Origin of the sequence: Pseudomonas sp. PH1b (assembly GCF_000633395.1) — a bacterium.
Classification (GTDB): domain Bacteria; phylum Pseudomonadota; class Gammaproteobacteria; order Pseudomonadales; family Pseudomonadaceae; genus Aquipseudomonas.
Genome location: NZ_AYMU01000005.1, coordinates 1 through 438,899 on the forward strand (window position 1 = coordinate 1; position 438,899 = coordinate 438,899).

The 438,899-nt window shown below is 64.6% G+C and carries 393 protein-coding genes and 6 pseudogenes; 223 read left to right on the top strand and 176 right to left on the bottom strand.

Annotated elements, in window-relative coordinates; genetic code table 11:
* The 4 genes from U873_RS0109370 to U873_RS0109390 form a co-directional block, all read left to right on the top strand.
* Window positions 1-3,093 (top strand): DUF637 domain-containing protein (locus U873_RS0109370; RefSeq protein ID WP_025128003.1); only part of this gene is annotated, 3,093 nt, incomplete at its 5' end.
* Window positions 3,090-3,437, top strand: a complete 348-nt coding sequence (locus U873_RS0109375) for a DUF3969 family protein (RefSeq protein ID WP_025128004.1) — start codon at window positions 3,090-3,092, stop codon at window positions 3,435-3,437. The genes U873_RS0109370 and U873_RS0109375, both read left to right, overlap by 4 nt.
* A gap of 188 nt (window positions 3,438-3,625) precedes the next feature.
* Window positions 3,626-3,952 carry a hypothetical protein gene (locus U873_RS36620; RefSeq protein WP_157838071.1) on the top strand — a complete coding sequence of 109 codons (327 nt, stop codon included), beginning with the start codon at window positions 3,626-3,628 and terminating at the stop codon, window positions 3,950-3,952.
* Window positions 3,953-4,934: 982 nt separating this feature from the next.
* Window positions 4,935-5,327 carry a DUF2846 domain-containing protein gene (locus U873_RS0109390; protein WP_025128005.1) on the top strand — a complete coding sequence of 131 codons (393 nt, stop codon included), beginning with the start codon at window positions 4,935-4,937 and terminating at the stop codon, window positions 5,325-5,327.
* 142 nt (window positions 5,328-5,469) lie between these two features.
* Here U873_RS0109390 and U873_RS0109395 read toward each other — a convergent pair whose 3' ends face one another.
* From U873_RS0109395 to U873_RS0109415, 5 genes are all read right to left on the bottom strand, one after another.
* Window positions 5,470-6,882 (bottom strand): amidase, encoded by a 1,413-nt coding sequence (locus U873_RS0109395; RefSeq protein ID WP_025128006.1) that lies wholly within the window; start codon window positions 6,880-6,882, stop codon window positions 5,470-5,472.
* Between the two features lie 131 nt (window positions 6,883-7,013).
* Entirely contained in the window at window positions 7,014-8,192 is a 1,179-nt protein-coding gene (locus U873_RS0109400) for a M20 aminoacylase family protein (RefSeq protein ID WP_025128007.1), read from the bottom strand.
* 45 nt (window positions 8,193-8,237) lie between these two features.
* Window positions 8,238-9,542, bottom strand: coding sequence for an MFS transporter (locus tag U873_RS0109405; RefSeq protein ID WP_025128008.1), 1,305 nt, complete (start codon window positions 9,540-9,542; stop codon window positions 8,238-8,240).
* A gap of 140 nt (window positions 9,543-9,682) precedes the next feature.
* Window positions 9,683-11,044, bottom strand: a complete 1,362-nt coding sequence (locus U873_RS0109410; protein WP_025128009.1) for a DUF1329 domain-containing protein — start codon at window positions 11,042-11,044, stop codon at window positions 9,683-9,685.
* 32 nt (window positions 11,045-11,076) lie between these two features.
* Window positions 11,077-12,828, bottom strand: coding sequence for a DUF1302 domain-containing protein (locus U873_RS0109415; protein ID WP_025128010.1), 1,752 nt, complete (start codon window positions 12,826-12,828; stop codon window positions 11,077-11,079).
* A gap of 126 nt (window positions 12,829-12,954) precedes the next feature.
* Between U873_RS0109415 and U873_RS0109420 the strand changes: the two genes are divergently transcribed.
* Window positions 12,955-13,899, top strand: coding sequence for a LysR family transcriptional regulator (locus tag U873_RS0109420; protein ID WP_025128011.1), 945 nt, complete (start codon window positions 12,955-12,957; stop codon window positions 13,897-13,899).
* 108 nt (window positions 13,900-14,007) lie between these two features.
* Here U873_RS0109420 and U873_RS35085 read toward each other — a convergent pair whose 3' ends face one another.
* On the bottom strand, window positions 14,008-15,027 hold the full coding sequence (locus tag U873_RS35085; RefSeq protein ID WP_081818625.1) for an AraC family transcriptional regulator: 1,020 nt from the start codon (window positions 15,025-15,027) through the stop codon (window positions 14,008-14,010).
* A gap of 84 nt (window positions 15,028-15,111) precedes the next feature.
* On the opposite strand from U873_RS35085, the gene U873_RS0109435 reads away from it, so the two are divergent.
* The gene (locus U873_RS0109435) at window positions 15,112-17,025 is read left to right on the top strand and encodes an acyl-CoA synthetase (RefSeq protein WP_256244320.1); all 1,914 of its coding nucleotides are present in this window, start codon (window positions 15,112-15,114) and stop codon (window positions 17,023-17,025) included.
* 120 nt (window positions 17,026-17,145) lie between these two features.
* Here the strand turns inward: U873_RS0109435 and speD are convergent, their stop codons facing one another.
* Window positions 17,146-17,574: an adenosylmethionine decarboxylase gene (gene speD, locus U873_RS0109440; protein ID WP_025128014.1), complete on the bottom strand. Its 429-nt coding sequence runs from the start codon at window positions 17,572-17,574 to the stop codon at window positions 17,146-17,148.
* Window positions 17,575-18,193: 619 nt separating this feature from the next.
* On the opposite strand from speD, the gene U873_RS0109445 reads away from it, so the two are divergent.
* From U873_RS0109445 to U873_RS0109565, 25 genes are all read left to right on the top strand, one after another.
* Entirely contained in the window at window positions 18,194-19,693 is a 1,500-nt protein-coding gene (locus tag U873_RS0109445) for an alkaline phosphatase family protein (RefSeq protein ID WP_025128015.1), read from the top strand.
* The gene (locus U873_RS0109450) at window positions 19,693-21,507 is read left to right on the top strand and encodes a B12-binding domain-containing radical SAM protein (RefSeq protein WP_025128016.1); all 1,815 of its coding nucleotides are present in this window, start codon (window positions 19,693-19,695) and stop codon (window positions 21,505-21,507) included. The genes U873_RS0109445 and U873_RS0109450 overlap by 1 nt, the downstream gene beginning before the upstream one ends.
* Window positions 21,508-21,510: 3 nt before the next feature.
* Window positions 21,511-22,638: a radical SAM protein gene (locus U873_RS0109455; RefSeq protein ID WP_025128017.1), complete on the top strand. Its 1,128-nt coding sequence runs from the start codon at window positions 21,511-21,513 to the stop codon at window positions 22,636-22,638.
* Complete coding sequence (locus tag U873_RS0109460; protein WP_025128018.1) at window positions 22,628-24,862, top strand: fatty acid--CoA ligase family protein; 2,235 nt, start codon at window positions 22,628-22,630, stop codon at window positions 24,860-24,862. The genes U873_RS0109455 and U873_RS0109460 overlap by 11 nt, the downstream gene beginning before the upstream one ends.
* 3 nt (window positions 24,863-24,865) lie before the next feature.
* Window positions 24,866-25,120 carry an acyl carrier protein gene (locus tag U873_RS0109465; protein WP_025128019.1) on the top strand — a complete coding sequence of 85 codons (255 nt, stop codon included), beginning with the start codon at window positions 24,866-24,868 and terminating at the stop codon, window positions 25,118-25,120.
* Between the two features lie 120 nt (window positions 25,121-25,240).
* Window positions 25,241-26,566, top strand: coding sequence for a PLP-dependent aspartate aminotransferase family protein (locus U873_RS0109470; protein WP_025128020.1), 1,326 nt, complete (start codon window positions 25,241-25,243; stop codon window positions 26,564-26,566).
* Window positions 26,563-27,627 carry an OsmC family protein gene (locus U873_RS0109475; RefSeq protein WP_081818627.1) on the top strand — a complete coding sequence of 355 codons (1,065 nt, stop codon included), beginning with the start codon at window positions 26,563-26,565 and terminating at the stop codon, window positions 27,625-27,627. The genes U873_RS0109470 and U873_RS0109475 overlap by 4 nt, the downstream gene beginning before the upstream one ends.
* A complete protein-coding gene (locus tag U873_RS0109480; RefSeq protein ID WP_025128022.1) occupies window positions 27,621-28,031 on the top strand; it encodes a VOC family protein in 411 nt (136 codons plus the stop codon). The genes U873_RS0109475 and U873_RS0109480 overlap by 7 nt, the downstream gene beginning before the upstream one ends.
* Before the next feature lie 9 nt (window positions 28,032-28,040).
* Window positions 28,041-28,685, top strand: a complete 645-nt coding sequence (locus tag U873_RS0109485) for a sulfotransferase (RefSeq protein ID WP_025128023.1) — start codon at window positions 28,041-28,043, stop codon at window positions 28,683-28,685.
* The gene (locus U873_RS0109490) at window positions 28,678-29,349 is read left to right on the top strand and encodes an HAD-IA family hydrolase (protein WP_025128024.1); all 672 of its coding nucleotides are present in this window, start codon (window positions 28,678-28,680) and stop codon (window positions 29,347-29,349) included. Before U873_RS0109485 ends, U873_RS0109490 begins: the two co-directional genes overlap by 8 nt.
* Complete coding sequence (locus U873_RS0109495) at window positions 29,327-29,761, top strand: type II 3-dehydroquinate dehydratase (protein ID WP_025128025.1); 435 nt, start codon at window positions 29,327-29,329, stop codon at window positions 29,759-29,761. Before U873_RS0109490 ends, U873_RS0109495 begins: the two co-directional genes overlap by 23 nt.
* Complete coding sequence (locus U873_RS0109500) at window positions 29,754-30,065, top strand: phosphopantetheine-binding protein (RefSeq protein WP_081818628.1); 312 nt, start codon at window positions 29,754-29,756, stop codon at window positions 30,063-30,065. The genes U873_RS0109495 and U873_RS0109500 overlap by 8 nt, the downstream gene beginning before the upstream one ends.
* A complete protein-coding gene (locus U873_RS34740) occupies window positions 30,062-34,096 on the top strand; it encodes a non-ribosomal peptide synthetase (RefSeq protein ID WP_025128027.1) in 4,035 nt (1,344 codons plus the stop codon). Before U873_RS0109500 ends, U873_RS34740 begins: the two co-directional genes overlap by 4 nt.
* Window positions 34,093-34,314, top strand: a complete 222-nt coding sequence (locus tag U873_RS0109510; protein WP_025128028.1) for a hypothetical protein — start codon at window positions 34,093-34,095, stop codon at window positions 34,312-34,314. The genes U873_RS34740 and U873_RS0109510 overlap by 4 nt, the downstream gene beginning before the upstream one ends.
* The gene (locus U873_RS0109515; RefSeq protein ID WP_025128029.1) at window positions 34,311-34,703 is read left to right on the top strand and encodes a VOC family protein; all 393 of its coding nucleotides are present in this window, start codon (window positions 34,311-34,313) and stop codon (window positions 34,701-34,703) included. Before U873_RS0109510 ends, U873_RS0109515 begins: the two co-directional genes overlap by 4 nt.
* A 42-nt stretch (window positions 34,704-34,745) precedes the next feature.
* The gene (locus U873_RS0109520) at window positions 34,746-35,099 is read left to right on the top strand and encodes a DUF1801 domain-containing protein (RefSeq protein ID WP_025128030.1); all 354 of its coding nucleotides are present in this window, start codon (window positions 34,746-34,748) and stop codon (window positions 35,097-35,099) included.
* Window positions 35,100-35,202: 103 nt separating this feature from the next.
* Entirely contained in the window at window positions 35,203-35,943 is a 741-nt protein-coding gene (locus U873_RS0109525; protein WP_025128031.1) for a class I SAM-dependent methyltransferase, read from the top strand.
* 24 nt (window positions 35,944-35,967) lie between these two features.
* Window positions 35,968-36,588, top strand: a complete 621-nt coding sequence (locus tag U873_RS0109530; protein WP_051586068.1) for a sugar O-acetyltransferase — start codon at window positions 35,968-35,970, stop codon at window positions 36,586-36,588.
* A gap of 17 nt (window positions 36,589-36,605) precedes the next feature.
* Entirely contained in the window at window positions 36,606-37,223 is a 618-nt protein-coding gene (gene cysC / locus U873_RS0109535; protein WP_029978287.1) for an adenylyl-sulfate kinase, read from the top strand.
* Window positions 37,223-39,547 (top strand): RND family transporter, encoded by a 2,325-nt coding sequence (locus tag U873_RS0109540; protein WP_025128034.1) that lies wholly within the window; start codon window positions 37,223-37,225, stop codon window positions 39,545-39,547. Before cysC ends, U873_RS0109540 begins: the two co-directional genes overlap by 1 nt.
* A gap of 32 nt (window positions 39,548-39,579) precedes the next feature.
* The gene (locus tag U873_RS0109545) at window positions 39,580-40,383 is read left to right on the top strand and encodes an outer membrane lipoprotein-sorting protein (RefSeq protein WP_025128035.1); all 804 of its coding nucleotides are present in this window, start codon (window positions 39,580-39,582) and stop codon (window positions 40,381-40,383) included.
* Complete coding sequence (locus U873_RS0109550) at window positions 40,380-41,591, top strand: hypothetical protein (protein ID WP_025128036.1); 1,212 nt, start codon at window positions 40,380-40,382, stop codon at window positions 41,589-41,591. The genes U873_RS0109545 and U873_RS0109550 overlap by 4 nt, the downstream gene beginning before the upstream one ends.
* A gap of 54 nt (window positions 41,592-41,645) precedes the next feature.
* On the top strand, window positions 41,646-42,815 hold the full coding sequence (locus U873_RS0109555; protein WP_025128037.1) for a hypothetical protein: 1,170 nt from the start codon (window positions 41,646-41,648) through the stop codon (window positions 42,813-42,815).
* Window positions 42,816-42,899: 84 nt separating this feature from the next.
* Window positions 42,900-44,006 (top strand): bis-aminopropyl spermidine synthase family protein, encoded by a 1,107-nt coding sequence (locus tag U873_RS0109560; RefSeq protein WP_025128038.1) that lies wholly within the window; start codon window positions 42,900-42,902, stop codon window positions 44,004-44,006.
* Complete coding sequence (locus tag U873_RS0109565; protein WP_025128039.1) at window positions 43,996-44,757, top strand: PIG-L deacetylase family protein; 762 nt, start codon at window positions 43,996-43,998, stop codon at window positions 44,755-44,757. The genes U873_RS0109560 and U873_RS0109565 overlap by 11 nt, the downstream gene beginning before the upstream one ends.
* Here U873_RS0109565 and U873_RS0109570 read toward each other — a convergent pair.
* From U873_RS0109570 to U873_RS0109585, 4 genes are read right to left on the bottom strand one after another with little or no spacing between them, the layout of a single operon-like run.
* A complete protein-coding gene (locus U873_RS0109570; RefSeq protein ID WP_025128040.1) occupies window positions 44,697-45,569 on the bottom strand; it encodes a glycosyltransferase family 2 protein in 873 nt (290 codons plus the stop codon). The genes U873_RS0109565 and U873_RS0109570 overlap by 61 nt on opposite strands.
* Window positions 45,569-46,948, bottom strand: a complete 1,380-nt coding sequence (locus U873_RS0109575; protein WP_025128041.1) for an MATE family efflux transporter — start codon at window positions 46,946-46,948, stop codon at window positions 45,569-45,571. The genes U873_RS0109570 and U873_RS0109575 overlap by 1 nt, the downstream gene beginning before the upstream one ends.
* Window positions 46,949-46,976: 28 nt before the next feature.
* Window positions 46,977-48,065: a Gfo/Idh/MocA family protein gene (locus tag U873_RS0109580; RefSeq protein WP_025128042.1), complete on the bottom strand. Its 1,089-nt coding sequence runs from the start codon at window positions 48,063-48,065 to the stop codon at window positions 46,977-46,979.
* Window positions 48,062-49,270 carry a DegT/DnrJ/EryC1/StrS aminotransferase family protein gene (locus tag U873_RS0109585; RefSeq protein WP_025128043.1) on the bottom strand — a complete coding sequence of 403 codons (1,209 nt, stop codon included), beginning with the start codon at window positions 49,268-49,270 and terminating at the stop codon, window positions 48,062-48,064. The genes U873_RS0109580 and U873_RS0109585 overlap by 4 nt, the downstream gene beginning before the upstream one ends.
* 614 nt (window positions 49,271-49,884) lie before the next feature.
* Here U873_RS0109585 and U873_RS0109590 point away from each other — a divergent pair.
* The 5 genes from U873_RS0109590 to U873_RS0109610 are packed head-to-tail and all read left to right on the top strand — an operon-like array spanning window position 49,885 to window position 54,592.
* Entirely contained in the window at window positions 49,885-51,168 is a 1,284-nt protein-coding gene (locus U873_RS0109590; protein ID WP_081818634.1) for an alkaline phosphatase family protein, read from the top strand.
* A complete protein-coding gene (locus tag U873_RS0109595; RefSeq protein WP_025128045.1) occupies window positions 51,165-52,124 on the top strand; it encodes a transglutaminase domain-containing protein in 960 nt (319 codons plus the stop codon). Before U873_RS0109590 ends, U873_RS0109595 begins: the two co-directional genes overlap by 4 nt.
* A 23-nt stretch (window positions 52,125-52,147) precedes the next feature.
* A complete protein-coding gene (locus U873_RS0109600) occupies window positions 52,148-52,891 on the top strand; it encodes an SDR family NAD(P)-dependent oxidoreductase (RefSeq protein ID WP_029978289.1) in 744 nt (247 codons plus the stop codon).
* Window positions 52,891-53,823, top strand: coding sequence for an ROK family protein (locus U873_RS0109605; RefSeq protein WP_025128047.1), 933 nt, complete (start codon window positions 52,891-52,893; stop codon window positions 53,821-53,823). Before U873_RS0109600 ends, U873_RS0109605 begins: the two co-directional genes overlap by 1 nt.
* A 55-nt stretch (window positions 53,824-53,878) precedes the next feature.
* Window positions 53,879-54,592, top strand: coding sequence for a YitT family protein (locus U873_RS0109610; RefSeq protein WP_025128048.1), 714 nt, complete (start codon window positions 53,879-53,881; stop codon window positions 54,590-54,592).
* A gap of 211 nt (window positions 54,593-54,803) precedes the next feature.
* On the opposite strand, the gene U873_RS0109615 is transcribed toward U873_RS0109610, so the two are convergent.
* A complete protein-coding gene (locus U873_RS0109615; RefSeq protein ID WP_025128049.1) occupies window positions 54,804-55,133 on the bottom strand; it encodes a hypothetical protein in 330 nt (109 codons plus the stop codon).
* Window positions 55,134-55,702: 569 nt separating this feature from the next.
* On the opposite strand from U873_RS0109615, the gene U873_RS0109620 reads away from it, so the two are divergent.
* Complete coding sequence (locus tag U873_RS0109620) at window positions 55,703-58,063, top strand: DNA polymerase II (RefSeq protein ID WP_177330257.1); 2,361 nt, start codon at window positions 55,703-55,705, stop codon at window positions 58,061-58,063.
* Between the two features lie 6 nt (window positions 58,064-58,069).
* On the opposite strand, the gene U873_RS0109625 is transcribed toward U873_RS0109620, so the two are convergent.
* Window positions 58,070-58,399, bottom strand: a complete 330-nt coding sequence (locus U873_RS0109625; protein WP_025128051.1) for a DHCW motif cupin fold protein — start codon at window positions 58,397-58,399, stop codon at window positions 58,070-58,072.
* A 36-nt stretch (window positions 58,400-58,435) separates the two neighbouring features.
* Complete coding sequence (locus tag U873_RS0109630; RefSeq protein ID WP_025128052.1) at window positions 58,436-58,732, bottom strand: hypothetical protein; 297 nt, start codon at window positions 58,730-58,732, stop codon at window positions 58,436-58,438.
* Window positions 58,733-59,014: 282 nt separating this feature from the next.
* Between U873_RS0109630 and U873_RS0109635 the strand changes: the two genes are divergently transcribed.
* A complete protein-coding gene (locus tag U873_RS0109635; RefSeq protein ID WP_051586069.1) occupies window positions 59,015-60,472 on the top strand; it encodes a serralysin family metalloprotease in 1,458 nt (485 codons plus the stop codon).
* A 54-nt stretch (window positions 60,473-60,526) separates the two neighbouring features.
* On the opposite strand, the gene U873_RS0109640 is transcribed toward U873_RS0109635, so the two are convergent.
* Entirely contained in the window at window positions 60,527-61,279 is a 753-nt protein-coding gene (locus U873_RS0109640; protein WP_025128054.1) for a hypothetical protein, read from the bottom strand.
* A 241-nt stretch (window positions 61,280-61,520) separates the two neighbouring features.
* Between U873_RS0109640 and U873_RS0109645 the strand changes: the two genes are divergently transcribed.
* Window positions 61,521-62,747: a DUF2599 domain-containing protein gene (locus U873_RS0109645; RefSeq protein ID WP_025128055.1), complete on the top strand. Its 1,227-nt coding sequence runs from the start codon at window positions 61,521-61,523 to the stop codon at window positions 62,745-62,747.
* A gap of 257 nt (window positions 62,748-63,004) precedes the next feature.
* On the opposite strand, the gene U873_RS0109650 is transcribed toward U873_RS0109645, so the two are convergent.
* Window positions 63,005-64,627 carry an MFS transporter gene (locus tag U873_RS0109650; RefSeq protein ID WP_025128056.1) on the bottom strand — a complete coding sequence of 541 codons (1,623 nt, stop codon included), beginning with the start codon at window positions 64,625-64,627 and terminating at the stop codon, window positions 63,005-63,007.
* Between the two features lie 517 nt (window positions 64,628-65,144).
* The gene (locus U873_RS0109655; protein ID WP_025128057.1) at window positions 65,145-66,791 is read right to left on the bottom strand and encodes a GMC family oxidoreductase; all 1,647 of its coding nucleotides are present in this window, start codon (window positions 66,789-66,791) and stop codon (window positions 65,145-65,147) included.
* Between the two features lie 131 nt (window positions 66,792-66,922).
* Here U873_RS0109655 and U873_RS0109660 point away from each other — a divergent pair, with 131 nt between their 5' ends.
* On the top strand, window positions 66,923-67,825 hold the full coding sequence (locus U873_RS0109660; protein ID WP_025128058.1) for a LysR family transcriptional regulator: 903 nt from the start codon (window positions 66,923-66,925) through the stop codon (window positions 67,823-67,825).
* Window positions 67,826-68,012: 187 nt separating this feature from the next.
* On the opposite strand, the gene U873_RS0109665 is transcribed toward U873_RS0109660, so the two are convergent.
* From U873_RS0109665 to U873_RS0109675, 3 genes are all read right to left on the bottom strand, one after another.
* Complete coding sequence (locus tag U873_RS0109665; RefSeq protein ID WP_025128059.1) at window positions 68,013-69,173, bottom strand: hypothetical protein; 1,161 nt, start codon at window positions 69,171-69,173, stop codon at window positions 68,013-68,015.
* Window positions 69,174-69,385: 212 nt separating this feature from the next.
* The gene (locus U873_RS0109670) at window positions 69,386-70,321 is read right to left on the bottom strand and encodes a phytanoyl-CoA dioxygenase family protein (protein WP_025128060.1); all 936 of its coding nucleotides are present in this window, start codon (window positions 70,319-70,321) and stop codon (window positions 69,386-69,388) included.
* A gap of 113 nt (window positions 70,322-70,434) precedes the next feature.
* Window positions 70,435-71,994 carry an MFS transporter gene (locus U873_RS0109675; RefSeq protein WP_025128061.1) on the bottom strand — a complete coding sequence of 520 codons (1,560 nt, stop codon included), beginning with the start codon at window positions 71,992-71,994 and terminating at the stop codon, window positions 70,435-70,437.
* 156 nt (window positions 71,995-72,150) lie between these two features.
* Here U873_RS0109675 and U873_RS0109680 point away from each other — a divergent pair, with 156 nt between their 5' ends.
* Both U873_RS0109680 and U873_RS0109685 read left to right on the top strand, forming a co-directional pair.
* Window positions 72,151-72,783, top strand: coding sequence for a TetR/AcrR family transcriptional regulator (locus U873_RS0109680; RefSeq protein ID WP_025128062.1), 633 nt, complete (start codon window positions 72,151-72,153; stop codon window positions 72,781-72,783).
* A gap of 31 nt (window positions 72,784-72,814) precedes the next feature.
* Complete coding sequence (locus U873_RS0109685; protein WP_025128063.1) at window positions 72,815-73,189, top strand: hypothetical protein; 375 nt, start codon at window positions 72,815-72,817, stop codon at window positions 73,187-73,189.
* Between the two features lie 24 nt (window positions 73,190-73,213).
* Here U873_RS0109685 and U873_RS0109690 read toward each other — a convergent pair whose 3' ends face one another.
* From U873_RS0109690 to U873_RS0109715, 6 genes are all read right to left on the bottom strand, one after another.
* Complete coding sequence (locus U873_RS0109690; protein ID WP_025128064.1) at window positions 73,214-74,245, bottom strand: DUF6602 domain-containing protein; 1,032 nt, start codon at window positions 74,243-74,245, stop codon at window positions 73,214-73,216.
* Window positions 74,246-74,289: 44 nt separating this feature from the next.
* Window positions 74,290-75,396: a DNA alkylation repair protein gene (locus U873_RS0109695; protein ID WP_025128065.1), complete on the bottom strand. Its 1,107-nt coding sequence runs from the start codon at window positions 75,394-75,396 to the stop codon at window positions 74,290-74,292.
* 433 nt (window positions 75,397-75,829) lie between these two features.
* Window positions 75,830-77,653, bottom strand: a complete 1,824-nt coding sequence (locus tag U873_RS0109700; protein WP_025128066.1) for a monovalent cation:proton antiporter-2 (CPA2) family protein — start codon at window positions 77,651-77,653, stop codon at window positions 75,830-75,832.
* A 148-nt stretch (window positions 77,654-77,801) separates the two neighbouring features.
* The gene (locus U873_RS0109705; RefSeq protein ID WP_025128067.1) at window positions 77,802-78,326 is read right to left on the bottom strand and encodes a hypothetical protein; all 525 of its coding nucleotides are present in this window, start codon (window positions 78,324-78,326) and stop codon (window positions 77,802-77,804) included.
* A gap of 9 nt (window positions 78,327-78,335) precedes the next feature.
* Window positions 78,336-79,346 (bottom strand): M48 family metallopeptidase, encoded by a 1,011-nt coding sequence (locus U873_RS0109710; RefSeq protein ID WP_025128068.1) that lies wholly within the window; start codon window positions 79,344-79,346, stop codon window positions 78,336-78,338.
* Between the two features lie 44 nt (window positions 79,347-79,390).
* Window positions 79,391-79,990 (bottom strand): LemA family protein, encoded by a 600-nt coding sequence (locus tag U873_RS0109715; protein WP_025128069.1) that lies wholly within the window; start codon window positions 79,988-79,990, stop codon window positions 79,391-79,393.
* A 280-nt stretch (window positions 79,991-80,270) separates the two neighbouring features.
* On the opposite strand from U873_RS0109715, the gene U873_RS0109720 reads away from it, so the two are divergent.
* The 4 genes from U873_RS0109720 (at window position 80,271) to U873_RS0109735 (ending at window position 82,025) form a co-directional block, all read left to right on the top strand.
* On the top strand, window positions 80,271-80,702 hold the full coding sequence (locus U873_RS0109720; protein WP_025128070.1) for a DUF4265 domain-containing protein: 432 nt from the start codon (window positions 80,271-80,273) through the stop codon (window positions 80,700-80,702).
* 60 nt (window positions 80,703-80,762) lie between these two features.
* Window positions 80,763-81,155 carry an Imm10 family immunity protein gene (locus U873_RS0109725; RefSeq protein ID WP_025128071.1) on the top strand — a complete coding sequence of 131 codons (393 nt, stop codon included), beginning with the start codon at window positions 80,763-80,765 and terminating at the stop codon, window positions 81,153-81,155.
* Between the two features lie 77 nt (window positions 81,156-81,232).
* Window positions 81,233-81,571, top strand: a complete 339-nt coding sequence (locus U873_RS0109730; protein ID WP_025128072.1) for an FKBP-type peptidyl-prolyl cis-trans isomerase — start codon at window positions 81,233-81,235, stop codon at window positions 81,569-81,571.
* Window positions 81,572-81,602: 31 nt separating this feature from the next.
* Window positions 81,603-82,025, top strand: a complete 423-nt coding sequence (locus U873_RS0109735; RefSeq protein ID WP_025128073.1) for an NUDIX domain-containing protein — start codon at window positions 81,603-81,605, stop codon at window positions 82,023-82,025.
* Window positions 82,026-82,039: 14 nt separating this feature from the next.
* On the opposite strand, the gene U873_RS0109740 is transcribed toward U873_RS0109735, so the two are convergent.
* Window positions 82,040-83,062 (bottom strand): sensor domain-containing diguanylate cyclase, encoded by a 1,023-nt coding sequence (locus U873_RS0109740; RefSeq protein WP_029978295.1) that lies wholly within the window; start codon window positions 83,060-83,062, stop codon window positions 82,040-82,042.
* A gap of 207 nt (window positions 83,063-83,269) precedes the next feature.
* Here U873_RS0109740 and U873_RS0109745 point away from each other — a divergent pair, with 207 nt between their 5' ends.
* Complete coding sequence (locus U873_RS0109745; protein ID WP_025128074.1) at window positions 83,270-83,545, top strand: metal/formaldehyde-sensitive transcriptional repressor; 276 nt, start codon at window positions 83,270-83,272, stop codon at window positions 83,543-83,545.
* A 10-nt stretch (window positions 83,546-83,555) separates the two neighbouring features.
* Window positions 83,556-84,515, top strand: coding sequence for a CDF family Co(II)/Ni(II) efflux transporter DmeF (gene dmeF / locus U873_RS0109750; protein ID WP_025128075.1), 960 nt, complete (start codon window positions 83,556-83,558; stop codon window positions 84,513-84,515).
* An 18-nt stretch (window positions 84,516-84,533) separates the two neighbouring features.
* On the opposite strand, the gene U873_RS0109755 is transcribed toward dmeF, so the two are convergent.
* On the bottom strand, window positions 84,534-85,172 hold the full coding sequence (locus U873_RS0109755; protein ID WP_025128076.1) for a LysE family translocator: 639 nt from the start codon (window positions 85,170-85,172) through the stop codon (window positions 84,534-84,536).
* Window positions 85,173-85,291: 119 nt separating this feature from the next.
* Between U873_RS0109755 and U873_RS0109760 the strand changes: the two genes are divergently transcribed.
* Window positions 85,292-86,245 carry a LysR substrate-binding domain-containing protein gene (locus U873_RS0109760; protein ID WP_025128077.1) on the top strand — a complete coding sequence of 318 codons (954 nt, stop codon included), beginning with the start codon at window positions 85,292-85,294 and terminating at the stop codon, window positions 86,243-86,245.
* Here the strand turns inward: U873_RS0109760 and U873_RS0109765 are convergent.
* From U873_RS0109765 to U873_RS0109780, 4 genes are all read right to left on the bottom strand, one after another.
* Window positions 86,200-86,745, bottom strand: coding sequence for a GNAT family N-acetyltransferase (locus U873_RS0109765; protein WP_025128078.1), 546 nt, complete (start codon window positions 86,743-86,745; stop codon window positions 86,200-86,202). The two genes, U873_RS0109760 and U873_RS0109765, sit on opposite strands and share 46 nt — an antisense overlap.
* A 106-nt stretch (window positions 86,746-86,851) precedes the next feature.
* Entirely contained in the window at window positions 86,852-87,346 is a 495-nt protein-coding gene (locus U873_RS0109770; RefSeq protein ID WP_025128079.1) for a DUF1543 domain-containing protein, read from the bottom strand.
* 83 nt (window positions 87,347-87,429) lie between these two features.
* Window positions 87,430-87,798, bottom strand: a complete 369-nt coding sequence (locus U873_RS0109775; protein ID WP_025128080.1) for an antibiotic biosynthesis monooxygenase — start codon at window positions 87,796-87,798, stop codon at window positions 87,430-87,432.
* Window positions 87,795-88,937 carry a cytochrome P450 gene (locus tag U873_RS0109780; protein WP_025128081.1) on the bottom strand — a complete coding sequence of 381 codons (1,143 nt, stop codon included), beginning with the start codon at window positions 88,935-88,937 and terminating at the stop codon, window positions 87,795-87,797. The genes U873_RS0109775 and U873_RS0109780 overlap by 4 nt, the downstream gene beginning before the upstream one ends.
* An 81-nt stretch (window positions 88,938-89,018) precedes the next feature.
* Here U873_RS0109780 and U873_RS0109785 point away from each other — a divergent pair, with 81 nt between their 5' ends.
* Window positions 89,019-89,774, top strand: coding sequence for a metalloregulator ArsR/SmtB family transcription factor (locus U873_RS0109785; RefSeq protein ID WP_025128082.1), 756 nt, complete (start codon window positions 89,019-89,021; stop codon window positions 89,772-89,774).
* Window positions 89,775-89,831: 57 nt separating this feature from the next.
* Here U873_RS0109785 and U873_RS0109790 read toward each other — a convergent pair whose 3' ends face one another.
* The gene (locus tag U873_RS0109790) at window positions 89,832-93,434 is read right to left on the bottom strand and encodes a transporter substrate-binding domain-containing protein (protein WP_029978298.1); all 3,603 of its coding nucleotides are present in this window, start codon (window positions 93,432-93,434) and stop codon (window positions 89,832-89,834) included.
* A gap of 311 nt (window positions 93,435-93,745) precedes the next feature.
* Here U873_RS0109790 and U873_RS0109795 point away from each other — a divergent pair, with 311 nt between their 5' ends.
* From U873_RS0109795 to U873_RS0109815, 5 genes are all read left to right on the top strand, one after another.
* Window positions 93,746-94,942, top strand: a complete 1,197-nt coding sequence (locus U873_RS0109795) for an EAL domain-containing protein (RefSeq protein ID WP_025128084.1) — start codon at window positions 93,746-93,748, stop codon at window positions 94,940-94,942.
* Between the two features lie 123 nt (window positions 94,943-95,065).
* The gene (locus U873_RS0109800) at window positions 95,066-95,563 is read left to right on the top strand and encodes an ATP-binding protein (RefSeq protein WP_025128085.1); all 498 of its coding nucleotides are present in this window, start codon (window positions 95,066-95,068) and stop codon (window positions 95,561-95,563) included.
* A 487-nt stretch (window positions 95,564-96,050) separates the two neighbouring features.
* Entirely contained in the window at window positions 96,051-97,460 is a 1,410-nt protein-coding gene (locus tag U873_RS0109805) for a circularly permuted type 2 ATP-grasp protein (RefSeq protein WP_025128086.1), read from the top strand.
* 3 nt (window positions 97,461-97,463) lie between these two features.
* Window positions 97,464-98,414, top strand: coding sequence for an alpha-E domain-containing protein (locus U873_RS0109810; RefSeq protein ID WP_025128087.1), 951 nt, complete (start codon window positions 97,464-97,466; stop codon window positions 98,412-98,414).
* Window positions 98,411-99,208: a transglutaminase family protein gene (locus U873_RS0109815; RefSeq protein ID WP_025128088.1), complete on the top strand. Its 798-nt coding sequence runs from the start codon at window positions 98,411-98,413 to the stop codon at window positions 99,206-99,208. The genes U873_RS0109810 and U873_RS0109815 overlap by 4 nt, the downstream gene beginning before the upstream one ends.
* Before the next feature lie 10 nt (window positions 99,209-99,218).
* Here the strand turns inward: U873_RS0109815 and U873_RS0109820 are convergent, their stop codons facing one another.
* The gene (locus U873_RS0109820; RefSeq protein WP_025128089.1) at window positions 99,219-100,016 is read right to left on the bottom strand and encodes a helix-turn-helix domain-containing protein; all 798 of its coding nucleotides are present in this window, start codon (window positions 100,014-100,016) and stop codon (window positions 99,219-99,221) included.
* A 111-nt stretch (window positions 100,017-100,127) separates the two neighbouring features.
* Between U873_RS0109820 and U873_RS0109825 the strand changes: the two genes are divergently transcribed.
* A complete protein-coding gene (locus U873_RS0109825) occupies window positions 100,128-101,078 on the top strand; it encodes a DMT family transporter (RefSeq protein WP_025128090.1) in 951 nt (316 codons plus the stop codon).
* A gap of 33 nt (window positions 101,079-101,111) precedes the next feature.
* Here the strand turns inward: U873_RS0109825 and U873_RS0109830 are convergent, their stop codons facing one another.
* Window positions 101,112-101,762 (bottom strand): sel1 repeat family protein, encoded by a 651-nt coding sequence (locus U873_RS0109830; protein ID WP_025128091.1) that lies wholly within the window; start codon window positions 101,760-101,762, stop codon window positions 101,112-101,114.
* A 176-nt stretch (window positions 101,763-101,938) separates the two neighbouring features.
* On the opposite strand from U873_RS0109830, the gene U873_RS0109835 reads away from it, so the two are divergent.
* From U873_RS0109835 to U873_RS0109845, 3 genes are read left to right on the top strand one after another with little or no spacing between them, the layout of a single operon-like run.
* Window positions 101,939-103,159, top strand: a complete 1,221-nt coding sequence (locus U873_RS0109835; RefSeq protein WP_025128092.1) for a putative DNA modification/repair radical SAM protein — start codon at window positions 101,939-101,941, stop codon at window positions 103,157-103,159.
* Window positions 103,156-104,049, top strand: a complete 894-nt coding sequence (locus tag U873_RS0109840) for a TIGR03915 family putative DNA repair protein (RefSeq protein ID WP_025128093.1) — start codon at window positions 103,156-103,158, stop codon at window positions 104,047-104,049. Before U873_RS0109835 ends, U873_RS0109840 begins: the two co-directional genes overlap by 4 nt.
* An 11-nt stretch (window positions 104,050-104,060) precedes the next feature.
* A complete protein-coding gene (locus U873_RS0109845; protein ID WP_025128094.1) occupies window positions 104,061-104,747 on the top strand; it encodes a hypothetical protein in 687 nt (228 codons plus the stop codon).
* Between the two features lie 349 nt (window positions 104,748-105,096).
* Here U873_RS0109845 and U873_RS0109850 read toward each other — a convergent pair whose 3' ends face one another.
* From U873_RS0109850 to U873_RS0109870, 5 genes are all read right to left on the bottom strand, one after another.
* Entirely contained in the window at window positions 105,097-106,116 is a 1,020-nt protein-coding gene (locus U873_RS0109850; RefSeq protein ID WP_025128095.1) for a branched-chain amino acid aminotransferase, read from the bottom strand.
* Window positions 106,117-106,402: 286 nt separating this feature from the next.
* Window positions 106,403-107,794: a dihydrolipoyl dehydrogenase gene (gene lpdA / locus U873_RS0109855; protein ID WP_025128096.1), complete on the bottom strand. Its 1,392-nt coding sequence runs from the start codon at window positions 107,792-107,794 to the stop codon at window positions 106,403-106,405.
* A gap of 3 nt (window positions 107,795-107,797) precedes the next feature.
* Window positions 107,798-109,102 (bottom strand): dihydrolipoamide acetyltransferase family protein, encoded by a 1,305-nt coding sequence (locus U873_RS0109860; RefSeq protein WP_025128097.1) that lies wholly within the window; start codon window positions 109,100-109,102, stop codon window positions 107,798-107,800.
* A complete protein-coding gene (locus U873_RS0109865; RefSeq protein ID WP_011060829.1) occupies window positions 109,103-110,161 on the bottom strand; it encodes an alpha-ketoacid dehydrogenase subunit beta in 1,059 nt (352 codons plus the stop codon).
* 1 nt (window position 110,162) lies between these two features.
* Entirely contained in the window at window positions 110,163-111,398 is a 1,236-nt protein-coding gene (locus tag U873_RS0109870) for a 3-methyl-2-oxobutanoate dehydrogenase (2-methylpropanoyl-transferring) subunit alpha (RefSeq protein ID WP_025128098.1), read from the bottom strand.
* A 196-nt stretch (window positions 111,399-111,594) separates the two neighbouring features.
* On the opposite strand from U873_RS0109870, the gene bkdR reads away from it, so the two are divergent.
* Window positions 111,595-112,083 carry a Bkd operon transcriptional regulator BkdR gene (gene bkdR, locus U873_RS0109875; protein ID WP_016963011.1) on the top strand — a complete coding sequence of 163 codons (489 nt, stop codon included), beginning with the start codon at window positions 111,595-111,597 and terminating at the stop codon, window positions 112,081-112,083.
* Between the two features lie 3 nt (window positions 112,084-112,086).
* Here the strand turns inward: bkdR and U873_RS0109880 are convergent, their stop codons facing one another.
* Window positions 112,087-113,283, bottom strand: a complete 1,197-nt coding sequence (locus U873_RS0109880; RefSeq protein WP_025128099.1) for an HD-GYP domain-containing protein — start codon at window positions 113,281-113,283, stop codon at window positions 112,087-112,089.
* 129 nt (window positions 113,284-113,412) lie between these two features.
* Window positions 113,413-115,035, bottom strand: coding sequence for a methyl-accepting chemotaxis protein (locus U873_RS0109885; RefSeq protein ID WP_043274503.1), 1,623 nt, complete (start codon window positions 115,033-115,035; stop codon window positions 113,413-113,415).
* Window positions 115,036-115,338: 303 nt separating this feature from the next.
* On the opposite strand from U873_RS0109885, the gene U873_RS0109890 reads away from it, so the two are divergent.
* The gene (locus U873_RS0109890) at window positions 115,339-116,823 is read left to right on the top strand and encodes a DASS family sodium-coupled anion symporter (RefSeq protein WP_025128101.1); all 1,485 of its coding nucleotides are present in this window, start codon (window positions 115,339-115,341) and stop codon (window positions 116,821-116,823) included.
* 25 nt (window positions 116,824-116,848) lie between these two features.
* Here the strand turns inward: U873_RS0109890 and dapF are convergent, their stop codons facing one another.
* Entirely contained in the window at window positions 116,849-117,658 is an 810-nt protein-coding gene (dapF, locus tag U873_RS0109895; RefSeq protein ID WP_025128102.1) for a diaminopimelate epimerase, read from the bottom strand.
* A gap of 217 nt (window positions 117,659-117,875) precedes the next feature.
* On the opposite strand from dapF, the gene U873_RS0109900 reads away from it, so the two are divergent.
* Together U873_RS0109900 and U873_RS0109905 are read left to right on the top strand one after the other, a co-directional pair.
* Entirely contained in the window at window positions 117,876-119,537 is a 1,662-nt protein-coding gene (locus tag U873_RS0109900; protein WP_025128103.1) for an MFS transporter, read from the top strand.
* The gene (locus U873_RS0109905) at window positions 119,534-120,667 is read left to right on the top strand and encodes an HlyD family secretion protein (protein ID WP_025128104.1); all 1,134 of its coding nucleotides are present in this window, start codon (window positions 119,534-119,536) and stop codon (window positions 120,665-120,667) included. Before U873_RS0109900 ends, U873_RS0109905 begins: the two co-directional genes overlap by 4 nt.
* A gap of 562 nt (window positions 120,668-121,229) precedes the next feature.
* Here the strand turns inward: U873_RS0109905 and copD are convergent.
* From copD to U873_RS0109920, 3 genes are read right to left on the bottom strand one after another with little or no spacing between them, the layout of a single operon-like run.
* A complete protein-coding gene (gene copD / locus U873_RS0109910; protein WP_025128105.1) occupies window positions 121,230-122,105 on the bottom strand; it encodes a copper homeostasis membrane protein CopD in 876 nt (291 codons plus the stop codon).
* A gap of 3 nt (window positions 122,106-122,108) precedes the next feature.
* Window positions 122,109-122,477 carry a copper homeostasis periplasmic binding protein CopC gene (copC, locus tag U873_RS0109915; RefSeq protein WP_025128106.1) on the bottom strand — a complete coding sequence of 123 codons (369 nt, stop codon included), beginning with the start codon at window positions 122,475-122,477 and terminating at the stop codon, window positions 122,109-122,111.
* Window positions 122,478-122,509: 32 nt separating this feature from the next.
* Complete coding sequence (locus U873_RS0109920) at window positions 122,510-122,944, bottom strand: GNAT family N-acetyltransferase (protein ID WP_025128107.1); 435 nt, start codon at window positions 122,942-122,944, stop codon at window positions 122,510-122,512.
* Window positions 122,945-123,208: 264 nt separating this feature from the next.
* On the opposite strand from U873_RS0109920, the gene U873_RS0109925 reads away from it, so the two are divergent.
* Entirely contained in the window at window positions 123,209-123,829 is a 621-nt protein-coding gene (locus U873_RS0109925) for a TetR/AcrR family transcriptional regulator (RefSeq protein ID WP_025128108.1), read from the top strand.
* A 369-nt stretch (window positions 123,830-124,198) separates the two neighbouring features.
* On the opposite strand, the gene preA is transcribed toward U873_RS0109925, so the two are convergent.
* The 3 genes from preA to hydA form a co-directional block, all read right to left on the bottom strand.
* A complete protein-coding gene (gene preA, locus U873_RS0109930) occupies window positions 124,199-125,473 on the bottom strand; it encodes an NAD-dependent dihydropyrimidine dehydrogenase subunit PreA (RefSeq protein WP_025128109.1) in 1,275 nt (424 codons plus the stop codon).
* Window positions 125,474-126,841: an NAD(P)-dependent oxidoreductase gene (locus U873_RS0109935; RefSeq protein WP_043274520.1), complete on the bottom strand. Its 1,368-nt coding sequence runs from the start codon at window positions 126,839-126,841 to the stop codon at window positions 125,474-125,476.
* 216 nt (window positions 126,842-127,057) lie between these two features.
* The gene (gene hydA / locus U873_RS0109940) at window positions 127,058-128,497 is read right to left on the bottom strand and encodes a dihydropyrimidinase (RefSeq protein ID WP_025128111.1); all 1,440 of its coding nucleotides are present in this window, start codon (window positions 128,495-128,497) and stop codon (window positions 127,058-127,060) included.
* 621 nt (window positions 128,498-129,118) lie between these two features.
* On the opposite strand from hydA, the gene U873_RS0109945 reads away from it, so the two are divergent.
* The 7 genes from U873_RS0109945 (at window position 129,119) to msrA (ending at window position 137,836) form a co-directional block, all read left to right on the top strand.
* Entirely contained in the window at window positions 129,119-130,606 is a 1,488-nt protein-coding gene (locus U873_RS0109945; protein ID WP_025128112.1) for an NCS1 family nucleobase:cation symporter-1, read from the top strand.
* Between the two features lie 207 nt (window positions 130,607-130,813).
* Window positions 130,814-132,091, top strand: a complete 1,278-nt coding sequence (locus U873_RS0109950) for a Zn-dependent hydrolase (protein ID WP_025128113.1) — start codon at window positions 130,814-130,816, stop codon at window positions 132,089-132,091.
* Between the two features lie 418 nt (window positions 132,092-132,509).
* Window positions 132,510-133,040, top strand: a complete 531-nt coding sequence (locus U873_RS0109955; RefSeq protein ID WP_256244322.1) for a hypothetical protein — start codon at window positions 132,510-132,512, stop codon at window positions 133,038-133,040.
* A gap of 109 nt (window positions 133,041-133,149) precedes the next feature.
* Entirely contained in the window at window positions 133,150-134,118 is a 969-nt protein-coding gene (locus tag U873_RS0109960) for an aliphatic sulfonate ABC transporter substrate-binding protein (protein WP_025128115.1), read from the top strand.
* A 144-nt stretch (window positions 134,119-134,262) separates the two neighbouring features.
* Complete coding sequence (locus U873_RS0109965) at window positions 134,263-136,338, top strand: ATP-binding cassette domain-containing protein (RefSeq protein WP_025128116.1); 2,076 nt, start codon at window positions 134,263-134,265, stop codon at window positions 136,336-136,338.
* The gene (locus tag U873_RS0109970) at window positions 136,335-137,390 is read left to right on the top strand and encodes a glycine betaine ABC transporter substrate-binding protein (RefSeq protein WP_025128117.1); all 1,056 of its coding nucleotides are present in this window, start codon (window positions 136,335-136,337) and stop codon (window positions 137,388-137,390) included. The genes U873_RS0109965 and U873_RS0109970 overlap by 4 nt, the downstream gene beginning before the upstream one ends.
* The gene (gene msrA, locus U873_RS0109975) at window positions 137,387-137,836 is read left to right on the top strand and encodes a peptide-methionine (S)-S-oxide reductase MsrA (protein WP_025128118.1); all 450 of its coding nucleotides are present in this window, start codon (window positions 137,387-137,389) and stop codon (window positions 137,834-137,836) included. The genes U873_RS0109970 and msrA overlap by 4 nt, the downstream gene beginning before the upstream one ends.
* 671 nt (window positions 137,837-138,507) lie before the next feature.
* Here the strand turns inward: msrA and U873_RS35095 are convergent.
* A complete protein-coding gene (locus tag U873_RS35095; RefSeq protein ID WP_081818635.1) occupies window positions 138,508-138,876 on the bottom strand; it encodes a VOC family protein in 369 nt (122 codons plus the stop codon).
* A 322-nt stretch (window positions 138,877-139,198) separates the two neighbouring features.
* Here U873_RS35095 and U873_RS35100 point away from each other — a divergent pair.
* Window positions 139,199-139,372: pseudogene (locus U873_RS35100) on the top strand (transposase); the annotation flags it as partial.
* On the opposite strand, the gene U873_RS0109980 reads toward U873_RS35100, so the two are convergent.
* From U873_RS0109980 to U873_RS0109990, 3 genes are read right to left on the bottom strand one after another with little or no spacing between them, the layout of a single operon-like run.
* Window positions 139,362-140,780: an efflux transporter outer membrane subunit gene (locus U873_RS0109980; protein WP_025128119.1), complete on the bottom strand. Its 1,419-nt coding sequence runs from the start codon at window positions 140,778-140,780 to the stop codon at window positions 139,362-139,364. The pseudogene U873_RS35100 and the gene U873_RS0109980 overlap by 11 nt on opposite strands.
* Window positions 140,764-141,930 (bottom strand): efflux RND transporter periplasmic adaptor subunit, encoded by a 1,167-nt coding sequence (locus tag U873_RS0109985; protein ID WP_025128120.1) that lies wholly within the window; start codon window positions 141,928-141,930, stop codon window positions 140,764-140,766. The genes U873_RS0109980 and U873_RS0109985 overlap by 17 nt, the downstream gene beginning before the upstream one ends.
* Window positions 141,920-145,141: an efflux RND transporter permease subunit gene (locus U873_RS0109990; protein ID WP_025128121.1), complete on the bottom strand. Its 3,222-nt coding sequence runs from the start codon at window positions 145,139-145,141 to the stop codon at window positions 141,920-141,922. The genes U873_RS0109985 and U873_RS0109990 overlap by 11 nt, the downstream gene beginning before the upstream one ends.
* Window positions 145,142-145,370: 229 nt before the next feature.
* Between U873_RS0109990 and U873_RS0109995 the strand changes: the two genes are divergently transcribed.
* The 3 genes from U873_RS0109995 (at window position 145,371) to U873_RS0110005 (ending at window position 147,356) form a co-directional block, all read left to right on the top strand.
* On the top strand, window positions 145,371-145,775 hold the full coding sequence (locus U873_RS0109995) for a hypothetical protein (protein WP_025128122.1): 405 nt from the start codon (window positions 145,371-145,373) through the stop codon (window positions 145,773-145,775).
* Between the two features lie 30 nt (window positions 145,776-145,805).
* A complete protein-coding gene (locus U873_RS0110000; protein WP_025128123.1) occupies window positions 145,806-146,216 on the top strand; it encodes a hypothetical protein in 411 nt (136 codons plus the stop codon).
* Window positions 146,217-146,339: 123 nt separating this feature from the next.
* Window positions 146,340-147,356 carry a YhcG family protein gene (locus tag U873_RS0110005; protein WP_025128124.1) on the top strand — a complete coding sequence of 339 codons (1,017 nt, stop codon included), beginning with the start codon at window positions 146,340-146,342 and terminating at the stop codon, window positions 147,354-147,356.
* 93 nt (window positions 147,357-147,449) lie between these two features.
* Here the strand turns inward: U873_RS0110005 and U873_RS0110010 are convergent, their stop codons facing one another.
* The 6 genes from U873_RS0110010 to U873_RS0110035 form a co-directional block, all read right to left on the bottom strand.
* Window positions 147,450-147,788: a YkvA family protein gene (locus U873_RS0110010; protein WP_025128125.1), complete on the bottom strand. Its 339-nt coding sequence runs from the start codon at window positions 147,786-147,788 to the stop codon at window positions 147,450-147,452.
* A gap of 225 nt (window positions 147,789-148,013) precedes the next feature.
* Complete coding sequence (locus U873_RS0110015) at window positions 148,014-148,433, bottom strand: DUF6691 family protein (RefSeq protein ID WP_025128126.1); 420 nt, start codon at window positions 148,431-148,433, stop codon at window positions 148,014-148,016.
* Window positions 148,430-148,870 carry a YeeE/YedE family protein gene (locus tag U873_RS0110020; RefSeq protein WP_025128127.1) on the bottom strand — a complete coding sequence of 147 codons (441 nt, stop codon included), beginning with the start codon at window positions 148,868-148,870 and terminating at the stop codon, window positions 148,430-148,432. The genes U873_RS0110015 and U873_RS0110020 overlap by 4 nt, the downstream gene beginning before the upstream one ends.
* A gap of 543 nt (window positions 148,871-149,413) precedes the next feature.
* The gene (locus tag U873_RS0110025; protein ID WP_025128128.1) at window positions 149,414-150,241 is read right to left on the bottom strand and encodes a sulfite exporter TauE/SafE family protein; all 828 of its coding nucleotides are present in this window, start codon (window positions 150,239-150,241) and stop codon (window positions 149,414-149,416) included.
* Window positions 150,238-151,515 carry an FAD/NAD(P)-binding oxidoreductase gene (locus tag U873_RS0110030; protein ID WP_025128129.1) on the bottom strand — a complete coding sequence of 426 codons (1,278 nt, stop codon included), beginning with the start codon at window positions 151,513-151,515 and terminating at the stop codon, window positions 150,238-150,240. Before U873_RS0110030 ends, U873_RS0110025 begins: the two co-directional genes overlap by 4 nt.
* A gap of 26 nt (window positions 151,516-151,541) precedes the next feature.
* Complete coding sequence (locus U873_RS0110035) at window positions 151,542-152,426, bottom strand: MBL fold metallo-hydrolase (protein ID WP_025128130.1); 885 nt, start codon at window positions 152,424-152,426, stop codon at window positions 151,542-151,544.
* Window positions 152,427-152,677: 251 nt separating this feature from the next.
* Between U873_RS0110035 and U873_RS0110040 the strand changes: the two genes are divergently transcribed.
* Entirely contained in the window at window positions 152,678-153,991 is a 1,314-nt protein-coding gene (locus U873_RS0110040) for a sigma-54-dependent Fis family transcriptional regulator (protein WP_025128131.1), read from the top strand.
* Between the two features lie 39 nt (window positions 153,992-154,030).
* Here U873_RS0110040 and U873_RS37510 read toward each other — a convergent pair.
* The 3 genes and pseudogenes from U873_RS37510 to U873_RS0110055 form a co-directional block, all read right to left on the bottom strand.
* Window positions 154,031-154,351 (bottom strand): annotated as a pseudogene (locus U873_RS37510) (tyrosine-protein phosphatase); the annotation flags it as partial.
* Between the two features lie 66 nt (window positions 154,352-154,417).
* Entirely contained in the window at window positions 154,418-154,693 is a 276-nt protein-coding gene (locus U873_RS36625; RefSeq protein WP_157838072.1) for a hypothetical protein, read from the bottom strand.
* A 218-nt stretch (window positions 154,694-154,911) separates the two neighbouring features.
* The gene (locus U873_RS0110055; protein ID WP_025128132.1) at window positions 154,912-155,451 is read right to left on the bottom strand and encodes a GNAT family N-acetyltransferase; all 540 of its coding nucleotides are present in this window, start codon (window positions 155,449-155,451) and stop codon (window positions 154,912-154,914) included.
* A 196-nt stretch (window positions 155,452-155,647) separates the two neighbouring features.
* Between U873_RS0110055 and U873_RS0110060 the strand changes: the two genes are divergently transcribed.
* From U873_RS0110060 to U873_RS0110075, 4 genes are all read left to right on the top strand, one after another.
* Window positions 155,648-157,138 carry a helix-turn-helix transcriptional regulator gene (locus tag U873_RS0110060; protein ID WP_025128133.1) on the top strand — a complete coding sequence of 497 codons (1,491 nt, stop codon included), beginning with the start codon at window positions 155,648-155,650 and terminating at the stop codon, window positions 157,136-157,138.
* A 134-nt stretch (window positions 157,139-157,272) separates the two neighbouring features.
* A complete protein-coding gene (locus U873_RS0110065) occupies window positions 157,273-157,524 on the top strand; it encodes a CsbD family protein (protein WP_025128134.1) in 252 nt (83 codons plus the stop codon).
* Window position 157,525: 1 nt separating this feature from the next.
* Window positions 157,526-157,786, top strand: coding sequence for a DUF1652 domain-containing protein (locus U873_RS0110070; protein WP_043274504.1), 261 nt, complete (start codon window positions 157,526-157,528; stop codon window positions 157,784-157,786).
* 189 nt (window positions 157,787-157,975) lie between these two features.
* A complete protein-coding gene (locus U873_RS0110075; RefSeq protein ID WP_025128136.1) occupies window positions 157,976-158,614 on the top strand; it encodes a trimeric intracellular cation channel family protein in 639 nt (212 codons plus the stop codon).
* 75 nt (window positions 158,615-158,689) lie between these two features.
* On the opposite strand, the gene U873_RS0110080 is transcribed toward U873_RS0110075, so the two are convergent.
* Window positions 158,690-160,084, bottom strand: coding sequence for a HAMP domain-containing sensor histidine kinase (locus U873_RS0110080; protein ID WP_025128137.1), 1,395 nt, complete (start codon window positions 160,082-160,084; stop codon window positions 158,690-158,692).
* Entirely contained in the window at window positions 160,062-160,745 is a 684-nt protein-coding gene (locus U873_RS0110085) for a response regulator transcription factor (protein ID WP_025128138.1), read from the bottom strand. The genes U873_RS0110080 and U873_RS0110085 overlap by 23 nt, the downstream gene beginning before the upstream one ends.
* A gap of 255 nt (window positions 160,746-161,000) precedes the next feature.
* On the opposite strand from U873_RS0110085, the gene U873_RS0110090 reads away from it, so the two are divergent.
* The 6 genes from U873_RS0110090 to hcnC all read left to right on the top strand — a co-directional run bounded on the left by U873_RS0110090 (window position 161,001) and on the right by hcnC (window position 166,239).
* Window positions 161,001-161,342, top strand: coding sequence for a hypothetical protein (locus U873_RS0110090; protein WP_025128139.1), 342 nt, complete (start codon window positions 161,001-161,003; stop codon window positions 161,340-161,342).
* Between the two features lie 39 nt (window positions 161,343-161,381).
* The gene (locus tag U873_RS0110095) at window positions 161,382-161,768 is read left to right on the top strand and encodes a hypothetical protein (RefSeq protein WP_025128140.1); all 387 of its coding nucleotides are present in this window, start codon (window positions 161,382-161,384) and stop codon (window positions 161,766-161,768) included.
* A gap of 190 nt (window positions 161,769-161,958) precedes the next feature.
* Entirely contained in the window at window positions 161,959-162,900 is a 942-nt protein-coding gene (locus tag U873_RS0110100; RefSeq protein WP_025128141.1) for a membrane protein, read from the top strand.
* 369 nt (window positions 162,901-163,269) lie between these two features.
* The gene (gene hcnA, locus U873_RS0110105; protein WP_025128142.1) at window positions 163,270-163,587 is read left to right on the top strand and encodes a cyanide-forming glycine dehydrogenase subunit HcnA; all 318 of its coding nucleotides are present in this window, start codon (window positions 163,270-163,272) and stop codon (window positions 163,585-163,587) included.
* Window positions 163,584-164,993, top strand: coding sequence for a cyanide-forming glycine dehydrogenase subunit HcnB (gene hcnB / locus U873_RS0110110; RefSeq protein ID WP_025128143.1), 1,410 nt, complete (start codon window positions 163,584-163,586; stop codon window positions 164,991-164,993). The genes hcnA and hcnB overlap by 4 nt, the downstream gene beginning before the upstream one ends.
* Complete coding sequence (gene hcnC, locus U873_RS0110115; RefSeq protein WP_025128144.1) at window positions 164,986-166,239, top strand: cyanide-forming glycine dehydrogenase subunit HcnC; 1,254 nt, start codon at window positions 164,986-164,988, stop codon at window positions 166,237-166,239. Before hcnB ends, hcnC begins: the two co-directional genes overlap by 8 nt.
* 296 nt (window positions 166,240-166,535) lie before the next feature.
* On the opposite strand, the gene U873_RS0110120 is transcribed toward hcnC, so the two are convergent.
* Together U873_RS0110120 and U873_RS0110125 are read right to left on the bottom strand one after the other, a co-directional pair.
* A complete protein-coding gene (locus tag U873_RS0110120) occupies window positions 166,536-167,147 on the bottom strand; it encodes a glutathione S-transferase (RefSeq protein ID WP_025128145.1) in 612 nt (203 codons plus the stop codon).
* A gap of 128 nt (window positions 167,148-167,275) precedes the next feature.
* Window positions 167,276-168,499 carry a multidrug effflux MFS transporter gene (locus tag U873_RS0110125; RefSeq protein WP_025128146.1) on the bottom strand — a complete coding sequence of 408 codons (1,224 nt, stop codon included), beginning with the start codon at window positions 168,497-168,499 and terminating at the stop codon, window positions 167,276-167,278.
* 92 nt (window positions 168,500-168,591) lie between these two features.
* Here U873_RS0110125 and U873_RS0110130 point away from each other — a divergent pair, with 92 nt between their 5' ends.
* The 3 genes from U873_RS0110130 to U873_RS0110140 all read left to right on the top strand — a co-directional run bounded on the left by U873_RS0110130 (window position 168,592) and on the right by U873_RS0110140 (window position 171,341).
* Window positions 168,592-170,061 (top strand): PLP-dependent aminotransferase family protein, encoded by a 1,470-nt coding sequence (locus U873_RS0110130; protein WP_025128147.1) that lies wholly within the window; start codon window positions 168,592-168,594, stop codon window positions 170,059-170,061.
* Window positions 170,062-170,136: 75 nt separating this feature from the next.
* A complete protein-coding gene (locus U873_RS0110135; protein ID WP_025128148.1) occupies window positions 170,137-171,057 on the top strand; it encodes a bifunctional oligoribonuclease/PAP phosphatase NrnA in 921 nt (306 codons plus the stop codon).
* 14 nt (window positions 171,058-171,071) lie between these two features.
* Entirely contained in the window at window positions 171,072-171,341 is a 270-nt protein-coding gene (locus U873_RS0110140) for a hypothetical protein (RefSeq protein ID WP_025128149.1), read from the top strand.
* A gap of 169 nt (window positions 171,342-171,510) precedes the next feature.
* Here the strand turns inward: U873_RS0110140 and U873_RS0110150 are convergent, their stop codons facing one another.
* Complete coding sequence (locus U873_RS0110150) at window positions 171,511-172,431, bottom strand: MurR/RpiR family transcriptional regulator (protein ID WP_025128150.1); 921 nt, start codon at window positions 172,429-172,431, stop codon at window positions 171,511-171,513.
* A 314-nt stretch (window positions 172,432-172,745) separates the two neighbouring features.
* On the opposite strand from U873_RS0110150, the gene iolC reads away from it, so the two are divergent.
* The 13 genes from iolC (at window position 172,746) to U873_RS0110220 (ending at window position 188,916) form a co-directional block, all read left to right on the top strand.
* A complete protein-coding gene (iolC, locus tag U873_RS0110155; protein WP_025128151.1) occupies window positions 172,746-174,689 on the top strand; it encodes a 5-dehydro-2-deoxygluconokinase in 1,944 nt (647 codons plus the stop codon).
* 293 nt (window positions 174,690-174,982) lie between these two features.
* The gene (gene iolE / locus U873_RS0110160) at window positions 174,983-175,888 is read left to right on the top strand and encodes a myo-inosose-2 dehydratase (protein WP_025128152.1); all 906 of its coding nucleotides are present in this window, start codon (window positions 174,983-174,985) and stop codon (window positions 175,886-175,888) included.
* Entirely contained in the window at window positions 175,885-176,694 is an 810-nt protein-coding gene (gene iolB / locus U873_RS0110165; RefSeq protein ID WP_025128153.1) for a 5-deoxy-glucuronate isomerase, read from the top strand. Before iolE ends, iolB begins: the two co-directional genes overlap by 4 nt.
* A 40-nt stretch (window positions 176,695-176,734) precedes the next feature.
* A complete protein-coding gene (locus tag U873_RS0110170) occupies window positions 176,735-177,580 on the top strand; it encodes a TIM barrel protein (protein ID WP_025128154.1) in 846 nt (281 codons plus the stop codon).
* A 67-nt stretch (window positions 177,581-177,647) separates the two neighbouring features.
* Entirely contained in the window at window positions 177,648-179,585 is a 1,938-nt protein-coding gene (iolD, locus tag U873_RS0110175) for a 3D-(3,5/4)-trihydroxycyclohexane-1,2-dione acylhydrolase (decyclizing) (RefSeq protein ID WP_025128155.1), read from the top strand.
* A 34-nt stretch (window positions 179,586-179,619) separates the two neighbouring features.
* Window positions 179,620-180,630, top strand: coding sequence for a Gfo/Idh/MocA family protein (locus tag U873_RS0110180; RefSeq protein ID WP_025128156.1), 1,011 nt, complete (start codon window positions 179,620-179,622; stop codon window positions 180,628-180,630).
* Between the two features lie 103 nt (window positions 180,631-180,733).
* Window positions 180,734-181,786: a Gfo/Idh/MocA family oxidoreductase gene (locus U873_RS0110185; RefSeq protein ID WP_025128157.1), complete on the top strand. Its 1,053-nt coding sequence runs from the start codon at window positions 180,734-180,736 to the stop codon at window positions 181,784-181,786.
* A gap of 376 nt (window positions 181,787-182,162) precedes the next feature.
* A complete protein-coding gene (locus U873_RS0110195) occupies window positions 182,163-183,089 on the top strand; it encodes a sugar ABC transporter substrate-binding protein (RefSeq protein WP_025128159.1) in 927 nt (308 codons plus the stop codon).
* Window positions 183,090-183,159: 70 nt separating this feature from the next.
* The gene (locus U873_RS0110200; protein ID WP_025128160.1) at window positions 183,160-184,713 is read left to right on the top strand and encodes a sugar ABC transporter ATP-binding protein; all 1,554 of its coding nucleotides are present in this window, start codon (window positions 183,160-183,162) and stop codon (window positions 184,711-184,713) included.
* Window positions 184,714-184,783: 70 nt separating this feature from the next.
* Complete coding sequence (locus U873_RS0110205; RefSeq protein WP_025128161.1) at window positions 184,784-185,806, top strand: ABC transporter permease; 1,023 nt, start codon at window positions 184,784-184,786, stop codon at window positions 185,804-185,806.
* A gap of 364 nt (window positions 185,807-186,170) precedes the next feature.
* Complete coding sequence (locus U873_RS0110210) at window positions 186,171-186,575, top strand: TraR/DksA family transcriptional regulator (RefSeq protein WP_011060892.1); 405 nt, start codon at window positions 186,171-186,173, stop codon at window positions 186,573-186,575.
* 380 nt (window positions 186,576-186,955) lie between these two features.
* Window positions 186,956-188,578 (top strand): methyl-accepting chemotaxis protein, encoded by a 1,623-nt coding sequence (locus U873_RS0110215; protein WP_025128162.1) that lies wholly within the window; start codon window positions 186,956-186,958, stop codon window positions 188,576-188,578.
* A gap of 119 nt (window positions 188,579-188,697) precedes the next feature.
* Entirely contained in the window at window positions 188,698-188,916 is a 219-nt protein-coding gene (locus tag U873_RS0110220; RefSeq protein ID WP_029978304.1) for a hypothetical protein, read from the top strand.
* On the opposite strand, the gene U873_RS0110225 is transcribed toward U873_RS0110220, so the two are convergent.
* Both U873_RS0110225 and U873_RS0110230 read right to left on the bottom strand, forming a co-directional pair.
* Window positions 188,913-189,152 (bottom strand): DUF2789 domain-containing protein, encoded by a 240-nt coding sequence (locus tag U873_RS0110225; protein WP_025128163.1) that lies wholly within the window; start codon window positions 189,150-189,152, stop codon window positions 188,913-188,915. The genes U873_RS0110220 and U873_RS0110225 overlap by 4 nt on opposite strands.
* Window positions 189,153-189,381: 229 nt before the next feature.
* Window positions 189,382-189,612: a hypothetical protein gene (locus U873_RS0110230; RefSeq protein WP_025128164.1), complete on the bottom strand. Its 231-nt coding sequence runs from the start codon at window positions 189,610-189,612 to the stop codon at window positions 189,382-189,384.
* A 670-nt stretch (window positions 189,613-190,282) separates the two neighbouring features.
* Between U873_RS0110230 and U873_RS0110235 the strand changes: the two genes are divergently transcribed.
* From U873_RS0110235 to U873_RS0110245, 3 genes are all read left to right on the top strand, one after another.
* Complete coding sequence (locus tag U873_RS0110235; protein WP_025128165.1) at window positions 190,283-190,753, top strand: hypothetical protein; 471 nt, start codon at window positions 190,283-190,285, stop codon at window positions 190,751-190,753.
* Window positions 190,753-190,956, top strand: coding sequence for a hypothetical protein (locus tag U873_RS0110240; protein ID WP_025128166.1), 204 nt, complete (start codon window positions 190,753-190,755; stop codon window positions 190,954-190,956). The genes U873_RS0110235 and U873_RS0110240 overlap by 1 nt, the downstream gene beginning before the upstream one ends.
* A gap of 133 nt (window positions 190,957-191,089) precedes the next feature.
* Window positions 191,090-192,106: an ABC transporter substrate-binding protein gene (locus tag U873_RS0110245; protein WP_025128167.1), complete on the top strand. Its 1,017-nt coding sequence runs from the start codon at window positions 191,090-191,092 to the stop codon at window positions 192,104-192,106.
* A 486-nt stretch (window positions 192,107-192,592) separates the two neighbouring features.
* On the opposite strand, the gene U873_RS0110250 is transcribed toward U873_RS0110245, so the two are convergent.
* On the bottom strand, window positions 192,593-194,728 hold the full coding sequence (locus U873_RS0110250) for a TonB-dependent siderophore receptor (RefSeq protein ID WP_025128168.1): 2,136 nt from the start codon (window positions 194,726-194,728) through the stop codon (window positions 192,593-192,595).
* An 88-nt stretch (window positions 194,729-194,816) separates the two neighbouring features.
* Window positions 194,817-195,203, bottom strand: coding sequence for a DUF2946 domain-containing protein (locus U873_RS0110255; RefSeq protein WP_025128169.1), 387 nt, complete (start codon window positions 195,201-195,203; stop codon window positions 194,817-194,819).
* A 96-nt stretch (window positions 195,204-195,299) separates the two neighbouring features.
* On the opposite strand from U873_RS0110255, the gene U873_RS0110265 reads away from it, so the two are divergent.
* Window positions 195,300-195,737, top strand: a complete 438-nt coding sequence (locus U873_RS0110265; protein ID WP_025128170.1) for a DUF3995 domain-containing protein — start codon at window positions 195,300-195,302, stop codon at window positions 195,735-195,737.
* 49 nt (window positions 195,738-195,786) lie between these two features.
* On the opposite strand, the gene U873_RS0110270 is transcribed toward U873_RS0110265, so the two are convergent.
* Genes U873_RS0110270 through U873_RS0110295 form a run of 6 tightly spaced genes read right to left on the bottom strand, consistent with a single transcriptional unit; the run spans window position 195,787 to window position 201,859 of the window.
* Window positions 195,787-196,155, bottom strand: coding sequence for a Na+/H+ antiporter subunit G (locus tag U873_RS0110270; RefSeq protein ID WP_025128171.1), 369 nt, complete (start codon window positions 196,153-196,155; stop codon window positions 195,787-195,789).
* Window positions 196,152-196,430: a K+/H+ antiporter subunit F gene (locus tag U873_RS0110275; protein WP_016962858.1), complete on the bottom strand. Its 279-nt coding sequence runs from the start codon at window positions 196,428-196,430 to the stop codon at window positions 196,152-196,154. The genes U873_RS0110270 and U873_RS0110275 overlap by 4 nt, the downstream gene beginning before the upstream one ends.
* Window positions 196,427-196,915 (bottom strand): Na+/H+ antiporter subunit E, encoded by a 489-nt coding sequence (locus U873_RS0110280; RefSeq protein ID WP_025128172.1) that lies wholly within the window; start codon window positions 196,913-196,915, stop codon window positions 196,427-196,429. Before U873_RS0110280 ends, U873_RS0110275 begins: the two co-directional genes overlap by 4 nt.
* Window positions 196,912-198,600 (bottom strand): monovalent cation/H+ antiporter subunit D, encoded by a 1,689-nt coding sequence (locus U873_RS0110285; RefSeq protein WP_025128173.1) that lies wholly within the window; start codon window positions 198,598-198,600, stop codon window positions 196,912-196,914. Before U873_RS0110285 ends, U873_RS0110280 begins: the two co-directional genes overlap by 4 nt.
* Window positions 198,597-198,941, bottom strand: a complete 345-nt coding sequence (locus U873_RS0110290) for a Na+/H+ antiporter subunit C (protein ID WP_011060906.1) — start codon at window positions 198,939-198,941, stop codon at window positions 198,597-198,599. The genes U873_RS0110285 and U873_RS0110290 overlap by 4 nt, the downstream gene beginning before the upstream one ends.
* The gene (locus U873_RS0110295; protein WP_025128174.1) at window positions 198,941-201,859 is read right to left on the bottom strand and encodes a monovalent cation/H+ antiporter subunit A; all 2,919 of its coding nucleotides are present in this window, start codon (window positions 201,857-201,859) and stop codon (window positions 198,941-198,943) included. The genes U873_RS0110290 and U873_RS0110295 overlap by 1 nt, the downstream gene beginning before the upstream one ends.
* Before the next feature lie 223 nt (window positions 201,860-202,082).
* On the opposite strand from U873_RS0110295, the gene U873_RS0110300 reads away from it, so the two are divergent.
* Window positions 202,083-202,418 carry a hypothetical protein gene (locus tag U873_RS0110300; RefSeq protein WP_025128175.1) on the top strand — a complete coding sequence of 112 codons (336 nt, stop codon included), beginning with the start codon at window positions 202,083-202,085 and terminating at the stop codon, window positions 202,416-202,418.
* 418 nt (window positions 202,419-202,836) lie between these two features.
* Here the strand turns inward: U873_RS0110300 and U873_RS0110305 are convergent, their stop codons facing one another.
* A complete protein-coding gene (locus U873_RS0110305; RefSeq protein ID WP_081818636.1) occupies window positions 202,837-203,844 on the bottom strand; it encodes a DMT family transporter in 1,008 nt (335 codons plus the stop codon).
* On the opposite strand from U873_RS0110305, the gene U873_RS0110310 reads away from it, so the two are divergent.
* From U873_RS0110310 to U873_RS0110335, 6 genes are all read left to right on the top strand, one after another.
* Window positions 203,839-204,402 carry a helix-turn-helix domain-containing protein gene (locus tag U873_RS0110310; RefSeq protein ID WP_025128177.1) on the top strand — a complete coding sequence of 188 codons (564 nt, stop codon included), beginning with the start codon at window positions 203,839-203,841 and terminating at the stop codon, window positions 204,400-204,402. The genes U873_RS0110305 and U873_RS0110310 overlap by 6 nt on opposite strands.
* Window positions 204,403-204,602: 200 nt before the next feature.
* Window positions 204,603-205,805 (top strand): SfnB family sulfur acquisition oxidoreductase, encoded by a 1,203-nt coding sequence (locus tag U873_RS0110315; protein ID WP_025128178.1) that lies wholly within the window; start codon window positions 204,603-204,605, stop codon window positions 205,803-205,805.
* A gap of 13 nt (window positions 205,806-205,818) precedes the next feature.
* Window positions 205,819-206,286, top strand: coding sequence for an acyl-CoA dehydrogenase (locus U873_RS0110320; RefSeq protein WP_025128179.1), 468 nt, complete (start codon window positions 205,819-205,821; stop codon window positions 206,284-206,286).
* Window positions 206,276-207,673, top strand: a complete 1,398-nt coding sequence (locus U873_RS0110325) for an LLM class flavin-dependent oxidoreductase (protein ID WP_025128180.1) — start codon at window positions 206,276-206,278, stop codon at window positions 207,671-207,673. The genes U873_RS0110320 and U873_RS0110325 overlap by 11 nt, the downstream gene beginning before the upstream one ends.
* Before the next feature lie 100 nt (window positions 207,674-207,773).
* Window positions 207,774-208,553, top strand: coding sequence for a hypothetical protein (locus U873_RS0110330; protein ID WP_025128181.1), 780 nt, complete (start codon window positions 207,774-207,776; stop codon window positions 208,551-208,553).
* Window positions 208,554-208,713: 160 nt separating this feature from the next.
* The gene (locus tag U873_RS0110335) at window positions 208,714-210,141 is read left to right on the top strand and encodes an FAD/NAD(P)-binding protein (RefSeq protein ID WP_025128182.1); all 1,428 of its coding nucleotides are present in this window, start codon (window positions 208,714-208,716) and stop codon (window positions 210,139-210,141) included.
* Window positions 210,142-210,499: 358 nt separating this feature from the next.
* Here U873_RS0110335 and U873_RS0110340 read toward each other — a convergent pair whose 3' ends face one another.
* From U873_RS0110340 to U873_RS0110365, 6 genes are all read right to left on the bottom strand, one after another.
* The gene (locus U873_RS0110340; RefSeq protein ID WP_025128183.1) at window positions 210,500-211,606 is read right to left on the bottom strand and encodes a Gfo/Idh/MocA family protein; all 1,107 of its coding nucleotides are present in this window, start codon (window positions 211,604-211,606) and stop codon (window positions 210,500-210,502) included.
* Between the two features lie 322 nt (window positions 211,607-211,928).
* On the bottom strand, window positions 211,929-212,696 hold the full coding sequence (locus U873_RS0110345) for an SDR family oxidoreductase (protein ID WP_025128184.1): 768 nt from the start codon (window positions 212,694-212,696) through the stop codon (window positions 211,929-211,931).
* 39 nt (window positions 212,697-212,735) lie between these two features.
* Window positions 212,736-213,803, bottom strand: coding sequence for a phosphotransferase family protein (locus tag U873_RS0110350; RefSeq protein ID WP_025128185.1), 1,068 nt, complete (start codon window positions 213,801-213,803; stop codon window positions 212,736-212,738).
* Between the two features lie 257 nt (window positions 213,804-214,060).
* Window positions 214,061-215,023 carry a 2-hydroxyacid dehydrogenase gene (locus U873_RS0110355; RefSeq protein ID WP_025128186.1) on the bottom strand — a complete coding sequence of 321 codons (963 nt, stop codon included), beginning with the start codon at window positions 215,021-215,023 and terminating at the stop codon, window positions 214,061-214,063.
* Window positions 215,024-215,043: 20 nt separating this feature from the next.
* Window positions 215,044-215,439, bottom strand: coding sequence for a VOC family protein (locus U873_RS0110360; protein ID WP_025128187.1), 396 nt, complete (start codon window positions 215,437-215,439; stop codon window positions 215,044-215,046).
* 133 nt (window positions 215,440-215,572) lie between these two features.
* On the bottom strand, window positions 215,573-216,112 hold the full coding sequence (locus U873_RS0110365; protein WP_025128188.1) for a cysteine hydrolase family protein: 540 nt from the start codon (window positions 216,110-216,112) through the stop codon (window positions 215,573-215,575).
* A 483-nt stretch (window positions 216,113-216,595) separates the two neighbouring features.
* On the opposite strand from U873_RS0110365, the gene U873_RS0110370 reads away from it, so the two are divergent.
* From U873_RS0110370 to U873_RS0110380, 3 genes are all read left to right on the top strand, one after another.
* The gene (locus U873_RS0110370) at window positions 216,596-217,882 is read left to right on the top strand and encodes a serine/threonine transporter (RefSeq protein WP_025128189.1); all 1,287 of its coding nucleotides are present in this window, start codon (window positions 216,596-216,598) and stop codon (window positions 217,880-217,882) included.
* A gap of 185 nt (window positions 217,883-218,067) precedes the next feature.
* On the top strand, window positions 218,068-218,685 hold the full coding sequence (locus U873_RS0110375; protein ID WP_025128190.1) for a ParB-like protein: 618 nt from the start codon (window positions 218,068-218,070) through the stop codon (window positions 218,683-218,685).
* A complete protein-coding gene (locus U873_RS0110380) occupies window positions 218,675-220,354 on the top strand; it encodes a SulP family inorganic anion transporter (RefSeq protein WP_025128191.1) in 1,680 nt (559 codons plus the stop codon). Before U873_RS0110375 ends, U873_RS0110380 begins: the two co-directional genes overlap by 11 nt.
* 54 nt (window positions 220,355-220,408) lie before the next feature.
* Here U873_RS0110380 and acnB read toward each other — a convergent pair whose 3' ends face one another.
* Window positions 220,409-223,018, bottom strand: coding sequence for a bifunctional aconitate hydratase 2/2-methylisocitrate dehydratase (acnB, locus tag U873_RS0110385; RefSeq protein WP_025128192.1), 2,610 nt, complete (start codon window positions 223,016-223,018; stop codon window positions 220,409-220,411).
* A 408-nt stretch (window positions 223,019-223,426) separates the two neighbouring features.
* Here acnB and U873_RS0110390 point away from each other — a divergent pair, with 408 nt between their 5' ends.
* Window positions 223,427-223,894: a DUF1289 domain-containing protein gene (locus tag U873_RS0110390; protein WP_025128193.1), complete on the top strand. Its 468-nt coding sequence runs from the start codon at window positions 223,427-223,429 to the stop codon at window positions 223,892-223,894.
* Between the two features lie 580 nt (window positions 223,895-224,474).
* Here the strand turns inward: U873_RS0110390 and U873_RS0110395 are convergent.
* Window positions 224,475-225,338, bottom strand: a complete 864-nt coding sequence (locus tag U873_RS0110395) for a universal stress protein (RefSeq protein ID WP_025128194.1) — start codon at window positions 225,336-225,338, stop codon at window positions 224,475-224,477.
* A gap of 289 nt (window positions 225,339-225,627) precedes the next feature.
* Here U873_RS0110395 and U873_RS0110400 point away from each other — a divergent pair, with 289 nt between their 5' ends.
* From U873_RS0110400 to U873_RS0110410, 3 genes are all read left to right on the top strand, one after another.
* On the top strand, window positions 225,628-226,233 hold the full coding sequence (locus U873_RS0110400) for a tRNA-(ms[2]io[6]A)-hydroxylase (RefSeq protein WP_025128195.1): 606 nt from the start codon (window positions 225,628-225,630) through the stop codon (window positions 226,231-226,233).
* Between the two features lie 170 nt (window positions 226,234-226,403).
* Window positions 226,404-227,114, top strand: a complete 711-nt coding sequence (locus U873_RS0110405; RefSeq protein WP_011060933.1) for a winged helix-turn-helix domain-containing protein — start codon at window positions 226,404-226,406, stop codon at window positions 227,112-227,114.
* Entirely contained in the window at window positions 227,115-228,404 is a 1,290-nt protein-coding gene (locus tag U873_RS0110410; protein WP_025128196.1) for an ATP-binding protein, read from the top strand.
* A 69-nt stretch (window positions 228,405-228,473) separates the two neighbouring features.
* On the opposite strand, the gene U873_RS0110415 is transcribed toward U873_RS0110410, so the two are convergent.
* Complete coding sequence (locus U873_RS0110415) at window positions 228,474-229,274, bottom strand: MipA/OmpV family protein (protein WP_025128197.1); 801 nt, start codon at window positions 229,272-229,274, stop codon at window positions 228,474-228,476.
* Window positions 229,275-229,280: 6 nt separating this feature from the next.
* Complete coding sequence (locus U873_RS0110420; protein ID WP_025128198.1) at window positions 229,281-231,089, bottom strand: serine hydrolase; 1,809 nt, start codon at window positions 231,087-231,089, stop codon at window positions 229,281-229,283.
* Between the two features lie 361 nt (window positions 231,090-231,450).
* Here U873_RS0110420 and mntP point away from each other — a divergent pair, with 361 nt between their 5' ends.
* The gene (gene mntP, locus U873_RS0110425) at window positions 231,451-232,023 is read left to right on the top strand and encodes a manganese efflux pump MntP (RefSeq protein ID WP_025128199.1); all 573 of its coding nucleotides are present in this window, start codon (window positions 231,451-231,453) and stop codon (window positions 232,021-232,023) included.
* 194 nt (window positions 232,024-232,217) lie between these two features.
* A pseudogene (locus tag U873_RS37180) lies at window positions 232,218-232,355 on the top strand (zinc ribbon domain-containing protein); the annotation flags it as partial.
* 15 nt (window positions 232,356-232,370) lie between these two features.
* Here the strand turns inward: U873_RS37180 and U873_RS0110435 are convergent.
* A complete protein-coding gene (locus U873_RS0110435; RefSeq protein ID WP_025128200.1) occupies window positions 232,371-232,937 on the bottom strand; it encodes a GNAT family N-acetyltransferase in 567 nt (188 codons plus the stop codon).
* A 193-nt stretch (window positions 232,938-233,130) separates the two neighbouring features.
* Window positions 233,131-233,619, bottom strand: a complete 489-nt coding sequence (locus U873_RS0110440) for a GFA family protein (protein WP_025128201.1) — start codon at window positions 233,617-233,619, stop codon at window positions 233,131-233,133.
* 200 nt (window positions 233,620-233,819) lie between these two features.
* On the opposite strand from U873_RS0110440, the gene U873_RS0110445 reads away from it, so the two are divergent.
* Both U873_RS0110445 and U873_RS0110450 read left to right on the top strand, forming a co-directional pair.
* Complete coding sequence (locus U873_RS0110445) at window positions 233,820-235,535, top strand: hypothetical protein (RefSeq protein ID WP_025128202.1); 1,716 nt, start codon at window positions 233,820-233,822, stop codon at window positions 235,533-235,535.
* 2 nt (window positions 235,536-235,537) lie between these two features.
* Entirely contained in the window at window positions 235,538-235,888 is a 351-nt protein-coding gene (locus U873_RS0110450) for a hypothetical protein (RefSeq protein ID WP_025128203.1), read from the top strand.
* Between the two features lie 80 nt (window positions 235,889-235,968).
* Here U873_RS0110450 and U873_RS0110455 read toward each other — a convergent pair whose 3' ends face one another.
* Window positions 235,969-236,886 carry a LysR family transcriptional regulator gene (locus tag U873_RS0110455; protein ID WP_025128204.1) on the bottom strand — a complete coding sequence of 306 codons (918 nt, stop codon included), beginning with the start codon at window positions 236,884-236,886 and terminating at the stop codon, window positions 235,969-235,971.
* 130 nt (window positions 236,887-237,016) lie between these two features.
* Between U873_RS0110455 and U873_RS0110460 the strand changes: the two genes are divergently transcribed.
* The 6 genes from U873_RS0110460 to U873_RS0110485 all read left to right on the top strand — a co-directional run bounded on the left by U873_RS0110460 (window position 237,017) and on the right by U873_RS0110485 (window position 243,718).
* On the top strand, window positions 237,017-237,844 hold the full coding sequence (locus tag U873_RS0110460) for a MaoC family dehydratase N-terminal domain-containing protein (protein WP_025128205.1): 828 nt from the start codon (window positions 237,017-237,019) through the stop codon (window positions 237,842-237,844).
* A 34-nt stretch (window positions 237,845-237,878) separates the two neighbouring features.
* A complete protein-coding gene (locus U873_RS0110465; protein ID WP_025128206.1) occupies window positions 237,879-239,042 on the top strand; it encodes an acyl-CoA dehydrogenase family protein in 1,164 nt (387 codons plus the stop codon).
* A 10-nt stretch (window positions 239,043-239,052) separates the two neighbouring features.
* The gene (locus tag U873_RS0110470; RefSeq protein WP_025128207.1) at window positions 239,053-240,402 is read left to right on the top strand and encodes an MmgE/PrpD family protein; all 1,350 of its coding nucleotides are present in this window, start codon (window positions 239,053-239,055) and stop codon (window positions 240,400-240,402) included.
* Between the two features lie 32 nt (window positions 240,403-240,434).
* Window positions 240,435-241,658, top strand: coding sequence for a CaiB/BaiF CoA-transferase family protein (locus U873_RS0110475; protein ID WP_025128208.1), 1,224 nt, complete (start codon window positions 240,435-240,437; stop codon window positions 241,656-241,658).
* A 705-nt stretch (window positions 241,659-242,363) separates the two neighbouring features.
* A complete protein-coding gene (locus U873_RS0110480) occupies window positions 242,364-243,176 on the top strand; it encodes a CoA ester lyase (protein WP_025128209.1) in 813 nt (270 codons plus the stop codon).
* A gap of 107 nt (window positions 243,177-243,283) precedes the next feature.
* Complete coding sequence (locus tag U873_RS0110485; protein WP_025128210.1) at window positions 243,284-243,718, top strand: HD domain-containing protein; 435 nt, start codon at window positions 243,284-243,286, stop codon at window positions 243,716-243,718.
* A gap of 6 nt (window positions 243,719-243,724) precedes the next feature.
* Here U873_RS0110485 and U873_RS0110490 read toward each other — a convergent pair whose 3' ends face one another.
* The 5 genes from U873_RS0110490 to U873_RS0110510 form a co-directional block, all read right to left on the bottom strand.
* The gene (locus U873_RS0110490; protein ID WP_025128211.1) at window positions 243,725-243,916 is read right to left on the bottom strand and encodes a 4-oxalocrotonate tautomerase family protein; all 192 of its coding nucleotides are present in this window, start codon (window positions 243,914-243,916) and stop codon (window positions 243,725-243,727) included.
* Between the two features lie 94 nt (window positions 243,917-244,010).
* Complete coding sequence (locus tag U873_RS0110495) at window positions 244,011-244,340, bottom strand: hypothetical protein (RefSeq protein ID WP_025128212.1); 330 nt, start codon at window positions 244,338-244,340, stop codon at window positions 244,011-244,013.
* Window positions 244,341-244,405: 65 nt separating this feature from the next.
* A complete protein-coding gene (locus U873_RS0110500; RefSeq protein WP_025128213.1) occupies window positions 244,406-245,869 on the bottom strand; it encodes an amidase in 1,464 nt (487 codons plus the stop codon).
* 105 nt (window positions 245,870-245,974) lie between these two features.
* Window positions 245,975-247,096, bottom strand: coding sequence for a polyamine ABC transporter substrate-binding protein (locus U873_RS0110505; RefSeq protein WP_025128214.1), 1,122 nt, complete (start codon window positions 247,094-247,096; stop codon window positions 245,975-245,977).
* A 105-nt stretch (window positions 247,097-247,201) separates the two neighbouring features.
* On the bottom strand, window positions 247,202-248,233 hold the full coding sequence (locus U873_RS0110510; protein ID WP_025128215.1) for an AraC family transcriptional regulator: 1,032 nt from the start codon (window positions 248,231-248,233) through the stop codon (window positions 247,202-247,204).
* Window positions 248,234-248,857: 624 nt separating this feature from the next.
* Between U873_RS0110510 and U873_RS0110515 the strand changes: the two genes are divergently transcribed.
* Genes U873_RS0110515 through dctM form a run of 3 tightly spaced genes read left to right on the top strand, consistent with a single transcriptional unit; the run spans window position 248,858 to window position 251,829 of the window.
* On the top strand, window positions 248,858-249,859 hold the full coding sequence (locus U873_RS0110515) for a TRAP transporter substrate-binding protein (RefSeq protein WP_025128216.1): 1,002 nt from the start codon (window positions 248,858-248,860) through the stop codon (window positions 249,857-249,859).
* Between the two features lie 57 nt (window positions 249,860-249,916).
* Complete coding sequence (locus U873_RS0110520) at window positions 249,917-250,549, top strand: TRAP transporter small permease (RefSeq protein WP_025128217.1); 633 nt, start codon at window positions 249,917-249,919, stop codon at window positions 250,547-250,549.
* Window positions 250,549-251,829, top strand: a complete 1,281-nt coding sequence (gene dctM / locus U873_RS0110525) for a C4-dicarboxylate TRAP transporter large permease protein DctM (RefSeq protein ID WP_025128218.1) — start codon at window positions 250,549-250,551, stop codon at window positions 251,827-251,829. The genes U873_RS0110520 and dctM overlap by 1 nt, the downstream gene beginning before the upstream one ends.
* 410 nt (window positions 251,830-252,239) lie before the next feature.
* Here dctM and U873_RS0110530 read toward each other — a convergent pair whose 3' ends face one another.
* The 5 genes from U873_RS0110530 to U873_RS0110550 all read right to left on the bottom strand — a co-directional run bounded on the left by U873_RS0110530 (window position 252,240) and on the right by U873_RS0110550 (window position 258,314).
* Window positions 252,240-252,851 (bottom strand): DNA-3-methyladenine glycosylase, encoded by a 612-nt coding sequence (locus U873_RS0110530; RefSeq protein ID WP_025128219.1) that lies wholly within the window; start codon window positions 252,849-252,851, stop codon window positions 252,240-252,242.
* Between the two features lie 117 nt (window positions 252,852-252,968).
* Complete coding sequence (locus U873_RS0110535; RefSeq protein WP_025128220.1) at window positions 252,969-253,871, bottom strand: alpha/beta hydrolase; 903 nt, start codon at window positions 253,869-253,871, stop codon at window positions 252,969-252,971.
* Between the two features lie 31 nt (window positions 253,872-253,902).
* Entirely contained in the window at window positions 253,903-256,137 is a 2,235-nt protein-coding gene (locus U873_RS0110540; RefSeq protein ID WP_371261300.1) for a TonB-dependent siderophore receptor, read from the bottom strand.
* Window positions 256,138-256,284: 147 nt separating this feature from the next.
* Window positions 256,285-257,622 (bottom strand): sensor histidine kinase, encoded by a 1,338-nt coding sequence (locus tag U873_RS0110545; protein ID WP_025128222.1) that lies wholly within the window; start codon window positions 257,620-257,622, stop codon window positions 256,285-256,287.
* The gene (locus U873_RS0110550; RefSeq protein WP_025128223.1) at window positions 257,622-258,314 is read right to left on the bottom strand and encodes a response regulator transcription factor; all 693 of its coding nucleotides are present in this window, start codon (window positions 258,312-258,314) and stop codon (window positions 257,622-257,624) included. Before U873_RS0110550 ends, U873_RS0110545 begins: the two co-directional genes overlap by 1 nt.
* A gap of 185 nt (window positions 258,315-258,499) precedes the next feature.
* Here U873_RS0110550 and U873_RS0110555 point away from each other — a divergent pair, with 185 nt between their 5' ends.
* The 4 genes from U873_RS0110555 to U873_RS0110570 all read left to right on the top strand — a co-directional run bounded on the left by U873_RS0110555 (window position 258,500) and on the right by U873_RS0110570 (window position 261,219).
* Complete coding sequence (locus tag U873_RS0110555; RefSeq protein WP_025128224.1) at window positions 258,500-259,192, top strand: transcriptional regulator; 693 nt, start codon at window positions 258,500-258,502, stop codon at window positions 259,190-259,192.
* 5 nt (window positions 259,193-259,197) lie between these two features.
* Window positions 259,198-259,983, top strand: coding sequence for a PhzF family phenazine biosynthesis protein (locus U873_RS0110560; RefSeq protein WP_025128225.1), 786 nt, complete (start codon window positions 259,198-259,200; stop codon window positions 259,981-259,983).
* Between the two features lie 115 nt (window positions 259,984-260,098).
* Window positions 260,099-260,746: a hypothetical protein gene (locus tag U873_RS0110565; protein ID WP_025128226.1), complete on the top strand. Its 648-nt coding sequence runs from the start codon at window positions 260,099-260,101 to the stop codon at window positions 260,744-260,746.
* A complete protein-coding gene (locus tag U873_RS0110570; RefSeq protein ID WP_025128227.1) occupies window positions 260,743-261,219 on the top strand; it encodes a surface-adhesin E family protein in 477 nt (158 codons plus the stop codon). Before U873_RS0110565 ends, U873_RS0110570 begins: the two co-directional genes overlap by 4 nt.
* On the opposite strand, the gene U873_RS0110575 is transcribed toward U873_RS0110570, so the two are convergent.
* Complete coding sequence (locus tag U873_RS0110575; RefSeq protein ID WP_025128228.1) at window positions 261,191-261,670, bottom strand: N-acetyltransferase; 480 nt, start codon at window positions 261,668-261,670, stop codon at window positions 261,191-261,193. The genes U873_RS0110570 and U873_RS0110575 overlap by 29 nt on opposite strands.
* Window positions 261,671-261,759: 89 nt before the next feature.
* Here U873_RS0110575 and U873_RS0110580 point away from each other — a divergent pair, with 89 nt between their 5' ends.
* The 3 genes and pseudogenes from U873_RS0110580 to U873_RS34295 form a co-directional block, all read left to right on the top strand.
* Window positions 261,760-262,053 (top strand): hypothetical protein, encoded by a 294-nt coding sequence (locus tag U873_RS0110580; RefSeq protein ID WP_025128229.1) that lies wholly within the window; start codon window positions 261,760-261,762, stop codon window positions 262,051-262,053.
* Window positions 262,054-262,093: 40 nt separating this feature from the next.
* Window positions 262,094-262,444, top strand: a complete 351-nt coding sequence (locus U873_RS0110585; protein ID WP_025128230.1) for a hypothetical protein — start codon at window positions 262,094-262,096, stop codon at window positions 262,442-262,444.
* Window positions 262,445-262,465: 21 nt separating this feature from the next.
* Window positions 262,466-262,801: pseudogene (locus tag U873_RS34295) on the top strand (hypothetical protein); the annotation flags it as partial.
* A 97-nt stretch (window positions 262,802-262,898) separates the two neighbouring features.
* Here the strand turns inward: U873_RS34295 and U873_RS0110595 are convergent.
* Window positions 262,899-263,453, bottom strand: coding sequence for a UPF0149 family protein (locus tag U873_RS0110595; RefSeq protein WP_025128232.1), 555 nt, complete (start codon window positions 263,451-263,453; stop codon window positions 262,899-262,901).
* Window positions 263,454-263,548: 95 nt separating this feature from the next.
* The gene (locus U873_RS0110600; protein WP_025128233.1) at window positions 263,549-263,950 is read right to left on the bottom strand and encodes a hypothetical protein; all 402 of its coding nucleotides are present in this window, start codon (window positions 263,948-263,950) and stop codon (window positions 263,549-263,551) included.
* 136 nt (window positions 263,951-264,086) lie between these two features.
* Here U873_RS0110600 and U873_RS0110605 point away from each other — a divergent pair, with 136 nt between their 5' ends.
* Window positions 264,087-264,734 carry an RNA polymerase sigma factor gene (locus U873_RS0110605; protein ID WP_025128234.1) on the top strand — a complete coding sequence of 216 codons (648 nt, stop codon included), beginning with the start codon at window positions 264,087-264,089 and terminating at the stop codon, window positions 264,732-264,734.
* A 107-nt stretch (window positions 264,735-264,841) separates the two neighbouring features.
* On the opposite strand, the gene yecR is transcribed toward U873_RS0110605, so the two are convergent.
* The 3 genes from yecR to U873_RS36920 form a co-directional block, all read right to left on the bottom strand.
* A complete protein-coding gene (gene yecR / locus U873_RS0110610; protein ID WP_025128235.1) occupies window positions 264,842-265,150 on the bottom strand; it encodes a YecR family lipoprotein in 309 nt (102 codons plus the stop codon).
* Between the two features lie 523 nt (window positions 265,151-265,673).
* The gene (locus U873_RS0110615; RefSeq protein WP_025128236.1) at window positions 265,674-266,294 is read right to left on the bottom strand and encodes a LysE family translocator; all 621 of its coding nucleotides are present in this window, start codon (window positions 266,292-266,294) and stop codon (window positions 265,674-265,676) included.
* The gene (locus U873_RS36920; RefSeq protein WP_177330256.1) at window positions 266,227-266,604 is read right to left on the bottom strand and encodes a hypothetical protein; all 378 of its coding nucleotides are present in this window, start codon (window positions 266,602-266,604) and stop codon (window positions 266,227-266,229) included. The genes U873_RS0110615 and U873_RS36920 overlap by 68 nt, the downstream gene beginning before the upstream one ends.
* Between U873_RS36920 and U873_RS0110620 the strand changes: the two genes are divergently transcribed.
* Window positions 266,599-267,498 (top strand): alpha/beta fold hydrolase, encoded by a 900-nt coding sequence (locus U873_RS0110620; protein ID WP_025128237.1) that lies wholly within the window; start codon window positions 266,599-266,601, stop codon window positions 267,496-267,498. The genes U873_RS36920 and U873_RS0110620 overlap by 6 nt on opposite strands.
* 166 nt (window positions 267,499-267,664) lie before the next feature.
* Here the strand turns inward: U873_RS0110620 and U873_RS34300 are convergent.
* The 3 genes and pseudogenes from U873_RS34300 to U873_RS0110635 all read right to left on the bottom strand — a co-directional run bounded on the left by U873_RS34300 (window position 267,665) and on the right by U873_RS0110635 (window position 271,984).
* Window positions 267,665-270,377, bottom strand: a pseudogene (locus U873_RS34300) (AAA domain-containing protein).
* A gap of 219 nt (window positions 270,378-270,596) precedes the next feature.
* On the bottom strand, window positions 270,597-271,040 hold the full coding sequence (locus U873_RS0110630; RefSeq protein ID WP_256244326.1) for a hypothetical protein: 444 nt from the start codon (window positions 271,038-271,040) through the stop codon (window positions 270,597-270,599).
* A 356-nt stretch (window positions 271,041-271,396) separates the two neighbouring features.
* Window positions 271,397-271,984, bottom strand: coding sequence for an AidA/PixA family protein (locus U873_RS0110635; protein WP_025128239.1), 588 nt, complete (start codon window positions 271,982-271,984; stop codon window positions 271,397-271,399).
* A 433-nt stretch (window positions 271,985-272,417) separates the two neighbouring features.
* Between U873_RS0110635 and U873_RS0110645 the strand changes: the two genes are divergently transcribed.
* Window positions 272,418-273,617, top strand: coding sequence for a PrpF domain-containing protein (locus tag U873_RS0110645; RefSeq protein WP_025128240.1), 1,200 nt, complete (start codon window positions 272,418-272,420; stop codon window positions 273,615-273,617).
* Window positions 273,618-273,767: 150 nt separating this feature from the next.
* Here the strand turns inward: U873_RS0110645 and U873_RS0110650 are convergent, their stop codons facing one another.
* Window positions 273,768-274,109, bottom strand: a complete 342-nt coding sequence (locus U873_RS0110650; RefSeq protein WP_025128241.1) for a low molecular weight protein tyrosine phosphatase family protein — start codon at window positions 274,107-274,109, stop codon at window positions 273,768-273,770.
* 238 nt (window positions 274,110-274,347) lie between these two features.
* On the opposite strand from U873_RS0110650, the gene U873_RS0110655 reads away from it, so the two are divergent.
* From U873_RS0110655 to katG, 3 genes are all read left to right on the top strand, one after another.
* Window positions 274,348-274,905 (top strand): helix-turn-helix transcriptional regulator, encoded by a 558-nt coding sequence (locus tag U873_RS0110655; protein ID WP_025128242.1) that lies wholly within the window; start codon window positions 274,348-274,350, stop codon window positions 274,903-274,905.
* A gap of 136 nt (window positions 274,906-275,041) precedes the next feature.
* Entirely contained in the window at window positions 275,042-275,641 is a 600-nt protein-coding gene (locus U873_RS0110660; RefSeq protein ID WP_025128243.1) for an HD domain-containing protein, read from the top strand.
* A 211-nt stretch (window positions 275,642-275,852) separates the two neighbouring features.
* The gene (gene katG, locus U873_RS0110665) at window positions 275,853-278,033 is read left to right on the top strand and encodes a catalase/peroxidase HPI (RefSeq protein WP_025128244.1); all 2,181 of its coding nucleotides are present in this window, start codon (window positions 275,853-275,855) and stop codon (window positions 278,031-278,033) included.
* Window positions 278,034-278,136: 103 nt separating this feature from the next.
* On the opposite strand, the gene U873_RS0110670 is transcribed toward katG, so the two are convergent.
* Complete coding sequence (locus U873_RS0110670; RefSeq protein WP_025128245.1) at window positions 278,137-278,565, bottom strand: hypothetical protein; 429 nt, start codon at window positions 278,563-278,565, stop codon at window positions 278,137-278,139.
* A gap of 386 nt (window positions 278,566-278,951) precedes the next feature.
* Between U873_RS0110670 and U873_RS0110675 the strand changes: the two genes are divergently transcribed.
* The 4 genes from U873_RS0110675 to U873_RS36925 all read left to right on the top strand — a co-directional run bounded on the left by U873_RS0110675 (window position 278,952) and on the right by U873_RS36925 (window position 281,305).
* Entirely contained in the window at window positions 278,952-279,866 is a 915-nt protein-coding gene (locus U873_RS0110675; protein ID WP_025128246.1) for an SGNH/GDSL hydrolase family protein, read from the top strand.
* Between the two features lie 325 nt (window positions 279,867-280,191).
* Window positions 280,192-280,455, top strand: coding sequence for a hypothetical protein (locus U873_RS0110680; protein WP_025128247.1), 264 nt, complete (start codon window positions 280,192-280,194; stop codon window positions 280,453-280,455).
* Between the two features lie 2 nt (window positions 280,456-280,457).
* Window positions 280,458-280,646, top strand: a complete 189-nt coding sequence (locus U873_RS0110685) for a hypothetical protein (RefSeq protein WP_233322786.1) — start codon at window positions 280,458-280,460, stop codon at window positions 280,644-280,646.
* Window positions 280,647-280,732: 86 nt separating this feature from the next.
* On the top strand, window positions 280,733-281,305 hold the full coding sequence (locus tag U873_RS36925) for a DUF1963 domain-containing protein (RefSeq protein WP_218188925.1): 573 nt from the start codon (window positions 280,733-280,735) through the stop codon (window positions 281,303-281,305).
* Between the two features lie 16 nt (window positions 281,306-281,321).
* Here the strand turns inward: U873_RS36925 and U873_RS0110695 are convergent, their stop codons facing one another.
* Window positions 281,322-281,999 (bottom strand): phytanoyl-CoA dioxygenase family protein, encoded by a 678-nt coding sequence (locus tag U873_RS0110695; RefSeq protein ID WP_025128250.1) that lies wholly within the window; start codon window positions 281,997-281,999, stop codon window positions 281,322-281,324.
* 431 nt (window positions 282,000-282,430) lie between these two features.
* Between U873_RS0110695 and U873_RS0110700 the strand changes: the two genes are divergently transcribed.
* Window positions 282,431-282,724, top strand: a complete 294-nt coding sequence (locus U873_RS0110700; RefSeq protein WP_025128251.1) for a DUF3077 domain-containing protein — start codon at window positions 282,431-282,433, stop codon at window positions 282,722-282,724.
* 417 nt (window positions 282,725-283,141) lie between these two features.
* Here the strand turns inward: U873_RS0110700 and U873_RS35125 are convergent, their stop codons facing one another.
* From U873_RS35125 to U873_RS0110715, 5 genes are all read right to left on the bottom strand, one after another.
* Complete coding sequence (locus U873_RS35125; protein ID WP_081818638.1) at window positions 283,142-284,173, bottom strand: reverse transcriptase family protein; 1,032 nt, start codon at window positions 284,171-284,173, stop codon at window positions 283,142-283,144.
* 254 nt (window positions 284,174-284,427) lie between these two features.
* Window positions 284,428-284,793 carry a hypothetical protein gene (locus U873_RS36630; protein ID WP_157838073.1) on the bottom strand — a complete coding sequence of 122 codons (366 nt, stop codon included), beginning with the start codon at window positions 284,791-284,793 and terminating at the stop codon, window positions 284,428-284,430.
* Window positions 284,790-285,635 carry a hypothetical protein gene (locus U873_RS36635; protein ID WP_157838074.1) on the bottom strand — a complete coding sequence of 282 codons (846 nt, stop codon included), beginning with the start codon at window positions 285,633-285,635 and terminating at the stop codon, window positions 284,790-284,792. The genes U873_RS36630 and U873_RS36635 overlap by 4 nt, the downstream gene beginning before the upstream one ends.
* A gap of 379 nt (window positions 285,636-286,014) precedes the next feature.
* Window positions 286,015-286,647 (bottom strand): cupin domain-containing protein, encoded by a 633-nt coding sequence (locus tag U873_RS0110710; protein ID WP_025128252.1) that lies wholly within the window; start codon window positions 286,645-286,647, stop codon window positions 286,015-286,017.
* Between the two features lie 73 nt (window positions 286,648-286,720).
* Window positions 286,721-288,673, bottom strand: coding sequence for an FAD-dependent oxidoreductase (locus tag U873_RS0110715; protein ID WP_025128253.1), 1,953 nt, complete (start codon window positions 288,671-288,673; stop codon window positions 286,721-286,723).
* A gap of 214 nt (window positions 288,674-288,887) precedes the next feature.
* Between U873_RS0110715 and U873_RS0110720 the strand changes: the two genes are divergently transcribed.
* From U873_RS0110720 to U873_RS0110775, 12 genes are all read left to right on the top strand, one after another.
* Window positions 288,888-289,949, top strand: coding sequence for an ABC transporter substrate-binding protein (locus U873_RS0110720; RefSeq protein ID WP_025128254.1), 1,062 nt, complete (start codon window positions 288,888-288,890; stop codon window positions 289,947-289,949).
* 73 nt (window positions 289,950-290,022) lie between these two features.
* Window positions 290,023-290,817, top strand: a complete 795-nt coding sequence (locus U873_RS0110725; RefSeq protein ID WP_025128255.1) for a class II aldolase/adducin family protein — start codon at window positions 290,023-290,025, stop codon at window positions 290,815-290,817.
* 97 nt (window positions 290,818-290,914) lie between these two features.
* A complete protein-coding gene (locus tag U873_RS0110730) occupies window positions 290,915-291,562 on the top strand; it encodes a TetR family transcriptional regulator C-terminal domain-containing protein (RefSeq protein WP_025128256.1) in 648 nt (215 codons plus the stop codon).
* A gap of 74 nt (window positions 291,563-291,636) precedes the next feature.
* Complete coding sequence (locus U873_RS0110735; protein ID WP_025128257.1) at window positions 291,637-292,353, top strand: response regulator; 717 nt, start codon at window positions 291,637-291,639, stop codon at window positions 292,351-292,353.
* A gap of 31 nt (window positions 292,354-292,384) precedes the next feature.
* Window positions 292,385-293,161 carry a transporter substrate-binding domain-containing protein gene (locus tag U873_RS0110740; protein WP_051586070.1) on the top strand — a complete coding sequence of 259 codons (777 nt, stop codon included), beginning with the start codon at window positions 292,385-292,387 and terminating at the stop codon, window positions 293,159-293,161.
* Window positions 293,158-295,413, top strand: coding sequence for a hybrid sensor histidine kinase/response regulator (locus tag U873_RS0110745; protein ID WP_025128259.1), 2,256 nt, complete (start codon window positions 293,158-293,160; stop codon window positions 295,411-295,413). The genes U873_RS0110740 and U873_RS0110745 overlap by 4 nt, the downstream gene beginning before the upstream one ends.
* A 208-nt stretch (window positions 295,414-295,621) precedes the next feature.
* The gene (locus U873_RS0110750) at window positions 295,622-297,022 is read left to right on the top strand and encodes an amino acid permease (RefSeq protein WP_025128260.1); all 1,401 of its coding nucleotides are present in this window, start codon (window positions 295,622-295,624) and stop codon (window positions 297,020-297,022) included.
* Between the two features lie 612 nt (window positions 297,023-297,634).
* Complete coding sequence (locus U873_RS0110755; protein ID WP_025128261.1) at window positions 297,635-298,426, top strand: enoyl-CoA hydratase/isomerase family protein; 792 nt, start codon at window positions 297,635-297,637, stop codon at window positions 298,424-298,426.
* Between the two features lie 217 nt (window positions 298,427-298,643).
* The gene (locus tag U873_RS0110760) at window positions 298,644-299,804 is read left to right on the top strand and encodes an acyl-CoA dehydrogenase family protein (protein WP_011061007.1); all 1,161 of its coding nucleotides are present in this window, start codon (window positions 298,644-298,646) and stop codon (window positions 299,802-299,804) included.
* Window positions 299,805-299,825: 21 nt separating this feature from the next.
* Window positions 299,826-301,925, top strand: a complete 2,100-nt coding sequence (locus U873_RS0110765) for an acetate--CoA ligase family protein (protein ID WP_025128262.1) — start codon at window positions 299,826-299,828, stop codon at window positions 301,923-301,925.
* A 10-nt stretch (window positions 301,926-301,935) separates the two neighbouring features.
* Window positions 301,936-303,543, top strand: coding sequence for a 5-guanidino-2-oxopentanoate decarboxylase (locus U873_RS0110770; protein ID WP_025128263.1), 1,608 nt, complete (start codon window positions 301,936-301,938; stop codon window positions 303,541-303,543).
* 27 nt (window positions 303,544-303,570) lie between these two features.
* Window positions 303,571-304,746 (top strand): pyridoxal phosphate-dependent aminotransferase, encoded by a 1,176-nt coding sequence (locus tag U873_RS0110775; RefSeq protein WP_025128264.1) that lies wholly within the window; start codon window positions 303,571-303,573, stop codon window positions 304,744-304,746.
* A 99-nt stretch (window positions 304,747-304,845) separates the two neighbouring features.
* Here the strand turns inward: U873_RS0110775 and U873_RS0110780 are convergent, their stop codons facing one another.
* On the bottom strand, window positions 304,846-305,337 hold the full coding sequence (locus tag U873_RS0110780) for an Rrf2 family transcriptional regulator (RefSeq protein WP_025128265.1): 492 nt from the start codon (window positions 305,335-305,337) through the stop codon (window positions 304,846-304,848).
* A 173-nt stretch (window positions 305,338-305,510) separates the two neighbouring features.
* Here U873_RS0110780 and U873_RS0110785 point away from each other — a divergent pair, with 173 nt between their 5' ends.
* The 5 genes from U873_RS0110785 to U873_RS0110805 all read left to right on the top strand — a co-directional run bounded on the left by U873_RS0110785 (window position 305,511) and on the right by U873_RS0110805 (window position 311,363).
* Window positions 305,511-307,112 carry an ABC transporter substrate-binding protein gene (locus tag U873_RS0110785; protein WP_025128266.1) on the top strand — a complete coding sequence of 534 codons (1,602 nt, stop codon included), beginning with the start codon at window positions 305,511-305,513 and terminating at the stop codon, window positions 307,110-307,112.
* Window positions 307,113-307,212: 100 nt separating this feature from the next.
* Window positions 307,213-308,172 carry an ABC transporter permease gene (locus tag U873_RS0110790; RefSeq protein WP_025128267.1) on the top strand — a complete coding sequence of 320 codons (960 nt, stop codon included), beginning with the start codon at window positions 307,213-307,215 and terminating at the stop codon, window positions 308,170-308,172.
* A gap of 3 nt (window positions 308,173-308,175) precedes the next feature.
* The gene (locus tag U873_RS0110795) at window positions 308,176-309,003 is read left to right on the top strand and encodes an ABC transporter permease (RefSeq protein WP_025128268.1); all 828 of its coding nucleotides are present in this window, start codon (window positions 308,176-308,178) and stop codon (window positions 309,001-309,003) included.
* Between the two features lie 2 nt (window positions 309,004-309,005).
* Window positions 309,006-310,649: an ABC transporter ATP-binding protein gene (locus tag U873_RS0110800; protein ID WP_025128269.1), complete on the top strand. Its 1,644-nt coding sequence runs from the start codon at window positions 309,006-309,008 to the stop codon at window positions 310,647-310,649.
* A 9-nt stretch (window positions 310,650-310,658) separates the two neighbouring features.
* Entirely contained in the window at window positions 310,659-311,363 is a 705-nt protein-coding gene (locus U873_RS0110805) for an NAD(P)H-dependent oxidoreductase (RefSeq protein WP_025128270.1), read from the top strand.
* 655 nt (window positions 311,364-312,018) lie between these two features.
* Here U873_RS0110805 and U873_RS0110810 read toward each other — a convergent pair.
* The 8 genes from U873_RS0110810 to U873_RS0110845 all read right to left on the bottom strand — a co-directional run bounded on the left by U873_RS0110810 (window position 312,019) and on the right by U873_RS0110845 (window position 319,592).
* Window positions 312,019-312,792 (bottom strand): hypothetical protein, encoded by a 774-nt coding sequence (locus U873_RS0110810; protein ID WP_025128271.1) that lies wholly within the window; start codon window positions 312,790-312,792, stop codon window positions 312,019-312,021.
* Between the two features lie 76 nt (window positions 312,793-312,868).
* Window positions 312,869-313,216 (bottom strand): DUF2493 domain-containing protein, encoded by a 348-nt coding sequence (locus tag U873_RS0110815; protein ID WP_025128272.1) that lies wholly within the window; start codon window positions 313,214-313,216, stop codon window positions 312,869-312,871.
* Entirely contained in the window at window positions 313,204-314,907 is a 1,704-nt protein-coding gene (locus U873_RS0110820) for a Na/Pi cotransporter family protein (protein ID WP_025128273.1), read from the bottom strand. Before U873_RS0110820 ends, U873_RS0110815 begins: the two co-directional genes overlap by 13 nt.
* 27 nt (window positions 314,908-314,934) lie before the next feature.
* Entirely contained in the window at window positions 314,935-315,135 is a 201-nt protein-coding gene (locus U873_RS0110825) for a hypothetical protein (RefSeq protein ID WP_025128274.1), read from the bottom strand.
* Between the two features lie 135 nt (window positions 315,136-315,270).
* Window positions 315,271-317,982, bottom strand: a complete 2,712-nt coding sequence (gene mgtA / locus U873_RS0110830; protein WP_025128275.1) for a magnesium-translocating P-type ATPase — start codon at window positions 317,980-317,982, stop codon at window positions 315,271-315,273.
* A 290-nt stretch (window positions 317,983-318,272) separates the two neighbouring features.
* On the bottom strand, window positions 318,273-318,560 hold the full coding sequence (locus U873_RS0110835; protein ID WP_025128276.1) for a hypothetical protein: 288 nt from the start codon (window positions 318,558-318,560) through the stop codon (window positions 318,273-318,275).
* 406 nt (window positions 318,561-318,966) lie between these two features.
* The gene (locus U873_RS0110840) at window positions 318,967-319,317 is read right to left on the bottom strand and encodes a hypothetical protein (protein ID WP_025128277.1); all 351 of its coding nucleotides are present in this window, start codon (window positions 319,315-319,317) and stop codon (window positions 318,967-318,969) included.
* 86 nt (window positions 319,318-319,403) lie between these two features.
* A complete protein-coding gene (locus U873_RS0110845) occupies window positions 319,404-319,592 on the bottom strand; it encodes a hypothetical protein (protein WP_025128278.1) in 189 nt (62 codons plus the stop codon).
* Between the two features lie 273 nt (window positions 319,593-319,865).
* Between U873_RS0110845 and ltnD the strand changes: the two genes are divergently transcribed.
* The 6 genes from ltnD (at window position 319,866) to U873_RS0110875 (ending at window position 326,294) form a co-directional block, all read left to right on the top strand.
* Entirely contained in the window at window positions 319,866-320,771 is a 906-nt protein-coding gene (gene ltnD / locus U873_RS0110850; protein ID WP_025128279.1) for an L-threonate dehydrogenase, read from the top strand.
* A gap of 10 nt (window positions 320,772-320,781) precedes the next feature.
* Entirely contained in the window at window positions 320,782-322,074 is a 1,293-nt protein-coding gene (otnK, locus tag U873_RS0110855) for a 3-oxo-tetronate kinase (protein WP_025128280.1), read from the top strand.
* On the top strand, window positions 322,071-322,709 hold the full coding sequence (locus tag U873_RS0110860; protein ID WP_025128281.1) for an aldolase: 639 nt from the start codon (window positions 322,071-322,073) through the stop codon (window positions 322,707-322,709). The genes otnK and U873_RS0110860 overlap by 4 nt, the downstream gene beginning before the upstream one ends.
* A 178-nt stretch (window positions 322,710-322,887) precedes the next feature.
* Entirely contained in the window at window positions 322,888-324,351 is a 1,464-nt protein-coding gene (locus tag U873_RS0110865) for an SLC13 family permease (protein WP_025128282.1), read from the top strand.
* Window positions 324,352-324,372: 21 nt separating this feature from the next.
* Complete coding sequence (gene otnI / locus U873_RS0110870) at window positions 324,373-325,155, top strand: 2-oxo-tetronate isomerase (protein WP_025128283.1); 783 nt, start codon at window positions 324,373-324,375, stop codon at window positions 325,153-325,155.
* A gap of 71 nt (window positions 325,156-325,226) precedes the next feature.
* On the top strand, window positions 325,227-326,294 hold the full coding sequence (locus tag U873_RS0110875; protein WP_025128284.1) for an alpha/beta fold hydrolase: 1,068 nt from the start codon (window positions 325,227-325,229) through the stop codon (window positions 326,292-326,294).
* Between the two features lie 42 nt (window positions 326,295-326,336).
* Here the strand turns inward: U873_RS0110875 and U873_RS0110880 are convergent, their stop codons facing one another.
* Window positions 326,337-327,149 (bottom strand): DeoR/GlpR family DNA-binding transcription regulator, encoded by an 813-nt coding sequence (locus tag U873_RS0110880; RefSeq protein WP_025128285.1) that lies wholly within the window; start codon window positions 327,147-327,149, stop codon window positions 326,337-326,339.
* Between the two features lie 172 nt (window positions 327,150-327,321).
* Between U873_RS0110880 and U873_RS0110885 the strand changes: the two genes are divergently transcribed.
* Window positions 327,322-327,657 (top strand): hypothetical protein, encoded by a 336-nt coding sequence (locus tag U873_RS0110885; protein ID WP_025128286.1) that lies wholly within the window; start codon window positions 327,322-327,324, stop codon window positions 327,655-327,657.
* Between the two features lie 5 nt (window positions 327,658-327,662).
* Here U873_RS0110885 and U873_RS0110890 read toward each other — a convergent pair whose 3' ends face one another.
* Together U873_RS0110890 and U873_RS0110895 are read right to left on the bottom strand one after the other, a co-directional pair.
* Window positions 327,663-327,986, bottom strand: a complete 324-nt coding sequence (locus tag U873_RS0110890) for a hypothetical protein (protein WP_025128287.1) — start codon at window positions 327,984-327,986, stop codon at window positions 327,663-327,665.
* Window positions 327,987-327,993: 7 nt separating this feature from the next.
* Window positions 327,994-328,737 (bottom strand): ABC transporter substrate-binding protein, encoded by a 744-nt coding sequence (locus tag U873_RS0110895; RefSeq protein WP_025128288.1) that lies wholly within the window; start codon window positions 328,735-328,737, stop codon window positions 327,994-327,996.
* Between the two features lie 187 nt (window positions 328,738-328,924).
* On the opposite strand from U873_RS0110895, the gene U873_RS0110900 reads away from it, so the two are divergent.
* Window positions 328,925-329,971: a lysozyme inhibitor LprI family protein gene (locus tag U873_RS0110900; RefSeq protein ID WP_025128289.1), complete on the top strand. Its 1,047-nt coding sequence runs from the start codon at window positions 328,925-328,927 to the stop codon at window positions 329,969-329,971.
* 279 nt (window positions 329,972-330,250) lie between these two features.
* The gene (gene fabV, locus U873_RS0110905; RefSeq protein WP_025128290.1) at window positions 330,251-331,447 is read left to right on the top strand and encodes an enoyl-ACP reductase FabV; all 1,197 of its coding nucleotides are present in this window, start codon (window positions 330,251-330,253) and stop codon (window positions 331,445-331,447) included.
* Window positions 331,448-331,506: 59 nt separating this feature from the next.
* Here fabV and U873_RS0110910 read toward each other — a convergent pair whose 3' ends face one another.
* Complete coding sequence (locus U873_RS0110910; RefSeq protein WP_025128291.1) at window positions 331,507-331,947, bottom strand: hotdog fold domain-containing protein; 441 nt, start codon at window positions 331,945-331,947, stop codon at window positions 331,507-331,509.
* A gap of 152 nt (window positions 331,948-332,099) precedes the next feature.
* Between U873_RS0110910 and U873_RS0110915 the strand changes: the two genes are divergently transcribed.
* The 6 genes from U873_RS0110915 (at window position 332,100) to U873_RS0110940 (ending at window position 337,793) form a co-directional block, all read left to right on the top strand.
* Window positions 332,100-332,720: a TetR/AcrR family transcriptional regulator gene (locus U873_RS0110915; protein WP_025128292.1), complete on the top strand. Its 621-nt coding sequence runs from the start codon at window positions 332,100-332,102 to the stop codon at window positions 332,718-332,720.
* 126 nt (window positions 332,721-332,846) lie between these two features.
* On the top strand, window positions 332,847-333,545 hold the full coding sequence (locus U873_RS0110920) for an AzlC family ABC transporter permease (RefSeq protein WP_025128293.1): 699 nt from the start codon (window positions 332,847-332,849) through the stop codon (window positions 333,543-333,545).
* On the top strand, window positions 333,542-333,856 hold the full coding sequence (locus tag U873_RS0110925; protein ID WP_025128294.1) for an AzlD domain-containing protein: 315 nt from the start codon (window positions 333,542-333,544) through the stop codon (window positions 333,854-333,856). Before U873_RS0110920 ends, U873_RS0110925 begins: the two co-directional genes overlap by 4 nt.
* A 67-nt stretch (window positions 333,857-333,923) precedes the next feature.
* Window positions 333,924-334,061, top strand: coding sequence for a hypothetical protein (locus U873_RS36640; protein WP_157838075.1), 138 nt, complete (start codon window positions 333,924-333,926; stop codon window positions 334,059-334,061).
* Window positions 334,058-335,017: an NUDIX domain-containing protein gene (locus U873_RS0110935; protein ID WP_025128295.1), complete on the top strand. Its 960-nt coding sequence runs from the start codon at window positions 334,058-334,060 to the stop codon at window positions 335,015-335,017. Before U873_RS36640 ends, U873_RS0110935 begins: the two co-directional genes overlap by 4 nt.
* A 205-nt stretch (window positions 335,018-335,222) precedes the next feature.
* A complete protein-coding gene (locus tag U873_RS0110940; RefSeq protein WP_025128296.1) occupies window positions 335,223-337,793 on the top strand; it encodes an EAL domain-containing protein in 2,571 nt (856 codons plus the stop codon).
* Window positions 337,794-337,802: 9 nt separating this feature from the next.
* Here U873_RS0110940 and U873_RS0110945 read toward each other — a convergent pair whose 3' ends face one another.
* From U873_RS0110945 to U873_RS0110965, 5 genes are read right to left on the bottom strand one after another with little or no spacing between them, the layout of a single operon-like run.
* Complete coding sequence (locus tag U873_RS0110945; protein WP_025128297.1) at window positions 337,803-339,215, bottom strand: DUF2252 domain-containing protein; 1,413 nt, start codon at window positions 339,213-339,215, stop codon at window positions 337,803-337,805.
* Between the two features lie 41 nt (window positions 339,216-339,256).
* Window positions 339,257-340,669: an ATP-binding protein gene (locus tag U873_RS0110950; protein WP_025128298.1), complete on the bottom strand. Its 1,413-nt coding sequence runs from the start codon at window positions 340,667-340,669 to the stop codon at window positions 339,257-339,259.
* Window positions 340,669-342,474, bottom strand: coding sequence for a DAHL domain-containing protein (locus U873_RS0110955; protein WP_025128299.1), 1,806 nt, complete (start codon window positions 342,472-342,474; stop codon window positions 340,669-340,671). Before U873_RS0110955 ends, U873_RS0110950 begins: the two co-directional genes overlap by 1 nt.
* Window positions 342,471-343,472, bottom strand: a complete 1,002-nt coding sequence (locus U873_RS0110960; protein ID WP_051586071.1) for a cytochrome-c peroxidase — start codon at window positions 343,470-343,472, stop codon at window positions 342,471-342,473. Before U873_RS0110960 ends, U873_RS0110955 begins: the two co-directional genes overlap by 4 nt.
* Window positions 343,469-345,376: a bifunctional diguanylate cyclase/phosphodiesterase gene (locus U873_RS0110965; protein ID WP_025128301.1), complete on the bottom strand. Its 1,908-nt coding sequence runs from the start codon at window positions 345,374-345,376 to the stop codon at window positions 343,469-343,471. Before U873_RS0110965 ends, U873_RS0110960 begins: the two co-directional genes overlap by 4 nt.
* A gap of 202 nt (window positions 345,377-345,578) precedes the next feature.
* On the opposite strand from U873_RS0110965, the gene U873_RS0110970 reads away from it, so the two are divergent.
* Window positions 345,579-346,910, top strand: a complete 1,332-nt coding sequence (locus tag U873_RS0110970; RefSeq protein ID WP_025128302.1) for an HD domain-containing phosphohydrolase — start codon at window positions 345,579-345,581, stop codon at window positions 346,908-346,910.
* A 255-nt stretch (window positions 346,911-347,165) separates the two neighbouring features.
* The gene (locus U873_RS0110975; protein ID WP_025128303.1) at window positions 347,166-347,822 is read left to right on the top strand and encodes a ribonuclease T2; all 657 of its coding nucleotides are present in this window, start codon (window positions 347,166-347,168) and stop codon (window positions 347,820-347,822) included.
* Between the two features lie 90 nt (window positions 347,823-347,912).
* On the opposite strand, the gene dapA is transcribed toward U873_RS0110975, so the two are convergent.
* The 3 genes from dapA to U873_RS0110995 form a co-directional block, all read right to left on the bottom strand.
* Window positions 347,913-348,773, bottom strand: a complete 861-nt coding sequence (dapA, locus tag U873_RS0110980; protein WP_025128304.1) for a 4-hydroxy-tetrahydrodipicolinate synthase — start codon at window positions 348,771-348,773, stop codon at window positions 347,913-347,915.
* Between the two features lie 289 nt (window positions 348,774-349,062).
* Window positions 349,063-349,569: a GNAT family N-acetyltransferase gene (locus U873_RS0110990; RefSeq protein ID WP_025128305.1), complete on the bottom strand. Its 507-nt coding sequence runs from the start codon at window positions 349,567-349,569 to the stop codon at window positions 349,063-349,065.
* Window positions 349,569-350,132: a GNAT family N-acetyltransferase gene (locus U873_RS0110995; RefSeq protein WP_025128306.1), complete on the bottom strand. Its 564-nt coding sequence runs from the start codon at window positions 350,130-350,132 to the stop codon at window positions 349,569-349,571. Before U873_RS0110995 ends, U873_RS0110990 begins: the two co-directional genes overlap by 1 nt.
* Window positions 350,133-350,579: 447 nt before the next feature.
* Here U873_RS0110995 and U873_RS0111000 point away from each other — a divergent pair, with 447 nt between their 5' ends.
* Together U873_RS0111000 and U873_RS0111005 are read left to right on the top strand one after the other, a co-directional pair.
* Window positions 350,580-352,145, top strand: coding sequence for a PAS domain-containing methyl-accepting chemotaxis protein (locus U873_RS0111000; protein WP_025128307.1), 1,566 nt, complete (start codon window positions 350,580-350,582; stop codon window positions 352,143-352,145).
* Between the two features lie 298 nt (window positions 352,146-352,443).
* Complete coding sequence (locus U873_RS0111005; RefSeq protein ID WP_025128308.1) at window positions 352,444-353,028, top strand: LysE family translocator; 585 nt, start codon at window positions 352,444-352,446, stop codon at window positions 353,026-353,028.
* 52 nt (window positions 353,029-353,080) lie between these two features.
* On the opposite strand, the gene U873_RS0111010 is transcribed toward U873_RS0111005, so the two are convergent.
* From U873_RS0111010 to U873_RS0111030, 5 genes are all read right to left on the bottom strand, one after another.
* A complete protein-coding gene (locus U873_RS0111010) occupies window positions 353,081-353,941 on the bottom strand; it encodes an AraC family transcriptional regulator (RefSeq protein ID WP_051586072.1) in 861 nt (286 codons plus the stop codon).
* Window positions 353,942-353,979: 38 nt separating this feature from the next.
* Window positions 353,980-354,483 carry a VOC family protein gene (locus tag U873_RS0111015; RefSeq protein WP_025128310.1) on the bottom strand — a complete coding sequence of 168 codons (504 nt, stop codon included), beginning with the start codon at window positions 354,481-354,483 and terminating at the stop codon, window positions 353,980-353,982.
* A 94-nt stretch (window positions 354,484-354,577) separates the two neighbouring features.
* On the bottom strand, window positions 354,578-357,058 hold the full coding sequence (locus U873_RS0111020) for a TonB-dependent receptor (protein ID WP_025128311.1): 2,481 nt from the start codon (window positions 357,056-357,058) through the stop codon (window positions 354,578-354,580).
* A gap of 102 nt (window positions 357,059-357,160) precedes the next feature.
* Window positions 357,161-358,138: a FecR domain-containing protein gene (locus U873_RS0111025; RefSeq protein ID WP_025128312.1), complete on the bottom strand. Its 978-nt coding sequence runs from the start codon at window positions 358,136-358,138 to the stop codon at window positions 357,161-357,163.
* Window positions 358,139-358,144: 6 nt separating this feature from the next.
* Window positions 358,145-358,678, bottom strand: a complete 534-nt coding sequence (locus U873_RS0111030) for a sigma-70 family RNA polymerase sigma factor (RefSeq protein ID WP_025128313.1) — start codon at window positions 358,676-358,678, stop codon at window positions 358,145-358,147.
* Window positions 358,679-358,990: 312 nt separating this feature from the next.
* On the opposite strand from U873_RS0111030, the gene U873_RS0111035 reads away from it, so the two are divergent.
* From U873_RS0111035 to U873_RS0111045, 3 genes are all read left to right on the top strand, one after another.
* Window positions 358,991-361,078, top strand: a complete 2,088-nt coding sequence (locus U873_RS0111035) for a PTS sugar transporter subunit IIC/EAL domain-containing protein (RefSeq protein ID WP_025128314.1) — start codon at window positions 358,991-358,993, stop codon at window positions 361,076-361,078.
* A 273-nt stretch (window positions 361,079-361,351) separates the two neighbouring features.
* Window positions 361,352-361,588 (top strand): hypothetical protein, encoded by a 237-nt coding sequence (locus U873_RS37515; RefSeq protein WP_025128315.1) that lies wholly within the window; start codon window positions 361,352-361,354, stop codon window positions 361,586-361,588.
* A 97-nt stretch (window positions 361,589-361,685) separates the two neighbouring features.
* Window positions 361,686-362,654 (top strand): sensor domain-containing diguanylate cyclase, encoded by a 969-nt coding sequence (locus U873_RS0111045; protein WP_025128316.1) that lies wholly within the window; start codon window positions 361,686-361,688, stop codon window positions 362,652-362,654.
* 46 nt (window positions 362,655-362,700) lie between these two features.
* On the opposite strand, the gene U873_RS0111050 is transcribed toward U873_RS0111045, so the two are convergent.
* The 11 genes from U873_RS0111050 to gloB form a co-directional block, all read right to left on the bottom strand.
* Window positions 362,701-363,909 carry a multidrug effflux MFS transporter gene (locus U873_RS0111050; RefSeq protein ID WP_025128317.1) on the bottom strand — a complete coding sequence of 403 codons (1,209 nt, stop codon included), beginning with the start codon at window positions 363,907-363,909 and terminating at the stop codon, window positions 362,701-362,703.
* The gene (locus tag U873_RS0111055) at window positions 363,902-364,879 is read right to left on the bottom strand and encodes a diiron oxygenase (RefSeq protein ID WP_115658598.1); all 978 of its coding nucleotides are present in this window, start codon (window positions 364,877-364,879) and stop codon (window positions 363,902-363,904) included. Before U873_RS0111055 ends, U873_RS0111050 begins: the two co-directional genes overlap by 8 nt.
* Window positions 364,879-365,961, bottom strand: a complete 1,083-nt coding sequence (locus U873_RS0111060) for a SagB family peptide dehydrogenase (RefSeq protein ID WP_025128319.1) — start codon at window positions 365,959-365,961, stop codon at window positions 364,879-364,881. Before U873_RS0111060 ends, U873_RS0111055 begins: the two co-directional genes overlap by 1 nt.
* Before the next feature lie 478 nt (window positions 365,962-366,439).
* Window positions 366,440-367,234 carry an enoyl-ACP reductase FabI gene (gene fabI, locus U873_RS0111065; RefSeq protein ID WP_025128320.1) on the bottom strand — a complete coding sequence of 265 codons (795 nt, stop codon included), beginning with the start codon at window positions 367,232-367,234 and terminating at the stop codon, window positions 366,440-366,442.
* A gap of 22 nt (window positions 367,235-367,256) precedes the next feature.
* The gene (locus U873_RS0111070) at window positions 367,257-368,867 is read right to left on the bottom strand and encodes an ABC transporter ATP-binding protein (protein WP_025128321.1); all 1,611 of its coding nucleotides are present in this window, start codon (window positions 368,865-368,867) and stop codon (window positions 367,257-367,259) included.
* Between the two features lies 1 nt (window position 368,868).
* Entirely contained in the window at window positions 368,869-369,888 is a 1,020-nt protein-coding gene (locus tag U873_RS0111075; protein WP_025128322.1) for an ABC transporter permease, read from the bottom strand.
* Window position 369,889: 1 nt separating this feature from the next.
* The gene (locus U873_RS0111080) at window positions 369,890-370,963 is read right to left on the bottom strand and encodes a microcin C ABC transporter permease YejB (RefSeq protein WP_025128323.1); all 1,074 of its coding nucleotides are present in this window, start codon (window positions 370,961-370,963) and stop codon (window positions 369,890-369,892) included.
* 1 nt (window position 370,964) lies between these two features.
* Window positions 370,965-372,821 (bottom strand): extracellular solute-binding protein, encoded by a 1,857-nt coding sequence (locus tag U873_RS0111085; RefSeq protein ID WP_025128324.1) that lies wholly within the window; start codon window positions 372,819-372,821, stop codon window positions 370,965-370,967.
* Window positions 372,818-374,647, bottom strand: coding sequence for an extracellular solute-binding protein (locus tag U873_RS0111090; protein ID WP_025128325.1), 1,830 nt, complete (start codon window positions 374,645-374,647; stop codon window positions 372,818-372,820). The genes U873_RS0111085 and U873_RS0111090 overlap by 4 nt, the downstream gene beginning before the upstream one ends.
* A gap of 227 nt (window positions 374,648-374,874) precedes the next feature.
* Entirely contained in the window at window positions 374,875-376,305 is a 1,431-nt protein-coding gene (locus U873_RS0111095) for a lytic transglycosylase domain-containing protein (protein WP_025128326.1), read from the bottom strand.
* Window positions 376,306-376,404: 99 nt separating this feature from the next.
* Window positions 376,405-377,172, bottom strand: coding sequence for a hydroxyacylglutathione hydrolase (gloB, locus tag U873_RS0111100; protein ID WP_025128327.1), 768 nt, complete (start codon window positions 377,170-377,172; stop codon window positions 376,405-376,407).
* Window positions 377,173-377,237: 65 nt separating this feature from the next.
* On the opposite strand from gloB, the gene U873_RS0111105 reads away from it, so the two are divergent.
* Window positions 377,238-377,996 (top strand): class I SAM-dependent methyltransferase, encoded by a 759-nt coding sequence (locus U873_RS0111105; RefSeq protein ID WP_025128328.1) that lies wholly within the window; start codon window positions 377,238-377,240, stop codon window positions 377,994-377,996.
* A gap of 106 nt (window positions 377,997-378,102) precedes the next feature.
* The gene (gene rnhA, locus U873_RS0111110; protein WP_025128329.1) at window positions 378,103-378,555 is read left to right on the top strand and encodes a ribonuclease HI; all 453 of its coding nucleotides are present in this window, start codon (window positions 378,103-378,105) and stop codon (window positions 378,553-378,555) included.
* A 16-nt stretch (window positions 378,556-378,571) separates the two neighbouring features.
* Here rnhA and U873_RS0111115 read toward each other — a convergent pair whose 3' ends face one another.
* Both U873_RS0111115 and U873_RS0111120 read right to left on the bottom strand, forming a co-directional pair.
* Complete coding sequence (locus tag U873_RS0111115) at window positions 378,572-379,522, bottom strand: glycerophosphodiester phosphodiesterase family protein (RefSeq protein WP_025128330.1); 951 nt, start codon at window positions 379,520-379,522, stop codon at window positions 378,572-378,574.
* 145 nt (window positions 379,523-379,667) lie between these two features.
* Window positions 379,668-379,991, bottom strand: coding sequence for a DUF2388 domain-containing protein (locus U873_RS0111120; protein ID WP_025128331.1), 324 nt, complete (start codon window positions 379,989-379,991; stop codon window positions 379,668-379,670).
* Between the two features lie 196 nt (window positions 379,992-380,187).
* On the opposite strand from U873_RS0111120, the gene dnaQ reads away from it, so the two are divergent.
* The 3 genes and pseudogenes from dnaQ to U873_RS0111135 form a co-directional block, all read left to right on the top strand.
* A complete protein-coding gene (gene dnaQ / locus U873_RS0111125; protein ID WP_025128332.1) occupies window positions 380,188-380,928 on the top strand; it encodes a DNA polymerase III subunit epsilon in 741 nt (246 codons plus the stop codon).
* Between the two features lie 253 nt (window positions 380,929-381,181).
* Window positions 381,182-383,437: an arginine/lysine/ornithine decarboxylase gene (locus U873_RS0111130; protein WP_025128333.1), complete on the top strand. Its 2,256-nt coding sequence runs from the start codon at window positions 381,182-381,184 to the stop codon at window positions 383,435-383,437.
* Window positions 383,438-383,451: 14 nt separating this feature from the next.
* Window positions 383,452-384,067 (top strand): annotated as a pseudogene (locus U873_RS0111135) (GNAT family N-acetyltransferase); the annotation flags it as partial.
* Here U873_RS0111135 and U873_RS0111140 read toward each other — a convergent pair.
* The gene (locus U873_RS0111140) at window positions 384,036-384,929 is read right to left on the bottom strand and encodes a LysR family transcriptional regulator (protein ID WP_025128335.1); all 894 of its coding nucleotides are present in this window, start codon (window positions 384,927-384,929) and stop codon (window positions 384,036-384,038) included. The pseudogene U873_RS0111135 and the gene U873_RS0111140 sit on opposite strands and share 32 nt — an antisense overlap.
* Window positions 384,930-385,123: 194 nt before the next feature.
* Window positions 385,124-385,360: a hypothetical protein gene (locus U873_RS0111145; RefSeq protein ID WP_025128336.1), complete on the bottom strand. Its 237-nt coding sequence runs from the start codon at window positions 385,358-385,360 to the stop codon at window positions 385,124-385,126.
* Window positions 385,361-385,589: 229 nt separating this feature from the next.
* Between U873_RS0111145 and U873_RS0111150 the strand changes: the two genes are divergently transcribed.
* From U873_RS0111150 to U873_RS0111160, 3 genes are all read left to right on the top strand, one after another.
* Window positions 385,590-386,147: an NADPH-dependent FMN reductase gene (locus tag U873_RS0111150; RefSeq protein WP_025128337.1), complete on the top strand. Its 558-nt coding sequence runs from the start codon at window positions 385,590-385,592 to the stop codon at window positions 386,145-386,147.
* 126 nt (window positions 386,148-386,273) lie between these two features.
* A complete protein-coding gene (locus U873_RS0111155) occupies window positions 386,274-386,621 on the top strand; it encodes a metalloregulator ArsR/SmtB family transcription factor (protein ID WP_025128338.1) in 348 nt (115 codons plus the stop codon).
* 39 nt (window positions 386,622-386,660) lie between these two features.
* On the top strand, window positions 386,661-387,947 hold the full coding sequence (locus U873_RS0111160; protein ID WP_025128339.1) for an arsenic transporter: 1,287 nt from the start codon (window positions 386,661-386,663) through the stop codon (window positions 387,945-387,947).
* Between the two features lie 560 nt (window positions 387,948-388,507).
* Here the strand turns inward: U873_RS0111160 and U873_RS0111165 are convergent.
* Window positions 388,508-389,485: a DUF1853 family protein gene (locus tag U873_RS0111165; RefSeq protein ID WP_025128340.1), complete on the bottom strand. Its 978-nt coding sequence runs from the start codon at window positions 389,483-389,485 to the stop codon at window positions 388,508-388,510.
* A gap of 162 nt (window positions 389,486-389,647) precedes the next feature.
* On the opposite strand from U873_RS0111165, the gene U873_RS0111170 reads away from it, so the two are divergent.
* Genes U873_RS0111170 through pepN form a run of 6 tightly spaced genes read left to right on the top strand, consistent with a single transcriptional unit; the run spans window position 389,648 to window position 396,148 of the window.
* Window positions 389,648-390,538 (top strand): NAD(+) kinase, encoded by an 891-nt coding sequence (locus tag U873_RS0111170; protein ID WP_007920913.1) that lies wholly within the window; start codon window positions 389,648-389,650, stop codon window positions 390,536-390,538.
* Window positions 390,535-391,509 carry a metallophosphoesterase gene (locus U873_RS0111175; protein ID WP_177330261.1) on the top strand — a complete coding sequence of 325 codons (975 nt, stop codon included), beginning with the start codon at window positions 390,535-390,537 and terminating at the stop codon, window positions 391,507-391,509. Before U873_RS0111170 ends, U873_RS0111175 begins: the two co-directional genes overlap by 4 nt.
* Entirely contained in the window at window positions 391,506-392,375 is an 870-nt protein-coding gene (locus tag U873_RS0111180; RefSeq protein ID WP_025128342.1) for a rhomboid family intramembrane serine protease, read from the top strand. The genes U873_RS0111175 and U873_RS0111180 overlap by 4 nt, the downstream gene beginning before the upstream one ends.
* A gap of 15 nt (window positions 392,376-392,390) precedes the next feature.
* Window positions 392,391-392,651, top strand: a complete 261-nt coding sequence (locus tag U873_RS0111185) for a YeaC family protein (protein WP_025128343.1) — start codon at window positions 392,391-392,393, stop codon at window positions 392,649-392,651.
* Entirely contained in the window at window positions 392,648-393,478 is an 831-nt protein-coding gene (locus U873_RS0111190; RefSeq protein WP_025128344.1) for a DUF2797 domain-containing protein, read from the top strand. Before U873_RS0111185 ends, U873_RS0111190 begins: the two co-directional genes overlap by 4 nt.
* A gap of 12 nt (window positions 393,479-393,490) precedes the next feature.
* Window positions 393,491-396,148 carry an aminopeptidase N gene (gene pepN, locus U873_RS0111195; RefSeq protein ID WP_025128345.1) on the top strand — a complete coding sequence of 886 codons (2,658 nt, stop codon included), beginning with the start codon at window positions 393,491-393,493 and terminating at the stop codon, window positions 396,146-396,148.
* A 477-nt stretch (window positions 396,149-396,625) separates the two neighbouring features.
* Here pepN and U873_RS0111200 read toward each other — a convergent pair whose 3' ends face one another.
* Window positions 396,626-398,290, bottom strand: coding sequence for a SulP family inorganic anion transporter (locus U873_RS0111200; RefSeq protein ID WP_025128346.1), 1,665 nt, complete (start codon window positions 398,288-398,290; stop codon window positions 396,626-396,628).
* Between the two features lie 417 nt (window positions 398,291-398,707).
* Between U873_RS0111200 and U873_RS0111205 the strand changes: the two genes are divergently transcribed.
* From U873_RS0111205 to U873_RS0111240, 8 genes are all read left to right on the top strand, one after another.
* Entirely contained in the window at window positions 398,708-399,757 is a 1,050-nt protein-coding gene (locus U873_RS0111205; protein ID WP_025128347.1) for a YCF48-related protein, read from the top strand.
* Between the two features lie 32 nt (window positions 399,758-399,789).
* On the top strand, window positions 399,790-402,165 hold the full coding sequence (locus tag U873_RS0111210) for an RND family transporter (protein WP_025128348.1): 2,376 nt from the start codon (window positions 399,790-399,792) through the stop codon (window positions 402,163-402,165).
* A 291-nt stretch (window positions 402,166-402,456) separates the two neighbouring features.
* Window positions 402,457-402,750 (top strand): DUF5629 family protein, encoded by a 294-nt coding sequence (locus tag U873_RS0111215; RefSeq protein ID WP_025128349.1) that lies wholly within the window; start codon window positions 402,457-402,459, stop codon window positions 402,748-402,750.
* Window positions 402,737-403,912, top strand: coding sequence for a lactonase family protein (locus U873_RS0111220; protein WP_025128350.1), 1,176 nt, complete (start codon window positions 402,737-402,739; stop codon window positions 403,910-403,912). The genes U873_RS0111215 and U873_RS0111220 overlap by 14 nt, the downstream gene beginning before the upstream one ends.
* A 155-nt stretch (window positions 403,913-404,067) precedes the next feature.
* A complete protein-coding gene (locus tag U873_RS0111225; RefSeq protein WP_025128351.1) occupies window positions 404,068-404,247 on the top strand; it encodes a hypothetical protein in 180 nt (59 codons plus the stop codon).
* Window positions 404,248-404,573: 326 nt separating this feature from the next.
* Window positions 404,574-404,699 (top strand): hypothetical protein, encoded by a 126-nt coding sequence (locus U873_RS37185; RefSeq protein ID WP_256244329.1) that lies wholly within the window; start codon window positions 404,574-404,576, stop codon window positions 404,697-404,699.
* Window positions 404,700-404,811: 112 nt separating this feature from the next.
* The gene (locus U873_RS36930) at window positions 404,812-404,988 is read left to right on the top strand and encodes a hypothetical protein (RefSeq protein WP_177330258.1); all 177 of its coding nucleotides are present in this window, start codon (window positions 404,812-404,814) and stop codon (window positions 404,986-404,988) included.
* The gene (locus U873_RS0111240) at window positions 404,988-405,248 is read left to right on the top strand and encodes a hypothetical protein (protein WP_025128352.1); all 261 of its coding nucleotides are present in this window, start codon (window positions 404,988-404,990) and stop codon (window positions 405,246-405,248) included. Before U873_RS36930 ends, U873_RS0111240 begins: the two co-directional genes overlap by 1 nt.
* A gap of 59 nt (window positions 405,249-405,307) precedes the next feature.
* Here U873_RS0111240 and U873_RS0111245 read toward each other — a convergent pair whose 3' ends face one another.
* Window positions 405,308-408,406 carry an efflux RND transporter permease subunit gene (locus U873_RS0111245; protein WP_025128353.1) on the bottom strand — a complete coding sequence of 1,033 codons (3,099 nt, stop codon included), beginning with the start codon at window positions 408,404-408,406 and terminating at the stop codon, window positions 405,308-405,310.
* Between the two features lie 10 nt (window positions 408,407-408,416).
* Complete coding sequence (locus U873_RS0111250) at window positions 408,417-409,571, bottom strand: efflux RND transporter periplasmic adaptor subunit (protein ID WP_025128354.1); 1,155 nt, start codon at window positions 409,569-409,571, stop codon at window positions 408,417-408,419.
* Between the two features lie 202 nt (window positions 409,572-409,773).
* On the opposite strand from U873_RS0111250, the gene U873_RS0111255 reads away from it, so the two are divergent.
* The 5 genes from U873_RS0111255 (at window position 409,774) to nudC (ending at window position 414,977) form a co-directional block, all read left to right on the top strand.
* Window positions 409,774-410,475, top strand: coding sequence for a response regulator transcription factor (locus tag U873_RS0111255; RefSeq protein WP_025128355.1), 702 nt, complete (start codon window positions 409,774-409,776; stop codon window positions 410,473-410,475).
* A 4-nt stretch (window positions 410,476-410,479) separates the two neighbouring features.
* Window positions 410,480-411,784 (top strand): ATP-binding protein, encoded by a 1,305-nt coding sequence (locus U873_RS0111260; RefSeq protein ID WP_025128356.1) that lies wholly within the window; start codon window positions 410,480-410,482, stop codon window positions 411,782-411,784.
* A gap of 598 nt (window positions 411,785-412,382) precedes the next feature.
* On the top strand, window positions 412,383-413,159 hold the full coding sequence (locus tag U873_RS0111265) for a class I SAM-dependent methyltransferase (protein WP_025128357.1): 777 nt from the start codon (window positions 412,383-412,385) through the stop codon (window positions 413,157-413,159).
* Window positions 413,160-413,327: 168 nt separating this feature from the next.
* Window positions 413,328-414,140 (top strand): crotonase/enoyl-CoA hydratase family protein, encoded by an 813-nt coding sequence (locus tag U873_RS0111270; protein ID WP_025128358.1) that lies wholly within the window; start codon window positions 413,328-413,330, stop codon window positions 414,138-414,140.
* A gap of 6 nt (window positions 414,141-414,146) precedes the next feature.
* Complete coding sequence (gene nudC / locus U873_RS0111275) at window positions 414,147-414,977, top strand: NAD(+) diphosphatase (RefSeq protein ID WP_025128359.1); 831 nt, start codon at window positions 414,147-414,149, stop codon at window positions 414,975-414,977.
* Here nudC and U873_RS0111280 read toward each other — a convergent pair.
* Window positions 414,945-415,724 (bottom strand): TSUP family transporter, encoded by a 780-nt coding sequence (locus U873_RS0111280; protein ID WP_025128360.1) that lies wholly within the window; start codon window positions 415,722-415,724, stop codon window positions 414,945-414,947. The genes nudC and U873_RS0111280 overlap by 33 nt on opposite strands.
* Window positions 415,725-416,329: 605 nt before the next feature.
* Complete coding sequence (locus tag U873_RS0111285) at window positions 416,330-417,565, bottom strand: acyl-CoA dehydrogenase family protein (RefSeq protein ID WP_025128361.1); 1,236 nt, start codon at window positions 417,563-417,565, stop codon at window positions 416,330-416,332.
* Window positions 417,566-417,921: 356 nt separating this feature from the next.
* On the opposite strand from U873_RS0111285, the gene sfnG reads away from it, so the two are divergent.
* The gene (gene sfnG, locus U873_RS0111290; protein ID WP_025128362.1) at window positions 417,922-419,016 is read left to right on the top strand and encodes a dimethylsulfone monooxygenase SfnG; all 1,095 of its coding nucleotides are present in this window, start codon (window positions 417,922-417,924) and stop codon (window positions 419,014-419,016) included.
* 621 nt (window positions 419,017-419,637) lie between these two features.
* Here sfnG and U873_RS0111295 read toward each other — a convergent pair.
* Entirely contained in the window at window positions 419,638-420,117 is a 480-nt protein-coding gene (locus U873_RS0111295; RefSeq protein WP_025128363.1) for a nuclear transport factor 2 family protein, read from the bottom strand.
* Window positions 420,118-420,175: 58 nt separating this feature from the next.
* A complete protein-coding gene (locus tag U873_RS0111300) occupies window positions 420,176-420,739 on the bottom strand; it encodes a TetR/AcrR family transcriptional regulator (protein WP_025128364.1) in 564 nt (187 codons plus the stop codon).
* A gap of 238 nt (window positions 420,740-420,977) precedes the next feature.
* On the opposite strand from U873_RS0111300, the gene pssA reads away from it, so the two are divergent.
* The gene (gene pssA, locus U873_RS0111305) at window positions 420,978-422,321 is read left to right on the top strand and encodes a CDP-diacylglycerol--serine O-phosphatidyltransferase (RefSeq protein ID WP_025128365.1); all 1,344 of its coding nucleotides are present in this window, start codon (window positions 420,978-420,980) and stop codon (window positions 422,319-422,321) included.
* A gap of 120 nt (window positions 422,322-422,441) precedes the next feature.
* Here pssA and U873_RS0111310 read toward each other — a convergent pair whose 3' ends face one another.
* The 9 genes from U873_RS0111310 to U873_RS0111350 all read right to left on the bottom strand — a co-directional run bounded on the left by U873_RS0111310 (window position 422,442) and on the right by U873_RS0111350 (window position 432,536).
* Window positions 422,442-423,635: an MFS transporter gene (locus U873_RS0111310; protein WP_025128366.1), complete on the bottom strand. Its 1,194-nt coding sequence runs from the start codon at window positions 423,633-423,635 to the stop codon at window positions 422,442-422,444.
* A 134-nt stretch (window positions 423,636-423,769) separates the two neighbouring features.
* Window positions 423,770-424,600, bottom strand: a complete 831-nt coding sequence (locus tag U873_RS0111315) for a hypothetical protein (protein ID WP_025128367.1) — start codon at window positions 424,598-424,600, stop codon at window positions 423,770-423,772.
* A 152-nt stretch (window positions 424,601-424,752) separates the two neighbouring features.
* Complete coding sequence (gene efeO / locus U873_RS0111320) at window positions 424,753-425,577, bottom strand: iron uptake system protein EfeO (protein WP_025128368.1); 825 nt, start codon at window positions 425,575-425,577, stop codon at window positions 424,753-424,755.
* A gap of 35 nt (window positions 425,578-425,612) precedes the next feature.
* Window positions 425,613-426,923 carry an iron uptake transporter deferrochelatase/peroxidase subunit gene (efeB, locus tag U873_RS0111325; protein WP_025128369.1) on the bottom strand — a complete coding sequence of 437 codons (1,311 nt, stop codon included), beginning with the start codon at window positions 426,921-426,923 and terminating at the stop codon, window positions 425,613-425,615.
* A 16-nt stretch (window positions 426,924-426,939) separates the two neighbouring features.
* The gene (efeO, locus tag U873_RS0111330) at window positions 426,940-428,139 is read right to left on the bottom strand and encodes an iron uptake system protein EfeO (protein ID WP_025128370.1); all 1,200 of its coding nucleotides are present in this window, start codon (window positions 428,137-428,139) and stop codon (window positions 426,940-426,942) included.
* Window positions 428,140-428,147: 8 nt separating this feature from the next.
* Entirely contained in the window at window positions 428,148-428,996 is an 849-nt protein-coding gene (efeU, locus tag U873_RS0111335) for an iron uptake transporter permease EfeU (RefSeq protein ID WP_025128371.1), read from the bottom strand.
* A gap of 718 nt (window positions 428,997-429,714) precedes the next feature.
* The gene (locus U873_RS0111340; protein WP_025128372.1) at window positions 429,715-430,620 is read right to left on the bottom strand and encodes an AraC family transcriptional regulator; all 906 of its coding nucleotides are present in this window, start codon (window positions 430,618-430,620) and stop codon (window positions 429,715-429,717) included.
* 179 nt (window positions 430,621-430,799) lie between these two features.
* Window positions 430,800-432,101 carry a glycosyltransferase gene (locus tag U873_RS0111345; protein ID WP_025128373.1) on the bottom strand — a complete coding sequence of 434 codons (1,302 nt, stop codon included), beginning with the start codon at window positions 432,099-432,101 and terminating at the stop codon, window positions 430,800-430,802.
* A gap of 75 nt (window positions 432,102-432,176) precedes the next feature.
* Window positions 432,177-432,536 (bottom strand): response regulator, encoded by a 360-nt coding sequence (locus U873_RS0111350; RefSeq protein ID WP_025128374.1) that lies wholly within the window; start codon window positions 432,534-432,536, stop codon window positions 432,177-432,179.
* A gap of 254 nt (window positions 432,537-432,790) precedes the next feature.
* On the opposite strand from U873_RS0111350, the gene U873_RS0111355 reads away from it, so the two are divergent.
* The 4 genes from U873_RS0111355 to U873_RS0111370 are packed head-to-tail and all read left to right on the top strand — an operon-like array spanning window position 432,791 to window position 438,880.
* Complete coding sequence (locus tag U873_RS0111355) at window positions 432,791-436,285, top strand: response regulator (protein WP_025128375.1); 3,495 nt, start codon at window positions 432,791-432,793, stop codon at window positions 436,283-436,285.
* Window positions 436,285-437,100 (top strand): protein-glutamate O-methyltransferase CheR, encoded by an 816-nt coding sequence (locus tag U873_RS0111360; protein ID WP_025128376.1) that lies wholly within the window; start codon window positions 436,285-436,287, stop codon window positions 437,098-437,100. Before U873_RS0111355 ends, U873_RS0111360 begins: the two co-directional genes overlap by 1 nt.
* Window positions 437,097-437,702 (top strand): chemotaxis protein CheB, encoded by a 606-nt coding sequence (locus tag U873_RS0111365; protein ID WP_025128377.1) that lies wholly within the window; start codon window positions 437,097-437,099, stop codon window positions 437,700-437,702. The genes U873_RS0111360 and U873_RS0111365 overlap by 4 nt, the downstream gene beginning before the upstream one ends.
* Window positions 437,696-438,880: a hybrid sensor histidine kinase/response regulator gene (locus tag U873_RS0111370; RefSeq protein ID WP_025128378.1), complete on the top strand. Its 1,185-nt coding sequence runs from the start codon at window positions 437,696-437,698 to the stop codon at window positions 438,878-438,880. Before U873_RS0111365 ends, U873_RS0111370 begins: the two co-directional genes overlap by 7 nt.
* Window positions 438,881-438,899: the final 19 nt, after the last annotated feature.

A 438,899-nucleotide genomic window follows, 5' to 3' on the forward strand; every position in this document is an offset into this window, starting at 1 on the left:
GAACAGGTACTGGTGCCAGTGCTGTACCTGGCCCAGGCCAACAACCGCCTGGCGCCCAACGGCTCCCTGATCGCGGGCAAGGACGTGAGCCTGATTGCCGGCAAGGACCTGAACAACGTTGGCACCCTGCGCGCGGCCAATGACCTGTCGGCGGTGGCGGGGGAGAACCTGGTCAATAGCGGTTTGGTGGAGGCGGGCAACCGCCAGGACCTGCTGGCCGGCAACTACCTGGTCAACCGTGCCGGCGGCATCATCGCCGGGCGCGACGTGAGCCTGACCACCACCCAGGGCGACGTGATCAACGACCGCACCCTGACCACCCACCAGAGCAGCAGCGAAGACTACGTCCGCGAGCAGCGCCGCGATTTCCTCGACAGCGCCGCGCGCATCGAAGCTGGCAACAGCCTGAGCATCGACGCCGAACGGGACTTCGACAACAACGGCAGCGTCCTGCACAGCGGCGGCGACACCCGCATCAAGGCCGGTCGCAACGTCAGCCTCACCGCCGTCGAGCAAGTGGTCAGCAACGACCGCGGCATTGGCAACCTCGACCAGAGCAAAACCCAGCACGGCGCCACCCTTGAGAGCGGCCGTGATCTGACCATCGATGCCGGTGGTAGTCTCACCGCCGTCGCCAGCCAGATCGACGCCAAGGGCGATGTGTCGATGACGGTCACAGAAAACCTGACCCTGGCCTCGGCAGCCAACGAACAGCACTGGGCCAGCAAGACCGGCACCACCAAGAGCGAAGAAGATCGCGTCCACCAGCAAGCCACCACGGTGACGGCGGGCGGCGATGTGACGCTCAAGTCCGGCCAGGACATGACCCTGATCTCCAGCCGGATCAAGGCCGGGGACGAAGCCTACCTGGTGGCCGGTGGCGAACTGAACCTGCTGGCGGAGCAGGACAGCGAGCATTCGCTGTATGACATGAAGAAGAAGGGGGGCTTTGGCAACCTGCAGACCCAACGTGACGAAGTCACCCGCACCACCCATATCGGCAGTGAGGTCAGTGCAGGGGGCAACCTGACGCTCAAGAGTGATGGCGACCAGAAGTATCAGGTCGCCAAGCTGGAGAGTGGCAAGGACCTGACCTTGGACAGCGGCGGTGCCATCACCTTTGAAGGGGTGAAGGACCTGCATCAGGAGAGCCACGAGAAGACCAATAACAACTCCTTCTGGGTGTCCTCCAAAGGCAAGGGCAATACCGACGAAACCTTGCGCCAGACCCAGATGGTGGCGGCCGGCAACATCGTGATCAAAGCCGTTGATGGCCTGAAGATCGATGTGAGGCAGGTCAATCAGCAGAGCGTCAGCCAGAGCATCGACGCCATGGTCAAGGCCGACCCGCAACTGGCCTGGCTCAAGGAGGCTGAGAAACGCGGCGATGTTGATTGGCGCGTAGTGAAGGAGATCCACGACTCCTACAAGTACAGCAACTCCGGGTTGGGGCCGGCGTCGCAGATCATTATTGCGATTGTGATGGCGGCGGTGGTTGGGCCCATGGCAATGGGCGCGATGGGGACTGCCACCGGTGGAGCGGTTGCTGCGGGGACCATGAGTTCGGGAACTGCTGGAGTATTGGCGTCGAGTGCGGGAGCTATCGCTACAGGCGCCGCGACTAATGCAACTGTTAGCTTTATCAACAATGGCGGAAACCTGGGGGCGGTGTTCAAGGATGTGACCTCTTCCAGCGCCATGAAAGAGTATGTGATCTCTGGTGTTACTGCGGGGCTGACGGCTGGTTACTTCAATGAGTGGACAGGTACTTACACCAACCCAGTAACGAATCAGATTATTGGACCGAACCTGAGTACTTGGACAGGTATTGGGCAATTTGCTGCGAGCCAAACGCTGCAGAGCGGCACCTCCATGCTGTTGAGCAAAGCGTTGGGGCAGGGCGGCAGTGCCAGTGAGGCGCTGAAAAGTGCCTTGTTCAATACCTTGGCGGCGGCGAGTTTCAACGCCGTGGGAGATTACTCTCTGGACGTCTTTGCTGAAGGAACCTTACCGAAAATAGCCATTCACGCGATTGTCGGAAGATTACTATCGGAAGCGACTGGCGGGGACTTCAAAATTGGCGCTTTGGCGGCAGGTGCTAGCGAAGCTTTGGCCGTGGAACTGGGCCAGTTGGTCAAAGGTGATGAAAACCTATTGGTCATGAGTTCACAAATTGTCGGTGTATTAGCAGCTGCCTCGCAGAAGGATGCCGATGCACAGTCAATGGAGAAGGGCCGTTGGGTTGCACAGCAAGCAATGCTTTACAACAACCTCAATCATGCGGCGGCAGAAAAACTGCTCAAGGAGATCAAAGACTGTCGTGCTGCGGGAGGTTGTGGCGAAAGCAAACTTAAAAGCATTCTGGGGAAATATGAGCGGTTGTCTGCTGAACGCTCCAATGCCATCAGTGCATGTGGTACCCGCGCATGTGTAGACAAAATCCTCAATAGCTCGATCCGAATGGAGGACCCTGTTTCTCAGGAACTGCTTGGCCTGTTACGCCAGACAACCTATGACACCCCTGGCTTATTGCAGGGAAATCCTGACTTGGTGAGCTGGCAAAGTCCTAACCCGAGTGGTTGGGGAGATACTTTTGCACTGGACAAGCAACAGGCGTATGCCAAGAACATCAAGGAGGGATGGCTGACTCCTCAGGAGTTGGCTGACCTCGACCGTTGGAATGACTCTACCTCGTGGGTGGATAGACTCGTAGGACGGAAGTTAGAGGCTAAAGAAAAAGCTAGTATTCTGTTGGAACTGGGTACAACGGCCGCCATGGCGCTGATGGGGGGGCGAGGGAGCGTTGGGGCTGGCGGAAAGGGAACAGGGATACAACATGTATATGACTCTATTAGAAAGGCACCGCAATTTCCGGAAGGTTTTAGGGAGAAAGTTGGTGGTACTACTAAAAATGTAGTGAATGATAAGTTTTTGCTGGCTGAGTTGCGCGAAGTTGAGCCTGGAAAGTGGTCTAAAATATATAAAGATGGGTTTGATTCAAAAGGGTCCAAAGTGTCCGTTCATTACTTTCAAAGCGAAAGTGGAAAGGTTTTTAACGTGAAGGCTAAAAAAGAATGGAGCAATAACAGGTGAAGAGTTTTTCATTGGTGATCGAGCTTTTTGACGCTGAAGAGGCTGCTAGGTTTTTATCCGCAACATCTATTGGATTGTTAACTATGATTGCTAATGGTCTTATGAGCGTGGATGAGGCGGAAAAGCTTTTATTTACCCCAAGGACATCAAGGATTTTGAAAGATAAAGGTATTCCTCAAGACCTTTGTGATCTCGTGATGAATTGCTGTGAGCTAGAAGACGTTCTTGATTTAATTCCTCTAAAATTCGAGGAGTCAGTAAGGGATAGGATGGTTGAGTTTTTGGAATTCTTGAAAAAGACAAAGGCTCAAGATCCAAGTTTTGAATACTTGGATCTTCGGTAGGGAATTGTGATTTTCTAGAACTCTGGTGGTGGTCTTTTAGTTGGGCGTATAAGTGTGGGGTATGAATCTCATGATGTTGGACGTGCTTTGCAGGGGAGGTTTCTGGTCTGTTAGCAAAACCTGGGAGTACGTCTGTACCTGCAAGTGGTGTTGGTGCAGGAGCGACACTTAAGGTTGACTCGGCTCAGTTGGGTAAAAAACTCGGCAAGCATGTTGAGGACTTCGGAGATAATGCTTCAAATGCCGCAGATCGTAGGCTGGTAATAAATAAAATCCAGGAAATAGGGGTTAATCCTGACAAGATAGTTTCTGGCGTTTGTTCAGGGCAAGGGCCTGGCGGGAAAATAGGCCCTGTATTTTTCAGGATTAAAGCAAGTAATGTTGTTGTAACAAAACCAAATGAGTCATTTTTTACCATTTTAAAATACGGTGTGATCGAAAATACATTTGTCAAAAGTCTCTTTGAGGGGGCTGTTTCGGTAAGATGTTGTGTGCCAGCGATGGTATGTCATTGAGGTTTTCTTTAGATCCTATGAGTAGTACGGATCTTGGCGAATATGGGCGGGAGGAGATATTTTCTTTATGTGGAGTCGATATTTTGATGTTGTAGGCAAAAAATTAATTAATGCTTGTTTTTTTGTACTTAACTGTCTCTGAGGCTCTTGTGGGTGTTATGTTGGTCTTTGGAAATGATTTGACATTGTCTGTTATGAATCTTGGGGGTGAGCTGTATGTTAGTAAGTTGACTCTAGAGGACGTTTTTAAGTGAGGGAATAAGAATTTTTGAATTAAGTTTGCTCAATTAAAAGTGTTCTATGGTCAGGCGTTAAAGCTACAGGCGTAAGTGGAAGATATCCAAGTGGCTGGGTTACATGTGCGTTGCCTGGTGGAAGAGTCGAAAATTGGCGGGCGGATAGTGGTTTATTGGTTTTCGCGGGGTTGGATGATGAGTGAACTCAAATTTTAGAAGGTTGGGAATGTAAATAATTATTTGTGTGTTTATTTTTAAGGTGGAAAAGATTTTCTTGTGGGGGTTGGTGTGTCTGAGGAAGAGGTTGTTGAGTTTTTTATTTCGAAAATAAGCTGGTGTTAAATTCTACTCGGTAGGAAGAGATTTTGGTGCGTGGTCAAATTTTTTAAAGACTGAGTTGGGGAATAAAAATTTTGAATAATGGCGTTCGAAGAGGACGCGGTTGTCTACCTCAATCGGGATGAGGCTGTCGTGATGATAGTGCTGAACGGTGTGGGAAAGCGTTATCTGGTTCAGGATGCGTCGCTGGGGACTGTTGCGAAACAGAGTAAGTCAGCCTTGTGTTGATCTGCATTCGATTAATTGCAAGAGAAGAAGGGGGGGTAAGCCGATATTCCGGTTTAGAGAAAATGATAAAACTACGTGTAATAGGGATGAATCACATGATTAAGAATGTCTGCAAGACCGCTGCTGTTCTCTCGATAGCCTTGCTTTACGGCTGTGCCTCAGCCCCATCAATGGAAAAGATGCAAGCCGAAGTCGCGCAGTATTCACCACCCAAACCTGCAGTTGCCGACAAAGGACTGGTATACGTCGTTCGTCCTAGCAATGCGGGAATGATGGTGCGTTTCAATGTCTTCCTGGATGACAAGCAAGCCGACTCGGAAATGGGCTACAACCGTGGTAACCAATACATCTATTTTTACGTCACCCCTGGTCAGCACGTGATTAGCTCCAAGGCTGAAAATTGGGCAGACATGCCTGTGACGGTCAAGGCAGGCGAGGTTATCTACCTCAAGCAAGAAGTTGAGGTTGGCGTGGTGATGGCTCGCAACAGTTTGAAGGTGTTAAGTGATGTGGAGGGGCGTTATCTGGTCAAGGATGCGAGCCTGGGTACTATTGCCAGAGAGAGCAAGTAAGCCTTTGACCGATCGGTATCCGATCTACTGCAAGAGAAAAAGGGCGACTTTCAAGCCGCCCTTTTTGCTTACTGAAGCACCTGTTCCTGCATTCGCTTTGTCGTCACATCCATCAAGTCGTACCCCTCCATTTTTCGCCACCTCACACCCTCACCCGCGGAGCCCTCAGCTGCTCACGCGCAAAGGTGCTTTCATACGCCCGACAAACCCTCAGTACCTGATCATCAGCGAAGCGCGCTGCCACCACTTGCAGGCCGATGGGCAAACCCTGCTCCGAGAAGCCGCAAGGCAGGGAGGCTGCGGGTTGCTGCGTCAGGTTGAACGGGTAGCTGAACGGCGACCAATGCAGCCAGTCGTCGAGGCCGGAGCCGGGCGGGGTGTCGTGCCCGGCTTCGAAGGCGGTGATGGGCAGCATCGGGCACACCAGCAGGTCGTAGCGCTGGTGAAAGGCGTTCATCCGGGCCATCAGGGCGGCCCGGGCTTCCTGGGCGGCGGTGAAGTCGGCCAGGGTGGTGCGCCGGCATTGCTCGGTGAAGCGCAGCAGGCCGGGGTCGAGCAGGGCCTTGTGCGCCGGGGTCAGGTGGCTGGCCAGGCTTGCGGCTCCGGCGTTGATCACGGTCCTGAACAGTTCCAGTGGGTTGTCGAAGCCCGGGTCGACGGCTTCGACCCGGGCGCCGAGTTGTTCCAGGCGGGCTACCGCTTGGGCGACTACTCGAGCCACTTGCGGGTCGACCTGGACGTAGCCGAAGTTTGCGCTGTAGGCGATGCGCAGGCCCTTGAGGTCGGTGCTTTCGGGCAGCCACGGGGTGTGGCGCGGGGCGCCCAGCAGTGGGTCGCGCGGGTCGGGCTGGGCGAGGGTGTGCAGGAATAGCACGGCATCGTCGACGCTACGGGTCATGGGCCCCAGGTGCGACACCAGGGTGGTGGCGCTGGCCGGCCATTGCGGGATGTAGCCGAAGGTCGGCTTGAAGCCGAAGGTGCCGGTGAAGCTGCTGGGGATGCGGATCGAGCCGCCGGCGTCGCTGCCCTGGTGCAGTACGCCGAGGTTCAGTGCGGCGGCCACCGCGGCGCCGCCGGATGAGCCGCCGCAGGTCATGCGGGTGTCCCAGGGGTTGCGGGTGATGCCGTACAACGGGCTGTCGGTCACGCCCTTCCAGCCGAATTCCGGGCTGGTGGTCTTGCCCAGTATCACGGCTCCGGCGTTGCGCATAAAGGTGGTGACGGGCGCGTCGACCTCCCAGGGGCCATCGGCGGCAATGGTCAGCGAGGCTTTGCGGGTCGGCATGCCACGGGTCGGAGTCAGTTCCTTGATCGAGGTGGGCAAGCCATCCAGGGCGCCGCAGGGCTGGCCCTTGAACCAGCGTTGTTCGGCGCAGCGGGCAGCTTGCAGAGCGCCTTGCGGGTCGGTGTAGCAATAGGCGTTGACCAACGGGTTGAAGCGCTCGATGCGTGCCAGGGCATCTTCGGTGACGTCCACCGGCGACAGGCGCCGGGCACGGTAGTGAGCCAGCAGTTCGACGGCGCTCATGTCGGCAATGGCAGTGGCTTGAGTCATGGCAGTGATCCTGGTTAAGAAGCTCCGAGCGGGCCGCGCAACGCAAGGGCGGCGCGGCCGCTGCAGGGACGAGGTGATTGGCGCTGGCGCGGGGCCACGCGCCACTGGCTGTGGGGTGTTGCCTGGGGCGGTCAGCGCAGGTAGGCCTGCACCAGCTCGACCCAACAGGCGGCGCCCAGTGGAATCAGTTCGTCGTTGAAGTCGTAGTGATCGTTGTGCACCGAGCAGCCGTTGAACTCCCCGGTGCCGTTGCCCAGGCCGAAGTAGCAGCCGGGCACTTCCTGCAGCATCCAGGCAAAGTCTTCGCTGCCCATGGCCTTGAATGACACCTGCCCCATCACGTTGTCGGCACCCAGGGCCCGATGTGCGGCCTCGAACATTTGCCGGGTCTCGGCGGGGGTGTTGACCAGCACCGGGGCCAGCAGTTGGTAGTCGATGTCGGCGCTGACGCCGAACGAGGCGGCCTGGCCCTGGACGATGCTGCGGATCCGCTGTTCGACCTGTTGGCGAATCTGCGGGTCGAGGGTGCGCACGCTCAGTTCCAGCATCGCCGTCTCCGGGATGATGTTGGTGGCGGTGCCGGCCTGCACTTTGCCGATGCTGACCACCACTGCGTCGCTGGCGCTGACGTTGCGCGAGACCACGGTCTGCAACGCGCCGATGATGCTGCCCAGGGCCGGAATCGGATCGAGGGTGCGCTCCGGCATGGCGCCGTGCCCGCCGCGGCCTTTGAGGGTGATGCACACCCGTTCGGACGAGGCCATGACCCCGCCGCTCTTGATGATCGCGTAGCCCACCGGGAACCCCGGCATGTTGTGGAAGGCGTACACCGCATCACAGGGAAAGCGCCGGAACAGGCCGTCCTCCATCATGCTCCTGGCGCCGGTCAGGCCTTCTTCATCGGGCTGGAAGATCAGGTTCAGGGTGCCGTTGAAGTCACTGTGCAAGGCCAGTTGCTCGGCCGCCGCCAGCAGGGTCGCGGTGTGTCCGTCGTGGCCGCAGGCGTGCATCAGCCCGGCGTGTCGGCTGGCCCAGGGCAGGCCGTTTTTTTCCTCGATCGGCAGGGCATCCATGTCGGCCCGCAGGCCCAGGGTCTTGCCGCCCTGGCCACGGCGCAGGACCCCCACCACGCCATGGCCACCGACCCCGGTGTGCACTTGGTAGCCCCATTCTTCAAGCAGGCGGATGACCAGGGCCGAGGTGTCCAGGGTGGCCTGTCCCAGTTCGGGGTGGGCGTGGATGTCGCGGCGAATCGTCACGAAGCGCTCGGCGCTGGCTTGCAGTCGATGTGGCAGGTTGTCGGGGCTCACGGCAGTTTCCTTGTTGGCAGGTATGGGAGTGGACAGCGAACCGGCTCAGGGGCGGCCGGGGTGTTCCGGGTAGTACCGCAGGGCCAGGCCGCTGAGGAGGATGGCGCCACACAGGTACCAGGCCGGCACCAGCGGGCTGCCGGTGAGGGCGATCAACCCGGTGACGATCAGCGGCGAGAAGCCGCCGAACAGGGTCACGCCGAAGCTGTAGATGATCGACAGCCCGGTCACGCGCTCGTCGCGGGCAAAGGCTTCCATCAACAGCGCCAGGCCGGCGCCACCGCTGATGGCCATCGGCAGGATCAGCAGCGCCACCGCCACCAGGCAGAGCAGCGTGCTGTGCTGGCCGAGCAGCATGAAGGCCGGGTAGGTGACGATGATCTGCACCCCGCACAGCCAGTACAGCAAGGGCTTGCGCCGTGGCATGCGGTCGGCGAAGCGCGAGGCGAAGGGCGGCACCACGGCCAGCAGGACGCAGGCGAAGGCCACCAGCGAAAAGGCGAAGCTGCTGCTGTAGTTCAAGGTCCGGGTGAGGTAGGTGGGCATGTAGAACACCACCATGTAGGAGCTGACCGTCGAGCTGGCCATGAGCAGGATGCCCAGCCCCAGGGTTCGGGCGTGGCGGCGCAACAGGTCGCGAAAGGGCGTCGGCCGGTCGGGGTTGTGGTGGGTTTCATCCAGGTGCTTGCGGATGTACCAGCCCACCGGGCCGATCAGCAGGCCGATGATGAAGGGCATGCGCCAACCCCAGCCGTGCAGGGCCTGTTCCGACAGCAGGCTGGTCAGCAGCAGTCCGGAGAGTGCACCGAGCAATGCTGCGGCGCCCTGGCTTGCGCCTTGCCAGCAGACCATGAAACAGCGGTTATCGGTACGTCCGGATTCCATGAGGAAGGCCGAGGCGGCACCGACTTCACCGCCGGCAGAAAAACCCTGCAGCAGCCGGCCGAACACCAGCAGCAAGGTGGCGAAGAGGCCGATGCTGGAGTAGGTCGGGGTGAAGGCGATGATCCCGGTGCCCAGGGTCATCAGGGCGATGGTCAGGGTCAGGGCCTGCTTGCGCCCGTAGCGATCCGCCACCCGGCCGATCACGATTGCCCCCAGGGGGCGCACCAGAAAGCCCAGGGCGAAGGTCACCAGCGACATCATCAGCGAGGCCAGGGGGGAGTCGGCGGGGAAGAACAGCTGGCCGATGATCACTGCAAAAAAGCTGTAGACGGTGAAGTCGTACATCTCCAGGGCATTGCCCAGGGACGAGGCGACCACCACTCGGCGCATCTTGCTGCGGTCCGCCGAGGCGGTTTCGGCTGGCGTGTAGTCGAGCGCAAGCGAGGAAACGGGTGTGCTTTTCATGGCATTTTCCAAAGAGTGGCAGGTGGTGCTTGGCATCGCTGATCAACCGTGCAGGGGCGTAGCCCGTACCCTGTTCAACGCTGCCGCGGGTTCCTGCTAGGTGTCAGCAGGAGCCCGCGCTGCGGGCGAATCCGGGGCGCTTAGCGCACCCCGCTCTGGCGCAGGGCGTTCGGCGTGAACTCGGCCTCCAGCGCCTTGACCCCAAACTGGTAGCTGCTCTTCTCTTCGTTTTTCAGCCCCAGCACCAGGTAACGGCCGCTGACCAGGTCATTCAGGGTCTCGGCGGTGTACCAGGGCACCTGGCTGTTGTAGTACGACAGCTGGTGGGCCTCGGCCAGGCGCCACAGGGTATTGCGCCCGTCGTAATGATCGATCACCGCGGCCTGCCAGGAGTCCTCGTCGATGTAGAAGTCGCGCTTGGCGTACACATGGCGCTGGCCGGGCTTCAGGGTCGCCACCACATGCCAGACCCGATGCAGTTCATAGCGCGCCAGGTCCTGGTTGATGTGCCCGGCCTGGGTGATCTCGGCGTATTTGAGCTTGGGCGAATCGAGCAGGTAGCTGTTGTAGGGAATGAACAGCTCCTGCTTGCCCAGCAACTGCCAGTCGTAGCGATCTGGCGCGCCGTTGAACAGGTCGTAGTTGTCCACCACGCGCTGGCCGTCAGTGCTGGCGGCCGGGCCGTCATAGGCAACCTGCGGTGCGCGCCGCACCCGGCGCTGGCCGGCGTTGTAGATCCACGCCTGGCGCGGTTCCTTGACCTGGTCGAGGGTCTCGTGGACCAGCTCGACGTTGCCCGCCAGGCGGGCCGGCGCCACCACCGTCTGCTTGTTGTAGAACAGCACGTTGCTCGGTTTGGCCGGGTCGTAGTCAGCAAGGCTCTCACGCAGCACGTACTGGTGGGCATAGGTGACCGGCGTGGCGACCCCACGAACATCCGGCACGATCTGCACCATCAGCCGCTTGACGCTGTCACCACGGTAGCGAGTGATGTGGTTCCAGATCACCTCCAGGCCGTTGCTCGGAATCGGGAAGGGAAAGGCCTTGGTGAAGTTCTCCAGGCCGTTGCCGCCGGCGATCAATCGAGTGTTCACCGCGTTGCGCCGCGCCGCTTCAACAATGCTCGGCGGCACGCTGGCGCTGCGGTGCGTGGGGAAGACGTTCATCTGGTAGTCGGGGTAGCGCTTGAACATCGCCACCTGGCCGGGGGACAGGCGATCCTGGTACTGCGCCAGGTTCTGCCCGGTGATGCTGAACAACGGGCGCTCGCCGGCATAGGGATTGGCCAGAAACCCCGCGCTGTCGACCGCGCCGGCATCCTTCGCCAGGCCGCCGGTCCAGGCCGGGATGGTGCCCTGGGCATTGCCTGCGCGCTCGGCGCCGAGCGGGGTCAGGGTGGTTTCCAGTTGCTTGGCCGTATCGGGCGAGACCGCCGCCATGGCCGAAGTGCAGAGCAGCAGTGCCAACGCACCGCCGTGGATAAAGGCTGTCGAACCTGTCATGTCACGCTTCCCGTTCAGTGGGCTGATTTGGCTTAAAAGCTCACGCCGACGCTGAGGGCGACAAAGTCGCGATCGGTCGAGGTGTTGTAGCGGCCACCGAAGAAGTCGGTGTAAGAGAGGCTGGCGGTGTAAGTGTTGCTGAGGTCCGCATCCAGGCCGAGGCTGATGGCCTTGCTGCCCTGGTTGAAGTTGGGCCCGTAGCCATGCACGTCATGGGACCAGGACAGGTTAGGCTTGAGGTTCACCCCGGCGATCAGGTTCTGGTAGTCGAGCAGGGCACGGGTTCGGTAGCCCCAGGAGTTGGCGGTGTAGAAACCCTGGTTGTTGCAGTTCTGCGGGTTGACCGGGTTGGCCATGACCACACAGTTGCGGTTGTCCGGCAGTTCGCCGTTGCCGAAGAGGCTGTCGCGGCCGAAGCGCAGGGTGTTGCTGCCCAGGTCCCCCAGGTGGTTGTAGCCGACCTCGGCAATCAGGGTCAGGCGCTCGGCGGCCCAGATCTGATCGAGGAAGTGGGTGAAGGTCATCTGCGCCTGGCTCACCGGTTTGCGCACATAGCCGTGGAAGCTTTCGCCCGCCACGGGCCGGGCGTGGCCGCTGGTGAAGATCGGCGCGCCAAGGTCGGCGGCCATCGGTCCGGCAAGGGCGGCGATGGTCACGTCGCTGCCATTGAGGGACAACGGCATGTTGGGTCGGTAACTGAGTTCACCGGACACCGCAGTGCTGCCCAGGGTGGTGGAGAAACTCAGGCCGTAGAGGCGGATGTCTTCCGGGTACTCGATGAAATATTCGGCGCTGGCCGCCCGGGTTCCCGGCTTGACCGCGAAAGGCGCGCTGCCCACCGTGCCGCCGACGAAGGGCGCGCGGCTGTGGTAGTTCATCCCGTACAGGCCGAACTCGGTGTTGTTCAGCGCCTCGACCTGCCAGCGCAGGGCCACGCCGAATTGCCCGCTGTCCCGGGCGTCGCGGTCGCCGCCACGGGTGAAGTGGTACTGGCCGTTGGGGTCCCAGGGCGGCGAGAAGCCCATGCGGGTGTTGCAGCCGTCGGCCATCACGTCGGAGCCGAAGAAGGTGCCGCAGTTGTCGAGCACCGTCTGGTCCCATTCCAGCTGGTAGAAGAACTCGGCGGAGAGGCTGGTGCTCAGCCCCTGAGACAGGAACAGCATGTTCACCGGAATCAGCCCTTCCTTGACCTCGGCCCCGGGCCTGCGGAACGCCGCGACATCGCTCGGGTTGATCACGTTGATGCCGTTGCCGATGAAGGTGCTCTCGCCCCAGCTGACCACCTGCTTGCCCAGGCGCGCATTGCCCGGTTGCTCGGCGATGAAATAGTTGTGGTAGACGAAGGCGTCCAGCAGTTGCGCGCCCGAGGACTTGGCGGCCTCCTTGCGCTGGCGGTCGCTGATGGGAAGGTAGCGCCGGCTTTCATCCTTGAGTTCGAAGTCGTACCAGTACTTGCCCCGCAGGAACAGGCCGCTGTCGCCGTAGCTCAGTTGCAGGTCGTGGATGCCCTTGAAGATCTTCGAGAAGGTCTCGCCGCGACGAAAGTTCAGGCGTCCATCGTCGGCGCTCTGGCTGGATCCATGCCCACCGTTCCAGGTGCCGATGAAGCCCCGGTCCGGGTTGCGTAGTGCCCAGCTGCTGCCGATGGACAGCGTCGAATCGAACTGGCCCTGGACCTCGCCGATATCGAAGGCCGCGGCCTGGCCCTCGGTGCTGGCGGCCAGGGCGATGACGGCGCCGAGGGTCAGAGGACGCAAGCGATCAAGCTGGAATTGGTGTGCCACAGAACTTCCCCATCGTTATTTTTATTGGAGGCAGTACGCGGTGCCTGCCGGGCGATGCTGGTGCTGGAGAATCTTCTGGGAGCGTGTTAAGAGTGTCCAATGCAAAGGTTGGGAAGGATTGATGCAGTGAGCGACTTAATCGACTTGAAGCGTGTGCGTCACCTGGTGTACCTGAGCGAGGAGTTGCACTTCTCCCGTGCGGCGGCCCGGGCCAACCTGTCGCAGACGGCCTTCAGCCGCAGCATCCAGTCCCTGGAGGCCGACCTTGGGGTGCGCCTGTTCGATCGGGATACGCGCACGGTGATCCTCACGGCCGCCGGCCAGCAGTTGATTGGCCGTGCCCATGAGCTGCTCGGGTGCGCGCGGAAGCTGGTGGCCCAGGCCAGCGATATCGCCGGGGCCGAGGGCGGTGAGCTGAGCTTTGGCATCAGCCCGATGGCCTCGACCCTCAACACCGTCGAGATGCTCATCGGGTTGCGCAAGAAAATTCCCCGGCTGGTGCTCAATGTCCAGGTTGGCTATTGGGACCAGCTGTGCCACCTGCTGGAAACCGAACAGCTGGATTTCGTCGTGGCCAGCATCAAGGCCGGCCAGGAGTTCGACCCGCGGTTCTCGATCATCCACCTGCCGTCCCAGCCAGCGTCGGTGTTCTGCCGCTGCGACCATCCCCTGGCCCGGCAGGACGGCCCGATCCAGCGCGCGCAGATCCTCGACTATCAGTGGAGCGGGGTGGTGCCCTCCAACGAGGCGTCGGTGTACGCCTTGTTCGATTTGCCCCCCGGGACCCTGCTGCCCTGGAGCCTGAGCTCCAACGACCTGAACCTGCTGCGCGAAACCACCCTGAGCAGCGATTCGTTGCTGCTGACCTGGCGCTCCTGGCTCGACCGGGACCTGCGCGAGGGCCTACTGGTGGACCTGATGCCGCGCATCCAGCCGCCCTGGCCGGCGGAACTGCTGACCATCAACAATGCGCTGATGGCCCATGCCGGGCGCACCCTGTCGCCGATTGCCCAGCAGGCGGTGGACATGATCGTCGCCGGGGTTGCGCCTCCGGCGAGTGCCTCGGGCTAGCCGGGAGGCAGGTCGAAGCGGCCTTGCCAGCAACGTGACACAAGGGCAGCTGCCACAGGCCTCGGCAGCTGGGGCCCGCCCCGAGGCGAAAGCCCCAGGGCGCGGTTCTCAGGGTTGCAACAGCAGCTGTTGCCGGCGGGCGCTGGGGCTCTGGTCGAACCAGCGATAGCAGGCCCGGGTCAGGGAACTGGGGTCGCCGTAGCCCAGCAGGAACGCCACTTCGGTCAGGGGAATCTGCGGGTGCGGCAGCAGTGCATCGAGCCGTTTGCGGCGCAGGTCATCGATGATCTGCTCCACCCGCAGTCCTTGTAGCAGCAGGCGCCGCTGGAGCATGTGCCGGGGCATGCCCAGTTGCCTGGCCAAGGTCGGCAGGTTGCAGGTGCCTGTCATCAGCAGGCGTTCTGCCAGGGTCTCCACCTGGCGTCCCAGGTCCAGCGGGTGGCGCTGGATCAGTTGGCGCACCAGGCGTTCGCTGGCCTCGAGTATTGCCTGGCTGGGGGCCGCCAGCGAGGTGTCGAGCAGGGCCGCGGGAAACACCAGGGCGCTGTCGGCCTGGGCGACCTCGACCTGACAGCCGTACCGTGCGCGATAGGCCTCGGCACTGAGGCCGCCCTCATGCTGCAAGCGCAGGCGCCAGTCCGCGCCGGCACTGCCGGTCACCTGCCGCAGGAAGGCGATGGCAATGCCGTAGACCAGCTCGGTCAGTTGCCGGTCGCCCGAGCGGCTGACGCTGGGGTCATGCTGCAGGCGCCAGACCGCCTGCCCGCTCTCGACGGCCAGGCTCACCTGCAGCCCGGGGGAATGGTAGGGCATGTAGCGCGCCACCTGCTGCAAGGCATCGGCGAGATGGCTGGCGTGCTGCACGATCAAGGCCACCGGGCCAAGGATCGAAATGTCCTGCAGGCTCGCCAGGCGTGCGCCGAAGTCGGGCAGGGCCAGGCGCTGGGCAGCCAGCTCCAGCAACCGCGCGACCTGCTCTAGGGGCAGGCAGAAGTGGCTGTCTTGGAGTTGGGCCGAGGTCAGGCCGAGCGCGGCCAAAAGGCTTTGCGGGCTCCCGCCATGCTGCTCCACCAACCGCGTGAAACCGGTCAGGGCAGAGGCCCTGACCAGGAATGAAGTACGGGTCATTTTGTTCCCGGATGCCAAGTGGTCGTTACCAGATGCCAAGTAATGTAGTGCGCCCCGTGCCAGCATCTCAAGACAAGAACAACCATGAGTCGAGGTCACGCCATGCTACGCAACTATCAGGACATCCTGGACATCGAGGCCGGCCCCCAGCCTTTTGCCGAGATCGGCAGCACCTACGGGCTGCTCGAGCGCAGTGCACGCCAGTGGCCCGAGGCCCCGGCCCTGAGTTTCTTTCTGCGGGTCGAGGATCAGGCTTCACCCGTGCGCTGGAGCTATGCCCGGCTGTTCGCCGACATCACCCGCGCGGCCAACCTGCTGCGCCGCCTGGGCGTGCAGCGCAACGATGTGGTGGCTCTGATCCTGCCGAACCTGCCGCAAGCCCATATCGCGATGTGGGGCGCCCAGACCGCGGGCATCGCCTTCGCGGTCAACTCGCTGCTCGATGGCCCGCAGATCGCCGAATTGCTGCGAGTGGCCAAGGCCCGTTGGGTGATCACCGTCTGCCCGGGGCCGGATCAGGAGATCGGCCTGCGGGTCGAGCGGGCCATTCGCGACGTGCAGGGCCTGCAGGGCGTGCTGGCCATCGACCCGCTGCAGCACCTGCCCGGCGGCGGGCCGGAACAGGAGCTGCCGACGGCACTGGCGGGGGTACCGCTGCTGGATTTTGACGCCGAGCTCGCTCGGGAGCCGCAGCAGTGCCTGCAGTTCGCGCCACCGAGCCAGGACGATGTGGCGGCCTACTACTGCACCGGCGGCACCACCGGCCTGCCGAAGATCGCCTGCCACAGCCAGCGCAACGAGGTGCTGTTCTGCGGGCAACTGGATGCGGTGATCGGCGAGCCGATCCTGCGCCAGGGGCACACGGTACTCACCGCGTTGCCGCTGTTCCACATCAATGCGCTGGTGGGCACGGGCCTTGCGGTGTTTGCCCAGGGCGGGCATGTGCTGCTGGCGCCACCGATGGGGTTTCGCACCCCGGGGCTGATTCCGCGGTTCTGGGAGATCGTCGAGACCCACCGGGTCAGCAGCTATTCGGCGGTGCCGACGGTCTATGCCGGCCTGCTGCAGGTGCCCAGCGGCGCTCATGACCTGAGTTCGCTGACGGCAGCGGTCTGCGGCGCGGCACCGATGCCCCGGGAGCTGTTGCGCAAGTTCGAACAGCAGAGCGGCCAGCGGGTGCTCGAAGGCTATGGCCTGACCGAGGGCACCTGTGCCTCGTCGATCAACCCCGCGGACGGCGAGTCGCGCATCGGTTCCATCGGCCTGCGCCTGCCGTGGCAGGACATGCGGGTAATGATCCTCGATGAACAGGGCGCCTGGCGGCGCGAGGCCGGGGTGGATGAAGAGGGCGTGATCTGCATCAGCGGCCCCAATGTCTTCATCGGTTACCTGGAGCCCGAGCACAATGAGTCGGTCTGGTTCACCACCGATAGTGGTGCCGCGGGCGCCGGGCAGCGCTGGTTCAACACCGGCGACCTGGGCCGCTGCGACGCCGATGGCTACTTCTGGCTCACCGGCCGCAAGAAGGAGCTGATCATCCGTGGTGGTCACAACATTGATCCGAAAAGCATCGAAGAGGTCATGGTCGGCCACCCGCAAGTCGCTCTTTGCGCCGCCGTCGGCCGGCCCGATGCCCATGCCGGGGAAGTGCCGGTGGCCTATGTCCAGGTGCGTGCCGGGAGCACGGTCGGCAGCGCCGAACTGCTGGACTACGCCAGCCGCCATATCACCGAGCGTGCCGCGTTGCCCAAGGCCGTGGTGCTGATGGAGGCCCTGCCGTTGACGGGAGTAGGCAAGATCTTCAAACCGGCGCTGGTCATGGCCGAGGTCGAGGCCGTGGTGCGCCAGGAAGCGGCCTTGCTGGACATCCAGCTGGAGGAACTGAAGGTCGAGCAGGTGGCCAACCAGGGCCTGCTGGCAAGTTACCGCTGCGCTGCAGGCGCCGAGCAGTTGGCGCAGGTGCTGGGGCGTTATACCTTCGCCAGCCGGGCGCTATAGCAACGCTGCCGGAAAACGGCGACTCGCCGCGGGCTTGGCCGACGAGGGCGCTCTGCCAGAGCGTCCTGGTCGATGCTCGAGGCTCCGCAGGCCGTGCAGTTCCCGCTGCACCGGCGGCCCCTAAGGATCGACCGAGGCGGTCTGGTGCCGTATGGCAGGCGGTGCAAGGCTGGCTGGCAGGCAGGTTTGCGCTTCGCCCCGTTCGACGATCTTCATCGCCCGTACGTTGCAGCCCAGGCTCGAGCAGATGTAGTCGAACGCCTTGACCGGGTCGCAGGTCGTGCCGCAGGTAAAGATATCGAGAAACAGGGCTCCGTGCTCGGGGTAGGTATGGAAGGAGGCGTGTGACTCTTCGAGCATCACCAGAACTGTCGCACCTTGTGGTTCGAAGCGTTTGGTCAGCGTGCCGCAGACCGTCGCGCCGGCTTCGGCGGAGGCTGCACACAGCAGCCGGGTCAAGGCATCCAGGTCATTGAGCTTTTCCGGGGCGATCTGATATAGCTCGCCCAGCGTGTGCCTTCCAAAAAAAGCATTGGCGTTCGGGTTCATAGGACTTCCCTGTTTCGACACCCGTACGGATGGCGCGGGTCGGTGAGTGAAAGGCTGCGCAGGCCAGATTGCAGGCGTCGATGATGGGGGAGCCAGGGCAGGGTTTCCAGGCAAATTGCCGGAGGGTTATTTGAGTATGTAAGAGGTTGATTCAAATTGTTTCGGGGCCCTGTTGGCGCAGGCAGGACCTTGGCGCGGCACCGCGCAACGGCGCATGCCCCAGCTAACGCCGCGACCGCCCTCGGCAAGGGGCCACAGGAAACCGAGCCATTGATTCATCGCCTCATTGGCAGGTTCATCTATCGCAACTCGCAGGCGTCAGAGTACTGTCCCGGTCCGCACACTGCGTGTTCACGCCTTGCTGGAAATATCGATTCATACTCGGATTGATTTTGTTACAAGTCTGAAATTCTTTTCCGGGTTTTTTGTTTTGGGTCAGTGTTAGTTTGTTTTGGCTGCTGTTCTGGCTGTGGCCGGCAGTTGCGAGTCTTGAGCTTAATACGTGAATTTAAGTTGCGTCGGAATGGCGCCTCTGGCGAGTTGCGCCTGTTATAAGTGCAATTCTGCAGTCTCGATAAAAGTTCATTCAGTTGAATTCCAGTGTTGGAGGGGTGTGATCATGGAAGATCAGAAGTTGAAGTTGTTGGTCTTCGGTGTCGACGGGGCGTCCCATGAGGTACTCCAGCAGTTGATGGCTCGGGGGCTGTTGCCGAACTTCAGTGCCCTGCGTCGGCGTGCCTCCCATGGGGTGCTGCAGTCGACCTTCCCGCCGCACACCGCACCGGGCTGGGCCTCAATGTTTACCGGGGTTTCTCCGGGAGAACACGGGATCTACCAGTTCTGGTCGACCCAGTCTGCGGACTATCGTTTCCGAGCAATGAACGCGGCCGACTACGGGCGTGAACCCTGCTGGCTGACCCTTGAGCGCCAAGGCTTGAAAGTCGGTGCCTACAACATTCCCATGACTCATCCGCCGGCAGACTTGCAAGACGGCTATATGATCAGTTGGCCATTGGCGAAGACCCTGAGATATACCTCGCCCGCCAATTTGATGCATGAGTTGATGCAAGCGGGGCTGCACTATCATTCAGATATTGTCACTATGTATCGCGGCCAGGAAGATTACTGCCAACAGGCGCGGCAGTTTATCAAGGGGCGTGCCGATACTTGCTGTTTCCTGCAGCGCACTCGGCCGGTAGATGCACTGTTTGTAGTCTTCACTGAAGTTGATCGTGTCAGTCATTATTATTGGGGCGACAACTCGGCACCAAGTACTGCGGTGGAACAGTGTTACATCGATATCGATCAGGCGCTGGGCACTGTGTTGACCCTGGCCGACGATGACACCCTGGTGGTGGTGGCTTCCGACCATGGCTTTGGGCGGTGTGAAGCGGACTTCAGCGTCCACGAGTTCCTCGAACAACAGGGCCTGCTGGCGACCCGCTATGAACTCCAGGACTCGGGTGCCGAGGCGTCCCACGACGATCCGGGGGCACGTTCCTGGTTCGATGCCCCCGGCAGCTACCGGCGAGTGGTCGATTGGTCGCGCACCGAGTTCTACATGCCCACCCCTGGCTGCTTCGGCGTCAACGCCAATCTGCTGGGGCGCGAAGCCCAGGGGGTACTGCGCGCCGAGCAGTTGCCAGAGGCCGAGGCACGCCTGCGCACAGCCCTGGCGCAGGTGCTCGATGAACAGGGCCAGCCCTGGTTCAGCCTGGTCAAGGCCGAGCAGGTATATGCCGGCGCACGCCTGCAGGACGCTCCCGACTACCTGTTGATCCCCAGGGATTTCAGCGTCATGCCGACCCCGGCGCTCACCGGGCAAGTCTGGAGCACGCCGACCCAGCGCGGTGTGCACCGTCCTGACGGCATCGTGTTTATCCGTGGTTCGACCTTTCCCGAAGATACCGCGCTGCAAGCGCGGATCGAAGACATCTACCCGACGATCCTGGCCCACCTGGGGCTGCCGGTGCCTGAAGGGCTGGAAGGCCACTGGCTGGTGGAACCGCCCCATGAGCCCCGCCGCGAGCCTGGCCGCCAAGGCTGCGGAGGGCAGCGAATGAGTGAAGAAGAACAGCGCTTCATGGACAGCCAATTACAACAAATTGGGTATTTTTAATGGAAACCGTGCAGTTCACCAACGCCGCCGACGGCTTGATTCCCCTGGCCAACCTGGCTGACCCGATCGACGTGCCAGTGGCCAATCCGTTGCAGTCCAGTGTCGACTTTCGCCAGCCTCAGCCGATGCGCGTGTGCTTTCCGGTGTTGCTCGATGGCGACCTGGTCATGAGTTCCGAACACCTGGGGGTCAGTTACCTGGTGTCGATCCTGCGGGACCTGGGGGCCGAGTGCCTGGTGGTCGAGGTCAAGTCGATCCAGCACGGGGACGAGATCGCCATCGCCGAAGTGGTGGCCTTCAAGCCCGATCTCATCGGCTTCTCCCTGACCACGGTCACCGTCAGCCATGCCACCGCTTTCGGTTCGGCGCTGCGTGCGGCCCTGCCCGAACAGGTGGCGTTCCTGGCCGGCGGCCCGCTGGCCACCTTCCTGGGTTCCAAGTTGCTGAGCAACCCCAACTGGAGTTTCCTTGACGCGCTGGTGCGCGGCGAGGGCGACGTGCCGCTGGTGCGTTACGTCGAGGCCTTCTGGGATCACGGCGACTACGCCCGGGTCCCGAGCCTGAGTTGGCGCGAGGAGGGCGGGTTCGTCATCGACAACCCCATTGGCAAGCCGGTGCCGGAGCTCGACATGCTGCCCGAGCCGGCACGGGACCAGTTCGAACTCAACAGTGGCAAGCTGCCCTATCTGCGCCTGGCCACCACCCGTGGCTGCACCGCGCGCTGCACCTTCTGCAACGCGCCCCATGCCGGCAACAAGATCAACCCCGGCAAGCTCTGGCGGGCCAGGACCCCGGACAACATCGTCGACGAAATCGAGCGGCTTTATCACAAGTACAACTTCAACACCTTCGACTTCGTCGACTCGACCTTCGAGGATCCGGGCGGTGCACCGTTCGCCAAGCAGCGGATCGCCGATATCGCCCAGGGCGTGCTCGATCGTGGCCTGAAGATTTATTACAACTGCTGCATGCAGGCCAAGAACTGGCACCCCGAAGACCAGCCGCTGCTGGACCTGCTGTATCGCTCGGGCCTGGAGAAGGTCCTGATCGGCATCGAGTCGGGGTCACAGATCGGCCTGGACCGCTGGAAGAAGAAGTCCACGGTCGAGGACAACAAGCGGGCCATCGAACTGGTGCGCGGCGCCGGCATCTACGTGGCCTTCGGATTCATTGCCTATCACCCCTGGTCGACCTTCCAGGAGATTCGCGACAACAACCTCTTCCTGCGTGAGTACATGGGCTACAACCTGCGCCGCTATACCGTGCGCCTGGAGCTCTATCCCGGCGCCGAGGCGGTCGAGACCCTGCGTGGCGAGGGCAAGCTGCATGATGATTTCGATGTATCGCTCAATGCCCTGAGCTACGACTTCGAAGACCCGCGGGTGCGCCAGTTGTCGACCATCAGCGCCTTGCTCTACGGCGAGAAGTACGCCTCGGAAATGGTCATCGAAAAGGAACCGGCGGTGTTCGAGTTCGAGACCTACGACATCGTCATGCACACCTTCATGTCCCGCCTGCGGCGTGCGGTTATCGGCGACTTGCGGGGGACGGCGATCCTCGAAGCGGGCGAAGCCAAGGCCGCCGAACTGCGCCGGCTCATGAGCGACTTCAACTACGCGCTGATTTCCGAGATGACCGACCTGGCCGAGCTGGGAACCCTTGACGAAGCCTATGCCCATGAGCGGCGCCCGGAGGTCGAGCAGTTCTATCGGGTCAAGCTCGGCGAGCTGCGCCAGGTCCAGTTGGGCATCAGCATGCAACTCCACCGCGCCGGGCTGAGCCTGCGCGACATCCAGTTCAGCAAAGGGGCTTGAGCCATGACGAATGCCGAACCGGTGAACTTCCTCGGTCACAGCCAGTTGCTAGGCAACGACCTGGTGATCAACGAAGACTCCTGCAACCTGGGGTGCACCTACTGCCTGACCGGACAGAGCAACATGAAATCGTCCCATGAAGGCAAGCTGATCTTTCAACCACCGGTGCATGACGTCTACAGCGAAGACAGCGACCTGGGGCGGCGCCTGCAGACCATCGTCGAGCGGGTCAACCGCACCTTCAAGCCACCGCTGCTGAAACTCACTGGCGGCGAGATCTTCATCATCAAGGGCATCATGAGCTTCATCGAGACCATGTCTCCCTTGCATGAAGTGCTGATCGTCCAGACCAACGGCCTGCCGCTGACCCGGGACAAGGTCCGGCGCCTGGCGCAACTGGGCAATGTCGTGGTGCAGATCTCCCTCGACAGCAGCAACTACCAGGGCAACAGCTACCGGGTCCTGTCGCCGCGCATCCACGAGATGATCATGGAGCGCATCGCGATGGTCCTCGAGGCCGGCCTGCCGCTGGAAATCTATGGCGTGCTCAATGACCGCAGCGCGCCGTATCTGCGCGAGTTCGTGGAGTGGTGCTCCGGGTTTGCGGACAATCCGCCGCAGCTGTTTCCGTTCCCCGTCCGGGGCCCGGACAGCGAGACCTTCAAGGTCCGCCCCGAGCAGTATTCCTTCATCGACGAGCTGTTCGAACTGCGTGAGCGCTACCCGCAGATCCTGCCCCCCAAGGCCTACCTGGACCGCCTCAGTTCGTTCTATCACCAGGGCCGGCGCACCTGGCGCTGCCACCTGCCGCGCCTGGTGCTGTCGACCTTCAGCGACGGCGTCGCCACCCCCTGCCCGAACATCTGGTTCCACAACATGGGCAATGTGCTGGAGCGGGACTGGAACAAGGCCCTGGCGCCGGTGAACCGCTCGCCGTTCTATCAGTTGCTGCTCGCCGAGCGACCACGGCTGGATGCCTGCAAGGGCTGCTTCACCCCCTGGGACACCCTGAGCCTGTATTTCGAGGACGCCATCAGCCTGGACGAGTTGTGCCGCGCGCCGTCCTACGCCCCACCGGCCGTCAGGACCCTGCTCGAGCAAGCCAAGGAAGCGTATCGACATGGCGCCTGAGTCACGGATCGACGACAGCTGGTTTGCCGAACTGAGCAGCGCTGCGCTGCTGACTTCGCTGCCGCCAGCCCGACGCAGCCAGTGGGCCCAGCAGCTTGGGGAACTGGCGGGCAGCGGCCAGCAACGCCTGCTGCTGGTGTTCGACAGTAGCCTCGAGCATGCCGCGCTGTTGCTGATGCTGCTGGAGCAGGGGTTGTCGCCGCTGCTGGTGGCCAGCGATGCCAAGCCCCAGGAGTTGCGGCGGTATGCCGCCCAGGGCGCGATCACCCACAGCGTGCAACTGGAGCAGGGTGAACTGCGGGTGACGGTGCTTGAACCGGGTGCTGCTGCGCCTGAGGGCCAGGCCGCGCAGCCACAGAGGCGTGGCATCTACCTGCTGACGTCGGGAACCACCGGCGAACCGTCGCTGGTTTTCCGCGACCTGCAGAGCTGGCGCGACGAAGGCCTGCGGTACTGCCGACTGTTGCAACTGAGCCGCGAGGATCGGGTGCTGTTCATCGCCCCGGTGTACCACGCCTATGCACTGGGCTGGCTGTGGGGAGCGCTGCTGGCCGGGGCCCAGGTGGAAATCTGCAAGCCTACGGAGCTGGGGGCGGCGCTGCAGGCGTTGCGCCTGCGCGCCAGTCATTGCGTGGTCACGCCATTGCTGGCGACCTTGATGGCCCAGCGGGTTGGCCAAGGTGAGCGCCCGGCCCAGCTCAAGGTGGTGATGTCCGGTGCCGGGCCGGTGGATGCAAGCATCGATGGGCAATTTCGCCAGGCGTTCGGCCTGGGCCTGTCGCGCAACTATGGCAGCACGCAAAGCGGTGCGCTGTTTGCTGGCGTGGCGCCGTTGCCCGCGTTGTCGATCGGCCAGCCCATGCCGGGCATCGAGGTCCTCGAACCGGGGGCGCCGGGACAGCCGTTTGCACTCAAGGTGCGGCTCGAGGATGGGCGGATCTACGACACTGGCGACATCGCCGAGCAGAGCCCGGCCGGCTACAGCATCGTCGGTCGCGAAAGCACGGCGATCCGTCGGGGCGAGCGCTGGATCTCGCCTTTCGAGATCGAGTCGGTGCTTGCCAGCCACCCCGACGTAGTCGATTGTTCGGTGCGGGCGGTGAAGTCGGCCCAGTCCGGCAACGACCATATTTTTGCCTTCGTGGTCTGGAGTGCCGAGCGGCCCTGGAACCCCGGGCTCCTGCGCGAGCATTGCCAGGAGAACCTGGCGGCGGCCAAGGTGCCCGACCGCTTTGAGCGCACGGCATTGATCGCTCGCAGCAGCAACGGCAAGCCGCTGCTCAGTCGCCGTTACCGCCCGGCCGCCAGCCGGGTATTGCTGGACGCGGCCCACGCCTACAAGCGCTCGCAACTGCTGCTGGCCCTGTGGGAGTGCGGCGCCTTGCAACTCAGCGCCCAGGGCCTGAGCGTCGACCAGATTGCCCAGCGAACCGGGCTGCATGCGCAGACCCTGGCGGTGGCCTTCGACACGGCCCAGGCCAACGGCCTGGTACAGGAGGCGGCAGGGCCCCAGGTGCAGCCACAGGAGCTTGAGGCCCTGGCTCCGGTGCTCGATCTGGAAGCATTCAACAACCGGCACTGGAACCGCCTCGACGAGCTGCTGGCGGTGCTGCATGACGGCCTCGACCGGCGCGCCTTCGAGCAGAGTCCCAAGCAGCCGCAATTGCAGCGCCGCTACCAGCGCGCAGTGTCCGGGGCAGACAAGCAACTGGCCGCGCAACTGACCTGGCGCAAGGCCTTGCAGCACACCGCGGGCGCTCTGCGCCTGCTCGACATCTGCGCCACCGGCGCGGTGTACACCCAGGCCTTGCTGGGCCGCCGACGCCTGGACTGCAACGCCAGCCGGATCGTGCAACTGGGGGGGCTCAATCCTCCGGCAGCGGATATTCCGGTGGACAGCCGGGAAACCTTGGCCGAGCTCGATGAATGCCTGTTCGACGTCATCGTGCTCGACAACACCTTGCACCAGCCCTGCGTGGCCCAGGCCTTGCCTGCCTTGCTGGAGCGCCTGGGAGCAGGGGGGCGGTTGATCATCGACGAGATTTTCTTTTGCGACACGGCCTCGGCGGCCGTCGGCGTGGACTGGCTGACCCATGGTGGCTGCCAGTACCCGAGGCAGGCCGAGGTGGTTGCGGCGCTGGCGCGCCTGGGGTTCGTCGGCGAGGAAGTCTGGCGCCGCGAATCGACGATTTATCAATGCACGATGTTATTCAGCAGGAGCTAAAAAATGACCGATACCGACCGCTTGATCAAAGTGTTCTCCAGCACCGTGGGCCGTGAACTGAGCCGCGAGGACCTCGCGGGTGGCGACCTGATCGGCACCCTGGGGCTGAACTCGATCGACGCCTTGCAGTTGCTGATCCAGGTGGAAACCGAGTTCGGCTTCTCCATCGAGGACAACGAGCTGTCCATTGAACTGGTGAACTCGCTGGAGCGCCTGGAAGCCTTTGTCGCCGACAAGACCCAGGCTCGGGTCGTCTGAGGGCGATGACGGCATGTGTCTCTTTGCCAAGGTCGGCTGCGCGGTTTCCAGCGCACGCCGACGTGGGCGGCCCGGCACCCGCCGAGGCCCCCGGAAGAATCGAACGACGAGGGAATTCGTGTGAACGATGCAAAAAAGACTGAGGCGGTGTTTGCCAATCGTCCCGGCACCGACGCCCAGTTGCCCTGGCTCAACCAGCTCAACCGCCAGCGCCTGGCTGGACCTGCGATGGAGAACAATCGCTGGCTGACCGCCGGCGAGGCTCCGGCGACGCTCTGCGTGCACGCCGGCACCTATGAGGACCCGGTGACCGGGGCCGTGGGCACGCCGATATTTCCCAGCACCACCTTCCGCTTCAGCCAGACCACCTACGAATCGTTCCTGGAAGGCTACATCCGTGACATTCCCACCTACAGTCGCTACGGCAACCCGGGGCAATGGTCGGTGCAGTTGAAAGTGGCGGCCATGGAGGGCGCGCAAAGTGCCCTGGTCCTGTCGTCGGGCATGGCCGCGATTGCTTCGACCCTGTTCGCCCTGACCAACCGCAACGGCCACATCATTTCTTCCTACGATCTGTACGGTGGCAGCTACAGCCTGCTGCACGCGGACATCAGCCAGGCCGGGCGCTCGGTGAGCTATGTCGACCCGCTGGACCTGGACGAGATCCGCCGGGCGATCCGCCCGCAGACCCAGATCATGTTCTTCGAGCTGCTGTCCAACCCGCTGATGAAGGCCATCGATCTGCTGGCCATTGCCGACTTGTGCAAGCAGCAGAACATTCTCCTGGTGGTGGACAACACCTTCCTTTCACCCATCAGTTGCCGCCCCCTGGAGTGGGGCGCCGACATCGTCATCCACTCGGCGACCAAGTACCTCAACGGTCACAGTGATGCCACCTGTGGCGCGGTCGCGGGCAGCCGCAAGCTGGTGGACCGGATCTGGGCCCAACTGCTGCGTTTTGGCGGCAACCTGGACCCCTTCGTGTGCTTTCTCCTGGAGCGGGGCATGAAGACCCTGGCAGTGCGCATGCAGGCTCATGCCGCGGGAGCCAGGCAGGTGACGCGCTTTCTCGAGCGCCACCCGCGGGTGACCGCGGTGCATTCGGTGTACGCCGAGGAGTATGCCCACCCCCATCTGTACCAGTACGCCGGCCAGGCCACCTGCGGCATGCTCGGTTTTGAACTGCAGGGCGGGGATCCGGCGGCCCTGGAGTTGCTGGAGCACCTCAAGTTGATCACCTGTGCCACCAGCCTGGGCGGTGTCGAGTCCCTGGTGAGCCTGCCGTTCAATACCTCCCACAGCGGCTTGACCCTCGAGCAGCAGAAAAAGATCGGGCTCAATCCCGGGCTGGTGCGGCTTTCAGTGGGAATCGAGGACCCCAATGACCTGTGTGCCGATCTCGAGCAGGCCTTGCGCCAGGTCTACCAAGGAGGGCGTCAGCCATGAGAAACGGAATGAACATCTCGGGCTTCAGCGAGATCGTCCACGAGATCCAGCAAGAGCCGGCCCAGGCGATCTTCCGTTACGCCGCCTATGCGCACTGTTCGCCTGCCGCCGGCATGCTCGCGGGGGTGGCGCCGGCGGTGATCGGCCTGTTGCGCGCGCCTCGGCATTTCGAGGTGCCGATCCAGCCCAGCCCGGCGCTGCACTGCCACGGCCTGCTGGACCCGGCCTGGCCGCAGGAACTGGCCTTGGCGGCGCTTTCGGGGTGTTTCCTGGTGTCCGCGGTGTCGGGGTTTTCCGCGCGACGGACCACGGTCGATCATCTGTCCATGACCACCAGTGCAGTCCTGCAGGAGGCAGGTGCCGCCGCTCCCCAGGTGCGCTACGACATCCGTTCGGGAACCGACAAGAAAATCAGCGAGGCGCTGGAAGTGATCGAGGCGGTGAAGACCCACAGCCCCAATCACCAGACCTTCGTCCAGGCCCTGGGCCTGTCGGCGCGCCTGGTGGATGCCGAGGGCGCAGGTCCCTGGCAACGGTTTTGCCCCCTCGACCAGGCGCCCCGGGGGGCTGCGCAGTCTCAGGGCCAGGCCCTGTCCCTGGATTGCCAATGGCTCTATGGCACTCAGCTGCGGGCTGATTTCGTCCACCAGGATCCCCGGGACCTGCGGAGCTTTCCCATCGACCAGCCCAAGCAGCTGGCGGGTATCGACTGGGGCCCCAATCCCCAGGAATACCTGTTGATGGCGATTGCCGCCGATGTCCTGGCGCAGCTCAACCGACGCCAGCAGTTGCCCGGCGCGGTACGCCTGGATGTGCGGGCCATGGTGGACATTCGCGGCATGTGTGAAGTGGCGCCGACCCCGGTCCATCTGCAGGACATCGAGCTTGAACTGCAAGTCGAAGGCTGGCCGGCCGCTCAGCTGGCGACGCTGATGCAGCACTTGGCGGCGAGCATCGAGGCCTCGGTGGTGTGTGCGCTGATTCGCCATCGAGTGGGCTTCGAATTCCAGGTTGGAGCCCGGCCGCTGTCCGAGGAAACCCGCGAGTGCCAGCCATGCTGAGTCCGTCGAGCCTGTGTTTCGCCACCCTGGCGGTTCCCGACCTGGCGGCCGCCGAAGCCTTCTACGTGGAGGTCCTGGGGTTGCAGGTCAGCCGGCGCTTTGCCCCGACCTGCTGGATCAGCCTGGAGGTGGACGAGCAGGCCGGTGCCGGGTTCGGCCTGATCGAAGACCCGCTGATGGCGCGGCCATCGCCGGCCAGCATGCTGGACCTGATGGTGCCGGAGCTGGATGCGCTGGTTGCCCGGATGCCACCCCAGGTGATGCTCATCGAAGCGCCGGGATTGACCCCGTGGGGCAGCTACAAGGCGGTGATCGAGGACCCCTTCGGCAATCGCCTGGGCCTGGTCCAGTGCAGCCCGCAGGCGGCAGCCGAGGGCGCCGGGCAGCCGGGGAACAACGAGTGAGGAGCTGGGATGCTTAAGCAATTTGAATGCATGAATGTACAGGACTGCGTGGCCGGCGATGGCGGCTTCGTGTCCGTGGTTTCCGGGCTGCCGCGTTCCGGCACCTCGATGATGATGCGTGCCCTGGCCAGTGCCGGCCTGGCGCCGCTGACCGACAACCTGCGCCAGGGTGACGAGCGCAACCCCCATGGCTATTTCGAATGGGAAGCGGTCAAGTCGCGGGACGGTTACCTGGGCTGGATGGACCAGGCCCGCGGCCGCGCGGTCAAGCTGGTATCGCGCTTTCTCCAGCACCTGCCGGCAACCCACGGGTATCGGGTGCTGTTCATGCATCGCGATATCGATGCGGTGATCCGTTCCCAGCGAGACATGGCCGAGCACCATAGCGGCCAGGTCTGGGGAGGACAGGAAGCCGAGGACCTGGCACGGCTGTATCGCGAGCATGTGACCCAGGTGCTGGCGTGGGTCCGCTCGCGGCCGAACATGCAGGTACTGGAGCTGGATTATCAACGGGTATTGCAAGACCCGAACGGCGAATTCACCAGGGTCGCGGCGTTTCTCTCGCCCTTGCCCCTGCTGGTGCAGTCGATGGCGGCCACGGTGGACCGGGGGCTGAATCATCAAGCGGCGATGGAGGCTGCGACCCATGTCTGAATTGCCCATCAGTGCGGTCATCTTCGACCTCGACGGAACGCTGATCGACAGCAAGCAAGTGATTCGCGAGGCTTATCACGCAGCCCATGCCGAGGTGCTGGGGGCGGGCGTCGAGCCGCCGCCGTTCAGCGAGTACTGCAAGCACCTGGGGCGCAGCTTCGTGCAGATCATGAAGATCATGGGCCTGCCGGCGCAGATGCACCCGGTGTTCATGCGTGAAAGCAACGCGAGAATGCAGCGCATCCGCGTGTTCGAGGGCGTCGGGGAGCTGCTGGCGAGCCTGCAGGCCCGGGGCATCCCCATGGCGATCGCCACGGGCAAGGACCATGGACGAACCGTAGCCATTCTCGAGTACCTGGGGCTGCTGGGGTATTTCTCCTGCATCGTCGGCAGCGACGATGTGGCCAACCCCAAGCCGGCACCGGACATGGCCCGGATGATCGTCGAACAACTGCACCTGGAACCGTCGAGCTGCCTGTTCGTGGGCGATGCACTGGCCGACCTGAAGTGCGGCCAGGCAGCGGGCATGCAGACCGCGCTGGCGCTCTGGGATCATCCTGGCGAGGAGATCCGGCGCTATCCGAGTACCTATCAACTGACTGCGCCAGGCCAGATCCTGGCCTTGCTGGAGGTGGCTCGCCATGCCGACATTACTCCTGCTTAACGGCCCCAACCTGGGCCGCCTGGGGCTGCGCGAACCGCAGGTCTATGGCACCAAGACCCTGGACCAGATCACCCGCGAGGTCACTGCGGTCGCCACCTCTCGTGGCTGGACGGTGCTGGCCCGGCAAAGCAACCACGAAGGCGAGCTGATCGATTTCATCGAAAGTCAGCACCAGGCCGAAGCGATGATCATCAACCCGGGGGCGCTGATGATGTCCGGCTGGGCCCTGCGCGATGCGTTGCAGGACTATCCGGGGCGCTGGATAGAGGTGCACATCTCCAACCTGTTTGCCCGCGAGAGCTTCCGTCACAGTTCGTTGCTGGCGCCCCTGTGCCACGGCTTCATTGCCGGCCTGGGCACCGACGGTTACGCCCTGGCTGCGGCGGCGCTGGTGGGAGCTGGCCATGAATAGTGCGACGAGGGTACCGCTGCGGGCCCAACTGATGAACGACGTGCTGGGCCTTTGCGCCGGCCTGCTGAAAGTGGCGCAGGACGAACTGAACGCCGGGCAGAACTTCTTTGCCATCGGCGGCAGCTCGCTCCAGGCCCTGCAACTGTGCGCTCTGCTCGAACAGCGGCATCCGCCATTGTGCGGCGAGGACGGCATCGACCTGACCCTGATTGTCGGCACCGCGACCCTGGGCGAATTTGTCGACGCCTTGTTGCGCACGGCAACCAGCAGCCGTGCCGGCGCAGTCTCCGAGGGCGAGCTATGAGCCAGGCGGTGGCGACCCTGATCGAGGATTGGGAGCAACGCGGCGTGCACCTCTATGAGGACGGCGGGCGCCTGCGCTACTACTGCGGTGCAGCCGGGCTGCCGGACGACATCCGCCACTCGGTGGGCCATGAGAGGAGCCGCTTGCTGGCCTACCTGGCCCCCCCGGACCCACTGGCGTCTCACCTCGGCGGGCTGCGCCAGGCCTACTGGCTGGGGGAGCATTCGGCGTTCAGCCAGGGCAGTGCCGCCTATCTGCACCTGGTCTATGCCGGTGCGGTGCCCACGGCGGCGCAATTGCAGGCGGCACTGCCGCGCCTGCTGGCCTTGCATCCGATTCTGGCCTACACCCTGGATGCCCAGGCGCCGCGCTTCAAGCCCATGGCCGTGCCGCGGCTGGTTGTCGAGCAGCAGGCCGCCGCCAAGGGCGCGGATCCGCGGCGTTGCACGGCCCTGGCCGACAGCGCCATGCCCATTGCACCGTTGACCGCGGAGCAGCCGCTGTTTCGCCTGGTGCTGGTGGCAGGCGCCGAGGAGCGCTGCCTGCATGTGGTCTATCGGCTGGCATTGTTCGATGCCCCGGCGGTGCAGATTTTCATCGGCGACTTGCTGGCGCTGGTGGCCGGGAATGCCCCACTGGCAGCGGATGGCTATGCACCGGCCCAGGTGGCGGCGTGGAGCCGGGCGCGGCGCCTGGCAAGGTTCAAGGCCCGCGACTACTGGCAGGACAAGATTCTCCAGCTGGCAGCCGGCCCGCACCTGCCGCTGGCACGCCGCAGGCAAGCGCCCTCGGCGCCGGCGCGTTTCATCGAGCATCGGGCGCTCCTGGCGCCTGCACTGCAGCAGGCTCTGGCGGCGGCTGCGCGGCATCATCGGGTATCGCTCAATGCCACCTTGCTGACGGTGTACCTGCAAACCCTGGCGCGCTGGTCGGGCAGGGCCACGGTGACCTGCAGCGTGATGTACAGCACCCGGACACTGCTGGGGCCGGAGTTCGCCCGCACCATCGGCAACTTTGCCGATACCCTGTTGCTCGACCTGCCATCCCAGCCCCTGGCATTCGCCGCCTGCGCCCAGCGGGTCCAGCAGGATCTGTATGCCGCCTTGCAGCACGCCGCCTACGATGGGGTGTCGGTGGTCCGAGAGTGGATCCGCGAACACGATCAGCGCCAGGACGGCACCGAGCCGCCGATGCCCTATGTGTTTTCCTCGTTGCTGGAGATGGACCTGCCGGCGCCGCCACTGCAGCAGACCGATCACGCGATGATGACGCCGCAGATCTGGATCGATGCCCAGGCCTTTGCGAGCGAGGCGGGCCTGTGCCTGTCCTGGGACGAGCGCGAGGGCCTGTTCGAGCCCGGGCTGATTGCCCAGGCCTTCGAGCATTTCCATGGGGCCCTGGAGCGTCTGGCCGGCCAGCCGGAGGCCTGGGAACTGAGCGAGCTGGCCTTGACCGCGCCGTTGCTGGCCCAGGTCGATGCCTTCAATCACACCTCGCAGCCGCTGCCGGGTCAGTCCCTGCATCAGGGTTTGTCCCGGCAGGCAGCGCTGCGCCCGGATGCGCCGGCGGTGTTGAGCGATGGCGCCAGCCTGAGCTTTGCCGAGCTGTTGCGCCTGGCCAGTCGCTTGGCCAGCCACCTGAATGAAAACGGCGTGGGCCCCAGCGACCATGTGGTGGTGCGCGGCAGTCGGGACAGCGCCAACGTCGTGGCGATCTACGCGGTGCTGATGGCCGGTGCGACCTATGTTCCGGTGAGCAAGAGCTCCCCGGTGCGCCGGGTGCACTCGATCATCAACCAGGCGGCGGCCACCACGGTGCTGGGCGACGATGCCGCGGACATCGCGGCGGTACTCGCATCACCGGTGAACTGGTCGCTCGACTACCGGCACTGGCTGGCATCGCCCGAGGCGCAGGGCCCCGGTATCGCGCCGGCCTATCCGGCGGTCGACAGCGCCCTGGCCTACCTGATGTTCACCTCCGGGACCACGGGCACGCCCAAGGGGGTGGCGATCAGTCATCGCGCGGCGTTCAATACCCTGCAGGACTGTCGCGAGCGCTTTGCCATCGACGCCCAGGACCGGCTGCTGGGGGTCAGTGAGTTCAGCTTCGACCTGTCGGTATTCGACCTGTTCATGCCGGCGCTGTGCGGCTGTGCGCTGATCCTGCCGGCCCATGGCGATCGGGCCGAGCCCCAGGCCTGGCTCGACGCGGCACGGACCCACGGTGCGAGTGTCTGGAACTCGGTCCCGGCGATCATGGAAATGGCCCTGGGCTATGCCAGGGCGGTGGGCCTGCCGGCGCCGGCAGCGACCGTGCGCCTGTGGATGGCCAGCGGCGACTGGATCGCCCTGGGGTTGCCCGGGCGCCTGCGGGAGCTGACGCCAGGCTCGCGTTTCGTGGCCCTGGGGGGCGCCACCGAGGCGGCCATCTGGTCCAACTGTTTCGAGGTGCAGCAAGTGGATCCGGAGTGGCCGAGCATTCCCTACGGCCGGCCCTTGAGCAACCAGCGGTTCTATATTCTCGACGCCCTGGGCCGGCGCTGCCCGCCTGGGGTCAAGGGCATGCTGTACATCGCCGGCGACGGCCTGGCGGCGGGCTACACCCATGATCGCCAACGGACCGAACAGGCATTCTTCATCGAGCCCGGGCTGCAGCAGCGGGTCTACCGCACCGGTGACATGGGGCGCTTGCGGATGGACGGAGAGATCGAGTTCCTCGGCCGCGAGGACCTGCAGGTCAAGCTCAATGGCATGCGCGTGGAACTGGCGGAGATCGACGCGGTACTGGGGCGTGCGCCCGGGGTCGAGCAGGTGGCGGTGTGCGTGGACGCTGGCGGGGCCTTGTACGGATTCTTCGTCGCTGGCCAGCCGGCAGCCGATGCCGAGCAATTGCTGGCATTCGCGGCGCAGTACCTCAATCCCTACATGCTGCCGGTGCAGCTCTTCGCGCTGCCACAGATGCCGCTGACCGCCAACGGCAAGGTGGACCGGGGGGCACTGGTGGCATTGTTGCCAGGCCTCTGCGAGCCCCGCGTGCCGGCGCACGACCCGGGGTTCTCAGCCCGGCAGGAGCTGCTGCTGGGTTGCGTCCAGCGGGTGCTGCCGGCCGTGCGCGGCCCGGCTGACTCATGGTTCGAGCGGGGCGCCTCGTCGCTGCACGCGGTGCATATCCTGCTGGGCTTGAACACTGAACTGGGGCTGGACCTGAGCCTGGCGGACATCTACTCCTATCCCTCGGTCAACGCCTTGCTCGGCCATGTGCAGGGCACGGGACAGCGGCATCGCAACCGGGTGGATTTTTGCGCCGCTGCCCACGGCCAGCAACCCTTGCTGGTACTGGTGCACCCGGTGGGCGGAGCGCTGTCGTGCTACTGGCCGCTGATTCGTGCCACCCGCGAGGATTTCCAGGTGATGGGGCTGTGTGCCGACGCCGGCCAGCGTTTCGATACGCTTCAGGACCAGGCCCGGGAGTACCTGGAGCAGTTGCAGGACAGCCTGCAGGCGGCGCGTCCGGTGGTGCTCGCCGGCTGGTCGTTCGGTGGCGTGCTGGCAGTGGAAATGGCCCGCCTGCTCAGCGACCGTGGCCATCGGCAACTGGCGCTGGTGACCCTCGACGCGGGAGCGCCGCTGGACACGGTGCTGGAATTGCCACCGAGCCTGTTGCAGCAGTTGTTTCAGTACGACCTGGAGCATTGCGCCCAGATCCAGGCTGCAGGCCAGGCGGTGCCTGAGGTCTGCGAGAGTGCCACCCAGGAGCGCTTTGCCCTGTTCTGCCGGCATTATGCGGCCTTGCTCGATTATCGCTATCGACCGCTGGCTTGCCCGACCTGGCACCTGCAAGCCAGCGTCGAACGCGCGTCCAGCGGGCTGTGCCCCTTGGCCGAGCAGGCCCGGGACGCTCATTGCCTGACCCTGGCCGGTGATCACTACAGCATCCTTTCCGGGGCAGCCCTGGAGCAGATCGTGGACTGCCTGGCTGTCGCGGCGGGGCGTGATGCCTTCGCGGCGGATGGCCGGCAGGCAGGCCCATGAGCGGTCGTGACAAGAGCGGCGGGCTGCCACGGGCCGCCTCGGCAGAGGCCTCAATAATGGCCGCAGGCCATGACGGCAAGTGTCTGAAAATGCTGTTCCAGGCTGATTCTGCACTGGCGGATCGCGCCGCTTACCGGGAAAATTCGCCTTGGTTCCATGGGCGCCACCCAGGCGCCATGAACCTCATAAACAGGGTAATTAAAGGAGTGACACTGTGAAGTTTGGATACACGATTGTTTATGTCCCCGATGTCGAAGCCTCGATCCGTTTCTTCGAGGACGCCTTCGGTTTCTCCCGTCGCTTCCTCGACGAGTCCGGCGATTACGGTGAACTCGACAGTGGCGCCACGACCCTGGCCTTCGCCAGCCGTGGCCTGGCGGACTCCAATTGCGAAGGCGGCTATCAGTTCTGCAGCCCTCAGCACAAACCCCTGGGCATCGAGATTGCCCTGGTCACCGACGATGTGCCCAAGGCCCACGCCAAGGCGCTGGCCGCCGGGGCCACGGAGCATGCGGCCATACAGCAAAAGCCCTGGGGGCAGGTGGTTTCCTATGTACGGTGCCCGGCCGGAACCCTGGTCGAATTGTGCACCCCGGTGGGCCAGTGAACGCTGGGCCTGAATCCGCAGAGCGCCAGGGAGTGCCTGACCATGCGTAACACCGAGGATGCGGTCCTGGCGTTGCTCGAGGACATCGGCAGTACCCACGGCGCCTTGCTGGATATCGTCCAGCGAGTGCGTCAGGTGGTGGAGGAAACCAGCGGCACAGTCGCGGAGATGGTCAAGTACGGGGGCATCATGTTTTCCCGTGTGGCACCGTTCTGCGGGGTCTATGCCTACACCGACCATGTATCGGTGGAGTTTGGCCAGGGCTATTTGTTCGATGACCCGCACGGGGTGCTCGAAGGCACTGGGAAGTTCCGCCGGCATATAAAGTTGTTTGCTGTATCGGATGTTCAAAAGAAGCATCTTGCTGACTATGTAAGGCAAGCACTCAATCAATAGTCTTTTGAACTGAACACCTAACTAACGGTTGTTTCCTGCGGGGGATCATATCCCCCGCACGGGACTTTATTGCCCTGAAAAAACCACAGAGTGGAATGAGCACATGAGCGATGCCAGCACTTACGGCGAGACCCTGGCCGATATCTATGACGACCTGTATGGCGAGGCCCCGGCCAATGCCATCGAGGTCCTGGTGGCAATGGCGGGCACCCGCGAGCCGGTGCTGGAACTGGGCATCGGTACCGGGCGTTTTGCCTTGCCGATGCATGAGCGGGGGGTGCAGGTGCATGGCGTCGATGCCTCACCGTCGATGCTGGAGAAACTCCGGGCCAAGCCCGGTGCGGCCGGCATTCCCCTGACCGAGGCGGACTTCGCCACCCTTGAGGGGGTGGCGGGGGGGCCGTTCAGCCTGGCCTTCTGCACCTTCAGCTCATTGTTCCTGCTGCTGTCCCAGGCCGCCCAGGTCAGCTGTTTCAAGGCCACCAGCGCCTTGCTCAAGGACCATGGACGCCTGGTGATCGAGACGTTCTACCCGGACCTGTCGCGCTACGGCAAGGACCAGCCGGTCTATGTCGGCGGCCTGGAGCGCAATGAGGTGCTGCTGGAAGCCTCGCGCCTGGACGCTGTCGCGCAGCGGGTCAGCTGCCGCTTCATCCGCATGCAGGAACAGGGGATGAAAGTGATTCCGGTAGAGCTGCGCTATGCCTGGCCGGCGGAACTGGACCTGATGGCCGAACTGGCCGGCATGCGCCTGGTACAGCGCTGGTCGAACTGGGACCAGGCGCCCTTCGTCGAAGGTTCGTTCAAACATATATCGACCTATGAAAAGTTGCCCCAGGCCTGACTTTCCAGAACTTCGGAGTTGGACATGGACGTTTCCCAATCCCCACCCATTGTGATCGACGAAGGTCGTTCGGCCCATGAGTTGATGCTCGCGGGAGAGTGGTTCTGTACTCCAGACCTGGAACTTGCACGCATGCGTTTTCGCTCCCAGGCATTGCAACGACGCTTTAACGACTGTTCCCCGCTGGCGTTCAAGGAACAGCAAGCCCTGCTGGCGAAGTTACTCAAACGAGTGGGCAGGAACAGTTGGATAGAACCCAACTTTTATTGTGATTACGGGGTGCATATCGAGATCGGCGATGAGGTGTTCATCAACATGAACTGCACCTTCCTGGACGGCAACCGGATCCTCATCGGCGACCGCAGCTACCTCTCGCCCAACGTGCAATTGATGACCACTGCCCACCCCATGGACCCCCGGGCGCGCACGGTGCGCATCGACGGTCGCCTCAAGTGCGTGCAGCGGGCGGCGCCGATTGTGCTGGGCAACGATGTCTGGATCGGCGCCGCAGCGGTGCTGCTGGGGGGCGTGGAGGTCGGCGACGGCAGCGTCATCGGCGCCGGCAGCGTGGTGACACGCTCGATCCCGGCCGGAGTACTGGCGGCAGGCAATCCCTGCCGAATCATCCGCTCGGTGTACGAGTGAACCTACTGGATCTGTTTATGAGAGACGTGACAGTGAATATCGATGACATGGGCAATAGCGGCGCCATCGCGTCCCTCGACGAGGCGGCCGGTTGGCTTGCCCACGGACCGTTGTGTGTCTGGTTCACCGGCCTTTCGGGTGCCGGCAAGTCGACCCTGGCCAGGGCCCTGGAAGCACGGCTCGGGCAACTGGGCGCACGCGTGCGGGTGCTGGACGGCGACGACCTGCGTGCAGGGTTGAACAGCGACCTGAAGTTCAGTGCAGCCGACCGCAAGGAAAATATCCGTCGCCTGGGGGAAGTGGCCCGGTTGTTCTACGACAGTGGCTATATCGTCCTGGTCAGTGCGATCTCGCCGTTTGTCGAGGACCGCGAGCGAGCACGGACGTTGTTTGCCGCACCGTCGTTCATTGAAGTGCACGTCGCCACCGACCTGGCCTTGTGCGAGGCGCGCGATCCCAAGGGCTTGTACGCCAGGGCCCGCAGTGGCCAGTTGCCGGAGTTCACCGGGATTGACAGCGCCTACGAGCCACCGGTGGCCTGCGAGTGCCTGATCGAGACGGCAGGGTGCAGTGTCGACGATGGCGTCGGGCAGTTGCTGGCGGTCATTGGGCGCATCGGTGGAGGACAGCACTGATGGCCACTTCGACCTTCGAGCGCGTGCTCAAGCGTTACCGTTTCTGGTTGTTCGCCCTGGTAGTGGCGCTGGTCGCGGGGCTGTCCTGGGGGATGACCTCGATCCGCTTTGCCGCCGACTACCGGGCGTTCTTTCCCGAGGGCGAGAAAACCGTCGAGCAACTGGACGCCCTGCACCGGCAGTTCGGCAAGTCCGACACCTTGCTGTTCGTGATCAAGAACCCCAAGGGCACGGTGTTTACCCGGGAATACCTGGAGCAGTTGCATGAATTGACGCAACAGGCCTGGCACATTCCCCACGCCTACCGGGTGGACTCGGTGACCAACTTCCAGCATGTGTTCGCCGAAGGCGACACGGTGCACGTCGAAGCCCTGGTGCGCGAGCCCAGCGACCTGACGCCGGCGCACATCGAATTGATGGAGCGCCTGGGCCGCAACGACATCGAACTGGTCAAGCGCCTGGTTTCCAGCGATGGCCAGACGGTGGGCGTGCTGGTCACCCTGCAGTTTCCGCCGCAGACCCTGGACGCGGCGCTGGCGGCCACCGCCGAAGGCCAGCGCCTGCTGGATGAGTTTGCCCGCAACAACCCGCAACTGCAGGTGCACCTGACCGGCCTGGCAGCCGTGGAAGCGGCCTACCCGGCAGCGGCGCAGCAGGACATGGCGGTGCTCACCCCGCTGATGTACCTGATCATTCTCCTGGTGACCGTGCTGATGCTGCGCAGCCTCGGCGCCTTGCTGGTGGTGCTGATCGCCATCAGCATGGCCACCGCCGCGACCCTGGGTGCCAGCGGCTGGCTGGGCTTCGAGGCGACGGCGTTGACCGGGCTGCTGCCGACCATCGTCCTGGCCACCTCGGTGGCGGAGATCATGCATGTGCTGTCCGCCGCGCGGCAGATGAGCGGCGAGTACGGCAACCGCCGGGTGGACCTGGCTTGCGCGGCGATCAAGGACACCATCAAGCCCATCGCCATTGGCACGGCGACCAATGCCGTGGGCTTCTACAGCCTGGTGTTCGCTGCCTCGCCGCCCTACAAGGAGTTCGGGGTGCTGGCGGCCATCGGTGCCCTGATGGCATTGCTGGTGACCCTCTCGGTGGCCGCGGTGCTGATCCCGCTGCTGCGACTCAAGCCGCTGGAAGGGGCCGCCAGCCGGCGCTATTCGTTGTACATGGAGCCGTTGCTGCGCTACCCGAAACTGTGGCTGCTGGGGTTCGTGGTGCTGTTCGTGCTGGCCATCGAGCCGGCGCGCAACAACCTGATCAATGACCGCATCGTGGAGAACTTCGACACCAGCATCCCGGTGCGTAACGCCACCGAGTTCGCCATGGACAACCTGTCCGGGATCTATCGCCTGGAATATGTCGCCACCTCGGCCAAGGGCGATATATCCGACCCGGGCTTTCTCACCGAGTTGGATCGTTTCGCCCAGTGGCTCAGGGCCCAGCCGGAAGTCGATTCGGTCACGACCCTCGGCGACGCCTTGAAGAAGCTCAACCAGACCATGAACGGTGGGCAGGCTGACGAGTACCGCTTGCCCACTGACCCGGCGCTGGCTGCGCAGATGCTGCTGGTCTACGAGATGTCGCTGCCGTTCGGCCTCGACCTGGGCAGCCAGATCAACATCGACAAGTCTGCCACGCGCCTGGTGGTGACCCTGACCCGGCTCGACACCCAGCAGATCCGCGACATCAAGCAGCGCGCCGATGACTGGTGGCAGGCCCACGCCGATCGCTCGGCGCTGGTGCCGGGCCTGGGCACCGGCGAGGCGGTGGTGTTCGCCAACCTCACGCACATCAGCATCGAGTACATGGTCAATGGCCTGCTGTTCGAGCTGGTGACCATCACCCTGATGGTTGCGCTGTTCCTGCGCAATGCCGGCCTGGGGTTGATCAGCATCCTGCCCAACGTCTTTCCGTTCTTCATCATGTTCGGCCTCTGGGGCCTGTGGCGCGGCGAGATCAATACCGCGGCGATCAATGTCTGCGTAGTGGTCTACGGCCTGATCGTCGAGGCCACGATCCACATCATGAGCCACTACAAAGGGCTGCGCCTGGTGCAGGGCCATCCGCCACGGGAAGCGCTGCGCCTGACCTACCAGCATGTGCTGCCGTCGGTGTTCGCCAACGCAGTGATCCTGGCCTCGGGTTTCATGGTGATGACCTTGTCGCCGTTTTCGATGAACGCCGATTTCGGTTTGCTGGCGGTCATCGCGATCTTCCTCGGGCTGATCTTCGACGCGTTGTGCCTGCCCCTGGTGCTGCTGACCTTTGACCGCTTCCTGTGGGGCCGCGCCGCCACGCGACTGGCCACCCGCGAAGCCTGAACCCCGACCCGAATCCAGAGAAGGAACCGACCATGAATTGCAAAGCCGTATCCAGCGCCTGCCTGTCACTCTGCGCGCTGCTGTACCAGGCCTCCTCGCTGGCCAGCCCGGAGCAGGAACTGGGGCAGCAATACGCCCATCGCTGGCGCGACAGTGACCTGGGCTACCAGGACACCAGTGCCAGGATCCGCCTGACCCTGGTGGAAAAGGAGGGCGCCAGTACCGACCGTTTCATGCGCATGAACAGCTTTGAAACCGCCAGTACGGCGGTGGGTGACAAGGTACTGCTGACCTTCGAGGCCCCGGAGAACATCAAGAATTCCCGGGTGCTGATCCATTCCAAGATCAAGGAGGGCGACCAGGTCTGGCTGTACCTGCCGGCCCTCAAGCGGGTCAAGCGGGTGGCTGCGGCCGACCGCTCCGGTTCGTTCTCGGGCAGCGAGTTTTCCTACGAGGACATCGGTTCGATGGAGGTCGGCAACTACGACTACCAGTGGTTGCGTGACGAACCCTGCGGCGAGTTCCAGTGCGCGGTGGTCAAGCAGGTGCCGCTGTATCCGTACTCGGGCTATTCGTCGATCTGGATCTGGTACAACAAGACCGACTACCGGCAGATGAAGACCGAGTACTACGACCGCAAGGGCAGCAAGTTCAAGACCCTGACCCTGGGTGACTATCAGTTGTTCCTCGGGCGCTACTGGCGTGCCCTGAACATGACCATGGTCAACCACATCACCGGTCGGCAAACCGTCCTGGTCAGTTCCGATGTGCAGTTTCGTACCGGCATCCGCGAGGACGCCTTTGAGCCGGCAAGGCTTGGAAACCTGACGCAATGATCCCAGGCACGGGCCACCGCAGGCTCCAGGCGTTGCTGCTGGGGCTGTGCTGGAGCGTCACCCAGGTGCACGCGGAGGCGGAGCAGGGGTTGTCGGCGAAGATCGCGCTCAAGCGCTACTTCTTCACCTCGTCGCCGGCCGAGGGCGTCGACGATGGGCATCTGTCCGGCACCGCGCAGTTGGGCCTGGACTACCAGTACCTGCAGAGCTGGGACAACCTGCGCCTGCGTCTGGTGGTCAACCCGCGTTATCTGGAGAGCGGGTCCAAGGACCCGCGGCCGAGTTTCTATTGGGATGAGCTGTTCGTGCTCCTGGAACAGGACAATCGCGAGCTGAAGGTGGGGCGGATCAAGGAGCACTGGGGCGTCATGGAGACCCGCCAGCTGGTGGACGTGATCAACACCTACGACAACCTCGACGGCCTGCAGCCGGAGGAAAAACTCTCGCAAAAGGCCATCAAGCTCGGCAGTACCCTGGGGCCCGGGCACCTGAGCCTGTACCTGCTCGACGGTTTCGAGCCGGTGCAGTTCTACAGTGAGCCGGCGCGGTTTGCCGCTTACCGGGTACAGCCGCCGGCCGAGTACATCCACGGCGGCGATCCGGACTCCCTGGACCTGGCGGCGCGTTACTTCATCTCGGTGGCCGACCTGGACATCGGCCTCAGCTACTTCAAGGGCACCAATCGCTCACCGGCATTTCGCAGCGAGGGCGACAGCCTGGTGGCCCAGTACACCGAGGTCGCGCAATGGGGGCTGGATGCGATCTGGGTCAGGGAGCAGTGGCTGTACAAACTGGAGGCCCTGGACCAGCGGGTCTCGGACAGTGCCTACAACTCGCGCAAGCTGTCGGTGGGCCTGGAGTACGCCATTACCCGGGCCTGGCGCGATGCCGACCTGAGCCTGATCGGTGAATACCACCACGACCGTGACCAGCGGCTGGCGCCGGTAAGCATCTTCGATCGCAAGTTCCTGCTGGGTGCACGCCTGGAACTCAATGATGCCCATTTGTCTTCGGTGTTCCTGGGCTACACCGCGCAGGCCTCCGACCTGGGCAACAACATGCTCAGCGCCTCCCTCGACCTGGGGCTCAGCGATGCCGTGCGGGCCGGTGTCAGCGCGGTGCTGATCAACAGCTCCGCGAGCGATGTGGTCTGGGACGCGCTGGCCAGTGATTCCCACGTGGCGTTGGAGCTTTCCTATTCATTCTGATCGCGCCGGCAAACGCCGGCTCGATCCCATGCAGTCGCCTTAAGGGATAACGCCATGGATACCTTGCTACAGATCATCGGATTCGGGCCTGCGGCCCTGGGTCTGTTCATTACTGCAGACCGCAACGGCCGCTTGCGGCAAATGCTCGACTGTGGGGTGCAGGTGCATGAGCGCAGTGGCTCCCTGGAGCAGTGGGACTGCCTGAGCTATGAGATCGAAGCCAATTCGCCGATCGCCGATTTTCTTGCCGGCATCCGCCGCGACGGCGCTTTTGCCCAGTGCCTGCAGCAGCCCCAGGTACAGCGCTGGCTGCAGGCCCCGGACCAGGTGGTGCCACTGGTGCAGGTCTCGGCGTTTTTGCGCCAGTTGGCGCAGGTGATCATCGAGCTGTGTCTGGCCCACCCCAACGCGGCGGTGCATTTTGCCCACGGGGTCGAGGCAATCCGCTGCGAGGCTGGCGGTTTCACGGTCAGCGGCAGCTGGGGTAGCTGTTCCAGCCGTTATCTGGTGCTGGCCTGTGGTGCCCGGGTGCGTGACTTGCAGCACCAGCAGGGCGTGTCGACGGCCTCGACGCTGTGCTCCGACCGGGTATTGCGCGGGCAGGTCGATCCGGCGCTGCTGCAGGCCCTGGAGCAGGGCAAAGCCGTGGTCGTGCTGGGTGGCAGCCACAGCGCCTTTTCCGTGGTCGGCTATTTGCTCGAGCGCTTCGCCGGCTGGCTCGGCCCCGGCTCGATCCAGGTTCTGTGCCGCCGGCGCCCGGCGTTATGGGCGGCCTCGACCCGGGTGGCCGCGCCATTGCGCGCCCAGGACCGGGTGGATGAGGACAGCGGCGAGGTCAACCGCTTCTGCGGCTTGCGCGGCGCGGCCCAGGACACCCTGCTGCAGATCGAGGCCGGAGCGCGGGCCAGTGTGGTGCTGCACATCGGCGCCACTGACCCGCAACCCTGGCTCGCCCGCGGCGCGCTGCTGATCAACGCCACCGGTTACCGACCCCGGGTGCCCGGGCTGCTGGATGGCCAGGGCCGCCAGCTGAGCCTCGACCAGCTCGACGGCAACCTGTGCAAGCACCCGCAGACCCACGAACTGACCGTCGGCGGTGCAGCGGTGCCCGGGCTGTTCGGCACCGGACTGGGGTTTTCCGACCGGCGCGGCGAGACCCTGGAAGTCGGAGTCAATTTCTTTCACGGCCGCTGTGCCGGGAACATTCTGCACGCCGTGCTCTGACGGCATCTCATTTCCACCAGGCCTACAGGAGGCTGCATGCCTACGCTCGTTGCAACTCGAACGGATCTACAGACAGGACTGGCGATGCTGTCCAGCGCTTTACCCGCGGATCCCGCGGCATTGGACGACCTGCTGTGCAAGCTCGCCAGCCCCCAGCGGGTCTATCAACTGTTGTCGTCGCGCCTGACGGTGCGCCAGGTGCTCTGGTGCCTGGCACAACTGCTGGCCGAGGGGCAGTTGCGCGTGGTGCCGGAGGGCTCGGCGCAGCGCTTTGTCCGCGAGGGGGCGGACGAGGTCCCGCTGCCGGGCAGCGGCCTGCATCTGGTGGGCGACGACAGCCTGCGCTTGAACCCGCACTTTCGCGAGATCCTCACCGATCTCATCAGCGACAAGCAGAGCCAGTACAGTCAATCCATCGAGACCTACGAGACCTTGATCCGCCGCTACAAGATCATGCAGAGCCTGGGTGACTTGAATCACGAGGCGCTGTTGCTGTTGGGGGACGACGCGTTGTTCTCGCTGTTTCTCGCGGTACACGGCTATCGCCGGCGGATCGTCGTGGCAGATATCGACCCGCAGTTGCTGGCGACCATTGCCCGGGTTGCGGCGCAGCAGGGTTTCAACAATATCGAGGTGGTTCATTACGATGTCTTCCAGCCCTTGCCGCAGAGCCTGGTTGGGCAATTCGACTGCTTTGCGGTCAATGGCTTCAAGGACCTGGGTGGGCTCTTGATGTTCGTCTGTCGCGCCCTGCAGTCACTCAAGGCACCGCCGGCCATGCGCAGCGGCTACCTCAACTTTGGCAGCCACGATGTGCTTTCAGTGGCACAGGTCAAGCAGGAGGCCGAGATGCATCAGGCGCTGCTGCGCTTTGGCCTGTACCTGGATTACTGCGTGCCCTGTCCCGAAACCCATGTTTGCAGTGCCTTCGAGGAGGCCTTCAGTGCCAGCGCTCGACGCCTGGCCGAGGTGCCGCTGGCGTTGCGAGTGCCGGCGTGCGAGGCCGAGCTGCAGGCGCTGCACCAGGCCTTTGCGCACCTGTCCTGGGTCCAGATGCGTAACTTTCCGGACATCCAGCTCTCGCCCCTGAAGATGGGCCGCTGTCGGGTGGTGGAGCGCAATGACCGGGAGATTTCCCGGTTCCTGCGCCTGGGCCAGCTGTATGCCGGCAGCACCGCCAATGCTCGGTGAGCTGGGAAATGGACGGGTGGTGGTGCTGTCACCGCACCCGGACGATGGCGTCTGGTCCCTGGGTAGCGGCCTGGCGCGCTGGGCACCGCACCAGGACATCCAGCTGCTCAGCCTGTTTGCCGGCGACGCCGGAGCAGGGCTGATCCAGGCCCGTGCACCCGAGCAGCGCTGGCGCTGCTTTTCCACCCCTGGACAACGTCGTGCAGAGGATCGGCGCGCCGCCACGATCCTCGGCTACGGCTGCTCGAACCTGGAGGCGGCGGATGGCGCGTTGCGCCTGGACCAGGCCGGAGGCTTTGCGCACGCCAGCCTGGCGTCACTGTTTCTGGACTCCACCCCGGCATCCTGGCCGGAGCCGGAGCCGGCCCTGGTGGCTGCGCTGCAAGGGTTTCTCCGGCCGCAGGATGTGGTCTGCGCGCCGCTGGCCATCGGTGCTCACGTCGATCATTGCCTGACCCATTGCCTGGCGCGCGGGCTGACCAATCGGCTGTACTTCTACAGCGAGTTTCCCTATGCCGATCAGATGTCGCAGCAGGCGCTGGAGCGGCATGTGCAGGCCTTGGGCCTGCAGCTGCAGGCCGAGGATATCGCCTGTTCATGGCCGGCGTGGCGCGATGCTGCGTTGTGCTACCGCTCCCAGGTCGTGATGCTGTTTGCCGGCCAGGGGCGTTTTCTCCAGGCCCTGCAGCGTCACTGCCGGGTGCAGGGGGACACCGCGTTCTGCCGAATCTGGTCGACCCGGGCAATGTAGCGCTGCACCGAGCCGGTGGGCGAGAGCAGTTCATCCAGGGCCAGGGCCTCGGCAATCGGGGCCTGGGCCTGGAACAGTTGCAGGTTATGCCGGTGGTCCTCCCAGCGCTGGGGATTGTGATGGGACATGTGGTAGCCGCAGGCGCGGGGTTCCAGGCTCAGCCTGACCCCGGCCCGCCACAACCGGTAACCCAGGTCCAGGTCTTCCATGCCCCAGCGCCGGCCATAGGAGGCGTCGAACCCTCCGACCTGTCGCCAGGCGCTGCGGGACAGGGAAATATTTGCCCCGGCACAGGCCAGCCAGGGCCATTGGTTAGCCCGTGGATGTTCAGCGGCCTGCTCCAGGGGGTTGGCCAGGGTTCGCGCGCCTTGCGCTGTCCAGCGCCCGGCCAGCAGGTCTTCCACCAGGATCGGCGGGCAGCCGGCGGTGCCCAGGGCCGGATCGCTCACCGGGCCCAGGGCAATCAGCTCCCGTAGCCGGCCGTGTACCAGGCCTTCGCGTTCCTCCTGGGCCTGCAGGTGGGCCTCGAAGAAACCGTCCTGGACCAGGATGTCATCGTCAAGAAACAGCAGTACCTCGCCCCCGGCGACACTGGCCCCGAGATTTCGCGCTGCGGCGCGCCCCAGGCCCGGCGAACGGACGACCCGTGCGCCCGGCAAGGCGTCGATCAGGGCCAGTACAGCGGGTTGGGCGGCGTCGGCCACGATCACCGTCTCGAATCTGCAGCGCGTCTGCTGGCGCTGCAGGCTGGCCAGGGTCAGGCGCAGGCGTTCGGCCTTGGCATGCACCGGCATGATCACCGAAAGTTGCATCAGGCACCCTCGTCGCGCAGGCTGGCGGCGGGGCCGGCCTGGCCGGGCTGTTGATTGAGCTGGTGGTGACGCTGGGTCATCAGTACCGCGGCGACCAGGTTGCCAACCAGCATGGCTTCCACCAGGCCATTGAGGCCGCGTTGCCAGTGCAGGGTCAGCAGCCAGCCCAGGGGCACCATCAGCAGCAGGTAGGCAATGGCATGGATCAGGGTCGGCGCCAGGGCGTCTTCGCGGCCGCGCAGGGCATTGGACATGATCCCCTGCCAGGCATCCAGAGGCAGCGCCAGAGCCAACAGCAGCATGCTCGGCAGGGCCACGGCCAACAGCTGCGAGTCATGGCTGTATTGCCCCAGCAAAGGGCCCGGCAGGACCGCCAGGACCAAGGCGCAGAGCGAACTCAGGGACACCCCCAGCAGCAGGCCGGCGCGGGTTGACAGCCTGATGTCCGCCAGGTCGCGGTTGCCATGGGCCATGCCCACCTGGATCGAGGTGGCAAAGCCGATCCCCATGGGGATCATGAACAGGATCGAACGGATGTTGACCAGCACCGCGCAGGCGGCGGCGATCAGCGGCGAGGCCACGCCGGCCATGACCGCGATGAGCATGAAGGCCAGGGCCTCGATGCCGAAGCTCAAGCCACCGCCGTAACCGATGCGGCGTTGCATCTGCCATTGCGGCCAGGCCCAGGCAAAGCGCTGGTTGATCCCGAAGTCGGCCCGGTCAGCCATGATCCGGTGCACATACAGCACGATCGCCAGGGCCATCAACAGGCGGACAATGGTGGTGCACCAGGCCGAGCCCAGGGCCCCCATTTCCGGCAGGCCGAACTCGCCGTAGACCATGGCATAGCACAGCACCGCGTTGACCAGGTTGCCGCCCAGGATCACCAGGGTGGCGGGCATGGGCCGGGAGATGCCCTCGAGGAAAAACGAGTAGGCGATATAGATCAGGATCGCCGGCAACCCCAGCGCCACGATCACCATCAGTTCGGCAATGGCCGCGGCCAGTTCCGCCTGCACCCCGAACCGTGCGAGCAAGGGCAGGCTGGCGACACTGGCCAGGGCGCAGGCCAGCCCTAGGCCGATGGCCTGGACGATCCCGCGCTGGGCGGCCAGGCCGGCGGCGCGCGGGTCCTGCTGGCCGATGGCGATCGAGCCCATGACCAGGATGCCGAACAGCAACCCCGCGGCAATCAGCATGTAGGTGTCGGCAATGGCGTGGGTGATAGAGATGGCTGCCAGCGACTCGGTGGCGTAGCGCCCAACCATGATGGTGTCCACCAGGGACAGCAGCAGGAAGCCGATGCGCGACACGACAATCGGTCCTGACAGTTTGGAAAGCTGCAGCAACTTGTCTTTGAGCAATGTGGAACTGGCCATGGGAGCGGCTCCTGGCTGCGGCGTGGGGTCAGTCACCTGACCGCGCGCCGCAGGATGGCGTGAGATGGGGGTAGAGGGAGGACATCGCCGAGGCCAGCGAGCGCAGCTTGCGGTACTCGAGTTCGCGGCTCTGCGGACAAGTGCCCAGGCGGGCGATACGGCTGCCGAGGAAATCCCGGTAGGGCGCGAGGTTGTCCTCGGCGGTGAAGGCCAGTGGGGTCTGGGTGCCGTTCGCGGTCAGCATCAGGCTGGGCTGTTGAATGCGGTTCTGGCTGAAGCCGAAGGTGGTGCGCAGGCAGAGTTCGCCGGCACTGCCGTAGAGGGTGATGCGGGTTTCATCACGCTCCTGGTGGCAGGCCCAGGCGGTGCTCATGCGCACCAGCGTACCGCCCCGGGCCTGCAGGCAACTGAATGACTGCGACTCGACTTCGACGATGCCGATCTGCCCCGGGTCCTGGTCGGCGCGCCAACTGGCCTGGTGCCGACCTTCATCGGCCGTCGCCGGCACGTGGTTGCACAAGGCGGCCTCGATCAGCGGATAGTCCAGTGCGTGCAGGGCCACTTCCAGCAGGTGCCAGCCCAGGTCCGCACCCGAGCCGGCCAGTGCCTGGCGGGCCTGGGTGAACCAGGAACCCGGGCGTGGCACCCCGTGCCTGCGGCGCCAGCTGACATCGATGCAGTGCACGTTGCCCACGGCGCCCTCGGCCAGCGCCGCAACCATGGCCCGGACATCGCTGCGGTGAGCCGCCGCGGCGCTGACCAGGAGATCGGCACCGGTTTCACGGCTACGTTGGATCAGCTGCTCGGCCTCCTCGGAGGACAGGCAGGCGGGTTTTTCCAGGATCACGTGCAGACCCTGGTCCATGGCTCTCAAGGCTTGCTGCACGTGATGCACGTTGGGCGAGCAGATCAGGGCCAGGTTGCAGCCCTGCAACGCCTGGTCGCTCATGCAGCGATGCCAGCGCGGGCCAGGCGACAGGGCTGGGAAAGCCTCGCCCGCATCGGCCTGGGGATCGATCACCGAGACAATCTGCGCGTGGTGCTGCACCAGCAGTGGTGCCCAGATGTTGCGCACCACCCAGCCGGCCCCGACGAGGGCGACGCGGGGCTTGATCATCGTTCGCCGGCCAGGTGCTGGTGGACCTTGGCGATGGCCGTGGCGATGTCCAGGGTGTCCTGTTCGTTGCCGAGCAGGGCGCGGTGGTGGATCCAGATGCCCCGCTGGGCAATGTGCTCGGTCACCGGGCAGGCGGCGATGCACTGGGCCAGGTCCTGGCGGGTGGGGGCGGGCGCCTGCCAGAAACTGGGAATGCGGTACAGCGCCTGATAGGCGCGGAACGCCGGGATGCCTTCGGCCACCAGGCAGTCCACCACCTGGTTGCGATCCAGCACGCGCTGGCCCGGGAGGTCGTTGAGGGTGAACAGGAACATGTAGTAGGGATGGGTGTGGGCGTCCCGGGTACGTACCTGCGCGCAGACCAGTCCCTGGCGGGCCAGTGTTTCGCTGAGGAGGTGGGCGTTGTGCTGGCGCACGCGAGTCTGTTGCTCCAGGCGCGAAAGCTGGGCCCCGAGCACCGCGGCGCTGAACTCGCTCAACCGGGCGTTGGTGCCCACCACGGTGTGCTGATAACTGCGATCACCCAGCGGGCGCCCGCAATTGCCGTACAGGAAGACCTTCTCGCGCAGCTCTTCATTGGGGCACAGGACCAGGCCGCCTTCACCGGCGGTCATCAGTTTGAAGTTCTGGAAGCTGAAGCAGGCCAGGGAGCCATATTCGCCAATCCCGGTGTCTGCGTGACCACGCGCGCCGTGGGCGTGGGCGGCGTCCTGGATGATCACCAATTGATGCTGGTCGGCGATTCTCGACAGGCTGAGCATGTCGCACATGTGCCCGGCCATGTGTACCGGGATGATCGCCCGGGTGCGGGGGCCGATATTGGCCAGCACGGCGGCCGGATCGATGCACAGAGTGTCGGGCAGTACATCTACGGCAATTGCCGTGGCGCCGATGCGCTGGCAAGCCATCGAGGTGGAGATGAAGGTGAAGGCCGGCACTATGACCTCGTCACCGGCACCGATGCCCGCAGCTTGCAGGGCGATTTCAATTGCTACCGTGCCGTTGCTCACGGCAAAGGCCGAATGGGCGCCGTGCAACTGCGCGAAGGCCTGCTCGAAGTCCAGGTTCTCGCGGCCTTGCATGCGCCACCACTGGCCCTGGTGCAGGCTGCGCAGCAGAGCGCTTTCTTCTTCGGCGCCAAACTGTGGCCAAGCGGGATAAGGGGTTTGTCGAACAGGGGTACCGCCATCAATAGCCAGGGTCATACATCCATTCCCTTGGAGAGGTTGCTGAATCAACAGGCAAGCAGAGTTTTACCGAGATGTTTCGGAAAGAACTCCGGTGTTTAAAGTGTTATGCCTGAAGTTGTATTTGGGTGTCGGATTTGTCGCACTGCAGGTTCTGTTGTTTCTGAGTGGTGGTTCTGTAGTTGTTACTTTCAGAACCGTCGTGAAGATAACACGGGATTAAAATCCGAATGCAAGGTTATTTTTAGCAATGCTTTGTAATATTGTGAAATACTCTCCGAGTTGCAGTTGTCGTGTTCGGGTTAATCCCTGTGTTAAAAATTCGCAAATAGCTGATTCGCTCTGAAGGCCCCGGTTTCAATGGGTTTGTGAGGGGTTGGCAGCGGGCGTGAGCGCGCTTTATAAAAATAGCTGACGTCAAGAAAGTGTCATTTCATATCTGGGATTCTCAATGTAACTCTCCTTTTTAATTAAAGGGGTTGTTTGTATCCGGCTGCCTTTTATTTGCTTTCTTGACGGGGTGGTATTCGCGACATTGCAAAGCGATTGTCACTTTGCGGTCATGTCTAAGTGTTGGTCCGGCATGCACTAAGTTTGCCGGAGTCAGGGATGATAAGAGGCTAATTGATATTATGAAGACATTAGTTGTCATTGCCGAAGGGATGGATCCGCTGGTACTGGAGTCCGAAGTTGCCAAAGGCCGGCTTCCATGGTTCTCGCAGCGCCTTGGCGCGCGCTCTTATCGACATTTGAATTGTGGGCCGGTGCCGTACGAACCGAGCAATCTGGCCACCGCGTTCTCAGGGGTCAACCCGGGACGCCATGGCTGTTTTTCCTATTGGAGCGCCCACAGTTCGGGGGAAATTCCACGGATTCTCGAAACCACCGATGTCATGGCCACACGGCTGTGGGAGTGGCCGGAAATGGCCGGCCAGCGCTTTGCCGTGATCAATGTGCAGCTCACTCATCCGCCGCAGCCGCTCAATGGCACGCTGATCACCTACCCGATGCACAACTCGATGAATACCAGCCACCCGCGCAGCCTGCTGCGTGACCTGAATGCCCAGGGGGTGCGCTATGCCCATGACGTGTCGCTGTTCTACACCGGGCAGCCCTTCGACGAGTTTGCGGCCCAGGCCTTCCGGATTGCCGAGCATCAGCTCGACAGCGCCATGGCGCTTGCGCAAGAGGCGGATGTGATGATCGTCAACCTGACCCTGGCTGATCGCCTGTCCCATTTTCTGTGGTACGAAATGCTCGACCCCGAGCCCGCGCAGCGCCCGCAGATTCTGCAGGCCTATGACTTCATCGACCGTGCCTGTGAGCGTCTGCAGTCCCTGGCCCCGGAGTCGATGCTGGTGTTTTCCGAAATGGGCTTCGGCGAGCTGGCGGGGTTCTTTTCCATTGACCAGCACTTGCGGGCCGCGGGCCTGCAAGTGCTCGACGAGCAAGGGCAGGTTGATCTCCAGCGCAGCGTTGCCCTGGAGACGGTGCAAGGTTCCCATGGGGTCATGCTCTGCGCCGACCTGTGCAATGAAGGACGCGCCAGCGCCGCCCAGCGCCAGGCGGTGATGCAATGCCTGAGCGATATCCGCTTTGCAGACGGGCAACCGGCGCTGGCCAGCGTTCGCCATCGAGAGGAGGTGTACCAGGGGCCCCATACCCATCGTGCCCCGAGCCTGATCGTGACCCCGGCGGATCCCACGCGCCCGCCTTTGGGCGACCCACGCTGGGCCAATCACGTCCGACGCACCACGCAGTCGGGATGGCATCGCGATTGCGGCTTCGTGCTGCTGGACGGGGCCAGGATCAAGGCCGCTCCGGGGCCCCTCGAGTTGCAGCAGATCGCCCCGACCATCGCCGGGCTGAGCGGTTGCCAGGCTGCTGCTCAATGTGAAATGACGAGCTTCGCATGACCCGCCCGGCGCTTGTTCGGCAGCCGTTGGCGCATGCCGTTCTCGATAACCTGGGCAAGGTCGAGGATCACCATCGCCGGTTCAGCGTGGCGGCGGGGGAGGCGGGACTCTACGGTTTTGTCGACAGTGATCTGGCGGCGCTGAAATCCATCGGCCTGGCCTCGCGTCTTCAGGAGCACGGGGAGTACTTCGACCCCGATGACCTGTACAGCCTGTCCTTGCACCTGCGCTTGCCATCGCTGCACAAACTGGCCATGCGCAGCTGGGCTGCCGCCTTTCGCCAATCCGATCGCCAGCGGCAGGTCGAACTGGTGTACGCGCTCAACGAGAAAGACCCGCCCCAGGGACCGATCCAGGTGCTGACTGCAGCGGAGCGCCTGTGTGTGCTGCAGGCACCGCAGGGCGGTGACTTCTACCGCCAAAACCTAGTCATACCGGGCCGAATATTGCTCCTGCCGAGCCCGTTTCGGGAGTTGGTCGAAGAAGTCAGCGCCGACATGCAGTTCTACATGCTGCATGACGGAGTTCGTTGGGATCTTGAATTCATGAGCCGGCACAAGCTGGCCGAATGCGGTGGCTTCTCGAAATTGCTGGTCGAGCGGGCCAAGGCACTTGGCTTGCCTGCCAGGCAGGTCTTCGGCCTGCTGCTCAGTTCCCCCTATGCCACCGGCCATTACTGGGCCGAGCTGCAGATCTGTGGCGAGTGGATTGCCGTAGACCCCTTGATGATCCGCCTGCTGTCACAGCAGGCGGGGCTTTCCTGTGGTCAGTGGCCGCTGCACAGGTCGCCGCTGGGCGCTCTGTTGAGGCTATGCGTGGTCGAGACCTATGACCACAACGGAGCGCCCTGTTTGAGCTGCTTCGAAGACAAGTACTTTCGCCAGCTCCCTGTGGCGACGGCAGGAACCATGCAGTACCGGGTGTCATACAGGGTAGCGGTTCAGCTGCCTGATTAATTCGATCGCAGATAGGGAAAATCATGCTGGAACTGAATGGACGGGTGTGCCTTGTCACAGGGGCTTCAGGTGTGCTGGGCGCTGCGATATGTGAAGAGCTGGTTCGTGAAGGCGCTTGGGTCTTCGGGGTCTATCAGCACAACATCGAGCGTATGCAAGCTCTGGTCGCCGAGACCGCCGAGCTGCCTGGCACACTGACTCCGGTCGCTTGCGACCTGACTTGCGCAGAAGAAACCACAAGGATGCTGGCCACCCTGGCCGCCGATTCAAGACCGATTCACGCCCTGGTCTGTTGTGCCGCGAAGATGCTGCGCAAGTCCGCTTTGCTCAGCAATCAACTCGATGGCGATGGGCTGTTCGAGCTCAATGTCGAGTCGACGATCCGCCTGGTGCGCCAGGTGGTGCGCCCCATGCTCGGCCAGCGAGCCGGGCGCGTGGTGCTCCTGGGCTCGCTGGCTGGCGAAAGCGGGATGCCCGGGCAAAGCCTGTATGCCGCGTCCAAGGCGGCGCTGCATGGCTATGCCCGGTCGTTGGCGTTCGAGGTCGGCGGGTTCGGCATCACTGTCAATGTCGTGGCCCCGGGGGCGGTGGCCGGACCACCGACCCATTACAGTGCCGCCGAGGAGCAGCAGGTGTGCCAGCACATTGGCCTGCGGCGTCTGGGGCGCCCCGAGGAAGTGGCGGCGGTGGTCGGCTTTCTTGCGTCAGCCCGGGCTTCCTATATCAACGGTGCGGTGATCGCGGTCGATGGCGGAGGGCGCTTCTGATGCATTGCGCAAGTATCGACCTGGGCGGCAGCAAAATGGCCCTTCATTTCAGCGTCGCCGGACGCGTTGTGCAGCGTGAACGCATCGAGATTCCGGCCGGCTGTGTTCCGCACAGCATCCTGGAACAGGCAGTGGTTCTGTTGGACCAGCAGATAGCGTTGTACGGCCCGATCAATTGCCTGGTGATCGCCAGCGCGCCGACGATCAATGCCGACGGCACCATCATCCGCTGGCCCAATCGACCCGACTGGGAGGGCCTGGCCATCGGCCCGGCCTTTCGCATCGAAGGGGTCGAACGGGTGATCTGGTGCGATGACGGAACGGCTGCGACCTTCGGCGATGCCACGGTCATGCGGGCTTCGAACCTGGTGCATTTTTCCCTGGGGACCGGGGTTGGCGGCGGTGTGGTCTACCAAGGCCGGATGTTGCCCGATCGCGAGTTGGGACACCTGCTGGTGTGGCCCGGAGGGGCGCCCTGCAGTTGCGGGAGGGCGGGTTGCCTGCAGGCCTATGCCTCGTTCCGTTCACTGGACAAGTTTGTCGCCTCGATGGGCTTTTCCGACGAGGCCACGCTCAACCATTGGCGCCTGCGGGCGGTTCAGGCCCTGGCGCTGGCCACGGCCAACCTGGTGGAGCTGTTCCGGGTGGAAGTGATCTGCCTCGGGGGAGGCATGCTCGGGCGCTTTCCGGAAATCCCCCATCAGGTGGGCATGCTGCTGCGCGAGCCGGGCTACCTGAAACCCTCCTTGAACCCACCCCTGGTGATGCATTCCCCCCAGGGCACCGAAGCCTCGGTGCTGGGTGGGTTGTACCTGGCCCAGGCCAGCCATGAAGTGCAGAACGAGATTTGCGGAGGTGGCATCGACAATTCCAGGGTCACCATTCGCCATGTCAGCAACGGCATGAGTTTTATCTCCATGAGCCCTAAGTGAGCGGGCACATGGCAGGACACAACGGATGCATCCATCTTGAAAAAAGGGAAACGATATGATCAGGGAACCACTCCACCAGCCCAAGGGCATCAAGAACGTCCTGGCCGCTTCTGCTCGCGCCTGGCTGACGCCGAATCGCCTGGCGATGTACTTGATAGGCGTGATGATCTTTTCGCTGGGGGCGCTGTTCTTCATCGTCAGCCAATTGGGCACCGATCCATTGGATGTCTTTGTCATCGCCTTGAACAACCATCTGAAGGTAGGGCTGGGGGCCTGCTCCGCGTTGTTCTCCGTGGGCTTGTTGCTCTGGTGGGCCTTGTGGAACAAACAGTGGCCGCCGCTCAGCCCCTTTGTGACCACGACCTTGACGGGCCTGTTCATCGATCTCTGGCTGTTTCTGGAGTTTGACGGGGTGCTGGCGGCGGCCTTGGGGCCCTATGTGTTGCTCGCCATTGGCCTGGGGCTCTGTGCCTACTCCTCGGCGCTGATCATCATGAGCGGGATCGGCATCCGGGTCATCGACTTGCTGGTGATCAGCATGATGAACAAGCTCGGCTGGTCCTTTACCCTGGCGAAGATGGTGCTGGAGATTTCGGTGTTCGTCATTGGCTGGCTCATGGGCGGGCCATTCGGCATCGGCACCATCGCGTTTCTTCTGATCATTGCGCCGATGATCAAACCGTTCATGAACATGAACGAGCGTTACCTGCACATGGGCAACTATGGACTCAAGCGCCGCGATCCACACTTTGCCCCCCCGCATCGCTGACTGGCAAGTAGGCTCAGCGCAGGTCCAAAGGTTTTATCGGCTGCTGAAGATATGTAGAGATGTTCCGATCAACTTGTCGCCAGCGGCTGGCAAGTTGAGAGGGGCGTGGATTTGGTAACGCTGGCTGCAACACGGGGAAGTCAGTCTTGCCCCGTGTTGCAGGATGAAGTGGGATCAACGGGGGGTTAACCCGTTGATCACGCGACTTTAATTAACAGAAGCGATCAATGACCCGAACTTCCGAGTTGCTGCGCAACGCCTGCCATTCAGTCTTCAGGGTCTCCAGTACCCGGCCGATGAAGTCCTTGTCGGCGGCGGCTTTCTTGCCAACGTAGCCCTGGCCGCGGCGGTACATCTTCAGGCGGGCCGCCAGGTCCTGGTTGTTTTGGTCGAACTCTGTTTCATGGCTATGGGGCGACAGGCAGTCGATATGCACTTGGCCCGACTTGGCAATCCACAGGATGTGGCTGTCGTGGCTGTCTTTCTGTGCGGCGAACATACGTGCCAATTCATCAATAGTGGGTTGATTGTTAAGATTCATTTGTAGCCCCCTTGACCATTTATCGATCTGTCTAAGTTGATTCGCTAATTCATCTTGCTACTTCGGTAAGTTGAACCCTGATACCGGAAACAGGGCGACAGAGGGTGTCTGTCGAATACAGATAAGGCCCAGAGCCTGATGCGTGTAGTTGCCTTGATTAACTGCTACGCAATAGCGTCACAACGAAGAGAAGCAGCGCAAACCTGGATGAAGCTGCCGACATTCCCACCATCGGCCACAAGCATCTTGAAGAGTTTTCGCCAGCTTCCCGTCCTTTGTACTGGACGTTCATGCCAGGTCAGTTTCATCAATCTGCCTTGTGGGCAGTACACATCCGGGTCACAGCTCGGCGGTCAGACGAGCTTGCTCATAACACCTTTGCCTTGTCCCCCGATCGGGGAGACGTCTGCATCATGCAAGGCCGAAATCCTCTCGTCAACGGTTTTGTAGTGAAAATTTTCAGGCACTACATATTGTCTGACAAAAGCCGCAAAGCCATCATCCAGACACCCTTTCGCCCGCCAGGGCAGGTAGAATCGGCGCCTTGAAACAGCTCTGAGGTTGCAGTGGTGGATGTACAACAAGGCTTCGTCCTGACGCGGCACTGGCGCGACACGCCGGCGGGCACGGAAGTCGAATTCTGGCTGGCCACCGATCAGGGACCGCGCCGGATCCGCCTGCCACTGCAGACATCAGTGGCCTTTGTCCCGGCTGCCCAGCGGCCCCAGGCCGAGCGCCTGCTGGCCGATGATCCGGATGTGGAACTTCGCCCCCTGCAATTGCGCGACTTCCAGCAGCGCCCGGTGCTGGGCCTGTATTGCCCGCAGCACAACCAGTTGATACGCCTGGACAAGACCCTGCGCCGTGCCGGGGTCGAGGTGTTCGAGGCCGATATACGGCCGCCGGAACGCTACCTGATGGAGCGCTTCATCACTGCACCGGTGCGCTTCAGTGGGCAGCCTGGCGCGGACGGCCTGCTGCTGGATGCGCAGATGAAACCGGCGCCGGAATATCGACCACGCCTCAAACTGGTGTCCCTGGACATCGAGACCAGCGAGCGCGGCGAGCTGTACTCCATTGCCCTGGAAGGGTGCGGCCAGCGCCAGGTGTACATGCTGGGCAAGGCTCGGGCGCAGGACAGCGCGGTGGATTTCGACCTGGAGTTCTGCGCCAGCCGCGAGCAGTTGCTGGAGCGGCTCAACCAGTGGCTGGCGGTGCACGACCCCGACGCGATCATCGGCTGGAACCTGGTGCAGTTCGACCTGCGGGTGCTCCACGAGCATGCCCGGCGCCTGGCGGTGCCCCTGCGCCTGGGGCGCGGTGGCGCGGAGATGCAATGGCGCGAGCACGGCAGCCGCACCCATTACTTCGCATCGGCGGCGGGACGCTTGATCATCGACGGCATCGAGTCTCTGCGCTCGGCCACCTGGAGTTTTCCCTCGTTCAGCCTGGAAAACGTTGCCCAGACCCTGCTGGGGGAGGGCAAGTCGATCGACAATCCCTACCAGCGCATGGACGAGATCAACCGCATGTTCGCCGAGGACAAGCCAGCCCTGGCCCGCTACAACCTCAAGGACTGCGAGCTGGTGACGCGGATCTTCGCCAAGACCGAGCTGCTGACCTTCCTCCTGGAACGGGCCACGGTCACCGGCCTGCCCGCCGACCGCAGCGGTGGCTCGGTAGCGGCCTTCACCCATCTGTACATGCCGCTGATGCATCGCCAGGGGTTTGTCGCGCCCAACCTCGGCGAGCTGCCGCCCCAGGCCAGCCCGGGTGGCTTTGTCATGGACTCGCGGCCCGGCCTGTACGAGTCGGTGCTGGTGCTGGACTACAAGAGCCTGTACCCGTCGATCATCCGCAGTTTCCTGATCGATCCGGTGGGCCTGGTGGAGGGGCTGCGCCAGCCCGACGATGCACACTCGGTGCCGGGCTTTCGCGGCGCCCGGTTTTCCCGTACGCGGCATTGCCTGCCCTCGATCATCACCCGGGTCGCCGAAGGCCGCGAGCTGGCCAAGCGCGAACACAATGCGCCGCTGTCCCAGGCCTTGAAGATCATCATGAACGCCTTTTACGGGGTGCTCGGCTCCAGTGGCTGTCGCTTCTTCGACACGCGCCTGGCGTCGTCCATTACCCTGCGCGGCCACGAGATCATGGGCCGTACCCGACAGTTGATCGAGGCCCAGGGGCACCAGGTGATCTACGGCGACACCGACTCGACCTTCGTCTGGCTCGGCGGCGCCCATGGCGAGGAACAGGCCGCGCACATCGGCCGGGCCCTGGTGGAACAGGTCAATCAGTGGTGGAGCGAACACCTGCGGCAGGAGTACGGCCTGGAAAGCGCCCTGGAGTTGCAGTTCGAAACCCACTACAAGCGTTTCCTGATGCCCACCATCCGCGGTGCCGAGGAGGGCAGCAAGAAGCGTTACGCCGGGTTGGTGCAGCGCGCCGACGGCCGCCAGGAAATGGTCTACAAGGGCCTGGAGACGGTGCGCACCGACTGGTCGCCCCTGGCCCGGGAATTTCAGCAGGAGCTGTATCAGCGGATCTTTCATCGCCAGCCTTACCAGGACTATGTGCGTGACTACGTCGAGCGCACCCTGGCCGGGCAACTGGATGAGCTGCTGATCTACCGCAAGCGCCTGCGCCGGCCCCTGGACGACTACGAGCGCAACGTGCCGCCCCATGTGCGGGCGGCGCGCCTGGCGGACGAGTACAACCGCGAGCAGGGCCGGCCGTTGCAGTACCAAAACGGTGGCTGGATCAGCTACGTGATCACCCAGGCCGGCCCCGAGCCCCTGGAGAATCGCCGCGCGGCCATCGACTACGAACACTACTTGAGTCGGCAGTTGCAGCCGGTGGCGGATGCCATCCTGCCGTTCGTGCAGGACGATTTCAGCACCCTGGTGGGTGGCCAGATGGGCTTGTTCTAAGGGCCTTCAATCCACCACGAACAGCTTGGCCCCCACGGCGCTGTAGGAGCGGTGCGGCTCGGCGTTGTCCGCCACCTGGTAGCTCATGCCCGGGGTCAGCACGAACACCCGGCCGTCTTCCAGTTCGGTGTGCAATTCGCCTTCCAGGCACAGCAGGATGTGCCCCTTGGAACACCAGTGATCGGCCAGGTAGCCGGGGGTGTACTGCACCATGCGCACGCGCATCGGGCCGAACTGGCGGGTGCGCCACAAGGCGCTGCCGCTCTCGCCGGGATGCTCGGTGGGTTCGATGCTCGACCAGTCGGTGGTGGCGAAGGGAATTTCACTGATGTGCATGGCAGGCTCTTGCAGGGGAGAGGGAGGTGTTGTGGGTCAGTCGTCCACGGCTTCACACAGGCCACTGGCACCGTGCGCGTCGGTGTACTTCACGGTCACCGATTCGTCGTCCTCGACGCTGATCAACAAGCTGATTTGCGGCGCCTTGACCTGGAAATGCCGGTCATCCACGGCGCTGTGCTTGATCTCCTTGCCGTTGATGTAGACCGGCCCGCCCTGGTCGGCGCTGACCGCCAGATTGCCCGGACAGGAAACGTTGAACAGCGGGATACCTTCGGCATGGGCCGCACCGGCGGCAATCAGCAAGGTGCCCAACAACAGGATTTTGCGCATCACCCACTCCTCTTGGAAAAGCGCCGGGCACGCTAGAGGCAGGCGCCGTCTTGTGCCCCGGATCAGTGGCTAGCCTAGCGTTTGCCGCGACCTTGCGCGAGCGGAATATTGACCCCGGGCCAGAGCGGTTTCAGGCTTTTGTAGGACAAAAAAAACTGTGGACGCACGCTTGACGAATATGTCAGGTTTCCTGGGCCTCAATGGGCGAGTGATAGGACGATCTCGCAAGCGGGGTCGTGTGTGTTCTATCAGGTTCTTTTTGTCTGGAACAAGGACGTAACAATGTCAAAGCTACTGTCAAAAGCACTCTTGGAAGCCACCGGGAACGAGATCAATCCGTTCGCTCAGGCCAGTAACGCCTACCAGCAGGTCCAGGCCTTCAGCCACTTGTACGACCGCGGCGGCAGCGAGCTGGTCAACGGCAAGCCATCCTTCACCGCTGACCAGGCGGCGGACTCGATCCTGCGCAAGGGCCTGTCCTGGCATGACCAGAACGGCGACGGCAAGATCGACCTGAGCTACAGCTTCCTCACTGCCAAACCGGCCAACTACAACCCGGCCCTGGGTAGCTTCAGCGAGTTCAGTGCACTGCAGAAGGCTCAGGCTCAACTGTCGCTGCAGTCCTGGTCGGACGTGGCCAACATCACCTTCACCGAGTCCGCCAAGGGCGGTGACGGCCACCTGAGCTTCGGCAACTACAACGTCAGCACCGGCGGCGCGGCCTTTGCCTACCTGCCGTCCGGCAGCAGTTACGACGGCCAGTCCTGGTACCTGATCAACGACCAGTACCGGGTCAACGAAACCCCGGGCAACGGCAACTACGGCCGCCAGACCCTGACCCACGAGATCGGCCACAGCCTGGGCCTGTCCCACCCGGGCGTGTACAACGCCGGCAGCGGCAGCCCCACCTACAACGACGTCACCTACGCCCAGGACACCCGTGGCTACAGCCTGATGAGCTACTGGAGCGAGAGCCACACCGGGCAGGACTTCAGCAAGGACGGCGGCGGCGCCTACGCCTCGGCGCCGTTGCTGGACGATATCGTCGCGGTGCAGAAGCTCTACGGCGCCAACCACGAGACTCGTGCCGACGACACCGTCTATGGCTTCAACTCCAACACCGAGCGGGATTTCTACAGCGCCCATAGCGCCTCCGACAAGCTGGTGTTCGCAGTCTGGGACGGCGGCGGCAACGATACCCTGGACTTCTCCGGCTTCACCCAGGACCAGAAGATCAACCTCAACGAGGGTGGTTTCTCTGATGTCGGCGGCCTGGTGGGCAACGTTTCCATCGCTCACGGGGTGACCGTGGAAAACGCCATCGGCGGCTCGGGCAATGACCTGCTGATCGGTAATGCGCTGGCCAACCTCCTCGAAGGCGGTGCCGGCAACGACATCATCTACGGCGGCGGTGGCGGCGACACCTTGTGGGGTGGGGCCGGGGCCGACACCTTCGTGTATGGTGCGGCGTCGGACTCGACCTTCGATGCACCGGACTGGATCATGGATTTCGTCAGTGGCGAGGACAAGATCGACCTCACCGGCATCCCGCAGTTCGCCACGGGTGGCGCGACCCTGAACTTCGTCAGCGGCTTCACCGGCCATGCGGGTGATGCGATCCTCACCTACTACGCCGAGACCAACCAGACCAGCCTGATGATCGACCTGACCGGTCATGGCACGGTGGACTTTGCCGTGGGTACCGTTGGCCAGGCTGCGGTGACCGACATCATCGCCTGATCACCGGGCACTCCGGGAGCGGCGCGCAAGGCGTCGCTCCTCAGGCCGATCGCTTCAGTCACCGCCTCCGCCGCCGCACCCACCCCCGCCACAGCCATTGCTGTCGCCCCCGCCGCCATCACTGCCGCCGCTGCCCCCATCGCCGCCAAAGCGCGAACTGTCATTGCTGTCACTGCTACTGCTGCTGTCACTGGCGCTGGTGGAATCGCTGCCGTGCAAGTCGCTGCCGCAGTGAATCACGCTGCTGGTGCCGTTGTCCGCCACGCGGCGCAGGGACTGGCAGTCGGCGACATAGTGAAAACCCTTGGCGATCTTCAGCTTGCTGTCCAGGGCGAACAGCAGCGGCAGGCGGCTGGGACTGGCGGGGTTGATGTTTTCCTCCAGACAGGCCTGGCGCCAGACTCGGCGCAGGCCCAGGTCGCTCTGCTGCGCGGGGTTCTGGCCGAGGGACGCTGCCGGGGTGTGGTGGAGAAACTGGCCGAAGGCCTTGTCACAGAATGCCTGGTAGTCGCGGGTGTGCAGGATGAACTCGTGCCACAGATCATCCACCACCTGGGAGGGCATCGACACATAGCGCTGGCCGCTTTTCAGGTAGGCCAGGAAGAACTGCCGCAACCCCTGGGCCACCAGTTGGCAGTCCTTGAGGCTCAGGTGCGGATGCTGGGTGCGCAGCGGCGCGAACAGCCGCGGCGGCAGGCTGAAATCGCGGATATGGGCTTCACGGCGCAAGGCCACCAGGGCGGCCTGACGGCGCCAGAGCACCAGGATCAACGCCAGGGCAACCACTGCGGGAAAGATCAACAGCATGCTCGCACTCCGCCGGAAAAAGTGTCGAGACAGTGGCGCAAAGCCGGATTTTGTTCAAGCGGCGCCGGCTCCCGCCCCTTGACGGTCACCGATAGGCCCGCAGGGCAGGGCTCCTGCGGCGGTCATCGGGGACAGGCAGGGCAAAGAGTCACGGATCGCTAGAAAGCGTTTCTATTCTGTGTGCATTGCCGGCCGGGCCAAGCGGCTGGCCAAGGATTTCACACCACACGGACGTCTTGTCATGAAACCAAGCAGCACCTCGATCGCCTGCGCTGTCAGCCTTGCCAGCCTGTGCCTGTTGTCCTCCGCCCACGCCGACCAGGGCAGTGACACGGTGGCCCGCCTGACCCAGTTGTACAACGACACCCGCCAGGATTGCGGCGGCCCGTCGAAGCCGGCCTTTCTCTGCTCCGGCGTACTGTTTCGCGCCACCTGGCCCTCCACCGACTACCAGTTCTACAGCATCAGCCCGAAAAGCCAGGCCAGCGGCGGGGTCTCGGCGTCCTACCTGCGCAAGGACTCCAAATACCGCAAGCTGGCCTACGGGCTGCAGAGCGGTTTCATCTTCGACACCATCTTCGGCAACCCCAAGGACCACCAGGATTACGCGGTGCTCTGTTCCTTTCCCATCGATGCCGCCACCGACGACCGCGGGCAGCAGGGCTGCACCGATTCGCGGCGCACCCCGGGCAATGTCGAGAAGTACTGCCACGAGATCGGCGTGACCAGTGCCGAGCAGTGGGGTGCCAACTACCGGCAGAACCGCGGCGATCACTCGCGCCAGTGCTCCTTCGATGTGCGTGACGAGCGCAACACCGCCGCCGGCCCGGCGTTCTACCAGAGCATTCGCTCCATGGCGCAGATCGCCGCGGAATCCTTCGGTACCCAGAATGAACTGCGCCTGGCCAAGTGGGAGGAAAAGCCGCCGCAGTCGCCGTCGATCCTGGCCCTGTTCTACACCGAGGATCCGGGCCTGGAGGGCGCCCGCCTGAACCAGATCCAGTGGTACAAGGCAGTGCAGCAATACCTGCCGGTGATCAACATGAAGCTGCCGCAGACCCCGGCGCAGGATGCGAGCTTCGTCTATGACAACAAGAAGCAGGTGATCTACCCCATCACCGAGAAGAACAGCTGCGAGCGCTATGTGCAGAGCGCGGTGTGGGTCGAGCGCGACGACCCGGGCTTCGGCAAGAAGGTCATGACCCTGGAAGTGACTCCTACCGATTGCGGGCGCAACGTCAAGGACAACCAGACCAACAACTTCTTCAACGAACTGGCCAGCGACCACTACCTTGATGCCCAGTGGAAGAACAACCCGGACAACCGCGACAGCAGCGTCGGCAGCATGCGCCGGCAACTGGTCTGCCACTTCAACATTGCCCGCAACAAGCCCGAGTGGAACCTCGAGCCGTCGCGGCCCTACACCTCCAACGAAGACTCCATCGCCAAGGGCTGCAACAACACCTGACCCCGCCCCTGTAGGAGCTGGCTTGCCAGCGAACAGGCCCGCCAGCCTGGCGCCGCCTATGGGTACGCCTTCGCCGGCAAGCCGGCTCCTACAAAACCGCGCTCGCCGGCAATCCCCTTGTAGGAGCTGGCTTGCCAGCGAACAGGCCCGCCAGCCTGGCGCCGCCTGTGGGTACGCCTTCGCCGGCAAGCCGGCTCCTACAAAACCGCGCCCGCCGGTAATCCCCCTGTAGGAGCTGGCTTGCCAGCGAACCCCCGTCAGACGTGGTCGATATCCACATCCCGCGTCTCATGCAGGCACAACAGGCCGACCACCAGGCTGACCCCGGTGATCAGCACCGGGTACCACAGCCCATAGAAGATATCGCCGGTATACACCACCAGGGCGAACGACACCGTCGGCAGGAAGCCGCCAAACCAGCCGTTGCCGATGTGGTAGGGCAGGGACATCGAGGTGTAGCGGATGCGGGTCGGGAACAGTTCCACCATCAGCGCGGCCAGCGGGCCGTAGCACATGGCGGCAATCAGGATCAGGGCAACGATCAGCGCCACCACCATGGCCTTGTTGACGTTCTGGCTGTCGGCCTGCTGCGGATAGCCGGCCAGGGTCACGGCGCCGCGCAGGGCCGCTTCATCGAAACCGTCGAGCTTCACCTCACCGACATTCACTTGCACCGGGCTGCCGGCGGGGGCGGCGACGCTGCTGTAGGGCAGGCCCTGTTTCACCAGGAAGGTCTTGACCTTGTCGCAGGGGCTGTCGAAGCGCGCCTTGCCCACCGGGTCGAACTGGAAGGTACAGGTAGCTGGGTCGGCAATGACGCTGATGGGCGCCTGGCGGCTGGCCTGGTCGATGGCCGGGTTGGCGTAGTGGGCCAGGGCCTTGAAGATCGGGAAGTACAGCAGCGTGGCCAGCAGCAGGCCAAGCATCAGCACTGGTTTGCGCCCGATCTTGTCCGAGAGCCAGCCGAAGAAAATGAACATCGGCGCGCCAATCACCACCGCGATGATCAGCAGGCTGTTGGCCAGGGCCGGGTCCATCTTGAGGAACTGGGTGAGGAAGAACAGAACGTAGAACTGCGCGGCATAGAAGGTCACCGCCTGCCCGGCGTTGATGCTGAACAGGGCAATCAGCACCACCTTGAGGTTTTCCCATTTGCCGAAGGATTCGCTGATCGGTGCGGTGCTTGCCTTGCCTTCTTCCTTCATTTTTAGAAAGGCCGGCGACTCGTGCAGGCTCATGCGGATCCAGGTGGAAATGCCCAGCAGCACGATCGACAGCAGGAACGGCAGGCGCCAGCCCCAGACCTCGAACTGATCGCCGGTGAAGTAGCGGCAGGCCAGCACCACCAGCAGCGACAGCAGCAGGCCGAGGGTCGCGGTGGACTGGATCCAGCTGGTGTGGAAACCGCGCTTGCCCTGGGGCGCATGTTCGGCGACATAGGTCGCGGCGCCGCCGTACTCACCACCCAGGGCCAGGCCCTGGAGCATGCGCAGGGCCACCAGGATGATCGGCGCGGCGATGCCGATGCTGGCGTAATTGGGCAACAGGCCCACGGCGAAAGTGGCCAGGCCCATGAGAATGATGGTGGCGAGGAAGGTGTACTTGCGCCCGATCATGTCTCCCAGGCGGCCGAACACCAGGGCGCCGAAGGGGCGCACCACAAAGCCTGCGGCAAAGGCCATCAAGGCGAAGATGAACGCGGTGGTGTCGTTGACCCCGGCGAAGAACTGCTTGCTGATCACCGCCGCCAGGGCGCCGTAGAGGAAGAAGTCGTACCACTCGAACACCGTGCCGAGGGACGAGGCGAAGATCACCTTCTGACTGCCCTTGGCGGCGGACTCGTCCAGGGGCGCATTGAGAGGCTGAGCGTGTTCTGACATAGGGGGCTTCCTTACAGTGATTATTGTTGTTGTTCCACTGCCGGCGCCGTGACCGGTGCCGTTGTTGCAGATTCATCGCGCGCGCTGAATCTTGTTTTCCTCACCCGTAGGAGCTGGCTGGCCAGCGCAGAGGCCCTTGGGCCAGGTGCCGGCCTTGAGGACGCCTTCGCCGGCAAGCCGGCTCCTACATCAGGTGCATCTGTTGCTGTTGTCCCGTAGGAGCTGGCTTGCCAGCGAAGAGGCCCGTGAGCCAGGTACCGGCCTTGGGGACGCCTTCGCCGGCAAGCCGGCTCCTACATCAGGTGCATCTGTTGCTGTTGTCCCGTAGGAGCTGGCTTGCCAGCGAAGAGGCCCGTGAGCCAGTTGCCGGCCTTGGGGACGCCTTCGCCGGCAAGCCGGCTCCTACATCAGGTGCATCTGTTGCTGTTGTCCCGTAGGAGCTGGCTTGCCAGCGAAGAGGCCCGTGAGCCAGGCGCCGGCCTTGGGGATGCCTTCGCCGGCAAGCGGGCTCCTACGGTCATGCCGGGGTGGCGGGTTCTCTGGTCTGGACGCTGCTCCTGGGAACGTTGGCAAGAATCAGTTCGGCGGCTTTCTCGGCGATCATCAGGGTCGGCGAGCAAGTGTTGCCGGAGGTGATGCGCGGCATGATCGAGGCGTCGGCGATGCGCAGGCCCGGAATGCCATGCACCCGCAGTTGCGCATCGACCACCGCATCGGCGTCGGCGCCCATGCGGCAGGTGCCCACCGGGTGGAAGATGGTGGTGCCGATGCGTGCGGCAGCCTCGTGCAATTGTGCATCGCTTTGCAGTTCGGGCCCGGGCAGGTACTCACTGGGCTTGAACGGCCGCAGGGCCGGGGCGTCGACGATGCGCCGGGTCAGGCGGATGGCCTCGGCGGCCACCCTCAGGTCCTCTGGATGGCTCAGGTAGTTGGGCTGGATCAGCGGCGCATCACCCGGTTCCAGCGAGCGGATTTGCACCCGGCCCCGGCTCTGCGGGCGCAGGTCGCAGACCGAGGCGGTAAAGGCCGGGAAGCTGTGCAGCGGCTCGCCGAAGCGCTCCAGGGACAGCGGCTGCACGTGGTATTCGAGGTTGGCCCGGGTCTGCTCCGGCCCCGAGCGAGCGAAGGCCCCCAACTGGCTGGGCGCCATCGACAGCGGGCCGCTGCGGTCATACAGGTAGCGCAGGCCCATGCCCATCTTGCCCCACAGGCTGCCGGCGATCTGGTTCAGCGTGCGGGCGTTTTCCAGCTTGTAGATCAGGCGCAGTTGCAGGTGATCCTGGAGGTTGCCGCCGACTCCGGGCAGGGCATGGCTGACACCAATGCCCAAGCGTTGCAGGAGTGGGGCAGGGCCGATACCGGAGCGCTGCAGGATGCTCGGCGTGCCAATCGAGCCGGCGCAGAGAATGATCTCCCGGCGCGCCTTGAAGTTCTCCAGGCGCCCCTGGCAGTGAGCGCGGACTGCCACCGCGCGGCCGTCCTCGAGGATCAGCCGCTGCACCTCGATGCCGGTCAGCACCACCAGGTTGGGGCGCTGGGCAATCGGCTTGAGAAAGGCCTTGGCGGCGTTCCAGCGCACCCCGGCCTTCTGGTTGACCTGGAAGTAGCCGCAGCCCTCGTTGTCGCCACCGTTGAAGTCATCGGTGTTGGCGATGCCGCTCTGTTCGGCGGCCGTGCGGAAGGCATCGAGGATCGGCCACGATAGGCGCTGGCGCTCCACTCGCCATTCGCCCTGGGCGCCGTGCAGTGCGCTGCCCCCGGCAAAATGGTTCTCGCTCTTCTTGAACAGCGGCAGTACATCGTTCCAGCCCCAGCCCGGGTTGCCCTCGGCGGCCCAGCCATCGTAGTCGGCGGCCTGGCCGCGCATGTAGATCATGCCGTTGATCGACGAGCAGCCCCCCAGTACCTTGCCCCGCGGGTAGCTCAGGCTGCGGCCTTGCAGGCCAGGCTCGGCCTCGGTCTTGAAGCACCAGTCGGTGCGCGGGTTGCCGATGCAGAACAGGTAGCCCACGGGAATGTGGATCCAGGGGTAGTTGTCGCGGCCGCCGGCTTCCAGCAACAGGACCCGGTGCTGGGGGTTGGCCGACAGGCGATTGGCCAGGAGGCAGCCGGCGGGGCCGGCGCCGACCACGATGTAGTCGTAGGCGTCAAAGGCAGGAAGCATCCGTAACCTCGTTTTTCGTTCTTATTGGGAGCCATCCTAGTTGTTAGCTTTCGTTAAAAGAATGTTAGTTTTTACCCACCCGCTGTGCGTTTTCTAACAGTGACGACCTGCGACATCGACAAGGAATTTGTATGTTCGACTGGAATGACCTGCGTTTTTTCCTCGAGCTGCAACGCAGCGGCCGCCTGCTCACCGCCGCGCGTCGGCTGAACACCACCCACGCCACGGTGGCCCGGCACATCGAGGCCGTGGAGAAGGCCCTGGGCACCGCGCTGTTCGTCCAGCATGCCCAGGGCTACGAGCTGACCCCGGCCGGCGAGGCGCTGCTCAAGCATGCCGAGGCCATGGAGAACGTCGCCTTGCTGGTGCAGGAGGAGATCACCCAGTCCAGCGCGCCCCTGGGCAAGATCCGCGTCGGCGTCACCGAGGGCCTGGGGGTCAAGTTCCTCGCCAGCCGCATGTATGGTCTGTTCGAACGCTATCCGGGGCTTGAAGTGGAACTGGTGGCGGTGCCGCGCTTTGTCAGCATTCTCAACCGCGAGGCAGAGATCAGCATCCACCTGGAGCGTCCCAGCGCCGACATGCTGGTGACCCGCAAGCTCACCGACTACTGCCTGGCGCTGTACGCCAGCCAGGCCTACCTGGACCGCGCGCCGCCCCTGCAGCACCGCGAAGACCTGGGCCGCCACGCCTGGATCGGCTACGTCGACGACCTGCTGTTCAGCCAGGAGCTGATGTTCCTCAACAGCTTCTGTCGCAACCCCCAGGTGGTGTTCCACAGCACCAGCGTCATCGCCCAGCAGGAAGCGGCCCGCTCGGGCCTGGGGATTGCCGTGCTGCCGTGCTACATGGCCGCGGACGACCCGCAACTGGTGCCCTTGCTACCGGCCGAGCGCATCCAGCGTGCCTACTGGATCAGCACCCGCCGCGAGCTGCACAAGTCCGTGCGGCTGCGGGTGGTCTGGGATTACCTGGTGCAGTTGTGCATTCAGGAGCAGGGGCTGTTGTTGGGGCCACAGAGTGGGCTGGAGTGAGCGCACTGGTGAAGAGGCGGCAATCGCCGTAATCGTGGGCTGGCTAGCTGGCGCTGTAGCACCCGCGGCGCAAGGGCATAGAGAGGTGTGAGCCCACGGTTGCGGTTTGTTTTGAGTCGATGCGCCCGCTCGGCACGCAGATTACCTGGGCTCCAGGGTTACGCCCTTGGCAGTCAGTCACGACGGTTCAATAGGTCTCAATGAGTTTCACGCACCAACCCACTGCGCGGGTGAGTTTCTCCTGGGCATTACCTCCCAGATCTATCCATTCCAGGCCGGATTTGAGGTTGCCTAACGCCTGGCGGTTGAGGGTGCTGGTGCTGACCACGCGTGAGGCCCCGGCTTGCAGTCGGCTCAGGGCATCGAGCATCTGTGTGCGACTTTCGACGATGAGCTGTGCCTTGTCTGCGATGGACAAGGCGACCTGCCTGCATTGTTGATCATTTCTATGAATCTTGTTCCTGATCTCGCCGATCTGCGACATCAGTTTGCCCGCTCTCTTTACCTGCAGGTCATCCTGGAACGCGGCAACCGAGCTATAGGACAGTTGGCTGAATACCCTTTGGAGCTGCGCCGTGCCGGGATAACGGTCAGCGTGAAAGGTTGCCAGAGTCGTGTGGTCATCGGCAGTGCCGGCATAACGTGAGTGGATTTTTTCCAACACGCTTTCAAGCGTCAGAATGTGCTCGTCAATTTCCTTGGTGGCTTTTTTCAGTGCTGGTAGGAGATGTTCCGGACCCGCTGTCTTGACGCTTTGAAAGGCGCTGTGAAAGTCTGGCAGCTGATTGGCGATGACACGCAGTTTCTCTAACAGTGAGATCAGTTGCTCTGCACTCCAATCCCTCCCCAAGGGCAATACCACCGACTCATCGAGCCCTTTCACTAGCACACAGAGGCATGGCTGATCCTCGGGGGATATCTCGAAGAGTTCCAAGAATTCGGGGACGAATCGGGCGGTGGCCTTTGACGTGTCCCTGGCAATCCTTTGTTGTACTTTTTCCCAGTTTTGGCCCAGGTCTTGGAAAGCCTGCTCGTCTCGAAGAGCTCTTATGTCATCACCGGGGTGTTGCGCAGAGGAGAGTACTTGACCTGGAAAGGCAGCAACCTCTCCTCCAGACCGGTCGATCGCCAACGTGGTGGTGGCCTTTGGGTCTAGCAGGATAAAGCCAACTTTGCTCCCCATTGCCCTATCGACGTCATCCAGATCAGCGATCAGCTTGGTGAGCTTTTTCTGATCGGCGTTGCGCGGGGCAAGCAACACGCAGAGCAACGGTTGCTGAGTTAGGGGCTCTTGCCGGGTGTGAAACCAATCGACAAGTTCTTGTGGCGATGCGGAACTGATGAGCATTGCAATATCCCTATCAACAAAGCAGAGGTTAGCCGTGCAGCACTGACAAAGTGCCGGGCGGTGCAAGAATAGTGCATATCGACGCACGATACTGCTCTACTGAAGTCCTGTTGCTGCTTCGGATATTGTCGTCATCCCGTCACGCATCCTCTGTCTTGCGCTTGCTGATCGCCGTATTGCCCAGGCGATGTGGATGAGTCCCGACTGGGCATTCAGAGCATCGGCCCGCAATGGGCCGAGCTGCGGATTGGCGCTCCCGGCTTGATGTCGACAAAGCGCGAGCCATAGGACTGTGGATTCAGCGGTCCGCCGGCGCGGCCCATGCCCAGCCCGCCGGCGCTGCGGGTCTCGCCGTCCTGCAAGAGCGGGTCGAGGCAGGCGCGCCAGTCCACCAGGCGCAGGCTTATCGCCTGGCGCCGTTGCAGCTCACCCTCCAGCAGAGGGCTGGAGCGGTGCCACAGGTACTTGCTGAACAGCAGGGCATCGCCGGGCTCGAAGGCCTGTTCGATGCGCTGCTCCTCGAAGCAGTCGGTGAGCACCCCGGGAGTGGCGTAGGTCTGGTGCAGCAGGGCGCAGAACTCGTCGACCGATTCGCCCCGCGCCAGTTTCTGCGCCAGCAGCCGCGAGAACTGGAAATTCTCCTGGGCCGAGAACAGCGACAGCGGCACCCAGGCCATGCCACCGCCCTGGCCTTCGGGGTGGATCGGCTGCAACGGCAACCACAGGCTGAAGGCCGGGTCCTGGGGGCGGATGTAGCGAAAGTTCAGCGAGTCGTAGTGCCAGGCAAACCCCGTGCGGCCCACCCCCAGCTCGAAGCTCTGGGCCTCGCACATGATCAGCCGGCTGCCGCAGAGGAAGGTCAGCGCCTGGGCGAATGCCGGTTGCTGATAGAGGCGCTCAAGGATGCCGACCTGTCCCAGGCGGTGGGTCAGCCGAGTGAAACCGTCGCTGTGGGCCGGGGTGGCCGGGGGCGCGGCACGCAGCTGACTGTCGGCCAGCTCCCGCAGCTGGTGGATGGCGCTGGGGGTCAGCAACTGGCGCAGCTTGATGTAACCGCGCGTCTTGAAATGCTCCAGGTCGTCCTGGCCCAGGCGGAGCGGATTGACCAGGGCAGGGGCGCTTTCAGGCAGGGCCGAGGGCAGGTTCACGGGCGTATTCCATTACCGGAGAAGTGAGCCTTGAGTATGGGTGACAGCGGTGGGGGTGGCAGGCTGGATTCGACCTTGGACTGTGTGTTTGCGACACCGTGAAAGCCGCGGCCTCAGTCCGGCGGCCGGGCAGACGGGCTGGCTGCGGCGCTTGGCTGCAGGGCCTCAGGCGCCAGCACCTGCTCACGTCGCTGAGGCTGTGTGGTGTGCCTGTGGCCAGCCAGCAACACGCCCATGGCCAACAGGCAGGCGCCCCCCGCGAGGGCCATGGCCAGGCGAAAACCGCTGGTCATGGCGGCGTCATAGAGTTCGCCCAGCAGTGGGCTGTCCAGGGGCAGGCGGTGTTCGGTCACCGCCTGCCGGGCCAGGTCGCTGGCACCCTGGATGCCCGCCAGGGTCGCCGATGCGCTGAGGGCCCGCACCGCCTGGGCGCTCATCAGGCTGCCGAGCAGGGCAATGCCGACACTCATGCCGGTCTGACGCAGGGCGTTCATGCTGGCCGAGGCGATCCCGGCGCGTTCCGGTGGGGCGCAGGCCATGACGGTCAGGCCAGTGGCCGGCACCGCCAGGCCCATGCCCAGGCCCAGCAGGGCGAACAGGCTGCCCACCTGCCAGTACGGCGTGTGGGCTGCGAAGCCGGCCATGGCAGCCATCGCCAGGCCCACCAGCCCATAGCCGCCGACCATCAGCCAGCGCAGTGGCAGGCGGGCGTTGAGGCGGCCGAAGAGGAGGGACACAGTCGCCATGACGATGAACTGCGGGAGCAGGCGCAAGCCGGTGTCGGCCGCAGACCAGCCCTGGATCTGCTGCAGGAAGATCGAGAAAAAGAACAGGCTGCTGTAGCAGGAAAACCCGAGGATGAACGAGGCCAGGTTGGCCACCGCGAACGGCCGCTGGCGAAACAGTTCCAGGGGCACCAGCGGTCGTGACACCCGGCGTTCCACCAGGCCGAAAGCCAGCAGCCCGGCGCCGGCCAGCAGCAGCGCGAGCAGGGCCCCCGGGCTGTCGAAACCGTCCTCGCCGGCAAGGATCAGGCCATAGGTCAGGGCCGCCAGCCAGAACACGCTGAGGGCCTGGCCCAGGGGATCGAGGGCGGCGTGTTGCGGGTGCTTGCGTTCGCTGATGCCCCACAGGCCCAGGACCAGGGCCAGCAGGCCAATGGGCAAGTTGATCAGGAAGATGCTCTGCCAACCCATGGACTCCAGCAGCAGGCCGCCCAGCAGCGGGCCGAGGATCAGCGCCAGGGCGCTGAAGGCCGACCAGCCGCCGATCACGTGGGCCCGTTGCCGGGGATCGGGGAAGGCGTGGCTGAGGATCGGCATCGCTCCGGGGATCAGCAAGGCCCCGGCCAGGCCCTGCACCGCGCGCCCGGCCAGCAGCAGCGACAGGTCCTGGGCCAGGGCGCAGAGCAGCGAGCCCAGGGTGAACAGCAGCACCCCGGCCAGCCAGCCGCGCTTGTGGCCGAAGCGGTCGCCCAGGGGGCCGGCGGAGAGCATGAAGGCCGAAAGGCAGATGGCGTAGGCGTTGACCACCCATTGCAGGCCGGCCAGGTCGGTGGCCAGCGCCTGCTGCAGGGTCGGCAGGGCGACGTTGACGATGCTGATGTCCAGTGACGCGAGGAAGGTCCCCAGGTAAGCGGCGGCCACCAGGGCCGGACGACGATAGCGTTGCATGACACGACTCCCTCGCTGGGCAGGAAAGGCAGCGGGCGGCATCAGGTTAATATTCGACTGACCGTCGGTCAATGGAAAATGATATGCTTTCTCAACTCTCTTTTCCCGGGCAATTCCCCTAGACTGTCGGCCTTTGTGCATCAGCCGGATTGCTTCATGAACGTGAAACCCTCTTCGTCCCACGAGCGCACGGCCGATCAGCCCCGGCCGCGGACCAAGCCCGCCGAGGTGCGCCTGGAAGAGTTGATGGCCGCCGCCGAGGCGCTGTTCCTCAGCCAGGGCGTGGAGGCCACCACCATCAGTGAAATCGTCTCCCGGGCCGAGGTGGCCAAGGGCACCTTCTATCACTACTTCGAATCGAAGAACGACATGCTGGTGGCCCTCGGGCAGCGCTATACCCGGCACTTTCTCGAACGCCTGGAACTGGCGGTGAATGCCTGCCCCGAGGACGACTGGGAGGCGCGGATCTGCAGTTGGATCCGCGCCAGTGTCCAGGTTTACCTGGAGACCTACCGGCTGCACGACATCGTCTACCCCAGCCACCATCACCATGACCGTGGCAACCCGGAAAAAAGCGCGATCCTCCAGCAATTGCTGGGCATTCTCGAAGGTGGCCAGCAGGCGGGCACCTGGTCTCTGGCCCAGCCGGAGGTCGTGGCTTCGCTGATCTACGCCGGGGTGCATGGCGCTACCGACGATGTGATCGCCGCCGGCGAGGACGATGGCCGGGCCTTGGCCGAGGCCATTGTCCAGGCCTGCCTGCGCATGTTGGGCCTGCAGCCTTCTTGATGTTTCCACGGGTAAAAGGAACGACCCTGCGATGAAAAAGATCAACCTCATTCTCGGCGCCGCCCTGGCGCTGTACCTGGCGTACCAGGCCTATGGCTCGTTCTACTACGGCACGCCGTATCAGGGCCGTGACTACAGCCCCGACCAGGCCTTCTACTACCAGAAGTACCGCTTGTTCAGCTGGCGCACCTGGATTCCCACCATGACCATGCCCGGCGATGGCGACAGCTCGCGCTACAGCGTTGGTGGCTACCTGCGGGTGTTCAAGGCCGACGGCACGCTGCAGGGGCAGTCCTATGACGACTGCATCGCGGTGGTGGAAGTGTTCTGGTACGACGACGCAGTGGGCGGTTTCGGCTGCAGCGAGCACTTGATAAGTCTCTCGCCGACTGCCGGCAAAAGCTGAGCCCTGTGGCGGCCGGCAAGGCGCTCAGCGCCAGATTCCCTGGGACTTGGCGAAATCCAGTTTCGGGTCCGCCACCTTGATGAAGTTCACCGCTGCCCCCGACCAGCCGCCTTCCATTTCAGCGCTGAGGTGATAGTTCAGCAGGTTGTACTGGATGCCGGTGTTCCCCAGTTGCGGGTAGCCGATGCGAGTGGTGATGGTCTGTAGCAGGCTGGAAATCAGGTACTGCAAGGGTGAGTCGCAGGCCTTGATGGCGATTCCATAGTCGAAGCCCTGATCATCCCGCTCGCGGAAGTACCCGAGAAAATCGCGCTTGCCTAGGTCGCTGTGCAGTTCCTCGTTGAAGGCCTGCCGGCTGGCTTCCAGGTCCTGGGCATTGGCCCGTGGCAGCTTCAGGGCGTTGTTGAGGTTTTTCTGGGTCACGCAGCCCTGGGTGACAATCACTTCGGGCATCAGGGTGACATCCATTTCGCCGTGGCTGTGCAGATGGTTGTGCCAACTGTTCAGGCTTGTGCGCAGAGCCTCCACGCTGTTGCCCGTATAGCCGTGGTAGCCGTAGATGTAGGTCGGTGGCAGGAGCTGGTCCCTGACGGAGAACGACTGCGTTGGCGTCAGTTCTGCGAATGATGCGCCATACACCAGGTTGCTGTAGTGATCGACAGATTCCCCCAGTAGCGAGACCTGGAGGTTGCGCACCGACTTGCCGTTTTCCAGGGCTTCGAACAGCCTCGCTTCGTTGAGCTGTGACTTGATTTCAATGGTGGCGACCACCCCTTCGATCAGGTACACGTCGGCGGATCCGAAGGTGCGCAGGATGGGGAAATCGCTGCGGTAGATGATCAGGTCGATCTGCTTGGAGATGCCGTCATAGGCATCGATGATCTGCCCCGAGCCGACGCTGACGTTGCTGGGCAGGAAGCGCTGCAGCACGTCGCGGATGAAACTCTCCCGGGCATCGCCGAGCACCGTCCTGTGGTTGGCGATGGTGCTGCTGACTTCATAGCTGCTTTCCAGGAGCTTGGCGATGGACTTGGCCCATTGGCTGATGATTGCCATGTGTTCTTCCTTGAGGGGTGAGAGAGCAGGTGGGCGCCAGAGTATCAGGGCATCAACAATTGGAAATAGCCGCTGGCCAGAGCTTCGCCGTTGACCAGCAATCGCACGCCGTGGCGCCCCGGATAGTGGCGGCGGGTGGTCAGTTCGCGGATCTGCTGGCTGCGGCCAAGCTCCACCTGGGCCAGGCCTTGCAGGGTGAAGGTCTTGAGCTTGAACACCTTGCTCGCGGTGGCGCCGGAGGCCTTGACGTAGTCGATGGCGTAGTCCACCACCAGGCGCTGGGGCTCGGCGCAGGTGGAGAGCAACTGCAGCGACAGGTTCAGGCTCTGGCCCAGGTGCAGCGCCGTCGGCGTTACTTCGAAACCCTGGACCTCGACTTCGGCCCGGCGGTCGGCGCCGATCAGCGCCAGGGCCCGGCGGTCGCCCTGCTTGATCAGGCTGCGCAGGGCATGACGGGCGATCCATGCGCTGTGGGGCTGCTCCAGGGGCCAGCCTTCAAGACGTTCCAGGACCCACTGCGGGTGCTCTTTGGTGATGTCGTTGAGGTGGTTGGCCACCGACTTGCGCACGTACAGGCTGGGATCATTGCGCAGGCGTTCGAGGATCGGCGCCGCCAGTTCCGGGTTGGCCTGCAGCCGTTCCAGGCGGAACGACCAGGGCAGGCGCGGACGGCTGCCTTCGCTGGCCAGGCGGCGTACGTGTTCATCGCTGTCCGTGGCCCACTCGTGCATCACGGCCAGCGTGCGCTGGCAGTCCTGGCGCAAGAAGTGGCGCACGGCGAATTCCGATGAACCGAAGCCGGTGAAATACTTCAGCGCCGCCATGGACAGCTCGAAGTCATGCAGGCCGTAGCTGGCCACGTAGTGGGGCAGGAAGATGCACACGAAGCGGCTGTTCAGGCGCGGCGCCAGGGCTTGCAGCAGCTCCAGGCTGGTGGGGTAGTCCAGGTCCAGCACCTGGTGCAGGCTCTCGCTGACTCGGGCCAGGCGCTGCATCAGCGACAGCTTGTCAAGGTCGTGGCCGGCCCGTTGCAGGAATCCCTGGCGGTCGAAGGCCGGGTGCACCGCGTGCATGGCATCGGCGATATGTAGCAGGCGCTGCTGGTTAAAGATTTCCTTGAGGGCGGGGGCCTGCTCTTGGGTAGAACTCATGGGGCGTATCCATTCAAAGCCGGGGGCGGCGTCCACTCTACACGCCCTCTACTGACAGAATCTGTCGGTAGCCGCTGGAGGAGATGCTGCGTCATGCAGATCGTTTTCCGGTGTTCCTGAGAGCGCCTTCGCCGGCAAGCCGGCTCCTACGGGGAACGGCACGGTCTACCTGTCTGCTGTAGGAGCTGGCTTGCCAGCGAAGGCGGCTTCAAGAGCGCTGCAATACTTACGGTCCTCTTCGCCGGCAAGCCGGCTCCTACGGGGAACGGCACGGTCTATCTGTCTGCTGTAGGAGCTGGCTTGCCAGCGAAGGCGGCGTCAAGAGCGCTGCAATACTCGCGGTCCTCTTCGCCGGCAAGCCGGCTCCTACAGGGCACCGCACGGTCTACCTGTCTGCTGTAGGAGCTGGCTCGCCAGCGAGCGGCGTGCATCCTCAGCGCATCGGCGGCAACGGGCTCTCGACCTGTTCGTCCTGTTCGTCGGCCTCGAACAGCCGGGCCAGTTCGCTGCGGGCTTCCTGGGCGGTCTGCAGGACCTTGGCCTCATCGTCGTAGACCTTGTGCTGGGCCGCCAGCAACTGTTCGTCATGCTGGGTGAAGCGCTGGATCCGCGAATCGGCCTGGGCCTGGCTCAGACCCAGGCCGACCAGGGTGCGGCGGCTCATCTCCAGGCTCGAGTAGTAGGTTTCCCGTACCGCCTGGGCGTCCAGGTCCACCAGCCGGTGCACGTGCTGGCGGTTGCGCGCGCGGGCAATGATCTTCAGGTGCGGGTAGAGCTTGCGTACCTGCTCGGCGGTCTTGATGTTGGTCTCCGGGTCGTCGGTGGCGATCACGAAGTACTCGGCCTCGCCGACCTTGGCCGCCTTGAGGATTTCCGGGCGCATCGGGTCGCCGTAGAACACCGGCATGCCGCCGAAGCTGCGGATCAGCTCGATGGTGTCCACCGAGGTGTCCAGGGCCACGAAGGGGACTTTCTGCGCCCGCAGGATCCGCGCCACGATCTGGCCCATGCGGCCCATCCCGGCAATCACCACCCGTGGGCTGTCGCTGTCGATCTTGCGGTATTCCTCGGGCATCTCCAGGGGTTTTGGCTTGGGCTTGAGCAGCCGCGAGCAAGCCAGCAACAGCAGCGGCGTCAGGGCCATGGACAGGGTGATGGTGAGCACCAGCAAGTCATGCAGGTCGGCGGCGAACAGGCCCTGGTCGCGACCGATCTTGAACACCACGAAGGCAAACTCGCCGCCCGCCGCCAGTACCACCCCCAGGCGCAGCGCGCTCTCGCGATTCAAGCTGCCGACCAGGCGCCCGACCACATACAGCAGCGGCAGCTTGAGGCCGATCAGCAACAGGGTCAGCCCCAGCACCGCCACCGGCGTGCTGAACAGCAGGCTGATATTGGCGCCCATGCCCACGCTGATGAAAAACAGCCCCAGCAACAGGCCCTTGAACGGCTCGATCTGCGCTTCCAGTTCATGGCGGTATTCGGAATCCGCCAGCAGCAGCCCGGCGAGGAACGCGCCCAGGGCCATGGACACCCCGGCCAGGTCCATCAGCCAGGCGGTGCCGATCACCACCAGCAGGGCGGTGGCGGTGGACACCTCAGGCAGCCGGGTCTTGGCGACGATGCGAAACACCGGGCGCAACAGGTAGCGGCCACCGACCACCACCACGGCGATGCTGCCCAGCACCTGCAGGCCGTGCCCCAGGTCCTGGGTGGTGCTGGTGTCGTGGTTGCCGCCGGCGAGCACCGGCACCATGGCAATCAGCGGAATGGCCGCAATGTCCTGGAACAGCAGAATGGCGAACGCCAGGCGCCCATGGGGGCTGTTCAGTTCCTTGCGCTCGGCCAGGCTCTGCAGGCCGAAGGCGGTGGACGACAGTGCCAGCCCCAGGCCCAGGACGATGGCGCTGTTGAGGCGCTGGCCGAACAGGAACAGGGCCACGCTGCCAATCACCACACCGGTCAGCAGCACCTGGGCCAGGCCGACCCCGAACACCGCCTTGCGCATCACCCACAGCCGTCGCGGCGAAAGCTCCAGGCCGATGATGAACAGCAGCAGCACCACCCCCAGCTCGGAGATATGGCTGACGCTTTGCGGGTTGCCGATCAGCCCCAGCACCGACGGGCCGATCAGCACCCCGGCCAGCAGGTAGCCGAGCACGGCCCCCAGTTGCAGGCGCTTGGCCAGGGGCACGATCAGCACCGCGGCGCAGAGGAACACGACGGCGGCTTGTAGCAGGTTGCCTTCATGGGGCATGGGCAGGACTCCAGGTAAAACGCTGCGCGGATGGCTCGATGGCTGATGATAGTCAGCCATCGGTGACGCTTTCACCGGCGGTTGGTCGCCGCGATGATCAGCGCAAAAATGAATGCAGGATAAAGGGTGGGGCCGGGTTTGCGATCCTTCAGGACAGGTCACGCCAAAGGCTCTGGGCCCCCTGGGTGCCCGCTGGCAACTGGTTGAGCAGGGCAGTGGCTTCATCGCCCTGGTTGTAGAACACCACAAAGTCGCCGCTGTCGAAGTCGATCCGAAATCCGCAGAGAAAGGTGCGGCCCAGCTCTGGCCAATGGTCGAACAGCCCCTGTACCCGGACGATCAGGGCGCCCTGCAGGTGGCTGGCTGCCAGTCTGCGCAAGAGGTCGCGGGCCTCCCATGCGCAGTGCACGCCGGCCTCGAGTTCGAAGCTTGCGGGCAGGCGCATGGGCCTTTGTGCGGCGCCGACGCTTTCCCCGTCAGCGAGCAGGAACAGGCTGACCTGGCGGCCGTCCTGGCCATCCAGTTGCAGGTCGCCGCAGTCATCGGTCAGTACCTGTCCGTTGTACAGGTACTGGGCGTGGGTCAATCCCCGCAGGCGCTGGCCCAGCAGGCTGGCGGCGGCCTGCAGGTGTTCGGCTTGTGCGGCCGGATTCAGGCGCGGATCGTCGGGCATGTGCTGCTCCTACAGGGTGGCAAAGCGTCCATCCCACTGCGGGTCCAGGCGCTGAATGCGCTCGGCCAGCGGCGGGTGGGTGGCGAGCAGGCGGCCCAGGCGCAGTTTCACCCCCTGGTGGAAGTACATGTGGCTGTATTGCCCGGCGCTGAAGGCGCTGATGCGCGAGCCCGCGCTGCAGCCGCCGATCTTTTTCAAGGCGCCGCAGATGCCTTGGGGGTTGCGGGTGAACTGCACGGCCGAGGCATCGGCGAGAAATTCGCGCTGGCGGCAGATAGCAGCCTTGATCAGGTTGCCCAGCAGGCTGCCCAGGGACCCGAGGATCAGCAAGGCCAGGCCCAGCACGGCAAAGACGATCTGCCAGATGAAGCGGTTGCGGTCGCTGGACAGGTGCTGCCGCTCGGCCTGGCGCAACAGCGCCAGGCCCGCCAGGCTGAACACCAGCAGCCCGTGGATCACCGATAGCAGCCGGGTGTTGAGGCCCATGTCGCCGTTGTGAATGTGGCTGAACTCATGGGCGATCATGCCTTGCAACTCGTCGCGGTCCAGGCGGCTGATGGCGCCCCGGGTGACCCCGAGCACCGCCTGTTCGGGGTCGAGGCCGGCGGCAAAGGCGTTGATCGAGTCCTCCGGCAGCACGTACACCCCGGGCAGGGTGGAACCCGAAGCCAGGGCCATTTCCTCGACGATGTTCAATAGCCGCTGTTCATGGATCCCCCGGGGGGCATGGTTGATCAGGCGCCCGCCGAGCAGTTCGGCGATCACCTTGCCACCGGCCCTGAGGCGCCAGGTCTTGTAGCCGCTGCCCAGCAGCACCACCAGCAGCATGATCAGCGCCACCACCGCGACTATGGTCCAGCTCAGCACCTTGGGCTGGCTGGACTCCTGCAGCAGCTCGCGTAGCAGCAGGCCGATGCCCAGGCTGCTGATGCCGATCAGGCAGCTCACGGCCAGGGCCATCAACAGCAGGAGCTTGAGGGTGCGATGCTTGGCGCGGGCCTGGTGCTGGAAAAACTTCATGCTTGTTTCCGCGGGACGAACGATGGGCCGCAAGGCCCGTGGAGTTACTGCCAGGAGACCTTGGGAGCGTCCTGAATCAGCAGTGTGTCGGCGAACTGCAGCAGCGCAGCGTCGTTGCGATGGCCGAGCAGGGCGGCGAAGAACAGCGCCGGCACACTGTGCTTGTAGAGGTTGTAGTGGGTCACCGCGTCGTTGAACGCCTGGCGCGCGAAGGCGACCTTGTTCTCGGTGCTGGTGAGCTCCTCGCTCAGTTGCGCCATGTTCTGCGAACCCATCAGTTGGGGGTAGGCCTCCAGGCTCAGGTGCAGGCGGCCAAGGGCGCTGTCCAGGGCGCCTTCGTCCTGGCCCAGGCGGGCGATCTTCTGCCTGTCGCCGGGGTGCGCCGCTGCCGATTGCAGGCTTTGCAGGGCATTGCTGCGGGCGTTGGCCACGCCGGTCAAGGTGTCGCGTTCGTGCTGCAGGTAACCCTTGGCGGTTTCCAGCAGGTTGGGAATCAGGTCATAGCGGCGCTTGAGCTGCACTTCGATCTGGGCAAAGGCGTTCTGCAAGCGATGGCGGCGGGTGGTCAGGGTGTTGTAGACGCTGGCGATGTACAGCATCAGCAAGGCGAGCAGCGCCACGGCGGCGATGTCGGCGGGGGCCATGGGATGTCCTTATCTGGGGCAGGCGTGGGGGCGCCATGGTAACGGAATAACCCCTTTGAGTGACACTGTGCCGTGCGCCTTTATGGGCGGCTGGCATGAGCGGCGAGGGCGCATGCGCCGCGCCCCGGTTGCGCCAATGCCTTGTGGGCAATGCACGGATTTCTCTCAGCAGCCCGCGACGAGTGTTGCCAAGGCGTGGCAATTCTGCGAAAAAGCGCTCCGCGTTCCGCGCCCCGACGGGTGGCAGGCAGCGTTCTTCTCAAAGCTCCAGGGACAGGTAATGGACAAGATCATGCTCAGGTTGTCGGTCGTCGACGACTATCCGCCGGCCACCACTGAAGGGGTCTGGGCCGAGCGCCAGGCTTCGGGGTTCTACCGGATCGCCAATATCCCGTTCTACTCCCAGGAGGTGTGCCTGGACGATGAGGTCGAGGTGCGGGTCGGCGACGATGGCCTCAAGTGGTTTCACCAGGTCGCCACCAGCAGTGGCAACAGCACCTTGCGCCTGGTGTTCATGAGCGCGGGCAGCGAGCGGATCACCGAGGTGCTGGAGCGGATCAACGCCCTGGGATGCACCTGGGAAGGGTTCAGCAAGCGCTTCTACTCAGTGAATGTGCCCGCCACGGTGCTGTTCGACGCCGTGCTTGAGTACTTGCTGGAGCCTTTCGAGCAGGAGTGGCTGGACTACGAATACGGCTTGGTGCGCCAGTGACGAAGTGCCAGCACGGGCGAGCGGCCGGGATGCACAGTGCGAGAAGAGGAGCAGGTCTTGATGAAGCTGATGTTTGATGCCGTGACCTACAGCGCCTACACCGAGGACGAGGTGTCCATCCTCGGCCTGGCCGATGACCCGGCCGAGCCCGGGCAGTACCTGCTGTTGCAGCGTGCGCAGGAGTGCGACGAGCAGGACCGGGCGCTGGGCATGGACACCTACTACGTCGAGCTGGGCGGGCAGGGCCTGGCCGGCTACGGCGGCATTGACCGGGTGCAGTTGGCGCCGGGCCATCTGACCCTGCAGTTCTCGCAGGCGCTGGCCTGGTGCCAGGGGCTGTCCAGCCTGGAGGTGCGGTGGCGCCCCGGGCTGGCGAGCCTCGAGCAACTGGAGGCGGCGCTGCAGGGAATCTTCGACGCCACGGGCACCTTGATCGCGACGCGCCATGAGTGATTGCCAAGGCGCGGCATTTCTGCGAAAAAGCCTCCCGCAGTCCCCGGACGGGGCAATGCTTTGCACGAGAGCGAATGATGAGTGACGAGTTGCAGGTGATCGATATCCAGCCGGGCGATGGCAAGGCGGTGGTCAAGGGGGCCCTGATCACGACCCAGTACCGCGGGTTCCTGGAGGATGGCACCAGCTTCGATTCCTCCTACGATCGCGGCAAGCCGTTCCAGTGCGTGATCGGCACCGGGCGGGTGATCAAGGGCTGGGACCAGGGGCTGATGGGCATGCGGGTCGGCGGCCGGCGCAAGCTGCTGGTGCCGGCGCACCTGGGCTATGGCGAGCGTTGCGTGGGCGCGATTCCCGCCAACGCCAACCTGATCTTCGAGATCGAGTTGCTGGAAGTGCTGACCCGGGACGACTGATACCGCGTCCGCGCCCTGAAAGGAAAAACCCATGCTGGCCAATAAAGCCTGTCCGGTGGTACTGCGGCGCCAGGGGGCGCTGGAGATCCTGGCATTCCGCCATCCCCTGGCCGGGCTGCAACTGGTCAAGGGCACACGGGAGCCAGGCGAGTCGACGAGCGCTGCGGCCCTGCGTGAGCTGGCCGAGGAGGCGGGTCTCGAGGGCTTGGCACTGCGCCCGTTGGGGCTCTGGCAGTGTGCCCTGACCGGCCAGACCTGGGCCTTCCATGAATGCCAGGTGGCGGATGGATTGCCCGAGGCCTGGAGTCATTTCTGCACGGATGACTCCGGGCACCTGTTCAGGTTTTTCTGGCATCCCCTGGCCAGTGAACCGTCGGATGAATGGCACCCGTTGTTCCAGGGCGCTCTGGCTTATCTGCGCCAGCAACTGCTCGGCGCGGCCGGCGACGCCTGACACGGGCGGCGGCCTTATTGCCCCAGCCGATACTGGTTGTTGCCGCTGCGCTTGGCTTCGTACATCGCCAGGTCGGCAATGTGCAGCAACTGGTCCATGCGCCCCGCATGGTCGGGAAACACCGCCACTCCCAGGCTGCTGCCGATGCTGTGGCGCTGGCTGTCGACCTCCACCGGCGGCGACAGCTGGCTGAAGATTTTCTCGCCAATGCGCCGGGCTTCCTCGTCCAGGTCGAGCCCGGGTGACAGGCCCTCGAGAATCACCACGAACTCATCGCCGCCAATGCGCGCCACGGTGTCGCTGGCCCGCAGGATGCCCTGCAGGCGCTGGGCGGTGGCGCTCAGCACCCGGTCGCCGGCGGCATGGCCGAACTGGTCGTTGATCGCCTTGAAACCATTGAGGTCGACGAACACCAGGGCCACCCGGGTCTGGTCCTGACGCGCCTGTTCCAGGGCCCGGGACAGGCGCTGTTCGAGCATCAGACGGTTGGGCAGGCCGGTCAGCGGATCGAAATGCGCCAGTTGCTGCAACTGGCGGGTGGAGACTTTTTCATCGGTGATGTCGCGCACCACCCCCATCATCTTGATGGCGGTGTCGTGCACGTTCTTCACCACGTTGCCGGTTTCCCGCAGCCAGTGAACGCTGCCATCGGGCCACACCACGCGGTATTCCTCGTCATGGTTCTCTCCGGTCTCCAGGCAATGCAGCTCGCCGGCACGGACCCGGGCCCGGTCATCCGGGTGCACGCAGGAGCAGAACAGCTCATAGGAGGGCACCACTTCACCGACCTTGAAGCCGAACATGCCGTAGATGGCTTCCGACCAGTACAGGCGCTGGGTGTCGACTTCCCAGTCCCAGGTGCCGATCCGCGCGAAGTACTGGCTGCGCTTGAAGCGCTCGGCATCATCGGGCGCGCCCTTGGCGAGGGCGCGATAGGCCCGCAGTTCGGCCTGGGCACGGCGTTCGCGATACAGCAGCCACAGGGCCAGCAGGGCTAGCAGCAGGGTCAGGCAGAGCAGGGACCAGACGGCAATCATCGGATTCTGGACAACATGGAAGGACAGGTCCTGAGGAAGGAGTAGCACTTGGCTATGTTAATCCACGGCAGTGGCCGGGCCGCAGTTATTTCTGTGGGACGAGCCGTTGATCCGTGGTTGCCGAGGGCAGCATTTTTCTCCCAGTGACTTGTGGCAGGCCAGATAAGGGCGCAGGATCTGCCTCATATAGGTATAGGGGGTAGGGGTATGTCGCATACGCAGGCACAGAAAGATCAGTTGCTGAAACGGGTCCGGCGCATTCTCGGTCAGGTCCAGGCCGTGGAGCGGGCGCTGGAGAGCGGCGCCGACTGCGGCAAGACCCTGCACCTGGTGGCCGCCACCCGGGGCGCCATCAGCGGGCTGATGGGCGAGATCATCGAGGCCCATGCCCTGGAGCATGTGGCCAACCCCGAGCTCAGCGACGCCGAGCGGGCCCAGGGCGTGGCTGAACTGCTCGCCGCCATTCGCCGTTATGCCAAGTAGGAGTGCACTGATGAATCTGTCCCAGCAGGCTGCCCGTCTCGCCCACGATCACCAGTTCCTCGGTGCTGATCATGATGACAATGCCCGGCGTACCCTGTGGGTGGTGCTGCTGACGGTGGTGATGATGGGGGCGGAGATCGTCGCCGGCTACGTCACCGGGTCCATGGCGCTGTTGGCCGACGGGCTGCACATGGCCACCCACGCCGGGGCCCTGGGCATTGCGGCGGCGGCCTATGCCTTTGCCCGGCGCCACGCCGGCAACGCCCGTTTCAGTTTTGGCACCGGCAAAGTCGGTGACCTGGCCGGCTTCGCCTCGGCGATCATCCTCGGGCTGGTGGCCCTGGGGATCGGCGCCGAATCCCTGCTGCGGTTGTTCCAGCCGACGGCGGTGGCCTTTGCTGAAGCCACGCTGATCGCCGTGGCGGGGCTGTTGGTGAACATCCTCAGCGCCTGGCTGCTGGGCGGCGGGCATGCCCATCACGGCCACTCCCATGATCACGAGCATCACGAGCATCACGAGCATCACGAGCATCACGAGCATCATCGGGCGCACGGCGACAACAACCTGCGTTCGGCCTACGTGCACGTGCTGGCCGATGCCCTGACCTCGGTGCTGGCCATCGCCGCGCTACTGGCCGGGCGCTACCTGGGCTGGGTCTGGCTGGACCCGGTGATGGGCATTGTCGGGGCGCTGGTGATCGCTCGCTGGTCCTATGCCCTGATCAAGTCCAGCGCGGCGGTGTTGCTCGATGCCAGCGACGCGGCGGTGGCTGCGCAGATCCGCGCCTCGGTGGAAGCGGCGGGAGACGCCAGCATCGTCGACCTGCACGTGTGGCAGGTCGGCCCCGGGGCCCGGGCAGCGATTGTCAGTGTGGTGGCCCAGGCTTCCCTCAGTGTCGAGGTGCTGCGCGCACGTCTTGCGTCGTTGCCCGGCTTGTCGCACCTGACCCTGGAACTGCGCAACGTCTGAGGCGCAATCCCGGGCGCCTTAGCTGACGCCCGGGCGGTACAGCTCCAGCAGTGAATAAACCAGGCCGACCACGGCCACCGCCAGCAGCACCAGGCTCGACAGCCCGGTCACCAGGCGCTTGTATTTCAGCGAGAAACCCTGGCGGGCCACCAGGATATAGGCCCCCAGCACGGCAAAATCGATCAGTACCCAGACCAGGGTCAGCAGCAGTGCACTGTGCTGCACCGAGCGGCTGACCTGGATGAACTGGGGGAAGAACGAGACAAAGAACAGAATGTCCTTGGGGTTGCCGATGCCCACCAGAAACCCGGTGGCCAGGCCCTTGCCCCGGCGCCGTGCAGCGCTGGCCGGGGCGTCTCCGTTGTCGGGCGTGCGCAGTTCGCGCAGCCCCTGCAGCGCCAGCCAGGCGATGAAGCAGCAGCCCAACAGGCTGATCCAGCTGATCAGGCGCGGGTCCAGGGCCAGTCCCGTGGTCAGCATCAGTACCGCCAGCAGGGCCAGCAGCAGCGAGGCGGCATGGGTGCCCAGGGCCGTCAGCAGGGCCTGGCGCGGACCGGCGTTGATGCTGGTGCTGATGATCAGCGTCACCACCGGCCCCGGGGTCGCCACCAGCATCAGCACACTCAGCATATAGGCCAGTAACAGCGATATATTCACATCCACGGACATTCACCTGATTCATTGCACAAGCGCTCAGCTTGGGGGCTTTGCCCTGCGTTGAAAAACGCAAAAAGCTGTGACCTACTATGATTATTAATCATCATGAGTGCCTGACGATGGTCGAGTCCCTACCGCCGCTCTATGCCTTGCGCGCCTTTGAAGTGGCGGCCCGTTCCAGCTCCTTCACCCGGGCGGCCGAGGAGCTGTCCCTGACCCAGAGCGCCATCAGCCGGCACATCCGCACCCTGGAGAGCCAGTTCGGCTGCCGCCTGTTCGAGCGCCATGGTCCACGGCTGGTGCTGACCGATACCGGACAGCGCCTGGCCCGGGAGCTCAAGGCCGGTTTTCGGATCATCGAGGACGCCTGCCTGCCGCTGCGGGTCAACAGTGGCCAGTTGCGCCTCAAGGCGCCCTCGACCCTGACCATGCGCTGGCTGCTCCGGGTCCTGGAACAGCTCAAGCGCGAGCATCCCGAACTGCCGGTGCAACTGGCCAGTGTATGGATGGACCTCGACCATGTGGATTTCTACGCCGAGCCCTACGACTGCGCGATCCTCCTGGGCAACGGCCAGTTCGGGGCCGGGGTCGAGGCCTGCAAGCTGTTCGATGAGTGGCTGGTTCCCGTGGGGCCGGCGCAAGCACCGGACGCAGCCCCCTGGACCCTGGAGCGACTGCAGCGTGCCGAACTGATCCACCCCTCGGCCGATCGCCGGGACTGGCGCCGCTGGCTGCAGGCCCAGGGCTTGCTGGAGCAGGTGCCCCTGGATCGGGGCAATGTGTTCGACACCCTGGACCAGGCCATCTCCGCCGCCATGGGCGGGCATGGCCTGTCGATTGCCGACCTGCACCTGGTGGCTCAGGACATTCGCCAGGGGCGGCTCAGCCTGCCGTTCCCCAAGGCACTGGCCTCGGGCGACGGCTATTACCTGGTATGGCTGCGCGACAGTCCGCGCCAGGAACGGATCGACCGCCTGCGCCAGTTCCTGCTGAGCCAGGTGCTGGACATCACCGACCTGCCGCTGAGCTACCTGGGCGCCGGTCCTGGCTCTGCCGATTCGGGCATGGCCTGACGGCGCACCATGACCCAGTCGCGCTGGGGATCGGCGCCGCACTGGAACAAGGTCTCACCGACCTTGATAAAACCGTTGCGCTGGTAGAAGCGAATGGCCCGGACATTGGTTTCGCTGACGGTCAGGCGCAGCGGCCCGGGTTGTTGCGCCAGGGTCTGTTGCAGCAGGTATTGGGCGGCGCCGCTGCCATGATGCTCGGCGGCCAGGTAGCAGCGGGTCAGCTCGGCGATGCCGTCGGCTTCGGCAATTGCCAAGGGTTCGGGCCGCAGGCTGATCAGGCTGTAGCCGATGATCTGCCGGTCCTGCAGCAGCACCCGCAGTTGCTTGAGGGGCGTCTCCAGCAGCGCGGCAAAATGCTCCGCTTGCAGGTGGTCGCGGATAAAGGCCTGGAGTTCTGCCGCCGGGGTGTCTGGCGGGCAGGCGAGGGCGAAGGTCTGGCGGGCGATCCGGCTCAGGTGCGGGCTGTCATCGACCCGGGCCGGGCGAAGGTGGAGGGGCATCGGCGGTTTCTCCCTGAAAGGCAGCGGCTGCGCTGGCCGATCATACCCCTGGGCGAGGGCGCCGCCGGCACCCCCGAGCATTTTTTAGCGACGCCAGGCTCCGGGGCTAGCCGAGGATGATGTAGTCGTTGTGCTGCACGATGCCCTGGTGCGGGCCGTGCACCAGGTGCACATAACGCCCGTCGACCAGGTCGACCGGCAGGCAGTCGTCGACATCCAGCAAGGCGTCGGTGTGGGGCTTGTGCCAGTGGGCGAGCATTTGCTGCTTGCCCTTGGCCTTGGCTTCGAGCCTGTCCCGGGCCACCACCAGCAGGTAACGATGAGCTTCACCGAAGGTGGCGGCCTCGTAGCCGCCCAGGTTGAGGAAAAACAGGCGTGGTGCATCGGCCGCCGGGGCCAGGGGGCTGAGTTCGAGCCGGTAGTCCTCGACCCCGTCGACCTTCATCCAGGAGTCGATGTGCAGGCCGGCGGGGCTGCCGAACCAGCCTTCGCGCAGTTGCGGGTAGGCGGTCGCAAGGCTGTCGGCAACCACGAACTGCACGTCGTGGACTTCGATCTTCGCTCTGGGGTGCTTGCCCCCCAGCATCACCACAAACAGCATGCTCACTCCTTTTTCGATGAACCGCGGCGCCGGCGGGCGCACCTTTTACCCCAGTGCGGCGCCGTTTGCCAAGACCGCCGGCTTCAATTGCTCGGCTCCTGCTTGCCGGGCCCATGGGCCTGGCGACTGTCCTCGGGGGCCTGCTCGCGTTGATGCAGGCCATAGTCGCGCAGCACCGTGGCGACCCGCAGGCGATAGTCGACGAAGATCCCCGTGCGTCCCTGGGACTGCGCCTGGCGATGGCACTCCAGGGTGCGCCATCGGGCCACGGCCTGCTCGTCGCGCCAGAACGACAGCGACAGCAGTTTTTCCGGCTGGCCGAGGCTCTGGAAGCGCTCGATGGAAATGAACCCGTCGATCCCGGCAAGCCGGGCGCCCAGGCCGGCGGCCAGCGCCAGGTAGTGCTCACGCCGCTCGGGGTGCGGCAAGACCTCGAAGATCACGGCAATCATGCGCTCACCTGCGGCCGGTCGCTGAACAGCGCGATGCGCCCGTTGACCGAAGGCAGGTAGTGCCGCTCGAGCTTCAGTTGGTTCAGCCCTGGCGACTGCAACAGGGCCTGCAGCAGGGTCTGGACGATGTTCAGCGCCAGCCCCCGGCCAGGGCACCGGTGCACGCCACTGCCGAAGCTGAAGCCCTGGTGGGCCGGGTCGCTGCCGGTGACGGCGGCCAGAGCCGGGTCATGGTTGGCGGCTGCCAGCAGCACCAGCAAGGTATCGCCGGCCTGCAACTCGACCCCATGCACGGTGCAGGGTTCGGCGACAAAGCGCCGGGTGTTCTGCACCGGCGGGTCCAGGCGCTGGCGCTGGATGAGCCAGGCACCGAGCTGGCCGGGCGCCTGGCGCAGGCGCTGGCAGAGCGCCGGGTCTGCGAGCAGGGCAACCAGGCTGTTGCCGATCAGCCCGGCGCAGGCATCGTGGGTTTGCCCCAGCAGACCCACCAGGTTGGCGCACAGGTCCGCCGGGCAAAGCTCGCCCCGCAGGCGCAGGATGCCGCTCAGCAGCGGGCTGTGTTCCTCGGCAGCCACCAGGGCCTGCATCTGGCCATTCAGGTACTGCGCGGCACTCTGGGCAGCCTGCAACTGGGCCGGATCGCTGAGGGGCGAGAAGCAGGCGACGAACTCGCTGGTGCGCAGGGCGAGTGCTTCACGCTGCTCGGCGGCCACTCCCAGCAGGCCGGCCACCAGCGCCACCGGCAGACGGAATTGCCAGCGATGCAGGTCGGCGGCGCAGCTCGGCGCCTCCAGGGCCGGGTGCCACTGGGCCAGGCAGGCCCTGAGGTCGACGCCTGCCAGGGCTTGCAGGCCGGGTTCGATGGCCGCGCGAGGGCAAGCGTGACGCTGGCCGTCGTTCATCCGCATCAGGCGGGCGAACAGCTCGCCGGCGGGGCCGCCTGCAATCGCCCGGGGCACCGCTTCATGGGCCGGGCGCACGCGGCAGGCCGGGTGATCGAGCACCGCGGCCACCGCCTCGGCACTGCTGGCGACCCATAGCCCGAGTCGGGAATCGTAGGTCAGGCCGCCCCGGGCGCGCAGGCGGGCGTAGTAGAAGTCGTATGGGTCAAAATGGGTAGCAGCGCTGATCGGGTCCATGATTTATCTCTTTGTTCGGCAGATATCCAGGTTGCTACTATCCTCATCCTTTCGAAGACATGATTCGTCAGGGAGCGAAATATGAATGCAGTGCAAAACGACCTGGGGGTATCCAATGTGGCGGCGGCGATCGCCGAGCCGGCCCGTACCCGGATGCTCTGTGCGCTGATGGACGGGCATGCCCGGACCAGCACCGAGCTGGCGGCGATTGCCGAGGTCAGCCCCTCCACCGCCAGCGCCCACCTGGCCAAGCTCAAGGATGCCGGCCTGCTGCGGCTGCAGGTCCAGGGCCGGCACCGCTACTACTGCCTGAGCGACCCGCTGGTGGCCCAGGCCCTGGAGGCGCTGATGGTGATCGGCCGAAGCAGCACGCCGAGCTTTACCCCACGCACGCCGGACCGGCTGCAGTTCGCCCGTACCTGCTACGACCACCTGGCGGGCACCCTGGGGGTGCAGTTGCACGACCGACTGCTCGAAGCCGGCTGGCTGCTGGCGGCCGAGGAGGGCGAGGAGTACCGGGTCAGCGACAGCGGCGTCGAGTTCTTCAAGAGCCTGGGCATCGAGGTGGCCGAACTGGCCACCCTGCGCCGGCGCTTCGCCTGCCCGTGCCTGGACTGGAGCATGCGCCGCCCGCACCTGGGAGGTGCCCTGGGCGCGGCACTGTTGCGGTCACTGCTGGAGCGCAAGTGGCTGACCCAGGACCTGGACAGCCGCGCCCTGACCCTGACCGCCACGGGCGGGCGCTACATCAGCAAGCGCTTCAGCATGGCCCTGATCCAGCCGTCCAGGCCGCTGTCGGCGTCTACCGCCCGGGAGCTGCAGCATCTGGGCGGCTGAGTCGCCTGGTGGGGGCCCGGCAGGAGCGCCCGGGCCTCCAGGGCCGAAGCGCCGGGTTCATTCGGTTGTGATGGATCCCTGCAGGTCGCGGTCGAGGTCGATCATCGCCTGTTCCAGGCGGATCAACGCTGCCTTGATCCGCTCCCTGTCGGCACTGTCGTCGCAGGCGTTTTCCAGGTAATTGCACTCGTCGATCAGGGCCTTGGCCTTGATGATCTGCGCCGCGCCGAGGATGCGGTGGGCGAGGTCGGCTACCCCTTGCGTGCGGTCGCTGGCGAGCAGTGCGCGGACCTGCTTCAGGTCCTGCCGGTTGCTCTGGTGCAGGCCCTTGAGTACCCGCTGGATGACCTGCGGATCGCCGCCGGTCAGGTGGTCCAGTTGGTGGATGTCATACCGCGCGTTGTCGATCTTCAGTGGCGGCCGCGGCAAGGGCCCCAACTGGCGCAGGCGGCGGTCCAATTCCGGCAGGGCGATGGGCTTGAAGAGGCAGCCATTCATTCCGGCATCGCGGCAGCGCTGCTCTTCGTCGGGCTGGACGTTGGCGGTAAAGCCGAAGATCTGCACCGGCGGCCGGTTCTGGGCCTGCTCGGCGGCGCGGATCCTGCGGGCCAGTTCGTAGCCGTTGATCACCGGCATGTTGCAGTCGGTGATCACCAGGTCGAAGGTTTCCCGCTGCCATGCCAGGAGGGCCTCGGCCCCGTCCCGTGCCTGGCTCGGGGAATAGTCGAGGAACTTCAGCTGTTCGCAGAGCAACTGGCGATTGGCCTGGCTGTCGTCCACCACCAGGATGTGCAGCGAGGGCCTGGCGGCCAGCACCTCGATCGCCGGTGCGGCCTGGGGTTGTTGCGGCAAGGCTTCAAGGCGGCTCAGCTGCAGGTCGACCAGTACCTGGGTTCCCTCGCCGGGACGACTGTCCAAGGTCAGGTGCCCGCCCATCATTTCGCACAGGGTGCGGCAGATCACCAGGCCCAGGCCGTTGCCCGACCGGGCGTTCTGGTGCTGCCCGGGGACTTGGCTGAAGGGCTGGAACAACCGCTGCAGGTCACTGGCGGCGATACCGATGCCGGTGTCCCTGACCGTCAGGTGTACGGGCAATTGGGACGAGTCGTCGGGGCTGGCCCTGAGGCTGACCTGGACACTGCCGCTGTCGGTGAACTTGATCGCATTGCTGATCAGGTTCGACAGGATCTGCTTGAAGCGCATGGGGTCCACTAGCACGTCGCCGCTGGCGCTGCTGTCCAGGTCCAGCTCCAGGCGCAGGCCTTTTTGCCGGGCCAGGCCATCGAACACCCGGAACACCGACTCCACCAGTTCCCGCAGGTTGGCCCGCTCGGGGCTCAGGCTCAGGTGCCCGCTCTCGATCCGGGCGATATCCAGGATGTCGCCGATCAGGTCCAGCAGGCTCTGGGCCGAACCGTAGGCCACCTCGATCGAAGAGCGGTCGAGCTGGCCCTGGTCGGCACGCTTGAGGGCCAGCTCGAGCATGCCGATCACCGCGCTCATGGGGGTGCGGATCTCGTGGCTCATGGTCGCCAGGAAGGTGGTCTTGGCCCGGTTGGCCTCATCGGCATCCTGCTTGGCCTGCTGCAGCTGCTCCAGCAGTTGCTGGCGTTCGCTGATGTCCAGCCAGCCGCCGATGATCCCGATGATTTCGCCCTGGCCGTTACGGTACGGCAGCATCCAGTGATAGACGTTCAGGCGCTTGCCCTGCAGGTGCACCACCCGGTCCACCAGCATCGGCTGGCCGCCTTCGAGAATGGCCTGGAAGTCCACGGCGAACTCCCGGGCCTCGGGGACCGACAACTGCTCGAAGTGGGTGCCCAGCATTTCTTCGCGCCGGGCGCCGAGGGCCTTGAGGTAGCTGTCGTTGCAGATCACCAGGCGGCGGTCCAGGTCGCGCACGTAGATCGGGTTCGGCGTGCCGTTGATCAGTGCGTCCATGAAGCGCATCTGGTCGTTGAGCGCCTGCTCGGCGTGCAGCCGCTGGTTGACCTGGCGGCGCATGGCGTAGCCCCAGGCCAGGGCGATCAGCAACAGCACCGCCGAGCCTGCGCCCACCAGGTAGATGATGTAGCGGTAGTCGCGCCAGGAGGGCGGTGCGATCGCGGCCTTCGAGCGCCAGCGATTGTTGAGCTCGGTGATGGCGTCGGGGGCGATGCTGCGCAGGGACTTGTCGATGATGCTGAACAGCTCCGTCTGATCGCGCCGGATGCCAAAGGACTCGTTGAGCAGGGGCAGGTTGACCACCGAGGCGACCTTGAGCTGGTCTTCCTTGATCCGCGGCATGTTGAAGCTGATGGAAATCTCCGCCTGCACCGCGCCGTCGCCCTTGTGGTCGCGCAGCAGGGTGAGGATCTCGAAGTTGGTCTGCACTTCCTCCAGGTGCACCTGGGGAAAACGCTCGCGCAGCATCGGCAGCAGGGCATGGCCGCTGCCGATCAGCAGGGTCTTGCCGGCCATCTCCTCCAGGCTCCTGGGGGCCCCGGGTTCGTCACGGGTGATCAGCATGTAGGGCCCGACCAGGTAAGGGCGGGTGAAGCGCAGGTAGCTTTCGCGCTCAGGGTTGCGGGCCAGGTCGGCGACCATCTGCACCCGGCCCGCGCGTACGGCGTCGTTGAGGTCCTTGAGGCTGGTCTGGGGGGTGATGACGAAGGTCAGTCCGGTCTTGGCTTCGAGCATTGCCAGCAGGTCGGCGGTGATCCCCAGGTAGTTGTCGTCGGCATCGAAGTAGGACAGCGGCGGCAGGTAGCGGTGGATGCCGATGCGCACCAGGGGGTTCTGCTCGATCCAGTGTTGTTCATCGGGACTCAGGTCGGTCTTGTCCAGGCTCAGCAGCAGGCGGTCGCCCCAGCGATTGCGGATGCTGATGTCCTGCTCCTTGTGCACCGCCTGCAATGCCTGGTTGAGCAGGCGCTGCAACTGGTGGTTGTCCGGGCTCAGGGCGAAGGCAAAACCCGAGGTGCCGGCCGGGCCGCTGTAGATCACCCGCAGGTAGTCGCTGTAATTGCGTGAAATCAGGAACTGCGCCGAGACCGCATCGCTGAGCAGAACGTCCACCTGGCCGAAGGCCACGGCGGCCATGGCGGCATCGGCGCTGGGGAAGGTCTCGATCCGTGCCTTGGGGTACATCTGGTGGGCGACCTGCGCGGTCACCGCGTCCCCGGAGATGGCCAGGCTGCGCCCCTGGAGCCCGTCCTTGATTGACGGCGAGCCGCCCAGGCGGGCCACCAGGGTCGGCCGATTGACGATGTAGCTGTCGCTCTGCAACAGGTGGCGGGCCTGGATTTCACCGGTGGTGACGCTGCCCATGAAGTCGACCTCGCCCCTGGCCAGGGCGCTGAAGGCGTCCTCGCGGCTGGGGTAGGCGCGGATCCGCACCTTCACCCCCAGAGAGTCCTCCAGCAGGCCGAGGTAGTCGGCGGTGATGCCCTCGAACTCGTTGCTTTCGGTGACCATCTCCAGGGGCGGAAGGTTTTGCCGCGAGGTTCCCAGCACCAGTTCGCGCTTGTTGCGCAGCCATTGCCAGTCCGTGGCGTCGAGGGCGAGCTCGTGGTGATGGGGGGACTCGTAGTTGAGCAGTTGCAAGGGCATTGCGCTGTCGCCCAGGGCTGGCAGGCAGGCCAGCCAGGCCAGTGCCGGCAGCAGGATAAAACGGGGCATCGGGGCTCCTGGTCAGCGATTGGCGCAAGGGTCGGTCAAGCAGCGTATGGGCAAGGCAGCGAATGGAGGAAATATAGTTCAAGGCCCGGGGCCCAAACAGGCTATTTTCCTGATCCGCCGGGTGCTGAACAAGGGCTGTGCGGAGCACGGACCAAAGGTACGGCTCACGCCTTGACCGGCGCAGTGTTAGGGATACGCTTGTTTTTATCCACGCGCTCCAGGTCATCGCGTCGGCAGGTCTGCGGCAATGGTTTCGGTGAAACGCCGTGGGCTCCTTGTCGGTCACCGCCGTTCCACTCCAGGATGCTCCCGTGAAGACCTTGAAGATACTGGTGCTCGAAGACCACCCCGTGCAGCAACTGTTGGCAGTGGAGCAATTGCGCCGCCTGGGGGTGAAGGCGCCCCTGGCAGCGTTCGACGGCTTGAGTGCGTTGCGCCTGTTGCGTGAGCAGGGAGCGGCCGACATCGTGCTCTGCGACCTGCAGATGCCGGGAATGGACGGCCTGGAGTTCCTGCGCCGGGCCAGCGAGGAGCGACTGGTGCGGGCGGTGATTCTGTTCAGCCTGATCGAGGCCGACCTGCGCCGGGCAGTGTTGCAGATGGTCAGCCTGCATGGCCTGATCGTCCTCGGCGACGTAGGCAAGCCGGCAGCGCTGGCGGACCTGCAGACGATGCTCGAGTTCTATCGGCAGGACGAGCCGCAACTGCCTGCAGCGTTGCCGCCGAAGCTGGTCGCGGTCAGCCCTGAGTTGTTGCGCCAGGGGGTGGAGCAGCACCAGTTCGTGTCCTATTACCAGCCCAAGTTCAACCTGCAGCAGGCCAGTTGTTGCGGCGCCGAGGTGCTGATGCGCTGGCACCACCCGCAGCTCGGGGTGCTGGGCCCGGGAGCCTTTCTCGAGGCACTGGAAAGCGCAGGCCTGCTGGACCAGGTCTTGCGCCAGCAACTGGATCAGGGCATGGCGCTGCAGCGCCAACTGCTGGATCGCGGCGAGGAACTGGAACTGGCTTTCAATCTGCAACCCCGGCAACTGGCGTGCAGCGAGGTGGTCGTGCACATCCGCCAGGCCATCGAGCGCCACCGGATTCCGCCGCGGTTGCTGACGTTCGAGATCACCGAGGTCGGGTTGGTGGAGGCTCCGGCCATCAGCCTGGAAAACCTTGTGCGCTTGCGGATGATGGAGTGCAACCTGGCCATCGATGATTTCGGCGCCGGCTATTCGTCCTTGCAGCGCCTGTGTGAGCTGCCCTTCAACCAGATCAAGCTCGACGCCCACTTCGTCCGTGAACTGGTGCGCCAGCCGCGCTGCCGAGCGGTGGTCGGCGCCTCCCTGGCCCTGGCCCACAACCTGCAGATGAGCCTGGTGGTGGAAGGGGTGGAGACCGCGCTTGAACGGCGCCTGCTGCTGGAAATGGGCTGCACCCTGGCCCAGGGCTACTGGTACGCCCGGCCGATGTCGGCCGCCGACCTGCAGGCCTGGCCGCGAGCTGCGCCGGCCGTTGTCCGCTAGGCGCGGCCGGCCGGGTGTCGGGTCGCTCCTGCTGCCGCCAGCAGGGGCCAAGAGCGCGAGAAAGCCTGGACGCGCGGAGCGTTTATGCCGAAGCTGGGCTCCCTCGACCTGGGTAGAACCTGCATGCTCATTGTTTTCAGCGGATTGCCGGGAACCGGCAAGACCACCATCGCCCGCGCCCTGGTGCCACACCTGAAGGCCACCTATCTGCGTATCGACAGCCTCGAACAAGGCTTGCGCAACGCCGGCCTGGCAGAGGTCGGCAAGGCCGGCTATCAACTGGCCCTGCAACTGGCCCAGGCCAACCTGGCCCTGGGCAACCCGGTGCTGGCGGACTGTGTCAATCCAGTGGCCGAGAGCCGCCAGGCCTGGCGCGAACTGGCCGGCCACTCGGGAGTCGGGCTGCTGGAGATCGAAGTGGTGTGTTCCGACCTTGAGGAACACCGGCGGCGGGTCGAGACCCGGCAGCTGGATGTACCGGGCCTGCAGCCGCCGAGCTGGCAGTCGGTGCTCGACCACGACTACCAGCCGTGGGAGCCGGACCTGCGCCTGGACAGCGCGCAGCTGTCCCCGCAGCAGGCGGTGGCGCGGATCCTCAAGCGTTTGCCTGGGCGCACCTGAGCCGGCGCCAGTGCTCTCCCGGGGGATCTGGCCGGGCCCTTGAACCTCAATGGTGCGCAGCCTGTGCAGGCCCGGGCCGGGCGCAGGGAGAAATGCCCGGCCCGGTGCGGAAAACTCCCGATAACGGGGCAAAGGAAACCCCTTCCCAGGCTTGATGCACCGATTCTGCTCGTCCGGCCCCCGAATGACCCCCGCTTGAAGCCCAGGGGGCATCAGCGATGCCCATGGCTGGATGAATGTCGCGTCGCCTTTTTGAATCTATTTGTCGCATAAGCTGGGCCGGCCGAGCTTGGCCGCTGCCGGTGTGGGTGCTTGTGCATTTGCGGCATAGCGATTGCTATCACAGTTCCAGGGGCCGGCATCGCCGCCCCGATCGAGGGATTCAGGAGGTGCTCGAAGACCAGGGCCCCCTGTACAAGCGTGAAGCCGGGTTTCACCCACACAGGATTCAGATAAGAAGCCGTTGACCTGACGGCAAGGAGTGGCAATGTCCCGCGCTTTTTTTGATGAGATGTATGCCGCCAGTGGCGCCTGCCGCCCTCACTACCAAGCCTTCGCCCAGTGGCTGGCGGACACCCCCCTGGAACTGCTGGACCAGCGCCGGCGCGAAGCCGACCTGCTGTTCCATCGCGCCGGCATCACCTTCACCCTGTATGGCGACGAGCAGGGCACCGAGCGCCTGATTCCCTTCGACATCATTCCCCGCAGCATCAAGGCCAGCGAATGGCGCACCGTGGAGCGCGGCTGCATCCAGCGGGTGCAGGCGCTGAACCTGTTTCTTGCCGACATCTATCACGCTCAGCGGATTCTCAAGGAGGGCATCATTCCCGCCGAGCAGGTGCTGGCCAACCAAGGCTATCAGATGGCCATGCAGGGCCAGGACCTGCACCGGGGGATCTATGCCCACATCGCCGGAGTCGACCTGGTGCGCGATGGTGATGGCCGCTACTACGTGCTCGAAGACAACCTGCGCACCCCCAGCGGCGTCAGCTACATGCTCGAAGACCGCAAGATGATGATGCGCCTGTTTCCCGAGCTGTTCGCCGCCCAGCGGGTGGCGCCCATCGACCACTACCCGAACCTGCTGCTCGACACCCTGAAGAGCTCCAGCCCGCTGGATAACCCGACCGTGGTGGTGCTGACCCCGGGACGCTTCAACAGCGCCTATTTCGAACACGCGTTCCTGGCCCGGGAGATGGGCGTGGAACTGGTCGAAGGCGCCGATCTGTTCGTGCGTGACGACCGGGTGTTCATGCGCACCACCGCCGGTGCCCAGGCGGTGGATGTGATCTACCGGCGCCTGGACGATGCCTACCTCGACCCGCTGTCATTCAACCCCGACTCGATGCTCGGGGTGCCCGGGCTGATTGCCGCCTACCGCTGCGGCAACGTGGTGCTGGCCAACGCCGTGGGCACCGGGGTCGCCGACGACAAGTCGATCTACCCCTATGTCGACGAGATGATCCGCTTCTACCTCAGCGAGGAGCCGATCCTCAACAACGTGCCCACCTGGCAATGCCGCAAGCCCGCCGAACTGTCCCATGTACTGGCCAACCTGGCGGACCTGGTGGTCAAGGAAACCCAGGGTTCCGGCGGTTACGGCATGCTGGTGGGCCCGGCGGCCACGGCGGCGGAGATCGAGGAGTTCCGCGCCCGGCTCAAGGCCCGGCCCGAGGCCTATATCGCTCAACCCACGCTGTCGTTGTCGACCTGCCCGACCTTCGTCGACAGCGGCATCGCCCCGCGGCATATCGATTTGCGCCCCTTTGTGCTGTCCGGCCGCGAGACCCGCCTGGTGCCCGGCGGCCTGACCCGGGTGGCCCTGCGCGAGGGCTCGCTGGTGGTGAACTCGTCCCAGGGTGGCGGCACCAAGGACACTTGGGTGGTGGAGGACTGAACCATGCTTTCAAGAACCGCTGCAGACCTGTACTGGATGTCCCGCTACCTGGAGCGCGCAGAGAACCTGGCGCGCATGCTCGAAGTCAGCTATTCGCTGTCGCTGATGCCCCAGGCCGGGCGCGGCGATGGCCATGCCGAGCTGGCCATGTCGTTGCTGGCGGCCGGCACCCTGGAGGATTACCACCAGCACCACGGTGAACTCAACACCGAGCGCATGCTGCATTTCTTCGCCCTCGACGACAGCAACCCGGGGAGCATCTACAGCTGCCTGCGGGCCGCCCGCAGCAATGCCCACGCGGTGCGCGGGCGGATCACCGCAGACATGTGGGAGAACATCAACGCCACCTGGCTGGAGATGCGCAACATCGCCCGCAATGGCCTGGGGCGCTACGGCATCAGCCAGTTCTGCGAGTGGGTCAAGGAGCGCTCCCATCTGTTTCGCGGTGCCACCGCCGGCACCATCATGCGCAACGACGCCTACCGCTTCATTCGCCTGGGGACCTTCATCGAGCGCGCCGACAACACCCTGCGCCTGCTGGACGTGCGTTATGAAATGTTCGGCGAGGAATCCGAGGAAGTCAGCGACGACTCGGCCCGCGGCTACTACCAGTGGAGCGCCTTGCTTCGTGCCTTGTCGTCCTTCGAGGCGTTCAACGAGATCTACCGCAATGCTCCGGGCGCCGAGCAGGTGTCCGAGATGCTGCTGTTGCGGGCCGATGTGCCGCGTTCCCTGCACGCCTGCATCGAGGAGCTGGACCAGATCCTCGCCGGCCTGCCGGGAGACAACGGCCGCCCGGCCCAGCGCCTGGCTGCCGAGTTGAACGCGCGCCTGCGCTACACCGGGATCAACGAGATCCTCGATTCCGGACTGCACCAATGGCTGACCGAGTCCATCGCCCAGGTCCGCCACCTGGGGCAGACCGTGCACGAGTCCTATCTGGAGGTGGTATGAAACTGTCCATTCGTCACGACACGACCTACAGCTACGCCGACGAAGTCTGCACCAGCATCCAGTTCCTGCGCCTCACGCCTCAGGACAGCACGCGCCAGCAGATCCTCGAATGGCACCTGGAGTTGCCACGCCGGGTGCGCGCCCAGCGTGATCCCTACGGCAACATCCTCCACGTCATGACCCTCGACGAGCCCCACGGGGCGATTGTCCTCTCAGCCTTTGGCGAGGTGCGGATCGACCCGGACCAGGACGTGGAGGGCGACAGCCAGTCGCCGCTGCCGTTCCTGCGCAGCAGCCACCTGAGCCAGGCCGACCTTGCCCTGAGCGAGTTTGCCCGACGCCACTGCGGCCAGCGCCGTGATCGCGCGGCCTTGATCGACCTGATGCAGGCCCTGGCCGAACACATGCCTTACCGTCCGGGTGTCACCGGAGTCGGCAGCACGGCCGCCGAAGCCTTTGCCGGAGGCGCCGGGGTCTGCCAGGACCACACCCATGCGTTCCTGGCCTGTGCCCGCAGCCTGGGGATTCCCGCGCGCTATGCCTCCGGCTACCTGTGCACCGAGGACCAGAGCCACCTGGCCAGCCATGCCTGGGCCGAAGCCTGGCTCGACGACGGCTGGTACAGCTTCGACGTGACCAACCGCCTGGCCCGGCCCGAGCGCCACCTGAAACTGGCGGTGGGCCTGGACTACCTGGATGCCTGCCCGGTGCGCGGCATGCGCCGGGGAGGAGGGATGGAGCAGATGCACGCGCAGGTGCAGGTCAGTTCAATGATGCAGGTTCAGCATCAATAGGTGCGCGGGCTCAGTCCCGTCCCATGGATTGACGGCGGTACTCATCCGGTGTGGTGCCCATCATCCGCCGGAACATGCTGATAAAGGCTGAGGCGCTGCTGTAGCCCAGGTCCAGGCCAATGCTTTCCACGGTCTGGCCCTGTTCCAGCAAGGCCAGGGCCTGCACCACTTTCAAGCGCTGACGCCATTCGCTCAGGGACATGCCCAGCTCCTGCTGGCTGCGACGCATCAGCGTGCGCTCGCTGGTGTGGGCGGCATGGGCCAGTTGCGGCAGCGAGCGCGGGTCTCCGGGGTTGGCCTTGAGGGTGCGCAGCACCGGCCCCAGCAGCGGGTCATCGGAAGAGGGCAGGTAGCTGCCGGCGCAGGAGGCATGCCCCAGCTTGTCCACCAGCACCTGCAGCAGACGCTGTTGTTCGTCGTTCTGGGGCAGCCCCGGCGGCGCCTGGCGCAGGTCGTCCAGGAGCGCCAGGACCAGCGGGCTGAGGCTCAGGGCGCAGTGCCGGGCGGGCAGGGCAGTGCACAGCTCGGGCGCCAGGTACAGCGAGCAGTGGCAGGCTTCGTGGCGGTTGAACCCCATGTGCTCGACATTGGGCGGCAGCCAGATGCCGTACTGTGGTGGCGCCAGGTAATGGTGGTCGCCCAATTCGATTTCCATCACCCCGCTGTAGGCGTAGACGAACTCGCCCCAGGGATGGCGGTGGCGTGGGTAGGTGGCGTGGGCCGGCAGGTTGGCCGCGCGAAAGAAGATCGGCGCCGGCAGGGCTTCGCTGAAAGGGGGCAGGTGCAGCAGTTGCGCGGCTTTGTTCACGGTGGGCACCGGTTGGCGGATAAGTGCTATGGGCTGGCGGAATAAAACTATATCTAGGAAAACTGTCAGGCGGACAATCCTTCATCACTTTTTCTCCATGAAGGATCTGCCATGGCCACTCGCCAACCCCTGGATGCCACCGCCTGTAGCCTGATGGTCGGCCTGTGCGCGATCTGGGGCCTGCAACAGGTGGCGCTCAAGGCTACTGCGCCGGACATTGCCCCTGTGCTGCAGATTGCCCTGCGTTCCGGCGGCGCGGCGCTGCTGGTGGGGCTGCTGATGCGCTGGCGCGGCGAGAGCCTGGGGCTGGGCGATGGCCACTGGCGTCCGGGCCTGCTGGTGGGCGGGTTGTTCGCCCTGGAGTTTCTGCTGGTGGGTGAAGGGTTGCGCTACACCACGGCCTCGCACATGGCGATCTTTCTCTATACCGCGCCGATCTTCGCCGCCCTCGGGTTGCATTGGCTGATGCCCGCCGAGCGTCTCAAACCTGCGCAATGGCTGGGCATCGGCGTGGCCTTTGGCGGCATAGTCGTGGCCTTCAGCGGACCCTCCACGGCCGGGCACGGTGGCGGCAGCAATGTGCTGCTGGGGGATTTTCTCGGGGTGCTGGGCGGGGTTGCCTGGGGCGCCACCACGGTGGTGGTGCGCTGTTCGCGGCTGGCTTCCAGCCCGACCACCCGCACTCTGCAATACCAGTTGCTGGGGGCGTTCGTCTGGCTCGGACTGGCGGCCCTGCTGTTCGGCCAGACACGGATCCATTTCACTCCCCTGGTGATCGCCAGCCTGGGGTTCCAGGTGCTGGTGGTGTCCTTCGCCAGCTTCCTGATCTGGTTCACGCTGCTGCGCCGTTACCCGGCCTCGCGGCTTGGAGTGCTGTCGTTCATGACTCCGCTGTTCGGCATCGGCTTTGGGGTGTGGCTGTTGCACGAGCCCTTGGAGCGGAGCTTCATCTTCGGCGCGCTGCTGGTGCTGTCGGGGATCGTCATGGTCAGTGGCTACGAATGGCTGCGCCAGCGTCTCAAGCGCAACCGCGAAAGCCCGGTTGCGCCGCACAGCTCTTGAGAACCCAGCCGCCTCGCGAGCAGGCGCAGGGATTCAGCGTTTCGCCGCCTCAACGGCGTTGCGGATTTCTTCCTGCAATTGGCGGGCGCCGCTGCAGGCCGGGTCGGCGGGGCCGTGCTTGCAGGACTTTTCCAGCACCTTCAATGCCAGGTTGACATCGGGGGTTACGCCTATGCCCCGGCTCAGGTGGAAGCCGTACATGGTGCAGGCCCAGGGATCATCCAGCTCACAGGCCTTGTTGAAGGTCTGCACCGCACAGTGCCGGACGGCCTGGCTGTCGGCATCGGCCGTGAGCATGCCAGCGGCGCGGTTGGTGCATCCGGAGACCAGCCCCAGGCTGCAGGCGCGCTGGTACAGCGGTTCATAGCCGTCCGCGGGGCCCTTTGCCTGTTGCAGGGTGGTTGCCAGCCAGTAGCAGTCGTTGCCGTCGCCGGCTTCGCAGCGCTGCAGGCAGGCCTCCAGTTGCCCAGGGGATGCACAGCGGTTGGCTTGCATGCTGCGTGTCGCGGTCCTGGCCGGCATGTTGTCGCCGGGGCATTGCCTGGCCTGGGCTTGCCAGTCTTGCCGGGCCTGGATGTCGGCATACAGCCTGTCGATCAGGGCCTGGTTGTCTGACGTGGCGCTGGCGGCAAGGCTCGACAGCAGGGCGATGCCGAACAGGCAGAAACGGTAGAGGCGATGCATGGCACAGAGTCCTTTCCAGAGGAGCGTGGGGGCGGGCGTATGTTAAGGATTTTCGCCAACAGCACCAGGCTGCCGACGGGTTGGCGAGATTTTTTTCACTTTGCCCCTGGCAACGCCCTTGTGGTCCCGGGCTTTTACTCTGTACTGTATATAAAAACAGTATCCGGGCCCCGACCATGCAGTTGATCGACAAGTTGAGCATCCTCGCCGATGCGGCCAAGTACGATGCCTCCTGCGCCAGCAGCGGGGCGCCCAAGCGCAGCTCCGAGGGCAAGAGCGGGCTGGGTTCGAGCAACGGCATGGGCATCTGCCACAGCTATACCCCGGATGGGCGCTGCGTCTCGCTGCTCAAGGTCCTGCTGACCAATTTCTGCCTCTATGACTGCCAGTACTGCGTCAACCGTCGTTCCAGCGACGTGCCCCGGGCGCGCTTCAGCCCCGAGGAAGTGGTGCACCTGACCCTGGATTTCTACCGGCGCAATTGTGTCAGCGGCCTGTTTCTCAGCTCCGGGATCATTCGCTCGGCGGACTACACCATGGAGCAGTTGGTGCGGGTGGCGCAGCTGCTGCGCGAGGTGCATGAATTTCGCGGCTACATCCACCTCAAGACCATTCCCGATGCCGACCCGGCGCTGATCGAGCAGGCCGGGCGCTATGCCGATCGCCTCAGCGTGAATGTCGAGTTGCCCACCGATCAGGGCCTCAGGACCCTGGCCCCGGAAAAGCAGCTGGGCTCGATCAAGCAGGCGATGCAGACCATCTACACCGGCGAGCAGACGGTACTCAACGAGCCCCGGGCGCCGCGTTTCGCCCCGGCCGGGCAGAGCACCCAGATGATCGTCGGCGCCGATGACACCGACGACAGCACCATCCTCCACAGTGCCCAGGCGCTGTATGGCAACTTCCGCTTGCGCCGGGTCTATTACTCGGCCTTCAGCCCGATTCCCAACAGCCCGAAAAGCGTGCCCCTGGCCGCGCCGCCGCTGATGCGCGAACACCGCCTGTACCAGGCCGACTTCCTCCTGCGGGGCTACGGTTTTAGTGCCAACGAGCTGTTCAAGGGCCCCGGGCACCTGGCCCTGGACATCGACCCCAAGCTGGCCTGGGCCCTGGAGAATCGCAGCGTGTTTCCCCTCGACCTGAACCGCGCCGAGCCGGCGCTGATCTCGCGGATTCCGGGGATTGGCCTGCGCACCACCCAGCGCCTGGTGGCGTTGCGCCGCGAGCGGCGGATCCGCTTCGAAGACCTGGCGCGCATGCGCTGCGTGCTGAGCAAGGCCAAGCCGTTCTTCATCACCAGCGACTATCACCCGCAGCAGGCGGAAAGCAGCAGTGCCTCGCTCTACCAGCAACTGCGCGATCGCCCGCAGCCGCAGCAGATGGGGCTGTGGGGATGATCAGCCTGGACTGCGACGACCTGTTCGACACCTGGCGCCAGCAGGCGCGCTGGCTGCTCAGCCATTCCATCGACCCGAGCCGGGTCAGTTGGTCCGGCAAGCAGGCAGCCGACCTGTTCGCCAGCGATGAAGACCTCGCCCAGGAGCCGGGCCCTTTTCGCGCGCGCATTCCCCTGGCGCTGTTGCCACTGCTGGAGCGGGCCGGTGCCTGGTGCGGAGAGCAGCGCTGGAGCCTGCTGTACGAAGTGCTGTGGCGGGTCGCACACGGTGATCGCACGGCGATGCTCAGCGGCGATGCGCTGGGCAGCGAGCTGCAACGACGGATCAGGCAGGTGGACCGCGAGGCCCATCACCTGCATGCCTTCGTCCGCTTCGTCAGCGTGCCCGAAGGCCGCTCGAACCTCGCAGAGCAGCCGCAGTACGTGGCCTGGCACGAGCCGGCCCACGACATCCTGGCCAGTGCCAGCGAGCACTTCATCGGGCGCCTGGGGCGCCAGCGCTGGATCATCGCCACGCCCCGGGACGGGGTCTGCTATGACGGCCAGCGGCTGATCCACCTGCGCCAGTGCCCGCGCGCCTGGCAACACCTGGCGCAGACCATCGAAGACCCCAAGGGCGACCTGTGGCTGGCCTACTACAGCCACATCTTCAACCCGGCACGGCTCAACCCCAAGGTCATGCAGGGGCATTTGCCGGCGCGGTTCTGGAAGCACCTGCCGGAAGGCCCGCTGATTCCCGCACTGATCAGCGAAGCCCGCCACGGCAAGCAGCGTGATGGCCAGGCCAGCGCCGTGGCGGCGCGGCCGGGCAAGCGGATTGGCCAGGTGCACAGCGATAGCCCTGGGCATTGGTCGGGGCCATCCATGACAATGGGCGGCTTCGAACAATGAGGCAGGCAGCCATGGATGACGGCAAGGGGATTACCGAGGTGTTCTGGTCGAAGACCGTCAGCGACGACGCCAAGATGATGTGGCGGGTCGGCAGCCGGGGCGCGACCTTCCTGATGGCCTTGCTGTTGCCCAAGACCGGGTTCAAGGCCGTGGACATCGCAGTGGGGGTGCTGACCATGCTGATCCCCTTGCTGGTGATCGAAACGCAAAGGGCCTATTCGAAGTTCTCCCCCGGGTTCCTGGCCTGGGTGATCCGCATCAGCGTGTTTGCCAGCGGTGTGGCCATGGCCAGCCTGGGGCTGGTGATCTACTTCGGGGTGGTCATGCCTGTGGTTTCGGCGGTGGGGGTGCATTTCTTCCAGCAAAGTACTCGCTACCACGGGCAGGGGCAGAGCGCTGTGGAGCTCTTCGGATTCTGGTGGATGGCAGCCGTCACCGGGTTTGCCGTGCTGTATGCGCTGTTGAAGAATTTTCGCGAGACGAAGATTTTCGAGATTGTCTATCACCTGCCGCGCAACGCGGTGCGGCAACTCATGCAGGATCGGCCATTGCGTGCTGACAACTGGCCGATGTTCGTCTGGTTCGAACTCTGTGTGTTGATCGGCAGCTTCCTCTACACCTTCATGGCCTCCCAGGCTGCGTTGCTGGTGGTGGACGGGTCGCGACAGGTGTTGAAGTTGTTCGGAACCGGCCTCTAGGGAGGGACCCGCCTTCGTCGAGAGGAAGACGGGCACCGCTGGCTGTGGCAAGGCGCCACCTGGTGGGGCTCGGCCCTCGGCAGCAACTGTACTTGAAGCTGGTCGTCAGGTTGCGCGGGGCACCCTGGTTGCCGCAGGAACCGGCGTTGCTGTAGCCGCTGCGATCGAACCGGTTGTCGAGGTTGAGGGAGGCGCTGAGGTCCGAATGATAAAGCTTGTCCTATGGAGCGTTGCCAAAGCTCCGCAAGAAAAGTCTGACGCCGCTCTGCCAGGAACGCACAGGCAGATTCCAGGCATGAAAAAGCCCGCCCCTGGCAAGCAGGGGCGGGCCTGGCTGAAGCAGGGGGGATCAGACCTTGACGATCCAGCCCGCTGGCGCTTCAACGTCGCCGGTCTGCACGCCGGTCAGCTCTTTGTAGAGCTTCTGGGTGATCGGGCCGACTTCTTTTTCGCTATAGAACACGTGCAGCTTGTTCTGGTATTCGATGCCGCCGATCGGGGTGATCACGGCGGCGGTACCGCAGGCACCGGCTTCCTTGAAGTCCGACAGCTTGTCGATGAACACGTCGCCCTCGATCACTTCCAGGCCCAGGCGGGTCTTGGCCAGTTCGATCAGCGACAGGCGGGTGATGCCTGGCAGCACGGAAGGCGAGTTCGGGGTGACGAACTTGTCATCGTGGGTGATGCCGAAGAAGTTGGCCGAGCCGACTTCCTCGATCTTGCGGTGGGTCAGCGGGTCGAGGTAGATGCAGTCGGCGAAGTGCGCCTTCTTGGCCTCGGAGCCGGGCATCAGGCTGGCGGCGTAGTTGCCACCGACCTTGGCCGCGCCGGTGCCTTGCGGGGCTGCACGGTCGTAGCTGGAAATCAGGAAGTTGTGCGGGGTCAGGCCGCCCTTGAAGTAGGCGCCGACCGGGATGGCGAAGATCGAGAAGATGAACTCCGGCGCGGTACGCACGCCGATGTTGTCGCCGACGCCGATCACGAACGGGCGCAGGTACAGGGCGCCGCCGGTGCCGTAAGGCGGGATGAAGCGCTCGTTGGCGCGAACCACTTCCTTGCAGGCCTCGATGAACTGCTCGGTGGGCACCTGGGGCATCAGCAGGCGTGCGCAGCTGCGCTGCATGCGGGCGGCGTTCTGGTCCGGGCGGAACAGGTTGATCGAGCCGTCCTTGCAGCGGTAGGCCTTCAGGCCTTCGAAACATTGCTGGCCATAGTGCAGGGCGGTGGAGCCCTCGCTGATGTGCAGCACGTTGTCAGCGGTCAAGGTGCCCTTGTCCCACTCGCCATTACGCCAGTGCGACAGATAGCGCTTGTCTGTCTTGATGTAGTCAAAACCCAGCTTGTCCCAATTGATGCTTTCGTTACCCATGACACCCTCTATCGCTTAACAACCGTCGGAACGGCTCAAGGCTTCTGACGTTTTTTGGATGGGCACAACAATACTGCATTCCGGGGGCGTCCCGCATCCCGGACGATGGGAGGGGGAGCAAAAAAACATAGCCTGCTTATGAAGCGTCCCCATAACAGCCCCCATAGCCCCTGTAGGAGCGAGCTTGCTCGCGAAGGCCCCGGCGCGAACGCGTGGCTATCCACGTCAGCCCTTTCGCGAGCAAGCTCGCTCCTACCTGGGCAGTGTCCTGTGTGCCCCTGAATGCTTACAGATGCAGGGCGTGGCCCAGTGCTCGCAGCGCTGCTTCCTGGACCGCTTCACCCAGGGTCGGGTGGGCGTGGATGGTGCCGCCGATGTCTTCCAGGCGTGCGCCCATTTCCAGGGACTGACCGAAGGCCGTGGACAATTCGGAGACCCCGACCCCCACCGCCTGCCAGCCGACAATCAGGTGATTGTCCCGTCGCGCCACCACCCGCACGAAACCGCTTTTCGATTCCAGGGTCATGGCCCGGCCATTGGCCGCGAACGGGAAGCTGCTGACGATGCAATCCAGGCCGGCCGACTTGGCTTCGTCCGGGGTCTTGCCCACCACCACCAGTTCCGGGTCGGTGAAGCACACCGCCGGGATTGCCGCCGGGTTGAACTCGCGGTGCTTGCCGGCGATCAGCTCGGCGACCATCTCGCCCTGGGCCATGGCCCGGTGCGCGAGCATCGGCTCACCGCTGAGGTCGCCGATGGCCCAGACGTTGCGCATGCTGGTCTGGCAGCGGTTGTCGATCTTGATCGCCGCGCCGTTCATGTCCAGGTTCAGGGCTTCCAGGTTCCAGCCCTGGGTGTTGGGCTTGCGGCCCACCGCCACCAGCACCTGGTCGGTGGCCAGGTTCAGGGTGTCGCCGTTGGGCTCGCGCACCTGCAGGCTGCTGCTGGCGGCGTCGAAGCCGAGCACGCTGTGCTTGAGGTAGAGCTTGATCCCCAACTGTTTCACCGATTCGAGCACCGGTTGGGTCAGCTCGGCGTCATAGGCCGGAAGGATGCGCTCCTGGGCCTCGACCACGCTGACTTCGACCCCGAGCTTGCGGTAGGCGATGCCCAGCTCCAGGCCGATGTAGCCGCCGCCGACCACGCTCAGGCGCTTGGGCAGGGCCTTGGGCGCCAGGGCCTCGGTGGAGGAGATGATCGGCCCGCCGAGGGGCAGCATCGGCAGGTTGACGCTTTTCGAACCGGTGGCCAGCAGCAGGTGCTCGCACTGGATGCGGGTGTCGGCGCCTTCGATCTCCACGGTCTTGCCGTCGATGACCTTGGCCCAGCCCTGGATCACCTGGACCTTGTTTTTCTTCAACAGCGCGGCAACCCCGGTGGTCAGGCGGTCGACGATGCCGTCCTTCCATTCCACGCTCTTGCCGATGTTCAGGGTTGGCGCCGCCACTTCGATGCCCAGGGCCGAGCCCTGGCTGTGGTGGCGGGTCTGATGGAACTGCTCGGCGACATGGATCAGCGCCTTGGACGGGATGCAGCCGATGTTCAGGCAGGTGCCGCCCAGGGCCTGGCCCTCCACCAGAATGGTGGAGATGCCCAGCTGGCCGGCGCGGATCGCCGCCACGTAACCGCCGGGGCCGCCGCCGATGATCAGCAGTTGGGTATTGAGAGTCTGAGGCATGTCTTACTCCACAAACAGCGTGGCGGGTTGTTCGAGCAGGCCGCGAATGGCCTGGATGAATTGCGCAGCGTCCATGCCGTCGACCACCCGATGATCGAAGGAGCTGGAGAGGTTCATCATCTTGCGGATCACGATCTGGCCCTTGATCACCATGGGCCGCTCGACAATGCGGTTGACCCCGACAATCGCCACTTCCGGCAGGTTCAGCACCGGGGTGCTGACGATTCCGCCCAGGGCGCCGAGGCTGGTGAGGGTGATGGTGGAGCCGGACAGTTCATCGCGCGCGGCCTTGCCGCTGCGGGCGGCCTGGGCCAGGCGCGAGATTTCCTCGGCGTTGCCCCACAGGCTGCGGGCTTCGGCGTGACGCACCACCGGCACCATCAGGCCGACGTCGCTCTGGGTCGCGACCCCGACATGCACCGCGCCGAGGCGGGTGATGACCTGGGCTTCATCGTCGTAGCGGGCGTTGATCTGCGGGAAGTCGCGCAGGGCAACGACCATGGCCCGTACCAGGAACGGCAGCAGGGTCAGCTTGCCGCGGGTGGCGCCGTGCTTTTCATTGAGGTGGATGCGCAGCTCTTCCAGGGCGGTGACGTCCACTTCCTCGACATAGCTGAAGTGCGCGGCGCGCTGGGTGGATTCCTGCATGCGCTGGGCGATCTTGCGGCGCATGCCGATCACCTGGATCTGCTCTTCGTCGTGGCGTTCGGCATAACCGGCCCCCGGTGCCGAGTAGCCCTTGAGCGGCTGGCTGTCCTGGGCCAGGTAGGCGTCCAGGTCTTCGTGGAGGATGCGTCCGGCCGGGCCGCTGCCTTGCACCAGGCGCAGCTGGATGCCCAGGTCCAGGGCGTGCTTGCGCACCGCCGGCGAGGCCAGGGGGCGTTCGTCGGCTTCCCGCGCCACCGGCGCCTGGGGCGCTGGGCGGCAGGCGGCGGCTTGGCTGGCGACGGGTTTTTCCGCCTGGGCTGCGGCGGCCACCGGCAGGGCGGCTGCAGGCTTATTAATAGCAGCCGGCTCTTTGGCTGCCGGCGCAGTTGCCTGGGCAGACTCCTTGAGGTTGCCCGCGCCTTCGACTTCGATGCTGATGAGGATGCTGCCTACCGCCATCACTTCACCGGGCTCGCCGCCCAGGGAAATGACCTTGCCGTGCACCGGGGAGGGGATGTCCACCATCGCCTTGTCGGTCATCACGTCCGCCAGCACCTGGTCTTCCACGACCTGGTCACCGACCTTGACATGCCACTGCGCCAGTTCTACTTCCGCGATGCCTTCGCCGATGTCCGGCATCTTGATAACGTGCGTGCCCATTCAGACCTCCATGACCCGTTGCAGCGCCGCGCCCACTCGGGACGGCCCTGGGAAATATGCCCACTCCTGCGCGTGGGGATACGGCGTATCCCAACCGGTAACGCGCTCGATCGGGGCTTCCAGGTGGTGGAAGCAGTGTTCCTGCACCAGCGACACCAGTTCGGCGCCGAAGCCGCAGGTGCGGGTGGCTTCGTGCACCACCACGCAACGGCCGGTCTTCTTCACCGACTTGACGATGGTGTCCAGGTCCAGGGGCCACAGGCTGCGCAGGTCGATGACCTCGGCGTCGATGCCGGTTTCCTCGGCCGCCACTTGCGACACATACACCGTGGTGCCGTAGGTGAGGATGGTCACGTCCTTGCCCGGGCGGGCGATGGCTGCCACGTCCAGGGGCACCTTGTAGTAGCCGTCCGGCACCTGGGCCGCGGGGTGTTTCGACCAGGGGGTGACCGGGCGATCGTGGTGACCATCGAACGGGCCGTTATACAGGCGCTTGGGTTCGAGGAAGATCACCGGGTCATCGTTCTCGATGGAGGCGATCAGCAGGCCCTTGGCGTCATAGGGGTTGGACGGCATCACGGTGCGCAGGCCGCAGACCTGGGTGAACATCGCCTCGATGCTCTGGCTGTGGGTCTGGCCGCCGTAGATCCCGCCGCCGCAGGGCATGCGCAGGGTCATCGGCGCGGTGAACTGGCCGGCGGAGCGATAGCGCAGGCGCGCGGCCTCGGAAATGATCTGGTCGGACGCCGGGTAGACGTAGTCGGCGAACTGGATTTCCGCCACCGGGCGCAGGCCGTAGGCGCCCATGCCGATGGCTGCGCCGACGATGCCGCTTTCCGAGATCGGCGCGTCGAACACCCGCGAGGTGCCGTACTTGGCCTGCAGGCCTTCGGTGCAGCGGAACACGCCGCCGAAGTAGCCGACGTCCTGGCCGAACACCACGACGTTGTCGTCACGCTCGAGCATCACATCCATGGCCGAGCGCAGGGCCTGGATCATGGTCATGGTGGTGGTGGTCATGGCGGTGTCCAGCTGGATATTGTTGTTGTGATCGTTCATCTCAGATCCCCAGTTCCTGGCGTTGGCGTTTCAGGTGTTCGGGCATGTCCTTGTAGACATCCTCGAACATGGTCGCGGCGCTTGGGATCTGGCCGCCGGCGAGGGTGCCGAACTGCTCGGCTTCCTTCTGCGCGGCGATGACCTGGGCCTCCAGCTCGGCACTGACGGCGGTGTGTTCCTCTTCGGACCATTGGCCGATCTTGATCAGGTGCTGCTTGAGGCGGGCAATCGGGTCGCCCAGGGGGAAGTGGCTCCAGTCGTCGGCCGGGCGGTATTTCGACGGGTCGTCGGAGGTGGAGTGCGGGCCGGCGCGGTAGGTGACCCATTCGATCAGGGTCGGGCCGAGGTTGCGGCGGGCGCGTTCGGCGGCCCAGCGCGAGGCGGCGTAGACCGCGACAAAATCGTTGCCGTCGACCCGCAGCGAGGCGATGCCGCAGCCCACGCCGCGTCCGGCGAAGGTGGTGGCTTCACCGCCGGCGATGGCCTGGAAGGTGGAGATCGCCCACTGGTTGTTGACCACGTTGAGGATCACCGGCGCCCGGTACACGTGGGCGAAGGTCAGGGCGGTGTGGAAGTCCGACTCGGCGGTGGCGCCGTCGCCGATCCAGGCCGAGGCGATCTTGGTATCGCCCTTGATCGCCGAGGCCATGCCCCAGCCCACGCCCTGCACGAACTGGGTGGCGAGGTTGCCGGAAATGGTGAAGAACCCGGATTCCTTCACCGAGTACATGATCGGCAGCTGGCGTCCCTTGAGCGGATCGCGCTCGTTGGACAGCAGTTGGCAGATCATCTCCACCAGCGGCACTTCCCGGGCCATCAGGATGCTTTGCTGGCGATAGGTGGGGAAGCACATGTCGTCGATGTTCAGCGCCAGGGCCTGGGCACTGCCGATGGCTTCCTCGCCCAGGCTCTGCATGTAGAAGGACATCTTCTTCTGCCGTTGGGCAACCACCATGCGGTTGTCGAAGATCCGCGTCTTGAGCATGGCGCGCATGCCCTGGCGCAGGATGGCCACAGGCACGTCGTCGGCCCATTCGCCCAGGGCGTTGCCCTGGTCGTCGAGCACACGGATCAGGCCCCGGGCCAGGTCGGCGCAGTCGGCAGGTTCGATATCGATAGGGGGTTTGCGGGCCAGGCCGGCATCGTTCAGACGCAGGTAGGTGAAGTCGGTCTTGCAGCCGGGACGGCCCGAAGGTTCGGGAACGTGCAGGCGTAGCGGTGCATACGCTGTGGTCATGGCTTTCTACGCTCGATCTTGTGGATTTCTTGTAATTGGGCGCGCTAGCTGGCAGTCATTCCCTGGGTAAGGGAAATCTTGTCCTACAAACATCATAGGCCGGGTGAGAGAGAATATTTATCTCTGTTTCATTGCGCTGGAGATCATTTGCAGATAAAAAATCTGCATAAACATAAAAAACAGGTTGTTTTGTCTCATGCGTAAACTGGACCGTACCGACATCGGCATTCTCAACAGCCTTCAGGAGAATGCCCGCATCACCAACGCCGACCTGGCCCGTTCGGTGAACCTTTCACCCACTCCCTGCTTCAACCGGGTCAAGGCCATGGAAGAGCTGGGGCTGATCCGCGAGCAGGTGACCCTGCTGGACGCCGACCTGCTGGGCCTGCACGTCAACGTGTTCATTCACGTCAGCCTGGAGAAGCAGGTGGAAGAGGCCTTGCAGCATTTCGAAGAGGCCATCGCCGACCGCCCGGAAGTCATGGAGTGCTACCTGATGGCCGGCGACCCGGACTACCTGATCCGCGTGCTGGTGCCGACCATCCAGGCCCTGGAGCGCTTCATGATGGACTTCCTGACCAAGGTCCCCGGGGTGGCCAATATCCGCTCCAGCTTTGCCCTCAAGCAGGTGCGCTACAAGACCGCACTGCCGTTGCCGGCCAACGGCCTGACTCTGGGCACCTGAGGCTCAGGCGGGGCTCTCGCTCCAGAGCCGGTCGAGCTGCTTGAAATCCCAGTCTTGCGGGTCTTCGCGGCCGACGATGCGTTCCTTGCCCTGGTGCCGTGACAGGTCGATGACCCGTTGCGGCAGAGGCATTCCCGAGCGGGTGGAAAAGAACACTTTGACCCTGGGCATCAGCAACGAGTCGGGGTTCTGTTCCAGCACCACCGCCAGCTGCCCGCTGTGCAGGCGCACCAGGGAGCCCACCGGGTAGATGCCGACACTCTTGACCAGGGCCTGAAGCACCCGCGGGGCGAAATGCCCGGTCCAGCCGGACATCCTCTGCAGCGCTTCGGCCGGGTCCCAGCCGCGGTTGTAGGGGCGGGTCGAGGTCACTGCGTCATACACGTCGCAGACCGCGCCCATCTGCGCGAACAGGCTGATCTGCTCCCCCGCCAGGCGGTGCGGGTAGCCGCTGCCGTCGATCTTTTCGTGGTGGTGCAGGCACACGTCCAGCACCAGCGCATCCAGGTGCGGGTTCTGGCGCAGGATCGCGCCACCGGCGGCGGGGTGCAGCTTGATCCGCTCGAACTCGTCGGCCGAGAGTTTTTCCGGTTTGTTGAGGATGCTGTCGGGGATGGTCAGCTTGCCGATGTCGTGCAGCAGCCCGGCCACCCCGGCCTGATGCACCTGGGTGGCCGGCAGTTGCAACTGACGGGCCACCGCCACCATCAGCGCACACACCGCCACCGAGTGCATGTAGGTGTAGTCGTCGGCAGTCTTCAGCCGGGCCAGGCTGATCAGCACGTCGGGGTGGCGCAGCAGCGAAGCGGAAAGGTTATGCACCAGATCGTCCACCTGGGCCAGTTCGATGGCCTGGCCCATGCGCACTTCCTGGAACATGGCCATGACGGCCTGTTTCGAGTGGGCGCAGAGTTTCAGCGCCCGCTGGATTTCCTCGGAGCGCTCGACCCGCCGCGGGGCCGCGGGTTTGACCAGCGGGGCAGGGGCAGGCGCAGGCGCCGGGCTGTCCGGCGCCAGGTCCAGGCCCTTGTTCAAGTCGATCCACAGGTCGGTGAGGTTGGACTGGCGCAGACGCTGGTAGTCGGACGGGCTCTTGAGCACGAAGCCGGCCTTCCAGAACGAATGATCCAGCCACGAGCCGTCGAACTGGTGGATGTACATCCCCATGCGCAACTGAGTGATGGATATGCGTTTGAGCACGCTGAAACCCTCCGCCCGATCCAGTCCCGGCGGCCCCCTTGGGGGCCGGCCGGTGCCGAACGATAAAGCTCCTTGCCGTTATTCGTCCTGAGCCTCGCGAGCGGGCGCGGAATCAGTCCGCGCCAGCGCTCAGAGGGAGAAGCGTGCCACCAGTTTGTTCAGACTCACCGCCAGGCCCGACAGTTCACTGCTGGCGATCGACGTCTGGCTGGCGGCCGACGAGCTTTGCAGCGACAGGTCGCGGATGCTCATCAGGTTCTGGTCCACCGAGCGGGCGACCTGGGCCTGCTCTTCCGAGGCGGTGGCGATCATCAGGTTACGCTCGTTGATGTCGCTGATGGCCTGGGTGATATGGCCGATGGCAGCGCCGGCCTCGTGGGCGATGGCCAGGGTCTGGCTGGCGTCCTCGCTGCTTTGCTGCATCGACAGCATGGCCTTGTTCGAACCCGACTGGATGCCCTGGATCATCTGCTCGATCTCCTGGGTCGAGAGCTGGGTCCGGTGGGCCAGGGCGCGCACCTCGTCGGCCACCACGGCAAAGCCGCGGCCTTGCTCGCCGGCCCGGGCGGCTTCGATGGCGGCGTTGAGGGCCAGCAGGTTGGTCTGTTCGGCAATCGCCCGGATCACGTCCAGAACCTTGGTGATGTCCTGGGCCTGCTGGGCCAGGCCGGCCATTTCCACCCGGGTGTGCTCCACGGTGCCGGTGAGTTTCTCGATCGAGTGGATGGTCTGTTCGCCCCGTTCCTTGCCCAGCCCTGCCGAGCGTTCCGAGGCCTGGGTCGACTGCGAGGCGGACACCGCGTTGCGCGCCACTTCCTCCACTGCGGCGGTCATTTCGTTGACCGCGGTGGCGGCCTGGTCGGTCTCCATGCTCTGTTGCTGGATACCGGCATTGGACTCGCGGGTGATGGCGCTCATTTCCTCGGCGGCGGAGGCCAGTTGGGTCGAGGAATCGGCAATGTGGCGGATGGTGGATTTCAGGCTGTCGAGCATCGCCTGGGTGGAGGTTTGCAGATCGGTCAGTTCGTCCTGGCCGCTGACTTCCACCTGGGTACGCAAGTCGCCCTCGGCGATTTTCTGGGTGGTGGCCAGCAGCGACAGCACCGGGCGGATGATGCTGCGGGTGAACAGGGTGGCGATCAGGATGGTCAGGACAATGGCCAGCACGATGATCACCCAGGTCAGGGTCAGGCCGCTGTCAAACTGTTGGCCGGCCAGGGTTGCGGACTGCTCGGCGCCAGTTTCATTGATGCGGATCAGCGCCTCGATCGAGGCTTGCAGGCTGTTGGCCAGGGGCACGGTGACCTGGTTGATGTAGGTGTTGGTCTGTTCGGCGGTATTGGTCTTGCTGTTGTCGATCATCACCGTCAGCTTGTCCAGGTAGTCCTGGGCGCCGCGCTTGACCTGCTCGTAGTTGGTTTTTTCTTCGGCGCTGGAGATCAGCGGCTCGTAGTCCTTGATCGCCTGGGCCAGGGTGGTTTTCAGGTTGCCCAGCTTGTCCAGCGAGGCGGCTTTCTGGCTTTCGGTCTCAGTGGCGTAGTGCAGGGCCTCCAGGCGCACACGCAAGGTTGAGGATTCGATTTTCGTGGCTTGCCTGACGCTGGGCAGCCAGTTGGTCTGAAGGTCGAGCGCAGCGTCGTGAATCTGTCCCATTTTCCACAGTGCCAATCCCCCCAAGCCGATCAACAATACGCAAATGGCGCCAAAACTCACGAGCGCCCTGGAAGTCAGTTTCAGATTTCTTGTCACCATAGAGGCACCTTGCAGGTTGGAGTGATACAGCTAAAAACGTTTCGACTCCTTGTCGCCTTGATAGCACTCTGACTCCAAAATGATGAAAAATCTGTAGAAATGTAAAAATATATTTCCACAAGTTTTCCATCGTTCAGCCGAGGGACAGCCAAGGCGGGAAAAAGCTCCGGGTAGCCTGGGCTTGCCGGCCCCTCCGGGAGGACCGGCGCGGTACGGCAAACCCGCGGGCTTGACCCTTATCAAGGCACTTTTGAGCGTTTTGAGCGATCCTTGGCACCTGTCCAATGGAAAAGGAAAAGGCCCATGACAACGCCTGTGACAACGGCGCCCGCGGCCAAGGCCGTATTACCGATTGGATTGCTGATCGGCGTGCTGGCCCTGGTCGGCGTACTGCTGTTGCCCCTGCCGGCCGACTTGCCGGTGGCCGGGCATCGCATGCTGGCGATCCTGGCATTTGCCGTGGTGGTGTGGATCAGCGAGGCGGTGTCCTACGAGGCCAGCGCCATCATGATCACCGCCCTGATGGCATTCCTCATCGGCACCGCGCCAACCCTGCAGGACCCGACGCAGATCTACGGCAGTTCGGCGGCCATCAGCATGGCGCTGACCGGCTTCTCCAACTCGGCCCTGGCCCTGGTGGCCGGCGCCCTGTTCATCGCCGCCGCGATGACCCACACCGGCCTGGACCGGCGCATCGCCCTGGTGACCCTGACCGGGGTCGGCACCAGCACCCGGCGCATCCTCATCGGCGCCATCGCCGTGACCATTCTCCTCAGCCTGCTGGTGCCCAGCGCCACCGCCCGCAGTGCTTGCGTGGTGCCGATCATGATGGGGGTGATTGCCGCGTTCGGCGTCGACAAGCGCTCGAACATCGCCGCCGGCCTGATGATTGTGGTGGCCCAGGGCACCAGCATCTGGAACGTCGGGATCCAGACCGCCGCGGCGCAGAACTTGCTGACCGTGGGCTTCATGGACAAGATGCTCGGCCAGCGCGTGGCCTGGCTCGACTGGCTGATCGCCGGGGCGCCCTGGGCGGTGATCATGTCTCTGGTGCTGCTGTGGCTGGTGCTCAAGCTGCTGCCCCCGGAAACCGACAGCATCCCTGGTGGCCAGGAAGCGGTGGCCCGATCCCTGGCGGAAATCGGCCCCATGACCGGGCCGCAGAAACGCCTGTTGGCAGTGTCGCTGCTGTTGCTCCTGGCCTGGTCCACCGAAGGCAAGCTGCACCCCTTCGACACCACGACCACCACCTACGCCGGGCTGGTGATCCTGCTGCTGCCACGCATCGGCATCATGACCTGGAAGGACGTGCAGTCACGGATTCCCTGGGGCACGGTGATTGTCTTCGGGGTCGGCATCAGCCTGGGCACGGCGCTGCTCAGCACCCAGGCCGGGCAGTGGCTGGGCACCCAGGTGGTGGCCCACACCGGGCTGGACCAGGTGGGCCCGCTGGCGGTGTTCGCGATTCTTTCGGCCTTCCTGATCCTCATCCACCTGGGGTTCGCCAGCGCCACGGCGCTGACCTCGGCCTTGCTGCCGATCCTCATCGCCGTGCTGCAGACCCTGCCCGGGGAGATCAACCGCCTGGGCATGACCATGCTCCTGGGCTTTGTCGTCAGCTACGGTTTCATCCTGCCGATCAACGCCCCGCAGAACATGGTCTGCCTGGGCACCGAGACCTTCACCGCCCGGCAATTTGCCAAGGTCGGCCTGTTGGTGACCCTGGTGGGCTATCTGCTGATGCTGGTGTTCGCCATGACCTGGTGGAAGTGGCTGGGCTGGATGTAGCCCTGGCTGCACCAATGCCCCGGGGTTACAGCCACCCCTGAAACACCCGGGTCACGCGACCGGCCAGGTGCACCGTGCCCTGGCCGTCCCAGCTCACGGTCACCGGGCCGCCATCGCACAGCACCCGGACCGGGCTGTCGAGCAATCCTCGGCGAATGCCATTGACCGCCGCCCCGCAAGAGCAGGAACCCGAGCCCAGGGGAATGGCGCCATTGCGCTCCCAGATCCGCAGGCGGATGGTCTGGCGGTCGATCACCTCGATGAAATGCACGTTGGTCTTCTGTGGAAACAACGGGTCGTTCTCCGTCAGCGGGCCGAGGCGGGCCAGGTCCAGGGCCGCCAGGTCGTCGACGAAGAAGCTGCAATGGGGATTGCCCATGCTGCACGCAGCCGGCGTTCCCGGCAGGGGCAGGGCGAGGCTGTCCAGGGGGGCGGCCAGGGGAATCTCCCGCCAGGCGAACTGCGGTTCGCCCATTTCCACCGAGACTGAATGATCCTCCAGGCGTCGGCAGTGCAAAATGCCCCGTTCGGTCCTGACTTGCAGCGCCTCGACGGCGCTTTCGTCCATCAGCAGATCGGCGGCGCCACGGGTCGCGCTGCCGCAGGTGGCAAGGCTGGAACCATCGGCATTCCAGAAGGTCAGTTGAGCCGCCGTCTCGGGGCAATCGCCGAGCACCACCAACTGATTGAAGCCGATGCCACGCCGGCGGTCGCCCAGGGCCCTGGCCTGTTCGCCAGTGATCGGCTGGTCGCGGCCACGGGCATCGATCAGCACGAAGTCATCGCCATTGGCGTGCATCTTGATAAACGGCAGGTTGCTCGCGTGCAGGGGCATTGGGGCTCCAGGGAGTGACGGCCGAGAGTCGTGAGTAGTGGGGCAGGGCGCAGGCAGCAGGATTTCGAAAAAAACGCGCCGGCGCCAGCGCATTAAAATAAAATTCATCTCGCCGGTAGCCGGTTCGCCCGGATTCCGGGTTTTGCGGCACACTGGCGAACCACCAGGAACATCGCCCGCGGCTGCACCGCAGCCTGGCACCGCACAAGGTCACTGCATGGATCACTACGCGCCGCGCAACTGGCAGCCCCACGAAAAGCCCAGCCTGCCCGGTTCTCCGTCCACACCGCTGCATCCCACCCACAAGCGCCTGGCCTATGCCCTGGTGGGCTTGCTGGTGGCCATCACCGGCGGCCTGGGCAACTCGCTGGTGATCGCCAACCTGCCGTACCTGCAGGGCGCGCTGGGGGCCACCACCGCGGAAATGGCCTGGCTGCCGGCGGCCTATGTCATGACCAACGTGTCGATGAACCTGCTGCTGGTGAAGTTTCGCCAGCAGTTCGGCCTGCGCGCCTTCACCGAAGTGTTCCTGGTGCTCTACGCCCTGGTGACCTTTGGCCACCTGTTCGTCAACGACCTGAGCTCGGCCATCGCCGTGCGTGCGGCCCACGGCATGGTGGGCGCGGCCCTGAGCTCCCTGGGCCTGTACTACATGGTCCAGGCCTTCCCGGCGAAGTGGCGGCTCAAGGCCCTGGTGCTGGGGCTGGGCGCTTCGCAACTGGCCTTGCCCCTGGCCCGGCTGTTCTCCGAGGACCTGTTGCAGATCGCCGAATGGCGCGGCCTGTATCTGTTCGAACTGGGGCTGGCGCTGACCTCCCTGGGCTGCGTGTTCATGCTCAAGCTGCCACCGGGGGATCGCTTTCGTACCTTCGAGAAACTCGACTTCCTGACCTTCGCCCTGCTGGCCAGTGGCGTGGCGCTGCTGTGTGCGGTGCTGTCCCTGGGGCGCATCGACTGGTGGCTGGAAGCGCCGTGGATCGGCTACGCCAGCGCCGCCTCCATCGTGCTGATCCTGGCCGGGCTGTGCATCGAACATAACCGCAGCAACCCGATGCTGATGACCCGCTGGCTGGGCAGCGGGGTGATGATCCGCCTGGCCCTGGCGGTGATCCTGATCCGCATGGTGCTGTCCGAGCAGTCCACCGGCGCCGTGGGTTTTCTCCAGGCGCTGAACCTGGGCAGCGAGCAGATGCGCCTGCTCTACGGGGTGATGCTGCTGGGCAGCATCGCCGGGCTGGCCACCAGCGCCCTGACCATCAACCCGGCGCACCTGCTGATGCCGCTGATCATTTCCCTGGCGCTGATGGCCGTGGGCTCGGTGATGGACAGCTTCTCCAGCAACCTCACGCGTCCGGCCAACATGTACCTCAGCCAGTTCCTGCTGGCCTTTGGCGGCACCTTCTTCCTCGGCCCGACCATGGTCCTGGGCACCCGCAACGTGTTGACCAACCCGCGCAACCTGGTGAGCTTCTCGGTGCTGTTCGGCATTTGCCAGAACCTCGGCGGGCTGATCGGCTCGGCCCTGCTCGGGACCTTCCAGATCGCCCGGGAGAAATACCATTCCAGCCATATCGTCGAGCAGTTGACCCTGCTCGACCCCCAGGTACTGGCGCGGGTGCAGAGCGGCGCGGCGGCCTATGGCAAGGTCATCGCCGACCCGGACCTGCGCACCTTGCAAGGCATGCGCGCCCTGGCTACGGCGGCCACCCGCGAGGCCAACATACTGGCTTATAACGATGTGTTCATGCTGATTGCGGTGATCGCCGTCCTGACCATGATCTGGATCTTCATACGCAGCCTGTGGCTGATGAGCACGACCCAAGCCGTCGCGCCCGCCAGCCCGGCCCCTGTCCAACCACGTGGTGCCCCTTCTTCATGAGCGAACCGATCAATCCCACCACCAACGCCATTGCCTCGAGCCCCGAGCCCAATGGCCCGCCGACCATCCCGGCCACCGAGCCGCGCCCGCTGGCGGTGCGTATTGTGTCCTCCCTGGGGTTTGCCGCGATTGCCATCGTTGGCGTGCTGATCGTGCTCTACGCCTGGCAGCTGCCGCCGTTCTCCAGCGCCATCGAGAGCACCGAGAACGCCCTGGTGCGCGGCCAGGTGACCATCATCGGCCCGCAGCTCAGCGGCTATGTGTTCGAAGTACCGGTGCAGGACTTCCAGCAGGTCAAGGCCGGCGACCTGCTGGTGCGCCTCGACGACCGCATCTACAAGCAGCGCCTGGACCAGTCCCTGGCCCAACTGGCGGTGCAGAAGGCCGCCCTGGCCAATGCCCTGCAGCAACGCAACAGCGCCGAGGCCACCATCAAGCTGCGCCAGGCGGCCCTGGCCGACAGCCAGGCCCAGGCGCGCAAGAGCGCGGCCGACCTGCAGCGCAACGAAGCGTTGATCGCCGACGGCTCGGTGTCCCGGCGCGAGTTGGACGTGACCCGCGCGGCCAATGCCCAGACCGTGGCCGCCGTGGCCCAGGCCCAGGCGCAACTGGAAATCGCCCGCCAGGACCTGCAGACCGTGATCGTCAACCGCGGCTCCCTGGAAGCGGCGGTGGCCAGCGCCGAAGCGGCGGTGGAACTGGCGCGGATCGACCTGTCCAACACCCGGGTGCTGGCACCCCGGGATGGGCAATTGGGGCAGATCGGCGTGCGCCTGGGGGCCTACGTCAACTCCGGGGCGCAACTCATGGCCCTGGTGCCCAGCCAGCTGTGGGTGATCGCCAACATGAAGGAAACCCAGATGGACAATGTGCATATCGGTCAGCCGGTGAGCTTTACCGTGGATGCCCTGAACCATCGCAAATTCACCGGCAGGGTGCAGTTGATCTCACCGGCCACCGGTTCCGAGTTCGCCTTGCTGCAGGCCGACAACGCCACCGGCAACTTCGTCAAGATTGCCCAGCGAGTGCCGGTGCGGATCACCGTCGACCCCGACCAGCCAGAGCTCGACCGCCTGCGCCCGGGGTTATCGGTGGTGGTCAGCATCGACACCCGCGCCACCCCCCACTGACGCCCCGTAGGAGCCGGCTTGCCGGCGAAGAGGCCCTTGAGCCTTGCATCGCCTGGGCGGACGCCTTCGCTGGCAAGCCAGCTCCTACGGGGTTGTGTTTTGCCCGCACCCGATGCTTTTTCGTAGGAGCCGGCTTGCCGGCGAAGAGGCCCTTGAGCCTTGCATCGCCTGGGCGGACGCCTTCGCTGGCAAGCCAGCTCCTACGGGATTGTGGTTTACCCGCGCCCAATGCTTTTTAGTAGGAGCCGGCTTGCCGGCGAAGAGGCCCTTGAGTCTTGCATGGCCTGGGCGGACGCCTTCGCTGGCAAGCCAGCTCCTACGGGATTGTGTTTTGCCCGCGCCCAATGTTTTTTCGTAGGAGCCGGCTTGCCGGCGAAAAGGCCCTTGAGCCTTGCATGGCCTGGGCGGACGCCTTCGCTGGCAAGCCAGCTCCTACGGGATTGTGGTTTACCCGCGCCCAATGCTTTTTCGTAGGAGCCGGCTTGCCGGCGAAGAGGCCCTTGAGCCTTGCATGGCCTGGGCGGACGCCTTCGCTGGCAAGCCAGCTCCTACCGGCTGTGGTTTACACCGCCTGCATCGGTGGCAAGGTGCCCAGCAACGACACGGCGGCCACCGCCGCCACGCCCAGCAGCCACTCCATCAGTACGCTGTTGCGCAAGGTGCCCAGGCGCCGGTCGCAACCGCGAATCCGCAAGCGATTGAACAGCGCCAACCCCAGCATCCCCGCCACCAGCAGCACCTTGATCAGCAGGATCAGGGCAAAGCCGCTGAACAACGGGGTCGGCCACCACTGCCCGGTAAGTACCCGCACATTGATCAGGCCGGTTATCAGCAAACCGCTGACCAGCCCATAACCCACGCCGCTGAAGCGCTTCAACAACGGTTCGACAGACAGGCCCGCGGGCTGCCGCAACACCAGCAACAGCACCAGCAGGCCCCCCAGCCACATGGCCACACAGCTTAAATGCACGATCTGATTGAGGATCAGCAACTGCCCCTGCACCCCATCGAGCATGGCGCCGTGGCCCACCGGCGCCAGGGTTGCCAGGAGCACAGCGCCCAGCCCCAGTTGCAGCGGCAGGCGCCGGCCCAGTGGGGTCGGCAGCAGCGCCAGCAACAGCAGGTTGAGCAGCAGGTGCCAGGTCCAGACCTGGCCGAAAAAGGTCTTGCCCAACACCAATTGCAAGGTCGTCGGGTCCAGCGCCGCCGACCAGGAGCCGGCCATGCTGGCGGTAATCAGCAGCAGCCAGCACAGGCCGCTGCCCAGACCGATCAGCGTCAACCAGCGGCTGAGCCGATCAAGCTGTCGCTGCACGGCGCCATGCTCGTTCTGCGCTGAATCACGGCCCAGCAACAGCGGGCGAAACACCCAGGCGCCGACCAGGGTCAGCACCACCGCAAAGTGCACGAAGCGGCACAGCACCAGCCATGACGCCATGGATTACGGGCTCACCTTGAAGCTGTAGCTGCCTTCGCTCTTGTGGGTGTCCACCGACACCGCGTGCCATTGCACCTTGTACTCGCCGGCTTGCAGCGGCGTGGCGGCCGGAGTGACGACCAGGGTCTTCTTGTCCGAACCTTCGGTGGCCAGGCCTTTCACCTCGAGAGGGGCGCCGTCCTTGCTGATCGTGACCTGGGTGAAGGCCGCTTCCACGCCTTCGGTGAACACCAGGCGCAGTTCGGTGGGCGCGACCACGCTGCTGTCGGCCGCCGGCGTGGCGCCTTTCAGGTGCGCGTGGGCCATTGCCGAGGAGGCCGCCAGCAGGGAGGCGAGCAGGGCGGTGGTGGTGAAGAGGTTTTTCAGTGACATGAGAGGATTACCTTTAACAAAGAGGGCAGGGCTCAACGATCTTGCAACTGCATGTGGATGATCGGAAACGGTCGTCCTTCGCCGTCGGTTTCCGAGCGGCCGCAGTCGGCGAAGCCGTAGTGCCGGTAGAAGCCGTGGGCCTGGGGGTTCTGTTCATTGACGTCGACCTTCAGGCCAGGGCGACGCACCTGGTCCAGTAGCCTACGGCCGATGCCCTGGCCGCGCAGGGCCGGGTCGATGAACAGCATCTGCACCGTGTCGTCGCTGGTGGCGATAAAGCCGCCGGGGCTGGCATCGGGAGTTTCCCAGACCAGAACGTCGAGGGCCGGCAGGTAGCTGTCGCGCACCAGCGGGTAGAGGCGCTGGATATCGTCTTCAGCGATAAAGTCATGGGTGGCGCGCACCGAACGCTCCCAGAGCGCGGTCAGCAGGGCGTCGTCCGCAGCGACGCGAGGGCGAATCTTCATGAGCATGTTCCATCGGTAACAGGACAGATGGCCGGCGATGGGGCAGGGCCGGCATTCGGGCAGAGACCTGTATGCCCGTGTCGCGAATTAACGCCTGGACGGAGCACCGCAGTGGCTGCTGCAAATGAGCGGGAGGCCGATCCTACCCAATACCGCCGGGCGGCGAAAGACCGGCGTCGTCCTGCAATGTCCCAGCCCTGACGCCTCCCCGCAGTGCGCGGACGAATGCTAGTCTTGCCCCAGACTGTTTTCCTAGGAGCCCTCATGGGCAATCACAAGATCGAGATTCGTCGCAGCAACGTGGAAAAAATCCTCCTGGGTGCCGAGAAAATCTTCGCTGAAAAGGGCTATGCCGGCACCGCCATGGCCGACATCGCCGAAGAAGTGCAACTGCCGCGTTCCAACCTGCATTACTACTTCAGCACCAAGAACGAGCTGTACAGCGCCGTGCTCCTGGACCTGCTGGAGGTATGGAAGCAGGACGCCCTGTGCTTCGAGATGTTCGACGACCCGCGGGTGGTGCTCAGCAGCTACATCCGCGCCAAGATGCAGCATTCCCGCAGCCGGCCTTATGGCTCCAAGGTCTGGGCCAACGAAATCATGCACGGTGCCCCGACCCTGGGCGAGGCCCTGGATGCCAGCCTGTACGACTGGGCGAAGATGAAGGAAGCGAAGATCCGCCAATGGGTCGAGGACGGGCGGATCCTGCCGGTGGAACCCTCAAGCCTGCTGTACATGATCTGGGCCTCGACCCAGCACTACGCCGACTTCGACCACCAGGTGATGATCCTCAACGACCACCAGCCCCTGTCGGACCTGCAATTCGAACGAGCGGTACAGACCGTCACCAGCGTCATCCTGCGGGGCATCGGCCTAGAGCCCTGAGCCTGTCGCCGCCTACCGTAGGAGCTGGCTTGCCAGCGAAGAGACCCGCAAGACCGCCTTCGCCGGCAAGCCGGCTCCTACAGAGCCTTCCGCGATATCTCTGCCAGCCGTAGGAGCTGGCTTGCCAGCGAAGGGGCCCGCAAGACCGCTTTCGCCGGCAAGCCGGCTCCTACAGAGCCCCCGCGATATCTCTGCCAGCCGTAGGAGCTGGCTTGCCAGCGAAGAGGCCCGCAAGACCGCCTTCGCCGGCAAGCCGGCTCCTACAGAACCCCCGCGATATTTCTGCCAGCCGTAGGAGCTGGCTTGCCAGCGAAGGGGCCCGCAAGACCGCCTTCGCCGGCAAGCCAGCTCCTACAGCAGGTGCGTGGGTCACACCGCTTCGCGGTAGGGATTGCGCGGATCATGCAGCCAGTCGAGGAACGGCTTGCCGGTTTGCTGAGGCACCATCTCGATGCAGTCCTGCACCGGGCAGGTGATCTGGCACAGGTTGCAACCCACGCATTCGTCGTCGATCACTTCATATTTATGGGTGCCGTCCGCTTGCCTGAGGCTGGCAATCGCCTGGTGCGAAGTGTCTTCGCAGGCAATATGACAACGGCCGCAACCGATGCACGCCTCCTGGTCAATTTTCGCGATCACCTGGTAGTTGATGTCCAGGTACTTCCAGTCCGTGGTGTTGCCCACCGCGCGCCCGCTGAAGTCTTGCAGGCTGTGGTAGCCCTGGCTGTCCATCCACCGCGACAGCCCATCCTTCATTTCCTCGACGATGCGAAAGCCATGCAGCATCGCCGCGGTGCACACCTGCACCGCGCCGCAGCCCAGGGCCACGAACTCCGCCGCGTCGCGCCAGTTGCCGATGCCGCCAATGCCGCAGATCGGCAGGCCGCGGGTCTGTGGATCGCGGGCGATCTCGGCCACCATGTTCAGGGCAATCGGCTTGACCGCCGAACCGCAGTAGCCGCCGTGGGTGCTCTGGCTGCCCACCATGGGGTGGGCCACCATGCGCTCCAGGTCGACGCTGGTGATGGAGTTGATGGTGTTGATCAGCGATACCGCATCCGCGCCACCGCGATGGGCGGCGCGGGCCGCGGTGCGGATGTCGGTGATGTTCGGCGTCAGCTTGACGATCACCGGCAGCGAGCAATAAGTCTTGCACCAGCGGGTCACCTGTTCGACGTATTCCGGCACCTGGCCCACCGCCGCGCCCATGCCCCGTTCCGGCATGCCGTGAGGGCAGCCGAAATTCAGTTCGATGCCGTCGGCGCCGGTGGCTTCCACCAGGGGCAGGATGGCTTTCCACGATTCTTCGACGCAGGGCACCATCAGCGAGACGATCAGCGCCCGGTCCGGCCAGTCCTTCTTCACCTGGGTGATTTCCTGGAGGTTGATCTCCAGGGAACGGTCGGTGATCAGCTCGATATTGTTGATGCCCATGACCTCGCGGTTGGGCCCGAAGTGCGCCGAGTAGCGCGACGACACGTTGACCGCCGCCGGGTCTTCCCCGAGGGTTTTCCAGACCACGCCGCCCCAGCCGGCCTCGAACGCGCGGACCACGTTGTAGGCCTTGTCGGTGGGCGGCGCGGACGCCAGCCAGAACGGGTTGGGGGCTTTGATACCGGCAAAGACAATCGACAGATCGGCCATTTATGCAGCCTCCTGGTTGAGCATCAGTCGGGCATGCATGGCTTCTGCGGCCAGCTTGCCGTGTTGTACCGCCTGCACGGTGAGGTCCTGGCCGAGGCTGACGCAGTCGCCGCCGGCGTAGACCCCGGGAATGCTGGTGCGCAGCTGTTCGTCCACCTGGATGCGCTCGCCGCAGCGTTGCAGCTCCCGGGCCAGCGGGTCGCTGAGGGCGGCGCCGTCGAAGCCCTGGCCGATGGCCTTGAAGATCGCGTCGGCGGCCAGTTCGAAGGTGTCGCCGGTGCTCTGCAGGCGGCCTTCCACCAGCCGGGTGCGGGCAAAGCGCATGCCGCGCACCCGGCCCTGGTCATCCAGCAGCACCTGCTCGGGGGCGGCCCAGGTCAGCAGGCGCACCTGATTGGCCTTGGCGATCTCCTGTTCGTGCTCGGTGGCGCCCATGTCCTCCACGCCCCGGCGGTACACCAGGTTGACATCGCTGGCCCCCAGGCGCGCCATCTGCACCGCCATGTCGATGGCGGTGTTGCCGGCGCCGAGGACAATGCAGCGGTTGGCCAGGGGCAACTGGCTGAGGTCGTCGGCCTGGCGCAGTTCACGGATGTAGTCGGTGGCGGCCAGCAGCCCGGAGGCTTGTTCATGTTCCAGCCCAAGCTGCTTGCTGGCGGCCAGCCCGAGACCGAGGAACACCGCGTCGTACTCCTGATGCAGTTGGGTCAGGCTCAGGTTGTCGCCGAGTTTCTGCCCGTGACGGATCTCGATGCCGCCCACCCCGAGGAGAAATTCCAGCTCCTGCTGGGCGAAGTCGTCCACCAGCTTGTACTTGGCGATCCCGTATTCGTTGAGGCCGCCGGCCTTGTCCCGGGCTTCGAAAATCACCACCTCATGGCCATGCAGGGCGCAACGGTGGGCGCAGGACAAACCCGCCGGGCCGGCACCGACCACGGCGATGCGTTTGCCGGTGGGCGCGGCGCGCTGGAACGGGTGCTGGGTGAAGTGGGCGTTGTCCAGGGCATAGCGCTGCAGCAGGCCGATCAGTACCGGCGCGCATTCCTGGGCGTTGTTGCGCACGCAGGCCTGCTGGCAGAGGATCTCGGTGGGGCAGACCCGGGCGCAGCTGCCGCCGAGGATATTGGCCGAGAGAATCTTCTGCGCCGCGCCCTGGACGTTGTCGGTGTGGATATTGCGGATGAACGAGGGAATGTCGATCTCGCTGGGGCAGGCATTGACGCAGGGCGCGTCGTAGCAATACAGGCAGCGCGAGGCTTCCAGGTGCGCCTGGCGGGCATTGAGCGGCGGCGCCAGGTCGGTGAAATGGCCAGCCAGGCTGGCGTTGTCCAGGGTGGGGTGGGGCAAGTGGTTCAAGGTCTTGATCACGGTTTTGGCCTCACGGTTCGTTTCTTGGTTGCCTCTGACGGGCATTTTCTGTAGCTGAGATCACCCCTATCCGTAGGAGCCGGCTTGCCGGCGAATAGGCCTTTGACTCTTGCAAGGGATTTGCGGGCGCCTTCGCTGGCAAGCCAGCTCCTACAGGGGGCATGGGTTTCTGTAGGAGCGAGCTTGCTCGCGATAGGGGGGCAACGCCCCCCGGTCTCAGCGTTTAACCGCCGTCGGCTTGTGCCGCTCGGCGCGCTTGCTCAAGAGGTCGAACACCGCCGGGTAGGCCGGGCGCTCGATGTAGCGCCCGGCGCCGCGTTCGGCTCGCAGGTCGCCGTCGGCCCACACCAGCCGGCCCTGGCTGATGGTGTGGCTGGGCACGCCGCGCACGGTCTTGCCTTCGAAGATGTTGAAGTCCACCTGCTGGTGGTGGGTCTTGGCGGAGATGGTGCGGCTGCCTTGCGGGTCCCAGAGCACCAGGTCGGCATCGGCGCCAACGCGGATCGCACCCTTGCGCGGGTAGAGGTTGAAGATCTTCGCGGTGTTGGTGGAGGTCAGGGCGACGAACTCCTGCATCGACAGGCGCCCGCTGTTCACCCCTTCGTCCCACAGCACTGCCATGCGGTCTTCGATGCCGGCGGTGCCGTTGGGGATCTTGCTGAAGTCGTCGCGGCCGGCGGCTTTCTGTTCGGCGCAGAAGCAGCAGTGGTCGGTGGCGGTGGTGTGCAGGTTGCCCGACTGCAGGCCGCGCCACAGGGCTTCCTGATGGCCCCGGGGGCGAAAGGGTGGGCTCATCACGTAGCCGGCGGCGGTCTGCCAGTCCGGGTCGCGGTACACGCTGTCGTCCAGCAGCAGGTGTCCGGCCAGCACTTCACCGTAGACCGGCTGGCCCTTGCCCCGGGCGTAGCTGATTTCATCCAGGGCTTCCTGGGTCGAGACATGCACCAGGTACAGCGGCGTGCCCAGGGTCTCGGCGATGCGGATCGCCCGGCTGGCCGCTTCGCCTTCCACTTGCGAGGGCCGTGACAGCGGGTGGGCTTCGGGCCCGGTGATGCCCTGGGCCAGCAGCTTGCGTTGCAGGTGATACACCAGCTCGCCGTTTTCCGCGTGCACCGTGGGCACCGCCCCCAGTTCCAGGCAGCGCTCGAAGCTCGCCACCAGGGTGTCGTCGGCGGCCATGATGGCGTTCTTGTAGGCCATGAAGTGCTTGAAGCTGTTGATGCCGTGGTGCTGCACCAGCTCGGCCATTTCCTCGCGGACCTGCTCGCTCCACCAGGTGATGGCCACGTGGAAACCGTAGTCGCTGGCGGATTTTTCGGCCCAGCCGCGCCACTGCTGGAAGGCTTCCAGCAACGACTGCTGGGGGTTGGGAATCACGAAGTCGATGATTGAGGTGGTGCCGCCTGCAAGACCCGCCGCGGTGCCGCTGAAAAAGTCTTCGCTGGCCACGGTGCCCATGAAGGGCAGTTGCATGTGGGTGTGGGGGTCGATGCCGCCGGGCATCAAGTATTGGCCGCTGCCATCGAGCACTTCGCAGCCTGCGGGAATATCCAGATTGTTGCCGATGGCTCTAATCAGGCCCTCTGCGCAGAGTACATCGGCCTGGTAACTTTCATCATGGGTAATAACGGTGGCGCCACGGATCAACAGAGACATTCCGAGTTCCTCGCAGGCATGACCGGCTTGTGCCGGTTCTAACTTTTTTATTGAACGCGCTGACAACTATACAATCCTGTCAGCGGTGTCAGGAATAGAAGCTAGCCCGAGTTACAAGAAACAGCAAGAATATTTTTTATAAGCTTATATTCAATATAAGTTGCTGAAATTTAACGATTAAAAACACAAATCCGCAAAATGGTGCAGCGCCTCACCATTTTGACGCACTTGACAGGATCAAAAAATAGTCGAGATTTCCTATGTCGAATCAGCTGCTTGAGGAGGCGCTGGGAAGACCAATAAATAATTAAAAAAATAAATGTGCACTGCTTTGGGTCCTGACCGAATGGACAACTTGCCAAACACCCGGCCTGAGTGAATTGGCAACTAACCAGGGACTTGCAAGTTGCTTGCATAAAACCCAATGACATCAGTTGTTTACATGGATTCCGCCGACTGTGCAGCAGCGACCGCGCAAGTACTTGGCATCTTTATTGAGTGCCGCCGCAGGTCGATGTGCCAGAGGCTGGAAGTCGTAAGTTCTCCGGCCATCGTCCGGCGCGCGAACCCTTCGCCTGCCGCCCTGATGAGCAAAATAATCAGAACAACAGTGGAGCGGCCATGCAACAGATCAGATCCCAGGTGACCGAGCGCGAGGGCTTGTACGAGTTGGACGCCGGCAGCGACGTACTCGACAGCCCCCGTTACAACCACGACATCGCACCGACCAAGGTCCAGGAGCGCACCTGGAACAAATGGCACATCACCGCACTATGGATCGGCATGTCGATCTGCGTGCCCACTTACACCCTGGGCGGGGTGCTCACCGCCTACTTCGGGCTCAGCGTTGGCGAGGCGCTGCTGGCGATCCTCCTGGCCAATATCGTGGTGCTGGTACCCCTGACCCTCAACGCCTTTGCCGGCACCAAGTACGGCATTCCGTTCCCGGTGTTGCTGCGCTCATCGTTCGGCATCATCGGCTCCAACGTGCCGTGCCTGATCCGCGCCCTGGTGGCCTGCGGCTGGTTCGGCATCCAGACGATGTTCGGCGGGCTGGCGATCCACCTGTTCCTGGGCTCGATCTTCGAGGGCTGGAAGGCCCTGGGCGGCACCGGCGAGGTGATCGGCTTCATGATCTTCTGGACCCTCAACCTGTGGGTGGTGCTGCGCGGCGCCGAGTCGATCAAGTGGCTGGAAACCCTGTCCGCGCCGCTGCTGGTGGCGGTGGGTATCGGCCTGCTGGTGTGGGCTTTGCCCAATGTGTCCCTGAGCGAGTTGCTGGCAATCCCGCCCAAGCGTCCCGACGGCGCCAGCGTCACCAGTTACTTCATGGCCGGGCTCACGGCGATGGTCGGCTTCTGGGCCACCCTGTCGCTGAACATTCCCGACTTCAGCCGCTACGCCAAAAGCCAGAAGGACCAGATCCTCGGGCAGATCTTCGGCCTGCCACTGACCATGTTCCTGTTCGCCGCCCTGGGGGTGGTGATGACCGCCGCCTCGGTGAAACTGGTGGGGGTCACCGTCTCCGATCCGGTGAGCCTGATCGGCCACATCCAGAGCCCGGGCTGGGTGGCCCTGGCCATGGCGTTGATCATCATCGCCACCTTGTCCACCAACACCGCGGCCAACATCGTCTCGCCCACCAACGACTTCCAGAACCTGGCGCCGAAGCTGATCGGCCGCACCACCGCAGTGATCCTCACCGGCCTGGTGGGGCTGGCGCTGATGGGCCACGAATTGCTGAAAAAGCTCGGCCTGCTGATTTCCGACGTCAGCCTGGAGACCGTGTATTCCAACTGGCTGCTGGGCTACTCCAGCCTGCTGGGGCCGATTGCCGGGATCATGGTGGTGGACTATTTCATCATCAAGAAACAGCGCCTGGACCTGGCCGGCCTGTACCGTGACGACGTCTACCCGGCGTGGAACTGGCACGGCTTCATCGCCTTCGGCGTGCCGGTGGCGCTGACCCTGATGTCCCTGGGCAGCAGCGCCTTCAACTGGTTCTACAGCTACGGCTGGTTCACCGGTTCGGCCCTGGGCGGGCTGATCTACTACGGCCTGTGCAGCCTGCGCAGCGCCCAGGTAGCGACCGCCAAGACCCCGACATGAACACCCAACCAACCACCCTTCCCGTAGGAGCTGGCTTGCCAGCGAAGGCGTCCTCAGCCTTGTACACGGCTCCAGGGCCTCTTCGCCGGCAAGCGGAGCGTTGCCCGGCCGGCTCCTACAGATACAGGTTTTGCCGGGCCATTATCCCGGGCGATTGCTGGCACGAATCCCCCGACACCATCAGAAGAAATGCCTGAGGAGATCACCATGAACGCTGCCGTTGAGGTTCTGCAATCCAGCCATCAGCACATCAACCGCGACCGCCTCTGGCAGTCGCTCATGGAGCTGGCCCGGCTCGGGGCCACGGTCAAGGGCGGGGTCTGTCGCCTGGCCCTGACCGACCTCGACCGCCAGGCCCGGGACCTGTTCGTGCAATGGTGCGAAGCGGCCGGCTGCACGGTCACGGTGGACGGCATCGGCAACATCTTCGCCCGCCGTCCCGGGCGCAACCCGCAACTGCCACCGGTGATGACCGGCAGCCATATCGACACCCAGCCCACCGGTGGCAAGTTCGACGGCTGCTTCGGCGTGCTGGCCGGGGTGGAAGTGCTGCGCACCCTCAACGACCTCAAGCTGGAAACCGAGGCGCCCCTGGAAGTGGTGGTGTGGACCAACGAAGAAGGCTCGCGCTTCCCGCCGTGCATGATGGGCTCCGGGGTGTTCGCTGAAAAATTCACCCTGGAAGACACCCTGGCCAAGACCGACGCCGAGGGTGTCAGCGTCGGCGAGGCCCTGAACGCCATCGGCTACGCCGGAAAGCGCCAGGTCAGCGGGCACCCGGTGGGCGCCTATTTCGAGGCCCATATCGAGCAGGGGCCGGTCCTTGAAGACGAACGCAAGACCATAGGCGTGGTGCTCGGCGCCCTGGGCCAGAAGTGGTTCGACCTCAAGCTGCGGGGCGTCGAAGCCCACGCCGGCCCGACCCCCATGCACCTGCGCAAGGACGCCCTGGTGGGCGCCGCCGCCGTGGTCGCGGCGGTCAACCGCGCCGCCCTCGGCCACCAGCCCCACGCCTGTGGCACCGTTGGCTGCCTGCAGGCCTATCCAGGATCGCGCAACGTGATCCCGGGGGAGGTGCGCATGACCCTGGACTTCCGCCACCTGGAGCCGGCGCGCCTGGATTCGATGATTGCCGAAGTGCGCCAGGTGATCGACAACACCTGCGAACAACACGGCCTGAGCTTCGAACTGACCCCGACTGCGGACTTCCCACCGCTGTATTTCGACCCGGTGTGCGTCGATGCGGTGCGCGGTGCCGCACAAGGGTTGGGCCTGTCCCATATGGACATCGTCAGCGGCGCCGGGCACGACGCAATCTTCGTTGCCGAACTGGGCCCGGCGGGAATGATCTTCGTGCCTTGCGAAGGCGGCATCAGCCACAACGAAATCGAGAACGCCGACCCCGACGACCTGGCTGCCGGCTGCGCCGTGCTGCTGCGCGCCATGCTCGCCGCCTCCCAATCCATCGCCCAACGCCAACCGTAGGAGCCGGCTTGCCGGCGAAGAGGCCCTTGAGCCTTGCATCGGCCTTGAAGACGCCTTCGCTGGCAAGCCAGCTCCTACCGGGGGGCTGTGGTGTATCGACGAATCCGCCCACACCACCATCCCCGTAGGAGCCGGCTTGCCGGCGAAGAGGCCCGCAAGACCTGCATCGCCCATGCCGACGCCTTCGCTGGCAAGCCAGCTCCTACCGGGGGCCTGTGGTGTTTTCACGAGTCCGCCCACACCACCATTCCCGTAGGAGCCGGCTTGCCGGCGAAGAGGCCCGCAAGAAGTGCACCGCCCATGCCGACGCCTTCGCTGGCAAGCCAGCTCCTACAAGGGCATCGTCAGCCGTTGATCCTGGCGTACACTGGCGAACTTTTCGCACGGGATGTCGACTATGCACAGGATGGCGCTCTGTTTGGCCCTGGCTCTGAGCCTGGGGGGGTGTATCGATTACAAATGGGGCCACGACTGGAAGGCCGACAGCCTCGGCGGTTGGCAGGACGCCAGCAAGGGAAGGTATGACCAGGGCACCGCGTTCAAGCTGGCCTGCGGGCCCGAGCCGCTGTATGTGAAGCTGACCTCCGCGCCGTCCCACCATCTGATGTCGTTGCTGTTCATTCCCCTGGTCCCGGCGGCCACCGGCGATGACAACCATCTGAGCATCAACGCCCGCCACCCCAGCCTCTCGGCCTGTTCGGCGGCGCAGAACCCCCTGGTGATCAAGCTGGACAACCGGGTGATCAGCCATATCGGCTACGCAGCAGGCGACCAGGCGGGCAGTTGCGAGCTGCGCCTGGACGAGCGCGAGTTGCAGGGCGAGCGGGTGTCGATCGAGGTCAATCAGGCCGTGCTGCCTTGTGCCGTGGCCCCGCTGACCCTGAAGAAAAACGGCTTCTTCTGCCTGCGCAAAACCGAGTTCGGCGGTTCCAAGCCTTGTGACCGTTAGGGGCGGTCAGCTGCACGAACCTAAGCTAATTCCTAAAAAGTATTTATTTCCTATTTGTTAGATCGATTAGCTTTTTGCGACTTTCCTGTCTCCGAGAAGGTTCGCCCCCATGCGCCTGCCCTTTGCTTTGCGTCGTAGCTTGTCGATCACCGCCCTGGCCGGCCTGGCGCTGGGCATGGCCCTCAATGCCCAGGCCGATACCGACCTGCGGATCGGCTACCAGAAATCCTCGACCCTGCTGGCCTTGCTCAAGGCCCAGGGCACCCTGGAAAAACAGCTGGCAGGGCAGGGGGTGAAGATCACCTGGCACGAATTCACCAGTGGCCTGCCGCTGGCGGAATCGCTGAATGTGGGCAATGTCGATATCAGCGCGGATGTCGCCGACACGGTGCCGGTCTTCGCCCAGGCCGCCGGGGCCAAGCTGACCTATTTCGCCACCGAAACCCCATCACCCGCCGCCCAGTCCATCGTCATTGCCAAGGACTCGCCACTCAAGTCCCTGGCTGACCTCAAGGGCAAGCGCATCGCCGTGACCAAGGCCGCCGGCAGCCATTACCTGCTGATCGCTGCCTTGCGCGAAGCGGGCTTGAGCTTCGCTGATATCCAGCCGGTGTACCTGACTCCGGCCGATGGCCGCGCGGCGCTGGAAACCGCCAAGGTCGATGCCTGGGTCACCTGGGAACCCTTCGTCGCCAGCGCCCAGCGCCAGCAGGGCGCGCGGGTGCTGCACGACGGCCAGGGGCTGGCCAGCTATCGCCGGTACTACCTGGCATCCAGCGATTACGCCAAGGCCCATCCCGAGGTGCTGAATCAGGTGTTTGCCGAGCTGCAGAAGACCGGCACCTGGGTCAAGGCGCATCCGGCCGAGGCGGCAAGACTGCTGGGCCCGCTGTGGGGCAACCTGGATGTACCGACCGTGGAACTGGCCAACAGCCGCCGCACCTATCAGGTGGAAGTGGTGAAGCCGGACGCCTTGGGCGAGCAGCAGAAAATCGCCGATGCCTTCTACCAGGAAAAGCTTTTGCCCAAGCCAGTGGATGCCCGGGCGGTGCAGTTGTGGAGCCCCAAGAAGTTGTGATCGCTGGTTAGATTGCCTTCGCTGGCAAGCCAGCTCCCACCACGCGATGCCGTTGTGGGAGCCGGCTTGCCGGCGAACAGGCCTCCTCTTTTTTTCTTGTTCACCGCCGGCAACGCCATCCCGCGCCCGGCGTCAGGAGTTCCCGTGTCTGCCGTTCACGCCCAAGAGGCTTTCGCCGTCCCAGCCTCAGCCGCCACGCCACCGAGCCCCGCCGAGGTGGTGCTGGAGTTGCGCAACCTGACCAAGCACTACGCCCGCCGCCGTGGCCAGAGCGCGCCGCCGGCGGTGCAGCAGGTCAGCCTCCAGGTGCGCCGTGGCGAGGTGCTGTGCCTGATGGGCACCTCCGGCAGTGGCAAGTCCACCTTGCTGCGGCATATCAACCGGCTGATCGAGCCCAGCAGCGGCGAGGTGCTGATCGACGGTGCGGCCATCAGCCAACTCTCGGCCGAGGAACTGCGCACCCTGCGTTCCCGGCGCATCGGCATGGTGTTCCAGCATTTTGGCCTGTTGCCCCATCGCAGTGTGCGCGACAACGTCGCCTTGCCCTTGGAACTGCGCGGCGAGCCCGAGGCCCAGCGCCACGCCGCGGCCGATCTGCAACTGCAAGCCATGGGCCTGGACGGCTGGGGCGAGCATTACCCCCATGAACTGTCCGGCGGCATGCAGCAGCGGGTCGGCCTGGCCCGGGCCCTGGTCAGCGAACCGGACATCCTGCTGATGGACGAACCCTTCAGTGCCCTCGACCCGACCATCCGCCGCGACCTGCAAAGCCACTTTTTGCGGGTGGTGCGCGAGCGCGGCATCACCACTTTGCTGGTGACCCACGACCCGGCAGAAGCCTTGCGCCTGGCGGACCGCATTGCCGTGCTGCGCCACGGCCAACTGATCCAGCTGGGCCCCCCCAGCGAGCTGCTGGAGCAACCGGCGGATGCCGAAGTGGCGGACTTCTTTCAGGACCACGGGGCTCGCAGCGACACGCCGGTGACGGCCTTGCCGACCCCGGGTAAGCGCGGGGTGGCGCCGGCTCCGGCCAGCCCTGGATTGTCCTTGGCCCAGACCCTGCTGCTGGGGCCGGCGGCCCTGGCTGCCAGCGGTCGCGGTGGCCTGTACTGGCTGGGGTTCGCCCTCGAACTGGGGGCGGCCGCAGCCCTGGGGCAGGGGCTGGCCACGGCCAGCCTTGCCTGGGGCGTCCTGGCGCTGCTCGGCCTGCTGTGCAGCCGCCTGTTGAGCCTGACCCTGGCCCGGCGCCCCAGCCGCCAGGGCCGTTCCGACTGGCGCCTGCCGTGGCTGGTATTGCTGCTGTGCCAGGCCCTGGTGCTGTGGCGGGTTCTGGTCGCCGATGCTTCGGGCCCCTGGCTGCAGTTTCCCGCCGACCGCCAAGTGCTGCTGGGCACCGCGGCGGCCATCGACCAGTTGATCGGCTGGTCCCAGGTCACCTTCGAGAGCACCTTCGTCGGCGTGATAGTGGCCGTGCGTACGGTGATCGAAAGCATCGAAAGCCTGCTGGGCTGGCTGCCCTGGCCGGTGCCGGCCCTGGCCCTGGTGCTGCTGGCCTGGCGCAGCGCCGGCGCCGCCCTGGCCCTGACCAGCGCCGCCGCCTTGCTCTACATCGGTCTGTTCGGCTTCTGGGAACGGACCATCGCCACCCTGGCCCTGGTGGGTTCCTCGGTGCTGATCTCGCTGTTGATCGGCGTGCCCGCCGGCATCCTCCTGGCCAAGCGCGCCCTGGCCCGGCGCCTGATCACCCCCTTGCTGGACGTGATGCAGACCCTGCCGACCTTCGTGTACCTGATCCCGGCGGTGGCGTTCTTCTCGGTGGGCAAGACCCCGGCGGTGATCGCCACGGTGATCTTCGCCCTGGCGCCGATGATCCGCCTCACCGCCCTGGGGATTCAGGAAGTGCCCAAGACCGCCGTCGAAGCGGCCCTGGCCCACGGCGCCACGCCGTGGCAGATCCTGACCAAGGTCGAGCTGCCCCTGGCTGCGGGTTCCTTGCTGCTGGGGATCAACCAGACCCTGGTGATGAGCCTGTCGATGGTGGTGGTGGCGGCGCTGATCGGCGCCGGCGGCCTGGGCTACGACGTGATGACCGCGCTGCGCAACATCAAGGGTGGCGAGGGCATGTTGGCCGGCGCCGCAATCGTGTTCTGCGCGTTGATTCCCGACCGCATCATTCAAGCGACCCTGCGCCAGCGGGATCGCACATTGCATCAATCATGAGGTGTCCCTTGAACAAGTCGTTTACCCGTACCCTTGGCGCCGCCGCGCTGCTGTTGGGTTTGTCCCTGCCGGTGCTGGCCAAGGACAAGATCGTTATCGGCGAACAGAACTGGACCGGCGCCATCGCCATCCAGAACATCCTCGGCGAAGTGATCAAGAGCCGCCTCGACGGCGACGTTTCCTACCTGGCCGGCGACGTGCCGGTGTTGTTTGCCGCCGCTGCCAAGGGCGACGGCTCGGTGGACGTGCTGACCGATATCTGGCTGCCCAACCAGTCTGCCGCCTGGGCCAAATACGTCACCGGTGGCACCCGCTCCCTGGTGCCCAACAAACAGCCGTACCTGGGGGTGCAGGGCTTCTATATCCCCGGCTACCTGCAAGACAAATACGGCGTGAAATCGGTCTACGACCTGCAAAAGCCGGAAGTGGCGAAACTCTTCGAACCCCTGGGCGGCGGCAAGGCGCAACTGCTGGTGGGCCCGGCGGGCTGGGAGTCCACCTACATCGGCGAGATCAAGGCCAAGGACTTCGGCTTTGCCGACAAATTCGAATCGGTGTCCACCGAAGCCTCGGCGACCTACGCTAAGCTCGCCGCGGCCTACAAGGCCCAGCGCGGCGTGGTGTTCTACGCCTACACCCCGGACTGGATCTTCTCCGCCTTCGACCTGCGCCGCCTGGATGAACCGGCGTTCGACGGCTATGCCCAGGACAACAAGAAGGGCGACCCGCTGTACAAGGCCGATGGCTGCTGGAAATTCATCAGCCCGACAGTGGATGCCGACTGGCTGAGCAAGAGCAAGATCACCTGCGCCTACCCGGATGCCCGGGTGTATGTCCTGGCCTCCAGTGCCCTGCAAAAACGCGCACCGCGAATTGCCGCGTTCCTGGAGAACTTCAGCATCGAGCCTCAGGCCCTGAACGACCTGATCCTCAAGATCGAAAAGGAACAGCAACCGGCGGCGCAGGCGGCCAAGGAATGGGTGGCGGAGCATCCGCAGATCGTTGATGGCTGGCTGGGTGCCAGCGGTGAAAAAGTGGGAGCGATTCAATGAGTGGGATTGAACAGGCGACCTTCGGCGCCGGCTGCTTCTGGGGCGCGGAAGCCGCGTTCCGGGCCCTGCCTGGAGTAGTGGACAGCCGCGTCGGCTACGCCGTGGAAGCGGCGGACGAAGCCTTGCAGATAGAAGTGGTGCAGGTGGATTTCGACCCGCAGGTGCTGGCTTATACCCGCCTGATCGAGCACTTCTGGGGCCTGCACGATCCCACCTCGGTGGATCGCCAGGGCGAGCATGGCGGGGTGAAATATCGCTCGGCGATCTTCCACACCAACGCCGTGCAGGCCGAACAGGCGAGGGCGGCCAAGACCGCCCTGCAAGACTCCGGACGCCTCAACAAACCCATAGCCACGGTGGTCGTGCCACTGGGGCGGTTTGAACTGGCGGATGAAGAACACCAGCGTTACCTGGAAAAGAACGGCCTGAGCAGCTGTCATATCTGATCATTTGCAGATACGCAGGCTTCTGTAGGAGCCGGCTTGCCGGCGAAGAGGCCCTCAAGTCATGCATCGTTCTGGCGGACGCCTTCGCTGGCAAGCCAGCTCCTACGGGGCGGTACACACGGCCTCATCTTCAGGCCGGCCGCAAGGCCGCCGTCAGATTTTGCTTTTGATCTGCCTGCCCCCTTAGACACGATGGCCGAACGCAGGCATTGAGCCGTGGGTAACCCGGCACCGAGTGGAGGGGCAGAAGCGTTTTGCTTACTTTTGCCTGGGCCGGCACTCCGGCTGTTCAAAAGTGAGTCGCTGTAAGAGCGAAGCCGTAAGTGGCCACACCCGCAGCAACGGAAATGTATACCACCGCGGTGAAAACGAAACGCAACAACGGATATGTATTCCGAACCTCCATAACGACCTCTCTATCACCCCTTAAAATAGACTAAAGAGTGTCGTCGCAGACTCAAAAAACATTGATGATTGATCTTTCTAGTTAGACGGCCAGCGTGTCGTGGCTCTTGCAACCTATCGGCGTCACGATATTTACGACAATTTATGGAACTCGCTGAAACCTAATTTACCCATCTGTTCACCGTCAGAGGAACTGATGGTGAAACAATACTTCTGCTCAGATATTTGTATTGCCTTGTGGGCTATCAAAGCTTGTGGACATGAGATTAAACAGGCATCTCGGCAGAAAAACACAGTTTGTTTTTATCCAAATCTCTCGCATACGCTGAAAAGTAGGGCCCCCGTTGGCCGGGTTTACCCTCGCAGGTACCGCCCAATTCAATCGCCTTTTCATGAAATCTTTTTACTTTTTCTACAGAGTCAACATTAAAACCAATCATCGTGCCATTTCCATTTGTTGCAGGCTCCTTATCAAAGGGAGTGGCTAGGGCAAATGAAAAATTGCTACTTTGCCAGTAAGTCATTCTGTCTGTTGATATCAAGTGCTTGAGTTCTGTTTTTTCAAAGAGTGCATTGTAGAACTCAATTGCAGCCGCCATGTTGTTTGTGCCTAGGACGCAGTAGTTAACTCTCATAATTTAATATCTCATTTTTGTAACAGGATTTAGTACTCATGATTAGCATGTTGAAGCTGTTCATTGCAGTCATTATGGCGCAGGGCAGTGACAGTTTCTGTCAGGATCGATCGATACGCACAATAAGGGCAGGCCGCAGAGTTTGGGGAAGTCCTACGCTAAGCCGGCTTGGCTTAAGTGCGTTTCCTGTTCCGGCGTTTTTCAAGGTAGTTGTTGCGTCAGCCGTCTAGATAGGTCGTCACAAGACTCAAAAAATTGATAATCGGTCTTCCTAGTTAGACGGCCAGCGCGTCATGCCCTTGCAACCCATCGGCGCCACGGTATCTCCGCCAATGTATGGAGTTTGCTGAAACCTCATTTAGCCGGCCGCGAAGGCTCCTGGGGAGGACGAGCAAAGGACAATCGGCTATTCATCAACACCGTATTCTGGATTTTGCGCACCGGGGCACCTTGGAGAGACCTACCAGGCGATTATGCTTCAGGTTTCAAGCCCCACCTTTCCACCCCCCACCCAACGCCACCACCAACCCCACACTTGCCTGCAACTCCCTTGTCTGCAGTGCCTGCAACCCCCGTTGCGCCTGCAGCGCTGCAGTCTGCGCCGTGACCACATCCAGATAACTCACCGCCCCGGCCTGATAGCTGTTCATGGCCAAGGTCTGGGTGTGCTGCGCTGCATTCACCGCCGCCTGCTGATCCAGCGCTTCCTGCCGCAGATCCCGCAGTTGCCCCAGGTTGTCCTCCACCTCGCGCACCGCCCGCAGCACTTGCCCACGGTAATGCGCGGCGGCCTCTTCAAACTCGGCATGGGCCTGGCGTTCATTGGCGCTCAGCCGTCCGCCATCAAAGATCGGCAGGTTCATCAGGGGGCCCAAGGCCCAGTAGCGATTGCCCGCCGCCAGCAGATTACCCACGCCCTGGGTCTGCCCACCGAGCATCCCGGTCAGGCTGAAATCCGGATACCAGGCGGCGCGGGCGATGCCGATGCCGGCATTGGCGGCGTACACCCGGCGTTCCGCCGCGGCAATGTCCGGCCGGCGTTGCAGCAGGGTGCTGGGCAGTTGTTGGGGAATGCTCGGCAGGCTTAGCAGCTGTTCCGAGGGCGCAAGGCTGAACTGGCTGGCCGGTTCGCCCACCAGTTCGCCAATGGCGTGTTCGCTGAGGTTGCGCTGGGCCCGCACTTCGTCCAGTTCCGCCTCGGCGCTGGCCAGTTGGCTCTGGGCCCGGGTCAGGTCCAGTTCCGAGGCGATCTGCCCTTGATAACGGTCGCGGGTCAGTTGCAGGGCCTGGGCGTAATCCTCCAGGGAGTGGCTCAAGATCCGGCTCTGGGCATCCAGGCCATTGAGTTGCACATACAGGCTCGCCAACTGTTTTTGCAGGCTCAGGCGCGCGGCTGCCAGGTCATCCCCGGAGGCTTGGGCCTGGGCATCGCCGGCCGCCGCTTGATTGCGGATCCGGCCCCAGAGGTCGAGGTCGAAACTCAGGGCAAAACCGGCGCTGTTGCTGTTGTACACCGAGGGTTGGCTGCTGCCGCGCAGGGGGCGGCTGTCCGACTGGCGTTGGCGCAACGGCTGGGCGCTGGCGCTGATCTGCGGGAACAACCCTGCGTGCAGTTGGCTGGCGTAGGCCTGGGCGCCGTCGTAGTGGGCCAGGGCTGCCGCCAGGTCCGGGTTGGCCCGGAGCAGGCGCTGTTGCAGGTCGTCCAGACGCGGGTCCTGGTACAGCAGCCACCAGTGCTCGGCGAGCCCCTGGGGCGTGGCGGCCGGGTGCCAGGGGCCATCGCTGTTCTGTTCGCGGTATTGCGCCGGCAGCTCGATGGCCGGCACCTGGTAGTGGGGCGCCAGGGAGCAGCCGTGCAGGGCCAGCAACAGCAGGGCGGCGAGGGGTTCAAGCCTTGGGCGCATGCTCACCTCCTGCGTCCGCCAGTTGCACCAGGTCACCTTCGCGCAGGGCGTCCGGCGGGTTGTCGATGACCTGATCCGTGGCTTGCAGGCCCTGGTCGATCACCAGCCGTTCGCCCAGGTCGAGGCCGATATGGATGCTGCGCAGGTGCACGTGCCGGGAACCGTCGATCAGCGCCACCTGGGTGCCCTGGGCGCGGAAGATCAAGGCACTGGCGGGGATGCTCACGCCGTGGGTGTCGGCGGGAATCGCCAGGCTCGCCTCGGCATAGTCGCCGGGCATCAGGGCGCCGTCCGGGTTGGCGGCGACGAACTGCGCCAGCAGGGTGCCGGAGCGCGGGTCGATGGCGGTGGAGTCGCCCACCAGTTGCGCGCGAAAGTGCTGGCCCGGGTGCTCGGGCACGGTCAACTGCGCTTCCAGGCCGGGGCGGATCACGCTGGCGTAGTTCTGTGGGATCGGTACGTAGAGCCGCAGTTTGTGGGTGTCTGCCAGGTCGAACAGTTCCGGGTCGCTGTCGTTGTCGGCCTTGATCAACTGGCCGATGTCGGTGTGGCGGGCGGTGATGGTGCCGGCGAACGGCGCGCGAATGGTCTTGTAGTCTTCCAGCGCCGTGAGCCGTGCGTAGTCGGCGGCGGCTGCGTCAGCATTGGCCTTGGCCGCGGCGGCGTTGGAGCTTTTTTCATCGGCTTCCTGACGCGATACCGAATGGCTGGCCAACAGGTGCTGCCAGCGCTCGGCGGTGGTCTGGGCCAGCCGCGCGTTGGCTTGCTCCTGGATCATCCGCGCCCGGGTCTGGGCCATTTGCTGATCCAGGTCGGGGCTGTCGATATGGGCCAGCACTTGCCCGGCGGTCACCTTGGCGCCTATGTCCTGGGTCCAGTCCTTGAGGTAGCCGCTGACCCGGGCGTGGATCGGCGCCTTGCTCCAGGCTTCCAGGTGCGCCGGCAGGCGCAGGGTGTCGCCCAGTAGGTTGTGCTGCGGCTGGAACACCAGCACCTGCGGCACGGCGGCGGTTTCGGTCCAGGCGACCACGGCCCGTTCATGCCGGGTACGTGCGGCCAGGCCGCTGGCCACCAGCAGGGCGGCCAGGCTCAGGCCGCCTATGCCCAGCAGCATCAGGCGTTTGCGCGAGGGGGTGTGATCAGGCGACATGGGTGTTTTCTCCAGCAACAGCGGATTGGGGACGGCGGCCGTGGACCAGGCTGAAGACCACGGGGACAAAAATCAGGGTGGCGACGGTGGCGAGGAGCAGCCCGCCGATCACCGCGCGGCCCAGGGGCGCGTTCTGTTCTTCGGACAGGGCCAGGGGCAGCATGCCGATGATCATCGCCAGGGCGGTCATGCACACCGGGCGAAAGCGTGTGTAGCCGGCTTCCAGGGCGGCCTTGAGGGCGTCGCCGTGCTCCGCCAGGCGCTCGCGGCAAAAACTCACCACCAGGATCGAGTTGGCGGTGGCCACCCCCATGCACAGGATGGCCCCGGTCAGCGCCGGCACCGACAGCGAGGTGCCACTCAAGAACAGCATCCACACGATCCCGGCCAGGGCCGCCGGTAGCGCGGTGATGATCACGAACGGATCGACCCAAGACTGGAAGTTGACCACGATCAGCAGGTAGATCAGCACCACCGCCCCCAGCAAGCCCAGGCTCAGGCCGCTGAAGGCCTGGTGCAGGGCGTCGATCTGCCCGTGCAGGCTGACCGTGGCGCCCTTGGGCCGCAGGGCTGCGGCGTCGTCCAGGACCTTTTGCATGTCGTGGGCCACGGCGCCCAGATCGCGCCCCTGGACGTTGGCGTACAGGTCCAGTGTGGGCTGGATGTTGTAGTGGCTGACCACCGCCGGGCTTTCAACCCGGGAGATGTCTGCCAGGCCGCCGAGGATCTGCGACTGGCCGTTGCTGCCGGTGACCGGCAGCGCTTCCAGGGCCGGCAGGCTGTCCAGGCGGTACTGCGGGGTGGCGGCGACGATGGAGTAGGACACGCCGTTCTTCGGGTTGAGCCAGAAGGTCGGCGCCACCTGGGAGCTGCCGGCCAGGGAGGCCACCATGCTGTTGGTCACGTCGCGCTCGGTGATCCCCAGGCCATTGGCCCGCAGGCGATCGACCTTGACCTGCAAGGACGGGTAGCCGGTGGACTGCTGGATGCGCAGGTCGGCGATGCCCGGCACATGCTGCAGGCGCCGTTGCAGTTCCAGGGCGAAGGCGCGGTTGGCTTCGGCGTTGGGCCCGGAGATTTTCACGTCCAGCGGGGCCGGAGCGCCGAAGTTGAGGATCTGGCTGCTGATGTCCGCCGGCAAAAAGGCGAACTGGCTGCCCGGGAAGCTTTCCGGCAAGGCTTGGCGCAGTTGCTTCACGTAGTCGGCGCTGGGGGCGTGGCCGGGTTTCAGGGTGATCTGGATATCGCCATCCTGGGGACCGATGGTGCCGCTGTTGCTGTAGGCCATGTCGATGCCGCTCAAGGGAATGCCGATGTTGTCGATGATGCTGTCCAGCTGCTCCGGCGGGATCACCTCGCGGATGCGGCCTTCGATGCGGTCGAAGGCCGCCGCGCTTTCCTCGATCCGCGTGCCCAGGGGCAGGCGCACGTGCAGGGCCAGGGCGCCGGCGTCGGTGGCGGGGAAGAAGTCCTGGCCCAGGCTTGGCAGCAGGGCGAAGGACGCCAGTACGCAGGTAAGGAAGCCGAGGATGAAGCTCTTGCGCCGGCCCAGGGCCAGCTGCAGCAGGCCGTGATAGGTGTCGCGAATGTTGGAAAAGCGCGCCTCGAAACCCTGCTGGAAGGCCAGCAGCCCGCGGACCAGAGCGCTGTGTGGCTGGGCGTGCGGTTCACCTTCGTGATGGTTGATGAAGGCGTCTTCCGGGTGATGCCCGGGGCCCGTTTGCGGCGCATGGGGCTTGAGCAGGTACATGGCCAGTGTGGGCACCAGGGTCCGCGAGAGGATGAACGAGCTGGCCATGGCGAAGATCACCGCCAGGGCCATGGGCCGGAACAGATAGCCGGCAATGCCCTGCAGCAGGAACATCGGCACGAAGACGATGCAGATGCACAGCAGCGAGACGAAGGCCGGGCCGACGATCTGTTTGGCGCCGTCGAGGATCGCGTCCTGCACCGCCTTGCCCTGTTCCAGGTGCCAGTTGATGTTCTCGATGGTCACCGTGGCGTCGTCCACCAGGATCCCCACCGCCAGGGCCAGGCCGCCCAGGGTCATGACGTTGAGGGTCTGGCCGCTGACCGCCAGCAGGGCAATCGCGGAAAGCACCGCCAGGGGAATCGAGGCGGCGATGATCAGGGTCGAGCGCCAACTGCCGAGGAACAGCAGGATCATCGCGCTGGTCAGCAGGGCGGCGATGATGCCTTCCTGGGCCACGCTGCCCACCGACTGCTTGACGAACACCGAGGCGTCCCCCAGCAGCGAAGTCTTCAGCGCCGGCGGCAGGGTTTCGTTGATTCGCGGCAGCATCTGGCGGATGCCATTGACTATGGACAGGGTGGAGATATTGCCGTTCTTCAGCGCCGGCATCAGCACCGCCCGGCGTCCGTCGACCCGCACGATATTGGTCTGCGGCGGCGAGCCGTCGCGCACGTGAGCCACCTGGCCGATGGTGATCAGCGCGCCGTCCACGGTCTTGATCGGCAGGTCGTTGAGCTCCTCGATGGCGGTCGGGCTGTTGTTCAGCAGCACCGTGTATTCATCGCCGCCGAGCTTGGCGGTGCCCACCGGGATGATCTGGTTCTGCGCCGCCAGGGCATTGCCCACGTCCTGGGCCGACAGGCCCTTGGCGGCCAGGGCTTGCGGGTCCAGGTCAAGGGTGATCTGGCGCTGCTTGCCGCCCATGGGCGTGGGCATGGCCAGGCCGGGCAGGGCGCTCAGGGGCAGGCGGATGTTGTTCTGCACCAGGTCGCGGATCTTCGCCTCCGACAGGGTCGGGCTGGAGAAGGCCATCTGCAGGATCGGCACCGTCGAGGCGCTGTAGTTGAGGATCAGCGGCGGGGTGATGCCCGGCGGCATCTGCTTGAGCACGGTTTGTGAAACGGCTGTCACTTGGGCGTTGGCGGTGCGGATATCGACCCCGGGCTGGAAGAAGATCTTGACGATGCCCATGCCCGGCAGCGACTGCGATTCGATGTGCTCGATGTCGTTGACCGTGGTGCTCAGGGAGCGCTCGTAGGTGTAGATCACCCGCCCGGCCATGGCGTCCGGCGACAGGCCGTTGTACTGCCAGACCACCGCCACCACCGGAATGCCGATATCGGGGAACACATCGGTGGGGGTACGCAGGGCCGCCAGGGGCCCGATGATGCAGATGAAAATCGCCAGCACGATGAACGTGTAGGGCTTGAGCAGTGCGGTCTTGACCAGCCCGAGCATGCCGAAAACCTCCGAGGGAGTGGGATTGCAAACCTCGGCAGCCTGCAGCGACCCACCTAACACGCGGCTTTCAGCCAGGTGAAGGAAGTTTTAGCTAAGGCCTGTATTTCCTTTCATGTGGATTCATTTGTTCTCGCACCGGGGCCTCGACAAGCTGGATCGGCATCGACACAGGCGATTGTCTCGGGCCTGCGTCGCACTCCTTTCTGTCACTTGCGAGGTTTCTTCCATGTCCCTCAAACCCTCGTTGCTGCTGCCGGGCCTGGGCCTGGTGTGCCTGCTTTCGGCCTGTGCCGGGCCTTTGCCCAAGGCCGATCCGCAGCAGGCCTGGATCGATCTTTCCCCGGAGTCGCCCAACGACTTGTTGGCCGACAGCGTCGATGGCAAGCGCCTGAACGATGGCCGCTACTTCCAGGTCAGCCCCGGCCAGCACCGCTTGCAGATGGCCTTGCTGCAAGGGGCCAACGGCAACTCGGCGCAGCCTGAATGCCTGGGCCGCCTGGACTATGCCGGGTTCCAGGCCGGCGGCCATTACCAACTGCTGGAATCGAGCCAGGGCCAGGAGGTGAGCGCCGCGCTACTGGACGCCCAGGGTCGGCAAGTGGCCCAGAGCCGGCCGTTCAGCTGCCTGTAAACGTTTTTTCAACTGCCGAGGTACTGCTTCATGACACTCAAACCATTGCTGCTGATCCCCGCCCTGGGCCTGACATGCCTGCTTTCTGCCTGCGCTGGGCCCATGCCTCAGCCCGACCCCAGCCAGGCCTGGATCGGCCTACAGGAAGAGGCGCCCAACGACCTGATGGCCGAGCGGGTGGACGGGCAGAAGATCGACGATGGCCGTTATTTCCAGGTCAAGCCCGGTGCCCACCGCCTGGACGTGACCCTGTTTGAAGAGAATGTCGGCGATTCCAACCAGCAAGACTGCAATGGCCATGTCAGCTACAGCGGCTTCAAGGCCGGCGAGCATTACAAACTGGTGGAGTCATCCCTGGGCACTGAGGTGTCGGCGCGCTTGTATGACGCCAAGGGCAAGCAGGTGGCCAGTACCCATGACTTTGCGTGCATGCCGGGCTGAGTGGTGCTTTTGCGCCACTCGCATCAGGACCTTTCGCTCAATGGAAAGAGACAGGGCTGACTACAGGTTGATGGCGGGCCACGGGATGATAGGGGCCTGTTTCCTGTCAATCGGGCATTGCTCATGAATCAACAGGCACAAGTGGCAAGTGCATCCACCGATGCGGCATTTGGTGAAGTGGCGCAGATGATCACCGCCGCGTGGCAACGGGCGCTGCGCGCGGTGAATACCGAGCTGGTGGAACTGTACTGGCAGGTCGGGGCCTATATCAGCCGCAAGATCGAGGCGGCGGAATGGGGGGATGGCGTGGTCCGGCAATTGGCGGATTACCTGGCGCGGCAACAGCCGGGGCTGCGGGGGTTTACCCGGGCCAACCTGTTCCGCATGCGCCAGTTTTACGAGGCCTATCGTGATCACGAGAAAGTCGCACCACTGGTGCGACAATTGCCCTGGAGCCACCATCTGGTGGTGATGGGGCAGAGCAAAGGGCCAAGGGAACGTGAGTTCTACCTGGATCTGGCGGTCCGCGAGCAGTGGTCACGGCGCGAGCTGGAACGGCAGATCAAGTCGGCCCTGTTCGAACGCACCCTGACCCGTCCGGCAAGCGCCTCGGCAACCTTGAGGCAGGCCCGCCCCGAGGCCCTGAAGGTCTTCAAGGATGCCTACATGGTGGAGTTTCTCGACCTGGCCCAGGGGCATGACGAAGCCGATCTGCATCAGGGCCTGGTGCGCCAGCTCAAGAATTTCCTGATCGAAATGGGGCGCGACTTCTGCTTTGTCGCTTCAGGCTATCCGTTGCAGGTCGGCGGGCGGGATTTTGTCCTGGATCTGCTGCTGTTCCATCGTGGCTTGAATTGCCTGGTGGCGGTTGAACTCAAGGTCGGGCGCTTCGAGCCGGAGTACCTGGGCAAGCTGGATTTCTACCTGGAGGCCCTGGATCGCCAAGTGCGCAAACCCCATGAAAACCCGGCCCTGGGCGTGTTGCTCTGTGCCAGCAAGGAGGACGAGGTGGTGGAATATGCCCTCAACCGTTCACTGTCGCCGGCCTTGATCGCCGAGTACCGGACCCAACTGCCAGACAAGAAACTGCTGCAAGCCAAGCTGCAGGAGTTTTATGCCCTGGACACGCAAGCGCGGTGAGTCCGGCGGCCATCTGGTGCCGGCGCTCCTAAGTATTCTCGTGAGTCGGATGAACACCAGGGCCGCCCCCCAGCCGTTGCGCTTGCCCCTTGTTCAGTCTGGTTCACTGCCGAACCAGTCCGCCAGGCGCGCGCTGGCTTGCTTCTTGACCTCGGCGTTGATGTGGGCGGCCACGGCCACCACTGAACCGGCCAGCAGCCCAAGGTCATCCGCGTATCCGACTCCCGGGATCAGGTCGGGGATGATGTCCAACGGCAGCACGAAGTAACCCAGGGCAGCGTAGATGGTGGTCTTGGCCCAGATCGGGGTTTGCGGTCGTTGCGCGGCGTAGTAGAGCCAGAGGGTTTTCTGGATCAAGGTCCGGCCGATTCGCGAGGTATAGCGGCCGATCTTGCGCCAGAGGCACTGTTCAAGGGATTGGGTGGTCGACATGGCGTACTCCTGGGGGACACAGGTCCGGGCCATAGTCGCCGCCTGCGCGGTTGACCGGCAGAGGCCAATCTTTCCCTGGCCACTTGCGTCGTAGGAGCCGGCTTGCCGGCGAAGAGGCCGGGCCTGGCGCCGTGAAGCCTCTATCAGGTCAGCGGCGCTGGCGAGGACGCTGTCGCTGGCAAGCCAGCTTGCCAGGGGTGCGCTGCAGGCGGGGCGCTGTGCAGTTCAGGGTTGCCGGCGGGCTTCCAGGCGCTGGAACAGCAGCATGCCCACGAGCATGGCCAGGACAAACACCCAGGCTTGCCAGTGCCCGCCGGGCAGCAGCACCAGGGCCGGCCCGGGACAGATGCCGGCAATGCCCCAGCCGATGCCGAACAGCAGGCTACCGCCGATCAGGCGCCGGTCCATGCTGGTTTTGGCGGGGATCTGCATGGGTGCGCCCAGCAACGAGCGGGATTGGCCCATGGCCCAATGAAAGGGCCACCAGGCGATGCCGATGGCGCCGAGCATCACCAGGGCCAGGGACGGGTCCCACTGGCCTGCCAGGTCGAGAAAACCCAGGACCTTGGCCGGGTTGGCCATGCCCGCCAACAGCAGGCCGATACCGAACAGCAGGCCGGCGATAAATGCGCAGAGTTTTCTCATGCCGTCAGCCCCAGCAGATGCCGCAGCACCCAGACCGTGGCGAAGCCGGTGGCCATGAAGCACAGGGTGGCGATGAGCGAACGGGGTGACAGCCGGGAAATGCCGCAGACCCCGTGGCCGCTGGTGCAACCGGCGCCATAGCGGGTGCCGATGCCCACTAGCAGGCCGGCGCTGACCAGGCCAAGCAGGCCACTCTGGAACTCGACGCTTGGCAGGGCGGTGAACAGGCCCCAGAGCAGGGGCGCGAGCAGCAGGCCGATAATGAACAGGGACTTTTCCCCCCAGCCGTCCGTGCCGGGTTGTAGCAGACTGCCGAGCAAGCCGCTGATCCCGGCAATGCGTCCATTGGCCACGATCAGCAAGCTGGCCGCAAGCCCGATCAATCCGCCTCCGGCCAGGGCCGACCAGGGGGTGAAATGCAGATAATCCAGAAGCATATCCTGTTCCTTGTAGGAGCCGGCTTGCCGGCGAAGAGGCCGGTCGTGGCACCGCCATTTTTCCCTTGCAACGCCGGCGTCGGCGAGGGCGCCTTCGCTGGCAAGCCAGCTCCTACGGGTGGCGGTGCGTAGGTTGATGTAGGAGCCGGCTTGCCGGCGAAGGTGCCGGTCGTGGCACCACCATTTTTCCCTTGCAACGCCAGCGTCGGTGAGGGCGCCTTCGCTGGCAAGCCAGCTCCTACGGGTGGCGGTGCGTAGGTTGATGTAGGAGCCGGCTTGCCGGCGAAGGGGCCGGTTGTGGCGCCGCCATTTTTCCCTTGCAACGTTAGCGTCGGTGAGGGCGCCTTCGCTGGCAAGCCAGCTCCTACGGTTGGCGGTGCGTAGGTTGATGTAGGAGCCGGCTTGCCGGCGAAGGGGCCGGTCGCGGCACCACCATTTTTCCCTTGCAACGCCAGCGTCGGTGAGGGCGCCTTCGCTGGCCAGCCAGCTCCTACGGGTGGCGGTGCGTAGGTTGATGTAGGAGCCGGCTTGCCGGCGAAGGGGTCAGTGGGCAATCAGCCCCAGGGCGCCACCGGCCAGCAGCAGCCCGGCCAATATGCCGGTGACGGCGAACAGTTGCTGCAGCCGTGGCCCGGCCAGGCGGCTGGCCACCTGGCGCCCCAGTACCAGGCCCAGCACCGCGCCCAGGGCAAAGGGCGCGCCCACGGCCCAGTGCATTACGCCGCTGACGCTGGCGGTGACCACGCTGCCCAGGGACACCAGGGCAATCACCGCCAGCGAGGTGGCGACGATGCTCTTGCTGTCCAGGTTGGTGTAGCGGCTCAGGGCCGGGATGATCACGAAACCGCCGCCCACCCCCAGCAGCCCGGAAAGCAGCCCCGAGAGCATCCCGGTCAAGGTCAGCGCCCGGGCGCAGGGCAGGGTCCAGCGCAGGCGACCCTGGGCCGGGTTGAGCACGCAGGGCAGGAACGCCGGGCGCGGTGCGGCCTGGCCCTGTTTCAGTTCCAGGCTGGCTTTGCGCAGGATGCGCCCGCAGGCGTACAGCAGCACCAGGGAAAACAGCAGTGCCAGGGGCATGTTCGGCAGGCGGTGGGCCAGCCACAGGCCCAGCGGCGCCATGAGGATGCCGATCCCGGCGACGAACCCCGCCGCGCGGTAGCGCACAATGCCCTGGCGCAGCCCCAGTACCGCGCCGACGCTGGCGGCCAGGCCCACCGCCAGCAGGCCGATAGGGGCGGCCTCGACCATGCTCAGGCCGAGGCCGAAGACCAGCAGCGGCACCGCGAGGATGCCGCCACCGGCCCCGGTCAGGGCCAGGATCGCGCCGATGATCGCCCCCAGCCCGGCGCCCAGCAGACTGTGTTCGCTCATACTTTCGGGGTGTCCGTGGCCGGGTGCGGTTGGGCCAGCCATTCATGGCCCTTGAGCATGCCGCGCCAGTACAGCGGCGGCAGGATCCGCTCCTTCAACCACCAGGCGCGGCGGGTCGGTTGACGGCCGTCCAGCAGCCAGCGCGGGAAGCTCGGCGCCAGCTTGCCGCCGTAGGTGAACTCGGCAAGGACGATCTTGCCCCGCTCCACGGTCAGCGGGCAGGAGCCATAGCCGTCGTATTGCGCCAACTGGGTCAGGCGCTTGAGGGCCACCAGCACATTGTTGGCCACCACCGGCGCCTGCTTGCGCGCCGCCGCGGCGGTCTTGGCGTTGCTGGTGTTGGTGGCGTCCCCCAGGCCGTGGATGTTCACGTAGCGCTTGTGGCGCAGGCTGCCAGGGTCCACGTCGACCCAGCCGGCGGCATCCGCCAGGGGGCTTTCACGGATGAAGTCCGGAGCGCACTGGGGCGGTACCACGTGCAGCATGTCGAACGGTCGTTCCAGGGTTTCCTGAGTGCCGTCGGCCAGGGTACGAACGAAAGTCGCGCGCCGGGCCGGGCCGTCCACCGCTACCAGGTTGTGGCTGAAGGCAAGGTCGACTGCGTATTTCTTGATGTACTCCATCAGCGCCGGCACGTAGTCGGCGACGCCGAACAGCACGCCGCCGGCATTCAGGAAGCTCGGCTTGATCGCTCCCAGGCGGCCGTGGCGCAGCCAGTGGTCGCAGGACAGGTACAGGGCCTTCTGCGGCGCTCCGGCGCACTTGATCGGCATCGGCGGCTGGCTGAACAGTGCCTCGCCCTGTTGCAGTTGCTGCACCAGTTGCCAGGTGTAGGGCGCCAGGTCGTAGCGGTAGTTGGAGGTCACGCCGTTGCTGCCCAGGGTGTCTGGCAGGCCGTCGATGGCCGCCCAGTCGAGCTTGAGCCCGGGACAGACGATCAACTGGTCGTAGGCCAGCACCCGGCCATCGGCCAGGACCAGGGCGTTGTTGTCCGGCTCGAAGCGGCTGACGGCGTTCTGGATCCACTTGACGCCCTTGGGCATCAGCGTGGCCATGTCGCGCACGGTGGATTGGGCGCTGAACACTCCGGCACCCACCAGGGTCCAGCCGGGTTGGTAGTAATGGGTCTTGGCCGGGTCGATGATCGCCACGTCGAGGTGGGGATCGCGGGACAGCAGGCTCGCGGCAACCGCGATGCCGGCGGCACCGCCGCCGACGATCAGCACCTGGTGGCTGCCGTCGACGGCGCGCAGGGCGGGGTTGATGGGACGCATGGCAAGGTCTCCGTGTGGAGTCATAGTTATAGGGTGTTGAGGGGAATCTTCAGGTAGCTGACGCCGTTGTCCTCGGGTTCGGGAAACTGTCCGCTGCGCATGTTGACCTGCACCGAAGGCAGGATCAGCACCGGCATGTCCAGGGTCGCGTCGCGGGCTTCGCGCATCTTCACGAAGCTGTCCTCGTCGACGCCCTGGTGGATATGGATGTTGTTGGCCCGCTGTTCGGCGACCGTGGTCATGTACTGCAGCTCGCGGCCGTTGGGCAGGTAGTCGTGGCACATGAACAGCCGGGTGCTGGGGGGCAGGGCGAGGATCTTGCCGATCGAGCGGTACAGGGTCCGCGCGTCGGCCCCGGGGAAGTCGCAGCGGGCGGTGCCGTAGTCGGGCATGAACAGGGTGTCGCCGACAAAGGCCAGGGTTTCGTCGCCGACCTGTACCAGGTAGGTCATGCAGGCCGGGGTATGCCCCGGGGTGTGCATGGCCCGCGCGGTGAGGCCGCCGATGGCGAATTCGGCGCCGTCTTCGAGCAGCACGTCGAACTGGCTGCCGTCCCGGGCAAAGGCCGGGGCTTCGTTGAACAGCGCGCCAAAGACCTTCTGCACCCGGGTGATCTGATTGCCGATGGCCACCTGGGCCCCGAGCTGCGCCTTGAGGTAGGCGGCGGCCGACAGGTGGTCGGCGTGCACATGGGTTTCCAGGATCCAGTCGACCCGGGCATCCAGTTCTTTCACCCGGGCGATCAGGCGGTCGGCGGACTCGGTGTGGGTGCGGCCGGATTTCGGGTCGTAGTCCAGCACGCTGTCGATCAATGCGCAGTGGCGGCTGGCCAGGTCCATCACCAGGTAGCTGATGGTCCAGGTATGGCTGTCGAAAAACGCTTCTACACGCAGCGTGTCGCTGATGATCATGGGGCACTCCAGGCAATGAAGGTGAGGGCAGTCTGCGCTGACGCTCGTTCCTTGAAGTGTCAATAAGCGTGCCAACCCGAAACGGCGTCGTTTGGCGCCTGTTCATTGGTTTAGACGGTTTTTCAGCCCCCTGGGGATGGGGTCTCGCCAGGACTGTCACCCCGGCCTGGCAGTTATTTGGCAGTTGCTGGCAGAAAATGGCAGTGATGGCGCCCATGCTTTAAGCTGCCGCCTCTGCCCCGGAGTTGCCCATGTCCCTGATTGCCACCGACCTAGTCCCGCCACCGATGTCTGCCCTGGTGTCCTACCTCGAACACGACCCGCAGCCCACCATCGTGCTGGACACCGACTACAACATCATCGCCGCCAACACCGCCTACCAACGCCAGTTCGGCGTGGCCGGCAAGCCCCACGTGGGCGCCAAGTGCTACCGGGTGTCCCACCAGTTCGCCGTGCCCTGCGACCAGGCCGGCGAGCACTGCCCGATGCGCAAGGCCCATGACAGCCGGGTGCCGGAGCGCATGTTGCACATCCACCACACGCCCCGGGGGCCGGAGCACGTGGACGTGGAGCTGCGGCCGATCATTGGCGAGCACGGCACGGTGGTGGCCTATGTCGAGCGCCTGAGTTCGGTGGCCGTGGCCTCGGTGCAGCCCCAGCAGAAGGGCCTGGTGGGGCGCTCGCCGGCGTTCAACGAAGCCTTGAGCGCCCTGCAGCGGGCAGCGCCGGCGCCGATCCCGGTATTGCTCCAGGGTGAGTCCGGCACCGGCAAGGAGTTGTTCGCCCGCGCCCTGCACGACGGCAGCCCCCGGGCCAGCGGGCCGCTGGTGGTGGTGGATTGCACCGGGCTCACCGAAAGCCTGCTGGAAAGCGAACTGTTCGGTTATGAAAAGGGCGCCTTCACCGGCGCTTTGCAGCGCAAGATCGGCCTCGCCGAAGCAGCCCATGGCGGCACCCTGTTTCTCGACGAGATCGGCGAAGTGCCCCTGGCCATGCAGGTCAAGCTGCTGCGCCTGATCGAGTCCGGCAGTTTCCGCCCGGTGGGCAGCCTGCGCACCGTGCACTCGGATTTCCGCCTGGTGGCGGCCACCCACAAGCCGCTCAAGGAAATGGTTGCCGCCGGTACCTTCCGCCAGGACCTGTATTACCGCATCAGCGCCTTCCCGATCCGCCTGCCGGCCTTGCGCGAACGCAGCGACGACTTGCCACTGTTGATCGACAGCTTGCTGCGTCGCCTCGATCCCGGGGTCGTGCCGCGAGTCGATCCCCAGGCCCTGGCCCAACTGAGCCTGTACACCTACCCGGGCAATATCCGCGAGCTGCGCAACATCCTCGAACGGGCGCGGCTGTTCAGCGACGACGGGATGATCCGCCTGGCGGACCTGCCGCCGGAGCTGCGCAGCACGCCGCCGCCAGCGCCGCCCGGCCGCCGCCGCGGTGGCAAGGACCTGGAGCAACTGGCCCATGCCCTGGAGGTGTTCGAGGGGCCCCGCAGTGAGCTGGCCAAGGCCCTGGGCCTGAGCGAGCGGACCCTGTACCGGCGGCTCAAGGCCCTGGGTCTCTGAGTGCCGGTGCTGATCAGGGGCGGCGGTTTCGAGGAACCTGCTTTGCAGCCGCGAGCGAAACGCGGCATCGACTCCCAGCCCCTCGCGCAGGTAGTTCTCCACCGAGCCGTAGTCTTCGCGCATGGCCATGAACGCCGCTTGCAGGTAGCGCGCCTCGACGCCGAGCAAGGGCTGCAGAAGGGCAGGATCGGTACGGCCTTTTGACGCCAGCCTGACGTGTTCGGCGATCCGGCGGTTTTTTTTCCCGAGGTAGCGGTTGGACGCCAGATAGTCCTCCATCACCGTTGCTTCCGGCACCCCCAAGGCCATCAACAGCATGGCCGAAGCGAAGCCGGTGCGATCCTTGCCCGCAGTGCAGTGGTAGGGAACCGGGGGGCCTGGTCATCGAGCAGGCCATGCAGCTAGGCTCGAAAGAGCGAGCTCTGCTCACGGACGAATTGGATGTTGGCCCTGACCAGCACATCCTCCAGGTGCAGCTCGGCGGTGTCGCCACTGTTGATGCGCCGAGTCAACATCGCGGATGTCGATGTTGCCGGCACTGATCGGCATCTCGATCCGCCGCTCCAGCAGATCTGGCGGCAGACGCTCGGGGGCGAAGGCGATTTCGCAGACCAGGGCGGCCAGCGGGGAACTGAACAGGAGCAGGGAACCGGCAATTGCGAGCAAGGCGGAGCGCGCGTAAGGCGTTGTTGTTTTTTTCATTGCTGCTTCTGAATGTCTGTTTTTGCGTCGAGCTACCTTAGAGTTGTGGAACGGGGGAGAGGGGCTATCGGAAATGCAGCGGGGGCCGGGCATCGTCTATTCGGACTAGTTGCTGTGTTGCCGGCACTGCAGGTTCAGGCCGCTGGGGGCTGAACGCGCGGGGTTCTGGAGGGAGGGGCCGACGGAGCAGGCGCTGCCCCTGGGTGGGATCTCGAGCGTCAGGCCGGGCGTTCGCCGGTGCGCGGCAGGTCGCAGGCCATCACCCACATGCCGATCTGCTCCATGTCGGTGCTGAACGGCACTTCGCCGATCTGCCGCAGGCCGGCACTTTCATAAAAGCGCCGGGCACCGGTGTTGCTCTTGAGCACGTCCAGCCACAGGCACGACTCACCGGCGGCACTGGCCCGTTGCAGCACATGTTCCAGCAGGCGCCGGCCATACGCCTTGCCGGCCTGGGACTTGAGCAGGTAGATCTTCTGCAGTTCGGCGCCGAGCCGGTCGCTGCCCGGGGTCGGGCGGCCCCAGTTGAGCTTGGCGAAACCGATGGGCTGTTGCTGTTCGTCCAGGGCCAGCAGCCACAGGTGCAGGTGCCTGGCGGCCAGGGAGGCTTCGAGGGTCTGCGGGGCGAAGTCCTGGGCCAGAAACTGCTGCATGCCGTCGGCGGTCCAGATCGAGGAGAAGTGCTCGCGGTAGGTGGCACACCCGATGGCCTGCAATGTATCGATGTCGCGGCCTTCGGCCTCACGAATGGTGATCATGCTTCGCTCCTTGAGGAGGGGCGGGTTCTGGCGTATCCGCCCGGGCCTGGCAGCTTAACCTCTGGGAAGAGGGGGCTCCAGTTCTCGCGATGCATGCTTCAGGGCACGATGGCGGTGTGCCGCGGTCGTAGTTTCAATCCCTTCTATCCGGTGCCCTGGCCGTTCGCGGCGGCGCCGGGTTTCCTCCGGAGATGCCATGAGCCAGGCCGTACTCGCCACTGAAACCAATCGCCGTCAATTGCAGCAGATCATCTCCGGGCTGTCCGACGGGGTGATCCTCATCGACCCCGACAAGACCCTGCTCTGGGCCAACGAGGCGGCACTGGCCATGCACGGGGTCAGCGAGGTCGGCGAACTGGGCAGCAATGCTCGGCAATACGCGCGGCGCTATGCCTTGCGCTACCGCAACAACCATCCACTGACCCTGGACAGCTACCCCATCAGCCGGGTGGCCGCCGGCGAGACCTTCAGCGATGTGGTGGTGGAGGTGCAGGCCGAGATCGACGGTGAGCCCCGGCACTGGGTCCACCGGGTGCGCAGCATGATCCTCACCGATCGCAGCGGCGCCCCGGAGTCCCTGGTGCTGATTCTCAGCGATGCCACCGACTGGGCCAGCGCCGAGCAGCGTTTCGAGAAGACCTTCAACGCCAACCCGGCGCCGGCGGTGATCTGCCGCCTCAGCGACCTGCGCTACATCAAGGTCAACCAGGGGTTCCTGGAGATGACCGGCTACGCCCGGGACCAGGTGATCGGCCGTTCGGTGTACGAGCTGGATGTACTGGAGGATGCCGAGCACAAGGACCTGGCCGTCGAACGCCTGGGGCAGGGCGCGACCATCCCGCAGATGCAGGCCGAGCTGCGCCTGCCGGAGGGCGGCAGCAAGCTGGTGATCGTCGCCGGCCAGCCCCTGGACATCAACGATGAGGACTGCATGCTGTTTTCCTTCATGGACCTGGAGCCGCGGCGCAAGGCCGAGATTGCCCTGCGCCAGAGCGAGGAGCGTTTCGCCAAGTCGTTCCGCCTGACCCCGGTGCCGACCCTGGTGTGCAGTGCCGAGCAGCAGATCGTCGACGTCAACGAGGCCTTTCTCAACACCAGCGGCTACTGCAGCGAGGAGCTGCTGGGCAAGACCGTGGCGGCCACCGGGTTCATCTGCGAGGGGGTGGCGGCGCAACTCTTCGGCCAGTTGGAGAAGGCCGGCCGGATCGACGGCCTGGACCTCAAACTGTGCAAGAAGGGCGCGGAGCAGATCGACTGCGTGGCCTACGCCGACACCCTGAACATCCAGGACAGCCCCTGCTACCTGCTGGTGCTGATGGACATCAGCGAGCGCAAGCGTTCCGAACTGGAGCTGGTGGCGGCCATCGAAGAGGTGATGCGCGACGCGTCCTGGTTCAGCCAGACCCTGATCGAAAAACTCGCCAATGTGAAACGCCCCAAGGCCGCCGAGGCTCCCGGGGTGTCGTCCGCCGACCTGAGCGCCCGTGAGCGCCAGGTGCTGGGGTTGATCTACCAGGGGCTGGCGGACAAGGAAATTGCCGCGCAGCTGAAGCTGGCGCCCAACACCGTGCGCAATCATGTCGCTACCCTGTATTCCAAGCTCGACGTGCACAGCCGTGGCGAGGCCATCGTCTGGGCCCGTGAGCGGGGCTTGTTTGTCGGCACCGGTGAGCGCTCGGCCGGTTGAACTGGTGCAAATGCACCAGTGCCGACAGTGCAAATGCGCCTGTTGCCGAGGCGTGGTTTTTTTACGCTGTGATTCTGCGCAAGGCTCTGCAACGGGCTTGTGCGGTTGATAAACCACAGCAAAGGGAAGCCGGAATGGGTAATCAACAGATCAAGGGCAGCGTGGACAAGGCGGCGGGCAAGGCCCAGTCCGTGCTGGGCGAATGGCTCGACGATGACTCGATGCAGGCCCGGGGCAGGGCCCGCGAGGCCGCGGGCCAGTTGCAAGAGCACTATGCCCAGGCCCTGGACCAGGGCGCACGCTGGGTGCGGGAAAAACCCCTGCTGAGCCTGGCCGTGCTGGCCGCTGCCGGCCTGCTTGCGGGCCTGCTGCTGCGGCGTCGTTGAGATGCCGGCGGTGATCACCCAAGCGCAGTTGCGCAGCTACATCGAACAACGCCTGGCGCCCCTGGCCTGCAGCTTCAGCCAGGCCGGTGATGGGACCCTGACCCTGCGGGTGTTCGAGCCGCAAAGCGGTCGGGTCGATCTGGTGGTGACCGGCCTTGGGGTCAAGGCGCTGCAAAGCGAGGCCGATGTGCTGCGGATGATCGACGAGCTGCTCTACGAGCTGGACAGCAACTCCCTCGGGCAGGTCGACCTGGCGCCTTGATCGACCCGGGGCATGGCGCGCCGGTGAATGGCGGCGCCAGCCGCGCTGGACTATAAGCAAAGGGTTGCGGGCCGGGGTCCCGGCCGCTGCCGCCAGCCTTTGCAGGTGTCCGCGCATGCCTTCGTTCCGCTGTTTGCCCTTGCCCTTGCACAACCTTTCGATGATCCCGCCCACACCAGGGGCAGAAGGATGAACGCCCGGGCCCAGGGCGTGCCCCGGCGGTTGGAAAACATCGTCCTGGTGGCGGACCTGGCGGGCACCGCGGTGTTCGCCGTGGAGGGCGCCATCAGTGCCATGCGCGCCCAGCTCGACCTGCTGGGGGTGATGGTGATCGCCTTGATCGTCGCCCTGGGCGGCGGTGTGACCCGTGACCTGCTGATCGGCGCGACCCCGCCCAAGGCGGTGGCCGACTGGCGCTACCCGGCACTGGCACTGCTGATGGGCGGGCTGGCGTTTGTCGCCCGGGACTGGGTGCTGGGGCTGTCCGGGCCGTGGCTGATCCTGCTGGATGCAGCGGGGCTCGGGCTGTTTGCCGTGGCAGGGACGCAAAAGGCGCAGAACTTCGGCATCTCGCCGTTTGTGTCGATGCTCATGGGCACCGTGACCGGGGTCGGCGGCGGGGTGCTGCGGGACATTGTCCTGGCGCGCATTCCCCTGGTGCTGCAGGTCGACCTGTACGCCAGCTCGGCGTTTTTCGGCGCAGCCACCCTGGTCATCGCCCGGCGCCTGGGCTTGCCGCCGCTGTGGTGTGCCTGGCTGGCGGGCCTGGGCTGCTTTGCCTTGCGCATGCTCTCGGTGCGTTACGGCTGGCAGTTGCCCAGGGCCTGATCCGCCCGGGGCCGGCCTGGGCAGCCATCGAGCGGCAGGCAGCGCTGGCCAGGTCTCGGGTTCGCCAGCCGCTTCTCAGCTTTCGGCGATCAGGCTCGGCCGGCAGTCCAGGCTCAGGCGCGCGCCACCGCGTTCGCTGGTGCCCACCTCAAGCTTGAAGCCGTGCAGGCTGACGATGGCCGCGACGATCGACAGGCCCAGGCCGAAACCGCCCTGGGCGTTGTTTTCATCCACCCGGTAGAAGCGCCGGAACACCGCTGCCCGTTCCGCCGCAGGAATGCCCGGGCCGGAGTCGAGCACTTCCAGGCGCGGGCTGCCGCCGTCGTCGAGGCCGCGCAAGATCACCTCGCCCCCCGGCGGGGTGAACTTGATCGAATTGCTCAGCAGGTTGGCCAGGGCCTCGAACAGCAAAGCCCGGTCGCCGGTGAGGCGCGGCAGGCTCGAAGGCACGTCCAGCACCAGGTTGAGGCGGCCTTCTTCGGCCAGGGGCAGGTAGAAGTCGTGCAACTCCTGCAGCAGGGGCAACGGGTCGAGCTCGAGGAAACCCGAGCGCCGCTGCTGGTCTTCCAGTTCGGAGATGCGCAGCAAACCGCGAAAGCGCGCCATCAGGGTGTCGGCTTCCGCCAGCAGCTGGTCCATCTGCAAGGCCTGGGGCGTGCCTTCCTCGGCCTGTTGCTGCAGGCGGTAGAGCTGGGCCCGCAGGCGGGTCAGCGGGGTGCGCAGGTCATGGGCGATGTTGTCGCACACACCCTTGACCTCATGCATCAGCCGCTCGATCCGTTCGAGCATGGCGTTGACGATGGCCGCCAGCATGTCCAGTTCGTCGCGCCGGTCCGACAGCGGCAGGCGCCGGGTCAGGTCGCCGGCGACTATGGCCTCGGCGCTGGCCTGGATCTGGCGGATGCGCCGCAGCGGCCGGCGGCGCAGCAGGTGCCAACCGGCAGCCCCGGGAATGATGGTCAGGGAAATGCCCCAGAGCAGGGCGTGGAGGATGATCCGGGTCACCGCGAACAGCGAGCCGTTGTCGCGCACCAGCACCAGCCAGCGGCCGTCCCGGGTGTGGGTGGCCACCGCATCGCAGCTGTCGCGGGGCAGGTTCGGGTCGTCGGAGTCGATGCAGTTCTTCAGCTCGTGGATCTTGCCGTCCAGGGGCAGGTCGTCGGGGATCTGGCGGATCGGCCCGCTCAGCGGCCGGCGCTGTTCATCGAACAGGCCGTAGGCGTCGATGGCGCGCATGTCGAAGGTCATGCTGGTGGTCAGGGCCTCCACCAACTGGTCGCCCTCGAAGCGTGCGAACAGGTGCTGGCGCTGCATCAGCGAGTGCTTGGCCAGGCTGTCCAGGTAGGTGGAAACCTCGTAGTACAACACCCCCATGAGGATGCAGCTCCAGGCCACGAACAGCGTGCTGTAGAGCGCCAGCAGGCGGCTGCTGGAGGAGCGCCAGCCTTTAGAGGGGTTCAGCAATGACATAACCCGAGCCTCGCACGGTGCGGATCAACGGGGTCATGCCGGGCGGGTCGATCTTCTTGCGCAGGCGGCCGATGTGCACGTCGATCAGGTTGGTTCCCGGGTCGAAGTGATAGCCCCAGACCTCCTCGAAAATCATCATCCGCGAGAGGATCTGCCCAGTGTTGCGCATCAGGAATTCCAGCAGCTTGTATTCGGTGGGCAGCAGCACCAGCGGTTGTTCGGCGCGGGTCGCCTCGCGGCTGATGAGGTTCAGCTCCAGGTCGGCCACCCGCAGGCTGGTGTCGAAATCCTTGACCGTGCTCTTGCGCCGCAGCAGCACCTCGACCCGGGCCGCCATCTCGTCGGAGGCGAAGGGCTTGGTCAGGTAGTCGTCGCCGCCGGCGCGCAGGCCGCGCACTCGCTCGTCGACGTCGGACAGGGCGCTGATCATCAGGATCGGCGTCGATACGCCAATGGTGCGCAAGGTGGTGACGATGGCCAGGCCGTCCAACTCCGGCAGCATGCGGTCCAGGGTGATCAGGTCGTAGTCGCCACTGACGGCACGTACCAGGCCTTCGCGGCCGTTGTCCACCCAGTCCACGTCGAGGCCGTGGCTGGTCAGTTCGGCGACGATCTCCCGCGCCGTCACGGCGTCGTCTTCGATGGTCAGAATGCGGGTCATGGGTTTGTACCTGTTCAGCGGTTCATCACACAGGAAGGCATATTGCCAAGAAACCTGCGCCAGGTTCCTAAAAAAACTTTCACTTGCGCTCCCGTGCCCCGGGAAACCGCTGGCAATTGCAGCACCGGCAGGGGCACTGTTCGATCGAGCCGCGGGTTCCGCGAACGGCCTCCCTGGCAAAGCGTTCGAGCCTGAGTGCGCCAGAGGGGGGAAGCTTGATATTATCCGGCCGGTTTCTTGCCAGGAGGCGCAACCATGAATGCCCGCATCCGGGTCGGCTGGAAGCCATTGACCCTGCTGTGCCTGATGCTGCTGGGCAGCACGCTGGTGCTGGCGGCCAATCAGCCCTGTTCCGGTCGCAAGGGCGGCGTCGCCCGCTGCGACGGCGAGCTGTTCCTGTGCAACGACGGCTCCATCAGCGCCTCGAACAAGAACTGTGCGCTGATGTTCGGCCAACCTTCTTCCACGCCTCGGGCCCAGCCGATACTGCGCGATGCCCAGGGCTGCAGTTGTGGCAGTGGCAGTTTCTGCACCGGCCCCCGGGGCGGGGTGTACTGCCTGACCCCCGGTGGCAGCAAGAGCTACAAGCGGCGTTGAAACCTCCGGTGGACCTTCTCTGTATCAAGGTGTTGTGCAATGAAATACGCATCACGTTTCAAAGGCCTGCTGTGGCTGCTGTTGGCCAGCCTGTTGCTGAACCTCGCCGTGGATCTGGCGCTGCGCCTGCCGGGCTACCTGGAGGCCTATGCCGCCGATCCGCGCTATGCGCGCTGGATGCTGGGGTATCGCGGCCTGGACGTCCTGGTGATCGCCCTGATGGCGGTGGTCGTGCCGGGCATCCTGCGCCTGCTGGATTTTCGCCGTTCGGCCTGGCTGGCATTGCCGCTGTTTGCCTTGTGGGGGCAGGGCATCGCGCAACTGGCGCTGCTGGCCAACTGGCTGCTGGCACTGTGGGTCCTGGTGCTGGTGCTGCACTGGTGCGCCACCCGGGGCCGGGAGCTCTACCTGGGCTGGCGGGCCTGAACGCCGGGCGGGCCGTGCAGAACGCCCGCCCGAAAACCCCCGGGTCGGTAAATTGCACGATCGCGGATTATTTATTTATCGCAACTCATTGAAATTCAAGGGTTTGTAAAGTTCGTGCAACTGGCACGGTGACTGCAATTCTCCCCTCGAGAGTTGTAACACCATTTTTCATGCCTGGAGCAGAACAACAATGAACAGACCCTCTGAACACCTGGTCGCCACCGCGGATGCCTCGAGCCATTACTCGGGGGTGTCCTGGGCGGCGATCTTCGCCGGTGCCGCGGCGGCGGCGGCCTTGTCGCTGATCCTTTTACTGCTGGGCTTGGGCCTGGGCTTTTCCGCGGTTTCGCCCTGGGCCGGCAGCGGCGTCAGTGCCAAGGGGCTAGGCATCTCCAGCATCGTCTGGTTGGCCCTGACGCAGATCATCGCCGCCGGCCTGGGCGGTTACATCGCCGGACGCCTGCGGGTGAAGTGGGCCAACCTTCATGGCGATGAAGTGTATTTCCGTGATACCGCCCATGGCTTCCTGGCATGGGCCGTGGCCACCCTGGTCACCGCGACCCTGGTGCTGGGCTCGGTCAGCAGCGTCATCAGCGGCGGCGTGCATGCCGGCGCCCAGGTGGCGTCCGGAGCGGTTGGCGCAGCGACCCAGATGGCCGGCCACGCGGCCAGCCAGGGCGGCGAGGGCGACTACGGTTACTTCGTCGACAGCCTGTTTCGCGACGATCGCCCGGCAGCGGTCAGCGATGACGCGGCCCGCGGGACGGTGTCGCGGATCTTCGTGCGGACCTTGAGCAACGACGGCCAACTGGCCCCCGAGGATCGCAGCTACCTGGCGCAACTGGTGGCCCAGCGCACCAACCTCAGCCAGGCTGATGCCGAGCGCCGGGTCGATGAAGTCTTCGCCAAGGCCCGCCAGGCCGTGGAAGAGGCCAAGCAAGCGGCCAAGGAAGCTGCCGACAGCGCCGCTAAAGTGGCGGCCTGGTCGTCGCTGTGGATGTTTATCGCGCTGTTGTGCGGGGCCTTCTTCGCCAGCCTCGCGGCCACCTTCGGCGGTCGCCGTCGGGACGCCGTGGTGTGGCTCGCCAGCGATGCCCAGCCGCGTACCGTCGCCCCCACCCCCGTCAACTGATCCAGGAGAATTCCCATGCGCTCATTACTCTTGTGGTTCCTCGGTGTGCCGATCCCGGTGATTATCCTGATCGCCATCTTCATGCACTAAGCCCGCTTTCCCGCTTCATCCCCTTGCCGTTGCCGGCCTCTGCCGGCAACGGTTTTTTTTGTGTCCAGGGTCTCACTTCGGTGCGCCACAGGCCGCGACCGTGCCTGGCGCAGCCCTTTGCTTGGCCCAGATCAATATTCTTGTCTGACAAAACCACTAGATTGGCCCGCGCTCGGTTCTGACAGCGTTATCGGAACCGCGGTGTTGCCACGTCCTCGCCCCGGGACCCTGGGCGGCGGGATGCCGGCAACCCCACTCACTTTTCACGGATGAACCGCCATGCGTCAGATAGACCGCAACTTTGATATCCAGCCGCTGCAGCATGCGGACATGACCATCAGCCTCAATGGCCAGCCGGTTACCGCCGCCCTGGGCGAGACCGTCCTCAGCGTGATCCAGGCCACCGGCCTGCGCCAGGTGGCGCGCAATGACCATGGGCAGCTGGTCGGAGCCTATTGCGGCATGGGCGTATGCCATTGCTGCCTGGTGCAGATCGATGGCCGACACAAGCGCCGGGCCTGCCAGACCCTGGTGAAGCCGGGGATGCAGGTGCAGACCCTGAGCAACCGCATCAACGAGACGGAGCCCAGCCTATGAGCCTGAACCCGGTGATCGTCGGCGGTGGGCCGGCGGGCATGGCTGCGGCCATCGAACTGGCCGAGCACGGCGTGCACAGCACCTTGATCGAAGAGGCCTCGCGCCTGGGCGGGGTGGTGTTCCGCGGGCCGCTGCGCGATGGCGTGCAGCTCGATTACCTGGGGCCGCGCTATTGCGAGATGCTGGCCAAGCTGCACGGCGACTTTGGTGACCACGAACAGCTGATCGACGTGCGCCTCAACAGCCGGGTGGTCGGTGCCGAGGGCCATGAAAGCCTGGTACTGCTGGACGCCGACGAGCAGGTGCAGCAGGTGGCCTATTCACAGTTGCTGCTGGCCGCCGGCTGCCATGAGCGCAGTGTGCCGTTCCCCGGCTGGACCCTGCCCGGGGTCAAGCTGCTGGGGGGCCTGCAACTGCAGATCAAGAGCGGGGTGGTCAAGCCCCAGAGCCCGGTGGTGATCGCCGGCACCGGGCCGTTGCTGCCGCTGGTGGCGTGCCAGCTGCATGCCTCGGGCGTGCGGGTGGCCGGGGTGTACGAAGCCTGTGCCCTGGGCAAGATCGCCAAGCAGAGCCTGGCGTTGCTGAACAAACCCCAACTGTTTCTCGATGGCCTGAGCATGCTCGCCTACCTCAAGCTGCACGGCATCGCCCTGCGCTACGGCTGGGGCGTGGTCGAGGCCCAGGGCCAGGACGCCTTGAACGTGGTCACCCTGGCGCCTTATTCCAGCGACTGGCAGCCGGACATGTCCAAGGCCCAGCGCGTGGCCGCCCAGACCCTGGCGGTGGGCTACGGCTTCATTCCGCGTACCCAACTGAGCCAGCAGATGGGCCTGGAGCACAGCTTCAGCGACGACGGCTACCTGCGGGCCGACGCCAATGCCTGGCAGCAGAGCAGCGAACCGCACATTCACCTGGCCGGCGACATGGGCGGCATTCGCGGCGGTGAGGCGGCCATGCTCAGTGGGCGCATCGCTGCGCTGTCGATCCTCATGCAGCGCAATGTCCTGAGCGGCGAAGCAGCCCTGCAACGGCGCGAGGGTTATGAGCGCAAGCTGGCCTCGATCCTGCGCTTTCGCGGTGCGGTGGACCGCTATACCGCGCGTGGCGTTGGACAGATAGAACTGCCCAAGGGCGACACGGTGATCTGCCGTTGCGAGCACACCACCCGCAACGACATTGAGCGGGCCCTGGCCCAGGGCGTGCAGGACATGGCCAGCCTGAAGATGCGCACCCGGGTGAGCATGGGCGACTGCCAGGGGCGGATGTGCGTGGGCTACTGCAGCGATCGCCTGCGCCAGGCCACCGGACGCAAGGACGTGGGCTGGATACGCCCGCGCTTCCCCCTCGATCCGATTCCGTTCTCGGCATTCCCGCCATCTGACCAGGAGGTCTCGCAACATGACTAAGCATTACGACGTGGTCATCGCCGGGGGCGGTGTGATCGGGGCGTCCTGCGCCTATCAGTTGTCCAAGCGCCAGGGCCTCAAGGTGGCGCTGATCGACGCCAAGCGTCCGGGCAACGCCAGCCGCGCCTCGGCCGGCGGCCTGTGGGCCATCGGTGAATCGGTGGGCCTGGGCTGCGGGGTGATCTTCTTTCGCATGATGTCGGCCAACCGCAAGCGCGAGGCCCAGGGCTCGGCGGTGGTGGTGGACTCCAGCACCCCGCACATCCTGCCGCAGTCGTTCTTCGACTTTGCCCTGCAGTCCAACGAGCTGTACCCGCGCCTGCACCGCGAGCTCATGGGCCTGCACGGCATGGACTTCAAGTTCGAGCAGACCGGGCTCAAGTTCGTCATCTATGACGAAGAAGACCGCCTCTACGCCGAGCACATCGTCGGCTGCATCCCGCACCTGGCGGACCAGGTGCGCTGGCTCGACCAGGCGGCCCTGCGGGCCTCTGAGCCGACCATCAGCCACGAAGCCCAGGGCGCCCTGGAGTTCCTCTGCGATCATCAGGTCAACCCGTTCCGCCTGACCGACGCCTACACCGAAGGCGCCCGGCAGAATGGCGTGGATGTGTATTTCAACACCAACGTCACCGGCGTCCTGCGCCAGGGCAACCGGGTCACTGGGGTACAGACCGCCGAGGCCGGTGTGTTCCATTGCTCGACCCTGATCAATGCCGCCGGCGCCTGGGCCGCCGAGCTCAGCCTGCAGGCCACCGGGGTGGAGATTCCGGTGAAGCCGGTCAAGGGCCAGATCCTGCTCACCGAGCGCATGCCCAAACTGCTCAATGGCTGCCTGACCACCAGCGACTGCTACATGGCGCAGAAGGACAACGGCGAGATCCTGATCGGCAGCACCACCGAGGACAAGGGCTTCGACGTCAGCACCACCTACCCGGAAATCAACGGCCTGGTGCAGGGGGCGGTGCGTTGCATCCCCGAGCTGGCCAACGTCAACCTCAAGCGTTGCTGGGCCGGATTGCGCCCGGGTTCGCCGGACGAGTTGCCGATCCTCGGGGCCATGGACGGGATCGAGGGCTACCTCAATGCCTGCGGGCATTTCCGCACGGGCATCCTGACCTCGGCGATCACCGGTGTACTGCTGGACAAACTGGTGAACGACGAACCTCTGCCGCTGGACATCACACCATTCCTGGCCCGGCGTTTCGCCACCGCCCCGGCGAAAAAACAGCCGCTCCCCGCCTGACCCCCAGTCCTCTTCGCCGGCAAGCCGGCTCCTACAGGGAACGGCACGGTCTATCTGCCTGCTGTAGGAGCTGGCTCGCCAGCGAAGGCGGCTTCAAGAGCGCTGCAATACTCGCGACCCTCTTCGCCGGCAAGCCGGCTCCTACAGGGGACCGCACGGTCTACCTGTCTGCTGTAGGAGCTGGCTCGCCAGCGAAGGCGGCTTCAAGAGCGCTGCAATACTCGCGATCCTCTTCGCCGGCGAGCCGGCTCCTACAGGGAACGGCACGGTCTATCTGCCTGCTGTAGGCGCTGGGCTCAGGCGGCAGGGGTGGCAAGGAACACTGGCAGTTGCTCGGCGTATTCGGCAAAGCCGCGCACCGCCGGGAATTGCTCGGGACCGAACTGGTCCGCCACCATCATCTGACTGAAGCTCCAGGCCACCGCCAGGCTGATCCCGGCCTGGCTCAGGGAGCCGTCACGGGGCAGCGGTTGATGCTGCAACTCTCGCTCCAGCTCGGCATAGGCGGCCTGCAACTGGCCGCCGATCCGCTCCAGCCAGGGGCCGTGCTGTTTCTCCAGCGGGCGCAGTTTTCTTTCGTAGACGATCTGCACCGACTTCTCGCAGGCCGCCAGGGCCAGGCCGATCAGGCGCAACTCATGCAAACGCTGGGGCGCTGCCTGGGGCATCAGGCTGTTTTGCCCGCCGGCCAGGGTTTCCAGGTAATCGATGATCAGGCTCGAATCCATCAGCACCTTGCCACCCTCGCAGACCAGGGTCGGTGCCTTGACCACCGGGTTGATCGCCTGGAACTGTTCGAAGGTGCTGAACACCGAGACCGAGTGATGCTCGAAGGGCAGCTTCAGGCATTTGAGGCTGATGGCCACGCGGCGCACGTAGGGTGAATCGAGCATTCCAATAAGCTGCATCGAGTATCTCCTGGTCTTGAGTGGTACTACGCAAGGGAGCGGCGCGGCTAATTTAGCGGCATTGCGCTGGCCTTGAACAGGGCTTTGCTGCAGCCGCTGACGCAGGCCGTGCCGCGGCTATCTTGGGGTTAGCGCAGCCGTGGCCGCAGGCACCACCAGACCAGGCCCAGGGCCAGGCTGAACAGGCCGGTCAGGGCTTGCAGCGAACCGCCCGGGCGGTCCACCAACAGGCTGGCCAGCAGCCCGCAGCCCGCGGTCATGGCCATCTGGATAAAGAAAAACAGCCCCGAAGCCGTGCCCGCCACCGCCGCATAGGGCTGCAGGATCGCCAACTGGCAGGCGGGAATCGCCAGGCCCACCGAGAACATCAGCGCCAGCATCGGCAGCACGATCGCCCACAGGCTGTCGGGCCACAGGCTGCGAGTCAGCAGCAACAGGCCGGCGCCGGCCAGGTTCAACAGGCAGGCCGCGCTGATCAGGCGGTCGGCACCGTGGCGTGGCGCCAGGCGCTGGAACCATCGCGAGCCCAACAGGTAGCCGGCCACGGTGGCGGCGAACACCAGGGCATAGACCCCGGGAGACAACCCCAGCTGGCGCTGCAACAGCGCCGGCGACTGCAGGATAAACGGGAAATAGGTGCAGTACAGGCAGCCGATGGCCAGGGAGTAGCGCATGAAATAGGCCTCGCTCAGCAGGCGCAGGTACAGGCGCAGCAGGTTTTCGCCGGCCGCCGGCTGCGGGGCTGGCGGCCGGGTTTCGGCCAGTCGCTTGTACATCAGCAGCCAGGCTGCCGCGGCCACCAGGCTCAGGCACAGGAACAGCCCGCGCCAGCCCAGCAGATGGTTGATCAGGCTGCCCAGGGGCGGCGCCAGCATCGGCGACAGGGCAATGCCCATGGACAACAGCCCGAGCAACCGTGCCTGCTCCTCGGGCGCGCAGCGGTCACGCACCATGACCCGGCCCACCAGGGTGCCGCAGCAACCGCCCAGGGCCTGCACCAGGCGTGCGGCCATCAGTGCTTCGACGCAGGTGGCGAGCATGCACGCCAGGCTGGCCAGTAGAAACAGCGCGGTGCCCGCCAGCAGCACCGGACGCCGCCCGTAGCGGTCGCACAGGGGGCCGCCCAGCAGCATCGACAGGGCATAGCCGAGCATGTACAGGCTCAGGGTCAGCTGCAGCTGGGCATCGCTGGCCTTCAGTTGGTCAGCCATGGCCGGCAGTGCCGGCAGGTACAGGTCGATGCTGATCCGTGGCAGGCAGACCACCACCAGCAGCAACAGGGTCCAGAGCCAGGGGGCGAGGGGGCGTTCGCTGGTGATGGAGTGGGGCGGGGCGTTGGCGATTGGCGGCATGACAGGCTCGGGGCAGGTGGCTAAGGCGCTGAAATTAAGCGCTTTGTGGTTTAATGCCGAGCACCATTTAGGCCGCTTTTGACTGGACCGCTATGAGCCGTGGCAAACACCCCGTGCCCCTCGACCTGCCGCTGCCCCAGCACTGCGCTGAAGCCCCGGGCAAACAGGACAGCGCCTACAGCGCTCTGCGCCAGGCGATCCTGGAAAAGCGCCTGCCGGCCGGCTGTCGCTTGCCCTCGACCCGCACCCTGGCCCAGCGCTGGGGCCTGTCCCGGGGCACCCTGGAAGTGGTCTTCGACCGCCTGCGCAGCGAAGGTTATGTGAGCCGGGCCAGCGGTTCCGGGACCCGGGTCTGCGCGGTGGTGCCGGACCTGTACCTGAGCGCCCCGGCCCGAGTGGCACCGCTCGCCGCCGATGACCATGAGCCACCGTACCCACCCCTCAGCGTGCGGGCCGGCCAGCCCTTTGTCGCCCGCCTGGCCGACCCGGCGCTGTTTCCCCTGCAACGCTGGACCCGTTCCCTGACCCGGGCCCTGGGCAATGCCTCGGCGCAGTCGCTGTGGGACGCCGACCCCGGCGGCTTGGCGGCCCTGCGCCAGCAGATCGCCCAGTACCTGGGGCAGCACCGGGGCATCGCCTGCGAGGCGCAGCAGGTGATGATCACCACCGGCATCCGCCACGGCCTCGACCTGTTGGCCCGCAGCCTGCTGCAGGCCGGCGACAAGGTGTGCCTGGAAGATCCCGGCTACCTGTCGGCCAAGAGCCTGTTCGCCCTGGCCGGAGCGCGGCTGATGCCGATTGCGCTGGAGGAGGATGGGATCGATGTGCAGCAGCTGCAACGCCATCGCGATGCTCGCATGGTCTACGTCACCCCGGCTCACCAGGCGCCCCTGGGCATGACCATGCCGGTGTCCCGGCGCCTGGCCCTGCTGGAATGGGCCCGGCACAGCGAGGCCTGGGTGGTGGAGGACGACTACGACAGCGAGTTCAACTACCAGAGCGCGCCCCTGGCGGCCCTCAAGTCCCTGGACCGGGATGACCGGGTGATCTACTGCGGCAGTTTCAACAAGACCCTGTTCGCCGGCCTGCGGGTGGGCTTCATGCTGGTGCCTGAACGTCTGCGCCCGCAGTTGCTGGCGACCTTGCAGAACACCGGGCGCTCGGTGGGGGTGATCGAGCAGTTGGCCCTGGCCGACTACATCGCCAGTGGCGCCTTCCTGCGCAACCTGCGGGCGGCGCGCCAGGCCTATCAGGAACGCCGCGACCTGCTGCTGGCGATCCTTGCCCGGGAGGCGCCGGGCTGCTACCGCGTCAGCGGCCAGCAGGCCGGGCTGCACCTGCTGCTGGAGCTGCCGCCGGGTAGCGATGAAGCGGGCTTTCGCCAACGCGCCGCCGAGCAGGGCCTGCTGTTGCAGGGGCTGGCCGAGCACTGCCAGCAGGCGCGCCGGCCGGCGGCGGTGATCGTCGGCTACGCGGCCCTGAGCCTGGCGCAGATCCGCTTCAGCGGCTCGCGCCTGGCGGCGCTGCTGGTGGCCGAGGCGGGGCGTGTACATGGCCGCTGACTGTCATCTGTCTGTCATGTCGCTCGGGCACCCTCGGCGCCCCGGCCTCTGGCCTTTGTGCACTACAGGGACGTCATGATCATTGTCACCTCCGGCGCGGCCTATCTGGATATCGACGCCTACGCCGGTTGCATCGCCTATGCCGAGTGGCTCAACCTCAGCGGTCGCCCGGCCCGGGCCTTGAGCAGCGCACCGCTCAACGAGAGCATCCCGGTGCTGTTCCGCCAGCGCCTCAAGGGCCTGGACCGCCATGTCCCGCAAGGGGCTGACCGGTTCGTGCTGGTGGACATTTCCAATCACCTGCACCTGGACCCGCTGGTGGACCTGAACCGCGTGGTGGAGGTCATCGACCATCACCCGGGTTTCGAGGCCTTCTGGGACGAACGCCTGGGCCGGCACGCGGATATCCGCCAGATCGGTGCCGCCTGCACCCAGGTCTACGAGCGCTGGCGCGACTCCGGGCTGCTGCCCAGGATCAGCCGTGACAGCGCGCAACTGCTGGCGGCGGGGATTCTCGACAACACCCTGAACTTCACCGACCAGGGCTGCACAGCGGCGGACCGCCAGGCCTACGCCGCCCTGGCGGCACTGGCCGACCTGGGGCCCGGCTGGCCGCAAGACTATTTCCAGCAATGCCAGCAGCAGATCGAAGCGCAACTGCCCCAGGCCCTGCTCAAGGACCTCAAGCTGCTCGAACCTTCCAGCAACCTGCCGCGGCGCTTCGCCCAGCTGACCCTATGGCACGCCGAGGGCCTGCTGGCGCGCCAGCGCAGCCTGATCGAACAGGTGCTGGGGCAGTGGGGCGATGACTGGCTGCTGAACCTGATCGGCCTCAGCGAGGGCACCAGCTATTTGCTGACCGGCAGCCCGGACAGTGCCCGCCAGCTCGAACGGCTGCTAGAGTGCAGCACCCTGGACGGCGTGCATTGCCCGGGCCGGCCGATCCTGCGCAAGGAACTGCTGCGCAAGGGCCTGGCGCTGCAGGGCGCGTCCTGACCCCGGAGAGCCCCATGGACCTTGAACAACGGTTGCAGCAAGTGCATGACGAACAGAGCTTCCTCGACTTCGTCCAGGCACTGATTGCCGACCGCCGCCAGGCGCAGCGCACTGTCCAGGCCGGCGAGGCCGACAGTTGGCAGAACCACTCCATCGAAGACTTTCTCGACGGCGCCCACGCCTGGGCCGAGGCCACTGGCATCGGTGCCACCCAGGGGCTGGTGGAGGCCTCGCCCTGGCAGCGTTTCGCGGTGTTCCTGTACTGCGGCAAGATCTACGAGTAGGGCCACCGCAAGCGCCCCGTCGGTTGCTGGCAGGCGGCTAGGCTGAGCGTCTGCAGCGCCGGACGCGGCGCGGGAGGTGGGCCATGGGTCAGGACCAAAACGCACTGGTGCTATCCGGGGGCGGCAGCCCGGGTGCCCTGCTGGCCCGCAGCCATGGATCGGCGTCGGGCTAGTCGTCGAAGCCGCCCTGTTCGTGTATCTCGTCCATCTTCAGTTCCAGGCGGTAGGCCACGGCGATGAACAGCGCCTGGCACAGGCACAGGGTGGCGCTCAGTGAACGAAAGGCGAAGGAGCTGCCTTCATTGACCAGCAGCGCTGCGTTGGCCCGCTTGGCCAGGGGCGAGAGCGTGCTGTCGGTGATGATCAGGGTCTTGGCCTGGTTGTGCTGGGCGATGCGCAGGCAGTGCTGGGTTTCCTTGGCATAGGGGGTGAAGCTGATGGCGATCACCAGGTCGTTGGGGCGGATGCTGCGCATCTGTTCCCGGTAGCTGCCGCCCAGGCCCGACACCAAGTGAATGCGCTTGTTGGTGTGCTGCAGGTTGTACACCAGGTAGTCGGCCACGGCGAAGGAACGGCGCACCCCCACCACGTAGATGTTGTCGGCGTTGACCACCAGCTCCACGGCCTTGTCGAAGGTCGCGTCGTCCAGCTCCAGGCCCAGGCGCTCGATACCGGAAAGGGTGGCGCTGATGCATTCCCGGGCCAGGTCGCCGCCGCTGGCCTTCTGCGACTTGTTGGCGATCATGCTGCGGATGCGCTGCTGGTAGTTCTGTACCGGCGTCGCCTTGTGGGTGTAGGCCTCGCGAAACAGCGCCTGCATTTCACTGAAGCCGCTGAAGCCGAAACGCTGGGAGAAACGCACGATGGCCGAGGGGTGCACTTCGCATTCCCGGGCAATGTCGCTGATCCGGTCGACCATGATCCGGTCGCTCTGCTGGCTCATGTAGCTGGCGATGCGCTTGAGCTGGCGGGGCAGGCCTTCGTATTCCCGGGTAATCAACTGCAGCAGGCGCTCGGCATTGATCGGGGGGCTGGCGAGGTCGCTCTGTGGCGTGCTCTCGGACAAGGCCGGCTGATCGGTGCTGGACATAAGGAATCCTTCTGACGGGTGCTGAGGCGGCGACCGCGGGCGTCGCCCCCTGGCAATGGGGTGGCTGGGCGCAGTCTACAGGGTCGCTGCCGGGAAAATCTTCGAAGAGCGCGGCTCCGGCGCCTTGCTGAAACGATGCACGCCGCACCCCTGGGCGCTGCAAAAAAGTTTAATAGAAAAAATATTCCAAGTAAAAAATTTATGGAATAAATATTGATTGAGGCCGACAGACGTTCTAGTCTGCATCCACCTAGAGGGCCTGCGGCGCCGACAAGGGCGGTGGGCAGCGGCTGATAAAAATAACAGGAGCCAGCATGGGCCAGACTCGTTTTGCCAGTGGGCGTCAATTGGATCTGATCTGCCTTGGACGCCTGGGCGTCGACCTTTATGCCCAGCAGGTGGGGGCCCGGCTGGAGGATGTCGGCAGCTTCGCCAAGTACCTCGGCGGCTCGTCCGCCAACATCGCCTTCGGCACCGCGCGGCTGGGCCTGAAGTCGGCAATGCTGAGCCGGGTCGGCGACGATCACATGGGGCGCTTCCTGCTGGAATCGCTGCAGCGCGAGGGCTGCGATGTCAGTGCAGTCAAGGTCGACCCCGAGCGCCTCACCGCCCTGGTGCTGCTGGGCCTCAAGGACCGCGAAACCTTTCCCCTGGTGTTCTACCGCGAGAACTGCGCCGACATGGCCCTGGCCGCCGAGGACATCGACGAAGCCTTTATCGCTTCGAGCAAGGCGCTGCTGATCACCGGCACCCATTTCTCCGCCGACGGCGTGTATCGGGCCAGCGTCCAGGCCCTGGAGCATGCCGAGCGCCATGCTGTGTTGCGGGTCCTGGACATCGACTATCGCCCGGTGCTCTGGGGCCTGGCGGGCAAGGCCGATGGGCAGACCCGGTTTGTCGCCGATCAGCAGGTCAGCCAGCATGTGCAGGGCATCCTGCCGCGCTTTGAGCTGATCGTCGGCACTGAAGAGGAATTTCTCATCGCCGGCGGCCATCAGCAGTTGCTGCCGGCCTTGCGCCGGGTCCGCGAGCTGACGGCCGCGACCCTGGTGCTCAAGCTTGGCCCCCAGGGTTGCATGGTGATCCGTGGCGCGATTCCACAGCGCCTGGAAGACGCCAGGCTCTACCCCGGGGTGCAAGTGGAAGTGCTCAATGTGCTGGGGGCCGGCGATGCCTTCATGTCCGGTTTTCTCAGTGGCTGGCTGCAAGGGGCCGACGATGAGCGCTGCTGCCAGCTGGCCAATGCCTGTGGCGGCCTGGTGGTGTCGCGCCATGCCTGTGCCCCGGCCATGCCGACCCCGGCGGAGCTGCAATACCTGTTCGCCAGCCCGGTGCCCATTACCCGCCCGGACCAGGACCCGGTGCTGCAGCGCCTGCATCAGGTCAGCGTGCCGCGCAAGGCCTGGCGGCCACTGTTCATCTTCGCCTTCGACCACCGCGGACAGCTGGTGGAACTGGCCCAGCAGAGCGGCCGCGAACTCAAGGCCATCGGCCAGCTCAAGCAACTGTTCATCGAGGCCGTGCAACGGGTTGAAGGCGACCTGCGCCGCCAGGGCATCGAGGCCGACGTTGGCCTGCTGGCCGACCAGCGCTTTGCCCAGGATGCGCTGAACGCCGCCACCGGCCGTGGCTGGTGGGTCGCGCGCCCGGTGGAGGTGCAAGGCTCGCGCCCCCTGGCGTTCGAACACGGGCGCTCGATCGGCAGCAACCTGATCACCTGGCCCCAGGAGCAGATCATCAAGTGCCTGGTGCAGTACCACCCCGACGACGAGCCCCTGCTGCGCCTGGAACAGGAAGCGCAGATCAAGGGCCTGTACCAGGCGTCCCAGGCCGGCGGCCATGAGCTGCTGCTGGAAATCATCCCGCCCAGGGACCTGCCCGGTGCCCACCCGGAGGAGCTGTACCGGGCCATCAAGCGCCTGTACAACCTGGGCATCTACCCGGCCTGGTGGAAGATCGAGGGCCAGAGCGCCGAGCAGTGGCAACGCCTGGACCAGTTGATCCAGGAGCGCGACCCCTATTGCCGGGGCGTGGTGCTGCTGGGGCTCAATGCGCCACCTGCGACCCTGGCCGAAAGCTTTCGCCAGGCGGCCCAGAGTCGCACTTGCCGGGGGTTTGCCGTGGGCCGCACGATCTTCCAGGAACCCAGCCGGGCCTGGCTTGCCGGGGAGATCGACGACCAGGCGCTGATCGCCCGGGTGCAGGGCACCTTTGTGCAGTTGATCGCTGCCTGGCGCAGTGCGCGGCAGGCGCCGTGATCGCCCGCAGCGACCCAACCCCAGGGCACAGGGCAAGCACCGGGGGCCATAGAAGGGCGTCTGCCCGGATCCAAACAAAGCAAGGCACAGCTGGAACCGTGGCCAGGGAGCTTGCTCCCGCTGGAGTGCGCAGCACTCCTCGGCAGGCCCCGCGCAGTAGCTGAAAGGGGCCGGTCGGCATTTTGCGCCGCCGCCATGTGATCTGGCGCGAGCCAGCTCCCTTGCCACCAGGGCCTCGCGCGGGTGGTGGGGGATCTTCAAGCGTTATCTGAACAACAATAAAAGGTGCAGCCATGCCCGCGATTCGAATTGGCATCAACCCGATCTCCTGGAGCAACGACGACTTGCCGTTCCTGGGTGGGGAAACACCCCTGGAGACGGCGCTGGCCGAGGGCCAGGCCATCGGCTACGAAGGCTTTGAGCTCAACGGCAAGTTCCCCCGGGACGCCCAGGGCGTGGCCGATGTGCTGCGGCCCTACGGCCTGGCCCTGGTGTCGGGCTGGTATTCCAGCCGCCTGGCCAGGCGTTCGGTGGCGCAGGAGATCGATGCCATCGCCGCCCATGTGCAACTGCTGGCACACAACGGCGCCACGGTGCTGGTCTACGGCGAGGTCGCCGATTCGATCCAGGGCCAGCCCATTGCCCTGGTGGAGCGCCCGCGCTTTCATTCCGAACAGGCCTGGCAGGACTACGCCGACAAGCTCACCGAGCTTGCGCGTTTCACCCTGTCCCAGGGGGTGCGCCTGGCCTATCACCACCACATGGGCGCCTATGTCGAATCCGCCGCCGACATCGACCAGCTGATGCGGCGCACCGGCCCCGAGGTCGGTCTGCTGTTCGATTCGGGCCACTGCTACATGGGCGGCGGTGACCCCCTGGCAGTGCTGCGCCGGCACATCGACCGGGTCTGCCATGTGCACTTCAAGGACGTGCGCAAGGCGGTGGTGCAACTGGCACGCAATAACCTCTGGAGCTTTCCCGATTGCATCATCAACGGCACCTTCACCGTGCCCGGCGACGGCGATATCGACTTCGCGGCCTTGCTGGAAGTGCTGCTGGACGCCGGTTATCAAGGCTGGCTGGTGGTGGAGGCCGAGCAGGATCCGGCAGTCGCTCCCAGCCAGGTCTATGCCCAGAAGGGCTACGACACGCTGCGCGCCTTGCTCGACCGCGCCCGGCCAGGGAGGGCTGGCCAATGAGCCTGTTGCAGAAGGCGACCGCCACCGGCCGGACCCTGGTCCAGCTCACGGACGGCGCGTTGCACTACGTGGGGTTCGCCGCCTACCGCCTGAGCCTTGGCGAGCGCTTGGCGCTGAGTGCCGGTGACCGCGAGTTGTGCCTGGTGTTGCTCAGCGGGCGGGTGGATATCCACGGCGAGACGCCGGGGCAGGGCCGGTTTCAGTGGGACAATCTCGGCGAGCGCCATTCGGTGTTCGAGGAGCTGTCGCCGTTCGCCGCCTACTTGCCGCCGGATACTCAGGTGCAGGTCAGCGCCCTGAGCGAGGTGCAGATCGCCGTCTGCGCTGCCCCCGGCTCCCGCGAGGCCGGCCTGGGGCCACGGTTGATCCGCCCGGAACAGTGCAAGCGCAGCGTGCGCGGCCGGGGCGCCAACACCCGCTATGTCTGCGACATCCTGCCGGACAGCGAGCCGGCCCATTCGCTGCTGGTGGTGGAGGTGCGCACGCCGTCGGGGCACTCCTCCAGCTACCCGCCGCACAAGCACGACACCGATGACTGGCCGCGCCAGAGCTTTCTCGAGGAAACCTACTACCACCAGGTCCACCCGCCCCAGGGCTTCGTGTTCCAGCGGGTCTACACCGACGATCGCAGCATCGACCAGGCCATGGCGGTGGAGCACCACGACCTGGTGGTGGTGCCCAAGGGCTACCACCCGGTCAGCGTGCCTTATGGCTACGAGTCCTATTACCTGAATGTCATGGCCGGGCCGAAGCGGGTCTGGCAGTTCCATAACGATCCGCAGCACAGCTGGCTGCTGGACCTCTGAAACCCTTGCTTGGCCAATGCCCCGTGGGAGAGTCAGGACCATGCATCACCCCTTGCGTTTTGCCTTGAACCGAATGGTTGCACCGCAGTTGTCACTGCCCGAGTTCCTTGACCTGGCCGTTGCCCTGGAGATCGACGCGGTCGAGCTGCGCAACGACCTTGAGGGCGTGGAGATCGAGGACGGCACCGCGCCTGAACAGGTGCGCCAATGGTGCGCCGAGCGCGGCATCAGGGTGCTGTCGATCAACGCGCTGTACCCCTTCGACCTGTGGAACCCCGAGCGCCAGCGGCAATTGCTGCAACTGGCGGCCTACGCCGTGGCCTGCGGCGCCGAGGGGCTGGTGCTGTGCCCGCTCAACGAGGCCGCTGACTGGCGCACCGACGCCCAGCGCGCGGCCGGCCTGGGTCAGGCCCTGGGGCAGATCGCTCCGGTCCTGCGGCGCCATGGCCTGCGCGGCCTGGTCGAACCCCTGGGTTTTGAGCAGAGCGCCCTGCGCTCCAAGCGTGTGGCGCTGGAGGCCATGCAGGCCTGCGGCGGGCTGGATGTGCTGCGCTTGGTGCACGATACCTTCCACCACACGCTGGCGGGGCAGCCCGAGCTGTTTGCCGAACTCACCGGGCTGGTGCACATCTCCGGCGTCGAGACGCGGGGCAGCAGCCTGGCCGGCCTGCGGGACAGCCACCGGGTGCTGGTGGGCGAGGCAGACGTTCTCGGCAATCCCGAGCAGATCGCCGCGCTGCTCAAGGGCGGCTATGCCGGCTACCTGTCGTTCGAGCCTTTTGCTGCCAGCGTCCATGAACTGCCGGACCTCCGCCAGGCGCTCCAGGCCAGCATCGATCACCTGAAGGCCGCCATTCCAGGCGCCGGGCGGCCCGCAGGGGCATGAGGATCAGAGCCCGCGCCGGCGGTGCCGGGGTGCGGGCCTAGCGTGGTTTTTCTTGCAGGGAACAGACATGAGCACGATTCGATTGACCATGGCCCAGGCCCTGGTGAAATTTCTCGACAACCAGTACCTCGAGGTGGATGGGATTCAGGAGCGCTTCGTCGCCGGGGTCTTCTGCATCTTCGGCCATGGCAACGTGCTGGGGCTGGGCCAGGCCCTGCAACAGGACCCCGGCGGGCTGCAGGTGCATCAGGGGCGCAACGAGCAGGGCATGGCCCACGCCGCCATCGGCTTCGCCAAGCAGCGGCTGCGGCGCCAGGTCTATGCCTGCAGCGCTTCGGTGGGCCCCGGCGCGGCCAATATGCTGACTGCCGCGGCCACGGCCACGGCCAACCGCATTCCCTTGCTGCTGTTGCCCGGGGACGTGTTCGCCAGCCGCCAGCCGGACCCGGTGCTGCAGCAGATCGAGCAGTTCCATGACCTGGGCATCAGCACCAACGATGCCTTCAAGGCGGTGAGCAAGTACTGGGACCGGATCAACCGCCCGGAACAGTTGATGAGCGCCGCGCTGCAGGCCATGCGGGTGCTCGCCGATCCGGCGGAAACCGGCGCGGTGACCCTGGCGCTGCCCCAGGACGTGCAGGCCGAAGCCTATGACTACCCCTTGAGCTTCTTTGCCCGGCGGGTGCATCGCATCGAGCGCCGGCCGCCCACCGAGGCCATGCTGGCTGACGCCGTGGCGCTGCTGCGGAGCAAGCGCAAGCCGCTGCTGATCTGTGGCGGCGGGGTCAAGTACGCCGGGGCCAACCAGGCGCTGCAGGCCTTTGCCGAGCGCTTTGCGATCCCTGTGGCCGAGACCCAGGCCGGCAAGAGCGCGCTGCTCTCCAGCCATCCGTTGAATGTCGGCGGCATCGGCGAAACCGGTTGCCTGGCGGCCAACCTGCTGGCCCGGGAAGCGGACCTGATCATCGGCGTCGGCACCCGCTACAGCGATTTCACCACCTCGTCGAAGTGGTTGTTCCAGCACCCCGAGGTGCGCTTTCTCAACCTCAACGTCAACCCTGGCGATGCCTTGAAGCTCGACGGCGTGCAACTGCTGGCGGATGCCCGGTGCGGCCTCCAGGCCCTGGCCGAGGGCCTGGCGGGCAGCGGTTATGGTGCCGCCTGGGGCGGGCAGGTCGAGGCGGCCAAGGCGCAGCTGAAAGCGGAGGTGGAACGGCTCCATGGCGTGCAGTACCAGGCTGCCGGGTTCGTCCCGGAAGTCGAAGATTCGCTGGACCCTGCCGTGCTGCGCGAGTTCATCGAACTGACCGGATCCTGCCTGACCCAGAGCCAGGTGCTCGGGGTGCTCAACCAGACCCTGGGCGACCAGGCGGTGATCGTTGCCGCCGCCGGCAGCCTGCCCGGCGACCTGCAGCGCAGCTGGCACAGCAAGGGGGTCAACACCTATCACGTGGAGTACGGCTACTCGTGCATGGGCTACGAGATCAGCGCGGCCCTGGGGGTCAAGCTCGCCGAGCCCGAACGCGAGGTCTATGCCCTGGTGGGCGATGGTTCCTATCTGATGCTGCACTCGGAACTGGTCACCTCGATCCAGGAGCGGCGCAAGATCAATGTGGTGCTGCTGGACAACATGGCCTTCGGTTGCATCAACAACCTGCAGCTGGGCCAGGGCCAGGACAGCTTCGCCACGGAATTTCGCTACCGCAACCCGGACAGCGGCCAGCTCGATGGCGGCCTGATCCCGGTGGACTACGCCATGAGCGCCGCGGCCTATGGCTGCAAGACCTACAAGGTCAGCAGCCTCGAGCAATTGCATGAAGCCCTGGCCGATGCCCGGCGCCAGACGGTGTCGACCCTGATCGACATCAAGGTACTGCCCAAGACTATGATCCACGGCTACCTGTCCTGGTGGCACGTGGCGGTGGCCGAGGTTTCCACCAGTGAGCGGGTTGCCGCGGCGGCCCAGCGGATCAACCAGCAATTGGCCAAGGCGCGGCAGTACTGACCGCGCAGGCACTCACCATCACAGGAGTAGGTCCATGTCTTTGCAGCTAGGCGTCATCGGTACCGGGGCCATCGGCCAGGATCACATCCGTCGTTGCAGCCAGACCCTGCGCGGCAGTCGGGTGGTGGCGGTGACCGACATCAACTTGCAACAGGCGGCCAGGGTCGTGGGCGAGCTCGGGCTCGACGCCGAGGTCTACCCGGATGGCCAGGCCCTGATCAGGGCGCCGGAGGTGCAGGCGCTGCTGGTCACTTCCTGGGGGCCGAGCCACGAGGAGTTCGTGCTGGCAGCGATTGCCGCCGGCAAGCCGGTGTTCTGCGAAAAGCCCCTGGCGGTGACTGCCGAGGGCTGCCGGCGCATCGTCGAGGCCGAGATCGCTTACGGCCGGCGCCTGGTGCAGGTGGGGTTCATGCGGCCTTACGACGCCGGCTACCAGGCACTCAAGGCGGTGCTCGACAGCGGGCGGATCGGTGAGCCGCTGATGCTGCACTGCGCCCACCGCAACCCGCGGGTGGGGGAAAACTACCAGACCGGCATGGCCATCACCGACACCCTGATCCACGAACTGGACGTGCTGCGCTGGCTGCTGGGCGACGACTATGTGTCGGTGCAGGTGCTGTTCCCGCGCCAGACCCGCAAGGCCCACGCCCAGTTGCGTGACCCGCAGATCGTGTTGCTGGAGACCGCCAGGGGCACGCGGATCGACGTGGAGATATTCGTCAATTGCCAGTACGGCTACGACATCCAGTGTGAAGTGGTGGGCGAGAGCGGCATTGCCCGCCTGCCGGAGCCGTCCCAGGTGCAGTTGCGCAGCGAGGCCAAGCTGTCCAACGCGATCCTGATGGACTGGAAAGACCGCTTCATTGCCGCCTATGACGTCGAGCTGCAGGCCTTTATCGACAGCGTGCAGGCCGGGCAGGTGGGTGGGCCGTCGGCCTGGGACGGCTTTGCCGCGGCGGTGGCCGCCGATGCCTGCATCCAGGCTCAGGAGAGCGGGGCGATTGTCCCGGTGCAGCTGCCCCAACGCCCGGCTTTCTACGGTTGAGGTGCCGTCCCTCGGCCGAGGGCTGCGGTTTGCGGGCCTGCCTTCCCGGCATTGCGAGGAAGGCCAGGCGCCATGGGCGCAGCCGTCACTGCAAGGAGAGGTCATGCGCATAGGACTGGTGGGATACGGCCATGGCGGCCGGTTTTTTCATGCACCGCTGCTGGCCAGCCTGGCCGGGGCCACGCTGGTGGGGGTGGTGACCCGCGACCCCGGGCGCCGACGTTTGCTGGCCGAGGATCACCCCGCGGTAATGGCGTTCGACAGCCTTGGGCAACTGGTGCAGGCGGGGGTTGATGTGCTGGTGATTTCCACGCCGTTGGAGGGCCGCCCGGCGCTGGTGCTGGAGGCCATCGAGCGCGGTGTGGCGGTGGTCAGCGACAAGCCTTTTGCCAGCGATGCGCACCAGGCGCGACGGATGATCGACGCCGCCGCCCGGCGCCAGGTGCCCTTGGCGGTGTACATGAACCGGCGCTGGGACGCGGATTTTCTGACCCTGCGCACGCTGCTTGCGCGCGGCACCCTGGGGCGCATCAGCCGTTTCGAATCACGCATCGAGCGCTATGTGCCGCAGCAGGCCGCCAGCCCCAGTGGCGGCGGTTTCCTGCGGGACCTCGGCAGCCACCTGGTGGACCAGGCCTTGCTGCTGTTCGGCCCGGTGGCGCGGGTTTATGCCGAGCTGCAGTACTGCGGCCCGGAACCGTCCCTGGACGATGGCTTCTTTGTCTCCCTGAGCCACGTCAATGGCGTGGTTTCACACCTGGCGGGCAGTGGCCTGCAAAACAGCCCGGGTCCGCGTTTTCGCCTCACCGGCAGTGCCGGCTGCTACACCGTGGACGGCCTCGACGGCCAGGAGCAGGCGCTGCTGGCCGGTTTGTCGCCGGCCAGCGAAGGCGAGCACTGGGGCGTGGAGGAGCATCGGCGCTGGGGCTGGTTCGAGCAGGGCAGCGAACGCCAGCGGGTGCCATCCGAGCGCGGCGCCTGGCCGTGCTTCTATCGGCAACTGCTGGAGGCGCTGCAGGGGCGCGGCGAGGTGCCGGTGACGGCCGCCGAAGCCCTGGCCACCACCCGGGTGCTGGACGCCGCGAGGCGCAGTGCGTTGCACCGCCAGGTGGTGGAAATGGCCGGGTTTGGCGAGGCTGAAAAGGAAATAGAATAAAATTCTAAAATGAGTTGATATGGAAATTATTTTCCAATAAAGTCGTTTCCAGGTTGCCGACTATCAAGGTTTCCAGGCCCTTCAAGCCGCGCTTGAAGACTTGAGAACCAACCAACAAGAACAAACAGGTGCCGTCGATGAAAACCTTTCGCTGTGTTGTGCAACGGCTGTCCCGCGCACATGCCCTCTCATTTCGCGAGCTGCCTCGCGTTCTCTGGTCCTCCTGCTGGTTGTCCATGCTCGGTTGCTTGTGCGTCGAGCACCGGGGAACCCTGCTGTGCTGCATGCCCGGTGCTCCCATCCTGTACTCGCCGGCCTGAGGCGCGGCGGCGGCTCATCCATGAAAACCAACAAGAATGATGGAGAAAGACCCTTGATGACTATCCAGACCCGAGTGGTTTCCCTGGCCCTGGCGCTGATGCTGTTCAGCGGCGCGGCGCTGGCCCAGGTGAGAATCGGCGTGAGCATGTCGCAGTTCGACGACACCTGGCTGACCTACCTGCGCGAGTCCATGGACCAGAAGGCCAAGGCCATGCCCGACGCAGTCCAGCTGCAATTCGAGGACGCCCGCAGCGACGTGGTCAAGCAACTGAGCCAGGTGGAAAGCTTCATCAGCCAGAAGGTCGACGCCATCGTGGTCAACCCGGTGGACACCGCCGCCACCCGCAAGATCACCGAGGCGGCAGTCAAGGCCGGGATTCCCCTGGTCTACGTCAACCGCCGCCCCGATGACCTGAACCTGCCCAAGGGCGTGGTCACCGTGGCCTCCGACGACCTGGAGGCGGGCAAGATGCAGATGCAGTACCTGGCCGAGAAAATGGGCGGCAAGGGCAGCATCGTGATTCTCCTTGGCGACCTGGCGAACAACTCCACGGCCAATCGCACCAAGGGCGTCAAGGAGGTGCTGGCCCAGTACCCGGGAATCAAGATCGACCAGGAGCAGACCGGGGTCTGGCTGCGGGACAAGGGCATGACCCTGGTCAACGACTGGCTGACCCAGGGCCGCCAGTTCAATGCGGTGGTGGCCAACAACGATGAGATGGCCATTGGCGCAGCCATGGCCCTGAACCAGGCGGGAGTGGCCAAGGGCAGTGTGCTGATCGCCGGGGTCGACGGCACGCCTGACGGGTTGCGGGCGGTGCAGCGCGGCGAACTGGCGGTGTCGGTGTTCCAGGATGCCAAGGGCCAGGCCGAGGGCTCGGTGGAGACCGCGGTGAAGATGGTCAAGCAGCAACCGGTGGAGGCGGCGGTGTGGATTCCCTATCGCCTGATCACCCCGGAAAACGTCGCCCAGTTCAAATAGCCGGCCTGTCCTTCAACCTTCATCACGCTGGCCGGGCGGCCTCGATGCCCGGCTGCCGGAGTCGCCGATCATGAACGCTGCTTCGAGTCTTGCCCATCCGGGGCCGCTGTCCGCGGCGCCGGTGACCGGGCCATATCTGTTGGAAGTGATCAACGTCAGCAAGGGCTTTCCCGGGGTGGTGGCCCTGTCCGAGGTGCAACTGCGGGTGCGCCCCGGCACGGTGCTGGCGCTGATGGGGGAGAACGGTGCCGGCAAGTCGACGCTGATGAAGATCATCGCCGGCATCTACTCGCCCGACTCCGGCGAGCTGCGGCTCAAGGGCCGCCCGGTGGTTTTCGGCTCGCCGCTGGCGGCCTTGCAGGCAGGCATCGCGATGATTCACCAGGAGCTCAACCTGATGCCTCACATGAGCATCGCCGAGAACATCTGGATCGGCCGTGAACCGCTCAACAGCCTGCGCATGATCGACCACCGGGGCATGCACCAGCGCACCAGCGCCTTGCTTGCGCGCCTGCGCATCGACCTGGACCCGCAAGAGCTGGTGGGCAGCCTGAGCATCGCTGAACGGCAGATGGTGGAGATCGCCAAGGCGGTGTCCTACGACTCCGACGTGCTGATCATGGACGAGCCGACCTCGGCCATCACCGACAAGGAGGTGACGCACCTGTTCTCGATCATTGCCGACCTCAAGGCCCAGGGTAAGGGCATCATCTACATCACCCACAAGATGAACGAAGTGTTTGCCATCGCCGATGAAGTGGCGGTGCTGCGCGACGGCGCCTACATCGGCCTGCAACGGGCCGACAGCCTGGACGGCGACAGCCTGATCTCGATGATGGTGGGGCGTGAGCTGAGCCAGCTGTTTCCGGTGCGTGAGCAACCCATCGGCGAATGCCTGCTGAAAGTCCGCGACCTGCGCCTGGACGGGGTGTTCGACGGCGTGTCGTTCGACCTGCACGCCGGGGAAATCCTCGGCATCGCCGGGCTCATGGGCTCGGGCCGGACCAACGTCGCGGAGACCCTGTTCGGCATCACCCCCAGCGATGGCGGGCAGGTGCACCTCGACGGCCAGGTGCTGCATATCCGCGAACCCCACATGGCCATCAGCCAGGGCTTTGCCCTGCTGACCGAGGACCGTCGGCTCAGCGGCCTGTTTCCCTGCCTGTCGGTCCTGGAAAACATGGAGGTGGCGGTGCTGCCCCATTACGCCGGTGGTGGCTTCGTCCGGCACAAGGCCTTGCGCGCCCTGTGCGAAGACATGTGCCGCAAGCTGCGGGTCAAGACCCCGTCCCTGGAGCAGTGCATCGACACCCTGTCCGGCGGCAATCAACAGAAGGCGCTGCTGGCGCGCTGGCTGATGACCCAGCCACGGATCCTGATCCTTGACGAACCGACCCGGGGCATCGACGTCGGGGCCAAGGCCGAGATCTACCGCTTGATCGCCAGCCTCGCCGAGCAAGGCATGGCGGTGATCATGATTTCTTCGGAACTGCCCGAGGTCCTGGGCATGAGCGACCGGGTCATGGTCATGCACGAGGGCCAACTGATGGGCACCCTGGACCGTTGCGAGGCGACCCAGGAGCGGGTCATGCAACTGGCCTCGGGCCTGGACCGGGTGCACTAGACATTCAACCGATGGGCGCCGCAGCGGGGTGATTCGCGCCGGTGGCGGCCTTGATCAAGGTGGACGGGTTATGAACGCAATTTTGCAAAACAAACCGGCAGCGGCGACGCACAAGCGCAGTCGGCGGCTGCCCAGTGAACTGAGCATCCTCCTGGTATTGATCGGCATCGCTCTGGTGTTCGAGCTGTTCGGCTGGATCGTTCGCGACCAGAGCTTCCTGCTCAACTCCCAGCGCCTGGTGCTGATGATCCTCCAGGTGTCGGTGATCGGCCTGTTGGCCATCGGCGTGACCCAGGTGATCATCACCACCGGCATCGACCTGTCGTCCGGCTCGGTGCTGGCCTTGTCGGCGATGATCGCCGCGAGCCTGGCCCAGACCTCGGACTTCAGCCGCGCGGTGTTCCCTTCACTGACCGACCTGCCGGTGTGGATCCCGGTGCTGGCCGGGCTCGGCGTCGGCCTGCTGGCGGGGGCCATCAACGGCAGCGTGATTGCCCTGACCGGCATTCCACCCTTTATTGCCACCCTGGGGATGATGGTTTCGGCCCGGGGCCTGGCGCGCTACTACACCCAGGGCCAGCCGGTGAGCATGCTGTCCGACTCCTACACGGCGATCGGGCATGGGGCGATGCCGGTGGTGATCTTCCTGGTGGTGGCGGTGATCTTCCACATCGCCCTGCGCTATACCCGGTACGGCAAGTACACCTACGCCATCGGCGGCAACATGCAGGCGGCGCGCACCTCGGGGATCAACGTCAAGCGCCACCTGGTGATCGTCTACAGCATCGCCGGGCTGCTGGCGGGGCTGGCCGGGGTGGTGGCCTCGGCGCGGGCGGCCACGGGGCAGGCCGGGATGGGCATGTCCTACGAACTGGATGCCATCGCCGCAGCGGTGATCGGTGGCACCAGCCTGGCCGGTGGGGTGGGGCGCATCACTGGCACGGTGATCGGTGCGCTGATCCTCGGGGTCATGGCCAGCGGCTTCACCTTCGTCGGCGTCGATGCCTATATCCAGGACATCATCAAGGGCTTGATCATTGTCGCGGCGGTGGTCATCGACCAGTACCGCAACAAGCGCAAGCTCAAACGCTGAAACCTTTCATTGGCGCTTGCAAAACGCCTGGGAAATACGCTCTATTGCACCGCTGCACAGGCAGCAATCCGCTGCGCGGCACTGCCGTTTGTCTTCTAACAGACCTGCGCATATGGAATTTTTTGTTATAAACGCACTCCGATAGAAGCCACCAAAGCCCGCAATTGCGGGCTTTGCCAGCTTTGTCGGACAGATTGACTGTCATTTCAGTTGCTGCGCCCTCAAACCGGCCTTAGACTGCCGCCCCTCGTAAATTGAGTGCCGGGTGGCGCTTGGAAGGTATGGCGCCTTTCTGATGACCTGACGGGTCAACCGGAAACAGTTTGAATTCGCCTTAATGCACGTATTTTTTATAGAGAAATCAATGACCAAGGAAAAGTTGCTGGCCATGCCGGCGGATGACTACATGAATGCCGAGCAGCACGCTTTTTTCAGCGATCTGTTGCAAGCCATGAAGGTGGAAACCCACGAGCGCATCGAACAGAACCGGATCGCCATTGAAAGCCTGGACACCCCGGCTGACCCGGCCGACGCTGCTTCTGTCGAAGAAGAGCGCACCTGGTTGGTCAACGCCATTGATCGCGACCAGCGCATGCTGCCGCAACTGGAGCAGGCCCTGGGCCGGATCAGCGACGACAGCTTTGGCTGGTGCGACGACAGCGGCGAGCCGATCGGCCTCAAGCGCCTGCTGATCAGCCCGACCACCAAGTACTGCATCGAAGCCCAAGAGCGCCACGAGCAGATCGACAAGCATCAGCGTCAGGCCTGATAACAGCAGCTTCAGGTTGCAAGCTTCAAGCGGCAAGAGGGGCATCGGGCCAATGAGTTTCCCAGATCGCCTTCCTCAGATCGGATCTGATCCACACGCTTGAAGCATCGCCAGTCCGGGCGCAAGGAGCGCGCCCACCGCCCCCATCTCCAACTCCCCCCGCTTGCTTGCCGCTACAAACTTGCCGCTTGCCGCTGCTTTTCATTGATCTCCTGCAACCCCCGCCTTCCCAGACCCATGAATAATGCCCGGCACACAATGCTTGCTGCTTGTGGCTCGACGCTTGCCGCTGCTTTTTTTCCTACTAATGGACCATGGATAATGGCCTTCTAGTGGCGTCTAATGCTGGCAAACAATTAGAACGAAATGGGGTGACCACGATGTCAAGAGAAGGATCTCTAGCGGTGCCTGTCGCGCAACCGCTGGCAGCACCCGCTGCCGCCCGTTGGTGGGCGCCGTCGCTGCAGAGCGCGGCGTTGATGGGGTTGTTCAGTGCCCAGGCGCTGGGCGGCTGGTCGCTGTATGTGTGCCTGCCCCTGGCGGTGCTGGTGGTCTGGCTGCCGCGGCTGCGCACCCGCAAGGTGCCGGCGGCGCCTGCGGCCAGCGTGGACAACGAGCTTTCCAGCCTGACCCGCGACCTGTCCTACAGCACCACCCATAACGCGCTGTCGGCGGCGGGGGTGGCCTATTCGGTGACCCAGTTGGCCAGCAAGCTGCAATCGCAGCTGGACGCGGCGGCGCGCATCGTCGGCAACGCCCAGGTGATGATCAAGACCGAACAGGCCACCTCGCAGCTCAGCCAGCAGGCCCTGGGGGCCGCCAGCGAGGCCCATGCCAGCAGCGCCGAAGGGCGCACGGTGCTGGGCGAGTCGATCAACCGCATGCATTCGCTGAGCCAGCGGGCCAATGGCAGCCGCGAGCTGATCGAGGCCCTGAGCCAGCGCAGCGAGGAAATCCAGCGGGTGACCCTGGTGATCCAGTCCATTGCCAGCCAGACCAATCTGCTGGCCCTGAACGCCGCGATCGAGGCAGCCCGGGCCGGGGAACACGGTCGCGGTTTTGCGGTGGTCGCCGACGAGGTGCGCGGGCTGGCCGGACGCACGGCCACCGCCACCGATGAGGTCGGGGTGATGGTGGCGGATATCCAGCAACGCACCAGTGATGTGGTGGAGCAGATCCGCCAGCTGTCGGACGACCTCAACCTGGGGGTCGAGCAGGTGGAGCACACCGGCCGCCACCTGGATAACATCGCCCGTCTGGCGGCGGGCGTGGAAGAGCAGGTCAGCGAGATCGCCCGCGGCGCCGAGACCAATCGCGAGCAACTGGACAGCCTGTTCCATGCCGTGGAGCAGATGCGCAGCGACCTGGCGGTCAGCGACCAGCAGACCCGTCGCCTGGCCGAGGCCGCGGTGCAGATGGAAGGGCAGGCGGAAACCATCAGCGAACGCCTGGCCGTGGTCGGGCTGGACGACTATCACCAGCGCATCTATGACCTGGCTCGCGAAGGCGCGCGGCGCATCGCCGAGCAGTTCGAGGCGGACCTGGAGCAGAACCGCATCAGCCTCGACGACCTGTTCGACCGGCACTACCAGGTGATCGCCAATACCGACCCGGCCAAGTACCAGACCCGCTTCGACCGCTACACCGATCAGGTGCTGCCGCCGATCCAGGAATCGCTGTTGCCACGCCATGACGGCCTGGTGTTCGCCATTGCCTGCACCCAGGAAGGGTACGTGCCGACCCACAACACGGTGTTCTCCCAGCCACTGACCGGTGACCCGCAGGTCGACAATCTGCACAACCGCAGCAAGCGCAAGTTCTCCGACCGCACCGGCATCCGTTGTGGCAGCCACCAGCAACCGCTGTTGCTGCAGACCTACACCCGGGATACCGGTGAACTGATGCACGACCTGTCGGTGCCGATCATGGTCCGTGGCCGGCACTGGGGCGGCCTGCGCCTGGGCTATAAACCCGAGCAGGCACCACCGCGCAGCACCGCCTGAAGACGCGATTGTTACCAGGCAGGTAACGCTGCTGTGCACAAACCGCCTGTTTCAGGAGCGCCGAAGTGATTAGTATGCCGATATCGTTAGGCAGCTAACTAATTCGCCGAGGAGGCTCCATGCACAGCAAAGTCGATGTGGCAGTGATGATAGGCAGTGGCGTACCGAGTGCGCTGCGGGCCCTGGGGCGCAAGGCGTGCTGGGTGGTGCTGGTCAATGGCGAGCAGCGCGGCACCGCCTTTGCCAGCCGCAGCGAAGCCGAGGAGTGCCGGCAGGCCTGGCAGGAACAATTGGCACAGTGCCAACCCGGCCAGCAGCCCCTCAAGCATTCTGCCTAGCCTGCCTGGTGCAGGCGCAGGTTGAGTTCGTCGACCACCGGTGCCCAATCGGCATCTGCCTGCAGTTGCTGTTTGAGGAAGGCCGCTTGGGGCGCGCTCCAGAACGGGGCATCCACCAGTTTGCGGTCTTCGCCCAGGGGCGAATGCCGGGCAATGAAGGCCTCAATCGCGGCCGGGCTCGAATCCAGGCCCAGTTGGTCGAACAGGCCTTCGAGGGTATGGGTCGGTGCTTGCATGCTGATCTCCTGGCTTGATGGGGCAACCCAATCGTTGCCTCTGAGCATCTGAGGCACTGGCGACGTGCAAGTTCGATCGCAGTGGGCAGGGGGAAGAGGGGGAGGCGCGGTGCGGGGGCAGGGCGTGCAGGCGAGTCACTGGCTGCAAGCTTATCGTCATGATGCGCTTGAGCGGATCTCGCCTGGGTCGCGGTCGCGCCGCCGGGTCCTTGGCGAGCGCGTCAGGCAATCAGGCGTTCAGGGCGCCCTGGTCGATGGCCAGCTTGAGGGCCTTGGCGGATTCCCGGGCCGCCGTCATGGCTTCTTCAGCGGTCTTGAACCAGCGATCGCGTTCCACCTGGTGGAAGGTGATCTGGGTCAGTGGGGGTTTGGCGCGCATGGCAATCACGGCTTGGAACTCGCCTTCGACTTCTCTGCACTCGCCACGAATGAAAAACTCGCCAATATCTAGTTCGGTCACTTCTAGCCTTCCCTTGGAGATGAGTGAGTGCTGAACCTGTGCCAGGGGCCCAGGCCCAACCAATGGCAGAGTATGGCAGTTGTTGCGTGGCGGCGGGCTGAGTTATGTCATCTGGACTCCAGGCGGAGATTATTCTGATGATCTACGTGGAAACTTCTTGTGATGGACTTCAACAATACAGGCCACAGTTGCAGAGTATGTGTGGGGGTAATAAGGGACGTTCGAGCGGCGACTCCGGGCAACGTTACCTGTTGCAGTGCAAGAGTGACCTTTGTATCAATGCTCGAGTGTGCCGAGGTCGATCGCTTTAAATAGTCGAAATGCACTAAGTTGCTCTAGAATTGCCTCTGCAACCCGAAGCGGCTGTCGATTGTTGGACGCATGACCCGGGGGCCTCCAGGCCTGGAGCCTGTTTCTGCCCTCGTCCCGGATGTCGCGCCGCCACGCTTTGCAGGGTTCCAGAGCCTACTCCTCAAGCCTTCGACATCTGCCTGGTGCATCGGCGAAATGCCCCTTGCTCAGTGCCGGTACCAGCGCCGTGGCCGGGAGTGCCAGGTTCATTTGTGTGTTTTTTAGGTCAGTGATTGAGGTGACCACGCCGTCATGGCGGTTTTTTTGTGCTGTCCGTTTTTCCTCGGGCGGCACCATTTTGAGTATCGGGGAGTGTTCCTTGGCAGTAAGTAATCTTGAAATGCATGCGTTGTTCGTTTTGGGCGATTTGCGCGCAAAGCTGGTCAAACAGTTCCAATCCCGTTTTGTCTACATCACCGAACAATCCGCCGAAGGCTTCTACATCGCCGAGATCGATACCGAGACGGCACTGGTGGTGGACGACAAGCCGCGCCTGGAGCTCAAGGTCGGCGATCATTTTCGCGCAGCGGTGTTGCCCAGCCGGGAAGGCGGCAAGCTGGAGATCCGCTTTCGCGAGATCAAGCTGACGGTCTACGGCCTGGGGGACTATGCCTTTGTCAGCAGCCCGCAGGGGCAGGGGATCGTGTTCCGGGAAGGGCATTCGGTGGTGATGGTTTTCGCCGCCAATGAGCAACTGCAGGAAGGCTTGAGCAAGACCCTGAAGGCGGTGGCCAGCAAGGCCGCGAAATTCCGCAAGGGCGAACTGGTGAGCTTCAAGGCCAGCGAGTGATGAGCCAGAGTCGCGCCGAATTTCACCAGATGCACCAGCAGGCGGCCTGCGACGAGGCCCAGCGCCTGTTCGCCAGCAAGGCCCAATTGCAGGGGGCCTGGCTGAGCTGGGTGGCCGCCCAGTTGTACAACCTGCGCCCGGCGGCCTACGCCAGCATGGTGCGCCGCGAGTTGCAGCGGCTGCAGGAGCCGGCGGATCCCTGAAGGCCGGCCTGGGATGATCCAGGATTGCAAATGCGGAACCTCTACTACAGTCAGTTGACTTAAAGCTTCAGGGGCCTTGCGTGAGTCACGGCAAGACCCGTTGCCCCGTCCCGACTGCAAGAGGTGTATCCCGATGAAAGGATTTCGAGCGCTGCTGGCCGGCAGCCTGTTGACCCTGGCCGCCTTGAGTACGCCTCAGGCGGCAGGAGCGGCGCCGCAGCCGATTCACTTCGCCGACTTGAACTGGGAAAGCGGCAGCCTGATCAGCGAGATCCTGCGGGTGATCGTCGAGCGTGGCTACGGCTTGCCCACCGACACCTTGCCCGGCACCACCATCACCCTGGAAACCGCCCTGGCCAACAACGACATCCAGGTGATCGGTGAAGAGTGGGCCGGCCGCAGCCCTGTCTGGGTCAAGGCCGAGGCCGAAGGCAAGGTGGTGGCCCTGGGAGACACGGTCAAGGGCGCCACCGAAGGCTGGTGGGTGCCGGAATACGTGATCAAGGGCGATCCGGCCAGGGGCATCAAGGCCCTGGCGCCGGAGCTGCGCAGTGTGACCGACCTGGCGCGCTACAAGGAGGTGTTCAAGGACCCGGAGAACCCGAGCAAGGGCCGCTTCCTCAACAGCCCGATCGGCTGGACCTCGGAAATCGTCAACCAGCAGAAGCTCAAGGCCTATGGCCTGCAGGACAGCTACGTGAATTTCCGCAGCGGCTCCGGCGCGGCCCTGGACGCCGAGATCAGCTCGTCGATCCGCCGTGGCAAACCGATCCTGTTCTATTACTGGTCGCCCACGCCCTTGCTCGGGCGCTACAAGCTGGTGCAGTTGGAGGAGCCGCCTTTCGACGCCGAGGCCTGGAAGACCCTGACCGACGCCGACCACCCCAACCCGCGCCCGAGCCGCTCCCTGGCCTCGAAGCTGTCGATTGGCGTGTCCGCGCCGTTCCAGAAGCAGTACCCGCAGCTGGTGGCCTTTTTCAACCAGGTCGACTTGCCCATCGATCCCCTGAACCAGGCCCTGGCACAGATGAGTGAAAACCACAGCGCCCCTCGTGACGCGGCCCAGGCCTTCCTCAAGCAGCACCCAGACCTCTGGCGCAACTGGTTGCCCGAGGACATCGCCGCCAAAGTCGCCGCCTCCCTGCCATAGGCGCCGGCTTGCCAGCGAAGAGGCCCGCGCGACATACGCGAGCCCCGGAGCTTCGCTGGCAAGCCAGCTCCTACGCTCGCCCAGACACCCCGCGATATCCCCGTAGGAGCCGGCTTGCCGGCGAACTGGCCCGCGCGACATACGCGAGCCCCGAAGCTTCGCTGGCAAGCCAGCTCCTACGTTCGCCCTGACACCCCGCGATAATCCCGTAGGAGCCGGCTTGCCGGCGAACTGGCCCGCGTGACATGCGCGAGTCCCGGAGCTTCGCTGGCAAGCCAGCTCCTACGTTCGCCCTGACACCCCGCGATAATCCCGTAGGAGCCGGCTTGCCGGCGAACCGGCCCGCGTGACATGCGCGAGCCCCGGAGCTTCGCTGGCAAGCCAGCTCCTACGCTCGCCCTGACACCCCGCGATGTCCCCGTAGGAGCCGGCTTGCCGGCGAACAGGCCCGCAAGCCATGCGCCAGCCCCTACGCGCGCAGCCGGATCAGAAGCGGGTCTGCACCGCCAGTTCGAAGGTGCGTGGCGTACCCAGGTAATAAGCCGGCGACACATGGGCGAACTTGCCGTAGGTCTCGTTGGTCAGGTTGCGTACCCGGCCGGTGATGCTGGTGTGGCTGTCGACCTGGTAGCGCAGGAAGCTGCCGTACAGGGTGTAGGCGGGCAGGGTCAGGGTATTGGCGTTGTCGGCGTACACCGAAGCCACGTAGCGCGCATCGACCCCGGTCTGCCAGCTCGGGGCCAGGTCGTAGGTCAGCCACAGGTTGGCCACCCGCTGCGGGACGTTGGTCGGGGTGTTGCCCTTGCGCGAGACCACCGCGCCGCTGGCGACTTTCTCGTTGAACTCGCCATACTCGGCATCCACCCAGGCGAAGTTGGTCTCGGCCAGCAGCTTGGGGGTGATGCGCAGGGAGCTGGCCAGCTCGATGCCCTTCGAGGTCTGCTGACCCACCGGCAGGCTGTTGGCCGGGTCCAGTGGATCGGTCACGGCGAAGTCCTTGCGCTCGATGCGGTAGGCCGCCAGGGTCGCCGTGCCGCGTCCATCCAGGTAGTCGAACTTGCTCCCCACTTCCCATTGCTTGCCGGTGGACACCTCGAAGTTCTGCGGGCCGCTGGGCTGTTCGGCGGCCGTGCTGTACTGCACGTAGACATTGGCACTGGGGAGGAACTGCCAGGTCAGCCCGAGGCGCCCGGTGACCGGCTCCCAACTGCGTTTCAGGTGGCGTGGATTGCTGGCGGTGACCAGCCGATGGTTGGTCACGTCCAGGTCGATGGCGTCGTAGCGCAGGCCGCTGAGCAGTGACAGTTCATCGCTCAGGGCCAGGCGATTCTCGATGAACAGCGCGCGGGTGGTGACCTGGTTGGTCTTGTCCTTGACCCAGCCCTGGCGGGTGCCCGGCAGGCCGTAGAAATACCCGGGCTGGAAGTTGTCCGGGTCGACGCTGTTCCTGGCCGGTACGTTCGCTGGCGAGTTGGTGCTGCTGTTGACCTTGTATTCGAAGCCTGTGGACCAGGTGGTGTCGAGGCCCAGCAGCCGGTCCTCGTGGCGCAGCTCGAACTGGTTGCCGCTCTGCGTGCCCTGGTGTCGTACCAGGTAAGCGGTGGAGCGGTCCACCCGGCTGTTGTCGGCGTTGTACTGGTAGGTCTCCAGGTTGCGGTAGTCGCGCTGGCTGTCCAGGTGGTAGAGGGTGTTGCGCAAGCTGGTGTCGGGGCTGATCCGGTAGTCGATGATCGAGCGCAGCCACACCGTGCGCTGTTCATACAGGCCGTCGGCGACGTTGTAGTTGTTGAAGCGGTTGTGCCGGTCGATCTTCATCTCGCCGGCCTTGGGGTTGCGCACCGGGGTGCCCCAGTAGGGGCTGTCCTCGTGCTCGTCCTGGTATTCCAGCGCCAGGGTGTGGGACAGGTCCGGGGTCAGGTCGCTGAGCAGGGAGAACGCCAGGCTCCAGGCGTCGCGCTGCTGGCGGTCGATGTAACCGTTGCTGGTGTTGTGACTGACATCCAGGCGCGCGTAGTGCTGGGTCTCGGCGCCGGCGGGACTCAACCGATGGTTGAGCCCGAAAGCGCTCTGGGTGGTGTCGTAGCTGCCGTAGCTGAGCAGGCCCTCGGCGGCCTGGTCGCGCCGCTCGGCGAGCTTGGTCACGTAGTTCAGTGAGCCGCCCACGGAGCCGGCGCCATTGATCAGCGACGAAGGCCCGCCCACCAGTTCCACCCGGTCGTAGATCCAGGCGTCCACCGGCCTTGCCAGGCCGGTGGCGACATTGATGCCGTTGAACATCTGGGTGATCTGGCTGCTGGTGAAGCCCCGGTAGGAGATGAATCCGCCGAAGCCCGGCGGGGCGCTGGCATTGACCCCGGGCAGGGTGTTGGCGGCGTCCTGGAAGGTCTGGGCACCACGGCGCTCGATGTCCTGGCGATTGGCCACGGCCACCGAGGCCGGCGTCTCGCGCAGGCTCAGGCCGAGGCGCGAGGCCATGCCGCTGGATTGCTCCAGGGACAGGCCGGGCTCGGCGTCCGGCTCTTCGGCGCCAATGGTGGTAGGGGCCAGTTCGAGGCCGGCCTGGCCCCAGGCATTGACGGACAGGCAGCCCAGCAGGCTGGCCAGCAAAGGAAGGTGTTTCATCGGTGCATCCTGAATTCTTGGCTAGGAAAGGGCCCACGAACGCGCGCCGCGCAAAAGGCGCAGTGGGCAGGTTGAGCTCGAGCAAGAATCAGGCGAGGGGCGGTGCCCGGGGATGGGCCGTGGGCCAGGTAAAGCGGGCGGGAAGGTGAGGCTGGGCCTGGGCCGCCACTGGCGGCGCCTGGGGCTGCGGCAGCAGCGCCAGGTTGACGCTGGAGTTGAGCGCCGGGCCCATGCCACCGCTGGAGCACAGCGGGCAGCCAAAGGCCTTGGACAGGGTCGGCAGGGAGCCCTGGTCGGCGGGTTGCTGCAGCGGCGCCTGGGTGTTGGGATCAACGCTGCAGAACTGCCCGCCGATGCCGTTGAGCTGCATGCCCAGCATCTGCCCGTGGCCGATGCTGCAGGCGAACACGTTGAACAGGACGCAGCAGTAGAGCATCCAGGCAACGAGCGAGCGATCGGAACGGGCGAATTTCATGGGGCGGCACTTTACCATCGACGGCGACGAACGTACTTACAAAAACGAGCAATCGGGTCCATTCTTCAGCGACATTTTCTACACGGACGTCTGAACATGAATCTTCTGCTCGCACAGGGGGTGGCCGGCATTTTCCTGATGACCAGCCTGATCCATCTGTACTGGGCCGCTGGCGGCAAACGTGGCAGTGATGCGGTGATACCCGAGGTGCCGGGACCGGTTCCCGGCCAGACCCAGCCGGCGTTCCGGCCCCCGACCTTGGCCACGCTGCTGGTGGCGGTGGGGCTGCTGCTGGTGGCGATGCTGGTGTGCCTGCGGGTCGGACTCTACCTGCCGACGGTGACCCACCCCTCGCTGCAGTGGGTGATCAGCGGCATTGCCCTGCTGATGTTCGCCCGGGCCATTGGCGACTCCGAGCTGGTGGGTTTTTTCAAGGAAGTGCGGGACTCGAGATTCGCCCGCCTCGACACCCTGTTCTATTCCCCCCTGTGTGTGGTGCTGGGGGCCGGGCTGCTGGTGCTGGCCTGGGCCTGAGGCCATTACGCGGGCCGTGACGGCCCGCTGCAGGCGCTGCACAACCGCCTTAGTTGCCGGCCTCCCGGCGCTTGCTGCTGACCTCCGCCGGTACGTCGTCGCCGGCCATGCGCTTGCGAAACAGCGCCGCCCGGGCCAGCAGCAGGGTGGTTACCGGCACGGTGATCGACAGCAGCACCGGGATCAGCCACGCATGCAGCACCGGGCTGGACTTGAGCGCCGAAAAATACAGGATCGAGGCCAGGGCCACGCTCCACGAACCCATGGTCGAGGCCAGGGCCGGCGGATGCATGCGCTGGAAATAACTCTTCATGCGCAGGATGCCCAAGGCACCGATCAGGGCGAACAGGCTGCTGATCAGCAACAGCAGGGCCACCAGGACCTCCACCCACAGTGGCAGTTGTTCCAGGCTGTTCATTCGATCACCTCGCCACGCAAGAGGAATTTGGCCAGGGCGAACGAGCCGACGAACCCGAACAGGGCAATCAGCAGCGCCGCCTCGAAGTAGGTGTCACTGGCATAGCGGATGCCCAGCACCAGCATCATCAGCATCGCCAGGATGTACAGGTAGTCCAGGGCCAGGACCCGGTCCTGGGCCGAGGGGCCCTTGAACAGGCGCACCAGGGTCAGGACCATGGCCAGGGAAAACAGGAACAGGCTGAGCAGGATCGCGTTGGTCAGCAGCACGCTCATTCGAAGATCTCCATCAGCGGGCGCTCGTAGGTGGCCTTGAAGTGCTGGATGAACTGCGCCTCGTCCTCCAGGTTGAACACGTGCAGCAACAGGATGCTGCGGTCCAGGGACAGTTCCGACCAGACCGTGCCCGGTACCACCGTGGTGATGGTCGACAAGGCCGCCAGGCCGTTGGCATCGCGCAGGTCCAGGGGGATCTTGACGAAGGCCGAGCGCATCGGGCGCCGGCCTTCGTTGAGCACGCCCCAGGCCACCAGCAGGTTCGACACCAGCACATCGCGGCCCACCAGCAGGAACAGGCGCAGGATGGTCCAGGGCCGGCGGATGCGGATCGGCAGTGGCCGCAGCGGGCGCATCAGCAGCGGCGCGAGAAAGCCCAGCAGGCCCCCCAGCAACAGGTTGCCGGGGCTGAGGGAGAGGTTCAGCACCAGCCACAGCAGCCACAGCGCCAGGGACAGGAAGGGGGCGGGGAACAGCCGCTTCATGGTTGCACCTCCACAGACAGCGCGGCCTTGGCCTCGGGGCCGAGCACCGTACGGGTGCCCAGCACCGCCATCACGTAATGCTCGGGGTGGTTGAGGCTGTCGGCGGTGGCCTGGGTGAAGCGCAGCAGCGGCTCGGCCTTGAAGGTCAGCAGGATGCAGAGCCCCAGCAGGACCACGATCGGCACGCATTCCAGACGTCGCAGGACTGGCGACGGCCGCTCCTCCGGGCTCCAGAAGCGCTGGATGCCCACGCGGGCGAAGGCGATCAGCGAGGCCAGGCCGGAGAGAATCAGCAACGCCAGCAGGCACCAGGCGGCCACCGGGATCGGTGCCTCGGCACTGCTGCCCAGGCCCAGGGGGTTGAGCAGGGCGGCGATCAGGTTGAGCTTGCCGATGAACCCTGAGAGCGGCGGCATGCCGATGATCAGCAGTGCGCAGGCAATGAAGCTCAAGCCGAGGAAGGCCATGGTCCAGGGGATCACCTGGCCGACCACCACCTTCTGTTCGTCGTCGAGGTTGCTGCCCCGGGGCGGATGCAGGGACTCCAGGGGCGCCGGGAGGATTTCGCCTTCGTCTTCCAGGGGCAGTTCATTGGCCGAGCGCGAACGCTCGATCAATTCCGCCAGGAGGAACAACGCGCACAGCGCCAGGGTCGAGCTGAACAGGTAGAACAGCGCCGCACCGGTGAGGGCCGGCTGGGCGAAGCCGATCACCGAGATCAGGATGCCCGCCGAGACCAGGATGCTCAGGCTGGCCATGCGTTCCAGGCGCTGGGCGGGGAGGATCGCCAGGGCCGCGCAGAAGATCGTCGCCAGGCCGCCGTACACCAGCCACTGGCTGCCGAAATACGCCGAGGCCCCGGCTTGCCCGGAGAACAGCAGGGTCCACAGGCGTAGCACGGTATAGACCCCGACCTTGGTCATGATGGCGAACAGCGCCGCCACCGGTGCACTGGCCGAGGAGTAGGCCGGCACCAGCCAGAAGTTCAGCGGCCACATCCCGGCCTTGGCCAGGAAGGCGATGGCCAGGATCGCCGTGCCGGCATGCAGCAGGCCGCGATCGGCTTCCGGCACCAGGGGGATCTTCATTGCCAGGTCGGCCATGTTCAGGGTCCCGGTGACCCCGTAGATCATTGCCGTGCCGATCAGGAACAGCGACGAGGCCAGCAGGTTGATGGTGATGTAGTGCAGCCCCGAAGACACCCGCGCCCGTCCCGAGCCGTGCAGCATCAGGCCGTAGGAGGCCGCCAGCAGCACTTCGAAGAACACGAACAGGTTGAACAGGTCGGCGGTGAGGAAGGCGCCGTAGAGGCCCATCAACTGGATCTGGAACAGCGCGTGGAAGCTGGCCCCGGCGCCGTCCCAGCGGGCCATGGCGAACAGCAGCGCGCTGACCCCGATGATCCCGGTGAGCACCATCATCAGCGCCGACAGGCGATCGACCACCAGGACGATGCCAAAGGGCACCTGCCAGTTGCTCGGCAGGTACACGCCGAAAGAGCCGGTGGCGCCCTGGACCTGGGTCCAGTACAGCAGGTAGCAGGCCAGGGCCAGCCCCAGCAGGCTGGAGAACAGGTTGATCCGGGCCTTGAGCGGGCGGTGCTTTTCCCCCAGCAGCAACATGATCGCCGCGGTCAGCAGCGGCAGGAGGATGGGCGCGACTATCAGGTGCGACAACAGACTCATTCCTTGGGCTCCCGGCCGTCGACGTGGTCGGTGCCGGTCAGGCCCCGGGAGGCCAGGAGCACCACCAGGAACAGCGCGGTCATGGCGAAGCTGATGACGATGGCGGTGAGCACCAGCGCCTGGGGCAGCGGGTCGGTGTAGTGCAGCAGGTCCTGGGGCACGCCGTCCTTGACGATCGGCTCCTTGCCGATGAACAGGCTGCCCATGCTGAAGATGAACAGGTTGACCGCGTAGGACAGCAGGCACAGGCCCATCACCACCTGGAAGGTCCGGGGCCGCAGCACCAGCCAGACCCCGGAGGCGGCGAGGACGCCAATGGCGATTGCGATGACTTCTTCCATCAGGCGGCTCCGCTCTTGATCAGGGATTTGGATTGGCTGGCCGGCTTGTGGGCCCGCACCGACTGGTGCGCCAGGGCCGTGAGGATCAGCAGCGTTGCCCCCAGCACCACGGCATACACGCCGATGTCGAAGAACAAGGCGCTGGCGATATGGATATCACCGAACAGCGGCAGGTCCACGTGCAGGGTGTGGGTGGTGAGGAACGGGTAGCCCCAGAACAGCGCGCCGAGGCCGGTGGCCAGGGCGAACAGCAGCCCGGTGCCCATCCAGCGCAGCGGCCGCAGGCTCATCTGCGCCTCGACCCACTGGGTGCCGGCCACCATGTACTGGAGAATGAAGGCCACCGACATCACCAGCCCGGCGACGAAACCGCCGCCCGGCAGGTTGTGCCCGCGCATGAACAGGTAGAAGGACACCACCAGGGCGATCGGCAGCAGCAGGCGCACCAGCACCGCCGGCACCATCATGAAGCCCAGGGCGGTGTCGCTGGCCTGGCGCGGGTTGACCAGGTCGGTGACCACGTCCGGTGCCAGCAGGCGCTGCTGCGCCGGCAATTGCATGCTTTCCTTGGGCGGGCGGAAGCGCCGCAGCAGGGCGAACACGGTCAGTGCCACCGCGGCCAGCACGGTGATCTCGCCCAGGGTGTCGAAGCTGCGGAAGTCCACCAGGGTCACGTTGACCACATTGGTGCCGCCGCCTTCGGGCAGGGCCCGGCTGAGGTAGAACGAGGAGATGTCGTTGGGCGTCGGGCGGGTCAGCATGGCGTAGGACAGCAGCGCCATGCCCACGCCCACGGCGATCGACAGGCTCAGGTCGCGCAGGCGACGGATCCGCGCCTTGGGCAGGCTGCTGGGCAGCGGCGAGACTTCTTCGATCCGCCGGGGCAGCCAGCGCAGGCCGAGGAGGATCAGCACCGTGGTCACCACCTCCACCACCAACTGGGTCAGGGCCAGGTCCGGGGCCGAGAACCAGACGAAGGTCACGCAGGTCATCAGCCCGCAGACGCTGACCATGGTCAGGGCCGCGAGACGGTGGTACTTGGCCTGCCAGGCGGCGCCCAGGGCGCAGGCAATGGCCAGCAGCCAGAAGGTCACGAAGACGATGGAGCCGGGGATCTTCGGCCGGTCGCCCCAGGTCAGGCTGCTGTAGAGCATGGGGATCAGGCCGGCCACCACGGCCGCCAGCACCAGCAGGAACAACTGGCTCTGCAGGCGCTTGGTGCTCAGTTGCCGTTCCAGGCGCCGGGCCAGGCGCATGCTGCTCACCAGGCTGCGTTCGAACAGGCGCTTGCCGTTGAAGCGACCCACCCCCGGCGGATAGGCGAAGCGCCCCAGGACCAGCGGCTTGCGCAGCAGCAGGTAGAGGACGATGCCGCAGGACATGGCGATCAGGCTCATGATCATCGGCGCGTTGAGGCCGTGCCAGATGGCCAGGCTGTATTCGGGCAGGGTGCCACCCACCACCGGCAGTGCGGCGGCGGCCAGCAGCGGGCCGATGATCTGTGCCGGGAAGATCCCCACCAGCAGGCAGGTGAACACCAGCAGCTCCACCGGGGCGCGCATCCAGCGCGGCGGCTCGTGTGGCGTATGGGGTAGGTCGGTGGCCGGCTCGCCGAAGAACACATCGACGGTGAAGCGCAGGGCATAGGCGACGCTGAAGGTGCCGGCGATGGTGGCGATCACCGGCAGGGCGATCTCGACCCAGGCGCTGGAGTTGATGAACACGGTTTCGGCGAAGAACATTTCCTTGGACAAGAAGCCGTTGAGCAACGGCACCCCGGCCATGGAGGCGCTGGCAACCATGGCCAGGGTCGCGGTGTAGGGCATCAGCTTGATCAGGCCGTTGAGCTTGCGGATGTCGCGGCTGCCGCTTTCGTGGTCGATGATCCCCGCGGCCATGAACAGCGAGGCCTTGAAGGTGGCGTGGTTGAGGATATGGAACACCGCCGCCACGGCCGCCAGCGGGCTGTTCAGGCCCAGCAGCAGGGTGATCAGGCCCAGGTGGCTGATGGTGGAGTAGGCCAGCAGGCCCTTGAGGTCGTTCTGGAACATGGCGCAGTAGGCGCCCAGCACCAGGGTGCAGGCCCCGGCGCCGCTGACGATCCAGAACCATTCTTCACTGCCCGACAGCGACGGCCACAGGCGAGCCAGGAGGAACACCCCGGCCTTGACCATGGTCGCCGAATGCAGATAGGCCGAGACCGGTGTCGGTGCGGCCATGGCGTGGGGCAGCCAGAAGTGGAAGGGGAACTGCGCGCTCTTGCTCAAGGCACCGAGCAGAATCAGGGGTAACAGGATCGGGTAGAGGGCGTGGGCCCTGATCGTGTCGCCGGCAGCTAGTACCTGATCCAGGTCGTAGCTGCCGACCACATGGCCGAGCAGCATGACCCCCGCCAGCAGGCACAATCCCCCGGCCCCGGTGACCATCAGCGCCATGTAGGCGCCGCGCCGGGCATCGGAGCGGTGGTGCCAGTAGCCGATCAGCAGGAACGAGAAAAGACTGGTCAACTCCCAGAAAAACACGATCTGGATCAGGTTGCCGGAGATCACCAGGCCCAGCATGGCCCCCATGAACGCGAGGAAAAACGCGAAGAAGCGCGGCACCGGATCCTGGGCCGACATGTAATAGCGTGCGTACAGCGACACCAGCGTGCCGATGCCCAGCACCAGCAGGGAAAACAGCCAGGCGAAACCGTCCAGGCGCAGCACGAAGTTCAGCCCCAGGCTCGGCAGCCAGGCATACTCCTCGCGAATCACTCCGCCATCGGCGATCTGCGGGTACAGCAGGGCCACCTGGACGGTGCCGACCAGGGCCACCAGGCCCGCCAGCAGGGATTCGGTATTGCGTGCGTTGTGCGGCAACAGGGCCGCCAGACAGCTGCCTATGAACGGCAGAAGCAGTAGAACTATCAGGGACATAGGCTTCTAATCTGCGGAAAAGTATGACGCATAATACGTGCCAGGCCCTGGATCACCAACCGCCATGCTGGGCCAGGCTGCCATAAGAAATGTTACATGCGCTTTCAAAGGTAGGAGACAAATGCCCGATGCGCCCACTTACCGGGAGCTGCAGGGCAAATGTGCTGCCCAAGACAACCCGCTACAAGGATCGCTGACGGTGCACCTCAATCAAGGATCGGCCATGGGCCGGATTATTCGACGCGTATGTTTCGCGCTGTTGTTCACCTGTTTCGGCGCGGCGCTGGGGCTCGGACTGGAACATTTTCTCAACCGCCCCGAGATGCTCAAGACTCGCCAGGCCCTGGTCATCGAAGGCCCGTTGGGGGATGACCGCAGCTACGTGCTGCCGCCGGGCACGGTGCTCTACTTCGACCGCGCCTTTGCCGAAGGGCACAGGCTCTACCACGCCTATTTCTATTATCACGGCGAGCCCGAACACGACCGGGTGCTACTGGAACCCAAGCACAAGGGCTCGCTGACCGTCCCCACCTGGCTCTACGGCCCCGAGTCCCGGTAGGCGCTGGCATCCAAGCCCGCCTTCGCCGGCAAGCCGGCTCCTACAGATCCCCCACGATATCTCTGTCAGCCGTAGGAGCTGGCTTGCCAGCGAAGAGGCCCTCAAGACCGCCTTCGCCGGCAAGCCGGCTCCTACAGTGCCCACAACTAACCCTGCCAGCCGTAGGAGCTGGCTTGCCAGCGAAGAGGCCCGCAAGACCGCCTTCGCCGGCAAGCCGGCTCCTACAGTCCCCACAACTATCCCTGCCAGCCGTAGGCGCTGGCTTGCCAGCGAAAGGGCCCTCAAGACCGCCTTCGCCGGCAAGCCGGCTCCTACAGTCCCCACACCTATCCCTGCCAGCCGTAAGAGCTGGCTTGCCAGCGAAAGGGCCCGCAAGACCATCATCACCAGCAAGCCGGCCCCTTCCGCGGGCCGGTGCTCAGGACTCCAGCGCCTCGCCACTCGGTTGCCCGGCTTCTGCCTTGGGTTTCCATTCGCTGATGATCACCGCCAACACGATCAAGGCGCCGCCCAGCAATGCCAGCCCCGGTAGGCGTTCGCCGACGATCCGCCCGATCACCCCGGCCCACACTGGTTCACCGGCGTAGATCAGGGTGGCGCGGGTCGGCGAGACGCTTTTCTGCGCCCAGTTCATCGCCACCTGGATCGCCGCGCTGGCGGCGCCCAGGCCCAGGGCGCTGGCCAGCAGCAGCCAGGAAAACCCCGGCAACGCCTCGCCGGTCGGTCCCACCATGGCAAAGGCCAGGAGCGAGGTGACGGCCAGTTGCACCACGGTGACCCGGCGCACATCCACACGCCCGGCGAAACTGCTGATCATGATGATCTCGGCGGCGATCGCCACAGTGCTGATCAGGGTGGCGATCTCCCCCGGGCTGAAGTCCAGGGAGGCGCCGTTGGGCCCGGACAGCAGCATCAACCCCGTGAATGCCAGCATGATGCCGATGCTCGGCAGCAGCCCCGGGCGCCTGCCCATGAACAGCCATTGCAGCAGTGGCACGAAGGGCACGTAAAGAGCGGTGATGAAGGCCGACTGGCTGCTGGGGATGCTTTGCAAGCCCACGGTCTGCAGGCCGTAGCCGAGCATGATGGCGGTGCCGATAAAGCCGCCGGCCCGCAGCTCGAACAGGGTCAGGCCGCGCAGGTGGCGCAGGGAAAACAGGGCGACGATGCAGGCCGCCGCGGCGAAGCGCAGGCCGACGAAGAACATCGGCCCGCTGACGGTCATGGCCTGTTGCACCAGGTAGAAGGTGCCGCCCCAGATCATGGTGATCAGCACCAGTACGGCTTCGGCCTTGCTGAGTTTGAACTGCAATCTGCGGGAGGGGCTGGACGTCATGGCCTTGCGTGCTACCTGAGGGGGACGCACAATGCGCCGGAAGTTGGGCAGTATACTGCGCAGGCCTGGAGAGTGAGCAATATAGTGCACAAAGAAAACAGCCAGCGGGCTTCGGTCCTGCAACACGTCAGCCTCAATGTGCGGCGCCTGCGCCATGCCGCCGGCCTGAGCCAGAGCGCCCTGGCGGAAAAGTCCGATGTCAGCCGGCGAATGCTGGTGGCCATCGAAGCGGGGGAAAAGAACGTCAGCCTCGGCACCCTGGACCGGGTGGCCGAAGCCCTGGATGTGGCCTTCAGCGACCTGATCCAGGCCCCCGGTTCCCCGGACCCGAGCCGTATCAACGAACTGGCCTGGGCCGGTGTCATTCCCGGTAGCAAGGCGGTACTGCTGGCCAAGGCCGAGGCCCGGCGCGAAGTGGAACTCTGGGAGTGGCAACTGGAGCCGGGGGAGATCTACCGTTCGGAATGCGACGCCCAGGGCTGGAGCGAACAGATCTATGTCTTCGAAGGCAGCCTGACGGTGTTCTTCGGCGACAGCGAGCGGCGTTTGCACAGCGGTGAGTTCTTCATGTTCGCCAGCCATGTGCCCCACGGCTATCGCAATGATGGCACCCAGGCCACGCGCTTCGTGCGCAATGTGGTGATCTGAGGGCGAGCCTCGGTGGCCACTGTTGGCCCAGCAACAGTGATTGAACATTCTGCTGGTTTTCAGTTGATGTCGATTATTTGAATTGTTTTATAACTGATTGAAATAGAAGCATTTAAGTCGTTGGCTCGACTTCTGCAACGCTGCTGACAGGAACCCCTCCACGAGGGTTCATCTTGATCTTCAGGAAGCGGAGTCGGCCCATGACAGCCCCAGCTCAACCCCCACTCAGTGCCCATATCATCCGCAGTGATGCCGAGGCGATCAGCGTCGCCCGGGCGCTGGCCCAGCGCTTCGCGGTGGAGGCGGCGGTACGCGATCGCGAACGGCGCCTGCCGCTGGCGGAACTCGACGAATTCTCTGCCAGCGGCCTGTGGGGCATCACCATTCCCCAGGCCTACGGCGGTGCCGGAGTGTCCTATGTGACCCTGGTGGAGGTGATCAAGCTGATCTCCGCCGCCGACCCCTCCCTGGGCCAGTTGCCGCAGAACCACCTGGGGGTGGTGGACATCCTGCTGCAGACCGCCAGCGAGGAGCAGAAGCGCCATTACTTCGCCAAGGTGCTGCAGGGGCAGCGCTTCGGCAATGCGTTTTCCGAAGCCGGCAGCAAGCACGTCGGGGCCTTCGAGACGCAGATCCGTTTTACCGGCGAGCAGGCGCGGATCGACGGTGAGAAGTCCTACTGCACCGGCGCCTTGTTCGCCCATATCGTCCCGGCGGTGGCGGTGGACGAGCACAACCAGGCGCACATTGCCTTTATCCCGCGCGACAACCCCGGGTTGACGGTGATCGACAGCTGGGACGGTTTCGGCCAGCGCACCACCGCCAGTGGCCGGGTCAGCCTCCAGGCGGTGCAGGTCCCGCGCAGCGCGGTGATCCCGGCCCACCGGGCTTTCGACCAGCCCACCGCCGACGGCCCGATCTCCCAGGTCATCCAGGCCGCGGTGGACACCGGCATTGCCGTGGCCGCCCTGGAAGACGCCAAACAGCATGCCCGGCGCTCGCGCCCCTGGATCGACAGTGGCCTGGACCACGGCTGGCAGGACCCTTTCACCCTGGCGGCGATCGGTGATCTGGAATGGCGGGTCCACGGCGCCGAGGCGATCCTGGTCAAGGCCGCCCAGGCCATCGACCAGGCCTTGCTCAACGCCAATGAAGACAGCGTCGCCCATGCCTCGCTGGTGGTGGCCCAGGCCAAGGTGCTGTCGACCGAAAGCGCCTTGCTGGCGGCCAGCAAGCTGTTCGAACTGGCGGGCACCCGCTCGGTGTCGGGCCAGTACAACCTCGACCGCCACTGGCGCAATGCCCGCACCCACACCCTGCACGATCCGGCCCGCTGGAAATATCACCTGATCGGCAACTACCTGCTCAACGGCGTCAAGCCGGCCCGTCACGCCTGGAACTGAAGGAACGCCCCCGATGAATGCATTGACTCGACCCGACAGCCCGGAAACGGCCCTGGCCCACAGCGCCGAGGACCTGCAGCGAGCCCGGACCTTGTTGCAGCGGACCCTGGAGCATGTCCGCGAACAGGCGCGGTCCGCCAACGGCCTGCCCAGGGCCAACGAAGACCCTTTTGTGATCAGCCGCTTTGGCGACCTGCAGATCCGTATCGAAGTGGCCGCCGCCCTGCAGGAGCGAGCCCAGCGCCAACTGCAGGCGAAACAGCACCCGGCCGAGATCCATATCGCCCTGACCGAGGCGGCGATTGCCGCCGCCCAAGCGCTGCTGGCCAGCGGCAATGCCGAATTCGAACTCACCGGCCAGCGCAGCCCGCAGCCCTCGATGCTGCACGACCCGTTGCGCTTGAAGTACTCATTGATCGGCAACTACCGCCTCAACGGCGTGCTGCCCCAGGTTGCAGGAGGGTGGTCCGATGTCCCGTGAAATTCGCCTCAATGCCTTCGACATGAACTGTGTCGGCCATCAGTCGCCGGGGCTCTGGGCGCATCCCCGGGATCGCTCCTGGCAGTACAAGGACCTGGAGTACTGGACCGAGCTGGCGAAGATCCTTGAAAAGGGCAAGTTCGACGGCTTGTTCATCGCCGATGTGCTGGGCATCTACGACGTCTACCAGGGCCGTGGCGAGGCGGCGATCCGCCAGGCGGCCCAGGTGCCGGTCAACGATCCGTTGCAGCTGATTCCGCCCATGGCCCTGGTCACCGAGCACCTGGGGTTCGGCCTGACGGCTTCGCTGTCCTTCGAGCACCCCTATCCCTTCGCCCGACGCCTCTCTACCCTCGACCACCTGACCAAGGGCCGCGCCGGCTGGAACATCGTCACCTCCTACCTGGAGAGCGGGGCGAAGAACATCGGGCACCAGGCCCAGACCGAGCACGACGCCCGCTACGACTACGCCGAGGAATACCTGGAGGTCTGCTACAAGCTCTGGGAGGGCAGTTGGGAGGACGGCGCGATCCTGCGGGACCGCGAGCGGCGCATCTTCAGCGACCCGAGCAAGATCCACGAGATCCAGCACGTGGGCAGGCACTTCCAGGTGCCGGGCATCCACCTCTGCGAGCCTTCGCCGCAGCGCACCCCGGTGCTCTACCAGGCCGGTGCGTCGAGCCGCGGCAAGCAGTTCGCCGCTGAGCACGCCGAATGCGTGTTCGTTGCCGCGCCGTCCAAGGTCCTGCTGAAAAACACCGTGGCCGATATCCGTCGCCGCGCTGCCGAGGCCGGGCGCGACCCGTCGAAGGTGCTGATCTTCAACCTGCAGACGGTGATCCTTGGCGAGACCGATGCCAAGGCCAGGGCCAAGTTCGAAGAGTACAAATCCTGGGTCAGCTATGAGGGGGCCCTGGCGCTGATTTCCGGCTGGACCGGCATCGACTTCAGCCGCTTCAAGCCCGACGAGCCCCTCAAGCATGTGCACACCAACGCCATCCAGTCGGCGGTGGAGGCCTTTTCCACGGCAGATCCGAACAAGGTCTGGACCCCTCACGAACTGGCCGACTGGGTGGGCATCGGCGGTTTTGGCCCGCTGTTTGTCGGCAGCCCGGAAACCGTGGCCGACCTGCTCCAGGAATGGGTCGAGGACACCGACGTCGATGGTTTCAACCTGGCCTATGCACTGACCCACGAAACCTTTATCGATGCCGTGGAGTTGCTGGTGCCGGAGTTGCAGAAGCGCGGCGTGTACAAGACCGACTACAGCCCGGGCACCCTGCGGGAAAAACTCTTCGGTGCGGGCCCGCGCCTGCCCGAAAGCCACCCGGGCAGTGCCTGGCGCAACCTCGGCCAGCAGCGCCAGGCGGCGCAGAAGAGCGCATGACCCTGAACGTCGAGGCTGTGCTCGCAGATGCACCCTGCGGCTACGGCTGATCCAGCCAGCGGACCACCGCACGCTCTTGTCTGCACGAGCGAGGTGTTCCATGAATCAGTTGTCTTCCTGTCCACCCTGCAACGGGCCCGACGACGCCGTTCTGCTGCAGTTGCCTGAGGCCTTGGCGCAATTGGGTCATTGGGCCCGGGTCAGCCCCTTGCGCACGGCCTTGCGTCACAGACGCCTGGGGCGCTGGTGGGTGTGGCGCTGGATCGATGTGCTGCGCGATGTCCAGCGCCTGGCCGATGGCCTGCGCCAGCACGAGCTGACAGCCGGTTCGCAGTTGCTGCTCAGTGGCGACGCCGATCCCGCCATGTTGCTGCTGGCCCTGGCTGCCCAGAGCCTGGGTGCCCAGGTGCGGTGCCTGGGGGCGGAGTGTTCGCCCCAGGTGTTGCAACGCCACCTCTGGCGCTGGCGGCCGAGTCACGGCTTTGTTTCCGAGCCTGTGCCACTGGCGTTCTGGCATTCCCTGGCCGAGCCGGCCCTGGCGCCGCGCTGGCTGATCAGCCATCAGCCATTGTCTGCGCTGCCAGCGAGGCCGCGAGTGCAGTCGCTGACCTTTGTCCAGTTGCTGGGCGTCAGGGAGGCTGCCCGGCCCGAGGGGCGTTGGTTCGGCGCCGCACCCAGCGCCGGGCCTTGGAACGAGTCCCGTGGACGCCAGCCTGACGGGTTGCCGTTGCTGCTGCAGCAATGGCTGGAAAGTGGCCAGAGCCCGGTCTTTACCCAGCAGGCACACACTACCGGCGCTGTTGGTCGGAGGACGAACGAGCCGGGGTTTCTAGTTCTTTGGTATCGCTGGATGAGGTTCGCCTGGCTGCGGCGTTTATGATCCTCGCGGACATTGCCTCCAGCGCCGGAAACCTGTGCGCAAGGCGCCGCCACGCTTCCTGAACGCCGGGCCACGCAGTAACCTGGCGCTCCAGCAGGCTTGCCGTGCGCCGAGGTGCGGCATGACTGTTTCCAGGGCCAACATTGACCGTGAGCACTCCATGAACCAGACCCCTGCGCTAGCGGCCAGCCGAGACGCCGAAATCCTGATTGTCGGCGGTGGCCTCAGTGGCACCTTGCTCGCGGCGCAATTGCTGCGCCTGCCAGGCCGGCGGCGCATCCTGGTGATCGAGCCCCGCAGCGAGCTGGGGCGCGGCGAGGCCTACAGCGCCGTGGAACTGGGGCATACCCTGAACGGCAATGCGGCGCGCATGAGCGTCGACCCGGACAACCCCGATGACCTGAGCCAATGGCTGGCCGAGCATATTGCCGGCGGTGGCTGGCCCGAGTCGGCGCAGCAGCCCGTGCCGGTCAGCGAGCTGTTCCCACCCCGGGGCCTGTTTGGCGTCTATGTTCAGCAACGCTTGGCCGAAGCTCGGGTGGCCGGCGCGCAATACCTGTCCTCGGTACAGCATGTGCGCGGCGAAGCGGTGGACCTGCAAATCGACCCTGCCGGGGCTCGCCTGACCCTGGCTGACGGCCGCCAGTTGCACGGCGCCGTTGCCGTGCTGGCCACCGGCATGTTCCCGGCGGCGCGTACCCCCCAGACCGAGTCCAGCGGCTTGAATGCGGCGGCGCTGGATCCCTGGGATGTCCCGGCCATGGCACAGCTGGACCCCCAGGCCCGGGTGCTGATCATTGGCGCCGGCTTGACCATGGTCGATGCCGTGGTGTCCCTGGAGCAGGCCGGGCATCGCGGGCCCATCGAGGTGTTTTCCCGCCACGGGCTGTTGCCCCATGTACGGCGCCAGCCCCCAGTCTGGAGCGACTTCCTGGCGCAGGACCCGAGCATCCGCACACCGCGCCAACTGATGGGCGAGCTGCGCCGCCAATGCCGCCAGGCCCAGGCCCGGGGAATCGACTGGCAGGCGCCCCTGGACACGGTGCGGGCCCATATCGGCCGGCTCTGGAGCCAGGCCACCGAGGTACAGCGCCGACAGTTCGTGCGGCATGTGCGGCCCTGGTGGGAGAGTCACCACCACCGCTCGCCACCCTTGAGCGCCGAATTGCTGGCGCGCCTGCACGGGGAAGGGCGGTTGCGGATTCACGCCGCGTGCTACCAGGGGTTGGAACCGGCTGCTGATGGCCAATTGGCGATTGTCCTGCGCTATCGCGGGACGAGTGAGCGCACACGGATGCTGGGCGACGCACTGATCAACTCCAGCGGCATCGAATACGACTGGCGGCGAGTGGCGCGACCCTTGCCCCGGCAACTGCTGGCCCGAGGCCTGGTACGGCCGGGGCCCCTGGCCCTGGGCATCAGCGCCGACCCGATGGGCGCGGTGCACAACGCCGAGGGCGCAGTGGCCGAGCGCCTGTTCGCCCTCGGTCCCCCCCTGCGTGGCCTGTGGTGGGAAAGCACCGCCGTCACCGACGTCGCCCTGCAAGCCAAGGCCCTGGCCGCACGCCTGGCCGCGCTCCCCCTGTAACCCCAGCGCGATATCTCTACCAGCCGTAGGAGCTGGCTTGCCAGCGAAGGGGCCCGCAAGACCGCCTTCGCCGGCAAGCCGGCTCCTACAGACTCCCCACGATTTCTCTGCCAGCCGTAGGAGCTGGCTTGCCAGCGAAGGGGCCCGCAAGATCGCCTTCGCCGGCAAGCCGGCTCCTACAGACTTCCCGCGATATTTCTGCCAGCCGTAGGAGCTGGCTTGCCAGCGAAGAGGCCGGCAAGACCGCCTTCGCCGGCAAGCCGGCTCCTACAGACTCCCCACGGAATCACTGCCAGCTGTAGGAGCTGGCTCGCCAGCGAAGGGGCCCGCAAGACCACCTTCGCCGGCAAGCCGGCTCCTACAGTGTCACCCAGCGCTGTTCCTGGGCGGCAATGCGGATCGCCGCCGCCAGGCGCTCCACTTCCCAGGCTTCCTGGAAATCCGTGCCATCGCGACCCTGTCCCCCCAGGGCCATGATCAGTTCCTGAACCTCCAGGGTCTTGAGCTCGTTGTATCCCAGTTGGTGCCCCGGTGCCGGGCTGAAGGCCGCGTAGCCGGGCAGGGTGGGCCCGGCCAGCAGGCGCTGGAAGCCTTTCTGGCCGACTCGGTACAGGTGCAGTTCGTTGAGCTGCTCCTGGTCGAAGGCCAACGTACCGAGGGTGCCGCTGATTTCGAAGCTCAAATGGTTCTTGTAGCCGTGCTTGATCCAACTGCTGCAGAAGGTGCCCCGGGCGCCATTGGCGAAGCGCAGCAGGGCGTGGGCCTGATCGTCCACGGCAATGCCGCGCCGTTCCTGGCTGCCGGCGTGGGTCGGGCGCTGCAGGTGCACGGTCTGGGTATCGGCGCTTACCGCCTGGACCGGGCCCATGAGAAAGCGCGCCATGGCCAGTAGATGGCTGCCCAGGTCGGCCAGGGCGCCACCGGCGTGCTGTGGATCACAGCGCCAGGACCAGGGCGAATCCGGGTCGGCCATGAAGTCTTCGCTGAATTCCCCCTGGAAACTCACCAGTTGCCCCAGCTCGCCGCTGCCGATCAGTTCCCGGGCCAGGACGATCATCGGGTTGTGCTGGTAGTTGTAGCCGACCCGGGTCACTACCCCGGCAGCCTGAGCCGCGTGGTGCATCTGCCGGGCCTGATCGACGCTGACCGCCAGGGGTTTTTCGCAGTACACCGCCTTGCCCGCCGCCAATGCAGCCATGGCCATGGGAAAGTGCAGGTGATTGGGGGTGGTGATGGCCACCAGGCCAACCCGGGGATTGGCGATCAGTTGCTGCCAGTCGGTGTGGGCCTGGGCAAAGCCCCAGGCTGCGGCGCAGTGCCCGGCACGCTCGGCATCGGCATCCGCCAGGGCCGCCAGGTGCAGGCGCACCGGCAGTTCGAACACCGCACTGACACTGCGAAACGCCAGGGCGTGGGCACGGCCCATGAAACCGGTGCCGATCAAGCCAATACCAAGTTCATCCATAACCGCACCTGCAGAATTATTATTGTAGGGAGGTGTGTTATGGAATAAAAATTCAATAATTGCAATTGGTGGAAATGAAATTGAGCGGCAAGCGGCAAGCGGCAAGCGGCAAGCGGCAAGCGGCAAGCTTCAAGCTCCAAACTTGTGGCTTGTGGCTTGTGGCTTGTGGCTTGTGGCTTGCCGCTTGTGCTGTGGCTAGGGAGCTTGCACCTGCGGGGCTGTTTGGCAGGCCCGCTCTTCGCGGCCCGCCCAGCCCGGGGGCGTCAGGAAAACCTTCAACCTGATGCGAGGGCTGGCAGCCCCCAGGCTGCCTTTTCAGGATTCAGGAGAGAAAGCCGCCATCCACATTCAGCGAAACGCCGGTGGTGTAGCTGGAGGCATCGCTGGCGAGGAACAGCACTGCGCCGGCCATTTCGCTCGGGTCGGCCACGCGCTTGAGGGGGATCTGCGCCAGGGCGGTCTTGAGGATGGCGTCGTTCTTCACCAGGGCCGAGGCGAACTTGGTGTCGGTCAGGCCCGGCAGCAGGGCGTTGCAGCGGATGCCGAACGGTGCGCATTCCTTGGCGAAGACCTTGGTCATGTTGATCACCGCGGCCTTGGTCACCGAGTAGATGCCCTGGAAGATCCCCGGCGATACGCCGTTGATCGAGGCCACGTTGATGATGCTGCCGCCGCCGTTCTCGCGCATCAGCTTGCCGGCTTCCACCGACATGAAGAAGTAGCCGCGGATGTTCACGTCGACGGTCTTCTGGAAGGCCCCCAGGTCAGTGTCCAGCACGTTGCAGAACTGCGGGTTGGTGGCGGCGTTGTTGACCAGGATGTCCAGGCGTCCGAACTGTTCACGGATGCCAGCGAAGACCTGGCTGATCTGTTCCATCTCACCGATGTGGCAGGCAATTGCCGTGGCCTTGCCGCCGTCCGCGATGATGGCGTCGGCCACGTGCTGGCAGCCCTCGAGCTTGCGGCTCGAAACGATCACGTGGGCCCCTTGCTGGGCCAGCAGCTTGGCAATCGCCTCGCCGATACCGCGGCTGGCGCCGGAAACGAAAGCGATCTTGCCGTCGAGGTCGAACATCTGAGTCTTGGACATGGTTTTTCCTTGTTGTGGCTGTCGGGCGCCGGGGCGCGGTCAGAGGCTGGACTTGGCGATGACCTGCAGGCTCATCTGCTCCAGCAGCTTGTTCATGTGGATGAACTGGGCGAAGCGTTTGTCCTGGGTCTGGCCGTGGTAGAAGCGGTAGTAGATCTGCTGCACGATACCGGCCAGGCGGAACAGGCCGTAGGTGTAGTAGAAGTCGAAGTTGCCGATCTCGATCCCCGAACGCTCGGCGTAGTAGTCGACGAACGCCTGGCGGCTCAGCATGCCCGGGGCGTTGCTCGGCTGGCGGCGCATCAGTTGCACCGGCGCCGGGTCGGCGGCCTCGATCCAGTAGGCCAGGCTGTTGCCCAGGTCCATCAGCGGATCCCCCAGGGTGGTCAGTTCCCAGTCCAGTACGCCGATGATCCGCATCGGGTTCTGCGGGTCGAGGATCACGTTGTCGAAGCGGTAGTCGTTGTGCACGATGCTCGAGGTCGGGTGGTCGGCGGGCATCTTGTCGTTGAGCCAGGCCTTGACCGCTGTCCATTGCGGCGCATCGGGGGTCAGGGCTTTTTCGTAGCGCTCGCTCCAACCCTTGATCTGGCGTTGCACGTAGCCTTCGGGGCGACCCAGGTCACCCAGGCCGCAGGCGTGGTAGTCGACCTGGTGCAGCTCCACCAGGCGGTCGATGAAGCTCTTGCACAGGGCCTGGGTCTGGTCGGCGTCAAGCCCCAGTTCCGGCGGCAGGTCGGAGCGCAGGATGATGCCCTTGACCCGTTCCATGACATAGAACTCGGCGCCTATCACCGACTCGTCGGTGCAGTGCACGTAGGCTTTCGGGCAGTAGGGAAAGCCGTCCTTGAGCTGGTTGAGAATGCGGAACTCACGGCCCATGTCGTGGGCGGACTTGGCCTTGTGGCCGAAGGGCGGCCGCCGCAGGACGAACTCCTGCCCGGGGTATTCCAGCAGGTAGGTGAGGTTCGAGGCACCACCGGGGAACTGGCTGATCTGCGGTGTACCGCTGAGCCCGGGGATGTGCGCCTTGAGGTACGGATCGATCAGGCTGGCATCGAGTTCTTCGCCGGATCGAGTACGGGTGGATTGGTCTGTAAGCGCCATGCTTATCCCTTCTGCTTATTCTGGAGGCCAGAGATTATTGGCTAATCTAATGCGCCCACCGGCCCCTCACAATCGTGGCGGGCCTTTATAGGTACGCGTGTTGCCGGACAATCATTGCTTTTGATACAAGCGTTTGAATCTTCCCCCGAGACGGTAGGCACCAGCTTCGCAGCGTGTGGGATTTCTGGTCTTCAGATCGGGAAATAAAACACCTTGGCTGGCAGGCCGGCCCTACCAGCATAGACATTGCCCGTTGCTCAGGGCGCCAGTCGGTTCGCCGCGGGCAGGGCCAGCGGGGTCAGCAGCGGCTGGCCGTCGAAGTGCGCGCTGAGGTTGCGCCCGACCATGGCCACGGTGTCGCGGCTGGCCTGGGGCGAGAGCCCGGCAACATGGGGCGTGAGCACTACGTTGTCCAGGAGCTTGAAGCGGTCCGGCACCTGGGGCTCGTCATCGAACACATCCAGGGCCGCGCCGGCAATCCGTCGCTGCTCCAGGGCTTGCAGCAACGCGTCGGTATCCACCACGCTGGCCCGGGCGACATTGACCAGGAAACCTTCCGCCCCCAAAGCTTGCAGCACCGGCCCGTCCACCAGGTGCCGGGTCTCGGCGCCGCCGGGGGTGGCGATCACCAGCACGTCTGAGGCCCGGGCCAGTTCGACCAGGGTCGAGCAAAAGCCGTAGGGCTGTTCCGGCCTGGGCTGGCGGCTGTGATAGCTGACCTGCATGTCGAAGCCCAGGGCGCAGCGCCGGGCAATGGCCTGGCCCACCGCGCCGAGGCCGAGAATCCCCAGGCGCATGCCGGCCAGGGACGGGCGGGTGATTTTCGGCCATTGCCCCTGGCGCACCGCTGCATCGGCCTGGGGAATCCCGCGCACCAGGGACAGCAGCAGGGCCAGGGCGTGATCGGCCACGGACGAGGCATTGACCCCAGCGCCATTGGTCACCGCAATCCCGCGGTTGCTCGCCGCCTGCAGGTCCACCTGTTCATAACCGGCGCCGATCACGCAGATGATCTGCAGGCGCGGCAGGGCCTGGATCTCCGCGGCCGTCAGGCCCAGCGGGCCACGGGTCAGGACCGCATCGATCTGCCCGGCGTGATCACGGATCGCCCGGGCCCGCTCGGCGGGCGTCGGCGCCAGGATCAGGTAGAAACCCTGCTGCTCCAGCAGGGGCAGGTAGGCGTTGACGTTTTCAACCAGGACCAGGACGGTGGCACGCATCGGGGGCTTCCTCCAGGGGGTTAGCGGGGCAGGGGCTGGCGCAGTTGGAAAATGTTGCCTTCCGGGTCGACGCCGTCGCAGACCCGGGCCTCCTTGAACAGCCATTCGCGTTCGCTGGGGTACAACCGGCCACCGGCTGCGGCGGCACGCTGGCGGGCCTGCTGCAGGTCGGCCACCTGGTACACCGGCTTGCAGGCTGAATCGCTGCGAGGCTGGGGCGGGGCCTGCAACTGGATACCCGCGGCAATTGCCGCCGGCACCTGGACCAGGGTCAGTTCGAAGCCCTGGTGCACGAGTTGCTGGTAGTCGTCATGGCGTTCGCTGATCGGCCAGCCGAGGAGCTCGGCATAGAACTGCGCCAGGGTGGCTGGGTGAAGGCTGTAGAGCACGCACCCGGCGACTGTCGTGGCACTCATGGAAAACTCCATAAAAGCGGGGAAAGGGCTCAAGAGTGCGGTTTTGCCGGCTTTTTGGCAATGCCTGGCGAGGCCCTTCCCGGGGCGTTGCGCCGTTGCCGGCGCGACCCGGGTGGGGTAGGGGATGGCTTCTCTAGAAGCTCAGGTCCGGGGTCTTGGCCAGGCGCACGAAAGGGCCGTTCAAGGTGGCGTTATGGTGGGCGATGATCTTCTTCGCCCCCAGCAGCGGGGTGTCCATGCAGGTGTGGGCGTCTTCCACCAGCAGCACGGTGAAGCCCAGGTCGCTGGCGGCGCGGCAGGTGGCGTCCACGCAATACTGGGTCTTCATCCCGACCACCACCAGTTCCTCGACCCCGGCCTCCTTCAGGCGCTGGGCCAGGTCGGTGCCGGCAAAGCAGTTGGGGCGGGTCTTGTCCAGCACACTGTCCTGCGCTTCATCCAGCTCCAGGGTCGGCAGCAACTGCCAGAACGGGCTGCCGGCGGCAATCGGCGATTCGGCAGGGCCGGTATGGCGCACGGCGAAGATCGGCGCTCCGGCCTGGCGGGCGCGGCGAATCAGCTGATTGATGTTTTCCAGGACCTGCTCGCGCTTGTAGGGTTTGTCCGGTCCGTTGAACAGGCCAACCTGCATGTCGATCACCAGCAGGGCACGCTTGGCATGGGATGAAGGCATCTTGTCTCTCCTTGTAGTGCCAGGTGGACGGAGAAACAAAAGGCCCCGTCCATTGCTGGCGGGGCCTTGGTTCTACTGTGCTTGCTTCATCCTGCACAGCCACCACACGACCCGCCTGAGGCAGTCGTGGTGGTGGAGGCAGGGTTCAGCGCGTAGATATTCATGGGGACCGATCATGCCGTCGCGCCATGAAGCTTGTCAACGCGGTCCGACCCCGGCGCCGGCGTGCCTTGCGGCCGGGAGGGCAGGAGGGGCTCGGCGGCGGACCGCAAGGCGTGACCGGCAATCTGAGGGAGAGGGCCGGACCAGACACCTCGCCAGGCAAATCTGCAGCGTATAAACCGTTCCTCAGCTAAGTCTATGCAGCGCCCTCGGAATCCCGGACAATCGCGCCCCCTCTGTTTCGGCGGGGCACTGCCTGTCGGGTACTCCGACTGGCCCTGACCGATATGGCAATTGACCGGAATGTGGAGATCCCACCGGATGAATGATCAGGCCAACAGCGTTGATCAACGCTTTGAAACGGCGGCCCCAGCGACCCTGAGCCGCTGGAACCGTCAAGACACCACCTGGATGCTGGGCCTGTTTGGCACCGCCATCGGTGCGGGTACTTTGTTTCTGCCTATCAATGCGGGCATTGGCGGCTTCTGGCCGCTGCTGATCCTGGCGCTGCTGGCCTTCCCCATGACGTTCTACGCGCACCGCGGGCTGACCCGTTTCGTGCTTTCCGGGCGTGAAGGTGCAGACATCACCGAAGTGGTGGAAGAGCATTTCGGGCTCAGTGCCGGTGCCCTGATCACCTTGCTCTACTTCCTCGCCATCTTCCCCATCCTGCTGATCTACAGCGTGGCCCTGACCAACACCGTCGGCAGCTTCATGGCCAACCAGCTGCATATCGAGCCGCCACCGCGAGCGCTGCTGTCCCTGGTGCTGATCCTCGGCCTGCTGGCCGTGGTGCGCTGCGGTGAGCAGGTGATCGTCAAGGCCATGAGCCTGATGGTCTATCCCTTCATCGTTGCCTTGCTGTTCCTCGCGGTGTTCCTGATCCCTCACTGGAACGGCGGCATCCTCACCACCATCAGCGACGTACCGGCGCCTTCGGCCTTCCTGCACACCCTCTGGCTGGCGATCCCGGTGATGGTGTTCTCCTTCAACCACTCGCCGATCATCTCGGCCTTTGCCGTTGACCAGAAGCGCCGCTACGGCCAGCACGCCGAACAGCGCAGCTCGCAGATCCTGTCCCGGGCCCACCTGTTGATGGTGGCCATGGTGCTGTTCTTCGTCTTCAGTTGCGTGCTGACCCTGTCGCCGGCGCAACTGGCCGAGGCCAAGGAACAGAACCTGTCGATCCTGTCCTACCTGGCCAACCACTTCAGCAATCCGACCATCGCCTTCGCCGCGCCGTTGATTGCCTTCGTGGCCATTGCCAAGTCCTTCCTCGGCCACTACATCGGTGCCAGCGAAGGCCTCAAGGGCCTGATCCTCAAGGGCCGTCGACGTCCTGGTGCAAAAGCCCTGGACCGCATGACCGCAGCCTTCATGCTGGTGATCTGCTGGGTGGTGGCGACCCTCAACCCGAGCATCCTGAAGATGATCGAAGCCTTTGGCGGTCCGGTGATCGCCTCGATCCTGTTCCTGATGCCCATGTACGCCATTCGCAAGGTGCCGGCCATGGCCCGCTACCGCGGCCAGGCCTCCAATGTCTTCGTGACCCTGGTGGGCCTGGTGGCCATCAGTGCGCTGGTGTTCTCCCTGGCCACCACGCGCTAAGTCTCAGCGCCCGGGACCCACGACGCCGCCGGTGCTCCACAGCACCGGCGGCGTTGTGCTTTGCGCGCGGCGCTGATGGAGGAGGAGCGGTTGGCGCGGGCCTGTTCCAGGGGCTTGACGCAGATCCGCGGGTTCCCGGAATAAAGGTCTACGCTGATGATTTTGTTCCTGCCTGGAGTCCGTTCATGCCCCGTGCCCACCCGCAGTTGATCCGCGCCCGGCTGGAGACCCTGCACCCGACCCAGCTCACCGTCGGCCTGGCCGAAGTCCAGGCCAAGCGCGAGGAGTGGCAGCAGCTCAAGCGCAAAGCACGCAAGGCGGCCCTGGATGACCACTGGTTTCCCTGCGTGCTGGGTCCCCAGCAGCGCTATTACATGGTCGACCACCACCACTTTGGCCTGGCCCTGTTGCAGGAGGAGGTCAAGCACGTGCCGCTGCTGGTGCTCAAGGACCTGTCCTTCGTCGAGCCGGCAAGTTTCTGGGAAGTGATGGCCTTCAACCAGTGGGCCCATCCCTACGATGCACTGGGCATCCGCCGATCATTCGAGCGCATCCCCAAGCGCATCCTCGACCTGCAGGACGATCCCTACCGCAGCCTGGCCGGTCAATTGCGCCGTGCCGGCGGTTTTGCCAAGGACGCCACGCCGTTCAGCGAGTTCCTCTGGGCCGACTTTTTCCGCCGGCGCATCGACAGCGAGGCACTGGGCAAGCTGGGGGCCAAGGTTCAGGCCCGGGCCATGAAGCTGGCGCGCAGCCAGGACGCACGTTACTTGCCAGGATGGGTGGGCCAGATTGTCGACTGATCAACCCGGGCAGGCGCCTGCCACGCCCGCGCCCCGGCGTACCCAGGACCTGCTGGCCGGGCTCTCCATCGCCGGCCTGCTGCTGCCCGAGGCGGTGGCCTATTCCAGCATCGCCGCCTTGCCGCCCCAGGCCGGGGTGATTGCCCTGTTCGCCGGGTTGCTGTGCTACGGCCTGTTCGGCACCAGCCGCTTCGCCATTGTCTCGGCCACCTCCTCATCGGCGGCGGTGCTGGCGGCGGCGACCCTGTCCCTGGCCGCCGGCGATGCCCAGCTACGCCTGAGCCTGGCCTTCGCCCTGGTGCTGCTGACCGGGGCGTTTTTCGTTCTCGCCGGCCTGTTCCGGCTCGGCGGGGTCACCGCCTTCATCGCCAAGCCGGTGTTGCGCGGCTTTGCCTTCGGCCTGGCGCTGACCATCATTCTCAAGCAGTTCGCCACGGTGGTCGGGGTGCACCTGGATAACGGCAACCTGGTGCGTTTCCTGCCGCAGTTGCTGGAGCAATGGCCGCGCTGGAACTGGGCCGGAGCGGCAGTGGCCGCGGGGGCCTTGCTGGTGCTGATCATCTGTTCGCGGATCCGCTACGTGCCGGGCGGGCTGGTGGCGGTGGTGATCGGCATCGGCGCCGGACAATGGCTCAACCTGCCGGCCCACGGTGTAGCACTGATCGGCGTCATCGAGCTCAACCTGGAAGTGCCGAGCCTGCCGCAATTGCCCTTTGCCGACTGGCTGCGCCTGGGGGAACTGGCCTTTGCCCTGGTGATGATCCTGTATGCCGAGTCCTACGGCTCCATCAGTTCCTTTGCCCTGAAGCACGGCGACCGGGTTTCGTCCAACCGCGACTTGCTGGCCCTGGGCGCCTCCAACCTGGTGTCGGGGTTGTTCCACGGCATGCCCGCCGGTGCCGGCTACTCGGCCACCTCGGCCAACGAAGCCGCGGGTGCCGGTTCACGCCTGGCGGGGCTGACGGCGGCAGCGGTGATGCTGCTGATCGTGTTGACGGTACTGCCCTACATCGCCCTGACCCCGGAGCCGGTGCTGGCGGCGATCGTCATGTACGCCCTGGGCCACGGCCTGAGCCTGCAGCCCCTGGGGCGCTACTTCATCTGGCGACGGGATCGGCTGCTGGTGATCTGTGCGGTCACCGCGGTGCTGGTGCTGGGGGTGCTGGACGGGCTGCTGCTGTCGGTGGGCATCAGCATCCTGCTGATGCTGCGGCAGATGTCGGCGGCGGATATCCAGATCCTCGGCCAGTTGGGCAGCGGCCATGACTTCGTCGACCTGAGCCGGCATCCGCAGGCGCGGCAGGTGCCCGGGGTGCTGATCCTGCGTCCGGGGGAGGCGCTGTTCTTCGCCAATGCCGAGCGCATCCTGGGCGGGGCATTGCGCTTGATCCGCCAGGTCGAGGTGCCGATCCACAGCATCATCCTCAGCCTGGAGGAATCGCCAGACCTGGACGGCACCAGCATCGAAGCCCTGGACGAGTTCTTCCGCCAGGTCAGCCTGGAACACAAGCACCTGGCCCTGGCGCGCCTCAAGCACGAGGCCAGGGATGCGCTGGCGGCCTTGCCCTCGAGCCGCGAATACCAGGTGCTGCTCAGCGGCACCAGCGTCGACGACACGCTGCAGGAAAGCCTGCGGGGCTGGAAGGCCGGGGCTTTGTCCCAGGCATAAAAAAACGCCGCGTATCGCAGGATACGCGGCGTTTTTTCTTACAACGCTACAACCTTAGGCTTGCACCACCGGGATGTTGGCGTTGGCTGCCGCTTCACGGAACTCGGCGATCTGGTCGAAGGACAGGTAGCGGTAGATATCGGCCGCCATGCTGTCGATCTTGCCAGCGTATTCCATGTACTCCTCGACGGTCGGCAGGCGACCCAGGATCGAAGCCACCGACGCCAGTTCGGCCGAAGCCAGGTAGACGTTGGCACCATCGCCCAGACGGTTGGGGAAGTTACGGGTCGAAGTCGACACCACGGTGCTGTTCGGCTCAACGCGAGCCTGGTTACCCATGCACAGCGAGCAGCCCGGCATTTCCATGCGTGCGCCAGCCTTGCCGTAGATGCCGTAGTAGCCTTCCTCGGTCAGTTGGTGAGCGTCCATCTTGGTCGGCGGCGACAGCCACAGACGGGTTGGCAGCTGACCCTTGACCTGATCCAGCAGTTTACCGGCAGCGCGGAAGTGACCGATGTTGGTCATGCACGAGCCGATGAACACTTCGTCGATCTTCTCGCCAGCAACGCTGGACAGCAGACGGGCGTCGTCCGGGTCGTTCGGCGCGCACAGTACCGGCTCGCTGATGTCGGCCAGGTCGATTTCGATCACTTCGGCGTATTCGGCGTCGGCGTCGGCTTCCATCAGTTGCGGGTTGGCAACCCAGGCTTCCATCGCTTGAGCACGACGTTCCAGGGTACGTGCATCGCCGTAGCCTTCGCCGATCATCCAGCGCAGCAGGGTGATGTTGGAGTTCAGGTACTCGGTGATCGACTCTTTCGACAGCTTGATGGTGCAACCGGCAGCCGAACGTTCGGCCGAGGCGTCGGACAGTTCGAACGCTTGCTCCAGGGTCAGACCTTCCAGGCCTTCGATTTCCAGGATGCGGCCGGAGAAGGCGTTTTTCTTGCCTTTCTTCTCGACGGTCAGCAGGCCGTTCTGGATGGCGAAGTAAGGAATGGCATGCACCAGGTCACGCAGGGTGATGCCAGGTTTCATCGTGCCTTTGAAGCGCACCAGGATCGATTCCGGCATGTCCAGCGGCATGACGCCGGTGGCCGCGGCGAACGCTACCAGGCCGGAACCGGCCGGGAACGAGATGCCCATCGGGAAACGGGTGTGGGAGTCACCACCGGTGCCGACGGTGTCTGGCAGCAGCATGCGGTTCAGCCACGAGTGGATGATGCCGTCGCCCGGACGCAGGGACACGCCGCCACGGGTCATGATGAAGTCAGGCAGGGTGTGGTGGGTGGTCACGTCGATCGGCTTCGGATACGCCGCGGTGTGGCAGAACGACTGCATCACCAGGTCAGCGGAGAAGCCCAGGCACGCCAGGTCTTTCAGTTCGTCACGGGTCATGGGACCGGTGGTGTCCTGGGAACCCACGGTGGTCATCTTCGGTTCGCAGTAGGTGCCAGGACGAACGCCTTGGCCTTCTGCCAGACCGCAGGCCTTGCCGACCATCTTCTGCGCCAGGGTGAAACCCTTGGTGCTTTCAATGGGGGCTTCAGGCTTCTTGAACAGGTCGAACGCAGGCAGGCCCAGCTCGGCGCGGGCCTTCTCGGTCAGGCCGCGGCCGATGATCAGCGGGATACGGCCGCCGGCACGTACTTCGTCCAACAGGACCGGGGTCTTCATTTCGAAGGTGGCCAGGACTTCGTCGGTGCCGTGCTTGCAGACTTTGCCAGCGTGCGGGTACAGGTCGATCACGTCGCCCATGTTCATCTTCGACACGTCGAATTCGATCGGCAGGGCGCCGGCGTCTTCCATGGTGTTGTAGAAGATCGGAGCGATCTTGCTGCCGAAGCAGAAACCGCCAGCACGCTTGTTCGGCACATAGGGAACGTCGTCGCCGAAGAACCACAGCACCGAGTTGGTGGCCGATTTACGCGACGAACCGGTACCGACCACGTCGCCGACGTAGGCGATCGGGAAGCTGTCGTTGCGCATCTGCTCGATCTGCTTCATCGGGCCGATGGAGCCTTGCACGTCAGGCACGATGCCATCACGGGCCATTTTCAGCATGGCCAGGGCGTGCAGCGGGATGTCCGGGCGGGACCAGGCGTCAGGGGCAGGGGAGAGGTCGTCGGTGTTGGTTTCGCCGGTGACCTTGAACACCCGCAGGCTGATCTTGTCGGCCAGTACCGGGCGGTTCTTGAACCACTCGCCGTCGGCCCAGGATTGCAGTACGCCTTGGGCGTGAACGTTGCCGTTCTTGGCTTTTTCCGCGACGTCGTGGAAGGCGTCGAACATCAGCAGGGTGTGCTTGAGTTGAGCTGCGGCTACGGGCGCCAGTTCGGCGTCGTCCAGCAGGTTCACCAGGGTCACGATGTTGTAGCCGCCCTGCATGGTGCCCAGCAGTTCAACGGCGCGTTTCTTGTCGATCAGGGGGGAGGAGACTTCGCCTTTGGCCAGGGCGGAAAGGAAACCGGCCTTGACGTAGGCGGCTTCGTCGACTCCTGGTGGAACGCGGTTGGTGATCAGGTCAACCAGGAAAGCTTCTTCGCCAGCCGGGGGATTCTTCAGCAGCTCGACCAGGCCTGCAGTTTGTTCGGCGTTAAGCGGCTGGGGAACGATACCCAGTGCTGCACGCTCTTCGATATGTTTGCGGTAGGCTTCAAGCACAGTTATTACCCTCATCAGTGGTCCCAAATGGGTGTCCGGGACGCTCATCCCGAAATTGCCGTACTCATGCGCTGCGTGGCGTTGTGGGCCACTTAGCCAGAATTACCGACAATTCCTTACAGAAGCTGCTTTCAAAGTTTTACGCCTGCAGAACGGGAGCTGATGAGGGTTGGCGCTGGATTTTTCCCCGCTGGAAAAATCCCTCGCCAACACCGCTCTGAAGGAACGACTGTGCTCGTGACGCTTTGAAAACAGCTTCAAACGGACATTGGCGCCTAAAAAGGCTGGCTGATTCTACGGTAAAAAAAGCCTGAACGTAAGTTGGCGTATTAAACTTTGAGGGGTGATCAATGTTAGACAAAGGGCTAACATTGCGACCTGTTTTGTTTTCCTGCGTGCTGTCTATCTATGCCCAATCAGACCATCAAGACCCCCTGCGTCGGCCTCTGTTCCACTGTCTACGGTGACCTGGTGTGCCGTGGCTGCAAGCGTTTCCACCATGAAGTGATCAACTGGAACGGTTACAACGAACAGGAGAAGCGCGCGGTCTGGCTGCGTCTGGAGCAACTGCTGGTGCAGGTGATGGCCGGCAAGCTGGAAGTCTTCGATCCCGAGCGCCTGCGGGCGCAACTGGAGCAGCGCAAGATCCGCTTCGTGCCGCACCAGTCGGAGTACTGCTGGGCCTACCAGCTGATTGCCCGCGGCGCGCGAGTGATCATTCAGCTGGATGCCTACGGGATGGTGCTGTTGCCGGAGTTTCGCGACTGGGGCCTGCCGGAGTTGCGCGACGCCATTGATCGGGAATTCTTCCTGCTCTCCGAAGCCCATTACCAGCGCTACATCGCCCCGGGTTTTCTCAAGGAAGCCCTGGGCTGATTTGCCCCTCGCAAATGCCAACGTAGGCGCTGGCTGGCCGGCGAAGGCGTCGGCGGGTGCAGCGCCAGGCCTTAGGGCCCTTTCGCCGGCAAGCCGGCTCCTACGGGGCGGGGGTTGACGCCGATTTCCCAGGCACCGCCCTTGTAGGAGCTGGCTTGCCAGCGAAGGCGTCGGCGAGGGCGGCGCCAGGCTTGAGGGCCTCTTCGCCGGCAAGCCGGCTCCTACGGGGCGGGGGTTGACGCCGATTTCCCAGGCACCGCCCTTGTAGGAGCTGGCTTGCCAGCGAAGGCGTCGGCGAGGGCGGCGCCAGGCTTGAGGGCCCTTTCGCCGGCAAGCCGGCTCCTACGGGGCGGGGGTTGACGCCGATTTCCCAGGCACCGCCCTTGTAGGAGCTGGCTTGCCAGCGAAGGCGTCGGTGGGGGCGGTGCCAGGCTTGAGGGCCCCTTCGCCGGCAAGCCGGCTCCTACGGGGCGGGGGTTGACGCCGATTTCCTAGGCGCCGTCCTTGTAGGAGCTGGCTTGCCAGCGAAGGCGTCGTCATGGTCGACGCAGGTTACGCCGTGGCGTCGCGGGGAAGGGGCTCAGGCCTTGGCGGCGAGTTCTTCCAGGTGGTCCATGATGTCCGCCGGCTTGAGCACCAGCACGTCGCTGTCCAGAGAGTCCAGCACCACTTCGGCAGTGTTGCCGATCAAGGCCCCCGACAAGCCGGTGCGGGCCACGGTGCCGATGATGGTCAGCACCGCCCCGAGCTTGTGGGCCATGTGGGGAATCAGCACATCCGCCGGGCCCTCTTCGATATGCAGGTGCGCATCGTCGATGTCGAACTCGGCCTGGAACGCCTTGCACTCCTCGCGATAACGCTTCTCGATGGTTTCCTTGAGCTGGAACACCGGGTCGGAGGCCGAGAGCATCGGTGATGGGTGGGCGCTGATCACATGCAACTGGGCCTTGGCCAGGCTGGCGATGTCGAAGCCGTTGTCGACGATGCTGGCGTGCAGGGTGCGGTGCTCGCCGTCCATGTTGCCGACGTCGATCGCCGCCATGACCACGCCGCCGCTCCAGGGCGTGGCGCTCTTGACCAGCAGCACCGGGGTCGGGCAGTAGCGCAGCAGCTTCCAGTCCGCCGGGGTCAGCAGGGCCTTCTTCAACGGGTTGTCCAGCAGGTGCTGCTTGATCACCAGGCCACAGCCTTCGGCCTGCTGCACGTCAATGATGGTTTCGTGCAGGCTCTCGTTCCACGCCTGCTCGGTGGTAACGCTATAGCCTTCGCCGCTCAGGCTGCTCTTGAGTACGCTGAGCAGCGCCGAATGCTCGTGCTTCTTGTCGCAGACCAGCAGGTGCAGGTGGGCCTGGGTGACCCCGGCAATCAGCTTGGCGCGCTTGAGGGCGAGACTTTCGCCGGGCGTGGGATCGATGACCACCAGGATACTGCGGATACTTTGCATGATCGGGATCTCCAGGAAGGGATGAACGGTTAGGGTCTGTTCCCGTTTGGCCCAGCAACGCGGCTCGTCACCAAACGGGAACAGACCCTAGCGTGCACAACTATAGTTGCTGGCGCCCGAGCCGGATGTTGATGCATATCAATCGCGGCCGCTGGTGGTCTGCGGCCCGGCCGGTATAATCGCCGGCCTTTCGCTATGAAGCCTTTTGTCCCGTGAGCCTCATGTTAACGATCACTGATAGTGCTGCCTGCCGCTTTGCGGTCGTGGCTGATTGTTCGGAAATGCGCCGATGAACTTTCCTGAAATTCCCGACTTTCTTGGCTGCCGCACGCCCGATGCCTGGGTCCAGGCGGCCCTGGCCGACCAGGAAACCCTGCTGATCGACCACAAGAATTGCGAGTTCAAGGCCGCCAGCACCGCCCTGAGCCTGATCGCCAAGTACCATTCCCACCTCGACCTGATCAACATGATGTCGCGTCTGGCCCGGGAAGAGCTGGTGCACCACGAACAGGTACTGCGCCTGATGAAGCGGCGCAAGGTCGAGCTGCGCCAGTTGCATGCCGGGCGCTATGCCTCGGGCCTGCGCAAGGTGGTGCGCAGCCACGAGCCGGTGAAGCTGGTGGATACCTTGGTGGTGGGGGCCTTTATCGAAGCCCGCAGTTGCGAGCGCTTCGAGGCCCTGGTGCCGCACCTGGACGAGGAGCTGGGCAAGTTCTACTTCGGCCTGCTCAAGAGCGAGGCCCGGCACTACCAGGGCTACCTGAAGCTGGCCTATCAGTATGGCGACGCCAAGGACATCGCCCAGGTCATCGACCGGGTGCGGGCGGCGGAGCAGGAGCTGATCGAGTCGCCGGATCCGGAGTTCCGTTTTCACAGTGGCGTGCCGGCCTGGTGAACGCCTGCCCTTGTGTAAAAGCAGGGGCAAATTGTTAAAAACTCTTAAAAGAATGAAATATCGCGCAAAACCGCTGCAGGTCCCGGGTTTTGTGGCTTGCGTTATCCTTTCCTTAACCTCTTGCCCCCTATAATGCGCGCGCACAAGTGTGCGCTCACAGATTGGCAAATATGGAAAACCTGGGTCTTGGCAAGGTGTTGCTGGTGGAAGATGACGAGAAGCTCGCCGGGCTGATCGCGCATTTTCTGTCCCAGCACGGCTTTGAAGTGCTGACGGTCCACCGCGGCGATACCGCCCTGGCGGCATTTCTTGAATTCAAACCGAAACTGGTGGTGCTCGACCTGATGCTGCCCGGTCAGAGCGGCCTGCACGTGTGCCGGGAAATCCGCGCCGTGGCAGACACCCCGATCGTCATCCTCACTGCCAAGGAAGACGACCTGGACCACATCCTCGGCCTGGAATCCGGCGCCGATGACTACGTGATCAAGCCGATAAAACCGGCGGTGCTGCTGGCGCGCCTGCGCGCCCTGCAACGGCGCCAGGTGCCGGAAACCACCACCCTGCGCGGGGCCCTGGCATTCGGCGTGCTGAGCATCGACCGCAACAGCCGCGAGGTGCGCCTGGCGGGCGAGCCGGTGGAGCTGACCACCATGGAATTCGAGCTGCTCTGGCTGCTGGCCAGCGCGCCGGGCAAGACCCTGTCTCGGGACGACATCCTCAACCGCATGCGCGGCATCGAGTTCGACGGCCTCAACCGCAGTGTCGATGTCTACATCAGCAAGCTGCGGGGCAAGCTCAAGGACAACCCGCGCGAGCCGGTGTGCATCAAGACCGTGTGGGGCAAGGGCTACCTGTTCAATCCGTTCGCCTGGGAGGTCTGAATGCTGCGTCTGTTTCTCGGGCTCTACCTGTTCCTGGCCCTGGGCTTCGCCGGGGCCATGACCGCGGTGCAGCACATCTTCATCAACTACCTGGCCGCCGACCTGATCGAGTCCTACAACCGCGATGCGGTGCGCGGGCCGGCCTACAGCTTGAGCGAACAGTTGCGGCCGTTCGACGAGGCCGGGCGCCAGCAGCAACTGGAGCAGCTCAAGCCGCACTACGGGCTGCTGCTCAAGCTGGTGCAGGCCGACGACCTGGACCTGAGCGTGCGTGAACAGGCCCTGCTGGATTCCAACCAGTTGGTGGTGCGCGAGGAGTTCACCGAATTCATCGGCAGCATCGACGGCGGCAAGCAACTGTTGAGCATCAAGCTGCCGGAAGATCCGCCCCTGACCCTGCTCTACAACATCGCCGCCTATGCCTTGCTCGGCGCGCTGCTGGGCATCGTCCTGTACTTCTGGGTGCGCCCGCACTGGCGCGACCTGGAGCGCCTGCGCCTGGCCGCCGAACGTTTTGGCGACAACGACCTGGGCACCCGGCTGCACCTGTCGCGACGTTCCAACATCCGCGACCTGGCCCAGCACTTCAACCGCATGGCGGCGCGTATCGAGGGCCTGATCGCCAATCAGCGCGAGCTGACCAACGCGGTGTCCCACGAACTGCGCACGCCCATTGCCCGCCTGTCCTTCGAGCTGGACCAGTTGCAGCAACAGCCGGACCCGGAAGAAAACCGCGAACTGATCGCCGACATGTATGCCGACCTCGGCGAGCTGGAGGAAATGGTCTCCGAACTCCTCAGCTACGCCAGCCTGGAACATGGCGCGGCCACCCTCCATCGGGAAAACATCCAGGCCCAGAGCTGGCTCGACAGCGTGGTCGGCAGCGTGGCCCTGGAGGCCGAGGCGGCCGGGGTGCAATTGCTGATTCGTTCCTGCCAGGTGGAGTACGTGCGCATCGAGCCGCGGTTCATGGCCCGGGCGGTGATCAACCTGCTGCGCAACGCCATCCGCTACGCCGACCGCCGGGTCGAGGTGTCCCTGGTGCGCCTGGAGCATGGCTACGAAGTGCGGGTCAACGATGACGGTCCGGGGGTGCCGGTGGACGGCCGGGAAAAGATCTTCGAGCCGTTTTCCCGCCTTGATGCCAGCCGGGACCGGCGTACCGGCGGGTTCGGCCTGGGCCTGGCCCTGGTGCGGCGGGTGTCGCAATGGCATGGCGGCAAGGTGGAAGTGGCAGATTCGGAGTGGGGCGGTGCTTCCTTCCGCATGACCTGGGCCCACCTCGACTGAGGTTCGCCCACGGAGCCCTGAACCTGCGCAACAACGCGGCCGGTGATCACGGGCCGCGTGTTCCCTTTCTTAGAAGCTGTACTCAAGCTCAGTGGCGATGCTGGTCTGCATGCGCCGATCGACGATCGGGCTGTCGCCGGCTTCCTTGCTCAGGTACTTCATCGACAGCAGGGTCGAGACCTTGGTCTGCTCATTGAGGGGCAGGGTCCAGGCCAGGTCGGCGCCGCTGCTGACCCGTCCACCCTTGGCCCGGTAGGCGCCGAAGCGGCTGTGGGCCGCCTGGGTGTCGCTCACCCCGTACCAGGTCTGCATGTAGTCGGCGTTGCCGAACAGGCTGTTGAGGCTGGCATCCAGGCTGCCGAAGCGGCCCTGGTAGAGGTTGCTGCCAATGCTCAGTTCCAGTGCGCTGTAGGCCGAGCCGGTGTCACGGTTGCTGTTCTTCTTCACCGCGTGGGTCAGGGTGGCGCCCAGTTCGAACGGCCCCAGGTCGTAGCCCAGGTGCGCGCCGAACTGCGCCCGGGACTTGATTTCGCCCATGCCCTTGAGGCGCTTGGAGCCCGAACCCAGGTGGTTCTTGTCGCGGCGTTCCTCGCTCGGGCCGACCCAGGTACTGAACGAGAAGTCCCCCCATTCATTGCCCCAGCCCAGGCCCTGGTCGGTATTGAGGAACACCCCCCAGGGGCTGACGATCTCGCCGCCGAGAATCGGCGCCACGGCGCGTTCGTCACTGCCGCTGTAGCGCGGCACGCTGGCGACCCCGGCGTGCACGCCATATTTCCAGTCTTCGGCGTGCAGGGCGGGGGAGACCGCGGTCAGGCCCAGGGTGCCGGCCCACAAGGCGGTGGTGGTGGAGCGTCTCAGGCGTTTCATCGTCAGTCAGAACCTCAGGTAGTTGGCGTTGTAGGTACGTTTGAATGAGTAGCCCAGGAGGTTCACCCCATTGATCTGGCGGCGCACGGTATCGCCCAGGCCCGGGCCGTTGCCGGCGATCACCGCGTGGGCGTTGTCCACCGGAGCGAGGATGTAGTCGGTGAGGGCGCGACCTTGCTGCAGGCTGCGGATCATCAGGAAGCCGTCCTCCAGGGCGATGTTCATGCCGTCGATGGGGGCAGCGCTTGAGTCGGCGTTGAGGGCCTGGTAGGTGCCGACCGTGGCCAGCCAGTTGTCCGTCAGCGGCACCGGTTCGACCCGTTCCCCCACCGCCAGCAACTGGCCGTGGCTCTTGGCGGTGAACACCCGATGGCCCTGGACCTTCATCACGTCCAGTTGCAGTTGGCCCAGGGGCCCGAGGTCCTGATTCCAGAGCCCGAGCAACCTTTTGCGCACCCGCAGCCAGCCCTGTTCGTCGCGCAGCAGCTCGTAGCGCTCGCCAGCCAGCTCGGCGTACAGGCGTCGGTGCTGGTCGCGAATCCGCAGCACGCCCCAGCGGGTGGCGTAGAAACCCGCCAGCAGATGGCGATCCGCGGCTTCCGGAACCCTCCGGCGCTTGGCCTGCGGGGCTGCGGCCGGCGGTGGCTGTGCCGAGCTGCCGTGGGCCTGCAACAGCATGCGCAGAACCTGGGGCACCAGGGGTTGGGCCAGGGCCTCGCCGCTGTTGGCATTGCTCATCACGATCACCGCCAGCTGCTGCTCGGCCAGCACACTGACCTGGGCATGGAACCCTGCGCCAAAGCCGCTGTGCCGCCAGGTACGGATACCCGGCCGGACCCACTCCTCGCCGCAGGGCGACAGGAACCAGCCCAGGCCTACCTGACAGTCGAAATCCAGCGGGTTGCCGGCGTTCTGCGCGCGGACCATTTCGTTGATGGAGGCCGCTGACAGCAACTGCCGGTCCTGGTACCGGCCCTGGGCGAACAACATGCGCAGGTAGCGGCTCAGGTCCCGCGGGCTGGTCCACAAGCCCTGGGCGGAAAGGTCGCGGACCAGGGCATCGCTGCTCGCGCCGTCTTCGTAGCCCCTTGCCCGGTAAGGCTGGGTGCGGCTGTCACCGACGAAACTCGACTGGCTCATGCCCAGCGGGCGCAGCAGGCTCTTCTGCAATTGCTGTTCGAAATCCACGCCGCTGCTGCGCTCCACCGCTGCCCCGAGCAGGGCATAACCGAGATTGGAGTAGGCGGTCTGGGTCCCCGGGGCGTTGCTCAGCCAAAGCCCGCTGAGCTTTCTCGGCAGTTCATCGAGGGCGTCGGGCCGATGTGCGTCGCGCAGGTATTCGCTGGGAATGCCGCCCTGGTGGCTGAGCAGGCGGCGCAGGGTTACCGCCCGGTCGGCGGCATCCTGGTCCTCGTGGAAACGCGAGCGCACATAGAACTCCCTGAGGGTGTCCTGCAGCGGCGCGTCCAGCTGCAGGCGCCCTTGCTCCACCAGTTGCATCACCGCGGTGGCGGTCAGCAACTGCGACAGGGCGCCGGCGCGAAAGGCCGTGTTCTCGGTCACTTGCAGGCCCCGGGCCTGGTCGGCGAAGCCAAAGCCCCGGGCCCAGATCAGTTGCTGGCCGTCCACCAGGGCAATCGACAGCCCTGGCACCTGGTGCTCGGCCATCTGTTGCGGGATGTACTGCTTCAGGTAGCCGATGATGCTGGCGTAATCACCGGGTGCGATGGGCGGCGGCGCCGGCGGCTGGCCGTTGCAGCCAAGGTTGCTCAAGAGCAGGCCCACCAGCGGCAGGCCGAGACGTTTGCGGGACATGCAGCACCCGAGGGCCAATTGGATGTGCGGATCCTAGGGAAGGGCGGCGCAGCAGTCTTTGGCAGCTTTGTCGGGAAACTGTCAAAGAGTGTTAAACCCCGATTGCGCTCACGCCGCCAGCCCCTGGTGCCTGGAGCTGACGTGGCGAGGCGCTGATGAAATTTTCACAAATGCCCGGGTAAGCTGCGCGTCTCTTTGGGGAGTAACCTGCCACCGCGCACCGCGGTGGCGCCCGTATCAACACTCTCGGCAACCTGCCGTGGTACGGGCACCGTTTCGGTTGGTGAGACCATCGACATACCTGCGCTGAAGTCGGGCGCGTGGGCATGTCGTGGACTCAAGCCCGACCGGAAGACTCAACGTGAACCCAGCCTCGATCATTTTCCTCGCCTTTGCCATGTCCACCGATGCCTTCGCCGCCGCGGTGGGCAAGGGCTCGGCCATGCTCAAGCCACGCCTGTTGCAAGCTTTGCGCATTGGCTTGATCTTCGGCGTCATTGAAGCCATCACCCCGGTGGTGGGTTGGTTCATCGGCCAGGCCGCAAGCCAATGGGTGTCCCATTGGGACCACTGGATAGCCTTCGGCCTGCTGCTGGTACTGGGCCTGCACATGATCTACAACGGCCTGCGCCTGGAAACCGAAGCCGAAGAAGAGGCACCACGCAAGCAGGGCTTCTGGCTGCTGGCCGCCACCGGTTTTGCCACCAGCATCGATGCCCTGGCCGTGGGGGTGGGCCTGGCCTTCGTCGACGTGAACATCTGGGTGGCGGCGGCTGCCATTGGCCTGGCGACCATGACCATGGTCACCCTGGGCGTGATGCTCGGCCGGGCCATTGGCACGGTGATGGGGCAGCGTGCAGAAGTGCTGGGCGGCCTGGTGCTGATCATTGTCGGCTCGGGGATTCTCTACGAGCACCTGAGCGCAATGGCTTGACTCTGTAGTAGCTACAGGGTTTTTACTGGCGATCACAGCACAGTGGAGTGATCGACATGGGTTTTTTCAAGCGGTTGTTGGCGGGGCAGCATGGCGCTGGGCATGGCGGCGGGCATGGTGGTCACGGCGGTTCCCGGGGCGGTCATCACGGCGCCGGGGCCTCCACACAAGGGGGCAGTCCTTGCCCGCGATGCCGGGCGCTGAACCCGGCATCCGCGCGGTTCTGCCAGCAATGCGCGGCGTCTTTGGTGGCGGCGGGCTGTGCCCAATGCGGTACGCCACTGGCCGCCGGGGCGCGGTTCTGCGGGCAGTGCGGCCGCGCCTCGGGCTGAGGCGCGGCGCAGCGGCTACAGGGCTAGGCTGTGGATCACCTGGGTGGCGTCGTCGGGATCGATGGCGCTGCGCATGCCGAGAACCTTCGCCAGCCGGCGCATGCTGTAGTTGGACGCGGCGTCCACCGAATACAGCTGCTGGAAACCATTGTGCCGGGCTTCGTCGATCAGGTGCTGCATCAGCAGCGCCCCAAGCCCCTTGCCTTGCCATTCATCGGCGATGGTCACGGCGAATTCGCAGCGCCAAGGCTGGTCGTCGACCTGGGCGTAGCGGCTGATACCGACTTCCCGCAGCTCGCCGTTGTCGTGCACCAGGGCCACGTAGGCGACTCGTTGCGGGGTGCCGACATCCATCAGCTGATCGAGCAGTTGCTCGCCGACTTCCTTGATCTCACCGAGAAAACGCTGGTGCCGGGTCACCGGGGAGAGGTTTTCGATAAAGGCTTTCTCGCGCTCCCGGTCCTGGGGCCGTAGCGGACGGATCAGCACATGGCTGCCATCGCTCAAGGCGTCGATCCAGTATTGGCCTTGCTGTGCCGGGAAGGGCGGTTGGACGAGGATATCGAGAGCGCTGCTGGACATGATCAAGTCTCCGGAAAACCAAAGGGCGAGCAATTGCCTAGAGCTTCACCCCGCAGGCGAGGCACACCCTTGACCGACATCAATATCTGCGCTGTCACCGGCCCGCTGGCGATCACCGGTCAGGTTCCGCGCCGTCTGGGCCGGCCCTTTGGCCGGGTGCGGCAAACCGGCGCAGCACCGTCGGGGCGGCCCCTTATCGCTGCAGGTCCAGGCGCGCATGCCATTGCGCGATGGACTCCTCGGGGTAGTGCTCGAACTGCAGGTCATGGGGGTGCCAGTCGATCTCCACCCAGGGCGCCCTGGAATCGAGCATCAGGTGGGTGTGCTCCGGCGGCACCGGCAAGGGCGTGTCGATGGCCGAGGCAAAGGGGTGGATCAACTCCGGCCACTGCGGGCTGAACAGCCACAGTCCCGAGCCGCAGAGGCTGCAGAAATGCCGCTCGGCGCTGCTGCGTCGGGCCCGGTGGGCCCCGGGCTGCTTGATCAATGCCCGATAGACGCTGAGGTGACGGCGGCCTTGAACCTTGAGGCTGGCGGCATCGCCGCCGAGGTTGATGGCATAACCGCCGCCGCCCTGGGTCTTGCGGCAGATCGAGCAGTAGCAGCGTTGATAGGGGTAGGGGTGGGCGCTGTCCAGGCTGAAGCGGACGGCGCCGCAGTGGCAGGAACCTTCGAGTTGCATGGGGACCTCCGGGAGTGCGTCAGCAACCTGCCCAAGCCTAGCCGCTGGCAGTGCCGCACGGGGGCTGGCCCGGTGGTTGGCCCGGGCAAAACCGTGCAGGCATTTGGCTATTAACCCTAGTGCCTAATGGTCTTTTCACCGGTATTGGCCCGCGCAAACCCTGATCTACGCTGTCGATCAGGATACCCAGGAGGCAAGACATGGACCGTCAGCGTGGCAGCAACCCTATCCCACGGCAGCTCGTTCTCGGCGTGCTCGGAAGTGGCATGGCCCTGCTGGGGGCGTTCGCCCAGGCGGCGCCGGTGAGCATCAGCATCTCGCCCACGGTGCCCGCCGATATCCCCGGAGGCGCGCCCCAGGCATCCCTGGCCCAGGCTGCGGCGTTCGCCTGGCAGGAGTTCATTGCCCTGAACTGGCCGGCCCAAGCCGGGCAGCGCGATGTGCCTGATACCCGGCAGTTGTTCGGTGCCCAGACCGGTCCCCTGGTGTGGCAGACCTACCGCAGCAAGGTGGAGATTTTCCCGGGCAATGGCAACGCCAGTGTCGGACCACCCGGCTATCCGGGCTCCGGGGCGCGGGGCAACTATGGCTATAACTTTCCCCCTACCTACAACTACGCGGTCAAGGTCGAGGCCTGCGCCGGCCAGGCCCCGGTGCGGCAGCCGGCCTGGATCAACCTCGACGAAACCACCCAGATCGGTCTCGACCAGATGTTCGCCGGGGCATCGCCTGCGACCCCTGTCGGCGGCAACTCCCAGCCCCAGCTGGTGCGCTTCCTGGCCAAGGCCAATCAGGTGCAATACGCCTATGTGGCGGCCAATCAGTACTGGTACGCCAACCCCTCGCTGCGTCAGGCCGCGAACGCCTTCAATACAGCGGTCAAGCAGAAGCCGCCGGTATTCCCCTCTGGCCCGCGGGTCAACTTTCCCAATGGCACCATCGAGGTCAAGTCGGCCTGGCGCAAGCTCGGCCCCGGGGAGAATCCGTCGCGATTCCATGTGCAGACCGTGCGTTTCTACGAGCGGCAGAAGGCGCCGAACAGCGGCCTCTGCTATTTCGAGGATCAGTGGGCCATGGTTGCGCTGCACATCATCCAGAAGACCCCCAGCGCCCCGAGCTTCATCTATGCCACCTTCGAGCAGGCCGACAACATCCTGCTGGCCAATGGCCGGGCGGTAGAAGACCAGGACGGCACCATCGTCAACCGTCCGCCGACTGCCGATCCCACCACGCCCAGGTTGAACTACCAGGACGGGATACCGACTCCCCAGCAACCCAACTTGCCGTTGGTCAAGGCCAGTGGCGGTTTCTGCAAGCCTGGAAAGCAGCTGTATTTCCAAGAGCAGAACAAACCCGGGCTACCGTCTGGCGGGCCGATCTGCGTCAACCAGCGCTATGAGTCGATCACCCCGGATGTGGTGCAGGTCAATCAGGCCGCGCATCGGGCGATCCAGGACTACAACCAGGCTCGCAAGATCAGCAACTCTCCCTGGCTGTACTACAAGCTGGTCTCGGTCCAGGCCCAGCCGTTCGACACCACGCAGATATCCAGGACCGATATCAGCCATGGGCGCGGGGTTTACTACCAGGCCAATATCATGGTGGAAACCGACTACACCCTGCAGCAGTTCAGGGGGCGGATTGCCACCAACGGTGCGCCGACCTCCTTTCAGGCGGCCGGTACGCCACCGCCGCCGAACGTGTTCTCCCAGCCGAGCAGAACCTCCGCGGTGCAGGGGGTGAACATGGGGGGCTGCATGGGCTGCCATGGCAACGCCCAGGTCGCCGGTTACGACTTCAGCTTCATCCTGCAGGGCGGCAATGTCCGGCTGCCCGAGGCCGCGGGCGCCGAATCGGCCGCGGCCGCCAGTGTGCGTTATCTGCAGTTGTTCAATCCGCATATCGAAGGGGAATAAGCATGGCGCTCAACAGTTTCAAGGATGTGCAGAACCTTCTCGACAGCTACGTCGCGCAGAACAACCTGCCCATATCGGGGGCTCCCCATGAGGCCTTCTGGCAGACCAGCTATCAGGCCTTCGTCACCGGCAACGTACCCGGGGTACAGGACCCCAATACCGGCCAGGCGCTGCCGATCCTGAGCAAGGGCGATGGCGCCCACTCGAACATCATCTACGCCCTGAGCGGCACCGCGGGCACTTACTGGGGGCCGGAAGGGGCGTTCGGCCCGATGCCTCCGGGCGGCCCTTCCATGCCCCAGGCGCAGATCGATGAACTCAGTGCCTGGATCAGCAATGGCTGCCCGCAGTAACGCCTTCAGCCTGACCACCTCAGCCATGCCCCGGGGGCACTAGCCCCTGGGGCCTTGCCGTGTCCGAGGCGTGGCCGGCCTCACTCGCCAGCCTGGCTGGTGGCAGGTTGCAGCGCCGTTGGCATCAGCGTCGCGATCAGCGCCCGCACGGTGCCGGGCAGGGCTTCCAGTTCGCGAACGATGATGCTGCGTTCACGAATCGCCCAGCTCTCATCCAGCTTCACCGTCACCAGCTGCATGGTCCGGCTGTGCCGCAGTGCGGCGGACTCGGGAAGGATGCCGATGCCGACCCCGGCCTCGACCATGCGGCAGATCGCCTCGAAGCTCGACACCTGGATGCGCAGCGACAACTGCTTGCCCAGGCGCTCCACGTGCTCACGCAGGAAGCTCAGCAAGGTGCTGCCTTCATGCAGGCCGATGTGCTGGTAATCCAGGGTCTGTTCCAGGGTCACCGACGCCTGGGCGGCCAGCGGGTGGTCCACCGGCACCGTCAGCACCAGGTGATCGGTGCTGAAGTGCAGCACCTGCAGGCCGGCGGCCTCCACGGGGCCGGCGATGATGCCCATGTCCGAGGTGCCGTCCAGCACCCCGCGGACAATGTCCCGGGACAGGCGCTCCTGCAGGTCCACCGTGACCCCTGGGCGCTGGGACAGGAAGCCTGCGAGTATTTCCGGCAGGAACTCGGTGACCGCCGTGGTGTTGGCGAAGATGCGGATGTGCCCGGTGGAATCGCCGCCGTATTGAGTGAACTCGCTTTTCAGGTAATCCACCTGGCGCATGATCAGTCGCGCGTGCTGCAGCAGGCGTTCACCGGCCGGAGTGACCTCCACGCCGCGGCTGTCGCGGTACAGCAGGCGGGTTTCAAGCTGACCTTCCAGGGCCTTGATCCGCGCACTGGCGGCGGCGGGGGAGAGAAAGGCCCGGCGTGCCCCCTGGGTCAGGCTGGGGGATTCGGCGATATGGATAAACAGGCGTAGGTCCGCCAGATCGAAATGCATGTCCGGGCTCCTGTGGGCGCAAGGCGTTCAGCATAAACGAACGCCGGTTTATAGAAATGCAAATTCTCGGTACGCGGTCGGCCCTTGCATGATGGCCGCCATCACCCTTGCGTATGAGGATCCTGCCTATATGAGTGCCATCGACCCCCGTGCCTGGATCGGCCGCAGCCAGCGAATTGACGACGCGTTCAACCACTGCCTGCTGGCGCGCATCGCCGCCACCCTGGGCCAGGCAACGCCCGCCCCCGGCGAGGCCCTGCCGCCCCTGTGGCACTGGTGCTTCTTTCAGCAACCACAACCGGCCTCGGCCCTGGGGGCGGACGGCCATCCCGCCCGGGGCGGCTTCCTGCCGCCGGCAGACCGGCGCAACCGCATGTGGGCCGGTGGTCGCCTGGAGTTCCATGAGCCGTTGCGCGCCGGCGCCGAGGCCAGTTGCCTGAGCCGCATCATCCAGGTCGAGGAAAAGGCCGGGCGCACCGGCAAGCTGTTGTTCGTCACCCTCTGCCACGAATATTCCCAGGATGGCCGGCTGGCCCTGCGCGAGGAGCAGGACATCGTCTACCGCGAGCCGACCCCACCGCGACTGCAGGGCAGCGAGGCACTGATCGAGGGCGACTGGCAGGAAAGGCTGGAACCGAGCCCGACCCTGCTGTTTCGCTACAGCGCGGTGACCTTCAACGGCCATCGCATCCATTACGACCAGCCCTATGCCACCGCCACCGAGGGCTACCCGGGGCTGGTGGTGCACGGCCCGCTGATCGCCACCCTGAGCCTGGCAGCCTTCTGCCGCGCCAACCCTGCGGCGCGCCTGCGGGCTTTTGCCTACCGCGGCCTGCGCCCCTTGATCGCCCCCCAGCCCTTTGTGGTGGGCGGGCGCATCAGCGCCCCCGGCCACGCCGAACTCTGGGCCGGCGACGAAGCCGGGCTGGCCCAGCGCGGCGCCGTGCAATTCGACTGAATTCCAACAACAACCCGGGACGGAGAGCCTGTTGATGACCCCCCACGACCCTGAACAATTCAACGCCATTCGTGAAGGCGTGCGTGCCCTGTGTGGCGAATTCGATGCCGCCTACTGGCGTGCCATCGACGAGCGCAAGGGCTTTCCCGAAGCCTTCGTCAAGGCCCTGACCGAGGCCGGCTGGCTGTCGGCGATGATCCCCGTGGAATACGGCGGCTCCGGCCTGGGCCTGGCCGAAGCCTCGGTGATTCTCGAAGAGGTCAACCGCTGCGGCGGCAACTCCGGCACCGTCCACGGGCAGATGTACAACATGTTCACCCTGCTGCGTCACGGCAGCGAAGCGCAGAAGCGCTACTACCTGCCCAGGCTCGCCAGCGGCGAACTGCGCCTGCAGTCCATGGGCGTCACCGAACCCACCACCGGCACCGACACCACCAAGATCAAGACCACCGCCATCCGCCACGGCGACAAGTACGTGATCAACGGGCAGAAGGTGTGGATCTCCAGAGTCCAGCATTCCGACCTGATGATCCTGCTGGCGCGCACCACGCCCCTGGCCGAGGTCAGGAAGAAATCCGAAGGCATGTCGATCTTCCTGGTCGACCTGCGTGACGCCATCGGCAACGGCCTGACCGTGCAACCCATCGCCAACATGGTCAACCACGAGACCAACGAACTGTTCTTCGACAACCTCGAGCTGCCGGCGGACAGCCTGATCGGCGAGGAGGGCAAGGGCTTCAAATACATCCTCGACGGCCTCAATGCCGAGCGCACGCTGATCGCCGCCGAGTGCATCGGCGATGGCCGCTGGTTCATCGAAAAGGCCAGCGCCTACGCCCGGGATCGGGTGGTGTTCGGCCGGCCCATCGGGCAGAACCAGGGGGTGCAGTTTCCCATCGCCGAGGCCCATATCGAGATCGAGGCCGCCGACCTGATGCGCTGGCGCGCCTGCGCGGAATACGACAGTGGGCGCAACGCCGGGGCCAGCGCCAACATGGCCAAGTACCTGGCCGCCAAGGCCTCCTGGGAAGCGGCCAACGCCTGCCTGCAGACCCACGGTGGTTTTGGTTTTGCCTGCGAATACGACGTCGAGCGCAAGTTCCGCGAGACAAGGCTGTACCAGGTGGCGCCGATCTCCACCAACCTGATCCTGTCCTATGTGGCCGAGCACCTGCTCGAGCTGCCCCGCAGCTTCTGAGGAATCCCCGATGAGCCATACCCACGACCTGGCCGGATTCCTGGCCGGCCTGCGCTACGACGATCTGCCCGATGCGGTGGTGCAACGCAGCGAGGAGCTGTTCCTCGACTGGCTGGGCTCGGCCCTGGCAGCCCGGGGCGCGCATCCGATCCCGTTGTTCGAGGCCTATGCCCGGCACATGGGGCCCGCCACCGGGCCGGCGGCGATCCTGGTCAATGGCGGCAGCAGTTCGGCGTATTTTGCCGCCCTGGTCAACGCGGCTTCATCGCACCTGGTGGAGCAGGACGACCTGCACAACAGCTCGGTATTGCACCCGGCCACCGTGGTGTTCCCGGCGGCGCTGGCGGCCGCCCAGGACCTGGGCAAGTCCGGCCGCGAGCTGCTGCTGGCGGCGGTGGCCGGTTATGAAGCGGGCATTCGCATCGGCGAATTCATGGGCCGTTCCCACTACCGGATCTTCCACACCACGGCCACTGTCGGCACCCTGGCGGCCGCAGTGGCGGTGGGCAAGCTGATGGAGTTCGATCCCGAGCAGTTCATCAATCTGCTGGGCAGCGCCGGCACCCAGGCCGCCGGGCTCTGGGAGTTTCTGCGCGACGCCGCCGATTCCAAGCAGTTGCACACCGCCAAGGCTGCGGCCGATGGCCTGCTGGCCGCCTACCTGACCCGGGACGGCCTGAGCGGCGCGCGTAATATCCTCGAAGGCGAGCAGGGCATGGCCGCCGGCATGTCCAGTGATGCCCGGCCCGCGTGCCTGAGCGACCGCCTCGGCAGTCGCTGGGCGCTGCTGGAGACCTCGTTCAAGTTCCACGCGTCCTGCCGTCACACCCATCCCGCTGCCGACGCCTTGCTGGCCCTGATGCAGCGCGAGGGCCTGGAGCACGAGCAGATTGCCCGGGTGCAAGCCCGGGTCCACCAGGGCGCCATTGACGTGCTGGGCCGGGTGCAAGTGCCGCAAACCGTGCACCAGGCCAAGTTCTCCATGGGCACCGTGCTGGGCCTGATCGCGGTGCACGGCAAGGCCGGGCTGCCGGAGTTTCAGCAGCACGCACTGCACGACCCCCGGGTCGCGGCGTTTCGCGACAAGGTCGGCATGCTGCTCGATGCCGAGGTGGACAGCGCCTACCCGCAGCGCTGGCTGGGCCGGGTCGAGGTGCAGTGCCTGGATGGCCGCACCCTGCACGGCGCCATCGACGAGCCCAAGGGTGATCCGGGCAATGGCCTGTCCCGGGCCGAGCTGGAAGACAAGTTCCAGCGCCTGCTGCAGTTCTCCGGCGCCCGCACCCCGCAGCAGGGGGCCGAGCTGATCCGCCGGATCTGGGCCCTGCGTGACGCCGCCGACCTCAACTCACTGCTCTGAATGCCCGACATCCAACAGGGCGAGGACCGAACATGACTGACAACACAGCACCACTACGGCCCCTGGACGGCATCACCGTGGTCAGCCTGGAGCACGCCATCGCCGCGCCATTCTGCACCCGCCAGCTGGCGGACCTGGGCGCCCGCGTGATCAAGGTCGAGCGCCCCGGCAGCGGCGATTTCGCCCGGGGTTACGACCAGCGGGTCAAGGGCCTGGCCTCGCACTTCGTGTGGACCAACCGCTCCAAGGAAAGCCTGACCCTGGACCTCAAGCAGCCTGAAGCCGAGGGCTTGCTGGACAGCCTGCTGGCCGGCGCCGACGTGCTGGTGCAGAACCTCGCACCGGGGGCGGCGGCGCGCATGGGGCTGTCCTTCGAAGCCCTGCATGAGCGTTTTCCACGGCTGATCGTCTGCGATATTTCCGGCTATGGCACAGGCGGCCCCTATGAGCGGAAAAAGGCCTACGACCTGCTGATCCAGAGCGAGGGCGGCTTTCTGTCGGTGACCGGCGGCCCCGGCGAGGAGCAGATGGCCAAGGCCGGCTGCTCGATTGCCGACATCGCCGCCGGCATGTACGCCTACAGCGGGATTCTTTCGGCCCTGCTGCTGCGGGGGCGCACCGGCCTGGGCAGCCGCATCGACATCAGCATGCTGGAAAGCCTGGTGGAGTGGATGGGCTACCCCATGTACTACGCCTTCGAGGGGGCCGAGCCGCCGCCGCGGGCCGGGGCAGCCCATTCCACCATCTATCCCTACGGGCCGTTTCCCGCCGGTGACGGCGGCACGGTGATGCTCGGCCTGCAGAACGAGCGTGAATGGGCGGCGTTCTGCGACAAGGTACTGGAGCTGCCGGAACTGGCCGCCGATGAGCGCTTCAGTGCCAACTTCAAGCGATCGGCCAACCGCGCGGCGTTGCGTCAGATCATTGTCGAAGGGTTTGCCCGGCTCAGCGTCGCCCAGGTGATCGAACGGCTGGAGCAGGCGCAGATCGCCAACGCCCGGGTCAACGACATGCAGGGCGTGTGGCAGCACCCGCAACTGGCGGCCCGGGAAGCCTGGCGCCAGGTGGACAGCCCGGCTGGCCGCCTGCCGGCGCTGCTGCCGCCGGCGCGCAACAGCGCCTTCGTACCGCGCATGGACGCCGTCCCGGCGCTGGGCCAGCACAGCGCAGCGATCCTCGCCGAACTGGGCCTGAGCGCGCAAAGCATCGAGCAACTGCAGGCCCGCGGAGTCATCTCAACCCCCACCTCCCCGTAGGAGCTGGCTTGCCAGCGAAGGGGGCCCCGAGATCGCCTTCGCCGGCAAGCCGTCTCCCACAGAGGGCAGGACAACACCAGGCTCTTATCGTAGGAGCTGGCTTGCCAGCGAAGGGGCCCCTGAGATCGCCTTCGCCGGCAAGCCGGCTCCCACAGAGGGCAGGGTATACCGGGCTTTTATCGTAGGAGCTGGCTTGCCAGCGAAGAGGGCCCATGAGATCGCCTTCGCCAGCAAGCCGGTTCCCACAGAGGGCAGGACAACACCAGGCTCTTATCGTAGGAGCTGGCTTGCCAGCGAAGAGGGCCCATGAGATCGCCTTCGCCGGCAAGCCGGTTCCCACAGAGGGCAGGACAACACCAGGCTCTTATCGTAGGAGCTGGCTTGCCAGCGAAGGGGCCCCTGAGATCGCCTTCGCCGGCAAGCCGGCTCCTACAGAGGGCAGGACAACACCAGGCTCTTATCGTAGGAGCTGGCTTGCCAGCGAAGGGGCCCCTGAGATCGCCTTCGCCGGCAAGCCGGCTCCTACAGGGGGCAGGGTATACCGGGCTCTTATCGTAGGAGCTGGCTTGCCAGCGAAGGGGCCCCTGAGATCGCCTTCGCCGGCAAGCCGGCTCCTACAGAGGGCAGGACAATACCAGGCTTTTATCGTAGGAGCCGGGCAGCAAGCCTGGCCGCAATTGGTCTTCCATTAACAAGGATCCGAACATGTCCAACCCCATTGTCCGCTCCGCGCTGTTCGTCCCCGGCAGCCGTCCCGAGCGTTTTGCCAAGGCCCTGGCCAGCGGCGCCGACGCGGTGATCGTCGACTTCGAGGACGCGGTCGAGGAGCCCCTCAAGGTCCAGGCCCGCAACCACCTCCAGGCATTTCTCGGCGAGCACCCCGAAGCCCGGGCCTGGGTCCGGGTCAACGCCCCGGAACACCCCCAGCACAAGGCCGACCTGGAGTTCTGCATGGCCCAACCCGGCGTGACGGGGATCCTCCTGCCCAAGGTCGAAAGCGCCGCCCAGGTGGCGCGGGCCGCCGCCAGCGGGCGGCCGGTCTGGCCGATCATCGAAAGTGCCCGGGGCCTGCTGGCCCTGGCGCAGATCGCCACGGCGCCCGGGGTTCAGCGCTTGTCCTTCGGCGGCCTGGACCTGGCCCTGGACCTCAACCTCAGCAGCGCCACCCCGGCGGCGCAGTTCGCCCTGGACCAGGCGCGCCTGGCGCTGATCCTGCACTCCCGGGCCGCAGGGCTGCAGGCGCCGCTGGACGGCGTGTACCCGGGAATCGCCGACAGCCAGGGCCTGGCGGATTCGATCCGGCATGCCTACGCCATGGGCTTTGCCGGGGCCCTGTGCATTCATCCACGGCAGGTGCCGGTGATCCACCAGGCCCTGGCCCCCAGCGCCGATGAACTGGCCTGGGCGCAGCGGGTGGTGGAGGGCGGCCAGGACGGCGCCGGGGCGTATCAGGTCGACGGGCAGATGGTCGATGCGCCGGTGCTGCTTCGTGCCCAGCGGCTGTTGGCCCTGGCGTGAAGTCGCTGCGCCAGGGCCGGGGGGCGGGGTAGTATGGGCCGTCTTTTCCCCCTGAGGTGGCCCATGCACAGCCCGGCAGCCAGCGCCAACAACCTGAGCAACCTGCGATGAGCAGCCTGGAGCGCGCCATCGCGCTGGCCGCCGAAGCCCATGCCGGGCAGGTCGACAAGGGGGGCGCTCCCTATATCCTGCACCCGCTGCGGGTCATGCTGCGCCTGAGCCAGCCCGCGGCGCGGATCGTCGCGGTGTTGCACGATGTGCTGGAAGACTGTCCGGTCACCCAGGAGCAGTTGCGCGACGAAGGTTTCAGCGCAGAAGTGCTGGCGGCGCTGCAGGCGCTGACCAAGGTGGAAGGCGAAGATTATCCGGCGTTCATCCGCCGCGCCGGCGCCAACCCCTTGGCGCGGCAGGTGAAACTGGCGGATCTGGCGGAAAACAGCGACCTGTCGCGCATCCCCGAGCCAGGCGCCGAAGACTTGCAGCGCCTGGAAAAGTACCGCCAGGCCAGGCACTACCTGATGTCACTGGCGGTCGACGAATAGGCGGGCTCAGGCCTTGTCGCCGTCGCTGAGCTCGCCGGCGAAACCCCAATCGCAGTGCTCGATTTCCTGGATCACGATGTGCGTGTGCTCCGGGTTCTTGCCCAGCACCCGCACGAGCGATTCGGTGAACTCCTTGACCAGTTGGGCCTTCTGCTGGCGCGTGGCGCCGCGGGTGATCTGCAGGTTGATGTAGGGCATGGATCGATGCTCCTCGGTAATGGCCGATGGCCGGATGAGCGCGCAGCCTACGACAACCCTTGCTCCGCCAGCCAGCCATGCAACCTGGCAGCAATCAGTTGCTGTAGCTGGAAAGGGCCAGTTCGGCGGTAGGCGTCGGCGGCTTGCGGCCCCGGGTGCGCCAGTGCTCGATCAGCGCGCGGCCATGGGCCAGGCCGGCCTGCAACGCCGCATCGGTGCAGCTGTAGTCGTTGCCGTAGGGCGGGCAGGCGAAATGCACGGAGAAGCAAGGGTGCTGGCCGTGGCCGGTCAGGCGCCCGACGTAGCTGTAGCTGGAACCGGACTGGTGCGGATCAAGGCTGGGCGAGCTCGGCTCACGGATGATCATCACGTAGATGTCGTGGTCGAATTGGGTGTCTTGATACCAACTGCTTGAAGAATTCATGGTCCACCTCCTTGTCCGTGCGTCGGCGCCGCTTCTGCGGCGCCAGCCAGTTGTGCCGTGCGGGTCTAGCGTGTTGCGGGTGATGCGATCGCTGCTTCGGCCAGCCCGCTGGGGTGCGTGAACATCCCGGCGGGCAGGCGTTTTTCCAGGGCCCGGGCGGCCTGCAGTACCAGTGAGTCGCGGCCGAAGCGCGCGACAATCTGCAGGCCGATGGGCAAGCCCGCGGCGCTCAGGCCGCAGGGCATGCTCAGCGCCGGTTGGCGGCTGAAATTGAACGGGAAGGTGGTCGGCTGCCACATGGCGCTGACGTCGCCGGGCCAGTCGGGCGGGCTCTGGCGCTCCACGGCGAACGGCTCGACCACCGCGGTGGGGGTCAGCAGCAAGTCGTAGTCACCGAGAAAATCATGCAGCCGCTGGGCAACCTGATGCCGCTCCTGCACGGCGCAGGCGTAGTCCAGGGCATTGAGCTGGCGCGCCCGGACCTGGGCCTGCTGGAGAAAGTCCCCCACCTGGTGCTGCTGTTCGGCGGGAATTTCCTGGGCCACGGCGCAGGCGACTTCCACTGGCCAGGCCCGCAGGTAGTTCGGCGCCGGGTTGCCGATGTCCGGCGAGGCCAGGACCAGGGTCGCCCCGGCCTGCTGCAGAAGCTGCGCTGCGGCCAGGCAACTGGCAGCGATCTGCGGGTCGACATGGGCGGCGTAGCCCAGGTCGGCGCTGAAGGCGATGCGCAGGCCGCTGACACCGTCCTCGATGCTTCCCAGGAAGTCACCCGTGGCGTGGGGCCAGGCAAAGGGCTCGCCGGGCTCGTAGATGCCCAGGTGTTCCATCAGCAGGGCAATGTCCCGTACATGGCGGGCAATCGGTCCTTCGGCGGCCATGCCCCCGGGGTCGATGCTCGGGCAGGCGGACACTAGCCCGTGGCTGGGCTTGAAGCCAATCACCCCGCAAAAGCTTGCCGGGGTGCGGATCGACCCGGCGGCATCGTTACCGGTGGCGGCCGGGGCGTAGCCGGCGGCGACCCCAGCGGTACTGCCGCCGCTGCTGCCACCGGCATGCAGGGCGAAATTCCACGGGTTGCGGGTGATCCCGGTCAGCGGGCTATCGGTCAGGGGCGTGCTGGCCAGTTCCGGCAGGGTGGTCTTGCCGATGAAAATCGCCCCGGCCTCGCGCAGCCGAGCTACCAGGCTGCTGTCGCGGGTCATCACCGGTCGCTCCAGCAGGGCCTTCGAGCCGTTGCGGGTGTACCAGCCCTGAATGTCGCTGTTGTCCTTGACCAGAATCGCAATGCCATCCAGCCGGCCCATGGGCTGCCCGGCCGCCCAGCGTGCGGTGGACGCCTGGGCCGCGAGCAGCGCGGCGGCGTCCTGACGTTCGCACAGGGCGTTGAGCTGCGGTTCATGGCGCTCGATCTGTGCCAGCAGTGCGTGCAGCAGGTCCAGCGGGGTGAACCGCCGGGTGGCAAAACCCTGCAGCAAGGCCTCGATGGACAGCAGGTGCAGCGCCGGTTGGCTAGGGGTGGACAACGACATGGGCAAGTCTTCTTTCAAGGACGCGGGGCGTTGGCTGCAAGCCCGCGTGGAAAGCCTCCAGGCGCGCCATTGGCGGTGGCCCGGAGCAGCTTCGGGGTGAGTGAGTCAGCGGCCACTGGTGACCTTGACCCAGGAACGGGTGCGGACCCGCTCGGCCTTGGCTGGCAGTGGCGCCAGGGGGAACAGGCGGGTCATGGTCTCGGCGCTGGGGAACAGATCGGGGTTGTCCAGCAACGACTGCTGGATGAACGGCTTGGAGTCGGTGACGCCGTTGGGGTAGCCGACGTAGTTGCTGATGGAGGCAATGACCTTGGGTTCCATCAGGTAGTTGAGGAAGGCGTGGGCGGTGTCCACGTGCTTGGCGCCGGCGGGGATGGCCACGGTGTCGATCCACACCAGGGTGCCTTCCTTGGGAATGCGCATTTCGATGTGCACGCCGTTCTTGGCTTCGTTGGCGCGGTTGGCCGCCTGCAGGAAGCCGCCGGAGTAGCCCACGGCCACGCAGATGTTGCCGTTGGCGATGTCGCCCATCCACTTGGCGCTGTGGAAATAGCGCACATAGGGACGCAGCTTGAGCAACAGGGCCTCGGCCTTGCGGTAGTCCTCGGGGTTCTGGCTGTTGGAGTCCAGGCCCAGGTAGTGCAGGGCCAGGGGCAGCATTTCCGCAGGCGAGTCGAGAAAGGTCACGCCGCACTGGCTGAGCTTCTTCAGGTTCTCTTCCTTGAACACCAGGTCCCAGCTGTTGACCGGGGCGTCGCTGCCCAGCAGTTCCTGGACCTTGTCACGGTTGTAGCCGATCAGGTTGGTGCCCCACATGTAGGGGATCACGTAGCGGTTGCCGGGGTCGCTCTGTTCCAGCAGCTTCATCAGCGCCGGGTCGAGGTTCTTCCAGTTCGGCAGTTGCGCCCGGTCCAGGGGCTGGAAGGCGCCGGCGCTGATCTGCTTGCTGACGAAACCGCTGGAAGGCACCACCACGTCGTAGCCGCTGTTGCCGGTGAGCAGCTTGGCTTCGAGGACTTCATTGCTTTCGAAGATGTCGTACTTGACCTTGATCCCGCTCTCGGCCTGGAAGTCCTTGATGGTGTTGGGGGCGATGTATTCCGACCAGTTGAAGATGTTCACCGTGCGCTCGGGGGCGGCCAGGGCGGCTTGGGAGCAGGTTGCGGCGAGGGCACCCAGGGAGCAGGCCATGGCCAGGCGGGTGAGGGCGGCGTGCAGCGATTTCATGCGACAACTCCATGTCTGAAATGTTCAGAACCATCTGATGGATCATTCTTGGCCGGATGGCCGGTGGAGAGAATGTTTGCAACGGTCAATAGGGGATATTTGACGTCATTCTTCAGCACAGTCTGAAAGTGGCCCGAGCTGGCCGGCCAACTGCCGGAAACGCCCCGGGGCGACACCGCTCCAGCGCTGGAAGGCATGGCGGAAACTCGCGGTTTCCTTGAAGCCCAGGGCTTCGGCGATGCGGTAGATGGGCAGGCTGTGCTGCCCCAGCAGTTGCTGGGCCCGGGCATAGCGCAGCTCGTCCAGCAGTTGCTGGTAGCTGGTGTCCTGGGCTCGCAGGCGCCGGCGCAGGGTGCTCGGCGAGCAGTGCACCTGGCGCGCCAGGCTGTCGAAATCCGGCACTGCGTGCAGCTGTTCATTGAGGATGCGCCGCACCTGGTCGATCCAGGTCGGCCGCGCGCTGAGTTCTTCATTGAGGCGGATGCAGCGCTGCAGCATGTCGTTCTGGGTCACCAGGTCCGCCAGGGGCAGGCGCCGGTCCAGCCATTCCAGGTCGAAGCCGATGGCATTGCGCCCGGCATTGAAGCGCACCGGGCAGTTGAAGGCCTGTTCATAGCTGTCCAGGTAGGGCTGGGGGCCATGCATCAGATGCACCTCGCGCAGGGGCAGCGAGCACCCCAGCAGGTCCTGGCAGGTGACCCGGTAGGACGACATGCAGAAGTCGGTGTTGAACACCTCAAGCTCGGTTTCGCTGTACTGGTCGGCGGTGAGCCAGGCCAGGCCGTCGCGGACCTCCAGGTCGAGGTGGAAGAAGGTGCCCAGCAGCAGCGGGTAGCGCAAGGCCAGGGACCAGCCCTCGCGCAGGGTGGCGCTGGTCAGCAGGGTCAGGCCGAACATGCCATAGGCCGAGATGTGCAGGTTGCGCCCCAGCACCAGTCCCAGGTCCTGGCGCAAGGCCACGGCGTTGCTGAACACGCGCATTTCCTGGCTGATGTTGATCAGGCTGTTGGGCAGGTCCAGGTCCGCCAGCTGGATGCCGCTGCCCTCCAGCAGCACCTCGGCGGGCACCTGGCTGTCGCGAAAGGCATCCAGCACCGCTTGTGTGGTGTGCAGGGTAGTCAGGCGAAGTGCGGCCATCATTGACCTCAAGGTGATATCGGGAGGCGAGACTGTAGGGGTTACGCGCGCGCGGTTCAATTGCCCCCTTGCAGGAGCTGGCTTGCCAGCGCAGGCGTCGGCGGGTGTAGCGCCAGGCTTGAGGGCCCTTTCGCCGGCAAGCCGGCTCCTACGGGGCGGGGGTTGGCGCCGATTTCCCAGGCACCGCCCTTGTAGGAGCTGGCTTGCCAGCGAAGGCGTCGGCGGGGGCGGTGCCAGGCTTGAGGGCCCCTTCGCCGGCAAGCCGGCTCCTACGGGGCGGGGATTGGCGCCGATTTCACAGGCACCGCCCTTGTAGGAGCTGGCTTGCCAGCGAAGGCGTCGGCGGCTGCGGCGCCAGGCTTGAGGGCGCTTTCGCCGGCAAGCCGGCTCCTACGGGGCGGGGGTTGACGCCGATTTCCCAGGCACCGCCCTTGTAGGAGCTGGCTTGCCAGCGAAGGCGTCGGCGGGTGCAGCGCCAGGCTTGAGGGCCCCTTCGCCGGCAAGCCGGCTCCTACACAGGGGGTGTTCGGCTGGGGTGAACGCGGGTATCAAAAATTCGAAATTCTCTATACGCAGCGCCTTGGGCACTCTTGCCTCTATCACAACAATAAAAAGGTGATGTCCATGTTCAAGCTTTCAAGGGCGCTGTGCTGTGCCGCTGCATTGTTCACCGCCGGCCTGGCCCAGGCCGCCGAATCCACCGGCAACCCTATCGTCATCAAGTTCGCCCACGTGGTGGCCGAGAACACCCCCAAGGGCCAGGGCGCGCTGCTGTTCAAGAAACTCGCCGAGGAACGCCTGCCGGGGCGGGTCAAGGTCGAGGTCTACCCCAACTCGTCGCTGTTCGGCGATGGCAAGGAGATGGAAGCGCTGCTGCTGGGGGATGTGCAGATGCTGGCGCCGTCCCTGGCCAAGTTCGAGCAGTACACCAAGCAGATCCAGATCTACGATCTGCCATTCCTGTTCGACGACCTGGCGGCGGTGGACCGCTTCCAGGCCGCCGAAGGCAAGCAGTTGCTGACGGCCATGCAGGGCAAGGGCATTCTCGGCCTGGCCTACTGGCACAACGGCCTGAAGCAACTCTCGGCCAACAAGCCCCTGCATGAACCCAAGGACGCCCGCGGCCTGAAGTTCCGCGTGCAGGCCTCCAGCGTGCTCGAAGAACAGTTCAAGGCCCTGCGCGCCAACCCGCGCAAGATGAGTTTCGCCGAGGTTTACCAGGGCCTGCAGACCGGCACCGTCAACGGCACCGAGAACACCTGGTCGAACTATGAAAGCCAGAAGGTCAACGAGGTGCAGAAGTACTTCACCGAGTCCAACCACGGCCTGATCGACTACATGGTGATCACCAACGCCACCTTCTGGAACGGCCTGCCGGCAGACGTGCGCGGCGAGCTGGAAAGCATCATGGCCGAGGTCTCGGTGGAGGTGAACAAACAGGCCGAAGCCCTGAACCAGAGCGCCAAGCAGAAGATCGTCGAGGCCAGGACCAGCGAAATCATCGAACTGACTTCCGAGCAGCGCCAGGCCTGGCGCGACACCGTGCGCCCGGTGTGGAGCAAGTTCGAGGACGAGATCGGCGCCGACCTGATCAAGGCCGCCGACGCCGCCAACCAGCGCCCCTGATCATCCCTCCCGGCCGTCCGCAGCGGACGGCCACTGCTCGTTTCGCGAGGTATCTCTATGCAGTCCCTGAGACGTATCTGGGAGCACCTGGAGGAGGGCCTGATTGCCCTGCTGCTGGCGACCATGACCCTGGTGACCTTCGTCTACGTGATGCTCAACAACATCTACACCCTGTTCTTCGCCCTGGCTGACAAATGGGCCGCCAGCAGCGCCTTCTTCAACGTTCTGGGCGACACCACCATGGGCCTGGCCCAGGACATGACCTGGAGCGTGGCCCTGACCAAGGCGATGTTCGGCTGGCTGATCTTCTTCGGCATCTCCTATGGCGTGCGCACCGCCGGGCACCTGGGAGTGGACGCCCTGGTGCGCCTGACCCCGCGCCCGGTGCAACGCTACCTGGCGCTGCTGGCCTGCCTGTGCTGCCTGGTGTACGCCGGGCTGTTCATGGTCGCCAGCTACAAGTGGCTGAGCGCGATCATGGCCGCCCATATCGGCGCCGAAGACCTGGACCGCTTCGGCATCCGGATCAGCCACATCGTGGTGATCGTGCCCATCGGCTTTGCCCTGGTGCTGATCCGCTACCTGGAAATCTTCTATCGGATCCTCACCCGGCGCCAGGTCGGCCTGGGCTTGGCGGATGAAGCAGGGGAGGCCAGCAAGCTGGCCGGCAACCACGGGGAGCGTGACTGATGGCCGTGCTCTGTCTGTTCCTGTTCCTGCTGGTGTTCATGTTCCTCGGCGTGCCGATCGCCATTGCCCTGGGCCTTTCAGGGGCGATGTCGATCCTGATGTTCAGCCAGGATTCCCTGAGCTCCCTGGCGATCAAGCTGTTCGAGACTTCCGACGCCTACACCTTCCTGGCGATTCCGTTCTTCCTCCTGTCCGGGGCCTTCATGACCACCGGCGGCGTGGCCCAGCGCCTGATCGACTTCGCCAATGCCTGCGTCGGGCATATCCGTGGCGGCCTGGCGATTGCCGCGGTGCTGGCCTGCATGCTGTTCGCTGCCTTGTCCGGCTCCTCGCCGGCCACCGTGGCGGCGGTGGGTTCGATCGCCGTGGCGGGCATGGTGCGCTCCGGTTATCCGAAGGAGTTCGGCGCCGGGATCATCTGCAACGCCGGGACCCTGGGCATCCTGATTCCGCCGTCGATCGTCATGGTGGTGTACTCGGCCGCCACCGAGACCTCGGTGGGCAAGCTGTTCATGGCCGGGGTGATCCCCGGGCTGTTGCTGGGCCTATTGCTGATGATCGCCATCTACATCGTGGCCCGGGTGAAGAAACTGCCGGCGCAACCGCGGGCCACCTTCCGCGAATGGTTGAGCAGTGCGCGCCGGGCTTTCTGGGGCCTGCTGTTGCTGGTGATCATCCTTGGCGGTATCTACAGCGGCATGTTCACCCCCACCGAAGCGGCGGCGGTGGCGGCGGTGTACTCGGCCTTTGTCGCGCTGTTCGTGTACCGCGACATGAAGCTGCGGGACTGCCCCAAGGTGTTGCTGGAGTCGGGCCGGTTGTCGATCATGCTGATGTTCATCATCGCCAACGCCATGCTCTTCGCCCACGTGCTGACCACCGAGCAGATCCCCCAGGAAATCACCGCCTGGGTGATCTCCGAAGGCCTGACGCCGATCGGTTTCCTGCTGATGGTCAACGTGGTGCTGCTGGTGGCGGGCAGCTTCATGGAGCCTTCGGCGATCGTGCTGATCCTGGCGCCGATCTTCTTCCCGATTGCCATGAAGCTGGGGATCGACCCGATTCATCTGGGGATCGTCATGGTGGTCAACATGGAGATTGGCCTGGTGCATCCGCCGGTGGGCCTGAACCTGTTCGTGACCTCGGCGGTGACCGGCCTGACCCTGGGCCAGACCATCCGCGCGGCCATGCCGTGGCTGATGATTTTGCTGCTGTTCCTGATCCTGGTGACCTACGTGCCGCTGATCTCCCTGGCCCTGCCCAACTGGCTGGGCATGTAGGAGCCGGCTTGCCGGCGAACCGCGCAGCGCCCAGGCGGCGCCGGTTCAGCGGTTGGATATTGGGTCGCGCCTGCGGACGCTTTCGCTGGCAAGCCAGCTCCTACAGAAGGGCATATCCCCGTAGGAGCCGGCTTGCCGGCGAACCGCGCAGCGGCCAGGCGGTGCCGGTTCAGGGGTTGGATATTGGGGCGCGCCTGCGGACGCTTTCGCTGGCAAGCCAGCTCCTACAGAAGGACATACCCTCGTAGGAGCCGGCTTGCCGGCGAACCGCGCAGCGGCCAGGCGGTGTCGGTTCAGCGGTTGGATATTGGGGAGCGCTTGCGGGCGCTTTCGCTGGCAAGCCAGCTCCTACAGTGGGATCGCGTTGTGGCCTGCCGGGTTCGGTTCAACGACCAATGCCCAGGAGCGGGTCAGGCCGACGGCACGCGCCACAGGTACCAGGCCGCGGTGGTGCGCCAGGGGCTCCAGGCCTGGCCGATCTGGCGCAGCTGCCGGGGGCCGGGCTGTTGCTCAAGGCCTTTCAGGCGGCGGTAGCCTTCGCGTACGCCAAAATCATCCACCGGCAATATGTCCGCGCGCTCAAGGCTGTAGATCAGCAGCATCTCCACAGTCCAGCGGCCAATGCCAGGCAACTGGGTCAGGCGTTCTATCAACTGTTCATCGTCCAGGCCGCGGGCGCTGGCGGCATCGGGCACGCGGCCGTCCAGGGTGGCGTGGGCGATGCCCTGCAGGGTCGCCACCTTGCGCGCGGAGAAACCGCAGCCGCGCAGGCTCTCCAGGCTGGCATCGGCCAGTTGCCGGGGTGTGGGGAAGTCCTGCCCGGGAAACAAGGCGCGCAGGCGGCCGAGTATCGCGTCGCCGGCGCGGGCATGCAGTTGCTGGTAGGCCACCGCGCGCACCAGCGCCTGATAAGGCTCGCGCTCCGGGCGGGGCTGGTGCAGGCAGGGGCCGACGGCGGCGATCAGCGCGGCCCAGTCGGCATCCAGGGCGGCAAGAAAACGAGTGGCGGGGCAGGTGGGCATCGGCGATCCGGAACAAGTGGCGGGGCGAGCGGCAGATTAGCCCGCCGCCCCAAGGCTTGCACTCCGTCTCTTGCGTTGGAATTCGTGGCCCGGGCCTTGCCCCCGGGCGCCGGGTTTTCAGTCCTTGGCCGCCGGCAGGTACAGCCGCTGCAGCACGTAGTGCAGGGAAGCGGCCAGGGTTTCGCCATGGCTGAGTTTTTCGAAGCTGTGGTAGTCCAGGGCCAGCCCCGGCACCTGGGCCAGTTGCCCCTGCAACTGCCTCGCGCGCTGGTCGGCCTCGGGCCCCGGCGGCTGGCGTGGGTTGCCAGGTTCGGCGCCGCCACGCATCAGCAGCAATTGCGCACGATGGCCCTGCAGGCGCTCGGCCAGGCCCTGGGCCTGGCCGAGGATCAAGCCGTCGCCCCACCACAGCGAGGGGCTCGCCGCGGCGTAATGACGAAACTCCCCGGGGTGCTTGAACAGTGCCTGCAGCACCAGCAGGCCGCCATAGGAGTGCCCCCACAGTGTCTGTTGCCCGGCGTCGATCGGCACCTGCGCCGCCACTGCCGGGCGCATGCGTTCGCGCAGCAGTTGCAGGAAGGTTTCGCCGCCGCCGCTGGGTTGCCCGGTCAACGGGTCTTTCTGCTCCGCGATGCCCGGTTGCTGCGGGGTGTAGTCATAGGTCCGGGCGTTGCGTTCGATGCGCAGCGGGGTCTGGTAACCCACGGCCACCAGCAGCGGCGCCTGGCCCGGGTCCAGGCGCTTGAGCTGCTCGGGGTCGAGGGCGCCGATGGCGGCGTTGCCATCGAGCATCCACAGCACCGGGTAGCCCTGGGGCGGCGGCGCCTGCAGCGGCTTGCCGATCCACAGTTGGTAGTGCCGCTGGCCGTCGGCGGAGTCCAGTTGCAGGCTAGTGAAGCGGTAGGGCAGGTCCTGGGGTTGCAGCAGGCTGCGGTCCATGGGCTGGTCCGGGGCGGGGGCGGCCAGGGCCGCTCCCGCCAGGCCCCAGGCCAGGGCCAGGGGCAGGAAAAAAGTTCTCATCAGGCGTTCTCGGCGGGTTCTTGGTGATGGCTCAGAACGATGCAGTCAGGCTGGTGTACAGGGTGCGCCCGGGTTCGTTGTAGGTGGCGGCGCCGGCGCCGGCGATATTGTTCACGCCCTGGGCATTGCCTTCACGGAACAGGCGCTTGTCGAACAGGTTGTCGACCCCGGCGGTCAGGCTCAGGTTGCGGGTCAGGGCGTAGGTGCCGCTGACCCCGGCAATGGCGTAGGGCGCCAGTTGCTGGGTGGCGCTGCCGGTGACGCGGTCGCCGTGGTAGTCGTACTTCTTCGGCGTCTGTTTGCCGTACCAGGCCACGGTGGCCTGCAGCGACAGGTCCTGGGTCGCCTGCCAGTCGAGCATCGAGTTGAGGGTGTAGCGCGGGGTCACCGAGAGGTAGTCGCCGGTTTCCTTGTTCTTCGATTGCAGCATATAGGTGAAGTTGTTGTTCCAGGTCAGTTGGCTGGCCAGAGGAATGGTCAGGGTGCCTTCCAGGCCTTCCACCAGGGCCTTGGGTACGTTCTCCCACTGGTAGATCGCCGAGTTGCGGTAAGCACCGCTGCCGCCGCTGGCACGGCTCACCGGCGCCAGGCCGGATTCCACCTTGTTCTTGTAGTCGTTGCGGAAGTAGGTCAGGCCGGCGACCCAGCCGTCGGCCTTGTATTCCAGGCCCAGTTCCTTGTTGACGCTGGTTTCCGCCTTGAGCTTGTCGTTGCCCTGCAGGTAGCAGCTGGTGCTCTGGCCGTAGCAGCCCTGGCCGCGGCTGTAGAGCAGGTAGTCGGAGTTGAGCTGGTACAGGTTCGGCGCCTTGTAGGCGCGGGCGATGCCGGCCTTGAGGGTCAGGCTGTCGCTGAGGGCGTGGGACAGGTTGAGGGATGGGCTCCAGTTGTCACCGACGATGCTGTGGTGGTCCAGGCGCAGGCCCGGGGTGAGCATGGTGCCCGGTTGCAGTTCGATGTTGTCTTCGGCGAACAGCGAGAAGATCTGCGCGCTGGACTGGGTGTCGCGGTTGCTGGAGGTCAGGCCGTTGACCGCGCCGCCTTCGCTGGTGCTCTGGGTGTTGGCGCTGGGGTCGTCGAGTTTTTGCTGGGACCATTCGCTGCCCAGGGTCAGGGTCTGCTCGAAACCGGCATGCAGCGGCAGGTTGAGCTCGCCATGGGCGGTCAGGTCGCGCAGCACTGCGGTGTAGAACTCGCTGTTGCTGAAGATGCCTTCGGTGCCGCCGGCCAGGCCTTCGTTGATCCGGGTGTTGCGGGTCTTTTCGTATTGCAGGTAGGCCATGGAACTGCCGAAGTCCCACTCGCCGCGGTGGGTCAGCGAATAGGTCTCGCGGTAGCTGCGGTTGGTCTCGTGGCCCAGCAGGCCCTGCACATTCTTGTTGCTGTTGGTGTTCTGGGTATCGCCGGTGTAGATGTTGCCCTGGCGGCTGAAGCCGGCTTCGAAGTCCAGGGTCTGGTCCGGGGTCAGGTGCCAGCTCAACAGGCCGTTGAGGTCCTTGTTGCGCACGCCTTCACGGCCGGCGGGCAGGGTGCCGACCTGGTTACCGGTGCGCAGGGATTCATGGCCGGCGTTGATGTCGGCGTCGTCGGAATCGGTCTTGGCCACGTTGCCGTAGACCCGGTAGCTCAAGGTGTCGGTCAGCGGGCCGTTGAGGCCGAAGCTCATGCGTTGGGTGGCGCCTTCGTCCTTGTGGGTCGGGAACGAGCTGTAGATGGTCGCGTTGCCGTGGGTCTGAGTGCCGGCCTGCTTGGTGACGATATTGATCACCCCGCCGGCGGCGCCGTTGCCGTAGCGGGCCGCCGCCGGGCCGCGGATCACTTCGATGCGTTCCACCTGGTCGGCCGGCACCCAGTTGGTGTCGCCGCGGCTATCGCGTTCGCCGCGCCAGCCGTAGCGCACCGAGTTGCGGCTGCCTACCGGCTTGCCGTCCACCAGGATCAGGGTGTTTTCCGGGCCCATGCCGCGGATGTCGATCTGCCGGTTGTTGCCGCGCTGGCCGCTGGTGGAGTTACCGGTGAGGTTGACCCCGGGCATGGTGCGGATGATCTGCGACAGGTCATTGGCCGGTGGGCGCTTCTGGATGTCCTCGGCGGTGATCACCGAGACCCCCGGCGCCTGCTTGGTTTCTTCCTTGGCGGTGGCGATCACCGACTGCGGTTCCAGCTCCAGGGCCGGCTGGGCCGTGCCGTCGTTGGCAGCCTGCACGGCCTGGCTGAGCAGGCAGCAGCCGGACAGCAGGAAAGGGGCGAAAGGACGCATCGAGCGCATGGACATCGGTGATCTCCGGACAGAAGCAGAAACAGGAAGATCACGAATGATAATGACTGCTATTTGCGAGTAAAGCGCATTAACTTTCTAAACACTTCCAGGCCTGGACCAGGCCTGTTTTGCGCGCAGGCGCGGTTGTTGCCGGGCCTAGGCGGCGGGCAGCAGCAGGTGCATGCACAGCCCGGGCTGGCCATTGCTGGCCCAGATCCGCCCCTGGTGCAGCTCGACGGCGCGCCGGGCGATGGCCAGGCCCAGGCCGAAACCGTCGCCCTGGGCCGAGTCCAGGCGTTGGTAGGGCTGGAAGATGCGTTGCAGGTCCTGCTCGGCGACGCCAGGGCCCTGGTCTTCCAGGCACAGGTGCCAGTACGCGCCTTCGCGCCAGCCGCGCAAACTCACCCGGCCGTCGGCGGGGGAGTAGCGGATGGCATTGCGCAGCAGGTTCTCCAGGGCCTGGGCGACGCTGTCCAGGTGCACCTGGACCCGGCAATCGGCGTTCAGCAGGCAGGGCAGGCGCTCGGTGTCCCAGGCGCTTTCGAAGCAGGCGTCCTCGCGCAGGGCTTCCCAGATCGACAGCACCTGCACCGCTTCGGTAGGCAGTTGCGGGCGCTCGGTATCGAGCCAGGCCAGGTCCAGGGTGTCTTCCAGCAGGCGCTGCATGTCGGCGATTTCCCGGTCCAGGCGCTGACGCAACTGCTCCTCTGGCAGTGCACTGTCATGGGCGATGCGCAACCGCGCCAGGGGCGTGCGCAGTTCATGGGACAGGGTGCGCAGCAACAGGCGCTGCTGGGCCAGGCTCTGGCGCAGGCGCTCGGCCATGTGCTCGAAAGCCAGGGCCAACTCGCCCAACTCGTCGCTGCGATTGACCAGGGGAGTGGCCAACCCCTGGCTCTCCAGGTCGTCGGCGCGCAGGGCATCGGCGCGGTCGCGCAGGCGGTTCAAGGGCACCACGAGATGGCGATAGATCAACAGGCCGAGCAGGGCGGCCAGTAGGGTCGGCACCACGCCGTGGCTGAGCACGTGGGTCCAGGGCGTGAGGCCGCTGGGCAGCAGGCGCTCGGGCAGTTGCAGCACCAGCCGGCCTTGCTCCGGGTGCTCGGGGAATTCGATGCTGACGTAGGGCAGCTGGTCTTGCAGGCGCCGGCTCATGGGCCAGTCGAGCTTGCGCATGAAGGTCAGGCGGCTGGCTTCTTCAGCGGTCAGCGCGGTGCTGCCCAGGCGTTGCAGGCGCTCGCCCAGCACCGCGACCCAGGTGTCTTCCTCGGCCGCCAGGCGTTGTTCGAAAGCGTCCACCGCCGCCGCGCCGCCCTGGTGCCAGGCCGCCTCGGCCTGCTGGGCGTAGCTGGCCAGGTACTGGCGGTCGGCGGGGGCGAGGAAATAGGTGCTGCGCTCGGCGGACAGGCCCCAGGTCCAGATGATCCAGGTCAGCAGCAGGCAGAAGCCGATCTGCAGCAGGGCCAGTTTCCACAACAGGGGATGGCGGCGCATCAGGGGCGTTCCGCTTCCACCAGGATGTAGCCGGCGCCGCGCACCGCCTGGATCTGCAGATGTTGCACGCCCAGTTCGACGAGCTTGCGCCGCAGGTTGCACACGTGCACGTCCAGGCCGCGATCCAGGCGGGTGTAGATGCGGTGCAGCACCTGCTGGTAGAGGAAGGGTTTGCTCAGGGTTTCCCCGGGATGCTCGCGCAGGGTCACCAGCAGCCGGTATTCGGAACCGGTGAGGCCCGCGGCGCGGCCCTGGTGCAGCACGTCCTGGGCCTGGTCGTCGAAGTCGAGGTCCGGGTCCTGGCGCGTGGCCTGCTGCTGTTGCACCCGGGCCATGCGCCGCAGCAGGGCGTCGGCGCGGGCATCCAGTTCGGCCAGGCTGAAGGGCTTGGGCAGGTAATCGTCGGCGCCCCGGGTGAAGCCGGTGATGCGGTCCTGCTCGGCGCCCAGGGCCGACATCAGCATCACCGGCGTGCCCTGTTCGTGGCGCAGGGTGTCCAGCAGTTCCAGGCCGTCCATGCCCGGCAGCATGATGTCCAGCAGCACCAGGTCGAAGTGTCCGGCCCGCACCGCGGCCAGCCCCTGGCGGCCGTCGGCGCAGGGGGTGACGGTAAAGCCGCGCTGGCGGAAATGCAGGTCCAGGTCGTCGCGCAGTCGGGCGTCGTCTTCGACAAGAAGCAGGGAGGGAGTCATGGAGGAGGGCACGTGAAGGAAAGGGGTTTAAATGAGAACGTTTAACATTCGCGAATATTGCAGCAATGGCCCTGGCTATGCAATTGCCATGTTGGCTGGAGGTGACCGGAATCAATTAAACAAAAAGTTGTTAATTCAACAAAACGTTGATAATTTTTGCTGCCGTTTTACTCACCGAGAGCACCATGACCCCCACTGCCGACCCCGTCCTTGCCGAGCGCCAACTGGTCCTGCAGGTGCTGCACGGTACCCTGAAGATGCTGGCGGGTGTGGTCGGCCCCCATGTGGAAATCGTCCTGCATGACCTCGACCAGCCCGAGCGTTCGATCGTCGCCATTGCCAACGGCCATGTCACCGGGCGTCGAGTGGGTGGCCCGGTGCTGGGCGGCCCCCGGCATGACCTGGGGTTCGCCGCGGTGTTGCGGGCCCTGGAGGACCGCTCCGGGAGCACGCCCCTGGTGCTGGAAAACTACCCGACCCAGGCCCCCGACGGCCGCGAGTTGCGCAGTTCCACCGTGGTCTTTCGCGACAGCGGCGGGCAACCCTTTGCCAGCCTGTGCAGCAACAGTGACCTGAGCGGCATCGCCGCGGCCCACGCCTGCCTGGGGCAGATGCTGGGGCTGGGGGCTGCGCCCGAGCCGCGAATCGCCGAGCCCCAGGACATGGAGCAGTTGCTGGCCCAGATCATCCAGGGCGCCTGCCCCGGCGGCGCACGCATGACCCGGCAGCACAAGCTCGACGCCGTGCGGCAGATGCAGGACCGCGGCGTGTTCATCGTCAAGGGCGGGATCGAGAAGGCCGCCGCGGCCCTCGGCGTGACCCGCTACACCATCTACAACTACCTGGAACAGATCCGCGCCCAAGGCGCCGAGGAATGACCGCGATGCAGCTCGATATCTTTCAAGTGGATGCCTTTACCTCCCAAGTCTTTGGCGGCAACCCGGCGGCGGTGTGCCCCCTGGACGCCTGGTTGCCGGACGAGGTCCTGCAGCGCATCGCCGAAGAGAACAACCTCTCGGAAACCGCCTATTTCGTGCCCAACGGCGAGGTGTTCGAACTGCGCTGGTTCACCCCCGCGGTGGAAGTCGACCTGTGCGGGCACGCGACCCTGGCGGCGGCCTGGGTGCTGTTCGAGCAGTTGGGCGAGCGCCGCGACGTGCTGCGCTTTGCCACCCGCAGCGGCGAGTTGCGGGTCAGCCGCGAGGGCGGCCTGCTGTCCATGGATTTTCCCGCCAAGCAGCCCGAGGCCGTGGCGATACCTCCGGCCCTGCTGCAAGCCCTGGGATTGCCGGCGGCCGAGGCCCTGTACCGCACCGACGATTACCTGCTGGTGGTGGACGACGAACGCCTGGTGGAATCGCTCAAGCCCGATTTCGCCGCCCTGGCCGCCTTCGATGTGCGTGGCATCGCGGTGACGGCGCCGTCCCGGGAGTTCGATTTCGTCTCGCGCTGGTTCGGCCCGCGGGTCGGGGTCAATGAAGACCCGGTCACCGGTTCCGCCCATACCTCCCTGGCGCCTTACTGGGCCGCGCGCCTGGGCAAGCGCCAGTTGCGGGCGCAGCAGGGTGGGGCGCGCAAGGGCCAGCTGGAATGTCAGGTGCTGGACAACGGGCGGGTGATCATCAGCGGCTACGGCGCCTTGTACCTCAAGGGCAGCATTGTCCTCTGACGCGGCAGCGACGCCGCTCTGCCCAGCAGGCCTGGCGCCTGCAGGCGGATTTGTCTCGGTGCTGCCTGCGGGAGTAGAGTCGCGGTTTTTTCGCCTGCTCAGGATGCTCCAGACCATGCAACGGACGCGCACCTTGCCCCGCCTTTCCAGCACACCGCTGCTGGCCTTGCTCTTCGGCCTGTGGGCCGGCACCGCCCAGGCAGCCAGCCTCAGCCAGAGCCTGCTGGACTGCCAGCCGGAGTTTTTCAAGGCCCTGTATCAACAGCGCGCCGAACTCGGGCAAGTGGTGAAGCTGGCGGAGAATCAGCGCCAGGGCATCGCCTGGATTCCGGTGGCGGAGCGCCGCGACAGCGCCACCGCGCTGACGGCGTTTTCCCGCCCGCTGCTGGATCAGGGCCTGCCCCTGACCGCCTACTACGATCGCCAGTTCGACCTGGGTGAGCAGGGCACCTTCCACTTCTGGGGCTTTGACATCGATGCCAGCCGCGAGGCCGTCATGGCCGCGCTGCCCCAGGCCGGTTGGCAGGAGGCCGGCGAATACTTCATCTCCCGACCGCAGATCAAGGCCAACGCTGCGGCGCCCTGGCAGGACAACCCAGGCGCCGCTTCGGGCATCGCCCCGGCGCCGGGTTCTGCGGAAAAGATCCTCATGCTCAGCGATGAAGGCGGCAAGAGCCGATTGCTCTGCTCGTTGCAGGGCAGCGTCGATCAGCCGCTGCTGCACCAGGAGCGGCCGGACCTGGCCCAGGGAGCGGGCCGATGAACAAGCTGTTGAGCTTGAGCGCGGCGCTTGTGCTTGCCGGTTGCGCCCATTCGGGTACTCCCAAGGAGGCCCCGGCGCCGCAGCGTCCGGAGGGCATGTTCAAGGTGCTGGAGACCCCGGAGCTGGGCACCTACTTCGCTGCCAACTCGCTGGCCCTCTACCAGAACAACCCCAACCTGCGGCAGTTCTATCTGGTCAACAACTACGCCAAGCCTGCTCAGCTGGGCGGCGGCAAACCGCCGATCTACAGCTCGCGGGCGACTCGGGTGATCAACTGCGAGAAGGATGAATCGGCGCAGTTTGGCCGGGTGTACTTTTCCGCGCCGTTCGCCCAGGGCGTGGAGGTCATGCGCAAGGAAGATCTTGCGCAATGGGCCGCATTTCCTCGTCAGTCGTTGCTCGGGGAACTGCGCAACATGGCCTGCGCCATCGACCCGACCCGGCTCAAGCTGGCTCCGGCCCCGAGTCGCTGAGGGTTTCAGTCAGGCCGGTTGTTCGGCCCGGCCAGGCCATGATCAGTTCGGCCTGGCCGGTATCGGGGTCGATGCCGTTGTCGATCACCTGGAAACCCTGCTGGCGGTAAAAGCCGATGCTCGGCAGGTTGGCGGCATACACCGCCAGTTCCAGGCGTGAGCGGCGCTCGCGGGCATCGGCCAAAAGCTGCGCGCCCAAGCCCTGGCCCTGGTGCTGCACGCCGACGAAAATCGCTGCCAGTCGATCCTCATGCAGGCAGTAAAAACCCAGGAGCTGGCCGTCGCGTTCGGCCACTCGGGTCTGGGCATTGGGAATGTAGAGGTTGCGCATGTCCTCGACCTTGCTGCGCCAGAAGTCGGGGTCGACAAAGTGGTGGGCCTGGATTGAAGCGTCCAGCCAGAGTGCCAGCAACGCTTCCAGATCGCGGCTTTGATAGTCCCTGATCTGCATGTTTGGGGGCCTGTCGGATTGAAGTGTGCGCCGCACGCTACTCAGGTGGCGGCGGTCTGTCCAATTGTTGAGAGCCAAGGAAGTATTCGATGCTGGAAAGCAACCGCACCATCACCCTCTCGGGGGAGCAGGCACTGCAAGCCCTGGCGGAACTGGAGTTCGTCTTGATCTCGCTGCACAAGATGGGCGCCTATTACATGGATAAACCCGTGGCCGACTACCAGCGCGCCACCACTGATTTCATCGATGGCCAGCAGGTCACCCAGCGCCTGGCCCAGGTGCGCAGGATTCTCAGCGAGCCGTTCGACTGCACCCTGGGAGACGACCACATGGATGACATCGAACGCCACATGGAGGGTCTCGAACTGTGGCAACCCGAGTAACTGCACGGCGGATCGCCAGGGTTTTTTCAAGGAGCCTGCCATGTCGCGGATAAGCATCGCCGTGGCGACCCCCACCAGCAGCCTGGCGCTAGTGAAGTTTCTCCATCAGCGCCTGGGCCTGTCCCTGAGCGTTGCCCAGAGCCATCTGCGCCGTGGTGCCGAGGGCTTCTTCTACAGCGCCAAGCTGTTTCACAACGACCATGTGCAACGTGAACAGGAACTGCGGGACATCCTCGCCTTCTTCAATGAGGCCCAGGTGCCGCTGCTGATTGTCGAAAGCGACCCCGATGAGCCATGGCACGGGGTTGCGCCCGAACCGTTGCAGGACTGCGCGATGCCCCAGGAGCACTTGTTCAATCTGCTCCAGGCCTATGAAGAGGACTATCAATAACCTCCGAGAGCGGGCCTGTGCCGCTTTTCCCGGGGCGGCACCGACAAGGTCGAAGCCGACCTCTATGCCGAAGCCACCCTGTAGCGCAATGAACAGTTCAGCCTGGCTTCGGCCATCATCACCGGCGCGACCTTTTTCGTGATTCCGTCCATGGCGAAGAACACCTTCACCCAGGAAACCGTGTTCAAGGACAAGGACGGCAAGGAGCTGGGGCGGATTCGCAAGAGCGAGTCGGTGCGCACCTGGATGCAGTTGCTGCTGATCGTCGCCATTCCGTTCCAGCAGGACACCCGCGACGTGGTCCAGGAACTGGCCCGCAGCACCCTGGATGAAGCGGTGCAGCGTCAGTTGTTGTAACCCCCTGCGCAGCACCTTATGGCAGGCATGAAAACGCCGCTGGCCCGGGGAGGGCCAGCGGCGTTTTTTATCGGTCGGATCCTGCCTTGGCGGGAGCTTAGCGCTGGGTCAGCCAGTAGCCGTGGAGCGCCCGCGCTGCCGGTTCGATGGCCGCGACTTGCTGGCGATGCTGGTCCAGGTCCAGATCGGCCGGCAGTTCGAAGTTGTCCTGCTCGGCGCAGTCGATGATCGTCTGCAGCCAGGCGGTCTGTGGCGCCGGCATCTGTGGCCAGTTGCCCACCGCCACTCCGCGCAGGTAGCCAAAGCACCATTCCTCGGCCAGCAGCAGGTTCTGGCCCTGGTGCTCGGTGGTTTCGAAACGTGCGTGGAAGCCTTGGGCATCGCTGGCCAGTTGCTCGGCCAGGGTGTTGATGTGGCGCACACAGAGATCGATGAACTGCCGGCATTCCTCCGGGGCTTCCCAGTTGGGGTTCTCGCCGCCCCAGATCCCCGGGAACCATTCGGCGATGTCGACCTGGGTCGGGCCCGACACCAGTGCGGTGAAGTAGCCGTCCAGCTCGCAGGGGTTGAGTACCGAGTGGTCGTCGCCGTACTTGAGCAGGGTGTCTTCGAGGGCTTCGAAGTCGGCGGCGTTCAGTGGGGTGTTTTGCATGAGAGAGGTCCTGGAAAAAGCAGCGGCAAGTTTCCGGGTTCAGGCGCCAGGCTGCAAGCCTTGAGCGGCCAGCCTGACGGCTGAGAGCGCAGCATTCAGGTACCGCGCAACAGGTCCTGGGAGTCCAGCAGGCGGTAGGCGATTTCCGGGCGCTGCTCCATGGCCCGGCGGATGGCGGCCGGGATCGATTGCCGGGTCTTGCGGCACAGCCCGGGCAGCTCGCCCAGGGAGATGGCAATGCCGCGCATGCTGCGTACCCCATGGTCACTGGGGTTGATGTCGACGCGGATGCCCAGTTGCTCGTACATCCGCCGTTGCATGTGCTCCAGGTCCGCCAGGTCCTTGAGGTTTTCCAGGCGTTCGAGCAGGCGCTTTTCCTCCTGGCGCGTCAGATTGAGGATGCGCAGGTCGGCTCCGGGGGTGTCCAGCAACTGCTCGCGCTCGCAGATGCAGGCGCCGGGCGGACACGGTTGGCGGATCGCAAGGCTGGGATTCATGGTGAACCATCATAGCGAGCCCGAGGCGGCTGTCAGAGAAAAATGTGCACGAGGGCGCATCCATTTCCTAAGCTGGTTCGTAGGATTGTTGTCCCTGCGGTGAAGGGGCGAGCTTATCGGCATGGAGATCCACGACATGGAATCTTTGCAGTTCCCACCGCTGGCAAGTGTCAGCGACGATTCACAGCTGTTGCCGCGCCTGCTGGCCGGCGAGCCGCAGGCCTACCGCGAACTGGTCAGGCGACATCAGGGCGCCATGCGCTCGGTGGCCCTGGCCATCGTCGGGCACTGGCAGGTCGACGACGTGGTCCAGGACGCCTGGCTGGCCATCGTGCGCAACCTCGCCGGCTTTCAGTGCCGCTCCAGCCTCAAGACCTGGATGCTGGCCATCACCGCCAACGCGGCCAAGTGTCGTTATGTGCAGCATCGCCGTGAGGCGCTGGGCGGCGGTGAGCGCCCATCCCTTCAAGACGACCTGGGTGCTCGGCGTTTTGCCGTGGTCGACGGCGGCTGGTTGTCGGCGCCGCGGGACTGGCACGAAGACAGCCCGGAAGCCTTGTTGTGCGAAGAGCAGCTTCGCGGCTGCATGGAGCGCGAACTGGCCAGCCTGCCATTGCTGCAACGTCGGGTCTTGTTGCTCCGCGAGCGTCAGGGCCTGGAGCTTGAGGTGATTGCCAGGCACCTGGAGATTTCCCTTAGCCATGTGCGGGTGCTATTGCATCGTGCCCGGCTGCAGGTATTTTCCGCCATTGAGCGGCACCAGGCGCTAGGCGCGATGGCCTGAAAGATGCGCGCGGCGAAGGCGGGTGCCCGGGGCTGCGTGGCAGGCCGGGCAGGTCAACGACGGGTTGCAGCGCGCTAACGTCAGGTCGCCGATCCGTCGGCTACCAATCAACGCTTGCAGAGATAGTCCTGGGTCACGGTGGTCTGCAGGCAGTTGAACTGGCCCATGGTCTTGCAGATCGACTTCTCGCTGCCCGACTGTTCGGCGTTCTTGTAGCCCCAGACCTTGCAGCGTTCGGTGGCGGTGGCCAGCCCTTGGGCCGCGGTGCTTTGGCCGTTCTCGAACTGGCCTTGCTCGTAGGACACCTGGACTACGCCGTCGGTCTTGCTGCCGCCGGTGGCTTCCCATTGTTTCGGGGTGGCGCAACCGGACAGAACAGCAACGGCGAGCGCCAGGGCAGTGATTGAGAGTTTCATGATTGAGAAGGTTCCTTGAGTGGGGAAAGGCGTTGCCCATGCCGGGCGCGGTGCCAGGGGAAAACCCGCGATGCCGGGGTCAAGAGAAGGGGATGGAGGTGTTCATGCGTCGTCCTTGATGTGGTTTTTCAGGCATAGAGATCCCCGACACCGCAAAGCTGCGGCATTGGGGAACACTGAGGGGAGTGCGAAGGACTATAACGCTGGCCTGGGCAGCGGTCGATTAGCACAAATGTGCTAATGGCACCCGGCTCTGGAGCGCCGGACGGGGGCTGGAGCCGGCTATGCATCTGTCAAGGCCCTGACCTCGCACGGGATCGGCCAGGCCAAGCACCAGTTCGAGGCCCCGGGGCAGATCGAGCGCCTGCATCGCTGTCACGGTGACAAGGCCCCTTGGGTGCTCACGGCGTGGGCCGGCACCTGGCTCTCGGAAGCTTTCAGCGACTGGACTCTGGAGCGCTGCGTGACGACGATCCGCTGCCCATTGCTGGTCCTGCATCGCGTAGAAGCGAAGTGGCGGATTTCAGCCGCGACGGGCCATCAGCAGCACCGAGGCCGCTCCCGACAACAGCACGGCGCAGCCACGGTTGAACAGGCGCTTGCCCCGGGGGTCGGCGAACCAGCGGCGCATGTGCAGGCCCATGTAGGCGTAGGCGCTGATGGCGATCAGTTCAAGCCCGAGGAACAGCGCCCCCAGCACCAGGAACTGCGCGCCTACCGGTTGCGCCGGGTCGACGAACTGCGGCAGGAACGCCGTGAAGATCAGCACCGCCTTGGGGTTGCCTGCCGCCACCAGGAATTCCTGGCGGGCCAGGGCCCACAACCCTGCCTTGGCCGCCGTCGACTCAGACTTCGCCTGCGGATTGTCCCGCCACAGTTGATACGCCAGGTAAAACAGATAGGAGGCCCCGAGGATCTTGATCCCGTAGAACAACAACTCCGAGGTTTGCAACACCACCGCCAGCCCGGCGGAGGTGAGGGCGATCATCCCGGCGAACGCCAACAGGCGACCGACGCCTGCCAGGCACGAGGTGCGGTAGCCGTAGCGGGTGGAGTTGCTCACGGACAGCAAATTGTTAGGGCCGGGCGCCATGTTCAGAGCGAAGCAGGCCGGTAGGAATAAGGTCAGGGTGGCGAGGTTCATGGGGCTCCGGCGGGCGGTGGCAGGTCAGGTCTTGAGAATAAGAGATGAAGGGGCGGTTGAACAATTTTAGGTGATGGATGCGCAGCTTGAATCTCTGGTGCAGAGTGGCCGCTTCGATCCGAAGCAGGCACCAAGGATTGCATGCGGGGATAGTTTTCTGATGCTTTTGTGCGCCGTATAGTGGCAATGATTTTTTTTCGGTCAAAGGAATGGCTATGAACCCGCTCAATGGCCTCTCCATTGTTGCAATTGGCAACCTTGGCATCGTAAGTGTCATTTCGTATTGCACGAAAAGGAGAATGCCATGCATGCAGGAATGATCCTTGCCGGAGTTGTCACCACGCTGGTGCTGCTGTCTGCATCGCCGATCCAGGCTGCGCCTCTGCCCACAGGCACTGTCAAGCAGGGTGGTATCTCGGTTCTGGTACAAGGCTCGGGAACAGATATTATCTTGATTCCAGGATTTGCGTCGTCCTACGAAGTATGGGCTGATTTGGCCTCCAGATTACGGCAGAGCCACCGTCTCCATCTCGTACAGGTAGCTGGTTTTGCTGGCTCACCTGCTGTAACCAATACAGACGGTCGAGTAATCGCGCCGACGGTCGAAGCTGTCTCTGAATACATCCGCAGCCAGCGCATCGAGGCGCCTGTCATCATCGGTCATTCGTTGGGTGGTGAGGTGGCGCTGATGTTAGGTGCTCGTCATCCCGATCAAGTGGGACGCCTGATGATTGTCGATGCGATGCCCTTTTATACGTTGCTGTTTGACCCCTCCGCGACCAGTGAAACGGCGGCGCCGCATGCTGCTGCGATGCGCGATGCAATGTTAGCGGCAACGCCTGAGCAGGTGGACGCCATGCAGCAGGCCTCCATCGCCCGTCTCGCCAAAACCGAAGCGGCCAGACCAAGCCTGGTCGCAGCGGGGATAAACTCGGACCGAAAGACTATGGCCGATGCGATGTATGAACTGATGGTTACCGACCTCCGGCCTGAGCTTGGACGCATCAAGGTGCCGGTCGAAGTCGTCTATGCCTACGACCTGCATTACGGCGTAGAGGCATCCCAGATTGATGCAATGTTCCGTAACGCCTATGCCTCGACCCCAAACATCAGCTTCAGGCGCATTGACGGCAGTTTTCACTTCATCATGCTTGATCAGCCAGAGCTGTTTGCCGGTGCTGTCATCAAGTATCTGAACCCCTGAGCGGTGGCTGGGTGGCTAGAGTGATGAATCACCGTTGAAGGGCACAGGCCTCGTCGCTGTGTTTGCAGGTCACCGACCGTCCGTTTTTGGCCGACTGTTGTCGCTCACGAATGACAGGTATGGGTCGATTGCCACCGTCAGCCAATGACGGCCTCTGACCCCGTACCTATGCGCCATGGGTAGGACCAGCCCACTGCCCGACGAAGTCGTCAATTCTCCGTTCAATGTCACTCTCAACGGTCCGCAGCCGCAGAATAGGAATGCCACTTCTAGCCAAAATCTCATTTTTCATGGCGTCCCGAGCTGCCTGCACGGGGCGGTCGTGGTACCCGCCATCGACCTCGATCACCCCTATCGGTTTCTTGCCCACTTTGAAATAGATCACGAAATCGCAACTGGCGCGCCTCATGAACGCCCGCTGGGGCTCCGTCCAGTCGAGACTGCCCGGCGATGCAAGCTTATCCAGCTGGATCTGTGTGTGGTATTTCAATGCCTGGCACGCCGGGGCTGACAGCGCTTCGCGTAGCAACTGTGCCACGATCTGCTCGGACTTGTAGCGTGAATCCTCGGGCCGCAGGCGGGCGTCCAAACGTACCAGAGACTGGTCGAACTCGCGGTAGAGCAAATCGAATGCCGACACCACCGGCGCGCGTACGACCTGTTCGTCCTGCGCGTAATAGCTGATGTAGCGGATCAGCGCGGCGATGTGGCCATTGTTGTCAGTGAACACCTCGTCGCCGGTCACCAGAGTGAAGCGATGCTTGGCCCGCGAAACTGCCACGTTGATCATGCGTGGGTCGTCGGCGAAATCCAGGCGTGTTTGCGCCTGGTTGTAGCGCTTCTTGTCCAGTACGGTGGAGAAGACGATCTCGTCGCATTCGCGCCCCTGAAACTTGTGCACGGTGTCCTTGATGAAATCCGTCGGCAAGTGCGTGTCGCAAAGGTTGACTTGCGCCCGGAACGGGGCGATGTAACCGCGGCCTTCGCTGTCCATTCCGACGGGCTGCCCTTCGTCCTCCAGCACCTTCAGCAGGGAGTCCAATTCCCGAAGGTTGGTGTTCTTCCTGGCGTGGTTGCCCTTGGCTGTCACCACTAGGCGCAGGGGGGCTTCGCCCTTGTCCTCGGTCATCGGCACCAGTGCGTTGTCGTAGAACTGCTGGTTGCAGAACTGAATGATCCTGGGGTGGCAGCGGTAATGCTCTTTCAGCAGAGTTCTGGGCAGCGTGTCCTGGAACACGGCAATGCACGAATCCAGCAGGCTGTAGTGCTCGCAATCGTAGGCCTCGGCGGGCGCTTGAAGCCCCAGTACCACAGGGATATGCGGCAACTGGCGGTTGTCTCCAACGACAATCAGGTTCTTGGCGCAGCCCAGTGGCAGGATGCCCGGCACGATATCCTGCAAAGAGGCTTCATCGATGATCACGTAGTCGAGGACCGCTCCCGGCGCGATCGAATTGACGATGGAGTGCGTGCCGCTGCCCAGGATAGGGAAGCGCTGCACGAAGGCATCGAAATGCCGGCAGTAAGTTTTGACATCAAAGCTGTCCGACGGCGGTACCTGAAGTTGCAGATGCTGTTTCAGATGGTGCATCGATGCTGTTGTCAGTTCTTTCAGCAGGGCCGTGAAATTCGCGTGTGCCAACGATTCACGGCACGCCCGCAGCTCCGCTTCCTTGTCCCGTAGCGATTTGTCGTAGTAGTGCATCTGCAGTGCATGGAAAACGGCCATGCGCGCCTCGCCCTCGGCGAAGGGTTTGGTACGAAAAATTCTGAATTTGAACAGTAGCTCGATGCGGTCTTTGAGATGAATGCGCTGCTCGCCGAGGTAAGCCAGGTAGGCCATGAGGTCCGCAGTCTTGCGCGGTGTCAGGCCGTACTTGTCGAGCGGGCCTGTGGCCTGCACATCGCTTTCCGCCTGCCACTGCTGCAGGTAGCGCCGCTCAATGATCAACTCGTCCAGCTCGATTTGCAGTTGTGCCGCCCTGTTGTGGTCTTGCAGGTGCTGCTTCAAGCGGGTCAGCAACGCCTGGATCTCATCCAGGGACGGTGCCTGCTCGGGTGCGCTTGATGGCCACACAGGCAGGTCGGCGAAGAAGGCTTGACGTTTGTCTTTATTGCCTAGCTTGGCGACCAAGTGGCCCAGGCCGTATTTCTCCAGCTTTTCGTAGACGTTTTCCACGGCAGCATTGTTGTTGGACAGCACCGCTACCGTCTGCCCACGTAACAAAACATTGGCGAGGATGTTGAGGATCGTCTGGGTTTTTCCGGTCCCTGGCGGGCCTTCGATCACGCTAATTTGCGCACTGAACGCCCGCTCGACCGCCTGTAGCTGACTCTCGTTAAGTCCGAACGGATAGATGAGCCCCTGACCCGGCGCCAGCGTGCCGTTGCGCCCCGTGCAATAGGCTTGCAAGGCAGTGCCAGCGATGGCGGGCAGTTTTTCGAGCTGGCGCACCACATTGCTGGCAATTTCACGATCAGTCTTTGACTCAGCGTGATCCTGTCGTGCATTGGCCACGGTAGTGAAATAGCGGAAGGCCGGCGTTTCCTTCATCGATGTCGGGGCGGTAAAGCCGATACCGTCCATCTTGTAGACATAGGGCTTTTTGGTGCCTGGGTAGTGCACGACGGCATATCGCTCGCCGTAAATCGTAGCTTTGGCAATGGGCGTGACGATCGAGCTGCCGGGCTTGTGCAGCAATACATGGGTCAACTCGCGGGTGGGCGAAACTTGGCAGTTGATGAGCGGGCGGGTGTATTTTTTTGGGGAGGGGGAAGTGACAGGTCAGTTCCAGGGCTTCGTACTTGTCGCTCCAGCGGATCGCCCAGTCGTTGATCTTTTCGGTCTTGTCCTCACCATCCACCTGAATCGAAGCCATATTCCATATCCCTATGCGCATGACATCCGGCTTCGTCTCGCGCCGAATGCTACTTTCTCCAAGAGCAATCATATTGCCATCATTGCGTGCAGGGTCGATACCCGGTTCATGGGTTTGCTTATCTTCTGTGCTTCCGGCCCAGAGCAGCCCATCGCAAATGGCAGCTAGCGACCCGAAGCTTCCGCTCGGATGATCGAAGTCAGCCCCAAAGCGGACGTCTTAATGGGTGATCAGGTTGGTATCTACAAACTGGTAGGTGAACACCATTGGGTCGGCAGTCAATCCATTCTGCTGCATGTATTTGGAATAGGAATCCCATTTGGCATGGATACGATTGGGAAAGTCATTTGGCAGATCCATCTGCTCGGCGACTATTTCAAACCACGTTCCCTGGGTGGCATAAGTCTCGCGTAGTTTGGGCTCCAGTTGAGCCAAGGCGCTCAACTGCTCTGGCTCAATCCTGCCGATGGATTTCAGAACGTAGAAATCCAATAGCTTTAGAAAAGGTTTGCCTTCGTAACGACTCATGGCTGCATCCTTACGCATGGTGTGATTGATACTTGACGCTTCGATTGGTAGAAATACGCCTGCAGCCTTATTGGCAAAACTGATAGGCGTAAAGAGCACCAATAACACGGATAACAGCCTGGAAGTCCGCTTCATGGCTTTTTCACCTCGGTAATGAGTCAATGATCGGATCGCGGCAACGCTCCAGTTAGCTGCTTTGCAGTCTGAGCTTGGGACTGGTGATTTTCCACCTACGACAGGCGAATGGGGTGAAATGACGTTGCATACTCTAAACGGCTGTTTCTGGACGATAGACGTCTCTAAGAAAACTCTACATTGCCCTTTATCAGGCTTGCTTGAACCTAGCTTGATGCCTCCCTGCAAGGTGAGTAATAGCCAGCGTGGCGGGTCAAGGGCGGGCGAAGCTTCTGCTGCGTAAAGACTGCAAAGAGGCAGCGCAGGACCGCGGCAAGCCCCTCTCGCTGCCATGGCAGGGAGAGGGGCAACCCTGATCAGCTGATGTTGATATAGGGGTCCCAATCGCAGTAACCGACGACCTTGTTGTCGCGGTCAACGATCATGAAGGCCCAGGTGTAGGTAATGCTGCCTTGGCGGATGGCGTCGCCTTCCCAGTAGAAGTTCCTTACCACTTGCGCGATGGGGGGGCCGGAAGGGTTGTTCACGTCGATGATGGGCAGGGGCGTCTGGTCCAGGACCTGCGCTCGGACGTTCTGCACATGGTCCAGGTCGGTATCGGTCACCGGCGGGTCGGACTGCTTGTACTTGTACAGCAGCACGGCGTAGTCAAGCCCCTTGGACAGGCTGGTGGTTCGCCAGCGAATATGGTCGCCCTCGTGGACGTTGACCACCAGTTCATCGGTCCCCTCGGAGATCTGGTTGGTCTCGTTGCGCCGGGCCACCATATAAATTGCCTGAGTGGAAAGTCGCCCAGACGAGTTGGTGTAGTCATAGAGGTGGGTGGGTTTCGTCGAGTCGGTCTTTTGGATATGGAACACGTTGTTGTCGAACTGTTGGCCCTCACTGTTGAGGATGGTGTCCACATCAATGGTGATCATGATGTCCAGGATGTTGTCGTTCATGTCCAGCTCCCTGCTGTCGCGTTGGAGGCCCGGATTGCCCAGGCGCGGTGGCTCTCACATTTGCGGGACGCGACCACCGAGCATCAGTACGCTGGCCCGGCATGCCGACGGCGGGCTTGATGCACTTCCATGCAGTCGCGAGTGGAATCTAGATCCCCAAGACCGTTAGTCAAATGACGCTGCGGTAAAAAAACCTGAAGAAGACGAGCGGCGTGTTCCGCGGCGGGCCGGCCGGCCCCGGCTCTTGCAGAGGCCGTTGGAGCGGGCGCGCCGCCAGGGTGGCCTGGGTCGGGCCCCGGTTGCGTGCTGTGCCGGGCACGACGGAGCCGCAGGCGGCCACACGGATCATCCGCCGCGGTTTATCATGGCTCGCCATTGCCCCTTGAGCTTCGGCAACGGCATTTGCTGCTCACCGATTACGGACGCGCCGACCATGTCAGATTTGCCCGAGCACCGTTCCAGCCCCGCTGGCATCCCCCAGTTCCCCGTGTGCCACGCCCGTGGCGGCACCTCCACCGGCCTGATCCTGGCCCGGGAGGCGCTGCCCGAGGACGAGGCCCTGGTGGAAGAGCTGCTGCGCCACTTGATGGGCGTACCGCTGCAGGGCGAGTGGCCGGGCAACAGCCAGATCACCGGCCTGGGCCGGGGCGGGCCCACCAGCAACAAGGTGTTCATTGTCGAGCGTCGCCCGGGCGAGTCGCGAATGATCAGCACCCTGGCGCAGATGGCGGCGGGCAAGAGCGCCATCGACTGGAGCGTGAACTGCGGCAACATGTCCGCGGCCCTGCCGCTGTATGCCTGGCAACGGGGCTGGTTGACCCCCGAGGGGGACAGCGGGCAGATCGAGATCTATAACAGCAACACCCGGACCACCCTGTATGCCCGCCTGGGGTTCGCCCACGGGCAGTTGCTCAGCGACACGCGCATCCCGGGGGTGAACGGGGTGTTTCCCGGGGTCGACCTGTTTCTCCAGGACCCGGTGGGGGCCAAGACCGGGGCGCTATTTCCCACTGGGCAGGCGCAGGACGTGCTCGACGGCATCGCCGCCACCTGCATCGATGTGGCGGTGCCCATGGTCATCGTCCTTGCGGCGGATCTGGGCAAGAGCGGCGAGGAAACCCCGGCGCAACTGGACGCCGACCCGCAGTTCAAGGCGCGCCTGCTGGAACTGATGGTGCTGGGCGGCCTGCGCATGGGCTTGCGCCGGCGCGATGGCAGCCTGATGAGCGCCGACGACCTGCGGCGCAGCGAGACCATTCCGAAGATCTGCATGGTCAGCCCGGCCCGGGAGGGCGGCGACATCGCCACCCGTTACTTCACCCCGCAGAACGCCCATCCGTCCCTGGCGGTGTCCGGGGGCTGCTGCCTGGCGGCGGCGTGCTTGGCGCCCGGTACCGTGGCCCAGCGGATGCTGGCTGAAGTACCTCGGTTGGGAGCGACCCTGGGTGAGCACCGGGTTGCCATCGAGAACCCGGCCGGGGTTCTGCAGACCCTGGTCAAAGCCCGTCTGGAGGGCGCGCAGTTGCTGATCGAAGGGGCGGCCTACCGGCGCAGCGCGCAGATTCTGCTGCAAGGCCACACACCGCTGTACAACGCCTCGCCCGAACTGATCGCCGCCCTCGGCTCCTTGTAGCGGCTGGCGCAGGCGTCGCCAGCGATCCGTCAATCGACGAGGCGCCTGCGGCAACGGCGAGGCAAGCTCCCGGGGCTGGCGGGGAACGCCTAGCCGAGCCTCTCCAGTTCCACCCGCAGCTCCGGCGGGGCTCTGAATATCAACGGCAGATCAGCGAGCCTCGGCAATATCGGGAAGAAACTGCGGAACCTTCTGGCGCAGCAACTGAATCAGCTCCGGGTCCATGAAGTCGTAATCATCGGGAATGTTCAGGCACACAATCTGCTGCTCGCGCAGTTGCGCCTTGAAACGCTTGCGCAGCTTTTCCCGGTGTCGGGTTTCCATCACTACAATCAGCCCGGCCCACTCCACCAGCTCCGGGCCCAGGGGCACCTCGGCGTCGTGGTTGAGGCCCGCCGAGGCGGTCTCGATGCCCGGCCAGTCGGCGAACAGCTGTTCGGCGGTGGGGCTGCGCAGGCGGTTCTGACTGCAGACAAACAGAACGTTGAGCAAGGCGGGTGCACTCCATGGCAGATAAGGTCGAGGTGATGCTCTTCACGGCTGGCGAACGGGTTACCGGCTGCTTGTTCGGTTCAGGGGGTGATTGAGCGGGGATGGAAGTCTTGGGGGCTTTTTACGCCCTGTCCAGCCCTTATTGAGGAGGCGGGCGCTTTCATTGGTCAGGTGCATTTGCCTGGCAACCGTCGGCACTGCCAGACTGTCGGCCTGTTCCTGCACTCAGTTCATTGCCATGTCCACCTCCTTCCTTACCGCCCCGCACCTGGGCCTGGCCCTGCGGCGCTGGCGCCTGCTGCACCGGGTCAAGCAACAGCACGCCGCCGAGCTGTTCGGCGTGGCGCAGTCGAGCATTTCCCGTTGGGAGAACGGCCAGCAGGCAATGGAGCCGGCCGAGCGCGCGCGTCTTGAGCAACTGCTGGCCGCCAACCTCAGTGCCAGCGCCGACCAGGCCCTGGCCCGGCTGGTGAGCGACAGCCCGCGAGCGGTGCACCTGGTGTGCGACCTGACCCATCGGCTGCTGGCCTGTTCGCCGGCCCGTGCCGGGCAGTTCGGGCTTCCCCTGAGTGAGTTGCTGGGCCAGTCGTTGTGGGGCTTTTGTACCGAGGAAATCGTCTGCAAGGAGGCCGCGCTCGACGACCTGGGCTGGCGCTCGCTGCTGGCGCCGCCGTCCGTGGAATTCTTCAGCGGCCACAACGATTCGGCCATCGTGCCCATTGCCCCGAGCCGGTGCCGCTGGACTCGCCTGAACCTGTCCGACGGCAACGCCGTGCGGCTGGTGGAAACCCTCTGAGCGCAGTCGAGCCTCGCCACGGATATTTTATCCGTGGACCTGGATGCAGTGGCTGACTAGTCTGCTTGGCCAGCGTCCGCGGTGCTTGGTGCGGATGATTGCCCAGTCACTTTCGCCCACCAACACAGGCTTGAGCATGAACAGCGAACTTCTCAGCGGCCGTCTCGACTTTCTCCGTGAAGCGGAAAAACTCAAGGACGTGCTGCGCAGTGCCCACACCTCCAGCGGCCGCCAGGAAAGCACCGCCGAGCACAGCTGGCGCCTGTGCCTGATGGCGCTGCTGTTGGAAGACCAACTGGGCGAGCTGGACCTGCTGCGAGTGCTGAAGCTGTGCATCGTCCACGACCTGGGGGAAGCCATCCATGGTGATATTCCGGCGGTGGAGCAGGCCGGCCACCCGGATAAGAGCCAGCAGGAGCGCGAGGACCTGCAACTGCTGGCCCGCACCCTGGACGCTCCGGCGCGCCAGCGCCTGCTGGAGCTGTGGGACGAATACGAAGGCGCCAGCAGCGCCGAGGCGCGCACGGTCAAGGCCCTGGACAAGCTGGAAACCCTGCTGCAACACACCCAGGGGCAGAACCCGGCGGGTTTCGACTACCGCTTCAACCTCGGCTACGGCCGCCGCTATACCGATGCCAGCCCGCTGTTCCAGGCCCTGCGCCAGCAGATCGACGTCGATACCCAGCGCCGCCTCGACGCCCAGGCTCAGGCCGCTGTTCCCCATCGGCTGGGCTAAAAGCCTGGGCGCCGTTCGCCAGATCCAGAACAGGTTTCCAGAGGGCAGGGCGCCCGCGCAGAAACCTTGCAGGCGTCATGGTTTTTTTCTGCCAGGGTCATCAAGCGGGTCTATTTTTACCTTCGGTTGCCGTTCACTACGCTTTTCATACGCACGTCCAGCCTCGGGCCCATATCGAGCAGCCGGGTAGGGATGACCGAAGGAGAGTCCCATGTCCAACGAATCCAAGTGTCCGTTCAAACACACCGCCGGCGAAGGCACCAGCAACCGTGACTGGTGGCCCGGCCAACTGAACCTGAAGATCCTTCACCAGCACTCGCACCTGTCCGACCCCATGGCGGAAGATTTCAACTACGCCGCCGAATTCAACACCCTGGACCTGGCCGCAGTGAAGCGCGACTTGCTGGCGCTGATGACCGATTCCCAACCCTGGTGGCCGGCGGACTTCGGCCACTACGGCCCGCTGTTCATCCGCATGGCCTGGCACAGCGCCGGCACCTACCGCATCGCCGATGGCCGCGGTGGTGCCGGTGGCGGCCAGCAGCGCTTCGCCCCGCTCAACAGCTGGCCGGACAACGTCAGCCTGGACAAGGCCCGGCGGCTGATCTGGCCGATCAAGCAGAAGTACGGGCGCAAGCTCTCCTGGGCCGACCTGATCATCCTCACCGGCAACGTCGCCCTGGAATCCATGGGCCTCAAGACCTTCGGTTATGCCGGTGGCCGCCAGGATGTCTGGGAACCGGAAGACAACGTCTACTGGGGCAGCGAAACCACCTGGCTCGACGACCAGCGCTACAGCGGCGACCGCGAACTGGAGAACCCCCTGGGGGCGGTGCAGATGGGCCTGATCTACGTCAACCCGGAAGGCCCCAACGGCAACCCCGACCCGCTGGCGGCAGCTCGCGACATTCGCGAAACCTTCGCCCGCATGGCCATGGATGACGAAGAAACCGTGGCCCTGATCGCCGGCGGCCACACCTTCGGCAAGACCCACGGCGCCGGCCCGGCGAGCCACGTCGGTCCGGAACCGGAAGCCGCTGGCCTGGAACAACAGGGCCTGGGCTGGAACAGCAGCTTCGGCACAGGCGTTGGTGGCGACGCCATCACCAGCGGCCTGGAAGTGATCTGGACCACCACCCCGACCCGCTGGAGCAACGATTTCTTCGACCACCTGTTCGGCTTCGAATGGGAACTGAGCACCAGCCCCGCCGGCGCCCACCAATGGCAACCCAAGGCTGGAGCCGGGGCCGACAGCGTGCCTGACCCCCATGACCCGAATAAACGCCGCACGCCGTCGATGCTCACCACCGACCTGTCGCTGCGCTTCGACCCGGCCTACGAGGCGATCTCCCGGCGCTTTCATGAGCATCCCGAGCAACTGGCCGAAGCCTTCTCCCGGGCCTGGTTCAAACTCACCCACCGCGACATGGGCCCCCGGGCCCGCTACCTGGGGCCGGAAGTGCCGGCCGAAGAACTGATCTGGCAAGACCCGATTCCTGCGCTGAACCACCCGCTGATCGACGCCCAGGACATCCAGCAGCTCAAGGAGCAGATCCTCTTGTCCGGGCTGTCGGTGGCGCAACTGGTATCCACCGCCTGGGCCTCGGCCTCGACCTTTCGCGGCTCGGACAAACGCGGCGGCGCCAACGGCGCACGGATTCGCCTGGCCCCGCAAAAAGACTGGGAGGTCAACCAGCCGGCACAATTGGCCCAGGTGCTGCACAGCCTGGAAGCGGTGCAGAGCGCCTTCAACAGCGCCCAGGCTGCTGGCAAACGCGTATCCCTGGCGGACCTGATCGTCCTCGGCGGTTGCGCGGCGCTGGAACTGGCGGCGAAAAATGCCGGCTACAGCATCAGCGTGCCGTTCGCCCCAGGGCGCATGGATGCCAGCCAGGAACAGACCGATATCGAATCCTTCGCCGTGCTGGAGCCCGTGGCCGATGGCTTTCGCAACTACCTCAAGCCGGTTTCCGGCGTCACCGCCGAAGCCCTGCTGGTGGACAGAGCGCAACTGCTGACCCTGACCGCACCGCAACTCACCGTATTGCTGGGCGGCCTGCGGGTGCTGGGGGCCAACGTCGGGCAATCGCCCCACGGCGTGTTCACCACCAGGCCGCAGACCCTGAGCAACGACTTCTTCGTCAACCTGCTGGACATGGGCACCCAATGGAAACCCCTGTCCGAGGCCCGCGAACAGTTCGAAGGCAGCGACCGCACCAGCGGGCAATACAAATGGAGCGGTACTCGCGTGGACCTGTTGCTAGGCTCCAACTCGCAACTGCGGGCCCTGGCCGAGGTGTATGCGGCGGCGGATGCGGGTGAGAAGTTCGTGCGCGACTTTGTCGCGGCCTGGGACAAGGTGATGAACCTGGATCGGTTCGATTTGCGTTGAGAGATTTGCAAACCGGGTAAAACCACAACGCCTCCCTAGGGAGGCGTTGTTGCAGCGCGCTTGCGCCGTCGCAGATCAATGAGCGTCGCGCCCGCCAGACGCTTTACTGGGTCTTGAGGTACTCATTGAGAAACGCCTGGGCATCGCCATAGCTGGACAGGTTGCTGTCATACCCCACCTTCAGCGGTTTGGCCTCGCCCGGCAGATGCAACTCGCCATAGCCTTCCTGAAGCAGCAGCACCACGAACTTCTGCCCGTCCACCTGAGTGAAGTAACGGGTGTCACGCGAGGTTTGCTCCACGCTCATTTTCTGAATGCGCAGGTTCCAGTCGTGGTCGGCGTCTTCCACCTGCACCAGCGCCTGATTGGCGCTGCGCTCACCGATGCGCAGGGTCCAGACCTTCACCCCGTGGGGCCCGGTGTAGGCCACGATCTTGTCCGCCACCTGTGGCCGTTCCTCGGCCTGGGCCAGCCCGGCTCCCAGTACCCACGCCATGACCCATGCGGCCGCCCAGCGGTAATAAAGCTGCATCCTTCTAGCTCCTGAACATGAAAAAGGGCGTTTATTGAAGCCGACCCGGGCGGCGCTGCCAAGCACCCAGGGCAACAGGCGAGGTAAAAAACCCTTCGTACACCACCTACGTCGGGCCACCCGCGAGTGGATTACCATCCGCCGCCTTCGCGCCCCGCACGCGCTGGAGCCATGCACTGGCCCGGCAAGGCTGTTGGTCAGCCTGCAGCCTTCTCAGGGCTGAAAAAACTGCATGAGTGAATGCTGGCCGTTTACGCTGGACCAACCCGCCACCGACCTGTCGCGAACAGCACACTCTTTGCGCCCCCGGCTAAATGCAGGCCGCAACCGTGGCAAGGCAAAACGTCGCCAGCGGTAGTCTAGGACGACCATCTGGGAGACTTTCGATGATTCGACGCGCTTGCTTGGTCGCTCTAATGACAATGACGGCATCAACCGCCTTTGGCGGCCCTGGCTACGATCATCTCTATGCTTTCGGTGACAGCTACTCTGACAACGGTGCGGGTGAAACCTTCACCCGAACAATGGCCGCACAGAAGGTCAAAGATGCACAGGCGCTACCCGGTTCGTTGTATTGGCAGGGACGCTGGAGCAATGGTCCCACCGCCGTCGAGCACTTGGCGCAGGCCTTGAAAATCCCCTTGACCGACTACGCGATTGGCGGCGCCAAAAGCGGCAGCGGCAACTACTACGCCTGGATGCAGCCCTCTCGCGACACTGGGGTTTTCGGCCAGATCGCCGATCATTTGCAAGCCGCTAAAACACACAAGGCGGATCCGAATGCGCTGTATTTCATTTTCATCTCAGCCAACGACTTTTTTGAATGGGCCGACTTCTCGCATCCAGAAACGATTGACGTGCTAAGCCACAACAGCGTGGCGAACATACAGAAGAGCACTGAGACGCTGATCGCAGCCGGCGCGAAGCACCTGATGGTGGTGGGGACTACGGATTTGAGCCATGTGCCGGCTGTGGTGCAGGGCAATCAAGTCAAGAACGCAACAAAATACCAACAGATACTCGAGCAAAAACTGCCAGCCGTGCTGACAACACTGGCTAACGCCCATCAGGTCAGTCTTAGTTACTTTGACCACCTGGCCTTCAGCAACAAACTTCGCGCGGCACCTGACGTTGCGGGCCTGAAGGATCTGGATACCCCGTGCCAAGCCACCTATCCAGACGTCAAACCCGTGTGTGCGGATCCCGATGCCCATTACTACTGGGATGAATGGCACCCGACCCGCAAAGTCCACGCCCTGGCCGCCGAGGCGATGCTTGAAACGCTGAAAGCGAGCCGTTGAGGTTCTCTATCCGCCCATAGCCGGTCAGCACTGCCCGGCTATGAGCGCCAATCGTTGTCATGGCAGTTGCTCGGACATCCTTGCCCTTGTCGTTGAGAACAGCACGCTGCGTTCACGGGATGCTTATCGATGGGGAGACGCCGGCAACGAGTTCTCCCGTGGTGTGGAGGACATGGGTTTAGCTCCACTCTTGAGGTCGTTGTTTGGGCTTGAACCCGATAAAGTGACCCGCCTCAAAGCGCCTAACGCACAAGCCGCGCTTCTGCACATTCCAGCCCACGATCGCGCCCCGATTCAAAGGCCGTTGTTTCAGGACGAATACCCCATGAGCCAACTCACCGCACTGATCGCCCAAGCCCGAGTCGGGCTTTCGGTCCAACAAAACACTCCCCAGGAACGCTGGGAGGCCATTGCCACCCAGTGCGGCGCCGAGGAAATCGCCGAGATCAAAACCCGCATCGCCTCACTCAAGGCCGCCCGCGAAGCGGTGGAAGACTGGGACGGCGACACCCGCGATGACCTGTACTTCGCCATCGCCCATTTTACCCGCCTGCTGGAACTGGCCACCGCCTACGCACAAGGTGAATGAACATGCCGGCTGAGCGCACAACGGATTATGTCGAGAGCAGCGAGGGCGCCGTGCGCCTATGGATAGAGCAGGGCAGTGCAATTCATCTCAAGGCCTGCACCGAACACAACGACCCCGTGGAGCTGACAGCAGAACAGGCCCTGGAACTGGCCCAGGCACTGCAACGTTTGGCCAGCCGCCTTGCCGACTGAAAGCAGCGCCAAGACCCGCGCCCAGGCAACCACCTGGGCAACGGCACACCTGAGAGGAACAGCCCCTGTTTAACGAACTAGTGTTTTTGCCCGAAGACCCCGACCAGCACTCCGCCTACCTCGGCGGCAACCCCTACCTGCCTGAGTCCATCCTTTGGCCCAGCGACTCGAAGGGCGCCCCCTTGCTGCACCTTGCCAGCCTGCCGGCCAGCTTTATCAATCGATATCTTGCAGCCATGCAATTGAATGACGAACTGGTGGTTTCGCTGTTTACGCCTTACTCAAGCGTCAGCGATTCCTACATCGAGCAGGCCATGCAAGAGGGCGGCAAGGTGCTGGCCTACAGGCCCGCGGCGCGACAGGTAGACGGTTACGGACAGCCCATCACCCCGGCGCGGCGAATCGACGTGGTTGCAAATCCGCGGCAGGACAGCGACGAAAACGGCCTGGCCAAGATCGCCGGAATACCCGCCTGGATTCAGGGTCAAGAGACACGCCCAGGCTTGAACTATGTGCTGCAGATCAACAACTCCCGGCTGAACAGGGCCGCTCCAGGGCACAGGGGCATTTTGGTCGGCGGAACCGGCTACCTGCTATTGAAGCAAGGCATTGCTGACGAAGACCTGATGGCCGGGGCCCTAATCATCCAGAGCTCATAAGACAGGGGGCGGGCCCTCAGCCCACGAGGGCAAAATCCTTGGGATCGAAGCGCTCGCTGTTGTCCATCTGAACATTGCGCAGGCTAGCGGTTTGCTGATGGCTGGCGTACAGCGGCTCGGCAAAGTAGGCGATCAGCAGCGAACGCCGGCGCGCACCGCTGGGGTTCAGACTGGCCCCATGCAGCAGATCGGCATCGAACAGCAGAATGTCCCCCGCCTGGCCTGAAAGCTGCACCGTGCGGGATTCGTCGGCGAAATCGAACGCTGCTTGCTCCATCCCCGGGCGATGACTGCCGGGAACAAGGCGCGTCGCGCCGTTCTCTGGGCCGTAGTCGTCGAAATAGGCGATAGCGTTCACCACATCCCCTGGCCGCTGCGCCGAAAAATCCCGGTGCAATTGCTGATGACCACCCCCGGCCAGCGGCTCACGCCCCTCCACCTGGGCCAGAAAGAAACGCTCAGCGATCAATTCGCCCACCACCGTTAGCACCTGGGGCAAGCGGCACAGGGCCTGCACCTGCGCATCCGTATCCAACTGCGAATGGCGCCAGTCCCAGCCACGGGGCACGGGCCATTGGTCCGACGGCTTTACCCCGGCATCGAAAGTGGCGCGCAGGTTCGCCAGCCAGTCGAGCGGGATGGCCTGGCGCAGCAGGGCATAGCCATTGCGGTGGAGTTGTTCGCGGTGGTTCATGGGGGGCTGGATATCCTTATCTGCAATAACGTGCCGAGCATACCTGTGGGCAAAAGCCCTGGACATAACCGGCGACGGTTTAGCCGTTGCCCGAACGCGAACAGCCGCCTAGTCTGCTGCGGTCGCTGCAAAATCAGCGACCGGGCCTGAGAACCCGGTAAGATGCAGGCGCACAAGCGCCCGCCCATGACTGCAGGCGCATTTTTGTGCCCGTCTGTTCGTGTTATGGCGGCTGTGCGTGGGAGACCTTCGGGTCTGCCGGGTTCCTGTATCTCCGGTTTCTCAGCCCGCGCACAGCTGCCACCCACTCGCCTGAGAACGAAGGTGGCAGCTCTCATTACTGATATGGGAGTTTCAATCATGTACGCCCGTAATCTGTGTGGATCTTCCCTTCGCAATACCCGTCTCCTGGCTGTTGTAGGAGGTGTCCGATGAGCAGTACAGCCTCAGTCAAGACACTGGGTTTCGTCACCTTTGGTAGTTGTGCCGATCCTGAACTAGAGCTGTTTCGCGTGAATGCTGATGTGCCTTTGGAGCAGGCGTTGGAGCATGCATCTACTTTGCTTTACTACGCCAAGAAGCTAGCGCTGGATGCCGCTATGGAAGAGCAGGGGGAACGCTATGCTTGGGCTTCGCACTTTTTGGCGGAGATGGGCAAGGCGGTGATTGATGATGTGTGTTTGGGGTTGGGGGGAAGAGGGACCGAGGGAGGAGCTCTGAGTTAGGGCAACATCGCACGGAGTAGATAGAAACGCCGCTTATCGCTGCTTGATAAGCGGTGTCTCTATTACTTGAGAGGCTGCTTTCGGCCAAAGCAGCCGTTTAGTCACCTGCTAACTCATAGACGGCGAAGCTCGGCACTCTAATCGTCCTCTTGGACGAGTTGCTTCTGGGGGCTTAGGTAGTCTCAATTTATGCATACAGGTTGTGCGAGGACACATCCAATCGCGTGGCCACTTCCGAGACGGGAAGCTGCTTTACGGCACTTGGTTGACCGCATAGATTTTGAATTCTTCTGGATAACGCTGGTTGCTCATGAAACCTCCTAATAGACCTCATTTAAGGTTTGGAGGTAATTACGAAGTGAGGGGCAATTTAATTGCAGGGATAATATAATTATTGCTAATAAAAAACTACTCACTCTAAATAGCATTTCCCTTCTGTATCTCACGCAGCAGGAATAGCGCTTTTATTGCATAAGGATCAGCAGGTTCCGCCTGCAACCAAAAATTCACCTTGCCAATAAGAGAGTCGAGATAAAAAGGTTTTCTTATTTTCTTTTTTGATATGTGCGATTGATAGCCATATTTTTGAATAAAGTGTAATTCTTTCTTTAAGTCACGTTTAAAGCTTCTCGGTACGCCTATCGATTCGCCAGCAACAGATAGGCCCGTAATAATTTTCTGATTTCTGTCTATTTGCAGCCTGGTTTTATCAATGTTAACTTCTAGTCCGAAGTCGGATATGATCGAGTCGACAACCCCAATAACTGTATGGGGGATATACTCACCAGAAAAAGTCAAGTCATCGGCATAGCGAGTATATTTCATGCTATAACTTTGAGCGAGATTAGAAAGCCTTTGATCCAATCCGCGCAGCAATATGTTTGTTAGGTATGGGCTTGTTGATGCTCCTTGAACCAGGGAACCATCTTTACAGCACAACGAAGCCAAGTAGAAAGATACGTTGTCGGCATATCCCAGTTGATTGAAGAAATTTGCGACCCAGTCAATTTTAATTGAAGGAAAAAAATCTTTTATATCCATCTTCAATATGCACTTGGATTTTAAGTGCGGAGTGGCATTGGTGAATATTGATCTGCCGGGGACGTAGCCGTGGACACAAGAGTGGATCGGAATATTTAATAGTATATTTCTGTATATCCAGTTCTGGCAAATAAGTAAAGAGGGGAATGGGCTGCTTATCTCCCGTAGTCCGCCTAGTCTTTTTTTAATATGAAAGGTTCTATAAAAAGAAGAGCTTGAGTTTACCATTGCGCGGAAACGAGCCTGATCAATGCCTATCAAGCGAGATAAATGTTCAAACTCAAAAATGACAGGAACTTTGTTGCCTACAAGAGTCCGAATATATTCTGCATAGACATCAATAAGCGGTCCTGACACCCCCCTTTTTCTGAAGTGTGCAAGCCATTGTTTTATAAGGATTTCATTCATAAAAAAACCTGCAGAGGCTACCTTCTTTACTTTAGCTGCTTTGCTTTTGACTTTGTTGTACCTATCTGTAATTTCGCGCAGCGAAATTGCAGATAGGTGGGACGACGTCAAAACGCGAAGCGTTTTGTAAGTGTAGTAACTTCAGTGCGCTTCATCGCTGAAGTTACTACGACTTGGTTATCGGGAACCTTACCCGGGGAGCGACTACACTCCAACGTACTAGCCTCTGCAGGCGGCGCGATCATACTGCATTCTTATTTAGTTTGAAAGCGTTTTTTGCTTAACAGATCCACGTTTGGTATGTAGTAGTCATCCAAAAGCTTCGGGCGTAAAAAATCCGAAGGTGCGTCGCGCCACTCTTTTTTCATTGAAATTAACCTAGGTAATGCTGCTTTAGCATTTTTTTCACCTGCGACTGACAAGCGCGCTACACCCAAGTGCTCAATAATTAAGTTGGACTTAACAAGTCGGGAATATCTTTCAAGGAAAAGCTTTAGCGAAAACCTACTTCTACGATAAATAGTGAATGGTTCCAATCCGCCTGATGATGCTAAAATAATATATAACAATTTGACGTCGGCAAGTATAAGGTCGCGTTGCACTTCGGGGCTAAAATTCATGCATCTCCCATGGCTCTAGTCATCAATACATGTCTATCTTCGCCATCACAATTAAAAGCCCACCAGAAAATAGGAAAAACACTGTTTGGGGCGTTTCCATCTTCTCGGCAGTATGTAGCTTGAGCCTCATTGTAACCGAGGCTGGGCATTGCTCTGCCTTCGTACTCAGTAGAAAGGTTTCCCTCAATAAGTCTCATTAAGTCGCGATACTGAGCAGCATCTCCTGATGAGTAATAATCATCAATTCCTTTTTTGACAAGCCTCTGTGCGGTCATATCTATACCAGCGGCAGTCACATTCCCAAGGCCGAACTCGGTAGAAACTAATACTTTCACCGCAATAGAATAATCCTCGATCCCAGCAGTTTTCAACTGCCTATGGATTGAATCAACTCTTCCTAAGACGGTTTGCCCCGAGCCGACAAATTCATCGATTAGAACTATATGATTGTGTTTTGTTTTTTTATATTGTTTGTATACGTCTCCAAAGTTATTAATTATAGCATGATGTCGCCACTTTTTTTTCTCCATGATCGGCTTGAGAGTGTAGGCGACAAGTTGCGAGCTATCAGTGGCGGAGCCGGCTCCCATTGCGGTAATTAGCGTGCTAGATTCACGTTCAGAATATTTAGCAATTATTTCACTGGCTAAGCTTTCTATTAGTTGATAGTTTTCTTCTCTATTTATATAAAGAAATCTTTCTATTATGTCAGAAATAAGCTGCCTAGATGTGTTGCACTTACATTCGGAGAAAAGAACATGCTTAAGCTCATCAGTCTTATCTTCCAGCCATGGCTGACTTCTGATTATATTAAGCATTAGATTAAAGTGTTCTTTATTCATTGCTGCGCTATACGCCTGAGCTGATCCCGCTTTCACAAGAGATGGCATCATAACAGTTAATTTAATGGCTACAAGCCATTAGTCATAATGATGCTGATTTCAACACATTCCAAGGTGTGTTGGATATTACTGCTCTTCAGTTCTTCATTGAATCGTCCTGGGTTTCATCGACACCTCCAAGCCTCAAAGGAGGCCAGCTAAGACACTGTGGAACAGTCTACTTTTGGCCGATAGTTGTTGTTCGGCGGCCCCGCGACTCAAGCAGTTCCTTGGTAGATTAATCTCGACCTTCTAAATCAGATATTGACTACTCGATCCTAATATCTAGTAGAGACAGACCTCCAGTCTGCGAGGTCGAAAGTAGCTTTTACCCCAACCCTCAAAACGTCGGCGGCGTAATCACCCACAACACCACCGCATCCTCCTCCCCAGGATTCCCATACTTATGCGGTTCCTGGCTGGAAAAACTAAAGCTATCCCCCTCACTCAACTGAAAATACCGCTCGCCCACCCACAGCTCAAAGCGCCCCGACAGCACATACCCGGCTTCCTCGCCCTCATGGCTATAACTCTCCTTGCTGTACGTCCCCGGCGGAAAGCGCGAGTGCAAAAACTCGAGCTGCCGGGTCGGCTGTGGGGTCAACAGCTGATCAACAATCCCGTTCTCATAATTCACCTGCAGCCGCTGTTTCTTGCGTACCACATAGCCTTGGTCTTCGGGTGCGGTCTGGGTTTCGCTGGCGAAGAACCATTGGATGGTCACGCCCAGGCTGCGGGCGATATTGAACAGGGCGGGGATGGAGGGGTAGGCGAGGTTGCGTTCCAGTTGGCTGATGTAGCCGGCGGTGAGTTCGCTCTGCTGGGCCAGTTCGCTCAGGGTCAAGCCGCGGCGTTTGCGCAGGCCGCGGATGCGGGTGCCAAGAAACTGTGGGCCGCCAGGGGCTTGGTTGTCGCTGCCGGGCTCCGGTGCGGGAGGGCGGCTCGCGGGCGGCGTCTTGCTGCTGGGATTCATGGCGGGCTCCGGACCAGGTGAACGGGCGCATCCGGGCACCCGTCCTGCAAAAGCCCTGGAGTATAAAGCAGCCTCAAAGCGCCCAGGCGACTTTCAAGCCTTCGTGGATGGCTTCTTCCACGGTGCGCGGTGCCAGGCAGTCGCCGATGCGCTGGAAGGGCACCAGGCCTTTGAGCTGTTGGCCGAGGTCGTCCACCGATTGGTGGCCTTGGCACAGCACCAGGCTGTCGACGTTTTCCAGGAGCATGGGTTCGCCGCTGGCGGTGTGTTGCAGGTACACGGTGCTGTCGTCGCAGCCGTAGAGGCGGGCGTAGGGGATGATCGGGATCGCCAGTTTGTGCAGTTCGCCGGCCAGTTGGTCGCGCACGTACAGCGGCAGACTTTCGCCGCAGTGGGTGCCGTTGACCGCCAGTTGCACTTGGTGCCCGGCGCGTACCAGGCGTTCGGCGATGCCGGGGCCGATCCAGTCGCAGCGCCAGTCGGCCACTACCACGCTGCGGCCCAGTTGCACTTCGTCCCGCAGTACTTGCCAGGCGTCCACCACTTGCAGCTCGCCGCCGCGTTCGAAGTTCGGCCAGTAAGGCTGGGCGCCGGTGGCGATGATCACGTGGTCGGGGTTTTCGCGCTCGATCAGGGCGCGGTCGACCCGGGTGTTGCGCAGCACTTCCACGCCGGCCAGTTGCATTTCCCGTTGCAGGTTGGTGCTGGCGCCGCCGAATTCGCTGCGCCGGGGCAGTAGTTGCGCCAGTTGGATCTGGCCGCCCAGTTGCGCGCTGGCTTCGTAGAGGGTGACGCGGTGGCCCCGTTGCGCAGCCACCGCAGCGGCTTTCATCCCGGCCGGGCCGCCGCCCACCACCAGGATGCGTTTGCCGCGGGCGCTGGGCTTGGGCTGGCCGTAGAGCAGTTCGCGGCCGGTTTCCGGGTGCTGGATGCAGGAGATCGGCAGGCCCTTGTGGAAGTGGCCGATGCACGCCTGGTTGCAGGCGATGCAGGCGCGTACGTCTTCGGCGTGGCCGCGGTCGCTCTTGTTGGGCATCTGCGGGTCGCAGATCAGCGCGCGGGTCATGCCGCACACATCGGCCTGGCCCTTGGCGATGATCGCCTCGGCTTCCTGGGGCTGGTTGATGCGCCCGGTGACGAACAGCGGGATCGACAGCCCGGCCTTGAAGGTGCCGGCTTCCCGGGCGAGATAAGCCGCTTCCACCGCCATGGGCGGCACGATGTGCACCGCGCCGCCGAGGGAGGCCGAGGTGCCGGCGACGATGTGCACGTAGTCCAGTTGCCCTTGCAGCAGTTGTACGGCGGCCAGGGATTCGTCTTCGGTGAGGCCTTCGGGGTCGCGTTCATCGGCGGAAATCCGCAGGCCGATGATGAAGTCCTGATCGGTGCTGGCGCGCATGGCGCCGAGGATTTCCCGGATAAAGCGCAGGCGCTGTTCCAGCTCGCCGTTGTAGCCATCGCTGCGGCGGTTGACCCGCGGGTTGATGAACTGCGCCGGCAGGTAGCCGTGGCTGGCCACCAGTTCCACGCCGTCCAGTCCGGCCTGGTGCAGGCGCCGGGCGGCGTCGGCGTAGCCCTGGATGATCTCGTCGATCATCTCCTGGTCCAGGGCCCGGGGCATGACCCGGAAGCGTTCGTTGGGCACCGCCGAAGGGGCGTAGGCCACCGCCAGCAGGCCGTCGGCGGACTCCATGATTTCCCGCCCCGGGTGGAAGATCTGCGACAGCACCACGGTGCCGTGGGCGTGGCAGGTTTCCGCCAGGCGCCGGTAGCCGTCGATGCAGGCGTCGTCGGTGGCCATCAGCACGTGGCTGGTGTAGCGCGCACTGTCGTGAACCCCGGCCACCTGCAGCACGATCAGGCCGACGCCGCCTTCGGCCCGGGCCCGGTGATAGGCAATCAGCTGTTCGTTGACCAGGTTGTCGGTGGGCATCGAGGTGTCGTGGCCGCTGGACATGATGCGGTTCTTCAGGCGTTTGCCACGGATCTCTAGGGGTTGGAACAGGTGCGGGAAGGCGCTGGTCATTGCGGTGGCTCCAGGCGGGCCGAGGGCAGGGGGCAGGGCCTCGGCGTTGTTATTATGTCGCTATCAAAATTTACCTGTAGTAAAAAATCAACTTGTTTTTTTACTGGTGCTTGCAGTAGCTTCGATCTGCGCCCGCTCCCGGGGCCAACCTCACAACAATAAAAAAGGGCTGTGCCGGCGCCTGCCGGTGCGGCACCGCGAAGAGGATTCACAGATGAAAGCGCTCACCCGCAAGCACGGTTGTTCCTTCCTGGCCCTGAGCCTGGCCCTGGGTTTTTCCCTGGGCCAGGGCACTGCCCAGGCAGCCCCCGACATGGTGGTCGTGGCGTACGGCGGAGCCGGACAAAAAGCCCAGGACGTGGCGTTGTTCCAACCCTTCAGCAAGGCCGATGGCAGCAAGCTGATCCAGAGCGAATACAACGGCGAAATGGCCCGGATCAAGGTCATGGTCGACACCGGCAATGTCGACTGGGACGTGGTGCAGATCGAAGGCCCGGACCTGATGCGCGGCTGCGAGGAGGGCATGTACGAGCCCCTGGACTGGAAGGCCCTGGGCCGTGCCGAGCAGCTGATTCCCGACGCTGCCCAGCCCTGTGGCTCGGCGGTGCTGGTGTGGAGCGTGGCCATTGCCTACGACCGCAACAAGCTGGCCAAGGCGCCCGCGTCCTGGGCGGATTTCTGGGACGTCAAGCAGTTCCCCGGCAAGCGCGGCCTGCGCAAGCGCGCGGTGTACAACCTGGAATTCGCGCTGATGGCCGACGGGGTCAAGGTCGAGGACGTGTACAAGGTCCTGGCCACGCCGCAAGGGGTGGAGCGGGCCTTCGCCAAGCTGACCGAGCTCAAGCCGTACATCCAGTGGTGGGAAGCCGGGGCTCAGCCGGGGCAGTGGCTGGCCGCCGGTGATGTGGTGATGACCTCGACCTACAGCGGCCGCATCGCCGTGGCCGCCCAGGCTGGCGCACCGTTGGCGGTGGTCTGGCCCGGCAGCCTGTACGGCATGGACTACTGGGCGATCATCAAGGGCTCGAAACACGTCGACCAGGCCAAGCGCTTCATCGCCTTTGCCAACACTCCAGAAGCCCAGGTCAACTACGTGCAGCAGATCCCCTATGGCCCGACCAACACCCTGGCCGCGGCCAAGCTCGACCCGGCCCTGGCGCAGTGGGTGCCGACCTCGGAACAGAACCTCAAGGGTGCGTTGGCGATGAACGTGGAGTTCTGGGTCGATCATGGCGAGGAACTGGAAGAGCGCTTCAACGCCTGGGCCAGCAAGTAGCCCCAACGGGCTGGACGTCCAACGATGTCCGGCCCTATTGTTTGCCAGCCCAACCGCCTGGAGGACTCCAATAATGAACAACATCGCTCCCAGCCCCCACGCCCTGACCGAGCGCAGCAGCACCGAACAGCGCCTGCGCGAAGAACTGGCGGCCTGCTACCGCCTGATCGCGCACTTTCGCATGACCGACCTGATCTTCACCCATATCTCGGTGCGCCTGCCTGGGCCCGAGCATCACTTCCTGATCAACCCCTACGGCCTGATGTTCGAGGAAATCACCGCTTCCAACCTGGTGAAGATCGACCTCAATGGCCAGGCCGTGGAGCCGTCGCCGTACCCGGTGAACCCAGCGGGCTTCGTGATCCACAGCGCCATTCATGGCGCCCGGGAAGACGCCCAGTGCGTGCTGCACACCCACACCAAGGCCGGTTGCGCGGTGGCGGCGCTCAAATGCGGCTTGCTGCCGGTGAACCAGATCTCCATGGAGTTTTATGGCCGCGTGGCCTACCACGACTACGAAGGCGTGGCCCTGGACCTGGGCGAGCAGCAACGGCTGGTGGCCGACCTGGGGGACAAGAGCGTGCTGATGCTGCGCAACCATGGCTTGCTCACCGTGGGCGAAACCGTGAGCCAGGCGTTTTTGCGCATGTACTACCTGGAGAAGGCCTGCGAAATCCAGCTGGCGGCCCAGGCGGCGGGGGAGATCGTCCTGCCGCCGGACGCGGTCTGCGCCCACACCGAGCGTCAGTTCAACGACCCGGGGCGGCCGCTGCAGGAAGGCGAGCTGAATGACCCGGATGCCATGCAACTGGCCTGGGCGGCGTTGTTGCGGTTGCTGGAACGCATCGCCCCCGACTATCGGGCCTGAAGGGGGACGGCCTGAAGGCGGGGCTGGATGCTCGCGGGACGCCTGTTGTACAGTCGTTCAGCTGCACATTCCCGCCACCGTCCAAGGAACCCGCCCCATGAGCCAGGAAGCGCGCTTTTCCCGTCTGGAACCCGACTTGCGCAAGGCCGAGCTGATCGAGGCGACCCTGACCTGCCTCAAGCTCCACGGTTTCCAGGGTGCGTCGATCCGCAAGATTTCCGCCGCGGCCGGGGTCTCGGTGGGGCTGATCAGCCATCACTATTCCGGCAAGGACGAGCTGGTGGCCGAGGCCTATCGCGCGATCACCGGGCGGGTCATGACCCTGCTGCGCGAGGCCATGGAGCAGGCCGCACCTGATCCCCGGCAGCGGCTGTCGGCGTTCTTTCGCGCCTCGTTCTGCGCCGAACTGCTGGACCCGCGGCTGCTGGATGCCTGGCTGGCGTTCTGGGGCGCGGTGAAGACCGCCGAGGCGATCAACCTGGCCCACGAGCATTCCTACGGTGAATACCGCAATGAGCTGGCCAGCCTGCTGGGCCAGTTGGCCGGCATTCAGGGCTGGACAGGCTTCGACGCCGACTTGGCGGCCATCAGCCTCAGCGCCTTGCTCGACGGCCTGTGGCTGGAATCCGGGCTCAACCCCGGAACCTTCAGCCCGCAGCAGGGCGTGCAGATCTGCGAGGCCTGGGTCGAGGGCCTGCTGGCCAGCTCCGGGCGCGGTTTTATCCCCCCGACGCAGGGCTGTTGATCGGTTGTTCAGTAATGGCTAGGCTGCTGCGCTGTAGGTGATCTTTCTAATAAAAATAATCAGGAACACAGGCGATGACTCCTCGGGTATTGATCGTCGACGACGATCCGCTGATTCGCGAACTGCTCCACGCTTATCTCTCTCAGGAAGGCTACGAGGTGCACTGCGCTGCCACCGCGGAACAGGCGGAAGCCTTTCTCGACCAGCACACGGTGGACCTGCTGATGCTCGATATCCGCCTGCCGGGCAAGGACGGCCTGACCCTGACCCGCGAGCTGCGGGTGCGCTCGGAGGTGGGGATCATCCTGATCACCGGGCGCAACGATGACATCGACCGCATCGTCGGCCTGGAATGCGGCGCCGACGACTACGTGATCAAGCCCCTCAACCCCCGCGAGCTGGTGTCCCGGGCCAAGAACCTGGTGCGCCGAGTGCGCCATGCCCGCCTGCCGCAACCCATGGCCGCGAGCCCGAGCCCGGTCAAGCAGTTCGCCGACTGGGCCCTGGACACCGACCGCCGTCGGCTGATCGACCCCCGGGGCAGCGAGACCCTGCTGACCCACGGCGAATACCAGCTGCTCAGCGTGTTCCTGCGCAACAGCGGCCACACCCTGAGCCGCGACCAGTTGATGGACCAGATCCGCAACCGCGAATGGGTGCCCAGCGACCGCTCCATCGACGTGCTGGTGGGCCGTCTGCGGCGCAAGCTGCACGACGACCCGGCCGAGCCGGAGCTGATCATCACCATTCACGGTGCCGGTTACCTGTTCACCGCCAGCGTGGCCGCCTGAATTGCGGCGCTGCGCCTGGGGGCTGTGCTTGATGCTGCTGGCGGGCGCCGCCTGGGCCCAGCCCATGCTTGAATCCCGGCCGGATGCGCGGCCGCTGCTGCGCTATTGCGACTACCCGGTGTACCCGCCGATTTCCTGGAGCGATGGCCAGCAGGTGCGCGGCCTGGCGCCGAACCTGGTGCGCCAGGTGCTGGGGGACCTGGGCTACCAGGTGCAGGTGGTGGTGCTGGGCAACTGGAAGCGCTGCCTGCTGGACGCGGCGGCCGGCCGGGTGGACGTGGTGCTGGCCTACAGCACCAGCCAGCGCCAACAGGACCTGGTGTTTTCCCGGGTGCCGGTGCTGCGTGAAGAGGTGGCGCTGTTCGTCAACCGTCGCCATGCGCCGCACTTTGAAACGCTCCAGGACCTGACCGCCTACCGCGGCGGCCTGCTGTTTGGGGAAAGCTACGGCCAGCAGTTCGACCGTGAAGTGGTGCAGCACGGCAATATCGAATGGGTCTCCAGCAGCCAGCAGAACTTCGGCAAGCTGATCCGCCAGCGCATCGACTTCATCCCCCATGAACGCCGCACCGGGCAACTGTTCATCGAACAATTGCCCGGTGCCGAGGACATCGTCGCCTTGCCCCAGGCGCTGAGCGTCGACTACCTGCGCCTGGCGGTGTCGCGGCACTCGCCCCTGGCGGCGCACATGGTGCAGATCGACGCCCAATTGCAGCGTCAGGTGGACAGCGGAGCGATTCAGCGCTGGCTGGATCAGAGCCAGGCCGACTACCGGGCCATGCTGCAATCGACCCGGGCGGCGCCATGATCCGTCCCCGTCCCGGCGGCCTGCTGCGGCGCCTGCTGCTGTTCATCCTACTGTTCAGCCTGTGCTTCACGGTGCTGGCCAGCGCGGTGCAGCTGTACTTCGAATACCGTCGGGAAATGCGCGAGATCGACAGCCGCATGGAGCTGATCCGCGCCGGCTACCTGGGCAGCCTGGAGCGCAACCTGTGGGACCTCAACCAGGAACAGCTGACCGTGCAGTTGCAGGGGCTGGTGGATTTTTCCGACGTGGCCCGGGTGCACCTGGTGAGCCCTGATTTCGACCTGCAGCAAGGCAGCAGCGAGCTGATCGGGCCGCTGCGGGTGGAGCGCTTTCCCCTCAGCTACCAGCCGCCCTCGGGGCCGCTGCGGGAGCTGGGTGAGCTGCAGGTCAGTACCGACCTGGGGGCGGTGTACCGACGCCTGTACGCCACCGGGCTGGCCAGCCTGCTGTGGATGAGCGTATTTCTCTGCGGGCTGGCGGTGGCCTTGTCTGGCCTGTTCCACCGCCTGGTGACCCGGCACCTGCAGGTCATGGCCGACTTTGCCCGGCGGGTGGCCAGCGGTGAATTGCACGAGCCGTTGCACCTGGACAAACGGCAGACGCCGGAAGGCGATGAGATCGACACCGTGGCCCGGGCCCTGGACGAGATGCGCGGGGCGATCCTGGCCGATATCCAGCACCGCGAGAGCGACCGGCTGGCGTTGCAGGACAAGCGCGACGAGTTGCAACGGCGGGTCCAGCGGCGCACCGCGAGCCTGGAGCACGCCAAGGAAGAGGCCGAGGCGGCCAACCTCGCCAAGTCGCGTTTTCTGGCGACCATGAGCCACGAACTGCGCACGCCGTTGAACGGCATCCTGGGTATGGCCGAGTTGCTGCGCGGGGCACCGTTGGACGCTCGCGACCAGCGCCGTTTACAGGCCTTGCACCAGGCCGGGGAAGGCCTGCTGGCGATCCTCAACGAGCTGCTGTCGTTTGCGCGCCTGGAGGAGGGCGAGAGCCGCCCGGAGGTGCGGGACTTTTCCCTGCGCCAGTTGCTGGACGAGGTCATCACCCTGCTGGAGCCCCGGGCCCAAGCCAATGGCACCCGCCTGGAACTGCGGGTCGATCCATGCCTGGCGCCCCGGCAGCAGGGCGCCGAACAGTACCTGCGCCAGGTCCTGAGCAACCTGCTGGCCAATGCCATTCGTTTTACCGAGGACGGCTGGGTGCGGGTCGAGGTGCAATTGCTGGAGGGCCGTGGGCCGCTCCAGCACCTGCGCTGCTGTGTGCGCGACAACGGCATCGGCATCGCCGCGTCGATGCGCGAGAAGATCTTCGAGCGTTTCGTCCAGGCCAGCGATCAAGTGGCCCGGCGCTATGGTGGCACTGGCCTGGGTTTGGCGATCTGCAAGCACCTGGTGCAGCAACTGGACGGCAGCATTGGCGTCGACAGCGAGCTGGGGCAGGGCAGTTGCTTCTGGTTCGAACTGTCCCTGGGCATCAGCTCGGTGGCGCAGGAAGCACCTCGGATACACGGGCCGGCCCGAGGGCTGAAGATTCTGGTGGTGGAGGACGTGGCGCTCAATCGCGAAGTGGCCAGCGGGCTGCTGGAGCGCGAGGGCCATCAGGTCTGGCTGGCGGAGGATGGGGAGGCGGCGCTGGCCCTGTGTCAGCAGCAGGCCTTCGACTTGCTGCTGCTGGACGTGCACCTGCCCGGCATCAGCGGAGTGCAACTGTGCCAGGAACTGCGGCGGCGCCCGGGGCCCAATCGCCAGGCCCGGGTGTTTGCCCTGACCGCCAGCGTCCAGCCGTCCCTGGTTCGTGATTACTTGCAGGCCGGAATGCAGGGCATCCTCGGCAAGCCGCTGCAGTTGGACCACCTGCGCCAGGTCCTGGCCGGGCAGGTTGGGCCCCGGTTGACGGCGAGCGAGGATGGGGTCGTCGACATCGGGCTGCTGGACACCCACCGCACCCTGCTCGGGGACAACAAATTGCAGGGGCTGCTCAAGGTCCTGGGCGAGACCCTGGACCAGCAATACCCGCCGTTGATCGAAGCCCTGGCCGCCGAGGATTGCACCGCCATCCAGCACCAGGCCCACCGCCTGGCGGGCAGTGCCGACTCCCTGGGCTTTTGCGCCCTGGCCCGGGTGCTGCGCGCCCTGGAGGACGCAGCGATTGCCAGCGACCGGCCCTTGCTGGCGTCCCAGGCCCTGGGCCTGACGGCCACCTGGCAGCAGTCCCGGGCCATGCTGGCGCGCTTGCTGGCGCCTTGACGTACAAATTCCTTACGACTTTTTACATCTTCGATCTTTTGCTTCAACCCGAACTTACATGGCTTTCCAATAATCGATGAAGCCGCGCTTGCCGCGGTCTTCGACGCTTACTGGAGATAATAATAATGAACTGCCTGCAAGCCGCTTGCGCCTTTCCGACGTTCCCCTCGCTGCGCCTTGCGCGCCTCACCGACTGTTGAGGTGCGCCATGACCACCACCGAACGTAAAGGCATTCAACTGCCCCGGGCCTTGAAGAGCCGGCACATTTTCATGCTGTCCCTGGGGGGCGTGATCGGCACCGGGCTGTTCATGGGCTCCGGGGTCACCATCAACCAGGGCGGGCCCTGGGGCGCGATCCTCTCCTACCTGGTGGCCGGGTTCCTGATGTACCTGGTGATGGTCTGCCTCGGCGAGCTGTCGGTGCAGATGCCGGTGTCCGGCTCGTTCCAGGCCCACGCCACCAAGTACATCGGCCCGGCCACCGGCTTCATGATCGGCTGGGTCTACTGGATGAGCTGGGCCACCACTGTGGGCCTGGAGTTCACCGCTGCGGGCATGCTGATGCAGCGCTGGTTTCCCGGGGTGCCGATCTGGTACTGGTCGGCGTTTTTCGTGGCCTTGCTGTTCGGCATCAACGCCCTGGCCACCCGGGCCTTTGGCGAGGCCGAGTACTGGTTCGCCGGGGTCAAGGTGCTGGCGATCCTGAGCTTCATCGTGGTCGGTGCGCTGGTGATCTTTGGCGTCATCGACCTGCCCGGCGGCGCCCCGGCGCCGATGTTCGACAACCTCAAGGGCGACTCGCTGTTCCCCAACGGCCTGTCGGCGGTGTTCGCGGTGATGATGACCGTGGTCTACGCCTTCCAGGGCTGCGAGATCATGGGCGTGGCGGCGGGCGAGACCGACCAGCCGGAAAAAAGCATTCCCCGCGCCGTGCGCAACGTGGTGTTTCGCGTGCTGATCTTCTACGTGCTGGCGGTGATGGTGCTGGCGGCGATCATTCCCTGGCAGCAGGCCGGGCTGGTGGAAAGCCCCTTCGTCCAGGTGTTCGACATGGTGGGGATTCCCTACGCTGCCGACCTGATGAACTTCGTGATCCTCACAGCGATCCTCTCGGTGGGCAACTCCGGGCTGTATGCCTCCACGCGCATCCTCTGGGCCATGTCCAAGAGCGGCATGGCGCCCAAGGCCCTGTCGCCCCTGAGCAAACAAGGAGTGCCACTGCGAGCCCTGGCCATTACCCTGTGCTTTGCCCTGATCTCCCTGCTCACCAGCGTGGTTGCCGCCGACACCCTGTTCATGGTGCTGATGGCGGTCAGCGGCATGGCTGGTACCGTGACCTGGATCGTGATTGCCCTGGCCCAGTACCGCTTCCGCCGCCAGTTCCTGCGCGAAGGCGGACAACTGCAGCAGCTCAAGTACCGCGCGCCCTGGTTCCCTCTGGTGCCGCTGCTGTGCATCGTCCTGTGCAGCTCGCTGTTCGTGTTCCTGGCCCTGGACGCAGCCCAGCGCCCGTCGCTGTACTGGGGCTCGGGCTTTATCGCCCTGTGCTATGGCGCCTACTACCTGATGCAGCGCAAACGCCAACTGCAACCCGCCGCAGCGTTGTAGGAGCCGGCTTGCCGGCGAAGAGGCCCTTGAGTCCTGCATCGCCTGGGTGGACGCCTTCGCTGGCAAGCCAGCTCCTACAGCCGTCAGATAGACCGTGCGGCTCCCCGTAGGAGCCGGCTTGCCGGCGAAGAGGCCCTTGAGTCTTGCATCGCCTGGGTGGACGCCTTCGCTGGCAAGCCAGCTCCTACAGCAGTCAGACAGACCCTGCCGTTCCCCGTAGGAGCCGGCTTGCCGGCGAAGAGGCCCTTGAGTCTTGTATCGCCTGGATGGACGCCTTCGCTGGCAAGCCAGCTCCTACAAGCAGGCAGATAGTCCGTGCAGATCCCCGTATCACGCAGGGATCAGCTCGGCCGCAATACCCGAACAGGTGCAAGCCCCCTCGCCACAAAGGCTCTGCGCCGTATGCCTTTGTCGAGGGTTGTTCGAAGTTGTAACAGCAACCTCGCCACCATCCTCGTGGTGCTAATTTTTTCCAAACAAAAACAATGAGATAGGTCGTTTTTTCGGCTGCAGCCAGGCTCTCGGGCAAGCAATTGCCGCCTTGTTGAACACTCGTTTAGTATGGCCCTCAAGTCACCCCCTCACGCCAACCACAATAATTCGAGGACGCTCATGACCCTTTCATCGTCGCTGCTCAGCCGGATCGAAGCCGGCGTAGCCTGGATCACCCTCAACCGTCCCGAGCAACGCAACGCCCTGGACATTCCCACCCTCAAGGAGCTGCACGCTCTGCTGGAACGCTGCAACAGCGATCCGGCGGTGCGGGTGTTGGTGCTGACCGGCACTGGCCGCAGTTTCTGCGCCGGGGCCGACCTGGCGGAATGGGCCGAAGCCGAAGCCCGCGGCGCCCTGGAAAGCTACGGTTGGACCGAAACCGCCCATGCCCTGATGACCCGACTGCACAGCCTGGACAAACCTACCATCGCCGCCATCAACGGCACCGCCGTGGGCGCCGGCATGGACCTGAGCCTGTGCTGCGACCTGCGGGTGGCGGGGCAGTCGGCACGGTTCAAGGCCGGCTACACCAGCATGGCCTACTCGCCGGACGCCGGGGCCAGTTGGCATCTGCCGCGCTTGATCGGCAGCGAACAGGCCAAGCGCCTGCTGTTTCTCGATGAGTTGTGGAGCGCCGAACGGGCCCTGGCCGCCGGGTTGGTCGGCGAGGTGTGCGCCGATGAACAGTTGATCGGCAGCGTCAGCGAACTGGCTGCGCGCCTGGCCCAGGGCCCGACCTTCGCCTTTGCCCAGACCAAGAAGCTGATACGCCAGGGCGCCGAGCGCAGCCTGGCGCAGCAACTGGCCGCTGAACTGGCCGCGGGCCTGCTGTGCGGGCGCAGCGCCGACGGCGCCGAAGCCCTGCGCGCTGTCAGCGAAAAACGTCCCCCAAATTTCACCGGACTGTAGGAGCGGCCAGGCGGCGTTCCGCTTGCCGGCGAAAGGGTCCCTGGGCCATGCACCCATTTTGTAGGAGCCGGCTTGCCGGCGAAGGCGCCCGCAAGAACAGCGCCTTAGTCAAGGGCCCCTTCGCCAGCAAGCTGGCTCCTACGGGAAGGTGTTTGGTGGCAGGGAGCCCTGGCAGATCACTCGTTTATTGCACCGTTAATCACTCACAGGTAGCGCCATGAATTTCCAACTCAGCCAAGAACAAGAAATGCTGGTGGATGCGGTTCGCAGTTTTGTCAGCAAGGAGTTGCTGCCCCACGAGGAGGCGGTGGACCGCGCCGACGAGGTCAGTGCCGACCTCGCCGGGGAAATCCGCAGCAAGGCCATCGCCGCCGGCTTCTATGCCTTCAACATGCCGGAGGAGGTGGGCGGTGGCGGCCTGGATTACCTGTCCCAGGCGCTGATCGAGCGCGAATTGGCCAAGTGTTCCTGGGCCCTGCATGTGTTCGTTGCCCGGCCGTCGAAAATCCTCATGGCCTGCACCGGTTCGCAGATCGGCGACTACCTGCTGCCCTGCGTGCAGGGGCGCAAGGTCGACTGCTTCGCCCTCACTGAACCCGGCGCCGGCTCCGATGCCAATGCGATCAAGACCCGCGCCGTGCGCGATGGCGGCGACTTCGTGCTCAACGGCAGCAAGCACTTCATCAGCCACGCTGGTCACGCGGATTTCGCCATTGTCTTCGCGGTCACCGGCACCTATGAACACAACGGTCGCCAGCGCAACGCGGTGACCTCGTTCCTGGTGGACCGCGACACCCCGGGCCTGACCATCCGCCGTGGCCCCAAGTGCGTGAGCAACCGTGGCTACCACACCTTCGAGATGTTCTTCGACGACTGCCGGGTGCCGGCCAGCAAGGTGCTGGGGGAGGTGGGCAAGGGCTGGGAAGTGGCCAATGCCTGGCTCACCGCCGGGCGGGTGATGGTCGCCGCCAACTGCGTGGGGCAGGCCCAGCGCGCCCTGGATGCTTCCTTGCAATGGGCCGCCGACCGCAAGCAGTTCGGCCAGGCCATCGGCAGCTACCAGGGGGTGTCGTTCAAGCTGGCGGACATGGCCACGCAGATCCGCGCCGCCGAGCTGCTGACCCTGCACACCGCCTGGAAGATGGACCAGGGCAGCATGACCGATGGCGAGGCCGGCATGGCCAAGCTGTTTGCCAGTGAAGTGCTGGGCCGGGTCGCCGACGAGGCGGTGCAGATCTACGGCGGCATGGGCCTGATGGACGAAGGGCCGGTGGAGCGCATCTGGCGCAACGCGCGGATCGAACGGATCTGGGAAGGCACGTCGGAGATCCAGCGCCACATCATTTCCCGTGAACTGCTGCGGCCGCTGATGCGCTGAGCGCCCTGGAGAATTGCCGTCATGTCCCAGACTCTGCGTGACAATCTCAAGCGCCTGCTGGCCCCGCGGCACCTGGCCTTCGTCGGCGGGCGCAGCATGGCCCGGGCCCTCAAGCGCTGCGCCGAAGGCGGTTTTGCCGGGCCGATGTGGCTGGTCAACCCGCAGCATGCCGAGCTCGATGGTGTGCCCTGCGTGGCCAGCATCGAACAACTGCCTTGCGGCCCGGATGCGGTGTTCGTCGCCACCAACCGCGAGCTGACCCTGACCTGCGTCGCGGCGCTGGCGGCCAAGGGCGCCGGCGGGGCGATCTGCTACGCCTCGGGCTTTGCCGAAACCGGCGCCCAGGGCCAGGCCCTGCAACAGCAGCTGCTGCAGGCCGCCGGCGCCATGGCCCTGCTGGGGCCCAACTGCTACGGCCTGCTGGATTACCTGCACAGCGCCGCGTTGTGGCCGGTGGCCCATGGCGGCAAACCGGTGGAACGGGGCGTGGCGGTGCTGACCCAGAGCGGCAACTTCGCCTACAACCTGTCCATGAGCGATCGTTCGCTGCCGGTGGCCTACATGGCCTCGGTGGGCAATCAGGCGCAACTGGGCATTACCGAATTGATGGACGTGCTGCTGGACGAGCCGCGGGTCACCGCCATCGGCCTGCACCTGGAAGGCCTGAAGAACGTGCCGGGCTTTGCCCGGGCGGCGCACAAGGCCCTGGAGAAGGGCATTCCGATCATCGCCCTGAAGACCGGGGTGTCGCAGATCGGCGCCGAGCTGGCCTTGAGTCACACCAGTTCGCTGTCGGGATCGGACGCGCTGTACGACGCGCTGTTCCAGCGCCTGGGGGTGATCCGCGTCAGCGGCCCGGTGAGTTTTGTCGAGACCTTGAAGGCCGCCTCTTGCGGCCAGTTGCCGGCCGGCCCACAGCTGATGGCCCTGGCCTGTTCCGGGGGCGATGCCGGGCTGATCGCCGACTACGCCGAGCGCAACGGCCTGCAGTTGCCCAAGCTGGATGCCGGGCAATGCGCCGAGCTGGCCGCGGTGCTGCCGGGCTACGCCAACTTGGTGAACCCGCTGGATTTCACCACCGCGATCTGGGGCGACGCCACGGCCCTGCACAGCATGCTCGACACCGCCCTGCGTACCGAGGCTGACAGCGCCATGCTGGTGCTGGATTACCCGGCCGAGTTCACCGGCGAGCGCAAGGAATGCGACCTGCTGCTGGAGCTGTTCTGCGCCGCGTTGCAGCGCCACGGCAAGCGCGGTTTCGTGACCTCGGCCTTTCCCGAGCTGCTGCCGGCCAGTGCTCGGGAGCGTTTGCACGGCCATGGCATTCCGGCCTTGCAAGGGGTAGAGGATGGTCTCGCGGCCTGGGGCCGGATCGTGACCTATCAACAGCAGCGCCCGGCGTTGCTGGCCCTGGGGGAGTCGGCCCTGCTGCCATTGTGTCCGGCAACCCTGGATGGCACCGGCGTGGTGCTGGACGAGTGGCAGTCCAAGCAGGCCTTGCGCAGCTTCGGCCTGAGCATCCCGGACGGGGTGCTGAGCACCCCCGAGCAGGCCCTGAGCGCAGCGGCCGCTGTCGGTTATCCGCTGGTACTCAAGGCGGTCAGCGCGCAGTTGCCGCACAAGACCGAGGCCGGGGCGGTGGCCCTCAACCTCAAGGACCCTGAAGCCCTGAGCGCTGCGTTGCGCCTGATGCGCACGCGGATTGCCGAGCGTGCGCCAGGTGTGGCCTTCGATCAGGTCCTGCTGGAGCCCATGGCCGCGCCGCCCCTGGCGGAGCTGATTGTCGGCATCAAGCGCGAGAGCGACTTCGGCCTGGCCCTGGTGATCGGCGCCGGCGGGGTGCTGGTGGAACTGCTCAAGGACAGCCGCAGCCTGCTGCTGCCGACCACCGAGGGGGCGATCCGCCAGGCCTTGCTCAGCCTGCGCAGCGCTACCTTGCTGCAAGGCTTTCGCGGACGCCCCGAGGCCGATCTGCAGGCCCTGGTGGCGGCCATCGGCGCAGTGGCTGCCTACGCCTGCGAACACGCCGGGCACCTGCTGGAACTGGATGTGAACCCATTGTTGGTCGGTGCCCAGGGCACCGTCGCGGTCGATGCGTTGATTCGCCTTGGCCAGGCTTGAGGAGAGAGACATGCACGATCAGACCTTGACCGGTGGCCAGGCCCTGGTACGCCTGCTGGCCGGCTACGGCGTGGAGACGGTGTTCGGCATTCCCGGGGTGCATACCCTGGAGCTGTATCGCGGGCTGCCCGGCAGCGGCATTCGCCATGTGCTGACCCGGCACGAGCAGGGCGCGGGCTTCATGGCCGACGGTTACGCCCGGGTCAGTGGCAAGCCCGGGGTGTGTTTCGTCATCAGCGGCCCGGGGGTGACCAACGTCGCCACGCCGATTGGCCAGGCCTATGCCGACTCGATTCCGCTGCTGGTGATTTCCAGCGTCAACCACAGCGCCAGCCTGGGCAAGGGCTGGGGCTCGCTGCATGAAACCCAGGACCAGCGCGCCATCACCGCGCCGATTACCGCCTTCTCGGCCCTGGCCCTGAGCCCGGAAGACCTGCCGGAGCTGATCGCCAGGGCCTTTGCCGTGTTCGACAGCCAGCGCCCGCGGCCGGTGCACATCAGCGTGCCCCTGGATGTGCTGGCGGCCAAGGTGGCCCGGGACTGGACCGGCGAGGTGGTGCGCCGCCCCGGGCGTGGCCCGGCCGCGGCGGCGGATATCCGCCAGGCGGCGGACACACTGCGCAAGGCCAAGCGGCCGATGATCATCGCCGGCGGTGGCGCCTTGCACGCCGCCGAACAACTGCGGGCCCTGAGCACCCGCCTGGGGGCAGTGTTCTTCAGCAGTGTCGCCGGCAAGGGCCTGCTGCCGGACGAGGCGCCGCTCAACGCCGGGGCAACCTTGTGCGTGGAGCCCGGCTGGCAGCTGATCAGTCAGGCCGATGTGGTGCTGGCGGTGGGCACCGAGATGGCCGACACCGACTACTGGCGCGAGCGCCTGCCGCTGAACGGCGAGCTGCTGCGGCTGGACATCGACCCGCGCAAGTTCAATGACTTCTACCCCTGCACCCTGGCCTTGCACGGCGATGCCCAGGCCACCCTGGACGCCTTGCTCCAGGCCTTGCCACACACACCGGCCGAAGCCGGGGCGGCGATTCACGCGGTGGCCGATCTGCGCCAGGCGCTGCAGAACGGGCAGGGGCCGTTGCAGCAGATTCACCGTTCGATCCTGCAGCGCATTGCCGCCGAGCTGCCGGAGCACGGCTTTATCGCCAGCGACATGACCCAGCTGGCCTACAGCGGCAACTACCTGTACCCGAGCCGGGCCCCCCGCAGCTGGCTGCATCCCACCGGCTACGGCACCCTCGGCTACGGCTTGCCGGCGGGCATTGGCGCCAAGCTCGGTGCCCCCGAGCGCCCAGGGCTGGTGCTGGTGGGCGACGGCGGTTTTCTCTACACGCTGCAGGAACTGGCCACGGCGGTGGAGGAACTGCGCAGCCCGCTGGTGGTGCTGTTGTGGAACAACGATGCCCTGGGGCAGATCCGCGACGACATGCTCGACCTGAACATCGAGCCCATTGGCGTGCTGCCGCGCAATCCGGATTTTGCCGCCCTGGCCCGGGCCTTTGGTTGCAGCGTCAGCCAGCCCGCCAGCCTCGATGAGTTGCAGCAGGCATTGCGCAGCGGCTTTGCCCGCGATGGCGTGACCCTGATCGAACTCAAGCACGCCTGCGCGCGCTGAACATCCCTTTTTTCCTGGAGTTTGTGCATGCGCTTTTCTCAACTGACCCAACGTATTGCCGGAGACGGCGCCGCCGCCTGGGACATTCATTACCGGGCCCTGGCCAAGCGCGAGCGCGGCGAGGACGTCTGGCTGCTGTCGGTGGGCGACCCGGATTTCGACACCCCGCAGCCAGTGGTCCAGGCGGCCATCGACAGTCTGCAGGCCGGCCACACCCATTACGCCGATGTGCGCGGCAAGCGCGCCTTGCGCGAAGCCATTGCCCGGCGCCACCAGCAGCGCAGCGGCCAGGTGGTGGATGCCGAGCAGGTGGTGGTGCTGGCCGGTGCCCAGTGCGCCCTGTACAGCGTGGCCCAGTGCCTGCTGGACCCGGGGGACGAAGTGATAGTGGCCGAGCCGATGTACGTCACTTACGAAGCGGTGTTCGGCGCCTGCAATGCCCAGGTGGTGCCGCTGCCGGTGCGGGCTGAGGATGGCTTTCGGGTGCAGCCCGAGGCGGTGGCCGCGCGTATCACCGGCAAGACCCGGGCCCTGGTGCTCAACAGCCCGCACAACCCCACCGGCGCGAGCATTCCCCGGGCCACCTGGGAAGCCCTGGCGGCGCTGTGCATCGAACACGACCTGTGGCTGATCTGCGATGAGGTCTACAGCGAGCTGCTGTACGAGGGCGAGCATGTCAGCCCGGCCAGCCTGCCGGGGATGGCCGAGCGCACCGCGACCCTCAACAGCCTGTCCAAGTCCCACGCCATGACCGGCTGGCGCCTGGGCTGGGTGGTGGCGCCCACGGCCCTGACAGCGCACCTGGAGAACCTGGCGCTGTGCATGCTCTACGGCTTGCCGGAGTTTATCCAGGACGCGGCCATCGTCGCCCTGGAACAGCCCCTGCCGCAGTTGCAAGCCATGGCCGAGGCCTATCGCCAGCGCCGGGACCTGGTCTGCGATTGCCTGGCGGACTGTCCCGGGGCGCGGCCCCTGAAGCCCGATGGCGGGATGTTCGTGATGGTCGATATCCGCGCCACCGGGCTCAGTGCCCAGGCGTTTTCCGAGCGCCTGCTGGACGACCACGGGGTCTCGGTGCTGGCCGGCGAGGCCTTTGGCCCCAGCGCTGCCGGGCATATCCGCCTGGGCCTGGTGCTGGAGCCCGAGGCCCTGCGCGAAGCCTGCCGGCGCATTGCCCGTTGTGCGGGGCAACTGATGGCCTAGGCAAACCGCTGGCGGTGGGTAGGGCGCCGCTGGTGCAGGGCTGGAGTGAAGAGGGCGCCGCTAGCCGTGGCGCGATGGCGTACCGCCGTGTTCGGCGGCTCAGGCCCGGGAAGTCTTGGCCTTGGCCGTTGCCGGGCGGTTGCCGGGCGGTGGCTGTTCCCCGGCGCTTTCCAGGGGCGGGTCGAAGGCCACGAACAGCTGGTCGACGGTGATGCTGGCCAGGTCCAGGCGCATGTTGCTTTCCAGCAGGCTGAACAGGCGGGTGAACACCTCGAACACCTTGCAGTGGTCTTCCATGCCGGAAAACGGGTTGTCGATCTTTTCCGCGATCAGCGAGCTTTCCTGCACCGCATCGTAGACGTCGCGCAGGGTGATCTCGCTGGCCGGGCGGGCCAGGGTCAGGCCGCCCCTGGGGCCGCGCCAGGAGGTCAGGATGTTGGCCTTGACCATCTGCGACACCAGGTTGCGGACCCGCGTCGGGTGGGTCTTGACCCACTTGGCGATGGTCTCGGTGCGCAGCTTCTGCGGCGCGTTGGCGGCGACGAAGGAGAGGATGTAGGAGGCGGTGATCAGGCGGGTCGACTGGCTCATGAGTGTCCGTAAGTCCCTTTGAAAAAACGAGTATGACAGCCTTGGACAAGCGTGTTCAGCAGCAGAATTTTTCCGTTGTGCCGAGGTTAATGTATTTGTTACGGTAACAAATACAAATAACAACAGCAGCATCCAGTCGAAACATTTTCTCTGCTTTGATCAGGGGCAATGCCATGAGCGATAACAACAACAAGATTCCTCAAGCGATCCATGAAGTATGCCTGCCGCGCCGGGACTTCCTCAGATACAGCGCCAGTGCCGTGGCGGTAGCGGGGGCCCTGGCCCTCGGCCTGCCGCTCGGTGCCCGGGCCGCAGAACCGCAGCCCAAGGCTGGCGGCGTGCTGCGCCTGGGCCTGGCGGGGGGCAGCACCACCGATTCCCTGGACCCTGGCTCCTGGAGCGACACCTTCACCTTTGTCGGCTTCTCGGCGGTGTACAACACCCTGAGCGAGATTGCCGTGGACGGCACGGCGATCCCCGAGCTGGCGCAGCAGTGGGAGTCGAGTGCCGATGCGCGGACCTGGACCTTCACGCTGCGTCCCGGGGTGACCTTCCACAACGGCAAGTCGCTGACCGCCGAGGACGTGGTGGCGTCGATCCAGCACCACCTGGGCGAGCAGTCCACCTCGGCGGCCAAGACCGTGCTCGGCGATGTGGCCAAGGTCAGCGCCCAAGGCAGCGACACGGTGCTGTTCGAGCTGCATTCGGGCAACGCCGACTTCGCCTATGTGGTGGCCGACTATCACCTGGTGATCATGCCGGCCAAGGATGGGCTCGCCGACTGGCGTTCCGGGGTGGGCACCGGTGGCTACCGCCTGAGCTCCTTCGAACCCGGGGTGCGCATGCAGCTCGAGCGCAGCCCCGACTACTGGAAAGCCGGGCGGGCGCATTTCGCCGCTGCCGAGCTGCTGGCCATCAGCGACGGCACGGCCCGTGTCAACGCTCTGGTCACCGGGCAGGTGGATGTGATCAACAAGGTCGACCTGAAGACCGTGGGCCTGCTCAAGCGCAACCCCAAGCTGGTGATCGAGGAAACCAAGGGCGCCCAGCACTACACCTTCCCGATGCTCTGCGACAGCCAGCCGTTCCAGAACAACGACATCCGCCTGGCGATGAAGTACGCGATCGATCGCGAAGCGCTGCTGGCCGCGGTGCTGCATGGCTACGGCCTGGTGGGCAACGACCACCCGATCCAGCCCGGTAGCCGCTTCATCAACAGTGCCCTGGAGCAGCGCGGCTACGACCCGGACAAGGCGCGCTTCCACTTGCGCCAGGCCGGAGTCGACTCGCTCAAGGTGCGCCTGCAGGCCTCCGATGCCGCCTACACCGGCGCGGTGGACGCTTCGGTGCTGTTCAAGGAGCAGGCGCGCCAGGCCGGGATCGACATCGAAGTGGTGCGCGAACCGGCCGACGGCTTCTTCTCCAACGTGTGGATGAAGCAGCCCTTCACCACCTCCTTCTGGTACAGCAGCCTGACCGCCGACCGCATGTTCAGCATCGGTTATGCCAAGGGCGCGGCGTGGAACGAAACCCGCTGGGACAACCCGCGCTTCAACCAGTTGCTCAACGCGGCCCGGGGCGAGATGAACGACCCGTTGCGGCGCGAGATGTACAACGAAATGCAGGGCCTGTGCCGCGATGATGGCGGCGCCATCGTGCCGTTGTTCGCCAGCTCCGTGGCGGCCCGCTCGAACCGGGTGAGCCATGGCGGCGTCACTGCGCCCTATGGCGAACTCGACGGCCTGCGGCTGATCGAGCGCTGGTGGCAGGCCTGAGTCGGCGGTCACCGGGGAGGGCGCTGGCGCCGCCCCCGGTGGCCACCTGCAGATCCCGGGAGTGGCCTTGGCCAGCCCTGTGCATTCGAGGAATGAGTCGGTGAAAAGACTTGGCAATCTGCTGCTGCAGCGCCTGGCCCTGGGCCTGTTTTCGCTGTTCGCGGTGTCGGTGATCATCTTTCTTGCGGTCAGCCTGCTGCCCGGGGACATCGCCCAGGCCATGCTCGGCCAGGCGGCGACCCCGGAAACCGTGGCCGCCTTTCGCGCCCAGCTGGGGCTGGACCAGGCGCCGCTGGCGCGTTTCGGCCATTGGCTGTGGCAGCTGCTGCACGGCGACCTGGGGCTGTCCCTGGCCAACCAGCGGCCGATCACCGAACTGGTGGCGGCGCGCCTGGGCAACACCTTCAGCCTGGCGGCGCTGGCGGCGCTGGTCTCGGTGCCCCTGGCCCTGGCCCTGGGCATGCTGGCGGCGCTGTACCGCAACGGCTGGTTCGACCGGCTGCTCAATACCCTGGCCTTGAGCGCGGTGTCGTTTCCGGAGTTCTTTGTCGCCTACATCCTGATCCTGGTGTTCTCGGTCAAGCTCGGCTGGCTGCCGAGCCTGTCCGACCTGCCGCCGGACGCTTCCCTGGGCACGATACTGCAACGCTCGCTGCTGCCGGTGGCGACCCTGAGCCTGGTGGTGATCGCGCAGATGATGCGCATGACCCGCGCCGCGCTGATCAACCTGCTGGCCAGCCCCTACATCGAGATGGCCCGGCTCAAGGGCCTGCGTCCGTCGCGGATCATCCTGCGCCATGCCTTGCCCAACGCCCTGGCGCCGATCGTCAACGTGGTGGCGCTGAACCTGGCCTACCTGGTGGTGGGGGTGGTGGTGGTCGAGGTGGTGTTCGTCTACCCGGGGCTCGGCCAGTTGCTGGTGGACTCGGTGGCCAAGCGCGACATCCCGGTGGTCCAGGCCTGCAGCCTGATCTTCGCCGCCACCTACATCCTGCTCAATACCAGTGCCGATGTGCTGTCGATCGCCAGCAACCCGCGCCTGATGCATCCCAAGGGGTAGTCCATGAGCCTGTTGAAAACCTTGCTGCGGGCGCCCCTGAGCGCGCGTTTCGGCCTGCTGGTGATTCTGCTGTACATCCTCGTGGCGCTGTTCACGCCGCTCTTGGCGCCTTATGGCGAAACCCAGGTGGTGGGCGAGGGCTTCGCGCCCTGGAGCAGCCAGTTCCTGCTGGGCACCGACAACCTGGGCCGCGACCTGTTCAGCCGCCTGGTGTACGGCGCGCGCAACAGCCTGGGCATTGCCTTCCTGACCACCGCACTGGCGTTTCTGCTAGGCGGCCTGGGCGGCCTGGTTGCCGCCTTGCGCGGGGGCTGGGTCGACCAGGGCCTGTCGCGTCTGGTGGATATCCTGATGGCCATTCCGCAGTTGATCTTCACCTTGCTGATCCTCAGCGTGGTCGGCACCAACGCGGTTTCCCTGGTGCTGGTGATCGCGCTGCTGGACGCCACCCGAGTGTTTCGCCTGGCCCGGGCGGTGGCGATGAACATCGTGGTCCTGGATTTTGTCGAGGCCGCACGCCTGCGTGGCGAAGGGCTGTGGTGGCTGGTGACCCGCGAGGTCCTGCCCAACGCCGCGGCGCCGCTGATTGCCGAGTTCGGCCTGCGCTTCTGCTTTGTCTTTCTGTTCATCAGCGCCTTGTCGTTCCTCGGCCTGGGCATCCAGCCGCCGACGGCCGACTGGGGCAGCATGGTGCGCGACAACGCGGTGCTGATCACCTTCGGTGACTTCAGTCCGCTGCTGCCGGCCCTGGCGGTGGCGCTGATCACCGTCAGTGTGAATTTCGTCGTCGACTGGATGCTGCACCGGTCCAGCGGCCTCAAGGAGGGCTGAACATGGCCGAATCCCAAGCCAATCCGTTGCTGGAAATCCGCGGCCTGCGCATCGACGGCCATTACCAGGAGGCCTGGCATCCCCTGATCAAGGGCCTGGACCTGACCCTGCAACGCGGCGAAGTGCTGGGGCTGATCGGCGAGTCCGGCGCCGGCAAGTCGACCCTGGGCCTGGCGGCCATGGGCTATGTGCGTGATGGTTGCCGGTTCAGCGGCGGTTCGGTGCGCTTCGACGGCATCGAGCTGCTGCAGGCCCCCGAGGAAACCCTGCGCCGCCTGCGCGGCCTGCGCATCGCCTATGTCGCGCAAAGCGCCGCGGCTTCGTTCAACCCGGCCCAGCGGCTGATCGACCAGCACGTGGAAAGCGCGGTAGTCAACGGCGGGATCGAGCGCGCCCGGGCCGAAGCCGAGGCGGTGGAGCTGTACCGGTTGCTGCGCCTGCCGGACCCGGAACAGATCGGTCAGCGGTATCCGCACCAGGTCTCCGGCGGCCAGTTGCAACGGGTGATGACCGCCATGGCCATGGCCTGCCACCCGGACCTGATCATCTTCGACGAGCCGACCACCGCCCTTGACGTCACCACCCAGATCGAAGTGCTGGCGGCGATCCGCGACGGCGTCAGGACCTACGGCAGCGCCGCGCTGTACATCAGCCACGACCTGGCGGTGGTGGCGCAGATGGCCGACCGGATCATGGTCCTGCGCCATGGCCAGTTGGTGGAGCAGGCCCAGACCCGGCGCATGCTCAGTGATCCGCAGCAGGACTACACCAAGTCGCTGTGGGCAGTGCGCAGTTTCAGCACCGAGCCCAAGCCGCAACCGGCGGGTGAGCGCCCGTTGCTGGAGTTGCGCAAGGTCTGCGCTGCCTATGGCCGGCAACCGGTGCTGCAGGATGTCTCGCTGAGCCTGTACCCGGGCCAGACCCTGGCGGTGATCGGTGAGTCCGGCAGCGGCAAGAGCACCACCGCCCGGGTCATCAGCGGCCTGCTGCCCCCCGGGTCCGGGCAATTGCTGTACGACGGCCAGGCCTTGCCCCTGGATTACCGCCAGCGCAGCAAGGAGCAACTGCGGCGGATCCAGATGATCTACCAGATCCCCGACACCGCCCTCAATCCGCGCCAGCGCATCGTCGACATCCTCGGCCGGCCCCTGAGTTTCTACCTGGGGCTCAAGGGGGCCGCACTGCGGGCCCGGGTCGGCGAGCTGTTGGAGATGATCGAGCTGGACCCGGCGACCTACATGGAGCGTCAGCCCCGGGAGCTGTCCGGCGGCCAGAAACAGCGGATCTGCATCGCCCGGGCCCTGGCGGCCGAGCCGCAGTTGATCATCTGCGACGAAGTGACCTCGGCCCTCGACCAGTTGGTGGCCGAGGGCGTGCTCAAGCTGCTGGACCGGATCCAGCGGCAGCTGGGGGTGGCCTACCTGTTCATCACCCACGATGTGGCCACCGTGCGTGCCATTGCCGACCAGGTGCTGGTGATGCAGCGCGGGCGAGTGATGGACCAGGGCAGCCGCCAGCGCATTTTCACCCCGCCTTACCAGGACTACACCGGGCTGCTGTTTTCATCCGAGCCGCAGATGGACCCCGACTGGCTCGACCAGTTGTTGGCCCGTCGCGCCGCATCTTCCACCTTGCACGCTGTTTGAGGAATGTTCATGAAAGTGTTGATCGTCCACGCTCACCCCGAGCCGCAATCCTTTACCGCCGCCTTGCGCGACCAGGCGGTCGCCACCCTGGAGGCTCAGGGGCACCAGGTGCAGGTCAGCGACCTGTATGCGATGAACTGGAACCCGGTGGCCAGCGCCGAAGACTTTGCCGCCCGGGCCAACCCGGACTACCTGGTGTATGCCCTGGAACAGCGCCTGGGAGTAAAGAGCGCAAGCATTGCCACGGACATCCAGGCCGAACTGGACAAACTGCTGTGGGCTGACCTGCTGATCCTCAATTTCCCGGTGTTCTGGTTCTCGGTGCCGGCCATGCTCAAGGGCTGGATCGACCGGGTGCTGGTGTCCGGGGTCTGCTATGGCGGCAAGCGCTTCTATGACCAGGGCGGCCTGGCGGGCAAGAAGGCCCTGGTGACCCTGACCCTGGGTGGGCGCGAGCACATGTTTGGCGAGGGGGCGATCCATGGACCGCTGGAGGACATGCTGCGCCCGTTGCTGCGGGGCACTTTGGCCTATGTTGGCTGTGACGTGCTGGAGCCTTTTGTCGCCTGGCACGTGCCCTACATTAGCCAGGAAGCCCGCCAGGCATTCCTGCACAGCTACCAGCGGCGCCTGGAGCAACTGACTGACGAGCAGCCCCTGGTGTTTCCACGGCTGGAGCAGTTCGACGACGCCCTGTACCCGCTACCGGCCTGAACCGTCCAGGCGGCGCAAGCTGTGCGTCGCCCTTACCGACGCCTTCGCTGGCAAGCCAGCTCCTACGGGTCAGCCCCGGCGATGCGGAATCCTGTAGGAGCCGGCTTACCGGCGAATAGGCCCTCAAGCCGAGCATCGCCCTTACCGACGCCTTCGCTGGCAAGCCAGCTCCTACGGGCCAGTCCTCGGAAAGGCGGAACCTTGTAGGAGCCGGCTTGCCGGCGAAGAGGCCCTCAAGCCATGCATCGCCCCTACCGACGCCTTCGCTGGCAAGCCAGCTCCTACGGGCCAGCCCCCGGCGATGCGGAACCCTGTAGGAGCCGGCTTGCCGGCGAAGAGGCCCTCAAGCCATGCATCGCCCATGCCGACGCCTTCGCTGGCAAGCCAGCTCCTACGGGCCAGCCCCGGCGATGCGGAATCCTGTAGGAGCCGGCTTGCCGGCGAAGAGGCCCTCAAGCCATGCATCGCCCATGCCGACGCCTTCGCTGGCAGCCAGCTCCTACGGGCCAGCCCCCGGCGATGCGGAACCCTGTAGGAGCCGGCTTGCCGGCGAAGAGGCCCTTGAGTCATGCATTGCCCATGCTGACGCCTTCGCTGGCAAGCCAGCTCCTACGGTGATGGGGGGCGGTTGAGGGGGCGGTGGCGAACCCCGGGTTCAGAATCTCAGGGTCGCGCCGGTGGTCAGCCAGCGGTCGCGGCTTTCGGTCAGGTGCTGGCCGAAGATCAGGTCCAGGTCCAGGTGCTGGCTGACGTGCAGCCGTGGCCCGGCTTGCCAGGCCTGTTCGCCGCCGCGCTGGCCATAGCGCTCGGCAATCAGGGTGAGGCTGGGCGCCAGGTCATATTCGACGCCGCTGCCCCAGGTCCAGCGGTGGCTCTGGTCGCCATCGTCGTAGGCGTGGGCCCAGCCGGCATTGAGGTTGAGGCGCAGGCTTGGGCTGGCACTGAAGGTCAGCGGCAGGCTCAGGTCGCCACCGTCGAAACTGTGGTTGCGGTTCAGCGCCCAGTGCGCCGAGCCGGCCAGGGCCAGCTGCAGGCCGAGGTCTTCGCGGTCCAGCAGGGCGATCTTGACTTGCGGGCTGAGCTGGGTCTCGCCCTGGCCATCGGCCTGCTGGCGCTGGATCGCCGTGCCCAGTTGCACCCAGGGCAACTGGCTGAAGGTGCAGGCCGGGGCAATCACGCTGTTGTGCTCGGAACGCTGGTGTCGCGTGCTCTGGTACCAGACGTCGACGTTGCATTCGCCGGGGGCGTTGATGGCGCCGTCATCCACCACATAGGCACCTCCGGCGGCCTGGGCCTTGGAACACAGGGCCAGGGTGCCGGTAATGCCGCCGGTGAGGGCGAGGAACAGCAGGTTGCGCTTGAGCATGCGGCTTTTCGCGGCAGGCAGGTTGTGGCTGCGGGAGGAGCGATAAGGGCTGTGCTTGGACATGGCGAATCTCACTCTGTGTAGGGGGCCGGGCCGGTTGGTCGGGGGCCGGCGTCAATGGGCAGTGCGTGGGGGGTCTTCAGTCATCCACCGTCAGGGTCTGGATGCCCCGGGCCCGGGCCTGGAGCAGCAACCCTTCGGTGTCTTCTCCGCCGGGCAGGGCGATGACGATGTCGGGCCGGCTGTCGCCGAGCATGAAGCTGTTGCGCAGGCGTTCGGCGTGCTTGCCATGGAGTTGCCAGTTGGGTGGGTAGCGGACGATGTCGGCCCCGGTTTCCCTGGCCCAGCCTTCGATATGGGCGCCGAGGAACTGACTGCCACCGTGGATCACCACGCGGATTTCGTGCAGCCGCTGGAAGGCTTCGAGCACCTGGCGGCACTGGCGGTTGTCGGCGTAGTAGCGGCCGGCACAGATCAGGACGCGCATCGGGCGGTCTCCTTGTCGGCGCGATCCGGGCGCTCCTCGGGCACCGGGTCGTTGAGGTAGCCGTGCTCGATGTCGCGCTCGCCGGCGCGCTCCAGGGCCGGGTAGGCCAGGGCGGCGATGTGGTGGTGGACCCGGCGGTAATCGCGCAGCAGGCGCTGGAAGATGTCGCCGGACTCGGCCCAGGCGCCCTTGTCTTCGCGCAGCTTGCGAAAGTGCTCGCGGCTGGCGGCGGCTTCCAGGCGACGCACGTTTTCCTTGCGTGCCACCAACTGGTGCGCGGTGTTCAGGTCTTCGCGCAGGAACACGGTGATCGCCAGGCTCAGGCTCTCCAGCAGTTCCTGGTGCAGTGGGTACAGGGTGCCCAGTTCGAACTCGGAGAACGGTTCGCCACGGCGCAGGCGCCGCACCGCCAGTTGCGCCAGGCTGGTGGACAGGATGTCGCCGGCGTGTTCCAGGTTGATCACCAGCAACAGCACTTCCTGGGAACGGTCGGCGTCCTGGTCGCTGATGCCTTCCTTGCCGATGTCCGCCAGGTAGGCACGGATCGCCGCGCTGAGCAGGTCCAGGGACTGATCGATCTGCCGTACCTGCTCGGCATGACTCAGGCTGGAGGTGCGAAACAGCTGCAGCACCCGATCGAGCATGCCCGAGAGCATGTCAGCCATGCGCAGGGCTTCACGGGCGGCGTTGGCCAGGCCGATGTTGGCCACCTCCAGCCCGGCTTCATCCAGGTACTGCGGCATGCCGGGGTCGGTGACCGGCGCCGGGGCCGGCAGCAGCCGGCTCAGCAGTTTGCCCAGTGGCTCGGTGAAACCGATGAACATCAACGCCAGCACCAGGCTGAAGGCACTGTGCAGGTACACCACCAGCAGCGCGGGCGGCAGTTGCTGGATCAGCGGCCACTGCGCCAGGGCGGTGATCCACGGCAGCAGCAGGACCACCCCGACCAGGCGCACCAGCAGGTTGCCCAGGGGCAGGCGCCGGGCGACGTTGCCGCTGGCACTGAACAGCGATGGCAGGGTGCCGCCGAGGTTGACCCCGAGCACCAGCGCCATGCTGGTGACTGGCGACAGCAGGCCGGTGCCGGCCAGGGAGGCGATCAGCAACACCACCGCGACACTGGAGTGGCACATCCAGGTGAGGGCTACCGCCACCAGCAAGGCCAGCAGCAGGTCGCCATCGAGGCTGCTCATCACCAACTGGAACACCGGCGTGCTTTCCACGGCGCCCAGGGTCGACCCCAGGAGCCCCAGGGCCAGCAGCATCAGGCCCAGGCCGATCAGTGCGCAGCCGATGCTTTCAAAGCGTGAATCGTCGCGCAGGCGAAAGGTCATGAAGCCCGCCAGCAGCACTACCGGGGTCACCAGCGAGAGGTCGAGGCTGAGCAGCTGGACCACCAGGGTCGAGCCGATATTGGCCCCCAGCATGACCGCCAGGGCCGGGGCCAGGCCCAGGGTGCCGGCGGCAGTGAAGGAGCTGGCCATCAGGCTCACCGCGGTACTGCTCTGCAGCACGCCGGTGATGCCGACGCCGCAGAGCAGCGCCAGCCAGCGGTTGTTCAAGTGTTGTCCGAGCCATTGGCGCAGCGGGCTGCCGAAGCCGCGCAGGAGTGATCCGCTGATCATCTGCGAGCCCCAGAGCAGCAGCGCAATGGCGCCGGCCAGGTTGATCAAGAGTGTGGTGCCCGACATGAGTATTCTCCCGGGACTGTGTCAGGTTCAGGCAATCGCCAGCCGCAGGGAGGCGCGGGTGATGGCGGCGCTGAAACCCAGCAGAAATCGAACTTCAACCGCGCTCAGCAGGCCGCGGGCATAGAGCCGGATGCTCAAACGCGTGAGCAGGCGGGCGCAGCCGCTGAGGACAATGACCAGCAGCCCGCGCAGGGCGCGCTGCAAGCATGAAAAAGCCTTGAGGTACATGGCGATGCTCCTTGCAGGCGAACGGCGTCAGCCTCGGCAGGGCGTGAGCGTGCCGACGCTGAACGGGTCGTTCTCTGGCTGTGCGGCGCGGCCGGCGGTGGCCGGTCGCGCCTGTCCCACTAAGGCTTCAAGCCCTTAGAACCACTGCTTGAAGCGGCGGATGTACAGGGTCTTCATGGTCTGGGCGACCACGCAGTAGGCGAGCAGGGTGCCCACCAGCCAAGGGAAGTATTCCCACGGCAACGGCACCAGGCCGACCATGCTGCCCAGGGGCGAGAAGGGCACGTAGATCCCCAGTGCCATCACCAGCCCCGTGGCCAGCATCACCGGCAGGGCTGCGGTGCTCTGGATGAACGGGATCTTGCGGGTGCGCAGCATGTGCACCACCAGGGTCTGCGAGAGCAGGCCTTCGATGAACCAGCCGGACTGGAACAGGGCGGCCATTTCCACGCTGTTGGCGGCGAACACGTACCACATCAGGGCGAAGGTGGTGATGTCGAAGATCGACGAGGTCGGCCCGATCCACAGCATGAAGCGCCCGATGTTCTTGGCGTCCCACTTGCGCGGCTTGGCCAGGTATTCCTTGTCCATCTTGTCCCACGGCAGGGCCAGCTGGGAGAAGTCGTACATCAGGTTCTGCAGCAGCAGGTGGATCGCCAGCATCGGCAGGAACGGGATGAAGGCGCTGGCCACCAGCACCGAGAACACGTTGCCGAAGTTGGAGCTGGCGGTCATGTTCAGGTACTTCATGATGTTGCCGAAGGTCTCGCGACCCTTGATCACCCCTTCCTCCAGCACCATCAAGCTCTTTTCCAGGAGGATGATGTCCGCCGATTCCTTGGCGATGTCGGTGCCGCTGTCCACCGAGATACCGACGTCGGCATCGCGCAGGGCCGGGGCATCGTTGATCCCGTCGCCGAGAAAGCCGACGGTGTGGCCATTGGCTTGCAGGGCCTTGAGCACCCGGGACTTCTGCAGCGGAGTGAGCTTGGCGAATACGCTGCGCTCTTCCACCAGGCGGGCGAGGGTTTGGTCATCCATCAGCTCGATGTCGCGACCCAGCAGCGGCTCGCCGGCTTCCAGGCCGACTTCGCGGCAGATCTTTGCGGTGACGATGGGGTTGTCGCCGGTCAGCACTTTCACCGTCACGCCATTGTCGCGCAGGGCGGCAATCGCGGGGCCTGCGGTTTCCTTGGGCGGATCGAGGAAGGTCAGCAAGCCTTCGATGACCAGGTCGCGTTCGTCGCGGGCGCTGTACTGGGTCTGCGTCTGGTCCCGGGGCAGGTCGCGGGTGCCCACCAGCAGCACGCGGAAACCGTCACGGTTGTAGTCTTCGGCGAGGCTCAGCAGGGCAGCGCGGCGTTCGTCGTCGAGCTTGCTGGCGACTCCGTCCTGGCGGACCCAGGTGGCGGTTTCCAGCATCTCTTCCACGGCGCCCTTGCACACCAGCAGGTGATGGCCGCGGGCATCGGCGAGGATCACCGACAGGCGCCGGCGGACGAAGTCGAACGGCAGCTCATCGACCTTGCGCCAGGCCGCCGGTGGGGTGAAGTGCGGGTTCTCTTCGGCGAAGCTGACTACCGCGCGGTCCATCAGGTTCTTCATGCCGCTCTGGTGGTAGCTGTTGAGCCAGGCCAGTTGCAGCACTTCATCGCAGCGGCTGCCGCTGATGTCGACATGGTGCTCGAGGATGATCCGGTCCTGGGTCAGGGTGCCGGTCTTGTCGGTGCAGAGCACGTCCATGGCGCCGAAGTTCTGGATCGCGTTGAGACGCTTGACCACCACCTTGCGCTTGGCCATGGCCGCGGCGCCCTTGGCCAAGTTGGCGCTGACAATCATCGGCAGCATTTCCGGGGTCAGGCCGACGGCCACCGCCAGGGCGAACATGAAGGCTTCGGCCCAGTCACCCTTGGTGAAGCCGTTGATCAGTAGGACGATGGGCACCATTACCAGCATGAAGCGGATCAGCAGCCAGCTGACGCTGTTGACCCCGCGGTCGAAGGCGGTTTGCGAGCGCGAGCCGACGATGGAGCGGGCCAGGGAGCCGAAGTAGGTACGGGCACCGGTGGCCACGACCACTGCGGTGGCGGTGCCGCTGACCACGTTGGTGCCCATGAAGCAGATGTTCGGCAGGTCCAGCAGGTCCTGCTGGTCAGCCGCCTGGGCATGGGCGGACTTTTCCTGTACTGCGCCCAGGGTGTCGTACTTTTCCACCGGCAAGGCTTCGCCGGTCAGCACCGCCTGGCTGATGAACAGGTCACGGGATTCGATCAGGCGGATGTCCGCCGGGATCATGTCGCCAGCGGACAGGCGGATGATGTCGCCCACCACCAGGTCGCGCATCGGCACTTCGCGCACCCGGGACTGCATGCCCATCTGTTCGCGACGTACCACTGCCGCGGTGGTGCGAACCATGGCCTTGAGAGCCTCGGCGGCCTTGGCCGAGCGATGCTCCTGCCAGAAACGCATCAGGCCGCTGGCCAGCACCATCACCAGCACGATGATGACCCCGGTGAGATCGGTTTCTTCGCCGGCCTGCAGCGGCAGCCAGAAGTCGGTGAAGAAACTGATACCGGTCAGGGCCATCAGCACATAGATGAAGGGGTTGTTGAAGGCTTGCAGCAATTGCACCAGGGCGTGGGGCGGACGGTCGTGGGCGACCTCGTTGTGGCCATCCCGTTGCAGGCGGCCTTCGGCGTCCAGTTCAGTGAGGCCTGCGGTGGTGGAGTTGACGTTGGCCAGGGTCACGGCCAGGCCGTTCTGGGCTTCGCGAGCGGCGCGCATCGACAGTTTGTTGCTGTCGCTGCTGGCGCTTTGGTTCCGGGGCGTTGCGTTCTTTACAGTCATATCGTGTGCTCCTGCCGCCTGACTGCGGCACAACACACCAACAACTCAACTAATTAAAGGCGAGCGCAAGTATGTCGAGCCGCAGGTTAGCGATCGATTCGGATCTTGGCGTTTTTCAGGTTTTAACGTTCGCTGCTCAAACAATGAAGTTGAATGAGCAGCGAACCTACTACTGGCCTCTTCCATAACTTTCTCCGGCAAGTTTTATAACTGACAGGCAATAGAATTCCACCGAATTCCCAACTAAGGAGTTCGCTTGGAAACAACGGAAGATATCCGCTGATTTAAGGCTAAGTGCGCGCCCCGAGGTACAGGCCGACGATCAGTCCGGCCTGCTGCCAGAGCAGGGCTGCGCCCCGACTCTGCGGGTCCTGGCTGTCATCGAGGCTCCAGCGTTGCTGCAACTGGCCACTTTTCGGGCAGACACGCCAATTGGCCCGCAGGGCGGTGGCGCTGGCTGGCGATGGGGAAGAGAAAGGCGAGCGGGCCAGGGCCTTGGGCTCCCGGCACAGCTTGACCCGCATGGTCGCGGCAAAGGCGCGCACACCGGGCATTACAACAGAAGAAGAGAAGTTCATAACATTTGCCTCGCGACCGGACTGGTACCGGGGAGGCAAGTTACGTTGGAGCGTCAAGCCCTAGCGCAGCTTACCCGACCGCGGAGTCGAGTCCCGTCATTTTCAGGGTTTAATGCCTGGCTCTGCGCAGCGGCAGCGACCAGACAGCGTCTAGATACTGTGTCCATTGGCTTCTTTAGTGAGTTGAACAAGGGCCGGATTTACCGGCCCGCGCAATTTACTCAGGAGGGTCCCCCGAGTCAAGGCTAAATTGCCTTGAATCTTTATTTGGCGATGAAGTTTCAGCTGAGGTTCAGCTTAAGGGAAGAGTTCACTTGCGCGGGCGTGGCGGATATATAAGGGATATAACGAAAAAGTGCTCATGACGGAGGGGCGTCATGAGCACTGGATATAACTTCGCGGATTATCAGTTCAGCAAGTGCCGGGATATATCCTTGTAAGTGTTGCTGTCGGTGGCGGCCATCAATTGCCGGCCATCCTTGAGGGTGCCGATGAAGGTCACTTCGTTTTCCGTGCCGGCCATCAGGTAGCCGGCGATTGCGCCCACCGGCCCCAACAGCATGGCACCGGCAATGCCATAGCCAAACGCGTCCTTGTTGGCGATGGGGCTTTCGGTTGCGATCTCCAGGCTCTTGAAGGCCGATGCCTTGATCTCGACGCCGGCGCTGTTGAGCACCGTCTTGAGCCTGAAGGTGCCATGCCGGTACTCACCGGCACCCTGCAGGAAATCGCCCGATAGAACTTCAATGTTTGCCATGTTGAATCATCCTTATCCAAGCATAACGAGACGGACCATTGGGCCCCTGGTCAGCGGGGGCGTCAACGGGGTTGCGATGAAGGGTGCTACCGCCAGTCAGCGATCTTCATGTCCTGAGCCTCGGTCAGGATTCTGCGTTCAATGCTGATCCAGATCAGGGCTGTGAGAGTTTGTAGCAGGCGCTGGCGGCTGGACCCTGATGTTCCGACCAGTGGCGGGCGCAGCGGGCAGAAAATCGCGATGTTAAAAAATGTTAGATCGAAAAAGATCTTCACATAATCCGTTCATTGGTGGATGATCGTTCACAGCCAAAGCTCAACCTGATAACAACAGCAACAGGATGGCCAAGATGATCAATTCGCTCCTGCCTCTATCGGCACCTGTCCAGGGTGCCCTGCACCTTCCGGGCTTGCCGTCTGGCACGTCGCCTGTTGCCGCTGCCTGTTTTGCAATTGCCGGACCTGCAATCCGGATTTCCCTGTCCTGCCCGGTTCTTGCCTGGCGCCTGTCCGGCGCGGCACAGTCCTGGGCTATTTCTGGAGTCCCCCATGAATAACAACAATGTCGGCGTCATCGGTCTTGGCGCCATGGGCCTGGGCATCGCCCGTTCGCTGTTGCGCAGCGGGTTCAAGGTGCACGCCTGCGACGTCCGTGCGGCGGTCACCGAGCAGTTCGCTGCCGAAGGTGGAGTGGCCTGCGCCTCGGCGGCGCAACTGGCGGGCGAGTGCGATGTGATCATCAGCGTGGTGGTCAACGCCGAGCAGACCGAAAGCGTGCTGTTCGGCGAGGGCGGGGCGGCAGCGGCACTGCGCCCCGGCAGCCTGGTGATCGGCTGCGCCACCGTGGCCCCGACCTACGCCGTGGACCTGGGCCAGCGCCTGGAAGGCCTGGGCCTGCTCTACCTGGATGCGCCGATCTCCGGAGGGGCGGCCAAGGCTGCCGCCGGCGAGATGACCATGATGACCTCCGGCCCGGCCGCCGCCTACGCCAAGGCCGAAGCCATCCTCGCCGGCATGGCCGGCAAGGTCTACCGCCTGGGGGATGCTCACGGCCTGGGCTCCAAGGTCAAGATCATCAACCAGCTGCTGGCCGGGGTGCACATTGCCGCGTCTGCCGAAGCCATGGCCCTGGGCCTGCGCGAAGGGGTGGATGCCGACGCCCTGTACGAGGTGATCACCCACAGCGCCGGCAACTCCTGGATGTTCGAGAACCGCGTGCCCCATATCCTCAAGGCCGACTACACGCCACTGTCGGCAGTGGACATTTTCGTCAAGGACCTGGGCCTGGTGCTGGATACTGCCCGGGCCAGCAAATTCCCCCTGCCGTTGTCGGCCACCGCGCACCAGATGTTCATGCAGGCCTCCAGTGCCGGTTTTGGCCGTGAGGACGACTCGGCAGTGATCAAGATCTTCCCGGGTATCGAGTTGCCCGTGGCCAAGCCCGATGCCGTTTGAGGAGCCTGTGATGAGCACTTCCAATCCGCGCCCGTTGCTGGGCTGCATCGCCGATGACTTCACCGGCGCCACCGACCTGGCCAACATGCTGGTGCGCGGCGGCATGCGCACGGTGCAGAGCATTGGCATTCCCAGCGCCGAGGTTGCCGCTGGCCTGGACGCCGACGCGCTGGTGATCGCGCTGAAATCCCGCACCACCCCGGTGGGCGAGGCGGTGGCCGAATCCCTGGCGGCGCTGCAATGGCTGCGGGAGCAGGGCTGCGAGCAGATCTTCTTCAAGTACTGCTCGACCTTCGACTCCACCGCGGCGGGCAATATCGGCCAGGTCAGCGAAGCGTTGCTCAAGGCCCTGGGAGGCGACTTCACCCTGGCCTGCCCGGCGTTTCCGGAAAATGGCCGGACGATTTTCCGCGGCCACCTGTTTGTCCAGGATCAACTGCTCAATGAATCGGGCATGCAGCATCACCCGCTGACGCCGATGACCGACGCCAACCTGGTGCGCGTGCTGCAGGCGCAGACCACCCTGCCGGTGGGCCTGCTGCGCTATGACAGCGTGGCCCGGGGCGTGGACGCGGTGCGGGCGCAGATCGCCGAACTGCGGGGCAAGGGCATCGCCATGGCGATTGCCGATGCGCTGTCCGACGCCGATCTCTACACCCTTGGCGCGGCCTGCGCCGACCTGCCGCTGTTGACTGGCGGTTCCGGGCTGGCCCTGGGCCTGCCGGAGAACTTCCGTCGTGCCGGCAAGCTGCGGGACCTGGATGCCACGAGCCTGCCGCCGGTGGGCGGGGGCGAAGTGGTGCTGGCCGGCAGTGCCTCGGCGGCCACCAATGCCCAGGTGGACGCCTGGCTTGAGGCCGAGCGTCCGGCCTGGCGCGTCGATCCCTTGGCCCTGGCGGCGGGGGAACCGGTGGTGGCCCAGGCCCTGGCCTTTGTCCAGGAGCAGCAGGACACCGTGCTGATCTACGCCACCAGCACCCCGGAGCAGGTCAAGGCGGTGCAGCGCCAGTTGGGCGTCGAGCGCGCTGGTGCCTTGGTGGAGAACGCCCTGGGCGAGATCGCCCGGGGCCTGCGGGACAACGGCGTACGGCGTTTTGTGGTGGCCGGCGGCGAAACCTCCGGGGCGGTGGTCAAGGCCTTGGGGGTGCGGCTGTTGCAGATCGGTGCACAGATCGATCCCGGGGTGCCGGCCACGGTCAGCAGCGGCGGCGAGCCCCTGGCCCTGGCCTTGAAGTCCGGCAATTTCGGTGGGCGCGACTTTTTCGCCAAGGCCCTGGGCCAACTGGCCGGAGGTCAGCCATGAGCCGCGAAAGCGCCCTGCGCGAGGAAATCTGCGACGTCGGCCGCAGCCTCTATCAGCGCGGCTACACCGTGGGCAGCGCCGGCAACATCAGCGCCCGGCTCGACGATGGCTGGCTGATCACCCCCACCGATGTCTGCCTGGGGCGCCTCGATCCGGCGGCCATTGCCAAGGTCAACCTGGCGGGGGAGTGGGTCAGTGGCGATAAGCCGTCCAAGACCCTGGCCCTGCATCGCCAGGTGTATGACCGCAATCCCGGCGTGGGCGGGGTGGTGCACACCCATTCCACCCACCTGGTGGCATTGACCCTGGCCGGGGTCTGGCGCGACGACGACATCCTGCCGCCGCTGACCCCGTATCAGGTGATGAAGGTCGGGCACATTCCATTGATCGGCTACCAGCGTCCGGGTTCGCCCAAGGTCGCCGAACAGGTGGCGCTACTGGCCAACCGCGTACGCGGCGTAATGCTCGAACGCCTGGGCCCGGTGGTCTGGGAAAGCAGCGTGTCCAAGGCCAGTTATGCCCTGGAGGAACTGGAGGAAACCGCGCGCCTGTGGCTGATGAGCCAGCCGCGTCCGGAGCCCCTGGATCAGTACGCCCTGGATGAACTGCGGGATGCGTTCGGCGCCGCCTGGTAATCACTGACAACGCTTCACGTCAAGCCGCCCCCGGGAGCGCCATCGCGCTCTCGCGGGGAGCGGCTTGCCGGTAAAAAACAATAACAACAGGACATCCCGAGATGAATGACTGCACAGGCTTTACGGGTTCCAGCACGCTCTGCCACTTACGCCAGCAACCTTGTGGGGGGCTTTCGCTATGAGCCCGCTGATTCTGATGATCACCGCCGGGGCCGGCATCGCCCTGTTGCTGTTCCTGGTGCTCAAGTACAAGTTCCAACCCTTTGTCGCCCTGATGCTGGTGAGCATCCTGGTGGCCCTGGTGGCCGGGGTGAAACCGGCGGACCTGGTGGCCACCATCGAAGGCGGCATGGGCAAGACCCTTGGCCACATCGCCATCATCATTGCCCTGGGCGCCATGATCGGGCGCATCATCGAACTGTCCGGGGGCGCCGAGGCCCTGGCCAAGACCCTGATCGAGCGCTTCGGCAACCGCCGCACGCCCCTGGCCCTGACCATCGCCGGCTTCATCATCGGCGTGCCGGTGTTCTTCGAAGTCGGGGTGATCATCCTCATGCCCCTGGCCTACGGCGTGGCCCGCAGTGCGCGCAAGCCGCTGCTGGTGTTCGCCTTGCCGATGTGCGCCGCGCTGCTCACCGTGCACGCCTTCCTGCCGCCCCACCCGGGCGCGGTGGCGGCGGCCAGCCAACTGGGCGCGGACCTGGGCCGGGTGCTGATGTTCGGCCTGCCGCTGACCGCGCTGCTGTGCTACGTCGGCTACCGTGTGGCAGGGCGCATGACCCGGCGCAACTACCCGATGACCGACGACATCCGCGCCGAAGTCTATGGCCCCCACGTCACCAATGAAGACCTGGCGGCCTGGAACAACGGCTCCGAGCAACCGGCCAGCCCGCAGGCGGTGGCCGCCGTGGCGCACATGGGCCTGGAGGAATCCACCGGCAGCCTGGCGGCGAAACTGCCGCCGGCGCCACCCCCGGGGTTCGGCCTGATCGTCAGCCTGATCCTGCTGCCCATCGTGCTGATCCTGCTGGGCACCCTGGCCACCTCCCTGTTGCCACTGGAGTCCACCTTGCGTGGGGTGCTGACCGTACTCGGCGCGCCGCTGGTGGCGCTGCTGCTGGACACCTTGCTCTGTGCCTGGCTGCTGGGCTCACGCCGCGGCTGGAGCCGCAGCCAGGTCTCCGACGTGATCGGCTCGGCCTTGCCCGGGGTGGCCATGGTGATCCTGATCGCCGGGGCCGGCGGAGTGTTCGGCAAGGTGCTGGTGGACACCGGCATCGGTGCGGTGGTCTCCGACATGCTGCGCACCACCGGCCTGCCGGTACTGGCCCTGGGCTTTCTGCTGACCATGTTGCTGCGCGCCGTACAGGGCTCCACCACCGTGGCCCTGGTGACCACCGCCGGGATCATCGCGCCGCTGATCGCCACCCTCAACCTGAGCCCCAACCACATGGCCCTGCTGTGCCTGGCCATGGGCGGTGGCGGGCTGGCGATGTCCCATATCAACGACGCCGGGTACTGGATCTTCACCAAGCTGGCCGGGCTCAACGTCGCGGATGGCCTGCGCACCTGGACCGTGATCACCACCTTGCTCGGCACCTTGGGGTTCTGTATTACCCTGCTGATCTGGCCGTTTGTCTGACCTTTTGTCCCTGGAGTTCCCATGCCTCGTTTTGCTGCCAACCTCAGCATGCTCTACCCGGAACATGCCTTTCTCGATCGTTTCGCGGCCGCCGCGGCCGATGGCTTCACCGCTGTGGAGTACCTGTTTCCCTACGACTACAGCCCCCAGGAACTGAAGCAGCGTCTGGACGACCACGGCCTACAGCAGGCCCTGTTCAACGCCCCGCCCGGTGACTGGGCGGCGGGGGAGCGGGGCATCGTTTCCCTGCCCGGGCGCGAGCAGGAGTTTCGCCAGGGGTTCGACAAGGCCCTGGAGTACGCCGCAGTGCTGGGCAACTCGCGGGTCCACGTGATGGCCGGCCTGCTGCCCTCGGAAAGCGCCCGCGCCCGCCATCACGGGGTGTACCTGGAGAACCTGGCCCACGCCACGGCCCAGGCGGCCAAGGCCGGAGTCACGGTGCTGCTGGAGCCGATCAACACCCGGGACATGCCGGGCTTCTTCCTCAATCGCCAGGACCAGGCTCAGGCCATCTGCAAGGAAGTCGGCGCCGTCAACCTCAAGGTGCAGTTCGACTGCTACCACTGCCAGATCGTCGAGGGCGACCTGGCGGTGAAGCTGCGTCGCGACCTGGCCGGCATCGGCCATATCCAGATCGCCGGGGTGCCGGATCGCCACGAGCCGGACCTGGGCGAGCTGAACTATCCCTACCTGTTCCAACTGATGGACGAGCTGGGCTACGACGGCTGGGTCGGTTGCGAATACCGCCCCCGTGGCGACACCTCCGCCGGCCTGCAATGGCTGCGGGACTGGCAGGCGCGCTAAGCGGCTGCTGCCCCTTGGCGCCTGCCGCGCCAGGGGGCCTCTCCCATAACAACAAGCACAGGAGTTTTCCCATGCAGCGTTTTGCCTGCCGGGCCGCGCTCGGCCTGATTTTGTCCCTGGGCGGTATGGCGCTGGCCACGGCCGCGAGCTTGCCGCCGGCCACCGAGGGTGATTGGCTGGCACCGCAGTTCACCTTTCACAACGGTGAGCAGTTGGCCAACCTGAAGCTGCACTACATCACCCTGGGGGACCCCAAGCATCCGGCGATCCTCTATCTGCATGGCACCTACCGGCCGGCCAGCGACCTGCTGAGCAAGGATTTTGGCGGTGAACTGTTCGGCCCCGGGCAACCCCTGGATGCCAGCAAGTACTACATCATCGCCACCGACGGCATCGGCGTCGGCCAGTCGAGCAAGCCTTCGGACGGCCTGCGGGCACGCTTTCCCCAGTACAACTACGAGGACATGGTCCAGGCCCAGTACCGGCTGCTGACCGAAGGGCTGGGGGTCAAGCACCTGCGGCTGATCATCGGCAATTCCATGGGCGGCATGCAGACCTGGATCTGGGGCCAGAAGTGGCCGCAGATGATGGACGCCCTGGTGCCCATGGCTTCCCAGCCCGGGGAAATGTCCTCGCGCAACTGGATGATGCGCCGCCTGCTGGTGGAGTCGATCAAGCAGGATCCGGCCTGGGAGCAGGGCAACTACCGGCAACAGCCGCCGTCCCTGCGCCTGGCCAATGCGCTGTTCGCCACCGGCACCAGCGGCGGCACCCTGGCCTATCAGGCCCTGGCGCCGACCCGGGCCCAGGCCGACCAATTGGTGGAGGAGCGCCTCAAGGCCAGCCAGAACGCCGATGCCAATGACTTCATCTACCAGTGGCAGTCTTCGGCGGACTACAACGCCGCGCCGGGGCTGGGCAAGATCCAGGCACCAGTGCTGGTGATCAACGCCGCGGATGACGAGCGCAACCCGCCGGAAACCGGCACCCTGCAAGCGGCGCTGAAACAGGTGAAAGATGCCCGCCTGCTGCTGATTCCCGCCAGCGCCGAGACCCGTGGCCACGGCACCACCGGCATGGCTCGGTTCTACGCCCGTGAACTGGGGCAGTTCATGGCCGAGACCGAACCAGGCCGCTAGTGGCCGACGGAGGCCCCTCGCCTCAGGGGGGCTATCGCTGACTCAGGACTGTGCCGGCAGCAGCAGTTCCACGCCATGCTTGCGGATCCCGTCCGCCGCCGCGGGGGCCAGGGCGGCGTCGCTGATGATGATGTCGAACTGCGCAAGTTCGGCGATCTTGTACATGCTGAAGGTGCCGTACTTGGAGCTGCTGGCCACCAGTACCACCTGGGTCGCCGACTGCATCGCCACCTGCTTGACCTCGACCTTCAGCGCCGAGGGCGTGGTGATGCCGCGGCGCAAGTCCCAGGAACTGGTGGAGATGAAGGCCACGTCGGTCACCATCTGACGCAGGGTTGCCACCGCCAGCCCGCCGACACAGGAGTGGTTGGAGTGGTCCAGCTGCCCCCCGGTATGGATCACCGTCACCTGGGGCGCGTCCATCAGGGCCTGGGCCACGCCGAAATCGTTGGTCACCACAGTCATCCCCGACAGGGCCTTGATGTAGGGCACGATTTCCAGGGTGCTGGTACCGGCGTCCAGGTAGACGGTCATGTCCGCTTGCAGCAGGCTCGCCGCCAGCTTGGCCATGGCCTGCTTCTGCGGCAGCTCCACCACCGCCTTGGACTGATGGCTGGGCTCGCTGTGCAATTGGCTGGCGATGCGCACCCCGCCGGTGACCGAGTGGGCCCGGCCTTCCTGTTCCAGCAGGGCGATGTCCCGGCGCACGGTCATGTGCGAACAGTCGAACATCTCCATCAACTGGTGCACGCTGAGCACCTGGTGCTTGCGCAACTGGCGCAGGATCTGTTCGCGACGCTGCTCGGGAATCATCGGCGTAGCGCTGTCGCTGGCGATGTCCTTGGGGTTGGGCATGGGGGCTCCGAAGCAGACTGCGGCTGATGGCGAAAGGGCTGAGCATAGTAGCGAATCCGTGCCCTGGAGAGGAGCCCGCAATGGCCTGGCGCGGCCAAATCCGCTAGCCGCCGGTTGTTCCGGGCGCTACCCTGGCGGCCCCGCGGATCGTGGGGACCGGTTGGAGCCGCCGATGAGCGACGACGAAGAGTTTTTCCAGGGCCGCCTCGGCCTCAGCACGACGTGGCGAGAAATGCGCATGAGCCATTGGCTGCACAACCCCAGGCTGGTGGAACGCGCTAGCGCGAGGGTGCTGCTGGACCTGCAGGGCAGCCTGTGGGACCTGCTCTCCAGCCATGAATCCGCCACGGCTCTGGAGCTGTCGCTGCGCCGCTATCCCGGCGATCACCCCGCCTTGACCTTGCGCATCGAGGCCATGGATTTCAGCCTGTGGCTCGGCGCGCAGCGGCTTGAGCCTGCACAGGTAGAACCGGCCCTGGAGGCGGCCTGGCAATTGCAGTGCCAGTAGACGGATCAGGACTGCTGTTCATGCAGTTGGGCGTAGGCCTCGGCCTCCAGCTCGCCGTTGCCGGTGAGCGCCTGGCCGGCTTCGTTGTACAGGGCAAAGTCATGCTGCAGGCCGCCGACACTCGCTGCGCCGTCCAGGCCCAGCAGCAAGGTGTAGAGCTGGTCGGTGAGGGCGCAGTCGAGCAATGCCAGGACCTGGGCCTGTTGCTCGGCGGGCAGCGCGAGGTCGCGCAGGAGCCCAGCGGCGCGGGAGCCCGGGGTGTCCTGAAGCTGGTCCAGGTAGTGCTGTTTTTCTGCAACCCAGTGGGTCACCAGGGTTTTCGCATTCATGCCGGGTTCAATCCTCTGTGGCGTGGTAACGGGCCTGGTCGATATGCCAGCGCTGCTTGATCTGCAGCAGGCTGCCATCGCGTTTCATGGCCTCCAGTGCCTGTTGCCAGCGCGCCACCTGGGCGGCGTCGACCTTGGGCGAAAAGGCAATATAGGCGTCCTGGTGCATCAACGGCATCTGGTAGCGCAACTGGTCGGCCCGCAAACCCTCTTCGGCGGCAAAGGTGTTGACGCTCATGGTGTCGGCCACCACGTATTGCACGCGGCCCACCTGCAGCAGGCGCATCATGATTTCCGGGCTGTCGACGCCCCACAGGTTTTCCACGCCCTGTTGCTTGAGGTAGCTGTAGATCAGCCACCTGCGGGGCACGGCAATCTGCCCGCGGGTCTGGCTCAGGTCGGTGACCGGCAGGTCATCGCTGTCGCGGGTATAGAGCGCGGTCTCGGTCTGCATCAGTGGGCCGACCCACTGGTAGCGCGCTTCACGCTCGGGGGTGCGCAGTACGGTAAACACCGCAGTGTCGGGGTTTTCTCCGGCATCGCGCAGGGCACGCAGCATCGGCCGTTGCTGTACCGTCACCTGGTCGCCGCTGCGCTGCGCCAGCGCGTGGACCACATCGACCCCGAACCCCACGATCCGCTCGCCCTGCTGGAAATGCAGCGGCGGGTGATTGTCGGTCAGTAGCCGCAGTTCCGCTCCATGGGCCCAGAGGCTCACAAGTGGCAACAGCGCCCCCAGAATCCGCTTCATCCAGTGACCTTGGCAGTGAAAAAGACAGAGCTTAGTACGACTCGCCAGTGGCTGTCGCGAGAAAATCCAGACGCTCTGGGCCGGCGCTCGACAGTGGCTGCCAGCTCAGGTTTTTTTCTTCGTGACAGTCCTCTGGGCCCTTGGTCGCAGGTATTCTTGCGCGGCCTTTTCAGAATGGAATCTTTCGATGTTTTCAGCCTTTATCCGTCCTCTGCAGGTCAGCGGCCTGGCGCTTGCCGCCCTGACCTGTGCCACGGCCCTGCAGGCCAGCAGTTTCGACTGCCGCAAGGCCGCCAGTGCCAGTGAAAAGGCGATTTGCGCCGACCCTTACACCGCCGGGCTGGACCGCCAGCTGGGCGAGGCCTGGACCGCGACCCTGGCCCAGTCCAGGGACCCCAAGGCGCTGCGCCTGGATCAGCGCCAGTGGCTCCGGGAGCGCGACCAGTGCGCGGCCCAATTGGCCTGCCTGCGCGGGGCCTACCTGAGCCGCCTGAGCGTGCTGCGCTACATCAACCTGCCGTTCAATTGGCAGGGCACCTGGCAGCGGGTGTCCATCAGCCCGTTCTACGCCGGGGACCTGGTGATCCAGCAGCAGGGCACGGACCGCCTGAGTTTCGATCTTTCAGCCATGGGCGGAGCCAACTCCGGCGCGTTGCACGGCAAGGCACGGATCAAGGGTGGCCAGGCCAGCTACAGCGTCGAGGGTTGCACGCTGGTGTTTCGCGCCCGCCAGGGGCTGCTGGAGGTGGACCAGCAAGGCGATGCCTTTGCCTGTGGCGCCGGTAGCGGGGTGGTTTACGACGGGCTCTATGTGCCCAGCAAGCAGGCCCTGGCCAATCAGTACAGCCTCTTGAGCATCGCGCTGGTGCGCACCGAGAGTGAAGATCGCCAGGCGCGGCAGTTGCTCAAGGACGACTACCAGACCCTGCTGGACAGCGGCTCGGTGTTTGTCGACCAAACCGCTGCCGGCCAGACTTCTGCCGATCTGCCGGGCGCCGAGGTCACCGATATGTGGCTGCGGGGACTGGCGGACACCAATGCGGCGATTTTCGTGCGCAGCGCCCAGGGCCAGTTGTGGGTGGCGCTGTTGAAGGTGACAGGCCCCGGGGACGAGGTGCGGGTGCGCTACTACACCAGCGTGCCGGAGTGGAAGGAAAGCCTGCCGGACGTGGTGCAGAACTGGTACGAGGAACGCACCAAGGGCAAGCGCCTGGAGGTGGACATGATGCCTTGACCCTCCAGGCCCCAGCCGTGGTGGCAAGCGCGACGGGGGCGGGGGCGAGGAGATTTCGCCGGGCGGATGCTGTGGCGCATCGGCGCAACTGCTAGAGTCTCGCCCCTGGCAGGGTGCCCTGCGCTTCCGGCAGGCCATGGACGCAGGGTAAAAGCCGGGGCCTGCCGGGCAAATTCGATCGGTTGGTGACGCGAAGCCATCGCGAGCGTCTACGACTTAGCAAGTGACACTGCCGCCGCCGTCATCGGCGTCTGGCACATTGAAATTGGGAGATTCTGTATGGTCATCAAACCCCGCGTTCGCGGCTTTATCTGTGTGACGACCCATCCGGTGGGTTGCGAAGCCAACGTCAAGCAACAGATCGATTACGTCACCCAGCAGGGCGCCATCGACGCAGGGCCGAAGAACGTACTGGTACTCGGCGCTTCCACCGGCTATGGCCTGGCGGCGCGGATCACCGCAGCGTTCGGCTGCGGCGCCAACACCCTCGGGGTGTTCTTCGAGCGCGGCAGCGTTGACGGCAAACTGGGCACTGCCGGCTGGTACAACACCGCGGCGTTCCACAAGTTTGCCGAGGAAAAGGGCCTGTACGCCAAGAGCATCAATGGCGACGCCTTCTCCGATGCGGTCAAGGCCGAGACCATCGAGACCATCAAGCGCGACCTGGGCAAGATCGACCTGGTGGTCTACAGCCTGGCCGCGCCGCGCCGCACCCATCCCAAGACTGGTGAAGTGCTGACCTCGACCCTCAAGCCCCTGGGCAAGTCCGTGACCCTGCGCGGTGTCGACACCGACAAGGAAATCGTCAAGGAAACCACCCTGCAGCCGGCGACCCAGGAAGAGATCGACGGCACCGTGGCGGTGATGGGCGGCGAAGACTGGCAGATGTGGATCGACGCGCTGCATGAAGCCGGGGTCCTGGCCGAAGGCGCGAAGACCACCGCCTTCACCTACCTGGGCGAGAAGCTGACCCACGACATCTATTGGAACGGTTCCATCGGCGAAGCCAAGAAGGACCTGGACCAGAAAGTCATTGGCATGCGCCAGCAACTGGCCGACCTGGGCGGCGACGCTCGCGTTTCGGTGCTCAAGGCCGTGGTGACCCAGGCCAGCTCGGCGATCCCGATCATGCCGCTGTACCTGTCGCTGCTGTTCAAGGTGATGAAGGAGCAGGGCAGCCACGAAGGTTGCATCGAACAGGTCTACGGCCTGTACAAGGACAGCCTGTACAACAGCGAGCCGGTGATCGACCAGGACGGCCGCCTGCGTGCCGACTACAAGGAACTGCAACCGGCGGTCCAGGACCGGGTCAAGCAGCTGTGGGACCAGGTCACTAGTGAGAATCTCTACGAGATGACCGACTTCGTCGGCTACAAGCAAGAGTTCCTGCGCCTGTTCGGTTTCGAGATCCCGGGGGTCGACTACGAAGCCGACGTCGATCCGGACGTGAAGATCAACAACCTGATCCAGCTGTAATCCTGACGTAGCGTTTCACTGCAACGCCCCTCAAGCCTGAGGGGCGTTGTCGTTTCTGCTCAGGCCAACTTCACGTTCATGGTGATCTGCGCCGTGAACACGGCCTGGTCCTCCTCGTTGAAGGCGGTTACCGCCACCACCTTGTCGCCGGCACTGGCCCAGTCCACGGCGCTGCCATCAGCCACCGTACGCACGCTGCCCTTGGCCTTGGCCAGGTATTGCACGCTCATGCCCTTGGGAATCCAACGCGCGCCGGCGGGAATGCTGGCGTCGGTCATGACCCCGGCCGCCAGTTCCGCGGCGTTGCACAGGGCGATGGCGTGCACCGTGCCCAGGTGATTGGTGATCTCCCGGCGAAACGGCAGGCGCACCTGGCAATGGCCGGGCTGCAGCTCGTCGATCAACGGGTTGATGGTGGCGAAGTAGGGCGCCATCTGGCAGGCCATCTGGGTGAATTTTTCCGCGCCGGCGGAATTGAACATGCTGAGCACCTGACTCATGGAAATGCCTCTTGCAGGGTTATCGGGATTAAACAGAATAATATTCTGTAAAAGAACAATATTCTGCTAACGGAAAATCTGTCAAGCTGCCAGGCCTGTGCAAACCGGGCCGAGGGGCCCGCTTCCGTGAACCTGCGAGGACCTGCCAAGCCATGCCGGATACCCAACTGCTGGAGCGCCGCTACCCGGGGCGGCGCGCCGAACTCAAGCGCGCGATCCTCAAACAGGCCCTGGTGAGCTTCAACCAGCAAGGCCTGGAAGCCACCACCATCGAGATGATCCGCGCCGAATGCGACACCAGCGTCGGTGCCATCTATCACCACTTCGGCAACAAGGAAGGGCTGGTGGCGGCGCTGTTCTTCGCCGCCCTGGAAGACCAGGGGCAATTGCGCGACCAGTACCTGGAGCCGGCCGGCACGTTGCAGCAGGGGGTCCAGGCTTTGGTCCACAGTTATGTGGACTGGGTCGACCAGCAGCCGGAATGGGCGCGCTTTCAGTTCCAGGCGCGCTTCGCCGTGGCCAAGGGGCCGTTCGCCGAGGAACTGGCGAACCGCAACCGGCTGCGCAACCGCACCCTGCTGGGGTGGATGAAAGAGCGCTCCGAGGATGGCCTGCTGCAGCGCTGGCCGGCGGAACTGGTGCCTTCGTTGATCGTCGGGCCGGCGGAGAACTACTGCCGGGCCTGGTTGTCCGGGCGGGTCCAGGCAAGCCCCGCAAGCTACCGCGAACAGCTGGCGGCGGCGGCCTGGCGCTCCCTCGGCGGCGCGCAGTAGCGGCCCCGTGCAGCGCCAGCGGCAACGGCAGGGCAAGGCCATGGCCAGGCAATTGCGCAAGATTGTTCAAGCCAGCCGTGCGGCGGGCTGGCACAGTCACTGTCCGTTTCTTGCGTGCAGGCTGTTATGACCCGCGTTCTTCTTCCCCGCGCCGCCTTTTTGCGCGGTGCCATTGCCATCATGCCGCTGTCCCTGGCCACTGCGCCCTGGGGCTTGCTGGCGGGCTCCATGGCCATCGAGGCCAATCTCACACCACTGCAGGGCCAGGGCCTGTCGAGCATCGTGTTTGCCGGCGCCGCGCAACTGGTGGCGATCGGCATGCTCAAGGGCGGCGCGGGGATCTTCTCGATCCTCTTGACCACCTTGCTCCTGACCTCCCAGCACCTGCTCTACGGCATGAGCATGCGCTCGGTGATCTCGCCCTTGCCCGGCCGTTGGCGGGTCGGCCTGGGCTTCTTGCTCACCGATGAGCTGTTCGCCCTGACCAGCGCCCATGACAAGCAGCAATTCGACCGCTGGTACGCCCTGGGCGTGGGCCTGACCTTCTATGTGGCGTGGAACCTGTTCACCTTGCTGGGCATCGTCCTGGGCAAGAGCATTCCCGGGCTGGAGCACCTGGGGCTGGACTTCTCCATTGCCGCCACCTTCATCGCCCTGATCACGCCGCTGGTGCGCAACCTGCCCACGGTGGTCTGCGTCGCGGTGTCGCTGTTCTGCTCGGTGCTGTTCAGCTACTGGCAATGGGGCTCGGCCCTGGTCCTCGCGGGCCTGGCGGGCATGACTGCGGGGTTTCTCTGCAACAAGCTGTATCGGGGGCGTACATGATGGTCTGGGCAGTGATTCTGGGCATGGGCCTGCTGGTCTTTCTCAACCGCTATGTGTTCCTCGAACCGCGCCTGCCGCTGCGCCTGAGCAGCAATGCGCGGCAGTTCCTCGGCTTCGCGGTGCCGGGCATGCTCACCGCCATCTGCGGGCCGATCGTGTTCATGCCCGACCACCAGTTGAACCTGCAGTGGGACAACCCTTACCTGTTGAGCTCCCTGGTGGCCATCGTGCTGGTGATCTACACCCGCAATACCCTGGTCAGCATGCTGCTGAGCATGGGTTTCTTTTTCCTTCTGCGCTGGTGGCTCTGAGGGGGGATTGAGGTAGCCTGTAGCCCCTTTGGCCCAGGCCACCTGACCACCGCAACGGATGCATCGGATGAACGAGTTTCCCCACGATATCGACCTTGAGAGCTGTTGGGACAAGGCCGCCAGCGGCAAGATCAACCAGCCGCCTCCCAGCGATCAGTTGATCGCCGAACTCCAGGCGTCGCTGGAGCGGGAGGTACAGCCATGAGCGAGGAATCGATCCGCGTCACCGGCGAGGAGTTGCTGTCCAGCAACTGGTATGTGCTGAAGAAATTCAGCTTCGAGCTGCGTCGCCGCGACGGCAGTTGGCAGCCTCAGGTCCGCGAGGTCTATGACCGGGGCAATGGCGCGACCATCCTGCTGTACAACCTTGAACAGCGCACGGTGTTGCTGACCCGGCAGTTTCGCATGCCGGCCTTTGTCAACGACCACAGCGGCTACCTGATCGAGACCGCCGCCGGCCTGCTGGACAATGCCAGCCCCGAGGTGCGCATTCGCCAGGAGGCGGAGGAGGAGACCGGCTACCGGGTGCAGGCGGTGCAGAAGGTCTTCGATGCCTTCATGAGCCCGGGTTCGGTGACCGAGCGGGTGCACTTTTTCATCGGCCGCTACCAGGCCGAAGATCGGGTCAACGCAGGCGGTGGCCTGGAACACGAAGGGGAGGATATCGAGGTCCTGGAACTGGACTTCGAGCAGGCCCTGGCGATGATCGGTTCCGGGGAGATCGTCGACGGCAAGACCATCATGCTGCTGCAGTACCTGCAGTTGCACTTGCTCAAGCCCCGTAGCCTGATGGTGCTGGTGGCCGGGCCTTATCGTTCCGGCACCGAGGATGACCCGGCCCGGCTGGCTGACAACGTCGAGGCCATGGAGCGGTGTGCGGCCCAGGTGCTGGCAGCGGGGCACTTTCCGGTGCTGGGGGAATGGGTGGCGCTGCCCATGACCCGCCTGGCAGGCTCGCTCGAAGTCGGCGATGCGGTGTACAACGCGCAGTTCCATGCCTACGCCGAGCGCCTGCTGGAGCGCTGCGACGCGGTGCTGCGCATCGGCGGGCCGTCGGCGGGCGCCGATGCCATGGTCAGCATCGGTGAGCGCCTGGGCCTGGGGATCTATCAGCAGGTTGGACAATTGCCGGTGATTGTCCCGCAGGCGCAACAGGCCTGATCCCCGGCCATGGCCCTGGCCGGGGCTGGATCCGCTGCCGGCGCTTGAGGGCCGGGCCCTGGCCCTGAGCGCCCGGTTCCGGGCGTTTCTTCACGCTTGGCGGGAAAATACTGTCTATCGTCAATAGGCAAGCGGGAGCTTCGTCAAAGGCCCGGCGCGGTCTGAACCATGCCGGTCGGTTTGTCGCCATGGCGCCTGGAGCATTATGGAAAATCTCGGTCTTGATCCTTCTTCAGGTCGCAGCACCTCCAACCGGGCGCTGACTCGAGCCACCTTGCTCGGATGCTCGGGCCTGCTGCTGGCGCTGTTTCTGTTTACCGGCGTGCTGCTGGTGTATATCGCCTTCGATCAGAACCTCGCTGCCGAGCGGCACAACCGCCTGGACATCGACAAGGCCCTGCAGACCTTCGACACCAATGCCCGTACCACCCTCAAGGACTACGCCCTGTGGGGCGACGCCTACCAGTACCTGCACCTGAGCGTCGACCTCGACTGGGCCTACACCCGGCAGAACTTCGGCCCCACCCTGTACCGCGAACTGGGGTTCGACGGGGTGTTCGTGGTCAACCCCAGAGGACACACCGTCTACTCGCTGGTGGCCGGGCGCCTGGAGTCGATGGATGCCGGCCAGTGGCTGGGGGATCAGTTGGCGCCCCTGGTGGAGGAGGCCCGGCGCACGGCCGGCGGCCAGGCCAGCCAGCGCTACCTGTCGATCGCCGGCACCCCGGCGCTGGCAGTGGCCGACATCTTGAGCCCGGGCAACGACCCGCAAGTGCGGCCCGATGCCGGACCGCAGTCGGTGCTGATCTTTGTCGCCCGGCTGGACCCGGCACGCCTGCTGGCCCTGGGGCAGGGCATGGGCATCGAGCAGTTGCAAGTGGCCCCGGGCGCACCGGCCGACGGCCTGCCAACCCTGGCCTTGCCCGACGGGGCCGGCACCCTGCAGTGGCGGCCGGCGCGCCCGGGGCACCAGCTGCTGGTGTTGGTGATGCCACTGTTGCTGCTGGCCGGCCTGCTGGTGGGGCTGATGGCCCTGTTCCTGCTGCGCCGGGCCGGTGCCGCGGCCCAGGTCATGGATCAGCAGGTCGAGGCCTTGCGCGCCAGCCGCTCGGCCCTGGCCGCCAGCGAGGAGCGCTTTCGCGATGTCGCCGAGGCAGCCTCCGACTGGATCTGGGAGGTCGATCCGCAGTTGCGCTTCACCTACCTGTCGGAGCGTTTCGAGGCGGTCACCGGTCTGGCGCGAGAGGCCGCCCTGGGCAGCCCGATGAATGACCTGCTCAAACCCGAGCAAGGCTCGTTGCGCACCTGGCTGGCGGCGCCGGAACGCCGCTCCCAGGCGATCCTGCAGTGCGCCTACGAGGACGGCCAGGGGCAACCGCGGGTCTGCCGCCTCTCGGTCCGGGCCATGGCCGTCGGCGGCTACCGTGGCACCGCCAGCGACATCACCGAAGAAGTCGCCGCTCGACGGCGCATCGAGTACCTGTCCCAGCACGATGCCCTGACCGGGCTGGCCAACCGCACCCGGATGCAGGAGTTCCTCGAAGGCAAGCTGCTGACGCCACCGACGTTGCAGGAACCGCTGTTGATGCTCAGCGTCGATCTCGACCGCTTCAAGCCGGTCAACGACCTGCTGGGCCACGCGGCCGGCGACCAGGTGCTGCACGAAGTATCCCAGCGTCTGTCCCAGTGCCTGCGCAGCAAGGACCTGGTGGCCCGGGTCGGTGGCGACGAATTCGTCCTGGTGGTGCCGGGGCAGGTGACCGCGCCTGAAATAGAGGGCCTGTGCCGGCGCCTGATCGAGCGCATCGAAGAGCCGTTCTACATTGCCGAACACGAAGTCTTCATCAGTGCCAGCATCGGCATTGCCAGGGCCCCGACCGATGCCGTTCTGGCCGAAGAACTGCTGCGCTTCGCCGATATCGCCCTGTACGAGGCCAAGGCCGCGGGCCGCAGCACCTGGCGTTTCTATGCCGCCGACATGAATGTGCGGATCATCGAGCGACGGCGCCTGGAGCGTGACCTGCGCCATGCCATCGAGCAGGACCAACTGCTCCTGCAGTTTCTGCCGCGCTACCGCCTGGGCGACGGGCAACTGGTGGGGGCCGAGGCCCTGGTGCGCTGGCAGCACCCCCAGCATGGGTTGCTGGGGCCGGAGGTGTTTGGGCCGCTGGCCGAGGACACCGGCCTGATCCTGCCGCTGAGCAACTGGGTGCTGCACGCTGCCTGTCGCGCCGCGCGGACCTGGCCCGAGCGCCTGCTGGTGGCGGTCAACCTGTCGCCCACCGAGTTCCAGCGTGGGCAACTGGTGGCCCAGGTCAGAACGGTCCTCGGCCAGAGCGGCATCGACCCTTCACGGCTGGAACTGGACATGACCGACAAGGCGCTGCTGGACAACAGCCAGCAGGTGCTTGGCATCATGCAGGGGCTCAAGGCCCTGGGGGTGCGCCTGCTGCTGGACGACTTCGGCACCGGCCATTCGGCGTTGCAGTACCTGCAGACCTTTCCCCTGGACGGCTTGAAGATCGACAGCAGCTTCGTCGCCGGACTGAGCCAGGATGAAACGGCTCGCTCCATTGTCGAGGCGATCATCGACCTGGGGCATGCCCTGTCGTTGCGGGTGATTGCCGAAGGGGTGGAAACCCCGGAACAGCTCAAGGTGCTGCGCGACATCCGCTGCGACGAAGCCCAGGGGCCGCACCTGAGCCCGCCCCTGGACAGCGCAGCCCTGCTGGCGCTGTGCGATGCTGGCGCCCGGGCCTCGCGCTCGATCCTGTGAGCAGGGGCCTCAGGGCAGGTGGTCGGCGGCAAAGTCGGCTTCAGAACGGGCCTGCAGCCGGCCCTGGCGGCAGGCCTGCTGGAAGCGCTCGAAATCCCGCTCGTTCTGCGTGGCATAGGCCTGGGCGTAGTGCCACAGGGCCTCGGCCAGGGTGTCGCTCTTGCCGATGTAGCCGCTGATCAGCGGCGCCTGTCCCGAGGCCTTGGCATGGGCGCGGGCCAGGGCCCGGCCACAGACCCGGGCATAGGCGGCGAAGGTGTCTTCGTCGAAGGTCTCCAGTTCCGCCGAGACTTTCATGTCGCGCAACTGGCGCACGTAGAAGTGCCGGCCATTGGGCCCGGTGGTCCAGCCCAGGAACAGGTCGCTGGCGGACTGCATCAGGCGCTGGCCTTCCACCACCCGCTGGCCGTTGTGCCGTGGCCGCGAGCGTTCGCCCACATAGCCGGCGAGCACCGAGTGCCGGGCTTCCTTGAACTGCAGGAACAGCGGTCGCTGCTGGCTGTCGGTGAGCAGCGCCACCAGGCAGCGGGTGCCGACACTGCCCACGCCCACCACCTTGAACGCCAGGTCGCAGGCATTGAAGCGCGACAGCAGGTCGCGCCGGTCGGCCTGCAAGGTGCCGCGATAGTCACGCATGAAGGTGTCGTACAGCGGCCGCCAGTCTTCCAGGCGCAGCCAGTCGTCACCCTCATCGAGCAGCGAGGTTTCCTTGTGCAGATGGAAAATCTCCGGCAAGTCATCGCGAATCCGCAGCTGGCCCTGGCTGTCACGTTCGCTGATCTTCGGCAGCAGGCCGGCGTGGGTGCGCCGCGCGGCCTTGTCGATGGCCCGTTGCAAATGCTCCAGGGCCGAACGGTTGTCCTGGGCCTGGAGCAGCAGGTTGTCCTGGGTCAGGGCGTCGTACCAGACTTCCAGGGCGCTCTGCCCGGCACAGGTGGCCATGCTGCGCTGATAGGCCCCCACCAGTTCGCGGCAGACCCGCTCTTCGACACGGGTGCCATGGCGCAGGTGGCGAGCCGCAATCAAGAAGCTCGCCACCAGGCGCTTGAGGTCCCATTCCCAGGGGCCGGGGTGGACCTCGTCGAAATCATTGACGCTGAACAGCAGGTTGCGCTCGGGGGTGGCAAAACCGCCGAAGTTCATCAGGTGGCAGTCGCCGCAGATGATCGAGCGCAGGCCCATGTCCGGCGTGGTTGCAAGATCATGGGCCTGGAGCAGGGCATTGCCGCGGTAGAAGGTGAAGGGTGACACCAGCATGCGCCCATAGCGCAGCGCCACCAGGGCCTGCACCCGGCCCTGGCTCGAGGCTTCGATCAAGGGCAAGGGATCGCGCTTGATCTGCCCGGGGTCCGCGTGCGAGCTGCGCGGGCAGTGCCTGCGGGCGGCCTTGCCCTGCTTGATCGGGTCATTGGGACGGCGCATGGGAGTCTCCTGTGGGAGGGCAGGGCAGTGTTGTCGGCGGTTCAGGTGTGTGGCGCGGCGGCGGGCTGGCGCATCGGCAGTTCCAGGCGAAAGGTGCTGCCGGCCCCGAGCTGGCTGCGGACGCTGATCTGTCCGCCATGCTTCTTGACGATCCCGTAGGACAGCGACAGGCCCAGGCCGGTGCCCTGGCCCACCGGCTTGGTGGTGAAGAACGGGTCGAAGATCTTCTGCAGGTGCTGGGGGTCGATACCGGCGCCGGTGTCGCTCACTTCCAGCCAGACCTGCTGCCCCTCCACGCCGGTACTGAGGGTGATGGTGCCGCGCTCCGGGCCGATGGCCTGGGCGGCGTTCATCACCAGGTTCATCACCACCTGGTTGAGCTGGGAGGGCAGGCACTCGATCTGCGGCAGTGGCTGGTAGTGCCTGATCACGTCGGCCTTGTACTTGAGCTCGTTGGCGACGATGTTCAGGGTCGAGTCGATGCCTTGTTGCAGGTCCGCCAGTTGCCATTGCTGATCAGTGTCGACCCGGGAGAAGTTCTTCAGGTCCTTGACGATCTGTTCGACCCGGCCGATGCCGTCCTTGGATTCCTTGATCAGCAGCGGAATGTCTTCGCGCAGAAAGTCCAGGTCGATGCTTTCCCGTAGGCTCTGCAGCTGTTTGCGCAGCTCCGGTGCGGCGATTGCCTCTTCGCTCTGGCGATAGGCGGCGAGCATCTGCTCGAGTTGGCGCAGGTAACCTGCCAGGCTGCCAAGGTTGGAGGAGATGAAACCGATGGGGTTGTTGATTTCATGGGCAACCCCTGCTGCCAGTTGACCGAGGGACGCCAGCTTCTCCGATTGCACCAACTGGTTCTCCAGCAGTTTGCGTTCGTCGATTTCCTGTTGCAGGGCCACTCCGGCCTGTTTCAAGTCTTCGGTGCGCTGTTCCACCAGGTGCTCCAGGTGGTGCATCTGCAACAGCGCGCGGGCGGTCATTTCCCACTTGCTGGTGAGGGTGCTGGCCATCTGCTGGACCTCGATGTTGTCGAAGGGCTTTTTCAGGATCAGCAGGCGGTCGTGCCCTTGCAGGCGCTCCAGCAGGTCTTCCCAGGAGTAGTCGGAGTAGGCGGTGCACACCACCACCTGCAGGCGCGGGTCCTGTTGCCAGAGCCGTTCGATGGTCTGCGCCCCGTCCCAGCCCTGGGGCATGCGCATGTCGACGAAGGCCAGGGCATAGGGGCGTTGCTGGTCCAGGGCCTGGCAGACCCTGTTCAGGCCTTCCTGGCCGGTGTAGGCCGAATCCAGTTCGAAGGCTTGCTGGCGGGGGCGGGACTGGGCACCGAACAGCTGGGCCTCGAGGTCGTCCAGGTGCTGGTCGTCGTCAGGGGCCGGGGTGAGGATCTTGCGAAAGTCCTCGTGGATCGACGGGGTGTCGTCGATCAGCAGGATACGGCGGTTGTTCAGCTCATCCATCATTGGCCCTCGGCGCTGATCAGTGGAATGTCCAGGGTAAAGGTGGCGCCCAGGCCCGGGCCGTCGCTGTGCACGCTCAACTGCCCGTCCATTTCGACGGCGGCCAGGGCACAACTGTGCAGGCCGAAACCGTGGCCTTCCTTGCGGGTGGTGAAGCCGTGGGCAAAGATTCGCGTCAGGTTCTCCGGTGCGATGCCTTCGCCCTGGTCACTGACCTTGATGCGCAAGGTCTTGCCTTCGATCTCCCGGGCACTGAGGGTCAGGGTCCTGGGCTGGTCTTCGAGGTTGGACATGGCGTATTTGGCGTTGCTGATCAAGTTGATCAGGATCAGCAGCAGGCGGTGCTTGTCGCCCATCACCGGCGGCACCTGCTCGTAGTCCTTGACCACGGCGACCTGATGCCGGGCCAGGGCCCCGGAGTTCATGCGCAGGGCATCGTCGATCAAGTCGGCCACCCGTAGCGGTTCGATCAGGCGTGAGGCCCCGGCGTAGGACTGCTGGGTCGCGACGATTTCCTTGATGTGGTCGACGCTGCGCCCAAGCTGGGCGAGCTCGGCGCTCATGCTCTGCTGCTCGCCGGCAATGGCTTCCACCAGTTGGTTGAGGTAGTCGGGCAGCAGCTTGCCCTTTTCGTCCTGGCTGAAGAAATGCCCGAGGTCGGCGCGGTGCTGGTTGACCAGCTGCATCGCCTTGCCCAGGCCCAGGGCCTTGCTGGTGCGCAGTTTGCGGCTGAGGATCTCGCTGGAAATGTTGACACTGTTGAGCACGTTGCCAACGTTGTGCAGGACGTTGGTGGCGATTTCCGCCATGCCGGCCTGGCGCGCGGTGTCCAGCAGTTCACTCTGGGCTTCCTTGAGTTCCCGGGTACGTTCCTCGACGCGTTGCTCCAGGTGTTCATTGGCGCTCTGCAAGGCCGTGTTCACTCGGCGGATGACCCCGTAGCTGCGCACCAGGCGGACGATCAGGTAGAGGATCAACACAATCAGCAGCGCCGAGAACACCAGCAGGTACTGGTGGGACTTCTGATCCTGCAGGTCGGCTTGCAACTGGTCGCGGTTGAGCAGGTCGGTGATGGCGTCCAGGCGCTCGGCCACCGGGATCGAGGTGATGCGCTCCAGCAGTTCATTGACCACCGGCTGTTCGCGCAGGATCACCGAGACATGGTTGCTGAGGATGTCCACCGGATCGTGCATGGCCTCGGGCAGGCGCTCCTTGTTGACCGCCAGCTTGTTCAGCCCCAGGAGGATATCGGCGGCCTTGTCGTCGCTGGACACCTGGGCGAACTCCAGGCTGCTGAGCAGCAGGTCGTAGGTGTCGATGGCAATGTTCTGCTGCAGCAGCCGCTGTTGATCGTCCAGGCCGGCCAGTTGGCGCTGGATATCGTCTTCGGCCGTGGGCAGGAACGCCAGGGAGTTGCGCAGCACGGAGTTGTGGGACTTGAACCGCTCCACCAGTTCGGCCTTTTCCCGCAGGGCGTCGAGGAACGCCTGGCGGCTGGCTTGCCAGGCCGCCGGGTCGGTGTGGCCCCGCGTCGAGACTTGATCGAAGTGGCTCCAGATCTGGTTGATCTGCTGCAGCGGAACCACCAGCGGGTCGTAGTCGTGGGTGATGGCGATCCGGGCCTTGAGCACTTCGGTTTCCCACTGTGCGTTCAGTTGCTTGATATGGCCGATCAGGTCCCGTGACAGGGCATAGTTCGAAGGCTGGCCAATCACGCTTTTCAGGTAGAGGAACGCCAGCGTCAGGGCCAAGCCCAGGGTGACCAGGGTCAGGAGTGCTGCCGGCAGCCGGCGCGGCAGTTTCATAGGGGCTTGCCTTGCCATTCGCCGGTGAGGGTCTTGAGAAACTTGACGATCAGGCTCGTGTCCTGAGGATTGGGGTTACGCCCCAACTGGTACTTGAACATCACCTCCACCGCCTGTTCCAGGCTCTGGGCCGAACCGTCATGGAAGTAGGGCGCGGTGACGGCGACGTTGCGCAGGCTGGGCACCTTGAAGACGTAGCGGTCCTGCTCGTCGCCGGTGACCTGGAAGCGTCCCAGGTCAGCCGCCTCGGGGTTGCCCCGGGCGGCGAAGTAGTCGCCCATCACGCCGAACTTCTGAAACATGTTGCCGCCGATGTTGACCCCCTGGTGACAGGCGATGCAGCCGTAGTCCTTGAAGCGCTGGTAACCGTACTTTTCCTCCAGGCTGAGGATCTCGGTATTGCCTTCCAGATACTGGTCGAACCGCGAGTTGCGGCTTAGCAAGGTTCTTTCATAGGTCGCCAGGGCATCCTGCACGTTGGCGGCAGTGATCGCGTCCGGGTACAGCTCGCCGAAGGCCTGCCGGTAGCCACTGTCCTGGTTCAGGGTGTGGATCAGGTTGGGCCAGTTGTTGCCCATTTCGATGGGGCTTTGCAGCACAGTGTCGATCTGTGCTTCGAGGGTCTCGGCCCGGCCGTCCCAGAACTGGCGGAAATTCAGCGCGGCATTGAACACGCTGGGGGCATTGACCCGGGTCAGTTGCCCGTTGATTCCCAGGGACCGCGGACGGCCGTCGGCCCCGCCCTGGGCCAGGGAATGGCAACTGGCGCAGGACCGGCTGTTGTCCAGTGACAGGCGCGGTTCGTTGAACAGTCGCCGCCCCAGTTCGACCCGCTGCCGATCCAGGGCCGGCACCGCGGGCAAGGGCTTGAGCGGCTCGTCCAGCGGTGCTGCGTGGGCGGGCAGGCCGGCGCCAAGCCCTGCCCAGAACAACAGCAGGCCCAGTCGGCGCAGGCCACCGGAGCGTTGACCGACGCGGCGTTCGAGGATCGCCGTCATGGGCGGTGCCCTAGGGGTTGTGCAGCCAGTAGCCGGGCAAAATCCTCGGCGGGCAGGGCCTTGCTGAAGTAGTAGCCCTGGCCTTCTTCACAGCCCTGGTGCTTGAGAAACGCCAGTTGCTCGGCGGTTTCCACCCCTTCGGCAATCACGTTCAGGTGCAGGCTGCGCCCCAGGGTGATGATCGCGCTGACCAGCGCTGCATCCTTGGGTTCCTGGCTCAGGCCATGGATGAAGGACTGGTCGATCTTCAGCACATCCACGGGAAACCGGCGCAGGTAGCTCAGGCTGGAGTAACCGGTGCCGAAATCGTCGATGGCCAGGCGCACCCCCAGGGCCTTGATCGCCTGCAGGGTATTGAGGGTGAGCTCGACGTTCTGCATCAGCACTCCTTCGGTGATTTCCAGTTCGAGCAAGCCTGGGTCCAGGGCGCTGGCCTTTAGTGCGCCCTGCAACTGCTGGATCAACTGGGGCTGGCGGAAGTCGCTGGCCGAGAGGTTCACGGACAGGCGGATCGGTGCGAGCCCGGCGCTTTGCCAGGCCCGCGACTGGCGCGTGGCTTGCGTCAGCACCCACTGGCTGATGCGGGTGATCAGCCCGCAGTCTTCGGCCACCGGTATGAATTGCGCCGGGCTGATCCAGCCCTGTTGCGGGCGGTGCCAGCGGATCAGGGCCTCGGCCCCCACCACCTTGCCCGTCGCCAGGTGGATTTTCGGCTGGTAGTGCAAGCGCAGCTCCTGGCGCTCCAGGACCTGGCGGATGCCCGATTCGATGTGCTGCTGCTCCCGGGCCCGGCGGGTCATGTCCTCGGTGAAGAAACCGTAGCTGCCCGGCGCCTGCTCCTTGCTGTTGCGCATGGCCATCTCGGCCTTCTTGATCAACGCCAGGGCATCCTGGCCATCCTCGGGATAGAGGCTGATGCCGATGCTGGTGGTGACCCGCAGATCGTGCCCGGCGATGGCATGGGACTGGTTCACCGTGGCCAGGAGCTTTTGCGCAACGCCGCGCACCTGATCGGCCAGGTGCAGGTCGTGGACCAGCACCACGAACTCGTCGGAGCCGTAGCGGAACACCGAGTCCGATTCACGCATGCTGTGTTGCAGGCTGTGGGCGATGGCCTTGAGCAGCTCATCGCCTGCCGGATAGCCCAGGGCGTTGTTGATGCGCTTGAAGCGGTCCAGCCCGAGGAACACCACCGCCAACTGCAGGCCGTAGCGCCGGGCCCGGGCCATGGCCTGACCCAGGCGGTCCCCCAGCAGGGTGCTGGACGGCAGCCCGGTAAGGACATCGTAGTGCAACAGGTGGGACACCTTGAGCAGCTCCGCGACCCGCTCCTCGATGATGCGCTGCAGGTCGTCGAGGCGCTGGCGGGCATCTTGGGCCATCTGCCATTTCCAGGTCAGGGCACTGGCCATCTGGCGGATCTCCAGGCTGTCGAAGGGCTTCTTCAGGATCAGCAACTGGTCGCCGAATGCCAGGCGTTCGGCCATGGCTTCCCAGGAGTAGTCGGAGTAGGCGGTGCACAGGGCGATCTGCAGGTCGGGGTCGACCTTCCACAACTGTTCGATGGTTTCCAGGCCGTCCCAGCCGGGTGGCATGCGCATATCGATGAAGGCCATGGCATAGGGCGTGCCCAGGGCCAGGGCCGACTCGACCTTGGCCAGGGCCTCGCGGCCCTGGAAGGCCGAATCGAGGGTGAAGGACGGGGGTGGTTCGGTCGTGGCACTGCCGAACAGCCGGGCTTCGGCTTGCGTCAGCGCGAGGTTGTGGACAGGCACCAGGATCTTCTGGAAGTCCTCGTGGATCGACGGGCTGTCGTCGACAATCAGCACTCGCCGGTTAACGCGCCCGGGGGCCGGCTCAGGGGCGTCTTGCGCTCTTGTCTGTGCATCGCAGCCAGCGTCCATAGACTTTCCCTAGTGCTTCGAGCGTGCGTCCAACGCTGTCAGCATAGTCACTGGGCTGGCGCTCGGGAGAGGTTTTTTTTCCGGGGCCGGGCGAGGGTGAAAATGAAAAAAACATCTAGGATTGTCTGGGCAACCCCGCAGCTGCCCAGTGACGGGAGCGGCCTGGCCGGCAATTGATGTACAGCACAGGGAGACACGCAACATGGAAGCGCCACAGCCCTCCACCCTGGCCCCGCGTCCCAGCCTGCTACTGGTGGACGACGAAGAGTCGATTCTCAACAGCCTCAGGCGCCTGCTGCGTGGCCAGCCCTACGAAGTGCTGCTGGCCGACAGCGGTGCCAGGGCCTTGGAAATCCTCGCTGAACGCCCCGTCGACCTGGTGATGAGCGATGCCCGCATGCCGGTCATGGATGGCGCCACCTTGCTCGCCCGGGTGCGCGAGCTCAGTCCGGGAACCCGGCGCATCCTGCTGACCGGTTATGCCGACCTGGACACCATCATCAACGCCGTCAACGACGGGCAGATCCATCAGTACCTGAGCAAACCCTGGAACGACGAGGAACTGCTGCTGGTCCTGCGCCAGACCCTCGAGCACCAGCACGCCGAGCGCGAGCTCAAGCGCTTGCAACAGCTGGTCCTGGAGCAGAACCGCCAACTCAAGACCAGCAATGCCGGCCTGGAACAGCGGGTGGTCTCGCGTACCGCCGAGCTGCAACAGACCGCCGACATGCTGGACCTGGCCTATGAGGAGCTCAAGCACAGCTACGTGACCGCCACCGAGGTGTTTTCATTGCTGGCCAACCTGCGCCTGCCCGCGGACAAGCAGACCAACCGCAAGATCATCGAGCTGGTACGCGCCTGCTGCACAAGCCAGGGCCTGGACGAGGCCTCCAGCCGCGACCTGACCATGGCCGCAGCGCTGTACAACATCGGCAAGCTGAGTTGGAGCGACACCATGCTGGGGGCGCCGTCCGACCTGTTGCGCCACACCGATCAGGCCCGCTACCGGGCCTATCCCGAACAGAGCGAGTCGGTGCTGATGGCGCTGGAGCCGATGCAGGACGCCGCGCGGCTGATCCTCCATCATCAGGAGCGCTGGGACGGCAGCGGTTTTCCCCAGCACCTCAAGGGCGAGGCCATTCCCTGGGGGTCTCGCTTGCTGAAGCTGGCGGTGGATTTCATCGAACTGCAGTGCGGGCTGATCCTGGAACGGCGAATGAACAGCGACGAGGCCTTGCTGTTCATTCGCAAATACGCCGGCCGCCTGTACGACCCGAACCTGGTGGAGGACTTTGTCCGGGTCTGCGCCGCCTACCTCAATGATGTGACCGTCGATGATCCAACGGTCAGGGTCCTGGGGACCCGTGAGCTGGCGGCCGGGATGGTGCTGCGGCGCAACCTCAATGCCGACAACGGCATGCTGCTGCTCAATGCCGGCAAGGTGCTCAGCGAGCCCCTGGTGCAGAAACTGATCGCGTTCGAGGCCATGGAAGGTGGCCGCTACAGCATCTTTGTCAGCATGCCCGAGGCCTGAGGGGCCTGGTTTCCCCCGGCCCGGCGCGGCGCTTCTTCGCCGCCGGCGGGCGGCCTTCGCGGGCGTCGATAGCCCAGCATGCCCAGGCGTTCACTGGTATTTTGTCGCTCCTGCGCCTGGCCGGTTTACCGGGGACGCCAGGCGGCCGCTGTCATGTTCCTGCAATGGCTGCATGCCAAGAAGGTCTGGCGGCCCGACGCCGTTCCACCCCGATGGCGGGGCCAGGACGATCCGATTCCCCAAGGAGAGGTCACAATGAGAAAGTTTTTTACCCTGATGGCGGCCCTGGTGCTGACCCTGGGGATGGTCGGCATCAGCGATGCACGACAACCCAAGCAGCAGCGGGACTCGGTAGCGGGGAGCTTCGACTACTACCTGCTGACGCTGTCCTGGTCGCCGACCTTCTGCCTGATGCACCCGGAGAACGAGCAGTGCTCGGGCAAGGGCTACGGTTTTGTCCTGCACGGCCTGTGGCCGCAATACGCCAAGGGCGGCTGGCCGCAGTCCTGTCCGCCGCTGACGCCCCTGACCCAGGAAGAGCGGGCCAAGGGCCTGACCCTGTTTCCCACGGCCAAGCTGATGAACCATGAGTGGACCAAGCACGGCACCTGCAGCGGCCTGGGCGGCATGGGCTACCTGGACGCGGCAGACAAGGCCCTGGCCAAGGTGCAGATCCCCGAGGCGCTGCAGCCTTCGACGGCGGTGCGTTATTTCCCAGCCACGGAGATTGCCCAGCAGTTTCGCCAGAGCAACCCTGGGCTTGCCGACAACGGCATCGCGGTGATCTGCAGCGGTCCGGAGCTGTCCGAGGTACGGGTGTGCCTGACCCGGGAGCTGGCGTTCGGTGCCTGCGGCAAAGGGGTGAAGAACCAGTGCCGTGCGGGAGATATCCGCATCCCACCGATTCGCTGAAGCACGCTTCGATTCCCGGCCGGCCCTTGCACAGGCGTTGCTGCAAGAGCGGCCGGAACACCCTCCACGGGCCTGTCGAGCCTCGCTGGGCTAGAGGCCAGCCAGCAGGCTTTTCAGGCGCGCGCCGGTTTGCTCGCTGCAGTCCAGCATCGGCGCCCGCAGCTGTGGCTGGATCAACCCCTGATGGGCCAGCAGCGCTTTCACCGGCGCCGGGTTGGGTTCGGCGAACAGGGCCTGGATCAGTGGCACCAGGTGCATGAAGGTCGCCCTGGCCGCCTCCAGCTGTTGCCCCTGAACCTGTTGCAGCAACTGCACGAACAGTTCCGGGCGGATATGCGCTGAAGCCGCAATGGCCCCGCAGGCCCCCAGGCACAAGGCATTGAACAGCTGCAGGTCTTCCCCGCACAGCACTTGCACCTCGCCACTGGCCAGCAGTGCCAGGGTGTTTTCCAGGTTGCCGCCACAGTCCTTGACTGCGGCGATCCGTGGATGACGCACGATGTTCAGCAAGGTGTCCTGGTGCAGAGTCACCCCCGTGCGGTAGGGAATGTCGTAGACGATGAGCGGTACGCTGGAAGCGTCGGCGACGCTGTGGAAGAAGCTTGCCAGGGCGGCCTGGGAGGGCCGGATGTAGTAGGGCGCGGGCACCAGCAAGGCGGCCACCGGGCGCTTGAGAATCTGCTCCTGCAGGCTCAGCAGCGACTTCAGGTTATTGCCCGCCAGCCCCATGATCACTCGCCCGGCGGGGGCCTGTTCCAGCACTGCGTCGAGTACCGCCAGTTGTTCGTCCTTGTCCAGGGCTGCGGCTTCGCCGGTGGTGCCGCAGACCACCAGCCCGGCCACGCCGCTTTCCAGCAGATGGGCGCAAAGGCGCCGCAACGCAGCGAAGTCGATGGCGCCGTCGGTGAACGGCGTGACGATAGGGACCCAGATACCTTGAAACGATGACATGCGTGTTCTCCTGATGGTTGACCGTCGGGTCGTCGTCAGAAGAGTAGAAGGGCGGTAAGCAGGGGGGAGTCCGTTGCGCTTTAGGTCCTGTCAGCTCATCTGACGGGACACAGCGCCCCGGTCACATGAGCGACTGTTTCTTCGATTTGGAGCTGCAAGCCACACGCACCTGAGCCTTGGCCGGCAGGCCAATGGCGTTGTGGATGAAGGTGCGGATTGTCGACATGGGGGCTACAGGCTCCGAAATCAGGCGCTCAGTTTTAAGAGTCGGCGCGGCGTTTGTCAATGCTCAGGGCGTGATCGAGGGCAGGGGGCCGGGCCAACGGTACAACGTGCAGGGATGGCCCTGGGCAATCACCGACTGCGGGCGCCCGGGGTGCTGGCTCAGGTCGGTCAGCACCCTGCTCCAGAATTGGCGGGCCGGCTGGTTGGCATCGAAATGCATCACTTGCCAGGGGCCCTCCAAGGCCTCGAACAGCTGCTGCACCACTTGCCGCCCGACGCCCTGGCGGCGAAAGCGCCGGGCAATGAACAGGTAGCCCAGGTTGTGCCCGGTGCCGTTGCCGTGTTGCCCATCGACCACGGCAAACCCGGCCAGCTCGCCGGCGACCCACAGCAGAAAAGGGCGGGTCGCTGGGTCGCGCCAGTAGTCGTCCAGGGCCTGGATCGGGTACAGCCCCTGGGGGCCGAGCGTCAATGGCAGCCACTGGCTGAGGTCGTGCAGGTAGAACTGCATGAGGTTGTCCAGGCAGGGCCAAGTGTCGCGGGTGGCCGCTTGCAGTGTGACGGTCTGCATCAGTCGGCGCGCCGTTCCAGGCCGGCCAGGGTCAGGCCATGGTCGTCGGCATCGAGCCGGTACAGCAGGCTTGGGGGCAGGCCGGGAAAATCGTCCAGTTGGCCATTCAGGCTCAGCCCCAGGCGTTCCAGGGCGCGCCTTGAAGGCAGGTTGTCGGGCCTGACCAGGCCGATCACCCAGGGCGCGTGCAGTTCCTCGAAGGCCAACTGCAGCGCGGCCCGGGCCATTTCGCTGGCGTAGCCTTGGCCCCAGGCTTCGGGGCTGAAGCGGAAATACAGGTTGAGCCCGGCCTCATGGCCGAAATGGGCCTGCATGATGCCGCCAAAACCGATGATCTGCCGTGGCCGGTCCAGCCGTTCGATCGCCCAGTAGCCGAAGCCGTAACGTTGCCAATGGTCAATCCAGCCGTGCAGCTTTTCACCACTGGCGGCGTCGCTGGCCGGCCCGTTGGGGTTGAAGCGATTGGTGTGCGGATCGCCATGAATGGCGCAGACCTGGGGCAGATCGTCCAGGGTCGGTGCCCGTAGCAGCAGGCGGGCAGTGTGGGCAGTGGCAGCGGGCATGGGCGAGGCTCTTGGGCTTGAGGTGTCGGGCAGGATGGCTAACCCGGCCGGGCACGCTGCTGAACGGCCTGCCCGGTGGGCAGAAGGTAGGTGATGAACGGTGGTTTTTCCATCCTGTAGCTCGACAGGCCGGCCGTCGGCAGTGGAAAGGACAGGGCAGGAGCATTCGTTAGTTAGGGTGTTAGTTGCCAGGCTAAGTATTGATTCAAGTCATGGGAAGTTGAAATTGGCAGGCTACCAATCGGCTTGCCTGAAAATATTCATGCGCTGTTTTAAATGGCGTATCTAGACTCGGTTTTCTGGAGGCTGAGTTGCAGTGGGTCATGGCTCGGGAGTTCCGGGGAAGTTCTGCAGGTGCGCAGAAGCTGTCTTCGAATAATCGCAGGATGCGTAAGTCGCTATTTGCTATTGACTGGCAAGCCATTACTTTCCTGCGAGGTTTTTCAGATGAAAAACAATCTCCCGGTGTCTCAGCGTGAGCGGGTGTTCCCTGGCGAACAACGACTTATTTCCGCCACCGATGTTCGCGGCAAGATCACTTACTGCAACGACGAATTTGTCGCGGTCAGTGGTTTCAGCCGGGACGAACTGATTGGCAGCCCCCATAACCTGGTGCGGCATCCGGACATGCCCGAGGCGGTATTCGCCCATATGTGGTCCTACCTCAAGGACGGCAAGAGCTGGATGGGCATCGTCAAGAACCGTTGCAACAACGGTGATCACTATTGGGTCAATGCCTATGTCACCCCGATCTTCAGCCAGGGCGTGATTGCCGGATACGAGTCGGTGCGGGTCAAGCCCGAGCGTGAGCAGGTGGAACGGGCCGGTGCCCTGTACCAGCGCCTGCGCAGCAACAACCTGGCCTTGCCCTGGCGCAACCGGTTGGGCCACTTCGCTGGTTTTGCCCTGCCGCCGCTGCTGGTCCTGGTCGCCGGTGCCACGGCCTATTGGCTGGGTGGGCCCTGGGCTGCGCTGGCAGTGGCGGTACTCGGCTGTTGCGCGGTGCAGGGTTATGGCATCTACCACACGCGACAGCTGCTCGGGCGTATCAGTTCGGTGTCCCTGGGCAGTTTCGACAGCGAGTTGATTGCCCGCACCTACACCGATGAGCAGGGCCCGGTGGCGAAGCTGCAGATGATTCTGATCAGCGAGTCGGCGAAGATCCGCACCGCCCTCAGCCGCCTGGGAGACTACGCCAACCAGGCTGCTGCCCTGGCCTCCACCAGCAAGAACCTGTCGGCACAGGCCGAGTCGGCCCTGGGCCAGCAGCGGGACGAGGCCGACATGGCGGCCACGGCGATGAACCAGATGGCCTCGTCGATTTCCCAGGTGTCGGTGCATATCCACGACACCGCTTCGGCCGCCGACCAGGTCAACAATCTGACCCAGGTGGGGTCCCAGGAGGCCCGCAAGACCCGGCAGGTGATCGAGAAACTGGCGGACACAGTGGATGCGGTCAGCCATTCGGTGCAGGGCCTGGCCGAGGAAACCCAGTCGATCCAGCAAGCGGCCAACATGATTCACGCCATTGCCGAACAGACCAACCTGCTGGCCCTCAATGCCGCGATCGAGGCGGCCCGAGCCGGGGAACAAGGGCGCGGTTTCGCGGTGGTGGCCGATGAGGTGCGGGCCCTGGCCTCGAAGACCCGGGAGTCGACCCAGAGCATCCAGCGCATCATCCTCACCTTGCAGGACGTGGCCAGCCGGGCCGTGGAAGTGGCGCGCCAGGGCAGTGTCGAGGCGCGCTCCGGAGTGGCCCAGGTGGTCAGCACCCAAGAGGCCCTGGAAGGCATCAATGCGGCGGTGGAGCGCATTCACCAGATGAGCCAGCAGATGGCCGCCGCTTCCGAACAGCAAGCCCATGTGGCCGAGGAAATCTCCGAGCAGATCACCAACATTGCCCGGGTCTCGGATCAGAACGCAGAGATTGCCGTGCACTCTTCAAGTATCGGGGGGGATCTTGAGTCAACCGCCCTTGAACTTAATGCATTGGTGATCCGTTTTAATGGTTGATCGCCAGAGGCAATTTAACAGCAGGTTTTAAATAGCCAATAGATATATTCAAGTGGATGAAAGTGTCCGCTGCTGCGTTGGAAAAGTTTGCGACTTTAGTAGTAGCTTGGCATTCGCAAGTTGCTGTTTGGCGAGGCTGGTCGCTACCGCTCGCTTGCACTTGCAGAGCAGCTGTTGTGCAAGACAAGCACCCTTTTCGGGCACGGACAATGTCGAGGGTGATTTTCTTCAATACGGTTTTACCCGCGCTCCTTAATCTCTCCTGCGGTTGATCCCATCCGAACAAGAGAGGCAAGTGATGAGCGTAGTGTTTTCCATGGCGGCCTTTGCCCTGGCGGCATCCATTACCCCGGGGCCGGTGAACATCGTGGCCCTTGGCAGCGGCGCGCGTTTTGGTTTCAGGGCCAGCCTGCGGCACGTCGGCGGGGCCACGCTGGGGTTCACCCTGTTGCTGGTGCTGATTGGCCTGGGCCTGCACGAACTGCTGCGCCGGTGGCCGCTGCTGACCCAGGGGATTCGTCTGTTCGGCGTGGCGTTCCTGTTGTTCATGGCCTGGAAGCTGGCCCGCGACGACGGCCGACTGGGCACCACAGGCGCACCCCGAGCCCCTTCGGCCTGGTATGGCGCACTGATGCAGTGGCTCAACCCCAAGGCCTGGCTGGCCTGCGTGGCCGGCATGGGGGCCTTTGCCGCCGAGGGCGAGGCCCGCCTGGTGTGGCTGTTCGCGGCGGTGTACCTGGTGATCTGTTACCTGTCGATCGCTTGCTGGGCCTATGCCGGCAGTTGCCTGCAGCACTGGCTGGACAACCCGGCCAGCCTGCGCCTGTTCAACCGCAGCATGGCCGGGCTGCTGGTCGCCAGCGCTGTCTATCTGATGGTGTGAAGGCAAGCGGCAAGCTTCAAGCCGTCAGCGGCAAGCAGCAGGTGCTGAGCTTCTAGCGGCACGCTTGCCGCTTGAAGTGGTTCTGCGCTGCTCTGTATTGGCCAGGGGTGGCGGCCAGGTGCTGTTTGAAGGCGCGCTGCAGATGGGCCTGGTCGGCGAAGCCGCTTGCCAGTGCCACTTCGGCGATGGAGGCGCCGTTGCGCAATTTGGCCTGGGCGAACTGCACTCGCTGGTTGACCAGGTAGGCATGCGGCGAGATGCCGAAGCGTTGCTTGAAGGCCCGGATCAGGTAGGACGCCGAGAGCTGCGCCGCCTGGCAGATGTCCTCCAGCGCCAGGGGTTCGGTGCAGTGCTGGCGGATATACCGCGCGGCCTGCTCAAGCTTGTCAGGGTTGCTGGGCGCGGCCTGCTGCGCGGGGTTCAGGCGCTGCTGCAAGTCACAAAAGAACGCCACTGCACAGCCGTGCTTGTGCAAGGTATCGGCGTGTTCGTCCACCAGGGTCTGATACAGCTGCTCGAGCTCGGCAAACAGCTGCGGATCGTGACTGTGGGTTTCCTGGAACGGGCGAAAGCCCAGGTCGGTGCTCACGCCCAGCTCGTGCTGCAGGCGGGTCAGCCAGGGCGTATCGACATAGAGCATGCGATAGGACCAGGGCTGGTCGTCGATGGGGTTGCAGGCATGCACCACGCCGGGGTTCATCAGCACCACGGTGCCGGCGCTGACCTGCCACTGCGCTTGCCCACTGAGGTAGGTGCTGTGGCCGGCGGTGATGCAGCCGATGGAGAACTGTTGGTGGGCGTGGCGGCTGTAGCAGACCTGGCGTCCGTCGGCGATGGAGCGGGCCTCGATGAACGGCAGGCTCGGGTCGCGCCAGAAGCGCGGCGCTTGATCGGCGGGCAGGGTGGTGTTCATCGGCAGCTGTCCATCGTTACGGGGCTGGCACGAGTGTATTACCCCTTGGCGTCGAAGGCTCGTTGCAGGCGTTCGACATCCAGCTTTTTCATCTGCAGCAAAGCTTCCATCACCCGTTGCGAGCGGCTTGGGTCGGGGTCGCACATCATCTGCGCCAGGCTCTGGGGCACGATCTGCCAGGACAGGCCGAAGCGGTCCTTGAGCCAGCCGCACTGCTGTGCCTGCAGCGGGCCACCGAAGCCCAGGGCATGCCAGTAGTGGTCCAGTTCGGCCTGGGTCCGGCAGTGCACTTGCAGTGATATCGCTTCGTTGAAAGTGAATGCCGGACCGCCATTGAGAGCGGTGAAGGCCTGGCCGTCGAGTTCAAAGACCACGCTCATCACCGAGCCTTCGGGGCGCCCATGGAATTCGACGCCGGCCTTGCCGTAATGGCTGACGTGGGTGATGCGCGAGCGTTCGAACACCGAGCAGTAGAACTGCGCGGCTTCTTGCGCCTGATGGTCGAACCACAGGCAGGGGGTGATGGTTTGAATGCGTTGCATGGTGTCGGTCCTCTGCGGGTTGATCACGCTTGAACAAGCGTAGTCAACCCGGGGACCGCCCGGCGCACCGCAGATCGGCGCGCCGCGGCCGACTTCAGAAATCCCAGCGAGTGGCCAGTTGCAGGCTGCGCGGCTCGCCGTAGAAACCGGTGCCGAAGTTGCCGAGGCCGGTGTAGTACTGCTTGTTGAACAGGTTCTTGACGTTGAGGGTCGAGCTCAGGTGCTGGTTGAACTGGTAGCGAGCCATGGCATCCACCAGGAAGTAGCTGTCCTGGGTGATCCGCGAATCGTGCCCGCCATTCACCGGATCGCTGGGGTCGGGCTGGAACACATTGCCGAAGAACTCGCTCTGCCAGTTGACCCCGCCGCCCAGGGTCAGCTTGTCCCAGGCACCGGGTAGGCGGTAGGAGCTGAACAGCCGCGCGGTTTGCTGCGGGGCGGTGGTCTGCAACACCGATCCGTAGACGTAGCCGCCCCGGGCGTCGCGGGTGTGGTTGTAGCTGTAGCCGGCGGAGAGGTTCCAGCCGTCGAGGATTTCCCCGGCCAACTCCACTTCGAAGCCCTTGGTGGTGGCACCTTTGGTGGGGCGGTAGACGGCATCGCTAGCAAAGCCGCTGACCAGTTGTGCGACGTTGTCCTGTTCAATGCGCAACACCGCGAAGCTGGCATTGACTCGGCCGTCCAGGTATTCGGCCTTGATCCCGGCCTCGTAGCTGTTGCCTTCCACCGGGTCCAGCAGCTTGCCGTTGATGTCCTTGCTCATCTGCGGCTGGTAGATGCTGGTGTAGCTGGTGTAGACCGAGTAGTTGTCGTTGAGGTCGTAGACCAGGCCGGCGTAGGGCGTGACCACCCCGGTCTGGTGATAGCGGGTGCGGACATCGGCCTGGGTCGGGTCCAGGTAGGTGGTGTTGTCGATGCCCTTGAAGTCGCTGACCCGGGTGCCGAGGATCAGCGCCAGGTCATCGCTGGGCTTGAGGCGGGTGGCCAGGTAGGCGCCGGTCTGGCGCTGGAGAAGGTCGGTGTCGCCGATCTTCGGGATGTCCGGCTTGGCGAACTCGCCACGCCAGTCGTAGATGCTCGAGCCGAGCATGGGGTAGACCGAGCCGTGCACCGGGATGTCCTGCTTGGCGTTCATCACCATGAAGCCAGCGATCAGTTCGTGCTCGCGGCCCAACAGGCTGAAGGGGCCGCGCAGGTTGAGGTCGAGGTTGTCCTGTACCTGGTCGCCCTTGAACTTGCCCATGTACATGAACATGCCGTTGCCGCCGGCCGGGTCCGGGTTGCCGCCGCTGGCCGAGCCGAGGAAGGTGTCGTGCTGGCGCCGCTTGCGGTCGTAGCTGACCTTGAGTGCCCAGTCATTGGCCAGTTTCTGCTCCAGGGAGGCGAACAGGGTCTGGTTCTTGAAATCGCGCCGGCTCCAGTCGGTGGCCGGGTTGAAGGAGCGGGAGAAATCGGTGCGCGCGCCGTTGCTGAAGTACATCGGGAAGCCGGTCCAGGTCGCGCCCCGGGAGCGGGTGTTCTGCTGGTCGAGGCCGAAGGTCAGCAGAGCGTCCGGGGTCAGGTCGACTTCGAGGATGCCGTAGGCGATGTCCTTGGTGTTCTGGTAGTGATCGAGGTAGGAACTGCGGTCCTGGTAGACCCCGACAAAGCGCCCGCGGACGTTGCCGCTCTCGGTCAGCGGCCCGGAGATGTCGCCTTCGCTGCGGTAGTTGTCCCAGGAGCCGGCGGTGCCGGTGACCGAGGCCTTGAATGCCCGGGTGGGGCGCTTGCGAATCAGGTTGACGGTGGCCGAGGGATCGCCCGAGCCGGTCATCAGGCCGGTGGCGCCCTTGATGATTTCCACCCGGTCGAAGGTGGCCATGTCGGTGCTGGTGGTGCCGTAGTCGTAGACCCCGTCGTAGGTCGAGTTGACTCCGTCGTACTGGAAGTTGGTGATCGGCATGCCGCGGCTGGAGAACTCCCAGCGCTCGCTGTCGTAGTTCTGCACGCTGACCCCGGGGGCGCGGCGCAGGGTATCGGCGATGCTGGTGCTGCCCTGGTCGTCCATCTGCTGGCGGGTGATCACCGTCACCGTCTGCGGGGTTTCCCGCAGCGACAGGCTCAGGCCGGTGGCCGAGGCGCTGGCGCCGGTGGTGTAGGAGTGGCTGTCCTCGGTGATTGCCCCCAGGCCCTGAGCGGAAACCTGGGTGGTGCCCAGTTGCAGCGAGCCACTGCCGGCCGGCAAGGCTTGCAGCACGTAGCCGCCGGCGACGGCCTGGGCCTGCAGGCCAGAGTTGCGCAGCAACTGTTGCAGGGCTTGCGCGACGCTGTACTGGCCCTGCAGTCCTGGGCTCTGCTTGCCGGCGGCGAGGTCGTTGTGGCCGGCGACGAACACGCCGCTCTGTTCAGCGAAGCGGTTGAGCACCGTGACCAGGGGGCCGGGGCCGATGTTGTAGCTGTGCGGCGCGGCGTCCGCCTGCCGGCCGCCGGGGGCGTCGGCCGCGTGGGACCAGGGAGCGGGCAGGCACAGCAGGGCGCTGCACAGGGTCAGGGGACGCAACGACTGACGCAGGCGGTGACGACGGGGTGTTGGCATGGGGTTCCCTTGTGGCTCGGCAATGTGAGGGCTGTTGCCGGGTTAACCGAAGCAGAATCAGCAAAGGGAACCGCTGCCTGAAAATAAATCGAGCAGGGGCGTTCAGCCTCGGGGTTCCAGGGTCACCCACCAGGACGCCAGGCGCTTGACCCGCACCGGCAAGGCCGCCTCCAGCAGCCCCAGGGCGCGGTCGGAATCGTGCAGGGGGAAGGCCCCCATCACCGGCAGGCGGGCAATGTCCGGGCTGCACCCCAGGTGACCGGGGCGATAGCGTCCGAGCTCGTCGAGCAACTGCTCCAGGGGCAGGTTGTCGGCCAGCAGCAGGCCCCGGCTCCAGGCTTCGCGGGCAGCGCTGGCGCTGTCCAGCGGGTCAAACCCGGCGGCGCCAAACAGCAGTTGCTGGCCGGCCTCGACCCGCTGCGAACGGCTGCCATCGAGGCTGCGTACCTCCACGGCGCCGGCATAGACATTGAGCAGGGTCCGGGCGGTTTCCCGGCGCACACTGAAACGGGTGCCCAGGGCCTGCAGGCGACCGTGTTCGGTATCGACCAGGAAGGGCCGCAGCGGGTCCTTTGCGGTGTCGATGAGGATTTCCCCCTGATGCAGTAGCACCCGCCGCTGTTCGGCGTTGTAGCGCACATCCACCGCGCTCAGGGCGTTGAGCCACAGATGGGTGCCGTCGCTGAGGCGGGTGTCGCGTACCTCGCCGGTGCCGGTGGCGTAGTCCGCCCGCCAGCGGCCCAGCGCCTGGGGCAGCGGGGTTGCGCGCCAGGTGCCCCAGCCCAGGCCGACCAGCAACAGGGCGCCGAGTACCTGGCGCCGGCCCAGGTGCGGGCGCCGGGTGTCGCTCAGGGCCCGGCCGGCGGCGCCTTGGGCATTGGCGTCCTGCAACGGCAGCAGGCGCTGGCTGACCCGTTGCACATAGCCCCAGGCCTGGCGGTGTTCCGGGTGCTGGTCGATCCAGGCCTGCCAATGATGGCGCTGTTCATCGCTGACGTTTTCGTCCTGCAGTTGCACATACCAGTTCGCCGCCTGTTGCAGGCTGGCGTGACTGAGCCGGCCGCCGTGTTGATCGCCCATGCCGGGTCACTCCACCAGCAGGCCGTCGAGCTCGGCCTCGAGCAGCGCGCAATGCACCAGGGCCTGGGCCAGGTACTTCTTCACCATGCGCTCCGACACCCCCAGTTCTTCGGCAATTGCCTTGTAGGGACGACCGTGCAGTTGGGCGAGGATAAAGGCTGCTCGCACCCGTTGGGGCAAGCGGTTGAGCATGGCATCCACTTCATGCAGGGTCTCGACGATGATCGCTCGCTGCTCCAGCGAAGGCTGCACGGCGGGCGGACAGGCCGCCAGTGCCCGCAGCCAGGCCTGTTCCAGCTGGCGGCGGCGCCAGTGATCGATGCACAAGCCGCGGGCGATGGTCGCCAGGTAGGAGCGTTGGTGGACCTCGTCCTGGAGGTCCGGCGGGCGCTTGAGCACGCGCACGAAGATCTCGTGGGCCAGGTCGGCGGCATCCCAGGCGTGGCCGAGGCGGCGTCGCAACAGTTCGTAGAGCCAGTGGTGATGGGCGTCGTAGAGGCTGTGAACCGGGCAGGGGCGGGCGGATGGCGTGGAGGGCAAGGGCGGGATCCGGTGGCGGGCTTGGGTGTAAATGGGAATTGATCGCGATTAAAGCAAAAGCCCTTGAGCCCTGCAAATGATATCGATTCGCTATTGTCGTGGTACGGGGCCCGGGCAGGCGGGGCGACGACGGGATCAAGTCCTGGGCAGCGGGGACGATAAAACACAGAGCAATCGAACATTCAGCGCTTGCTGGCGGAGGTTTCTTCAGTGGTATCTTCGCCTGCATCCCCTGTTGACGGTCGGGTGCCGCCAGGTTGTGGCGGGGATCAACTGCGGGGTAACGACGTGCAGTAGCAGGGGGAGAGGCTCATGCGGCAACTGGGGTTCAAGCTGTTTTTCACCCACCGCCTGGCGTTGCTGGCGGGTGCCGAGTCGTTGCGTTCGATACGCGAGGGCCTGCTCTGGCTGTTGCCGAGCCTGCTGGTGTCGGCGGTGTTCCTGATCCTCGCTCAATGTGCCCAGGCCCTGGGTGCCCCCAGCGCCGTGGTGGAGCTGCTGACGGGCCTGCACCAGCGGATCAGCTCGATCATTCCGCTGTTGGTGGCGGCCTCCATCGGCTACATGCTGGCGATCCAGTACCGCCTGCCGCAACTGCCGGTGGCCTTCCTCTGCCTGTCCCATGTGGTGATCGCCATCTACCTGATGCGCGACTACCCGCTGGCCTCGGCCACCTTCATTCTGTTCATCGCCATCGCTTCGCCCCTGGTCAATGTGCCGGCCGTGGCCTGGCTGCATCGCCGGCGCTGGACCCGGCTGGTGGACGAAGGGCTGGTGGGGCACAACCTCAAGGGCACCATCAACATGGTGCTGCCGGGGCTGCTGACCTCCCTGGTGCTGGTCTGCGTGCTGCAACTGCTGTTGCAGATCCATGATTTTGCCTACATCCAGCGGCCGATGGACATCGATAGCCTGGACAGCTCATACCTGCACGCGATCATTCTCACCTCGACCAATTCGCTGCTGTGGTTCTTCGGCATCCATGGCACCTACGCCATGCAGCCGTTGATGGCGGTGATGGACCAGGCGGTGCTCCTCAACGCCGCGGACCACGTCGCCGGCCAGCCGCTGCGCTTTGCCCTCAACAGCGGCTTGCTGGGCTGCTTCGCCTTCATTGGCGGCTCCGGCGGATCCCTGGCACTGGTGCTGGCGATCCTCGGTTTTTCCAAGAGCCGTTCCATGCGCCTGCTGGCCGTGGCGAGCCTGCCGCTGTCGCTGTTCAACGTCAACGAACTGCTGCTGTTCGGCCTGCCGATCATCCTCAACCCGCGGTTGCTGGTGCCTTTCATACTGGTGCCGGTGGTCAACGCCTGCCTGGCGTTGCTGGTGGTGCAGCTCGGCTGGGTGAGCCCGGCGCTGGTCAGCGTGCCCTTTACCTCGCCGGTGCTGCTCAACGCCTACCTGAGCACCCAGGGCGACTGGGGCGCGGTGCTCTTGCAAGGGGGGCTGCTGGCGGTCGGGACCTTGATCTACATGCCTTATGTGCGCAGCATCCAGCGCCAGGGCGAACGCGCCCAGCAGGTTTACCTGAAGACCTTCGACACCACCTTTCGCGGGCTGGAGGAGCGCGGCCGGCTGTTCGAGCTGGACCCGATGGCCACCTCCTACAAGCTGGCGGCCCAGCAGGCCTTGCAGCTGGCGCGCATCCAGCAGTTGAGCGAGTACGACTTCCATCTGGAGTATCAGCCCCAGGTGGCCAAGGACAGCGGGCTGTGCACCGGTTGCGAGGCGTTGATGCGCGCCCGTGACCGCGAGGGCCAGGTGCAGTCGCCCTGGGAGTTGCTGCAGTGGCTGGGCCAGGCCGGGCTGATGCCCGAGGTGGACTTCTGGGTCGCTTCCCAGGCGGTGCGCCAGCATCTGGCCTGGCGCAAGATCGGTTTCGAGCTGCCCATCACCATCAATGTGTCCAGCGCGACCCTGGCGTCGGCGGAGCATGGCCGGCGCCTGCTGGAGATCCTTGCCCGGGCCCATGGACAGGTCTCGGTGGAGATCACCGAGGATGCCCTGGTGGGGGACGCGGTACAGACCCAGCAGTGGATCGACAAACTGCATGCCCAGGGCGCCCGGGTCTATCTGGATGATTTTGGCACCGGCTTTTCCGCCCTGAGCTACCTGCACCAGTTTGCCGTGGACGGGATCAAGATCGACCGCAGCTTCGTCCTTGCGCAGCGCGAGCCCAAGGGCGCCCAGGTGCTGAACGGCCTGCTGCGGTTCTGCGAAACCCTCAAGCTCAAGGTGGTGGTGGAAGGGGTGGAGACCCGTGAGCAACTGGACTTCCTGCAGTCCAGTTCGCAGTTGATCATCCAGGGCTGGTACTACAGCAAGTCATTGCCCGGGGAGCAGATTCCCGGGTTCGTCAGCCAGCGGGCTCGTGATGCTCTGGCGGCCAGCGCCGACTGAGCCGGGGCGCTGGCATCGCCGCCGATCCTGGCCCTGCAGTTTTCACTCGCTGCGGCTTGACTGCCTGGTAGTCGTATTGACCTTTTACTGGCTCTTTATGACTCTTGGCGGTCGTGGTCATAAAGACCCGGCAAGGCGCTCATGCCCGATTGGCCTGGGGCGCCACGCTGGCATGGAACCTGATAGCTAACCTGGGCCACTGATTGGCCAAGGAGTGCTGAAGATGATCCGCTACTGCAATTTGTTCTTCACTGTGCAAGGGGAGCGCCGCCTGTGAGCCTGTCTGAACGCTGGCGGCAATGGGCCGGACAGCCACTGTGGAGCTTGGGCTTCAGGCCGTTTTTCCTCGCCGGCAGCGGTTTTGCCTGCCTTGCCCAGGTTATCTGGGGCCTGTGGCTGCATGGCGCCTGGAGCAGCCTGGGGCTGGGGCTTTCGGCCTTGCTGGGCGGGCTGGCGTTCGCCGTGTTCGTCGCTGGTTATGCGCGGATTCTGCTCACCGCGCGGCTCTGAGAGAGAGGCCGTGCCAGGGCTCCCGGCCTGGGTCGGGAGCCGTGGTGATGAGTATTTTGGACTACGCTTGCGGTCTAAACCGCGAACGGAGTCAGCGATGTTGTACCCAAGCAAACCCAACAATGAGGCCCTGCGGATCCAGACCCTGCGGGAGCTGAATGTCCTCGATACCTCACCGGAAGAGCGTTTCGACCGCCTGACGCGCCTGGCCAAGCGCCTGTTCAATGTTCCCATCGCCCTGGTCAGCCTGGTGGACGGCGACCGGCAATGGTTCAAGTCCTGTGTGGGACTGGAGGCCAGCGAGACCCCGCGGGACATTTCGTTCTGCGGCCATGCGATCCTCGGCGACCAGATCCTCACGGTGTGCGACGCCGAGCAGGACGAGCGCTTCCACGACAACCCGCTGGTGGTCGGCGACCCGAAGATCCGCTTCTATGCCGGCTGCCCGCTGACCGTAGCCAATGGCAGCAAGCTGGGCACCTTGTGCCTGATCGATCTCAAGCCGCGCAACCTGGACGACGAGGAGCGAGCGCTGTTGCGCGACCTGGCGCGGATGGCCGAGCAGGAACTGGCCGCGGTCCAGATGGCCAGCATGGATGAGCTGACCCTGCTGTCCAACCGCCGTGGTTTCGAGGCCCTGGCCCGCCACGCCCTGGGGGTCTGCAAGCGCCTGGAGAAACCGGCCACCCTGCTGTTCTTCGACCTCAATGACTTCAAGCAGATCAACGACAGCTACGGTCACGCCGAAGGCGATGGGGCACTCAAGACCTTTGCCGATGTACTGCGCATCGCCTTTCGCGAGAGCGACGTGATCGGACGCCTGGGCGGTGACGAGTTCGTTGCCCTGTTGACCGCCGCCGACCATGTCGAGACCTCGGCGATCATGGCGCGCCTGCGGGAAATTCTCGACGAGCGCAATGCCACCTTGAAGCGCGGCTACGACATTCGTTTCAGCGTGGGCCAGATCGAGTACGACGCCGAGCGTCATCCGGATGTCGAGTCGCTGCTGGCCGATGCGGACAAGGCCATGTACCTGCACAAGCAGGCCTTGAAGAAAGCCCACTAGGCAGGGGCGCGCCCTCGGCCAAGGGCGGCCGGGGGCGGGCCTGGCGCTAGGCCAGGCTGGCCACCCTGGCGCGACGGTTGATGCTGGCATTGAGCGCCAGGCCGGCACTGCTCAGGACCACGAAGCTCAAGGCCAGGGTCGACTGCAGGTCATAGGGGCTGAGGTTGACCAGGGCGCTGATCAGGCCGCCGCTGATAAAGATCAGGGTATTGCCCGCCGAGGCCGAGGTCCCGGCGTACTCGGCGAACAGCTCCATGGCCCTGGAGGTGGCTGCCGGGCGGGTGATGGTGGTGCCCGCGGTGCAGATGATCATGGGCACCAGCACCGTGGCCGGGGTCAGGCCGTACAGGCTTGCCAGCAACGCCATGGTCAATCCGGCGAAGAGAATCAGGCACAGCCCGGTGACGATCTGCGTGGTCGATGGCATGCGCTTGTTCAGCACCCCGGCCAGCGTGCCGCCCAGCACATAGGCCGCGCCATAGAGCAACAGCGTTAGGGAGAACTGGTAGCTGTCCATCTGCAACTGTTCCATGAAGATCAGCGGCGAGACCACGATGAAGGAAAAGTGGCAGGCAAAGACGATGGCGCAAATCAGCCAGTAGGCCATGAAGCTGAAGTGGCTGCAGAGTTGGCGGTAGGCCTTGAACACCTGGATGCGCTGGGTTGCCAGGGGGCGCGGGGGATTGTCCAGCGACACCAGGGCCTTCAGGAACACCAGCGCGGCCAGGGCGCTGAAGATATAGAAGCTGCCTGGCCAGTCCAGCCACTCCTGCAGCAAGGTGCCGGCCAGCGGCGAGAGGGAAATGCATACCCCGCTGGCCGTCACCATGAGGATCCGCAGGCGGTCGCGCTCCTGGCCGACGAAGAGGTCCTGGACCAGGGCCTGGGACAGCACGAAACAGCCGCAGCCTACGGCCTGGACCACGCGGAACAGCAGGAAATACCCGTAGTCCGTGGCCCACACGCAACCCAATGCTCCGGCTATCGCCACCGCCATCCCCGCCAGCAGCAGGTTCTTGCGGCCCAGGGCATCGGACAGGGGACCGATCAGCAGTTGCGACAGGGAGATGCCGACGGCAAACAGGCTGACGGACAAGGCGATGTCCGAAGGGCTGGTGCCAAAGTGCCGGGACAAGGAGGGGAAGGAGGGCAGCACGACGTCGATGGGGAACACGCCGAGCATGACCATGGCCATCAGCAGCATGACGGCGCCGACCTTGCTGCTCGTGGATGGACGCGCCTTGGTTTCAGGCATCGATCAGTCCTGCCTGGCTGAACAGCGCGTAATGCGCCTGTTCCTCGAAGAAACCGGCGCGCTTCATCGCCAGCAGTGTGGCTGCGGCGCTGGAGCGGGCTCGCTGCGCGCGGGCCTCGGGCTGCTGCAACTGGTTCACGATGTCCCGGGCCTGGGTGCTGGAGAGGCCCACGCTGGTCAGGCTGGCTTCCAGCCAGGGCTCGTCCACCTCGGAAAAGATCATGATGATCTCGATCAGCTGGCGCGCCGAATCTTCCTGCTGGCTCGCAGCAAGCCTGGGCCACAGGTACTGGAACACCTCGGAAAAATAGCGGCTGTGGCGCGCCTCGTCCTCAAGGTGCTCCCTGAACATCTGGTACACGGTGCTGACCAACCCCTGGTCGCTGAGGCTCAGCAGTTCCTTGGCAATGATCGTTTCCGATACGAAGCCGATCAGGAACCACAGCAGCGGACGCCCCTGGTCATGGCTGGCATCCAGCCGTTCCAGCAGCAGGCGGATGCGCTTGGGTGGCGAATCCCAGGCGGCCATGCGGTAGTAGTCCGCGACCTGCTCGGCCAGCTTGAAGGAGAACAGCGCGTGGTAGCCCTCATCGGTGTACAGCTGCAGTGCCGCGATCTTCATGGCCTGTGGCAAGTGCAAGGGCAGCTCGTCGTGGATCAGGGTCTGCACTGACCGGTTGACGACCTTGTGCTCCAGCAGTGTCGTGTAGTTGAGGAAGTACACCAGGTGATTGGCCGCCAGGCGTTGTTGCACGGCGCGCGATGCCTGTTGAATGGCCGGGTGTTTGAAGTAGTGGATAAAGGCTGGCGGGAACCAGTCTTTGCTTATTAGTTGTTGTTGGATTTCAGGGGGCGCTGGAAGTTGATAGCTGCTCTTCTTGCTGCGCACCGCGGAACGATTATCCCAATCACCCAAGGTCCAGTGGCGATGTGTGGACGACGGGTTTTCGGGCATGTTCCAAGTTGCCATTATTGTTCTTGCTCCTGATCGGCTATTAGCGCCCTCAGTTCCTTGCATTGTGCTTGTCCGTCACTGTAGCCGCTGCCGACGAAGAACAACGGTTGTTCTGCCGAGTTGTCCAGCCCCAGCAGTTGTTCTACTTGTTCATCATTGAATGCCCCGGTCAGCCAAGTGCCCAGTCCCAGGTCCGTTGCGGCCAGCTGGAAGGTCTGGGAGATATGCCCGGCTTCCACATAGGCCATGCGGTAGGCGCGCGAATGTTCGTACTTCCACCATAACTTGTCAAAGCGGGCGGTGATGAAAAGCCCCATGGGCAAGTCATTGATGAAGTGTTGCCCGGCCAGCAGCAACCCCAGCGGGTGGTTGGGCAGCGAGTGGACCCACTGCAAGGCATGCAGTTGCGAATGGTAGAAGTAGATCCCGGGAGTCAGGCCTTCGACCCGGGCGGCATAGACGTAGCCCTCGCAGGCATTCAGGCCACCGCCGGAAGGGCTGGCGCGCCTGGCCCGCAGCGTTTCTGGAGCGCTCTCGTCCGGATCCGCCTGGCGTTCCCGCAGGTAGCCCAGGGACAGGTAGAGCAGGTTGCCGAGGTCTTCCAGGGCCATGGGCCGGGCGTGGAAGGAACGTGAGGTCTTGCGCTTGAGCAGGACCTGGGCCAGGGCGTTGCCGGTGTTTTCCAGCAATGGCGCCGGCAACTCGATCAGCTCGGCCGGGCTGGCCTGGTCGAAGCGCTCGGTGGGCGGCTGGGTGTCGAGCACCTGCTGGCAATGCTCAAGGTACAGCGCCGACCATTCATGGATGTCCTTGGGGAGCTGTTCGAAGGGCAGGTTCTTGGTGCCGACATGGAAGATCCTCGACAGTTCGTCCCAGCCCCATTCGGGCTCGGCAAACGGCTCTGCGGACAGGAGCCCGGCGGCGAGGAATGCGCCATCGATTTCATCAGCGCCATCAAATAAGGCGGGGTCTTCCACAAGTTGTATCAGGCGTGTGGAATAGGAGGCATCCAGTTCGTACTGAGTGTGCTCCTTATAGTTCCAGACGATAGTGAAAGGCGGGCGCGCAATAATGAAGAAGTTTGGGTTTATATGCATTGTTGTTGATAGCCCTGAACTTTGCCTGAAGATGGGGCTGGAGGATGTAGCACTCCAGCCCATCCACTACTTCACTTAGCGGGATTTAGCCGCAGTGAGGCAATTCAGGTTGGCGATTTTTTTCGATTCAAGGCTGATGGCTTTCATGGGTAGTGCTCCTGAGTAGTAAAAGATGTCGCTTCAGTGCGACTTCGAGAGCGTAGTAAAGGTTGTTAGTTAGGCAAGTAAGTTTTTTGCTTTTTTATAAACGTACCGGTTCGTGTAATAGGCGCTGCGGTGATTGCTGACCCTGGTGCGGGGTAAACAGGGCGGGCATGCAGGGGAAAACGGGGGCCAGGGTGGCTGCTTGTTCACGGCCGCCGGGAAGCAGCCAGAAGGGCCGGGCTGGCTGGCGAAAAAACGCCGGTGGTATCACCGGCGTCTGCCAGCGGCTAGACCCTGGGGGCGGCGGTACTCCTCAGGGGCTTGCCCGTGGGCTTCACTCTTCGAGGTTGCCCATGGCGGTGGTGTTGAAACCGCCGTCCACGTACATGATCTCGCCGCTGATGCCGGAGGCCAGGTCCGAGCAGAGGAAGGCGCCGGCGTTGCCGACTTCTTCGATGGTGACGTTGCGTCGCAGCGGGGTCTGGGCTTCGTTGGCCGCCAGCATCTTGCGGAAGTTCTTGATCCCCGAGGCGGCCAGGGTGCGGATCGGGCCGGCGGAGACGGCGTTGACCCGAGTGCCCTCCGGGCCCAGGGAGCCGGCCAGGTAGCGTACGCCGGCTTCCAGGGAGGCCTTGGCCATGCCCATCACGTTGTAGTTGGGCATGGTGCGCTCGGCGCCCAGGTAGGACAGGGTCAGCAGGCTGCCGTTGCGGCCCTTCATCAGCTCGCGACCGGCCTTGGCCAGGGCCACGAAGCTGTAGGCGCTGATGTCGTGGGCGATGCGAAAGCCCTCACGGGTGGTGGCGTCGGTGAAGTCGCCTTCGAGCTGGTCGCCGGGGGCGAAGCCTACGGAGTGGACGATGCAGTCCAGGCCGTCCCACTGTTTACCCAGCTCGCTGAAGACCTGGGCGATCTGTTCGTCGCTGGCCACGTCGCAGGGGAAGCACAGCTCGGCGCTGGAGCCCCAGCCGGCGGCGAATTCCTCGACCCGGCCCTTGAGTTTTTCGTTCTGATAAGTGAAGGCCAGCTCGGCGCCTTCACGGTGCATGGCGGCGGCAATGCCGGAGGCGATCGACAGCTTGCTGGCGACGCCGACGATCAATACACGCTTCCCAGCGAGAAAACCCATAGGTTGCTACTCCTGTTGCAGATTATTCGGCGCTTGCCGGAGCCAGGAACGCGGCTTCCAGCAATTGCCGTGTGTAGGGATGTTGTGGGACGGCAAAGATACCGCGCGCGTCACCCTGTTCCACCACCTGGCCGTGCTTGATCACCATCAGCTGGTGGCTCAGGGCCTTGACCACCGCCAGGTCATGGCTGATGAACAGGTAGGTCAGGTTGTACTTGAGTTGCAGGTTGCGCAGCAGTTCCACCACCTGGCGCTGGACGGTGCGGTCCAGGGCCGAGGTCGGCTCGTCCAGCAGGATCAGCCGCGGCTTGAGCACCAGGGCTCGGGCAATGGCGATCCGTTGCCGCTGGCCCCCGGAGAACTCGTGGGGATAGCGGTCTCGGGTAGCCGGGTCGAGGCCGACCTCCTTGAGGGCGTCGACAATCGCCTGTTCCTGCTCTGCCTCGGTGCCGATCCGGTGGATCCGCAGGCCCTCGCCAACGATCTGGCTCACGCTCATCCGTGGGCTGAGGCTGCCGAAGGGGTCCTGGAACACCACCTGCATTTCCCGGCGCAGCGGCCGCACCTGTTTCTGCGACAGTTGGTCGAGTTGCTGGCCTTCGAAACGAATGCCGCCTTGGCTGCCGATCAAGCGCAGGATCGCCAGCCCCAGGGTCGACTTGCCCGAGCCACTTTCGCCGACAATGCCCAGGGTCTGGCCCTGGGGCAGGCTGAAGTGAACGCCGTCCACCGCCTTGACGTGATCCACGGTGTGGCGCAGCAGCCCTTTCTTGATCGGGAACCAGACCTTGAGGTTGTCCACTTGCAGCAGCGCCGGGCCGACTTCATTGGCCGCCGGCAGGCCGCTGGGCTCGGCGGCCAGCAGTTCCCGGGTGTAGGGGTGCTGCGGCGCGCGAAACAGCTCCTCGCAGGAGGCTTGCTCGACGATGCAGCCCTTTTGCATGACGCAGACCCGATGGGCAATCCGCCGCACCAGGTTCAGATCGTGGCTGATCAGCAACAGGGCCATGCCCAGCCGTGCCTGCAGCTCCTTGAGCAGTTCGAGGATCTTCAACTGCACGGTGACGTCCAGCGCCGTGGTGGGCTCGTCGGCGATCAGCAGTTCCGGCTCGTTGGCCAGGGCCATGGCGATCATCACCCGTTGCCGCTGGCCGCCGGAGAGCTCGTGGGGCAGGGCCTTGAGGCGCTTCTGCGGTTCGGGAATGCCCACCAGTTCCAGCAGTTCCAGGGTGCGCCGGGTGGCCACCTTGCCGGTCAGGCCCTTGTGGATGGCCAGCACCTCGTTGATCTGCTTCTCGATGCAGTGCAGCGGGTTCAGCGAGGTCATGGGTTCCTGGAAGATCATCGCGATGCGGTTGCCGCGAATGTGGCGGATGGTCTTTTCTTTCAGGGTCAGCAGGTCGTGCCCGGAATAGTTGATGCTACCGCTCGGGTGGCGAGCCAGGGGGTAGGGCAGCAGACGCAGGATCGAGTGGGCGGTCACCGATTTGCCGGAGCCGCTTTCGCCCACCAGGGCCAGGGTCTCGCCGCGCTTGATGTCGAAGCTGATGCCTTCCACCACCCGCTGGGCGCGGTCGCCGGTGACGAACTCGACGGCCAGGTCGCGGACTTCGATCAGGTTGTCCTGGGTCATGTCATTTCCTCGGGTCGAAGGCATCGCGGGCGGATTCGCCGATAAACACCAGCAGGCTGAGCATCAGCGCCAGCACGGCGAAGGCACTCATGCCCAGCCAGGGCGCCTGCAGGTTGGACTTGCCCTGGGCCACCAGTTCACCCAGGGACGGCGCGCCGGGGGGCAGGCCGAAACCGAGGAAGTCCAGGGCGGTCAGGGTGCCGATGGCGCCGGTGAGGATAAAGGGCATGAAGGTCATGGTGGAGACCATGGCGTTGGGCAGGATGTGGCGAAACATGATCGCCCCGTTCTGCATGCCCAGGGCCCGGGCTGCGCGCACGTATTCCAGGTTGCGCCCGCGCAGGAACTCGGCGCGCACCACGTCCACCAGGCTCATCCAGGAGAACAGCAGCATGATCCCCAGCAGCCACCAGAAGTTCGGTTGCACGAAGCTGGCGAGGATGATCAGCAGGTAGAGCACCGGCAGGCCCGACCAGATCTCCAGGAAACGCTGGCCGACCAGGTCCACCCAGCCGCCGTAGAAACCCTGCAGGGCGCCGGCGATGACCCCGATGATCGAGCTGAGCAGGGTCAGGGTCAGGGCGAACAGCACCGACACGCGAAAGCCGTAGATCACCCGCGCCAGTACATCGCGGCCCTGGTCGTCGGTGCCCAGCAGGTTGTCTGCCGAGGGCGGCGCCGGCGCCGGGACTCGCAGGTCGTAGTTGATGCTCTGGTAGCTGAAGGGGATCGGCGCCCAGAGTACCCAGGCATCCTTCTGCGCCAGCAGCTCGCGAATGTAGGGGCTCTTGTAGTTGGCTTCCAGGGGGAATTCGCCGCCGAAGGTGGTTTCCGGGTAGCGCTTGAGGGCCGGGAAGTACCAGCCGCCTTCGTAGTGCACCACCAGCGGCTTGTCGTTGGCGATCAGCTCGGCGCCCAGGCTCAGCACGAACAGGGTCAGGAACAGCCACAGCGACCACCAGCCGCGCTTGTTGGCCTTGAAGCGTTCGAAGCGCCGGCGATTGAGGGGGGACAGGTTCATCTCAATGCTCCCGGCTGTCGAAGTCGATCCGCGGATCGACCAGGGTGTAGGTCAGGTCGCCGATCAGTTTCACCACCAGCCCCAGCAGGGTGAAGATGAACAGGGTGCCGAAGACCACCGGATAGTCGCGGTTGATCGCCGCCTCGAAGCTCATCAGGCCCAGGCCGTCGAGGGAGAAGATCACCTCCACCAGCAGGGAACCGGTGAAGAAGATGCCGATGAAGGCCGAGGGGAAGCCGGCGATCACCAGCAGCATGGCGTTGCGGAACACATGGCCGTAGAGCACCCGGCGCTGGGTCAGGCCCTTGGCCTTGGCGGTGATCACGTACTGCTTGTTGATCTCGTCGAGGAAGCTGTTCTTGGTCAGCAGGGTCATGGTGGCGAAGTGGCCAATCACCAGGGCGGTGACTGGCAGCGCCAGGTGCCAGAAGTAGTCGAGGATCTTGCGCCCCCAGCTCAGCTGGTCGAAGTCGTTGGAGGTCAGGCCGCGCAACGGGAACCAGTTGAAATAGCTGCCGCCGGCGAACACCACGATCAGCAGGATGGCGAACAGGAAGGCCGGGATCGCGTAGCCGACGATGATCGCCGAACTGGTCCAGACGTCGAAGTGGCTGCCGTGGCGGGTGGCCTTGGCGATCCCCAGGGGGATCGACACCAGGTACATGATCAGGGTGCTCCACAACCCGAGGGAGATGGACACCGGCATCTTTTCCTTGATCAGGTCCACCACCTTGGCGTCGCGGAAGAAGCTGTTGCCGAAATCCAGGGTGGCGTAGTTCTTGATCATGATCCACAAGCGTTCCGGTGCCGACTTGTCGAAGCCGTACATGTGCTCGATTTCCTTGATCAGCGCCGGGTCCAGGCCCTGGGCACCGCGGTAGCTGGAGCCGGCCACCGAGACCTCGGCACCGCCTCCGGCGATGCGGCTGGTGGCGCCGTCGAAGCCTTCGAGCTTGGCGATCATCTGTTCCACCGGGCCGCCGGGGGCGGCCTGGATGATCACGAAGTTGATCAGCAGGATGCCCAGCAGGGTGGGGATGATCAGCAGCAGCCGACGAACGATATAGGCCAGCATGTCAGTGCACCGCGTCGGCCGCAGCCGCCTGGTTGTCGTTCGGGGCCGGTTCCACGGCGGGCCTGGCATTGGGCTTGACCCACCAGGTGTTGATGCCGATGTCGTACTTGGGCGCCACGGACGGGTGGCCGATATGGTTCCAGTAGGCCACGCGCCAGGTCTTGATGTGCCAGTTGGGTATCACGTAGTAGCCCCATTGCAGGACCCGGTCCAGGGCCTTGGCGTGGGCCACCAGGCTGGCGCGGGAATCGGCGTTGATCAGGCTTTCCACCAGGCTGTCGATGGCCGGGTCCTTGAGGCCGATGTAGTTGCGGCTGCCGGGCTTGTCGGCGCTGGAAGACATCCAGAACTCGCGCTGCTCGTTCCCCGGGGAGTTGGACTGGGGAAAGCTGCCGACGATCATGTCGAAGTCCCGGGAACGCACCCGGTTGATGTACTGGGACACGTCGACCCGACGGATCACCAGGTCGATCCCCAGGTCGCTGAGGTTGCGCTTGAACGGCAGCAGCACCCGCTCGAAGTCGGTCTGGGCCAGCAGGAACTCGATCACCACCGGCTTGCCCTGGGCGTCCACCATCTTGTCATCGACGATCTTCCAGCCGGCTTCCTGCAGCAGTTGGTAGGCCTGGCGCTGCTGGGCGCGGATCATCCCGCTGCCGTCGCACACCGAAGGGCTGAACGCCTGGGCGAACACCTGCTCGGGAATCTGCCCACGCAGCGGTTCGAGGATCGCCAGCTCTTCAGGGCCGGGCAGGCCGGTGGCGGCCATTTCCGAGTTTTCGAAGTAACTGCGGGTGCGGGTGTAGGCACCGTTGAACAGCTGCTTGTTGCTCCACTCGAAGTCCAGCAGCAGGCTCAAGGCATGGCGCACCCGCACGTCCTGGAACAGGGGGCGGCGGGTGTTGAAGACAAAACCCTGCATGCCGGTGGGATTGCCGTTGGCAATCTCTTCCTTGATCAGTTCGCCCCGGGCCACCGCCGGGACGTTGTAGGCGTTGGCCCAGTTCTTCGCGGTCATTTCCAGCCAGTAGTCGAACTGGCCGGCCTTGAGGGCTTCCAGGGCCACGGTGTTGTCGCGGTAGTAGTCGCTGGTGATCACGTCGAAGTTGTAGAAACCGCGGTTGACCGGGAGGTCCTTGGCCCAGTAGTCCTTGACCCGCTCGTAGCGGATCGAGCGTCCGGCCTTGACCTCGGTCACCCGGTAGGGACCGCTGCCCAGGGGAATCTCCAGGTTGCTCTTGGCAAAGTCCCGGTGCTCCCACCAGTGCTTGGGCAGGATCGTCAGTTGGCCAAGAATCAGCGGCAGCTCGCGGTTGTTGCTGTGCTTGAACTTGAACAGCACCCGCAGCGGGTCTTCGGCGATCACCTGGTCGACGTCGGCGTAGTAGCCGCGGTACAGCGGCGAGCCGGCGCTGATCAGGGTCTGGAAGCTGAACACCACGTCCTCGGCGCGGATCGGCTGGCCGTCGTTGAAGCGTGCTTCGGGGCGCAGGTAGAAGCGCACCCAGCTGTTGTCCGGGGCTTTCTCGATCTTGCCCGCCACCAGGCCGTACTCGGTGAAGGGTTCGTCCAGGCTCTGGTACAGCAGGGTGTCGTAGACCAGGCCGATATTGAGTTCGGGCACGCCCTTGCTGATGAACGGGTTGAGGCTGTCGAAGCCGCCGAACCCGGCCATGCGGAAGGTCCCGCCCTTGGGCGCGTCGGGATTGACGAAGTCGAAGTGCTGGAAGTTCGCCGGGTACTTCGGCGCTTCGTTGTACAGGGTCATGGCATGTTGCGGCGCGGCCTGGACACAGCAGGCGATGGCGCCGAACAACAAGCCGCCGGTGCACTGGAGCAAGGCACGCAGAGGCATCATCGGGTGTTCTCCAAGGACTTCAGCCACCAGGCGCTCAACCCCAGGTTGTAGGGCGGCGTGGTGACGAAGGCGAACCGGTTGCGGTAGGCCAGTCGGTGATAGTTGAGGTACCAGTTGGGAATCATGTAGTGCTGCCACAACAGCACCCGGTCCAGGGCCCGGCCAGCGGCCAGTTGCTCATCGCGGTTCTGCGCGGCCAGCAGTTGTTCCAGCAGGTGGTCGACAACCGGGTTGTGGATGCCCGCGTAGTTTTTGCTGCCCTTGACCCCGACCTGGCTGGAGTGGAAGTACTGCCATTGCTCCAGGCCCGGGCTCAGGGTCTGGTTGAGGGTCATGAGGATCATGTCGTAGTCGAACTGGTCCAGGCGCTGCTTGTATTGGGCCCGGTCGACGGTGCGCAGGCGCGCGTCGATGCCGATGCTGGACAGATTCTCCACGTAGGGCTGGAGGATCCGTTCCAGGTTCGGGTTGACCAGCATCAGCTCAAGGCGCAATGGCTGTCCGGCGCTGTTCTGCAGGCGCTGGCCATTGAGCTTCCAGCCGGCCTCGGCGAGCAGCGCCAGGGCCCGGCGCAGGGTTTCCCGGGGGATGCCGCGGCCTTCGGTTTGCGGCAGGCTGAAGGCCTGGGTGAACAGGCTCGCCGGCAGTTGCTCACGGTAGGGCGAGAGCAGCAGCCATTCATGACCGACCGGCAGGCCGGTGGCAGAGAACTCGCTGTTGGGGTAATAGCTCAGGGTGCGTTTGTAGGCGTCGCTGAACAGCGTGCGGTTGGTCCACTCGAAGTCGAACATCAGCCCCAGGGCTTCACGCACCCGCACATCCGCGAAGGTGCTGCGTCGGGTGTTCATGAACAGGCCCTGGGTCTGGGTGGGAATCTGGTGCGCCACCTGGGCCTTGATCACCTCGCCGCGCCTGACCGCCGGGAAGTTGTAGCCGTTGGCCCAGTTCTTCGCCTGGTGCTCGATGTAGATGTCGAACTCGCCGGCCTTGAAGGCTTCGAAGGCGACATCGCTGTCACGGTAGAACTCCACCTCGACCCGGTCGAAGTTGTTGAAGCCGCGGTTCACCGGCAGGTCCTTGCCCCAGTAGTCCTTGACCCGCTCGAACACCAGCTGGCGCCCGGGCTGGACCTGGGTGATGCGGTAGGGGCCGCTGCCCAGGGGCGGGGTGAACGTGGTGGCCTTGAAGTCGCGGTCCTTCCAGTAGTGCTGGGGCAGCACCGGCAGCTCACCCAGGCGCAGGATCAGCAACGGGTTGCCGGCGCGCTTGAACACGAAGCGGATGCGCTGGGGCCCGAGGATGTCGACCCGCTGCACTTCCTGCAGGTTGGTGCGGTATTGCGGGTGGCCCTGCTTGAGCAGCAGGCGGTAGGAAAACGCCACGTCGTAGGCGGTGATGGGCTGGCCGTCGTGGAAACGCGCCTCGGGCCGCAGGTTGAACACCACCCAGCTGCGATCCTCGCTGTACTCCACCGAACGGGCGATCAGGCCATAGCTGGAGGTGGGCTCGTCGCCGGAAGGCGCATAGAGACCGGTGCCGACCATCAGCGGCTCGTTTAGCTCATTGACCCCGTACTGCAGGAAATTCGCCGTGGCCACCGGGCTGGTGCCCTTGAAGGTGTAGGGGTTGAGGGTATCGAAGGTGCCAAACGCCATGACCCGCAAGGTGCCGCCTTTGGGCGCTGCGGGGTTGACCCAGTCGAAGTGGGTGAACCGGGTCGGGTACTTGAGCGTGCCAAACTGCGCATAACCATGACTTTCAGTGATCGTCGCGCTTGCGGGAAAGCTCAAGGCCAGGCTGATGAAGAGCAGGAGGAGGGGACGCATCGAGTCAGAGATCCGATCCAGGCGGCTTGGGCTTTGTGCTCCGTACAGTAACAGCTTGTATCAGCAGGAAAAAGCGTGCTTTTTCAGTCGCAGGTGTGGCGCCGGAGCGTGCTCGCGCTGGCGCGTGCAACGCTCCAGGTTCCAGGGCGCATCGGTTACGCGGCGCTTGCCGGTACGACCCATCGGGGCCCGGGCAAGCGCCCTGGCCCCAGCGGGCTGCGTTGCGATCAGTGCGACAGGTAGACCGTGAGCATCTGGCCGGGCTTGAGGGCCTGGCCGGCGCGGGGGTTCCAGCGCTTGAGGTGCTGCATTTCAACGTTGAAGCGCTTGGCAACCATATACAGCGAGTCGCCTTGCTTGACCTTGTACTGGGTCGACTTCTTCTTGGCGTTGCTGGCCACGCGGGTCTTCTTGCTGGCGACCTTGCGAGTGTCCTGCATCACCAGGGTCTGGCCGACCTTGAGGTTCTTGCCACTGAGCTTGTTCCAGCGCTGCAGATCCTGGACGTTGACCTTGTTGGCCTTGGCGATCAGGGTCAGGTTGTCGCCGTTCTTGACCCGATAAATGCGCTTGGGCCGCAGCGAGTCACGTCCTTCATCACGGTCGAACACCGGCTTGATGGAGCGCTTGCTGATCAGCTCTTCGGGTTTCATGGTCGACAGGCTGGTGGTCAGCAACTGCGCCTTGGAGGTCGGCACCAGCAGGTGCTGGGGGCCGTCGATGGTGGTGCGCTGCTTGAACGCCGGATTGAGCTGGAACAGCTCGTCCTCATCGATGTTGGCCACCGCCGCGACCTTGGACAGGTCCATGCGCTGGTTGATCTCGACCACCTGGAAGTAGGGTTCGTTGGCGATCGGGTTGAGGTTCACGCCATAGGCTTGCGGGGTCAGGACCACCTGGGCCAGGGCCAGTAGCTTGGGCACATAGGCCTGGGTTTCCGTCGGCAGCGACAGGTTCCAGTAGTCGGTGGGCAGGCCGAGCTTTTCATTGCGCTCGATGGCCCGGCTGACGGTGCCTTCGCCGGCGTTGTAGGCCGCCAGTGCCAGCAGCCAGTCGCCGTTGAACATGTCGTGCAGGCGGGTCAGGTAGTCCATGGCCGCGGTGGTGGAGGCGGTGATGTCGCGCCGGCCATCGTAGAAGCGGGTCTGGCGCAGGTTGAAGTAGCGCCCGGTGGCCGGGACGAACTGCCACAGGCCCACCGCATCGGCCCGGGAATAGGCCAGCGGGTTGTAGGCGCTCTCGATCACCGGCAGCAGGGCCAGTTCCAGCGGCATGTTGCGCTCTTCGAGACGCTCGACGATGTAGTGGATGTAGAGGCTGCCGCGCTCGCCGGCGTTTTCCAGGAAGGAAGGGTTGCTGGCGAACCACAGGCGCTGTTGTTCAATACGCGGGTTGACGCCCAGGCCGTCTTGCAATTGGAACCCCTGGCGCATGCGTTCCCAGACATCCTGGGGAACTTGCGGGCTTGGCTGGTTGCTCAGCCAGATGGGTTTCTGCTTGATGCGGGCGTTGAAATTCTGAGTGTGTGTCGCGTCGCTCTGCGGGGCTTGGCCGGTGGTTTGGCAGCCCGCAAGAGTCGCTGACACAGCTACCGCGATGGCCTGGGCCAAGCGCGTCAATGCGTCTGAACTGATGGGAAAACGAATAGATGACGACATTGGCTGGAAGTAAGTTCCGGGCAAAAATGTCGGGCGATTCTAGGAAGCACCCGGGGTGCGGTCAACCATTCAGAATTTTTGTGCCAATCCGGCACCGGCCTAGAACTTATCTTTCCAGGCCCTCAGGGCTGCAAAGACCGCACTTTGGGACAGGTTATCCTGGCCATTCCGTTCGTCCGCTTTTTGTTTAACGGATGTTTCAGCGGTACGCAGAAAAGGGTTGGTCAGTTTCTCCAGGGCCAGGGTCGACGGCAAGGTCATGCGCCCGTGTTCGCGCAGTTGGCTGACTTTTTCCAGGCGCTGGGCGATGTCCGGGTTGGCGGGTTCCACGGCCTGGGCAAAGCGCAGGTTGCTCAGGGTGTATTCATGGGTGCAGTAGATCAGGGTGTCGTCCGGCAATGCCGCCAGGCGCTCCAGGGAGTGGTGCATCTGCTCCGGGGTGCCTTCGAACAGGCGACCGCAACCTGCGGCGAACAGGGTGTCGCCGCAGAACAGCAGGCCGTGGTGGTAATAGGCAATGTGCCCCAGGGTGTGGCCGGGGACGGCAAACACCTCGAATTCCCAGCCCAGGATGCTGGCGCGGCCGTTGTCATCCAGGGCCACGTCGCGCCCGGGGATCTTCTCTTGCGCCGGACCGTAGACCGTGGCGCCGCTGTGTTGCTTCAGGCGCTCGACACCACCGACATGGTCATGGTGATGGTGGGTCACCAGGATATCGCTGAGCTGCCAGCCCGGGTGCTGTTCCAGCCAGGCCAGTACCGGCGCCGCATCCCCCGGGTCGACGACTGCGCAACGCTGGCTGCGATGATCCTGTAACAACCAGATGTAGTTGTCGGTGAAGGCGGGCAGGGCACTGATCTGTATCATCTTCGAATTCGCCAAGCAGAAAACAATGGCGCATCTTAGTGCTTCTTGGCGTGTTGGAGAATGCAATGACCGATAAAGCCTTCGCTCAGGCAGATCCCGACTGGCTGGCCCTGATCAGTGCAGCCCGGGAATGGCTGTCCGGCCCCCTGGGGCAATTTCTGCTGGATGAAGAGCGGCGCATGCTCGAAGAGGAGCTGGGGCGTTTCTTCGGCGGCTACCTGGTGCACTACGGCCCTTCGGCGCAAACCCCGCCGGCGGCGCCCCAGGTGCAGCGCAATGTGCGCCTCGGGGCACCGTTGCCCGGGGTCGAGATCGTCTGCGAGGAGCAGGCCTGGCCCTTGAGCGAGCACGCCGTGGACGTGGTGGTGCTGCAGCACGGTCTGGATTTCTGCCTGTCGCCCCATGGCCTGCTGCGGGAGGCGGCGAGCAGCGTGCGTCCGGGCGGGCACCTGTTGATTGTCGGGATCAACCCCTGGAGCACCTGGGGGCTGCGCCATGTGTTCGCCCACGATGCCCTGCGCCAGGCCCGCTGCATTGCCCCCTCGCGGGTAGGCGACTGGCTCAACCTGCTGGGCTTTGCGCTGGAGAAACGCCGCTTCGGGTGCTATCGTCCGCCGCTTGCGTCGTTGGCATGGCAGGCGCGACTGGCCGGCTGGGAACGCCGTGCCGGGCAGTGGCAATTGTCCGGAGGCGGGTTCTACCTGCTGGTGGCACGCAAGATCGCCGTGGGCCTGCGCCCGGTGCGCCAAGTCCGGCGCGAGCCGATGGGCAAGCTGGTGCCGCTGCCCATGGCCAAGGTCAATCGCCGTAACAGCGAGCCCTGATGACCGATTGAAACCTTCTTTTTATACAGCCGGCCGGATTGTCCGGCCCTGGGCACTGTCGACTGTGCTCGACAGGCCAATGGCAATTTTCTGATGGAAGGCGTGGATGAGCGATAGCGTAGAAATCTTTACCGACGGTGCCTGCAAGGGCAATCCCGGCCCCGGTGGCTGGGGCGCGTTGATGGTGTGCAAGGGCGTCGAGAAGGAGCTCTGGGGCGGTGAAGCCAACACCACCAACAACCGCATGGAGCTGATGGCGGCGATTCGCGGCCTGGAAGAGCTCAAGCGCGAGTGCGAAGTGCTGCTGGTCACCGACTCGCAGTATGTAATGAAGGGCATCAACGAGTGGATGGTCAACTGGAAGAAGCGCGGCTGGAAAACCGCGGCCAAGGAGCCGGTCAAGAATGCCGACCTGTGGCAGAAGCTGGATGAACAGGTCAACCGCCACAAGGTCACCTGGAAGTGGGTGCGTGGCCATACCGGCCATCACGGCAACGAGCGGGCCGACCAACTGGCCAACCGCGGCGTCGACGAGGTCCGCGGCTACAAACAGCCCTGATGCCCTGAGCGGGCAATCAGCGACAAGGCAGCGGCCGTTCGAGCCGCTGCTTCATTTGCGCCGTCGCACGGGGCGAATCCACCAGTACTGCATCCATCTTCAGGCAGGTGGCCGCCTGGTAGTCCTCGGCGCTATTGATGCCGATCGCCAGCATCCGCACCTTGCCCCGTGACTGAAAGCAATCCACCGCAGCGGGCGTCCACAGCCGGGCATCGACCTGGGAGCGGGCTTCGCCCAGGGTAAAGGTCTCGACCAGTTGCACCGGGCGCCGGTACTCGAAGGCCACCCAACTGCCGGGTGCAGGTGGTGCGTTGCAGTGGTGGGCGAGGGCGACGCTGGCCAGCCGATCCCGGGTGCTGTCTCTGGATTCGAACAGCCGAGCCTGGGGATAGGGGGCGAAAGCCTGCTGGTAGCTGGCATCGGTGGAGTAGATCAGCACCCGGTTCCAGGCGTGCAGCTGTTCCAGCAGGCGGGCGACGGCCTGGGCCTGGGGGGCAGCCGGCAGGGCCTTCATGTCGAGAATCACCGGCACCGACTCGGGGATCGCCAGCAGCGCCTGGCGCAACGACGGCAGGGGCAGTGGCTGGGTGCGATAGGGAAAGCTCACCTGGCCATCGGCTGCCGTCTGCTTGAAATTCCACCCGGCATTGAGGGCCTGCAACTGCGCCAGGGTGTGCTGGTTGACTGCGCCTGTGGCCTGGGTATTGGCGCTCAGGTCGGCCGGTCGGTACAGCACCGGTACGCCATCACTGCTCAGTTGCACCGTCAGCCAGAGCATGTCGACCTTGTTGCGCAGGGCGTTGTCGATGGCCAGCAGGGTGTTTTCGGGAAAGTCCGCGGCGCCGCCGCGATGAGCGACGATCAGCGGCCGTTGTTGGCTGTCGCTGTCGGTGCGGGCAAGGGAAGAGCAGCCACTGATGCAGGCCAAGGCCAACAGCAGTGGGAACATCTGTCGAGTCTTGAGCATGGGAGGGCGGTTCCTGGTGGGTGAGTGCAACGCCGGGTATCAGCGCCCGCGTGCCTGGGTGAGGCGGCACGGTAACGCAATAGCCTTGTTCACATAAAGAAACGGCTGGGGCGGGCGATGAATTAGCCGCGCAGCCACCTGGGGCTCAGAGCGCAAGCATGGCGCTGGCCAGTTGCAGGTCGGTACAGGGCGGGGCGGCGAGCACCTGGCGAATGTGCATCAGGGCGGCTTCCAACCGGGCGCCACGGATTTCGCCGGCGCTGGCCACGAAGGCTGCGGCGTCGCTCTGGGCGGCGAGCACAAGTTTGTCGTCCTTGAATGAGCTGCTGGCTTTGGAGCTGCCTTCGGTTGAACTCAGGGTCAGGCTCATGCTGATGTCGGTGCTGATCACCAGGGCGCTGGCCTGGACGAGGTCGGCGAACAGGCAGGCGCAGAGCGCGCAGGCCAGTCGGGTTTTGCTGGGGGTCATGGCAGGGCAGGGTCCGGCGAAAAGTATCGTCCGGCACCCTAGCGCTTTGCGGCGCAATGAACTGCAGCAGCTTTGCTAAGGATTGTTAAAAACTGCGCAGGCCGCCGGCTGATGAATCCGCCATGGGTGTCATGCCGCCAGAGCGTGCTAAAATCCCGCGCTTTGAAACACTTCCAGCGTTGAGAACTGACCCCTGATGGCCAACAGATCTGTTGTACTCGATACCGAAACCACCGGCATGCCGGTGACCGACGGCCACCGGATCATTGAAATCGGTTGCGTCGAGTTGATCGGTCGGCGCCTGACCGGCCGGCACTTCCACGTTTACCTGCAAGCGGATCGCGAGAGTGATGAAGGCGCCATCGGCGTTCACGGCATCACCAACGAATTCCTGGTGGGCAAGCCGCGTTTCGCCGAAGTCGCCGACGAGTTCTTCGACTTCATCCAGGGCGCGCAGCTGATCATCCACAACGCGGCGTTCGACGTTGGCTTCATCAACAACGAATTCGCCCTGATGGGCCGCCAGGACCGGGCGGACATCACCCAGCACTGCACCATCCTCGACACCCTGTTGATGGCCCGTGAGCGTCACCCAGGCCAGCGCAACAGCCTGGATGCCCTGTGCAAGCGCTATGACGTCGACAACTCCGGCCGTGAGCTGCACGGCGCCTTGCTCGACTCGGAGATCCTCGCCGACGTCTACCTGACCATGACCGGTGGCCAGACCAGCCTGTCGCTGGCTGGCAATGCCTCGGACGGTGATGGTTCGGCTGGCCAGAGCACGGAGATCCGGCGCTTGTCGGCCGAGCGTGCGCGGGGGCGGATCATTCGCGCCAGCGAGGCCGAGCTGGCCGAGCATCAGGCACGCCTGGAAATCATTGCCAAATCCGCCGGCGCGCCGGCCTTGTGGACCCAGTTGCTCGAAGCCCAGCAGTGATGCCCAGGCAGCCCGCTCCCGGGTTATGCCCCGGGCCTGGCGGCGCGGGCCTCTTGCAGGCGCGAGGCCTGTAGCTTCGCGAGGTGGCCGGGGACGATTACAGGCCACAGCAGCCTCGAAGCGGAGCGGCCAATTATCCCAGGGCGACGTTTTGTTACACCCTCTCCCTGCCCGGGGTGACACGAAGCGCCCCCAGCTTCTACCCTGAGTTCCATTGGCGGAGCCCACCCGCCGTCTCAGGACGCCCAGCTCCATGTATAAAGACCTGCAGTTTCCGATCCTGATCGTGCACCGCGACATCAAGGCCGACACGGTCGCCGGGGACCGGGTGCGGGGCATTGCCCGAGAGCTGGAAAAGGACGGTTTCAGTATTTTCTCCGCCGTGGACTATGCCGAAGGTCGGCTGGTTGCCGCGACCCATCACGGCTTGGCCTGCATGTTGATCGCCGCCGAGGGGGCCGGGGAAAACACCCACCTGCTGCAGAACATGGTCGAGCTGATCCGCCTGGCCCGGGTGCGTGCGCCACTGCTGCCGATCTTCGCCCTGGGCGAGCAGGTGACCCTGGAAAATGCGCCTGCCGACGCCATGAGCGAGCTCAATCAACTGCGGGGCATTCTCTACCTGTTCGAGGACACGGTGCCGTTCCTGGCCCGGCAGGTGGCCCGGGCGGCACGCAATTACCTTGATGGCCTGCTGCCGCCTTTCTTCAAGGCCCTGGTGCAGCACACCGCCGACTCCAACTATTCCTGGCACACCCCGGGCCATGGCGGTGGCGTGGCCTATCGCAAGAGCCCGGTGGGGCAGGCGTTCCACCAGTTCTTCGGTGAGAACACCCTGCGCTCGGACCTGTCGGTCTCGGTACCGGAGCTGGGCTCGCTGCTGGACCACACCGGCCCTCTGGCGGAAGCCGAGGCACGGGCGGCGCGCAACTTCGGCGCGGATCACACGTTTTTCGTGATCAACGGCACCTCCACCGCCAACAAGATCGTCTGGCACTCCATGGTCGGCCGCGATGACCTGGTGCTGGTGGACCGCAACTGCCACAAGTCGGTGCTGCATTCGATCATCATGACCGGGGCCATCCCCCTGTACCTGTGTCCGGAACGCAACGAACTGGGGATTATCGGGCCGATTCCCCTGAGCGAGTTCAGCCCCGAGTCGATCCAGGCCAAGATCGACGCCAGCCCGCTGACCCGCGGCCGGGCGCCCCGGGTCAAGCTGGCGGTGGTCACCAACTCGACCTACGACGGGTTGTGCTACAACGCCGAACTGATCAAGCAGAGCCTGGGCAACAGCGTCGAGGTTTTGCACTTCGACGAAGCCTGGTATGCCTACGCGGCCTTCCACGAGTTTTTCTCCGGGCGCTACGGCATGGGCACTTCCCGCAGCGCCGACAGCCCCCTGGTGTTCACCACCCATTCGACCCACAAGTTGCTGGCGGCCTTCAGCCAGGCCTCGATGATCCATGTGCAGGACGGTGGCGCCCGGCAGCTGGATCGGGACCGTTTCAACGAAGCCTTCATGATGCACATCTCCACTTCGCCGCAGTACAGCATCATCGCCTCCCTGGATGTGGCTTCGGCGATGATGGAAGGGCCCGCGGGGCGCTCACTGTTGCAGGAAATGTTCGACGAGGCCCTGAGCTTTCGCCGGGCCCTGGCCAACCTGCGGCAGAACATCGCCGCCGATGACTGGTGGTTCTCGGTATGGCAGCCGGAGCGGGTCGAGGGCATCGACCAGGTGCGCACCGGAGACTGGCTGCTGGAGCCGGAAGGCGAGTGGCACGGTTTTGCCGGGGTCACCGATGACTATGTGCTGCTCGATCCGATCAAGGTGACCCTGGTGATGCCGGGCCTGACCGCTGGCGGCGCCCTGAGCGAGCACGGGATTCCCGCGGCGGTGGTCAGCAAGTTCCTCTGGGAGCGCGGGCTGGTGGTGGAGAAGACCGGGCTCTACTCGTTCCTGGTGCTGTTCTCCATGGGCATCACCAAGGGCAAGTGGAGCACGCTGCTGACCGAGCTGCTGGAGTTCAAGCGCAACTACGATGCCAATGCCAGCCTTGCCAGTTGCCTGCCCAGCGTGGCCGGCCAGGACCCGCAGCGCTATCAGGGCATGGGCCTGCAGGACCTGTGCGACCAGTTGCATGCCTGCTACCGCAGCAACGCCACGGCCAAGCACCTCAAGCGCATGTACACGGTGTTGCCGGAGGTGGCGATGAAACCCGCCGACGCCTACGACCATCTGGTGCGCGGCGAAGTCGAAGCGGTGTCGATTGACCAGCTGCAAGGGCGCATCGCTGCGGTGATGCTGGTGCCGTACCCGCCGGGGATCCCGCTGATCATGCCCGGTGAGCGCTTCACCGAGTCGACCCGCTCGATCATCGACTACCTGGCCTTTGCCCGAGCCTTCGACAGCAGCTTCCCGGGGTTTGTCGCCGACGTGCACGGGCTGCAACATGACGACCAGGGCAATGGACGGCAATACACCGTCGATTGCATCAAAGCGTGAGGAGTTTCCCCACTATGCAGCCCGCTGTTAATCCCCGGTACCCGGGCCTGGCGATCCGCGTCGCCGATGAAGGTTTTGCCCCTTATGTCTGGGGCAGTGATTTCAGCTTCCAGGTCGGCGCCTACGCCGAGGCCGAGCGCGGTGTGTCGGTCAGTGACTGGCCGTTGCGCCAGATCGTGCCTTACCGCAAGTGCTATGGCATCGACCCGGAAGAGTTCAGCAGCTACCGCAACGCAGCGGACAGCGAGATTTTCATGGCCTTCCTCGACGACCAGCCGGTGGGCCACATGGTCATCAGTACCAACTGGAACGGCTACGCGCATATTGACGAGCTGGCGGTGCATGCACCGGCGCGACGCCATGGCGTGGCCCGGGCGCTGCTGGAAGTGGCGCAGTTCTGGAGTCGCAAGAAACAGTTGCCGGGGGTGATGCTGGAGACCCAGAACAACAACCTGGGCGCCTGTCGCCTGTATGAGCGTTGCGGCTATGTGGTGGGCGGCGTGGATCACCTGCGCTATCGCGGCATCGATGCGCAAACCAGCGAGGTGGCGATCTTCTGGTACCGACTGTTTGCCGATGAGCCCGAGCTTGCCCAGCCTTAGCCCGCCAGCAGTGCCTCGGCCTGCTCCGTCAGCAGTTGCAGCAGGGCATCCAGCAGTGGCGAACCGTCGCTGCCGGCGCGGCGCAGGGCATACAGGGTGACGCTGACCGGGGGCGACAGGGGGCTGACATCGAGCCCGGCGCTGCGCGCGCCGGCGGCGGTGAAGGGATCGACGATGGCCAATCCTTCGCCGGCTTCCACCAGGCTGCTCATCATCTGGTAGGTCTGTACCCGGGTCTGGATCACCGGGCTGGGTCGCAGGTTCTGCAGTTTGCCGGTAAGCACCAGGCTCAGCGGGTCCTGGCCTTCGAGGCCGACCATGGCCTGGCCGGCCAGGTCCTGCAGGGCCACGTATTTTTGCTTGGGCTGCAGCCAGCCATGGGGGGCGATCAGGAACAGCTTGCCCTGGGCCAGGACCTGGCTGTCGATGTCCGGGTGCTCGGGGTCGTAGAGGCTCAGGCCCAGGTCGCAGTCGCGCAGCAGCAGGCTGTCGACCATCGCCCGGGTGCTCTGGCTGCGCAGGCTGCAGGGGGTGTCGGCGAAGCGCCGGCGCAGGGCGGCAATGCACCGGGGGAGAAGTTGTTGCACCAGGGGCGGGGTGCCGATGATGCGCAAGGGTGGCGCCTGGTGAAACCTCAGGCTGTCGGCCAGGCGTTGCACCGGTTCGAAGGCGTCATAGACTCCGGTGATCGCCGCTTGCAGTCCGCGGGCCTCGCGGGTGGCCTGCAGGCGTCCACGCACGCTGGCAAACAGCATGAAGCCCAATTGGCTTTCGGCATCGCGCAGCAGGGCTTCGACCTCGGCCACCGACAGTTGCAGCAACTCGGCGGCGGTGCCCAGGTGAGCGGTTTGCAGGAGCGCCTGAATCACTTCGATATGACGTAAACGCATGCTTGAAATCCATATCCAGCCGGTTGGGGAGTCAAGCATCGAATCCTACCCCAAGTGCAGGCCAGGAATCTGTAGCCGCGGCCCCGGGCCGCGAGAGGGGCCGCAAGGGCTTCAGCGCTGTTGCAATCGCCGCGTGGGTGGCCACGAGCTGCGGCGCCGGCCTGCGGCTGCTCGGCACACGGCGAGGTGTGGGGTCACTCGCTCACGTACGTCTCGGGTTCACGCACTATGGTCACGTCCGACTGCACCAGCAGAAACTGGTTGTCATCGAGCTTCTTGACCCGGTCGCCAATCGCCAGGCGATAGGTGGTCACGGGCTCCGAGCCGGCCAGGCCTTCCTCCGAGGGCATGGATTCCTGGAATTCGTGCACTGAATACACTCGTCCCTCGGCATCTCTTGCATGGAATTGTCCGACAAGTACTGCTGCCATCTTTTAGAGCCTCTGGAGATAAAACACGCAAATTTCGGTGCTGTAGACCCAGAGGGTACGGGGTAAGTTTTGCCGGCAGGAAAAAATATTCCGCCCATGGCCGTGGCGCAGCTCCGGGCCGTGTCGCACGGCGGGGCCCAGGACAAAAAAATGCCGGTGCCGGGTAGCAGGCAACCCCTCGGCTCATCTATAACTAGGGCCTTCCTCAAGCGAACGGTTGGAGTCTTCCATGAGCAATGTCTACAAGGTCGCAGTGCTGGTCGGCAGTCTGAGAAAACAGTCCCTGAACCGCAAGGTCGCCCTGGCACTGGCCGAACTGGCGCCTGCCAACCTGCAGTTGAACATCGTCGAGATCGGCGACTTGCCGTTCTACAACGAAGACATCGAGGCAACGCCGCCGGCGGCCTACACCCATTTTCGCGAGCAGATCAGCGCCGCCGATGCCGTGTTGTTCGTGACCCCGGAATACAACCGTTCGGTACCGGCCGTGCTGAAGAACGCCATCGATGTCGGTTCGCGCCCTTATGGCAAGAGCGCCTGGGGCGGCAAGCCCGGCGCGGTGATCAGCGTTTCCCCGGGGGCCATCGGCGGCTTCGGCGCCAACCACCACCTGCGCCAGTCCCTGGTGTTCCTCAATGTGCCGTGCATGCAGCAGCCCGAAGCCTACCTGGGCGGCGCGGGTTCGGCGTTCGACGAGTCCGGCAAGCTGTCGGAGGCCACCCGGCCGTTCCTGCAGGGCTTCATCAATGCCTATGGGCAATGGGTGGAACAGCAGAAGAAGAACTGAGCACCTGCTCGGCGGCGGGCGGGTTCCTTCTGGTACCTGCCTGCCGGCAATGCCCGGGGTAATCATCGCTTTACCGTATATACGAAAATCCATATATTTGCCGCTCCCGTTCCAGGAGCGCAGCTGGTGTCCGTCTCTCTCAATCCTGCCGAGTTGTTCAAGGCCCTGGCCGATGAAACCCGCAGCCGCATCGTGCTGCTGATCACCCGGGAAGGGGAGCTGTGCGTCTGCGAACTGACGGCCGCCCTGGACCTGAGCCAGCCGAAGGTTTCCCGGCACCTGGCGCTGTTGCGCGGTTGCGGCCTGCTGGCCGACCGGCGCCAGGGGCAATGGGTCTACTACCGTCTGCACCCCGGCCTGGACGGCTGGGCCCACAGCCTGTTGCACGGCACCTTGCAGGGCAACGGCCCCTGGCTGGCGGAGGATGTGCAGCGCCTGCAAGCCATGGCCGACCGTCCGCTGCGCTGTTGCTGAGTCCCGCTCATTTACGATCCTCTTCAAAGGCGGTTGCCCATGTTGATTGCGGTATTGATTTTCCTCCTGACCATCACCCTGGTGATCTGGCAGCCCAAGGGCCTGGGAGTGGGCTGGAGCGCAGTGCTGGGGGCAGTCCTGGCGCTGCTCTGCGGGGTGGTGCAGGTTGCCGATATCCCGGTGGTGTGGCAGATCATCTGGAATGCCACTGGCACCTTCGTCGCGCTGATCATCATCAGCCTGTTGCTGGACGAGGCCGGTTTCTTCGCCTGGACGGCCCTGCACGTGGCGCGCTGGGGCCGGGGCCGGGGCCGGCGCCTCTTCGCCTACATGGTGCTGCTGGGGGCCCTGGTGTCGGCGCTGTTCGCCAATGATGGTGCGGCGCTGATCCTGACGCCCATCGTGATTTCCATGCTCCTGGCTCTGCGCTTCAGCGCAGCCACCACCCTGGCCTTCGTCATGGGCGCCGGGTTCATCGCCGACACCGCAAGCCTACCGCTGGTGGTGTCGAACCTGGTGAACATCGTTTCCGCGGACTTCTTCAATATCGGCTTCAACCGCTACGCAGCGGTGATGCTGCCGGTCAACCTGGTGAGCGTGGCCGCGACCCTGGCGGTGCTGCTGTGGTTCTTCCGCCGCGACATACCTCAGGACTACGATCCACAACAGCTGGCGCTGCCTGCCAGTGCAATCCATGACCGGGCCACCTTCATCGCCGGCTGGTGGGTACTGCTGATTCTCCTGGCAGGCTGCTTTGCCCTGGAGCCGCTGGGCATTCCCATCAGCGCGATTTCGGCTGCGTGCGCCACCTTGCTGCTGGTGATCGCTGCCCGGGGTCATCGGATCTCCACTCGCAAGGTACTCAAGGAAGCACCCTGGCAGATCGTGATTTTCTCCCTGGGCATGTACCTGGTGGTCTATGGCCTGCGCAACGCCGGACTCACCGCTCACCTGGCCGGCTGGCTCGACGGTTTTGCCAGCGGCGGAATCTGGGGCGCGGCCCTGGGCACCGGCTTGCTGACGGCCGGGCTGTCGTCGGTGATGAACAACCTGCCGACGGTGCTGATCGGCGCCTTGTCCATCGATGCCAGCCAGGCCAGTGGGGTGGTCAAGGAGGCGATGATCTATGCCAACGTCATCGGCAGCGACCTGGGTCCGAAGATCACCCCCATCGGTAGCCTGGCCACCTTGCTCTGGCTGCATGTACTGGAGCGCAAGGGCATTCATATCGGCTGGGGGTATTACTTCCGTGTCGGCATCGTGCTGACCCTGCCGGTGTTGCTGATCACCTTAGTGGCGCTGGCGTTGCGCCTTTCCCTGGCCTAGCGCGAGCCCAGCCCAGGAACCAGATGATTGCAGTGCTCCCCCGTAGGAGCCGGCTTGCCGGCGAAGAGGCCCGTGAGCTTGGCGCCGGTCTTGCGGACGCCTTCGCTGGCAAGCCAGCTCCTACAGGACCCAGGTGATTGCAGTGCTCCCCCGTAGGAGCCGGCTTGCCGGCGAAGAGGCCCGTGAGCCTGGCGTCGGTCTTGCGGACGCCTTCGCTGGCAAGACAGCTCCTACAGGTTCCAGGTGATTGCGCTGCTCCCCCGTAGGAGCCGGCTTGCCGGCGAAGAGGCCCGTGAGCCTGGCGTCGGTCTTGCGGACGCCTTCGCTGGCAAGCCAGCTCCTACAGGTCCCAGGTGATTGCGGTGCTCCTCCGTAGGAGCCGGCTTGCCGGCGAAGAGGCCTGTGAACCTGGCGCCGGTCTTGCGGACGCTTTCGCTGGCAAGCCAGCTCCTACAGGTTCCAGGTGATTGCGGTGCTCCCCCGTAGGAGCCGGCTTGCCGGCGAAGAGGCCCGCGGGCCTGGCGCCGGTCTTGCGGACGCTTTCGCTGGCAAGCCAGCTCCTACGAGGGGCGGTCTCTGGGGGCGAGGGCCTGGGGCGTGGGGACGTTGGGCCAGAGATCGGCCACCAGGAACAGCCGCTCGGCTTCTTCCCAGTCGCCTTCCAGGGTTTCCTCCATCCTGACCAGTAGCTGCGCAGGGGCGTGGGGCTCGAGTTCGGCCAGCCATTGCTGCAGCTGTGCAGCGCTCCAGGTGTGCTCGGCCGGGTAGTGCGCCGGCGCCAGCCAGGCGTGGCGGGGCAGGGGTTGCCAGCGTCCCGGGGGGCTCTGGACGATGAACGCGGGCCAGTCCCGCTGGTGCAGCCAGCGCCCGTGCAGGTGCTGCGGGTGCGCCCCGCGCGGCGATTCGGCGTGGCCCGGCCAGGGGTAGAGCAGGTAACCCCCCAGCCACAGGTGGGCGCTGAACTGCTGGATGCCCAGCGCCTCCAGGGCCTCGCGGCTTTCATCGCGGGCGGAAATCGGCAGTTGATGCTCGTCCAGGTGCGCCAGCTTGCGGTCCAGGCGGTCGTGGCAGCCAGGGCCAAGCCATTGCGCGCTATCGACGCCATTGCCGTGCTGCGGCCCCAGGTACAGCTTGATCGCCAGCTCCAGGTGATGCACTCCCTCGGCATCGCGCAGCAGCATGTCCAGTTCGCCCAGGGTATGGCCGCCACGCCGGATCGGCAGGTTGGCCGCCAGCAGCTCGACGCCGGGGGCATGTTGCACGGCAAATTGCCAGAGGCGTTCGTAGTACAGGCCCAGGCGCCGGGTCGGGCCCCGGGTCAGCCACTGGCGCAGGGCGTTGCTGTCCAGGTCCAGGCGCCTTAGCCAGTGGGCCAGCAGCTGCGGCGCCTGCACCCAGTCGCTGCCGGCCAGGGGGTGGCGCTGTGGCCAGGGCGTCTGGCTGAGCATCGGCGGCGCGAGGATGACCCAGGCGAGGTCGCGGACTTCAGGTTGACGCAACTGGCGGGGGAGGTTGAGCAGATCCGGGAACAGGAGCATGTTGCGAGCATAGACGCAAACCCGCCTCGATCGCGATAAATGCGTGCCACTCGCAGTTGCGCACGGGGTTGCTAAGCCCGCGTGGCTGAAAGGATTTTGTCTAACGCCGGGTTTCGCCCATAATCCTCAGTTTCGCCCGTACCCGAACCCCGCAGGAGCCCCATGGAGCAGTTTCGCAATATCGGCATTATCGGTCGCCTGGGCAGTTCCCAGGTGCTGGACACAGTGCGCCGACTGAAAAAGTTTCTGCTGGCCCGCCACCTGCACGTGATCCTCGAGGACACCATTGCCGAGGTGCTGCCGGGCCATGGCCTGCAGACCTCCTCGCGCAAGTTGCTGGGCGAGGTCTGCGACATGGTCATCGTGGTCGGCGGCGACGGCAGCCTGCTGGGTGCCGCCCGGGCCCTGGCGCGGCACAACATCCCGGTGCTGGGGATCAACCGCGGCAGCCTGGGCTTTCTCACCGACATCCGTCCCGATGAGCTGGAGGTCAAGGTCGCTGAAGTGCTCGACGGCCACTACCTGGTGGAGAACCGCTTCCTGCTGCAAGCCGAAGTGCGCCGGCATGCCGAGGCCATCGGCCAGGGCGATGCACTGAACGACGTGGTGCTGCACCCGGGCAAGTCGACGCGGATGATCGAGTTCGAGATCTATATCGACGGCCAGTTCGTCTGCAGCCAGAAGGCCGACGGCCTGATCGTCGCCACGCCGACGGGCTCCACCGCCTACGCGCTGTCCGCCGGCGGGCCAATCATGCATCCCAAGCTGGATGCCATTGTGATTGTGCCGATGTACCCCCATACCTTGTCTGGAAGGCCGATCGTGGTCGATGGCAACAGTGAGCTGAAAATCGTCGTGTCCAAAGATATGCAGATCTATCCGCAAGTCTCCTGTGACGGCCAGAACCACTTTACCTGTGCGCCGGGCGATACCATCACGGTCAGCAAGAAGGCACAGAAACTGCGCCTGATCCACCCGCTGGACCACAACTACTACGAGGTCTGCCGGACCAAGCTTGGCTGGGGCAGCCGACTGGGCGGTGGAGGCGACTGATGCTCGATCCCGCGCGTAGCTACGACCTGATTGGTGACGTGCACGGTTGCGCCCTGACCCTGGAGCACTTGCTGGATCGGCTCGGTTATCACAAGCAGGGCGGCGTCTGGCGGCATCCGTCGCGCATGGCGGTGTTTCTCGGTGACATCATCGACCGCGGCCCGCGGATCCGTGAGTCCCTGCATATCGTCCACGACATGGCCGAGGCCGGACAGGCGCTGTGCATCATGGGCAATCACGAATTCAATGCCCTGGGCTGGAGCACGCCTGCGCCCGCCGGCAGCGGCAAGCAGTTCGTGCGCGAGCACACCCCGCGTCATGCCCGGCTGATCCACGAAACCCTGACCCAGTTCGAACAGCACCCCGGGGACTGGCACGACTTCCTCGAATGGTTCTACGAGCTGCCGTTGTTCGTCGATGCCGGACGCTTCCGGGTGGTGCATGCCTGTTGGGATGGGGGATTGATCGCGCCCTTGCGCCAGCAGTTCGCCGACGGCTGCATCGACCGGGCCTTCCTCGAAGCGTCGGCGCTGCCCGACAGCTTTGCCAGCATGGCCTTCGACCGCCTGTTGCGTGGCACTGACATGCGCCTGCCCCATGGCCTGACCATGACCAGTGGCGATGGCCTGACCCGGGCGTTCTTTCGCACCAAGTTCTGGGAGGACGACCCGCAGACCTACGGCGACATCGTGTTCCAGCCCGACGCCTTGCCCGATCCGGTGGCGCGCACGCCGCTGTCCCCGGCCGAGAAGAACAGCCTGCTGCGCTACGGCGCCGACGAACCCATGCTGTTCGTCGGTCACTATTGGCGCAGCGGCAAGCCGGCGCCGATCCTCCCCAACCTGGCGTGCCTGGACTACAGCGCGGTGCTCTACGGCAAGCTCGCCGCGTACCGCCTGGACCAGGAAGAGCGTCTGGACCCGAATAAATTTGTCTGGGTCGACGTCGAGCGACCCGAGGTATTGCGATGAGTGCGGTAGCGGTATTGCGCCTGCCCCTGACGGTGGACCTCAGCGGCTTCATCAAGCTGCTGCAGCGTATGCAGGTGCCCCATCGGGTCAGCGAAGAGGCGGGGGAGCAGGTGCTCTGGGCGCCCGAATCCATCAGCGAGGACGTGCGCGGCCTGTACCAGCGCTTCCCCCAGGGCGATCCCGAGCAGCAACTGGATATCCCTCAGGCGGCCGCTCCCGCGCGCGTCGGCATTGCCCAGCAGTTGCGCCGCAGCCCGATCACGGCGCTGATCCTGCTGTTGAGCCTGGCGGTCTGCGGCATCACCTTGCTGGGGGACAATCTGCAGACGCTGAGCTGGTTCACCTTCCTCGATTTTCGCGTGGCGGGCGACTACATCCAGTTCACCCCCCTGGCCGACAGCCTGGCAGCGGGGCAGTGGTGGCGCCTGGTGACGCCGATGCTGGTGCACTTCGGCATCCTGCACATCGCCATGAACGGCATGTGGTACTGGGAGCTGGGGCGGCGCATCGAGATGCGCCAGGGCAGCATCAACCTGCTGGGCCTGACCCTGCTGTTCAGCCTGGTGTCCAACTACGCGCAATATTATTTCAGTGGCCCGACCCTGTTCGGCGGCCTGTCCGGGGTGCTCTACGGTTTGCTCGGGCATTGCTGGATCTATCAATTGCTGTCACCCAACCCCATCTACCGCCTGCCTCGCGGGGTGCTGGTGATGATGCTGGTGTGGCTGCTGCTGTGCCTGTCCGGGCTGGTCTCGATGATCGGTTTCGGGGAAATCGCCAACGCCGCCCACGTTGGCGGCTTGCTTATCGGATGCCTCACCGGTCTGTTGGGCGGCTTGTACAGCCGCCGTCGACTGGCCCTTTAAACGCTGGAGTCTTGTATGTCGTCCTTTGTCGAAATGATCGAAAACATCACCCCCGAGATCTACCAGAGCCTGAAGCTGGCCGTAGAGATCGGCAAATGGTCCGATGGCCGCAAGCTCACCACCGAGCAGCGTGAACTGTCCCTGCAGGCGATGATCGCCTGGGAACTGCAGAACCTGCCGGAAGACCAGCGCACCGGCTACATGGGCGCGCAGGAGTGCGCCTCGAAGTCCGAGCCGGTGCCGAACATCCTGTTCAAGTCGGATGCCATCCATTGATCGAGATCGGCCGCGGCTCCATCAGCAAAATGTCGGCGCGCCTTGACGGGCCGAACGTTGAATACGCTTTTCGCCTGGGCGACAGCGAGGTACCGGTCAACCCCTTGATCGGCAGCAGCCTGCGCCTGGAATACCTGGGGGCGATCCATTGCTCCCACTGCGGACGCAAGACCAAGACCAGCTTCAGCCAGGGCTATTGCTACCCGTGCATGACCAAGCTGGCCCAGTGCGATCTCTGCATCATGAGCCCTGAGCGCTGCCACTACGACGCCGGTACCTGCCGCGAGCCGTCCTGGGGCGAGCAGTTCTGCATGACCGACCACGTGGTCTACCTGGCCAACTCCTCGGGGATCAAGGTCGGCATCACCCGTGCCACCCAGTTGCCGACCCGCTGGCTCGACCAGGGCGCGAGCCAGGCGCTGCCGATCATGCGCGTGGCCACCCGCCAGCAGTCGGGCTTCGTCGAAGACCTGTTCCGTTCCCAGGTGGCGGACAAGACCAACTGGCGCGCGCTGCTCAAGGGCGATGCGCCGGCCGTTGACCTGGTCGAGGTGCGCGAGCAGTTGTTCGCCTCCTGCGCCGAGGGCCTGCTGGCCCTGCAAGAGCGTTTCGGCCTGCAGGCGATCCAGCCGGTGACTGACCTTGCGCCCCTGGAAATCCGTTACCCGGTCGAGCAGTACCCGACCAAGATCGTCAGCTTCAACCTGGACAAGAATCCGATTGCCGAAGGCACGCTGATGGGGATCAAGGGCCAGTACCTGATCTTCGACACTGGCGTGATCAATATTCGTAAGTACACGGCCTACCAGCTCGCCGTGCATCAGTAGAAGGAATTCGCCATGCGCACCGACCAACCGAAGATGATCTACCTGAAGGACTATCAGGCCCCCGAGTACCTGATCGACGAGACGCACCTGACCTTCGAGTTGTTCGAGGACCACAGTCTGGTCCATGCGCAGCTGGTGATGCGTCGCAACCCGGCCCGTGGTGCCGGCCTGCCGCCTTTGGTGCTGGATGGCCAGCAGCTGGAGCTGCTCTCGGTGGCCCTGGGTGACCGTGAGCTGACGGCCGCCGACTACCAGCTCGACGACAGCCACCTGACCCTGCACCCCACCAGTGCCAGCTTCACCCTGGATACCAGTGTGAAGATCCACCCGGAAAGCAACACCGCCCTGGAAGGCCTGTACAAGTCCAGCGGCATGTTCTGCACCCAGTGCGAGGCCGAAGGCTTTCGCAAGATCACCTATTACCTCGACCGCCCGGACGTGATGAGCACCTTCACCACCACCGTGGTGGCCGAGCAGCACCGCTACCCGGTGCTGCTGTCCAACGGCAACCCCATCGCCAGCGGCCCCGGCGAAGACGGCCGGCACTGGGCGACCTGGGAAGACCCGTTCATGAAACCGGCCTACCTGTTCGCCCTGGTGGCCGGTGACCTGTGGTGTGTCGAAGACAGCTTCCGCACCATGAGCGGTCGCGATGTGGCGCTGCGCATCTATGTCGAGCCGGAAAACATCGACAAGTGCCAGCACGCGATGAACAGCCTGAAAAAATCCATGCGCTGGGACGAAGAAACCTACGGCCGCGAGTACGACCTGGACATCTTCATGATCGTCGCGGTCAACGACTTCAACATGGGCGCCATGGAAAACAAGGGCCTGAACATCTTCAACTCCAGCGCCGTGCTGGCCCGTGCCGAAACCGCCACCGACGCCGCCCACCAGCGGGTCGAGGCGATTGTCGCCCACGAGTACTTCCACAACTGGTCGGGCAACCGGGTGACCTGCCGCGACTGGTTCCAGCTGTCGCTCAAGGAAGGCTTCACGGTGTTCCGCGACGCCGGTTTCTCCGCGGACATGAACTCGGCCACGGTCAAGCGCATCCAGGACGTGGCCTACCTGCGTACCCACCAGTTCGCCGAAGACGCCGGCCCCATGGCCCATGCCGTGCGCCCGGAAAGCTTTATCGAGATTTCCAACTTCTACACCCTGACCGTGTACGAAAAGGGTTCGGAAGTCGTAGGCATGATCCACACCTTGCTCGGCGCCGAAGGCTTCCGCAAGGGCAGCGACCTGTACTTCGAGCGCCATGATGGCCAGGCCGTGACCTGCGACGACTTCATCAAGGCCATGGAGGACGCCAATGGCGTCGACCTGACTCAGTTCAAGCGCTGGTACAGCCAGGCCGGCACGCCACGCCTGGCGGTCAGCGAGTCCTACGACGCTACTGCGAAAACCTACAGCCTGACCTTCCGCCAGAGCTGCCCGCAAACCCCGGACAAGGTCGAGAAGCTGCCGTTCGTGATCCCGGTGGAACTGGGCCTGCTGGATTCGAAAGGGGCGGGCATTGCCCTGCGCCTGTCCGGCGAAAACGCCGCCCAGGGCACTTCCCGGGTGATCTCGGTGACCGAGGCCGAGCAGACCTTCACCTTTGTCGACATCGCCGAACAGCCGTTGCCTTCGCTGCTGCGGGGCTTCTCGGCGCCGGTGAAGCTGAGCTTCCCCTACAACCGCGACCAGCTGATGTTCCTCATGCAGCACGACAGCGACGGTTTCAACCGCTGGGACGCCGGCCAGCAACTGGCGGTGCAGGTGTTGCAGGAACTGATCGGCCAGCATCAGCAGGGGCAGGCCATGGTGATGGACGAGCGGCTGCTGACGGCCCTGGGCACGGTGCTGGCGGACGAAAGCCTGGACCAGGCCATGGTTGCCGAAATGCTCTCGCTGCCGGGCGAGGCCTACCTCACGGAAATCAGCGAAGTGGCCGATGTCGAGGCCATCCATGCCGCCCGCGAGTTTGCTCGCCAGCAGTTGGCCGAGGGCCTGTTCGACAGCCTGTGGCAGCGTTATCAGGCCAATCGCCAGGTGTCCAAGGCCACGGCCTATGTGGCCGAGTCCGAGCATTTTGCCCGTCGTGCGCTGCAGAACATTGCCCTGTCGTACCTGATGCTGACCCATCAGCCGCAGGTGCTGGCAGCCGCCATCGAGCAGTTCGACAGCGCCGACAACATGACCGAGCGCCTGACCGCCCTGGCGGTGCTGGTGAACTCGCCGTTCGAGACCGAGAAGGCCAAGGCCCTGGCGGTGTTCGCCGAAAACTTCAAGGACAACGCCCTGGTCATGGACCAGTGGTTCAGCGTCCAGGCTGGCAGCCCGCTGCCCGGTGGCCTGGCGCGGGTCAAGGCGCTGATGCAGCACCCGGCGTTCAACATCAAGAACCCGAACAAGGTGCGGGCACTGGTGGGAGCCTTTGCCGGGCAGAACCTGATCAACTTCCACGCGGCCGACGGTTCGGGCTATCGCTTCCTCGCCGACCTGGTGATCGAGCTCAATGGCTTCAACCCGCAGATTGCCTCGCGGCAACTGGCGCCACTGACTCGCTGGCGCAAGTACGACAGCGCCCGCCAGGCACTGATGAAGGGCGAACTGGAGCGCATCCGCGCCTCCGGCGAGCTGTCCAGCGACGTGTTCGAAGTGGTGAGCAAAAGCCTCGCCTGAGGCTTGTATCGCCCCTGGCATCGCCTTCGCTGGCAAGCCAGCTCCTACGGTGACCCAACCCCCCGCATATCCCCGTAGGAGCCGGCTTGCCGGCGAAGAGGCCCTCAAGCCTTGTATCGCTCCTGGCATCGCCTTCGCTGGCAAGCCAGCTCCTACGGTGACCCAAGCCCTCGCATACCCCCCGTAGGAGCCGGCTTGCCGGCGAAGAGGCCCTCAAGCCTTGTATCGCCCCCGGCATCGCCTTCGCTGGCAAGCCAGCTCCTACGGTGACCCAACCCCCCGCATCCCCCCCGTAGGAGCCGGCTTGCCGGCGAAGAGGCCCTCAAGCCTGGTACCGCCCCGGCATCGCCTTCGCTGGCAAGCCAGCGCCTACGGCGACCCAAGCCATCGCATACCCCCGTAGGAGCCGGCTTGCCGGCGAAGAGGCCCTCAAGCCTGGTACCGCTCCCGGCATCGCCTTCGCTGGCAAGCCAGCTCCTACGAGAACGGTGGTGGTGGGGAGGCAGGGGGGATTCTGCTCTGTAGCGCTTCGCTCAAGTCGCGGTGATAGTTCTGCGCGCCGATGGCGTGCAGGATGCCCACCCGCTCCAGCTTGGCGTGCACCCTGAGGTTGGCTTCGCACAGCTTCACCGCGATCCCGCGCTTGTGCAGTTGCTCGATCACTTCCTCGAAGGTCTGCAAGCCGGTGATGTCCATGAAAGGCACGTGCCTGAGGCGGATGATCAGCAGCTGCGGATCGCTGTGGGTCTGTGCCAGAGCCCGCTCGAAGGTTTCTGCCGCACCAAAGAACAGCGGCCCTTCGATGGTGTAGACCAGCACCCCCGGCGGCAGGTGCAATTGGCCGCTGCTGTGCAGTTCGCTCTGCAGATCCTGCTCCACCACCTGCTGCACTTCCACCGAGGAAGCCATGCGCCGCAGGAAATGCAGCATGGCCAGGATCACGCCGATATTCACCGCGATCACCAGGTCACTGAACACGGTCAGGACAAAGGTGCAGAGCAGGATCGCCACGTCGGCCCGCGGTGCCCGTTGCAGCATGCGCTTGAAGTGGTGCAGCTCGCTCATGTTGTAGGCCACCACGAACAGGATCGCCGCCAGGGCGCACAACGGGATATTCGCCGCCAGCGGCGCGAGGAACAGCACGATCAGCATCAATACCAGCGCATGGGTGATGCCCGCCAGCGGGCTGTTGCCACCGTTGCGGATATTGGTGGCGGTACGGGCGATGGCGCCGGTGGCGGCAAAACCGCCCAGCAGGGGCGTCGCCAGGTTGGCGAGGCCCTGGCCGATCAGTTCCTGGTTGGAGTCGTGGCGGGTGCCGGCCATGCCGTCGGCGACCACCGCCGACAACAGGGATTCGATGGCCCCGAGCAGGGCGATGGCAAACGCCGGGCCGATCAGGTCCAGAACCCGCGGCAGGCTGATCTCCGGCAACTGCAACGACGGCAGGCCCTGGGGAATGCCACCGAAGGCACTGCCGATGGTGGCCACGCCGTCGAACTGGAACAGTGACTGCAGGGCCGTGGCCAGGGTCATGGCCAGCAAGGGCGCGGGCAGCCGTTTGAGCATTGCAATCCTCGGTACCACCAGCAACAGTCCCAGGCTCAGCAGGGCCAGCAGGGTGGTGGCCGGGTGCAGCCCGGGCAGGGCCTGCAGCAGGTGCCAGAGTTTCTGGTGAAAATACTCGCCGCCCACCGCCGGCAGGCCGAAGAAGTCCTTCCACTGGCTGACCCAGATGATCACTCCGATACCGGCGGTGAAGCCGAGGATCACCGGGTCGGGGATGAACTTGATCAGTGCCCCGAGGCGGCTGATGCCCAGCAGGAACAGGATCACCCCGGCCATCAGGGTCGCCAGTTGCAGGCCGTCGACCCCGTACTTGGCGGTGACCCCGGCGAGAATCACGATAAAGGCCCCGGTGGGCCCGGCGATCTGCACACGGCTGCCGCCGAACAGCGACACCAGCAGGCCGCCGACAATGGCGGTGTAGATCCCCTGTTCCGGCTTGACTCCGGAGGCGATGGCAAAAGCCATGGCCAGCGGCAGCGCGACCACCCCGACAATCACCCCGGCCAGCAGGTTGCGGGCCCAGTGCTGGCGCCCAAGCAGCCCGGCTTTGAAGGCCTCGCGTATGGCAATCATGGCTCACTCCTGAACGTCATCGGACCTGCAACCCGCCTCGCTCATGATAGCCAAGGCAGGGGGGGAGGAACCCCGCCCTGGATCAGTGTTTGTTCCTGGAACGGGACGTTGCCCTGAGAGGCGAGGCTGAGCCGCTTCAGAGGCCTTTGCGCACGGCTGTCGGACAGGGGGCTGCAACGCCCCATCAGCCCAGTGAATGCGCTCGCATTCAAGGCGACGACGGGGGCGGGGTGATTAACAAAAGATAACGTGGCGTCGATTGTCAGACCTTTCGAAAGCCCGATAGGATAGCCCGCAGCCAAAGGGGCTCTAGATTGCAGGTTTCAGAACGATCGTCGCGATCGATCAGGCCACTGCAACCCCTGAAGGCGCCCTGATAGGTCAAATGACCTGACAATAATAATGGGGGAATGGTCTATGAGTGAGCCTGTCATGGGTGTGGTTGTTGGCCGCCCGCCGGCACTGCGCACGTTCGCACTGCTGGCTACAGCGCTCTCGCTGTCGGCTGTCGTGACGTTATCGACACCGGTCCTGGCCGCTGCCAATGCAGCGGATACTGTCTACTCCATCGAATCGGCCAAGGCCGCGAAAAGCCTGATGCTCGATGTGGTCCACGCCGGCAAGCGCCTGGTGGCAGTGGGCGATCGCGGGCACATTCTCTATTCCGACGACCTGGGGGCCAACTGGACCCAGGCCAAAGTGCCGACCCGGCAATTGCTCACCGCGGTGTTCTTCGTCGATGACCAGCACGGCTGGGCCGTCGGCCACGACGCCCAGGTGCTGGCCAGCAGCGATGGCGGCGCAACCTGGAGCCGTCAGTTCCAGGACCTCAAGCGTGAAGCACCGTTGCTCGATGTGTGGTTCAAGGACACCCGCACCGGCTACGCGGTGGGTGCCTACGGCGCTTTGCTGGAAACCACTGACGGCGGCCAGCACTGGGAAGACGTCAGCGACCGCCTGGACAACGAAGACCAGTTCCACCTCAACGCCATCGCCCAAGTCAAGGATTCCGGGCTGTTCATCGTCGGCGAGCAGGGCAGCATGTTCCGCTCGGCCGACGACGGGCAGACCTGGGAGCGCCTCGAAGGCCCCTACGAAGGCTCGCTGTTCGGCGTGATCGCCACCGGCCAGCCAGCAACCCTGCTGGTCTATGGCCTGCGCGGCAACCTCTATCGCTCCACGGACTTTGGCGGCACCTGGGAACAGGTGGAGCTCAACGCGGCCCGTGGCGCCCTGGAGTTCGGCCTGTCCGGCGCCACGCTGCTCGACGACGGCTCGCTGGTGATCGTCGGCAACGGCGGCAGCGTGATCCACAGCAGCGACCATGGCCAGACCTTCAGCGTGTTCAACCGTCCGGACCGCATCTCGCTGTCGGCGGTGACGGGAGCCGGCAACGGCAACCTGATCCTGGCCGGGCAGGGCGGTGTGCGGGTCGCTGCGGCAACCGGCGCTGAACTTGGCAAGTAGGCCGGGCACATAATAAGAAGGTGGGGAATTCCATGAGCAGTCATCACCAGGACAAGGCGAACTTTCTTGAGCGCCTGATTTTCAACAACCGCCCGGCAGTGATCTTCATCTGCCTGCTGGTCAGCGCCTTCCTGTTCTGGCAGGCGACCCTGATCCGGCCGTCCACCAGTTTCGAGAAGATGATCCCGCTCAAGCACCCGTTCATCGAACGGATGATGGAGCACCGCAACGACCTGGCCAACCTGGGCAACACCGTGCGCATCTCGGTGGAAGCCCGCGATGGCGACATCTTCTCCAAGGACTACATGGAGACCCTGCGGCAGATCAACGACGAGGTGTTCTACATCCCCGGGGTCGATCGTTCCGGGCTCAAGTCCCTGTGGAGCCCCAGCGTGCGCTGGACCGAAGTCACCGAGGAAGGTTTCGCCGGTGGCGAGGTCATTCCGCAAAGCTACAACGGCTCGGCCGACAGCCTGGAACTGCTGCGCAACAACGTGCTCAAGTCCGGCCAGGTCGGGCGCCTGGTGGCCAACGACTTCAAGTCCAGCATCGTTGACGTGCCGCTGCTGGAGTCCTACCCGGACCCCGAGGACCAGGGCAAGCTGCTGGCCCTGGACTACCAGAAATTCTCCCACCAGCTGGAAGAGAAGATCCGCGACAAGTTCGAAGCGCAGAACCCCAATGTGAAGATCCACATCGTCGGTTTTGCCAAGAAGGTCGGCGACCTGATCGATGGCCTGATCATGGTGGTGATGTTCTTCGGCGTGGCCTTCATCATCACCCTGGTGCTGCTGTACTGGTTCACCTGGTGCATCCGCAGCACCATCGCGGTGCTGATCACCACCCTGGTGGCGGTGGTCTGGCAGTTGGGGCTGATGCACGCCTTCGGCTTTGGCCTGGACCCGTATTCGATGCTGGTGCCGTTCCTGATCTTCGCCATCGGCATCTCCCACGGGGTGCAGAAGATCAACGGTATCGCCCTGCAGTCCAGTGATGCCGACAATGCCCTGACGGCGGCGCGGCGCACCTTCCGCCAGCTGTTCCTGCCGGGGATGATCGCGATCCTTGCCGACGCCGTGGGCTTCATCACCCTGTTGATCATCGACATCGGAGTGATTCGCGAACTGGCCATCGGTGCTTCCATCGGGGTGGCGGTGATCGTGTTCACCAACCTGATCCTGCTGCCGGTGGCGATTTCCTACGTCGGCATCAGCAAGCGCGCTATAGAGCGCAGCAAGAAGGACGCTTCCCGCGAGCATCCGTTCTGGCGCCTGCTGTCGAACTTTGCCAGCCCGAAAGTCGCGCCGATCTCCATCGCCCTGGCCCTGGTGGCCTTTGCCGGCGGCCTCTGGTACAGCCAGAACCTGAAGATCGGCGACCTCGACCAGGGCGCCCCGGAACTGCGTCCCGATTCGCGTTACAACAAGGACAACAACTTCATCATCAGCAACTACTCCACCAGCTCCGACGTGCTGGTGGTGATGGTCAAGACCGCCGCCGAAGGCTGCTCGCGCTATGAAGCCATGGCGCCGATCGACGAGCTGATGTGGAAGATGCAGAACACCGAGGGCGTGCAGTCGGCGATCTCCCTGGTGACCGTGTCCAAGCAGATGATCAAGGGCATGAACGAGGGCAACCTGAAATGGGAAACCCTGTCGCGCAACCCTGACGTGCTCAACAACTCCATTGCCCGGGCCGACGGCCTGTACAACAACAACTGTTCCCTGGCGCCGGTGCTGGTGTTCCTCAACGACCACAAGGCGGCGACCCTGGACCGCGCCGTGCATGCGGTGCAGGAGTTTGCCAGCGAGCACAACAAGGACGGCCTGGAGTTCATCCTCGCCGCCGGTAACGCCGGGATCGAGGCCGCCACCAACGAGGTGATCAAGGAGTCCGAGCTGACCATCCTGATCCTGGTCTACCTGTGCGTGGCCGGCATGTGCATGATCACCTTCCGTTCGTGGGCCGCGACCTTGTGCATCGTCCTGCCGCTGGTGCTGACTTCGGTGCTGGGCAACGCCCTGATGGCCTTCATGGGCATCGGCGTCAAGGTCGCGACCTTGCCGGTGGTGGCGCTGGGGGTGGGGATCGGGGTGGACTACGGGATCTACATCTACAGCCGCCTGGAGAGTTTCCTGCGGGCCGGCCTGCCGCTGCAGGAAGCCTACTACCAGACCCTGCGCTCCACGGGCAAAGCGGTGTTGTTCACCGGCCTGTGCCTGGCCATTGGCGTGTGCACCTGGATCTTCTCGGCGATCAAGTTCCAGGCCGACATGGGCCTGATGCTGACCTTCATGCTGCTGTGGAACATGTTCGGGGCGCTGTGGCTGCTGCCGGCCCTGGCGCGGTTCCTGATCAAGCCCGAGAAGCTGGCGGGGCAGAAGGGCAACTCGCTGTTCGCCCATTGATCTGAAGATAATCGACTCCAAGCCGCAACCTCCGGGTTGCGGCTTTTTTTTTGCCGTTGCCCTGCGCTAGCTCGAGCGCGCGGCCTGAAGCGCTTGCGTGGTGAACGGTGCAGCCCTGAATCGCGACAGTCCAATACACCGCTCTCGTCGGTGAGGTCCTTGCGGTGAAGGTGCCTTGGGCAGGTCGGTGTCGCAGGTCGCCCCCGTGGTTGCACTGGGTGCAAGATCCACTGTCAGGCAAGGTGGGTGAATCAGCTATCATTGCGCCTTTCCACCAAATGATTGAACGCTATGACCGCTGCCAACGACACTTTGCTATCTGCCCTTGAAGCCTGCGACATGCTGGAGATCGACGGTCTGCACGCCTTCGATTTCACCCTCGATGACCAGCGCCTGCTGATCGAGTGCATGGACGGCCGCGCCGCCAAGCGCTGGAGCTTCACCCTGGCCCAGGTGCAGGCCGCGACCTTCGACCAGGCGCTGCAGAGCTGGACCCTGGTAGCCGACACCGGCGAGCACCGCCTGGTGTGCATGAGTGCGTTCACTGCCCGCGACGAAGAGGAGCAAGAGCATGAAGATGCGTAATTTCTGGCCGCTGCTGATGGCCGGCAGTGTCGGTGCCATGGCAGTGCAAGCCGCGCCGGCGGAAACCCAGGAGCTGCTGGTGGGGTCCTACACCCAGGGGCAGAGCCAGGGCCTGTATCGCCTGCGCTTCAATGAGCGCACCGGGCAGATCGACTCCAAGCCGCTGCAAGTGGTCAAGAGCTCCAACCCGTCCTGGCTGACCTTGTCCAAGGACCAGAAGTTCGTGTTCGCGGTGAATGAGAACAGCCCGGGCCAGGCTGATCCCATTGGTCGTGTCAGCAGCTATAGCGTGGCGCCCAAGACCCATCAACTGAACCTGATCAACCAGGTCCAGAGCCAGGGCAACGAGCCGACCCACTCCAGCCTCAGTGCGGATGGCGACTACCTGTTTGTCAGCAACTACTCGGTGGATGTCGACCCGGGTGGCAGCCTGGCGGTGGTGCCGGTCAGCGACGATGGCCACCTGTCGCCAGTGGTGCAATTGAGCAGCCACCCGGCCAGCCGGGTCGATCCCGAGCGCCAGCAGTCGGCCCACGTGCATTCGTCGGTGCCGTCCCCGGACGGCAAGTTCCTGTTCGCCAACGACCTGGGGGCAGACAAGATCTTCGTCTACCGCTATGACCCCAAGGCCAACCCGGAGCATCCGTTGAGCCCGGCCGATCCGGCCTTCGTCCAGCTGCCGCCGGGCAGCGGCCCGCGCCACTTGCTGTTCAGCGCCGATGGCAAGCATGCCTACCTGACCATGGAGATGAGTGCCCAAGTGGCGGTCTTCGACTACCAGGACGGCAAGCTGACCCAGCGCCAACTGCTTGACCTGGCGGCGAACGGCGGCAAGGAGAAAAAGGCCGCCGGTGCCTTGCACGCCTCCAAGGACGGCCAGTACCTGTATGTCAGCAACCGTGGCACCGCCAATCAGTTGCTGGTGTTTGCCATCGATCCGGCCAACGGCCAGCTCAAGGAGATCCAGCGGCGTTCCGTGGAGGGTGATCACCCTCGGGAATTCAGCCTCGACCCGAGCAACCGCTATGTGCTGATCGGCAACCAGAAGAGCAATGAGATCGTGGTCATCGAACGTGATGCCAAGACCGGTTTTCTAGGCAAGACCGTGCAGAAACTGCCCTTCGATTCACCCAGCGACATCAAGTTCATGGTGCGTCAATAGACCGCAGGCCCCGGGAACCGGGGCCTGACTCCTTCTATTAATGACGCTGATAGTGGCTACTGCCGCAAAGAATTTTTTCCCTCCAACCCTCGGGAGTAAGTTTGCTTCACGGCCCACACGGGCAGGCAAGCCAACTGAATACGAGGGTTACCAGCATGAACTTCAATCTCTTCTCCGTGATCGCAGCCTCGGCCATTTCCGCCAGCGTGGCCTTGCCCGCCAGCGCCAACGTGGAAATCAGCCAGAAGAAGTCCAGCACCAACACCTACACCCAGAAGTACCTGCAGCAAAGCGCCAACTTCTACGCCGCCCTGGATCACAAGGCCCAGCAATGAACCGGTAAAAGCCGGCCGGGCGGCATTGCGCCCGCCGGTGAAAGGGCCCCTGGTCTTGTATCGCCCATGACGCCGCCTTCGCTGGCAAGCCAGCTCCTACGGTCCGCCTGAGATGTCGCCAGGCTGTAGGAGCCGGCTTGCCGGCGAAGAGGCCCCTGAGTCTTGCGCCTGCCCAGCCAGTTCCTGCGCCGGGGCATGTCGTTGCTGCGTTGTCTGTTTGCGACGCATTGCACCCGCCAGGCAAATTTTGCTTGGTAGTGTCATATCGCCATGTGTTTAAATTTGACGCTGAATTATTGACTCTTTCCCGAGCAAGGATCGATAGCATGGTGATGCGTCTGACCGTGGTTCTGCTGTTGCTCTATTCCACCCCCATCCTGTCCTCTGCCCAGCCTGTCGAAGGCGAGCCGGAGACTTCCCGCGAGCGTCTGAGCAGCCTGTTGCAGGACTGAGACGGGCGTTTCAAGCATCAAGAAAATTGATGATGGCTATGGATATAAACGTCTTTTTACTGGCGTTTGATTGATAGATCCTCTGGGCACGAAAACGCCTCAGGAGATCATCATGGCCCGTTCGATTCTCAGTTCCGCCAAGCACGGCGCCTACCTGGCGCTGGGGCTGTATCTGCTCGTGATGCTCTGGGCCAGCCTGGCCGCGGGCCTGCCGAGTGCTGCGGTGATCGACTCCGCCGCGGCAAGCGGCCAGGGCCCGGCGCTGCATGCCGAAGCGGGGAGACGCTGATGAAAGGGCGCCGGCTGATGATCACCGCCTTCCTCGCGTTCTTCACCAATGGTGCCAGCCTGCTGGGGGTGGGCCAGGGTTCGGCCGGAGCAGTGGCGCGGGCCATCGAATGCAATCACCAGATCGCCCATCACAGCCAGGCGGCCAAGGCTCCAGCGCTGCTGGCGGGCAACCCACCGGGCAAATCCGCTGCGGCCTTTCCCGGGCCTTTTGCCCTGGATTGCCCACAGGCACGGGTATGCCCGGCCATGGCGGCCTGAGACCAGAAGAGGGGGCAGGAAAAGAAGGGGCCCCGGAACCTGGGCCCCATGCAGCGATGTCAGTCTTTGGGCGAACCGCGTTTCACCAGCTTCATCACCACCACGAAGAATACCGGGACGAAGATCACCGCCAGGGTCGCGGTGATCATGCCGCCGATCACCCCGGTGCCGATCGCCTGCTGGCTCGCGGAGCTGGCGCCGGTGGCGATGGCCAGGGGCACCACGCCGAGGATGAACGCCAGGGAGGTCATGATGATCGGCCGCAGGCGCAGGCGCGCGGCCTGCACTGTGGCGTCGATCAGGTCATGGCCCTCGTCGTACAGGCTCTTGGCGAACTCGATGATCAGGATCGCGTTCTTCGCCGACAGGCCGATGATGGTGATCAGGCCCACCTTGAAGAACACGTCGTTGGGCATGCCGCGCAAGGTCACCGCCAGTACCGCACCCAGTACCCCGAGCGGCACCACCAGCAGCACCGAGGTCGGAATCGACCAGCTCTCGTAGAGCGCCGCCAGGCACAGGAACACGATCAGCAGCGACAGGCCCAGCAACAGTGGTGCCTGGCTGCCGGAGAGGCGCTCCTGCAGCGACAGGCCGGTCCATTCCAGGCCCAGCCCGGTGGGCAACTGGGCCACCAGGCGTTCGATTTCCTGCATCGCCTGGCCGGTGCTGTGGCCCGGGGCCGGCTCGCCGGAGACGGCAATCGCCGGGTAGCCGTTGTAGCGGGTCAGTTGCGCCGGGCCCAGGCTCCAGCTGGCGCGGACGAAGGCCGACAGCGGCACCATCTTGCCGGCGCTGTTGCGCACGTTCAGGCGCAGCAGGTCTTCGACCTGGCTGCGCTGGTCACCTTCGGCCTGGATCACCACTCGCTGCATCCGCCCCTGGTTGGGGAAGTCGTTGATGTAGGACGACCCCAGGGCAGTGGACAGCAGGCTGCCGATATCGGCAAAGGACACGCCCAGGGCGTTGGCCTGCTTGCGGTCGACCTCCAGTTGCACCTGCGGCGCTTCGGCCAGGGCGCTTTCCCGGACGTTGGCCAGGATCGGGCTCTTTTCCGTAGCCTTGAGCAACTCGTCCCGGGCCTGCATCAGGGCCGCGTGGCCGACGCCGCCACGGTCCTGCAGGCGGAACTCGAAGCCGCTGGAGGTGCCCAGGCCATCGATCGGTGGCGGCAGCACGGCGTATACCACGGCATCCTTGATCGCGCTGAGGGCGGCGTTGGCACGGTCGGCGATGGACATCGCCGAATCCTTGCTGCCCCGTTGCGACCAGTCCTTGAGCGTGGTGAAGGCCAGCGCGGCGTTCTGCCCGTTACCCGAGAAGCTGAAGCCGAGAATGATGGTGCTGTCGCCGACTCCCGGTTCACTGGCGTTGTGCGCTTCGATCTGCTCCACCACCTTGATCGTGCGGTTCTGGCTGGCGCCAGGCGGCAGTTGGATGTCGGTGATGGTGTAGCCCTGGTCCTCCACAGGCAGGAAGGAGGAGGGCAGGCGGCTGAACAGCAGCGCCATGATCACCAGCAGCACACCGTAGATCAGCAGGTAGCGGCCGCTGCGCTTGAGGGCATAGGTCACACCGCCCTGGTAGCTGTCGCTGAGGCGTTCGAAGCGCCGGTTGAACCAGCCGAAGAACCCCGTGCGTTCATGGTGTTCGCCCGCCGCGATGGGCTTGAGCAGGGTGGCGCACAGGGCCGGGGTCAGGGTCAGGGCGAGGAACGCCGAGAACAGGATCGAGGTGGCCATGGACAGCGAGAACTGCTGGTAGATCACCCCCACCGAGCCGGGCATGAAGGCCATGGGGATGAACACCGCCACCAGCACCAGGGTGATGCCGATGATCGCCCCGGTGATCTGCTGCATGGCCTTGCGCGTGGCTTCCTTGGGCGACAGGCCTTCGGTGGCCATGATCCGCTCGACGTTCTCCACCACCACGATGGCATCGTCCACCAGGATGCCGATGGCCAGCACCATGCCGAACATGGTCAGCACGTTGATCGAGAACCCCAGGGCCAGCATGGTGGCGAAGGTGCCCATCAGGGCCACCGGCACCACCAGGGTGGGGATCAGGGTGTAGCGGATGTTCTGCAGGAACAGGAACATCACCAGGAACACCAGGACCATGGCTTCGGCCAGGGTGTAGATCACCTTGGTGATCGAGACCTTGACGAAGGGCGAGGTGTCGTAGGGGATCTTGTACTCCACACCGGCCGGGAAATAGCGCGACAGCTCGTCCATCTTGGCGCGGATCAGGGTCGCGGTATTCAGCGCGTTGGCCCCGGGGGACAACTGCACGCCCACCGCGGTGGACGGCTTGCCGTTGAGGCGGGTGCCGTACTGGTATTCCTGGCTGCCGACTTCCACCCGCGCCACATCGCCGATGCGTACCGTGGAGCCGTCGGGGTTGGCCCGCAGGACGATATCGGCAAACTCTTCAGGGCTGGACAGCTGGCCCTTGACCAGGATGGTCGCGGTGATTTCCTGGCTGGCGGGGTTGGGCAGGTCGCCGATGCTGCCGGCCGGAACCTGGGCGTTCTGCGCTGCCACCGCAGCGTTGACGTCGGCCGGGGTCAGGTTGAAACCGATCAGTTTCTGCGGGTCGAGCCAGATCCGCATGGCCCGCTCGGCACCGTACAACTGGGCCTTGCCGACGCCATCGAGGCGGCGGATCTCGTTCATCACGTTGCGCGCCAGGTAGTCGCTGAGGGCAACATCGTTCAGGCGCCCGTCACTGGAGGTCAGGGTGATCAGCAAGAGGAAGCCGGCGGACACTTTCTCCACCTGCAGGCCTTGCTGGGTCACCGCCTGGGGCAGGCGTGGCTCCACCGCCTTGAGGCGGTTCTGCACGTCGACCTGGGCCAGTTCCGGGTTGGTGCCCGGCTGGAAGGTCGCGGTGATGGTGGCACTGCCCAGGCTGCTCTGGGACGAGAAGTACAGCAGGTGATCGGCACCGTTGAGCTCCTGCTCGATCAGGCTGACCACGGACTCGTCCAGGGTCTGCGCCGATGCGCCAGGGTAGGCGGCGTAGATCTCGATCTGCGGCGGCGCCACGGTGGGGTACTGCGCCACCGGCAGCTGGGGAATCGCCATGGCGCCCGCCAGCAGAATGAAGAAGGCGACCACCCAGGCGAATACCGGGCGGTCAATAAAGAATTGCGGCATGTTGTACTACCTACTGGCCAGGGTTCTGGACGGACGCAAGGGGGCTGTCATCGATCTCGACCGGCGCGCCCGGGCGGGCATGCTGCAGGCCTTCGACGACGATGCGGTCGCCGGGCTTGAGGCCTTCGGTGACGATCCAGCGGTCTTTGAGCACACCACCCAGCTGCACCGGGTGTTGCACCACCTGGTTCTGGGCATCCACCAGCAGCACCTGGGCGATCCCCGCGCTGTCGCGCTGGATGGCCCGCTGCGGCACGCTGATGCCTTGCTGGTTGACGGCCTGCTCCAGGCGCACGCGCACGAAGCTGCCGGGCAGCAGGTCGAGGTCCGGGTTGGGGAACTCGCTGCGCAGGATGATCTGCCCGGTGCCGGGGTCGACGCTGATGTCGGCGAACAGCAGCTTGCCCGGCAACGGGTAGAGGCTGCCGTCATCCTGGATCAGGGTGGCCTTGGCCTGGTCCTTGCCGACCTGCTGCAACTGTCCGGCACGCAAGGCTCGGCGCAGCTCGTTGAGTTCGCGGGTCGACTGGGTCAGGTCGGCGTGGATCGGGTCCAACTGCTGGATCAGCGCCAGGGGCGTGCTTTCGTTCTGGCCTACCAGGGCGCCTTCGGTGACCAGGGCGCGGCCGACACGCCCGGAGATCGGTGCAGTGACCGTGGCATAGCCGAGGTTGAGCCGGGCCCGCTGGACGGCTGCCTGGTTGGCGGCGACGTCCGCGGCGCTCTGGCGCGCATTGGCCCGGGCGTTGTCGTAGTCCTGGCCACTGATGGCGTGCTCGGCGATCAGCTTGGAGTAGCGCTGTTCTTGCAACTGGGCCTGGAAGGCCACGGCTTCAGCCTTGCGCAGGCTGGCCAGGGCGCTGTCGAGATCGGCCTTGAAGGGCGCCGGGTCGATGCGAAACAGCACGTCACCCTGCTTGACGTCGGAGCCCTCGCGGAAGGTGCGCTGCAGCACCACCCCGGCAACCCGGGCGCGGACTTCGGCGATCCGCGGCGCGGCGATGCGCCCGCTGAGTTCGCTGGTGATCGACAATGCCTGGCTCTGGATCGTCTCGATCCGCACCTTGGCCGGCGGTGGTGCCTGTTCGCCCTCGTTGTTGCCACAGGCGCTCAGCGCCGCTGCCAGAACAATCAGGCAGGCTGGCGCAAAGAGTTTATTCGACATGCTGATACCCCAATAATGACCTCGGCATGCTAAGGGCATGGGTCAAGGCCCGCTGTGAAGCTGTGTAGGTGCTGTGTGAAAAAGTGTGAAGCGGGCGCGCCGCCATGGCCAGTGTTGTATATCCTTGGCGACTTGCTGGTGGTGCCCGGTGCTTTATAAGGGACGCCGGCGCTCTGTATTTCTTCAATAAAGACCCCATGTCATGCCCAACATCCTTCTCGTCGAAGACGACACCGCGCTCTCCGAACTGATCGCCAGCTACCTGGAGCGCAATGGCTATCAAGTCAGCGTGATCAGCCGTGGCGACCAGGTGCGGGAGCGGGCCAGGGCCACGCCGCCGGACCTGGTGATCCTCGACCTGATGCTGCCGGGCCTGGACGGTCTGCAGGTCTGCCGGTTGCTGCGCGCCGACTCGGCCACCTTGCCGATCCTGATGCTGACGGCCCGCGATGATAGCCACGATCAGGTCCTGGGTCTGGAAATGGGCGCCGACGACTATGTGACAAAACCTTGCGAACCGCGAGTGCTATTGGCTCGGGTCCGTACGTTGCTGCGCCGCAGCAGCCTCAGTGAACCGCAGACCGCCAGCGACCAGATCCTCATGGGCAACCTGTGCATCGACCTGTCGGAGCGCACCGTGACCTGGCGCGAGCAGCTGGTCGAGCTGTCCAGTGGCGAGTACAACCTGTTGGTGGTACTGGCCCGGCATGCCGGTGAAGTCCTGAGCCGCGACCAGATCCTCCAGCGCTTGCGAGGCATCGAGTTCAACGGCACCGACCGCTCGGTGGACGTGGCGATTTCCAAGCTGCGGCGCAAGTTCGACGATCACGCCGGCGAGGCCCGCAAGATCAAGACGGTGTGGGGCAAAGGCTACCTGTTCAGCCGTTCCGAGTGGGAATGCTGAGACCATGCTGCGCATCCTGGTCCGGTTGTACCTGATCACCATCGTTGCGTTCAGTGCCTCGATCTACTTGATTCCCGACCTGGTGATCAAGGTCTTCCACGAGCGTTTCCTGGACTACAACCTGGACCAGTCCCGCGGGCTGCAGAGCCTGATCGTCAAGCAGTTCCGGGCCATGCCGGCGGCGCAGTGGCCGGCCCTGGCGGCAGAGATGGACCAGGAGTTCCACCCGTTGCAAGTGGCCCTGGTGCGCATCGACGACCCGGACTTCAGCAGCTACGAGCGTGAGCGCCTGCAGCGCGGCGAGAAAGTCGTGCGCCTGGGGGACTGGGGCTGGCGCACCCTGGCGGTGTCGCCGCTGGACGAGCAACTGGCGGTCAAGCTGGTGGTGCCGCCGGATCCGCTGGACGTCAACCTGCTGTACTGGAGCATCAACGTGCTCATCGTCGCGGTACTGCTGGCTTGCCTGCTGCTCTGGGTCCGGCCTCACTGGCATGACCTGGAGCGCCTCAAGCGCACCGCCGAACGCTTCGGCAAGGGCCACCTGAGCGAGCGCACGCAACTGTCCGCCCGCTCCAACATCGGCAGCCTGGCCCATGTCTTCGACACCATGGCCGGGGACATCGAGAACCTTCTCAACCAGCAGCGGGACCTGCTCAATGCGGTGTCCCACGAGTTGCGCACGCCCCTGACCCGGCTGGACTTCGGCCTGGCCCTGGTGCTCTCCGACGACCTGCCGGCCGCCAGCCGCGAACGCCTGCAAGGGTTGGTGGCGCATATCCGCGAACTGGATGAACTGGTGCTGGAGCTGCTGTCCTACAGCCGCCTGCAGAACCCGGCCTGCCTGCCGGAGCAGGTCGAGGTGTCCCTGGACGAGTTCATCGACAGCATCCTGGGCAGCGTCGACGACGAACTGGAATCGGACATCGTCATCGATGTGCTGCTGCACGGCACTCTGGAGCGTTTCACCCTGGACCCGCGCCTGACTGCCCGAGCCCTGCAGAACCTCTTGCGCAACGCCACCCGCTACTGCGAGAAGCGCATCCAGGTGGGGGTGCTGGTGAGCGATGAGGGCTGCGATATCTGGGTCGACGATGACGGCATCGGCATTCCCGACGACGAGCGCGAGCGGGTGTTCGAGCCGTTCTATCGCCTGGACCGCAGCCGCGATCGTTCCACGGGCGGTTTCGGCCTGGGCCTGGCCATCAGCCGTCGGGCCCTGGAGGCCCAGGGCGGGACCCTGACGGTGGAGGCCTCGCCCTTGGGCGGCGCGCGTTTTCGCCTGAGCCTGCCGCCCGCGCCCAGAGTCTGACTCCACCGCGCACGCCCGTAGGAGCCGGCAGCTAGACCGTGCCGTCCCCCGTAGGAGCCGGCTTGCCGGCGAAGAGGCCCTTGAGTCTTGCATCGCCTGGGTGGACGTCTTCGCTGGCAAGCCAGCTCCTACAGCAGTCAGACAGACCGTGCCGTTCCCCGTAGGAGCCGGCTTGCCGGCGAAGAGGCCCTTGAGTCTTGCATCGCCCGTGCGGACGTCTTCGCTGGCAAGCCAGCTCCTACAGCAGTCAGCTAGTCCGTGCCGTTCCCCGTAGGAGCCGGCTTGCCGGCGAAGAGGCCTTTGAGTCTTGCATCGCCCGTGCGGACGTCTTCGCTGGCAAGCCAGCTCCTACAGCAGTCAGCTAGTCCGTGCGGTTCCCTGTAGGAGCCGGCTTGCCGGCGAAGAGGCCCTTGAGTCTTGCATCGCCTGGGTGGACGCCTTCGCTGGCAAGCCAGCTCCTACAGCTGTCAGATAGTCCGTGCCGTTCCCCGTAGGAGCCAGTTCCTGCAGCGGGGGCAACTGACAGGAATTTCATGCGGTCTGTTGGCGGGCACGGTTTATCCTGATCGCCACTCACCCGCAATGAGGAGGTTCATTCATGAACGAGCAGGCGATTCATCATGCTGCGGCAGACGGCTATCAACAGGCCGCCGATACCTATGTGCGGGGGCGACCGGACTATCCGTCAGCCCTCGACCCCTGGCTGCGGGAGACGCTGGGCCTTGAGCCGGGCAGGGTGGTGGTCGACCTGGGCGCCGGCACCGGCAAGTTCACCGGCCGCCTGCTGGCCACCGGGGCCCAGGTGATCGCCGTGGAGCCGGTGGCCGAGATGCGCGCCAGGCTCGCCGCGGCCTTGCCTCTGGCCCAGGCCTTGGACGGCAGCGCCGAGGCGATTCCCTTGCGCGATGCCTCGGTGGATGTGCTGGTCTGTGCCCAGGCCTTCCACTGGTTCGCCAGCAACGCGGCGCTGGACGAGATCCACCGGGTGCTCAAGCCCGGCGGCAAGCTGGCCCTGGTCTGGAACCTGCGCGATGCCCGGGTGCCCTGGGTGGCGCGCCTGGACGGCATCGTCAATGCCTTGCAAGGCGATACCCCGCGCTACTACACCGGCGCCTGGCGCCAGGTCTTTCCCCACCCGGGATTCGGCCCCCTGCAGGAGCAGCACTTCAGCCAGGGGCACAGCGGCTCGGTGGAAAACGTGATTTTCAATCGTGTGCGCTCCACCAGCTTTATCGCCGCCTTGCCCGAGGCCGAGCGCCAGGCCGTGGACCGGCAGATTGCTGCACTGATCGACAGCGAGCCGCAACTGCGCGGCCGGGCCGAAGTGACGGTGCCCTACGAGACCGCCGCCTTCCATTGCGTAAAGCCGGGCTGAGCCCTGTCGCCGCAACAGGGCTGGGCCGCACGCCAGCCCGCAAGGTCACAGGCAGCTGCCGGGGGGAGTGGGGCAGTCCCGTTTTTGTCCAATGCGCAGCCTTACGGCTCGGCGCTGCCCCTTGCTATAGTTCGGCCCTCATTTTCTGCCCAGTAAAGGATCGCTGCCATGACCGAATACCAAGCCTTTCGCGTCGAACTCGTCGACAACATCGCCCATGTGCAGATCAACCGTCCGGAAAAGATCAACGCCATGAACGCCGCGTTCTGGAGCGAGATCGTCGAGATCTTCCAATGGATCGACGACACCGATGCGGTGCGGGTGGTGGTGCTGAGCGGCGCGGGCAAGCATTTCTCCTCGGGCATCGACCTGATGATGCTGGCCGGCGTGGCCAACGAGCTGGGCAAGGACGTGGGCCGCAATGCTCGCCTGCTGCGGCGCAAGATCTTCCAGTTGCAGGCCTCCTTCAATGCCGTGGACAACTGTCGCAAGCCGGTGCTGGCGGCGATCCAGGGCTATTGCCTGGGCGGTGCCATCGACCTGATCAGCGCCTGCGACATGCGTTACGCCGCCGAAGATGCGCAATTCTCGATCAAGGAAATCGATATCGGCATGGCCGCGGACGTCGGCACATTGCAACGTTTGCCACGTATCATCGGCGACGGCATCCTGCGTGAGCTGGCCTACACTGGGCGCACCTTCGGCGCCGAGGAAGCACGCCGCATTGGCCTGGTCAACCGTACCTACAGCGATGCCGCAAGCCTGCTGGACGGGGTCATGGAGATTGCCCGGGAGATCGCCGCCAAGTCGCCGATCGCGGTCAGCGGCACCAAGGAAATGCTCAGCTACATGCGTGACCACCGGATTGATGACGGCCTGGAATATGTCGCTACCTGGAACGCTGCCATGTTGCAGTCCAACGACTTGCGCGTGGCCATCGCCGCCCACATGAGCAAACAGAAACCCGAATTCCTGGATTGATTGACGATGATTGAACGCTGGACCACCGCAGTACTCGACACCGACCTTCCCGGCGGCTGGGCCGTGGCCCGCGGCCCGGACGGTTTTCTCTATGACGACAACGGCGCGCTGTTCCCCCGGCACTGGCTCAAGGGCCAGGACCTGCCGCTGCTGGCGGAACACGGCATCGGCCACCTGGATGGCGAGCCGGTGTACCTGCTGGAGTTGAGCGCTCGCGCCGAAGTGCCGGGCTGCGGCTGGAAAGGCCTGCGGGCCTTCATGCTGGAGGGCGATCACACCCTGTACAAGGTCCTGGGCTATGCCGCGCAGATCGGCACCTGGGCCCGAGAGCATCGTTTCTGCGGCAGTTGCGGGCGGCCCATGGCCCAGGTGCCGGGGGAGCGGGCGATGTATTGCCAGCCTTGCGACCTGCGCAGCTACCCGCGCATCTCGCCGAGCATGATCGTGTTGATCACCCGCGGTGACGAAATCCTCCTGGCCCGTTCGCCGCGCTTCGTCACCGGGGTCTACAGCACCCTGGCGGGCTTTGCCGAGCCCGGCGAGTCGGCGGAGGATTGCCTGATTCGCGAGGTGCGCGAAGAGGTGAGCATCGAGGTCACGAACATCCAGTACGTGGGCAGCCAGTGCTGGCCGTTCCCCCATTCGATGATGCTGGGCTTTCATGCCGAATACGCCGGCGGCGAGATCATCCCCCAGGAAGACGAGATCGAGGACGCCCAGTGGTTCAGCGTGCATGCGCTACCGCCGTTGCCGGCCTCGCGCTCGATTGCCCGCTACCTGATCGATCTCTATGTGGCGCGCCGCCTAGGCCACGCTGAACCAGTGCTGCCAGGCTAGGCGCACGGTCAGCCCGAGGACCACGGTGATGAACACCGGGCGAATGAACTTGGCGCCACCGCTGATGGCGGTGCGGGCGCCGAAGAAAGCCCCGACCATCACCGACAGGCCCATGCTCAGGCCGATGATCCAGTCCACCTGCCCGGAAAAGATGAACACCGACAGCGCCGCGATGTTGCTGACGAAGTTCATGCTGCGGGCCACGCCGCTGGCCTTGACCAGGTCGATGGGGTAGAGCAGCAGGCTGCTCACCGTCCAGAAGGCCCCGGTGCCCGGGCCGGCCACGCCGTCATAGAAGCCCAGGCTGAAGCCCTGGCTCGATTGCCATTTCTTCTTGATCGGGGCATCGCTGTCCAGCGGCGCCTTGGGCGTACCGCCGAACAACAGGTACAGGCCACAGGCGAAGACGATCACCGGCAGCATCTTGTTCAGCCATTCCGCCGGCAGGTAGTGGGCGACGATGGCCCCGGTCAGGGCGCCCACCAGGGTGCCGACGATGGCGTGGGTCCACTGCCGGGGGTGGAACAGCTTGCGCCGATAGAAGGTGAAACTGGCGGTGGCCGAGCCGAAGGTCGAACTCAGTTTGTTGGTGCCCAGCACCAGGTGCGGCGGCAGGCCAGCGGTGAGCAGGGCCGGGGTGGTGAGCAGACCGCCGCCGCCGGCGATGGCATCGATGAAGCCGGCGATGAAGGCCACGAGGGCGAGAATGGCGAGGGTGGTCAGGTCTACGCTGAGTTCGAAAGGCATGGGGTCGGCTTATTTCGGCGAGAAGCGCAAAGGGGGCTGCGCGAAAGTGCGACATATTACCTGCAACCCCGCCCGCTGCGCGACCGCCACGACCTTGGTCTGATGCCGCTCCCCGAGTGCGGCGCCCGTCCGGATGACGCCTTCGCTGGCAAGCCAGCTCCTACGGGGCGGCACACCGAAATTTCGCTGTAGGAGCCGGCTTGCCGGCGAAGAGGCCCCCGAGCCGAGCGCCCATCCGGATGACGCCTTCGCTGGCAAGCCAGCTCCTACAGGGCGGTGCACCGAAATTTCGCTGTAGGAGCCGGCTTGCCGGCGAAGAGGCCCCTGAGCCGTGCGCCCATCCGGATGACGCCTTCGCTGGCAAGCCAGCTCCTACGGGGCGGTACACCGAAATTTCGCTGTAGGAGCCGGCTTGCCGGCGAAGAGGCCCCTGAGCCGTGCGCCCATCCGGATGACGCCTTCGCTGGCAAGCCAGCTCCTACGGGGCGGTGCGCCGAGATTTCGCTGTAGGAGCCGGCTTGCCGGCGAAGAGGCCCCCGAGCCGAGCGCCTGTCCGGATGACGCCTTCGCTGGCAAGCCAGCTCCTACAAGGGCTGTGCCTGAGGTCAGCGCTGGGGACCGTTGCCGATCTGCCAGACAAAGGGCGGCTCGTTGCCGTTGATCTGCCAGTCGCCGACGATCCGCGCCTTGTAGATCACCGGGTTGTGCGAGGACAGGGTGCGGGCGTTGCGCCAGTGCCGATCCAGAGCCTTGCCCTGGCGAATGTCCGACGCCCCCAGGGCATTGAACAGTTCGCTGGTGGCGCGCTGGATCAGCTCGGTCACGGCCACCTGGGCCGTGGCCGACTCGATCTCCGCCGCCACGTTGGCTGCGCGTTCCCGCTGTTCATCCCCGGCAAAACGCGCAAGGTAGGCCCGTTGCGTCGGTGCTGCGGCGCGCAGTGTCGCGGCCTCGGCGGCGTACACCAGGGCGCCGATCTCGCCCACCACCTGCTGCACCTGGGCATCGGCGCTGACCCGTGAGGCGTTGCCGTGGCTATAGACCCGCTTGCGTTCGCGCACTTCATGGGCCACATCGCGCAGGGCCGCGCGGCCGATGCCGGCCAGGGCCGCCAGCAGCACCAACTGGTAGAACGCGGTCTGGTATTTGAAGCGGGTGGCAAAGTCGATGATGTTCTCGGCGTCCACCTCGGCATCCTTGAAGCGCGAGGTGCCGCTGCCCGTGGTGCGCTGGCCGAAGCCGTCCCAGTCGTCACTTTGCTCGATGCCCGGCTGGTGGGTACGCACGGCGGCGATCACGTCGCCCCCGGTATCGCTGCGTCGGGCATAGACGTCGATCCAGTCGGAGAACAGGCTCCCGGTGCTGTAGAACTTTTCGCCGTTGAGGCGCCATTTCTCACCCAAGGGAGAGACTTGGGTGATCACCTGGCCAATTTCCACCGCGCCGATCTCGGTCCAGGCGCAGCCGACGATGTCGCCTTCGACAAAACGCTTGAACCACAGGTCTCGGGCTGGGCCAGGCGGGGCATTCAGGCGATCTTCGACAAAGGCGAAGTGGCCGCGCAGGGCCTGGGGCAGGTTGGCGTCGGCCTCGGCCAGTTCAATCAGCAACTGAAACAGCTGGGGCAGGGACGCGCCGCCCCCGCCATATTCCACGGGCACTCGCAGCGCACCGAAGCCTGCCGCCTTGAGCCACTTTATGGGTTCATGGGGCAGGTTGCGCTGCTGCTCGCGCTCCAGGGCGCCGGCGGCAATGCGCTGGAAGATCGGCCGAAACCCTTCAGCCAGGGCTTCGTAGTCGACGCCCACGGAGAGCGGGTTGATTACCTGATGTTCAGTCATGGTGTGGCTCCTGAGTGCGGCAGAAAAGAACAGTGCTGGCCGAAGCTGATTGCACACAGCATGCCGACTGGTGAAGGGGCGGTTTGCCTGGGGCCGAGGGCGCTTGATCCGCGAGCAACTGTTGCCCTGGCAACAGCCCATCAGCAAATCACCTGTTTTTTCAGGTTTTCAGGCGTTTCTGGCGCTAGCCCCTAAATGGGGGTAGCCGCCTTGCAGAGGCGGCTGTCGTTGAGCATCACGGCAGGGCCCGCGGGGCTTGCGGGCAGTCGCCCTGGGCTGCCTGGGGGCGGATGCGGGGGGCTGGCACGCTTGCTGCTCTGCTCCTTGCACCTTATCTGCGTCCCGAGGACCAAACCATGAGTCAGCAAGCCGTGAAATTTGCCTACTGGGTGCCCAACGTCAGCGGCGGTCTGGTGGTGAGCAAGATCGAACAGCGTACCCACTGGGGCATCGACTACAACCGCAAGCTGGCGCAGATCGCCGAGCAGGCCGGCTTCGAGTACGCCCTGACGCAGATCCGTTTCACCGCGGGCTACGGTGCCGAGTACCAGCATGAGTCGGTCGCCTTCAGCCATGCGCTGCTGGCGGCCACCCGCCAGCTCAAGGTGATTGCGGCGATCCTGCCCGGTCCCTGGCAGCCGGCCCTGGCGGCCAAGCAGTTGGCGACCATCGACCAGCTGACCGAGGGGCGGATCGCGGTGAACATCGTCAGCGGTTGGTTCAAGGGCGAGTTCCAGGCCATCGGCGAACACTGGCTGGAGCATGACGAACGCTACCGCCGTTCCGAGGAGTTCATCCGCTGCTTGCGTGGGGTCTGGAGCCAGGACAACTTCACCTTCAAGGGCGATTTCTACCGTTTCGACAATTACAGCCTCAAGCCCAAGCCCTTGGGCCAGCCGGAAATCTTCCAGGGCGGCAGCTCGCGAGCGGCGCGGGACATGGCAGCCAGGGTCTCGGATTGGTACTTCACAAACGGCAACAGCGTTGAGGGGATCAAGGCCCAGGTCGATGACATCCGCGCCAAGGCTGCGGCCAACCAGCATTCGGTAAGGATTGGCGTGAACGCTTTCGTGATTGCCCGAGACACCGAAGAGGAGGCGCGTGCGGTGCTGGCGCAGATCATCGACCAGGCCGACCCCGAGGCGGTCAATGCCTTTGGCGATGCAGCGAAGCAGGCAGGCAAGGCCTCACCGGAGGGCGAGGGCAACTGGGCCAAGTCAAGTTTCGAGGACCTGGTGCAATACAACGACGGCTTCAAGACCAACCTCATCGGCACCCCCCAACAGATAGCCGAGCGGATTGTCGCCTTGAAGGCGGTGGGGGTGGATCTGGTGCTGGCGGGCTTCCTGCATTTCCAGGAAGAGGTTGAATATTTCGGCAAGCGCGTACTGCCGCTGGTGCGCGAACTGGAAGCCCAGGCCCGGCTCAAGGACCAGGAAGTTGCCGCCTGAAGCGATCCGCCCCGGGCCGGGCTTGCCAGACTTACAGACGCCTTCGCTGGCAAGCCAGCTCCTACGGGGTGGTGGTTGCGCGAGCTATCTGTAGGAGCCGGCTTGCCGGCGAAAGGGCCCGAAAGCCTGGCGCAAGGCCTACAGACGCCTTCGCTGGCAAGCCAGCTCCTACGGGGTGGTGGTTGCGCGAGCTATCTGTAGGAGCCGGCTTGCCGGCGAAAGGGCCCGAAAGCCTGGCGCAAGGCTTACTGACGCCTTCGCTGGCAAGCCAGCTCCTACGGGGGGTGGTTGCGCGGGCTATCTGTAGGAGCCGGCTTGCCGGCGAAAGGGCCCGAAAGCCTGATGCAAGGCTTACTGACGCCTTCGCTGGCAAGCCAGCTCCTACGGGGGGGGGGCGCGGGCTATCTGTAGGAGCCGGCTTGCCGGCGAAAGGGCCCGAAAGCCTGGCGCAAGGCTTACAGACGCCTTCGCTGGCAAGCCAGCTCCTACGGGGTGGTGGTTGCGCGGGCTATCTGTAGGAGCCGGCTTGCCGGCGAAAGGGCCCGAAAGCCTGGCGCAAGGCTTACAGACGCCTTCGCTGGCAAGCCAGCTCCTACAGGGAGTGGGTGTTGCGTGGGTCGGTTACAGGCCCAGGTCGGAAAGGCCCGGGTGATCATCCGGGCGGCGACCCAGGGGCCAGTGGAACTTGCGTTCGCTGGCCTTGATCGGCATGTCGTTGATGCAGGCGAAGCGATGAGCCATCAGCCCTTGCTCATCGAACTCCCAGTTTTCATTGCCGTAGGAGCGGAACCAGTTGCCCGAGTCGTCATGCCATTCGTAGGCATAGCGCACGGCGATGCGGTTGTCGGTGAAGGCCCAGAGCTCCTTGATCAGCCGGTAATCCAGCTCCTTGGCCCATTTGCGAGAGAGGAAGGCCTTGGCTTCCTCGCGGTTGTGGGCGAACTCGGCGCGATTGCGCCACTGGGTGTCCAGGGTGTAGGCCAGGGATACCCGCTCCGGGTCCCGGGAATTCCAGCCATCTTCGGCCAGGCGAATCTTTTCAATCGCCGACTCGCGGGTGAAAGGGGGAAGCGGCGGGCGCAATTGTGGGTTAGATGACATGACCTGTCTCCAATGAAAGTTGCTGTTCAAACAAAAAAGTTGCTCTTGTTTAAAACAATCAGAGGTCCAATAACTTACGCGCCATGCATTGCGCATTATCAGCAGCACAGTGATCGCCCATGACAAGGGCAACGGTAATGGCGCCATCGATCAGAATCAGCAGTTGGGCCGCCAATTGCGAGGGATGTTGCGCGCCATGGTCCTGGCAAAGCTCGCGCACGTAGTCGAGCAGGTTGTGTTTATGCTGTTTCGCCACCAGGCGCACCGGGTCCAGGGGATCACCGGTTTCACCGCTGGTGTTGATAAAGGCGCAGCCGCGAAATCCTTCGGACTCGAACCACTCCCCGAGCACGCTGAACAGCGCCAGCAGTCGCAGTGCCGGGGTCGCGGCCTTGCCTACCTCGTTCTTGTACCAGTGCATCCAGCGTCGGTCGCGCCGTTCGAGGGCGGCCACCACCAACTCGTCCTTGTTGTCGAAATAGCGGTAGATGCTCTTTCTCGATACCCCGGCGGTTTTCACCAGAAGATCCATGCCGGTGGCGGCTATGCCGTTCTTGTAGATCAGCTTCTCGGTAACGTCGAGGATGATGTCGCGTGTTTCTGAGGGAATGATTTCGTTCATGCGAGCAAGAGTAGAACGATCGTTCTCCTTGGTCAACAACGATTATTTATCCTGGCTCGGGACAGGTTGGCGTGATGCGCCGCCAGCAACTCATGCGCCAGGCCAGGCAAGGTGCGCGCGGGGCTGCGGCGGTCCGGCCTGTTGCGTCAGCCAGGGCTTATCCGTGCCAGGGAGGGGACTCGGGCCGGCCCATGGTGTAAGCTCTTGCGCTCTTTGGATTTGAGCCACCGCGAGCCCTATGCCGTCGCTTTTCAAACGTTCCCTGCTGCCCAAGCTGCGCAGCTTCCCCCTGGCCGCCGAGGCCTTCACCACCCTTTGTGGCGCTGCGGAATTTCGCCGTACTCTGCTGGAGCAAATTGCCCAGGCCACCCGGCGTATCTATATCGTCGCGCTGTACCTGCAACAGGATGAAGCCGGCCAGGAAATTCTCGATGCGCTGCACGCCGCCAAGGCCGCCCGGCCGGAGCTGGAAGTGCTGGTGGTGGTGGACTGGCTGCGCGCCCAGCGCGGCCTGATCGGTGCCGGCAAGCAGCCGGGCAACTCCGCCTGGTATCAGGACATGACCCGTAGCCACGCCAGCGAGGTGCCGATCTACGGCGTGCCGGTGCAGACCCGGGAGCTGTTCGGGGTGTTGCACCTCAAGGGCTTCGTGATCGACGACCGCGTGCTCTACAGCGGCGCCAGCCTGAACAACGTGTACCTGCACAAGTTCGACAAGTATCGCTTCGACCGTTATCACCTGCTGCACAACCAGGCCCTGGCCGACTCCATGCACCATCTGGTGCAGCATGGCCTGGTGGCGTCGCGGGCGGTGCATCGCCTGGACCTGCCAAACCTGCCCACCACCCGCAGCCTGCGCAACGACATCGGTGACCTGCGCAGCCGGCTCAAGCACGCGACCTACGACACCACCGCTGGCGGCCTGGACAAGAGCGGGCTATCGGTCAGCCCCTTGCTGGGGGTGGGCAAGGGCAACCCGTTGAATCGGGTGATCTGCGAGCTGATTGCCGGGGCCCAGCACCAGCTGACCATCTGCACCCCGTATTTCAACCTGCCACTGGTGGTGACCCGGGAGATCAACCGCGCCCTGGAGCGCGGGGTGAAGATCGACATCATCGTCGGCGACAAGACCGCCAACGACTTCTATATCCCCCCCAGCGAGCCGTTCAAGGTCATCGCCGCGCTGCCGTACCTGTACGAGATCAGCCTGCGGCGTTTTGCCAAGCGTCACCAGAAGGCCATCGACAGCGGCCTGTTGAACCTGCACCTGTGGCGTGACGGCGACAACACCTACCACCTCAAGGGCATGTGGGTCGACGAGCGCTACACCTTGCTCACCGGCAACAACCTCAACCCGCGGGCCTTCCGCCTGGACCTGGAAAACGCGCTGTTGCTGGACGACCCCAAGGGCGAGCTGCTGGCGGCGCGCCAGGCCGAGCAGGCGCTGATCTACCGGCACACCCGGCGGATCGAGCACTTCCAGTACCTGGACAGCCTGGTGGACTACCCGGAGGCCGTGGGCAAGTTCCTGCGCCGGGTCAGCCGGGTGCGCATCGAGCGCCTGCTCTACCGCATGCTGTAACCCAACCAGGCAGCGCCGCAGCGTCAAGGCTGCGACCGGACCGCCAGGCTCTTGCCGGCGGCCTTCTGGCCACAGCGCGCCGGTTCTGCGGCGCTAGCGGCTAGCGCGGTCGATCAGGCTTCAGGCCTTAGTCGGCGGATTCGGCCACAGCGCCACCGCTAGCAGCAGTACTGCCGCCAGCAGGTAGGGCAGGCGCGGTTCCACGGCGTAGATCAAGGTTCCGGCCAAAGGCCCGATGACCACGCCCAGGCCCTGGGCGGCGCCAATGCTGCCTGCCGTGGCGCCCTGTTCCGAAGCCTGCACCGAGTTGGCCGCCAGGGCCGAGAACGAGGGGAACACTCCGCCCATGCCTGCCGCCGAGACAAAGAACGCCAGCCACAGGCCCCAGGCGCTGTCCACCAGCATGCTGCCGGCATAACCCAGGGCCGACAGCAGGGCGCCGTAGCGGATCATGCGCAGGGGTGGCCACTCCAGCTTGCGTACCACCAACTGCGAACAGATCAGTGCCACGCCGACCATGGCCAGGGCCACTCCGGCAGTCTGGGCGGCGTCGGCCGGGCTCATGTTCAGCCGGTCCAGGGCATAGAAACTGACGGTGATCTGGGCGATCGACACGCAGAGCATGGCGACGAAGGCCACCACCATCGGCCGTACCAGGCGCGGGTCATTGAGCCGCACTGTGCTCGGTGCCTGCTTGAGGTGCAGCTCCTGGCGCGGCAGCTTGAAGCGCAGAATCAGGAACGCCAGCAGCGGCAGCAGCGCCATGGCGTAGAACGGCAGGCTCAGGCTGTAGCGGGCCAGCAGTGCGGCCAGTGCCGGGCCGACCACCAGGCCCACGGCGTTGGCCGCCCCCAGGGTGGCCATGGCCCGGGCCCGGTGCTGGGGTTCGACGTTGTCGGCGATCAAGGCGAAGCCGCCCACCGGGATCGCGGCATAGAAGGCGCCGATCAGGCCGCGTCCGAGCATCAGCCCGAGAAAGGCCATGGCGACGCTGGGCAGGGTCTGCAGCGACAGGTCGATGAACAGGCACAGGGCCCAATAGGCCAGGGTGAAGCCGGCGGTGCCGAGCAGCAGCACCCGGCGTCGGCCGAAGCGGTCACTGGCCTGGCCCCAGGGGCGCGCCAGGAGCATCCAGATCACCCCGGACACGGTGACCGCGGCGCCGGCGTGCCAGGTCTCCAGGTGCAAGGCGCGGGAGATCGGGCCGATCAGCGAGACGAAGGCCATCATCGACATGGTGCAGGCCATGTAGGCAGCCATCAGTGGCAGCAGGCTGAATGCAGCCGTGGGGGTGGCAGGGGTGGAGCGGGGCATGGACAGTCTTCCGTGAGATCGCAGGTGCCGGGACTTTACACAAACCATCGGACCAGGCACAGGCTTATGGAGGAGGGTGATTCAGACAGCGTCGATCCACCGTGGAGCGCCGCTTTGCGGCAGCGCCGGTGATTTCAGGGCAAGGGGCGTAGGCTTTCGCGGGCAACGATTTCTTGGCTCTTGCTGCAACGCCGTCTCTCGAACACTGCGTTGAAGCGGCTGCCGCTGCTGACCACCAGCACGTTCTCATCGTCGATGCGGGCCATGCGTTCCTGCGTGGGATCGCTGATGCAGGGATCGTGGGCATACATTTCAAAGGAGCTGGCGAACAGGCGTCCGGCCGCATTCAGGCTCAGTGCATACCAGGGGCCGATATAGAAGATGGCCATGATCAGCGCACCGACCCCGACCAGCCTCATGCCCCTGACTGTATTGCTCCAGCGCGGCGCTTTGGCCCGGTTGCCAGGCAGCAGGGCTTGGATCAGGTTGAGCGGTATCGTGACCAGGGCGCTCAGCAATAGATGAAGGGAGGTCGCGATGTAGATGCCGAGGATGACAATCAACACCACGGCCAATGCTGCCGGCGGGGTCAGGAAGGCGGTGGTATAGGGAAAGAGTGACGGCGGCACCCCAGTGATCTCGTTGACCAGGGTGGCGGCATAGGCGGCTGAGAAAGCCAGGGCCATGGCCAGCAGGCCGGCCAATACACCGCGCACCAGCCAGGACTTTTCCTGCCAGCTCTTGAGTGTCGACGCCCAGCCATGGATCTCGATCAGCAGCGCCAGTGCCGCCAGGGTCAGTGTCGCGCCACACAGTGCCAGGCTCAGTGGCGTCAAGAGGTGGATATCGCCGCTGAAGGAAATACAGATCACCCAGGCAAAGGCAAGCAGCATGGCGGTGCTGTACAGCTTGATGTGGAGCGGCGCTGCGATCCAGTCGATGAAGAATTCGGTGATGTTGCTCAATCGTTGTTTCAAGGTTTGCCCAGGTCCGTTGGAATGCCCCTTGTCGGGGGAGGGTGCGAGATCCGTCGCATTATGCCTCAGGTGCAGTCGAGCGATCCCGCCGGGTCACCCTCGCGCGATGGGCGAAAGGGCGACCGCCGGCTGACGGGGGCTCAGTTCAGGCCCAGCTTGCCGCGCAGGGTGGAGAGGTCTTCGGCCAGGGTGTTGACCGGGCCCACCAGGGCCTTGCGGTCGGCTTCCTTGACCTTGTCATAGGTCATGAAGCCGCCATCGGCGGTTTTGTACTTGGCGAGGATCTTGTTCACCGTGGCGAAGTTCTTGTCGACCTTGGCGACAAAGGCCTTGTCCTGCTTCTCGATCTGCGGACGGAACAGGTCGACGATTTTCTTCGCGCCGTCGATGTTGCCCTGGAAGTCGTAGAGGTCGGTGTGGCTGTAGCGGTCTTCCTCGCCGGAGATCTTGGTCGCGGCCACTTCTTCCAGCAGCGCGGCGGCGCCGCCGACGACTTTTTCCGGTGGGAAGGTCAGGCCGGCAACGCGGGTCTGCAGGTCCTTGACGTCCTTGTTCAGGCCGTCGGCCAGCTCGCCCAGGCCTTCGGTGCTGTTTTCCGAGAACAGCGAGTATTCCAGGCGGTGGAAGCCGGTGAAGTCCTCGGCCTTGACGCCTTTTTCATGGTCGTCGACCCGGGAATCGATGGACGCGTCGAGGTCACTGAACAGCTCGGCAATCGGTTCGATCGACTCGTAGTAGACCCGGGTCGGCGCGTAGAGCTTCTTGGCGGCGGCCAGGTCGCCTTGCTTCACCGCGTCGGTGAATTGCTGGGTGTGGCTGGCCAACTCGTCGAGCTGTTCGGTGACGTAGATCTTGTAGTCGGAAATCGGCCCCACCAGCTCCAGGGGCGCGGTGGCGGCGAACGCCGAAAGCGGCGCGTGGAGCAAGCCAAGGGTCAGCAACACAGCGAGAGGCGACTTTTTCATGGGACTTTTCCGTGGGGGTTGTTGTGTCTTTGGTGTTAGGCGGTGGTTGTGGGGCGGGTCGCATCGAGCAGCGAGCGACCGATGAAGTCCTGCTCGCCATTGACCCCCGGCAGGGTGAAGAAGTAGCCGCCGCCAGTGGGCTTGAGGTACTCCTCCAGGGGTTCGCCGTTGAGGCGGGTCTGTACCGCGATAAAGCCTTTTTCCAGGTCCGCCTGGTAGCAGATGAACAGCAGGCCCATGTCCAGCTGGCCGTTCTTGTTGACCCCGTTGGAGTAGTTGAACGGCCGGCGCAGGATCAGGTTCTGCTGGGTCTGCGCAGTGCGCGGGTTGGCCAGGCGAATGTGCGCGTCGAGCTTGGTGACCTTGCCGTGAGGGTCCCGGGCGTAGTCGGGCACCTGGCTTTCCTGGCGGCCGTCCATGGGGGCGCCGCTGGCCTTGATTCGGCCAATGATGCTTTCCTGCTCCTGCAGCGGGGTACGGTCCCAGCGCTCGACGAAGTTGCGAATGATGCGCACCGCCTGGTAGCTGCCATGGGCCGCCCAGGCCGGCTCGTCGCTGCCGGGCTGGACCCAGACGATCTGCTGCATGGCTTTCTGGTCGTTGGAGTCGGGGTTGGCCGAACCGTCGCGAAAGCCCAGGAAGTTGCGTGCGCTCTGCGCCGGTTCGCCGGATTTGGCCGGGGCCTGGGGCGGCACGCTGCCTTCCTGTTTCCAGCGCACCAGCAGCAGGTCCGGCAGGTTCTTGACGATGTCGCGCAGGGCATGGATGTTGGTGTCGGCGGTGTTGGAGCAGAACTGCAGGCTCAGGTCACCGTGGCAGCAGGCCGGTTCCAGGGCATCGTTGGGAAAGCCCACCATGCGCACCAGGCGCTTGGGCTTGGCGGCTTCCAGGCCGAAGCGCTCGTCGAACAGCGACTCGCCCACCGAGACGGTGATGGTCAGGTTGTCCGGGGTCACCACCGGGCCGAGGATCCCGGAATCCAGGGGCGGCAGTTTCGGGTCGACCTGGGCCACCGGGCCACCGTGCATGAGAAAGGCAATGCGCTCGTTGAGGGTTTTGAACAGCCGCTCCAGGTCATCGCGATCACTGGCCAGCACATCGAAGGACACCAGCATGCCGGAGGCGGGGCGCGGGGTGACGATGCCGCTCTGGTGCTGGCCGTGGAACGCGTGGCGGTCCTGGGTCTTGTCGCTGCTGGGGGCTTCGGTGACCTGGGCGGCAGGGGCGGCCATGGCCGGGCAGCTCAGGCTGCTGCCGGCCAGGGCCACGCCGGCGGCGCCCATGCCCAGGAGCACACGCCGGCGCTGGGCGGAAAAGGACGGGTTGGACGGATCTGAATCGTTCATTGAAGGCTCGTTCTGGTTACAGGCCGGAAAGGCCGAGTGCGGGATCGATACCGTCGAGGGCGTCGGCCAGGGCCTTGGCCTTGTCGGCGATCTCTTTGCGTTGTGCGGCGCTGACCTGGTCGTAGTCCACATAGCCGAAGCCGTCGCGCAGGCTGTCGAGGCGGGCGCCCAGGGCACTGGTGGCACTGTCCACCTGGGGCAGTACCGACGGCGCGGATTTGGCCAGCAGCGGCCGCAGCAGGTCGATGACCTTGCGGGTGGTTTCCAGGTTCGCGGCAAAGCCGTTGAGGTCGCTGTGGCTGTAGCGTTCCTCTTCACCGCTGCTGGCCCGCAGGTCGGCCAGGCTGCGGATGTTGCGCGCCACCACGCTGACCAGTTGCTCTGGGGGCAGGGTCTGGGCCAGCAGTTGCTCCTTGAGGCTGGCAACGTCGCTGGACAGGCGTCGGGCAACGGTGTCCAGGCCGGCCAGGTCGCGCTTCTGGAACAGGCCGTATTCCAGGCGGTGGAAGCCGCTGAACCCCGGATCCTGCTCGCGCTGCTCGAAGTAGTCGGCGCGAGCATTGATGGCGTTGTCCAGTTCGGCCTGGCGCTGGGCGGCTGGCGCCAGGCGCTGGTAGGCGGCGCGGGCCGGCAGGTACAGGGCCTGGGCCTGTTTCAGGTCGCCGGCGTCGATGGCCTGCTGCAAGGCGCTCACCGCCTTGATCAGGGCGCTGCCCTGGGTGCTCAGGTAGACCCTGAACTCCGACAGCGGGCCGATGAAGGCCACCATCGACGGCCGGGCCTTGGCCTGGGCATCGGACTCGGCGGTGGGGGTCACGTGCAAGGTGCCGCGGGGGTTGCTCAGCAGCCCGCAGGTGATGGCGTAGTCCCCGGGCAGCAGGTTGGCGTTGATCACCTGGCTCAGGCCGGGGGCGATGTTTTCCCGCTCTTCGACCACCAGCACGCCGTCGAGGATTTCCCACTCCACTGCGCGTTCCGACCGGTTGACGATGCGAAAGCTGGCACGCCCGGCCGGGACTGTCAGGGCATTGGGTTCGCAGCTGTGGGGATGGATGGTCACGGTGATTTCGCCCTGATGGGCCTGGCGCTTGCTGGCGGCCAGTTGCGAGGCGTAGTAGAACAGCCCGCCGGCGGCGATCATCACGATCACCGAGCCGGCAACCGCCCAGCGCAGTGCGCGGGGAGGTGAGGCCTGGGGGGAGGCTTGCTGGGTCATGGGGAGCCTTACTGACTGGAAACGGAAGACGAGGGGCCGGGTGCTTGGGTCGGGGCGCCGCCGGGCAGGAAGAACAGCACCAGGGTCACGCCCAGGTACAACACATAGGCGCCGAGTGTGCTGATGGTGGGGGCGTCCTGGTAACCGAACATGCCGGCCAGCACCGAACCCAGCGGACCGTCCATGGGCAGGCTGGCGCTGAAATCGAAGAGCACGGTCTGCAGGTGGTTCCAGACCCCGGCTTCATGCAGGGCTTGCACTGAATTGGCGAGGATCCCGGCAGCCACCACCAGGATGAACAGCCCGGTCCAGCGAAAGAACGCACCGAGGTTCAGGCGCATGCTGCCGGTGTAGATCAGGAAGCCGACGATGATCGCGCAGATCAGCCCCAGCAGGGCGCCGATGGGCGCGCCCGGGCCTTCGCTCTGCTGGAACACCGCCAGCAGGAAGAACACGGTTTCTAGGCCTTCCCGGGCGACGGCGAAGAACACCATGGCGATCAGCGCGATGACCTGGTGCCGAGACCCGGCCAGGGCGTGATCCAGGGATGCCTGTAGGGAATGCTTGATGGAGCGCGCCACCTTGCGCATCCAGAACACCATGGAGCTGAGGATGCCGACGGCCACCAGGCCGACGATGCCTTCGAAGAGTTCCTGTTGCTTCTGCGGGAACTCGGCGCTCATCAGCTCCAGACCGCCGCCCACCAGCAGGGCCAGGGCCGCCGCGAGAAACACCCCGATCCACACCGCGGGCATCCACTGGCCACGGCCAGTCTGCTTCAGGTAGCTGGCGATGATGCCAACGATGAGCGCGGCTTCAATCCCTTCGCGCAACATGATCAGAAATGGAACGAGCATTCATCACCAACGGGTAGCAAGGGGCGGAAAACAATTTGTAACATAATGATACTCATTGCTAAATGAAGATTATTGACAGCTGCTGAACGGAAGCTGAACGGGTCTCATTTACCAAGCCTAGACCGGTTTGTTGGTTGTGGGGGGGGATTGTCCCGGGTGCTGGGCGTGGGGCCGCCTTCGCTGGCAAGCCAGCTCCTACAGCTGGCGCGATATCGGCGGTGTTCTTGTAGGAGCCGGCTTGCCGGCGAAGAGGTCCTTGAGGTTTGCACCGGGCATGAGGCCGCCTTCGCTGGCAAGCCAGCTCCTACAGCTGGCGCGATATCGGCGGTGTTCTTGTAGGAGCCGGCTTGCCGGCGAAGAGGCCCTTGAGGTGTGCGCGGGGCGTGAGGCCGCCTTCGCTGGCAAGCCAGCTCCTACAGCTGGCGCGATATTGGCGGTGTTCTTGTAGGAGCCGGCTTGCCGGCGAAGAGGCCCTTGAGGTTTGTGCCGGGCATTAGGCCGCCTTCGCTGGCAAGCCAGCTCCTACAGCTGGCGCGATATTGGCGGTGCTCTTGTAGGAGCCGGCTTGCCGGCGAAGAGGCCCTTGAGGTTTGCACCGGGCGTGGGGCCGCCTTCGCTGGCAAGCCAGCTCCTACAGCTGGCGCGATATCGGCGGTGTTCTTGTAGGAGCCGGCTTGCCGGCGAAGAGGCCCTTGAGCCCTGCGCCGAGCATGGGGGCTCAGCCAAGGTTCTGTTCGGTCAGCCGTTGCACCGCCAGGCGGCGGTAGTGGGAGGGGGTCATGCCCTTGAGCTGCTGGAAGCGCCGGTTGAAGTTGGAAATGTTGTTGAAGCCCGACTCGAAGCACACGTCGGTGACCGGTTTGTTGCCATCGGCCAGCAGTTCGCAGGACTTGCTGATCCGTAGGCGATTGACGAACTCGATGAAGCAGCGTCCGGTGGCTTGCTTGAACACCCGGGAGAAATAACTGGGCTTCATGCCCAGGTAGTCGGCGACTTCTTCCAGGGGCAGTTCCCGGGCGTAGTGGGCAAAGATGTAGTCCACCGCTCGGTTGGTGCGGTCGATGCTGTGCTCATCCGCCAGTTGCATGCGGGTGGTGCCGGACAGCAACTGGTAGTCGTCGCAGGCGGCGAGCAGTTCCATGAGGATGAAGAAGTGCCCGAGGCGGGTGATGCCGCTGGAGTCGGCGATGCACTGCATCAGCGTCACGGCCTGGGCGATGGTGTGCGGGCAGCGGAATTCGATGCCGCACTGGGCCCGCTCCAGCAGCGGACCGAGGTTCTTCAGTTCGGCGAATACCTGGCTGGCGTTGTCGAACAACTCGTCGGTGAAGTTCACCAGCATGTCGCGCTTGCTCACCACTTCGTCCTCGGCCACCTGGCTGATCCAGTTGTGGGGCAGGTTGGGGCCGGTGAGAAACAGGGTCTGGGGATAGAAGTTGCCGATGTAGTCGCCAATGAACACCTTGCCGGAGCTGGCGACGATCAGGTGCAGTTCGTATTCCTTGTGAAAATGCCAGCGCACCAGCGGGCAGGGGAAACCGTGCTGGCGATAGATGATGGAGCGGCCGTTGTGGTCGTCCATCAGTTCATAGGAGGGGTCGGTGATCTTGCCGGGTCGACTCATGGCGCGGGTCTGTTCTTGTTGTTGGCCGGGTTGATAATGCCTCGCCCCCGACGTGCGCACCAGCCTCGGTGGCCATGGCGGCACTGTGGCCGGCCGAGGTCGCAGCGGGCGTTGCCGTTGCGCAGCAACGCCGGGTCACGCCGCTGTGGTGGCGCTTGCCCCACGGCCGCAGTTGCCGATCAGGGGCTGGCCGGGCGGTTCTTGGCTTCGATCCATTGCGCCATGTACTGGGTGCTCTTGTGGTGATGGTGACGCAGCATGGAGCCGGTGAAGTTGTCCCGGCGCAACTGCGCCAGGTGCTGGCGGCAGTGCTCCAGGCGCTGGATCAGCGCCGGGCCATGCACTTGCTGGCAATAACGTGCCGCCAACAAGGCCACTCCCCGGGCCTGGGCCTGCTGCCAGAGGGCCTGATCCTGGTACAGCGCCACCGCCGCCGCGGCCAGGGCGCTGGCCGATTCGGCCACGGCTCCCGGCCAGGGCAGGCCCGCTTCGAGCATCGATTCGCTGCCCATCGGCGTGGTCACGCTGGGGGTGCCGCACAGCATGGCGTCGAGCAGCTTGCCCTTGATTCCGGCGCCAAAACGCAGGGGCGCCAGGCAGATGCGCGCAGCGCTCATCACCTGCAACGCATCCTCGGCCCAGTTCATGATGTGAAAGCCCTGGGCCGGATTGTGCAGCGCCGCGGCCTTGGGCGGGGTGTAGGCGCCGTACAGGTGCAACTGTGCGCCTGGCAGTTGCTGGCGGATCAGGGGCCACACACGATTCTTCATCCAGAGCACGGCGTCCCAGTTTGGCGCATGGCGGAAGTTGCCGATGCTGAGGAAGTGGGCTCGCTGCTCGAAGGGCATGAAGTCCCCGGCCAATGGCTCCACCATCAATGGGCACCAGTGCAGCAGGGCCGCTGGCAGGCCGAACTGCTCGACCAGCAACTCGATTTCCACCTGGGAAACCATCAGGCTCAGGTCGCAGCGGTAGAGGGCGGCGATTTCGCGCTTGGCCAGGTCGGTTTCGGCCATGTGCCGGAACTCTTCGATCGCGGCCTTGGCGAACAAGGGGCTGAAGTCGTCCTCGTCGGTATCGCGCTTGAGGTGCTCCTTGAGCCGCTGGTGCCGGGCATGGCGCAGGCATTGCAGGTCCGAGGTTTCCAGGACCCGCAGGGCGCTCGGGCAGTGTTGTTCCACGCGCCAGCCGAACTGTTCTTCCATCATGAACTGGTCGAACAGCACGATGTCCGGCGCCAGTTCGGCGACGAAACGGTCGAAACTCGCGTTGTTGAGCTCGATCGGGCACTCGCGGATGCCCAGGGCCTGGAGGTCCTCCTTGTGCTCGCCTTCATTGGCCGGGCTGCTGAAGGTCAGTTCCCAGCCCTGGTCGAGAAAGCACTGGAGGATCTGCATCATGTGCCCGCCGGCGGCGGAGGAGCGGGGTTCGGGCCAGACGTAACCAATGATCAGGACTTTGGTTGCGGCGGTGGGACTCATCAGCGGGCATTCCTGGCAGGCAAGGGCAAAAAAGGCCGCCATTAAACCACAGCGCAGGGCCGCCGACGGATGGGGTCAGCCGAGGATGGCGCGCACCTTGTCGCGCAACTGATCGATGGAGAACGGCTTGCCGATCACCGCCATGCCTGCGGGCACCTCGATCGACTCGGCGTAGCCACTGGCGAACAGCACCGGTAACTGGGGACGCAACCGGCGGGCCTGCTCCGCCAGTTCGCGACCGTTGATGCCGGGCAGGCCGACATCGGTCATCAGCAGGTCGATGGGCTGCTCCAGGTCTTGCAGCAGGCCCAGCGCCGCCTCGCCGCCGTCGGCCTCGACAACGCTGAATTCGAGCTCTTCGAGCACATCGACAATCAGCATGCGCACGATGGCATCGTCTTCGACGACTAGGATGGTGGAAGCGCTGGCGGGCATAGGGACACTCTCAAGAAATGAATTCGGTGGGGCAGCGTAGCAATGGGCCCTGTGCATCAGTAAGTGGCGGCTTGTCACAAGTTCCCGAAGCTGTACAAAAAAACGCAGCTGTACAAGCGTTGCCAAGAATAACCGCTTCCCTTGTCCCGGGGCAGGTCAAATCGCAATGGTGGGGCCGACGCTTATAAAAAATAGCTGTCATGGCCGAATGTGGGGCAAACTTCGTTTTTTTAACTGGCAGCCAGGTCCGTCAAATGATTCGTCCGTCCTCGGTTGATGAGCAGAGTTTTCGCAAGCTGCTGACCCGCAACATCAGCCTGCCGCTGGGTGTTGGCGTGCTCAGCGCGGTTTTTTTCGTGTCCCTGATCACCTACCTGCTGTCGGTCATCCAGTGGGTGCAGCACACTGACCGGGTGATCAACAACCTCAATGAGGCCGCGCGCCTGACCATTGACCTGGAAACCGGCATGCGCGGCTTCCTGATCACCGGCGACGAGCATTTCCTCGACCCCTATGAGGTGGCCAAGCCCCGCATCATCAGCGAACTGCGCGGTTTGCAGGAGCTGGTGGCGGACAACCCGCAGCAGGTGGACCGCCTCAAGCGCCTCGAAGCCCTGCAGGTGGAGTGGAACAACTACGCCCAGGGCATGATCGACTTGCGCCGCCAGAGCGGCGACTACCGGGCGGCGGTGCAGGCCGGGCGCGGCAAGCGGCTGACCGACGAGGTACGCAAGGAATACGACAATGCGGTGGCCATGGAGCAGCAGCTGCGCCTGGAGCGCAATGAAAACGTCAGCCGCACGACGATTTTCAGCGTGGTTCTCTATCTGCTGTTCGTGGTGGGCATCAGCGGCCTGTTGGCCTATGTCGGGCGCCGCGACCTGCTGAGCCTGTCCAGAAGCTACAGCGACAACCTCGAGGCCCAGGAAAAAAGCGCCCGGCGCCTGGAGCAGCAGGCCTGGCTGCGCAACGGCCAGACCGAACTGGCCGAGCAGATGCTCGGGCAACTGACCCTGAACCTGCTGGGCCGCAACATCCTGCAGTTCTGCGCCCACTACCTGGATACCCCGGTGGCGGCGCTGTATGTCCGTGAAGAGCACGGCGGTCTCAAGCGCGTGGCCAGCTATGGCTTCTCCCGGGAGCAGGAACAGCAAGAGCAGTCGCTGTACAGCGATGAAGGCCTGGTGGGCCAGGCTGCACAGAACAAGCGCCTGATCCGCCTGGACCAGGTGCCGGCGGATTACTTCAAGGTCAGCTCCGGCCTCGGCGAGGGCGCGCCACGCAGTGTGCTGGTGGTGCCGACCACCGACGACGGCCGGGTCAACGGGGTGATCGAGTTGGGTTTCCTGCGGGCCTTGAGCGACCGCGATGTGGAACTGCTGGAACTGATTGCCGCCAACATCGGCACCTCCATCGAGGCTGCGCGCTATCGCCAGCGCCTGCAGGAAGTGCTGGCCGAGACCCAGCAGCTCAATGAAGAGCTGCAGGTGCAGCAGGAAGAGCTCAAGACCGCCAACGAAGAGCTGGAAGAGCAGTCGCGGATTCTCAAGGAATCCCAGGCGCACCTGGAAACCCAGCAGGTGGAGCTGGAGCAGACCAACGAACAACTGGCGGAGCAGGCCCAGGTACTGGCCGACCAGCGCGACGCCATGGACCACAAGAACGGCGAGCTGAACGAGGCGCAGCTCCAGCTCGAGGCCCGTGCCGAGGAGTTGCAGCGCTCGAGCAAGTACAAGTCCGAGTTCCTCGCCAACATGTCCCACGAGCTGCGCACGCCGCTCAACAGCTCGCTGATCCTGGCCAAGCTGCTGGCGGAGAACCCCCAGGACAACCTCAGCGCCGAGCAGGTCAAGTTCGCCGAGTCGATCTATTCCGCCGGCAATGACCTGCTGAACCTGATCAACGACATCCTCGATATTTCCAAGGTCGAGGCGGGCAAGCTCGAAGTGCGCCCGGAGAACGCCAGTGTGCCGCGCCTGGTGGACGGCCTGCGCAGCCTGTTCCAGCCGCTGACGGCGGACAAGGGCCTGGAGTTCAAGGTGGAGCTGCAGCCGGGCGTGCCGCAGATGCTGTTCACCGATCGCCAGCGGGTCGAGCAGATTCTCAAGAACCTGTTGTCCAACGCGGTCAAGTTCACCGAGAAGGGCCAGGTCAGCTTGAGTGTCAGCGCCCATCCGGACGCCGGCATCGCCTTTGCCGTGCAGGATTCGGGGATTGGTATTGCCGGGGACCAGCAGGAGAGCATTTTCGAAGCCTTCCGCCAGGCCGATGGCACCACCAACCGGCGCTATGGCGGTACCGGCCTGGGGCTGTCGATCTCCCGGGACCTGGCGACCCTGCTCGGCGGCTCCATCAGTGTCAGCAGCGAGCCGGGGCGTGGCAGCGTGTTCACCCTGGTGCTGCCGGAGCACTACAGCGAGGCTGCCGCGCCGGTGCTGGCGCCTCAGGTTCCGGTCGCCGCGCTGGCGCCGCCAGCGCTCGCCGCCCCTGCCGTGGCAGTGGTCGAGGCGGACAGCCTGCAGATCCCGCGTTTTGCCGATGACCGCGACAAGGCGCCGTTCAGCAGCCGTTGCATCCTGGTGGTGGAGGACGAGGCCAACTTCGCCCACATTCTTTTCGACCTGGCCCACGAGCTGGGTTACCACTGCCTGGTGGCCCATGGCGCCGACGAAGGCTACAGCCTGGCCTGCGAGTTCCTTCCCGATGCGATCCTGCTGGACATGCGCCTGCCCGACCATTCCGGGCTGACCGTATTGCAGCGGCTCAAGGAGCATGCCCAGACCCGGCACATTCCGGTGCATGTGATCTCGGTGGAAGACCGGGTGGAAGCGGCCATGCACATGGGCGCCGTGGGCTATGCGGTAAAACCCACCACCCGCGAGGAGCTCAAGGACGTCTTCGCCCGCCTCGAAGCCAAGCTGACGCAGAAGGTCAAGCGCGTGCTGCTGGTGGAGGACGACGACCTGCAGCGCGACAGCATTGCTCGGCTGATCGGCGACGATGACATAGAGATCACCGCCGTGGGCCTGGCCCAGGATGCCCTGGACCTGCTGCGCGAGAACGTCTATGACTGCATGATCATCGACCTCAAGCTGCCGGACATGCTCGGCAACGACCTGCTCAAGCGCATGTCCACCGAGGACATCTGCTCCTTCCCGCCGGTGATCGTCTACACCGGGCGCAACCTGACCCGGGACGAAGAGGCCGAGCTGCGCAAGTATTCACGCTCGATCATCATCAAGGGTGCACGCTCGCCGGAGCGCCTGCTGGATGAAGTGACGCTTTTTCTGCACAAAGTCGAATCCCAGTTGTCCCATGAACGGCAGAAGATGCTCAAGACCGCCCGCAGCCGCGACAAGGTGTTCGAGGGGCGCAAGATCCTCCTGGTGGATGACGACGTGCGCAACATCTTCGCCCTGACCAGCGCCCTGGAACACAAGGGCGCGGTGGTGGTGATTGGCCGTAACGGCCATGAAGCCATCGCGAAACTCAATGAAGTCGAGGACATCGACCTGGTGCTGATGGACGTGATGATGCCGGAGATGGACGGTTTCGAGGCAACGGTGCAGATCCGCAAGGACCCGCGCTGGCGCAAGCTGCCGATCATCGCGGTAACCGCCAAGGCCATGAAGGATGATCAGGAGCGCTGCCTGCAGGCGGGCTCCAACGACTACCTGGCCAAGCCCATCGACCTCGACCGGTTGTTCTCGTTGATCCGAGTCTGGCTACCCAAGATGGAAAGAATTTAGTGGAGCGTAATACCGAAATCGAACTGCGCTTGTTGATCGAAGCGATTTATCTCAAATACAGCTACGACTTCCGCGACTATTCCGGTGCTTCGATCAAGCGCCGGGTCAGCCACGCCCTGCGCCAGTTCGACTGCAAGACCATCTCGGCGCTGCAGGAGCGGGTGCTGCACGACCCCACGGCGTTCATGCAGCTGCTGCAGTTCCTGACCATTCCGGTGAGCGAGATGTTTCGCGACCCCTCGCACTTCCTGGCGATCCGCCAGGAAGTGGTGCCGCTGCTCAAGACCTACCCGTCGATCAAGATCTGGATCGCCGGCTGCAGCACCGGCGAGGAGGTCTATTCCATGGCCATCCTGCTGCGCGAGGAAGGGCTGCTGGAGCGCACCATCATCTACGCCACGGACATCAACCCCAGTTCCCTGGAAAAAGCCAAGCAGGGCATCTTCTCCCTGGAGAACGTGCGGGCCTATACCCACAACTACCAGCAGGCCGGTGGCCAGCGCTCCTTTGCCGACTACTACACCGCGGCCTACGATTACGCGATCTTCGACAAGAGCCTGAGGGAGAACGTGACCTTTGCCGATCACAGCCTGGCAACCGATAGCGTATTCTCAGAAACTCAATTAATTTCATGTCGTAACGTGTTGATTTATTTCAATAAAAAACTTCAGGATCGGGCCTTCGGACTGTTTCACGAGTCACTCTGCCATCGTGGTTTCTTGGTACTGGGCAGCAAGGAGACCCTGGACTTTTCTGCCTACGGCAAGCACTTCGAGCCCCTGGTCAAACAAGAACGGATCTATCGCAAGACATGAACCGGGAGAATGCCAAGCCGCATTGGCGGCGGCGGGTCGAAGCCATAGTGGTCGGTGCATCCGCCGGTGGCGTCGAGGCGCTGTTGAACCTCTTCAGTGATTTTCCCGAGGGCTTCCAGCTGCCGGTGATTGTGGTCCTGCACCTGCCCGACGAGCGCCGCAGCCAGTTGGCCGAAGTCTTCGACCGGCGCCTGGCGCTGCCGGTGAAGGAGGCCGACGACAAGGAGCAGATCGTCCCCGGCACCCTGTATTTCGCGGCGCCCGGCTATCACCTGTCGGTGGAGCAGGACCGTAGCCTGTCCCTGAGCCAGGAGGAGCGGTTGCACCATTCGCGCCCGGCCATCGACTACCTGTTCGAATCGGCCGCCGATGCCTATGGCCACAACCTGGCGGCGGTGCTCCTGACCGGCGCCAACCAGGACGGTGCCCGGGGCCTGGCCGAGGTCAAGCGCCAAGGCGGCCTGACCATCGTCCAGGACCCCGATGAAGCCCATGTCTCGACCATGCCGGACGCGGCCCTGGCCCTGCACCAACCGGATTACATTCTCCCTTTGCGCGGCATCAGCCGTCTGCTTGCCGAGCTGGAACGAATCCCATGCTAAGTAATATCCAAGCCAAGCTGCTGATCGTCGACGATCTGCCGGAGAACCTGCTGGCCCTCGAAGCCTTGATCAAGCGTGAGGACCGCACGGTGTACAAGGCACTGTCGGCCGACGAAGCCTTGTCGCTGCTGCTCCAGCATGAGTTCGCCATGGCCATCCTCGATGTGCAGATGCCCGGCATGAACGGCTTCGAGCTGGCCGAACTGATGCGCGGCACCGAGAAGACCAAGAACATTCCGATCGTTTTCGTCAGCGCCGCTGGACGCGAGCTGAACTACGCGTTCAAGGGCTACGAGAGCGGCGCCGTCGATTTCCTGCACAAGCCCCTGGACATCCATGCGGTGAAAAGCAAGGTCAACGTGTTCGTCGACCTGTATCGCCAGAGCAAGGCCATGAAGCAGCAAGTCGAGGCGCTGGAGCAGAGCCGTCGCGAGCAGGAAGCCTTGCTGAAAAAGCTCCAGGCCACCCAGGGCGAACTGGAGCAGGCGGTGCGCATGCGCGATGACTTCATGTCCATCGTCGCCCATGAGGTGCGCACCCCCCTCAATGGCCTGATCCTGGAGACCCAGCTGCGCAAGATGCACCTGGCCCGGGAGAACGCCGCGGCCTTCAGCCTGGACAAGATGCACGCCATGGTCGACCGCGACGAGCGCCAGATCAAAAGCCTGATCCGCCTGATCGAGGACATGCTGGACATCTCGCGGATCCGCACCGGCAAGCTGTCGATCCGCCCGTCACGGTTCGACCTGGCGCAGCTGGTGCGCGGGCTCGTGGAGAACTTCGCGCCCCAGGTGGAGGCGGCGCAATCGTCCCTGACCCTGCAGGCCGAAGAACCGCTTGAGGGCAACTGGGACGAGTTCCGCATCGAGCAGGTGGTGTCCAACCTGCTGACCAATGCCCTGCGCTACGGAGCCAAGAGCCCGATCGAGGTGCGGGTGTTTGCCGAGGCCGGGGAGGCGTGCGTGGAAGTCCGCGACCATGGGATCGGCATCAGCGAAGAAAACCAGGCGCGGATCTTCCAGCAGTTCGAGCGAGTCAGTGCCAGCCATGTGTCGGCGGGCCTGGGCCTGGGGCTGTTTATTTCCGAGCAGATCGTCACCGCCCACGGCGGCACCATCAGTGTCGAAAGTCGGATTGGCGAAGGTGCACTGTTCCGCGTAAGCCTGCCCCTGGCCTGACTGTAGGAGCCGGCTTGCC

Excerpts from the sequence above, each read along its gene's own strand:
- efeO (WP_025128370.1), bottom strand. The coding sequence starts at position 428,139 with ATGACCCAGCAAGCCTCCCCCCAGGCCTCACCTCCCCGCGCACTGCGC.
- copC (WP_025128106.1), bottom strand. The coding sequence starts at position 122,477 with ATGTCACTGAAAAACCTCTTCACCACCACCGCCCTGCTCGCCTCCCTG.
- U873_RS0111020 (WP_025128311.1), bottom strand. The coding sequence starts at position 357,058 with ATGCCAACACCCCGTCGTCACCGCCTGCGTCAGTCGTTGCGTCCCCTG.
- U873_RS0110735 (WP_025128257.1), top strand. The coding sequence starts at position 291,637 with ATGACTCCTCGGGTATTGATCGTCGACGACGATCCGCTGATTCGCGAA.
- U873_RS0110925 (WP_025128294.1), top strand. The coding sequence starts at position 333,542 with ATGATGGTCTGGGCAGTGATTCTGGGCATGGGCCTGCTGGTCTTTCTC.
- U873_RS0111265 (WP_025128357.1), top strand. The coding sequence starts at position 412,383 with ATGAACGAGCAGGCGATTCATCATGCTGCGGCAGACGGCTATCAACAG.
- U873_RS0110390 (WP_025128193.1), top strand. The coding sequence starts at position 223,427 with ATGCCCAATCAGACCATCAAGACCCCCTGCGTCGGCCTCTGTTCCACT.
- U873_RS0109800 (WP_025128085.1), top strand. The coding sequence starts at position 95,066 with ATGCTCATTGTTTTCAGCGGATTGCCGGGAACCGGCAAGACCACCATC.
- U873_RS0111060 (WP_025128319.1), bottom strand. The coding sequence starts at position 365,961 with ATGCATATAAACCCAAACTTCTTCATTATTGCGCGCCCGCCTTTCACT.
- U873_RS0109720 (WP_025128070.1), top strand. The coding sequence starts at position 80,271 with ATGGACAAGATCATGCTCAGGTTGTCGGTCGTCGACGACTATCCGCCG.
- U873_RS0110545 (WP_025128222.1), bottom strand. The coding sequence starts at position 257,622 with ATGCGCCGCCATCCCCTGTTGTGGAAACTGGCCCTGCTGCAGATCGGC.
- U873_RS0110370 (WP_025128189.1), top strand. The coding sequence starts at position 216,596 with ATGAATGATCAGGCCAACAGCGTTGATCAACGCTTTGAAACGGCGGCC.
- U873_RS0110820 (WP_025128273.1), bottom strand. The coding sequence starts at position 314,907 with ATGTCGGGCACCACACTCTTGATCAACCTGGCCGGCGCCATTGCGCTG.
- U873_RS0111260 (WP_025128356.1), top strand. The coding sequence starts at position 410,480 with ATGCTGCGCATCCTGGTCCGGTTGTACCTGATCACCATCGTTGCGTTC.
- U873_RS0110470 (WP_025128207.1), top strand. The coding sequence starts at position 239,053 with ATGAGCCATACCCACGACCTGGCCGGATTCCTGGCCGGCCTGCGCTAC.
- U873_RS0109610 (WP_025128048.1), top strand. The coding sequence starts at position 53,879 with ATGATCAGGGAACCACTCCACCAGCCCAAGGGCATCAAGAACGTCCTG.
- U873_RS0110750 (WP_025128260.1), top strand. The coding sequence starts at position 295,622 with ATGACCACCACCGAACGTAAAGGCATTCAACTGCCCCGGGCCTTGAAG.
- U873_RS0110135 (WP_025128148.1), top strand. The coding sequence starts at position 170,137 with ATGATCATTGTCACCTCCGGCGCGGCCTATCTGGATATCGACGCCTAC.
- U873_RS0109465 (WP_025128019.1), top strand. The coding sequence starts at position 24,866 with ATGACCGATACCGACCGCTTGATCAAAGTGTTCTCCAGCACCGTGGGC.
- U873_RS0111350 (WP_025128374.1), bottom strand. The coding sequence starts at position 432,536 with ATGCCCGCCAGCGCTTCCACCATCCTAGTCGTCGAAGACGATGCCATC.
- U873_RS0110150 (WP_025128150.1), bottom strand. The coding sequence starts at position 172,431 with ATGTCCAGCACCGATCAGCCGGCCTTGTCCGAGAGCACGCCACAGAGC.
- U873_RS0110275 (WP_016962858.1), bottom strand. The coding sequence starts at position 196,430 with ATGAGCGTGCTGCTGACCAACGCGATCCTGCTCAGCCTGTTCCTGTTT.
- U873_RS35095 (WP_081818635.1), bottom strand. The coding sequence starts at position 138,876 with ATGAGAGTTAACTACTGCGTCCTAGGCACAAACAACATGGCGGCTGCA.
- U873_RS0110635 (WP_025128239.1), bottom strand. The coding sequence starts at position 271,984 with ATGAACGACAACATCCTGGACATCATGATCACCATTGATGTGGACACC.
- msrA (WP_025128118.1), top strand. The coding sequence starts at position 137,387 with ATGAGTGGGATTGAACAGGCGACCTTCGGCGCCGGCTGCTTCTGGGGC.
- U873_RS0109485 (WP_025128023.1), top strand. The coding sequence starts at position 28,041 with ATGCTTAAGCAATTTGAATGCATGAATGTACAGGACTGCGTGGCCGGC.
- U873_RS0109905 (WP_025128104.1), top strand. The coding sequence starts at position 119,534 with ATGAGCGAACCGATCAATCCCACCACCAACGCCATTGCCTCGAGCCCC.
- U873_RS0110730 (WP_025128256.1), top strand. The coding sequence starts at position 290,915 with ATGAGCCAGGAAGCGCGCTTTTCCCGTCTGGAACCCGACTTGCGCAAG.
- hcnC (WP_025128144.1), top strand. The coding sequence starts at position 164,986 with ATGACTAAGCATTACGACGTGGTCATCGCCGGGGGCGGTGTGATCGGG.
- U873_RS0109650 (WP_025128056.1), bottom strand. The coding sequence starts at position 64,627 with ATGTCAGAACACGCTCAGCCTCTCAATGCGCCCCTGGACGAGTCCGCC.
- U873_RS0109725 (WP_025128071.1), top strand. The coding sequence starts at position 80,763 with ATGAAGCTGATGTTTGATGCCGTGACCTACAGCGCCTACACCGAGGAC.
- U873_RS0110015 (WP_025128126.1), bottom strand. The coding sequence starts at position 148,433 with ATGAGAAAACTCTGCGCATTTATCGCCGGCCTGCTGTTCGGTATCGGC.
- U873_RS0110395 (WP_025128194.1), bottom strand. The coding sequence starts at position 225,338 with ATGCAAAGTATCCGCAGTATCCTGGTGGTCATCGATCCCACGCCCGGC.
- U873_RS0109530 (WP_051586068.1), top strand. The coding sequence starts at position 35,968 with ATGGACGTTTCCCAATCCCCACCCATTGTGATCGACGAAGGTCGTTCG.
- U873_RS0110875 (WP_025128284.1), top strand. The coding sequence starts at position 325,227 with ATGCAGCGTTTTGCCTGCCGGGCCGCGCTCGGCCTGATTTTGTCCCTG.
- U873_RS0110335 (WP_025128182.1), top strand. The coding sequence starts at position 208,714 with ATGAACCAGACCCCTGCGCTAGCGGCCAGCCGAGACGCCGAAATCCTG.
- U873_RS0110420 (WP_025128198.1), bottom strand. The coding sequence starts at position 231,089 with ATGTCCCGCAAACGTCTCGGCCTGCCGCTGGTGGGCCTGCTCTTGAGC.
- U873_RS0110585 (WP_025128230.1), top strand. The coding sequence starts at position 262,094 with ATGTCGCGGATAAGCATCGCCGTGGCGACCCCCACCAGCAGCCTGGCG.
- U873_RS0110740 (WP_051586070.1), top strand. The coding sequence starts at position 292,385 with ATGCTGCTGGCGGGCGCCGCCTGGGCCCAGCCCATGCTTGAATCCCGG.
- U873_RS0109410 (WP_025128009.1), bottom strand. The coding sequence starts at position 11,044 with ATGACAGGTTCGACAGCCTTTATCCACGGCGGTGCGTTGGCACTGCTG.
- U873_RS0110865 (WP_025128282.1), top strand. The coding sequence starts at position 322,888 with ATGAGCCCGCTGATTCTGATGATCACCGCCGGGGCCGGCATCGCCCTG.
- U873_RS0110570 (WP_025128227.1), top strand. The coding sequence starts at position 260,743 with ATGAACAAGCTGTTGAGCTTGAGCGCGGCGCTTGTGCTTGCCGGTTGC.
- U873_RS0111160 (WP_025128339.1), top strand. The coding sequence starts at position 386,661 with ATGTTGATTGCGGTATTGATTTTCCTCCTGACCATCACCCTGGTGATC.
- U873_RS0109945 (WP_025128112.1), top strand. The coding sequence starts at position 129,119 with ATGCAACAGATCAGATCCCAGGTGACCGAGCGCGAGGGCTTGTACGAG.
- U873_RS0110140 (WP_025128149.1), top strand. The coding sequence starts at position 171,072 with ATGGACCTTGAACAACGGTTGCAGCAAGTGCATGACGAACAGAGCTTC.
- U873_RS0110565 (WP_025128226.1), top strand. The coding sequence starts at position 260,099 with ATGCAACGGACGCGCACCTTGCCCCGCCTTTCCAGCACACCGCTGCTG.
- U873_RS0109695 (WP_025128065.1), bottom strand. The coding sequence starts at position 75,396 with ATGAGTTCTACCCAAGAGCAGGCCCCCGCCCTCAAGGAAATCTTTAAC.
- U873_RS0110355 (WP_025128186.1), bottom strand. The coding sequence starts at position 215,023 with ATGCGTGCCACCGTCCTGGTCCTGGTTGAAAACGTCAACGCCTACCTG.
- U873_RS0110580 (WP_025128229.1), top strand. The coding sequence starts at position 261,760 with ATGCTGGAAAGCAACCGCACCATCACCCTCTCGGGGGAGCAGGCACTG.
- U873_RS0109805 (WP_025128086.1), top strand. The coding sequence starts at position 96,051 with ATGTCCCGCGCTTTTTTTGATGAGATGTATGCCGCCAGTGGCGCCTGC.
- dnaQ (WP_025128332.1), top strand. The coding sequence starts at position 380,188 with ATGGCCAACAGATCTGTTGTACTCGATACCGAAACCACCGGCATGCCG.
- U873_RS0109395 (WP_025128006.1), bottom strand. The coding sequence starts at position 6,882 with ATGACTCAAGCCACTGCCATTGCCGACATGAGCGCCGTCGAACTGCTG.
- U873_RS0110445 (WP_025128202.1), top strand. The coding sequence starts at position 233,820 with ATGGACCGTCAGCGTGGCAGCAACCCTATCCCACGGCAGCTCGTTCTC.
- U873_RS0110480 (WP_025128209.1), top strand. The coding sequence starts at position 242,364 with ATGTCCAACCCCATTGTCCGCTCCGCGCTGTTCGTCCCCGGCAGCCGT.
- U873_RS0110965 (WP_025128301.1), bottom strand. The coding sequence starts at position 345,376 with ATGGACGCTGGCTGCGATGCACAGACAAGAGCGCAAGACGCCCCTGAG.
- U873_RS0109405 (WP_025128008.1), bottom strand. The coding sequence starts at position 9,542 with ATGAAAAGCACACCCGTTTCCTCGCTTGCGCTCGACTACACGCCAGCC.
- U873_RS0111205 (WP_025128347.1), top strand. The coding sequence starts at position 398,708 with ATGAGTGAGCCTGTCATGGGTGTGGTTGTTGGCCGCCCGCCGGCACTG.
- U873_RS36635 (WP_157838074.1), bottom strand. The coding sequence starts at position 285,635 with ATGAATAAAGAACACTTTAATCTAATGCTTAATATAATCAGAAGTCAG.
- U873_RS0110455 (WP_025128204.1), bottom strand. The coding sequence starts at position 236,886 with ATGCATTTCGATCTGGCGGACCTACGCCTGTTTATCCATATCGCCGAA.
- U873_RS0109970 (WP_025128117.1), top strand. The coding sequence starts at position 136,335 with ATGAGGTGTCCCTTGAACAAGTCGTTTACCCGTACCCTTGGCGCCGCC.
- ltnD (WP_025128279.1), top strand. The coding sequence starts at position 319,866 with ATGAATAACAACAATGTCGGCGTCATCGGTCTTGGCGCCATGGGCCTG.
- U873_RS0111005 (WP_025128308.1), top strand. The coding sequence starts at position 352,444 with ATGAGCGTAGTGTTTTCCATGGCGGCCTTTGCCCTGGCGGCATCCATT.
- U873_RS0110655 (WP_025128242.1), top strand. The coding sequence starts at position 274,348 with ATGTCCACCTCCTTCCTTACCGCCCCGCACCTGGGCCTGGCCCTGCGG.
- U873_RS0110000 (WP_025128123.1), top strand. The coding sequence starts at position 145,806 with ATGACACTCAAACCATTGCTGCTGATCCCCGCCCTGGGCCTGACATGC.
- U873_RS0109590 (WP_081818634.1), top strand. The coding sequence starts at position 49,885 with ATGAAGACATTAGTTGTCATTGCCGAAGGGATGGATCCGCTGGTACTG.
- U873_RS0110070 (WP_043274504.1), top strand. The coding sequence starts at position 157,526 with ATGCCGGCGGTGATCACCCAAGCGCAGTTGCGCAGCTACATCGAACAA.
- U873_RS0109700 (WP_025128066.1), bottom strand. The coding sequence starts at position 77,653 with ATGCCCCATGAAGGCAACCTGCTACAAGCCGCCGTCGTGTTCCTCTGC.
- U873_RS0110030 (WP_025128129.1), bottom strand. The coding sequence starts at position 151,515 with ATGCGTCCCATCAACCCCGCCCTGCGCGCCGTCGACGGCAGCCACCAG.
- U873_RS0110410 (WP_025128196.1), top strand. The coding sequence starts at position 227,115 with ATGCTGCGTCTGTTTCTCGGGCTCTACCTGTTCCTGGCCCTGGGCTTC.
- U873_RS0111120 (WP_025128331.1), bottom strand. The coding sequence starts at position 379,991 with ATGACCCCCAGCAAAACCCGACTGGCCTGCGCGCTCTGCGCCTGCCTG.
- U873_RS0110645 (WP_025128240.1), top strand. The coding sequence starts at position 272,418 with ATGTCAGATTTGCCCGAGCACCGTTCCAGCCCCGCTGGCATCCCCCAG.
- U873_RS0111055 (WP_115658598.1), bottom strand. The coding sequence starts at position 364,879 with ATGGCAACTTGGAACATGCCCGAAAACCCGTCGTCCACACATCGCCAC.
- U873_RS0110435 (WP_025128200.1), bottom strand. The coding sequence starts at position 232,937 with ATGTCCAGCAGCGCTCTCGATATCCTCGTCCAACCGCCCTTCCCGGCA.
- U873_RS0111095 (WP_025128326.1), bottom strand. The coding sequence starts at position 376,305 with ATGTCGTCATCTATTCGTTTTCCCATCAGTTCAGACGCATTGACGCGC.
- U873_RS0109825 (WP_025128090.1), top strand. The coding sequence starts at position 100,128 with ATGGCCACTCGCCAACCCCTGGATGCCACCGCCTGTAGCCTGATGGTC.
- U873_RS0109520 (WP_025128030.1), top strand. The coding sequence starts at position 34,746 with ATGCGTAACACCGAGGATGCGGTCCTGGCGTTGCTCGAGGACATCGGC.
- U873_RS34740 (WP_025128027.1), top strand. The coding sequence starts at position 30,062 with ATGAGCCAGGCGGTGGCGACCCTGATCGAGGATTGGGAGCAACGCGGC.
- U873_RS37185 (WP_256244329.1), top strand. The coding sequence starts at position 404,574 with ATGGTGATGCGTCTGACCGTGGTTCTGCTGTTGCTCTATTCCACCCCC.
- U873_RS0111240 (WP_025128352.1), top strand. The coding sequence starts at position 404,988 with ATGAAAGGGCGCCGGCTGATGATCACCGCCTTCCTCGCGTTCTTCACC.
- U873_RS0111300 (WP_025128364.1), bottom strand. The coding sequence starts at position 420,739 with ATGAACGAAATCATTCCCTCAGAAACACGCGACATCATCCTCGACGTT.
- U873_RS0109680 (WP_025128062.1), top strand. The coding sequence starts at position 72,151 with ATGAACGTGAAACCCTCTTCGTCCCACGAGCGCACGGCCGATCAGCCC.
- U873_RS0109765 (WP_025128078.1), bottom strand. The coding sequence starts at position 86,745 with ATGCCCCTCCACCTTCGCCCGGCCCGGGTCGATGACAGCCCGCACCTG.
- U873_RS0110990 (WP_025128305.1), bottom strand. The coding sequence starts at position 349,569 with ATGCAGACCGTCACACTGCAAGCGGCCACCCGCGACACTTGGCCCTGC.
- U873_RS0109500 (WP_081818628.1), top strand. The coding sequence starts at position 29,754 with ATGAATAGTGCGACGAGGGTACCGCTGCGGGCCCAACTGATGAACGAC.
- U873_RS0110375 (WP_025128190.1), top strand. The coding sequence starts at position 218,068 with ATGCCCCGTGCCCACCCGCAGTTGATCCGCGCCCGGCTGGAGACCCTG.
- U873_RS0109995 (WP_025128122.1), top strand. The coding sequence starts at position 145,371 with ATGTCCCTCAAACCCTCGTTGCTGCTGCCGGGCCTGGGCCTGGTGTGC.
- U873_RS0111255 (WP_025128355.1), top strand. The coding sequence starts at position 409,774 with ATGCCCAACATCCTTCTCGTCGAAGACGACACCGCGCTCTCCGAACTG.
- U873_RS0110225 (WP_025128163.1), bottom strand. The coding sequence starts at position 189,152 with ATGCAAGCACCGACCCATACCCTCGAAGGCCTGTTCGACCAACTGGGC.
- U873_RS0109480 (WP_025128022.1), top strand. The coding sequence starts at position 27,621 with ATGCTGAGTCCGTCGAGCCTGTGTTTCGCCACCCTGGCGGTTCCCGAC.
- U873_RS0111015 (WP_025128310.1), bottom strand. The coding sequence starts at position 354,483 with ATGCAACGCATTCAAACCATCACCCCCTGCCTGTGGTTCGACCATCAG.
- U873_RS0110290 (WP_011060906.1), bottom strand. The coding sequence starts at position 198,941 with ATGGAAGAAGTCATCGCAATCGCCATTGGCGTCCTCGCCGCCTCCGGG.
- U873_RS0109660 (WP_025128058.1), top strand. The coding sequence starts at position 66,923 with ATGTTCGACTGGAATGACCTGCGTTTTTTCCTCGAGCTGCAACGCAGC.
- U873_RS0110065 (WP_025128134.1), top strand. The coding sequence starts at position 157,273 with ATGGGTAATCAACAGATCAAGGGCAGCGTGGACAAGGCGGCGGGCAAG.
- U873_RS0111310 (WP_025128366.1), bottom strand. The coding sequence starts at position 423,635 with ATGCCCCGCTCCACCCCTGCCACCCCCACGGCTGCATTCAGCCTGCTG.
- U873_RS0111105 (WP_025128328.1), top strand. The coding sequence starts at position 377,238 with ATGACCGATAAAGCCTTCGCTCAGGCAGATCCCGACTGGCTGGCCCTG.
- U873_RS0109990 (WP_025128121.1), bottom strand. The coding sequence starts at position 145,141 with ATGCTCGGGCTGGTCAAGACCGCACTGCTCAAGCCCTACACGTTCATC.
- U873_RS0111045 (WP_025128316.1), top strand. The coding sequence starts at position 361,686 with ATGTTGTACCCAAGCAAACCCAACAATGAGGCCCTGCGGATCCAGACC.
- cysC (WP_029978287.1), top strand. The coding sequence starts at position 36,606 with ATGAGAGACGTGACAGTGAATATCGATGACATGGGCAATAGCGGCGCC.
- mgtA (WP_025128275.1), bottom strand. The coding sequence starts at position 317,982 with ATGACTGTAAAGAACGCAACGCCCCGGAACCAAAGCGCCAGCAGCGAC.
- U873_RS0109690 (WP_025128064.1), bottom strand. The coding sequence starts at position 74,245 with ATGGCAATCATCAGCCAATGGGCCAAGTCCATCGCCAAGCTCCTGGAA.
- U873_RS0110940 (WP_025128296.1), top strand. The coding sequence starts at position 335,223 with ATGGAAAATCTCGGTCTTGATCCTTCTTCAGGTCGCAGCACCTCCAAC.
- U873_RS0111340 (WP_025128372.1), bottom strand. The coding sequence starts at position 430,620 with ATGAGTCGACCCGGCAAGATCACCGACCCCTCCTATGAACTGATGGAC.
- U873_RS0110800 (WP_025128269.1), top strand. The coding sequence starts at position 309,006 with ATGGCCGAATCCCAAGCCAATCCGTTGCTGGAAATCCGCGGCCTGCGC.
- U873_RS0109595 (WP_025128045.1), top strand. The coding sequence starts at position 51,165 with ATGACCCGCCCGGCGCTTGTTCGGCAGCCGTTGGCGCATGCCGTTCTC.
- U873_RS0110080 (WP_025128137.1), bottom strand. The coding sequence starts at position 160,084 with ATGTCATTGCTGAACCCCTCTAAAGGCTGGCGCTCCTCCAGCAGCCGC.
- hcnB (WP_025128143.1), top strand. The coding sequence starts at position 163,584 with ATGAGCCTGAACCCGGTGATCGTCGGCGGTGGGCCGGCGGGCATGGCT.
- U873_RS0110815 (WP_025128272.1), bottom strand. The coding sequence starts at position 313,216 with ATGCGCGTCCTGATCTGTGCCGGCCGCTACTACGCCGACAACCGCCAG.
- U873_RS0110765 (WP_025128262.1), top strand. The coding sequence starts at position 299,826 with ATGTCCCAGACTCTGCGTGACAATCTCAAGCGCCTGCTGGCCCCGCGG.
- U873_RS0110955 (WP_025128299.1), bottom strand. The coding sequence starts at position 342,474 with ATGAAACTGCCGCGCCGGCTGCCGGCAGCACTCCTGACCCTGGTCACC.
- efeO (WP_025128368.1), bottom strand. The coding sequence starts at position 425,577 with ATGAAAAAGTCGCCTCTCGCTGTGTTGCTGACCCTTGGCTTGCTCCAC.
- U873_RS0110900 (WP_025128289.1), top strand. The coding sequence starts at position 328,925 with ATGTTTTCAGCCTTTATCCGTCCTCTGCAGGTCAGCGGCCTGGCGCTT.
- U873_RS0110400 (WP_025128195.1), top strand. The coding sequence starts at position 225,628 with ATGAACTTTCCTGAAATTCCCGACTTTCTTGGCTGCCGCACGCCCGAT.
- U873_RS0110775 (WP_025128264.1), top strand. The coding sequence starts at position 303,571 with ATGCGCTTTTCTCAACTGACCCAACGTATTGCCGGAGACGGCGCCGCC.
- U873_RS0109890 (WP_025128101.1), top strand. The coding sequence starts at position 115,339 with ATGACAACGCCTGTGACAACGGCGCCCGCGGCCAAGGCCGTATTACCG.
- U873_RS0110995 (WP_025128306.1), bottom strand. The coding sequence starts at position 350,132 with ATGCCCGCTGCCACTGCCCACACTGCCCGCCTGCTGCTACGGGCACCG.
- U873_RS0111050 (WP_025128317.1), bottom strand. The coding sequence starts at position 363,909 with ATGCCTGAAACCAAGGCGCGTCCATCCACGAGCAGCAAGGTCGGCGCC.
- U873_RS0109560 (WP_025128038.1), top strand. The coding sequence starts at position 42,900 with ATGCTGTCCAGCGCTTTACCCGCGGATCCCGCGGCATTGGACGACCTG.
- U873_RS0110185 (WP_025128157.1), top strand. The coding sequence starts at position 180,734 with ATGCGCATAGGACTGGTGGGATACGGCCATGGCGGCCGGTTTTTTCAT.
- U873_RS0109540 (WP_025128034.1), top strand. The coding sequence starts at position 37,223 with ATGGCCACTTCGACCTTCGAGCGCGTGCTCAAGCGTTACCGTTTCTGG.
- iolB (WP_025128153.1), top strand. The coding sequence starts at position 175,885 with ATGAGCCTGTTGCAGAAGGCGACCGCCACCGGCCGGACCCTGGTCCAG.
- U873_RS0111370 (WP_025128378.1), top strand. The coding sequence starts at position 437,696 with ATGCTAAGTAATATCCAAGCCAAGCTGCTGATCGTCGACGATCTGCCG.
- U873_RS0110055 (WP_025128132.1), bottom strand. The coding sequence starts at position 155,451 with ATGATCACCATTCGTGAGGCCGAAGGCCGCGACATCGATACATTGCAG.
- U873_RS0110195 (WP_025128159.1), top strand. The coding sequence starts at position 182,163 with ATGACTATCCAGACCCGAGTGGTTTCCCTGGCCCTGGCGCTGATGCTG.
- U873_RS0110660 (WP_025128243.1), top strand. The coding sequence starts at position 275,042 with ATGAACAGCGAACTTCTCAGCGGCCGTCTCGACTTTCTCCGTGAAGCG.
- U873_RS0109600 (WP_029978289.1), top strand. The coding sequence starts at position 52,148 with ATGCTGGAACTGAATGGACGGGTGTGCCTTGTCACAGGGGCTTCAGGT.
- U873_RS0109510 (WP_025128028.1), top strand. The coding sequence starts at position 34,093 with ATGAGCGGTCGTGACAAGAGCGGCGGGCTGCCACGGGCCGCCTCGGCA.
- U873_RS0109845 (WP_025128094.1), top strand. The coding sequence starts at position 104,061 with ATGGATGACGGCAAGGGGATTACCGAGGTGTTCTGGTCGAAGACCGTC.
- U873_RS0109575 (WP_025128041.1), bottom strand. The coding sequence starts at position 46,948 with ATGGCCAGTTCCACATTGCTCAAAGACAAGTTGCTGCAGCTTTCCAAA.
- U873_RS0109460 (WP_025128018.1), top strand. The coding sequence starts at position 22,628 with ATGGCGCCTGAGTCACGGATCGACGACAGCTGGTTTGCCGAACTGAGC.
- U873_RS0109580 (WP_025128042.1), bottom strand. The coding sequence starts at position 48,065 with ATGATCAAGCCCCGCGTCGCCCTCGTCGGGGCCGGCTGGGTGGTGCGC.
- U873_RS0110075 (WP_025128136.1), top strand. The coding sequence starts at position 157,976 with ATGAACGCCCGGGCCCAGGGCGTGCCCCGGCGGTTGGAAAACATCGTC.
- U873_RS0109490 (WP_025128024.1), top strand. The coding sequence starts at position 28,678 with ATGTCTGAATTGCCCATCAGTGCGGTCATCTTCGACCTCGACGGAACG.
- U873_RS0109675 (WP_025128061.1), bottom strand. The coding sequence starts at position 71,994 with ATGCAACGCTATCGTCGTCCGGCCCTGGTGGCCGCCGCTTACCTGGGG.
- U873_RS0110210 (WP_011060892.1), top strand. The coding sequence starts at position 186,171 with ATGACCAAGGAAAAGTTGCTGGCCATGCCGGCGGATGACTACATGAAT.
- efeB (WP_025128369.1), bottom strand. The coding sequence starts at position 426,923 with ATGAACGATTCAGATCCGTCCAACCCGTCCTTTTCCGCCCAGCGCCGG.
- U873_RS0109760 (WP_025128077.1), top strand. The coding sequence starts at position 85,292 with ATGGTCGAGTCCCTACCGCCGCTCTATGCCTTGCGCGCCTTTGAAGTG.
- U873_RS36625 (WP_157838072.1), bottom strand. The coding sequence starts at position 154,693 with ATGAAAAAAACAACAACGCCTTACGCGCGCTCCGCCTTGCTCGCAATT.
- dapA (WP_025128304.1), bottom strand. The coding sequence starts at position 348,773 with ATGTCATCGTTTCAAGGTATCTGGGTCCCTATCGTCACGCCGTTCACC.
- U873_RS0110035 (WP_025128130.1), bottom strand. The coding sequence starts at position 152,426 with ATGATCATCAGCGACACGCTGCGTGTAGAAGCGTTTTTCGACAGCCAT.
- U873_RS0111150 (WP_025128337.1), top strand. The coding sequence starts at position 385,590 with ATGAGCAATGTCTACAAGGTCGCAGTGCTGGTCGGCAGTCTGAGAAAA.
- hydA (WP_025128111.1), bottom strand. The coding sequence starts at position 128,497 with ATGTCTCTGTTGATCCGTGGCGCCACCGTTATTACCCATGATGAAAGT.
- U873_RS0109870 (WP_025128098.1), bottom strand. The coding sequence starts at position 111,398 with ATGACCACAGCGTATGCACCGCTACGCCTGCACGTTCCCGAACCTTCG.
- U873_RS0109640 (WP_025128054.1), bottom strand. The coding sequence starts at position 61,279 with ATGCTGTTGATCTTTCCCGCAGTGGTTGCCCTGGCGTTGATCCTGGTG.
- U873_RS0109790 (WP_029978298.1), bottom strand. The coding sequence starts at position 93,434 with ATGCCCCGTTTTATCCTGCTGCCGGCACTGGCCTGGCTGGCCTGCCTG.
- U873_RS0110475 (WP_025128208.1), top strand. The coding sequence starts at position 240,435 with ATGACTGACAACACAGCACCACTACGGCCCCTGGACGGCATCACCGTG.
- U873_RS0110270 (WP_025128171.1), bottom strand. The coding sequence starts at position 196,155 with ATGAACAGCCTGGAACAACTGCCACTGTGGGTGGAGGTCCTGGTGGCC.
- U873_RS0109435 (WP_256244320.1), top strand. The coding sequence starts at position 15,112 with ATGAGTCGAGGTCACGCCATGCTACGCAACTATCAGGACATCCTGGAC.
- U873_RS36930 (WP_177330258.1), top strand. The coding sequence starts at position 404,812 with ATGGCCCGTTCGATTCTCAGTTCCGCCAAGCACGGCGCCTACCTGGCG.
- U873_RS0110935 (WP_025128295.1), top strand. The coding sequence starts at position 334,058 with ATGAGCGAGGAATCGATCCGCGTCACCGGCGAGGAGTTGCTGTCCAGC.
- U873_RS0110040 (WP_025128131.1), top strand. The coding sequence starts at position 152,678 with ATGTCCCTGATTGCCACCGACCTAGTCCCGCCACCGATGTCTGCCCTG.
- U873_RS0111070 (WP_025128321.1), bottom strand. The coding sequence starts at position 368,867 with ATGACCCAGGACAACCTGATCGAAGTCCGCGACCTGGCCGTCGAGTTC.
- U873_RS0109545 (WP_025128035.1), top strand. The coding sequence starts at position 39,580 with ATGAATTGCAAAGCCGTATCCAGCGCCTGCCTGTCACTCTGCGCGCTG.
- U873_RS0110780 (WP_025128265.1), bottom strand. The coding sequence starts at position 305,337 with ATGAGCCAGTCGACCCGCCTGATCACCGCCTCCTACATCCTCTCCTTC.
- U873_RS0110840 (WP_025128277.1), bottom strand. The coding sequence starts at position 319,317 with ATGGCAAACATTGAAGTTCTATCGGGCGATTTCCTGCAGGGTGCCGGT.
- U873_RS0109770 (WP_025128079.1), bottom strand. The coding sequence starts at position 87,346 with ATGCTGTTTGTGGTGATGCTGGGGGGCAAGCACCCCAGAGCGAAGATC.
- U873_RS0110725 (WP_025128255.1), top strand. The coding sequence starts at position 290,023 with ATGAACAACATCGCTCCCAGCCCCCACGCCCTGACCGAGCGCAGCAGC.
- U873_RS0109900 (WP_025128103.1), top strand. The coding sequence starts at position 117,876 with ATGGATCACTACGCGCCGCGCAACTGGCAGCCCCACGAAAAGCCCAGC.
- nudC (WP_025128359.1), top strand. The coding sequence starts at position 414,147 with ATGATTGAACGCTGGACCACCGCAGTACTCGACACCGACCTTCCCGGC.
- U873_RS0109635 (WP_051586069.1), top strand. The coding sequence starts at position 59,015 with ATGTCAAAGCTACTGTCAAAAGCACTCTTGGAAGCCACCGGGAACGAG.
- U873_RS0109715 (WP_025128069.1), bottom strand. The coding sequence starts at position 79,990 with ATGGCCCCCGCCGACATCGCCGCCGTGGCGCTGCTCGCCTTGCTGATG.
- U873_RS0110960 (WP_051586071.1), bottom strand. The coding sequence starts at position 343,472 with ATGACGGCGATCCTCGAACGCCGCGTCGGTCAACGCTCCGGTGGCCTG.
- U873_RS0110760 (WP_011061007.1), top strand. The coding sequence starts at position 298,644 with ATGAATTTCCAACTCAGCCAAGAACAAGAAATGCTGGTGGATGCGGTT.
- U873_RS0109840 (WP_025128093.1), top strand. The coding sequence starts at position 103,156 with ATGATCAGCCTGGACTGCGACGACCTGTTCGACACCTGGCGCCAGCAG.
- U873_RS0111345 (WP_025128373.1), bottom strand. The coding sequence starts at position 432,101 with ATGAGTCCCACCGCCGCAACCAAAGTCCTGATCATTGGTTACGTCTGG.
- U873_RS0110360 (WP_025128187.1), bottom strand. The coding sequence starts at position 215,439 with ATGAGTGCCACGACAGTCGCCGGGTGCGTGCTCTACAGCCTTCACCCA.
- U873_RS0110535 (WP_025128220.1), bottom strand. The coding sequence starts at position 253,871 with ATGAGAACTTTTTTCCTGCCCCTGGCCCTGGCCTGGGGCCTGGCGGGA.
- U873_RS0109630 (WP_025128052.1), bottom strand. The coding sequence starts at position 58,732 with ATGCGCAAAATCCTGTTGTTGGGCACCTTGCTGATTGCCGCCGGTGCG.
- U873_RS0109865 (WP_011060829.1), bottom strand. The coding sequence starts at position 110,161 with ATGAACGATCACAACAACAATATCCAGCTGGACACCGCCATGACCACC.
- U873_RS0111090 (WP_025128325.1), bottom strand. The coding sequence starts at position 374,647 with ATGCGTCCCCTCCTCCTGCTCTTCATCAGCCTGGCCTTGAGCTTTCCC.
- U873_RS0110700 (WP_025128251.1), top strand. The coding sequence starts at position 282,431 with ATGAGCAGTACAGCCTCAGTCAAGACACTGGGTTTCGTCACCTTTGGT.
- U873_RS0110920 (WP_025128293.1), top strand. The coding sequence starts at position 332,847 with ATGACCCGCGTTCTTCTTCCCCGCGCCGCCTTTTTGCGCGGTGCCATT.
- U873_RS0109605 (WP_025128047.1), top strand. The coding sequence starts at position 52,891 with ATGCATTGCGCAAGTATCGACCTGGGCGGCAGCAAAATGGCCCTTCAT.
- U873_RS0110200 (WP_025128160.1), top strand. The coding sequence starts at position 183,160 with ATGAACGCTGCTTCGAGTCTTGCCCATCCGGGGCCGCTGTCCGCGGCG.
- U873_RS0110530 (WP_025128219.1), bottom strand. The coding sequence starts at position 252,851 with ATGCCCACCTGCCCCGCCACTCGTTTTCTTGCCGCCCTGGATGCCGAC.
- U873_RS0110720 (WP_025128254.1), top strand. The coding sequence starts at position 288,888 with ATGAAAGCGCTCACCCGCAAGCACGGTTGTTCCTTCCTGGCCCTGAGC.
- U873_RS0110345 (WP_025128184.1), bottom strand. The coding sequence starts at position 212,696 with ATGTCCAAGACTCAGATGTTCGACCTCGACGGCAAGATCGCTTTCGTT.
- U873_RS0110170 (WP_025128154.1), top strand. The coding sequence starts at position 176,735 with ATGCATCACCCCTTGCGTTTTGCCTTGAACCGAATGGTTGCACCGCAG.
- U873_RS0109710 (WP_025128068.1), bottom strand. The coding sequence starts at position 79,346 with ATGAAGTTTTTCCAGCACCAGGCCCGCGCCAAGCATCGCACCCTCAAG.
- U873_RS0110005 (WP_025128124.1), top strand. The coding sequence starts at position 146,340 with ATGAATCAACAGGCACAAGTGGCAAGTGCATCCACCGATGCGGCATTT.
- U873_RS0110675 (WP_025128246.1), top strand. The coding sequence starts at position 278,952 with ATGATTCGACGCGCTTGCTTGGTCGCTCTAATGACAATGACGGCATCA.
- U873_RS0110910 (WP_025128291.1), bottom strand. The coding sequence starts at position 331,947 with ATGAGTCAGGTGCTCAGCATGTTCAATTCCGCCGGCGCGGAAAAATTC.
- bkdR (WP_016963011.1), top strand. The coding sequence starts at position 111,595 with ATGCGTAAACTGGACCGTACCGACATCGGCATTCTCAACAGCCTTCAG.
- U873_RS0109815 (WP_025128088.1), top strand. The coding sequence starts at position 98,411 with ATGAAACTGTCCATTCGTCACGACACGACCTACAGCTACGCCGACGAA.
- U873_RS0109525 (WP_025128031.1), top strand. The coding sequence starts at position 35,203 with ATGAGCGATGCCAGCACTTACGGCGAGACCCTGGCCGATATCTATGAC.
- U873_RS0110890 (WP_025128287.1), bottom strand. The coding sequence starts at position 327,986 with ATGAATGCGAAAACCCTGGTGACCCACTGGGTTGCAGAAAAACAGCAC.
- U873_RS0110880 (WP_025128285.1), bottom strand. The coding sequence starts at position 327,149 with ATGCCCAACCCCAAGGACATCGCCAGCGACAGCGCTACGCCGATGATT.
- katG (WP_025128244.1), top strand. The coding sequence starts at position 275,853 with ATGTCCAACGAATCCAAGTGTCCGTTCAAACACACCGCCGGCGAAGGC.
- U873_RS0110120 (WP_025128145.1), bottom strand. The coding sequence starts at position 167,147 with ATGCAGCTTATTGGAATGCTCGATTCACCCTACGTGCGCCGCGTGGCC.
- U873_RS0111200 (WP_025128346.1), bottom strand. The coding sequence starts at position 398,290 with ATGATTGCCATACGCGAGGCCTTCAAAGCCGGGCTGCTTGGGCGCCAG.
- U873_RS0110300 (WP_025128175.1), top strand. The coding sequence starts at position 202,083 with ATGGGCCGGATTATTCGACGCGTATGTTTCGCGCTGTTGTTCACCTGT.
- otnK (WP_025128280.1), top strand. The coding sequence starts at position 320,782 with ATGAGCACTTCCAATCCGCGCCCGTTGCTGGGCTGCATCGCCGATGAC.
- gloB (WP_025128327.1), bottom strand. The coding sequence starts at position 377,172 with ATGATACAGATCAGTGCCCTGCCCGCCTTCACCGACAACTACATCTGG.
- U873_RS0109980 (WP_025128119.1), bottom strand. The coding sequence starts at position 140,780 with ATGCGCCCAAGGCTTGAACCCCTCGCCGCCCTGCTGTTGCTGGCCCTG.
- U873_RS0110885 (WP_025128286.1), top strand. The coding sequence starts at position 327,322 with ATGAGCGACGACGAAGAGTTTTTCCAGGGCCGCCTCGGCCTCAGCACG.
- U873_RS0109455 (WP_025128017.1), top strand. The coding sequence starts at position 21,511 with ATGACGAATGCCGAACCGGTGAACTTCCTCGGTCACAGCCAGTTGCTA.
- fabV (WP_025128290.1), top strand. The coding sequence starts at position 330,251 with ATGGTCATCAAACCCCGCGTTCGCGGCTTTATCTGTGTGACGACCCAT.
- preA (WP_025128109.1), bottom strand. The coding sequence starts at position 125,473 with ATGGCCGATCTGTCGATTGTCTTTGCCGGTATCAAAGCCCCCAACCCG.
- U873_RS0110095 (WP_025128140.1), top strand. The coding sequence starts at position 161,382 with ATGAAATACGCATCACGTTTCAAAGGCCTGCTGTGGCTGCTGTTGGCC.
- sfnG (WP_025128362.1), top strand. The coding sequence starts at position 417,922 with ATGAGTCAGCAAGCCGTGAAATTTGCCTACTGGGTGCCCAACGTCAGC.
- U873_RS0110415 (WP_025128197.1), bottom strand. The coding sequence starts at position 229,274 with ATGAAACGCCTGAGACGCTCCACCACCACCGCCTTGTGGGCCGGCACC.
- U873_RS0111130 (WP_025128333.1), top strand. The coding sequence starts at position 381,182 with ATGTATAAAGACCTGCAGTTTCCGATCCTGATCGTGCACCGCGACATC.
- U873_RS0109615 (WP_025128049.1), bottom strand. The coding sequence starts at position 55,133 with ATGAATCTTAACAATCAACCCACTATTGATGAATTGGCACGTATGTTC.
- speD (WP_025128014.1), bottom strand. The coding sequence starts at position 17,574 with ATGAACCCGAACGCCAATGCTTTTTTTGGAAGGCACACGCTGGGCGAG.
- U873_RS0110130 (WP_025128147.1), top strand. The coding sequence starts at position 168,592 with ATGAGCCGTGGCAAACACCCCGTGCCCCTCGACCTGCCGCTGCCCCAG.
- U873_RS0111165 (WP_025128340.1), bottom strand. The coding sequence starts at position 389,485 with ATGCTCCTGTTCCCGGATCTGCTCAACCTCCCCCGCCAGTTGCGTCAA.
- U873_RS0110670 (WP_025128245.1), bottom strand. The coding sequence starts at position 278,565 with ATGCAGCTTTATTACCGCTGGGCGGCCGCATGGGTCATGGCGTGGGTA.
- U873_RS0111075 (WP_025128322.1), bottom strand. The coding sequence starts at position 369,888 with ATGAACCTGTCCCCCCTCAATCGCCGGCGCTTCGAACGCTTCAAGGCC.
- U873_RS0110810 (WP_025128271.1), bottom strand. The coding sequence starts at position 312,792 with ATGTCCAAGCACAGCCCTTATCGCTCCTCCCGCAGCCACAACCTGCCT.
- dmeF (WP_025128075.1), top strand. The coding sequence starts at position 83,556 with ATGAATCTGTCCCAGCAGGCTGCCCGTCTCGCCCACGATCACCAGTTC.
- U873_RS0110745 (WP_025128259.1), top strand. The coding sequence starts at position 293,158 with ATGATCCGTCCCCGTCCCGGCGGCCTGCTGCGGCGCCTGCTGCTGTTC.
- U873_RS0109850 (WP_025128095.1), bottom strand. The coding sequence starts at position 106,116 with ATGGGTAACGAAAGCATCAATTGGGACAAGCTGGGTTTTGACTACATC.
- U873_RS0109835 (WP_025128092.1), top strand. The coding sequence starts at position 101,939 with ATGCAGTTGATCGACAAGTTGAGCATCCTCGCCGATGCGGCCAAGTAC.
- U873_RS0110250 (WP_025128168.1), bottom strand. The coding sequence starts at position 194,728 with ATGAAACACCTTCCTTTGCTGGCCAGCCTGCTGGGCTGCCTGTCCGTC.
- U873_RS0109685 (WP_025128063.1), top strand. The coding sequence starts at position 72,815 with ATGAAAAAGATCAACCTCATTCTCGGCGCCGCCCTGGCGCTGTACCTG.
- U873_RS0110950 (WP_025128298.1), bottom strand. The coding sequence starts at position 340,669 with ATGGATGAGCTGAACAACCGCCGTATCCTGCTGATCGACGACACCCCG.
- U873_RS0111115 (WP_025128330.1), bottom strand. The coding sequence starts at position 379,522 with ATGCTCAAGACTCGACAGATGTTCCCACTGCTGTTGGCCTTGGCCTGC.
- U873_RS0110495 (WP_025128212.1), bottom strand. The coding sequence starts at position 244,340 with ATGAATTCTTCAAGCAGTTGGTATCAAGACACCCAATTCGACCACGAC.
- U873_RS0110505 (WP_025128214.1), bottom strand. The coding sequence starts at position 247,096 with ATGAAATCGCTGCACGCCGCCCTCACCCGCCTGGCCATGGCCTGCTCC.
- U873_RS35125 (WP_081818638.1), bottom strand. The coding sequence starts at position 284,173 with ATGAATGAAATCCTTATAAAACAATGGCTTGCACACTTCAGAAAAAGG.
- U873_RS0109780 (WP_025128081.1), bottom strand. The coding sequence starts at position 88,937 with ATGGACCCGATCAGCGCTGCTACCCATTTTGACCCATACGACTTCTAC.
- U873_RS0109745 (WP_025128074.1), top strand. The coding sequence starts at position 83,270 with ATGTCGCATACGCAGGCACAGAAAGATCAGTTGCTGAAACGGGTCCGG.
- U873_RS36640 (WP_157838075.1), top strand. The coding sequence starts at position 333,924 with ATGAACGAGTTTCCCCACGATATCGACCTTGAGAGCTGTTGGGACAAG.
- iolD (WP_025128155.1), top strand. The coding sequence starts at position 177,648 with ATGAGCACGATTCGATTGACCATGGCCCAGGCCCTGGTGAAATTTCTC.
- U873_RS0109950 (WP_025128113.1), top strand. The coding sequence starts at position 130,814 with ATGAACGCTGCCGTTGAGGTTCTGCAATCCAGCCATCAGCACATCAAC.
- U873_RS35085 (WP_081818625.1), bottom strand. The coding sequence starts at position 15,027 with ATGACCCGTACTTCATTCCTGGTCAGGGCCTCTGCCCTGACCGGTTTC.
- U873_RS0109475 (WP_081818627.1), top strand. The coding sequence starts at position 26,563 with ATGAGAAACGGAATGAACATCTCGGGCTTCAGCGAGATCGTCCACGAG.
- U873_RS0110555 (WP_025128224.1), top strand. The coding sequence starts at position 258,500 with ATGACCCCCACTGCCGACCCCGTCCTTGCCGAGCGCCAACTGGTCCTG.
- U873_RS0111215 (WP_025128349.1), top strand. The coding sequence starts at position 402,457 with ATGACCGCTGCCAACGACACTTTGCTATCTGCCCTTGAAGCCTGCGAC.
- U873_RS0111270 (WP_025128358.1), top strand. The coding sequence starts at position 413,328 with ATGACCGAATACCAAGCCTTTCGCGTCGAACTCGTCGACAACATCGCC.
- U873_RS0110685 (WP_233322786.1), top strand. The coding sequence starts at position 280,458 with ATGCCGGCTGAGCGCACAACGGATTATGTCGAGAGCAGCGAGGGCGCC.
- U873_RS0109450 (WP_025128016.1), top strand. The coding sequence starts at position 19,693 with ATGGAAACCGTGCAGTTCACCAACGCCGCCGACGGCTTGATTCCCCTG.
- U873_RS0110285 (WP_025128173.1), bottom strand. The coding sequence starts at position 198,600 with ATGAGTCTGTTGTCGCACCTGATAGTCGCGCCCATCCTCCTGCCGCTG.
- U873_RS0109735 (WP_025128073.1), top strand. The coding sequence starts at position 81,603 with ATGCTGGCCAATAAAGCCTGTCCGGTGGTACTGCGGCGCCAGGGGGCG.
- U873_RS0110350 (WP_025128185.1), bottom strand. The coding sequence starts at position 213,803 with ATGGCGCTTACAGACCAATCCACCCGTACTCGATCCGGCGAAGAACTC.
- U873_RS0109495 (WP_025128025.1), top strand. The coding sequence starts at position 29,327 with ATGCCGACATTACTCCTGCTTAACGGCCCCAACCTGGGCCGCCTGGGG.
- copD (WP_025128105.1), bottom strand. The coding sequence starts at position 122,105 with ATGGCGTCATGGCTGGTGCTGTGCCGCTTCGTGCACTTTGCGGTGGTG.
- U873_RS0109785 (WP_025128082.1), top strand. The coding sequence starts at position 89,019 with ATGAATGCAGTGCAAAACGACCTGGGGGTATCCAATGTGGCGGCGGCG.
- U873_RS0110330 (WP_025128181.1), top strand. The coding sequence starts at position 207,774 with ATGAATCAGTTGTCTTCCTGTCCACCCTGCAACGGGCCCGACGACGCC.
- U873_RS0110205 (WP_025128161.1), top strand. The coding sequence starts at position 184,784 with ATGAACGCAATTTTGCAAAACAAACCGGCAGCGGCGACGCACAAGCGC.
- yecR (WP_025128235.1), bottom strand. The coding sequence starts at position 265,150 with ATGAAACTCTCAATCACTGCCCTGGCGCTCGCCGTTGCTGTTCTGTCC.
- U873_RS0110280 (WP_025128172.1), bottom strand. The coding sequence starts at position 196,915 with ATGAAGCGGCTGTTCCCCGCCCCCTTCCTGTCCCTGGCGCTGTGGCTG.
- U873_RS0109645 (WP_025128055.1), top strand. The coding sequence starts at position 61,521 with ATGAAACCAAGCAGCACCTCGATCGCCTGCGCTGTCAGCCTTGCCAGC.
- U873_RS0111210 (WP_025128348.1), top strand. The coding sequence starts at position 399,790 with ATGAGCAGTCATCACCAGGACAAGGCGAACTTTCTTGAGCGCCTGATT.
- U873_RS0111250 (WP_025128354.1), bottom strand. The coding sequence starts at position 409,571 with ATGTCGAATAAACTCTTTGCGCCAGCCTGCCTGATTGTTCTGGCAGCG.
- U873_RS0111220 (WP_025128350.1), top strand. The coding sequence starts at position 402,737 with ATGAAGATGCGTAATTTCTGGCCGCTGCTGATGGCCGGCAGTGTCGGT.
- U873_RS0111225 (WP_025128351.1), top strand. The coding sequence starts at position 404,068 with ATGAACTTCAATCTCTTCTCCGTGATCGCAGCCTCGGCCATTTCCGCC.
- U873_RS0109920 (WP_025128107.1), bottom strand. The coding sequence starts at position 122,944 with ATGAAGATTCGCCCTCGCGTCGCTGCGGACGACGCCCTGCTGACCGCG.
- U873_RS36920 (WP_177330256.1), bottom strand. The coding sequence starts at position 266,604 with ATGCATGGCATTCTCCTTTTCGTGCAATACGAAATGACACTTACGATG.
- hcnA (WP_025128142.1), top strand. The coding sequence starts at position 163,270 with ATGCGTCAGATAGACCGCAACTTTGATATCCAGCCGCTGCAGCATGCG.
- U873_RS0110460 (WP_025128205.1), top strand. The coding sequence starts at position 237,017 with ATGAGTGCCATCGACCCCCGTGCCTGGATCGGCCGCAGCCAGCGAATT.
- U873_RS0109390 (WP_025128005.1), top strand. The coding sequence starts at position 4,935 with ATGCAAGCCGAAGTCGCGCAGTATTCACCACCCAAACCTGCAGTTGCC.
- U873_RS0110510 (WP_025128215.1), bottom strand. The coding sequence starts at position 248,233 with ATGGCCGCACTTCGCCTGACTACCCTGCACACCACACAAGCGGTGCTG.
- U873_RS0110615 (WP_025128236.1), bottom strand. The coding sequence starts at position 266,294 with ATGAACCTCGCCACCCTGACCTTATTCCTACCGGCCTGCTTCGCTCTG.
- U873_RS0109445 (WP_025128015.1), top strand. The coding sequence starts at position 18,194 with ATGGAAGATCAGAAGTTGAAGTTGTTGGTCTTCGGTGTCGACGGGGCG.
- U873_RS0110575 (WP_025128228.1), bottom strand. The coding sequence starts at position 261,670 with ATGCAGATCAGGGACTATCAAAGCCGCGATCTGGAAGCGTTGCTGGCA.
- U873_RS0111295 (WP_025128363.1), bottom strand. The coding sequence starts at position 420,117 with ATGTCATCTAACCCACAATTGCGCCCGCCGCTTCCCCCTTTCACCCGC.
- U873_RS0110265 (WP_025128170.1), top strand. The coding sequence starts at position 195,300 with ATGAATCTTCTGCTCGCACAGGGGGTGGCCGGCATTTTCCTGATGACC.
- U873_RS0110010 (WP_025128125.1), bottom strand. The coding sequence starts at position 147,788 with ATGTCGACCACCCAATCCCTTGAACAGTGCCTCTGGCGCAAGATCGGC.
- U873_RS0110860 (WP_025128281.1), top strand. The coding sequence starts at position 322,071 with ATGAGCCGCGAAAGCGCCCTGCGCGAGGAAATCTGCGACGTCGGCCGC.
- U873_RS0110125 (WP_025128146.1), bottom strand. The coding sequence starts at position 168,499 with ATGCCGCCAATCGCCAACGCCCCGCCCCACTCCATCACCAGCGAACGC.
- U873_RS0109705 (WP_025128067.1), bottom strand. The coding sequence starts at position 78,326 with ATGCCCGACGATCCGCGCCTGAATCCGGCCGCACAAGCCGAACACCTG.
- U873_RS0110620 (WP_025128237.1), top strand. The coding sequence starts at position 266,599 with ATGCATGCAGGAATGATCCTTGCCGGAGTTGTCACCACGCTGGTGCTG.
- U873_RS0110975 (WP_025128303.1), top strand. The coding sequence starts at position 347,166 with ATGAGAAAGTTTTTTACCCTGATGGCGGCCCTGGTGCTGACCCTGGGG.
- U873_RS0110025 (WP_025128128.1), bottom strand. The coding sequence starts at position 150,241 with ATGAGCGAACACAGTCTGCTGGGCGCCGGGCTGGGGGCGATCATCGGC.
- U873_RS0110295 (WP_025128174.1), bottom strand. The coding sequence starts at position 201,859 with ATGTCCCTGATAGTTCTACTGCTTCTGCCGTTCATAGGCAGCTGTCTG.
- U873_RS0110805 (WP_025128270.1), top strand. The coding sequence starts at position 310,659 with ATGAAAGTGTTGATCGTCCACGCTCACCCCGAGCCGCAATCCTTTACC.
- U873_RS0111180 (WP_025128342.1), top strand. The coding sequence starts at position 391,506 with ATGAGTGCGGTAGCGGTATTGCGCCTGCCCCTGACGGTGGACCTCAGC.
- U873_RS0111010 (WP_051586072.1), bottom strand. The coding sequence starts at position 353,941 with ATGAACACCACCCTGCCCGCCGATCAAGCGCCGCGCTTCTGGCGCGAC.
- otnI (WP_025128283.1), top strand. The coding sequence starts at position 324,373 with ATGCCTCGTTTTGCTGCCAACCTCAGCATGCTCTACCCGGAACATGCC.
- U873_RS0109925 (WP_025128108.1), top strand. The coding sequence starts at position 123,209 with ATGGGCAATCACAAGATCGAGATTCGTCGCAGCAACGTGGAAAAAATC.
- U873_RS36630 (WP_157838073.1), bottom strand. The coding sequence starts at position 284,793 with ATGAATTTTAGCCCCGAAGTGCAACGCGACCTTATACTTGCCGACGTC.
- pepN (WP_025128345.1), top strand. The coding sequence starts at position 393,491 with ATGCGCACCGACCAACCGAAGATGATCTACCTGAAGGACTATCAGGCC.
- U873_RS0109570 (WP_025128040.1), bottom strand. The coding sequence starts at position 45,569 with ATGCAACTTTCGGTGATCATGCCGGTGCATGCCAAGGCCGAACGCCTG.
- U873_RS0110825 (WP_025128274.1), bottom strand. The coding sequence starts at position 315,135 with ATGTACCTCAAGGCTTTTTCATGCTTGCAGCGCGCCCTGCGCGGGCTG.
- dapF (WP_025128102.1), bottom strand. The coding sequence starts at position 117,658 with ATGCCCCTGCACGCGAGCAACCTGCCGTTTATCAAGATGCACGCCAAT.
- U873_RS0110325 (WP_025128180.1), top strand. The coding sequence starts at position 206,276 with ATGTCCCGTGAAATTCGCCTCAATGCCTTCGACATGAACTGTGTCGGC.
- U873_RS0110215 (WP_025128162.1), top strand. The coding sequence starts at position 186,956 with ATGTCAAGAGAAGGATCTCTAGCGGTGCCTGTCGCGCAACCGCTGGCA.
- U873_RS0110450 (WP_025128203.1), top strand. The coding sequence starts at position 235,538 with ATGGCGCTCAACAGTTTCAAGGATGTGCAGAACCTTCTCGACAGCTAC.
- U873_RS0110485 (WP_025128210.1), top strand. The coding sequence starts at position 243,284 with ATGAGCAGCCTGGAGCGCGCCATCGCGCTGGCCGCCGAAGCCCATGCC.
- U873_RS0110100 (WP_025128141.1), top strand. The coding sequence starts at position 161,959 with ATGAACAGACCCTCTGAACACCTGGTCGCCACCGCGGATGCCTCGAGC.
- U873_RS0110540 (WP_371261300.1), bottom strand. The coding sequence starts at position 256,137 with ATGCGCTCGATGCGTCCTTTCGCCCCTTTCCTGCTGTCCGGCTGCTGC.
- U873_RS0110515 (WP_025128216.1), top strand. The coding sequence starts at position 248,858 with ATGTTCAAGCTTTCAAGGGCGCTGTGCTGTGCCGCTGCATTGTTCACC.
- U873_RS0110680 (WP_025128247.1), top strand. The coding sequence starts at position 280,192 with ATGAGCCAACTCACCGCACTGATCGCCCAAGCCCGAGTCGGGCTTTCG.
- iolC (WP_025128151.1), top strand. The coding sequence starts at position 172,746 with ATGGGCCAGACTCGTTTTGCCAGTGGGCGTCAATTGGATCTGATCTGC.
- iolE (WP_025128152.1), top strand. The coding sequence starts at position 174,983 with ATGCCCGCGATTCGAATTGGCATCAACCCGATCTCCTGGAGCAACGAC.
- U873_RS0110895 (WP_025128288.1), bottom strand. The coding sequence starts at position 328,737 with ATGAAGCGGATTCTGGGGGCGCTGTTGCCACTTGTGAGCCTCTGGGCC.
- U873_RS0109555 (WP_025128037.1), top strand. The coding sequence starts at position 41,646 with ATGGATACCTTGCTACAGATCATCGGATTCGGGCCTGCGGCCCTGGGT.
- dctM (WP_025128218.1), top strand. The coding sequence starts at position 250,549 with ATGGCCGTGCTCTGTCTGTTCCTGTTCCTGCTGGTGTTCATGTTCCTC.
- efeU (WP_025128371.1), bottom strand. The coding sequence starts at position 428,996 with ATGCTCGTTCCATTTCTGATCATGTTGCGCGAAGGGATTGAAGCCGCG.
- rnhA (WP_025128329.1), top strand. The coding sequence starts at position 378,103 with ATGAGCGATAGCGTAGAAATCTTTACCGACGGTGCCTGCAAGGGCAAT.
- U873_RS0110020 (WP_025128127.1), bottom strand. The coding sequence starts at position 148,870 with ATGCTTCTGGATTATCTGCATTTCACCCCCTGGTCGGCCCTGGCCGGA.
- U873_RS0110500 (WP_025128213.1), bottom strand. The coding sequence starts at position 245,869 with ATGTCGTTGTCCACCCCTAGCCAACCGGCGCTGCACCTGCTGTCCATC.
- U873_RS0109775 (WP_025128080.1), bottom strand. The coding sequence starts at position 87,798 with ATGATTGCCGTGATCTTCGAGGTCTTGCCGCACCCCGAGCGGCGTGAG.
- U873_RS0111365 (WP_025128377.1), top strand. The coding sequence starts at position 437,097 with ATGAACCGGGAGAATGCCAAGCCGCATTGGCGGCGGCGGGTCGAAGCC.
- U873_RS0110315 (WP_025128178.1), top strand. The coding sequence starts at position 204,603 with ATGACAGCCCCAGCTCAACCCCCACTCAGTGCCCATATCATCCGCAGT.
- U873_RS0110220 (WP_029978304.1), top strand. The coding sequence starts at position 188,698 with ATGCACAGCAAAGTCGATGTGGCAGTGATGATAGGCAGTGGCGTACCG.
- U873_RS0110710 (WP_025128252.1), bottom strand. The coding sequence starts at position 286,647 with ATGAATCCCAGCAGCAAGACGCCGCCCGCGAGCCGCCCTCCCGCACCG.
- U873_RS0110715 (WP_025128253.1), bottom strand. The coding sequence starts at position 288,673 with ATGACCAGCGCCTTCCCGCACCTGTTCCAACCCCTAGAGATCCGTGGC.
- U873_RS0110490 (WP_025128211.1), bottom strand. The coding sequence starts at position 243,916 with ATGCCCTACATCAACCTGCAGATCACCCGCGGCGCCACGCGCCAGCAG.
- U873_RS0111035 (WP_025128314.1), top strand. The coding sequence starts at position 358,991 with ATGCGGCAACTGGGGTTCAAGCTGTTTTTCACCCACCGCCTGGCGTTG.
- U873_RS0109830 (WP_025128091.1), bottom strand. The coding sequence starts at position 101,762 with ATGCATCGCCTCTACCGTTTCTGCCTGTTCGGCATCGCCCTGCTGTCG.
- U873_RS0109665 (WP_025128059.1), bottom strand. The coding sequence starts at position 69,173 with ATGCTCATCAGTTCCGCATCGCCACAAGAACTTGTCGATTGGTTTCAC.
- U873_RS0109740 (WP_029978295.1), bottom strand. The coding sequence starts at position 83,062 with ATGATTGCCGTCTGGTCCCTGCTCTGCCTGACCCTGCTGCTAGCCCTG.
- U873_RS0110405 (WP_011060933.1), top strand. The coding sequence starts at position 226,404 with ATGGAAAACCTGGGTCTTGGCAAGGTGTTGCTGGTGGAAGATGACGAG.
- U873_RS0109810 (WP_025128087.1), top strand. The coding sequence starts at position 97,464 with ATGCTTTCAAGAACCGCTGCAGACCTGTACTGGATGTCCCGCTACCTG.
- U873_RS0110755 (WP_025128261.1), top strand. The coding sequence starts at position 297,635 with ATGACCCTTTCATCGTCGCTGCTCAGCCGGATCGAAGCCGGCGTAGCC.
- U873_RS0110465 (WP_025128206.1), top strand. The coding sequence starts at position 237,879 with ATGACCCCCCACGACCCTGAACAATTCAACGCCATTCGTGAAGGCGTG.
- U873_RS0111355 (WP_025128375.1), top strand. The coding sequence starts at position 432,791 with ATGATTCGTCCGTCCTCGGTTGATGAGCAGAGTTTTCGCAAGCTGCTG.
- U873_RS0110835 (WP_025128276.1), bottom strand. The coding sequence starts at position 318,560 with ATGAACTTCTCTTCTTCTGTTGTAATGCCCGGTGTGCGCGCCTTTGCC.
- U873_RS0111025 (WP_025128312.1), bottom strand. The coding sequence starts at position 358,138 with ATGGGCGATCAACACGGCGGCCGGCTCAGTCACGCCAGCCTGCAACAG.
- U873_RS0110600 (WP_025128233.1), bottom strand. The coding sequence starts at position 263,950 with ATGAATCCCAGCCTTGCGATCCGCCAACCGTGTCCGCCCGGCGCCTGC.
- pssA (WP_025128365.1), top strand. The coding sequence starts at position 420,978 with ATGCCGTCGCTTTTCAAACGTTCCCTGCTGCCCAAGCTGCGCAGCTTC.
- U873_RS0110605 (WP_025128234.1), top strand. The coding sequence starts at position 264,087 with ATGGAATCTTTGCAGTTCCCACCGCTGGCAAGTGTCAGCGACGATTCA.
- U873_RS0110255 (WP_025128169.1), bottom strand. The coding sequence starts at position 195,203 with ATGAAATTCGCCCGTTCCGATCGCTCGCTCGTTGCCTGGATGCTCTAC.
- U873_RS0110060 (WP_025128133.1), top strand. The coding sequence starts at position 155,648 with ATGAGCCAGGCCGTACTCGCCACTGAAACCAATCGCCGTCAATTGCAG.
- U873_RS0110245 (WP_025128167.1), top strand. The coding sequence starts at position 191,090 with ATGAAAGGATTTCGAGCGCTGCTGGCCGGCAGCCTGTTGACCCTGGCC.
- U873_RS0111285 (WP_025128361.1), bottom strand. The coding sequence starts at position 417,565 with ATGACTGAACATCAGGTAATCAACCCGCTCTCCGTGGGCGTCGACTAC.
- U873_RS0110365 (WP_025128188.1), bottom strand. The coding sequence starts at position 216,112 with ATGCCTTCATCCCATGCCAAGCGTGCCCTGCTGGTGATCGACATGCAG.
- U873_RS0110560 (WP_025128225.1), top strand. The coding sequence starts at position 259,198 with ATGCAGCTCGATATCTTTCAAGTGGATGCCTTTACCTCCCAAGTCTTT.
- U873_RS0111140 (WP_025128335.1), bottom strand. The coding sequence starts at position 384,929 with ATGCGTTTACGTCATATCGAAGTGATTCAGGCGCTCCTGCAAACCGCT.
- U873_RS0111000 (WP_025128307.1), top strand. The coding sequence starts at position 350,580 with ATGAAAAACAATCTCCCGGTGTCTCAGCGTGAGCGGGTGTTCCCTGGC.
- U873_RS0110320 (WP_025128179.1), top strand. The coding sequence starts at position 205,819 with ATGAATGCATTGACTCGACCCGACAGCCCGGAAACGGCCCTGGCCCAC.
- U873_RS0111170 (WP_007920913.1), top strand. The coding sequence starts at position 389,648 with ATGGAGCAGTTTCGCAATATCGGCATTATCGGTCGCCTGGGCAGTTCC.
- lpdA (WP_025128096.1), bottom strand. The coding sequence starts at position 107,794 with ATGCCTCAGACTCTCAATACCCAACTGCTGATCATCGGCGGCGGCCCC.
- U873_RS0111145 (WP_025128336.1), bottom strand. The coding sequence starts at position 385,360 with ATGGCAGCAGTACTTGTCGGACAATTCCATGCAAGAGATGCCGAGGGA.
- U873_RS0109565 (WP_025128039.1), top strand. The coding sequence starts at position 43,996 with ATGCTCGGTGAGCTGGGAAATGGACGGGTGGTGGTGCTGTCACCGCAC.
- U873_RS0111245 (WP_025128353.1), bottom strand. The coding sequence starts at position 408,406 with ATGCCGCAATTCTTTATTGACCGCCCGGTATTCGCCTGGGTGGTCGCC.
- U873_RS0110550 (WP_025128223.1), bottom strand. The coding sequence starts at position 258,314 with ATGACTCCCTCCCTGCTTCTTGTCGAAGACGACGCCCGACTGCGCGAC.
- U873_RS0109885 (WP_043274503.1), bottom strand. The coding sequence starts at position 115,035 with ATGGTGACAAGAAATCTGAAACTGACTTCCAGGGCGCTCGTGAGTTTT.
- U873_RS0111280 (WP_025128360.1), bottom strand. The coding sequence starts at position 415,724 with ATGCCTTTCGAACTCAGCGTAGACCTGACCACCCTCGCCATTCTCGCC.
- U873_RS0110945 (WP_025128297.1), bottom strand. The coding sequence starts at position 339,215 with ATGCGCCGTCCCAATGACCCGATCAAGCAGGGCAAGGCCGCCCGCAGG.
- U873_RS0109960 (WP_025128115.1), top strand. The coding sequence starts at position 133,150 with ATGCGCCTGCCCTTTGCTTTGCGTCGTAGCTTGTCGATCACCGCCCTG.
- U873_RS0110240 (WP_025128166.1), top strand. The coding sequence starts at position 190,753 with ATGAGCCAGAGTCGCGCCGAATTTCACCAGATGCACCAGCAGGCGGCC.
- U873_RS0110440 (WP_025128201.1), bottom strand. The coding sequence starts at position 233,619 with ATGCAACTCGAAGGTTCCTGCCACTGCGGCGCCGTCCGCTTCAGCCTG.
- U873_RS0110520 (WP_025128217.1), top strand. The coding sequence starts at position 249,917 with ATGCAGTCCCTGAGACGTATCTGGGAGCACCTGGAGGAGGGCCTGATT.
- U873_RS0109985 (WP_025128120.1), bottom strand. The coding sequence starts at position 141,930 with ATGTCGCCTGATCACACCCCCTCGCGCAAACGCCTGATGCTGCTGGGC.
- U873_RS0109585 (WP_025128043.1), bottom strand. The coding sequence starts at position 49,270 with ATGACCCTGGCTATTGATGGCGGTACCCCTGTTCGACAAACCCCTTAT.
- fabI (WP_025128320.1), bottom strand. The coding sequence starts at position 367,234 with ATGGGTTTTCTCGCTGGGAAGCGTGTATTGATCGTCGGCGTCGCCAGC.
- U873_RS0109860 (WP_025128097.1), bottom strand. The coding sequence starts at position 109,102 with ATGGGCACGCACGTTATCAAGATGCCGGACATCGGCGAAGGCATCGCG.
- U873_RS0110770 (WP_025128263.1), top strand. The coding sequence starts at position 301,936 with ATGCACGATCAGACCTTGACCGGTGGCCAGGCCCTGGTACGCCTGCTG.
- U873_RS0110595 (WP_025128232.1), bottom strand. The coding sequence starts at position 263,453 with ATGCAAAACACCCCACTGAACGCCGCCGACTTCGAAGCCCTCGAAGAC.
- U873_RS0109730 (WP_025128072.1), top strand. The coding sequence starts at position 81,233 with ATGAGTGACGAGTTGCAGGTGATCGATATCCAGCCGGGCGATGGCAAG.
- U873_RS0110340 (WP_025128183.1), bottom strand. The coding sequence starts at position 211,606 with ATGGATGAACTTGGTATTGGCTTGATCGGCACCGGTTTCATGGGCCGT.
- U873_RS0109655 (WP_025128057.1), bottom strand. The coding sequence starts at position 66,791 with ATGCTTCCTGCCTTTGACGCCTACGACTACATCGTGGTCGGCGCCGGC.
- U873_RS0110090 (WP_025128139.1), top strand. The coding sequence starts at position 161,001 with ATGAATGCCCGCATCCGGGTCGGCTGGAAGCCATTGACCCTGCTGTGC.
- U873_RS0110795 (WP_025128268.1), top strand. The coding sequence starts at position 308,176 with ATGAGCCTGTTGAAAACCTTGCTGCGGGCGCCCCTGAGCGCGCGTTTC.
- U873_RS0109625 (WP_025128051.1), bottom strand. The coding sequence starts at position 58,399 with ATGCACATCAGTGAAATTCCCTTCGCCACCACCGACTGGTCGAGCATC.
- U873_RS0110785 (WP_025128266.1), top strand. The coding sequence starts at position 305,511 with ATGAGCGATAACAACAACAAGATTCCTCAAGCGATCCATGAAGTATGC.
- U873_RS0111080 (WP_025128323.1), bottom strand. The coding sequence starts at position 370,963 with ATGCTGGCCTATATCGTTCGTCGGCTGCTGCTGATCATCCCCACCCTG.
- U873_RS0109550 (WP_025128036.1), top strand. The coding sequence starts at position 40,380 with ATGATCCCAGGCACGGGCCACCGCAGGCTCCAGGCGTTGCTGCTGGGG.
- U873_RS0110630 (WP_256244326.1), bottom strand. The coding sequence starts at position 271,040 with ATGAAGCGGACTTCCAGGCTGTTATCCGTGTTATTGGTGCTCTTTACG.
- U873_RS0110085 (WP_025128138.1), bottom strand. The coding sequence starts at position 160,745 with ATGACCCGCATTCTGACCATCGAAGACGACGCCGTGACGGCGCGGGAG.
- U873_RS0111085 (WP_025128324.1), bottom strand. The coding sequence starts at position 372,821 with ATGATGCCTCTGCGTGCCTTGCTCCAGTGCACCGGCGGCTTGTTGTTC.
- U873_RS0111185 (WP_025128343.1), top strand. The coding sequence starts at position 392,391 with ATGTCGTCCTTTGTCGAAATGATCGAAAACATCACCCCCGAGATCTAC.
- U873_RS0110695 (WP_025128250.1), bottom strand. The coding sequence starts at position 281,999 with ATGAACCACCGCGAACAACTCCACCGCAATGGCTATGCCCTGCTGCGC.
- U873_RS0110970 (WP_025128302.1), top strand. The coding sequence starts at position 345,579 with ATGGAAGCGCCACAGCCCTCCACCCTGGCCCCGCGTCCCAGCCTGCTA.
- U873_RS0110915 (WP_025128292.1), top strand. The coding sequence starts at position 332,100 with ATGCCGGATACCCAACTGCTGGAGCGCCGCTACCCGGGGCGGCGCGCC.
- U873_RS0110180 (WP_025128156.1), top strand. The coding sequence starts at position 179,620 with ATGTCTTTGCAGCTAGGCGTCATCGGTACCGGGGCCATCGGCCAGGAT.